The 461,373-nt window shown below is 56.6% G+C and carries 409 protein-coding genes, 3 tRNA genes, 3 pseudogenes and 2 riboswitches (2 of these 417 only partly in view); of the genes and pseudogenes, 209 read left to right on the top strand and 206 right to left on the bottom strand.

The window, feature by feature from the left end; genetic code table 11:
• Both GN112_RS17640 and GN112_RS17635 read right to left on the bottom strand, forming a co-directional pair.
• Positions 1 to 350: the 5' portion of a GNAT family N-acetyltransferase gene (locus GN112_RS17640; RefSeq protein WP_155311421.1), read on the bottom strand. Its footprint begins 103 nt before the window's first position; only the first 350 of its 453 coding nucleotides appear in the window; its start codon is at positions 348 to 350; the stop codon falls past the left edge of the window.
• A 274-nt stretch (positions 351 to 624) separates the two neighbouring features.
• Entirely contained in the window at positions 625 to 1,467 is an 843-nt protein-coding gene (locus tag GN112_RS17635; protein WP_155311420.1) for a class I SAM-dependent methyltransferase, read from the bottom strand.
• 699 nt (positions 1,468 to 2,166) lie between these two features.
• On the opposite strand from GN112_RS17635, the gene GN112_RS17630 reads away from it, so the two are divergent.
• The 3 genes from GN112_RS17630 to GN112_RS17620 are packed head-to-tail and all read left to right on the top strand — an operon-like array spanning position 2,167 to position 4,404.
• A complete protein-coding gene (locus GN112_RS17630; protein ID WP_155311419.1) occupies positions 2,167 to 2,400 on the top strand; it encodes a hypothetical protein in 234 nt (77 codons plus the stop codon).
• Positions 2,401 to 2,413: 13 nt separating this feature from the next.
• Positions 2,414 to 3,850, top strand: a complete 1,437-nt coding sequence (locus GN112_RS17625) for an IS4 family transposase (protein ID WP_197743311.1) — start codon at positions 2,414 to 2,416, stop codon at positions 3,848 to 3,850.
• A gap of 20 nt (positions 3,851 to 3,870) precedes the next feature.
• A complete protein-coding gene (locus tag GN112_RS17620) occupies positions 3,871 to 4,404 on the top strand; it encodes a type 2 periplasmic-binding domain-containing protein (RefSeq protein ID WP_155311418.1) in 534 nt (177 codons plus the stop codon).
• Here the strand turns inward: GN112_RS17620 and GN112_RS17615 are convergent.
• Positions 4,398 to 5,663: an IS4 family transposase gene (locus GN112_RS17615; protein ID WP_155309288.1), complete on the bottom strand. Its 1,266-nt coding sequence runs from the start codon at positions 5,661 to 5,663 to the stop codon at positions 4,398 to 4,400. The two genes, GN112_RS17620 and GN112_RS17615, sit on opposite strands and share 7 nt — an antisense overlap.
• A 103-nt stretch (positions 5,664 to 5,766) precedes the next feature.
• On the opposite strand from GN112_RS17615, the gene GN112_RS17610 reads away from it, so the two are divergent.
• The 9 genes from GN112_RS17610 to GN112_RS17570 all read left to right on the top strand — a co-directional run bounded on the left by GN112_RS17610 (position 5,767) and on the right by GN112_RS17570 (position 14,886).
• Complete coding sequence (locus GN112_RS17610; RefSeq protein ID WP_155311417.1) at positions 5,767 to 6,165, top strand: type 2 periplasmic-binding domain-containing protein; 399 nt, start codon at positions 5,767 to 5,769, stop codon at positions 6,163 to 6,165.
• Between the two features lie 76 nt (positions 6,166 to 6,241).
• The gene (locus tag GN112_RS17605) at positions 6,242 to 6,727 is read left to right on the top strand and encodes a TRAP transporter small permease (protein WP_155311416.1); all 486 of its coding nucleotides are present in this window, start codon (positions 6,242 to 6,244) and stop codon (positions 6,725 to 6,727) included.
• Positions 6,727 to 8,031 carry a TRAP transporter large permease gene (locus GN112_RS17600; protein ID WP_155311415.1) on the top strand — a complete coding sequence of 435 codons (1,305 nt, stop codon included), beginning with the start codon at positions 6,727 to 6,729 and terminating at the stop codon, positions 8,029 to 8,031. The genes GN112_RS17605 and GN112_RS17600 overlap by 1 nt, the downstream gene beginning before the upstream one ends.
• A gap of 134 nt (positions 8,032 to 8,165) precedes the next feature.
• Positions 8,166 to 9,752, top strand: a complete 1,587-nt coding sequence (locus GN112_RS17595; RefSeq protein ID WP_155311414.1) for a benzoate-CoA ligase family protein — start codon at positions 8,166 to 8,168, stop codon at positions 9,750 to 9,752.
• Between the two features lie 285 nt (positions 9,753 to 10,037).
• Complete coding sequence (locus GN112_RS17590; protein ID WP_155311413.1) at positions 10,038 to 10,352, top strand: ATP-binding cassette domain-containing protein; 315 nt, start codon at positions 10,038 to 10,040, stop codon at positions 10,350 to 10,352.
• Positions 10,353 to 10,386: 34 nt separating this feature from the next.
• On the top strand, positions 10,387 to 10,992 hold the full coding sequence (locus tag GN112_RS17585) for a FecCD family ABC transporter permease (RefSeq protein ID WP_197743342.1): 606 nt from the start codon (positions 10,387 to 10,389) through the stop codon (positions 10,990 to 10,992).
• The gene (locus tag GN112_RS17580) at positions 10,968 to 12,998 is read left to right on the top strand and encodes a TonB-dependent receptor plug domain-containing protein (RefSeq protein ID WP_162458983.1); all 2,031 of its coding nucleotides are present in this window, start codon (positions 10,968 to 10,970) and stop codon (positions 12,996 to 12,998) included. The genes GN112_RS17585 and GN112_RS17580 overlap by 25 nt, the downstream gene beginning before the upstream one ends.
• A 128-nt stretch (positions 12,999 to 13,126) precedes the next feature.
• Positions 13,127 to 13,789, top strand: a complete 663-nt coding sequence (locus GN112_RS17575; RefSeq protein WP_155311411.1) for a class I SAM-dependent methyltransferase — start codon at positions 13,127 to 13,129, stop codon at positions 13,787 to 13,789.
• Between the two features lie 224 nt (positions 13,790 to 14,013).
• The gene (locus GN112_RS17570; RefSeq protein WP_155311410.1) at positions 14,014 to 14,886 is read left to right on the top strand and encodes a sigma-70 family RNA polymerase sigma factor; all 873 of its coding nucleotides are present in this window, start codon (positions 14,014 to 14,016) and stop codon (positions 14,884 to 14,886) included.
• 31 nt (positions 14,887 to 14,917) lie between these two features.
• Here the strand turns inward: GN112_RS17570 and GN112_RS17565 are convergent, their stop codons facing one another.
• From GN112_RS17565 to GN112_RS17545, 5 genes are all read right to left on the bottom strand, one after another.
• Positions 14,918 to 15,976: a DUF6765 family protein gene (locus GN112_RS17565; protein ID WP_155311409.1), complete on the bottom strand. Its 1,059-nt coding sequence runs from the start codon at positions 15,974 to 15,976 to the stop codon at positions 14,918 to 14,920.
• Positions 15,966 to 16,889, bottom strand: a complete 924-nt coding sequence (locus tag GN112_RS17560; protein ID WP_155311408.1) for a glycyl-radical enzyme activating protein — start codon at positions 16,887 to 16,889, stop codon at positions 15,966 to 15,968. Before GN112_RS17560 ends, GN112_RS17565 begins: the two co-directional genes overlap by 11 nt.
• A gap of 36 nt (positions 16,890 to 16,925) precedes the next feature.
• On the bottom strand, positions 16,926 to 17,360 hold the full coding sequence (locus tag GN112_RS17555; RefSeq protein WP_155311407.1) for a hypothetical protein: 435 nt from the start codon (positions 17,358 to 17,360) through the stop codon (positions 16,926 to 16,928).
• Between the two features lie 25 nt (positions 17,361 to 17,385).
• Positions 17,386 to 19,839 (bottom strand): pyruvate formate lyase family protein, encoded by a 2,454-nt coding sequence (locus GN112_RS17550; RefSeq protein ID WP_155311406.1) that lies wholly within the window; start codon positions 19,837 to 19,839, stop codon positions 17,386 to 17,388.
• A gap of 498 nt (positions 19,840 to 20,337) precedes the next feature.
• Entirely contained in the window at positions 20,338 to 20,505 is a 168-nt protein-coding gene (locus GN112_RS17545; RefSeq protein ID WP_155311405.1) for a hypothetical protein, read from the bottom strand.
• A gap of 349 nt (positions 20,506 to 20,854) precedes the next feature.
• Between GN112_RS17545 and icmF the strand changes: the two genes are divergently transcribed.
• From icmF to GN112_RS17510, 7 genes are all read left to right on the top strand, one after another.
• Complete coding sequence (icmF, locus tag GN112_RS17540; protein WP_155311404.1) at positions 20,855 to 24,142, top strand: fused isobutyryl-CoA mutase/GTPase IcmF; 3,288 nt, start codon at positions 20,855 to 20,857, stop codon at positions 24,140 to 24,142.
• Between the two features lie 114 nt (positions 24,143 to 24,256).
• On the top strand, positions 24,257 to 25,432 hold the full coding sequence (locus tag GN112_RS17535; RefSeq protein WP_155311403.1) for an acetyl-CoA C-acetyltransferase: 1,176 nt from the start codon (positions 24,257 to 24,259) through the stop codon (positions 25,430 to 25,432).
• Between the two features lie 101 nt (positions 25,433 to 25,533).
• Positions 25,534 to 26,382 (top strand): 3-hydroxybutyryl-CoA dehydrogenase, encoded by an 849-nt coding sequence (locus GN112_RS17530; RefSeq protein ID WP_155311402.1) that lies wholly within the window; start codon positions 25,534 to 25,536, stop codon positions 26,380 to 26,382.
• Positions 26,383 to 26,471: 89 nt separating this feature from the next.
• Positions 26,472 to 27,023, top strand: a complete 552-nt coding sequence (locus tag GN112_RS17525; protein ID WP_155311401.1) for a helix-turn-helix domain-containing protein — start codon at positions 26,472 to 26,474, stop codon at positions 27,021 to 27,023.
• 143 nt (positions 27,024 to 27,166) lie between these two features.
• Positions 27,167 to 28,321, top strand: a complete 1,155-nt coding sequence (locus GN112_RS17520; RefSeq protein ID WP_155311400.1) for an acyl-CoA dehydrogenase — start codon at positions 27,167 to 27,169, stop codon at positions 28,319 to 28,321.
• 35 nt (positions 28,322 to 28,356) lie between these two features.
• The gene (locus tag GN112_RS17515; RefSeq protein WP_155311399.1) at positions 28,357 to 28,857 is read left to right on the top strand and encodes an amino acid-binding protein; all 501 of its coding nucleotides are present in this window, start codon (positions 28,357 to 28,359) and stop codon (positions 28,855 to 28,857) included.
• A 236-nt stretch (positions 28,858 to 29,093) separates the two neighbouring features.
• Positions 29,094 to 29,306, top strand: a complete 213-nt coding sequence (locus GN112_RS17510; protein WP_155311398.1) for a hypothetical protein — start codon at positions 29,094 to 29,096, stop codon at positions 29,304 to 29,306.
• Positions 29,307 to 29,441: 135 nt separating this feature from the next.
• Here the strand turns inward: GN112_RS17510 and darH are convergent, their stop codons facing one another.
• Genes darH through GN112_RS17490 form a run of 4 tightly spaced genes read right to left on the bottom strand, consistent with a single transcriptional unit; the run spans position 29,442 to position 32,509 of the window.
• Complete coding sequence (darH, locus tag GN112_RS17505) at positions 29,442 to 30,470, bottom strand: BtrH-related acyltransferase DarH (RefSeq protein WP_231717051.1); 1,029 nt, start codon at positions 30,468 to 30,470, stop codon at positions 29,442 to 29,444.
• 22 nt (positions 30,471 to 30,492) lie between these two features.
• Positions 30,493 to 30,918, bottom strand: coding sequence for a DarG family dialkylresorcinol biosynthesis protein (locus GN112_RS17500; RefSeq protein WP_155311397.1), 426 nt, complete (start codon positions 30,916 to 30,918; stop codon positions 30,493 to 30,495).
• A gap of 23 nt (positions 30,919 to 30,941) precedes the next feature.
• Positions 30,942 to 31,187, bottom strand: coding sequence for a 3-oxoacyl-[acyl-carrier-protein] synthase III C-terminal domain-containing protein (locus GN112_RS17495; protein ID WP_174247663.1), 246 nt, complete (start codon positions 31,185 to 31,187; stop codon positions 30,942 to 30,944).
• A complete protein-coding gene (locus GN112_RS17490) occupies positions 31,184 to 32,509 on the bottom strand; it encodes a B12-binding domain-containing radical SAM protein (RefSeq protein WP_155311395.1) in 1,326 nt (441 codons plus the stop codon). Before GN112_RS17490 ends, GN112_RS17495 begins: the two co-directional genes overlap by 4 nt.
• Before the next feature lie 84 nt (positions 32,510 to 32,593).
• Between GN112_RS17490 and GN112_RS17485 the strand changes: the two genes are divergently transcribed.
• From GN112_RS17485 to GN112_RS17415, 15 genes are all read left to right on the top strand, one after another.
• The gene (locus GN112_RS17485) at positions 32,594 to 32,884 is read left to right on the top strand and encodes a hypothetical protein (RefSeq protein WP_155311394.1); all 291 of its coding nucleotides are present in this window, start codon (positions 32,594 to 32,596) and stop codon (positions 32,882 to 32,884) included.
• Positions 32,885 to 32,926: 42 nt separating this feature from the next.
• Positions 32,927 to 36,694, top strand: coding sequence for a hydantoinase B/oxoprolinase family protein (locus GN112_RS17480; RefSeq protein ID WP_155311393.1), 3,768 nt, complete (start codon positions 32,927 to 32,929; stop codon positions 36,692 to 36,694).
• Positions 36,695 to 36,863: 169 nt separating this feature from the next.
• Complete coding sequence (locus tag GN112_RS17475) at positions 36,864 to 37,844, top strand: AAA family ATPase (RefSeq protein WP_231713885.1); 981 nt, start codon at positions 36,864 to 36,866, stop codon at positions 37,842 to 37,844.
• Between the two features lie 64 nt (positions 37,845 to 37,908).
• Positions 37,909 to 38,193, top strand: coding sequence for a GIY-YIG nuclease family protein (locus GN112_RS17470; protein WP_155311392.1), 285 nt, complete (start codon positions 37,909 to 37,911; stop codon positions 38,191 to 38,193).
• Positions 38,194 to 38,324: 131 nt separating this feature from the next.
• A complete protein-coding gene (locus GN112_RS17465; RefSeq protein ID WP_155311391.1) occupies positions 38,325 to 39,215 on the top strand; it encodes a DUF58 domain-containing protein in 891 nt (296 codons plus the stop codon).
• On the top strand, positions 39,212 to 39,919 hold the full coding sequence (locus GN112_RS17460) for a DUF4381 family protein (protein WP_155311390.1): 708 nt from the start codon (positions 39,212 to 39,214) through the stop codon (positions 39,917 to 39,919). The genes GN112_RS17465 and GN112_RS17460 overlap by 4 nt, the downstream gene beginning before the upstream one ends.
• Before the next feature lie 3 nt (positions 39,920 to 39,922).
• Positions 39,923 to 40,921, top strand: coding sequence for a VWA domain-containing protein (locus GN112_RS17455; RefSeq protein WP_155311389.1), 999 nt, complete (start codon positions 39,923 to 39,925; stop codon positions 40,919 to 40,921).
• Positions 40,918 to 42,744: a VWA domain-containing protein gene (locus GN112_RS17450; protein WP_155311388.1), complete on the top strand. Its 1,827-nt coding sequence runs from the start codon at positions 40,918 to 40,920 to the stop codon at positions 42,742 to 42,744. The genes GN112_RS17455 and GN112_RS17450 overlap by 4 nt, the downstream gene beginning before the upstream one ends.
• Before the next feature lie 18 nt (positions 42,745 to 42,762).
• Positions 42,763 to 44,499 (top strand): BatD family protein, encoded by a 1,737-nt coding sequence (locus GN112_RS17445; protein WP_155311387.1) that lies wholly within the window; start codon positions 42,763 to 42,765, stop codon positions 44,497 to 44,499.
• Positions 44,496 to 45,248, top strand: a complete 753-nt coding sequence (locus GN112_RS17440; protein ID WP_155311386.1) for a tetratricopeptide repeat protein — start codon at positions 44,496 to 44,498, stop codon at positions 45,246 to 45,248. Before GN112_RS17445 ends, GN112_RS17440 begins: the two co-directional genes overlap by 4 nt.
• A 64-nt stretch (positions 45,249 to 45,312) precedes the next feature.
• Complete coding sequence (locus GN112_RS17435; protein WP_155311385.1) at positions 45,313 to 45,852, top strand: transposase; 540 nt, start codon at positions 45,313 to 45,315, stop codon at positions 45,850 to 45,852.
• A 249-nt stretch (positions 45,853 to 46,101) separates the two neighbouring features.
• Positions 46,102 to 46,959: a metal ABC transporter solute-binding protein, Zn/Mn family gene (locus tag GN112_RS17430; RefSeq protein WP_231717050.1), complete on the top strand. Its 858-nt coding sequence runs from the start codon at positions 46,102 to 46,104 to the stop codon at positions 46,957 to 46,959.
• Positions 46,946 to 47,746 carry a metal ABC transporter ATP-binding protein gene (locus tag GN112_RS17425; RefSeq protein WP_231717049.1) on the top strand — a complete coding sequence of 267 codons (801 nt, stop codon included), beginning with the start codon at positions 46,946 to 46,948 and terminating at the stop codon, positions 47,744 to 47,746. The genes GN112_RS17430 and GN112_RS17425 overlap by 14 nt, the downstream gene beginning before the upstream one ends.
• Positions 47,747 to 47,749: 3 nt before the next feature.
• Complete coding sequence (locus tag GN112_RS17420) at positions 47,750 to 48,634, top strand: metal ABC transporter permease (RefSeq protein WP_155311382.1); 885 nt, start codon at positions 47,750 to 47,752, stop codon at positions 48,632 to 48,634.
• Positions 48,627 to 49,055 carry a Fur family transcriptional regulator gene (locus GN112_RS17415; protein WP_155311381.1) on the top strand — a complete coding sequence of 143 codons (429 nt, stop codon included), beginning with the start codon at positions 48,627 to 48,629 and terminating at the stop codon, positions 49,053 to 49,055. Before GN112_RS17420 ends, GN112_RS17415 begins: the two co-directional genes overlap by 8 nt.
• Positions 49,056 to 49,078: 23 nt before the next feature.
• Here GN112_RS17415 and GN112_RS17410 read toward each other — a convergent pair whose 3' ends face one another.
• The 8 genes from GN112_RS17410 to thiW form a co-directional block, all read right to left on the bottom strand.
• Entirely contained in the window at positions 49,079 to 50,296 is a 1,218-nt protein-coding gene (locus GN112_RS17410) for an MFS transporter (RefSeq protein WP_155311380.1), read from the bottom strand.
• A gap of 116 nt (positions 50,297 to 50,412) precedes the next feature.
• Positions 50,413 to 50,652, bottom strand: coding sequence for a ubiquitin family protein (locus GN112_RS17405; protein WP_155311379.1), 240 nt, complete (start codon positions 50,650 to 50,652; stop codon positions 50,413 to 50,415).
• A gap of 31 nt (positions 50,653 to 50,683) precedes the next feature.
• Positions 50,684 to 52,402 carry an aldehyde ferredoxin oxidoreductase family protein gene (locus GN112_RS17400; protein ID WP_155311378.1) on the bottom strand — a complete coding sequence of 573 codons (1,719 nt, stop codon included), beginning with the start codon at positions 52,400 to 52,402 and terminating at the stop codon, positions 50,684 to 50,686.
• 43 nt (positions 52,403 to 52,445) lie between these two features.
• Positions 52,446 to 53,702, bottom strand: a complete 1,257-nt coding sequence (locus tag GN112_RS34435; protein WP_231716904.1) for a hypothetical protein — start codon at positions 53,700 to 53,702, stop codon at positions 52,446 to 52,448.
• Positions 53,703 to 54,077: 375 nt separating this feature from the next.
• Positions 54,078 to 55,223 (bottom strand): cysteine desulfurase family protein, encoded by a 1,146-nt coding sequence (locus tag GN112_RS17390; RefSeq protein WP_155311377.1) that lies wholly within the window; start codon positions 55,221 to 55,223, stop codon positions 54,078 to 54,080.
• Between the two features lie 139 nt (positions 55,224 to 55,362).
• Positions 55,363 to 56,022 (bottom strand): energy-coupling factor transporter transmembrane component T family protein, encoded by a 660-nt coding sequence (locus GN112_RS17385; protein WP_155311376.1) that lies wholly within the window; start codon positions 56,020 to 56,022, stop codon positions 55,363 to 55,365.
• Positions 56,015 to 57,646, bottom strand: a complete 1,632-nt coding sequence (locus GN112_RS17380; protein WP_155311375.1) for an ABC transporter ATP-binding protein — start codon at positions 57,644 to 57,646, stop codon at positions 56,015 to 56,017. Before GN112_RS17380 ends, GN112_RS17385 begins: the two co-directional genes overlap by 8 nt.
• 4 nt (positions 57,647 to 57,650) lie before the next feature.
• Complete coding sequence (gene thiW / locus GN112_RS17375) at positions 57,651 to 58,172, bottom strand: energy coupling factor transporter S component ThiW (protein WP_155311374.1); 522 nt, start codon at positions 58,170 to 58,172, stop codon at positions 57,651 to 57,653.
• A 168-nt stretch (positions 58,173 to 58,340) separates the two neighbouring features.
• Positions 58,341 to 58,444, bottom strand: a riboswitch (TPP riboswitch).
• Positions 58,445 to 58,695: 251 nt separating this feature from the next.
• Between thiW and GN112_RS17370 the strand changes: the two genes are divergently transcribed.
• Positions 58,696 to 60,774, top strand: a complete 2,079-nt coding sequence (locus tag GN112_RS17370; protein WP_155311373.1) for an EAL domain-containing protein — start codon at positions 58,696 to 58,698, stop codon at positions 60,772 to 60,774.
• An 18-nt stretch (positions 60,775 to 60,792) separates the two neighbouring features.
• On the opposite strand, the gene GN112_RS33860 is transcribed toward GN112_RS17370, so the two are convergent.
• The 5 genes and pseudogenes from GN112_RS33860 to GN112_RS17350 form a co-directional block, all read right to left on the bottom strand.
• Entirely contained in the window at positions 60,793 to 61,473 is a 681-nt protein-coding gene (locus GN112_RS33860; protein WP_176603543.1) for an SHOCT domain-containing protein, read from the bottom strand.
• An 83-nt stretch (positions 61,474 to 61,556) separates the two neighbouring features.
• Positions 61,557 to 61,916: a periplasmic heavy metal sensor gene (locus GN112_RS34430; RefSeq protein ID WP_331457566.1), complete on the bottom strand. Its 360-nt coding sequence runs from the start codon at positions 61,914 to 61,916 to the stop codon at positions 61,557 to 61,559.
• Between the two features lie 75 nt (positions 61,917 to 61,991).
• A pseudogene (locus GN112_RS34425) lies at positions 61,992 to 62,357 on the bottom strand (sigma-54 factor interaction domain-containing protein); the annotation flags it as partial.
• A 74-nt stretch (positions 62,358 to 62,431) separates the two neighbouring features.
• A complete protein-coding gene (locus GN112_RS17355; RefSeq protein WP_155311372.1) occupies positions 62,432 to 62,899 on the bottom strand; it encodes a PAS domain S-box protein in 468 nt (155 codons plus the stop codon).
• Positions 62,878 to 63,390: a hypothetical protein gene (locus GN112_RS17350; protein ID WP_155311371.1), complete on the bottom strand. Its 513-nt coding sequence runs from the start codon at positions 63,388 to 63,390 to the stop codon at positions 62,878 to 62,880. Before GN112_RS17350 ends, GN112_RS17355 begins: the two co-directional genes overlap by 22 nt.
• Before the next feature lie 216 nt (positions 63,391 to 63,606).
• Between GN112_RS17350 and GN112_RS17345 the strand changes: the two genes are divergently transcribed.
• The 3 genes from GN112_RS17345 (at position 63,607) to GN112_RS17335 (ending at position 64,608) form a co-directional block, all read left to right on the top strand.
• Positions 63,607 to 63,891, top strand: coding sequence for a hypothetical protein (locus GN112_RS17345; RefSeq protein ID WP_155311370.1), 285 nt, complete (start codon positions 63,607 to 63,609; stop codon positions 63,889 to 63,891).
• Between the two features lie 172 nt (positions 63,892 to 64,063).
• The gene (locus GN112_RS17340) at positions 64,064 to 64,333 is read left to right on the top strand and encodes a CopG family ribbon-helix-helix protein (protein ID WP_155311369.1); all 270 of its coding nucleotides are present in this window, start codon (positions 64,064 to 64,066) and stop codon (positions 64,331 to 64,333) included.
• The gene (locus GN112_RS17335) at positions 64,333 to 64,608 is read left to right on the top strand and encodes a type II toxin-antitoxin system RelE/ParE family toxin (protein ID WP_155311368.1); all 276 of its coding nucleotides are present in this window, start codon (positions 64,333 to 64,335) and stop codon (positions 64,606 to 64,608) included. Before GN112_RS17340 ends, GN112_RS17335 begins: the two co-directional genes overlap by 1 nt.
• A 307-nt stretch (positions 64,609 to 64,915) precedes the next feature.
• On the opposite strand, the gene GN112_RS17330 is transcribed toward GN112_RS17335, so the two are convergent.
• The 4 genes from GN112_RS17330 to GN112_RS17315 all read right to left on the bottom strand — a co-directional run bounded on the left by GN112_RS17330 (position 64,916) and on the right by GN112_RS17315 (position 66,501).
• A tRNA-Glu gene (locus tag GN112_RS17330) sits at positions 64,916 to 64,991 on the bottom strand.
• 65 nt (positions 64,992 to 65,056) lie between these two features.
• Positions 65,057 to 65,275: a PLD nuclease N-terminal domain-containing protein gene (locus GN112_RS17325; protein ID WP_155311367.1), complete on the bottom strand. Its 219-nt coding sequence runs from the start codon at positions 65,273 to 65,275 to the stop codon at positions 65,057 to 65,059.
• A gap of 6 nt (positions 65,276 to 65,281) precedes the next feature.
• Positions 65,282 to 66,175, bottom strand: coding sequence for a lytic murein transglycosylase (locus GN112_RS17320; RefSeq protein ID WP_155311366.1), 894 nt, complete (start codon positions 66,173 to 66,175; stop codon positions 65,282 to 65,284).
• Positions 66,176 to 66,180: 5 nt separating this feature from the next.
• Positions 66,181 to 66,501 (bottom strand): hypothetical protein, encoded by a 321-nt coding sequence (locus tag GN112_RS17315; RefSeq protein WP_155311365.1) that lies wholly within the window; start codon positions 66,499 to 66,501, stop codon positions 66,181 to 66,183.
• A gap of 338 nt (positions 66,502 to 66,839) precedes the next feature.
• On the opposite strand from GN112_RS17315, the gene radA reads away from it, so the two are divergent.
• From radA to GN112_RS17300, 3 genes are all read left to right on the top strand, one after another.
• Entirely contained in the window at positions 66,840 to 68,204 is a 1,365-nt protein-coding gene (gene radA, locus GN112_RS17310; protein WP_155311364.1) for a DNA repair protein RadA, read from the top strand.
• Positions 68,205 to 68,306: 102 nt separating this feature from the next.
• Positions 68,307 to 68,912 carry an RlmE family RNA methyltransferase gene (locus GN112_RS17305; protein ID WP_155311363.1) on the top strand — a complete coding sequence of 202 codons (606 nt, stop codon included), beginning with the start codon at positions 68,307 to 68,309 and terminating at the stop codon, positions 68,910 to 68,912.
• A gap of 47 nt (positions 68,913 to 68,959) precedes the next feature.
• Positions 68,960 to 69,703, top strand: a complete 744-nt coding sequence (locus GN112_RS17300) for a YebC/PmpR family DNA-binding transcriptional regulator (RefSeq protein ID WP_155311362.1) — start codon at positions 68,960 to 68,962, stop codon at positions 69,701 to 69,703.
• 78 nt (positions 69,704 to 69,781) lie between these two features.
• Here GN112_RS17300 and nadA read toward each other — a convergent pair whose 3' ends face one another.
• The 7 genes from nadA to GN112_RS17265 all read right to left on the bottom strand — a co-directional run bounded on the left by nadA (position 69,782) and on the right by GN112_RS17265 (position 78,400).
• The gene (nadA, locus tag GN112_RS17295) at positions 69,782 to 70,678 is read right to left on the bottom strand and encodes a quinolinate synthase NadA (protein ID WP_155311361.1); all 897 of its coding nucleotides are present in this window, start codon (positions 70,676 to 70,678) and stop codon (positions 69,782 to 69,784) included.
• A 54-nt stretch (positions 70,679 to 70,732) separates the two neighbouring features.
• Positions 70,733 to 71,407: a LolA family protein gene (locus tag GN112_RS17290; protein WP_155311360.1), complete on the bottom strand. Its 675-nt coding sequence runs from the start codon at positions 71,405 to 71,407 to the stop codon at positions 70,733 to 70,735.
• Positions 71,408 to 71,518: 111 nt separating this feature from the next.
• Positions 71,519 to 72,481 (bottom strand): hypothetical protein, encoded by a 963-nt coding sequence (locus tag GN112_RS17285; RefSeq protein ID WP_155311359.1) that lies wholly within the window; start codon positions 72,479 to 72,481, stop codon positions 71,519 to 71,521.
• Between the two features lie 203 nt (positions 72,482 to 72,684).
• Positions 72,685 to 73,008: an Hpt domain-containing protein gene (locus GN112_RS17280; RefSeq protein WP_155311358.1), complete on the bottom strand. Its 324-nt coding sequence runs from the start codon at positions 73,006 to 73,008 to the stop codon at positions 72,685 to 72,687.
• On the bottom strand, positions 73,005 to 75,080 hold the full coding sequence (locus GN112_RS17275; RefSeq protein ID WP_162458980.1) for a PAS domain-containing hybrid sensor histidine kinase/response regulator: 2,076 nt from the start codon (positions 75,078 to 75,080) through the stop codon (positions 73,005 to 73,007). Before GN112_RS17275 ends, GN112_RS17280 begins: the two co-directional genes overlap by 4 nt.
• A gap of 213 nt (positions 75,081 to 75,293) precedes the next feature.
• A complete protein-coding gene (locus tag GN112_RS17270) occupies positions 75,294 to 76,661 on the bottom strand; it encodes a sigma-54-dependent transcriptional regulator (RefSeq protein ID WP_155311356.1) in 1,368 nt (455 codons plus the stop codon).
• Positions 76,661 to 78,400: an ATP-binding protein gene (locus GN112_RS17265; RefSeq protein WP_162458979.1), complete on the bottom strand. Its 1,740-nt coding sequence runs from the start codon at positions 78,398 to 78,400 to the stop codon at positions 76,661 to 76,663. The genes GN112_RS17270 and GN112_RS17265 overlap by 1 nt, the downstream gene beginning before the upstream one ends.
• A gap of 358 nt (positions 78,401 to 78,758) precedes the next feature.
• Here GN112_RS17265 and GN112_RS17260 point away from each other — a divergent pair, with 358 nt between their 5' ends.
• The 6 genes from GN112_RS17260 to GN112_RS17235 all read left to right on the top strand — a co-directional run bounded on the left by GN112_RS17260 (position 78,759) and on the right by GN112_RS17235 (position 84,105).
• Entirely contained in the window at positions 78,759 to 79,292 is a 534-nt protein-coding gene (locus GN112_RS17260; protein ID WP_155311354.1) for a Spy/CpxP family protein refolding chaperone, read from the top strand.
• A gap of 335 nt (positions 79,293 to 79,627) precedes the next feature.
• A complete protein-coding gene (locus GN112_RS17255; protein WP_162458872.1) occupies positions 79,628 to 80,497 on the top strand; it encodes a Druantia anti-phage system protein DruA in 870 nt (289 codons plus the stop codon).
• Between the two features lie 3 nt (positions 80,498 to 80,500).
• Positions 80,501 to 82,027: a transposase family protein gene (locus GN112_RS17250; RefSeq protein WP_155310218.1), complete on the top strand. Its 1,527-nt coding sequence runs from the start codon at positions 80,501 to 80,503 to the stop codon at positions 82,025 to 82,027.
• Positions 82,028 to 82,337: 310 nt separating this feature from the next.
• Positions 82,338 to 82,772, top strand: coding sequence for a YkgJ family cysteine cluster protein (locus GN112_RS17245; RefSeq protein ID WP_155311353.1), 435 nt, complete (start codon positions 82,338 to 82,340; stop codon positions 82,770 to 82,772).
• Positions 82,773 to 82,791: 19 nt separating this feature from the next.
• Positions 82,792 to 83,535, top strand: coding sequence for a DNA/RNA nuclease SfsA (gene sfsA, locus GN112_RS17240; protein ID WP_231717048.1), 744 nt, complete (start codon positions 82,792 to 82,794; stop codon positions 83,533 to 83,535).
• 165 nt (positions 83,536 to 83,700) lie between these two features.
• Entirely contained in the window at positions 83,701 to 84,105 is a 405-nt protein-coding gene (locus tag GN112_RS17235; protein ID WP_155311351.1) for a response regulator, read from the top strand.
• A 212-nt stretch (positions 84,106 to 84,317) separates the two neighbouring features.
• On the opposite strand, the gene ahbA is transcribed toward GN112_RS17235, so the two are convergent.
• Genes ahbA through resB form a run of 3 tightly spaced genes read right to left on the bottom strand, consistent with a single transcriptional unit; the run spans position 84,318 to position 87,088 of the window.
• Positions 84,318 to 84,776 carry a siroheme decarboxylase subunit alpha gene (gene ahbA / locus GN112_RS17230; protein WP_173179559.1) on the bottom strand — a complete coding sequence of 153 codons (459 nt, stop codon included), beginning with the start codon at positions 84,774 to 84,776 and terminating at the stop codon, positions 84,318 to 84,320.
• Positions 84,777 to 84,787: 11 nt separating this feature from the next.
• Complete coding sequence (gene ccsB / locus GN112_RS17225) at positions 84,788 to 85,627, bottom strand: c-type cytochrome biogenesis protein CcsB (protein ID WP_155311350.1); 840 nt, start codon at positions 85,625 to 85,627, stop codon at positions 84,788 to 84,790.
• A gap of 39 nt (positions 85,628 to 85,666) precedes the next feature.
• The gene (resB, locus tag GN112_RS17220) at positions 85,667 to 87,088 is read right to left on the bottom strand and encodes a cytochrome c biogenesis protein ResB (protein ID WP_162458978.1); all 1,422 of its coding nucleotides are present in this window, start codon (positions 87,086 to 87,088) and stop codon (positions 85,667 to 85,669) included.
• Positions 87,089 to 87,315: 227 nt separating this feature from the next.
• Between resB and GN112_RS17215 the strand changes: the two genes are divergently transcribed.
• The 3 genes from GN112_RS17215 to GN112_RS17205 all read left to right on the top strand — a co-directional run bounded on the left by GN112_RS17215 (position 87,316) and on the right by GN112_RS17205 (position 89,869).
• Positions 87,316 to 87,927, top strand: a complete 612-nt coding sequence (locus GN112_RS17215) for an FmdE family protein (protein ID WP_155311348.1) — start codon at positions 87,316 to 87,318, stop codon at positions 87,925 to 87,927.
• 31 nt (positions 87,928 to 87,958) lie between these two features.
• Positions 87,959 to 89,026, top strand: a complete 1,068-nt coding sequence (locus GN112_RS17210; RefSeq protein WP_231713840.1) for a molybdopterin-binding protein — start codon at positions 87,959 to 87,961, stop codon at positions 89,024 to 89,026.
• 96 nt (positions 89,027 to 89,122) lie between these two features.
• Positions 89,123 to 89,869, top strand: coding sequence for a DUF364 domain-containing protein (locus tag GN112_RS17205; protein WP_155311347.1), 747 nt, complete (start codon positions 89,123 to 89,125; stop codon positions 89,867 to 89,869).
• 196 nt (positions 89,870 to 90,065) lie between these two features.
• Here the strand turns inward: GN112_RS17205 and GN112_RS17200 are convergent, their stop codons facing one another.
• From GN112_RS17200 to GN112_RS17180, 5 genes are all read right to left on the bottom strand, one after another.
• Positions 90,066 to 90,911 (bottom strand): FAD/NAD(P)-binding protein, encoded by an 846-nt coding sequence (locus tag GN112_RS17200; protein ID WP_155311346.1) that lies wholly within the window; start codon positions 90,909 to 90,911, stop codon positions 90,066 to 90,068.
• A gap of 144 nt (positions 90,912 to 91,055) precedes the next feature.
• Positions 91,056 to 92,120 carry a 4Fe-4S dicluster domain-containing protein gene (locus tag GN112_RS17195; protein ID WP_155311345.1) on the bottom strand — a complete coding sequence of 355 codons (1,065 nt, stop codon included), beginning with the start codon at positions 92,118 to 92,120 and terminating at the stop codon, positions 91,056 to 91,058.
• Between the two features lie 226 nt (positions 92,121 to 92,346).
• Complete coding sequence (locus tag GN112_RS17190) at positions 92,347 to 93,294, bottom strand: 4Fe-4S dicluster domain-containing protein (protein ID WP_155311344.1); 948 nt, start codon at positions 93,292 to 93,294, stop codon at positions 92,347 to 92,349.
• A gap of 1 nt (position 93,295) precedes the next feature.
• On the bottom strand, positions 93,296 to 93,733 hold the full coding sequence (locus GN112_RS17185) for a hydrogenase iron-sulfur subunit (protein WP_155311343.1): 438 nt from the start codon (positions 93,731 to 93,733) through the stop codon (positions 93,296 to 93,298).
• Between the two features lie 28 nt (positions 93,734 to 93,761).
• The gene (locus tag GN112_RS17180; protein WP_155311342.1) at positions 93,762 to 98,216 is read right to left on the bottom strand and encodes an FAD-dependent oxidoreductase; all 4,455 of its coding nucleotides are present in this window, start codon (positions 98,214 to 98,216) and stop codon (positions 93,762 to 93,764) included.
• A gap of 228 nt (positions 98,217 to 98,444) precedes the next feature.
• Between GN112_RS17180 and GN112_RS17175 the strand changes: the two genes are divergently transcribed.
• Together GN112_RS17175 and GN112_RS17170 are read left to right on the top strand one after the other, a co-directional pair.
• On the top strand, positions 98,445 to 98,789 hold the full coding sequence (locus tag GN112_RS17175; RefSeq protein WP_155311341.1) for a hypothetical protein: 345 nt from the start codon (positions 98,445 to 98,447) through the stop codon (positions 98,787 to 98,789).
• A 113-nt stretch (positions 98,790 to 98,902) separates the two neighbouring features.
• Positions 98,903 to 100,252: a sigma-54 interaction domain-containing protein gene (locus tag GN112_RS17170; RefSeq protein ID WP_155311340.1), complete on the top strand. Its 1,350-nt coding sequence runs from the start codon at positions 98,903 to 98,905 to the stop codon at positions 100,250 to 100,252.
• Positions 100,253 to 100,334: 82 nt separating this feature from the next.
• Here GN112_RS17170 and cooS read toward each other — a convergent pair whose 3' ends face one another.
• Positions 100,335 to 102,308 carry an anaerobic carbon-monoxide dehydrogenase catalytic subunit gene (gene cooS / locus GN112_RS17165; RefSeq protein ID WP_155311339.1) on the bottom strand — a complete coding sequence of 658 codons (1,974 nt, stop codon included), beginning with the start codon at positions 102,306 to 102,308 and terminating at the stop codon, positions 100,335 to 100,337.
• Positions 102,309 to 102,682: 374 nt separating this feature from the next.
• Here cooS and GN112_RS17160 point away from each other — a divergent pair, with 374 nt between their 5' ends.
• Positions 102,683 to 102,937, top strand: coding sequence for a glutaredoxin family protein (locus GN112_RS17160; RefSeq protein WP_155311338.1), 255 nt, complete (start codon positions 102,683 to 102,685; stop codon positions 102,935 to 102,937).
• The gene (locus GN112_RS17155; RefSeq protein WP_155311337.1) at positions 102,937 to 103,269 is read left to right on the top strand and encodes a ferredoxin-thioredoxin reductase catalytic domain-containing protein; all 333 of its coding nucleotides are present in this window, start codon (positions 102,937 to 102,939) and stop codon (positions 103,267 to 103,269) included. Before GN112_RS17160 ends, GN112_RS17155 begins: the two co-directional genes overlap by 1 nt.
• A gap of 161 nt (positions 103,270 to 103,430) precedes the next feature.
• On the opposite strand, the gene nqrF is transcribed toward GN112_RS17155, so the two are convergent.
• From nqrF to GN112_RS17125, 6 genes are read right to left on the bottom strand one after another with little or no spacing between them, the layout of a single operon-like run.
• Positions 103,431 to 104,657, bottom strand: coding sequence for an NADH:ubiquinone reductase (Na(+)-transporting) subunit F (gene nqrF, locus GN112_RS17150; RefSeq protein WP_155311336.1), 1,227 nt, complete (start codon positions 104,655 to 104,657; stop codon positions 103,431 to 103,433).
• A 13-nt stretch (positions 104,658 to 104,670) separates the two neighbouring features.
• Positions 104,671 to 105,279: an NADH:ubiquinone reductase (Na(+)-transporting) subunit E gene (nqrE, locus tag GN112_RS17145; RefSeq protein ID WP_155311335.1), complete on the bottom strand. Its 609-nt coding sequence runs from the start codon at positions 105,277 to 105,279 to the stop codon at positions 104,671 to 104,673.
• Positions 105,280 to 105,325: 46 nt separating this feature from the next.
• The gene (locus tag GN112_RS17140; RefSeq protein ID WP_155311334.1) at positions 105,326 to 105,943 is read right to left on the bottom strand and encodes an NADH:ubiquinone reductase (Na(+)-transporting) subunit D; all 618 of its coding nucleotides are present in this window, start codon (positions 105,941 to 105,943) and stop codon (positions 105,326 to 105,328) included.
• A gap of 52 nt (positions 105,944 to 105,995) precedes the next feature.
• Positions 105,996 to 106,706, bottom strand: a complete 711-nt coding sequence (locus tag GN112_RS17135) for an FMN-binding protein (protein ID WP_155311333.1) — start codon at positions 106,704 to 106,706, stop codon at positions 105,996 to 105,998.
• Positions 106,699 to 107,892, bottom strand: a complete 1,194-nt coding sequence (locus GN112_RS17130) for an NADH:ubiquinone reductase (Na(+)-transporting) subunit B (protein WP_155311332.1) — start codon at positions 107,890 to 107,892, stop codon at positions 106,699 to 106,701. Before GN112_RS17130 ends, GN112_RS17135 begins: the two co-directional genes overlap by 8 nt.
• Before the next feature lie 15 nt (positions 107,893 to 107,907).
• Positions 107,908 to 109,251, bottom strand: a complete 1,344-nt coding sequence (locus tag GN112_RS17125; protein WP_155311331.1) for a 4Fe-4S dicluster domain-containing protein — start codon at positions 109,249 to 109,251, stop codon at positions 107,908 to 107,910.
• Positions 109,252 to 110,144: 893 nt separating this feature from the next.
• Here GN112_RS17125 and GN112_RS17120 point away from each other — a divergent pair.
• The 4 genes from GN112_RS17120 (at position 110,145) to GN112_RS17105 (ending at position 114,487) form a co-directional block, all read left to right on the top strand.
• Entirely contained in the window at positions 110,145 to 110,564 is a 420-nt protein-coding gene (locus GN112_RS17120; RefSeq protein WP_231714208.1) for a Fur family transcriptional regulator, read from the top strand.
• 380 nt (positions 110,565 to 110,944) lie between these two features.
• Entirely contained in the window at positions 110,945 to 112,132 is a 1,188-nt protein-coding gene (locus GN112_RS17115) for a citrate/2-methylcitrate synthase (protein ID WP_155311330.1), read from the top strand.
• A gap of 36 nt (positions 112,133 to 112,168) precedes the next feature.
• Positions 112,169 to 112,864, top strand: coding sequence for a rubredoxin-like domain-containing protein (locus GN112_RS17110; RefSeq protein WP_155311329.1), 696 nt, complete (start codon positions 112,169 to 112,171; stop codon positions 112,862 to 112,864).
• A gap of 12 nt (positions 112,865 to 112,876) precedes the next feature.
• Positions 112,877 to 114,487 carry an FAD-dependent oxidoreductase gene (locus GN112_RS17105; protein WP_155311328.1) on the top strand — a complete coding sequence of 537 codons (1,611 nt, stop codon included), beginning with the start codon at positions 112,877 to 112,879 and terminating at the stop codon, positions 114,485 to 114,487.
• A 166-nt stretch (positions 114,488 to 114,653) separates the two neighbouring features.
• Here GN112_RS17105 and GN112_RS17100 read toward each other — a convergent pair whose 3' ends face one another.
• Complete coding sequence (locus GN112_RS17100; protein ID WP_155311327.1) at positions 114,654 to 115,184, bottom strand: acyl-CoA thioesterase; 531 nt, start codon at positions 115,182 to 115,184, stop codon at positions 114,654 to 114,656.
• Between the two features lie 61 nt (positions 115,185 to 115,245).
• Here GN112_RS17100 and GN112_RS17095 point away from each other — a divergent pair, with 61 nt between their 5' ends.
• On the top strand, positions 115,246 to 116,184 hold the full coding sequence (locus tag GN112_RS17095) for an EamA family transporter (RefSeq protein ID WP_155311326.1): 939 nt from the start codon (positions 115,246 to 115,248) through the stop codon (positions 116,182 to 116,184).
• A gap of 48 nt (positions 116,185 to 116,232) precedes the next feature.
• Here the strand turns inward: GN112_RS17095 and GN112_RS17090 are convergent, their stop codons facing one another.
• The 3 genes from GN112_RS17090 to GN112_RS17080 are packed head-to-tail and all read right to left on the bottom strand — an operon-like array spanning position 116,233 to position 118,061.
• A complete protein-coding gene (locus GN112_RS17090) occupies positions 116,233 to 116,727 on the bottom strand; it encodes a universal stress protein (protein WP_162458977.1) in 495 nt (164 codons plus the stop codon).
• A gap of 25 nt (positions 116,728 to 116,752) precedes the next feature.
• Positions 116,753 to 117,565 (bottom strand): ZIP family metal transporter, encoded by an 813-nt coding sequence (locus GN112_RS17085; protein WP_155311324.1) that lies wholly within the window; start codon positions 117,563 to 117,565, stop codon positions 116,753 to 116,755.
• Positions 117,566 to 117,599: 34 nt separating this feature from the next.
• Entirely contained in the window at positions 117,600 to 118,061 is a 462-nt protein-coding gene (locus GN112_RS17080) for a ferritin-like domain-containing protein (RefSeq protein WP_155311323.1), read from the bottom strand.
• Between the two features lie 287 nt (positions 118,062 to 118,348).
• Here GN112_RS17080 and GN112_RS17075 point away from each other — a divergent pair, with 287 nt between their 5' ends.
• The gene (locus GN112_RS17075; protein WP_155311322.1) at positions 118,349 to 118,552 is read left to right on the top strand and encodes a YgaP family membrane protein; all 204 of its coding nucleotides are present in this window, start codon (positions 118,349 to 118,351) and stop codon (positions 118,550 to 118,552) included.
• Positions 118,553 to 118,701: 149 nt separating this feature from the next.
• Here GN112_RS17075 and GN112_RS17070 read toward each other — a convergent pair whose 3' ends face one another.
• Positions 118,702 to 119,061 (bottom strand): DVU0772 family protein, encoded by a 360-nt coding sequence (locus tag GN112_RS17070; protein WP_155311321.1) that lies wholly within the window; start codon positions 119,059 to 119,061, stop codon positions 118,702 to 118,704.
• Positions 119,062 to 119,333: 272 nt separating this feature from the next.
• Entirely contained in the window at positions 119,334 to 119,534 is a 201-nt protein-coding gene (locus tag GN112_RS17065) for a hypothetical protein (protein WP_155311320.1), read from the bottom strand.
• Between GN112_RS17065 and GN112_RS17060 the strand changes: the two genes are divergently transcribed.
• From GN112_RS17060 to GN112_RS17050, 3 genes are all read left to right on the top strand, one after another.
• Positions 119,533 to 120,354, top strand: a complete 822-nt coding sequence (locus GN112_RS17060) for an amino acid ABC transporter permease (protein WP_155311319.1) — start codon at positions 119,533 to 119,535, stop codon at positions 120,352 to 120,354. The two genes, GN112_RS17065 and GN112_RS17060, sit on opposite strands and share 2 nt — an antisense overlap.
• Before the next feature lie 72 nt (positions 120,355 to 120,426).
• Positions 120,427 to 121,251, top strand: a complete 825-nt coding sequence (locus tag GN112_RS17055; RefSeq protein WP_155311318.1) for a transporter substrate-binding domain-containing protein — start codon at positions 120,427 to 120,429, stop codon at positions 121,249 to 121,251.
• Positions 121,248 to 122,141 (top strand): amino acid ABC transporter permease, encoded by an 894-nt coding sequence (locus GN112_RS17050; protein ID WP_155311317.1) that lies wholly within the window; start codon positions 121,248 to 121,250, stop codon positions 122,139 to 122,141. The genes GN112_RS17055 and GN112_RS17050 overlap by 4 nt, the downstream gene beginning before the upstream one ends.
• Positions 122,142 to 122,217: 76 nt before the next feature.
• Here GN112_RS17050 and GN112_RS17045 read toward each other — a convergent pair whose 3' ends face one another.
• The 6 genes from GN112_RS17045 to GN112_RS17020 all read right to left on the bottom strand — a co-directional run bounded on the left by GN112_RS17045 (position 122,218) and on the right by GN112_RS17020 (position 128,554).
• Positions 122,218 to 122,424 (bottom strand): hypothetical protein, encoded by a 207-nt coding sequence (locus tag GN112_RS17045; RefSeq protein ID WP_155311316.1) that lies wholly within the window; start codon positions 122,422 to 122,424, stop codon positions 122,218 to 122,220.
• Positions 122,425 to 122,615: 191 nt separating this feature from the next.
• Positions 122,616 to 123,788, bottom strand: a complete 1,173-nt coding sequence (locus GN112_RS17040) for an ABC transporter substrate-binding protein (protein WP_155311315.1) — start codon at positions 123,786 to 123,788, stop codon at positions 122,616 to 122,618.
• A gap of 46 nt (positions 123,789 to 123,834) precedes the next feature.
• Positions 123,835 to 125,940 (bottom strand): ATP-binding cassette domain-containing protein, encoded by a 2,106-nt coding sequence (locus tag GN112_RS35310; protein ID WP_155311314.1) that lies wholly within the window; start codon positions 125,938 to 125,940, stop codon positions 123,835 to 123,837.
• Position 125,941: 1 nt separating this feature from the next.
• Entirely contained in the window at positions 125,942 to 126,706 is a 765-nt protein-coding gene (locus GN112_RS17030; RefSeq protein ID WP_155311313.1) for an ABC transporter ATP-binding protein, read from the bottom strand.
• Positions 126,699 to 127,691 carry a branched-chain amino acid ABC transporter permease gene (locus GN112_RS17025; protein WP_197743341.1) on the bottom strand — a complete coding sequence of 331 codons (993 nt, stop codon included), beginning with the start codon at positions 127,689 to 127,691 and terminating at the stop codon, positions 126,699 to 126,701. The genes GN112_RS17030 and GN112_RS17025 overlap by 8 nt, the downstream gene beginning before the upstream one ends.
• Positions 127,688 to 128,554 (bottom strand): branched-chain amino acid ABC transporter permease, encoded by an 867-nt coding sequence (locus tag GN112_RS17020; protein ID WP_197743340.1) that lies wholly within the window; start codon positions 128,552 to 128,554, stop codon positions 127,688 to 127,690. Before GN112_RS17020 ends, GN112_RS17025 begins: the two co-directional genes overlap by 4 nt.
• A gap of 286 nt (positions 128,555 to 128,840) precedes the next feature.
• Here GN112_RS17020 and GN112_RS17015 point away from each other — a divergent pair, with 286 nt between their 5' ends.
• Complete coding sequence (locus GN112_RS17015) at positions 128,841 to 131,072, top strand: cache domain-containing protein (protein ID WP_155311311.1); 2,232 nt, start codon at positions 128,841 to 128,843, stop codon at positions 131,070 to 131,072.
• 3 nt (positions 131,073 to 131,075) lie between these two features.
• Here GN112_RS17015 and GN112_RS17010 read toward each other — a convergent pair whose 3' ends face one another.
• Together GN112_RS17010 and GN112_RS17005 are read right to left on the bottom strand one after the other, a co-directional pair.
• Positions 131,076 to 133,079 carry a methyl-accepting chemotaxis protein gene (locus GN112_RS17010; RefSeq protein ID WP_155311310.1) on the bottom strand — a complete coding sequence of 668 codons (2,004 nt, stop codon included), beginning with the start codon at positions 133,077 to 133,079 and terminating at the stop codon, positions 131,076 to 131,078.
• Between the two features lie 197 nt (positions 133,080 to 133,276).
• Positions 133,277 to 134,212, bottom strand: a complete 936-nt coding sequence (locus tag GN112_RS17005) for a LuxR C-terminal-related transcriptional regulator (protein ID WP_155311309.1) — start codon at positions 134,210 to 134,212, stop codon at positions 133,277 to 133,279.
• Between the two features lie 364 nt (positions 134,213 to 134,576).
• Here GN112_RS17005 and GN112_RS17000 point away from each other — a divergent pair, with 364 nt between their 5' ends.
• The 5 genes from GN112_RS17000 to GN112_RS16980 are packed head-to-tail and all read left to right on the top strand — an operon-like array spanning position 134,577 to position 139,900.
• Positions 134,577 to 135,695 (top strand): glycoside hydrolase family 5 protein, encoded by a 1,119-nt coding sequence (locus tag GN112_RS17000; RefSeq protein ID WP_155311308.1) that lies wholly within the window; start codon positions 134,577 to 134,579, stop codon positions 135,693 to 135,695.
• 11 nt (positions 135,696 to 135,706) lie between these two features.
• The gene (locus GN112_RS16995) at positions 135,707 to 137,086 is read left to right on the top strand and encodes an ABC transporter substrate-binding protein (RefSeq protein ID WP_162458976.1); all 1,380 of its coding nucleotides are present in this window, start codon (positions 135,707 to 135,709) and stop codon (positions 137,084 to 137,086) included.
• A gap of 2 nt (positions 137,087 to 137,088) precedes the next feature.
• Complete coding sequence (locus tag GN112_RS16990) at positions 137,089 to 137,976, top strand: carbohydrate ABC transporter permease (protein ID WP_155311306.1); 888 nt, start codon at positions 137,089 to 137,091, stop codon at positions 137,974 to 137,976.
• Position 137,977: 1 nt separating this feature from the next.
• Positions 137,978 to 138,787 carry a carbohydrate ABC transporter permease gene (locus tag GN112_RS16985; RefSeq protein WP_155311305.1) on the top strand — a complete coding sequence of 270 codons (810 nt, stop codon included), beginning with the start codon at positions 137,978 to 137,980 and terminating at the stop codon, positions 138,785 to 138,787.
• Positions 138,788 to 138,790: 3 nt separating this feature from the next.
• Positions 138,791 to 139,900, top strand: a complete 1,110-nt coding sequence (locus GN112_RS16980) for an ABC transporter ATP-binding protein (RefSeq protein WP_155311304.1) — start codon at positions 138,791 to 138,793, stop codon at positions 139,898 to 139,900.
• A 22-nt stretch (positions 139,901 to 139,922) separates the two neighbouring features.
• Here the strand turns inward: GN112_RS16980 and GN112_RS16975 are convergent, their stop codons facing one another.
• On the bottom strand, positions 139,923 to 140,639 hold the full coding sequence (locus tag GN112_RS16975; protein ID WP_162458975.1) for a toxin-antitoxin system YwqK family antitoxin: 717 nt from the start codon (positions 140,637 to 140,639) through the stop codon (positions 139,923 to 139,925).
• 204 nt (positions 140,640 to 140,843) lie between these two features.
• Here GN112_RS16975 and GN112_RS16970 point away from each other — a divergent pair, with 204 nt between their 5' ends.
• Positions 140,844 to 141,053, top strand: coding sequence for an EamA family transporter (locus GN112_RS16970; protein WP_197743339.1), 210 nt, complete (start codon positions 140,844 to 140,846; stop codon positions 141,051 to 141,053).
• Here the strand turns inward: GN112_RS16970 and GN112_RS16965 are convergent.
• Positions 141,043 to 141,714: a methyltransferase gene (locus GN112_RS16965; protein ID WP_155311301.1), complete on the bottom strand. Its 672-nt coding sequence runs from the start codon at positions 141,712 to 141,714 to the stop codon at positions 141,043 to 141,045. The genes GN112_RS16970 and GN112_RS16965 overlap by 11 nt on opposite strands.
• Before the next feature lie 387 nt (positions 141,715 to 142,101).
• Here GN112_RS16965 and GN112_RS16960 point away from each other — a divergent pair, with 387 nt between their 5' ends.
• The 4 genes from GN112_RS16960 (at position 142,102) to GN112_RS16945 (ending at position 148,031) form a co-directional block, all read left to right on the top strand.
• Positions 142,102 to 142,986 carry a hypothetical protein gene (locus GN112_RS16960; protein WP_155311300.1) on the top strand — a complete coding sequence of 295 codons (885 nt, stop codon included), beginning with the start codon at positions 142,102 to 142,104 and terminating at the stop codon, positions 142,984 to 142,986.
• A gap of 468 nt (positions 142,987 to 143,454) precedes the next feature.
• Positions 143,455 to 144,339 carry a transporter substrate-binding domain-containing protein gene (locus tag GN112_RS16955; RefSeq protein WP_155311299.1) on the top strand — a complete coding sequence of 295 codons (885 nt, stop codon included), beginning with the start codon at positions 143,455 to 143,457 and terminating at the stop codon, positions 144,337 to 144,339.
• A 15-nt stretch (positions 144,340 to 144,354) separates the two neighbouring features.
• Positions 144,355 to 146,637, top strand: coding sequence for a hybrid sensor histidine kinase/response regulator (locus GN112_RS16950; RefSeq protein ID WP_155311298.1), 2,283 nt, complete (start codon positions 144,355 to 144,357; stop codon positions 146,635 to 146,637).
• Positions 146,638 to 146,654: 17 nt separating this feature from the next.
• A complete protein-coding gene (locus tag GN112_RS16945; protein WP_155311297.1) occupies positions 146,655 to 148,031 on the top strand; it encodes an aminotransferase class V-fold PLP-dependent enzyme in 1,377 nt (458 codons plus the stop codon).
• 12 nt (positions 148,032 to 148,043) lie between these two features.
• On the opposite strand, the gene GN112_RS16940 is transcribed toward GN112_RS16945, so the two are convergent.
• Positions 148,044 to 148,775, bottom strand: coding sequence for a transporter substrate-binding domain-containing protein (locus GN112_RS16940; protein WP_155311296.1), 732 nt, complete (start codon positions 148,773 to 148,775; stop codon positions 148,044 to 148,046).
• Between the two features lie 430 nt (positions 148,776 to 149,205).
• Between GN112_RS16940 and GN112_RS16935 the strand changes: the two genes are divergently transcribed.
• Positions 149,206 to 150,486: a 4Fe-4S dicluster domain-containing protein gene (locus GN112_RS16935; RefSeq protein ID WP_155311295.1), complete on the top strand. Its 1,281-nt coding sequence runs from the start codon at positions 149,206 to 149,208 to the stop codon at positions 150,484 to 150,486.
• 129 nt (positions 150,487 to 150,615) lie between these two features.
• On the opposite strand, the gene GN112_RS16930 is transcribed toward GN112_RS16935, so the two are convergent.
• Genes GN112_RS16930 through macA form a run of 3 tightly spaced genes read right to left on the bottom strand, consistent with a single transcriptional unit; the run spans position 150,616 to position 155,202 of the window.
• Positions 150,616 to 152,034 carry an efflux transporter outer membrane subunit gene (locus tag GN112_RS16930; protein WP_197743337.1) on the bottom strand — a complete coding sequence of 473 codons (1,419 nt, stop codon included), beginning with the start codon at positions 152,032 to 152,034 and terminating at the stop codon, positions 150,616 to 150,618.
• A 4-nt stretch (positions 152,035 to 152,038) separates the two neighbouring features.
• Entirely contained in the window at positions 152,039 to 153,988 is a 1,950-nt protein-coding gene (locus GN112_RS16925) for a MacB family efflux pump subunit (RefSeq protein WP_231717047.1), read from the bottom strand.
• Positions 153,989 to 154,002: 14 nt separating this feature from the next.
• The gene (macA, locus tag GN112_RS16920; protein ID WP_155311293.1) at positions 154,003 to 155,202 is read right to left on the bottom strand and encodes a macrolide transporter subunit MacA; all 1,200 of its coding nucleotides are present in this window, start codon (positions 155,200 to 155,202) and stop codon (positions 154,003 to 154,005) included.
• Between the two features lie 305 nt (positions 155,203 to 155,507).
• On the opposite strand from macA, the gene GN112_RS16915 reads away from it, so the two are divergent.
• Entirely contained in the window at positions 155,508 to 155,933 is a 426-nt protein-coding gene (locus tag GN112_RS16915) for a GNAT family acetyltransferase (protein WP_155311292.1), read from the top strand.
• Between the two features lie 234 nt (positions 155,934 to 156,167).
• Entirely contained in the window at positions 156,168 to 157,121 is a 954-nt protein-coding gene (locus tag GN112_RS16910) for a formylglycine-generating enzyme family protein (RefSeq protein ID WP_155311291.1), read from the top strand.
• A 59-nt stretch (positions 157,122 to 157,180) separates the two neighbouring features.
• On the opposite strand, the gene GN112_RS16905 is transcribed toward GN112_RS16910, so the two are convergent.
• Entirely contained in the window at positions 157,181 to 157,462 is a 282-nt protein-coding gene (locus GN112_RS16905; RefSeq protein WP_155311290.1) for a hypothetical protein, read from the bottom strand.
• Between the two features lie 125 nt (positions 157,463 to 157,587).
• On the opposite strand from GN112_RS16905, the gene GN112_RS16900 reads away from it, so the two are divergent.
• Positions 157,588 to 159,714 (top strand): acetate--CoA ligase family protein, encoded by a 2,127-nt coding sequence (locus GN112_RS16900; RefSeq protein ID WP_155311289.1) that lies wholly within the window; start codon positions 157,588 to 157,590, stop codon positions 159,712 to 159,714.
• 84 nt (positions 159,715 to 159,798) lie between these two features.
• Here the strand turns inward: GN112_RS16900 and GN112_RS16895 are convergent, their stop codons facing one another.
• Positions 159,799 to 160,707: a DMT family transporter gene (locus GN112_RS16895; protein WP_231717046.1), complete on the bottom strand. Its 909-nt coding sequence runs from the start codon at positions 160,705 to 160,707 to the stop codon at positions 159,799 to 159,801.
• A gap of 319 nt (positions 160,708 to 161,026) precedes the next feature.
• On the opposite strand from GN112_RS16895, the gene GN112_RS16890 reads away from it, so the two are divergent.
• From GN112_RS16890 to GN112_RS16880, 3 genes are all read left to right on the top strand, one after another.
• Positions 161,027 to 163,528 carry a sensor histidine kinase gene (locus tag GN112_RS16890; protein ID WP_155311288.1) on the top strand — a complete coding sequence of 834 codons (2,502 nt, stop codon included), beginning with the start codon at positions 161,027 to 161,029 and terminating at the stop codon, positions 163,526 to 163,528.
• A 148-nt stretch (positions 163,529 to 163,676) separates the two neighbouring features.
• Entirely contained in the window at positions 163,677 to 164,654 is a 978-nt protein-coding gene (locus GN112_RS16885; protein WP_155311287.1) for a TAXI family TRAP transporter solute-binding subunit, read from the top strand.
• 74 nt (positions 164,655 to 164,728) lie between these two features.
• Positions 164,729 to 166,663, top strand: coding sequence for a TRAP transporter permease (locus GN112_RS16880; RefSeq protein ID WP_155311286.1), 1,935 nt, complete (start codon positions 164,729 to 164,731; stop codon positions 166,661 to 166,663).
• 29 nt (positions 166,664 to 166,692) lie between these two features.
• Here the strand turns inward: GN112_RS16880 and GN112_RS16875 are convergent, their stop codons facing one another.
• Genes GN112_RS16875 through dksA form a run of 4 tightly spaced genes read right to left on the bottom strand, consistent with a single transcriptional unit; the run spans position 166,693 to position 169,709 of the window.
• Complete coding sequence (locus tag GN112_RS16875) at positions 166,693 to 167,760, bottom strand: elongator complex protein 3 (protein ID WP_155311285.1); 1,068 nt, start codon at positions 167,758 to 167,760, stop codon at positions 166,693 to 166,695.
• Positions 167,757 to 168,476: a ribonuclease III gene (rnc, locus tag GN112_RS16870; RefSeq protein ID WP_155311284.1), complete on the bottom strand. Its 720-nt coding sequence runs from the start codon at positions 168,474 to 168,476 to the stop codon at positions 167,757 to 167,759. The genes GN112_RS16875 and rnc overlap by 4 nt, the downstream gene beginning before the upstream one ends.
• Complete coding sequence (locus GN112_RS16865) at positions 168,473 to 169,369, bottom strand: PHP domain-containing protein (RefSeq protein WP_231717045.1); 897 nt, start codon at positions 169,367 to 169,369, stop codon at positions 168,473 to 168,475. Before GN112_RS16865 ends, rnc begins: the two co-directional genes overlap by 4 nt.
• Positions 169,347 to 169,709 carry an RNA polymerase-binding protein DksA gene (gene dksA, locus GN112_RS16860; protein WP_155311283.1) on the bottom strand — a complete coding sequence of 121 codons (363 nt, stop codon included), beginning with the start codon at positions 169,707 to 169,709 and terminating at the stop codon, positions 169,347 to 169,349. Before dksA ends, GN112_RS16865 begins: the two co-directional genes overlap by 23 nt.
• Positions 169,710 to 170,015: 306 nt before the next feature.
• On the opposite strand from dksA, the gene GN112_RS16855 reads away from it, so the two are divergent.
• Complete coding sequence (locus GN112_RS16855; protein ID WP_155311282.1) at positions 170,016 to 170,252, top strand: DUF6812 domain-containing protein; 237 nt, start codon at positions 170,016 to 170,018, stop codon at positions 170,250 to 170,252.
• 72 nt (positions 170,253 to 170,324) lie between these two features.
• On the opposite strand, the gene fabD is transcribed toward GN112_RS16855, so the two are convergent.
• The 5 genes from fabD to GN112_RS16830 all read right to left on the bottom strand — a co-directional run bounded on the left by fabD (position 170,325) and on the right by GN112_RS16830 (position 175,054).
• Positions 170,325 to 171,263, bottom strand: a complete 939-nt coding sequence (fabD, locus tag GN112_RS16850; protein WP_155311281.1) for an ACP S-malonyltransferase — start codon at positions 171,261 to 171,263, stop codon at positions 170,325 to 170,327.
• 95 nt (positions 171,264 to 171,358) lie between these two features.
• Positions 171,359 to 172,624, bottom strand: coding sequence for a glutamyl-tRNA reductase (gene hemA, locus GN112_RS16845; RefSeq protein WP_155311280.1), 1,266 nt, complete (start codon positions 172,622 to 172,624; stop codon positions 171,359 to 171,361).
• Between the two features lie 53 nt (positions 172,625 to 172,677).
• On the bottom strand, positions 172,678 to 173,499 hold the full coding sequence (gene ccsB, locus GN112_RS16840) for a c-type cytochrome biogenesis protein CcsB (protein WP_155311279.1): 822 nt from the start codon (positions 173,497 to 173,499) through the stop codon (positions 172,678 to 172,680).
• Between the two features lies 1 nt (position 173,500).
• Positions 173,501 to 174,178, bottom strand: coding sequence for a precorrin-2 dehydrogenase/sirohydrochlorin ferrochelatase family protein (locus GN112_RS16835; RefSeq protein WP_155311278.1), 678 nt, complete (start codon positions 174,176 to 174,178; stop codon positions 173,501 to 173,503).
• 105 nt (positions 174,179 to 174,283) lie between these two features.
• Positions 174,284 to 175,054, bottom strand: a complete 771-nt coding sequence (locus GN112_RS16830; RefSeq protein ID WP_155311277.1) for an MBL fold metallo-hydrolase — start codon at positions 175,052 to 175,054, stop codon at positions 174,284 to 174,286.
• On the opposite strand from GN112_RS16830, the gene GN112_RS16825 reads away from it, so the two are divergent.
• The 18 genes from GN112_RS16825 (at position 175,043) to GN112_RS16740 (ending at position 195,970) form a co-directional block, all read left to right on the top strand.
• Positions 175,043 to 175,306, top strand: coding sequence for a hypothetical protein (locus GN112_RS16825; protein WP_155311276.1), 264 nt, complete (start codon positions 175,043 to 175,045; stop codon positions 175,304 to 175,306). The genes GN112_RS16830 and GN112_RS16825 overlap by 12 nt on opposite strands.
• A 182-nt stretch (positions 175,307 to 175,488) precedes the next feature.
• Entirely contained in the window at positions 175,489 to 175,794 is a 306-nt protein-coding gene (locus GN112_RS16820; protein WP_155311275.1) for an AtpZ/AtpI family protein, read from the top strand.
• A complete protein-coding gene (locus GN112_RS16815) occupies positions 175,769 to 176,188 on the top strand; it encodes an ATP synthase subunit I (RefSeq protein WP_155311274.1) in 420 nt (139 codons plus the stop codon). The genes GN112_RS16820 and GN112_RS16815 overlap by 26 nt, the downstream gene beginning before the upstream one ends.
• A complete protein-coding gene (gene atpB / locus GN112_RS16810; protein ID WP_155311273.1) occupies positions 176,172 to 176,846 on the top strand; it encodes a F0F1 ATP synthase subunit A in 675 nt (224 codons plus the stop codon). Before GN112_RS16815 ends, atpB begins: the two co-directional genes overlap by 17 nt.
• A gap of 3 nt (positions 176,847 to 176,849) precedes the next feature.
• Positions 176,850 to 177,827 (top strand): ATP synthase F0 subunit C, encoded by a 978-nt coding sequence (atpE, locus tag GN112_RS35560; protein ID WP_155311272.1) that lies wholly within the window; start codon positions 176,850 to 176,852, stop codon positions 177,825 to 177,827.
• Positions 177,828 to 177,880: 53 nt separating this feature from the next.
• On the top strand, positions 177,881 to 178,129 hold the full coding sequence (gene atpE, locus GN112_RS16800) for an ATP synthase F0 subunit C (RefSeq protein ID WP_155311271.1): 249 nt from the start codon (positions 177,881 to 177,883) through the stop codon (positions 178,127 to 178,129).
• Positions 178,130 to 178,217: 88 nt separating this feature from the next.
• Positions 178,218 to 178,670, top strand: coding sequence for a F0F1 ATP synthase subunit B family protein (locus GN112_RS16795; protein WP_155311270.1), 453 nt, complete (start codon positions 178,218 to 178,220; stop codon positions 178,668 to 178,670).
• A 128-nt stretch (positions 178,671 to 178,798) separates the two neighbouring features.
• Entirely contained in the window at positions 178,799 to 179,254 is a 456-nt protein-coding gene (locus tag GN112_RS16790) for a F0F1 ATP synthase subunit B (RefSeq protein ID WP_162458974.1), read from the top strand.
• A gap of 506 nt (positions 179,255 to 179,760) precedes the next feature.
• Entirely contained in the window at positions 179,761 to 181,170 is a 1,410-nt protein-coding gene (locus tag GN112_RS16785; protein ID WP_155311268.1) for a hypothetical protein, read from the top strand.
• On the top strand, positions 181,167 to 182,876 hold the full coding sequence (locus GN112_RS16780; protein ID WP_155311267.1) for a hypothetical protein: 1,710 nt from the start codon (positions 181,167 to 181,169) through the stop codon (positions 182,874 to 182,876). Before GN112_RS16785 ends, GN112_RS16780 begins: the two co-directional genes overlap by 4 nt.
• Entirely contained in the window at positions 182,873 to 184,540 is a 1,668-nt protein-coding gene (locus GN112_RS16775) for a DNA repair helicase XPB (RefSeq protein ID WP_155311266.1), read from the top strand. Before GN112_RS16780 ends, GN112_RS16775 begins: the two co-directional genes overlap by 4 nt.
• A 142-nt stretch (positions 184,541 to 184,682) precedes the next feature.
• Positions 184,683 to 184,901 carry a NifU family protein gene (locus GN112_RS16770; protein ID WP_155311265.1) on the top strand — a complete coding sequence of 73 codons (219 nt, stop codon included), beginning with the start codon at positions 184,683 to 184,685 and terminating at the stop codon, positions 184,899 to 184,901.
• Positions 184,902 to 184,999: 98 nt separating this feature from the next.
• On the top strand, positions 185,000 to 187,441 hold the full coding sequence (locus GN112_RS16765; RefSeq protein ID WP_155311264.1) for a cache domain-containing protein: 2,442 nt from the start codon (positions 185,000 to 185,002) through the stop codon (positions 187,439 to 187,441).
• A complete protein-coding gene (locus GN112_RS16760) occupies positions 187,431 to 189,338 on the top strand; it encodes a sigma 54-interacting transcriptional regulator (protein WP_155311263.1) in 1,908 nt (635 codons plus the stop codon). Before GN112_RS16765 ends, GN112_RS16760 begins: the two co-directional genes overlap by 11 nt.
• Positions 189,339 to 189,589: 251 nt before the next feature.
• Complete coding sequence (locus GN112_RS16755) at positions 189,590 to 190,195, top strand: acetate uptake transporter (protein ID WP_155311262.1); 606 nt, start codon at positions 189,590 to 189,592, stop codon at positions 190,193 to 190,195.
• Between the two features lie 46 nt (positions 190,196 to 190,241).
• The gene (locus tag GN112_RS16750) at positions 190,242 to 192,149 is read left to right on the top strand and encodes a propionyl-CoA synthetase (RefSeq protein WP_155311261.1); all 1,908 of its coding nucleotides are present in this window, start codon (positions 190,242 to 190,244) and stop codon (positions 192,147 to 192,149) included.
• Positions 192,150 to 192,538: 389 nt separating this feature from the next.
• Complete coding sequence (locus GN112_RS16745; RefSeq protein WP_155311260.1) at positions 192,539 to 193,648, top strand: hypothetical protein; 1,110 nt, start codon at positions 192,539 to 192,541, stop codon at positions 193,646 to 193,648.
• A gap of 168 nt (positions 193,649 to 193,816) precedes the next feature.
• The gene (locus GN112_RS16740) at positions 193,817 to 195,970 is read left to right on the top strand and encodes an HDOD domain-containing protein (protein WP_155311259.1); all 2,154 of its coding nucleotides are present in this window, start codon (positions 193,817 to 193,819) and stop codon (positions 195,968 to 195,970) included.
• Between the two features lie 226 nt (positions 195,971 to 196,196).
• On the opposite strand, the gene GN112_RS16735 is transcribed toward GN112_RS16740, so the two are convergent.
• The 3 genes from GN112_RS16735 to GN112_RS16725 form a co-directional block, all read right to left on the bottom strand.
• A complete protein-coding gene (locus GN112_RS16735) occupies positions 196,197 to 197,195 on the bottom strand; it encodes a response regulator (protein ID WP_155311258.1) in 999 nt (332 codons plus the stop codon).
• Between the two features lie 209 nt (positions 197,196 to 197,404).
• On the bottom strand, positions 197,405 to 197,611 hold the full coding sequence (locus GN112_RS33995) for a hypothetical protein (RefSeq protein WP_197743336.1): 207 nt from the start codon (positions 197,609 to 197,611) through the stop codon (positions 197,405 to 197,407).
• Positions 197,586 to 200,321: a UPF0182 family protein gene (locus tag GN112_RS16725; RefSeq protein WP_155311257.1), complete on the bottom strand. Its 2,736-nt coding sequence runs from the start codon at positions 200,319 to 200,321 to the stop codon at positions 197,586 to 197,588. The genes GN112_RS33995 and GN112_RS16725 overlap by 26 nt, the downstream gene beginning before the upstream one ends.
• A 164-nt stretch (positions 200,322 to 200,485) precedes the next feature.
• Here GN112_RS16725 and GN112_RS16720 point away from each other — a divergent pair, with 164 nt between their 5' ends.
• On the top strand, positions 200,486 to 201,418 hold the full coding sequence (locus GN112_RS16720; protein WP_155311256.1) for a universal stress protein: 933 nt from the start codon (positions 200,486 to 200,488) through the stop codon (positions 201,416 to 201,418).
• 1 nt (position 201,419) lies between these two features.
• Here the strand turns inward: GN112_RS16720 and GN112_RS16715 are convergent, their stop codons facing one another.
• From GN112_RS16715 to GN112_RS16685, 7 genes are all read right to left on the bottom strand, one after another.
• Positions 201,420 to 202,118, bottom strand: coding sequence for a putative Na+/H+ antiporter (locus tag GN112_RS16715; protein ID WP_231717044.1), 699 nt, complete (start codon positions 202,116 to 202,118; stop codon positions 201,420 to 201,422).
• A 64-nt stretch (positions 202,119 to 202,182) separates the two neighbouring features.
• The gene (locus tag GN112_RS16710; RefSeq protein WP_155309288.1) at positions 202,183 to 203,448 is read right to left on the bottom strand and encodes an IS4 family transposase; all 1,266 of its coding nucleotides are present in this window, start codon (positions 203,446 to 203,448) and stop codon (positions 202,183 to 202,185) included.
• A gap of 74 nt (positions 203,449 to 203,522) precedes the next feature.
• Positions 203,523 to 204,644 carry a putative Na+/H+ antiporter gene (locus tag GN112_RS16705; protein ID WP_231717043.1) on the bottom strand — a complete coding sequence of 374 codons (1,122 nt, stop codon included), beginning with the start codon at positions 204,642 to 204,644 and terminating at the stop codon, positions 203,523 to 203,525.
• A 9-nt stretch (positions 204,645 to 204,653) separates the two neighbouring features.
• On the bottom strand, positions 204,654 to 207,191 hold the full coding sequence (locus GN112_RS16700) for a nucleotidyl cyclase domain-containing protein (RefSeq protein WP_155311254.1): 2,538 nt from the start codon (positions 207,189 to 207,191) through the stop codon (positions 204,654 to 204,656).
• A gap of 7 nt (positions 207,192 to 207,198) precedes the next feature.
• Positions 207,199 to 208,122, bottom strand: coding sequence for a serine/threonine-protein kinase (locus GN112_RS16695; protein WP_162458973.1), 924 nt, complete (start codon positions 208,120 to 208,122; stop codon positions 207,199 to 207,201).
• Positions 208,119 to 209,141 carry an AmmeMemoRadiSam system radical SAM enzyme gene (gene amrS, locus GN112_RS16690; protein ID WP_155311252.1) on the bottom strand — a complete coding sequence of 341 codons (1,023 nt, stop codon included), beginning with the start codon at positions 209,139 to 209,141 and terminating at the stop codon, positions 208,119 to 208,121. The genes GN112_RS16695 and amrS overlap by 4 nt, the downstream gene beginning before the upstream one ends.
• Positions 209,142 to 209,388: 247 nt before the next feature.
• Positions 209,389 to 210,207: a class I SAM-dependent methyltransferase gene (locus tag GN112_RS16685; RefSeq protein WP_155311251.1), complete on the bottom strand. Its 819-nt coding sequence runs from the start codon at positions 210,205 to 210,207 to the stop codon at positions 209,389 to 209,391.
• A 151-nt stretch (positions 210,208 to 210,358) separates the two neighbouring features.
• On the opposite strand from GN112_RS16685, the gene GN112_RS34880 reads away from it, so the two are divergent.
• The 4 genes from GN112_RS34880 (at position 210,359) to GN112_RS16670 (ending at position 215,689) form a co-directional block, all read left to right on the top strand.
• On the top strand, positions 210,359 to 210,487 hold the full coding sequence (locus GN112_RS34880) for an SAM-dependent methyltransferase (protein WP_269434921.1): 129 nt from the start codon (positions 210,359 to 210,361) through the stop codon (positions 210,485 to 210,487).
• Positions 210,488 to 210,521: 34 nt separating this feature from the next.
• The gene (gene recD2, locus GN112_RS16680; RefSeq protein WP_231717042.1) at positions 210,522 to 213,011 is read left to right on the top strand and encodes an SF1B family DNA helicase RecD2; all 2,490 of its coding nucleotides are present in this window, start codon (positions 210,522 to 210,524) and stop codon (positions 213,009 to 213,011) included.
• A 277-nt stretch (positions 213,012 to 213,288) separates the two neighbouring features.
• Positions 213,289 to 214,641, top strand: a complete 1,353-nt coding sequence (gene purB, locus GN112_RS16675; RefSeq protein ID WP_155311249.1) for an adenylosuccinate lyase — start codon at positions 213,289 to 213,291, stop codon at positions 214,639 to 214,641.
• Between the two features lie 46 nt (positions 214,642 to 214,687).
• Positions 214,688 to 215,689, top strand: a complete 1,002-nt coding sequence (locus GN112_RS16670) for a GNAT family N-acetyltransferase (protein WP_155311248.1) — start codon at positions 214,688 to 214,690, stop codon at positions 215,687 to 215,689.
• Between the two features lie 10 nt (positions 215,690 to 215,699).
• On the opposite strand, the gene GN112_RS16665 is transcribed toward GN112_RS16670, so the two are convergent.
• The 4 genes from GN112_RS16665 to GN112_RS16650 form a co-directional block, all read right to left on the bottom strand.
• Positions 215,700 to 216,752 (bottom strand): type IV pilus twitching motility protein PilT, encoded by a 1,053-nt coding sequence (locus GN112_RS16665; RefSeq protein WP_155311247.1) that lies wholly within the window; start codon positions 216,750 to 216,752, stop codon positions 215,700 to 215,702.
• A 23-nt stretch (positions 216,753 to 216,775) separates the two neighbouring features.
• On the bottom strand, positions 216,776 to 217,852 hold the full coding sequence (locus GN112_RS16660) for a type IV pilus twitching motility protein PilT (RefSeq protein ID WP_155311246.1): 1,077 nt from the start codon (positions 217,850 to 217,852) through the stop codon (positions 216,776 to 216,778).
• A gap of 49 nt (positions 217,853 to 217,901) precedes the next feature.
• Positions 217,902 to 218,153, bottom strand: a complete 252-nt coding sequence (locus GN112_RS16655) for a DUF6812 domain-containing protein (RefSeq protein WP_155311245.1) — start codon at positions 218,151 to 218,153, stop codon at positions 217,902 to 217,904.
• Positions 218,154 to 218,274: 121 nt separating this feature from the next.
• Entirely contained in the window at positions 218,275 to 218,643 is a 369-nt protein-coding gene (locus GN112_RS16650; RefSeq protein ID WP_155311244.1) for a hypothetical protein, read from the bottom strand.
• 275 nt (positions 218,644 to 218,918) lie between these two features.
• Here GN112_RS16650 and efpL point away from each other — a divergent pair, with 275 nt between their 5' ends.
• Positions 218,919 to 219,491, top strand: coding sequence for an elongation factor P-like protein EfpL (efpL, locus tag GN112_RS16645; RefSeq protein ID WP_155311243.1), 573 nt, complete (start codon positions 218,919 to 218,921; stop codon positions 219,489 to 219,491).
• Positions 219,492 to 219,494: 3 nt separating this feature from the next.
• On the opposite strand, the gene GN112_RS16640 is transcribed toward efpL, so the two are convergent.
• The 9 genes from GN112_RS16640 to GN112_RS16600 form a co-directional block, all read right to left on the bottom strand.
• Complete coding sequence (locus tag GN112_RS16640) at positions 219,495 to 220,382, bottom strand: hypothetical protein (RefSeq protein WP_155311242.1); 888 nt, start codon at positions 220,380 to 220,382, stop codon at positions 219,495 to 219,497.
• Between the two features lie 5 nt (positions 220,383 to 220,387).
• Positions 220,388 to 221,134 (bottom strand): cytochrome C assembly family protein, encoded by a 747-nt coding sequence (locus GN112_RS16635; RefSeq protein ID WP_155311241.1) that lies wholly within the window; start codon positions 221,132 to 221,134, stop codon positions 220,388 to 220,390.
• A 2-nt stretch (positions 221,135 to 221,136) separates the two neighbouring features.
• The gene (locus GN112_RS16630; RefSeq protein WP_155311240.1) at positions 221,137 to 222,213 is read right to left on the bottom strand and encodes a hypothetical protein; all 1,077 of its coding nucleotides are present in this window, start codon (positions 222,211 to 222,213) and stop codon (positions 221,137 to 221,139) included.
• Positions 222,210 to 223,187, bottom strand: a complete 978-nt coding sequence (locus tag GN112_RS16625) for a hypothetical protein (RefSeq protein ID WP_155311239.1) — start codon at positions 223,185 to 223,187, stop codon at positions 222,210 to 222,212. The genes GN112_RS16630 and GN112_RS16625 overlap by 4 nt, the downstream gene beginning before the upstream one ends.
• A gap of 43 nt (positions 223,188 to 223,230) precedes the next feature.
• On the bottom strand, positions 223,231 to 224,535 hold the full coding sequence (locus GN112_RS16620) for a purple acid phosphatase family protein (protein ID WP_155311238.1): 1,305 nt from the start codon (positions 224,533 to 224,535) through the stop codon (positions 223,231 to 223,233).
• Between the two features lie 122 nt (positions 224,536 to 224,657).
• Complete coding sequence (locus GN112_RS16615) at positions 224,658 to 226,640, bottom strand: TonB-dependent receptor plug domain-containing protein (RefSeq protein ID WP_162458972.1); 1,983 nt, start codon at positions 226,638 to 226,640, stop codon at positions 224,658 to 224,660.
• Between the two features lie 357 nt (positions 226,641 to 226,997).
• Positions 226,998 to 227,717, bottom strand: coding sequence for an energy transducer TonB (locus GN112_RS16610; protein ID WP_155311236.1), 720 nt, complete (start codon positions 227,715 to 227,717; stop codon positions 226,998 to 227,000).
• Positions 227,718 to 227,720: 3 nt separating this feature from the next.
• On the bottom strand, positions 227,721 to 227,897 hold the full coding sequence (locus GN112_RS16605) for an ExbD/TolR family protein (protein ID WP_155311235.1): 177 nt from the start codon (positions 227,895 to 227,897) through the stop codon (positions 227,721 to 227,723).
• Entirely contained in the window at positions 227,888 to 228,286 is a 399-nt protein-coding gene (locus tag GN112_RS16600; RefSeq protein WP_155311234.1) for a hypothetical protein, read from the bottom strand. The genes GN112_RS16605 and GN112_RS16600 overlap by 10 nt, the downstream gene beginning before the upstream one ends.
• A 234-nt stretch (positions 228,287 to 228,520) precedes the next feature.
• On the opposite strand from GN112_RS16600, the gene GN112_RS16595 reads away from it, so the two are divergent.
• Positions 228,521 to 228,784: a hypothetical protein gene (locus GN112_RS16595; protein ID WP_155311233.1), complete on the top strand. Its 264-nt coding sequence runs from the start codon at positions 228,521 to 228,523 to the stop codon at positions 228,782 to 228,784.
• A 31-nt stretch (positions 228,785 to 228,815) separates the two neighbouring features.
• Here the strand turns inward: GN112_RS16595 and mutM are convergent, their stop codons facing one another.
• The 5 genes from mutM to GN112_RS16570 form a co-directional block, all read right to left on the bottom strand.
• A complete protein-coding gene (mutM, locus tag GN112_RS16590) occupies positions 228,816 to 229,685 on the bottom strand; it encodes a DNA-formamidopyrimidine glycosylase (RefSeq protein WP_155311232.1) in 870 nt (289 codons plus the stop codon).
• Positions 229,686 to 229,705: 20 nt separating this feature from the next.
• Positions 229,706 to 230,488, bottom strand: coding sequence for a lytic transglycosylase domain-containing protein (locus GN112_RS34415; protein ID WP_231717041.1), 783 nt, complete (start codon positions 230,486 to 230,488; stop codon positions 229,706 to 229,708).
• Positions 230,489 to 230,675: 187 nt separating this feature from the next.
• The gene (locus GN112_RS16580; RefSeq protein ID WP_155311231.1) at positions 230,676 to 233,957 is read right to left on the bottom strand and encodes a Cache 3/Cache 2 fusion domain-containing protein; all 3,282 of its coding nucleotides are present in this window, start codon (positions 233,955 to 233,957) and stop codon (positions 230,676 to 230,678) included.
• Positions 233,958 to 234,343: 386 nt separating this feature from the next.
• Positions 234,344 to 234,721 (bottom strand): 4Fe-4S dicluster domain-containing protein, encoded by a 378-nt coding sequence (locus GN112_RS16575; protein WP_155311230.1) that lies wholly within the window; start codon positions 234,719 to 234,721, stop codon positions 234,344 to 234,346.
• Complete coding sequence (locus GN112_RS16570) at positions 234,712 to 236,598, bottom strand: aldehyde ferredoxin oxidoreductase family protein (RefSeq protein WP_162458971.1); 1,887 nt, start codon at positions 236,596 to 236,598, stop codon at positions 234,712 to 234,714. The genes GN112_RS16575 and GN112_RS16570 overlap by 10 nt, the downstream gene beginning before the upstream one ends.
• 323 nt (positions 236,599 to 236,921) lie before the next feature.
• On the opposite strand from GN112_RS16570, the gene GN112_RS16565 reads away from it, so the two are divergent.
• Entirely contained in the window at positions 236,922 to 238,484 is a 1,563-nt protein-coding gene (locus GN112_RS16565; protein WP_155311228.1) for a sigma-54-dependent Fis family transcriptional regulator, read from the top strand.
• A gap of 74 nt (positions 238,485 to 238,558) precedes the next feature.
• Here GN112_RS16565 and GN112_RS16560 read toward each other — a convergent pair whose 3' ends face one another.
• Complete coding sequence (locus GN112_RS16560; RefSeq protein ID WP_155311227.1) at positions 238,559 to 240,394, bottom strand: peptidase U32 family protein; 1,836 nt, start codon at positions 240,392 to 240,394, stop codon at positions 238,559 to 238,561.
• Between the two features lie 347 nt (positions 240,395 to 240,741).
• Here GN112_RS16560 and GN112_RS16555 point away from each other — a divergent pair, with 347 nt between their 5' ends.
• Both GN112_RS16555 and GN112_RS33990 read left to right on the top strand, forming a co-directional pair.
• A complete protein-coding gene (locus tag GN112_RS16555) occupies positions 240,742 to 241,599 on the top strand; it encodes a ribonuclease H-like domain-containing protein (RefSeq protein ID WP_155311226.1) in 858 nt (285 codons plus the stop codon).
• Positions 241,600 to 241,819: 220 nt separating this feature from the next.
• Positions 241,820 to 244,126, top strand: coding sequence for a mechanosensitive ion channel family protein (locus GN112_RS33990; protein ID WP_197743335.1), 2,307 nt, complete (start codon positions 241,820 to 241,822; stop codon positions 244,124 to 244,126).
• A gap of 16 nt (positions 244,127 to 244,142) precedes the next feature.
• On the opposite strand, the gene GN112_RS16545 is transcribed toward GN112_RS33990, so the two are convergent.
• From GN112_RS16545 to GN112_RS16520, 6 genes are all read right to left on the bottom strand, one after another.
• Complete coding sequence (locus GN112_RS16545) at positions 244,143 to 245,201, bottom strand: alcohol dehydrogenase catalytic domain-containing protein (RefSeq protein ID WP_162458970.1); 1,059 nt, start codon at positions 245,199 to 245,201, stop codon at positions 244,143 to 244,145.
• Positions 245,202 to 245,226: 25 nt separating this feature from the next.
• Positions 245,227 to 245,427 (bottom strand): hypothetical protein, encoded by a 201-nt coding sequence (locus GN112_RS16540; protein ID WP_155311224.1) that lies wholly within the window; start codon positions 245,425 to 245,427, stop codon positions 245,227 to 245,229.
• 10 nt (positions 245,428 to 245,437) lie between these two features.
• Positions 245,438 to 246,550, bottom strand: coding sequence for an anthranilate phosphoribosyltransferase (gene trpD / locus GN112_RS16535; RefSeq protein WP_155311223.1), 1,113 nt, complete (start codon positions 246,548 to 246,550; stop codon positions 245,438 to 245,440).
• A 186-nt stretch (positions 246,551 to 246,736) separates the two neighbouring features.
• A riboswitch (cobalamin riboswitch) is annotated at positions 246,737 to 246,950 on the bottom strand.
• A gap of 41 nt (positions 246,951 to 246,991) precedes the next feature.
• A complete protein-coding gene (locus GN112_RS16530) occupies positions 246,992 to 247,912 on the bottom strand; it encodes a class I SAM-dependent methyltransferase (protein WP_231717040.1) in 921 nt (306 codons plus the stop codon).
• A 143-nt stretch (positions 247,913 to 248,055) separates the two neighbouring features.
• Positions 248,056 to 248,205, bottom strand: coding sequence for a hypothetical protein (locus GN112_RS16525; protein ID WP_155311221.1), 150 nt, complete (start codon positions 248,203 to 248,205; stop codon positions 248,056 to 248,058).
• A 118-nt stretch (positions 248,206 to 248,323) separates the two neighbouring features.
• Positions 248,324 to 248,773 (bottom strand): Hsp20/alpha crystallin family protein, encoded by a 450-nt coding sequence (locus GN112_RS16520; protein WP_162458969.1) that lies wholly within the window; start codon positions 248,771 to 248,773, stop codon positions 248,324 to 248,326.
• A gap of 258 nt (positions 248,774 to 249,031) precedes the next feature.
• Here GN112_RS16520 and GN112_RS16515 point away from each other — a divergent pair, with 258 nt between their 5' ends.
• The 5 genes from GN112_RS16515 to GN112_RS16495 all read left to right on the top strand — a co-directional run bounded on the left by GN112_RS16515 (position 249,032) and on the right by GN112_RS16495 (position 253,931).
• Positions 249,032 to 250,501: a 30S ribosomal protein S1 gene (locus GN112_RS16515; RefSeq protein WP_155311219.1), complete on the top strand. Its 1,470-nt coding sequence runs from the start codon at positions 249,032 to 249,034 to the stop codon at positions 250,499 to 250,501.
• 2 nt (positions 250,502 to 250,503) lie between these two features.
• A complete protein-coding gene (trxB, locus tag GN112_RS16510; protein WP_155311218.1) occupies positions 250,504 to 251,484 on the top strand; it encodes a thioredoxin-disulfide reductase in 981 nt (326 codons plus the stop codon).
• Positions 251,481 to 252,071 (top strand): acyloxyacyl hydrolase, encoded by a 591-nt coding sequence (locus tag GN112_RS16505; RefSeq protein ID WP_155311217.1) that lies wholly within the window; start codon positions 251,481 to 251,483, stop codon positions 252,069 to 252,071. Before trxB ends, GN112_RS16505 begins: the two co-directional genes overlap by 4 nt.
• A 50-nt stretch (positions 252,072 to 252,121) precedes the next feature.
• Positions 252,122 to 253,192 (top strand): AI-2E family transporter, encoded by a 1,071-nt coding sequence (locus GN112_RS16500; protein ID WP_155311216.1) that lies wholly within the window; start codon positions 252,122 to 252,124, stop codon positions 253,190 to 253,192.
• A gap of 250 nt (positions 253,193 to 253,442) precedes the next feature.
• The gene (locus GN112_RS16495) at positions 253,443 to 253,931 is read left to right on the top strand and encodes a Crp/Fnr family transcriptional regulator (protein WP_155311215.1); all 489 of its coding nucleotides are present in this window, start codon (positions 253,443 to 253,445) and stop codon (positions 253,929 to 253,931) included.
• A 54-nt stretch (positions 253,932 to 253,985) separates the two neighbouring features.
• On the opposite strand, the gene GN112_RS33610 is transcribed toward GN112_RS16495, so the two are convergent.
• On the bottom strand, positions 253,986 to 254,186 hold the full coding sequence (locus GN112_RS33610) for a DUF6122 family protein (RefSeq protein WP_162458968.1): 201 nt from the start codon (positions 254,184 to 254,186) through the stop codon (positions 253,986 to 253,988).
• Positions 254,187 to 254,215: 29 nt separating this feature from the next.
• On the opposite strand from GN112_RS33610, the gene GN112_RS16490 reads away from it, so the two are divergent.
• From GN112_RS16490 to GN112_RS16465, 6 genes are all read left to right on the top strand, one after another.
• Positions 254,216 to 254,902 carry a YkgJ family cysteine cluster protein gene (locus tag GN112_RS16490; protein WP_162458967.1) on the top strand — a complete coding sequence of 229 codons (687 nt, stop codon included), beginning with the start codon at positions 254,216 to 254,218 and terminating at the stop codon, positions 254,900 to 254,902.
• A gap of 61 nt (positions 254,903 to 254,963) precedes the next feature.
• On the top strand, positions 254,964 to 256,046 hold the full coding sequence (locus tag GN112_RS16485; RefSeq protein ID WP_155311213.1) for a pyridoxal-phosphate-dependent aminotransferase family protein: 1,083 nt from the start codon (positions 254,964 to 254,966) through the stop codon (positions 256,044 to 256,046).
• Positions 256,047 to 256,110: 64 nt separating this feature from the next.
• Positions 256,111 to 259,731, top strand: a complete 3,621-nt coding sequence (locus GN112_RS16480; protein WP_155311212.1) for a DUF748 domain-containing protein — start codon at positions 256,111 to 256,113, stop codon at positions 259,729 to 259,731.
• A 352-nt stretch (positions 259,732 to 260,083) separates the two neighbouring features.
• The gene (locus tag GN112_RS16475; protein WP_155311211.1) at positions 260,084 to 260,491 is read left to right on the top strand and encodes an anti-sigma factor; all 408 of its coding nucleotides are present in this window, start codon (positions 260,084 to 260,086) and stop codon (positions 260,489 to 260,491) included.
• Positions 260,488 to 260,952, top strand: a complete 465-nt coding sequence (locus GN112_RS16470; RefSeq protein WP_155311210.1) for a hypothetical protein — start codon at positions 260,488 to 260,490, stop codon at positions 260,950 to 260,952. Before GN112_RS16475 ends, GN112_RS16470 begins: the two co-directional genes overlap by 4 nt.
• The gene (locus GN112_RS16465) at positions 260,949 to 261,500 is read left to right on the top strand and encodes an RNA polymerase sigma factor (RefSeq protein ID WP_155311209.1); all 552 of its coding nucleotides are present in this window, start codon (positions 260,949 to 260,951) and stop codon (positions 261,498 to 261,500) included. The genes GN112_RS16470 and GN112_RS16465 overlap by 4 nt, the downstream gene beginning before the upstream one ends.
• Positions 261,501 to 261,540: 40 nt before the next feature.
• On the opposite strand, the gene GN112_RS16460 is transcribed toward GN112_RS16465, so the two are convergent.
• The 9 genes from GN112_RS16460 to GN112_RS16420 form a co-directional block, all read right to left on the bottom strand.
• Positions 261,541 to 262,884, bottom strand: a complete 1,344-nt coding sequence (locus GN112_RS16460) for an MmgE/PrpD family protein (RefSeq protein ID WP_155311208.1) — start codon at positions 262,882 to 262,884, stop codon at positions 261,541 to 261,543.
• 31 nt (positions 262,885 to 262,915) lie between these two features.
• Positions 262,916 to 263,539 carry an MFS transporter gene (locus GN112_RS16455; protein WP_155311207.1) on the bottom strand — a complete coding sequence of 208 codons (624 nt, stop codon included), beginning with the start codon at positions 263,537 to 263,539 and terminating at the stop codon, positions 262,916 to 262,918.
• Positions 263,540 to 263,844: 305 nt separating this feature from the next.
• Positions 263,845 to 264,717 (bottom strand): lipoyl synthase, encoded by an 873-nt coding sequence (gene lipA, locus GN112_RS16450; RefSeq protein ID WP_155311206.1) that lies wholly within the window; start codon positions 264,715 to 264,717, stop codon positions 263,845 to 263,847.
• Positions 264,714 to 265,463: a lipoyl(octanoyl) transferase LipB gene (gene lipB, locus GN112_RS16445; RefSeq protein WP_155311205.1), complete on the bottom strand. Its 750-nt coding sequence runs from the start codon at positions 265,461 to 265,463 to the stop codon at positions 264,714 to 264,716. Before lipB ends, lipA begins: the two co-directional genes overlap by 4 nt.
• A gap of 9 nt (positions 265,464 to 265,472) precedes the next feature.
• On the bottom strand, positions 265,473 to 266,927 hold the full coding sequence (gcvPB, locus tag GN112_RS16440) for an aminomethyl-transferring glycine dehydrogenase subunit GcvPB (RefSeq protein ID WP_155311204.1): 1,455 nt from the start codon (positions 266,925 to 266,927) through the stop codon (positions 265,473 to 265,475).
• The gene (gene gcvPA, locus GN112_RS16435; protein ID WP_155311203.1) at positions 266,924 to 268,258 is read right to left on the bottom strand and encodes an aminomethyl-transferring glycine dehydrogenase subunit GcvPA; all 1,335 of its coding nucleotides are present in this window, start codon (positions 268,256 to 268,258) and stop codon (positions 266,924 to 266,926) included. Before gcvPA ends, gcvPB begins: the two co-directional genes overlap by 4 nt.
• Positions 268,259 to 268,262: 4 nt before the next feature.
• Positions 268,263 to 268,661 (bottom strand): glycine cleavage system protein GcvH, encoded by a 399-nt coding sequence (gene gcvH, locus GN112_RS16430; protein ID WP_155311202.1) that lies wholly within the window; start codon positions 268,659 to 268,661, stop codon positions 268,263 to 268,265.
• Between the two features lie 54 nt (positions 268,662 to 268,715).
• Entirely contained in the window at positions 268,716 to 269,987 is a 1,272-nt protein-coding gene (locus tag GN112_RS16425) for an aminomethyl transferase family protein (protein WP_155311201.1), read from the bottom strand.
• A 72-nt stretch (positions 269,988 to 270,059) separates the two neighbouring features.
• A complete protein-coding gene (locus tag GN112_RS16420; RefSeq protein ID WP_155311200.1) occupies positions 270,060 to 270,503 on the bottom strand; it encodes an Lrp/AsnC family transcriptional regulator in 444 nt (147 codons plus the stop codon).
• 431 nt (positions 270,504 to 270,934) lie between these two features.
• Here GN112_RS16420 and GN112_RS16415 point away from each other — a divergent pair, with 431 nt between their 5' ends.
• Together GN112_RS16415 and GN112_RS16410 are read left to right on the top strand one after the other, a co-directional pair.
• Positions 270,935 to 271,762: a motility protein A gene (locus tag GN112_RS16415; RefSeq protein WP_155311199.1), complete on the top strand. Its 828-nt coding sequence runs from the start codon at positions 270,935 to 270,937 to the stop codon at positions 271,760 to 271,762.
• A gap of 3 nt (positions 271,763 to 271,765) precedes the next feature.
• On the top strand, positions 271,766 to 272,608 hold the full coding sequence (locus GN112_RS16410; protein WP_155311198.1) for an OmpA/MotB family protein: 843 nt from the start codon (positions 271,766 to 271,768) through the stop codon (positions 272,606 to 272,608).
• A gap of 8 nt (positions 272,609 to 272,616) precedes the next feature.
• Here GN112_RS16410 and GN112_RS16405 read toward each other — a convergent pair whose 3' ends face one another.
• Positions 272,617 to 273,105, bottom strand: coding sequence for a DUF4124 domain-containing protein (locus tag GN112_RS16405; protein WP_162458966.1), 489 nt, complete (start codon positions 273,103 to 273,105; stop codon positions 272,617 to 272,619).
• A gap of 224 nt (positions 273,106 to 273,329) precedes the next feature.
• Between GN112_RS16405 and ftsH the strand changes: the two genes are divergently transcribed.
• The 7 genes from ftsH to GN112_RS33855 all read left to right on the top strand — a co-directional run bounded on the left by ftsH (position 273,330) and on the right by GN112_RS33855 (position 281,051).
• Positions 273,330 to 274,853 carry an ATP-dependent zinc metalloprotease FtsH gene (gene ftsH / locus GN112_RS16400; RefSeq protein WP_155311196.1) on the top strand — a complete coding sequence of 508 codons (1,524 nt, stop codon included), beginning with the start codon at positions 273,330 to 273,332 and terminating at the stop codon, positions 274,851 to 274,853.
• Positions 274,854 to 274,905: 52 nt separating this feature from the next.
• Positions 274,906 to 276,342: a cardiolipin synthase gene (cls, locus tag GN112_RS16395; RefSeq protein WP_155311195.1), complete on the top strand. Its 1,437-nt coding sequence runs from the start codon at positions 274,906 to 274,908 to the stop codon at positions 276,340 to 276,342.
• Positions 276,343 to 276,530: 188 nt separating this feature from the next.
• Positions 276,531 to 277,352 carry a protein phosphatase 2C domain-containing protein gene (locus GN112_RS16390; protein WP_162458965.1) on the top strand — a complete coding sequence of 274 codons (822 nt, stop codon included), beginning with the start codon at positions 276,531 to 276,533 and terminating at the stop codon, positions 277,350 to 277,352.
• Between the two features lie 133 nt (positions 277,353 to 277,485).
• A complete protein-coding gene (locus GN112_RS16385; protein WP_155311193.1) occupies positions 277,486 to 278,571 on the top strand; it encodes a FemAB family XrtA/PEP-CTERM system-associated protein in 1,086 nt (361 codons plus the stop codon).
• 29 nt (positions 278,572 to 278,600) lie between these two features.
• Positions 278,601 to 279,764, top strand: coding sequence for a polysaccharide deacetylase family protein (locus tag GN112_RS16380; RefSeq protein WP_155311192.1), 1,164 nt, complete (start codon positions 278,601 to 278,603; stop codon positions 279,762 to 279,764).
• Positions 279,765 to 279,798: 34 nt separating this feature from the next.
• Complete coding sequence (locus tag GN112_RS16375; RefSeq protein ID WP_269434978.1) at positions 279,799 to 280,536, top strand: PAS domain-containing protein; 738 nt, start codon at positions 279,799 to 279,801, stop codon at positions 280,534 to 280,536.
• A gap of 68 nt (positions 280,537 to 280,604) precedes the next feature.
• Complete coding sequence (locus tag GN112_RS33855) at positions 280,605 to 281,051, top strand: hypothetical protein (protein ID WP_155311190.1); 447 nt, start codon at positions 280,605 to 280,607, stop codon at positions 281,049 to 281,051.
• A 115-nt stretch (positions 281,052 to 281,166) separates the two neighbouring features.
• Here GN112_RS33855 and GN112_RS16365 read toward each other — a convergent pair whose 3' ends face one another.
• Genes GN112_RS16365 through GN112_RS34410 form a run of 3 tightly spaced genes read right to left on the bottom strand, consistent with a single transcriptional unit; the run spans position 281,167 to position 286,669 of the window.
• Positions 281,167 to 283,638, bottom strand: a complete 2,472-nt coding sequence (locus GN112_RS16365; protein ID WP_155311189.1) for a response regulator — start codon at positions 283,636 to 283,638, stop codon at positions 281,167 to 281,169.
• Positions 283,639 to 283,681: 43 nt separating this feature from the next.
• The gene (locus tag GN112_RS16360; RefSeq protein WP_155311188.1) at positions 283,682 to 285,400 is read right to left on the bottom strand and encodes a PAS domain-containing sensor histidine kinase; all 1,719 of its coding nucleotides are present in this window, start codon (positions 285,398 to 285,400) and stop codon (positions 283,682 to 283,684) included.
• 42 nt (positions 285,401 to 285,442) lie between these two features.
• On the bottom strand, positions 285,443 to 286,669 hold the full coding sequence (locus GN112_RS34410; RefSeq protein WP_231716912.1) for a hypothetical protein: 1,227 nt from the start codon (positions 286,667 to 286,669) through the stop codon (positions 285,443 to 285,445).
• A gap of 250 nt (positions 286,670 to 286,919) precedes the next feature.
• On the opposite strand from GN112_RS34410, the gene GN112_RS16350 reads away from it, so the two are divergent.
• Positions 286,920 to 287,612, top strand: a complete 693-nt coding sequence (locus GN112_RS16350) for a hypothetical protein (RefSeq protein ID WP_155311187.1) — start codon at positions 286,920 to 286,922, stop codon at positions 287,610 to 287,612.
• Between the two features lie 35 nt (positions 287,613 to 287,647).
• Positions 287,648 to 289,516, top strand: a complete 1,869-nt coding sequence (locus tag GN112_RS16345) for a hypothetical protein (protein ID WP_155310760.1) — start codon at positions 287,648 to 287,650, stop codon at positions 289,514 to 289,516.
• A 62-nt stretch (positions 289,517 to 289,578) separates the two neighbouring features.
• Here the strand turns inward: GN112_RS16345 and GN112_RS16340 are convergent, their stop codons facing one another.
• The 4 genes from GN112_RS16340 to GN112_RS16325 all read right to left on the bottom strand — a co-directional run bounded on the left by GN112_RS16340 (position 289,579) and on the right by GN112_RS16325 (position 293,209).
• On the bottom strand, positions 289,579 to 289,803 hold the full coding sequence (locus GN112_RS16340) for a hypothetical protein (protein ID WP_155308746.1): 225 nt from the start codon (positions 289,801 to 289,803) through the stop codon (positions 289,579 to 289,581).
• Between the two features lie 34 nt (positions 289,804 to 289,837).
• Positions 289,838 to 291,460: a PAS domain S-box protein gene (locus GN112_RS16335; protein ID WP_155311186.1), complete on the bottom strand. Its 1,623-nt coding sequence runs from the start codon at positions 291,458 to 291,460 to the stop codon at positions 289,838 to 289,840.
• Between the two features lie 545 nt (positions 291,461 to 292,005).
• Positions 292,006 to 292,839, bottom strand: coding sequence for a mechanosensitive ion channel family protein (locus GN112_RS16330; protein WP_155311185.1), 834 nt, complete (start codon positions 292,837 to 292,839; stop codon positions 292,006 to 292,008).
• Positions 292,840 to 292,990: 151 nt separating this feature from the next.
• Positions 292,991 to 293,209 carry a hypothetical protein gene (locus tag GN112_RS16325; protein ID WP_155311184.1) on the bottom strand — a complete coding sequence of 73 codons (219 nt, stop codon included), beginning with the start codon at positions 293,207 to 293,209 and terminating at the stop codon, positions 292,991 to 292,993.
• A gap of 216 nt (positions 293,210 to 293,425) precedes the next feature.
• On the opposite strand from GN112_RS16325, the gene GN112_RS16320 reads away from it, so the two are divergent.
• The 3 genes from GN112_RS16320 (at position 293,426) to GN112_RS16310 (ending at position 298,402) form a co-directional block, all read left to right on the top strand.
• A complete protein-coding gene (locus tag GN112_RS16320) occupies positions 293,426 to 295,996 on the top strand; it encodes an amino acid permease (RefSeq protein WP_155311183.1) in 2,571 nt (856 codons plus the stop codon).
• Positions 295,997 to 296,113: 117 nt separating this feature from the next.
• The gene (locus GN112_RS16315; RefSeq protein ID WP_162458964.1) at positions 296,114 to 296,617 is read left to right on the top strand and encodes an FHA domain-containing protein; all 504 of its coding nucleotides are present in this window, start codon (positions 296,114 to 296,116) and stop codon (positions 296,615 to 296,617) included.
• Positions 296,618 to 296,677: 60 nt separating this feature from the next.
• The gene (locus tag GN112_RS16310; protein ID WP_155311181.1) at positions 296,678 to 298,402 is read left to right on the top strand and encodes a cation:proton antiporter; all 1,725 of its coding nucleotides are present in this window, start codon (positions 296,678 to 296,680) and stop codon (positions 298,400 to 298,402) included.
• A 278-nt stretch (positions 298,403 to 298,680) separates the two neighbouring features.
• Here GN112_RS16310 and pyk read toward each other — a convergent pair whose 3' ends face one another.
• The gene (pyk, locus tag GN112_RS16305) at positions 298,681 to 300,114 is read right to left on the bottom strand and encodes a pyruvate kinase (protein WP_155311180.1); all 1,434 of its coding nucleotides are present in this window, start codon (positions 300,112 to 300,114) and stop codon (positions 298,681 to 298,683) included.
• A gap of 46 nt (positions 300,115 to 300,160) precedes the next feature.
• Positions 300,161 to 301,546 carry a glycerate kinase type-2 family protein gene (locus GN112_RS16300; RefSeq protein ID WP_231717039.1) on the bottom strand — a complete coding sequence of 462 codons (1,386 nt, stop codon included), beginning with the start codon at positions 301,544 to 301,546 and terminating at the stop codon, positions 300,161 to 300,163.
• 659 nt (positions 301,547 to 302,205) lie between these two features.
• Between GN112_RS16300 and tmcD the strand changes: the two genes are divergently transcribed.
• The 5 genes from tmcD (at position 302,206) to divK (ending at position 306,372) form a co-directional block, all read left to right on the top strand.
• On the top strand, positions 302,206 to 303,471 hold the full coding sequence (gene tmcD, locus GN112_RS16295) for an electron transfer complex subunit TmcD (RefSeq protein ID WP_155311179.1): 1,266 nt from the start codon (positions 302,206 to 302,208) through the stop codon (positions 303,469 to 303,471).
• 13 nt (positions 303,472 to 303,484) lie between these two features.
• Positions 303,485 to 304,144, top strand: a complete 660-nt coding sequence (gene tmcC / locus GN112_RS16290; RefSeq protein ID WP_155311178.1) for a TmcC family electron transfer complex membrane anchor subunit — start codon at positions 303,485 to 303,487, stop codon at positions 304,142 to 304,144.
• Between the two features lie 70 nt (positions 304,145 to 304,214).
• Positions 304,215 to 305,549, top strand: coding sequence for an electron transfer complex ferredoxin TmcB (gene tmcB / locus GN112_RS16285; RefSeq protein WP_155311177.1), 1,335 nt, complete (start codon positions 304,215 to 304,217; stop codon positions 305,547 to 305,549).
• 14 nt (positions 305,550 to 305,563) lie between these two features.
• Entirely contained in the window at positions 305,564 to 305,944 is a 381-nt protein-coding gene (gene tmcA, locus GN112_RS16280; RefSeq protein WP_155311176.1) for an acidic tetraheme cytochrome c3 TmcA, read from the top strand.
• Between the two features lie 77 nt (positions 305,945 to 306,021).
• Positions 306,022 to 306,372, top strand: coding sequence for a DVU0259 family response regulator domain-containing protein (gene divK / locus GN112_RS16275; protein WP_155311175.1), 351 nt, complete (start codon positions 306,022 to 306,024; stop codon positions 306,370 to 306,372).
• Positions 306,373 to 306,383: 11 nt separating this feature from the next.
• On the opposite strand, the gene GN112_RS16270 is transcribed toward divK, so the two are convergent.
• Positions 306,384 to 307,040 (bottom strand): GntR family transcriptional regulator, encoded by a 657-nt coding sequence (locus GN112_RS16270; protein WP_155311174.1) that lies wholly within the window; start codon positions 307,038 to 307,040, stop codon positions 306,384 to 306,386.
• 431 nt (positions 307,041 to 307,471) lie between these two features.
• On the opposite strand from GN112_RS16270, the gene GN112_RS16265 reads away from it, so the two are divergent.
• Both GN112_RS16265 and GN112_RS16260 read left to right on the top strand, forming a co-directional pair.
• Positions 307,472 to 307,993, top strand: a complete 522-nt coding sequence (locus tag GN112_RS16265) for a cysteine hydrolase family protein (protein ID WP_155311173.1) — start codon at positions 307,472 to 307,474, stop codon at positions 307,991 to 307,993.
• Entirely contained in the window at positions 307,990 to 309,324 is a 1,335-nt protein-coding gene (locus GN112_RS16260; RefSeq protein ID WP_155311172.1) for a nicotinate phosphoribosyltransferase, read from the top strand. Before GN112_RS16265 ends, GN112_RS16260 begins: the two co-directional genes overlap by 4 nt.
• A gap of 43 nt (positions 309,325 to 309,367) precedes the next feature.
• Here GN112_RS16260 and amrB read toward each other — a convergent pair whose 3' ends face one another.
• On the bottom strand, positions 309,368 to 310,225 hold the full coding sequence (gene amrB, locus GN112_RS16255; protein ID WP_155311171.1) for an AmmeMemoRadiSam system protein B: 858 nt from the start codon (positions 310,223 to 310,225) through the stop codon (positions 309,368 to 309,370).
• Positions 310,226 to 310,436: 211 nt separating this feature from the next.
• Between amrB and nifU the strand changes: the two genes are divergently transcribed.
• Positions 310,437 to 311,261 (top strand): Fe-S cluster assembly protein NifU, encoded by an 825-nt coding sequence (gene nifU, locus GN112_RS16250; RefSeq protein ID WP_155311170.1) that lies wholly within the window; start codon positions 310,437 to 310,439, stop codon positions 311,259 to 311,261.
• Between the two features lie 5 nt (positions 311,262 to 311,266).
• The gene (gene nifS / locus GN112_RS16245) at positions 311,267 to 312,424 is read left to right on the top strand and encodes a cysteine desulfurase NifS (protein WP_155311169.1); all 1,158 of its coding nucleotides are present in this window, start codon (positions 311,267 to 311,269) and stop codon (positions 312,422 to 312,424) included.
• 57 nt (positions 312,425 to 312,481) lie between these two features.
• Here nifS and GN112_RS16240 read toward each other — a convergent pair whose 3' ends face one another.
• A complete protein-coding gene (locus GN112_RS16240; RefSeq protein WP_155311168.1) occupies positions 312,482 to 314,350 on the bottom strand; it encodes a hypothetical protein in 1,869 nt (622 codons plus the stop codon).
• Positions 314,351 to 314,907: 557 nt separating this feature from the next.
• Between GN112_RS16240 and GN112_RS16235 the strand changes: the two genes are divergently transcribed.
• On the top strand, positions 314,908 to 315,036 hold the full coding sequence (locus tag GN112_RS16235; protein WP_331457531.1) for a hypothetical protein: 129 nt from the start codon (positions 314,908 to 314,910) through the stop codon (positions 315,034 to 315,036).
• A gap of 88 nt (positions 315,037 to 315,124) precedes the next feature.
• Here the strand turns inward: GN112_RS16235 and GN112_RS16230 are convergent, their stop codons facing one another.
• A complete protein-coding gene (locus GN112_RS16230) occupies positions 315,125 to 315,835 on the bottom strand; it encodes a hypothetical protein (RefSeq protein WP_155311167.1) in 711 nt (236 codons plus the stop codon).
• A 309-nt stretch (positions 315,836 to 316,144) separates the two neighbouring features.
• Between GN112_RS16230 and GN112_RS16225 the strand changes: the two genes are divergently transcribed.
• The 4 genes from GN112_RS16225 to GN112_RS16210 are packed head-to-tail and all read left to right on the top strand — an operon-like array spanning position 316,145 to position 321,200.
• The gene (locus tag GN112_RS16225) at positions 316,145 to 317,491 is read left to right on the top strand and encodes a sigma-54-dependent transcriptional regulator (RefSeq protein WP_155311166.1); all 1,347 of its coding nucleotides are present in this window, start codon (positions 316,145 to 316,147) and stop codon (positions 317,489 to 317,491) included.
• Positions 317,492 to 317,499: 8 nt separating this feature from the next.
• Positions 317,500 to 319,344: a TonB-dependent receptor plug domain-containing protein gene (locus tag GN112_RS16220; RefSeq protein ID WP_155311165.1), complete on the top strand. Its 1,845-nt coding sequence runs from the start codon at positions 317,500 to 317,502 to the stop codon at positions 319,342 to 319,344.
• Positions 319,345 to 319,381: 37 nt separating this feature from the next.
• Positions 319,382 to 320,809, top strand: coding sequence for an NB-ARC domain-containing protein (locus GN112_RS16215; protein WP_155311164.1), 1,428 nt, complete (start codon positions 319,382 to 319,384; stop codon positions 320,807 to 320,809).
• A gap of 58 nt (positions 320,810 to 320,867) precedes the next feature.
• Entirely contained in the window at positions 320,868 to 321,200 is a 333-nt protein-coding gene (locus tag GN112_RS16210) for a tetratricopeptide repeat protein (RefSeq protein WP_155311163.1), read from the top strand.
• A gap of 440 nt (positions 321,201 to 321,640) precedes the next feature.
• Here the strand turns inward: GN112_RS16210 and GN112_RS16205 are convergent, their stop codons facing one another.
• The 4 genes from GN112_RS16205 to GN112_RS16195 form a co-directional block, all read right to left on the bottom strand.
• On the bottom strand, positions 321,641 to 322,966 hold the full coding sequence (locus tag GN112_RS16205; RefSeq protein WP_155311162.1) for a radical SAM/SPASM domain-containing protein: 1,326 nt from the start codon (positions 322,964 to 322,966) through the stop codon (positions 321,641 to 321,643).
• A 134-nt stretch (positions 322,967 to 323,100) separates the two neighbouring features.
• Positions 323,101 to 323,223, bottom strand: a complete 123-nt coding sequence (locus GN112_RS34875) for a hypothetical protein (protein WP_269434920.1) — start codon at positions 323,221 to 323,223, stop codon at positions 323,101 to 323,103.
• A 277-nt stretch (positions 323,224 to 323,500) separates the two neighbouring features.
• The gene (locus GN112_RS16200; RefSeq protein WP_155311161.1) at positions 323,501 to 324,838 is read right to left on the bottom strand and encodes an ABC transporter substrate-binding protein; all 1,338 of its coding nucleotides are present in this window, start codon (positions 324,836 to 324,838) and stop codon (positions 323,501 to 323,503) included.
• Between the two features lie 515 nt (positions 324,839 to 325,353).
• Entirely contained in the window at positions 325,354 to 326,361 is a 1,008-nt protein-coding gene (locus GN112_RS16195) for a sigma 54-interacting transcriptional regulator (protein ID WP_162458963.1), read from the bottom strand.
• Between the two features lie 383 nt (positions 326,362 to 326,744).
• Here GN112_RS16195 and GN112_RS16190 point away from each other — a divergent pair, with 383 nt between their 5' ends.
• The 7 genes and pseudogenes from GN112_RS16190 to GN112_RS35290 all read left to right on the top strand — a co-directional run.
• Positions 326,745 to 327,353, top strand: a complete 609-nt coding sequence (locus GN112_RS16190; protein WP_155311159.1) for an MFS transporter — start codon at positions 326,745 to 326,747, stop codon at positions 327,351 to 327,353.
• Positions 327,350 to 327,976, top strand: a complete 627-nt coding sequence (locus GN112_RS16185) for an MFS transporter (protein ID WP_155311158.1) — start codon at positions 327,350 to 327,352, stop codon at positions 327,974 to 327,976. Before GN112_RS16190 ends, GN112_RS16185 begins: the two co-directional genes overlap by 4 nt.
• 194 nt (positions 327,977 to 328,170) lie before the next feature.
• Complete coding sequence (locus GN112_RS16180) at positions 328,171 to 328,965, top strand: MFS transporter (protein WP_155311157.1); 795 nt, start codon at positions 328,171 to 328,173, stop codon at positions 328,963 to 328,965.
• A gap of 106 nt (positions 328,966 to 329,071) precedes the next feature.
• Entirely contained in the window at positions 329,072 to 330,772 is a 1,701-nt protein-coding gene (locus tag GN112_RS16175) for a sensor histidine kinase (RefSeq protein WP_162458962.1), read from the top strand.
• Positions 330,773 to 330,972: 200 nt separating this feature from the next.
• Entirely contained in the window at positions 330,973 to 331,260 is a 288-nt protein-coding gene (locus GN112_RS16170) for a hypothetical protein (protein WP_155311155.1), read from the top strand.
• Positions 331,261 to 331,296: 36 nt separating this feature from the next.
• Positions 331,297 to 331,650, top strand: coding sequence for a hypothetical protein (locus GN112_RS16165; protein ID WP_155311154.1), 354 nt, complete (start codon positions 331,297 to 331,299; stop codon positions 331,648 to 331,650).
• 15 nt (positions 331,651 to 331,665) lie between these two features.
• A pseudogene (locus GN112_RS35290) lies at positions 331,666 to 331,716 on the top strand (hypothetical protein); the annotation flags it as partial.
• A 22-nt stretch (positions 331,717 to 331,738) separates the two neighbouring features.
• Here the strand turns inward: GN112_RS35290 and hypB are convergent.
• From hypB to GN112_RS16110, 10 genes are all read right to left on the bottom strand, one after another.
• On the bottom strand, positions 331,739 to 332,518 hold the full coding sequence (hypB, locus tag GN112_RS16155; protein ID WP_155311152.1) for a hydrogenase nickel incorporation protein HypB: 780 nt from the start codon (positions 332,516 to 332,518) through the stop codon (positions 331,739 to 331,741).
• A gap of 24 nt (positions 332,519 to 332,542) precedes the next feature.
• Positions 332,543 to 332,896, bottom strand: coding sequence for a hydrogenase maturation nickel metallochaperone HypA (hypA, locus tag GN112_RS16150; protein WP_155311151.1), 354 nt, complete (start codon positions 332,894 to 332,896; stop codon positions 332,543 to 332,545).
• A 164-nt stretch (positions 332,897 to 333,060) separates the two neighbouring features.
• Positions 333,061 to 333,930 carry a succinate--CoA ligase subunit alpha gene (sucD, locus tag GN112_RS16145; RefSeq protein WP_155311150.1) on the bottom strand — a complete coding sequence of 290 codons (870 nt, stop codon included), beginning with the start codon at positions 333,928 to 333,930 and terminating at the stop codon, positions 333,061 to 333,063.
• Between the two features lie 28 nt (positions 333,931 to 333,958).
• Positions 333,959 to 335,125 (bottom strand): ADP-forming succinate--CoA ligase subunit beta, encoded by a 1,167-nt coding sequence (gene sucC / locus GN112_RS16140; protein ID WP_155311149.1) that lies wholly within the window; start codon positions 335,123 to 335,125, stop codon positions 333,959 to 333,961.
• A gap of 183 nt (positions 335,126 to 335,308) precedes the next feature.
• Positions 335,309 to 337,369, bottom strand: coding sequence for a pyruvate carboxylase subunit B (locus tag GN112_RS16135; protein ID WP_155311148.1), 2,061 nt, complete (start codon positions 337,367 to 337,369; stop codon positions 335,309 to 335,311).
• Positions 337,370 to 337,438: 69 nt separating this feature from the next.
• Complete coding sequence (locus tag GN112_RS16130) at positions 337,439 to 337,648, bottom strand: hypothetical protein (RefSeq protein ID WP_155311147.1); 210 nt, start codon at positions 337,646 to 337,648, stop codon at positions 337,439 to 337,441.
• Between the two features lie 45 nt (positions 337,649 to 337,693).
• Entirely contained in the window at positions 337,694 to 339,247 is a 1,554-nt protein-coding gene (locus GN112_RS16125; protein WP_155311146.1) for an acyl-CoA carboxylase subunit beta, read from the bottom strand.
• Positions 339,248 to 339,415: 168 nt separating this feature from the next.
• Positions 339,416 to 340,402, bottom strand: coding sequence for a methylmalonyl Co-A mutase-associated GTPase MeaB (gene meaB / locus GN112_RS16120; RefSeq protein ID WP_155311145.1), 987 nt, complete (start codon positions 340,400 to 340,402; stop codon positions 339,416 to 339,418).
• Between the two features lie 149 nt (positions 340,403 to 340,551).
• Positions 340,552 to 342,687 (bottom strand): methylmalonyl-CoA mutase, encoded by a 2,136-nt coding sequence (gene scpA / locus GN112_RS16115; protein WP_155311144.1) that lies wholly within the window; start codon positions 342,685 to 342,687, stop codon positions 340,552 to 340,554.
• Between the two features lie 12 nt (positions 342,688 to 342,699).
• On the bottom strand, positions 342,700 to 343,293 hold the full coding sequence (locus tag GN112_RS16110) for a TetR/AcrR family transcriptional regulator (protein ID WP_155311143.1): 594 nt from the start codon (positions 343,291 to 343,293) through the stop codon (positions 342,700 to 342,702).
• A 786-nt stretch (positions 343,294 to 344,079) separates the two neighbouring features.
• Here GN112_RS16110 and queA point away from each other — a divergent pair.
• Both queA and tgt read left to right on the top strand, forming a co-directional pair.
• Positions 344,080 to 345,141, top strand: coding sequence for a tRNA preQ1(34) S-adenosylmethionine ribosyltransferase-isomerase QueA (gene queA / locus GN112_RS16105; RefSeq protein ID WP_155311142.1), 1,062 nt, complete (start codon positions 344,080 to 344,082; stop codon positions 345,139 to 345,141).
• An 89-nt stretch (positions 345,142 to 345,230) separates the two neighbouring features.
• Complete coding sequence (tgt, locus tag GN112_RS16100) at positions 345,231 to 346,358, top strand: tRNA guanosine(34) transglycosylase Tgt (protein WP_155311141.1); 1,128 nt, start codon at positions 345,231 to 345,233, stop codon at positions 346,356 to 346,358.
• On the opposite strand, the gene GN112_RS16095 is transcribed toward tgt, so the two are convergent.
• The 3 genes from GN112_RS16095 to GN112_RS16085 all read right to left on the bottom strand — a co-directional run bounded on the left by GN112_RS16095 (position 346,355) and on the right by GN112_RS16085 (position 350,486).
• The gene (locus GN112_RS16095; RefSeq protein WP_155311140.1) at positions 346,355 to 348,733 is read right to left on the bottom strand and encodes a serine/threonine-protein kinase; all 2,379 of its coding nucleotides are present in this window, start codon (positions 348,731 to 348,733) and stop codon (positions 346,355 to 346,357) included. The two genes, tgt and GN112_RS16095, sit on opposite strands and share 4 nt — an antisense overlap.
• 41 nt (positions 348,734 to 348,774) lie before the next feature.
• A complete protein-coding gene (locus tag GN112_RS16090) occupies positions 348,775 to 349,515 on the bottom strand; it encodes an FHA domain-containing protein (protein WP_155311139.1) in 741 nt (246 codons plus the stop codon).
• A 131-nt stretch (positions 349,516 to 349,646) separates the two neighbouring features.
• Positions 349,647 to 350,486: a PP2C family protein-serine/threonine phosphatase gene (locus GN112_RS16085; RefSeq protein ID WP_155311138.1), complete on the bottom strand. Its 840-nt coding sequence runs from the start codon at positions 350,484 to 350,486 to the stop codon at positions 349,647 to 349,649.
• Between the two features lie 295 nt (positions 350,487 to 350,781).
• Here GN112_RS16085 and GN112_RS16080 point away from each other — a divergent pair, with 295 nt between their 5' ends.
• The 5 genes from GN112_RS16080 to GN112_RS16060 all read left to right on the top strand — a co-directional run bounded on the left by GN112_RS16080 (position 350,782) and on the right by GN112_RS16060 (position 355,567).
• Positions 350,782 to 350,994 carry a hypothetical protein gene (locus GN112_RS16080; RefSeq protein WP_155311137.1) on the top strand — a complete coding sequence of 71 codons (213 nt, stop codon included), beginning with the start codon at positions 350,782 to 350,784 and terminating at the stop codon, positions 350,992 to 350,994.
• A 363-nt stretch (positions 350,995 to 351,357) separates the two neighbouring features.
• Positions 351,358 to 351,582, top strand: a complete 225-nt coding sequence (locus tag GN112_RS16075; RefSeq protein ID WP_155310763.1) for a hypothetical protein — start codon at positions 351,358 to 351,360, stop codon at positions 351,580 to 351,582.
• Positions 351,583 to 351,684: 102 nt separating this feature from the next.
• A complete protein-coding gene (locus GN112_RS16070; RefSeq protein ID WP_155309156.1) occupies positions 351,685 to 352,803 on the top strand; it encodes an IS110 family RNA-guided transposase in 1,119 nt (372 codons plus the stop codon).
• Between the two features lie 459 nt (positions 352,804 to 353,262).
• Complete coding sequence (locus GN112_RS16065) at positions 353,263 to 354,480, top strand: ISNCY family transposase (RefSeq protein ID WP_155311136.1); 1,218 nt, start codon at positions 353,263 to 353,265, stop codon at positions 354,478 to 354,480.
• Positions 354,481 to 354,910: 430 nt separating this feature from the next.
• Complete coding sequence (locus tag GN112_RS16060; protein WP_155311135.1) at positions 354,911 to 355,567, top strand: ferredoxin-like domain-containing protein; 657 nt, start codon at positions 354,911 to 354,913, stop codon at positions 355,565 to 355,567.
• Positions 355,568 to 355,732: 165 nt separating this feature from the next.
• Here GN112_RS16060 and GN112_RS16055 read toward each other — a convergent pair whose 3' ends face one another.
• Positions 355,733 to 355,924, bottom strand: a complete 192-nt coding sequence (locus GN112_RS16055; RefSeq protein WP_155311134.1) for a hypothetical protein — start codon at positions 355,922 to 355,924, stop codon at positions 355,733 to 355,735.
• 270 nt (positions 355,925 to 356,194) lie between these two features.
• Entirely contained in the window at positions 356,195 to 357,241 is a 1,047-nt protein-coding gene (rlmN, locus tag GN112_RS16050; protein WP_155311133.1) for a 23S rRNA (adenine(2503)-C(2))-methyltransferase RlmN, read from the bottom strand.
• Positions 357,242 to 357,494: 253 nt separating this feature from the next.
• Between rlmN and GN112_RS16045 the strand changes: the two genes are divergently transcribed.
• Positions 357,495 to 359,186 carry a glutamine--tRNA ligase/YqeY domain fusion protein gene (locus GN112_RS16045; RefSeq protein ID WP_155311132.1) on the top strand — a complete coding sequence of 564 codons (1,692 nt, stop codon included), beginning with the start codon at positions 357,495 to 357,497 and terminating at the stop codon, positions 359,184 to 359,186.
• A 59-nt stretch (positions 359,187 to 359,245) separates the two neighbouring features.
• On the opposite strand, the gene GN112_RS16040 is transcribed toward GN112_RS16045, so the two are convergent.
• Positions 359,246 to 360,445, bottom strand: a complete 1,200-nt coding sequence (locus GN112_RS16040) for a THUMP domain-containing class I SAM-dependent RNA methyltransferase (protein ID WP_155311131.1) — start codon at positions 360,443 to 360,445, stop codon at positions 359,246 to 359,248.
• Between the two features lie 377 nt (positions 360,446 to 360,822).
• Here GN112_RS16040 and GN112_RS16035 point away from each other — a divergent pair, with 377 nt between their 5' ends.
• Positions 360,823 to 361,896 carry a DUF362 domain-containing protein gene (locus tag GN112_RS16035; RefSeq protein ID WP_162458961.1) on the top strand — a complete coding sequence of 358 codons (1,074 nt, stop codon included), beginning with the start codon at positions 360,823 to 360,825 and terminating at the stop codon, positions 361,894 to 361,896.
• Between the two features lie 248 nt (positions 361,897 to 362,144).
• Here GN112_RS16035 and GN112_RS16030 read toward each other — a convergent pair whose 3' ends face one another.
• Positions 362,145 to 362,603: a hypothetical protein gene (locus GN112_RS16030; protein ID WP_155311129.1), complete on the bottom strand. Its 459-nt coding sequence runs from the start codon at positions 362,601 to 362,603 to the stop codon at positions 362,145 to 362,147.
• A 230-nt stretch (positions 362,604 to 362,833) separates the two neighbouring features.
• Between GN112_RS16030 and ssb the strand changes: the two genes are divergently transcribed.
• Positions 362,834 to 363,364, top strand: coding sequence for a single-stranded DNA-binding protein (gene ssb, locus GN112_RS16025; RefSeq protein ID WP_155311128.1), 531 nt, complete (start codon positions 362,834 to 362,836; stop codon positions 363,362 to 363,364).
• Between the two features lie 101 nt (positions 363,365 to 363,465).
• Here the strand turns inward: ssb and GN112_RS16020 are convergent, their stop codons facing one another.
• The 14 genes from GN112_RS16020 to GN112_RS15955 all read right to left on the bottom strand — a co-directional run bounded on the left by GN112_RS16020 (position 363,466) and on the right by GN112_RS15955 (position 375,842).
• Positions 363,466 to 363,750 carry an acyl-CoA thioesterase gene (locus GN112_RS16020; protein ID WP_155311127.1) on the bottom strand — a complete coding sequence of 95 codons (285 nt, stop codon included), beginning with the start codon at positions 363,748 to 363,750 and terminating at the stop codon, positions 363,466 to 363,468.
• A gap of 166 nt (positions 363,751 to 363,916) precedes the next feature.
• Positions 363,917 to 364,915, bottom strand: coding sequence for a transposase (locus GN112_RS16015; RefSeq protein WP_155309800.1), 999 nt, complete (start codon positions 364,913 to 364,915; stop codon positions 363,917 to 363,919).
• A gap of 87 nt (positions 364,916 to 365,002) precedes the next feature.
• Positions 365,003 to 365,401 carry a thioesterase family protein gene (locus tag GN112_RS34870; protein ID WP_269434919.1) on the bottom strand — a complete coding sequence of 133 codons (399 nt, stop codon included), beginning with the start codon at positions 365,399 to 365,401 and terminating at the stop codon, positions 365,003 to 365,005.
• A gap of 83 nt (positions 365,402 to 365,484) precedes the next feature.
• Positions 365,485 to 365,922 (bottom strand): hotdog fold thioesterase, encoded by a 438-nt coding sequence (locus tag GN112_RS16005; RefSeq protein ID WP_231717038.1) that lies wholly within the window; start codon positions 365,920 to 365,922, stop codon positions 365,485 to 365,487.
• 48 nt (positions 365,923 to 365,970) lie between these two features.
• Positions 365,971 to 367,047: a DUF1786 family protein gene (locus tag GN112_RS16000; RefSeq protein ID WP_155311126.1), complete on the bottom strand. Its 1,077-nt coding sequence runs from the start codon at positions 367,045 to 367,047 to the stop codon at positions 365,971 to 365,973.
• 4 nt (positions 367,048 to 367,051) lie between these two features.
• Positions 367,052 to 367,795: a glycerophosphodiester phosphodiesterase gene (locus tag GN112_RS15995; RefSeq protein WP_155311125.1), complete on the bottom strand. Its 744-nt coding sequence runs from the start codon at positions 367,793 to 367,795 to the stop codon at positions 367,052 to 367,054.
• A gap of 50 nt (positions 367,796 to 367,845) precedes the next feature.
• A complete protein-coding gene (locus GN112_RS15990) occupies positions 367,846 to 368,064 on the bottom strand; it encodes a GlsB/YeaQ/YmgE family stress response membrane protein (RefSeq protein WP_155311124.1) in 219 nt (72 codons plus the stop codon).
• A 302-nt stretch (positions 368,065 to 368,366) separates the two neighbouring features.
• Positions 368,367 to 369,275 carry a patatin-like phospholipase family protein gene (locus tag GN112_RS15985; RefSeq protein ID WP_155311123.1) on the bottom strand — a complete coding sequence of 303 codons (909 nt, stop codon included), beginning with the start codon at positions 369,273 to 369,275 and terminating at the stop codon, positions 368,367 to 368,369.
• 173 nt (positions 369,276 to 369,448) lie between these two features.
• Positions 369,449 to 370,018, bottom strand: a complete 570-nt coding sequence (locus GN112_RS15980) for a hypothetical protein (protein ID WP_155311122.1) — start codon at positions 370,016 to 370,018, stop codon at positions 369,449 to 369,451.
• Between the two features lie 70 nt (positions 370,019 to 370,088).
• Positions 370,089 to 371,102, bottom strand: a complete 1,014-nt coding sequence (locus GN112_RS15975; RefSeq protein WP_155311121.1) for a transposase — start codon at positions 371,100 to 371,102, stop codon at positions 370,089 to 370,091.
• 504 nt (positions 371,103 to 371,606) lie between these two features.
• Complete coding sequence (locus GN112_RS15970; RefSeq protein ID WP_155311120.1) at positions 371,607 to 372,698, bottom strand: IS91 family transposase; 1,092 nt, start codon at positions 372,696 to 372,698, stop codon at positions 371,607 to 371,609.
• A 31-nt stretch (positions 372,699 to 372,729) separates the two neighbouring features.
• Positions 372,730 to 374,634, bottom strand: a complete 1,905-nt coding sequence (locus GN112_RS34400) for an IS1634 family transposase (RefSeq protein ID WP_155309797.1) — start codon at positions 374,632 to 374,634, stop codon at positions 372,730 to 372,732.
• Positions 374,635 to 374,707: 73 nt separating this feature from the next.
• Entirely contained in the window at positions 374,708 to 374,977 is a 270-nt protein-coding gene (locus tag GN112_RS15960) for a transposase zinc-binding domain-containing protein (RefSeq protein WP_155311119.1), read from the bottom strand.
• Complete coding sequence (locus GN112_RS15955; protein ID WP_155308513.1) at positions 374,961 to 375,842, bottom strand: tyrosine-type recombinase/integrase; 882 nt, start codon at positions 375,840 to 375,842, stop codon at positions 374,961 to 374,963. Before GN112_RS15955 ends, GN112_RS15960 begins: the two co-directional genes overlap by 17 nt.
• Positions 375,843 to 376,789: 947 nt before the next feature.
• On the opposite strand from GN112_RS15955, the gene ltrA (GN112_RS15950) reads away from it, so the two are divergent.
• Positions 376,790 to 378,100, top strand: a complete 1,311-nt coding sequence (ltrA, locus tag GN112_RS15950; protein ID WP_231716902.1) for a group II intron reverse transcriptase/maturase — start codon at positions 376,790 to 376,792, stop codon at positions 378,098 to 378,100.
• 767 nt (positions 378,101 to 378,867) lie between these two features.
• The gene (gene ltrA / locus GN112_RS15945; RefSeq protein WP_231716902.1) at positions 378,868 to 380,178 is read left to right on the top strand and encodes a group II intron reverse transcriptase/maturase; all 1,311 of its coding nucleotides are present in this window, start codon (positions 378,868 to 378,870) and stop codon (positions 380,176 to 380,178) included.
• 73 nt (positions 380,179 to 380,251) lie between these two features.
• On the opposite strand, the gene GN112_RS15940 is transcribed toward ltrA (GN112_RS15945), so the two are convergent.
• Positions 380,252 to 380,869: a CDK-activating kinase assembly factor MAT1 gene (locus GN112_RS15940; RefSeq protein ID WP_155311118.1), complete on the bottom strand. Its 618-nt coding sequence runs from the start codon at positions 380,867 to 380,869 to the stop codon at positions 380,252 to 380,254.
• Between the two features lie 538 nt (positions 380,870 to 381,407).
• Between GN112_RS15940 and GN112_RS15935 the strand changes: the two genes are divergently transcribed.
• Positions 381,408 to 381,650 (top strand): phage integrase N-terminal SAM-like domain-containing protein, encoded by a 243-nt coding sequence (locus GN112_RS15935; protein WP_155311117.1) that lies wholly within the window; start codon positions 381,408 to 381,410, stop codon positions 381,648 to 381,650.
• Between the two features lie 192 nt (positions 381,651 to 381,842).
• On the opposite strand, the gene GN112_RS15930 is transcribed toward GN112_RS15935, so the two are convergent.
• The 4 genes from GN112_RS15930 to GN112_RS15915 form a co-directional block, all read right to left on the bottom strand.
• Positions 381,843 to 382,391, bottom strand: coding sequence for a hypothetical protein (locus GN112_RS15930; RefSeq protein ID WP_155311116.1), 549 nt, complete (start codon positions 382,389 to 382,391; stop codon positions 381,843 to 381,845).
• Positions 382,392 to 382,406: 15 nt separating this feature from the next.
• Complete coding sequence (locus GN112_RS15925; protein ID WP_155311115.1) at positions 382,407 to 382,871, bottom strand: hypothetical protein; 465 nt, start codon at positions 382,869 to 382,871, stop codon at positions 382,407 to 382,409.
• 104 nt (positions 382,872 to 382,975) lie between these two features.
• Complete coding sequence (locus GN112_RS15920) at positions 382,976 to 383,485, bottom strand: hypothetical protein (RefSeq protein ID WP_155311114.1); 510 nt, start codon at positions 383,483 to 383,485, stop codon at positions 382,976 to 382,978.
• A 4-nt stretch (positions 383,486 to 383,489) separates the two neighbouring features.
• Complete coding sequence (locus GN112_RS15915; RefSeq protein ID WP_155311113.1) at positions 383,490 to 384,605, bottom strand: hypothetical protein; 1,116 nt, start codon at positions 384,603 to 384,605, stop codon at positions 383,490 to 383,492.
• Positions 384,606 to 384,922: 317 nt separating this feature from the next.
• On the opposite strand from GN112_RS15915, the gene GN112_RS15910 reads away from it, so the two are divergent.
• A complete protein-coding gene (locus GN112_RS15910) occupies positions 384,923 to 385,963 on the top strand; it encodes an integron integrase (RefSeq protein WP_462477454.1) in 1,041 nt (346 codons plus the stop codon).
• Positions 385,964 to 386,271: 308 nt separating this feature from the next.
• Positions 386,272 to 386,892: a transcriptional repressor LexA gene (gene lexA, locus GN112_RS15905; protein ID WP_162458960.1), complete on the top strand. Its 621-nt coding sequence runs from the start codon at positions 386,272 to 386,274 to the stop codon at positions 386,890 to 386,892.
• 459 nt (positions 386,893 to 387,351) lie between these two features.
• Here lexA and nfsA read toward each other — a convergent pair whose 3' ends face one another.
• From nfsA to ptsP, 3 genes are all read right to left on the bottom strand, one after another.
• Positions 387,352 to 388,089: an oxygen-insensitive NADPH nitroreductase gene (gene nfsA / locus GN112_RS15900; RefSeq protein ID WP_155311111.1), complete on the bottom strand. Its 738-nt coding sequence runs from the start codon at positions 388,087 to 388,089 to the stop codon at positions 387,352 to 387,354.
• A 3-nt stretch (positions 388,090 to 388,092) separates the two neighbouring features.
• Positions 388,093 to 390,558, bottom strand: a complete 2,466-nt coding sequence (locus GN112_RS33980; RefSeq protein ID WP_197743334.1) for a mechanosensitive ion channel family protein — start codon at positions 390,556 to 390,558, stop codon at positions 388,093 to 388,095.
• A gap of 236 nt (positions 390,559 to 390,794) precedes the next feature.
• Positions 390,795 to 393,071, bottom strand: a complete 2,277-nt coding sequence (ptsP, locus tag GN112_RS15890) for a phosphoenolpyruvate--protein phosphotransferase (RefSeq protein ID WP_155311110.1) — start codon at positions 393,069 to 393,071, stop codon at positions 390,795 to 390,797.
• A gap of 337 nt (positions 393,072 to 393,408) precedes the next feature.
• Between ptsP and gltB the strand changes: the two genes are divergently transcribed.
• Both gltB and GN112_RS15880 read left to right on the top strand, forming a co-directional pair.
• Positions 393,409 to 397,932 carry a glutamate synthase large subunit gene (gene gltB / locus GN112_RS15885; RefSeq protein ID WP_155311109.1) on the top strand — a complete coding sequence of 1,508 codons (4,524 nt, stop codon included), beginning with the start codon at positions 393,409 to 393,411 and terminating at the stop codon, positions 397,930 to 397,932.
• 112 nt (positions 397,933 to 398,044) lie between these two features.
• The gene (locus GN112_RS15880; RefSeq protein WP_155311108.1) at positions 398,045 to 399,505 is read left to right on the top strand and encodes a glutamate synthase subunit beta; all 1,461 of its coding nucleotides are present in this window, start codon (positions 398,045 to 398,047) and stop codon (positions 399,503 to 399,505) included.
• A gap of 45 nt (positions 399,506 to 399,550) precedes the next feature.
• Here the strand turns inward: GN112_RS15880 and GN112_RS15875 are convergent, their stop codons facing one another.
• From GN112_RS15875 to GN112_RS15860, 4 genes are read right to left on the bottom strand one after another with little or no spacing between them, the layout of a single operon-like run.
• On the bottom strand, positions 399,551 to 400,984 hold the full coding sequence (locus tag GN112_RS15875; RefSeq protein ID WP_162458959.1) for a helix-turn-helix domain-containing protein: 1,434 nt from the start codon (positions 400,982 to 400,984) through the stop codon (positions 399,551 to 399,553).
• 46 nt (positions 400,985 to 401,030) lie between these two features.
• A complete protein-coding gene (locus GN112_RS15870) occupies positions 401,031 to 403,730 on the bottom strand; it encodes a DEAD/DEAH box helicase (protein WP_155311107.1) in 2,700 nt (899 codons plus the stop codon).
• The gene (locus tag GN112_RS15865; RefSeq protein WP_155311106.1) at positions 403,730 to 404,449 is read right to left on the bottom strand and encodes an acyltransferase; all 720 of its coding nucleotides are present in this window, start codon (positions 404,447 to 404,449) and stop codon (positions 403,730 to 403,732) included. Before GN112_RS15865 ends, GN112_RS15870 begins: the two co-directional genes overlap by 1 nt.
• Positions 404,446 to 405,474, bottom strand: a complete 1,029-nt coding sequence (locus GN112_RS15860; RefSeq protein ID WP_155311105.1) for a phenyltransferase domain-containing protein — start codon at positions 405,472 to 405,474, stop codon at positions 404,446 to 404,448. Before GN112_RS15860 ends, GN112_RS15865 begins: the two co-directional genes overlap by 4 nt.
• A 439-nt stretch (positions 405,475 to 405,913) precedes the next feature.
• Here GN112_RS15860 and argS point away from each other — a divergent pair, with 439 nt between their 5' ends.
• From argS to GN112_RS15825, 7 genes are all read left to right on the top strand, one after another.
• Complete coding sequence (gene argS, locus GN112_RS15855) at positions 405,914 to 407,581, top strand: arginine--tRNA ligase (RefSeq protein ID WP_155311104.1); 1,668 nt, start codon at positions 405,914 to 405,916, stop codon at positions 407,579 to 407,581.
• 144 nt (positions 407,582 to 407,725) lie between these two features.
• Complete coding sequence (locus GN112_RS15850) at positions 407,726 to 408,418, top strand: SPOR domain-containing protein (RefSeq protein WP_155311103.1); 693 nt, start codon at positions 407,726 to 407,728, stop codon at positions 408,416 to 408,418.
• Between the two features lie 115 nt (positions 408,419 to 408,533).
• A complete protein-coding gene (gene gatC, locus GN112_RS15845) occupies positions 408,534 to 408,818 on the top strand; it encodes an Asp-tRNA(Asn)/Glu-tRNA(Gln) amidotransferase subunit GatC (RefSeq protein WP_155311102.1) in 285 nt (94 codons plus the stop codon).
• 57 nt (positions 408,819 to 408,875) lie between these two features.
• The gene (gene gatA, locus GN112_RS15840) at positions 408,876 to 410,336 is read left to right on the top strand and encodes an Asp-tRNA(Asn)/Glu-tRNA(Gln) amidotransferase subunit GatA (RefSeq protein ID WP_155311101.1); all 1,461 of its coding nucleotides are present in this window, start codon (positions 408,876 to 408,878) and stop codon (positions 410,334 to 410,336) included.
• 26 nt (positions 410,337 to 410,362) lie between these two features.
• A complete protein-coding gene (locus tag GN112_RS15835; protein WP_155311100.1) occupies positions 410,363 to 410,548 on the top strand; it encodes a hypothetical protein in 186 nt (61 codons plus the stop codon).
• Positions 410,549 to 410,562: 14 nt separating this feature from the next.
• Positions 410,563 to 412,440, top strand: a complete 1,878-nt coding sequence (mutL, locus tag GN112_RS15830; RefSeq protein ID WP_155311099.1) for a DNA mismatch repair endonuclease MutL — start codon at positions 410,563 to 410,565, stop codon at positions 412,438 to 412,440.
• A 232-nt stretch (positions 412,441 to 412,672) separates the two neighbouring features.
• A complete protein-coding gene (locus GN112_RS15825) occupies positions 412,673 to 413,224 on the top strand; it encodes a peptidoglycan L,D-endopeptidase MepK (protein ID WP_155311098.1) in 552 nt (183 codons plus the stop codon).
• Between the two features lie 14 nt (positions 413,225 to 413,238).
• Here the strand turns inward: GN112_RS15825 and GN112_RS15820 are convergent, their stop codons facing one another.
• The 3 genes from GN112_RS15820 to GN112_RS15810 form a co-directional block, all read right to left on the bottom strand.
• Positions 413,239 to 415,029, bottom strand: a complete 1,791-nt coding sequence (locus tag GN112_RS15820) for a L,D-transpeptidase family protein (RefSeq protein WP_155311097.1) — start codon at positions 415,027 to 415,029, stop codon at positions 413,239 to 413,241.
• A gap of 92 nt (positions 415,030 to 415,121) precedes the next feature.
• Positions 415,122 to 415,214 (bottom strand) — tRNA-Ser (locus tag GN112_RS15815).
• Positions 415,215 to 415,250: 36 nt separating this feature from the next.
• Positions 415,251 to 415,336, bottom strand: a tRNA-Ser gene (locus tag GN112_RS15810).
• Positions 415,337 to 415,566: 230 nt separating this feature from the next.
• Here GN112_RS15810 and GN112_RS15805 point away from each other — a divergent pair.
• From GN112_RS15805 to GN112_RS15745, 13 genes and pseudogenes are all read left to right on the top strand, one after another.
• Entirely contained in the window at positions 415,567 to 416,055 is a 489-nt protein-coding gene (locus tag GN112_RS15805; protein WP_155311096.1) for a hypothetical protein, read from the top strand.
• Positions 416,056 to 416,117: 62 nt separating this feature from the next.
• A pseudogene (locus GN112_RS34395) lies at positions 416,118 to 416,216 on the top strand (nickel-dependent hydrogenase large subunit); the annotation flags it as partial.
• Positions 416,217 to 416,409: 193 nt separating this feature from the next.
• On the top strand, positions 416,410 to 416,619 hold the full coding sequence (locus tag GN112_RS15795) for a hypothetical protein (protein ID WP_155311095.1): 210 nt from the start codon (positions 416,410 to 416,412) through the stop codon (positions 416,617 to 416,619).
• Entirely contained in the window at positions 416,613 to 417,653 is a 1,041-nt protein-coding gene (locus GN112_RS15790) for an FAD:protein FMN transferase (protein WP_155311094.1), read from the top strand. Before GN112_RS15795 ends, GN112_RS15790 begins: the two co-directional genes overlap by 7 nt.
• Before the next feature lie 175 nt (positions 417,654 to 417,828).
• A complete protein-coding gene (locus GN112_RS15785; protein WP_155311093.1) occupies positions 417,829 to 418,599 on the top strand; it encodes an electron transfer flavoprotein subunit beta/FixA family protein in 771 nt (256 codons plus the stop codon).
• A gap of 88 nt (positions 418,600 to 418,687) precedes the next feature.
• Positions 418,688 to 419,653, top strand: a complete 966-nt coding sequence (locus GN112_RS15780) for an electron transfer flavoprotein subunit alpha/FixB family protein (RefSeq protein WP_155311092.1) — start codon at positions 418,688 to 418,690, stop codon at positions 419,651 to 419,653.
• A gap of 231 nt (positions 419,654 to 419,884) precedes the next feature.
• Positions 419,885 to 421,207: a 30S ribosomal protein S12 methylthiotransferase RimO gene (rimO, locus tag GN112_RS15775; RefSeq protein ID WP_155311091.1), complete on the top strand. Its 1,323-nt coding sequence runs from the start codon at positions 419,885 to 419,887 to the stop codon at positions 421,205 to 421,207.
• Positions 421,204 to 422,184 carry a polyprenyl synthetase family protein gene (locus tag GN112_RS15770; protein ID WP_155311090.1) on the top strand — a complete coding sequence of 327 codons (981 nt, stop codon included), beginning with the start codon at positions 421,204 to 421,206 and terminating at the stop codon, positions 422,182 to 422,184. The genes rimO and GN112_RS15770 overlap by 4 nt, the downstream gene beginning before the upstream one ends.
• A gap of 89 nt (positions 422,185 to 422,273) precedes the next feature.
• Positions 422,274 to 423,452 carry a hypothetical protein gene (locus GN112_RS15765; RefSeq protein WP_155311089.1) on the top strand — a complete coding sequence of 393 codons (1,179 nt, stop codon included), beginning with the start codon at positions 422,274 to 422,276 and terminating at the stop codon, positions 423,450 to 423,452.
• Positions 423,453 to 423,637: 185 nt separating this feature from the next.
• The gene (gene tatB, locus GN112_RS34865; RefSeq protein WP_155311088.1) at positions 423,638 to 424,033 is read left to right on the top strand and encodes a Sec-independent protein translocase protein TatB; all 396 of its coding nucleotides are present in this window, start codon (positions 423,638 to 423,640) and stop codon (positions 424,031 to 424,033) included.
• A gap of 11 nt (positions 424,034 to 424,044) precedes the next feature.
• Positions 424,045 to 424,809, top strand: a complete 765-nt coding sequence (gene tatC, locus GN112_RS15755) for a twin-arginine translocase subunit TatC (RefSeq protein ID WP_155314260.1) — start codon at positions 424,045 to 424,047, stop codon at positions 424,807 to 424,809.
• 16 nt (positions 424,810 to 424,825) lie between these two features.
• Positions 424,826 to 426,529, top strand: coding sequence for a YcaO-like family protein (locus tag GN112_RS15750; protein WP_162458958.1), 1,704 nt, complete (start codon positions 424,826 to 424,828; stop codon positions 426,527 to 426,529).
• 105 nt (positions 426,530 to 426,634) lie between these two features.
• Positions 426,635 to 427,120 carry a cytochrome c3 family protein gene (locus tag GN112_RS15745; RefSeq protein WP_155311086.1) on the top strand — a complete coding sequence of 162 codons (486 nt, stop codon included), beginning with the start codon at positions 426,635 to 426,637 and terminating at the stop codon, positions 427,118 to 427,120.
• A 70-nt stretch (positions 427,121 to 427,190) separates the two neighbouring features.
• Here GN112_RS15745 and GN112_RS15740 read toward each other — a convergent pair whose 3' ends face one another.
• The 6 genes from GN112_RS15740 to GN112_RS15715 form a co-directional block, all read right to left on the bottom strand.
• On the bottom strand, positions 427,191 to 428,591 hold the full coding sequence (locus GN112_RS15740) for a cobyrinic acid a,c-diamide synthase CobB (protein ID WP_231717037.1): 1,401 nt from the start codon (positions 428,589 to 428,591) through the stop codon (positions 427,191 to 427,193).
• 105 nt (positions 428,592 to 428,696) lie between these two features.
• Entirely contained in the window at positions 428,697 to 428,936 is a 240-nt protein-coding gene (locus GN112_RS15735) for a dissimilatory sulfite reductase D family protein (protein ID WP_155311084.1), read from the bottom strand.
• Positions 428,937 to 429,010: 74 nt separating this feature from the next.
• Positions 429,011 to 430,156 (bottom strand): dissimilatory-type sulfite reductase subunit beta, encoded by a 1,146-nt coding sequence (dsrB, locus tag GN112_RS15730; protein WP_155311083.1) that lies wholly within the window; start codon positions 430,154 to 430,156, stop codon positions 429,011 to 429,013.
• A 15-nt stretch (positions 430,157 to 430,171) separates the two neighbouring features.
• Positions 430,172 to 431,485 carry a dissimilatory-type sulfite reductase subunit alpha gene (dsrA, locus tag GN112_RS15725; protein WP_155311082.1) on the bottom strand — a complete coding sequence of 438 codons (1,314 nt, stop codon included), beginning with the start codon at positions 431,483 to 431,485 and terminating at the stop codon, positions 430,172 to 430,174.
• A 335-nt stretch (positions 431,486 to 431,820) separates the two neighbouring features.
• Positions 431,821 to 432,993, bottom strand: a complete 1,173-nt coding sequence (locus GN112_RS15720; protein WP_155311081.1) for a hypothetical protein — start codon at positions 432,991 to 432,993, stop codon at positions 431,821 to 431,823.
• A gap of 355 nt (positions 432,994 to 433,348) precedes the next feature.
• A complete protein-coding gene (locus GN112_RS15715) occupies positions 433,349 to 433,963 on the bottom strand; it encodes a tetratricopeptide repeat protein (RefSeq protein ID WP_155311080.1) in 615 nt (204 codons plus the stop codon).
• A 172-nt stretch (positions 433,964 to 434,135) separates the two neighbouring features.
• On the opposite strand from GN112_RS15715, the gene dapA reads away from it, so the two are divergent.
• Positions 434,136 to 435,170: a 4-hydroxy-tetrahydrodipicolinate synthase gene (dapA, locus tag GN112_RS15710; protein WP_155311079.1), complete on the top strand. Its 1,035-nt coding sequence runs from the start codon at positions 434,136 to 434,138 to the stop codon at positions 435,168 to 435,170.
• A gap of 133 nt (positions 435,171 to 435,303) precedes the next feature.
• On the opposite strand, the gene GN112_RS15705 is transcribed toward dapA, so the two are convergent.
• Complete coding sequence (locus tag GN112_RS15705) at positions 435,304 to 436,116, bottom strand: YkgJ family cysteine cluster protein (RefSeq protein WP_155311078.1); 813 nt, start codon at positions 436,114 to 436,116, stop codon at positions 435,304 to 435,306.
• 232 nt (positions 436,117 to 436,348) lie between these two features.
• Here GN112_RS15705 and glpK point away from each other — a divergent pair, with 232 nt between their 5' ends.
• Positions 436,349 to 437,863 (top strand): glycerol kinase GlpK, encoded by a 1,515-nt coding sequence (glpK, locus tag GN112_RS15700; RefSeq protein WP_155311077.1) that lies wholly within the window; start codon positions 436,349 to 436,351, stop codon positions 437,861 to 437,863.
• 23 nt (positions 437,864 to 437,886) lie between these two features.
• Here the strand turns inward: glpK and ubiE are convergent, their stop codons facing one another.
• Positions 437,887 to 438,591 carry a bifunctional demethylmenaquinone methyltransferase/2-methoxy-6-polyprenyl-1,4-benzoquinol methylase UbiE gene (ubiE, locus tag GN112_RS15695; RefSeq protein WP_231717036.1) on the bottom strand — a complete coding sequence of 235 codons (705 nt, stop codon included), beginning with the start codon at positions 438,589 to 438,591 and terminating at the stop codon, positions 437,887 to 437,889.
• Positions 438,592 to 438,699: 108 nt separating this feature from the next.
• On the opposite strand from ubiE, the gene dnaJ reads away from it, so the two are divergent.
• Positions 438,700 to 439,815 (top strand): molecular chaperone DnaJ, encoded by a 1,116-nt coding sequence (gene dnaJ, locus GN112_RS15690; RefSeq protein WP_155311075.1) that lies wholly within the window; start codon positions 438,700 to 438,702, stop codon positions 439,813 to 439,815.
• A gap of 32 nt (positions 439,816 to 439,847) precedes the next feature.
• Complete coding sequence (gene queD, locus GN112_RS15685) at positions 439,848 to 440,222, top strand: 6-carboxytetrahydropterin synthase QueD (protein ID WP_155311074.1); 375 nt, start codon at positions 439,848 to 439,850, stop codon at positions 440,220 to 440,222.
• 92 nt (positions 440,223 to 440,314) lie between these two features.
• Here the strand turns inward: queD and pyrE are convergent, their stop codons facing one another.
• Complete coding sequence (pyrE, locus tag GN112_RS15680; protein ID WP_155311073.1) at positions 440,315 to 440,884, bottom strand: orotate phosphoribosyltransferase; 570 nt, start codon at positions 440,882 to 440,884, stop codon at positions 440,315 to 440,317.
• Positions 440,885 to 441,289: 405 nt separating this feature from the next.
• Here pyrE and ftsE point away from each other — a divergent pair, with 405 nt between their 5' ends.
• From ftsE to GN112_RS15650, 6 genes are read left to right on the top strand one after another with little or no spacing between them, the layout of a single operon-like run.
• The gene (gene ftsE / locus GN112_RS15675; protein ID WP_155311072.1) at positions 441,290 to 441,979 is read left to right on the top strand and encodes a cell division ATP-binding protein FtsE; all 690 of its coding nucleotides are present in this window, start codon (positions 441,290 to 441,292) and stop codon (positions 441,977 to 441,979) included.
• Positions 441,980 to 441,992: 13 nt separating this feature from the next.
• Positions 441,993 to 442,871: a permease-like cell division protein FtsX gene (gene ftsX, locus GN112_RS15670; RefSeq protein WP_155311071.1), complete on the top strand. Its 879-nt coding sequence runs from the start codon at positions 441,993 to 441,995 to the stop codon at positions 442,869 to 442,871.
• A complete protein-coding gene (locus GN112_RS15665; RefSeq protein WP_155311070.1) occupies positions 442,871 to 444,289 on the top strand; it encodes a peptidoglycan DD-metalloendopeptidase family protein in 1,419 nt (472 codons plus the stop codon). The genes ftsX and GN112_RS15665 overlap by 1 nt, the downstream gene beginning before the upstream one ends.
• Positions 444,290 to 444,299: 10 nt before the next feature.
• Entirely contained in the window at positions 444,300 to 445,679 is a 1,380-nt protein-coding gene (locus tag GN112_RS15660) for a S41 family peptidase (RefSeq protein ID WP_155311069.1), read from the top strand.
• Positions 445,672 to 446,709, top strand: coding sequence for a divergent polysaccharide deacetylase family protein (locus GN112_RS15655; protein WP_155311068.1), 1,038 nt, complete (start codon positions 445,672 to 445,674; stop codon positions 446,707 to 446,709). Before GN112_RS15660 ends, GN112_RS15655 begins: the two co-directional genes overlap by 8 nt.
• A gap of 28 nt (positions 446,710 to 446,737) precedes the next feature.
• Positions 446,738 to 447,484 (top strand): EI24 domain-containing protein, encoded by a 747-nt coding sequence (locus GN112_RS15650; RefSeq protein ID WP_155311067.1) that lies wholly within the window; start codon positions 446,738 to 446,740, stop codon positions 447,482 to 447,484.
• A gap of 119 nt (positions 447,485 to 447,603) precedes the next feature.
• Here the strand turns inward: GN112_RS15650 and prmA are convergent, their stop codons facing one another.
• From prmA to GN112_RS15635, 3 genes are read right to left on the bottom strand one after another with little or no spacing between them, the layout of a single operon-like run.
• Complete coding sequence (prmA, locus tag GN112_RS15645) at positions 447,604 to 448,527, bottom strand: 50S ribosomal protein L11 methyltransferase (RefSeq protein WP_155311066.1); 924 nt, start codon at positions 448,525 to 448,527, stop codon at positions 447,604 to 447,606.
• Positions 448,524 to 449,897: a radical SAM protein gene (locus GN112_RS15640; RefSeq protein WP_155311065.1), complete on the bottom strand. Its 1,374-nt coding sequence runs from the start codon at positions 449,895 to 449,897 to the stop codon at positions 448,524 to 448,526. Before GN112_RS15640 ends, prmA begins: the two co-directional genes overlap by 4 nt.
• A 2-nt stretch (positions 449,898 to 449,899) precedes the next feature.
• Positions 449,900 to 451,204 (bottom strand): TIGR04283 family arsenosugar biosynthesis glycosyltransferase, encoded by a 1,305-nt coding sequence (locus tag GN112_RS15635; RefSeq protein ID WP_155311064.1) that lies wholly within the window; start codon positions 451,202 to 451,204, stop codon positions 449,900 to 449,902.
• Positions 451,205 to 451,555: 351 nt separating this feature from the next.
• Here GN112_RS15635 and GN112_RS15630 point away from each other — a divergent pair, with 351 nt between their 5' ends.
• The 5 genes from GN112_RS15630 (at position 451,556) to GN112_RS15610 (ending at position 454,452) form a co-directional block, all read left to right on the top strand.
• Positions 451,556 to 452,314 (top strand): DUF4198 domain-containing protein, encoded by a 759-nt coding sequence (locus GN112_RS15630; protein WP_155314259.1) that lies wholly within the window; start codon positions 451,556 to 451,558, stop codon positions 452,312 to 452,314.
• Between the two features lie 132 nt (positions 452,315 to 452,446).
• The gene (locus tag GN112_RS15625; RefSeq protein WP_155311063.1) at positions 452,447 to 453,043 is read left to right on the top strand and encodes a NikL family nickel/cobalt ECF transporter subunit; all 597 of its coding nucleotides are present in this window, start codon (positions 452,447 to 452,449) and stop codon (positions 453,041 to 453,043) included.
• Positions 453,040 to 453,210, top strand: a complete 171-nt coding sequence (locus GN112_RS15620; RefSeq protein WP_155311062.1) for a hypothetical protein — start codon at positions 453,040 to 453,042, stop codon at positions 453,208 to 453,210. Before GN112_RS15625 ends, GN112_RS15620 begins: the two co-directional genes overlap by 4 nt.
• A gap of 95 nt (positions 453,211 to 453,305) precedes the next feature.
• Positions 453,306 to 453,620, top strand: coding sequence for an energy-coupling factor transporter transmembrane component T family protein (locus GN112_RS15615; RefSeq protein ID WP_155314258.1), 315 nt, complete (start codon positions 453,306 to 453,308; stop codon positions 453,618 to 453,620).
• Positions 453,621 to 453,729: 109 nt separating this feature from the next.
• Positions 453,730 to 454,452, top strand: a complete 723-nt coding sequence (locus tag GN112_RS15610) for an energy-coupling factor ABC transporter ATP-binding protein (protein ID WP_155311061.1) — start codon at positions 453,730 to 453,732, stop codon at positions 454,450 to 454,452.
• A gap of 24 nt (positions 454,453 to 454,476) precedes the next feature.
• Here the strand turns inward: GN112_RS15610 and GN112_RS15605 are convergent, their stop codons facing one another.
• Together GN112_RS15605 and GN112_RS15600 are read right to left on the bottom strand one after the other, a co-directional pair.
• Entirely contained in the window at positions 454,477 to 455,325 is an 849-nt protein-coding gene (locus GN112_RS15605) for an HDOD domain-containing protein (RefSeq protein WP_155311060.1), read from the bottom strand.
• Between the two features lie 156 nt (positions 455,326 to 455,481).
• Complete coding sequence (locus tag GN112_RS15600) at positions 455,482 to 456,093, bottom strand: stage II sporulation protein M (protein WP_155311059.1); 612 nt, start codon at positions 456,091 to 456,093, stop codon at positions 455,482 to 455,484.
• Positions 456,094 to 456,188: 95 nt separating this feature from the next.
• On the opposite strand from GN112_RS15600, the gene uvsE reads away from it, so the two are divergent.
• Positions 456,189 to 457,106 (top strand): UV DNA damage repair endonuclease UvsE, encoded by a 918-nt coding sequence (gene uvsE, locus GN112_RS15595; RefSeq protein WP_155311058.1) that lies wholly within the window; start codon positions 456,189 to 456,191, stop codon positions 457,104 to 457,106.
• Positions 457,107 to 457,151: 45 nt separating this feature from the next.
• On the opposite strand, the gene GN112_RS15590 is transcribed toward uvsE, so the two are convergent.
• On the bottom strand, positions 457,152 to 461,373 hold the 3' portion of the coding sequence (locus GN112_RS15590; protein ID WP_155311057.1) for an acyl-CoA dehydratase activase. The gene runs 227 nt beyond the window's last position; only the last 4,222 of its 4,449 coding nucleotides appear in the window; its start codon lies beyond the right edge, outside the window; the stop codon is at positions 457,152 to 457,154.

Below are 461,373 nucleotides of genomic sequence, written 5' to 3'. Positions count from 1 at the left end.
TTGTTCACCCCCAGCCGCTTCAGGTGATCGATGAATTCTCTGACCAATTGATCGCCGATCCCCTGGCGCTGGTAATCGGGATCGACGCCGAGGGTATCCAGGGTGGCCTCGGACTGGAAAATGCCATATTCACCCATAAACAGTTCACCCATCACAAAGCCCACCACTTTTCCACCCTCATCTTCGGCAACGAGCGAGGTGGGAATGTAGTCCCTGGATTCGAACAGTTTTTCAAATTTTGTGCGATAGTACTCGGGCCGTGAGACATTGAGCACTTTCGTGTCAATGGCAACTATCGCGTCAAAATCATTGGCCGTCATCATCCGATATTGGATGGCATTGTTCGTCATGGAGCCTCCTCTCTTTGGGTTTATATTTTTCAACCGAAAACGATACGTTGGCCGTACAGAGCATTGTTTATCGGAAGAGCACTTCAAGAGAACAGGAGACACAAATTAAAAGAGAAGGGGGGACGCTTGCCAGCTGCCACTGCAGACGCTGCGGGTCGCGTTGATGATTAATTGTCCATGGGTTTCATTTTTCTGTCAACATTTAAAAGCTGCCCGGGCAATGGCACCACTGCAAATCGGACGGATCATGATGGCATTCGTATGAACGCCGCCTTCATCGGGAAACATTCCAGCGGATCAGCCCCGACCGGTTGCCTGCGGGCCAGACGTATCTGCCGTTCTCCCTGGCCAGGGATTTCTCCAGCAGGGACCGCAAAAACCGGTCATGGGACGGATCGTCCAGAAGGGTTAAGCGCCGTTTGACCTCGCCGAGGGCCTCGTCAATGGAATCGTGCGACCAGGGATCCCAGCCGCCCTCGGCTTCCATGATCACATCGGGGTATATCCCCATCTGCATCAAGGCGTTATAGGCCACTTGAAACGTCGGGCTGTCGTAAGGCTGGCCCCATATCTTTGTTGCGGCCCGGGCCATGATCGTATCGGTGTACAGGACACGCATCAACAGAAAGCAGGTCTGCCGGGTGACCCGGATCATCTTCTCCACAAAGGCGCGGAAGTCGGCAACCCCGTACATGGAATGCGAGGCAAACGAGAAGTCATGGGCATCGACGTCGACGTCCGGCCAGCTGCCCTGAACGATGGTGACATTGGTGACGTTCCCGGCAGCCAGTTTTTCTTCCATCACCGCACACATGGCTTCGGATGGGTCCATGGCCGTGACCCGGGCGGCATGGCGGGCCATGAGCAGGGCCCAGGAACCGGTGCCGGCCCCGATATCCAACACCGTCGAATCGGGATGGCGCGTTAATGTCGCCAGCAGGCAATCCCTGGAGGCGTTTGGCCTGGACCAGCGTTTTTTCGCCATGCCATCGAAGCTGCGGGCGCGGTCCTTCCATGGGTCCTGCTTCTCATTTTTCGGTTTCCCTTCACGCCAGCAACGCTTCTTGACCGCTGAAAGCTGTTCCCACAACAAGAGCCAATCGGTCACCTTCTCCATACCACCTTCCTTTTTCCAATCGAATTATTTTTTCTTTTTGCTCCAAGCGCGTGAAGCTATCGTTTTTCCATCGTCGGCCGATCGCCAACGCCAGGCTTCGCCACCAGCGCCACCACCGGGCAAGTCGCCACACAGGCCGGGCAGGCACGGCAGCCGATCGGCCGCACCGTATCCGTCGCACGCTGGAATGTCAATGTGCCGGGCCGTCAATCCATTGTATGAAATCCGCTGACGGAGAAAAGAATGATCCCGAATTATTGCCTTGACAGGGTGGAGTTTTCGACGATATGAACAAAGCAGGGGTCCGAAAGGCAACACCATGTTTCACAATGTGGAACATCTGAGGTCGTCCATCGCACCAATAGTTTAATCCGTATTAACATAGAGCAACATCAATCTGATCGTTGAGTTTTGTTTCATCGACAGAAATTTTTTTCCATTTAAAATGAATGATATTTAGAATATATTTTAACTGACAACAAATTCAAATTAATCAAATTATGTTTGCATGGACAAACTTTATCCATCATCAGAACAGGAGAGAAGCATCGGTCGTGTCGGTAGGCCCTTTTTTCCATCCGGGAAACCGCTTGATCCAAAAAAGTCGCTCAGGCATCGTCACACACCGATATCATTTCAATCGACTGTGGCGTCAGGATCACCATTGGCAATTCAAGTTGATTTACAAAGGAGGAGTGAATGAGAACAAAATCCGTCATTTTTCTGTCCATCATCCTGATTATCGGCTTTTCTGCAGGCGCCGTATCCGCAAAAATCAAGCTCACTTACAACAATTACTTTCCGCCAACCCATATGACCTCCAAAATGTCAGCAGAGTGGTGCAAGGAAATTGAGAAACGCACCAACGGCGAGGTTAAGATTCAACACCAGCCCTTTCAAGGTAGCACTAAAAGACCATTCATAACTGGATGAACTTATTAAATAAATGCTGGACAAACCCACCCCCAAAATATACAGTAAAAAAGAAAAACTGTATTATTTGGGAGGTGACATCATGTTGAGTCCTGTTTTTACGCCGTTCATCAAGAATTCTCCGATTTCTGTCATGGCTCGTGGTTTGATGGAGAAGGTACTGAATCCTGAGCAATTGGACGAATGGTTCGAGAACACCGCTAAAGAACAATACACAAGGGACCTTTTGTTTTCGACGCTTTTTTACCTGATGAGCCAGGTCGTTCAGGGAAGCCAGCGATCAATTCACGCAGCCTTCCAGGCTTCAAAAGAGGATATTGCCGTTTCAGTTACCTCAATCTACAATAAGTTGAACGGCATGGAACCAAGTACATCGGCAGCTTTGGTCCGATATGCCGCCGAGCAGGTGGAACCTATTATTCAAAGATTGTTGGGTAAACAAAACTCCCCTTTGCCTGGCAAACGAATCAAACTGCTTGATGGCAACTGTATCGAAAAGAGCCATCACCGAATCAAAGAGTTGCGGTCCATAGCCTCAGGTCCTCTTCCGGGGAAATCATTGGTTGTGTACGATTCGATGTTGCACCTGCCCATCGATGTGTTTCCTTGCGAAGACGGCCATGCGCAAGAACGCTCATTATTGAAAACGGTGCTTGAAACTATTGTTGCCGATGATGTTTGGGTTGCCGATCGCAATTTCTGCGTGGTTGAATTCACCTGCGGCATCGATAAGCGGGATGCGTGGTTCATTATCCGTGAGCATGGGAATTATCCTCTCGAGCTAATTGGAAAGGAAAAATATATCGGCAAAATCGAAACAGGAACCGTATACGAGCAACCCATCCGGGTTCGTGATGAAGCTGGCGAAGAGCACGCCTTCAGGCGGATTCGCGTGAAGCTGAAGGGTGAAACCCGTGATGGTGATACCGAGATTTTCATCATCACGAATCTATCAAAGAGCGCAGCAAACGCTAAAACAGTTGCCCGGTTGTATCGGGATCGATGGACCATCGAAACGGCCTTTCAGCGTCTCGCTGAATATTTAAACTCTGAAATTAATGCATTGGGCTATCCTCGTGCCGCTCTTTTCGGTTTTTGCGTTGCTCTGGTCGCCTATATCAGCATGTCCGTTGTAAAAGCAGCACTGGGCAGTGTTCACGGTGTCGATTTCATAGAACGGAACGTATCTGGTTATTACATCGCCAATGAAATCGAAGGCGTCTACCAAGGGATGATGATCGTTATCGAAAGCGACCATTGGGTCGTTTTTAGAGACATGCCAGAAAGTGATCTGGTTCGGTTGCTTGAAGAATTAGCTGGCAACGTAAAATTATCAAAGTACCAGAAGCATCCTCGAGGTCCCAAAAAGCCCAAACCGAAGCGGGTTGCGATGAAAAACAAGCCACATGTTTCAACCGCGAAAATACTCGCTGAGAGAAAGAAGTCATAGTACTACCTTGAAAGGGCTGGATTCAACACTTAGCCGGTGGCCAGTTGTTGAAGGCCAACAAGGTTTTTGAAGGGGTGGTCAAGGGAATCGCCGACATCGGTTTCAGCAATCTGGCCTATACCCGCGGCCGGTTCCAGGAGATGGAAATTTGCGACCTGCCTCTGGGGATGCCTTCGGGATGGGTTTCGACACATGTGGCTGAGGACTTTTACCGCAAATATCAACCCAAGGAGTTCAACAAGGCCAAGATCCTCTATTTTTCAGCCTGCGGCCCGAACCTGATCTCCACCACCGAGAAACCGGTTTACACCCTGGAGGATCTCAAGGGCCAGACGCTGAGAGCCACCGGCCGGATTGCCGATACGGCAGCGGCCCTGGGGGCCACCTCACGCCCCATGGGAATTGGCGAGACCTATGAGTCGGTCAAGCGCAACGTCATTTCCGGCGTGATGCTGCCCCTGGAAACGATGAAAGGGTTCCGCCTGGGTGAATTGCTCAAGTACTGTACGGCCAACTGGCAGGTCGGCAACAATACTGTTCGGCACAGTCATTGATAAGAGTATTGAGCAATAACTTTGGCGATATTCACATCAAATATTTCTAACAAATTATTTTTTACTGCTAATAACCAGTGAAGACCAATTTTATAAAACTGTTTTAATTTTTCTCCAAGAAGAGTTACTAACCCGCAAACATATGGTCTTTTTGCATTTGAATTGGAGCATGAAGATGAAGTTAGCAAGGTTTCGTTCTTATTATTTTCTTCAGATTCATGCTCATCTTTTTCATTTTCTCTGCTTATTATTTCCGTATCTTGTTTGAATGATAATAACAATAGATAAGCAATCATATACAAGTAGAATTGTATCTGTACGCCATGAGGAGATTGGCTCATTAAGTGAATTCCCTTGAAGGTTCTTTTTATGAAGCGAAAAAAAAGTTCCACTTGCCACCTGTAAGCGTAAAGCATTATAATTTCGTAAGTTGTCAAATCATTTCTGTTTGTGATCAAAATGTAGTTTTCGCCCATAGCCGTAAAGCTAACAATACGATAACTTGCTTTGTTTTCATCGCTATTGAATATTATATTTGAATCTGTGATGTCACTGAAAAATTTCAAGAATGTATCCGGTACGGTGGCAGTGAGACACTCTTTTACAGTGTACGTCATATTCGACTTTCCGCGAATAATAAAAAATGCATTGCTGTCGGATATCTGCTTGAACAGATTGAAAGCGATATAGCCTCGATCACAGACATATGTAATGCCTTCGCGAAGAATTTGCTTAACAAATTCTTTTTCGGAAAAGTTACCTTCCGTACTGATAAATTCGGTTGGAATCATTCGGTTGAGTTCAAAAGATAAATGCATTTTGATCGCATTAGCGGTTTTCTTGTAACAAGCCCATGCCATATTGGAAATGGCCGGAAAAAGCGAACCATCTACAATTAGCATTTTTCCAAGATGACTGATTTCCGGAATTTTATGCAAATCCAATTCTTTTACCAACTGATGGAATATATCTTTAAATATTTCTGGGGGATAACGATTAAACGCTTCATTATACATAGACTTCGATGCGACGACCAATCCTAATGCCTTAGCAGTTGGTGATGTTTTGATCTCAGTGACGATTTGTCCAACGCTTTTAATTCTGGTTATTATTCCAAAAAGCAAATTTGTGGTGAACGATGATAATGAAAGCTTGTAAGTGTCCAAATCATTATGGAGACTATTTTGAGTAACCTCAATCAATGGTAGCACCGGTGATAGAATTGTTTGAAAAACATTTTTGTCGATGTGTTCGCTCATGGAGACCTCCTGGTTAATTAATTGTACCCACCATGATTAAAACACAAAGCGATCTTTTTGTCCAGCGCTATTTTTTATTTTAATAACAAGATGTTACGGCAATATGTATGCCGAACGGTATTGGGTCGGCAATGTCTATACCTTTTATGCGGTCATGAACAAAGACAAGTGGGACAAGCTGCCGGAGAATATTAAGAACGTGTTCGAAGAGGTCAACAGCGAATTTATCGAGAAGATGGCCCAGGGATGGAATCAGATCGACCTCGCCGGTACCGAATTTTTTAAAAGCAAGGGCGGCAAGGTCATCCAGCTTTCCGATGCCGAAGCGGAAAAGTGGAACAACGCTGTGGAACCGGTCATCGACGCCTATTGCCAGGAAATGGAAAAGGTCGGCCTGAGCACCGCTGAAATCAAAGACCGTATCGCCTTCATCAAGAAAACCAGGGACGAGTATGCCAAAATCCAGGCGGACAAGGGTATTCCCATGCCGTATGCGGAATAAAAATGGGCGTTATCAAGCCTTTTGATCCGCGTCCGGGGAAAACACCCCGGACGCACCCTCTCTCAAGGGAGCATGTATGCAAATGATTCGTGAATGGGCGAACCGATTAAGTACGTGGGGAGAATGGGTTGGCGTTGTCGGTATCATCGTTATGGTTGCCGTAACGTGTACGGATGTTATTGGTGCCAAACTGTTTCTCATGCCGGTTCCCGGATATATCGAGGTCGTCAGTCTGGTGCAGGTGGCCACGATCGTTTTTGCCATAGCGGCCACCCAGCGTCACGGCGGGCATATCAGCGTGGAGATGTTTGTCGACATTCTTCCCCGACGGATGCGCTCAATCGTAAAGGCCCTGACCTCCTTATTGTGCTTGGTGCTGTTTGTACTGCTGATTTATGAAGGCATCGGCCTGGGTAACGAATATCTTGAAGCCGGCGAAGTCACGGCCACCGTTCAGCTGCCGTTTTATCCCTTTGCCTATGCATTTTCAGTGGCGCTGATCCCGGTTGCGCTGATGGTGCTGGTGGATTTCTGTGTTGCGATAAAGGAGGCCCTGTCCTAATGGATCCGGTACTGACTGGTTTGGTTGGAATTGTTCTTCTGTTATTGCTCTTCACCCTTAATATGCCGGTCTCCTTTGCCATGGCTTTTGTCGGCTTTACCGGTTTTGGCTATCTGGTGAGTTGGGAAGCGGCAGTATCACTGTTAATTCGGGATATTTTTGCTCAGTTGTCAAGCTACCCGCTCAATGTGATCGTACTGTTTGTATTAATGGGGTCCTTTGCGTTTGCCTCGGGCATGAGCAGTCGGTTATATGAATCGGCCTATAAAATTGCCGGTAAAATGCCGGCCGGTCTGGCCGTGGCCACCATCCTGGCCTGCAGCGGATTTGCCGCCATTTGCGGGTCGACCGCCGCCACGGTGGCAACCATCGGACGCGTGGCACTTCCCGAAATGCGCCGCTTCGGCTACAATCATCGGCTGGCCACCGGTTGTATCGCCTCGGCCGGTGTCATCGGGATCCTGATCCCCCCTTCGACCATTTTCATCGTATACGGGATTCTTACGGAACAATCCATCGGCTCCCTGTTCGCCGCCGGCATTGTCCCCGGGGTAGTCCTGACACTCTTTTTCGTCCTCACCGTCTTCTTCATTGCATTTAAAAACAAAGAGATCGCACCCAGCGGCAAAGCAACCACCATCGGTGAGAAATTGAAGGCCCTTTGGCGCATCGCCGATATTTTCTTGCTGTTCGGCCTGTCCATCGGCGGGTTGTTTCTGGGGTGGTACAGTCCCAACCAGGCCGCCGGTGTGGGGGCAGCCGGGGCCTTGCTGATCGGTCTGGCCCACCGCCAACTGACCTGGCAAAAATTCATCAACGCATCCAAAGAGGGACTGCGGACAGCCTGTATGATCATGATGCTGATCGCCGGCGCATCGGTTTTCGGCAAATTCATGGCGGTCACGACCATTCCGGCGCAACTCTCCACGTGGGTGAGCGGTTTGCCGCTGCCCTCCATGGGAATTATGGCCCTGATCTGTGTGATGTTTTTTGTGGGTGGCTGTTTTCTGGATGCCATGGCGTTGATCATGCTCACGATTCCGATCATCTATCCGGTGGTTCTTGATCTGAACTACGATCCGGTATGGTTCGGTGTCGTTATCGTTCTGACCAGTCAAATCGCCGTTGTCACCCCACCTGTGGGCGTCAATGTTTACGTGACCAAAGGAATCGTGCCCAATGTCCCCATCGCAGCGATTTTCAGAGGAACGTTTCCTTTTCTCGTGGCGATGTTCATCCTGCTCGTATTTGTACTGATATTTCCGGGTTTGATTCTTTGGTTGCCCAATCTGTTGGCCGCTTAAACCGGCTCCAGGAGTCCATGCATCTTTTTGGATTGCGCGGAATCTGCAGTAGAAAGCGATGCCCGTGAAGCTGAGAAAATCTAAAATTAAGGGTATCATTTTAATTTCATCTGAAGATCGAAAGGGAGGCAGGAATGGTCGCAAATGAATTGGCGTTACATCCCTGGGAAACGGATTTCACTTTACCGGAAACGTTTAACATGGTCAGTTTGCTGCTGGAACGGCACCTGACCGGCAGCCAGGCCGACCGAACCGCCATTATCTACCGGGACAACGAGGTGACCTACCGGCAACTGGGTCGCATGACCAATCAATTCGGCAACGTCCTGGCCAACCAGGGGATCAAACCGGGGGATCGGGTGGTCATTCTGCTGAACGATTCTCCCGAATATTTCGCCGTTTATCTGGGCGCGATGAAAATGGGCGCCGTACCGGTTCCCATCAACATGCTGGCCACCGTCAAGGACCTCGAATTTTTCATCCGCGACAGCGAGGCGGCGGCCGTGGTCATGGAGCCGGACATCTATGCGCATCTGAAGGATTGCCTGCCAGAGATCCCGGGAATCAAAACCCTTTTGATCAAAGGTGAGGCGGCAACCGGGACCGTCGAACTGGGCCAGCTGATCAACGACGCCTCCGACCAGCTTGACGTCTACCCGACATCCAAAATGGACCACTCCTACTGGCTGTACACATCCGGAACCACCGGACTGCCCAAAGGCGTCATTCACCTGCACAAGGACCTGGTTTATGCGGTGGAGACCTGGGGGCGACATGTGGTCGATTTTACACCGGACGATCGCGTTTTCTGCTCGTCCAAGCTGTACTTCTCCTACGGTTTGAATTTTGCTATGTATCTTCCTTTGTACTATGGCGCTTCGGTCGTTATCAACCCGGATCGTCCGCTGCCGGAAACCATTTTGGGCATGATCGAAAAATATCGTCCCAGCGGTCTCTTCTCTGTCCCCACCGCCTACGGGCAGCAGCTCAACTATCTTGAAGCCGCCGAAAAGAAGCCTGATTTGAGCAGCCTGAGGTTCTGTATTTCAGCCGGCGAGGCCCTTCCCGGCTCGCTCCTGAAACGGTGGCGCGAAAGGTTCGGCATTGACATCCTGGATGGACTGGGATCTTCGGAAGTCAGCTTGATTTTTATCTGCAACCGCCCCGGCAAAGTGCGCGAAAACGCCAGCGGGCTGCCGCTTCCGGGTTATGCCGTCGAGGTACGGGATGAACTGGGGAAAGTACTGCCCGCCAACGAACTGGGAGAATTGTGGGTTAAGAGCAACACCTTGTTTGATGCCTATTGGAAAAACCCGGAAAAGACCGCCGAGACCCTGGTCGATGGCTGGATGAAAACCGGGGACATGGGGCATCTGGACGAGGACGGCTATTTCTTCTATTCCGCGCGGGCCAACGACACAATGAAAGTCAGCGGGATCTGGGTCTCCCCGCTTGAGGTGGAGGATGCCCTGCTCAGCCACCCGGCCGTGGCCGAATGTGCCGTGGTGGGAGTAGAAGATGACATGGGATTGATCAAACCCAAAGCGTTCATCAATTTGAAAGACGGTTATCAACCCGGAGATGAGATCGCCGGTGAGCTGAAAGTCTACGTCAAACAGAAACTGGCCCCCCATAAATACCCGCGCATTATCGAGTTTGTGGATGAACTGCCCAAAACGGCGACGGGGAAAATCCAGCGCTACAAACTCCGGCAATCATAACCCGATCAACAAAAATCATTTCGGGGCGACCGCCGGGCTCGGCGGTCGCCCTTTTTGTTTCGAAACCGTTGCCTCCCTCATAAAAACCCGGGCACCACCACCACCACCACCACCATCAACAATTAAACTTGACGTTTTTAAATTTATTATTGTAAGAGTTCTAATGTCGTTTGCCAACGTCATAGCCATACTGCCCGTAATTAATTTTATAAATTATAAATTAACGTGTATCATATACATACCGACCAAACCCGGCCGATCATCGGCCAGCAGAGGATCTCCACCATGGCGCTATTGGCCATTCACCATCTGGATTTCAAGAATCAACACCTTTTGCTGGATAAGGTCCGGGCCTTGACCGTATCCAAGCGTCTCCTCACCCTCCTCACCCTCCATGATCCCTTTCTTGCCGCCCGATACCGCGATCATCTGGTCATGATGAAAAACGGCCGGGTGCACCGCCATGGAGCCACCCAATCGGTTGTTGACACAAATACCCTTGAATCCATGTATGGCATGAAAATGTCCGTTGAAACCAGCACCGATGGCAACGCTTTCGTTGTCCCGACCACAGACGCCGGTCAATCGGCAATACATTGATCTGTATGTTTAAAATGTCTATGGCGCGCCAACCGTGAAAAACATCCAGCTTATTTTTTCCATGACGGTCATCGCCTTGGAAATCGCCCTGATCGCCGCGATGTCCATGGGACGCTATCCCATCCACCTGTCGACGATAGCGAAGCTGCCCTTTTCCATCTTTGGCGGAGCCGAAAGCAACGCCTTGACCGGGCAGACGATATTGGTGCTCTGGTCGGTTCGATTGCCCCGGATGCTCATGGCCGTGATGACCGGTGCCGCGCTTGCGGTGGCCGGTGTCGTTTTTCAGGGACTTTTTAAAAATCCGCTGGTATCGCCGGCCATCCTGGGGGTCACCGCCGGTGCCAATTTCGGTGCGGCCCTGGCCATGTTGATGGGCGGATCCGCGATGATGCTGCAGACATCGGCCTTCATCTGGGGACTGGTGGCGGTGGGGACGGCCTACCTGATCGGTAGGCAGGGTGACCATTCGGTCACCACCCTGGTCCTGGCCGGAGTGATTGTCTCCGCCCTCTTCATGGCCGGTCTTTCCTATATCAAATGCAACGATCCTGCAATGATACGCATGTTCGTGAATGCAGCGAAGCAACAACCAGAAACAGGGGGAAGAGAACGATGCAGTGGAACAAGAAGAATGTAGCCGTGGGAATGGGTATGTTGGTGGCCGGCATGATATTTGTTTTCGGCGCCGGTGCGCAAGCGTCTGATGACGGGCAGGTTTTCACCCTTGGCGAAGTGGTCGTTACCGGCGAACGGGCGGCGGCCACCACAGCGACGGCGGTCACGGAAGTCTCCGCCGCACAAATTGCCGCCAAAGGCGCCAGTACCGCCGCCGAGGCGCTGAAATTTCTCCCCGGTGTTGTTGTGCAAAACGCCGGCAAGGGTGAATCCCATGTGAGCGTCCGGGGGTTCGAGCAAAACCAGGTCAAGCTGCTGATCGACGGTGTGCCCGCCCGTGAAAGCTATTTCGGTACGGTAGATCTTTCCATGCTGCCGGCCGACGCCATTTCCAAAATCACCATCACCAAAGGGGTCAGTTCGGTGCTATACGGCGCTAACACCATGGGCGGGGTGATCAACATTATCACCAAGAAAGGCGGCAGATCTCCCCAAACCACCTTCACCGCCGGGTTCGGTGACTACCGCACCGCCCACTATGCATTAAGCCACGGGGGCAGTGCCGGTGTGGTGAACTATTGGATTTCCGGTGGGTACCGGACGTCCGACGGGTACCGCCTCTCTGACCATTTCGATGCCGATGATCCCGATGTGGGACTGGGCACCAGCTATAACGAAGATGGCGGCAAGCGTGATCTGAGCGACTACACCAAAAAAAACCTCGATGTGAAGGTCGGCTACGACCCGGGCGGCAATTCGAGCCTCTACCTATCTTTCGACTATGTCGACAATGAACGTGGCATGCCGGTCTTCTACAACCGCTACTGGTCCTATGATCACTGGCGTCAGTGGCAGGTCAACCTGGTGGGCGAGCACTCGTTTGCCGAGGCCCTGAAGATCAAGACGCGCCTTTTCTATGTCAACCATGACGACGGCATCAAGGATGTCAGCTGGGATGAGGACCATTCTACTAGTGGAAAGAAGTGGTTCGAGGAGAGTTATTACGACGACGACTCCATCGGCGGAGAGATCCAGACCACCAGCCGGCTGGCGTCGTGGAACACCCTGCGCCTCGGCTTGCACTACCTGGAGGACACCCACAAGGAAGCCAACTGGCTTACTGACGACTGTTGGGACGTCCTCAAGGGATGGGCATCGGAAGGATGGACCGACGAAGAGGAATACGCCGCCCGTACGGTTGCCCTGGCCGCCGAGGATGAGATTTCCCTTTCCGACCGCCTTTCCGTTGTTCTGGGATTGAGCTACGACACCTTCGAGCCCACTAAAACCGCGGACCAGCCGGAGCCCGGAAAGATGGATACGTTCAACCCCCAGATCGGCGTGGTATTCAATGTCACCGACGCCACCGGTCTCCACGCGTCGGTGGGCAAAAAAACCCGCTTTCCCAGCTTGAAGGAGCTGTACAGCGAGTATGGCGGCGGCAACCCCGACCTGGATCCGGAAGAGACCATTGCCTATGAAATGGGCGCCAGCCAGCGCTTTTCCGAAAAAATAACCGGCGAGTTGGCCGTTTTCTACAATAACATCGAAGATCTCATCGACACGGAAACCATCGACGGCAACAAGGTCTATGTCAATATCAACGAAGCGGTCATCTATGGCGCCGAGGCGGTCGTGCGACTGCAACTGAGCGATCATTTCGATGCCGAACTGAACTACACCTACCTGGAGACCAAAGACCGCGCCAACAATGATCGCGAACTTGAAGGGCGGCCGCGCCATCGGGTCAACCTGTCGATGAGCTACCGTTTTGATTTCGGTCTCACCGCCAACCTGCAGGCCACCTATTGCCAACGCCAGTTCTACGAAGATGACGACTACGAATGGACGGAACTGCCCGACTATCTTCTGGTGAATGCCAAGCTCACCCAGCAGTTGAAAAAAATCGGCGGCGTCGGCCCGGAAATATTCTTCCAGGGGGCCAACGTGCTGGATAAGGATTACTACGAAACCAGCGGACCGGAGCCGGGCTTCAATTTTCTGGCCGGTATTACCCTGCGCATGTAAATCTGCACGCAAACCTTTCAATCCATCCGGTTGCCGGGCTATAATGAAATTATCGCCCCCGCCGGATTCCGGCAGACCGGAACCCGGCCATGTCAACGGCAATCACCGATAGAAGGAGACGCATAACCATGCAAAAAAACTGGACCCAGACCCGAACATCCACTTTCGATGAAGCGGGCGCCCGTAAAATGAATGAAATCGCCAAAACGGTCTTTGCGCCCATCTACCCGGTCATTGCGCGCAATGCCATGGCCGTTACCGGAATCAGCAAAGGCACCTGCCTCGACTTGGGCAGCGGTCCGGGCATGCTGGCCATGGCCATGGCCCGGGAGGCGCCCCAAATGGAGATCATCGCCTTCGATTTTTCGGAAGCCTCGGGCCGGATCGGACTTGAAAACTTCACCGAGGCCGGGCTCGGTGACCGAATCCGCACGGAAGCGGGGGATGTGCACGCGATGCCTTTTAAAGACGCCAGCGTCGACCTGATCGTCAGCCGGGGGTCCATGTTTTTCTGGACGGACCTCAAATCCGCCTTCAGTGAAATCTACCGCATCCTGGCCGTGGGCGGAGCCACCTATATCGGCGGCGGATTCGGCAATTTGGAACTCCGTGACCAGGTCATTGCCGAAATGCTCGAACGTGATCCCACATGGGACTGCTACGCCAAGAAAAAAGCCGGTGCGGACAGCCACCGGCGTTTCACCGAGATGTTCCGTGAAATCGGCTGCACGGAGTTTAAAATCATCGATGACGAAACCGGATTCTGGGTCGTTGTGTCCAAAACTGCCTGATTTTGGGCAAGGATTGCCATCAAACGGCATATACCGGATAGCCCCCCATTCCCTTTTGTCCTTCCCATGCTTATTGTTAGGTTTGTGCATAAACGCCGGACCGGCAGTTTCGTCCCCTTGGCCCATCTTACAGAGCCGGCAAGAAGCGCCCGGCTGCCGGTGATCCGGCCGTCAATGCCGAACGCGCATCGACAAAACCACAATTCCCAGTGGAGGATATCAATATGAACGTTACGACGAATGCATCACCCAATTCGGCCATTCAGCTCTATTTACGGGATATGGGAAAATACCAGCTGCTCGATCGGGAAGAGGAACGGACCCTGGCCCGCAGGGTACAGATGAAAAACGACCAAAGCGCCTTGGACCGGCTGGTGAGGGGCAATCTGCGATTGGTGGTCAAAATCGCCAAGGATTTCTGGACAGGCGGCCAGGTCTCGCTCATGGACCTGATCCAGGAAGGCAATTTGGGGCTGGTTCGGGCGGCCCGCAAATTCGATCCGCGCAAGCAGGTTAAGTTTTCTTACTATGCCAGCTTCTGGATCAAGGCGTATATTCACAAATACCTCATGGACAATCACCGCAGTGTCCGTATCGGTACGACCCAGTCCCAGCGCAAACTCTTTTTCAACCTGAAAAAAACCACCGCCCAATTGAGCCGGGAGGGTATTGAACCGACACCGGCAGCCATCGCCAAACGGCTGGAGGTTCCGAAAAAAGACGTTGTCGAGATGCAACAACGTCTCGATCAGGCCGACCTGTCGCTCAACGCCCCCTTGCGCAGCCGTGAAAACGAGGAGGGCATGGACCGACTGGTCGACATGTCAACATCGGCGGAAGAGGAAGTCGAGGCCGTCCAGATGCAGGCCCTGCTGCAGGAAAACACACAGCAATTCAAAAGGGGGCTCGACGCGAGGGACCGGGCCATTCTCGACCGCCGCATCCTCGCCGACCAGCCCGACACCCTGCAGACCCTCGGTGACCATTTTGGCATTTCCCGGGAGAGAATCCGCCAACTGGAAAAACGGATCATCAACCAGCTGAAAGCGTATCTGTCGGCACGGCTCCCGGATATGGAAAACTACATGCTGAATTAGTATCCATGACGCGGGAAACGGACCCCCGGTGTCATGCCGCGCAAATGCCGTATTTGGGCAACAGATCATGGACCACATGGAGACGATGGGCCTGCACGGCATCGTGAAATCGTTTCCAGTTGCTCTGCATAAATTTTTCTTTAAAGGTGTGGACCGGCAGGTCAAAATTGGTCCCCAGGGCCTGCTCCTTCCACGACCCCTTTCCCTTCCCGGCATAGGCGATGGTTTCCCCGCCAAAACTGAAGGCACCGCTTTTAATGGCTTTAATCCATACGGCGTGCCTTTTTTCACCGTCGTCTTTGGTGGTCGACAAAAAAAGATCTTCTATTTTCTGTCGATCGCCGGCGTCCATCCCCGGCACATCGGCATCGGCATCGCCGGCGATGTAGCGCTGCATGGCCATGCACAGGTGGTTGGCGGCCTCACAAAAAAGGGCAGTGTTGTCGCGGACGATCTCCACCCCCTGATAATTTTTATAGCGCCATTTTAAAAACGGCATGTCGGGAAAGGTCAGGGCCCGGCCATGGCCCAGGGGCGGAATCGCGTCATCCAGAAAATCGTTCAGGATGGTGGAAAGCTTCTTTGAAAACCCGCCGGATTTTCCCGTCTCCTTGGCGTTTTCGACTTCATTGACCGGATGCAGAACCCCGGCAAACCCCTGGTGGGCCCATGTATCGGCATAGACGTGCATGGCAACCCCCAGCCGCTGCAACCCGTAAGGCTTCTCTTTTTCAACAATCGCCTGGCGGACCATCTCCCGGGCAATGGGGCTGTCGGGGGTGCAGATGATCTTCTCAATAAACGCGCCATCCGGGTTCTGATCCGCCGCCATCCCGGCGTTGCCCGGCAGAAAATGGAACGGGATCCAGACCAGATGGTTGGCCAGGGCCTCGGCATTGCGTTTGTCGAGCATCTTGTGGGCGGAACTGATGCGTTGGTACATGGCCTTGTTGTCGAAGTGAATCGCCCCGGCGCTGGTCGCGTCATCAACATACTGGGCGGCGTAGGCGATGATATCCGCATCCGCAGGGTCAAATCCCGCCAGCCGGGCGGCCACATAGGTCGTGGCGTGGTGAAAATCAATCTGCATCGTTCTCCTCCTTTGCGATCTTTTGCGTGGAATCGTTTGGTTCAACACATGCCGACCACCTGGCCAGTTCTTCGGCGCTCATGGGCACCCGGGGCAGGGCGGCATCCGCCTGGCGGCCGACATGGACGGCTTTGGAACGTCCAAAGGGGTGATAGGGGAGCAGCACGGGCCGCGCAAGGCCCATTTCACGGATCCGGCCGGACAGGGCAATAAGGTTCTCCCGGGTGGCCGTATACCCGGGGATCAGCGGAATCCGCGGCACAAGCCGGTCGGGTGCCCACCGGGCCAGATGGGCAAGGGTGGACCAGATCAGGCGGTTGTCCACGCCGGTAATCCGCTGGTGACGACCCGGATCGCTGATTTTCAGATCAAAATAGATCAGATCGATAAAATCCAGACACTCGGCCTGAAATGGCGCGAAGGGGAAGAACCCACCGGTTTCCAACACCGTGTGGAGCCCCTCCGCTTTCAGCCGTCGCAACAGCCGGGCCATGAATGCCATCTGCAGGGTCGGCTCCCCCCCGGAGAGGGTGACACCGCCACCCGACGCATCATAAAACAAACGATCCCGCAGCAGCACCGCCACCAGGTCATCCACCCCGTAACGCGTTCCGGCAACGGCCAGCGCACGGGTGGGACAGGTCGGGGTACATTCGCCACATGCCGTGCAGCGGCGCCGGTCGATCCGCTGCGGAGCGTTCAGGTCAATCGCCGATTCGGGACACCGGTCGACACACTCGCCACATCCGATGCAGCGATCCGCATAAAAAAGGATTTCCGGCTGCGGACGGATGAACTCAGGGTTGTGGCACCACGGGCAGTGCATCGGGCAGCCTTTGAAAAAAACCGTGGTGCGGATGCCCGGACCGTCGTGAATGGCATAGCGGCCGATATCCCCGATGATCGCTTCCATGCTGCCCTTTCCGATTCCGGCCGGCCAATCCAACCGTCATCCCGGCGTCATCATCAACTGCAACTGTTTTGCCAGAAAACCGAAGCGATACAGGTAGTTGAGGTTTCCATCGGTCTGGACGTCCTGGCGCAGCATGGACCCCAGGATGTCCTGCTTGGGAGCCAGCAGGAAGTTGAACAGGGTCCGCCCGTCGCGAAACGACACCGTAATATGGGGATTGTCGATGACCCGCTCTTCGACCTCCAGACGGCCGTCACTAAATATGGCGCCGACGGTCATCTTGCCGTCCTTGCTGTTGAACTGGTAGCGTCCGTCGAATTTGCGGATGTTCTCCCGGTAGTCATGATCGATGGCAAACATCAGCCGCATGATGTTGAGCAGCAGCGACAGGAACTGTTCGGCGGCCTCGGTTTCAAGGGTCTGCTGAAACCGCTGCCACAGGTGCCTCAGGTGGATTGAAGGGATCTCCATGGACATATTCGGCTCCTTTGGGGAATCAGTCATCGTTAAACGGCACGGCCCGTCCGTCGGTCAGGCCGTACTGGGTGCGGGTGATCAGCTCATCCTTCATCAGGTCGTTGAGATCCTTGAAGTAGGCCGAGTAGCCGGACACCCGGACCATCAGTTCGGGATAATTTTCAGGATGTTTTTTGGCGTCCTTGAGCATGGCGTAATCCATGATGTTGAACTGGACCTGCTGACCGCCGGCCCTGAAGTACGCCTCGATGGTCTGGGCAAAGCGCTGGCTCATGGCCGCCACATCGTCTTCCGGGGTATATTTGATGTTCAGGGCCCAACAGCCCGGCACCTGTTCACCGCCCAGTTCGGCAACGGCATTCAGACAGGCGGTCAACTCCGGCGCGGCACCGGAAACCGGCGTGATGCCGCTTGCAAAAAGGCCGCCGGATTTGCGGCCATTGGGCATGGCGCCACTGATGCCGCCCAGGCCGGCGTGGTTGGTCATGGTCCAGTAGGCGGGCCGGTACTTGCCGCCCCGGTAGTTGGTCCGGGACTGGTAGGTGCGGAACAGGTGCCCCACCAGGTTCCGGGCATTTTTACGGGCAATGGGATCTTCGGTGCCGTATTTGGGAGTCTGGTTCTTCAGGTAAAGCCTCAGCTTCTCCCCATCGGCGCCGCTGAAGTCGTTTTCCATGGCCTGGACCAGTTCCGTGAAGCTGACCTTCTGTCTTGCAAACACGGCCGATTCAATGGCGCTGAGGGAATCGACCGTGTCGGCGAAACCGATGTGCGTGGCGCCGGATGAGTTATACAGCGCCCCACCCTGGATCAGGTCCCGTCCGTTTTGCATGGGTCCTTCGAAAAATGCCGAAAGCAGGGGCGAGGGCATCATCTCCTGATGCACGGCGCCCAGGATCTCATTGGTCTGCACGGCCTGATCGATGAGCCAGTCGAGTTGCTGTTTGAAGGCCTCCCAGAACTGCTCGAAACTGGTAATCTGCGCGGCCGGCGCGGTGGCCGGCCCAATTTGTGTCTCCCCGGTGATGGGCCGCCTGCCGCCGTAAAGGGCCATCTCCATGGCGGCCGACAGGTTCAGCATGATCGAGCTCGAGGCCGGATAGTCCCGGCCGCTGCTGGCCAGTTCCACGCAGCCGATCACCGCATAGTCCCGGGCATGGGCAAGGGTTTCCCCCTGGCCGCAAAGTGCCTTGATGTTGGCCACATCGTTGAAAAAGGCCGGAACGGCACGGGTGTTGATAATCACCTCGGCGACCCGCCTTCGGTAATCGTCCGAATTCTTCTCGTAGTGATAGCGGGCGTTGACATTGGGATCGCGGATTTTGAGCAGTTCGGTGACCCTGAGCATGAGATAGGTCAGGTCGTTGACCGCATCCTCGCCCTGGCTGTCCACCCCGCCCAGGGTGATGGCCGGAACGGTGCCGGCGCCGCCGAACATCTCCTCGGAGGCTTCCGGGACCATGATCACGTTGTCGGAAATCTTGAGCCACAGGCAGCCGATCAACTCCATGGCACCGGCGATATCCAGCCGACCGGTGTCCATGTCCCGCCGGAAATAGGGATAGAGCACCTGATCCAGTCGCCCCGGACTCATGGCCATGTTGATGTTTTCGGCATGCATGCCGATCTGGCAGATCCAGATGGCGTTGACCGCTTCGCGGAACGACCGGGCCGGATGGGCCGGCACCTGCCGGCAGACCTCGGCCATGTCGGCAAACTCCTTTTTCAGCTCCGGATCGTCAATGATCCGCGCCTGGTAGGCGGCCTCGTCGGCCAGATGGCCGGCATATTCGATGATTCCCTGCAGGGCAATTTTGATGGCGCGGTAAAACTGAACCTGGCGGGAGTTGACCCCGCCACCGGCCTGTGAGGCCTCGGCCTCGCGCGCGGTGGCTTCGTCGATCAAGCCCACCAAACCTTTCTCCAGCATGGGCGTATAGGTGGGCACACAGTGGGAAATGCAACCGGCCTTGCCGGCGATAAAGAAGACCAGGCTTTCGAACAGCTTGAGGCATTTGGGATTGTCAAACCGGGTGCGGGCCACTTCCAGGACGCTCCGGTCCATCCAGAAGGGAAAAATCAGCTGGTTCAGTTCGCGGGCGTCTTCCGCGGACAGGGCCTGGGGATTCTTTTCGCGGGTGCTGACCGTCTCCAGCTCCGGCCACAGGGAAAGCGCAAAAAATTCCGGAAACAACGGCGCCCCCAGGGCCTTGCTGGTGGTGGTTCCGGCCAGCAGATTGCAGTCATGGAACCGGGCGGCCTTGCGCCGCAGAAAATGGTGGACCTTTTTGGCCTGCCGCAGTTCGGGCGAGTCGGTGGGGTCGTCCCTGTACTTCAGGTATTTGGTAATGCAGCGCGCCCGTTCGATACAGATTTCGGGCTTGCGGACAAAGGAAAGCCGGCGCAGTTCTTCCAACCGGGGAAGATGTTCCAGCGTGTATTCACTCAGCCTGATATCTTCCAGTGTAATCATGGTTGTCGCTCCTTTTTTGCGTGATAAACCGGATCATTACGTACTCTCCTATCGGATGGTGGGGGTGTCATCAACGTCCCAAACCGTCAGGATTGAACGCCCGCTCCAAGAACCGGGCCGGTTTCAGCTTTCAGAACAAAATGGACCTTGCGAAGAAGAGACAGCAATGCGGATGAGAATCGATCTTGACGGATTCGTAAAAAGTCAAAAATCCATGTTTTGCGTCATTCCAGCGTAGGCCGGAATCCAGTAAATTCAGTTCATTCTGGATGCCGGATCAAGTCCGGCATGACGATCCGGTGACTTTTTAAGAGGCCATTGATCTTAGGTTGCCGGAAATAAATAGTGTTCGTTCAGAAATAGGAAAATTTGGTTGAGATCAAGGCGCGAACAAAAATTTTACCACAGGCATATTGTTGATATTCCGAGGATAAAATTTTTTGCGCAACGCCGATATCGGGCAAATTGGCCATTTCTGGATGGACACTAAATAATTCCTCATCCTGCCACGGTGATCTGCACGTCCACGACGGGATCCTGGGTTGGGCACCGGTTCCGTTTTGCGCGGACCCAATCAGAAGCGTTCGATAAAAGCTGCATTTCCGGTGGGTTCACTACTTTATTGCTACCATTGCGGTCCGGATCGGTCAACAATAGAATGGTCATGGAGATTCCTTTTTTATGTTGACAAGCTGAAAGGAAAAGATTCTTTTATTATTCAAGAAGATACCCCGGTATTGGCCCGGTTTCCGCGGGACTGTTGAAAACAGGGCTTGAATGCACGACCGATCCGATAAATAATACACGCCCGGATGGCGGCATCTTCCCGTCGTTATCCGCTTTTTTCCGGGCATACTGATAACCGTGTTTCGTTGGTGCTGCGACCTGAATCTGCCGTTCGCCATCACAGCAGCCTGTCACCATGTATCCAAGAGGCCCCACCGGCCCGCATCGGATAGGGACCGGCCACCCGCTCGGCGGCGCATCATCACCAGGACCAGCCACAGGAGGATGCATGAACAACACCCCCCAGGTTTACCGACCGAAAAACAACGTGCGCGTCGTCACGGCCACATCGCTTTTTGACGGCCACGACGCATCAATCAACATTTTCAGACGCATCTTGCAGAGCACCGGCGTGGAGGTCATCCACCTGGGCCACAACCGCGCCGTCAAAGAAATCGTGGATGCCGCCATCGAAGAGGATGCCCAGGGAATTGCCGTTTCGAGCTATCAGGGCGGCCACCTGGAATTTTTCAAATACATGGTGGACCTTCTGAAGGATGGCGGTGCCCCGCATATTAAGGTGTTCGGCGGCGGCGGCGGCGTCATCGTACCCGAGGAGATCAAAGAACTGGAAACTTACGGGGTGGCCAAAATCTATTCTCCGGAGGATGGCACCCGCATGGGGCTGCAGGGAATCATCAACCACATGGTCCAGTTGATGGATTTTCCCCGGGCGGATGAAACTGCGCTGAACCTCACCGATCTTGCGCCGGACAACAAACTGCAGGTGGCCAACCTGATCACCACTTTGGAGCAGGCCAAAGCCAAACAGAACGGCCACCTGGCCCCATTTCGCGAAGCGGTGACGGCCAGAATCGGTGATCGCAAAGTGCCGGTCATCGGCATCACCGGCACCGGTGGCGCCGGCAAGTCTTCCCTGACCGACGAACTGATCCTGCGCCTGCTTCACGATTTCAAGGAGATCCGCATCGCCATCATCAGCGCCGACCCCTCCCGCCGCAAGACCGGCGGGGCGCTGCTTGGTGACCGTATCCGCATGAACGCCATCAATAACCCGCGGGTCTACATGCGCTCCATCGCCACCAGGCGCTCCCACACCGAGATCCCCGATGCCCTGGCCGAGGTGCTCGACCTGGTCAAGGCCGCCGGCTTTGATCTGGCGATCGCCGAAACCGCCGGCATCGGCCAGGGGGATTCCCACATCATCGACATGGTGGACCTCTCCATGTACGTCATGACCAGCGATTTCGGGGCCGCCTCCCAGCTGGAAAAGATCGACATGCTCGATTTTGCCGATCTGGTGGTGGTCAATAAGTTCGAAAAACGCGGCGGAGAGGATGCCGTGCGCGACGTGTGCAAACAGGTACAGCGCAACCGCATGGCCTTCGGCCAGTCGCCGGGCGAGATGCCCGTGTTCGGCACCATCGCCTCGAAGTTCAACGACGACGGGGTGACCGCCCTGTATCACGCCCTCCTGGACACCCTCCACGCCAAAACCGGTGTTGAATTCACGTCCCGCCTGCCGCGGCCGGATGGCAAGGTATCCAGTTCCAAAACCATCATAATCCCGCCGGAACGCACCCGTTACCTGGCGGAGATCGCCGAAACCGTCAGGGGCTATCACCGTGAAACCGAAAGCCAGGCCGATGCCATCAGGCGGGTCTGGCACCTCGAAGAGACGGCGAAGACCATCGGCGGCGACAGCCTCGACGGGGATACAAAGGATCTGATCGAGCGGCTCAAGCTCGCCATCGACAAGGCCCGTGCCGATATGGACGACGCTACCGAAACCCTGGTCAAGGAGTGGGAAACGACCCGTGCCGCTTACTCCGGCGACGAGTTGGTCTACACGGTGCGCGGCCGCGAAATCCGCGTGCCCCTGTACACCGAGTCCCTCTCCCATCAGAAAATTCCCAAAATTTCGCTGCCGCGCTTCGACGACCCCGGAGAAATCTACCGCTGGCTGCGACGGGAAAACCTGCCCGGCTACTTCCCCTATACCGCCGGTGTGTTCCCCATGAAGCGCGTGGGCGAGGATCCCACGCGGATGTTTGCCGGCGAGGGCGACCCGGCGCGCACCAACCGCCGCTTCAAGCTGCTTTCGGCCGGTAGCGAGGCCAAGCGCCTCTCCACGGCCTTCGACTCGGTGACCCTGTACGGCTACGACCCGGACCGCCGACCCGACATTTACGGCAAAGTGGGCAACTCCGGGGTGAGTGTCTGCACCCTGGATGACGTTAAGGTCCTCTACGGCGGCTTCGAATTGTGCGCTCCCAGCACCTCGGTCTCCATGACGATCAACGGCCCGGCGCCGATCATGCTGGCCATGTTTCTCAACACGGCCATTGACCAGGAGGTGGAGAAATATGTAAAGGAACAGGGCCAGGCGCTGTCAGCAGACGAATACGCCCGGATCAAGGGCGTGGTCCTGGAAAACGTGCGCGGCACGGTCCAGGCCGATATTCTCAAGGAAGACCAGGGCCAGAACACCTGCATCTTCTCCATCGATTTCGCCCTCAAAATGATGGGCGACATCCAGGAATATTTCATCGAAAACAACATCCGCAACTTTTATTCGGTTTCGATCTCCGGCTACCACATTGCCGAAGCCGGGGCCAACCCGATCAGCCAACTGGCCTTTACCCTGGCCAACGGCTTTACCTATCTCGAGTACTATCTGTCCCGGGGCATGCCCCTGGACAGTTTCGCGCCCAATCTCTCCTTTTTCTTTTCAAACGGCATGGACCCCGAATACACGGTGATCGGAAGGGTCGCCCGGCGGATCTGGGCCGTGGCCTTAAGGGAGAAATACGGCGCTTCGCTTCGCAGCCAGATGCTCAAGTACCACATTCAGACCTCGGGACGCAGCCTGCACAGTCAGGACATTCAGTTCAACGACATCCGCACCACCCTCCAGGCCCTGTGCGCCATCTACGACAACTGCCAGAGCCTGCACACCAACGCCTTTGACGAGGCCATCACCACTCCCACGGAAGAGTCGGTTCGCCGTGCGCTGGCCATCCAGCTGATCATCAACCGCGAGTGGGGACTGGCCAAAAATGAGAACCCTTACCAGGGCAGTTTTGTCGTCGACGACCTCACCGACCTGGTGGAAGAGGCAGTGCTGATGGAGTACGACAAGATCACCGCCCGCGGCGGTGTGTTGGGCGCCATGGAGACCGGCTACCAGCGCAGCAAGATCCAGGAGGAGTCCATGTACTACGAGATGCTCAAGCACACCGGCGGGTATCCCATCGTGGGCGTCAACACCTTCCGCGATCCCCACGCCGACGGTGCCGATCTGGTGGAAGGCGCCGGTTGTATCGACCTGGCCCGGGCGACCACCGAGGAAAAGGAATCTCAGCTTGAGCGGCTGGCCGCGTTCCAGGCCCGCCACGCGGACCAGGCCCCCGACGCCCTGGCACGGCTCCAGAACGTGGCCCTTTCCGGCGGCAACATTTTTGCCGAACTGATGGAAACGGTCAAAACCTGCAGTCTGGGGCAGATTACCGGCGCGCTGTACGATGTGGGGGGGCAGTACCGGAGGAATATGTAAAAGAAGGGTCCAAGGGGTCGAGGATTCAAGCGCCAAACGCTATCATCCCAATGCCTTCTCTCTGCCCCTTGACCCCTCGAATCCTTGAACCCTTTTTCCTTTTGGAGAATAAATATGCAAGAAGCAGTAATCGTCAGTGCCGTACGAACGCCACTGGGCAGCTTCAACGGATCACTCACCGGTATCGGCGCCACCGATCTGGGAGCGATCGTGATCGAAGAGGCGATCAGGCGGGCGGGCATTGAAAAAAACGATGTCAACGAAGTTCTCATGGGCCAGGTCCTGCCCTGCGGCTACGGCCAGAACCCGGCCAAACAGGCCGCGGTCAAGGCCGGTATGCCCTGGGAGGCGGAGGCCATCACGGTCAACAAGGTCTGCGGATCGGCCCTCAAAACGGTAATGCTCGGTGCCCAGGCCATCCAGCTCGGCGATGCCGATATCGTCGTCGCCGGTGGTATGGAGAACATGAGCAGGGCACCCTATTACTTAGAAAAGGCCCGGTTCGGCTATCGCATGGGTCCCGGCCAATTGCAGGACTCTATGGTCCACGACGGCCTGTGGGACGTGGTCAACGATTTCCACATGGGCATGTCCAACGAACTGTGCTCCGAGCGCTACCAGGTGAGCCGCGAAGACCAGGACCGCTTTGCCGCCGAATCCTATCGCCGGGCCATGGAATCCATCACCAGCGGCCGTTTCGATGCGGAAATCGTGCCCGTGCCCATTCCCCAGCGCAAGGGCGAGCCAAAACTATTCGCCCGGGACGAATGCCCCCGGGAAACCACGTACGAGGCCCTGACCAAAATGCAGCCGGCCTTTAAAAAGGACGGCTTCGGCACCGCCGGCAATGCCTCGATCATCAGCGACGGCGCCGCGGCGGTGGTGCTCATGTCCCGGGAAAAAGCCGAATCCCTGGGTTGCACGGTGATGGCCACCGTCGGTGCCCAGGCGTCTTACGGCATTGACATGAAATACGTGCTCGTGGCGCCCATCTGGGCCATCCCCAAAGCGCTCAAAAAACAGGGCATTGACATTGACGACGTGGACCTTTACGAAGTCAACGAGGCTTTTTCGGGCTCCACCGTGGCCGTGATGAGGGAGCTGGGGCTTTCCGCCGACAAAACCAATGTCAACGGCGGCAGCGTGGCCCTGGGCCACCCCATCGGTGCCAGCGGCTGCCGGGTACTGGTGACCCTGCTGTACGAAATGATCCGCCGGGATCAAAAAACCGGCCTGGCGTCCCTCTGCCTGGGCGGCGGAGAGGCCGTGGCCATGGTGGTTAACCGGTAGGAACCGTTTTGGGGCGCAAACAAGCGCCCGCGGAGAAGATAAGATCCATCAATTTTTTACCTCAGTTATTCTATTTAAACCCATTCAACAGGAGGAGAACAATGGAAATCAACACCTTTGGCGTCATCGGTTCGGGACAGATGGGCAACGGCATCGCTCAGGTGGCGGCCACCGCCGGCCTCAATGTGATCATGAGTGATATCAAGATCGAATTTGCCGAAAATGGCCTGGCCAATATCGCCAAAATCTTGGGAAAAAACGTTGAGAAGGGGAAAATCCAGGCTGAAGAGAAAGACGCCATCCTGGGACGCATCAAGATCACTGCCGATCTCAAAGATCAGGCCGAGGCGGATTTCGTGGTCGAGGCGGCCACGGAAAACGAGACTCTCAAATTCAATATTTTCAAAGACCTGGACGAAATCTGCAAACCCGGCATCATCCTGGCCAGCAACACCTCTTCCATCCCCATCGGCCGGATCGCCAACCAGACCAGCCGCCCGGAAAAAGTCATCGGCATGCATTTCATGAACCCGGTGCCGGTGATGAAACTGGTGGAGGTGATCCGCGGAATCGCCACCTCCGATGAGACCTTCCAGACCACCTGGGATTTGTCCGTCAAATTCGGCAAAACACCGGCCCTGGCCAACGACTATCCCGGCTTCATCGCCAATCGCATCCTCATCCCCATGATCAACGAAGCGGTATTCGCCCTTTACCATGGCGTCGGCTCCCGGGAAGACATCGACACGGTCATGAAATTGGGCATGAACCACCCCATGGGCCCCCTGACCCTGGCCGACCTGATCGGCCTGGACACCTGCCTGGCCATCATGGAAACCCTTTACGAGGGATTCAAGGATTCCAAATACCGGCCCTGCCCGCTGCTGAGAAAATATGTCGAAGCCGGTTGGTTGGGTAGAAAAACCGGCAGAGGATTCTACGAATATTAATCTAATCGGATTCGAAAAATCCAGGGTTCAAGGGGTCTGTCGTGACCCCTTGAACCCTCGACCCCCTTCTCTCCAAAAGGAGGTATCCCATGCCCGCCAAAAAAACCGGTCGACTCACACCAGTGGGCAAGCGGATCAAAAAGGCCCGAACCGACAAGAAGATGACTTACGCCACCCTGGCCAACGAGACCGGCTTTTCCATCGATTTCATCAAACAGGTGGAAAGCGGCAAGGTCACACCACCGGTGGGCTCGCTGCTGCAGCTCTCCCGGGCGCTGGAGATCGATTCCGGCGACCTGCTCAAGGATGAGGAAGGCCGCATGCAGGACCGCATCAAGGCGTACACCAAACGCACCTCGAACTATGCGTACACCACCCTCACGCCGGGTGCGGAAAACAAACACCTCAAGGCCTTTCGGGTCAAGATCGACGCCAAGCAGGATCACCCGGGGGTCAGCTACAATCACACGGGTGAGGAGTTCGTTTACGTTCTCGAAGGAACCATCGAAGTTATGGTCGGCGAGCACATCAATGCCCTCGGCCCCGGGGATTCCCTGCATTTTAATTCCGGCATCCAGCACCTTCTGCGCAATACCGGCGAGACGGACGCCGAACTGATTGTGGTCATTTACAATCCGTAACCGTCGCAGCCGTCATCGCAGCGCCATCTGTCCTGTCGGCACGTCTGACGTCCCCACCCGTTTCAGGTCGACATACATGGCAACACCGGAATCATGCCGGCAACCACGCTGCGTAACCGTTCTATCGTGATAAGGATTACGCCATGTCATTCAAGCTGACCGACGAACAACTGATGATTCAATCCATGGTTCGCGAGTTCTCCCGCAAGGTTGTGGCCGAGACTGCGGCAGAGCGGGACAAAACCAAGGAATTTCCCGCCAGGAACCTGAAAAAAATGGCCGAACTGGGGCTTTTGGGGATGATGGTGCCCTTCAAGTACGAAGGCTCCGATTCGGACAGTGTGGGCTATGTGCTGGCCCTCTCCGAAATCGCCTACTCGTGTGCCTCCACGGCGGTGGTCATGTCGGTGCATAACTCCATCGTTTGCGAAAGCATCCTCAATTTTGGCAGTGAGGATCAGAAACAGCACTACCTCAAAGATCTGGCCATGGGTAAGTATATTGGTGCGTTTGCCCTGACCGAGCCGGAGGCAGGATCCGATCCGGTCAGCCAGCAAACCACTGCGATCAAGGATGGCAACCACTATGTGATCAACGGCACCAAGCGCTTCATTACCAGCGGCAAGAACTGCGGGCTGGTGATCGTCACGGCCAAAACCGATCCCGATGCCCGCCACAAGGGCATCAGCGCCTTTATCGTCACCAAGGACAATCCGGGCCTGGTGGTGGGCAACATGGAAGACAAGATGGGCCTGCGTGCCTCGGACACCACCGACCTGCATTTTGAAGATTGCCGCGTACCGGCCGCCGACAGACTCGGCCAGGAGGGCGAAGGATTTAAAATCGCCATGAAGGGACTGGACGGTGGCCGAATCGGCATTGCCGCCCAGAGCCTCGGTGTGGCCCAGGCGGCGTTCGACGCTGCCGTGCGATACGCCAAAGCGCGGGACCAGTTCGGGCAGAAAATCTCAAAATTCCAGGGGCTGCGCTGGATGATTGCCGACATGGCCACGGAAATCGAGGCCGCCCGGCAACTGACCCTTTCCGCAGCGGCCATGAAAGACCGCAAGGAGCGCTACACGGCCCAGGCCTCCATGGCCAAACTCTTCGCATCCGAAATGGTCAACCGGGTCACGGCCAAGGCCCTGCAGATGCACGGCGGCTATGGATTCACCGCCGATTATCCGGTGGAACGCTACTACCGGGACGCCCGGGTTTTTACCATCTACGAGGGAACCTCGGAGATCCAACGGGTGGTGATTTCCAACAACATATTGAAAGATAAACGGAATCCATGATCCCATCAATTGAATATTGAATAAGGAGGCGCGTGATGGTCAGAACGGAAATATCCCTCTTTCTGAAAAACGAGCCCGGCGAACTGGGCCGGTTGGCAAACCTCATGGCCGAAGCCGGCATCAATATCGATGCCCTGACCATCCAGGATGCGTCGGCCTACGTTCTTGAGCTGTTCAAGGCCCGGGGCAAATCACTCAAACGCATCGCCTCGGCGGCCAGCTACAACTCCATGCGCAAGGACTCGGCGCAGTTTGCCCTGATTCGCCTTTTGGCCGAAGACGGCAAAACCAACGCCGCCATCGATCTGTTGTCCCAGAACGATTTTACCTTCGATATCATGCCGGTCATCGCCGTTCAATTGGACAACAAGCCCGGTGAACTGGCACGTCTGGCCACCAAATTCGGAGAAGAGGGGATCAACATCAACTATGTTTACGGATCCGTGGCCGGGCCGGATGCCAAGTGCCTGTTCGTCTTCTGTCCCGAGGACATTGAGCTGGCATCCACGATTTTTTCCAAGGCGAAACCCATGTAAAAGGCATTAACAGACAGCGAAACAACCACGCCTGTCTTCAGTACCCTTTCTGCCCCCTATTTTTCGTCTCGCCTAACTTTTTTAGGTTGATATCTTTCCATTCATGACCATTTTATCACCAAGATGGAAAACAATCCCGCCGTCCCAACCGGCTTGTTTGGCTTCACCCCTTAATGAATCATGTTCGCGGCGGGCTTGCCCCAAAGTGATATTAACCGGTGCATTGGAGGATTCATATGAACAGACAAGATTGCGTCAACCAGAAATGGTCCAGTCGTACCATCGGCATTATTATCCTGCCCCTGGCAATTGCCTTGGGGGCCTTGGGTTTTCTGATTCTTCCAGTGGTTGGCCTGTTCTTTGCCATCCCACTGTTTATTCTCTCGTTCGCATTCATTACGGCACCCGAGAGCAACATTTGCCGGCTGATTTTAAACAAGCAGCGGTAAGCAGCGGACATCTGGAAAGCTTCGGCCATCGGCACCGAATCCAACTCCGAAAGAGGTTACGGGTTGTTCGGCATCTGCCGACTGAGGCTTTCCGGTTGCCTTAAACGTTCCTGGCCCGGTTTTTTCACGAGTCCGTCATTCTTTGATCAGTTGCAGCAGTTCCCGGTAAACCGCGGCTTCGTCTGCGGCAATGGTCTGCAGCAGCGCTGCCATGGCCGCATGATGGTCATCCGCTGAGGCCCGGCCCTTGCAGATGCGGCCGCCGATGACGGCGAATTTGCGCCACTGGTCGCCTGCCAGGGTCATGGACCGGGAAAGCTCCAGAAAACGGGGAAGATCCAACAGATCCGCCGCCTCCTGGAGAAAGGCGGCAAACATGAAACGGAAACCGGCGCCGCCGGTACCCAGCTCCTCCTGCATGCGAATCAGCTGGCCGATGTAGAGAACCGTCCGTTCTTCGCCGAGTTTGCGCGGCCATTTTTCCACCTGCCGGGCGAGGTAGCGGATGCCGCGGATGCCGATCAGCGGCACCGGCGTGTTCAGCATGCGCCGGCACACCTCGCGGATGCCCTGGCGGGCGGCAGCGGCCAGATCGATGGTATCGGGTACGGCTTCCAGAAAATACATGGAACCCTTTGGCGCCAGGGCGCCCTTGGCAAAACGGGCCCGGCTGAGATCCCGGCGGCTGCAGCGCTCCTTGTCGGGGAAAACCGGGTCGCTGATGATGTACTGGTATTCCGCTTTGCCGCAGACCACCAGATTGTGCATATTGAAGTGAAAACGAAAGGCCGGTGGAAAGTAGGGCAGCCAGTAGCCGCCGGTGCGGCAGGCCACCGGTATGCCCTGGGCCAGGCGTTCGTCCAGGGCATGCATGGCCTTGTCCGGATCCCTGAATTTCTGCCAGTGGACCCGGCAACCCAGCCGCCGGGTGACGCGTTTGATGATCCCGCCCACCTCGCAGCGATAGGTGGTCAGGGGCAGCCCGTTGATGCGGATGAATGGCAGATAGGCGAAGAACAGGCCCGAGCCGATACCGAAAGCCATGGCTTCGCTGATCTCGATACCATGGTGGCGCAGCAGGTTGGCACAGACGCCGCTTTCGCAGTGCGCCGATTGGCGATGGTCAAAATCGATCTCTATGGGTTCTGGTGCACTGGCGGTCAAATGAGCCGACCTTCCTTCTGGGTTAACGGTCTCGGGATCCGTCCCCCCGGTCCTCCGGGACCGATTTCAGGGTGTCTGCGGAAATGTCGAAAACATCGGCGTAGCGTTTGAGCACCGCCGGCGACAGGCGCCCGAAAGGCCCCGGTTTCAGGTGCAGCCAGACCTTCAGCCGGCCGATTCCCGCATATTTGGCCAAAAGCCCCACGTCCATCTGATTCAGGGCCATGTAGTAGGCCAGCGGGCTGGCCTTGCCGGCACGGATCCGGTCCAGGGTGGCGGCAACGGTTTGATCGATCCGGTCCCAGGCCTGGCGGTTGGCAATATTCTTGGGCTCCCAGCCGGCGCTGCCGGCCAGCACGTAGCGCCCCTGATCGTCGACCGCGTAACACACCTCCCGCCGCCCATCGGTGATCATGCCTTGATCCTGGGGGACCTCTTCAATTTTCATGGAACGACTCCGCTTCCCATCTGTCAGACGACGGTCAGGTGCATGAAACAATGCGAAAACCGGCCGCTCTCCGGAATGAAGCAGAGCAGTCGCTGACCGGCTTCCAGCCGGCCCGAGGAAAACAGCGCCTCCAGGATGATGTAGATGGATGCGCAACCGGTATTGCCGGTCTCGGCCAGATTGGTGAACCAGCGATCCGCTTCGATGTCGCCGTTGGAGACCGGCTCGCCGGGGAGGTATGCCGACAGCCGGTTAATGTAAACACTCACGTTGCCGTCTCCTTTTTGCCATGGGCGCCTGCCGGATGCACATGCGCCAGGCAGCCTTCCAGAAGGGCTGCATAGCGCCGGTAGAACCGCTCCTCCGACATCCGTGTGGCTGTCACCGCATTGGTAAATGTATAGTAGTCCAGGTTGTCGATTCGGATTTGTGCGGCCATGCGCCGATGAAGCGGCGTGCCGGGAATGGGGGTCAGAATGGCCGGAATGGGCAGGTCGATACCGCTATGGTCGATAAAGTCGCTCAAACGGTCGAAATCGGCCTCGGTGTAGTCCGGAGATACGATAAAGTCTCCCACGATACGGATCCCCAGATCCTTCAAAATCCGTGTGGCGGCGATGTTGGTGGCCACCGTGTTGCGCTTGTCCAGCATTTCCAGCCGCCGGTCGCTGATCTCCTCGAATCCGATCACCGCCACCCGCAGCCCGGCCTTGTGCCAGAGGGCGAACAGGTCCGGATGACGCACCACGGTGTCCGAGCGGACGTCGGCCGCCAAAGGCGTCCGAATCCCGGCGGCCATGAACCGCCGGGTCAGGTCGGTGGCTGTCTTCACATTGCCGAAGGTATTGGCATCCACCAGCCGGATGGTGGCAACATCGCTAATGGCCTGCACATCCCTGACCACCGCCGCATTGCTGTGCAACAGGTAATGGCCGTCGGTCATCTTGGGGATGCAGCAGAAGGCGCAGCCATGGGTGCAGCCAAAGGCCGACGCCACAAATCCGGTTTTCCCGCCCACCCCGCTCATCACATAGGTTTCACGATGCTGTTGCACCAGGTCGTAGCGTGGCGGCTGCTCATCCACCAGGTCGGCCGTGGAGTAACTCCGCGCGGTAAAGGGGCCGGGCGTACCCGCTTGAACGTTGAAAATACCGGCAACCTCAGGCGGCCGCCCCGTTTCGATGGCATCGACCAGCTGCCGGAAGCTGAGTTTTCCCAGCCCGACAACCACATGATCGATAAAGGGCCGGCTGAAAAAATCGGGATCGCAGGAGGCATGGTGACCGCCGACCACCACCGGGCAACCGAAGCGGGACTTGAGCGACTCGGCCAGAGAAAGGATCGTATTGGCTTCGCAGGTAACCCCGGTCAGTCCGATCAAATCGGGCGCGAAGGGCAGCTTTTCCGGAGAAAGCGCCAGCGGATCGGCCTTGAGGTCGGCAATCACGACCGCATGGCCCGCAAGGTTGCCCGCCAGTGTCTCCAAGCTGAGGGGCTCGCCGCGAAAGATCATTTTAATGCTGGAAATCCCGTAATTCTCCTCAGGGATGCTGCGTCCGCAATTGGGCGGATTGACCAGTAAAATGTTCATTTCGATTACGATCCTTGCATTTTGCAAATAGAACCGTAACTAATATCGAAACTTGGATTGAAAAATCAACTGTAAAAAATTCCCATGTTTCTCTACCTGGTGGTGCTCGCCATCGGCTCAACCGTCGGGCTTCAGGCGTGGACGACCCTGTTCAACAACGTTACCGTGGTTTTTCTGCCGGCTATCGGCGGTTATCTCTGGATTATCGATTACCGCATTCCTATTTTCGTCGGCGTGGTCATAGCGTTGATTTCCCTTCAATCTGTTCGCTCCTGTTGGCATCAAAATCGAGATCCTTGCATCGGTCGCCGTTTAAGGCGGAGCAGTATCGAATCCGAGATCAAGGCTTGCCAAGCCTCTCAGGATTCGGTTTAGTTAGTGACCATTCAGAACAGAACCCATGCAAAGTGATCCAACATGGCTGACCCAACAAAAATCCGTTTTTCCATTGACCGCGGCGGCACGTTCACCGACATCTACGCCGAAGTGCCCGGTGAGCCCGGCTTCCGGGTGGTCAAGCTCCTCTCCGAAGATCCGCGGAATTACGACGATGCCCCCCGGGAAGGCATCCGGCGGGTGCTGGCCGACGTCACCGGCCTGGACATTCCCAAAAATCGCGTGCCGGAAGAGATGATCGAGTGGATCCGTATGGGTACCACCGTGGCCACCAACGCCCTCCTGGAGCGCAAAGGCGCCCGCTGCGCCCTATTGGTCACCCGGGGCTTCCGGGACATCCTGCAGATCGGCAATCAGGACCGGCCCGATATCTTCGACCTAAAAATCCGCAAGCCGGAACTGCTTTACGAGAGTGTGGTGGAAGCGGACGAGCGCCTGCGCCTGCTACGCGACGATGAAGACGAGCCCGAAGCACCGGTGGTCCGGGGCGTCACCGGCGAGCGCCTGGTGGTGATCGAGGCGCTGGATCCGGAGTCATTGCGCCCGCCGCTGCAGCAGATCCTTGACCAGGGGATCCGCAGCCTGGCGGTGGTTTTTATGCACGCCTATGCCTGGCCGGATCACGAACAGGCCGTTGGGCGTCTGGCCCGGGAGATGGGCTTTGCACAGATCTCCCTTTCTTCTCAGGTGATGCCCATGGTCAAGTTGGTGGCCCGGGGCGACACGACCATGACCGACGCCTACCTCAATCCCCATATCCGCAGCTACCTGGACAGTTTCAGGGAGGGGTTTGAAGGCGGCTTGTCCGATGCGGACCTGCTGTTCATGCAGTCGGACGGCGGCCTGGCCCGGGCCGACGACTTCACCGGCAGCCGGGCGATCCTCTCCGGGCCGGCCGGCGGGGTGGTGGGTTACGCCATGACTACCTTCAGCGACTCAGCCGGCCAGCCGGTGATCGGCTTTGACATGGGCGGCACCTCCACCGACGTTTCCCGTTTCGGCGGGGGGTACGAACTGGCTTTCGAGACCGAAACCGCCGGGGTGCGCATCCAGGCGCCCCAGCTGCAGATCAAGACCGTGGCCGCCGGCGGCGGCAGCCGCCTTTTTTTCGACAACGGCATGTTCCTGGTGGGGCCCGAATCGTCCGGCGCCCACCCCGGACCGGTGTGCTACCGCAAAGGCGGCTTCCTTTCCGTCACCGACGCCAACCTGGTTCTGGGACGCCTGCAGCCCGACTACTTCCCCCACATCTTCGGCCTCACCGAGGACCAACCCCTGGACCTGAAGGCGGCGCGCGACGCCATGGAGACGTTGACCCAGGAAATCAACGCCTACACCAACCGCAGCGGCAACAATGCCATGACCGTAGAGGAGGTGGCCATGGGCTTCCTCCGGGTGGCCAACGAAACCATGGTGCGCCCCATCCGCGAAATCTCGGTCATGCGCGGATTCGACATCAAGGAACACATTCTGGCCACCTTCGGTGGCGCCGGCGCCCAGCACGCCTGTGCCATCGCCCGCAGCCTGGGCATTTCGAAAATTTTCATCCACCGCTTTTCCGGAATTCTCTCGGCCTACGGCATCGGCCTGGCCAACGTGGTCGCCGAACGCCAGCAACCCGCGGCCATGGTTTATGGTAAAAGCGCCTACCGGAAACTGCAGGAGCAGCTGGCCGCCATACAGGCCGATGCCGAACGCGAACTCGCCGCTCAGGGATTTAGCGCAGACCGGATCACGGCCGTCCGCTACCTCAACATGCGCTACCACGGAACGGACACGGCCCTGATGATCCCCGAACCGGACGACGGCGATTTCGAAGCCGCCTTCAAGGCCACCTACCGCCGGGAGTTCGGCTTCGACCTGACCGATCGCGACATCCACGTCGACGATCTCCGGGTCCGCGCCCAGGGACAGGCCGCCGGCCTGCGCAAGGTGCCCATCTTCGCCGCCGAGGGAGCGGCCGTGCCGGTGGACCGCCAACCCTGCTACTTCGAAGACGCCTGGTGCGAGACGGCCATATTCCGCATGGCCGATCTCAAGGCCGGCCACGCCATCGACGGCCCGGCAATCATCATCCAGGACGCGGCCACCATCGTGGTCGAGCCGGACTGCCGGGCGACGGTGAGCCGCTACGGCGACATCCAGATCCAGGTGGGCGAGGGCAGCGCCGAGCGCCTCGATACCCGGGTGGACCCGGTCCGGCTCTCCATCTTCAGCAACCTGTTCATGTCCATTGCCGAGCAGATGGGTCGCATGCTGCAGAAGACCGCCATCTCCACCAACATCAAAGAACGCCTGGATTTCTCCTGCGCCCTCTTCGGCCCCACGGGCAACCTGGTGGCCAATGCGCCCCACCTGCCCGTGCACCTGGGCTCCATGAGCGCCGCGGTCAAGGAACAGATCCGCCGCCAGGCGGGCAACCTGGTTCCGGGAGATGTGCTGGTCTCCAACCATCCGGCGGCCGGCGGCAGCCACCTGCCCGACATCACCGTGATCACCCCGGTGTTCCGGGACGACCGGATCATCTTCTGGGTGGCCAGCCGCGGCCACCACGCCGACATCGGCGGCATCTCGCCCGGTTCCATGCCGCCGGGTTCCCGGCGCATCGAAGAAGAGGGCGCCTGCATCAGCTCGTTCAAACTGGTGGAAAACGGCATCTTCCAGGAAGCAGGGATCAGCGATCTGCTCCTGGCACCGGGCCGGCTCACGCCCCTGCCGGGCCGACCGGCCATCTCGGGCACGCGCCTTCTGGCCGACAACATCTCCGATCTCAAGGCCCAGGTGGCCGCCAACCAGAAGGGCATCGAGCTGGTCCTGGAAATGGTCGATCACTACGGCCTGGATGGGGTGCAAGCGTACATGGGCCATGTGCAGGACGCCGCCGAGACGGCGGTGCGCAGCCGCTTGCAGGACCTATCCCGGGCCAAGGGCATGGGGGAGAAAGATACGGTCACGGCCGTGGACTATCTGGACGACGGCAGCCCCATCGTGCTCTCGCTGACCATCGACCGCAGGGACGGCAGCGCCGTGTTCGATTTTGCCGGCACCGGCCTCGAAATTTGGGGCAACTGCAACGCCCCGGCGGCAGTGACCCGTTCGGCGATCCTCTACAGCCTGCGCTGTTTGATCGAAAAGGACCTGCCGCTCAACGACGGCTGCCTGATCCCGATCACCATCCACATCCCCAAGGGCAGCCTTTTGGATCCCTCCATCGAGGCAGCCGTGGTGGGCGGCAACGTGCTCACCTCCCAGCGGGTGGTGGACGTGGTGCTAAAGGCCTTTGGCGTGGTGGCAGCCTCCCAGGGATGCATGAACAACTTCACCTTCGGCAACGACCGCTTCGGTTATTACGAAACCATCGCCGGCGGCGCCGGTGCGGGTCCCACCTGGGACGGCCAGACCGGCGTGCACACCCACATGACCAACACGCGCATCACCGATCCGGAAATCCTCGAACGGCGCTATCCGATTCTGCTCAGGGAATTCTCCATCCGCCAGGGCTCCGGCGGCGACGGGCAGCACCGCGGCGGCGACGGGCTGGTTCGCGAGGTGGAATTCCTCGAACCGCTCAACATGGCGATCCTCTCCGAGCGCCGGGTCTTCGCGCCCTATGGCCTGGAAGGCGGCAAGCCGGGACGGCGCGGGGAAAACATTTTCATCCACCAGGACGGCCGCCGGTTGAACCTGGGGGCCAAGAACGAAATTATCGCCAGCCCCGGTGACCGCTTCCGCATTCTCACTCCGGGCGGGGGTGGGTTTGGAAAAAAAGCGTGTATTACCAAAAAATAATTTTTTCCATAAGGTAACCGCCTATCTTTAAATATAAATGCGATTAACCGCCAACGTGTTTTGACCACCTTGACAACCCCGGACACCTCGCCTATTTTGGCCTTGGTTTGAACGCCGGCCCCCACCGGCGCACTTTTTTCCCAAAAGCGAAAACTAAAAGGAGAATCCCGTGCCGCTGGAAGAACTCAACGCGCAGATTGAAGCCAAACATCTCGTGGTCAACCGCATCCGCGAGGAGATCGGAAAGGTGCTGGTGGGTCAGCGGGAGCTGATCGACGGGCTGCTCATGGGAATTTTCACCCGCGGCCATATTCTCATCGAGGGCGTTCCCGGCCTGGCCAAAACCAGCGCGGTCAAGGCCCTGGCCGATACGGTGCACGCCGATTTCAAACGCATCCAGTTCACCCCCGACCTCTTGCCCGCCGACCTTGTCGGCACCGAGGTGTACCGGCCCAAGACCGGTGATTTCAGCATTAAAAAGGGTCCTTTGTTCAACAACATCATCCTGGCCGATGAAATCAACCGCGCCCCGTCAAAGGTGCAGTCCGCCCTTCTGGAAGCCATGCAGGAGCGCCAGGTGACCATCGGCGACACCACCTTTCCGCTGCCCGATCCCTTCCTGGTGCTGGCCACGCAGAATCCCATCGAACAGGAGGGCACCTACCCGCTGCCCGAGGCCCAGGTGGACCGCTTCATGCTCAAAATTCTCATCGACTACCCGGACAAGGCCGAGGAGAAGGAGATCATGAAACGGGTGGGGTTCGACGCCCCGGAGGCGGTGCAGCCGGTGCTGGACCCGGCCCAGATCAGCGCCGTGGGGGAATTGATCAACCGCGTCTACATGGACGAAAAACTCAAGGAGTATATCGTCGATCTGGTTTTCGCCACGCGCAACCCGGCCGACTACAACATTGACGTGGCCCACTACATCCAGTTCGGCGCCTCGCCCCGGGCCACGATCTTCCTCAGTCTGGCCGCCCGGGCCTACGCCTTTTTACAGGGCCGCGCCTACGTGACCCCCCAGGATGTCAAGACCATCGCCCCGGCCGTGCTGCGCCACCGCATCCTGTTGACCTACGAAGCCGAGGCCGAGGATATCGACACAGACCAGATCGTCGGGCGGATTTTCGATTCGGTGGAGGTACCGTAAGGTTAGGGGATGTTCCGGTTCGTCATTCCGGCGAATGCCGGAATCCAGGAGGTCACCGGCAACCATGCAACCGGCTGTTACCATTCTAGCGAGCAAACGTAACGGAACACTCTATATTGGAGTAACGTCGAACCTCGTTAAACGGGTATGGGAACACAAAAACAATATCATTGCAGATTTTACCAAGCGCTACAACGTTCACCAACTGGTTTGGTACGAAATACACGCAACAATGGAAGCCGCCATTCAAAGAGAAAAGCAGCTTAAAAACTGGAAACGAAAATGGAAGCTGGATTTGATTGAAAAAGTTAATCCAGCTTGGCAAGATTTGTATGGTCAGATTGTTTGACAATCTTATCGAAAGTTAAAAATTTGCGTCACTCCGGCGAACGCCGGAATCCAGCCATTGCAATATATTCTGGATGCCGGATCAAGTCCGGCATGACGAGGCAGGCGAATCTTACGAAATTATCATATTCTATGCTCTCTCCCGAAATTATCAAAAAAATAAAGAAAGTTCACATCAAAACCGGCCGCATGGTCAACACCATCATGGCCGGCCAGTACCGCTCGATCTTCCGCGGGGCGGGCATCGAATTCGAAGAGGTGCGCGAGTACACCCCCGGCGACGACGTCAAGAGCATCGACTGGAAGGTATCGGCCCGCATGGGCAAACCCTTCATCAAACGCTACCGCGAGGAACGCGAACAGGTGGTCATGCTCCTGGTTGACATGAGTGCCTCGGGCCGTTTCGGCACCACGGACAGCGTCAAACGCGAGACCGCCGCCGAGATCGCTGCCATCCTGGCCTTCAATGCCATCCGCAACAACGACAAGGCCGGCGCAATCCTCTTCACCGACCAGGTGGAGCGCTACATTCCGCCCAAAAAGGGATCGGCCCATGTGTGGCGGCTGATCCGCGAGATCTTTACCTTCCAGCCCCGGCACACCGGCACCGATATCGTCGCCGCCGTGGATTTCCTAGCGCGGGTGTGCCGCAAGCGTACGGTGGCCTTTCTGGTTTCGGATTTTCTCACCGAACGCTTCGACCGGTCGACCACCCTGCGCATCCGCTCGGCGGCCCGCAAGCACGAACTGGTCAGCGTACTGGTGACCGATCCCGGCGAATTCCACCTGCCCGACGGCGGCATCGTGGCCCTCAAGGATCTGGAGACCGGTGCCGTTCGCTATCTGGACGCCGCTGACCGCGCCACCCGGCAGCGCTTTCAGGCCAGCCGCCAGGCGGTTCATGATCGAATTCTCGACACCCACAAGGCCATGGATACGGACTGTATCGAGATGCCCACGGACGGCGATGCGGCCGATGCCCTGGTGCGCTATTTCCATTACCGGGAGCGGCGTCGACGATGAGACACGCGGCAACCATCGTTATTGGCCTGATCCTGTGGCTGGCCATCTGGCCAGTTTCTCCGGCCCTGGCCGCGGAGGATCCGGCACCAGTCGCCCCGCCCACGGCCTCAACCCCGGCAGCGCCGGACACACCGGCGCCCATGACCGATATCCACGATATCCGCCCGCCCGTACCCGTCGGGGTCGACCTGCCGCCCTGGCTGATCCCCGTGCTGCTGGCATTGGCGGCGGTCGCGTTTCTCGCGGCCCTTTGGTGGTGGTGGCGCAGGCACCGGAAAGAACGGGCCATCGAAACCATCGTTCCCGAACTGCCCCCGGAAATGGTCGCCATGCAGGCCCTGGACACGATCAGCGATGTACGTGGGCAAAACGGCAAGGCCTTCTATTTTCAATTGTCGGCGATCCTGCGGCAGTATGTGTTCGGCCGCTATGCCGTAGGCGCCCCCGAGATGACCACTGAAGAGTTCGTGCCCTGCGTCGACCGGCTGCCCATCGACGGCGAACTGGCCCGCCAGCTCAAAAATCTCTGTCGCGCCATGGATCCGGTCAAGTTCGGGGGATTGGGCGCAGAGGAGAAACAGATGGAAACCGACCTCTTTTTCGTCCGCGGCTTCGTCCGCCAGACTACGCCGGAAAGTGGCGCCGAAGCGAACCAGGCCGATCCGGTTGATGCGCCCAAAGCGCTGCCACCGGGGGAGGCCTGATCCATGCTGCGATTCGCCTCTCCCTGGTGCTTCCTGCTGCTGTTGCTCCTGCCGCTGCTAGCCGGGTATCGCCACCGCCGCCACCGCCCCCCGACCATGGCCAGCAGCGCCCTCTTTCCCCTGGCCGGGATTCCCATGTCAACGGCCCTGCGCCTTCGGCCGCTGGTCCCGGCCATCAAGTACGCGGCGCTGGTTCTCATGATCGTGGCCCTGGCCCGTCCCCAGTGGGGCACCGAGCGCACCGAAGTGCTCACCGAGGGGGTCAACATCGTGCTGGCTCTGGATCTTTCCGAAAGCATGGCGGCCCTCGATTTCAAGAAGCAGGGCCGCGTGGTCAACCGGCTGGAGGCGGTCAAGGGGGTGGTGCAGGAATTCGTTGCCGGCCGCAGCGGCGACCGCATCGGCATGGTGGTCTTCGGCACCCACGCCTACACCCAGCTGCCCCTGACCCGGGATTACAATACCCTGGTCAGCATCCTCGACCGACTGAAGATCGGGGCGGCCGGTGAGCGCACGGCCATCGGCGATGCCATCGGCATCAGCTTGAAGCGGCTGAGCGACATCAAGAGCAAGTCCAACATCATCATCCTGCTCACCGACGGCCAGAGCAACGCCGGCGAACTCTCGCCGGAAACCGCCGGTGATATTGCCAGGGAGAAGGGTGTCAAGATCTACACCATCGGCGTGGGCACCCGGGGCAAGGCCCCCTTTCTGGTCAAGGATCCGCTGTTTGGCGAACGCTATGTCTACCAGCGGGTCAGCATCGACGAGGATACGCTCAAGGCCATTGCCGAAAAAACCGGTGGGCTTTACTTTCGCGCCGAAGACCTGGCGGGGCTGCAGGACGGTTATGCCACCATCGACAAACTGGAGAAGACCGAGGTCAAGGTGGACATCTTCGCCGACTACAGCGAGATCTACCCCTGGCTGCTCGTCCCGGCGATTCTTCTTCTGCCCCTTTATATAGTCCTGCGCAATACGCGCTACCTGGTTGTGCCATGAGTTTTTTCAGAACCCAAATGCTGTTCTTCATCTGGGCCGTCCCCCTGCTGCTGCTGACCGTTGTCTACGGCATGCGGCGGCGGCGCCACATCCTGCGCCGTTTCGCCTCGGATCACGGTCTGGCGGCCATCGCGCCATACGATGCGGCCGTCCGGCGCTGGATCAAGGGAGCCCTGCTGGCCGGGGCGGTGCTCTTTACCGCCGTGGCCCTGGCCGGACCCAAATATGGCTACCGCTGGCAGGAGATCCACCAGCGCGGTGTGGACATCGTCATCGCCCTGGACTGCTCCCGGTCCATGACCGCCGCCGACATCCAGCCCTCCCGCCTGGAACGCGCCAAACGGGAGGTATTCGACCTTCTGGGCATGCTCCAGGGGGACCGCGTGGGTTTGGTGGCCTTTGCCGGCACCGCCTTTCTGCAATGTCCGCTGACCCTGGACTACGACGCCTTCAATCTCTTTTTGAATGCTCTCTCCCCCGATTATCTGCCGGTGGGCGGCACCGACATCACCGGCGCCCTGGAAACGGCCATGAACAGCTTCGATCCCAAAAGTGTTGCGGACAAGGCCGTCATCCTGATCACCGATGGAGAGAACACCGGCAGCGGCGACCCGATTGCGGCGGCCGAGACTTTCAAGGAGAAATCGATCAAACTGTTCTGCATCGGCGTGGGCAGCAGCGACGGGGTACCGATTCCCGAGACCGACGGCGGGTTCAAAAAGGATCGCAGCGGGCAGATTGTCCTCTCCCGGCTGGACGAAACCACCCTCAAGAAAATGGCCGTGGTCACCGGCGGCACCTATGTGCGCTCCATGGCCGGCGACATGGACCTGGACGCCATCTACACCGACGAGATCCGCCGCACCATGGACGCCGAAACGGTAACCTCGGGCCGCAAGCAGGTGTGGGAAGACCGCTTCCAGTGGCCCCTGGCCCTGGCCCTGGCCTGCCTGGTGGCCGAACTGATGCTGCCGGTCACCCGCAAAACGGTGGCCACGACATTGCTGGCGGCCCTGATGCTCCTGCCGGCGGCCCCATCCCAGGCCAACGACACCCGCCAGGCAATCGAAGCCTACCAGCAGGGGGAGTACGATAAAGCCCTGAAACACTTCACCGACGCCCAGCTGAATGCGCCGGACAAACCCGAGTCGCTTTACAACGTGGCCAATGCCTACTATAAAACCGGCAATTTCGATGCGGCTGCCGAACACTATCAGAAGGTTATCGAAACCGATGACAAGGCGCTGAAGCAGAAAGCCCTGTACAACCTGGGCAATACCGAATTCCGGCGCGGGAACGCCAAAAAGGCCATCGAAGACTACGAAGCGGCCCTGGCCCTGGCCCCGGAGGACAAGCTGACCAAAGAGAATATCGAATTCGTCAAAAAGGCGCTGGAACAGCAGCAGAAGCAGCAACAGTCAGGTGACCGCCAGCAGAACCAGAAAGACCAGGAACAAAATCAGGAGCAACAGGATCAGCAGCCATCCGCTCCATCCGAAGGAAAACAGGATCAGCAACAACAACAGCAGCAGCAGCAGGAAAACCAAGCCCAGAATCCCCCCTCGGATGGAGAGCAGGAGAAAAAACAACCTGAATCAGGCAATGCGAAGGACCAGGAACAACCGGCGGATCAGTCCGGTGCCCCTCAGTCCAAAGAGCCCGAAGACGATCAGCAGGCGTCCGCTTCATCCCAACCGGCCCAGCCAGGAGAGCCGTCCGGCGATCCCGGCCAGGCCGAACGGATGCTCAACCGCCTGCAGGACCAACCGGGACGGGCCCTGATGCCGGCCACCGGTAGCCAACGGGTGGAGAAGGACTGGTAATTGGGACGGCGCTCTAATATGACGTCAATAATAAATAAGACTACAATCGCTGTATTCATCTTGCTGGCGACGGCCATGGCCGCCCAGGCCGCCAGTGTGCGCGCCGTGGTGGACCGCAACCAGGCCACCGTGGGCGAATCGATCCGCCTGCAGGTATCCATCGAGGGGGGCGACGGTGAGGTCGACCTCTCGGGGCTCAGTGACTTCAAGACCATTTCCCGCGGGTCCACCAGCAGTTTCCAGATGATCAACGGCCGCACCTCACGGCAGCTGATCCATAGCTATGCGCTGGTTCCGCTGGCGGCCGGCAGCCTGACCATCCCGGCCATTCCCGTTACCATTGACGGAAAAGTCCACTATACCGCCCCCATCCGCATCACGGTGTCAAAAGAACCACCGGCGGAGAGCGGCCGGCGCGATGTGTATGTGACCGCCGAAGTCTCCCAGGCCGCGCCCTGGGTCGGCCAGCAGATCGTCTACACCTTCCGGCTTTTCAATGCGGTCCAGATTGCCGACGCCAAGTTCCAGGCGCCGTCATTCGACGGCTTTCACGCCGAGGAGATCGAGGATCGACAATCCCATCGAACGGTAATCAACGGCCGCGAGTTCATCGTCACCGAGGTCACCTTTATCCTGGTACCGGTGAAAACCGGCACCCTGACCATCGCGCCGGCCGTACTGCAGGTGGGCCTGATGCAGCGCAGTCGCCGCCCCAGGCCGTTTGCCGGTATGGACGCCTTTTTCGGGCGCGGTGAGATGACCACCCGCGTGCTGCAGAGCGATCCCGTCACCGTTCAGGTCCGCGATCTTCCCGTCAGACCGCCGGGAATGGATTTTTCCGGCCTGGTGGGACACTTTGACATCAAGGCCAGCCTGGACCAAAGCGAAGTAAAGGTGGGCGATTCCACAACGCTGAGTGTCACCGTCAGCGGCAGCGGCAACATCATGGACTGCGCGCCACCGGCCGTCCCCGCACCGTCGGAATTCAAGACCTATGCGGACAACCCCGAAGAGACGGTGCAGAAAGACGCCAGCGGCTACAGCGGCAGCAAAACCTTCCGTACGGCCCTGGTGCCGGTAAAGGCCGGCCAGTACCGCATCGCGCCCATCCGCCTGACCTATTTCGATGTGGCCGAGGGCGCCTACCGCACCCTCTCCACACCGCCAAGCGACATTCAGGTCCGCCCCTCGGCAACGGCATCCACCGACATCGACGTCTTCCGGGCGGCACCGGATCAGCCCCAGTCGCTCAAGAAGCAGGTCGAATTCACCGGCCGGGACATCCTGCCGCTGAAGACCGGGCTGGAGGCCTTGCAAACCCGGCGATCCATGTCACCGCTGATCTTCGGTATGCTGCTGGGCCTGCCGATGATCGGCTTCTTTGTCACCCGCACCGCACTGCGCATGATGCAAAAAGATGAATCCCCGGGACGGATCATGGCCGACCGGGCCCGGCAGGCCCTGAAAGCCGCTGCGGCCGGCGACATCACCGACACCGATTTTCTCTCGGCCCTTTACCGCGCCCTGGTATCGGCCATCCTCGGCCGGCAGGGGGCCATGGGTACCTCCCTGACCTGGTCGGAGGCGCGCACACGGCTGACCGAAATCGGCTGGGACTCGGCCGACGCCGAATCGGCCGCACGGCTTCTGGAAACCGTGGAATCGTTCAACTACTCCGGCGGCAAGCTGGATCGCGAAACACGCAGCGATCTGCTGGACCGGACCCGCCAGGTGGTACGGAGGCTGGCACGATGAGACGATGGATCTCCTTCACCTTGTGGATTCTGCTTCTCCTGAATCTTCCCGTCGGCGCCTGGGCGATTGAAGACGCCCATACGTTCATGGACGGCACCGCCGCGTATCAGAAAGGCAACTGGCCGGCGGCCATCGACGCATTCCAACGACTGGCCGATGGCGGCATCGACAATGGCCTGTTGTTTTACAACCTGGGCAATGCCTACCTGAAGAACGATGACGTCGGCCACGCCATTTTGTGGTACGAACGGGCCTTGAAGCGGATCCCCGGCAACCCGGATCTGCACTTCAATTACAACTACGCCCTGACCCTGACCCGGGACGAGCCGGGTGAAAAGGAATCGCCGCTCCTGCGCATTCTCTTTTTCTGGAAATATCAGCTCAGCGCGGCCAGCGTCCGCTGGGCGGCCCTGCTGCTCAACGCGGCCCTGTGGACGGCCCTGGCCGTTCTGGCCGTGCGTAAAAAACGCCTCCTGCGGCCCGGCACCCTCCTGACCGCTGCCGCCGCCCTGATCTTCACCGCCACTGCGGTCTTCAACTATATCGAAGCCGCCCACATGCATGATGCGATCATCCTGCCCGAGGAGGTCGCCGTACGTTCCGGTTTCACCGACACCGCCACCCAGCTGTTCGTCCTGCACGCCGGCACCCGGGTGCGCGTGGAGCGGGAGTCCGGTGACTACCGGCTCATCTGCTACACCGCGGACAAGATCGGGTGGGTGAAAAAAGCGGATGCCGGAATTATTTAAAACGATGGATCTTCCGTAGGGGCACGGCGCGCCGTGCCCTTTTATCATATCCCATGGGATTTAAATGAATTACGATCCCACCATCCACAAACGCCGATCCATCCGGCTCAAGGGATACGATTATTCCTCGCCCGGGGCGTATTTCATTACCCTTTGCACCCACGGGCAGGTGTGTTTGTTCGGTGATATCACCGACGGCCACATGAAACTGAATGATGCCGGCCGCATCGTCACCGACGAATGGATCCAAACGGCCGTCATTCGCAATGAAATCGAATTGGATGAATGGGTGGTGATGCCCAATCATTTTCACGGAATCGTGTTCCTTCGGCCTCGTAGGGGCACGGCGCGCCGTGCCCCTACAACAACCCGCGAGCAATTTGGAAAACCGGTTGCGGGTTCACTGCCGACGATCGTCCGGGCATTCAAATCCGCCGTCACCCGGCGTATCAACGAAATGCGCCGCACACCCGGTGCAAAGGTTTGGCAACGCAACTACTGGGAACACATCATTCGCAGCGAACCGGAATTAAGCGGCCTGCGCGAATATATCCGCAACAATCCGGTGCAATGGACGCTTGACCAACTGTATCGGGCACCGTAGGGGCGAAAAATATTTCGCCCCTACCATCCTCTGCAAGCGGATTTAGCCCCCCTATGATTAATTAATTTGCCCCGCCCCTTGCCAATCCCTACCCAATGCAATAGACTTGCATAGACTGATTTTGTTCCCATCAACCAACCCAACAACACAAGGGGATCAATGGTGAAGTATTTTAAAGCCTCGCTATTTGTTGTTTTGACAGCTTGTTGTTGTTTTATCAGCAGGTCCTGGGCCGGAGACCCCATCCCGGTGTTCGTCAGCGTCGCCCCCCAAGCCTACTTTGTGCAACAGATTGGCAAGGACCGGGTGGACGTGCAGGTACTGGTGGAGCCGGGTGCCGATCCGCACACCTACGAGCCCAAACCCCAGCAGATGGTGGCTCTGTCAAAGGCAAGGCTCTACTTCGCCATCGGCATCGAATTCGAAAAGGCCAAGCTGGGCAAAATTACGGCCATGAATCCGAATCTGACGGTCGTGCATACCGACCATGGCATCCTCAAGCTGCCCATGGCCGCCCACCACCATCATCCCGACGCGGCGGATGACGATCATGCAATGCCCCACACCGATAAAAGCGGAAAAGCGGTTTCATCCGAGATGCACGCCGAGCACGACCACGGCAGCCGCGATCCGCACATCTGGCTGTCGCCTCCCCTGGTGATGCTCCAGGCTCGCTCGATACTGACCGCCCTGGAGACGGTTGACCCTGACCACCGTTCGGGTTATGAAGCCAACTACCGGGCGTTCATGCTGGAACTGGTCGATCTTGACGCCCGTTTGCGAGCCGATTTTGACGGACTCCAGGGGTCGTCATTTATGGTGTTCCATCCCTCCTGGGGGACCTTCGCCCACGCCTACGGGCTGCGGCAGGTATCCATCGAAATCGAGGGCAAAAGCCCCAAGCCGGCACAACTCATGGCGCTGATCGAGCACGCCAGGGAAAGCGGCATCAAGGTGGTATTCGTGCAACCCCAGTTTTCTTTAAAAAGCGCCCGTGAAATCTCCAAGGCCATCGATGGCCGTGTGGTGGTGGTCGACCCGCTGGCCGGCGACTGGGCAACCCAATTGCGTAAAACGGCAGAGGAGATCAAACGTGCATTTGAATGATCAGGGGGAGGCGTCCCCCATCATCCAGATCGAAAACCTGGACTTCGCCTATAACGGCCAATCCGTTCTGGAGAATGTCAATATCGACGTCTTCGAGGGTGACTTTGTCGCCATGATCGGCCCCAACGGGGGCGGCAAAACGACACTGCTCAAGCTGATGCTGGGGCTGCTCAAACCGGCCCGCGGCAGCATCCGCATTCTGGGTGAAGCCCCCACCCAGGTTTCGCACCAGATCGGATATGTGCCCCAGGACGTGAACATCAACCGCCGTTTTCCGATCACCGCGCTGGATGTGGTGCTCATGGGCAAACTGGCCCCCGGCCGACGCTGGTCCAAAAACAAGACCCGGGATCGCCGCGATGCCCTGGAAGCGCTGGAGCGTATCGACATGGCCGCACACGCCGAGCGTCGCATCGGCGAACTCTCCGGCGGCCAGCGCCAGCGGGTTTTCATCGCCCGGGCCCTAGTCACCCATCCCCGGCTGTTGCTGCTGGACGAACCCACGGCCAGTATCGATTCCAAGGGGCAAAACGATTTTTACCAGCTGCTGAAAAGGCTCAACCAGGAGGTCTCCATCATTGTGGTCAGCCATGATTTTCTGGTGATCTCCACCTATGTCAAATCCGTGGCCTGCGTCAACCGTCGCCTGCACTACCACCACCAAGCCGAAATCACCGGCGACATGATGGAAGCCATGTACCCGTGCACCGTCGAAGAGGTCTGCCCCGTGGAACTGGTCACCCATGGCCGCCTGCCCCACCGCGTGCTTCGGCAACACGAGGAGTGATCCATGATCGATGCCCTGCAGTTTGAATTCATGCGCAACGCCCTGACCGCCGGCCTGCTGGCCAGCATCATCTGCGGCATCATGGGATCCCTGGTGGTGGTCAACCGCATCGTCTTTCTCTCGGGAGGCATCGCCCATGCCGCATATGGCGGGATCGGGCTGGCATTCTACATGGGCTGGCCCTATCTGGTGGGAACCCTTGGTTTCTCGCTTACCGCGGCCATGATCATGGCCACCGTCACCCTGAAGGCCAAACACCGCAGCGACACCATTATCGGGGTACTCTGGGCCGTGGGCATGGCCATCGGTATCATCCTGATCGACCTAAAGCCCGGCTACAACGTGGATCTGATGAGCTACCTGTTCGGCAGTATTCTCACCGTCCCCGACAACGACCTGTGGATCATGGTGGCCATGGGTATCGGCATCGTGGTCCTGGTGGCCATTTACTACCACGATCTTCTGGCCCTCTCCTATGACGAGGAGTTTGCCCGGATCCGTGGCGTACCGGTCACCCTGCTTTACTTCATGCTTATCGCCATGCTGACCGTCACCGTAGTAATGGTGATTCAGGTGGTGGGCTTGATTCTGGTCATCGCTCTTTTGACCATTCCGCCGTTCATCATGGAGAAATATGCCCGTTCCCTGCTGACAATGATGGTCGGATCGAGCTTGCTGGGGGTGGCCTTCACCATCAGCGGGTTGTGGATTTCCTACGCCTTCGACCTGACTTCCGGGGCATCGATCATTCTGGTGGCCGGTCTTTTCTTTTTTCTCAACATGCTGGTTCAGCGAATCTTTTCCATCCGGAAAAAAAAGGCGGCCAATCCGGACCTGGCTTGCGGGTGCGATTCAATTTTCGACCCCCAGAGGCGACAAAATGTGTAACCAATGCGACTACAAGGCGCTCCTGGATGGCGCGGGGCTGGAAGCCACGGACAACCGACTGGGCGTCCTGGAAGTGATCGGCAACAACAGCTATCCGCTTTCCGCCGGCAATATCTACACTACCCTGGAACGCCGTGGCAGCATCAACCGGGTAACTGTTTACCGCATCCTCGATCTGCTCGTGGCCCATGGCATCATAGACCGGATCAGCACCGGCGGCCGGGCGTTTTACTACGGCATGGCCCCCAGCCCGAACCATCCGCCACATCCTCATTTTTACTGCACGCGTTGCGGACAGATGGACTGTCTGACCCCGGAAAGCCTCAAGGTAGACACCGATACATTCCAGAAGACCTTTCCCGGCCGCATCGACAAAATTGAGGTCCGCATCGACGGCATCTGCAAAAACTGCATGAAGTAGATGAAACCTGTTATCCCTAAATGTCATGGGGATATTTTCTGATTGTCTCGCGATCTCTCCAACATGCTCCACGCAAAAAAGCAGACAAGAAAGAGATTGAATGCACCGGCAAGCAGAAACCCAGCGCCAAAGCCCATGGCCTCGATCAGAGGCCCCAATCCGATGGAACCGGCCATTTGACCGAAATAGATAAAGCTGTTGTAGCCGCCCATGGCCAGGCCCAGAAGACGAGATTCCGTGGTTTCAGCGATAAGCGCACCAAGGGAGGTGAAAGCGATGGCCAGGCTTACCCCCAAGCTGGAAGCGGCCAAGAGAAAATGGACGAAGGTTACCGCCGGTGCGAATATGGCAATGGATAAGGATGCCAGCACCACACCGGCGAGCGCCTGGTAGTTGCGTCGTCCGATGCGGTCGCTGATGGTGCCGAAGGGAATCCTTGACAACGCATTGGTTAACGACTGGACGAGGTAGACGATACCGATCTGGCCCACGTCGAGTCCCCTGTCGTGTGCCAGAAGTGGCAAGAAGCTGAAAAAGGAGCCGGCGATGATGTTGGCCCCGAAGGCCGCCAGCCAACAGCCAATGAGCCGACGGTTGGTGAGTATCGGCCTCCAATTAAGCGGTTGCCTCGGATTTCCGATGGTGTGATCGGAAACTGTTTTCCGCGCGGGCAAAAACCAAAGGACCGCCCAGATCGTTACGGCTACGAATGTTGCAGCGATCAGAAACACTGGTTTGAACCCTAGCCACTCCCCCAAAGCACCGCCGACCGCGGGTCCCATGCCCATTCCGCAAAATAAAGCGGTGGTATACCAGCCGTAAGCCCGGCCGATATGGGTCAACGGCGATATCTTCGACACCCAGGACATCATGGTGGGGCTGAACGCCGCCATGCCGACGCCCAGAAGCAGATAGATACCGGCAAGAGAAAAAAACGATCGACTGAAACAGAGTAGCAGCATACCGATGAAGAGAACCACAGTGCCGCAAACAGCCATGCGCTTGCGGCCCAAACGATCGGAGAGGATTCCAGAGGGCAGTGACAACAGGCCGGCCATGAGGAAAAAGGCGGCATTGATCATCCCGATTTGAGAGGTGCTGACACCGAAGCCACGGGCATACAGCGGAACCACCGGCAGCCGCATGGAAACGGCAAAGTAGCAGCCAAAGGTAATCAGACAGCAGAGGGTCAATAGGGCGGTAAAAGAGTGACGCTTGGCCGGGATGGGATCTTTTGGCATAACGCCTTTCTTTGTCTATAGACAGTGTTTAAAATAATGTTTTTGGCAAGGCCTTAAGGAAGAAAGTCGTATTGTAATACTGCGACGACCGATAACGCATCCCAAAAACACTATATTCATCCGCCAGCGATGGGATGGTACATACAGACGTAATTGCCCTCAAAAAGCGTATCGAAGGCTTTGGCCAAGTTCCCGTCGACCGTGATAATTCCAATTTTTCCCGGTGGGATGGACAGGTGGGCGATAAGATCGCTCACCTTCGATCCATCTGGAAGTGCCACCCGTTTACCGGTTCGCCGGTCATGATCGGGGATATCGTTTCCTAGCGTACCGTACAATCTGACTCGTATTTTCATCGGTGTTTATTGAAATCAAATATTCGACCCTTTAAAAATCAAAGGTCTGGTCCATCTCCTCGTCGCTGATGATCACAACCTTGTTGTGAGGTGGCAGCGGCTCCGCATAGAACATTTTGGGTAGTCTGTCGTCCTTGTTGGTGAAGCCGGCATTACGATTGAATTCTCTCTCCGCTTTCAGGATTCGTAAACCCAAAGCGGTCCAGTCTTCTTCCCTGAAGGGTTTGCCTGATTTGGCAGCTACCATGTTACAAACATTGTCGATTCCTGCTGAAAATCCGGATTGTGCAAAATCGCAGATACCCACCGTATCAACCGCTGCCATGTTGATTTGACTTTTTCTGGAATTTTCGACCTGCCCTTCGGCTGAAAACGGGTCCAGCGTTCCCCCCCAAGCTTCAATGTTATCGGCAACAACCCATCCAGCCGTGTGATCGCCCCCCATGGGCGTCGTTGAATAGGTAACTGCCATACCTTGAAGGGCCCGGGGATCATAGGCGGCAATACTCTGGTTTTTTACCACAGGCACCCGGTCGTTCTTGAAATACCCGCCAACCGCCCCCGGACCGCTGCCGATAAGTTTTCCGATTGCCGATCCCTTGGCGACTTCCTCGATCATCTCAATGGCGGCTTGTGCGTCACCAAAGGATTTGTACCCGGAATCCATTGCAACCGCTATGGCCACACCCGTACTGATGGTGTCCAGACCAATATCGTCACATAGAAAATCCATCTTGGCGATTGCATCGAGATCGCTATTGCCAATCATGGCACCCATGGACCAGATGGTCTCATATTCCAGTGATGAGGTGATATACGTTCCAGCTTCATCCACATACTCATTAGAGCATCGAATGATGCACTGGGCACATCCCTTATGGGCATTTTTTCCACCTCTGCGCTTGATCACCTCTGCCATGGTTTCACCGGTAATTTTTTCAACTTCATCAAATTGGCCTTTTCTGGCATTGCAAGTCGGAAGAGCACCCACCGCATTAATCGGCGCCACTAGCATCGCTGATCCAATCTCCGCCAACACTTCCGTACCGTCATCATCTCTGATGGCCTTGGCATAGTTTTGTGCTGCCGTTTTAAACCCATTTGGATCCGTAAGCGGATCTGCCAACTTGCCTCCTTTGGCAACAACAACGGCCTTTACCCCCTTTGAACCCATGACAGCACCCAAACCGCCTCGTCCTGCCGCTCTACAGGGACGACCGTCTGCGTCTGTGGTCTGAATCGAAGCTGCCGTCAGCATTTGATCTCCAGCCGGCCCGATACAAGTAATACTGCTTGTTTGGGGGAATTTTCCTTTTAACGTTTCTACAAGTTCATAGGTCCTTTTCCCCTTGAATTTTTTGCCATCCATAAGCTCAGCATTTCCAGCGCCATCAATTTTAAGGAGATAGTAATCGGTATTTGCCGGCTTTCCCTCGATCACGATCGCTGTTATTCCCAAATGGGCCAAATCGGATGCCACGGTGCCGCCCACATTGCTCTCTTTTATCCCGCCGGTCAGGGGACTTTTTGCTCCTATCGACAATCGGCTTGAATTGACCAGAACGGTTCCGCTGAGATAACCGGGTGCAATGATCAATTTGTTCTCAGGCCCTAAAGGATCACAAGTAGGAACAATTTCTTTACTGATAATCGTTGACGTAAGGCCACGCCCCCCAAGCATTTGGTACTCGGATGGAACATCTTCATAATGAATGGATTGATCCGTCATGTTGATCCGTATTATTTTCATTGGTCCCCTTTCTTTAAGGTTGCCGGAAATAAATAATTCCTGATTATATCGGATTTTGGGGAGGTCTCCGGTACCCACCCAAAGAAGCCGAAACGTACAAGTTTTGCAACCAGTTGTTGTGATATCTGAATTGGTTTAGCTGTTCCGCCGGACTTTTAAATCCATTGTGCAACTTAACCGTTCGAGGATTGTATGGTGAAAAATTATTGATGAGCGTCCATCCTCGAATACTCAACTGCGCTGCATCCATCGATCCATGAAAATATTGGGTACTGTACAGGTGGCGATCCATTCTTTGCATCAACCGGTCAACCATGTTACTGGTTCGGTGTGCTTTAGGATGATCGTAGGCAACACGATAGGCGGCAATGTTTTTCCGTAACTTCGTTATGGGATCTATGATAACGGATGGCACAGCATTCTTTTCGCACCATTCGTACAACCTTCTTATTCTTTGGGAAAACGATGCCTTACTTTCAGCGCGATAACACTCCCATAGCTTTGATGCGGCGTTTTCAAAAATATCTCGGTATTTCTTTTTGGCACGGTCACGAATTTTGATAAACACATGAAGAAAACAGCAAATGATAACTACTGCCGGGAAGAGGAATTGCCACGCATTTCGGGTGGCTTTCCAGCCGTCCATATTCACGGTTTCCGGTGAATATTCCGGCTTTATACACTGGGCCTCTTGTTTGTACACTTGATACGCATCTGTTAACGCTTGTTCTCCGGCGTCTTTGGCAACGGCTGCACCGAGAATACAGCCATCACCAACTGTCGTGGCCACATACGTTTTTTCACCTAAAATTCGAGTATGCTTTTCATCAGCGGCAAGATGTTCGGGAACATCTTGAGGATTTCGGACAGTTGTTCCGACAATGCTGTTTCGCCCGATAGATTGTTCGATTCGATACCAATACATGGGATCTTTTCCGAAAACACGACTTATGGCCCAAAATGGTATGTCGAACTTTCTAAAAAACATTGCATCTTCGATTTCGTCAACAAATCCAACGAGGTATGGCAGTACAAATGAAGGACGAATGGTGTAAGCAACACCGGATATTTTAATTCGACGGATCCATATGGATTGTTTTTTTGAGTAATAAAGATCCTTCATCCGATATCCATTTTCGATTTCAGCCGGGAATAATTCCGGAAACAGTTCGATCCTTTTGTTTACGGAAGTTCTGAAATCAACCGGGTTGAGTATGTTGCATTCATAATTGCCTTGAGAAAAGGGCAAACATATGATTCTGTTGTTTCGGTTAGCGGATCTTGTATCTGCTATTCCCATATAGTTAGAGACCTCCTTTGGCGGGATGTGTCTCTAACTATATAAAATTATTAGTAAAAAGTCTAGACTCAAATCTTCAATAATATCAACATGTTGTGTTTTTGTCGGGGGATAGGCCACTGTATGTTCGGCTTATTGGAATCAAACTCCCCAAAATCCGTTATAATCAGAATAATTCCCCAAGATCGCGCCGGATTTGGGGTCGTCTACAAGGCGCCGCCACCCGTGCATATCAGGGAATATGTGCGGGTGGCGGCAACACGGTAGACGGGCACAAAGACAAGCAGATGGAGGAATTATTTATTTCCGGCAATCCAACATCGTCCCATATGGAAATTGATTGGGAAATGTTTTCAGTTGTTATTTTATTCTGTTTCAATTGTCCTGTCGTAATCGCGCCACCGCCCGGACGACCTCATCGATCGTCTGGTCGATCTCGGCCTCGGTGGTCATTCTGCCGGTGGAAAACCGCAAGGTGCCCTTGGCCCATTCCACGGGCACCCGCATGGCCTCCAGGACGTGGGAAAGCTGAACCGTGTCCGAATGGCAGGCCGCGCCGGCGGAGGCGGCCACCGCCAGGCCGATCTCTTCGAGAATGCGGTTGGCCTCCAGGCCCTTGAAGGAAACGCTCAGGGTGTTGGGCAGTCGCTGTTCCGGATGACCGTTGACGCGGATGTCGGCCAGTTTCTCGCGCAGGCCCCGGTAGAGGCGATCGCGCATGGCCGCCAGGTGGGCGCTGGCATGCACCAGGTTGCGATCGGCCATTTCACAGGCTTTGCCCAGGCCAACGATTTCGAGCACGTTTTCGGTTCCCGCCCGCCAGCCCATCTCCTGGCCGGCACCGTGGCAGAACGTTTCGGGCTTCACGCCGTCGCGCACGTACAGCGCCCCGATCCCTTTGGGCGCGTAGATTTTATGGCCGGCCACCGAGAGCAGATCGACGTTCAGTGATTGAACATCCGTTTCGATCTTGCCCACGCTCTGGGCCGCGTCCGTATGCATGACGATGCCGTTCTCCCGTGCCAGACGCGCGATCGCGGCAATGGGCTGAATCGTCCCGACTTCGTTGTTGGCGTGCATTATCGAGATGAGGATCGTATCCGGCCGGAGCGCCGCTTTGATGGCGTCCACACTCACCATGCCGGTCTCGTCCACATCCACGTAAGTGGTCGTAAAGCCTTCCGCTTCCAGGTAACGGCAGACCTCCAGGACCGCCGGATGCTCCACGGTGGTGGTGATCAGGTGCCGGCCCCTTTTTTTTAAAACGCGGGCCATCCCCTTGATGGCATGGTTGTTGGACTCGGTGCCGCCGGAAGTGAAGAAGATTTCCTTTGGCGAGCATCCCAACAGGCCGGCCACCTGCCGGCGGGCATTCTCCACCGCGCGCTTGGGCCGAATGCCGTACCAGTGAGAACTGGACGGGTTACCGAATTCGGTTTCCAGAAACGGCCGCATGGCGGCAATGACTTCCGGGTCATGGGGTGTGGTGCCATTATAGTCCAGATAGATCGGGGTAACCATGCGCGGCCTCCAAGGCATTGGATCGTAACAGGTAATAGGGGATATGACATTTTATTTAAAACACGAATTGCAGTAGCACGGGAAAGGCCGTAGGACAAGCCCCGGAGTCAGATTGCCCTGTCAGATTGACGCCCCGGGTTCAATGGGCCAGAAATGTGAAGGCCAGGATCACAGCGCCCCAGCCTCCCAATATGGCCAGCCAGTCGCGCAGGCGCAGGCGGTAGGATTTTCGAAAGGTCCGGCCGGAGCGGCCGAATCCGCGGGCCTCCATGGCCTCGGCCAAATTGTCGGCCATTTGAAAACACTGGACCAGCAACGGAATCAGTAGCGCCGGGTAATTGCGCAATGCCCGCCAGCCCGGTTTCAGGACGATCCCCCGGGCCTGCTGGGTTTCGATTACGGCTCGGGCTTTGCGGGCCACCACCGGCACGAACTGCATGGCGGCGGTCATGACGAAGGCGGCGGCAAACGGCAGGCCTGAATGAACCAGGCTGTTGCCCAGATCTTCCGGATCCGTGGTCGCGAAAAAGACGAAAAAAACCGTGGTCATGGCCAAAAGGCCCATGGCGGCGGCCAACCCCGTGAACCGGTCTGCCGACCATGCGGTCACCGCACCAAAAAAAAGGGCCATGGGAACCAGCATGAGCAGCCAGCGCAGATAGGTTCTCAGTTGCCCCAGGACAACGATGGCGACGACCAGCCCGCCCCAGGCGAGGCCCAGGTGTGCCGGTTGACGCATCCCGGCGACCAGGGTGCCGTATGCCAGGGCCAGCAGCAGTTTGGTCCGCGGATCAAGCATCCGGCCCCATCCGCATCAGTTGAAAACGCTCGCTGGGTACCAGACCGGCCCGGTCCATGAGGTCGGCATCCGCCATGATCCGGTCCGGGGTGTCGTCGGCCAGCAGGCATCCGCCTGCCATCAGCAGCCAGCGCCCGGCCGTGCGCTCGGCAAAGGTCAGGTCGTGGGTGACAATGATGACGGCCTGTCCCTCGGTCTCCATCCGGGCCAGGAGATCCCGCAGATCCCGGCGGAAGATGAAATCCTGTCCGGCGGTGGGTTCGTCCAGGGCCAGAATGGCCGGCTTCGATGCCAGGGCCGCGGCAAAGGCAACGCGTTTCTTCTCCCCGCCGCTGAGGCGAAACGGCGTCTGGGCTTGCAGGGGCTGCAAGTGAAAGGTCGCCGCCAGTGCCTCGATCCAGCGGTTGTCCAGGACGCCAAGGGCTTGAGGTCCGATACGGATCTCCTCCGCGACCGTCGGCTTGAAAAACTGGTTGTCCGGATTCTGAAACGCCAGCCCGATCTCCCGGGCCAACTCGGCCACCGGTGTGCGTCGCGTATCGCGGCCATGGATCCGGACCATCCCCCCGGTCGGTCGCTGCAACCCCAACAGATGCCTCAGCAGCGTGGTCTTGCCGGCTCCGTTGGCGCCGACGATGGCGATGCATTCGCCGGGATGAAGGGCAAACGCGATATCCCGCAATAGGGTGCGGCCACCTGAGTGGTGGGAGAGGCCGTCAACTTCGATCACGGGTGGAGCATCCCGGTCAATGGCCACCCGCGGCGGTCGGGGTTCCAGACGGCCAATCCGTTGGGAATCGGACGGCAGCCCGCCCGGCGCCGCGATGGTTCTACGGGCGGGGGAACCGTTCATGGCGGCAACCCGCATGGCCAGGGGCGGCTCCAGCCCCCAAGCCTCCGGTGGATTGGACAAGACCGCCGACGGGATGCCGTCGGCGACCAGCCGTCCACGGTGGAGCACCACCACCCGGGTAGCGTCGGGGACGGTCCGGGAGAGGCGATGCTCGCACAGCACGATGCCCACACCGCCGGCATGCAGCCCTTTGAGAACGTTTCTCACCCGCCCGACATTGGCCGGGTCCAGGTTGGCGAACGGTTCGTCAAGCACGAGAACCTTCGGCCGCAACGCCACCAGGGCCGTGATCAGCACCAGCGCCTTTTCACCGCCGGAAAGTTTTTGTGGATCACAATGGCGCAGTTTGCCGATCCCGGTCTGGCCCAGGACGGTGTCGATCCTGGCTGCGATGGTCTCACGGGGCAGGCCCAAGCTCTCCAGGCCGAAAGCGATTTCCTGTTCCACCGATCGGCAGAAAAGCTGCCCGTCCGGATTCTGGAAGGCCATGGCCACCTGATCAAAAAGATCGGCGATGGCGGTCTGGCCGACCGGCTTTCCGGTCACTCGGACGTCACCGTCCAGCACCCCGCCGTGAAAATGAGGGATGAGCCCGTTGAAGGTCCGGCAGAGGGTCGACTTCCCGGACCCGCTGCGTCCCGTTATGAGCAGATAGTCGTTCCGAAAAATGTCCAGGTTGACACCGTTCAATACCGGCTGGGAATCTTCCCGGCGGTAACGGTAAACCAGATTCCGGATAGCGATAACGGGCGCTTCAGAGGCGGAACTCATCGGGTTAGAAATCGATGCTGCCGGTCCGCTTGAGCAGGCGCAGGGCCAGCACGCCCAGAAGCGCGCCGATAACGGTGCTGCAGACGAAGGATGGCACCAGGGCCAAGAGCGGGATCGCTTTTCCCATGAGCACCGGAGCGACGAAAAGCGCGCTGACCACCGGCGCGATCAGACCGGTACCGATGACTTCACCGGCGGCCGCCGCCCAGGTCCGGCGCATGAGCCGGTAAGCGATGCCGGCCAGACAGGCGCCGATCATCCCTCCGGGAAAGGCCAGCAGGGTACCGAGCCCCATGGCGTTGCGCAGGATCCCGATCACCATGGCCGTCAGGACGGCCCACCACGGCCCCAACAGCACGGCGGCCATCACATTAATCAGGTGTTGCGTGGGATTGACTTTGGCGATGCCGATGGGAAAAGCGGTGTAGGGGGCCAGGGCCACGCCAATGGCCACCAGTACGACGGCATAAGCGGTTTTGCGGCTTCTTTGGGACGCATTCACGGGAGACAGGCTGTTGGTTGTCATGGGTCCTCCACAATGTTTTCGGGTTTTGCTGGCGAGGGGTCCGACACCGATCGCAGCGCTTGAAACCAATCATCCGATGGGGAGGAGGAGCACCGCTTTGTGTGGATTATCTTTGCGAGCGGTTTGATGAACCGGCGTGGAAAAAAGAACCACCGTGGCAATAAATCCTGAGAGGCGCTTCCGAATTCCCTACGTCAGTGTGAACTGCTTCAGGTTCAATGGGTCTGCTCTCAGTTCTGCCGGCTGTCGGCAGAACACCCCAATCGGAATGGCGCCTACTATTAGCAAGGGCATCCCGGAATGGCAAGCCTTTTGTCCGGTCATCAACAGGGCATTGTTTCCTGAATACGTTGTGATTGAATATGTCATGCTTTAGGATTGCCTATTGGGTACCGATTGTAGACAGTTGTTGGATTTTTAATTTCAGAGGGGCTCATGAAGGTCGATGAAAAGGATCGCCTTTGCGTTATTTTCATGCAGCCGCTGCATGGCAAGACCGGTCTTTTGCATAGGAGACTTTTAAATGGATAGCAACATTCATTATCAGCCGATCTGGGTCCGAGGCGCTTATGGTCCTGATGCCTCCTCAGTTTTATCCCATCTCGGGCCAGTGGAGAATCTCATCCACCAGTCTGTCGAAAAATTCTACGACTTCCTTATGGAGATACCTGACGCAAAAGCGGTATTAGATAACCTGACGCCCAAAGAGTTTGAGCATTTGCGTCTCGCTCAAAGCGAATACATGGGTTCTGTTTTACACCCGGAACTCAGCCCGGAAAGCCATAAAGTTATGGCCGGCAGGGCCGGGAGGCGCCATTTCTGCTCCGGCGTATCTACGGATGTGCTTACGGAAGCCTCTGTTATGTATCTGGATATCGCAGTGGTCATAGCCGACGGCGATCCGAATGCAGAAAAACTCAAGGATATAATAACACGCCGCTTTCAATACGATCTCATCAATCAAATCGAGATGTATACCCAGGTTCAGCAAAATCGCTTGTCTGTTCATCAAAAAATCGTACAACAACGACAGACGGCAAATACGCTGGATTTCATTCAGGACACCCTTGAAATCCTGATAAAATCATTAAATGAGGATATAATGGGCGTTGCTGTGGGCAGTGTAAAAAATGGCAACTACCGCCACTTGTTGGCCAAGGGCCAGGTACCCTATGACGCAACGGATTTAACCCTGCCGGATTATCCAACCGTCACTGTGCCTGACATTCAACAGGCATGGTTCCGCGAACAGCCAATTATCGTCAACAAATTAGATCAATACCCGCATTGGCGAACCGAATGCAAAAGCATGGGGATTCGTTCGCTTGGACAGTTTTTGATGCATGACCTTCAAGGTGCCCCGATAGCACTTCTCATGGTTTGTGAGAGCTTCCCCGGCTATTTTCTGAATGAGAGCACCCGCCATTATTGGCAGCAAATTGCCGATCTGATCGGAGTGAACCTCGATTTCATAGAAAAATCTCGTATCAAACGCCGGCATCGCTTGGCGGACGGATTACGCTTTCGGCGGCTGTTGGCCCAAGAAAAAGTGGAGATGCACTATCAGCCCATAGTTGATCCAAGCAGCGGCCGCACCATAAAAGCCGAAGCGTTAGGCCGATTAAGGGATGGCGATGAGATCATTTCACCAGGCAAGTTCCTTTCCGCTTTCGGTTCGAATCAGTTGCGGGATCTGTTTGATATCGGGCTTACACGGGTGATGGACGATATTTCCTCATTTTCCGACCCATCTCTGGTTTGCAGCATCAACCTTCCTCCCGAGGCTATGAACGATACCGAGTGGCTGAAGGCGCTACCGGAACAATTTGAGAGATTGGGGGCACGTCCGGACCGAATTGGCCTGGAAATTGTCGAATCGGCGCTTTCGGACGAGAAAAAGGTGCAACATGCCCTTTTCACACTAAAAGAAGCCGGCTTTTCGATTTTGTTAGACGATGTCGGGACGGGTGAATCTTCATTGTTGCGGCTTGCAACATTGCCGGTGACCGGGATTAAAATCGATCAACGCTTCGTTCGTTCGATTCGGGAAAATTTTGAATATTTGGATTTGATCCTGTCTTTATGGTCGCTTGCAACTCAACGGGGCCTCGAATGTGTTGCCGAAGGCGTTGAAAACGAGGACATCGTCGATTGCCTCGGAAGCATCGGCGGTTTTTTGCTCCAAGGCTATGCATACGCCAAACCCATGCCGGCCAAGGCCATGGCGGATTGGATCTTAACTCACGCTGATAATCAACCGCTCCATGATTTCCCACGTTCCCTATATGGGTGGTACAGTCTCCACGTTGCGAGGTGCATCAGTATAAGGAACGCCGTGCCTACCGCCTCTGATTTACTCGACATTGAACAACTCAAGGATTCCAAACGCTGTTTTATGCATACCCTTCCTCCGGGAGTCAAATCTGACGGAAATATTGAGAAGGCGCATGAGAAATGGCACAAAGACTACTTCCGTTTTGCCACGATGATACAAGCGGGAAGAAATGCTGCTGACCTTTGGGCGGAAATGGAAACATCCAAGCAAGAACTGCGTTCATTGGTTGAGCGTAAGGTCAGAACGCCTTACCTCCGTGAAAAATAAAACGACACCAGCACAGTTTCAAACATCACTGTTTACTAGTTCATAGGTGAGTTGCATATTACTTCCGGGAAAATTGATCTCAGCCTTGTTGAGTTCTTCTAAAAGTGAGGCGATTGATCGATTGTCCGCCGGCGTCGAAGCATTGTGAATCCGAACGAGCAAACGGTTGTTTTCCATATCGGGCAATAGGTCGGCATCGGTGACGAACAGCCCTTGCAACAGCCGCCTGGCATCGGCCATATCCACCGTTGGGCCGAGCAACATTGTCGCCATGGCCGTCTCCGACCGATAGGCGATCATGCGCACGGTGTCCATTAATCGCTTGCGACCTGGAAGAAGCCGATTGAACTTATCCTTGTCCTCCAGTTCCCCCCAGGTGATTTCTCCACTGGCATACCGGCGTTTCAACACCTCCAGGGCATTGGGAAGCACCGGCGGGCGTTCACTGGGAGAAGACGATCGGCCGGAGATGGCACCAGAAACGACCAGTGCAATGGCTGCGATAACGACCACCCAGAATAGAATCATGAAAATTCCCATATAGCCACCTCCATGGCCGCCACCCATCATCGTTTGGTGCGGCATATACCATCCACCATAGCCGAACGAGCGGTGCTGATCGTAGAGAAACCAGATGGCCCCGGCAATGAGAGCAACGGAGATGCCCAGGCTCATCAGTGTGCTGGTTTTTCTGTTCATCGGAAAACCTCCTCGATAGGCTGGCGTCACATTGCCCGGGGCGGTATGGGACCTGATCTCCGCCCCGGGCAACTTTTTAATCACTACCAGCAGTACCCGTTGCCATATCCCCGGGCGGCGGCGTAGGCGTCCGGCACGATCTTGCGGACCTCGATCTGATGCTCCAGGGCTTTCTGGTCAAAGTCGTTCTGCAGTTTGGAAATCTCGCTTTGCAGCGCCATCGCCTTGTCATTGTCGGGGCTCTCCTTGTTCAATTCACTGTTCAAGGCGAACTGCTTGTCGTCGATTGCCCGGCGCAGGCCACGCGTTTCGTTATAAAACCGTTCCTGGGCGGCTTCGAGTTTGTTGGCCTGTTCCTTGGGCAGATTGCCCCAATCATCGTCGTCATGCATGTACGGTCCATGCCTGTAGCCCATCATGTGGCCGCCATAGCCGGGCCCCATCATATGGCCCCTGTACCCGGAGTCCATCATGTGACCGCCCCAGTCGCCATGGTACATCCCGTACCCGTGAAGGATCGCCTCGCCGCCCACCCGCTGGATCTCTTTCTGCTGAAGCACACGCAGCAGTTTGGCCTGCATGGTGGGTGAGGTTTCGCCAATTTCATCCAGGAAGATCGTACCACGATGCGCCTGCATGAACCGGCCTTCACGCCGCTTGTCAGCTCCGGTGAAGGCGCCTTTTTCGTGGCCGAACAGCTCGCTCTCCAAAAGCGTCTCGGTCAGGGCCGCACAATTAACGATCACCAGCGGGTGATCCTTGCGGGGGCTGTTGCAGTGCAGGGACCGGGCGATCAGTTCCTTTCCCGTGCCACTCTCTCCGCTGATCAACACGGTGGCCTCGGAGGGCGCGACCATGGCGATCATCTCCATCAGCGATCGCATCATCTGCCGTTTCAACGCGGTAGCCCCAGCTGCCGATAATCGTCTTCAGCGTGACCAAGTGACCGGAATCGTCGTCAACGATCAGGATGCGGATGGGTCTGTCCTTGTTCATGGTTTTTCTCAGTCTTCATTATGTTGTTGATGCGGGTGGCGCTGATACTCAGCGGCACACTCCGGCCATTGGGGAAGGTGCATTCGTTTTCCTGTTCGGTAATGGCTTTGCTGCGGTCGAGCGCCTGTTCGAGCGCGTGCCATTGATCGGGCAGAATCGCATCGACGGTGCTGCCTGTGGCGTCGACGGCCGATAGGCCGGTGATGGTTTCGGCGGCTGAATTGAAGAAGGTGACTCGCTCTTCCTGGTCGGTGGCGATGAGACCGACCGGCAGATGCGCGACCAGTTTTTCGGCAAACGCGCTGGTGTCCAGCAGCGACCGCCGGGTCGACCGGTAACTGTACATCCAGAACAGGGAAACGAACCCACCGAACCCCGCCAGCAGCAGGATTGCCGACAGAACCATGGTCATGCGCGCGTCTTCCCGCATGGCGGCTTCAAACGGCGCAATGTCCAGTCCGGCGACGTCGGTGCCATCATCCCATGGAAATGCATCATCCCCTGCATATGGCTTGACTGGCCGCTGTTATCCGGCCACAGCGGGCGAAAATGGCGATGGACTTCAAACACCCGCCGGTTTGCATCCAGATGGACGACTTCCCAGTTCTCCTTCAGGTCCGGTCCCAGGTGGACCAGTTTTCCGCTTTTACGAAATGGCGTACCGATCTTTGCCGGATCGCTGTGGGCGACGACGATTCTCTTCGCATTCACCACTGCCATGTAGAGCACATCGGGCAGCCTGCCGGTCTCTTCGAGCAGCCGTTGGATCTCCCTCCCACCCCACATCATGGCCGTCATGCCGGTACGGGCACCGGCTTCCACGGCGCGGATCAGTGCCGCGCCCTTGGCGCTCATCAGCTCCTTCATGTAACGCCGCTCACGACTTGCATTCTGGACCGCGAAGACGATGACGACAATCATAAGAATGATGGTCGATCCGAGGATGATCCACGGCGATATTCGCCAGCAATTGTAATTTTGAAATGGCTCTTTTTGCTACCCACGCGGACGTTTTTTCCAATCAGAGTTCGATGTATTTATTTTCTTTATTATTTCAAAATGTTCTGGACATAGAAGCTTGTAATGGATATAAGAGGGTGAATACTCATTCACTTTTACCAAAAGCGAGCCAGGGCCATGCGATTGCCAGAACAAGAAGAAAACCACATCCTACTTGAAAGGAAACATGCAGAATTCACATTTGACAAAGTGATCCAATTTTTTCGCCAAACTATTTCTGCATTTCCTGACCGGCGCATCGGCACAAATACCAGCTACAGCATAGAAGATGCAGCCCTGGGAGCTTTTTCTGTTTTTTTACCCAAAGCCCATCCTTTTCAGTTTTGCGCGACATCCGTCAAGAAATGCAGAACTCGGTTCTATTCTGACGTCTCCAAATGGCTTATTTTGACATCCGGTTAGGATATGCTTCAATCTGACATTCAGCTTGACCGATTCATTGTTAATCACTATGATGAAATTTAAATCATCCTGTATCAGAAAGGATTGCGCCTAATGGAGATCTCCCGGCCACCCATAACGAGAGATCGAGAAGTTTCGGCCTGGGAAAGCATATGGAACAAGGAGGTACAACATGACACAAGCAGCAACTAAAGTGCTGACCGCACATGTGCCGCTTCAGCTGGTCGACAAGGTCGATCAGATGGCTGCACGGCTTGAACGCTCAAGAGCCTGGATCATAAAACAGGCGCTTTCCGCCTGGATAGCCCAGGAGGAGGAGCGCGACCGCCTGACCCAAGAGGCGCTGGCAGACGTGGACGCCGGCAGCGTCATCGACCACCAGGCCGTGCAGGCGTGGGCTGACAGTCTTGACTCCGACCAGCCGCTGCCGGTACCACGTTGATGGAGTTGAGGTGGACCAGCAAGGCGCTTTCCGACTTGGTGCGGTTGTATGAATTCCTGGCTCCGGTGAATAAGCCGGCCGCCGCGAGGGCGATTCAGGCACTGACCAAAGCCCCAACCATCTTGCTGACCAATCCGCGCATTGGTGAGCGACTTTTCCAGTTCGAGCCGCGCGAGGTACGGAGGATTCTGGTCAAGAACTACGAAGTCCGCTATGAGATTCAGGATTCGATTATCTACGTGCTGAGACTTTGGCATACCCGAGAGGACCGCTGAAATAGCATTACCGCCCACGACTACGATTTTATGAGCAAACTGAAAATCGCTCCAAATGACGTTTAACCCGTCAGGAGACGATGAATTTCCACCAAACTAATGCTTTGTGTTATGTCCGAAATTTACGTCCAGAGGGTTGATGGACGGATTCAATCAAATCAAACACTTGGAATGGGAGGGCTAAGAATGATGGCGTCTGGACATAAAAACACCCTCAAAACGTGAATTTTGAGGGTGTTTTTATGTCCAACATTTATGTCCAAGGAGCGGTTTCAAATATCAGAATCGCCAACCTATTGGATTTCTTTGGTGATCCCAGCGGGATTCGAACCCGCGTTACCGGCGTGAGAGGCCGGCGTCCTAAACCACTAGACGATGGGACCTTCTAAAAAAACAGAGGCATCAATATAGAAAAGATACCTTTTTGTCAAACACTATTTCCGGCAAATCAATCCGCCGGCCCTTCGGCAACGGGCCGTTTGCCTTTTTTGTAACCGATCAGAAAATAGATGATTACACCGATAAAAGGGACCATGGCCACGAGGAACCCCCACAGGGCCTTCATCTGGATCGAGCCGAAATCCTTACGGGCGATGTCCAGGATGGCGACACAGGTCAGCAGGAAAAAGACCACGCCGGTTAACACCACAACCATGCCGGTACTCATGAGGGTTCAGCCTTTCAGTTTGTCCGCGATTTCCAGGATGGTGTTCACGTAATATTTGCTGTGGTTGTAATGATAGACCACCTTGAAGGCCTCTTTTTGCGATATGCCCGGTTTCCAGCCGTAGTTTTTCAGGTAGGCAGCGATGCTGGAGATGGCGTCGGCGTGAACGAACAGATCCACCCGGCCATCGGCATCACCGTCCTGTCCGTACGGGCCGATGTTGCTGGGCATGAACTGGGAGATTCCCATGGCGCCGGCGTAGGAGCCTTTGATGACGGTCGGATCCATTTTTTCTTTTTCCGTGTAGGCGAGAAAGGCTTTCAGTTCCCGGTAGGCCCAGCCGGCCTTCTGATCGGCCTTCTTCTCGAACTCTTCGCGGGACATCCTCCGTTCGTCATCGGGCAAGTTCTCCCAGATGATCTGGCGCGGGCTCGCCTCGGCCATGGCCGACAGGGTCGACAAGGTATTGATGACGGATTTGTTGCCGGTGTAAGTGCCCAGTTTGGTCTCCACCAGAATGATGGCCGTGATCACTTCCTGGTCCACACCGTATTTTCTCTGGGCCGCGGCCAGGGCATAGTGGTGGGCATTCATGTACTTTTTGGCCGAGGCAATGGACCATGGCCGCGTGAACTGCTTGTAGTTCAGCTTGGATTCGTTGTGCATGAAATAGGCGCTGACGCCTCCTTTTTCGAAGGCGACATCAGGGCTGGCAAAAATGGAATCGATGCGGCCGCTTTCGAAGCCATCGGCAACCAGCCGCTTTTTGAGGGTTTGAAAAATCTCGGTTTCATCAGCGGCCAAGACCCCGGCAAACAGTCCGGCAATCAGAACCACCAGGATCGCGAGCCCGCGGGAAGAGAATCGTCGGTTGGCATGTAGCAGCTGATCGTCACACATCCTGATTAACCTCCTGAGCGCTTAAACGGGTTTAAGGCGATTTCTGTCAAAGAATATCCCATCTGGCTTGTCTTTTTTCCCGTCTTCTGCGTTGGTGCCAAGGCCGAATACGTAAAGTACGCAACCTTGGCGCCGCCTTGAAGACGAAAAAAATCCGGCACAATATGGGACATTCTTTTCCGCCAATCGCCTAAAGCGGCGCCCGCTCCCGTTAGAAAAACATGGAAACCGTCGTTCACATCCGGCGATGGACGGTTGTTGGACTTTTTGGGCGGATCCAAATGACATACCATATCAAAGTAGTCATAATCCAGCATTGATTCCATCACGCCAAGACACCGGGAATAAAATGGGATCCAGGCCGTTGGCAATCGCCGCCGACATATAGGCCTCCATGCCACCCCAGGGCAATCGCATGTAGCTTGATTTCTTTTTTCGCGGTCATGGACCACTCCTACAGCTTCCTGCAAATGCGTCAATTCACAGCTTTTGCTGCAGGAAATGACATAGTCTGCGACAATGGTTCCCGATATTTTGTTTACATGCGATTGCCCTGCATGGCACCCGTGGCGTGGTTGCAAAGGAGGGTTCGGACGTGATAGTCGATCATGGGCGTCGTTGTATTTAATACGGTCGATAATTGATAAAGGTGCACGTTTTCCAAATGGCACGAAAAACCGCCAAATCCCTTTTTGTCTGTCAGTTCTGCGGATATGAATCCGCCAAATGGCTGGGCCGCTGCACCGAATGCGGCGGATGGGACACCTTTGCCGAAGAGGTCCGGCGACCGCCGGCACCCGGCAACAAACGCATGACCGACAGGGGCAATCGCCCGGTTCCCATCGATGCTGTCGAAATCGTCGATGAGGAACGGCTTTTAACCGGCATCGAGGAGTTTGACCGGGTATTGGGCGGCGGCCTGGTGGCCGGCACCCTGGTTCTGATCGGCGGCGACCCGGGCATCGGCAAATCGACGCTGATGCTCCAGGCCCTGCACGGCATGGCCGCCACCGGTCGCAAGGTACTTTACGTCTCCGGTGAAGAGTCGGTTCGCCAGCTGCGCCTGCGCAGCCGCCGATTGGAGGCCCAGTCTCCTACCCTACTGGTGGTTTCGGAGATCGATATCGACGCGGTCATGGCCATGGTGGAAAGCGAACAGCCCGACGTGCTGGTGGTGGATTCGATCCAGACCATGTTCAGCCCGGAAATCACATCCGCACCGGGCAGTGTGAGCCAGGTCCGCGAATCGACCATGCGGCTGATGCTCATGGCCAAGCGCACCGGCATCCCCACGTTTCTGGTAGGCCACGTGACCAAGGAGGGAGCCATTGCCGGTCCGCGCCTCCTGGAACATATGGTGGACACGGTGCTCTACTTCGAAGGCGACCGCAACCACATTTTCCGTATCCTGCGAGCGGTGAAAAACCGATTCGGCTCGACCAACGAGATCGGCGTTTTCGAAATGAAAGAGCGCGGCCTGTGCCAGGTGGCCAACCCGTCGGCGGTGTTTCTCTCCGAACGGCCGGAAAACGCCGCCGGCTCGGTGGTCACGGCCAGTATGGAAGGTACCCGGCCGATCCTGGTGGAACTTCAGGCCTTGGCATCCAGCACCAGCTTCGGAACACCCCGGCGAACCATTCTCGGTCTGGATGCCAACCGGGTGGCCCTGTTGGTGGCGGTCATGGAGAAACAGCTGGGCATGCACCTGATGGGGCACGACATCTTCATGAATGTGGCCGGTGGGGTCAAAATCGTCGAGCCGGCCGTGGACATGGGGATTGTCTCGGCGGTGGCCTCCAGTTTCCTGGACCGCCCCATCCGCAAGGACACGCTGGTGATCGGCGAAGTCGGACTGGCCGGCGAGGTGCGTGCCGTGGGCAACCTGGAAATCCGTGTCCTGGAGGCCAAGAAAATGGGCTTTACCCGTTGCGTGGTGCCGCTGGGCAGCCTGAAACGGTTACGCCAGCCCGAAGGCCTCGATCTCGAGGGCGTGTCGACGGTGGCAGCGGCCGTGGAGCTCTTGTTCTGATGGTGTATCATCGCCTTTCGGATTGACAACACACTTATTATATTGACGATTGAGATTGCCCTGAACGGGTGGTTGGACTTGACTTGAACCGGTCGAAAAGATATGAAGCGATCATCTCAAAAGAAGCAGAACCCGTGGGCGGATCATTACACCCGCCAAGCCAAGCGGGACCACTTCGCGGCCCGTTCGGTGTACAAGCTTCAGGAGATCCAGAAAAAACACCGCATTCTCAATCGCGGGGCGAGGGTTCTGGATCTGGGTTGCGCACCGGGCTCGTGGCTGCAGTTTACCGCCAGGGTGATCGGCCCCGAAGGCCGGCTGGTGGGCATCGACCTGAGCCCCGTCACCATCGCGCTGCCCGATCATGTGACCGTGATCACCGGTGACGTGGCCGACCTGGAAGGCCACCTGGCCGGACTGGCGCTGACCCGGGTCGATGTGGTACTCAGCGACATGGCACCGGCCACCACGGGCAACCGCCATGTGGACGAGGCCCGATCGGTAGGGCTGTGCGAGGCGGCCCTGGCCATTGCCGACAACACCCTGGTCACGGGTGGGCACTTCGTCTGCAAAATCTTTCAGGGCAACGATTTCAAAACGTTTACCGATGCCGTGAAACAGCGCTTCCAGCGGCAGGCGGCATTCCGGCCGAAAAGTACGCGAAAAGCCAGCCGGGAGGTATTTGTCATCGGCCTGGGGAAAAAATAACGACGATGTGAACCGTAGCATTCGGATTCGCCAATCAGGAGGAAACTATGTCCGGACACAATAAGTGGTCTTCCATCAAACACCGTAAAGGTGCTCAGGATGCCAAACGGGGAAAGATTTTTACCAAACTGATCAAAGAGATTACCGTTGCCGCCCGTACCGGCGGCGGCGACATCGAGGCCAATCCACGGCTGCGCACCGCCGTGGCCGCGGCCAAAGCGGAAAACATGCCCAAGGACAACATTGAGCGGGCCATCAAGAAAGGTACCGGCGAACTGGAAGGCGTCAGCTACGAGGAGAGCTCCTACGAGGGGTACGGTCCCGGCGGCACCGCCATTCTCGTGGAATCCCTGACCGACAACAAAAACCGCGCCGTGGCCGAAATCCGCCACATCTTCAACAAGTATGGCGGCAACATGGGGGAAAACGGCTGCGTGGCCTGGATGTTCGACAAAAAGGGCTATTTCAACGTGGACAAGGCAGACGCAGACGAAGAAAAGCTGATGGAAGTCGCCCTTGACGCCGGTGCCGAAGACGTCCGCGAAGACGATGACTGCTTCGAAGTCATCACCGCCCCCGAAGATTTCGAGGCCGTCCAGGCGGCCCTCGACAGTGCCGGGATCACCTACAGTGACGAAGAAGTAACCATGCTTCCCCAGAACATGAGCCCGCTGTCGGGTAACGAAGCCGAACGCATGCTCAAACTGATGGATGCCATGGAAGACTGCGACGACGTCCAGAAGGTCTATACCAACGCGGATATTCCTGACGACATGGTTGACAATATGTAATCGTGCCGCAAAACAGAGGGTTTGAAAAACGCCGGCGTTGCCCCTTTTTGGGGGATGCCGGCGTTTTTGTCGTCAGCTTCAGCGCGACAGGGCAATCATCCGCTCCACCGCGGCCAGTGCCGGTATGCGAATCTCCTCAGGCACGCGGACCTGGCCGGACATGTTCTCCAGACAGGTGAGAATATCCCGGGGCGTGATCTTTTTCATGTCCGGGCAAATCATCGTTTCCGATGCCGGATAAAAGGTCTTGCCCGGGTTTTTCTGTGCCAGCGGATGCAGCAGGCCCACCTCCGTGCCGACGATAAACTCGCTGGCCTCGGATTCGGCGGCAAAACGCATCATGCCCGAGGTGCTCAAGGCGGCGTCGGCCAAGGCGACCACCTCGGGCCGGCACTCGGGGTGGGCAATAAACAATGCTTCAGGATGGGCCTTGCGGGCCGCCTCGACATCGGCCACGCTGAGCCGGTCATGGATGGGGCAGCAGCCATCCCACAAGTGAATGGTCTTGTCCGTGTGCCTGGCGGTGTTCTGCGCCAGGTTGCGGTCGGGCGTCATGAGCAGTTCATCTTCAGTCAGGCTCTGGACCACTTCAATGGCGTTGGCCGAAGTACAGCAGATGGTGGAGAGGGCCTTGACCGCCGCCGACGAGTTCACATAGGTCACCACCGGCATGGCGGGTATGGCGGCCAGTCGCGCCTTCAGGGCCATGGGGGTGATCATGTCGGCCATGGGGCAGCCGGCATCGGCACGGGGCAGCAGCACGGTCTTCTGCGGAGAGAGGATCGAGGCGGTTTCGGCCATGAAATGAACCCCGCAGAAAACGATCACATCCGCATCGGTATCGGCGGCACGGATGCTCAGTTCCAGCGAATCGCCGCACATATCGGCCAGGGCCTGGATTTCCGGCGGCTCGTAGTTGTGGGCCAGAAGGACGGCGTTGTTTTCCTTGAGCAGCTTTCTGATTTTGGTTTGCATGGATAGATCCTTTAGGGGCGTATCGCTTGGCGGCTGCGGCTGCGGCCGCGGGTGTTACGGATTCATCTGCAGGACGTCGGCGCCCGCCGGCGCCTCGAAGCGGAATAACGATTCGGATGGCGTCGCGGTGAAGTCGACATTTTTCAGTTCGATCCGGGTTTCATCCCCGTAGACATTGACGGTGATGATCCGAACCACGTCAAAACTTTCCCGGGCCACATCCAGTTTGACCTCAATGAGATCTGCCGATGCCTTGTCGGGAACCATGCGCAGGCGGTAAAATTCCGGATCGTCTGCGGTTTCCAGGGAAATCCGGAAACTGTTGCGAACGGTCTTGATGTTGGAGAGAAACCCGGCCCCCTTGCCCTCGCCAAAAAAAGCCGGCGCCTTGCCCACCATCACTTGGTTCTCCTCCGGCCTGAACACCCACAGGTCACGGCCGTCGGTGATAATGGTCTGGGGTTCCGGCACGAGGTACTCCCAGCGCATTTTGCCCGGTTGCCGTACCATCAATCGGCCGGAGGCCGTATCGGTCACCGCCATGGCCTTGAGAATCGACTCCTGGTCGAATTCCGCAGTAAATCCGGTGACATTGTAACGCGATTCAACACCGGCAATAATCGTGTCGATGGTCTTTTCAGCCTCCGTCACCGCAGATGCCGGCGCCAGCCCGCCCATCATCACCCCGGCAAACAGGGACAGCATAATAACAATGGCAATGCGTTTCATAACGCCCTTTCCTTTCCGGTCCGTCTACCGGCGCCGACAGCGCCGCATCGGTCGTCTGCGTGGAAATGACTATCCCATTTCATCGGGTTTGTAAATACGCCCGGCACCGGGTCAGCGCCATAAAGAGCGGATGACGGCTCCGGTATCGTCCAGGTCGGCAATCTCACGCTGCGGTTCTTCCATGGGCAGTTGCAGGGTCTCGGTGTGGCCGAAAACCCCCAGACAGATCCGATCGATCAGACGCATCTGTTCCAGCAGTTGGCCACTGTCGGCATGGGGCGCCCGGACGCCCTGAAGCATCAGCATCTCCATGTTGGACTGGCGCATTAGGGTCTCGAAACGCCGGGCCTGCTGCAGAGTGCGAAAAAGCTCCCGTTTATGGTTCACCAACGGGTCGTAAAAGTCGGCATCCCCCCTGGCCCGTTCCAGCAACGGCAGCACCAGGTCAAGGCAGGCCAGGTAGTCGGGTTCGTCGTCAGGCATGCACTCAAAAAAACGGCATAAAAACTGCCGTCCCCTTTTTTGGACACGCAGGCCGTTGTTGCGCAGTCGCACCCGCACCATGGGCACCCGCGCGGGCGAGACGCCGGACGCGATGGCTGCAGCCACGGGGCCATCCAACTGCCAGGAGAGCTTCAACCGTTCGATGTACTGGGATTTGATAAAAACGGGCAGGACGAGATGGGTCAATGGGCGTTTGTCGGGCAGGCGGATCGTGAGCTGGATCTTTCGTTCCAGCAGACGGCGCTTCAGGGCCGCTTCATCCTCAGGGGTAACGGGAGATGCTGCCAACAGCGGTTCCAGATGGATCTGAAAGGCCTCGTCCGGATAGAAAATCAGATCCAGAAGGCTGTCCCGCTCGCTGTCGTCGTCATCGGCCAAAAAGGCCGCCAGCCGGCGGGGGGAAGGGTCGAACAGGGTCGCGCCGATATAGTCAAGAATGGCACGGGTCAGTCGCCCGCCGTGTTCCAGGGCACTGACCAGGCGGGGAAAAAGGTCGTTCAGCGGGTCATGGGGATACTGAATCATCCGGCGACTATAGCATCGGCCCGGCAGGTTTGTCGAGAAAGGCATGAAGCGGCCACAGGGAAACCGCATTTGAGTTGGAGTTCGGTTAATGGCGTTATCGGCGAACCTCGTTTTTGGATAAATGAATGCCAAATGCCAGAACCCGAATGTCAATTGAAGGATAAGATCGATTCAAATTGGACAGGATTCCACCATTTGACATTTGGTAGTTGGCATTCAAAGGCGCTGCGTTGAGGTAGGGGGAAAGGTCACACCGCAACGATCCGGGCAATATCGTCAAAGAATCCTCGAAGGGTCGCCACGTCAGCGGGAAGATCCGCCATCTGGTTTTCGTTGGCGGCCTGTTCAACCCGTTTGGCCACTTCGTGGACCTGCATGAGCCCCAGGTTACCGGAGGCACCGCTGATCGTATGCGCACTGCGGGCCACCTGCCCGGCGTCCCCCTCGTCCAGTGCCGCCTTGAGCTGGTTGTAATCCGCCATACCGGTCTGCATGAACAGTTCCACCAACTCGCGGTAATCCGCCTCGTCCAGACCGATATCGTCTGCCAGCGCCTTTATATCTAAATTCATATTCTCTCCTTATTTAGTACGTTCTTTTCGATAATCGCAAACACGGCTTCCCGTTTGATGGGTTTGGTGATGTAATCGTTCATCCCTGCGTCCAGACACATCTCGCGGTCTCCCTTCATGGCATGGGCGGTCATGGCAATGATCGGAACCTGATCGAACCCTTTCTGGCGGATCACCTGGGTAGCCGCCTTGCCGTCCATTTCCGGCATCTGGACATCCATGAAGATGAGATCGAAGGCGTCCGGCGTAGCCGTATATTTTTCTACGGCTTCGATCCCGTTGCTGGCCACTTCGACCTTGTAGCCGGCCTTGCCCAGCATCAGCATGGCCAGCTTCTGGTTAACGGGATTGTCTTCGGCCATCAGAATCCGAATGGAATGTTTGAGGTCCTCGCGGACCGAATACTGGGTATGGATCTTCTCATGTGGCTCAGGCTGGCAATCGTTATCCGGACTGTAGTCGCAGAGCACACGGCCGATCATCTGAAGCAGTTTTTCACGGCGGGCCGGTTTGCTCAGAAACCCGTTGAAACCGGCCTTCTCGCACCGCTGGGCATCACGCTCCAGCGCACCGGAAAGGGCGATCAGGGCAATTTTGGAAAAAGATGCCGACGATGACCGGATCTGTCTGGCCACGGCAAACCCGTCCATATCCGGCATACGGATATCTGAAATGCACAGCGCAAAGGGCACGCCTCGGGCAAAGCCGTCCTCCAGGGTCGCCAGCACATCCTCGCCCCGGTAAACCAGCGTGGTCTGCATACCGGAGGCATCGAGCACCTGTTTGAGGATCTTCGCATTGGCGACATTGTCATCCGCCACCAGAACACGAACGTCCTTGAGAGATACCGGAACCATCGTCGGCGAAGCCTGTTTTTCCGCGCACTTTCCCAGCCAGGCGGTAAAATGAAAGATGCTGCCCTCGCTGATCCGGCTTTCCACCCAGACGTCGCCCCCCATCAGGTTGGAAATCTGCTTGCAGATGGACAGCCCCAAACCGGTTCCGCCGTACTTGCGGGTGGTGGAACCGTCGGCTTGCTGAAAGGGTTCGAAGATCGCCGTCAGTTTGTCTTCGGGGATGCCGATCCCCGTATCCCGGATAATGGCGTGCAGCTTGACCTGGTCGTCAGTCTCTTCATCCACCAGGAGGGCCAGTTCGATTTCACCGGACTCGGTAAACTTGGGCGCATTGCCCAACAGGTTGGTGACCACCTGGCGAAACCTTAAGGGGTCCCCCTGAACCATGGCCGGCATGTTGTCGTCAATCCGGCAGAGCAATTCCACGGGAAGGGTACCGATCTTGGGACGGACCAGGTCGCAAACGTCGTAAGCCAGCAGTTCGGGATCGAATTCGATCGATTCAAAATCCAGTTCCCCGGACTCGATTTTGGAAAAATCGAGGATGTCGTTGATCAGCGACAAGAGGGCGATACCACTGCGTTTGATGGTTTGGGTATAGTCCAGTTGCACATCGCTGAGTCCGGTGTCGAGGAGCAGGTCGGTAAAACCGATGACCCCGTTCATGGGGGTACGAATCTCGTGGCTCATGTTGGCCAGGAACTGACTCTTGGCCATGTTGGCACTTTCGGCGGTCTCTTTGGCCTTCTTCAGTTCCTCCTCTGCCTGTTTGCGGTCGGTGATATCCTCCACCGTACCGGTATAACGACCGCCCTCATCGGAGAAAACCGGCTCCGAATGCACATGTACCCATCGGTGGGTACCGTCGGGACGGATGATGCGGCAATCCATAGAAAAGGTGGCCATCTTTTCAAGTGCTGCCGCCCAGTTTGCAAAAACCGCCCCACGGTCACCGTCGTGCAGCAGTTCCCGCCAGTCCCGGGTCAGGCTCTCCGCCAGGCTGAGCCCGAAAATTTTCTGGTAACTGGTATTGGCATAAAGGCAACTGCCTTCTTGGTCGAGTTCGAACACGCCAAAGTGGATGGTTTCGGAAATCAGCCGAAACCGCTCTTCACTCCCGCGATTGGATCCCCTGGCTGCTCGGAAACGTTTGTTTTCCTCTTCCAGACGTTTGTTTTTCTTGACCAGTTCAAGAATGGTTGCTGCACTAGGCATCCGAAGCGTTCCGTTTCTTGATGACATCAGCAAAGCCATGCTGCGCAGATCATGGCAGGTCGTTTCCAGTCACCGGCGGCCGGTCCACCAGTGAATCAATCCATCTGACAATCGGAACATGTCACACCGACTGATGGGATCTATATCGGCAAGCGAGGAAGTGACTTTAATTTTTCCAGAAGCAATCAAGCATCATCTAAAGGCAAGTAGAATTCATTGTAGTATCTTGTATTTTTTAATTTTTTCTCTCAATGTCTTCCGGGTGATGCCCAGCCTTCGGGCAGCCTCGCTTTTGTTTCCGCCAGCAGAAGAGAGGGTGTTGGCAATGGCCTCTCGCTCAATCTGTTCCAACGGTAGATCAGTAGGGAATACGGCGCCTGACGACGCGGCATCGGTATCCGGCGCGTCCTTTGCCAGTACATGGAAATCGGCCTCATCCAGGCAGTCGGATCGCGAGAGGACAACTGCCCGTTCGATGGTGTTCATCAGTTCACGCACATTGCCCGGCCAGTCGTGGCGGATCAGCAGATCCATGGCCCGGGGCGAAAACCGGTCCACGGTTTTATGGTTTTTTTCAGCAAAACGGTTCAGGAAATGGGTGGCCAGCAGGGGAATATCTTCCCGGCGCTGCCTGAGCGGCGGGGTTTGCAGTTCCACCACATTGAGCCGGTAATAAAGATCCTCCCGGAACGTGCCATCGCCGACCATCCGGGCCAAGTCCCGATTGGTGGCCACGATCAGGCGCACATCCACGGCGATCACCTGGTCACCGCCAACCCGGGTCAACTCCCGTTCCTGGAGCACCCGCAGCAGCTTGACCTGCATGGCAATGGGCATCTCGCCCACTTCGTCGAGAAACAGGCTGCCGCCGTGGGCCTGAACAAAGCGCCCCTCCTTGCGGCGGTCCGCGCCGGTAAAGGACCCTTTTTCATGGCCGAACAGTTCGGACTCCAGCAAAGTCTCGGTGATCGCGGCGCAGTTGACCTTGACCAGCGGGCCCGCCTTGCGCGGGCTGTTGGTGTGGATCGCTGCGGCCACCAGCTCTTTGCCGGTTCCCGATTCGCCGGTAATCATCACCGTCGCTTCGGAAACCGCCACCTGGGCCACGGTCTCCATCAGCCGAACCATGGCCGGGCTGCTGCCGATCATTTCCGCCGTCAGGGTACCGGTGGCCAGCTGGTCCTTGAGCTGCTGATTTTCACGCTTCAGATGAATATGTTCCAGGGACCGCGTCAGGGTCAACCGGAGCTTATCGAAATCAAGCGGTTTGATCAGATAATCGTACGCCCCCTTTTTCAGCGCTTCAACAGCCATATCCACCGATGCGTAGGCAGTCATGAGCACGATCGGGATGGCCGGGTTGATGCTTTTGATACGCTCCAGGGCTTCGATACCGGAAACGCGGACCATGCGGATATCCATGAGAACGAGATCGACCGGCGCGGCCTGAACGGCTTCGATGGCCGAGTCACCATCATCGGCCTCGGCAATGGTGTAGCCCCACCCGCCCACCAGGGTACGCAGCATGGTCCGGTGGGCCGTGTCATCGTCAACAACCAGCAGGCGATAGGATTCGGGCATCAGGCCTCCTTTGCCGCCGGCAGGGTGATCTCGACCGTCGTTCCGCCGGCTGGCGGGCAGTCCACCAGGATATCTCCCCGGTGGGCCTTGATGATGTTGTGGACAATGGCCAGTCCCAGCCCGGTACCGCTCTTTTTCGTTGAAAAGTAGGGCTCGAAAATGTGGGGCTGATCCTTGGGATCGATACCGCCGCCGCTATCGTGAACCTGAATGCACGTGCCGCCGTCGGCATGGCCGGAAACCGTCACGCTCAGATGCCCGCCGGCGACCATGGCGTCCAGGGCATTGAGGTAAAGGTTGAGCAGGACCTGGCCCATCTTGTCGGCATCCATGACAGCGGTAAGATTGTCATCGGAGAGTGCCAGGGTCATTTCCACACCGGCAGCCTGGTATTGCCGTTCGACCAATCTGAAGCTGTCCCTGAAAAAATCGTCCAGGCGAACGTGCTGGAAGTGCAGCTTGATGGGCCGGGAAAATTCCAGCAGTTGGCCCACCACCCGGTTAAGGCGGTCGACCTCCTGGATCATGATTCCGGCAATCTCCTGATCCCGGTCACTGTCCCGGTACTTTTCCTTGAAATAGGTGGCAAACCCCTTGATTGAACTCAAGGGGTTGCGAATTTCGTGGGCCACGCCCGCAGCCAGGCGTCCCACCATGATCAACCGGCGGTTCTTTTCCAGTTCCTGCTGCAGGGCCCGAATCTCCGTCAGATCCTTGAAGAGGATCACCTGGCCAAAGCGATCGCCGTTTTCATCGTTCAGGGCGGCCGCACTCACATCCATGGGAATGCGCCGGTCACCGTCGACCGGGCAGAGCAGTTCCTCTTCCACCATGTCGGCGGGACTGTCCAAAATCGCGGTCAGTGCCTGGGGCACGGCAGCATTGGCTTGGCGACCGATGGCCTCGTCCGCCTTCATCCCCAGGATCGATTCGGCCACCGGATTGAGGGTGGTGATCCGACCCTCCCGGTCCACGGCCATCAGACCAATGGGAATCCGGGAAACCAGACTGTCGGAAAATACCTGAACCTGAGCCAGGGAGGTACGGGTGGCGCGATAGTTCTGGGCCAGAAAAAGCAGCAGCACGCCGGCACACCCCACCAGCAGCAGCACAACGGCCATCACAATGGTGTGCCGAATATCAGCCGCGCGAGCCGCATCCAAATCATCGGCATGAAAACCCACGAAAATCACCATGGGGGGGGCCTGCATCCCGTCACCGGACCGTCTCGCCATATTCATCATATATTTGTGCATGGGTCGCATCGGCCTTCTGGCCAGGGGGGCAAATTTTTCGTAGATTTCAAAAACGGTTTCGCCCGATTCGTTAACCTGCCGGCGCCAACCCAGCTCAGCGGACGCAAAAATGGAATCCAGGTCCAACTCGGTTCCGTAGCGCGATCCCACCTGATCGCCCTGGCTGTGGGCCACCACCGTTCCGTCAAGCCGGACCACCACAAGATGGTCGATATCCTCCTGGGCCGCCGTTTCCACCAGCAGGCGCTGGAGCTGAAAACCACTGCCGTGCCCGCCGCGCATGCCCATCCGGGTTCCGGCCTCGAAAGAGCGGATCAGCGCCGCCCCCTTTCCGGTCATCAGACGGATACTCTGCTGCTTCTGGCGGTTGATGTTCTCCATGGTCATCATGGCCACGATGGGCAGCAGAACCGCCACGGCCCCCAGAATGATCCACGGTGAAAAACCGGACAAAAGAACCCTATTTTTGTTGTTTTTGCTCATCCTCAATGTGGAATACAAGAAGGTTGCCAGCTTACCGAATTTCATAAAACAGCCAATCAGCATGCCGCATTGCCGGTATCGGAAAATCCAGGCAAAACCATCTGGTACGTTTTTACCCGGTCGGCCCTTTTAACCTGGTCCGTTTCTAACCAAGCGGTTCCAGGCGATCCAATGCCCGATCGGGGTATAGAAAAACCTCGAATACTTTTTTAGTATATAGATTTAGCAGGTTACGCTGTTTTTCAAACAAAGGCAACCGCATTTGGCATCTGCTTTGCTCAAAGGGATTGGCAAAGCGAAACAACATGTGGGCCAATCAATCCAGAACGATGTCATTACACAAAGAAAGGACTGTATCATGAAAACCAGAAAGATTCGTACAATTGCTGTCAGCGTCATGACCGTGGCTTTTATTGCAATGGGAAGCACCGCCTTTGCCGGCAAAGGCATGGGATCCCGTAGCGGCGACTACCGGGGCAGCGGATGGGGATATAACTGCCCCAACGCCAACCTGACCGATGAACAGCGTGAGCAACTGGATAACGAGCGACAGGCTTATTTCAATGCAACCAAAAATCTGCGCCAGGATCTTTATGCCAAACGGCTGGAACTGCGCGCTGAAGTCGCCAAGAAAACCCCGGACCAGAAACGAGCCGCTGCATTGCAGGAGGAAGTATCCAAACTGAACGCCGGCCTGGCCCAGAAACGTCTGGCTCACTTCATGACCATCCGCAAGATCAATCCTGATGCCGGCCGGGGATTTTTCGGAAATGGCCGCGGCAATGGCCACCATGGTCGGTTCGGGGGGTACCACCAACGTGGCATGGGCTACGGCGCGAACATGGGGCCCGGTAGCGGCATGGGCTATGGCCCTGGTTACTGCCAACAATAAAACCCAGAACAGATTGGATCCAAATGCGCCGGGCGAGCATTGCCTGGCGCATTTTTTTATGCTTCGGTTTGGCACCGGGCCGATGAAGCCAATCTGCATTCAATCGCATTCTCCTTTCGTGCGCAACTTCAGTGGACACCGGAAATTTGTCGGATGGCGGCCAGCACTGACGCATAACTATTTAAACCCACTGATACCAGCGAGATAGACAGACATCAAAAAAAGTTTGTCTCAAAATAGCTATAGACAAGCGATCGGGCTTTTGGTAGAGGTAGCATAGGATGTTTGTAAGCACGCATCCTAGTCGTGACGCTACACTTGAAAAGGAGGTCGCTTTGATAGTCCAGTGTGGACGGCAGATTGAGAGTGAGGAGCTTGCGCAAATTCGCGAAACCGTTGAGACATTTTGGCGGTTGAGTCAGTGGGAGTTGGCCCAAACGGTATGTGAGCATTTGGGCTGGCACACCGCTTCCGGCGGCAATAAAGTGGACGCCTGCCTGAAGTTGCTCAAGCGTTTGGAAGCGCAAGGGCGCATACGATTGCCCGCTAAACGCGATAGCGGCCGCAAAAGCGGCAAGCAGCCGATAGCATCCCATCGGATCCAGCCTCAAGAGCCAGTCGTGGGCAAGCTTTCGGATATCGGGCCGATCCGGCTCAGGGTCGTACAAGGCAAAGCAGATAAGGCGCTTTTTAATGAATACCTGAGCCGTTACCACTACTTGGGGGACAAGAAGCCATTTGGATGTTATTTGCGCTATTTTGTCGAAGGCGCAGGCACGCTATTGGGGTGTATGCTGTTTTCAGGAGCGGCCAAAGCGCTAATCAAGAGAGATCAATGGATCGGCTGGAGCACCAACGAGCGACTGCGGAACCTGGGATTTGTTGTCAACAATGGGCGGTATTTGATTTTTCCGTGGGTAAAGGTCAGGTACTTGGCAAGCTGCGCATTGGGCAAGGCGATCAGGGAGTTGGGGCGGCACTGGCAGGAGCGCTGGGGCTATCGGCCGGTTTTGCTGGAAACCTTTGTCGATCCGCACTATTTCGATGGGACGTGCTACCGGGCGGCCAATTTTAGGTATCTTGGCATGACCCGCGGAATGGGGCTTATTCGACAGGGTCAAAGCTACGCCACCAGTCCGAAAAAGATCTTTGTTTATCCGCTGGCGGATAATTTTCGGCAAGTGTTATGTTCAGGGGAGGGCTGACGGATGAAAAAAACCAGCCGCAGACCCAGTCGTGAGCAGATCAAAGCCCAAATCAAACAGCGCAAACATGCACAGAAAAAATTGCGTCAGGATGAAAAGGCCAAGGGCTTTAAGGCGCCATCACATGCCACGATTTCAAACGGCAAGTGTAAATACGAAAGCATTGAGCAGGAGTACACTGCCCGCAATGAGGCGGTTGCCGAGAAAATAGGGATCTTTCGGGCCAAGATGCCTGTGCTGCTTAAGCAACTGTCCAAAATCGAGGACCCGAGAAATCCTAAAAAGATCAAGCACAATCTGTCGACCCTGATGATCTATGGGATACTGATGTTTGTTTTTCAGATGAGCTCTAGTCGCGAGGCCAACCGGGAGATGTCCCGGCCGCTGTTTTGGCAGAATCTGCAGTTTTTCTTCCCAGAGCTTGAAAGTTTGCCCCATCATGACACGCTCAAACGGTTACTGGCGGTGATCGACGTCAATCAAATCGAACAGTTGCATCTTGAGTTGATCCGGCAATTGATCCGGAAAAAGAAATTTCGGCGCTATTTGATTGACGAGTGCTATCCGATCGCGATCGATGGCACCGGCAAATTTAAGCGTGACTGGATTTGGGCCGAGGAGTGTTTGCAGCGCACCGTTACGCAAGCGGATGGGGAGCACCTTCAATACCATGTCTATATTTTAGAGGCCAATCTGGCGTTTCGCGATGGCATGACTATTCCGTTGATGAGTGAAATGTTAAGCTACACCGAAGGCGACACCGCCAATGATAAACAGGACTGCGAGCTTAAAGCCTTTTACCGATTGGCCCAACGCCTGAAGTCGGCCTTTCCGGCGCTGAAAATCATGGTGTTAATCGATGGGCTTTACGCCAAGGGTCCCGTGGTAGAGGTTTGCCGCAAAAATAAATGGCAGTTCATGATCGTCCTGAAAGACAAATCCCTTCCCAGCGTGATGAGTGAATTTGAAGCGCTTGCGGCACTTGAGATAAAAAATCGTTTCCGCCAGGGATGGGGCAACAGAAAACAGGTGTTCAAATGGGTAAACAGTATCGACTATCGGTTTGGTCCGAACGATAAAAAAAGCCAAATCCTGCACGTCGTCGAATGCCAAGAGCGCTGGCAACAGGTTAACCCGCAAACCGGGCAATTGGAGGACAAAAGCAGCCGACACGTGTGGCTGTCCAGCAAACCGTTGAACCGGTTTAATCTTCACGAACGGTGCAATCTGGGCGCACGCGCGCGCTGGGGCATCGAAACCGGTATCCTGGTTGAAAAACATCATGGATATCGCTATGAGCACTGCTTTTCGTATAACTGGAATGTCATGAAGGGATATCACTATTTAATGCGTCTGGGCCATATGTTCAACGTTTTGGCTCGCTATTCGGAACGGCTGGCCAAGGTCGTCAAAGATACCGGCGTGCGAGGCCTTATTCGCTTTATTCGCGAGACCATAGCCAACCCCTGGTTGGATTATGAATGGCTGGAAATTCGTCTGGCCGCCCCTTTTCAGCTTCGGTTGGTGTAGCAGTAGCCGTACCAAAACAAAGCGAAACAGCCTCTCAAGCCTGGAAGAGATGGGAGTCCACGGTCAGACATAATTGAGATTATGTCATGACAATTGTCTGAGGAGCAAATCTTGGTCATAAAAGTGTGAAGACGTTAGCCGGGTGATGAAAAGTGGGGCCCTAATCGTGACCAACCCCTGATTCTTTTTATTCATGCGTCAGAGCTGGATGGCGGCAACCCGGTTTGACTTTGCCGCGCGGCTTCTGGTAAAAGTCGCGGCAGGCAAGCCCCTTCATTTATCGGGCGGATCTTAAAGGAACAGGGAGTGAATGTTGAATCGGCTGGCGCAACGGCCCTATTTTTTCGATACCGGCATTCGCTTCACCTGCCGGCGGTGCGGCACGTGTTGCACCGGGGCACCGGGGATCGTACACGTCAATGCGAGGGAAACCGCAGCGATTGCCGCGTATCTGGGCCTGCCGGTATCTCGGGTGATCGAAACCTATTTGACGCCCTGGGAAGATGGCTACCGGATCAATGAGACAGAGGACGGCCGCTGTCTTTTTTTCGAGGACGGCTGTCGCGTCTACCCCGTGCGCCCGACCCAGTGCCGCACCTTTCCCTTCTGGTTTCGCAACCTGCGATCCGAGACCCATTGGAAGGCCACCCAAAAAGCGTGTCCGGGGATCGGCAGCGGAGATTACTTTTCCAAAGACGATATCCTGAACATTCTTTTCAATGGCATGCCGCAAGAAATCTTCTGAAGCAACGGAAAGGAGTGCTGTGGCAGGCACCGAAGCATCCATTGAGCGCGGCGCCATTGCCTGGCCGCCGTTGATCGAAGGAACACTGATCAAACGCTACAAACGATTTTTGGCCGATGTTCGCCTGAAAGATGGGCGGATCGTTACCGCCCACTGCCCCAACTCGGGAAGCATGAAGGCCTGCTGCGACCCCGGACGCCGGGTCTACCTCTCTTTTCACGACAACCCACGGCGCAAACTCAAGTACACCTGGGAGCTGATCGACATGCCAACCTCCCTGGTCGGCGTCAACACCCAGATTCCCAACCGCCTGACCGCCCATGCCATTGCCGCCGGCCAGATCACCGAACTTGACGGGTATGCATCGGTCCGGCGCGAGGTGAAAGCAGGCAAAAACTCCCGTATCGATATTTTCCTCGAGTCGCCGGATCGCCGGCCCTGTTATGTGGAGGTAAAGAACTGTACGCTGGTGAACGACGGCCTGGCCACGTTTCCCGATGCGGTGACCGTCCGGGGGCAGAAACATCTGATGGAACTGCAGCGGCTGGTTGCCGATGGATATCGTTGCGCCATGTTTTTTCTGGTCCAACGCATGGATGCCGACCGTTTCGCCCCTGAGGACCGAATCGATCCCGACTACGGCCGGAAACTGCGCGAGGCGGCCGAAAACGGCGTCGAGATCCTGGTCTATGATGTCCACATCGATCTGGATGGAATCCGGATAGGCAAGCCGGTGTTCTACGATCTTAATTTTTTCACATAGCCGGCACCTTATGGTTTATAATAGTGAGATCATTATTTTAAATTTGAAATCCTTTAATTTTTAAACTATTATGATATTTGACGATGGTGTCGCTGAAAAGCGCTGGGCCTTTCCAATCCGTTGCGGAGAATCCATCGGTCACCAAATCAATACAAGGACAGTGTGATGAATAACGATGCCCACGGCGATGTTTCCAAGCGCCGTACGGTTTTACTGGTCGATGATGAGAAGATGGTGCTGGAAGTGGGCAAAGCCATTCTCCAGCGATTGGGCCATCATGTAATTACCGCACTCAGCGGCGAAAAGGCCGTGGAAGAATTCGCCAGGCACGGTGAAGCCATTGGCTGTGTCGTGCTGGACCTGACCATGCCCGTAATGGACGGTAAGGCCACGTTCAACCGCCTGAGGGAACTTAGGCCCGAAATACCGGTCATTATTGCCAGCGGGCTGGCAGTGGATCAGGTGATCAGCCAGTTCGGCGACACGCCGCCGTCATCGGTCATCCAGAAACCCTACCAGATCGCCGACCTCTCCGAAAAAATAGAAAGTATTCTCAGCGACCGGCCATAAGGGCTTCACCGCTACGCCTGGCCTTGTCGGCCGATCCCCCCGGAGCAACCGGGCGGCACCGTTATCTAGTGTTCATCCAGAAATGACCAATTTGCCCGATATCGGCGTTGCGCGAAAAATTTTATCCTCGGAATATCAACCATATGCCTGTGGTAAAATTTTTCGGGCGCCTTGATCTCAACCAAATTTGCCTATTTCTGGATGGACACTATCTACAAATCGAATTTGGCCTTGATCTTAAAAACATGCGTGGCCGGCAGGTTGAGAATTCGTGTCACCCCGGTCCGCTTGGCAATTCGCGCCAGGTGGTCAGTGATGATCGTCTTGGAGGGGGCGATAAAAGTAAACCATACATTGAAAGCATTATCCCGCAGATAATTATGGGTCACGCCGGGAAATGTGTTTACCGCACGGGCAAACAACTCCAGTTTCGCTTCGGGTACTTGCGCCGCGCACAGGGTACTCACAAACCCGACCTTGCCGGGGACGAAATTTCCGCCGATGCGCCGGATAATGCCATCCGCCTTAAGCCGGGCGACCCGTTCAAGCACTTCCTTTTCAGTGGTTGCCAGTTCTTCGGCAATGACCGCAAACGGTCTCGGAGAAAGCGGAAAACGGGTCTGAATGCGGTTGAGAATGGCTTTGTCCAGGGGATCCAGCATGATTTTCATTTTTCCGCCTTTCATACTTTTCCGTAGCTGTGCAGTCCGGGTAGCAGGTTAACGCCAAAGTAGGTGAACAGCACGGCGGCAAATCCCAGGATGGAAAGATAGGCGATCTGTTTCCCCTGCCAGCCACGCATCAGTCGGGCGTGCAGCAAGGTGGCGTAAACAAACCAGGTAATCAGCGACCACGTCTCTTTGGGGTCCCAGGACCAGTAGGTGCCCCAGGCTGAATTGGCCCATACCGCGCCGGTGATGATGCCGACGGTCAGAAAAAGGAAGCCGAACAGCACCATCCGGTGGGTGAGTTCATCCAACACATCGATCCGGGGAATGTGCCCGATGACCCCATTTTGCTTTTCCGGACTTCCGGATTTGATCAAATACATGATACTCATGCCGAACGCCACGGCAAAGGCGGCATAGCCCAAAAAACAGGTGGCCACATGGGCGATCAGCCAGTTGCTCTTCAGGGCCGGCACCAGGGGCTGGATGCGATCATTGATATTGGGAGACATGGAGGCGTAGGCCATGGCCAGAAACGTGATGGGCATGACAAAAGCCCCAATCAGCGCGTTTTTGTATTTAAATTCCATGAACAGGTAAAGCGACCCGGCGGTCCATGAAAAAAAGACCAGTGATTCATATAGGTTGGACAACGGTGCGTGTCCGATGCCCATCCGGTAGGACTCCACCCAGCGCAGCAGGATCCCTGCTGTGGTCATCAGGACCGCGGCCACCACGACCCAACGTGCCGGCTGCGTCAACCGCGGTTTTTTGAAAATCAGCGCCGCAATATAGCAAAACGCGGCCAGGGCAAAAACAAATGTCGCGATGGAAAGTAACTGTGAACTGCTCATTGGCGGTGTTGAACTCCTTTGGGTCAAATGGCCGGCGAATCAGGCATTGGTCATGGCCGTAAACATTTTATCAATACCATTTTGCATGGCCAGTTTGTTGCGGTTGGTGGTGCCGGCCAGGATTACCCGGCTGCTCTTATTTTGTTTTTCAATAACGATGCACACCTGCTGGTGAGACAGATAAAAGGTCACGAAACAACCGGCGATCATCAGGATGAAGCCGGAATAGACCAGCCAGACACCCGGATCGCGGGTCACCTGCAGGCCGGTATAGTAGCGCGCTTCGGCAGGCGGCGGGGCAGAGTTGCTACCCCCGGGCTGTCCGGTCACGGCGATCACCACATCGCCGCCGCGCATCTTGTCGAAATTGGCAAACTTCAACGGAAGCAGCACATCCACCGGCTGGCCCTCGGCCGGAGTGATGATGCCCTTCAGTGCGGCCCCCACGTCCATACCGCGAAAATCCGCCTGGGCTTCATAGGAAATCAGCAGAAACCGGCCCAACCCCTCGGGAAGATCCACCGGCGTGCCCACCTGGACGGTCTTGTGGTAACTCATCCCCGATGTTTTCGAAGTGAAGCTGAGGGTATAGTGATCCGACGGTCCCGGCGTCGGCATTACGGACCGATTCATTCGGTCCGGAGGCAGTTTGCCGTAACTGGACTGGAAAATGTTGATGCCCCGGTAGCGTAAGGGGGCGTTGACAATGACATCCTTCTTTTTTACCGGCTTTCCGTTTTCCAGAAGGGTCAGGGCGGACCGATATTCTTTGGGAGCTCCATTTTCATAAAGCGTCAAACTGAAGTCGTCGCAACGGATCTGAAAATCAAGTTTGTGAAGCTGACCGGTATTGCGAAGGCGGACAGTATCGATGGATTCTCCCTCGGGAATATTGACGAACGCTTCGAAACCAAAAAAAGACCCCACCAGGCCACCGAAGAGCAGAAAAATAACGCTCAGATGAACGATGTAAACCCCCAGGCGGGAAAGGCGTCCTTTTTCCCCATAAATGGCGGTCGAGTCGCCGGTCCGGACGACCTGACAGTGAGCGAAACGCTTGGCCACCAGCGGTTCATAGGCTTTCACCAGTGTCTCCACGTCCCGCTTGTCGTTCACGGTGCGGGCATCCGAGCGCCGGGCAAACCGTTCGGGGTTTACCGTTGGGCGACGCTTGAAAATCAGTTTCCAGCCGGCCCGCAGGCGATCGATGGAGCAGACCACAATGTTTACGGTCAGCAGCACCAGCAAGCCCTGGAACCACCATGAATGGTACATGTCCAGAACCCCAAGCACATCCAGCAATTGATAGCGGAAAGCGCCGTACGCATGCAAATAGGCATCGGGATTTTCGTTCTGGGGGATCACCGTACCGATAATCGAAGTGAGCGCCAGGGAAAGCAGCAGGACAATGGTCAATTGGACCGAACAAAAAAATTTCCACAACGGGTTCGCAGTCTTCAAAAACGCCTCCAAAACCAATCAGCGATAACGAAATAAAAAATAGCCGTGCCATTCGATTGTCGTTTATACTGACAGAAATGAAGCGCTTATAAAAGTACAAATTTTTCGGGTGATCATATGTTCTATAGCGTTGACGGCAGTAAAAAAAGGTTTTATTTTCCCGTAAGGTTATGCTAAACAGAACACAATAACCATAGGGAAAACACAACCACAACATGGAGAACAACATGGAAAGTTTTGAAACCTTGCTCGCAGGGTCAGCACGCGCCCACGGGCATCTGTGCCCCGGCCAGGTAGTGGGCGTTCGCATGGCCATGTTAGGATGCGAGCTTATCGGTCTGGATAATCCCAGCCAGATGCCTCAGATCAAAAAGCTCGTTGTCTATGTTGAGATCGACCGCTGTGCCACCGATGCCATCGCCTATGTGACCGGGGTCAAGCTGGGCCGTCGCTCCCTGAAATTTCTGGACAACGGCATCATGGCGGCCACTTTCGTCAACCTGGAAACCGGTGTGGCCTATCGCATCGTTTCCACCGAGTCATCCAGGGATCTTGCCTGTGAGTATGCACCGGGGATTGACGATATCCGCCAGCAGCAGCTCGAGGGCTATAAAAACATGCCCGATCATGTGCTGTTCAACATCATGCCGGTACATGTGGACGTTCCCGTTAACGACATGCCGGGTCCCTCACGCTTTAAAATCCGTTGCGAGTCCTGCGGAATCATGGTTAGGGACAAGAAAGAGGTTTTGCTCAACGGCAGGGTGCTTTGCCGTTCCTGTGCATACGGCGCCCATTACGAGCCACTGCAGCCGAACCTGCAACTGAAAACCGCCTAACCCACCCAGTGTTTAAGATAAGGATATAGACATGTGCCAGAACCATCAGAACCGCCAAGTAAACGGCGGCATGACCAAAATCAAGGTTGAAGAGGCCATCGGCACCCGCTTGGCCCATGACATCACCGAAGTCCGTCCCGGCGAATTCAAGGGGCCCTCTTTCAAGCGGGGGCATAAAGTCGAAGAATCCGATGTTTGCCGGCTCATGCGATTGGGCAAGCGGCACCTTTATATTCTTGATCTCAATGCGGACCAGGTCCATGAAGACGATGCCGTGGCCGAATTGGCCGCCGTCTTGGCCGGACCCGGCGTCACATTCAGCGGTTCCCCCAACGAGGGCAAACTGCAGCTCCGGGCCGCCTATACCGGGCTTCTGAAAATCAATGTCGAGGCTCTGGAAGCCTTTAACCTGATTCCCGACGTCATGTGCGCTTCCATGCACAACAACGTACCCGTCACCAAAGGCCAGATCGTGGCCGGCACCCGGGCCATTCCCCTGGTGATTGATCGGCCGGTGCTTGACCGGGCCGTGGCCCTGGCCCGTGAACACAGTCCCATTTTCAGCGTCAAGGCCTACCATCGAAAAAAAATCCGTCTGATCATCACCGGCAACGAAGTTTACGAGGGACTCATCGAAGACCGCTTCGAGGCCATCGTCAAGGACAAGCTCTCCGCCTTCGGGGCCACCCTCGAGGAGACGGTGATCCTTCCCGACGATGTGGATCAGATTGCCGACACGGTCTGTCGTTTCGCCGCCGGAGATACGGAGATGATCATCACCACCGGCGGCATGTCCGTCGACCCGGATGATGTCACCCGCCACGGTATCCGCAAGGCTGGTGCCGACAGCCTTTATTATGGTGCCGCCGTCCTGCCCGGCGCCATGTTCCAGATCGCTTACAAGCAAGATATGCCCATCGTGGGTATTCCGGCCTGCGGCCTGCACCACAAGACCACGGTGTTCGACCTGGTCCTGCCCCGTCTGTTGGCCGGTGAACGGCTGGATGACCGGGACCTGGCTCGCTTTTCTGTTGGGGGGATGTGTCTGGAGTGTCCGGTGTGCCGCTATCCGGCCTGTCCCATGGGCAAAGCCAGCTGACAGGTCCATCGGCAAATCCGCTGATCATTGTCCGGCGCACGAGTCAACCAGGGAACCGGTGTGCGCGCAATTTGTCCCATCTCAGACGGGTCCGTTATGGAGCTGAATCGGAAGCTGTTTGACTGCGTCGCAAAATCGGCCGCAACCGTTCATGTCACCCAGGTCTGTATCGGCCTGGGTTTTACCGCAGTGACCACTTCCGGTGGCGGCATCGGCATCGCCGCCACCGGTGTTGCCCTCAGCGGTCGCAACTCCGGCAATTTCGATCTGAAAGATTTTGAGGACCGGCCGGCAGCCGATCTGTTGCCGGCTATCCTTTCGTCCGCCCCCATGGAGCGGACCATGGCCATGGCCCTGATCAATGCCTTGAACCAACCCGCGGCCCTCAACCTACCGGAAGACCCCGGCAATACCATTCTCTTTGATCATTTCGGCATCTTCAGCGGTGCCCGGGTTGCCATGGTCGGTTATTTCCCGCCGCTGGTCCGTTTTCTGGAATCCCGGCAGGTTCCGCTGTCGGTGGTCGACGACAACCGCGGCATCGGTGACAAAAAGGTCTTCTACCGTCAGTTGGCCGGTTGGGCCGACGTCCTGATCTTGACCGGCACCAGCATCATCAACAACAGCGTCGAACGGATTCTCTCCCATGCCGGACCCGATCTGAAAACCATCATCATGGGGCCCAGCACACCGATGCTGCCAGGCGCCTTCAGTCACCTGCCGGTCCACATGCTGGCCGGCACGGCCATTACCGACCTGCCCCAAACCCTCAAAAAGGTACGCCACGGCGGTGGTGCGCACTCGCTGAAAGGCATCAGTCGGAAAGTCTACCAACTGATCTGATAAGGATCGGGAATTTTATTAATTAAACGAAATTGCTTGTTCTTGCGCCCGTCTTCCGCGTTGCATCAACGGCCACATACTCCCGGTATGCAACCCTTGATGCGCCTTGAAGACGAACACAAGCCCGGCGCAATTACGTTCAATTAATTTCATCCCCGATCCTAAGGGGAGCAGACCCGTCAGGATTGCAGGGGAATCAGTACTCTCTCGGGGTCCGATTAATCTGGTTCAAGGTGAAAACGGGGCCGTCCTTGCAGACCAGTTCCTTTCCGATACCGCAGCGGCCGCACATGCCGAAGCCGCACTTCATACGGTTTTCCAGGCTCATGATGATATGGTCATGGTCGTAGCCCAACTTTTCCAGCACCGGCTGGGTGAACTTGATCATGATCGGCGGGCCGCACACAATGGCATAGGTGTCCGCGCCGCCGGAAGGGGCTTTTTGCTCGGTGATGGGCGGCACGAACCCGATGTTGTATTTCCAGTCCGGATCGTCGGTGCCATCCACGGTGATGTGCATGTTGATGTCGTCACGTTTTTCCCATTCCACCAGTTCGTCCTTGTAGAGCAGCATGCCAGGGCTGCGGGCCCCGTAAACCACGTCGATATTGCCGAATCGGGAACGGTTGGCCGGATCGAGCATATAGACAATCGACGACCGCAGGGTGGTGAAGGCGAACCCACCGCCCACGATGAGGATGTTTTTGCCCTCCAAAAGATCCCAGGGATAACAATTGCCCAGGGGTCCCCTGAGGCCCATGCGATCGCCCGCGCGCATGTTGTGCAGGTGGGTGGTAACCACGCCGGCGCGGTTGACGGTGAATTTGACGAATCCCTTTTCCACGGGAGAGGAGGCGATGCCGATGGGGATTTCCCCCTTGCCGGGGATGGAGAGTTCGGCGAACTGGCCGGCCCGGTAAGCGAATTGATCCTCGTCGCCCTCGTTCAAAAAGACGAATTTGAACGTCTTCAGGCTTTTGTCCTCGGCCTCGACGGTGATGTCGTCAATGCGGACCGGATAGGGTAAATATGGATTTTGCACGGTTTCTTCCCTCCATGGGATTTAAGATCGTATCTAAAACGATCGGCTTCAAGAAAAGCTTCCCGGCAAGGCTAGATGGAGGACGCTGTATCGGTCATACCGCAACGACCGATAACGCCGCCGGTACCCTTCTCTTGAATCCGATTATCCCTGCGCAACGCAGGCGTCGGCTGGCTTGAAACTGTTCATCAACTCGCACACCCGGCGGATATCGATATTGACCGGGCACTGACGCACGCACCGTCCACAGCCCACGCACATGATGCCGGTCTGGTACTTGTCCACAAAGTACTTGAGTTTGTGCATGAAGCGCTGACGCACCCGCTGGGTCTTGGTGTCCCGGGGATTGTGGCCGGTGGTGTGCACGGTGAAAATGGGAAACATGCAGCTGTCCCAGTTTTTCATGCGCACGCCGGATTTGCCCTGGACCTCGTCCTGGATGTCGAAGCACCAGCAGGTGGGACAGGTGAAGGTGCAGGTGCCGCAGTTGAGGCAGGCAAAGGCGATGTCATCCCAGAACGGAGCCCCGTGCAGGTCAAGCAGGTCGGTGTCGGCCAGGTTGTCCGTACTGATCGTGGAGACCATCTTCGCCTCGGCCGCTTCCTTGGCGGCCACGAACGCCTCGGCCGCCTCGGGGGTGGCTTGGTTCCATCCGGCCGTATCGGCAAAGGCCTTGCCCTTTTCGGTGAAAATCTTGGCCAGGTAGGTCCCGCCCCGGTCCATCATGAGGATGTCCAGGCCCTCCGCGTTGTACGGACCGCATCCGGCAGAGGTGCAGAAACAGGTGGACAGCGGCGTATCGCAGGCCATGCCGATGAAGGTGGTGGCCTCATAGGCTTTCAGCCAGTAGGGATCCTTGACATCCGGCGTGTCGAAGTTGAGCTTGACCAACTGAATTGCCCTGGCATCGCAGGGACGCATGCCGACCACGGCCCGGGGAGCGTGATCCGTATGGGCCTCCTTCATGATATGGTGGTCCTCACGGGATTCGTCCAGCGAGTACGTGAGCATGATTTCGGACTGGGGAAAAACCAGGTCCTTGGGCGACAGGCGGGTGTTCACCAGGTCCAGGTCGGGGAGCTGGCCCTTTTCCAGCGCCTTGAACCGGTGCTGGTCCTTCTCCTTGACCGGCCCGAACAGCCGGTAATGATCCGCCGCAGCCGCCAATCCTTGCGTCCAGTTTTGTTTGTCGATAGTAAGCAGCGTCATAGCATTTACCCTTTGCAAAAAAGTTGTGGGCATGAGAACGCCCGCCCGGCATTATCCTTCATTTGATTACCGGATGAGCGATAGTGCCTGCCCTGAAATGGTAGATTGCGCCCGCGTTCAAGGCGGGCGGCGTATTCGAACCGGAGGAATATATGTAATATTTCGAGGATTCGGATGCGCCCCCCAACGCCGAAGGCGGGTGCAAGATGCCGTTTCAGGACGGGCACTATTTTATAAAAGCCTCCGGATCATTGGTTTGGTACACATCCAGGGCCGGACGCTGATCCAGGGAGAGCCCGGCCTCCCAGCCGAACTGCTCCTGGCAGTCCTTTTCCAGTTTGCGGGTCAACAGCCGCATGTCGATGCCCACCGGGCAGGCCCGCTGGCAGGCCCCGCAATCGGTGCAGCGCCCGGCGCAGTGGTAGGCCCGCAAAAAATGGAAGGTCCGCACATCGATGGGATCCTGGCCCTTGCCCACCCACTGGGGTTTGGATTCGTCCACGAAACAGGTCGGACAGTAGCACAGCGGGCAGGCGTTGCGACAGGCGTAGCAGCGGATGCACGGCGAGAGCAGGTCATCGAAAAACTGCCACTTCTCCTTGGAATCCATCTCCTCGATTTTGCGGACGTCCGCGTAGCGGTCGATGTCGGTCTGCTCGGCCACCGGATCGGCGACCATCTCATCAAAGATCACCGGGTTGCGGTGAATGCACAGGGCGCAGTTCTGCTGCAGCACCTCGCGTTTGTCGAAAAGCGTCTCCGCTTCCGCCGTGCGCACCTTGATGGTGTCTTCGGTCTCGGTGGTCTCCAGGATCTCACCGTTCACCATGCCGGTGATCTTGCGCTTGTCGATCATCCCCGTGCAGGGCACGCCGACGATGTGCAGCTGATCGCGTTTGATCTTGTTCTCGACAATGTGGTTGACGATGTTGCGCGAATCGCACCCCTTGGCGAAAACGGCGATTTTCTCTTTTCGATTGGTCAGGTAGTTGGCCAGGTTGATCCCGCAGTTGCTGTCCCAGACCAGCGACGGGACCTGTTCGGGGTTGGTGACGAAGCACGGCTCGTTCATCATGGGCAGGGTCCCCTTGCGGAATCCGATGACCATCTGGACACTGCAGTCGCCCAGCAGCCGGCCGGCGATCTCCCTCATCTTCTCTGTGTATCCGGACATATCACGCTACCTTCGCCTGGTGTTTGACAAAACGGGTGTTTGGACCCAGGGCCTTTACCGCGTCGATCACCTCGGTGATCACCTGAACATACTTTGACGCCTCGGCCGACGAAATCCAGGAAAAATGCAGCCGCCCGGGTTCCACCCCCATGTATTCCAGCTGATTTTTCAGAAGGGTAAACCGCCGCCTGGCGTACAGGTTCCCCTCAATGTAATGGCAGTCCCCCGGATGACAACCGGACACCCACACCCCGTCGGCCCCGTTCATGAACGCGGCCAGGATAAATTTGGGGCTGACCCGTCCGGAGCAGGGAACACGGATGACGCGCGTGTTGGGGGGATGCTCGAAGCGGCTCACGCCGGCCAGGTCCGCGGCACCATAGGTGCACCAGTTACAAAAAAAACTCACGATTTTGGGTTCCCAAGAATTATTGTTCATCGTCTTTCTCCCAATTGAAATACGAGTTTTAGACTGCTTCGTTGAGTTCAAATATCTGCGCAAAAATCTGTTCGTTGTCGAAACCTTTCAGGTGGATGGCCCCGGACCGGCATGCGGCCACGCAAAGACCGCATCCCTTGCACAAGACGGGGTTGATCTGGGCCTTGCCCGCATGCATGCGCGCCTCGGCGTCGATAAACGAGGGTGCCGAATAGGGGCAGATGGAAACGCAGACCCCGCAAGCGCTGCAAAGCATCGGATCGGTTTTGGCGATCTGACCGTTGGTGTTGATTTTCTGCTGGGCCAACAGGGTGGTGGCCCGTGACGCCGCGGCCTTGCCCTGGGCAATGGCCTCGTCAATGGGTTTCGGATAGTGGGCCAGACCGCACAGAAACACGCCATCGGTGGCGAATTCCGACGGGCCGAGCTTGGCGTGTTTTTCCACGAAGAAGCCGTCGTCGTTGACCGGAATCTTGAAGAACCGGGCCAGGGCGTCGTTGCTGGGCGGCACGATGGCCGTGGCCAGGGTCAGCAGGTCAGTTTCGATTTCAATGGGACGGCCCAGCACATGATCCTTGATCGTCACGCTGACCGTATCCCCATCCACCATGACCACCGGTTTGTCATCGACCTGATAGCGAATGAAGATGATCCCCTTTTCGCGAGCCTCCTTGTATAAATACTCCCGTTCCCCATAGGTCCGGATGTCACGGTAGAGGATAAATACGTCCATATCGGGATTGCGTGCCTTGAGCAAAAGGGCGCTGTCGATGGAATGGGTGCAGCAGACCCGGCTGCAGTAAGGGCGCTCGGTCTCCCGCGAGCCCACGCACTGGATGAAGACCGCCGTATTCATGGCATCCAGGGCCGGGTCCTTTTCGATGAAGCGGCGATCCAGCTCCAGACTGGTGAGGATTTTCGGACTGCTGCCGTAACTGTATTCATTGGGAACCAGAGGCAGGGCACCGGTGGCGATGACCGTGACCCCATGATCGATCGCGGTTTCTGTGTCGCCGGTGGTCAGGGTAGAAACAAAGCTGCCGACAAAGCCGTCAACCGTGCTCAAGGTCGAATGATAATGCACGCGAATGTTATCGTTCTGCTCCACATCGGCCACCATCTGGCGCAGCCGGGCGCCGATGTCTTCCCCATCGGCGGTGCGGAAAAGATTCAGGGCCTGTCCGCCGAGCCCACCAGTCTGTTCCACGATGTGGGTCTCATACCCCTGGTTGGCCAGGCTCAAGGCCGCGGCCATACCGGAGATACCGCCACCGACGACCATGGCCGACTGGCCGATGGTGAGCTCGGCCTCCTCCAACGGTTCCATCAGGACAACCTTGGCGATGGCCATGCCCACCAGGTCCTTGGCCTTGGCCGTGGCCAGATCCGGATTGTTGCGATGGACCCAGGAATCGTGGTTGCGGATATTGACGAATTCGAAGAGGTATTTGTTGAGCCCCGCGTTGATCAGGGTCTCCTGAAACAGGGGCTCGTGGGTCTTGGGCGTACAGGCCGCCACGACGACCCGGTTGAGATTCTTCTCACTAATAATCTGGGTCATGATATCCTGGGTGTCCTGGGAGCAGGTGTACAGGTTATCGGCCACGTAATCCACATAGGGCAGCGTGGCCGCATAATCCCTGACCCCCGGAACATCCACGATGCCACCGATGTTGATCCCGCAATGGCAGACAAACACCCCCACCCGCGGACGTTCCCCGGCCACGTTGATCTGGGGCACCACCTCGCGCGTCTTGGTAAGGGTAAACTTGGCATCGCTGAGCAGTTCGCCGGCCGCCACCGCCGCCGCACTGGCATCGACCACGCTCTGGGGGATGTCGCGCGGCCCCTGAAAGGCGCCGCAAACGAAAACGCCGGGCCTTGAGGTCTCCACCGGCGAAAAGCTGGAGGTGGCACAGAAATTCCCCGGCGTCAGCGAGATGTCGAGCCGTTTGGCCAGATCGACCAGGTCTTTGGAGATTTCCAGGCCCACCGAAAGGATCAGCATGTCGAATTGCTCTTCCATCGTCTGACCGTCGTCCAGCACGTAGCGCACGAAAACGTCGTCCGTACCCGGCACGGTTTCTACGGTGTGAATCCGGCTGCGGATGAAACGGATGCCGTGTTTGCCCTTGGCATCGTTGTAGGCCCGTTCGAAATCCTTTCCATGGGTACGCATGTCCATGTAGAAGATGGCGCAGTCCAGGGGCTGGGCCGAATGCTCCTTGGCGATCACCGCCTCCTTGATGGCATACATGCAGCAGACCGACGAGCAGTAGGGATTGTCACAACGGTTCTGGTCCCGTGACCCCACGCATTGCAGCCAGGCGATCTTCTTGGGTTCCCGGTGGTCGGACATCCGCACCAGGTGCCCGGTGGTGGGGCCGGACGCGGCCAGGATGCGCTCGAACTCAATGGAACTCATTACATTGGGATTTTTGCCATAACCGAGGAAATCCAGCCCGGACGGGTCATAGGGGGTAAAACCGGGAGAAAGGATCACCGACCCGACGCTAAGCTCGATCTGCCGGTCCTGCATTTGGTGGGTGGCAAGGGTCACGGCGCCGGCGCCGCAGGCCTCGACACACTGGTAGCACTCGCAGCAATAGCCGCAGTTCAGGCAGCGCGCGGCCTCGGCCTGGCCGGCTTCGGGGGTGATGCCCAGTTCCACTTCGTTGAAGTTGCCCTTGCGCGCCGCGGGTTCCAGCTCGCGCGGCTTGACCCTTGCTGCAATTGGCTCGCCCTCGGGCACCGGACGGTAGACCGGCTCGGACCGCTCGATGGGCTCGCGGCCGGCGGCCATGTCCGCACCGTCCAGGTAGCGCTCGATGGATTCGGCCGCCTCCTTGCCCGCGGCAATGGCGCCGATGGCCACCCAGGGACCGCTCTGCAGGTCGCCGCCGGCAAACACGCCCGGCCGGCCGGTGGCATAGGTCACCGGGTCCACTTCCGTGGTGCTCCAGCGGGTGAATCCCACGCCGTCCACATCCTCGATGGAGGAGAGGTCCGGCCGCTGGCCGATGGCCGGAATCAGCTGGTCGATCTCAAGGTCGTATTCGCTGCCCGGTACCGGTACCGGACGGCGGCGGTTTGATGCGTCCGGCTCGCCCAGTTCCATGCGGATGCAGCGCAGGCCGGTCACCTTGCCGTTTTCGGAAAGAATCTCCTGGGGAGCGGCAAGATAGGTGATCTCGGTCCCTTCGGTCTCGGCGGCCTGGATCTCTTCTTCCCAGGCCGGCATCTCGGCACGGGTCCGGCGGTAGATGATCTGTACTGTCTCGGCGCCCAGGCGCACGGCCGAGCGGGCCACGTCAATGGCCACGTTGCCGCCGCCGACGATGGCCACATGCTTGCCCACCGGTGCCTTGCCGGTGAGGTTGACCTCGCGCAGGAAATCCACCCCCTGGCGTACGCCCGCGGTCTTTTCGCCGGGAACCCCCAGGGTGATGCCCTTGTGGGCGCCCAGGGCCAGGTAGACCGCCTTGAACCCCTGATCGAAAAGACTGTCCACGGTCAGGTCGCCGTCCAGGGGCGTATTGGTCTTAAGCTCCACACCCATGTTGGTGATGATTTCGATCTCCTGGTCCAGGATCGCCGGCGGCAGGCGGTGATCCGGAATGCCCACCCGCAGCATGCCGCCGGCCTTGGGCAGGGCCTCGTAGATCGTGCTCAAAATGCCCCGGCGGGCCAGGTGATAGGCCGCACTCAGGCCGGCCGGGCCGCTGCCGATGATGGCCACACGTTCCTCGCGCTTTTCTGCCATGGGGATCTCGATGGTGCGCGGATCGACCTGGTCGGCGGCCAGGCGTTTGAGCTCGCGGATGGCCACCGGCTGATCCACCTCGCAACGCCGGCAGGCGTCCTCGCAGCCGTGGGGGCAGATGCGTCCCAGCACACCGGGCAGGGGCAGGTCATCCATGATGATCTTCAGGGCCTCGGCATACTTGCCCTGGCCGACCATCTGCACGTACCCCTGCACGTTGATCCCCGCCGGACAGGCCAGGCGGCAGGGCGCCTTGTCGGTTTTCTGGATGGTGTAGTTGATGGGGATGGCCTGGGCATACTGCTTGTAGGTGGCTTTGCGGCTGACCAGTCCCAGATTGTATGCATCCGGCAACTCCACCGGACAGGCCTGGGAACAGTCGCCGCAACCGGTGCACTGATCGGTATCGATGTATCCAGCGTGCTTATCGATGACCACCCGGAAATTCCCCGGACCGCCGTCAATACGTTCCAGATCCGCATAGGTAATCAATTCGATGTTCACATGCCGGCCGACTTCCACCAGAATGGGGCTCATGATACACATGGCGCAGTCGTTGGTGGGGAAGGTTTTGTCCAACTGGGCCATCACCCCCCCGATGGCAGGCGATTTTTCGAGCAGGTAAACATAGTAACCCGAGTTCGCCAGATCCAGGGCACTTTGCATCCCGGCGATGCCCCCACCAACGACCAACACGGAACCAATGGCGTTTTTTGTCATTGTCTCTCTCCTGACCGTGCGTAAGATGCACGAATAACGATAGATAGGCATCCCTTTCTTATGGGGCGTGAGGCCAAGCCGATCCCGCGTCCATCAAACGCGAATCCGCCATGCCCCCCACAGGCGATGCAACAATCGAGACATGGATCACGCCGGTTGACTGAAAAAAGATTGGAAAACGGCAGGAATGGATGGAGGAAACCTTGACGGACAAGGATTCCCGAGCAATTGCTTTACCGTGAGCCTGCCATCCCGGGCAGCCAGCGATCAGTCTCTCAGGTAAAGCCTATTTGGCGAGTCAATGTGAACATGCACATTTATTGGGTAATGAATCGTGGAAAATACGGATTAAGAAGTTTAGATGTAGCGATCGTATGCAATAATGTCAACACCAAACCATCAATCATATTAATCAATGCAATAGATACTTACGATTTGGTTTTTGTGTCTCGCATGGACGCCGTCCAGCGTTTCCATGTATCGCTTTCCAAAGTTCCGCATGGTTTGCCGATGTCCTCCAATTATATAAAACCCGCAGCCCAGCCGCACCGCCACCTGACGCCCTTCCATTAAGGTTGAACATTTCAAATAATGATGTTATCTTACGTTCGCTCATTAGAGGTTACCCGATCGCAGATCGGGCTCCGTCTCGACACCCCCATTCTTCAAGTGAATTTAGAGCGAAAATGAAGGCTCCGAGTATCGACAACATTTTCTCCAACCGGAAAAACCTCGAACGGATTCTGGACAATTTGAAGGATGGCATCATCGCCCACGATATCGACCGGAAAATCTTCTATTTCAACAAAAGGGCAGAAGAAATCACGGGGTATCACCGTGAGGAAGTCATCGGCAAGGACTGCCACGACGCTTTCGGCGGCCCCTTCTGTGGCAGCCGGTGTTCTTTTTGCGGCGACCAACCCCTTTTTCTGGACACCGCCGAGTATCCGATCAACATCGTCACCCGCAAGGGCGAAACCCGTCGCCTGGAAATGACGGCGACCATGATGCGCGATGAAAACGACCGGAAGTTTGGCGTTCTGGCCGCTTTCAGGGACGTGACCGACCTCTTCGAACTGAGAATCAAAGCTAGAGAAATGACGGGATTTTCAAACATTATCGGCTGCGACAGCAAAATGGTGGAAGTGTTTCGCCAGATTACGGATGTCGCCGGATACGACTACCCCGTGCATATATTTGGCGAAACCGGTACCGGCAAGGAGCTGGTGGCCAACGCCATCCACAACGAGAGCCTGCGCGCCGGCAATCCATTCGTGCCCATCAACTGCGGGGCGCTTCCCGAAGGACTCATCGAGAGCGAATTGTTCGGCCACGTCAAAGGCGCCTTCTCCGGTGCCATCCGTGATAAAAAAGGTCGCTTCGAACTGGCCCACAAGGGCACCATTTTTTTAGATGAGATTGCCGAGTTGCCCAAGCTGCTTCAAGTCAAACTCCTACGCTTCCTTCAGGAGGGCAACTTCATGAAGGTCGGTGGAGAAAAAACCGTATCGGTGGATGTACGGGTGGTCAGCGCGACGAACAGGGATTTGAAGAAAGAGGTCAAAAAGGGCCGGTTTCGCGAAGATCTCTTTTATCGGCTGAATGTTATTCCAATTCAGATCCCGCCCATTCGGGAACGCCGCTCCGACATCCCCCTGCTGGTGGAGCACTTTCTTTCGCAGGCACCGGTGATCGGTGGCCAGCGCCCCGTACGGATCGGCAAAGAGGCCCTGAACATTCTCATGGACTACAACTGGCCCGGAAATGTCCGGGAGCTTCAGAACGCCGTTCAGTTTGCCATCGTGCGCTGTCAGGGAAAGGTGATCCACCCCGAAGACCTGCCCCTTGAATTGAAAGGGTTTATCTCAGAAAAACCCAAACGCGGCCCCGTGCGCAAACTGGACGCCGAATCCGTATCCGCCGCACTGACCAAAACCGGCGGCAACAAAGCCCGCGCCGCCAAGGTGCTGGGAGTCGGCCGGGCGACCTTGTATCGCTTTCTGGCCGACCATGCCGACGAAATGCAGGAAGATTGAGCGTATCGGGATTTGTTCGAAAAACAAAAAGGGGCTCGCAAGCGAGCCCCTTTTCCTTTTTAATTCCGGTGTAATGATACAATCAGGCGGCGTCGATATCCCGCCGGTCGGACATATCCATGAGCACACGGTCCCTGGCCTTGTCAATGCCCAGTTCCTTGCGCTTCTTATCGATATGGGCGATCATCATGCGGGCCATCTCATACGGATCGGCGCTGAACCCCCACTTGCCCAGGCCTTGCTTCTCCAGCCCGTCGAACAGTAGCTTGTGGAACTTGGTCTCCTTGACAATGGGGAAAGTGACCCCGAACACGGTATAAAGACCCGAGGCGACAAAGTAATGTCCAATGGATATGGCTTTTTCGCTCATCCATTCCGGAGCGGCACCGACTACTGGTAAATCGGCGATGCTCGTGCCCAGTCCGCCCACCCGGACCATTTCTGAAGCAGCGATAAGGATCCGGCTGTTGTCCACGCAGGAGCCCATTCCCAGTACCGGCGGCATACCAACCGTCTCGCAGACCTCCTTCAACCCCGGGCCGGCCAGATACGCCGCTTCCGGTGTCAAAAACCCCTCTTTTGCCAGGGAAATCTGGGAACATCCGGTCTGAAGCACAAGGACATCATTTTTGATGAGTTCCTTAACCAGTTCCACATGGGCCCAATCCTGTTTGATCCGCGGGTTGGTGCAACCCACGACCCCGGCCACGCCACGAATGCGACCATTGATGATATTATCGTTCAATGGCGTATAGGACCCCCTGAACGATCCCCCCAGCATATAATTGATATACTCATGGGAGAACCCGTGAATTCCCGTATTTTTGATATCGGGAATCTCAATTGCTGCCGTTCGGTTTTTAAAACGGGTGATCGCTTTGATGACCACCTCATCCGTGCATTTTTGGGGATCATGGTCGTCAAATTCAATATGTGTGGCACCCTCAATGTGGGCCCGTGTGTTGGTGGTAATCAGCGGCGTCTGATAACAGTCGGCCACACTCACCAGCCCTTGCTTGATGCACTGGATATCCACACACATGACATCCACCGCTCCGGTTACCAAAATCGCCTCCGTTGACATGAAATTTCCCGCATGGGGGATTCCGTGGCGGGACATCATTTCAGCACCGGAGCAACACATCCCCACGAGGTTGATGCCCTGGGCACCAGCGTCCTTGGCCGCCTGGACAAGGGTGGGTTCATTCACCGAGACCAGCATGGATTCGAACATATTGGGCTCGTGACCATGAATAATCACATTGACATGATCCTCTTTAAGGACACCCATGTTAACATCCACCGCAATTGGGGTGGGAGTACCGAAAAGGATGTCGGAAATCTCCGTGGCCACCATGGACCCGCCCCAGCCATCCGCCAGGGCCGTTCGGCTGCTCTGTTTGGTGATGTTTTCATAATGTTGATCAACACCAATGTGCGTCCGGTGCATCAGCTCCATAATTTCCCGCATGGACCCCCTGGGAACAATGCCCAGCTTTCGCCAGGTCTCCAGGGTCTTCTCCGGCACACGCTTGGCAAAGGGAATTTCTCCTTCCACCTGGGTGTAGGTCCGTTCCAACTCTTTGTAGAGATCGGTGGCAATTTCCTCGACACTGCGGTCCTCGGTTTCAATACCGATCGATTGGGCGACACTGATCAGTTTCCCGACATCCTTAATCCGGTATTCCTTGATGTGTCCGGTAACCACCTCACGGAAGAGATCGACCATGGCCATACCATGGTCGGTATGGGCAGCGGCACCGGATGCCACCATCCGGGCAAAATTACGGGCCTGGATCGTATCAATGGTGGCCCCGCAGACGCCGACCTTTCCATATGGATCTTTTGCATTCAGCCGGCAAGGCCCCATGGAACAGTGTTTGCAGCACGCTGAATCGGCGCCGATGGGGCATGCTTTCATGTTGGCGGCACGGTCAAACGCTGTTTCGACACCATCACGACGGGCTTTTTCAAGCATTTGCTGCGTCGTTTTGCATATCGTCAAATCCTTTATTTCGATCTCTTTTTTTGCTGTTCCGACTTTCTTCTCGACCATGTTCCCTCCTTCTTGGAAAGATTATACGGGGTGGTTGGTGGTGGTTATTGCGGTATGTTTGATGAGCGACACAAATTGATCTCCATTTGCATGGATACTGCATGGAAAAAATCGAAACCCGGGCGACTAATGGCGATATCTGGATTCTGATTAATTCCTAATAGGAATGATTACTGTTTTTAATAAAAAATTTATTAAAGCCTGTCAAGCACTCTTTTTGCTTAGTGTTAAAAATTTAAATGACCCGTTATGGCCCAAAATGATTTTCCTTGACCGACTATCGGCAGCCCTTTAAGGTATAGGCTTCACGCCCATATCCATGACGGACACAACCGGGGCAATACCCCGACCATTAATGTTGAAAGGAATTCATCATGACAGATAAACCGGTAAAGGTATTCTCACTGAGCACCTGTAGCCATTGTAAATCCACCAAACGACTTTTGGATGAATGTACGGTAAAATACGAATTTGTGGATGTGGATCTTCTGGATGGTGACGAACGCAAGGCCATTCTTGAGGACGTAAAGAAATTTAACCCGCGATGCTCTTTTCCTACTGTGGTTATCGGGGATGACGTCATCGTCGGCTACAAGGAAGACAAAATCAAGGAGGCGCTGGGACTGTGATGGATGCCACCGAACTTTATGGAAAACTAAAAAAGATACACGAGGCCAAGGGATATTATTTCAGTGACGACCACCAGCGGGTCATGGAACTTCTGGAGGCCCTGCTGATCAACAAAGACCGTTACGGTTACATGGCCTGTCCCTGCCGGCTGGCCTCCGGCGACCGGGAAAGCGATCGGGACATCATCTGCCCCTGTGAATACCGCGAGCCTGATGTGGCCGAATTCGGCTCCTGCTATTGCAATCTCTATGTTTCCAAGGCGTGGAACGACGGCACCATTGACCGGGAGTACGTCCCCGAACGGCGCCCGCCGGAAAAGATGGGTCTGTAGAAGGCCATCCCGCGGATTCCCACACAAACCAACGCGGCCGGTATCTGCCATGGGGCTTCCCCTGACAGATACCGGCCGCATTGTTGATACCTCGTCTTGGACAAACGTTTCAAACCGTCGCTTACCGCGATTCTCCGCCTGTCTTCCGCTGAGCGGAAATTTCAAAACTTGTCGTAGGCAATCACTTCCGGCTCCACGCCCAGGTCATCCAGCATGGCTTCCACGGCGGAAACCATCATCGGCGGTCCGCACAGGTAGTACTCGATCTCGGTGGGGTCCTTGTGGTCGGCCAGATAGGTATCGTGAAGCTGCTGATGAATATAGCCGGTCAGCCCCTCCCAGTGGTCCTCGGGCAGGGGATTCGACAGGGCCACATGGTAGGAAAAATTGGGGTATTTCTCCGCCAGCCCCTTGAATTCCTCATCGAAAAAAAGTTCCAATCGGGATCGGGCACCGTACCAGAAGGAGAGGGTCCGTTGGGTTTTGAGCCGTTCGAGTTGATCGAGAATCTGGCTGCGCAGGGGGGCCATGCCGGCACCACCGCCCACAAAGCACATCTCGCGGTTCGAGGCCTCTTTTACGGCAAACTCGCCGAAGGGGCCGCTCAAGGTCACCTTGTCTCCGGGTTTAAGATCAAAAATGTAGGTGGAACCGGTCCCTGGCGGCAGGTCTTTGGTCCCCGGCGGCGGCGTGGCGATGCGGATGGTAAAACGCAGCCGGGACGGTTCAGCCGGTGGATTGGCCAATGAGTATGCCCGGAACACGGGCTCCAGGTTCTTGCCCCGCAGGCCCCACAGGTTGAACCGGTCCCAGTCGGGGCGATAGCGCTCGGCCACCCGGATGCGGAAATGCTCAAAGGGGATTTCATATTCCGGGATATCGATCTGGATATACGCCCCGGCAGTAAAATTCAGGTGTTCGCCACCATCCAGCTCAAGAATCAGATCCTTGATAAAGGTGGCCACGTTTTCATTGGACACCACCGTGGCCGTGTATTTCTTGACCGCAAAAATCTCATCGGGGATCCGGATCCGCAGATCTTCTTTGACTTTCATCTGGCAGGCCAGACGAATGTCGTCCTGGCGCTCTTTTCGGGAAAGGTGGGCCAGTTCGGTGGGTAGCGGTCCTCGGGAACCCGCCACCACTTTGCACTTGCACATTCCGCAGGCACCACCGCCGCCGCAGCCCGAAGGGATGAAAATCCCGTTGGCCGACAGGGCCGAAAGCAGTGTTTTACCGGCCGGCGCATCGATGCTTTTATTTTCGTCATCGTTGATGATGATCCGGTTGTTTCCTTTCTGGACCACCTTGCCCTCCACAAAGAGCAGCAGTCCCACCAGGATCAGGATCACCGCAAGAAATACAGTGGTTCCGGCGATGTATATCAAAACAGACTCCTTATTACAGCGTGATGCCCGAAAAGAGCATAAAGCCCATGGCCATCAGCCCGGTGACGATCATGGTGATGCCAAAGCCTTCCAGCCCCCTGGGCACATTGGCGTAGCGCATTTTGATGCGGATGGCTGCCATGGAAACAATCGCCATGAGCCAGCCGACCCCGGAACCGACCCCGAAGACCATGGTTTCGATGAAGGTGTAGTTGCGCTCCACCATGAAAAGGGATGCCCCCAGGATGGCGCAGTTGACCGCGATCAGGGGCAAAAATACGCCCAGGGCATTGTACAGCACCGGTGAATAGCGGTCGATGACCATTTCTACCATCTGGACAATGGCGGCGATCACGGCAATAAAGGTAATAAATTTGAGAAAGCTCAGGTCAACGCCTTCCAGCCCGGCCCAGCGCAACGCCCCGGGAGAGAGCAGGTACTGGAAAACCAGCCAATTCACCGGTGCGGTGATGGAGAGCACGAAAACCACGGCAAAGCCCAGGCCGATGGCCGTATCCATGTTTTTGGAAACCGCCACAAAAGAGCACATCCCCAGAAAGTAGGAGAGCAGGATGTTGCCCACAAACACGGAATTCAGAAATAATCCGATCAGGTTTTCCATATTCGCCACTTCCCGGCCGTTATTGGCCGTTTGTTCGTATATACCCCTAACCCTTCATCAGCGTCTTCTGCAGCCACACCAGCAGCCCGATGATGATGAAGGCAGCGGGCGCCAGCTGCATGAATCCCATGTTCATATAGCCGAAATCGTAAAAGGCCTGCGGCACAACGGCAAAACCGAAAAGCTTGCCGGCACCCAGCAGTTCACGGATAAAGGCCACGGTAACCAGCACCGACCCGTAGCCGGCACCATTGCCCAGGCCGTCCATAAAGGATCGCAGCGGCGGGTTGCCCAGGGCATACGTCTCTGCGCGGCCCATGACGATGCAGTTGGTAATGATCAGACCGACGAAAACCGAAAGCTGCTTGCTGATATCGTAAAAAAAGGCCCGCAACACCTCGTCGGCCAGAATCACCAGTGAGGCGATCACGGAAAGCTCCACGATCATGCGCACATTGCGCGGAATCACTTTGCGCATGGCGGAAATGGTCAGGCTGGAAAAAGCGGTGACCAGGGTCATGGCCAGCGCCATGACCAGGGCAGTCTTGAGCTGCACGGTAACGGCCAGGGCCGAGCAAATTCCCAGACTTTGAATAAAGACCGGGTTGTTTTTCACGATCGGCTCTGAAAAAGCTTTAAATGTGGGGGATTGGGTCAGTTTCATGGCAAACTGTTCACCTTTAATTGGCTATTGATGCGATTCTCTCCCGTTGCGCTCAACTTCCCGCGGGCAGCGATACCGCGCCCGCCCTGAACTCTTTGGAGAGCGGTTCATACTCCTGCAGTACCTCTTTCAGACCGCCGGTGAGAAATTTACCGGTCAGCGAGGCCCCGGAAATCCCGTCCACATAGTTGTTCTGGCGGTCCTTGGCGATCACCTCGGCCACCTTGCCCTTGGCAATGCCTACGGAAACGAAATTCCCGCGCTCATCGACGATTTTCTTGCCCACAAAGTTTTTCTGGAACCACGGCTTTTCGATTTCTCCCCCTAGTCCCGGCGTTTCGTTGTGGCTGTATACGGAGAAACCGGCCACGGTTTTGCCATCGTTTTCAAGGGCCATGTAGCCGTGGATCTTGCCCCACAGCCCGCGCGAATCAACCGGCAAAATGTAGGCTTCCGGTTTGTCCTGCTTGACGTAGAAGCACACCGGAAGGCCCGCTGTGTCCGCATGCGCCGCCAGGATCTGTCCGGTCCCGGCCATGGCGTAACAGCGAATATTCGCATGGTAAAGGGCTTCGATCGTAGCCGCGGACGGTTTTTGGTCGGCCTTGACCAGCCCCACGCTCTTCAATATGTTTTTCTGCCGGTCCACGGCCACGTTGCGCAGTTTGCGCGCCTTGAGGCCGCTGGCCGCACCGGTCAGCAGCAGGCTGCACACCAGGGCAATGACGGCGGTAAAAACGATGGATTTCAATTGATCAGACATTGGGCACCCTTTTGCTCAGCCGCGCCTTGATAACGAAGTGGTCGATCAGCGGGGCAAAGATATTCATGAACAAGATGGCCAGCATGGTCCCTTCCGGATAGGCCGGGTTGAACACCCGGATCATTACGGTCAGTGCGCCGATGATAAAACCGTAGATCCATCGCGACAGGTTCATGCCCGGTGCCGACACCGGATCCGTGGCCATATAAACGATACCGAAGGCGAAGCTTCCCATGACCAGGTGCCAGGCCGGATGCACGGAGAACAGGCGCGCCGTCTCGCCACCGGAGGAGAGGTTGAGCAGATAGCCGGGGTAGGCCACGGCCAGCACGCCCAGCACGCCGCCAAGCATGATCCGGTAGTTGGCCACACCGGTGACCAGCAGAAAAATGGCTCCGGCCAGAATCATCAGGGTCGAGGTCTCGCCGACGCTGCCCGGCAGATTGCCCACAAAAAGCCGCTGGAAGGTGTAGCCGGCATCGGCCAGAATGCGCGTCACCGTCTCTCCGGAAGCGGCCAGGGGAGACAGGGCCAACGGCGTGGCGGCGGTTACCGCATCCACGGCCTGCTGACCGGTCTGTTGGACCGCGGTCCAGACCCGGTCACCGGACATGTTGACCGGATAGGCAAAAAAGAGAAAGGCGCGGCCGGTCAGGGCCGGGTTAAGGATATTGCGGCCGGTCCCGCCGAAGATCTCCTTGCCGATCACCACGCCGAAGCTGATGCCGACGGCCACCTGCCACAGCGGAATGGTCGGCGGCAGGGTCATGGGAAACAGCAGGCCCGTGACCAGAAACCCTTCGCTGATCTTGTGTCCGCGTACCGACGCGAAGAGGATTTCCCAGAACAGCCCCACGCCGTAAGAGACCATCAGCATGGGCAGCACCACCCAGGCACCGGCCAGGCTGGCCGCGATAATTCCCGGCGTCTGTCCCGACGCCACACCGGCCTGGTAGCCGGTGTTGTAAATGCCGTAGAAAAAAGGGGGCAGCAGGGCAATGATCACGAAGGTCATAAAACGCTTGAGATCCAGGCTGTCGCGCACATGGGTGTCGGCCCGGGTGGGCAGCGCCGGCGCAAAGGCCACGGTCTCGATGGCATCGAAGAGGGGATGCAATTTTGCGAGTTTGCCACCGGTTTCAAAGTGGGACCGGGTGGCATTGAACAGCTGTTTGAGGATTTTCATGGTGTTGTCATTTACCTAAGCAATCTCTTTGTAATATTGCGCTTTGGCCGAACGAAGCACCTCACACAACTCAATCTTGGACGGGCAGGCGTAGGTGCACAGCCCGCATTCGGCACAGTCCAGCAGTCCATGGGCCAGGGCCTCCTCCACCTCGTCAGCCACCAGGCATTTCATGGTGAACTGGGGCAGGATGTCCACCGGGCAAATCCGGGCACAGGTACCGCAGTTGACGCAGGCCCGCTGTTCGCCGTGTTGGCTGCAGTCCATGGGAAACGGCTTTTTGCGCAGGGCGGAAAGAAAGGCGGTGGAGTAGCTGGGCTTGTCGGCACCCGGACGGATGAAGGCAAAGGGCTCTTCCCGGTCGCCGTCATCAATCAGGTTCAGGGCGTTTTGATAAAAACTCAGGTAGCTGTCCTCGCTGCCGCTAAAGCCGGTAAAAAACCCGCCCACGATGTAACGCGCCGCCGTTTTTTTCAGGGGGCCGCCGCCGGCGAGCATCCGCAGGGGAACGCCGGCCCGGGCAAGGAGATGGCCCGCTTCGGGGGCCAAACTCCCGCCCACGGTGACGATACGCTCCAACGGATAGCGCCCGGTGCGCAGGAATTGGCCCAACAGGATCACCGCCTGGCCGTCGATAAACCAGGCCCGGTTCTCATCGGCGCCTTTTTTGGTACGGTAAAGCTGGACAGCCGGATTGCCCGACGGATAGGGTCCCGAAAAACACCGCATCTCCATCTGACCGGAAAGCTGGGACTTCAGCGAATCGTCGCCGGTGAGGTTGAGAATCACCCGCTCACATAATCGGCCGAGCAGATCCATACCGCTTGAAAAGTCATCCTCCCGGCCCTCCAGGTAAACCACTGGGTCCGGGGCGAACGGCTCGTCGTCGCCCAGGCGGACGATGATGGCCGGTGGGATGAAATCGGGATCGGCCAGATCCATGAACGGCAGCGACCGCAGAAACGGCCACATCCCCCCAGCCAGCAACAACTCCACCCATTCTGCCCGGGATGCCGTAGCCAGTTGATCCGTTGCCGGCTTGTCAAAAGACTCGGAGAATTCCTCATCGTCCAAGGTGATCACAACCGCCTCGATCACCCGCCGGGGGCCGAAAGCGATCCGTGTCACCGTTCCGCCACCGGGAGAGAGGAAACGAATGCGGGGGTTGCGTTTGTCTTCAAAAAGGGGCGTTCCAATACGGACCGCATCGCCTTCCTTCACCAGCAACCGGGGTTTGATAAAAGGAATTTGTTTGGGAACCATGCCGACATGGCGGGGTTTTTCCAGTTTTTGCAGCCGGCGACCGGGAGTGCCGGCAATCCTGGGTGAAAACCCTTTCTTCAGGTGAATGGCGTTCATTCGTCAGCCTTACTTGTGACGCACCGGGCGCCGTTAACAAAGGTGCGGATCGTTGACCGTTCGCGGTAGTATAGCATTCAAGATAATGTTTTTGGGCGGCGTTATCGGTCGTCGCGGTATGATTGATACAGCTTCCTCCCTCTGGCCTTGCCAAAAACATTATCTTAAGCACTATAGCACTGGCCGGCCGTGACCCGAACAACATCAAGTTTGTCGTGTGGTGATGGGCACCAGAATTTAAGCAAAACGCATACCGGGCCGGCAGCGCAACGGATTTTATATGGATCGGGTTTCAAATGCTTGGGCGTGGTGCTCGGAATATCAAATAACAATTAAAAGGCATGTTGCCATGTTTTTTTAGGTTCTGCAAGCCGTGAATCATTCGGCCTACGCCATCCGGGTAGGCAGGCAGCGGCAATCGGTAACCCAGGGTAACCGCATATAACTCTTTGTTGCTCTTTTTACCCGGTAGCGACGGGTTAAGAATGTCAAATATCCAATGAAAAATGCCAAATGGTGGTATGCTATCCATTCATAATCGATCCGATCCTTCAATTGACATTTGGATTTTACCATTTGGCATTGATTGAATCAGGGCGACGGGTTTGCGATCACGCCACCAACAAGAATACATCCAAATGCGGTTATCCGTGGTGCCCCAGGGTAACCGCATTTAGAGCCCGGATTAGAAAAATCCGGTCGCAGGCATGGCCAGCTCCTACAAAAAACGGTGTCGAACCAAACGATTGGCACGCGTAGGAGCGGGCCATGCCCGCGAAAAAACAAAAATCAATCCAAATGCGGTCACCCTGCGTGGTGCCCCGCTCCCTCTTGACATGGGCTCGATTTCAGCTTAGGAAAAGGGCAGACCCAACCGATTGGAGAACGTTGGCGTGAAAATCGACAAAAAAACACGCATGACCCGACAGCGACGGGTGATTCTGGAAGAGATTCGCCGTTACAACAATCATCCTGCCGCCGATGAAATTTATGAACGCGTGCGCAAGCGCCTGCCGCGCATCAGCCTGGGTACGGTTTATCGAAACCTCGACGTTCTCTGCGAACTGGGCGAAATTCAGCGTCTGGAACTTTCCGGAGCCATGAAACGCTACGATGGAAATGCCAAAAAACACTACCATATTCGCTGCATTGGCTGCGGCCGGGTCGATGATGCCCCCATTGCTCCGATGAACGAACTCGAAGACGATCTTTACGGCACAACGGTGTTTGAAATCATCGGCCACAACCTGGAATTCACCGGGCTGTGCCCGGAATGCTCACGGAAACACGAGCAACAGCAGGCTGCAAGCTGACCGGAACCCTAATTTCATTCCTGCCTGCCGTTTGTTTTGCGATACATTTATGTCTCACGAAACAGATGAGACGAAAAAGAATACCATTATTCAAAATGGATATCCCCTCCCCGTAGCCTGACTCGGAGGAGCCGCTATCGACAAAACCATTCGTGATGGCATGGTCCGTTTATGCGTTCTTACCACAACGGTTTTTTGTTGATCGATCGGATTCGGCTGACCGCCCGGTTTTTTGAATAAGCGGTTCAACCATGCCCTGAAATAAGCGGCACCCTTGGCCGGCATAATTCGTGGCATGTAATTTGTATTCCAAATACAAAAACATCTGTGCCAACCATCCAAAACGATTTTTTCAATCCAGAACTTAAACGAGGTAGTCTATGGAAGCATGCAAACCCGTTCTCAACACCGGCTTAAGGGGGGTCACCATTGCCAGCACCAAGGTCAGTGATGTCGATGGTGCCAAGGGGAAACTGATCTACCGGGGCTACCTGGTCAAGGATCTGGCCGGAAAAGCGACCTTCGAAGAGGTGGTCCATCTGCTGCTGTTCGAACGTTTGCCCGATCAGGGCGAACTGGCCGCCATCCGCCGGCAGATCGCCGATCAACGGGCCATACCGGCTGCAATTCTCACGGCCATGCAGGGGATGCCCAAAGATGCACTTCCCATGGACGTCCTTCAGGCAACTGTCCCCATGCTGGCCAATTACGACCCTGATATCCGCAACTTCGACATCGACAGTGCCGGCCGGATGGCCATCCGCCTGATTGCCAAATTCCCCACCATCGTCGCGGCCTGGGATCGCATCCGCAACGGCAAGGCGCCCATTGATCCCGATCCCGCGCTCAGCCAGGCGGCCAACCTTCTCCACATGCTCAGCGGTGAAGCCCCCGACGACGAACTGACCGGCTTCATGGATGCCGCCTTGGTATTGCATGCCGAGCACTCCTTCAACGCGTCCACCTTTGCCGCCCGCGAGGTGGCCTCCACCAAAGCCCACATGTATGCAGCGGTGGCCGCCGGCGTCGGATCCCTCTCCGGCCCCCTGCACGGCGGGGCCAACACACGGGTGATGCAGATGCTGCTCGCTATCGGCGATGTGGACAAGGTGGATGATTATATCGCCAACATTCTCGATACCGGCGGCGTGATCATGGGCCTGGGCCATGCCGTCTATCAGGTGGACGATCCCCGGGCCCACATCCTGGCCCCCATGTCCCTGGCCCTGGGCCAGCGTTCCGGCGATACCCGCTGGTACGATCTGTCCAAAGCGCTGGAGGTCAAAGGCAAAGCGGCCTTCAAACAAAGAAAGGGCAAGGATATTTTCGTCAATGTCGATTTTTACAGTGCCTCGCTCTACTACTACATGGGAATCGCCGTGGATCTGTTCACGCCGATCTTCGCCATCTCACGCATTGCCGGTTGGTGCGCCCATGTGATCGAGGAGCAGTTCGGCGGTGCCGAGGCCAAACCCACCCTGTACCGCCCCGAATCCGACTATATCGGCGATTATTGTGGACCCGATGAATGCGCCTTCGTCCCCTTAAACGAACGAAAACCCGAATAACCGTTCTCAACCCGAAAGCGAGGAGCCGTACCGAAAATGAAGAAATGGAAATGCACGGTCTGCGGTTACATCCACACCGGTGATGAACCCCCTGATAAATGCCCGGTCTGCGGGGCGCCCAAAAGCCGTTTCATCGATATCAGCGAGCCAGAGGAAGCATCGGCACCCGAACCGGCGGCCGCAGCGGAAACCGTCCCGGAAGAAGCGCCTGAAATGGAAAGCGAGGCGCCGGCAGTGGAAAGCGAAGCGCCTGCCGAAACGGTGCCGGAACCGGAATCCCCGTTCAAGGATTCCCGTTACCGCCAGTTGTTCGAAATGATGACGCGGTACCACGGTCACCCCATCAGCGTGCATATTCCCAACGGGTTACTGCCGGTTGTGGTTCTGTTCATTTTCCTGGCGGCCATCTTCAACCTCAAGGGCATGGCCACTGCAGCGATCTTCAACCTCGGGGTGGTGGCCCTGGCCATGCCGCTGGTTCTCTTCTCCGGTTGGGTCGATTGGCAGAACCGCTTTGGCGGCGCCATGACCAATGTCTTCTCGGTAAAAATCGCCTGCGGCCTCACCGTCACCGTGACCGCCTGGCTCCTTTTCATCTGGCTCCTGGTCAACCCGGCGGTCATCACCACCCCGCAGTCGGCCCGGGTTGCCTTTTTCGTGATCAATCTTATCATGCTGGGAGCAGCGGCAACCGCCGGATGGTACGGTGGCAAGTTGGTTTTCAGAGAATAAGGAGATTCAGCCATGAATCAGCAAAACGAGATGAACGAGGCCCAGATGCAGCAGGTCCAGATGGAACTTGGCCGCATATTAAGTGGGCTCAAACATGAAATCCCCATCTTCCTGTTCACCCAGGACGGCAAGAATGACGTGTTCAACGATGCCGCTCGTCAGGCGCTGCGCTTTTTTCGGCAATTGACCGATAAAATTGTCCTGCGCGAATTCGATCTTGGCCATGACAAGGCAAAGGAGATGGGGGTCGAGAATTCTCCGACCCTGGTTTTCGATCCCGATCGATACAATATCCGCTGGCTGGGTGCGCCGCTGGGAGAAGAGGGCCGCATCTTTCTTGAAGTTCTCCTGCGCATCGGCACGGGAAAAAGTGACCTCAACGAGGCCGCCATGGAAGTGCTGAAAAAGATCGATCAGCCCCGTCACGTCAAGGTGTTCGTCAGCGCCTCGTGCCCTTACTGCCCTCAGCAGGCCTTAAACGCCCTAAAAACGGCCGTGGCCAAGCCCGATACCGTCTCCCTGGAAATCATCGACACCCAGGCTAACACGGATCTGGCCGATCAGTACGGCGCCCACTCCGTGCCCCAGGCCTTTGCCAACGACATGCTCATCGCCCTGGGGGCCCAGACAGAGGAGTTGTTCGTCTCCTCCCTGGACAAGATGACCCAGCAGACGGTCTTTATCCCCGAAAGCGATGCGGATGAAGTGGAGTGCCAGTTGGTAATCATCGGCGGCGGTCCGGCCGGGCTGACCGCAGGCATCTACGCGGCCCGCAGCGGCCTCAAATCCGTAGTCGTGGAAAAGGGCGTGCTGGGCGGCCAGGTGGCTCTCACCCCGGTGGTGGAAAACTATCCCGGCATGAAACAGGTGGGCGGCAAGACCCTGGTGGACATCATGGTCACCCACGCCCTGGAGTATGTGGATATTTTTCCCGGCGAAGCGGTGGTCGACATCATTCCGGGACAACCGCATATCGTGCAGACCTCCCGCCGCAAGTTCAAGACCCAGGCCGTGCTCCTGGCCACCGGTGCGTCCCACCGCAATCTGGGCGTTCCCGGCGAAGCCAAGTTCTCCGGCCGGGGGGTGAGCTACTGCGCCACCTGCGACGGGCCGCTCTTCCGGGGCAAGCGGGTCTTCATGGTCGGCGGAGGCAACAGCGCCGTGACCGAGGCCCTGCACCTGCACAACATGGGCGTGGACGTCACCCTGGTCCATCGTCGTGACCGTCTCAAGGCCCAGGAGGTGCTCACCCATCAGTTGAACGACAACGGGATCCCCGTCCGCTACAACACCGAAGTCAAGGAAGTACTCGGTGACAACCGTGTCACCGGCGTGAAACTGCTGGACAACACCACCGGCGAAACCGCCACCGAAGCGGCCGACGGCGTTTTTCTGGCCATCGGCTACGACCCGACCGTTGATCTGGCCCGCAAAGTAGGGCTGGAGATGACCGAGGACGGCTATATCAAGCACAACGAGTTCCGCACCAACATTCCCGGAATCTATGTGGCCGGCGATGTGACCGGCGGATCCAAGCAGATCGTTACTGCAGCCGGTTACGGGTCCGAAGCGGCCCTGGCGGTATTCGAGGACATCATCAACCCGTACTGGAAAAAAGCATGAACGCACAAACCTCCACGGAAACGCAGCTGACGCCCAGGAGCGTTCGTTACCGCCAGGTAGCCATGAGTAAGGGATACCAGCCCTGAAAATTGAAAGGCCGTCCAATTTGGACGGCCTTTTGTTGTTAGATTTTACGATTTCCTCTGGATATAGATGGCGGAAGGAATCAACAAGCGTCCGGATCACTAGCGCAAGACTTTTCCTTGGTTTTCTCCGCCAAACGAACGCGGCGGCGGTCTTGAGCCTGGCGGTTGCGCCGCTTGTCCTCTTCTGTTTCCAATAGTAGCGGTGGCACTTGTCTGGGACGGAAGTTTTCGTCAAGCGCTACAAACGTTAAATACGCCGATGCGGTATGACGAACTTCGCCGGTTCTCAGGTCCTCTGTTTCTACTCTAACCCCAACTTCCATGGAGGTGCTGCCCACCATGTTCAAACTGGCCTTGAGGGTCAGCAGGTTGCCGATAAAGGCCGGGTTGTGAAAATCGAGCCGGTCAATAGAGGCGGTAACGCAATTCCCTCGAGTATGGCGGATGGCCACCACACCACCGGCATTATCAATGTGTTTCATGACCACACCGCCATGCGCGATGCCTGCAGAGTTGGCGTCTTGGGGCAATAGCATATGTGCCATGATCACGCGACTATATTCGACACTTTTTGATCCCAAATCCGGGTTGTTGGACGATGTTTCGTGCATTCTTTTTTCCTTCAATGGTTGATGAGTGGAAATTTTGAGCCTCTATGATATAAGGATAAGTATGGGACACGATTCACGCGACCAGTGGCAACGGTCGCTGTTTGGACTATTGGCGTTGATTTTGTGGAGCACCACCGTGGCGGTAACGCGCACACTCTCCGAACAGGTGGGCACGTTTACCTCGGCCAGCTATTCGTATGCCCTTGGCGGCATCATCGGGATCGCCTACATTTCCCTCAGCCGGAACAGAATCGACGCCCTGCGGAGGTTGCCGCGTGGGTATGTCCTCGGTTGCGGCGGGCTTTTTGTTTTCTATAACATCGCCCTGTACTTGGCCATCGGCCTGGCTGCCAACCGTCTGCAGGTTCTCGGCGTGGGCCTGATCAACTATATGTGGTCAGCCATGATTCTGGTGTTCAGCGTCATCATCCTTAAAAGGCGGGCCCGGATTCTCCCCCTGTCACTGGGACTGATCATCTCCATCGCCGGTGCCTATCTGGCCGTCATCCAGAATGCCTCGCTCTCCTGGTCGGCTTTCCTGGCGGAAATGAGCGCCAGCCCTGTCCCCTATCTGCTGTCCCTGGGTGCGGCAATCTCCTGGGGGCTTTACTCGGTCCTGAACAAGCAGTGGACCGAGCGGTCGGATCTGTCAGACGGCCATCTGATCGTCCCACCGGTCTTCCTTATATCGGGGGGCATCCTGCTGGCCGCAAAACCCTTTTTCCACGAGGTGTCGACCTGGTCTTCCCAGGCATTCATGGAACTACTCTACCTGTCGCTGTTCCCGTGGCTGATGGCGTATGCCCTGTGGACCCTGGCGGCCCAAGGCGGAAAGATCGTTTTTCTCGGTGTGTTATCGATGTTTCTGCCGTTGATTTCCACAGTGGTGAGCTGTTTCTACCTGAAAGTCATCCCGGGATCGGTGCTATGGGTATCCTGCGCCCTGACCATTATCGGAGCCGCCATCTGCATGCGGTCGATTCGGGACCAGTCCGTTTAAAACGGCCAACCCCTTTGCGAAAACAAGCAAGTGGCCGGTATAACGCGTCTACTCTCCTTCTGGGAGCCGGATGACCATTACCGGGGTGGTGCTTCGGCGAACCACCCGCCGGGCCGTCCCGCCCATGAGCGCGTCCTTGAACATGCCGTATCCGCGAGTTCCCATGACGATTACGTCGGCATCGTTGAGTTCGGCCTGCTGAAGGATTTCGTCTGCGGCAATGCCCTCTTTGACGAGAATTTTTTCCACCTGAAAGGTGCAGGCATCCATCTCGCTGCTGATCTCGTCACAGAAATTGCTCAACCGCCCCCTGATTTTCTTCACGAAGTCGGCCTGTTTCTCCTCCTCTAGCTCTTTCCAGCGGTCCTCTCCCAGATAACCTTGAATCTGCAGGAAGGTTTCGGTGGAGATTTTTTCGATCACATGCAAAATGGTGATCTGCGCACCGTACTGCTGGGCCAGGCTGGCAGCGTACTTGTATGCATAGCGCGCATTTTCCGACAGATCGGTGGCGTAAAGGATATTTTTGATTTGAGGCAGCATGGTATTTCTCCTGATTGATGTAAGATCACCCCAGGGCCACATCCAGAATCATCATCGCGGTGAACCCCAGGACCGTGCCGATACTGGAGATATCACCATTGTTGCCCCGCTGGGATTCGGGGATCACCTCCTCGATGACCACGAAAATCATGGCGCCGGCGGCAAACGCCAGGGCAAAAGGAAGGATGGGGTAAAAATAAATGACGGCAGCCGCCCCCACCACACCGGCCACCGGTTCCACCATCCCCGACAACTGGCCATACCACAGGGCTTTGCTGCGGGAAATCCCTTCCCGCCGCAACGGCAATGATACCGCCATGCCCTCGGGAAAATTCTGCAGGCCGATACCGATGCCAAGGGCGATCGCCGCACCGATGGTCGCCGTGCCGATACCCGAGGCAACGGCACCGAAAGCCACTCCCACGGCCAGCCCTTCGGGGATATTGTGCAGAGTAATCGCCAAGACCAATAGGGTTGAACGCCGCCAGGATGTTTTCGGTCCCTCAGCCTCACTGGTCGGCAGGCGCAGGTGCAGATGGGGCAGCAGCGCATCGATCAGCCGCATGAATAGGGCCCCGCCCACGAATCCGATGGCGGCCGGCACCCAGGGGATCATGCCTGCCTCTTCGGCCATGGTGATGGCCGGTGCCAGCAGGGACCAGAAGCTGGCGGCAATCATGACCCCACCGGCAAATCCCAGCGAGACATCCATCAATCGGGGATCGACCTGTTTGGTAAAAATCACCACACCGGCACCCAGAGCGGTCAGTCCCCAGGTAAACAATGTCGCCAACAGCGCCTGAACCACGGGGTTGAACTGGCCAATGAAGTCAATCATGAGCATCCCTTCCGCTCAATGGGTCCAGAGAGGATCAGTCCCCCAGCTTGGCCATGTGATCATCATAAAGGGTTTCGAACGTCTGCTTATGTTTGGCCTCTTCCTGGGCCAGCAGCTTGAACAGCTTGATACAGTCGGCGTTGTCCGTCTTGGTGGCCAGGGCGTTGTATAGCCGTAGTGCCTTTTCCTCGCGTTTCATGGCCAGCCTGAGAATTTCGGCAAAGTCCATGCCCGATTCGTATTGCATATCGACGATGTAGTCGCTGCGCTTGATGTCCGGAATCCACTCATATTTATATTCCACCACGGTACGGTTGCCACTCTTGAACTCCTCAAGGAGGCGCTGATGTTTTTTCTCCTCTTCAACAAATTCGGAAAGCGTCTGTTTGGATGCAGGAAACGTTTCACCGTCCACCAGCTTCTGATAAAAGTTGGCCGCCTGTTTTTCCCTTTCGATGGCAAAATCAAGAATCTCCTCAAAAGAATTGAAATTCATTTTCCCCCCTTGATGTAAAAAATGGTAATCGATAAAATAAGAACAAATCAGCGGGCGGAGTACGGCGGACATAACGTTTCCGTACCCCTTGTTCCCTTCATGTGCGGAAAGCAAACCTCAGGCCATCGCCTGTGGGTATTAACATACTAAAAAAGAAACCCATATGCCATTGGTTTTTTCAGGCGTGGCTTTTCTTGAAATAGTGACCGGCGCCCCAAAAAGATGTAACACCTCGACGGCAATCATCTCTATAGAAAAAAGAAATAATCAACCAGAGGAGGTTTGCTATGAATATTGACCGCGTTGTTCTTGCTTTTGCAGGGTGCATGATTCTGATCTCCCTGCTGCTGTCTCAAATTCACAGTATCTATTGGTTATGGTTTACCGCCTTTGTGGGCGCCAACATTCTTCAGGCCAGCTTTACCGGATTCTGTCCGCTGGCAAAAATTCTGAAAAGCGTGGGCGTGAAACCGGGTAAGGCCTTTGACTAACCGCGGCTTCAGAAAAAAGACGTCTCAAATAAAAACCGGGCCATTCCGACAATTGGTCGAAATGGCCCGGCTGTATGGGAGGAGAGAAGCGTACTCCGCAGTGACGAAGGATACGCGCAGGCGCCGATATCGGGCTTTTTACGAATCCGTCAATTTGCATTAAGTTTCTTTTTCAGCCACTGCTTGACCTCACGATCAAGGGCCCACACCCCCTTATGCCGCCCCTGACGGTGAAGATATTGTTTTTTCAGATCGGACGGCAGATCGATTTTGGCGAGTTCCACGGCCTCGTCACTGTTGCGGCGGATAAAATAGATGACCGGTTCGTCTTTCCACGTATTGATCACGAAATAGTGAGACACATCATCCTTTGATCGGATCACGTAATTTCCCCGGGCCCAGTTGTTCCCCCACTCGAGATAGAGTCGAACCGCCTCTTCCGGGGTCATGTCCCAGTCAATGGAATTGACCAGGTCCCTGTTGCCTTTGATTTCATCGATATTCATCATTGTACGGCTCCAGATGGTTTTGGTTCTCCGGCATCGGGCCGGGTAAACGGATGGTTATCCGAAATGTCCGGCTGCCCTTACTCATAGCCAGATGCATGCCATTTTTCGGTCTGCCGGTCACCATCCGTTTGAACTGGAAAAAATCAACTATTTTTCAATTGGTTGCAATTAATCCAGCATGGCGTTCCCATTCCCCATCAACGTCTGCCGGTCAACGTGCGCAACCCACGCCGGGTGTCCGGATTCATTATTTCGATACGTTCATGTATCATTTACATAATAATACATGAAACACCATCATCAAGGCACCCTGTTCGGCCAGGGATAAGCGATGCCCTCCCCGGCAAAAACTTGCAATTTTTTAAAAATGGCCCATCTTTACTGGAAATCAGATCGGGGTTTTCATTTCCACCTTGCGGCAGCGCCAGGGCGGATTCGGCCGTTCCACAGCATTGAGGCGAACCTTTTTTCATGAACACGTGTGATCCCCTGATATCCGGCGGTAGTGCGCCTGCCGACACAAAAAGGCATATTATTGATTGGCTGAAGGTCGTGGTGACCGCCGGTCTGCTGGCCGGGCTGGTTTTTGCCGGGGGGGCGGAGTTGGGCTACAACTGGCAGTGGTACCGGGTGCCGCGGTATCTGTACAGCGTGTCGGAAGGCCATCTTGTGGCCGGCCCCCTGCTCCGGGGGCTGATGGTTACCCTTCAGGTGTCCGGTGTATCGCTGCTCCTCTCCAGCCTGATCGGTCTGGTGACGGCGATCTGCCGCCTCTCCGGATCGTTTACCGCCCGGGTCGTGGCAAGGGCCTACCTGGAACTGATCCGCAACACCCCGCTTCTGGTACAACTGTTCTTCATCTATTTTGTTTTTTCACCCCTGGTCGGGTTGAGCCGGTTTGCCTCGGCCGTATTGGCTCTGAGCCTCTTCGAGGGCGCCTATGCCTCGGAAATCATTCGCGCCGGCATTCTGGCCGTGCCCCGGGGGCAGTGGGAGGCTGCCGAAAGCATCGGACTCGGCCGGTACCGCATCTACCGCCATGTGGTCCTGCCCCAGGCCCTGCGTCACATGACGCCACCACTGGTCAGCCAGGCGGTCTCCCTGATCAAGGATTCGGCCCTGGTAAGTACCATCGCCATCTACGACCTGACCATGAAAGGGCAGGAAATTATCGCCGAAACCTATCTGGTGTTCGAGCTGTGGTTTACCATCGCCGCCATCTACCTGATGCTGACCCTATCCCTCTCCCTGATCACCCGGATGATGGAGAAGCGGCTGGCCATGGCCACCTGAGCCATGAAGAAAGATTGGGATGGCAGGCAATCGACTGTTTCAACCATTATATTTCAGGAAAGGAGCCTGTACATGAAAATCGCAACCCGTTTGTTCCGCATCATATTTTTATCGGCCCTGGTCTTCTCCATTGCCGGTGCGCCCGGGGCCCTGGCCGCCGACACCCAGGATAGCGTCGTCGAGCAGGTGATTCAAAGTGGGGTGCTGCGGGTGGGCATGTCCACCTTCGTCCCCTGGGCCATGAAGGACAAAACCGGCAAGCTGATCGGTTTCGAGATCGACGTGGCCACCCGGCTGGCCAAGGACATGGGCGTCAAGGTGGAGTTCGTCCCCACCAAGTGGTCGGGCATCATCCCGGCGCTGCTTACCGGCAAATTCGATGTGATTATCGGCGGCATGGGCATCCTGCCCAGCCGCAACCTCAAGGTCAATTTTACCGACCCGTACGACTTCACGGGCATGTCCATGGTGGCCAGCAAAAAAATGGCCGACGGCATGATGGGACTCGAGGCATTCAACCAACCCGGCATCATCATCGCCGCGAGGCTGGGCTCCACGGCGGTCACAGCCACCAAGAAGTACCTGCCCAAGGCGGAAATCCGCATGTTTGACGATGAAGCCCAGGCCTACCAGGAGGTGCTTAACGGCCGCGTCCATGCCGTGGTCGGTTCGGCCCCGACACCGGCCTTCCAGGCGATCAAGAACCCGGACAAACTGTTTCTGCCCCTCCAGGGGACTTTCACCCGGGAACCCATCGGTTTCGCCGTACGCAAGGGCGATGTGGACACGCTCAACTATTTCAACAACTGGATCGGCTACGTGACGGCCGAAGGCTGGTTGAAGGAACGCAAGGCCTACTGGTTTGAAACCAGGGATTGGGAATCCCAGCTCCAGTGATCGACAAGCCCATAAAGGCCACCCCCACGGACCTGATCCTGCTGTTGGGAATCGGAGCCGTGGGGGCCTGGCTGCTCTACCAGGCGCTGGTTACCGCCGACTACCACTGGAACTGGCAGGCCATTCCCCAATATCTGCTGCGATTCGATAAAACCAGCGACCAATGGGTGCCCGGGTTGATCTTCCAGGGGCTGCTGGTCACCCTGCGGCTGAGCTTTTGGGCGACCGCACTGGCCCTGATCATGGGGGTGGTCATGGGTCTTTTCCGCACCAGCTGCAGCCTCTACCGGCGCATGATCGGCAGCGGATACGTGGCCCTGATCCGCAACATTCCGGTGCTGGTGTGGATCTTCATCTTCTACTACTTTATCGGCGACCGAATCCTGCCGGCCGTGGGCATCGGTCCGGCGACCATGGGCGAAAACACCGCCGCAAGCGGCCTCCTGCGCTTTGTCGCCGGCGAGCCATCGCGGGCACCGGCCTTTGTTTCCGGGGTACTGGCCCTGGCCATCTACGAGGGCGCGTACATCACCGAAATCATCCGCGCCGGCATCCAGTCCATCGACAGGGGCCAGTGGGAGGCTTCCGCCGGCCTGGGATTCAGCCGCGGCCAGCAGCTCCGTTACATCATCCTTCCCCAGGCCTTTCGACGGATACTGCCTCCCCTGGCCGGGCAGTTCATCTCCACGATCAAGGATTCGGCCATCGTCTCGGTGATCTCCATCCAGGAACTCACCTTTCAGGGGACCGAGCTGATGGCGGCCACATTTCTCACATTCGAGGTCTGGCTTACCATCCTGGTCATCTACTTCATCGTCTGCCTGACCTGCGGGCTTCTCGTGGAGCGCTTCGAGAAGAGACTTCAGCAAAACCCCCAACGGGTGTCATAATCGGAAACAGGTGAATTGATGGGCGGTATTTCGTCAGCAAATATCTTGCAAAGATGTTGGTTGCGCAAGGAGCTATCTAGTAGACGATGGTCAACCCCGTGATCTCGCAGCACAGGGGATATTTGCGCCATGACGGGTTGGTTTCGGCAGCGTGGATCATATTCTGCCAGCCAAAGCAGCCGCGACACTGGGGGCCTTTCTTCAGGCAGGGCGGCGCATCCCCTTTCCTGATCAGGCGGGGGGTAAGTGTTTTGCTGGTTAGGGGCGAATTTCGTTTGTCCATGGCGTTGACCTGTAAATGGGTTGTCGGTTGTCTGTTATAGTGCCGTCTTCTTATTGAAAAGTCAAATGGAACCCAAGTTCGTCGGTGCCGGATGAAAACGACAACCGACGCCGGGTTTCCGTCCGGCGGATGGACAAGGTCCAGGCACTGGAACCGGCGTCGGATGTATTGCTCCGCCTTTGGAAAAGCGGCTATGGGGCCATGACAAACTTTCCGTCCTTGACCGCAACGATCACCATGGAATCCACATCCAGGCCGTTGTGATCTTCCGGCGTAAGGGTGTAGACGCCGGAGACGCCCACATAACCGTTTGTCTGCTCGATGGCACGGCGCAGGGCTTCGGCATCGCTGCCGGCCTTTTTCATGGCCTCGGCCACGATCATGATGGCATCCCAGGCATAGCCGGAATGGGTGTTGATGGGGAACTGTTTGTCGTAATGGTACTGCTCGGTGTAGAGTCGCACGAACTCCTGGATGACCGGTTTCTGCACATCGCTGTCAGGCAGTTCATCGGCCACCATCAGCTTGGTGGCCGGCATGCGGTCGCCTTCCGAGGCACTGCCGGCCAGTTTGATATAGGTCGGATCCGGCTGGCCGTGACACTGGAAGAGCGGGATGTCGATACCTAGCTGGGCGCGGTTTTTGGAAACGATGGCACCGGCCGGACCGATGGTCCAGACCACAATTGCCTGGGGGGCGGCGTTCTTGGCGTTGGTCAGTTGGGTGGTCATGTCGGTGTCCTTGGGATTGAAGCCTTCCTTGGCAGCAATCTCGATACCGAACTCGGGCGCCAGTTTGTCCAGCCACCGGGAACCGTCCTTGCCGAATCCGTCGGATGCGGTCAAAAGGGCGATTTTGGTCAGGCCCTTCTCCTTCAGGTACATAAACAGCCGCTTGGCTGCCACCGAGGACCGCTGGGGAGATTTGAAGACCCAGTCAAATGGGCCCAGTTTTTCGCCGCCCATGATCACCGGGTCGCCGCCCACGGTCATAAACGCCGGTACCTTGCCGGCATGAATGATCTTCTTGACGGCCATGCCGGTGCCGGTGCGGGTGGGTCCGATAATGGCGGCGACCTTGTCCTTGTAGATAAACTTCTTGGCGATGTTGACCGCCTTGGCCGGATCGCCCTCGGTGTCGCCGACGATCAGTTCGATGGGTTTGCCGTTTACCCCCCCGGCAGCGTTGATTTTATCGACCACCATGTCGGCCACCAGCTTGGTGGGCGTGCCGATCACCGCCGCCGGTCCGGACACGTCGAAAAACGCACCGATCTTGATCGTCTCTTTTGCATCAGCACTGCCCCCGGCCATCAGCATCAATGCGACGGCTACCGCCGCCGTCAGTTTCCCGATTCCTCTCATCGTTTCTCCTCCTTCTCCTGTTTCATGCCGTTGTTGACCAAAAAACCTATACGATTTCATCCGTAATCCGCGTATCGAATACCCGTTGGCTCTTGCGCTCGGTGCGTGGCAGCGTGCCGTAATCGGTTAGTTCCGCATCGACACTGACCAGCAGCTGTTTCTTGACCTGGTAGCCGATTTCATGGATCAGTTCGGCACTGCGGCCGGCATCCACCCCCTGCCCCCGCTCGATCACCAGACGCATGAAATCCTTTCCCGAATCACCGTCGCGGGTCAAATGCATCTGGTATTCCGAGCCCAGTCCCGGGATGGCCGAAAGAATCGTATCGATGGTCGAGGGGTAGATGTTCACCCCTCTGAATTTGATCGTATCGTCACTGCGGCCCTTAATGCGCGAGTGGCGGGGCAGGATCGAGCCGCAGGTGCACGGGCCGGGAATGATGCGGGTGATGTCCCGGGTGCGGTAGCGGATCAGCGGAGCCGCCTCCTTACTGAGGGTGGTCACCACCATCTCACCCCACTCGCCGTCGGGGACCGGCTGCATGGTCTCCGGATCGATGATCTCCAGAATATAGTAGTCGCCCCAGTAGTGGATGCAGTCGTGGTCCGGGCATTCGATGCCGGCACCGGGGCCGTAGAGTTCGGTCAGCCCGGTGATGTCGAAAAGTTCGGCCCCGCCGAAAAGTTCGGAAATTTTACGGCGCATGGAGCGGGAACTGCGCTCGGAGCCGTAAATGATCTTGCGGATATGGATCCGGTCGGCGATGCCGCGACGGTGGATCTCCTCGGCCATGAGCAGGGCCATGGAGGCGGTGCAGCAGAAAACCGTCGAGCGCACGTCCTCCATGAACTGCAGGTGCATGTCCACATTACCAGGCCCCACCGGTACGGCCATAGCGCCCAATTTCTCGCAGCCCAGCTGGAAGCCCATGCCGGCCGTCCAGATACCGTAGCCCACGGCGACCTGCACCCGGTCCAGGGGCGTGACGCCGGCCATTTCGTAACAGCGGGCAAAAAAATGAATCCAGTCGTCCAAATCCTTTTGCGTGTAGCCAAGGATCTTGCGTTTGCCGGTGGTGCCGGAACTGGCGTGAATGCGCACGATCTGCTCAAAGGGAACGGCCCGCAAGGGGAACGGATACCCGTCGCGCAGGTCCTGGGCCGTGGTAAAGGGTAGCCGCCGCAGGTCGTCCAGCGAGCGGATGGCATCCGGCGTGACGCCGGCCGCGTCCATGCGCTGACGGTAAAAACTCGAACCTTCATAGGCGTGGCGCACGGTCCACTGCAATCCTTTGAGCTGGTGAGCCGCCAAGGCGGCTTGATCGGCGAAATCGGGCATGAATGTCTGGTTGTGCATATCGGGTTTCTCCAAGCGGATGTTGGTCAGGCCGGCGGCGCCCAGCCGGCTGGCCGCGGGGTTCTCTTCGCTGGCGGCGCCCAGGAAGGCGGCGCGCAGGGCAGGGTCGACCAGAAGCGACTTGCTGCGCCCCTTCTGGACAATCCGCCCGCCGGCCATCAAAAAGGCCCGGTGAGAGGCGGAAAGTGCCCTGGCGGCATTCTGCTCCACCAGCAAAATGGTCACGCCGGAGCGCGACAGGTGATGGATAATGTCAAAAATTTCGTCGGTGATCAGCGGGGCCAGCCCGAGGCTGGGTTCATCGAGCAGCAGAAGCCTGGGTTTGGCCATCAGGGCACGGCCCATGGCCAGCATCTGCTGTTCGCCTCCGGAAAGCGTGCCGGCGACCTGGTCCCTGCGCTCGGCCAGACGGACGAACCGGTCATAGATCGACTGCATGCGCCGGGTTGTTTCGCGGCGGCCGATTCTCAGTGCCGCCGTGCCCAGTTCCAGGTTTTCGGCCACGGAGAGGTGAGGAAAGACCTCCCGGCCCTCGGGGGTCAAGGCCAGCCCCTGGCGTACCATGCGTGCCGGCGACGCCTTGGGGATAACCTGGCCGTCAAGCCGCATCTGGCCCCCGGAGGCGGGCATGAGCCCCATGATGCACTTCAACAGGGTGGTCTTGCCCGCCCCGTTGGCCCCCACCAGGGCGACGGTCTCCCCGGCGACGACATTCAGATCAACACCAAAAAGCGCCTGGGCTGCGCCGTAATGGGCAGTCAACTGTTCGATGGCGAGAAGGGGGGAGGGCGTCATTTCAGGCCGTCGCCTCCATGCGGCCCAGATAGGCCTCCAGAACCAGGGGGTTGCTGCGGATGGCGGCCGGCGGGCCACTGGCGATGCAACGCCCGCTGTCCAGCACGACCACATGGTCGGCCACATCCATGACCAGTTCCATATCGTGTTCCACCAGCAGCATGGTGTGCCCGGCACTGCGCTGCCGCCGGATGTGGCGGGCAATGCGGGCGGTCTCGATGGTGTTCAGCCCGGCCACCGGTTCATCCAGCAGCACCAGCCGGGGATCACTCACAAAGGCCCGTGCCATCTCCACGCGTTTTTTCTCCCCGTAAGCAAGGGCCCCTGCCGGCCAGGCGGATTTTTCGGTCAGACCGAAATCGTCCAGGGCCTGCAGCCCGCGCAGGCGTAACCGGCGCTCTTGGTGGCGCAGGGTCGGCAGGCGCAGCATGGAGCGGATAAAGGAGCGTTCGGCGGTCACAGTCAAGCCGGCCAGCACGTTGTCCAGCACGCTCAGCCGGTCGAACAGCTTCAGGTTCTGGAAGGTGCGGGCAATGCCCAGGGCGGCAATCTGATGGGCCGGCAGGGTCGCGATGGATCGCCCGTCCAGCCGGATGGCGCCCTCCCCGGCCCGGTCCACCCCACTGACGCAGTTGATCAAAGTGGACTTGCCGGCACCGTTGGGACCGATCAGGGCGGTCACGCGGCCCGGGTCGAGGCGGAAAGAAACCGCCTGCAGGGCCGGCAGTCCTCCGAACCATTTGCTCACGCGGGTCAGCTCAAGCATGGTGGCGCCCCACCGCGATGCGCGTGCGTATCGCGTCCACAATTCCCGTTACCAGCCCCTGGGGCAAAAACAGCAGGATCAGCACCAGAATCAGGCCGTGAAGGATATCCTTGAACGACTCCAGGCTCTCGATCCACTCGGGCAACAGGGTGATCAGGGCCGTGCCGAAAAGGGTTCCCCAGATGGATCCCATCCCCCCCACCACGACCATGATGACGAAATCTACGGAAACGAAAATACCGAAGGAATCCGGGCTGACGAAGGCATAGCAATGGGCGAAGAGGCTGCCGGCCAGGGCGGCCAGGACGGCCGAGAGCACAAACACCTTTATCTTGGCGCGCCGGATGTCCACCCCCAGGGCGGCTGCCGCGGTCTCGTCTTCGGCCAGGGCCGCCAGGCCACGGCCCACACCGCTGCGCACCAGGTTGAGGCAAAGCAGCAGGGCCAGCATGGCAAAGGTCCACACCAGGTAGTGAAAACGGACTTCATTGTCAAACACCAGCGGGCCGATGGCAAGATAGGGGATGCCGGCAAAACCGCTGGGGCCGCCGGTAACCACGTCCCACTGCACCAGGATGGTGTAGACGACGATGTTGAATCCCAGGGTGGCCATGGCCAGGTAGTGCCCGCTGAGTTTCAGGGCCGGGAGGCCCACCGCCAGGGCCACCAGGGCGGTCGCCAGGGCCACGGCGACCATCACCGGCCAGACCGGCAGCCCGAAGGTGGTCGTTCCAATGGCCGAGCCGTAGGCGCCGATGGCGAAAAAGGCGGCATGCCCCAGGCTGATCTGTCCGGTATAACCGATAAACAGGTTAAGCCCCAGCACCACCAGGGCATAGATGGCGATCAAGTTGGAAAGACCAAGGTTATAGGGGTTACGTTCCACCAGCGGCCAGACCAGAAGCAATAGGGAAATGCCGAACACGGTCAGCCCCGTCCGGTGCAGGTAAAGAAAATAAAACAGTTTGTCTCGGGTCGTCATCATTTTCCCATCAGCCCCTTTGGCCGGATGAACAGCACCAGGAGAAGAACCACAAACGCCGCCACGTCCTTATAATCGCTGCTCCAGTAGCCGGCCGACAGGGACTCGAGCAATCCCAGCCCCACCCCGCCAAGGATGGCGCCCGGAAAAGAACCGAACCCGCCCAAAATGGCAGCGGCAAACCCCTTCAGCCCAAGGAGTACGCCGACATCGTAACTCAATGTGGTAATGGGGGTGATCAGCACGCCGGCCAGTCCGCCCAAACCGCCGGCCAGGGCGAAACTGGCCGCCTTGACGCGACCCACGGGAATCCCCACGACCATGGCCGCCGTCTGGTTGGAGGCCACGGCGCGCATGGCCAGGCCCAGGCGTGTACGGTGGAAGAAAAAGACGAGAAGTACGATTACCAGGGCGGTAATCATCAGAATCGCAACGGCCTGGGGCAAAATGGCGGCACCGGCAATGCGAAAGGGAATGTCGTCGACCAGGGGCGGTACGGCCATGCGGTTCTTGCCCCACACCAGTTTCATGATCCCGCGCAGTACAATGGAGATGCCGATGGTCAGAAAAATCAGCACCAGATGGTTCTGGGAGCGTGAGGGCCGGATACCCAGCCGCTCCACGGCGATACCGACGGCGACCACGGCCCCCACGGCCAGGGGCAGGGCAACGACCATGGGCAGTCCGCTCCAGAAAAGCCCGCTGAACAGAAACATGCCGCCCAGGGAAACAAAGTCCACCTGGGCGAAATTGACAATCCCGATCGTATTGTGAACCACGCAGAACCCCAGGGCAATCAGGGCATAGATGGCACCGTTGGTGATTCCCGCAAAAATGAATTGTAACAAGTCCTGAAAGCCGCCCACCGTTCCTCCACACAGAAACATCCCAGATCAAACAGTTTAAATTAGGATAGTCGAAGGCGCAGGTCAAGTTGGGTTTTGACAATTTGCCTCAAAGATCTTTTATCACAGCGGCATTGGATATAAAAATTCTGTGGCATTTTACGATTGGCTTGAACTTAATTCAGGAAATCAGTATGAATATCACGGGCCATCGGAATGTTTTCCGTGATGTGCCATTCACCAGCCTGTCTGCGTTGCATCTGCCACTGATGTATTTTGCATAACACGACCGAATAGGGATAATACCTTGCGAAAATTCATAGAGTTCGCCTTTCCCGCCTTTCTCAGCGTCGCTTTGTTTGGCATTACCGTTTTTTTCTTCATTCTTCCGCGGATGGAATCCACCATCATGGTAAACAAACGCGAAACCGTGCGGGAATTGGTTCGCTCCATCGAATATCTTCTGGCAACCTATCAATCGGATGTGGACAGTGGCGTGATCGATTTGGCGGAAGCTCAAAGCAGGGCTTTACGAAGAATCCGGTCATTCCGTTACGGCGTCGAGATGAACAATTATTTTTGGGTCAACGATCTTTCGGGACGCGTGCACATGCATCCAACCCGTCCGGATCTGGTTGGCCGCGATTTCGACACGCTAACCGATCAGCAAGTCAAACGCCTGATTGCTGGAATTGTACGCCAGGTCAATCTCCAAAAAAACGGATTCATCGAATACCAGTGGAAAGAACGGCAGGACGCGGTAAAAAGCCGTCCAAAAATGGCCTATCTTTCCCTTTTCGAACCCTGGGGATGGGTCATCGGCTCCGGTCTTTACTACGATGATGCTAGACAGGATATCGATGCGCTGACCCGCGATCTTACCTTTGTCGGTCTGGGAGTTCTGGCGATCGTGGCACTTCTCAGCGGGTATCTTGCCTGGCGCGGTTTGCTGGTCATGAAAGGACGACAAGATGCCGAAACCGCCTTGCAGCAAAGTGAAATGCGATTCCGCAAACTGTTCATGATGGCGCCGATGCCGATGATGATTGTTAACCAATATGAGAGAATCGTGGAGATAAACGATCAGTTCAAGAATATTATCGGTTACACCCTCGAAGAGCTGTCAATGGAAGGAACATGGTGGGAACTGGCCTATCCGGATCCCGATTATCGGCAATCGGTAATGGCGGCTTGGCAAACAGCGGATGACAATGAACTGAAGAACAACACCCTCGTGGAACCCGTTGAATACAATTTGATGTGCAAAGATGGCAGGGAGCGAACCATGTTGGCCGGCGCCAGCGCCATTGAAAACAGCATCCTGGTCAGTTTCCTGGACATTACCGACCACAAACAGGCCGAGGTCGAGCACCAGAAAATTCAGGAGCAACTGCTCCAGTCCCAGAAACTGGAGGCCGTTGGGGTTCTCGCGGGAGGCGTGGCGCATGATTTCAACAATATGTTGGGCGCCATCATCGGATATGCCGAACTGGCCCTGAGCAAAATTGACGCTGACGATCCGATACGAAAAAATTTCTCCGGAATTCTCGATGCGGCCCAGCGCTCCGCCGTCCTTACCCGCCAGTTGCTGGCCTTTGCCCGCAAACAGGCGGTGGCACCGGTGTCATTCAATCTCAATGCCTCGGTCGACAGTTTGCTAAAAATGCTCCGCCGTCTGATCGGGGAAAACATCAAACTGGTCTGGCTGCCGGCAAACGCCCCCTGCCCGATAAAAATGGACCCTGGCCAGCTTGATCAAATTCTGGCCAACCTCTGTATCAACGCCAAAGATGCGATCGCCGATGTCGGCACGATTACCATCAAAACCGGTTCTGTCACTTTTGATGCAAAAACCAGCGCATCGTATATCGACTGCGCTCCCGGCAACTATGTCCAGCTGACGGTCAGCGACAACGGCTGCGGCATCGATCAGGAGGTAGCAGCGCATATTTTTGAACCGTTCTTTACCACCAAGGGGTTGGGCCGGGGGACCGGCCTGGGCCTTTCCACCATTTACGGCATCGTCAAACAAAACGATGGATTCATTAAACTGTACAGCGAGCCGGGTATCGGAACGACGTTCAATATCTATATCCCATATCATTCCTGCGGCACCATGAAAAAAATCACCCGGCCTGAGGGTGACGACCTTCCCCAAAGCCAAGGGGAAACCATCCTCATCGTGGAAGACGATCCAACGGTCCATGAAATGGTCGTGATGATTCTCCGGCAACTGGGTTACACCATTTTATCCGCAGCCACTCCCAGTGAAGCCATTAAACTGGCCGAGGAAAACTGCACGGCCATTCGCCTGATTATTACCGATGTCGTTATGCCGGAGATGAACGGCAAGGAATTGGCTGAACATCTTCAAAAAACCTGTCCACACGTGAAACATCTTTTCATGTCCGGGTACACGGCCAATATTATCGTCCACCGCGGCATTCTGGCCGAAGGGGTCAACTTTATCCAAAAACCGTTTTCCCTGAAAGACCTGGCCATCAAAATTCGGACCATTCTTGATCCGCCAATCGCCTAAACATCACACCTTGAACTGATCGACCATCCCCTTGAGGCTTTCGCTTAGCTTGGAAAGTTCCTGGGCGCTCAAATGAACCTGGCTGCTGCTGGTGGACATCTCGTTCATGGATACGCTGACCCCGGCAATGTCCTGGGAAATCTCGCCGGCTACGGAAGAACTTTGATTGACGTTTTCGTTAACCTCCTGGATGCCCTGGGATGCCTGGCCAACATTGGTGGCGATATCATTGGTCGCCGCCGATTGTTCCTCGACGGCCGTGGCGATGGTGGCCACGACATCGTTGACGTCCTGAATCACCTTGGTGATTGCGGAAATCTGGTCCACCGTGGTGGTGGTGGTGCCCTGGATGGCCTCGATCTTCTCCTTGATATCCTGGGTGGCGGCGGCGGTCTGCTTGGCCAGTTCCTTGATCTCGTTGGCCACCACGGCAAACCCCTTACCGGCTTCACCGGCCCGGGCCGCCTCGATGGTGGCATTCAGGGCCAGGAGGTTGACCTGCTCGGAAATGTCGGTGATGGTCTCGATCACCTTGCCGATGGAGTTGGCTGCCCCACCCAACTGATCCATGTTGGTGGACGCGCTGGTGGCCTTGTGGGCGGCATCGTCGGAGATGCTGCGGGCCTTTTCGGCGTTTTGGGCGATTTCGCCGATGGTGGCGGACATCTGCTCGGCGGCGGTGGCCACCATGTTGGTGTTGGTGGCCGACTGTTCCATGGCCGCGGCCACGTTGTTCATATTGGCGCTCATCTCTTCGGCGGCGGCGGAGACGGTGTTGGATTTGTCCGTCACGGTGTCGATGCCCTGGGTCATCTGCTCGGAGATGGCGGATAGTTCCGTGGAGGAGGAGGAGAGTGTCTCGACTCCACCGGCAATATCCTTGATGATGCCCTGCAGTTTTTCGATGAATACGTTGAACCATTTGGCCAGTTCGCCCACCTCGTCGCGGCTGCTCACCTGGAGGCGCATGGTCAGGTCGCCTTCGCCCTGGGCGATATCCTTGAGGCCGGCCACGGCGGCATTGATGGGCCTGACGATGGCCCGGGCGGAAAAAAAGACCACCACGGCGACGATGAGGCCAGCCACAAGCATGATGATGATATTGGTGTTGCGGATGCTATGGGCGGAAGCCAGAAACTCATCTTGGTCTTGGGTGGCGCTGATGGACCAGCCATTGATGCTCACGGGGGCAAACCCGGCAATCTTGTGAATCCCATTGAAAACGTATTCCTCCACGCCGGTTTCACCAGCAATCATTTTTTTATTGATAACATTCATTTCTTTAATTGTGGAAAAATCAGTTTTAAGAATGTTCTCGGCCTTGGGATGAGCGATACACAGGCTTTTTGAGTTACTCATAAAACCATAACCGGTTTCTCCGACCTTCCGGTTGGCGACCAGATCGGTGAAATATTCGGCCTTGATGACGGTTGCCAAAACACCCAAAAACGTTCCCTGTTCGGATTTGATGGCCGCACAAGCCGTGATGATCGGTTTGCCGGTGGCTTTGGAAATTGTCATTTCGCTGACAACCACATTGCCGTTTTGCTTCGCTCTCTGGAAATATTCGCTGTTGGAAATATCGATCCCTTTGTAGGTATTCCCATTATCCAGCACACCATCATAGATTTTGCCGTTGGCATCAGCGATAAAAACCCCCTGATAATGACTGCCCATCCTCGAGAACTGATTTTTGATGGCCTCGAACGTGTCTTTCACCTGGTCCGCGGAGGCATCAACTCCATACGCTTTTACCGAGGTGGCCAGATTGATCACCCGCCGCTGGGAAGCCATGGATGCCGCCTTGGTCATTTCCGTTTCAAGAATGTTGCGGGTCATGCGGGCCAGGTCCGATGCGATGCCTTCGGCTTGCACTTTTGATATATCCATCAACGCGGTCTGGGCTTTCGAATACGACAGATACCCCACGATAATCAGCGGAATCAGCACGGCAGCAAGGCCGCCGATAATTAGTTTGGAAGCGATTGAATGCAAGTTGAATTTCATTTTTACTCCTCGGTTAGTGGATGGATGGGGCTTAGAGCAATAACATGGCACCGCTGCCGAAAAGGCCTCGATGTCGCCATGGTTAAGCTATGTAACCTTGATTATCGACGGCGTGATCAAGATGCTTGATGATGAATTAGGGATTGGGAAGGGGGGGGGCGAAACACCCCCTTATTAAAACCACCCCATGGATGTGGTCACTCGCCCAAGGAGTTCAGGTAGGTGTAAAGATTCAACGCCTTGTTGGTCAGCTCCAGTTTTTTACGAATGTTTTTGCGATGCCATTTCACCGAGCTGGGAGAAACTCCGAGCAATTCGGCGATCTCTTTTGTGTTTTTCCCCTCGCGGATAAAATCGGCGACGCGAATTTCAGCAGGGGTGAAATTAATGTATTTGGAAATAACGGTTGTGGAAATCCGGGAAACGATATCGCTGAGATTGGTGTTGATGATATTCACGTAGGCGCGGGCATCCATACCGACTTTACATTTGCCCAACGCATCGAGATAAGGAAACACGAGCCGTTTCAAATTGGCCAATAGATGCACCTCCACCGCCCGTTTTTCAATTTCGCGATTATCGAGAGCCGCTTTCAGCGCCAGATTGACCTTTTCCAGGTAGTTGCTTTTTTCGTTCAGTTCATTCTTATGCTCTTCCAGCGCGCGGATCATCTCTTTTTGTCTGGTGGTGTCCTGAATGGTTTCGATGGCGCCCACAATCTTACCATACCGGTCCTTCACCGGCGCGGCCGTGTAAAAAAGCCATTTCCCGTTGTCCCCTATTTTTGGGAAAAAGGCTTCGCCCTCGTACCCACCCTGAATCAATGCAGACCGCCTGTATTTGCCATCATGGCGAATTGACAGCTCAGCCTCGCTGGCCCCCCTGGCAATGAAATCGGCCAGCACCTCGCGATATTCGTTATAAAAAAGGACCCGATGTTTATCCGTGCCGATAATCTCCGCCTGAAGAACATTGGTGAGCAGTTCACAGGCATGGTTCCAATGCGTGATGCGCCCGGCTGTGTTAACCACAAACGTCGGAATGGGGTTCCCTTCCAAGATAGCATTCAGCTGGGGTTCATTATTTTTCTGGTGAGCTTCTTTATCAAAAGGAATCAAGGTGTTCTCTTCCATCGCAGGTGTATTCTGAACGAATGAACGCGAAAAAAGATCCCAAACCCCGCCGGGCCATTCATATGTTATATTTGCGAGGCCCGGCTATGAACCATTGTATTCGACCACAAACAAAAATCAAGAGCCTCGCATTTTATTGATACGACCCGGCGACCTGTGTTATTCAAACAAAAAGTGACGGATTCGTAAAAAACCCGATATCGGCGTTACGCTTCATCCTTCGTCACTGCGGAGTACGCTCAGTACGCTGCCTACGGCACCCACGATAGCGGTATTCTCAGGATTCGCAAGCCTTGATCTCGGGCTTTTTACGAATCCGTCTGAACGGCGACTTTTTACGAGACCAAATTGTACGGAAGCGATTATGCCAAATCAGGGAACGGTACCCCCAAGGGCCTGCCTGCGCGGAGTCAACCTCGGCGGCTGGCTGCTTCTCGAAAAATGGATGACGCCGAGCTTGTTCCAGGGGCTGGCGGCAGCCGACGAGACCACATGGTGCGCGGAGTTGGGCGGCGATGCGCCAGCGCGGCTGCGTGCCCACTGGACCCATTTCATCACGCGCGAGGATTTTGCGTGGCTCAAAGAGGTCGGCATCAACGCGGTACGCATCCCGCTGGGGCATTGGATCTTCGGCCCGCCATATCCCTACCACGCAGCGTACGGCACCGCTCCCCATCCCTTTGTCGAAGGCGGCATCGACATCCTGGACCGTGCGTTGGACTGGGCTGAGGCCCACGGCCTGCGGGTTATCCTCGACCTTCACGCGGCACCCGGCTGCCAGAACGGCTTCGACAACGGCGGTATCAGGGATGTCTGCGAATGGCACACGCGCGAGGAATACCTAGACCATTCGGTGGCCGTGCTGGGGCGAATCGCCGAACGCTATCGCAGCGCATCCGCGCTTTACGGCATCGAGTTGCTCAATGAACCCCAAACGCTGATTCCCACGGACCTGCTCAAACGGTACTATCTGCGCGCCTACGACGCCATCAGGAAACATTGTCCGCCCCAAAAGGTGGCCATCGTCTTCCACGACGGTTTCCGCTCGCACCGCGAGTATTTGGGATTTATGCAGCCGCCGGATTACGAGAACGTCCTCTTCGACGTGCACCGCTACCAGTGCTTCGAAGAAAGCGAGATCGAGATGGACATCCATGGCCACCTGAACCTGGCCGGGAACCTGCGGCGCAAGGATGCCGGAACGATCCAGCAGGAGCTGGGGCTGCCCACGATCGTGGGGGAATGGAGCCTGGGATTCGACCCGGAGTTTGTCTCCCTCTGGCCCGGGCCGTTCGATCACGCGCTTCGGAACATGGATACCTTTCAGACGGAGATCGCTTATCGTGCCTACGCTTCCGCGCAGCTGCTCGCCTTTGAGCACTACCACGGCTGGTTCTTCTGGAGCTACCGCACCGAACGCACGCCGGAGTGGTGCTTCCGCGAATGCGTTGCCCGGGGGTGGCTGCCGTCACGGTTTCAATAAGGATGCCGGCATTGTTTCGTCGCTGGCTCGATGACCTGCCCCTGGGACTCGCGCCCCTGCTGATTGCGGCCATGGGGCTGGTGGCGGGTCTCTATCTGCTGCTCCACCCGGTACAACGCGGGGAGGCCGACCTGTCCATGTGGGTCTTCGGCCCCCTGCATGCCGACGCCTACAAGATGGCGGCCGAGGATTTCTCGGTCAGGACCGATCATACGATCGACGTGCAACTGATCAACTACAATGCGGTCAATCAGAAGCTGCGCTCGGCGCTCTGGGCGGCGGTGAACATCCCCGATCTGGTGGAGATCGAAAAGAGCGCGGCCGGGGGGTTTTTCCGCGGACCGCTCGCCAAGGTCGGTTTTCTCGACCTGAAACCCTACCTGGTGCGCGATCACATCCTCGACCGGGTTCCGGCCAATAGCCTGGCCACCTATACCGAGCGCGGGGCCATTTTCGGACTACCCCACGATATTCACCCGGTCATGCTGGCCTACCGTGCCGACATTGTCGACCCCTACCTGGCCCGGCGCGGATTGCGCATGGAAGATTTGGCCACCTGGGGCGATTACTTTCGCGAACTGCGCGGATTGTGCACTGCCGGCCAGCGTTACCTGCTGCAGATCGAGCATGGCGATGCCTGGGCGTTCCAGATTTTCCTGATGCAACGCGGCGGCGGGATTTTCGGCCCCGGTGGCCGGCTGCGCATGGATGACGACACCGCGGTGCAGACCATGACCTGGATGATTCCCCTGGTCGCCGAATCCGGTGACAACCAGGTGGCCGAATCCCTGGGCAACTGGGATCCGTCGTTTTATCGCGGCCTCATCGAAGGCTTTTACATTGCCGTGCTCTGCCCTGACTGGCGCACCTCGCAGCTGGAGGCCTTTGCCGGGGACCTGCATGGCAAAATGCGCCTGGTGCCCCTGCCGGCAGCAACGCCCGGCGGCCTGCGCACCAGCCAGATGGGCGGCACCATGCTGGGCATTGCCCGCTCGGCCAGAAATCCCGAACTGGCCTGGCAGTTTGCCCGGCAGATCTATTACGGCTCGCCGCAGCAGCATGGGCAGCTTTTCCGGACCACCAACATCATCACCCCGGACCGCCAGGCCTGGAATGATCCGGCCTATCACGAACCGCGGCCCTACTGGTGCAATCAGGTGCTGGGAGAACAGTTCATCGCCCTGGCCGACGCGGTGCCGCCGTTCTACTCCAGCGGGTTCCTGCCGACCGCCCAGGCAAAGCTCAACGAGGCGATCGTGGCCTGTTACGGTCGTTATCGCTCCCATGGGGTGGAAGGTTTCGAAGCTTACGTCCGCCAGCGGCTGACATCGGCCGCCGATTATGTGCGTCGCCAGATGGCCCGCGAACCCGACTGGGACGCCGAGGAGTAAAAATGCAGAGGAGCGCTTCCCGAACCGCCCCATACCTCTTTTTGTCGCCGTTCGTCCTGAGTTTCCTGATTTTCGGGGCCTATCCGATCATCCGCAGCATGATCCTGTCGCTCTACATCACCTCGGGACCGGAGGCCCAGCATTTCGTGGGCCTTGGCAACTACCGCTATCTTCTGCAGGACCCCGATTTCTGGACCGCCTTCCGCAACACGGCCACCTTCGCCGTCGGCAGTGTCGTGCTTCAGTTGCCGCTCAGCCTGGGTCTGGCGATTCTGCTCAACCGCCACGATATTCGCGGCCGAAATGTCTTCCGCTTTATCTTCTTCTCACCCAACCTGATGGGACTGGTCTTCTCGGCCCTGCTGTTCATGCTCATCCTGGCGCCCAAGTTCGGCCTGCTCAACGCTGGCCTGCACGCCCTGTTCGGCCTGCCGCTGACCACCCGCTGGTTGTCGACCCCCGCGCTGGTCATGCCGGCCCTCATCCTGGTGGCGCTGTGGCTCTACACCGGTTTCAACATGGTCTACTTCCTGGCGGCCCTGCAGGGGGTCGACACGGAGCTTTACGAAGCCGCCACCATCGACGGGGCCGGCCGCTGGGCGCAGTTCTGGCATGTCACCCTGCCCGGCATCAAACCGGTACTGATCTTTGTGGTGGTGCTCTCGACCATCGGTTCGTTTCAGCTCTTCGAACTCGCCTTTTTGCTGCTCGGCAACAGTTCCGGCCCGGACCAGGCGGGGTTGACCATTGTCATGTACCTGTATCAGAACGGCTTTCTGGGGGGCGACCTCGGCTACGCGGCGGCCATCGGCTGGACCCTGGCCGGCATGGTACTGATCCTGGCCATCGTCCAGTTGCGCCTCACCGGTGCAGGCAGGGAGGAACGCTGACATGCGCCGGACCATCGTTTACGGCGTTCTTGTGCTCTTCTCGATTCTCTGCCTGGTCCCCATGGTCTGGCTGGCGGTCTCGGCGTTCAAGGCCAATGCCGATTTCCATGCTTACGCCTTCATGCCACCGCCCGATCGTCTGACGGTGGCGAACTTCTCCAGCCTCTTCAAACAGATGCCGTTTTTGCGCTTTATGATGAACAGCTTCTTTGTTGCCGGGGTCACGGTGATGGTCCAGCTCTTCTTCTCTTCCCTGGGCGGCTTTGCCCTGGCCAAGTATGCGTTCGCCGGCAAAAAGGTGATCATGGGAGTCATGCTGGCCACGATGATGATTCCGGGCCCGGTGCTGCTGGCGCCGATGTACGAGCTGATCTACCACCTGCGCCTGATCGACAGTCATCTGGGCCTCATCGTTCCGGGGATGGTCAACGTGTTCGGTATGTTCCTGTTCCGCCAGTCCATGCAGTCGGTGCCCGACGAAATGCTGCAGGCCGCCCGCATCGACGGTTGCAACGAATTTCAGATTTTCTGGCATGTGGTGATTCCGGTCAGCCGCCCGATCATCGGCGCGTTCTGTCTGATCGCCTTCATGGGAACCTGGAACAGCTTCCTCTGGCCGCAGATCATCCTGCAGAGTAGTGACCGGTTCACCCTGCCCATCGGTCTGAACCAAATGGTCGGTGTGTATGAGGCCGATTATGGCGCAATGATGGCCGGCACCCTGCTGGCGGTACTGCCGGTCGTCGTGCTCTTCTTCCTCCTGCAGAAGGAATTCATCGCCGGGCTGACCAAGGGCGCGGTAAAGGGATAGACAATGGCAGACATCTCATTTCGTGGCGTGAACAAAATCTACCCCAACGGCTTCCAGGCCGTGCACGATCTCGATCTTGCCATCGACGACGGTGAATTTCTGGTCATGGTCGGCCCTTCCGGCTGCGGCAAGTCGACCACCCTGCGCATGCTTGCCGGACTGGAAGCCATCAGCCGCGGCGATCTTCTCATCGCCGGAGAAAGGGTCAACGACCTGCATCCGCGTACGCGCAACATCGCCATGGTCTTTCAGAGCTACGCCCTCTATCCGCACAAGACCGTGCAGGGCAATATCGAATTCCCCCTGCGCATGGCCAAAATCCCGACCGCCGAGGTCAAGCGGCGGGCGCTCAAGGTGGCCCGCATGCTCGAACTGGAACCGCTGCTGGAACGCAAACCGGCGCTTTTGTCCGGGGGACAGCGGCAACGGGTGGCCATGGCGCGGGCCCTGGTGCGTGACCCGGTCGCTTTTCTCATGGATGAACCGCTCTCCAACCTGGACGCCAAACTGCGGGTGCAGATGCGTGCTGAAATCGCCGCCCTGCAGCGGCGCACCGGCACCACCACGGTGTATGTCACCCACGACCAGGTCGAGGCCATGACCATGGGCGACCGCGTGGCGGTATTCAACAACGGCCGCCTGCAGCAGGTCGCCACCCCGCAGGAGCTGTTCGAACGGCCGCTCAACACCTTTGTGGCCGGGTTTATCGGCTCGCCGAGCATGAACCTGATCGATGCACACATCGATTCTTCGAGTGACGGTCTGGTCCTGACTCTGGCCGGCCAGCGCATCGAACTGGGCAGCGGTCTCGATTCACGCTTTGCCCCCTCCGGCCGGTTGGCCGGCGCCGTGGCGCAGGCAGGACTGCGCCCCGAGGACGTGGTCGACCCGCATCAGGCCGGAGAGGGGCAACGTATTGGCGGACGGGTCGCGATGACCGAACTGCTCGGCCGCGAACAAATGGTCTATCTTGATCTCGCCGATGGCACCCGGGTGGTCGCCCGCCTGCCCGCCGAGCAGCGCCTGCATCGTGGTGAAAAAATCGCCATCGGCATTGATCCGAGCCGCCTGTATCTGTTTGGAGAAGATGGGAGAGCGCTGGATGGTCGATGAGTCAGGTGGGTAAGGAGCAGACTCAATCCACGCGTTTGCCGTCTTTGTAATTCAAGGTCTGCCGCACGGACCCGTCTTTTTCCCAGTGGGTCCATTTTCCGTGACGGCCTTTTTTCCACTCGCCTTCGGATTTTTTCTCACCGTTGTCATACCACTCGATCGCTTGTCCCTCTTTTCTTCCCATGGAATAATGATTCAGGGATTTTTCCTTGCCGTTGGGATACCATTCCCTGCAGGTTCCGTTTTTCTGCCCGCCCCTGTATTCGACAACGCTTTGTTTCTGGCCGTTTTTGTGCCAGCGTTTCTCGACACCGGCCAGTTTGCCGTCGATGTATTCGGCCACGGACTGCTCCTGGCCGTTGTCATACCAGGTCGTTCGGATGGCATGCACATCGCCACCCTGGCGGGAGTAGACATTTTTGGCCATGGGTTTTCCGTCCATGAACCACTCCAGACGCTCGTTCACCGGGTTGCCATTTTCGTATTTGCCATCAAAGGCAATTTGGCCATTGGCATACCATTTTTTCAGCACGCCGTGACGTTTGCCGCTGAGGTACCCTTCTTCAAGTACTTTCCGGCCATTCTTGCTGTAAGCTGACCAGATGCCGGTTTTCTGTCCATCGGCGTATTCCCCCTCGGTCTTCCGCTCTCCGCCAGGATAGAACGCCTTGTAAATCCCATGCCGCACTTCTTTGCCATCTTTCATGATCAGGCAGTATTGCTCCGTCTGCGTTGACACTTCGCGGCCACCTGCGCATAACTCGCCGGACAAACATGGATCCGCCATTGCCAAAATGGCCAACACGCAATAAATCGTCACCATCCGGTTGATCATTTTTCGTTCCCCCTTTTTCTGTGTTAAAATGAATTCTATGCGATGAAACCCAATTGGCACAAGGCTTTTTATCCAGGCCGGAACCATCTGAAAAAACAGGAAGAACACATGTCCCCGACGGTTGACCGAAACAGCGGGCGCCTGCCACTGAGATCCGGGATCCACCGCTATACGGTGAGCCGGCTGGCCGCGTTCACTTTCATGGCTCCGCTGTTCGGCGTGATTCTGGGCGGCCTGGTGCTGAACGAACCATTGACCGTCTCGGTATGGACGGGCCTGGCATGCGTGGCCGGTGGACTGTATATGATCAACCGCTGATGGATCGGTCTGGATGCCCCATGAGCAGCCGATTTTTAGGGGTAATGGTATCGGGGATCACCCGGGTCAACACCTGGTATCCGCAGGCACGCAGCCGCGCCGCACGGGTGGCGTCAACGGCCAGGGGCCCGTCCAGCCACCCCTCCAGGCCACCGGTGTCACAACGCGCCAGGTCATGGCAGCAGGGCAGCACGGCCACCCGGGTACCGGCGGCGACGGCCCGGTCCAGCACGGTATCCGTCAGGCTGCCGCAGGCATGTACCGATACCACCAGATCGGAGGGGAACAGCGGGACGGACTGGATTTCTGACGCCTGGTAGCGGATCCGCCCGTTCAAACGGGGCCAGGCCTTGATCAGCTCCGCTGAAAGGCGCCGGGCATTTTTGGGCGGATGAACGTCTATGGCGATGGCCGCGGGAGACGTGTTGTCGAGCAGAAGCAGAATATGCGCCAGCAGGCCGTGGCCGCAGGCAAGATCCACCACTCGCCCGCCGCGGTATTTTCTTCTCACCCGCCGGGCCACCTCCCAGGCCTCGTACAACTCCTTGGCCGGAAGGGTGCCCGCGCGGCAGACCGCGCGGGCGATGCCGTCAAACAAACTGGTGCCGGTGAAGTGGGATAGTTGTTTTTCGGTAAGACGGCTTTTTGATGATGGATTCATGGCAGGGAGGGTCTCCACGGTGGAATTTGACTCGCTGTCGTTTTTAAGATTCGGACCGGACCTTGGTGAATGATTCTGGCAACCAACCGGTACGAATCCGTCATTTGCGGGTAAGTCAGGCGATATCCTGTTTTGTTTCAGGCTATCTGAGGTTGGGTGGAGATAATGAGTTCATGATCGTGGCATTGTTTATGGGTAATCGGGACAAAATTCTTTGGATCAAAGAATAAAAACCAGAAATCCAGGCAGTTGTCAATTACCAATTGATCAAACGGATGGGGCCGGGAATGGCAGGGGCGGCCGGCTTGGTTGAGTAGCCACCAAAATCGCCATATGGTAAAATAGTAACGATTTTTGCCTTCGGCCTTTTTATTGTTAGGACGGAATATGACCACCGACATCAGAAACCGACCAACACTGGACCATACCGACGTGACCGCGCTGAACTTCATCCGGCCCGATCCGCCCTATCTTTTCCGGCGGCACTACCGGCATGGGCTGCGTTCCCACATCATGGAGATTCTTGACCCCGCCGATGTTGCCGTGGAGCAGGCCGGCACGATCGTCGATGGCATCCGGCAGTTTCCCAGGGCCACGCCGTGCCGGATGTTCCGGATCTTCCGTACCCGTTTGAAAACCCTGGATGAGGCATTGAGCGAAACCGGCCGGGTAAAAACCGTTGAGCGCTTCCTGGCCCCGGACTTCATGGCCACCTCCACGGAAGTCATCGTGGATTACCGGGGACCGGATGGATATGAGTTACTGCTTTGCGGTTTCCAGACTTACGTTGACGGCGAAATTCTGGACCCGTGGACCTTGCTGGATACGGAAGAACTGCTATCCACCCTGTTTGACGCCATCGGCAAGGCAGGCGACACGCCGCCGCTCACCAAAGCCGCCTGGATGGCGGTGGTCCGGCAACAGGGGACGCGATTCGTGCGTCAGATCAAACGCATGGTCAATGAGACCCGGCACATCCCGGACCTGGCCGGGGCCGGCAACCTGATCATCAACGGGGAGGGAAACATCCAACTGGTGGATATCAACAACATCTCACCGGTCACATTCGATGCAACGATTCATCTGGATGAAAAGGGCTATCCGGTATGCGACAAATCGGTTGAAGCCCTGGCACTGATCGAAAAAAAAATCCTTGGCCGGTCCGTAGATAGGAATATCCCGATCTATCGGCACTTTTTCGATCCCCAACGGAAAACGGCGGTCAACGCCAAAGAAGCCTCGTTCTGGCAGGCCCACGCACGGAAATCATAATCCAACCATAAAATTTCACAAATACTCATTTCCCGGATAGAGCGGCGTTCCCTTTTGCCCGTTCCGGGCGCCGGAAAGCGGCGGGGTCGTCGGCTGGTTTTGTGACAGACTCCCAAAATCCGGATGACGCCGCTCTATTGTATAAGCCATTGTTACCATAAACCCATTGACGAGAACTTAAGAATTCTTTTCGCTTGACGATATTCAAATTGAATAAGAGTTCGATTTCACCCGTGACCTCACCCCCGTTAGGTTGCCGGAAATAAATAATTCCCCCAGATCGCTCCGGATCTGGGGTCGTCTACAAGGCGCCGCCACCCGTGCATATCAGGGAATATGTGCGAGTGGTGGCAACACGGTAGACGGGCGCAAAGACAAGCAGGATGGGGGAATTATTTATTTCCGGCAACCTTATTCATCAGTGAAAGGAGTCGGACCGTGTTGTTTAATGCTGTCGGCAGACCAAAAATGGTTGTCCGATTGACGCTGATTGTGGCCATTTTCGTTGGTTTCCAGGCGACGGCCGCGCTGGCGGACATGAAGGCGATCAAGGATAAGGGTGTCATTCGTCACCTGGGCGTGCGTTATGCCCGTTTTGTCAGCGGCAGCGGTGACGGGTTGAGTACCGATTTGATCAAGGGTTTCGCCGATGATCTGGGGGTCCGTTACGAATATGTGGAAACCACCTGGCAGTCCGTCATCGAAGATCTGACAGGAAAAATGTATCGTATCACCAACGGCAACGTCGAAATAACAGGAGGATGCCCGATAAAAGGCGATGTCATCGCCAATGGGTTGACAATTCTCCCATGGCGAAAAGAGCTGCTGGACTTCTCGACTCCGACATTTCCAAGCGGTGTATGGCTCATCGCACGGGCGGACTCCCCCTTGCAACCGATCCGGCCAAGTCGCTCAATGCCCGATGATATCGAGATGGTCAAGTCGCTGCTTGGCGGTGTCAGTGTCTTGTGCATGCCCGGCACCTGCCTCGATCCGGCCCTTTATCAGCTTGAGAAAACCGGAGCCGAGTGGATTCCGCTCAATCTGAAGATGAACGAGTTCGCACCGGCGGTAATCAATCGGGAAGCCGAATCATGTCTCCTTGACGTCGCCGATGCCATGATTGCCCTGGAGAAATGGCCGGGCCAGCTGAAAATTATCGGCCCCGTTACCGCTGCCCAGAAGATGGGTTGCGGATTCCGCAAATCGGATGCGGACCTGCGTGAACGCTTTAATATGTACCTGCAAACCATACGTTCGGACGGCCGTTACATGCAGCTCGTTCAGCACTACTATCCGGGCGTCGACGGTTATTTCCCCGAGTTCTTCGATCGTTATGGTCGGCAGGATTGACAAGGATGATCTCTCATGCGCCAGCCCACCGGTTTCCTGCGCGAAAAGGAGCTGATTGCCATCCTTGGCATCGCTTTGATTCTGACTGGATTCGTCGGGTTTTTACTCATATCCAATTACCATTCGCTTCAGAAACTGCGCGACAGCGCGTTGAAGCAATATGCCTACGAATTCGAAACGCGCAGCTGGAGCCTGTCCAACTTTCTTGAAAATCAAAGGCAGAAAATTGCCACCATCGCCAATGCCGGCAAACTCGAACTCTATTTTGAAAACAAAGCGCTGGGCATGTCCATGAAATATGGACTGCGTGCGACCATACTTGCGCTTGAACAGGATTTGACCCGGTTTGTGGACCAACAGCGGTTACAGGACCGATGCATTTATCAGCGGCTGGCAATTTACAATCCCCAAGGGGACCTAATTGTCGACAGCGGACCGCCGCTGTCCATCGCACTGAATGATCGGCGACGGCGCATGTCGCTGCTTCGTCTTCCGGAGGGATTTTACGCCCTTCAGCCGGCTGGGATAAAGGAGCAGTATTTTGTTTACACACGGCCATACTATTTTAAAACCCAATACAAGGGACAGATCATTGCCTGTTTTTACACTGATGTGCTTCAATCGCAGTTTATCAAATCCGGACGAGCGGCGCTGTTCACGGGCCTGTTTGCCCCCGCCAGCCAGCTGATCGATATCCAATCGGGCCCGTCCTTGCCCTTTCCGCCACCGTCGAATAACATTCTTCTTCCGGATAAACACTATCAACAATGGGTAGCCGGTTTTGAAAAAGCCGAACCCGTTCTCACCTTCGAGTCAAATTTGGGAAATACCAACCTGCAACTGAGGGAAATCGCCTCCGCGAAAATGATCATCGGCACAACCTCCCCACGAACGCTGCTACTCGCGATGGTCCTGTTGTTTATCGGGCTGCTCGGTGCTGCGATTCTCATTATGCGCATGATCGCGCACAATCTCGTTCTGCAGACCCGTGTGGAAGAATCCAGAAAAAAAGAGAAGGACATCGCCCTTAAAAACAAACAGCTTCAAGCCGAAATCGAGGAACGGAAGCGATCGGAACTGGAGCGCGTAAAACTGGAAGTGCAACTCCAGCGGGTTCAGAAAATGGAAGCCATCGGAATGCTCGCCGGCGGTGTTGCCCACGACCTGAACAACATCCTGACCGGCATTGTCAGCTATCCGGACCTGTTGCTGATGCAACTGCCAGAAGACAGCTCACTGAAAGATCCGCTACAGACCATCAAGCAGTCGGGCCAAAAGGCCACTGCCATTGTTCAGGATTTGCTCACCCTGGCGAGAAGGGGCGTTGTCGTCAACGAAATCATCAATCTGAATACCATCGTTAACGATTACCTGCAGAGCCCGGAGAACAAAAAAATCCTGTCCTTCCATGAAAACGTTCGCATCGTCACCGATCTGGAAGAAAACCCATACAATATATCAGGATCGTCCGTCCACCTTTCCAAAACCATTATGAACCTCGTTTCCAATGCCGCCGAAGCCATGCCCGAGGGCGGGACGATTACCATCGCCACCAAAACAGTATACATCGACCGTCCCATCGGCACTTACGAAGAAGTCAAAGAGGGGGAATACGTTCGAATTTCTGTGGCGGACACGGGCAGCGGGATGTCGGCGGAAGACAGCGAGAAAATATTCGAACCCTTTTTCACCAAGAAAAAGATGGGTAGGAGCGGCACCGGTTTGGGGATGTCGGTCGTCTGGGGAGCCGTAAAGGACCATCAAGGATATATTGATGTTCAAACGGAACTGGGCAAGGGAACGACATTTTACCTCTACTTTCCCGTCACCCGGGAAAAAATGAAATCGGCGCAGCCCGATTCACCGATCGAGGATTACAAAGGCCATGGAGAAACCATTCTGGTTGTCGATGATGTCAAAGAACAACGCGACATCGCGCAGATGATCTTCTCCAAGCTTGGCTATGCGGTAGTTACCGTCGAAAGTGGTGAAAAAGCGGTGGCCTATGTAAAGGAGAACGCCGTGGATCTGATCCTGCTGGATATGATCATGGGTTCCGGGATCGACGGGCTCGAAACCTATACGCGTATTCTGGAACTGTGCCCAGGACAGCGGGCAATCATTACCAGCGGATTCTCCGAAACGGACCGGATCCGGAAGGCCAAGCGGCTGGGCGCCAGACAATATATCAAGAAGCCCTATACCCTCGAAAAGATCGCCCTGGCAGTAAAAACGGAGCTTTGCGGAAGTGAATCGCACAAGTTGAATAACACGGATAGCACAACAACATCACAGTGAGAAAGAAAGGAAAAACGATGGCTGAAGGAAACGACACGGGCAAGGGCTTGGATCGGACATTGAGCCGAAGAAACTTTTTCAAAGTCAGCGGGATGGCCGCGGCGGGAGCGGCATTCGGATTGGGATTGTCGTCCGTCTCCCATGCCGCAAAACCGCCGACGGTTTCCACCGTCAGCAATGACACCGATTATTGGCAATGGGTTCAGGATCAATTCGTCCTGGACCCCGACATCGTTTACATGAACCTCGGCACCACCGGGTCGATGCCATTGCGGGTATTGGAGAAGTACAACGACTACAATATCCTCAACGCCCGTCATCCCAGGACATTCGAATCGGAACTGGGCGCCACCTTCGGACTGGAAGATCAGCGGGCAACCCTGGCCGCCCAATTCGGCTGCAATACGGATGAGATCTGCCTGACCCGCAACACCACCGATGGTCTGGATGCCGTCGTGAACGGTCTGGAGTTCAATGAAGGCGATGAAATCCTGATTACCCACCACGAGCACATCGGGGCGCTTTCGCCGCTCAATGTACTTCAGGACCGCTATGGCGTCATTCTCACCGAAGTCGAAATCCCGGTATTGAACGTAACGGACAAGGATCAATTTGTAAACGCCTTCGAAGATAAAATCAGTGACAACACCAAGGCCATTCTCTTTTCCCATATCACTTACAAAACCGGCACCCGCCTGCCGGCAAAAGCGTTGTGCAAATTGGCCAGGAAAAAGGGACTGATTTCCATTGTCGACGGCGCCCACGCACCGGGCATGATCGAACTGGACTTCCACGACATTGGCTGCGATTTCTACGCTGCCGCAGGCCACAAATGGCAGTGCGGCCCGGGCGCCACCGGAATCCTCTATCTGCGCAACGGTGGTCGCGACCTGCCGACTTTCTGGACCCAGAACTCCTCTCTTTACACCTATACGGCACAGTCTTATGCAAGGGGAGAGTATGACATCGCCTACTCCCTGCAGTATCGCGGCCAATTGAACATACCGGCGCATCTGGCCATGCTGGAGTCCTGCGCCCTGTGGGAAGAGATCGGCCGGGGTCGGATTGAGGAATATGTCTGCGGCTTGGGTTCCTACCTCAAGCAGCGACTGAGGGACAAGTTCGGTTCGACCGGGACACTGTTCTCTCCGGATCTTCCGGGATTTACCACCGGCTTGACCGCCTTCAATCCCTTCGCTGACATTACCGACGCCGATTTAATCACCACAATGGTGGATAGCCTGCATGAAAAGGGATATCAGGTCCGATATACCAATTTCCGCGTCGAACTCGAAGATGCGGAGGATGCCTATGCACTGAGAATTTCCACCCACCTGTTTCACAACAGACAGCAGATTGACGGGCTGGTGGATGCCATATATGACGTTCTTTAATAGCCTGACAGATCAGAACCATTTTTTATAAAGTCTGTCGATCTCGCCTTTTTCGATCAGTTCTTGCAGCATCGTATCGATTTTGGTCAGCAATTCCCGATTCCCTTTTTTAACAGCAATTGCAACTGGCGAACCCGAATCCGGGTTCGCCAGGATCCTGACCTCGAAGCCCATCTGTCTTGCCAGGTACAGTCCCACCGATTTGGGCATGATCGCTGCCTTGGTTTTGCTTTCATATAGCAGCCGCATTGACTGTTCCTTACTCTTGATCTGTTTGATCCGAATCTTATTTCTAATGCCTTTTTTCTGCCAGTATGTTTCGACAAAAGAGTGTCTGTCTCCAGTTATGATTTTATTGTAAAGGTCTTCGATGGTTTGGGTTGCATCATCGTCTTTTCTTACAAAAACAACGTCATAGCGATGATAATAGGCAGTCGTGAAATCAAAAAAGTTCTTTCGGATCTCATTGATTTCCATGCCGGTTACCAAATCGATTTTTCCGAATCGCAGTTTATTGACAACCTCATCCCACTCGTCCTGTTCAAAAACAAATGGTTCATTCAGTCTGTCGAAAATCAGTCTGACAACCTCCGCATCAAACCCGGTAACCGTTCCGCTGGAGTGAAACTGATAAGGTGGAAATCCTGTGGCGATCCCGCATACCGGATCTTTTGAATAAGCGGTATTCGCAAATAAAAAAATCAACAGGGACAGTATATTAGTCAATTTCGAGGTTGGCATCATTACCTTGGCATTGCGACCCGGTTTCCCGAATTATCCCGATTTTCTTTTGGTTCGGCATGTTAGGGACTTAATGGTACAAAAGCAATCCAGATGGTGCAATGATTTTTTTCCGGGGGCCTGACGTGCGCCATCGCGGCCGGACGCTGTTGCTCGACCAAGTATGAACGACTTGTATGCCATAGCATTCAAGATAATGTTTTTGGGCGGCGTTATCGGTCGAAAGCGGTATGGGTTATACAGCTTCCTCCCTCTGGCCTTGCCAAAAACATTATCTTAAACACTATATATCTCGGAAGAGCATCAGCGCTCTGTAAAAATTGAAACCCGTAAAGTCTTTTGATATGGTGGACCATGGTTCAGGCAAGCTTGCCGGAGAAGATGCACCGTTCAGCAACACGACAACCAACCCGGTCTTCGCCAGGAAAAGGCCATGGCCCACATCGTTACCCAATCCGCCTACGACCGCCTCACCGACCGCCTCAATCGGTTTCCCCAGGGCGCGCCGCCATCGGAATTGCTCACCCGTATTTTAGCGGTGCTTTTCAACCAGCGGGACGCCGAACTGGTCTCCCTGCTGCCGGTCAAACCCTTCACCGTGGCGACCGCCGCCCGGGTCTGGCATCTGCCGGAAAACGAAACACGGCGTATCCTCGATCGATTGGCTGACAAAGCCCTTCTGGTGGATATGGAAGTCAACGGCGCAATGAATTATGTCCTGCCGCCCCCCATGGCCGGTTTTTTCGAGTTTGCCATGATGCGCGTCAGGGAAGATATCGACCAGCCGTTGCTGGCGGAACTGTTCTACGAGTATCTCAATGTGGAAGAGGATTTCGTGCGCACCCTCTTCACCGAGGGAGAGACCCAACTGGGACGGGCCTTCGTGGACGAAACCGTGCTCTCCGAAGCCAATGCCCTGTTCGTGCTGGATTGGGAGCGAGCCAGCGAAGTGATCCGAACGGCCTCCCACCGGGGTGTCAGCACCTGCTACTGTCGCCACAAAATGCTGCACCTGGAGCGCGGTTGCGACGCCCCCTTGGACATCTGCATGACCTTCAACACCGCTGCAGCCTCGCTGATCCGCCACGGCCACGCCCGGGCGGTGACGGTTTCGGAATGTATGGAACGGCTGGCCATGGCCCGTGAGCATCATTTGGTGCAATTCGGGGAAAACGTGCGCCAGGGCGTCAACTTCATCTGTAACTGTTGCGGGTGTTGTTGTGAGGCAATGCTGGCCGCGCGCCGTTTCGCGATCATGCATCCGGTACACACCACCGGTTTCCTGCCCCGGGTCAACACGGACAGCTGCAACGGCTGCGGCAAGTGCGTGGAACGTTGTCCGGTGGCAGCCATGTCCCTGGTGTCGGCCAACGATCCGCACCATCCCAAGCGCAAGGTCGCCCAAGTAGATGCCGGGCACTGCCTGGGTTGCGGGGTCTGCCTGAGCGCCTGCACGAAAACTGCCAGCCTTACCCTGCAGCGCCGTCCCCGGCGTGTCCTGACCCCCCTGAACACCATCCACCGCTCCGTCATCATGGCCGTCGAGCGGGGCAAACTGCAGCATCTGCTCTTCGACAATCGCGTGCTGTGGCACCACCGCGCCCTGGCCGTCGTGGTCGGCGCCATCCTGCGCCTGCCGCCGGTCAAGCGGGCCCTGGCCACCGATCAGGTCAAGTCCCGCTACCTGGAAGCCCTGGCCCTGCACTATTCTTGACGGTCTCGTAAAAAGTCGCAGGATCGTCATGCCGGGCTTGACCCGGCATCCATAAGAAATTGAAAAAAATGGATTCCGGCCTGCACCGGAATGACGCCGTTTTGGGATTTTCGACTTTTTACGAGTTCATCACTCTTGATCAGAGTCGGTGGACGCATCGCCGCCGAGCGCCTGATAGAGGGTCATCATGTTCTGCAGCTGGTTGTAACGGTTCTTGGCCAGGGCCAGGTCGGCCGTGCGGCGGGTTTGCTGCTGATCCAGCCAGTCCTGGACGCCGGTCTCACCGGCCCGGTAGCGGGTCTCGGCCATCTGTTCGGCGGTTTTGGCAAGCGTGCAGGACCGGCGCAGCGCCGTTTCCTGCTGCAGGTAATGCGTCCGTGCCGAAAGGGCATTCTCCACATCCTGCAACGCCTCGTACAGCGTCTGGCGGAATTCCACCACCGCCTGTTCGTATTCTGCCTCGGCGATTTGGGTGTTCAGCCGTGCCTGATTCCACTCTACAAAAGGCAGGGCCAGATCGGCGCCCAGGGTGGCCACCGGGTTTTCGAGGAGCCTTACCAGATGGGTGCTGCTGGTGCCCAGGGACGAGGTCAGGCTCAGGCTGGGATAGTAACTCGCCCGGGTCGAATTCTCATCTTCCAGGGTGCTGCGCAGGCGCATCTCGGCCGCCTTGAGATCCGGCCGCTGGGCCAGTACGGCGGCAGGAATCCCAGCGGCCAGGGCCGGCATGGGCATCTCGGTGAGTCGCTGGGGATCCGCCATGACCTTTCCGGGAGCCTGGTCGAACAGCACCGCCAGTGAACTCCGGGCTTCGGCCATCTGCTGCAACAGGTCCGTCAGATCGGCCTTCTGGCTCTCCACGTCCTGCTCGGCCTGGACGAGCTCCAGCCGGGATACCGATCCGGCCTGGTATTTGATCCGCACCAGGTCCAGGGAGCGCTGCGTGTAGGCGATCCCTTCCCGGCTGGTCTGGATCGCCTGGTTGAGGTAGGCGATCTGCCAATACAGATCCGCCGTCGTCCCCACCAGGGTGAGCGCCGTGTTGGCGCGGTCCTGCTCGGTGGCCCGGGCCTCCCATTCGGTGGCATCGCGGCTGCTGGCCAGCTTGCCCCACAGGTCCAGTTCCCAGCTGAGGCTGGTCGTGGTCGACCCGCTGCGGCTGTGGTCGCCACTGTCCAGATCCCGCTGGGTGCTGCCGCTGGCACCCACGGAAAAATCCGGCGTCCGATTCGTCGCTTCGAGACCGGCCGTCAGGCGCGCCTTGCGCACCTTGATGGTCGCCGCCGCCAGATCGTTGTTGCGCAAAAGAACGTCGGCAATCAACTGGTCCAACTGGGGATCATCGAATACCCGCCACCACTGGTCGGTGGAAAGGACCGTTTCGCCGGTGACCGGCAGTGCCTGCCAGGCGTCCGGCAGGTCAAGGTTGGGCCGCGCATAATCCTTGCGGATCAGGCCGCCGCAGCCGACGGTGGCAACGGCCAGCACGAAAGCCAGCACGAGCCGCACCTTTTTCCAGTATCTTTTTCCGAAGGTATTCATCTTCATATCCCTATTCCCGGGCGAGCGCATCGATGGGGTCCAGCCGCGCGGCACTGCGGGCGGGCAGGAAGCCGAACAACACGCCGATGAATGTCGAACAGGCGAACGCCAGAACGATCGACAAGGAGGAAAAGCGCATCGAAATCGCGCTGACGAAATGGGAAAACACCACCCCGACACCAAAGGAGAGCAGGATGCCGAAAATGCCGCCGATCATGCAGACCAGCACCGCCTCGATCAGGAACTGCTGCATGATATCGGTCTGACGGGCGCCCACGGCCATGCGAATGCCGATCTCACGCGTCCGCTCGGTCACGGAAACCAGCATGATGTTCATCACCCCGATGCCGCCCACGATCAGTGAGATGACCGCAATGGAGGAAATCAACAGGGTCAGGGTCGACGTGGTCTTTTCCACGGTTTTGAGGATGCTGTCGGAGCTGCGCGTAAAGACATCCTTGGTGCCGTGACGGGTCGTCAGGAGGCGCTCGATGCCCGCCTGGGCGATCTCGTTGGACATGCCGTCGGTCACGCGCACGGTAATCGAGCTGAAATACTGCTGGCCGGAGATCCGGTTCATCACCGCGGTGTAGGGCATCCAGACGTTGAGGTTCTCGTTTTTGAAGGCCGAGTCTTTTTCGGCGGCCACGCCGACAATGACGATGGGCACATTGCCGGCCAGCACGGTCTCGCCGATGGGGTTTCCACCGTTGGGGAACAGCTTCTTCCTGGTGTTCTGGTCGATCACCGCCACCTGGGAAAGGCCCGTGATGTCCCGTTCCATCAGGGTCCGCCCCTGTTCCATGGTAATATCCTTGACCCGGAAATAGGCGTCACCAACCCCATTGATGGATGCGCTGACAACAATGTTGCGGTAGCGCAATTCCTGGCTGTCGCTGATGTTGGGGGTCAGGCTGTCCACATAAACCTGGGCCTTGAGGGCCGCCAGATCCGCCGGCACCAGGGTTTCGACGCGGCTTGAGCGCACATCCCCCCACCCGGTGCCGGGGTAGATGTCGATGGTGTTGGTGCCGATGGAATTGATGTCGCTGATCACCTTCTGCTTGGCGCCCTGGCCCACGGCGACCACGCTGACCACCGCCGTGATGCCGATGATGATGCCCAGCATGGTCAGTAGGGTGCGCAGCCGGTGAGTGGTCATGGCCAGCCAGGCCATGCGGAAGGCCTCCAGGAAGAGCCCGAAGCGGGTTGCCCAGCGGCTGTGCGGTTGGGGTTGGGAGGCACGCCGCGTCCCGGCAGCCACCGGCGGCGAAGCCTCGGGATTGGGGGCATCGGAGACGATCTCGCCGTCCTTGATGCGGATGATGCGCTGGGCCTGGCTGGCGATCCCGGAATCGTGGGTCACCAGGATGATGGTGTGGCCCTGGGCGTGCAGTTCCCGCAGGATCGCCATCACCTCCAGCCCGCTTTTGCTGTCCAGGGCACCGGTGGGTTCGTCGGCCAGGATCACCTCGCCGCCGTTCATCAGAGAGCGGGCGATGCTGACCCGCTGCTGCTGTCCGCCGGAGAGCTGGCCGGGGCGGTGATGGCCGCGTTCGTCCAGGCCCAGGCGCTGCAACAGCTGCTGGGCGCGCGTCAGGCGCTCCTTTTTGCCAATCCCGGCATAGATGGCCGGCATCTCGGTATTTCCGGTGGCATCCAGGTGCGAGAGCAGATGATAGCTCTGGAAAATGAAGCCGAAATAGTCCCGCCGCAGGGCGGCGCGTTCATCGCTGTCAAGGCTGCCGGTTTCCTTGCCGTCGACCTTGTAGCTGCCGGCGGTGGGCCGGTCGAGGCAGCCCAGGATATTCATCAGGGTCGACTTGCCCGATCCGGACGCCCCCATGATGGCCACCATCTCACCGGCGTCGATCTTCAGGTTCAGGCCTTTGAGAATTTTTACCGGTGTCTCCCCGGCCTGGAAGGAACGCTCAAGATCGGTGATTTCAAGTAATGCCATGGTCATGCACCTCATTAGGCCCCGGGAGGCGGTCCGCCGAGCCGCTGATTGTTCTCAGCGTTGCTCTCCTGCGCCGTCAGCGAATCGCCGACGACCACCGGTTCCCCTTCGTTGAGCCCTTCCAGTACCTGAATGTAGATATTGTCCTTGAGGCCGGTTTTGATCTCCCGTGTCTCGACATGGCCTGCTTTGAGCACCCGCACCGCGTACCGGCCGTTGCCCTGGCTGTCGCCCAGCACGGAGAGCGGGATGCACAGGGCTTGTTTGGCCTCGCCCAGCACAATGGAGACCTGGGCGGTCATGAAGATACGCAGCCGGTGGTCGGGGTTGGTCACGTCGAACTGGCCATTGTAGTAGGTGGCCGAGGAGCTGATCGTCTTGGCCGAGGTGTCGTCATCGGTGATCGTCTCCGGAGCCGGATCCACCGATCGCAGCGTGCCGTCGTAGCGCGTGTCCGGATCTCCCAGGACGTGGAAATAGACCGGCATGCCCGCCTTGACCCGGATCACATCGGCCTCGGAGATCAGGGTCTTGACGGTCATCGTATCCAGGTTGGCCAGGATCAGGATGGTCGGTGCCGACTGGGTGGAGACCAGGGTCTGGCCTTCATCGGTTTCCACCGCGACCACCACGCCGTCCATGGGCGCGACGATCTGGGTGTAGCCCAGGTTGGTGCGCGCGGTGTCAACGGAAATCTTCGCCTGGGTAATCTGGGCGTCCAGGGCCGCGATCTCGGCGCGCGTGCTGGCAAGGCTGGCAGCGGCGCTTTCCAGGTCCGCCTCAGCCCCCGCATCGCCCCGGCTCAAGGTTTGCTGACGCCGGTAGGCCAACTCATACTGCTCCAGCAGAGCCGCCTTGGCCCGCCTTTGGGCCTCGATATTCTTCAACTCGGCCTCGGCGTCCTTGAGGTCGTTCTGCTTGACCGACGGGTCAATCACCGCCAGGAGCTGTCCCTTTTTTACATGCTCGCCAAGGGCGACCTTCAGGGATTGCAACTGCCCTGATACCTGGGCACCCACGTCCACTTGCTGAAAGGCGTTGAGCACACCGGTGGCGGAAACGGTTTCCTGGATGTCCCTTTTCTCAGCCGGCACGGTCACATAGACCGGCTGCTCCGCCGGCGCCAGCCAGTCCCGAACAAACCAGCCGCCTGCCGCCAGCACGGCCAGCAACAGGAGGATGGTAATCAATGAACGTTTTCGCTTTGTCTGCATGTCGATAGTTTCCCTTTTTTGCTTGGGGTACGCCATCTTTAACGGGTGGTCGGCCGGAATCCTGCGCAAAAAAATTAAAAAAATGGGGGGCGGAGAAAAGGTAGGGTGGGGGGCGGATGGTTTTTTTATAAAGCGCCGGATCGTCATGCCGGACTTGATCCGGCATCCAGAAAGAATTAATAAATGCTGAGTTCTGGGTATTATTATATAAAAAAAGCACGATGCAAAAAAAAATCGCTAACCTCTAAATCAACGGGACGCGGTAAAACGTTGTGCTCGTTATTAAAGCGTTCTGCTTCTGAAACATGATGATAGAAATCAGACCGTATGAATCTAACGATGAGATGCAGGTTGTCCAATTATGGACTGCCTGCGGCTTGGTCGTTGCTTGGAACAATCCCCATCGCGACATTCAGCGAAAACTTGCCGTGCAACCTGAATTGTTTCTTGTTGGCTGTTTGGCGTATAAGATTATAGCTACTGTCATGGCCGGTTATGACGGTCACCGTGGCTGGATCAATTATCTTGCTGTTCATCCGAATTATCAGCACACTGGATTAGGCAAACGCATGATGGCTGAAGCTGAAATACGACTTCGGGCGACCGGTTGTTCGAAGATCAATTTGCAGGTGCGCCGAACCAATGCCAAAGTGATTGAGTTTTATAAAAAGATCGGTTACAAATTGGATGATGTCGTAAGTTTCGGTAAACGCTTGGAACCAGATGAATGAGCAGAACCAGGTGCTTAGGATCGGGAATTTTATTAATTTTATTAATTGAACAAAATTGCTTGTTCTTGCGCCCCTCTTCCACGTTGCATCAACGGCCACATACTCCCAGTATGCAACCGTTGATGCGCCTTGAAAACGAACACAATCCCGGCGCAATTACGTTCAATTAATTTCATTCCCGATCCTTAGCGTTCGGTGAAGAAGGACGCAACTTAACATCATAAGGAGAATTAAATGAGGCAATTACTTTTTTGTATGACGATTATGTTTTTTATCACCTTGTCAAGTTATACAGCGGTTGCGAGGAGTTCTACCCAAGAAAAAGATGATAGTGAGCAACCCCAAGCAGGAGAAGTATGGATTGAACCATGGACAGGGATGGCGTTTGTATGGGTTCCTGGTGGCTGTTTTCAGATGGGAACCCCCAAAGGTGGCTCGTTTAATACCGTAAGGGTTCAAGAAGCCGAGGCCCTCGACGGAAATTTCTTTGTATCCATTTTTAAAATAGCCTCTATTTTTTTCCCGGTAGGATGCTCTTCGATGAGAACGAGTATACCTGCGGATTTCGACAAGTACACCATGGATGAAAGGCCGGTTCATAAAGTATGTTTGAATGGCTTTTGGATAGGAAAACATGAAGTGACCCAGGAGCAATGGATCAAAGTACTGGGCAACAATCCGTCATATTTTAAGCTAGGAAATGACTATCCTGTTGAACAGGTTTCTTGGGATGATGCTTTTCAATTTATTAACAGTCTCAATAACAAAACAGATGTCGCTTTTTCATTACCCACCGAAGCACAGTGGGAGTATGCGGCGAGAAGCGGTGGTAAAAAAGAGATATATTCTGGAAGTGATAACGCGAGTGAGGTCGCCTGGTATTTTGAAAACAGTGAAAACAAAACCCATAAGGTCGGTACAAAGCTTGCCAATGGACTCGGGATTCATGACATGAGTGGTAACCTCCGGGAATGGTGCAAGGATATGTATGCAAAAGATGCTTACAACAATCATAGTCTTAATAACCCTATGTACGTAACTGAGGATAAAAAAAGAAAATTTAGTCGCACCATTCGTGGTGGCAGTTATTATCTTAATTCTTGCGATGTTCGCTGTACTAGTCGAACTTGGAGCTGGAGAGACCACAACGAGGTAGACGTTGGTTTTAGACTTATCAGGAAAAATTAGAGGTATTATCAGTTGTCGATAATCCGTGAGAAGATGTCGGGGAGATGATATCTAATTCATCAAAACTGAGGATGTGTTTCCGTCTGTCTGGCAGGGGGCAGAAAGAGCTTCAGATTCTCAATATCAAACTGAACCGCCACTTCAAAACCGAGAAAAAAGTCAACCAAGTCGATGGTTACACGGTTGAGCGTCAGTGCACCCCCCCCACCCCCCATGGCATCGGTAGCACCAACCTGCTTTACACGCTGAAAAAAAAGGTGACAGTCCAAAGGCCATGCGGCGACCACGCGAAGGGGGGCAATTCGTTGGGAAACCTTCTTTTTCACATCCAATCTAGACATCTTCTCATTTTCCTGACCGCATGGCACCCGCATTGCTCTTTTTCATGTCATTGACGTTGCTGTTAAACGGTCTTTCAGGCGGAGGGTTGTTGATCCAAATCTTCTAAGGGGGGGGGGGGATAGTTATGAAAGGCACCATTGATACCATCTTCAATCCGGCGTCGATCGCCATCGTGGGCGCCACCACACGGGCAAACAGTGTGGGTCAGGCGGTCATTCGCAACCTGATCCATGGCGAATACCAGGGCGTGCTCTACCCGGTGCATCCGAGACTGAAATCGCTATACGGTGTCAAGGCCTATCCGGCCCTCAGCGCCATACCGGATGCGATCGACCTGGTGGTGATCATCGTCAAGCCGGAGATGGTGCCGGATCTATTGGAAGAAGCCGCCCAAAAAGGGGTTTCCGCTGCCGTGGTCATCTCCGCGGGGTTCAAGGAGATCGGCGGTAAAGGCGCCGCACTGGAAAAACGGATCCAGGCGATCGCCGCCAACCACCACATCCGGCTGGTGGGGCCCAACTGTTTGGGGGTCATCAACACCGACGCCGGCGTGCGCATGAATGCCAGCTTTGCCCGCATCATGCCCCGGCCGGGCAACATCGGTTTCATCTCCCAGTCAGGCGCCCTGTGCACATCGGTCCTGGATTACGCCGAGGGGCGCAAGATCGGGTTTTCCAAATTCATCAGTTTCGGCAACAAGGCCGATGTCAACGAGATCGATCTCCTGCACTACCTGGGCGACGATCCCCGGACCAAGGTCATCTGCATGTACCTGGAAGATCTCTCCGCCGGTCAGGAGTTCATCCGCGTGGCCAGCAAGATTTCCTGGGACAAGGGCAAACCAATTCTGGCCGTCAAATCAGGGACCTCGTCTGAGGGCGCCCGGGCCGCGGCCTCCCATACCGGGTCGCTGGTGGGTACTGATTCGGCCTATGACGCCATCTTCCTGCAAAGCGGCATCCAGCGGGTGGAAGGGGTCAACGAACTGTTCCATTACGCCATGGCCTTCTCCCGCCAACCCCTGCCCAAGGGCCGGCGGATCGCCATCGTCACCAATGCCGGCGGGCCGGGCATCATGGCCACCGACGCCGCCATTCGTTCCGGTCTCAAGCTGGCTCCCTTTTCCAGCGACACCGAGGAGCAGCTCAAGACCCACCTGCCCCCCACAGCCAACATCCACAATCCCGTGGACGTCATCGGCGATGCCACCCACGAGCGCTACGAAATCGCCTTGAAAACCGTCATGCAGGATGAGAATGTGGATGGTGCCATCGTTCTGCTCACCCCCCAGGCCATGACCGACATCCTGGAGACCGCCCAGATCGTTCCCAATGTGGCCAAGACGGTGGACAAACCGATCCTCTGCTCGTTCATGGGCATTGTCGATGTTTCCGAAGGCGTGGCCCATCTGGAGGAAAGCGGCATCCCCAACTATGTTTTTCCCGAAGCCGCCTCGCGTACCATGGCGGCCATGGCGCGGTTTGGCGAACGCCTGAGCATGGGTAACCGCATTCTGCCAAAACTGACATTCGATCGTGACCGCGCCAACACCCTGATCCAGACCAAGCTCAACGGCAATTTGAAATGCTACCTACCCGAAAGGGAGGCGGCCGAGTTGTTGGGCTGTTACGACCTGCCTCTGCTTTCCAGCCGCCTGGTAACCGGCCCGGCAGACATCGAGGCAGCCATTGACGGGATTCGCTTTCCCGTTGCCATGAAGATTGTCTCCCGCGACATCGTTCACAAGGTGGATGCCGGTGGGGTGCGCCTGAATATCACCGATGTGGACCAGGCCCGGCATGCGTTTGCCGAAATCGTCGCAAACGGTCGGCGCTTCAATCCGGAAGCCAGGATCGACGGCGTGCTCATGCAGGAGATGGCCGGCAAAGGCGTGGAGGTGATCATCGGCTGTGCCCGGGACCCCAAATTCGGCCCCATCGTCATGTTCGGGCTGGGCGGCACATTGGTGGAAGCCCTGAAAGACGTCACCTTTCGTCTGGCACCCATGTGTATCGCCAGCGCCCACAACATGATCCGTTCAATCAAGACGTTTACCGTACTCCAGGGGGTGCGCGGCAATCCGCCGTCGGACCTTGCAGCGATCAAGGATTGCATCCTGCGCGTCTCGACCCTGGTGGCCAACCACCCGGAGATCAGCGAACTGGACATCAATCCCCTGATCGTCTACCCCGACGGCCAAGGCGCCGTGGTGGCTGATTGCCGCATTCTGCTGAAAAGCGACAATGCCTGACGCGTACACGCCGCCGGTGAGCCACACTCCTGGAACGGCACATGGACCGACCGGATGGGCCTCGACGGTATCATCAGTGATCATTTATCTTTTTGCTGACCGGCGGCGTCCGCTGGTGGCCCCGATATAGATCGCCGAAAGGGCCAGGGACACACCGGCCCAGGCCAAGGTGGAGGTTTCGCGGCCAAAAAAAAGCACGTCCCACAAAAAGGAGAGCGATGGTTGTAATAAAAGCAGCAACCCGGCGATGGCGGCCGGTATAAGCGGCAGGGAGTGGGTAATCAGCAGCCATCCCACGGTCTGGCTGAAAAGTCCTAGGGCAATCAGGGCCACGCCGCTTTGAAGGTCCGGTACGGCAAAGGAATCCCCGGTGCGCAACATCTCCACCGCCAAAAAGAAGGCGGTAAAAAAGGAGACCACCATGAGGCTGAAAAGGGCCGACGGCCTGGACCCATGGGTTTGCAGTCTGCGGAGCACCACCAGAAAGCCGGTGTAAAAGAGGGCCGTGCTCAATCCATAGGCGATTCCGATCCGATAGTTGGGACTCAACTGTTCCCAGCGGATGCCCACGATCATGAACAGGCCGGTCACCGCCAGGGGAACAGAGAGAACGAATCGCCAGCTCAGGCGCTCTCCATAGAGGAGCACACCGGCGACGGGAACCAGAAACACCTCGAAATTTCCCAGGATCGTGGCCAGCCCCGGCCCCACATAGCCGATGCAGCGGTGCCAGGAGTAAAGATCGAGAGCGAAAAAAAGGCCGGCAACCAGTGACCAGGAAAAAGTGCGCCAGCCCCGCCACAACGGTTCCCCGCGAATGACGAGAATTAGCAGCAGAAAGATTCCCCCCAGGAAAACACGGTAATACGCGGAAGCCGTTGGGCTGACGTGGACCAGTTTGACCCACACCGCGGAAAAGCTGATCATCATGGCGCCCAGAGTGGTTTTCCAGGCGGCGGAAATGGTCGGTTGCATGGCATCTTGGGCCATCATCAACCCTTTTCTGTGATTGGAGTGGTACAAAGTAAATTACCCATGCGGTTGTAGCGGCGGCAGCCATTCCCCGTTTTAATGAAACAAGCCGCAGCACCGCCCGACGAAACAGGGAATCGAAGCCACATACAATAAACACGGAATTCCGTATGCAAAGCCCTGTTCCCCCTTTTCTCCCCCGGCATGCCGTGGACATTGACTTACAATGATCCTTTTGACATATTTTTCCTGGAAAAGGCGGGTTGCCATTTGTGCCTGCCATCATGCGGGGAAACGGTTTGCCCGATCAGGCTGCCGGAAATAAACGGAGAGCCCCTTTATGGGCTTACGTCACATTCTGCTGGTTCTTTCTTTGCTGGCTTTTTTGTCCGCCTCCGCCGGCGGGGCACTTTACTACTCCGCATTGCGCCAAGCCGCATTTCAGGAAGCCGAGCGTCAGGCAACCACCAATCTTCAACTGGTTCACAAAAGCCTTAATTTCTTTTTGTCCGAACATCGCAAGTCTGCCGCCACCCTGGCCGCCATGCCGGATATTCAACGCGCCTTGCGCACCCGGTCACCCGATGACATCTATGCCGCCGAGGTGGTATTGAACCGCTTTGTGAGCACCCTGGACGCCGATGTCTGTTACCTGATGGACATGCGGGGGATCACGATTGCTTCCAGCAACCGCGATGCCCCGGACAGTTTTGTGGGTCAGGATTTCTCTTTCCGACCGTATTTCCGGGACGCGGCCATGGGCAGACGAGGGGCCTACCTGGCCCTGGGCACAACCTCGGGCAAACGCGGTGTGTATCACAGCCACGCGGTGTACGACGACCCCGATGCCGCCCCCATCGGGGTTACGGTGATCAAGGCGTCCATCGAGAAAACCGAAAAAGCGCTGGGACTGCCTTCCGAAGATATTGTTCTGGTCACCGATCCCCAGGGCGTCATTTTCATTTCCAACCGGGACCAATGGCTTTTCAAACTGGCCTGGCAGCTTCCCGACGCACGTCGCAAGCAGATCGCCGCCAAACGTCAGTTCGGCGAAGGGCCCTGGACGTGGACCGGCCTTCACCGGTTGGATGAAAAACACGTGGAAGATCGGCAGGGCAAGCGCTATCTGATGCACCAGGTGCCCGTTGATCTCTTTCAGGGGTGGACCATCCTCCATTTGCGCGATACCCGCCTGATCGCTAAATCCATCGCCGCTCCCTTTTTGCGTATCGTCGGTCCGCTGGTGCTCTTGATTTCCGTGTTGGTCGGCCTTTCCGTGCTGGTGCTGTACCGCAAAGCCAGCCGTGAAATCCGGCGCCGGCGAAATGCCGAGAACGCTCTGCGGGAAAGCGAAACCCGCTACCGGTCACTCTACCACCATACCCCGGCCATGCTGCACTCCATCGATCCCCAGGGAAGGCTGCTAAGCGTCAGTGACTACTGGGCCGCAACCATGGGCTACTCCCGCAATGACGTCATCGGCCGGCACCTGACCGACTTTTTTACTCCCCAGGCGCGCAAATATGCCTTGGAAACCGTATTCCCCCAATTCTTCAAAAACGGATTCTGCTCGGACATTTCCTATCAATATGTCAAAAAGAGCGGAGAGAGCATCGATGTTTCCATGTCGGCCATTGCCGAGCGCGACGACGAGGGCCGCATCCAGCGATCCCTGGCGGTCTCCATTGATGTTACCCAACGCAACCGTGCCGAGGAGGATTTGCGTCTGGCCAAAGAGGCGCTTAGCCAATATTCGCGGGAACTCGAACGGCAGGTGAGCATTCGCAGTGGAGAAATCAGCGCCATCCTTAAATACTCCCCCAACGTGGTGTATATCAAAGACACCCAGGGGCGCTATCTCCTGGTCAACAGTCGCTATGAAGAGCTTTTCGAGGTCTGCAAAGAAGACGTGCGCGGAAAGACCGACTGGGACATTCTTCCACCGGCGGTGGCCCGCCAGTTCCGGGACAACGACAAGCAGGTACTGGCGGCCGACCGTTCCCTGAACATGGAAGAACAGATCGACCAGAAAGATGGCCGCCACACCTATCTGTCAGTAAAATTCCCCATCTATGAGGAGTCGGGCCATATTCGCGGGGTATGCGGCATTGCCACCGATATCACCGCTCTGAAAAAGGCTCAGGAGCGATTGCGCCGGCTTTCGGGATCCATTATGGCCAACCAGGAAAAAGAGCGCACCGCCATTGCCCGGGAGTTGCACGATGAATTGGGCCAATTGCTGACCGCCCTGCGCATGGATGCGGTCTGGCTCCAGGAGCGCATCAAGGCCAGTGACGCCAGGATGGCCCAGCGTGCTGAAGCCATGTGTGCGCTGATCGATACCACCATCGAAGAGGTCCGCGGCATGGCCATACGGTTGCGACCGGGCGTTTTGGACGACCTGGGCTTGGTGGATGCCCTGGAGTGGTACACCACGGAGTTCGAACGCCGCGGTCAGATCGCCTGTATTTTCAACCATACGAACATTCCCAAGGTGGATAACGCCGTTGCCACGGCCGCCTATCGAATTGCCCAGGAAGCGCTTACCAATGTGGCCCGGTACGCCCAGGCCACCCGTGCTGAGGTAACCCTGGCCATGGCGCGGGAGAATCTGGTGCTGACCGTTTCCGATGACGGGGTCGGATTCAATGTGGACGCCTTCAACGATGGGGACGCGTTGGGCCTGGCGGGCATGCGCGAACGGGCGGTTTTGGTGGGCGGCACATTTACCGTATCGTCCCAACCCGGAAGTGGCACGCGGGTGCGCCTTATTGTTCCCCTGAATCCGGCGCCCCTGTCCGCGGCAATCCATTCAGAACCGGAAAGACGGACCGAACCCTGAGCGGGAATTCCCCATCCGATCCCTTCCCGATTCCATCGTAAGAAAAATTACTACACGAGAATCAGAAATCGTCTAATTGAAATGCATACCGGGTCTGGCTACAAACACAATAGACCAATTGTTTAATACAGCCAAAAGGAGATCCGTTATGAAAAAACGATGTTTGCCCATTGTGTTATCTGTAAGCCTGGCCCTGATGCTGGCTTTGACGATCGTTCCGCAGGCGTCCGCCAAAAAGCTGATTATCTTCGCCGGCGGGCCGGCGGGCGGCACCTTCCAGATTGTTGGTCAGGCCATTGCCACCTACAAGCCCATCAAAGCCCTGAACTACAATATCAAAGTGCAATCTTCAGGGGGTTCCACCGAGAACCTGAGGAAGGTCGACTCCGGCAAGGCCCAATTCGGAACGGTTTACTCCGGGCACGTCTTTGCCGGCCGCGAAGGCCTCATGGTCAACGACCCCAAAAAATACACGAATGTCATGGCGGTGTCTTACCTCTACGAGGCGCCGGCCCAACTGGTCGTCTTGAAAGGCTCCGGCATCAAGAGCGTCAAGGACCTGGTTGGCAAGCGCGTGGCCGTGGGACCGGCCGGATCGGGCGCCTTTTCCTATTGTGAAATGTTCTTCACCCACCTGGGGGTCTGGGACAAGATCGATCGTAATGCCGTCAGCTACAATGCCGGCGCAGACGCGCTGAGCAACAACCAGGTGGAAGCCCTCTGGCTGTTTACGGCCTATCCGAGTCCGGCGGTCATCCAGGCCGCGACCATGAACCATATCGCCATGGTGGACCTGGACGCTGATGCCAAAAAGTACGGTTTCTACGATAAGTACAAAAATTTCCAGCCGTTCACCATCCCCACATCGGACGGCCGCTACCGCGGGATCACCGAAGATGTGCCCTCCTGGCGCGACACCACCTTGCTGGTGGCCAATACCAAAACACCCGACGATCTGGTTTATGACATGCTCGAAGCGATTTATACCCCGGAGGGACTTGCCTGGATGGTTGCCCAGAAAAAAACCTTCAGGGCCATGGCCCTGGAAAAAGGGCTTAAGGGTGTTGCCACGCCCCTGCATCCGGGTGCCGAGAAGTTCTGGAAAGATAAGGGCATTCTTAACTAAAAAGCGACCCACCGGCAGGGCGACGATGTGTCGCCCTGCGTATCGTCGCGTTCCCAACCCCCGGCAGGTGATCCATGTACAACGATTTGAAATATTTTGAAAAGATCATTTTTGACACCCTGTCCGTCATATTGGTCCTGTTTTACTCCTGGTCGGCAGTCGTCGAGCCTGCCAACCTCCAGTACCACCGCGGAATTTATGTCATCATTACCTACGTGCTCTGCTTTCTGCTCTACCGGTCCAAAAGCAAAATCATGCGGGTGGTGGATTATGTTCTGATTGTCCTTTCCATTGTTTCGGTGGGCTACTGGATTTTCAATTTTGAAGCCATCAACTACCGGACCGGCGCGGAAAATCTGGTGGACCAGTGGATCGCCGTGGTGGGCGTCCTGATTGGCGTCGAACTGGCCCGCCGCGTGGTGGGCAACGTTTTTGTCATCCTGGGGGTGATTTTTCTTCTTTACGGAATGTACGGGGCTCACATGCCGGATCTCATCGCCCACGCCGGCGACACGCTTCCCGGCCTGTGTACCAGTATATTTTACAAAGGCGACGGGGTCTTCGGCATCATGGCCAACGTTCTGGCCACCTACGTGGTGCTGTTCGTTTTGTTCGGTGCCTTTCTGGAAAAATGCGGCGCCCAAAAATTCTTCATCGACTGGCCCCTGGCCGCCGTGGGCCACAAGGTGGGGGGGCCGGCCAAGGTGTCGGTGATCGCCAGTGGCCTGTTCGGCTCCATTTCCGGCAGCGCCATCGCCAACACGGTTTCCACCGGTACGTTTACCATCCCCATGATGAAAAAAGCCGGATTCCGGCCCCACATTGCCGGCGGTATCGAGCCCGCCGCTTCCATCGGCGGCATGTTCATGCCCCCCATCATGGGTGCCGGCGGATTCATCATGGCCGAAATGACCGGTGTGCCCTATTCCAAAATCATGTTGGTGGCCATCTTTCCGGCGCTCATGTATTTTTTCAGCGTATACATGATGGTTCATTGGGAAGCCAAAAAATACAACGTGATCGGTGAACGATCGGCCAAACCGGCCATGGCCATCCTGAAAGAGGAATGGATTTACATTCTGCCCCTGGTCGTCATCACCATCTTTATGCTCACCGGATTTTCGCCGGCCTACTCGGCCATTCTGGGGCTGGCCACCTGTGTGGCGATCAGTTTCAAGGGGGGCGACGACACCAAGATAGACCTTACCGTGGTGTGGGTCATGGCCTTTGTTCTGCTGGGCAGTTGGTTGTTTCGCGGATTGTCCGCAACCCTGGGACCCGAGAGTGTTGCGCCGGTGAAACGGGTTTTCGCCGAACGGTTCCTGGTGGTTTACGGTCTGATTTTCGCGGTCATTCTGGCGGTACGGAGAAGGGCCAAGGGTGCTGATCTGAAAACCGAATTGACCCAATTTGTGGATGCCTGCCGTAGCGGTACCACCAGCAGTCTTAAAATCGGGGCCACCGTAGGCGTTATCGGCGTGATCATCGGCGTACTCACATACAGTGGACTGGTGCTCACTTTTGCAGATATTGTCATTGAACTGGCCGGCGGTTCCCTGGTCCTGACGATTCTGTTGATCGCGTTGGCGTCTCTGGTTCTGGGCATGGGTGTTCCGGTGACGGCCGCCTACCTGATCACCGCCGTTGTGGCGGTTCCGGCGCTGACCCACCTGGGGGTCAACGAAATCGCCGCGCATATGATCGTTTACTGGCTTTCCCAGGACTCCAACATCACACCGCCGGTCTGTATCGCGGCCTTTGCCGGGGCGACCATCGCCGAGGCCAACATGTGGCGGACCGCCTTCGCTTCGTTCAAGTTCGCCAAGTTTCTTTACCTGGGCCCCTTTCTTTTCGGCTATGTGCCGGGGTTCACGCTGAACGGAAGCTCCTGGGACATCGTCAAAGCGTTTGTCCTCATCCTCATCGGCACCTATGCCTATGCCTACATGTTAAGTGGCATCTGGATTAAAACCATTGGCAGCTGGTTCAAAAAAGCACCGGCCACCTGATTGATCCTGGAAAACGATCGAACGGGGCATCAGGTATCGAGGTAAAGGGTTTGCCTGCCGACCCGGATCTGGTTGGGCGCGAAGTTCTCATCCTGGATGATGACGACGTCAGACAACGGGTATCTCTCCTGAAGCTGCCGCAGATTGCGTTTGTTCAACCCCTGAACGCGGGACACCATTTTGGGATGCGTCACAATGGAAAGATGACCGTTTGCCGGACAATCATCGGCCAAAATCGATTGAATGGCATCCAGCACGATCTCCCCGTGTACCAGGTGGCCGAAGGCCGGGTGGTAGGGGCCGGCCAGCAGATTGCGCCCGTCGGCCAGGCCGTCGGATGCCTGCAGTCCCATGCGAACCACAGGGATCTGGTGCCGGTTGAAAAGCAGAAACAGTTTTTTAACCAGCGTGACGCACGCGTCGAGCGCCATGGGCTGGTACCGGCCATGACGCCACAGGTCCGCCAAGGGGCTGCCGGCCAATACGAGCGTCGGATAGATGCGGATAAAATCGGGCTTGAGGGCAACCAGCCGGCGGGCCGTCGCCAAGGCGCCGTCATTGTCGTCCCCGGGCAGGCCGACCATCATCTGCAGTCCGAGCTGGTACCCCCGTTCTTTGACCAGACGGGCCGCCGTCACCGTGTCAGCGGCCTGGTGCCCCCGGGCCACAGCGCGGAGGACGTTATCGTTCATGGATTGAACGCCCAGTTCCACCGTTGAAACCGGGTAGTCGCCGATGCGGTCCAGGGTCTGGTGCGAAACCGTGTCCGGCCGGGTCGAAAAACGCAGGCTGTTCACATCACCGCGCTGCACAAAGGGGACTGCCGCATCCAGCAGCTGCTTCATGATATGCGGCGCCAGCCCCAGGAAGTTGCCCCCGAAAAAAGAGATTTGGACGGACGCATATCGTTTTTTGGCATGACGCAAAAAACGCTTCACTTCAGTGCGGATTTGTTCCGTGGACGGCGTGTGGGCGGTTGCCCCGGTAATCGTGCGTTGATTGCAGAAAACACATTGGTGGGGGCATCCCAGGTGGGGGATAAACAGGGGGATAATCAGGTGCCGGTCGACCGGCGCGGTGTTATCCGGTCGTTTCATGCGCCGGAAGAACGGTCGAGCTCTTCAAGACCGGCCCGGGCAGCTTCCTGCTCGGCCATTTTTTTGTTTTTGCCGTTTCCCTCGGCGGAGATGCCGGCCACTGTCATCCGTACCCGGAAGGTTTTGTCATGATCCGGGCCATGGGTACCCACCACCTGATAGCGCGGCACTTCATGGTAGGTTGACTGCACGCGTTCCTGCAACCGGCTTTTGTAGTCGGTCTCATAGCGGCTGCGATTGGCGCTGCGAAGCCTTTTGCTAAATCGTGATTCAATAAATCGGAAGGCGGCATCGAACCCGCCATCCAGGTAAATCGCGGCAATAACGGCTTCCATGGCATCGGCCAAAATGGAATTTTTCTCACGCCCGTCGGTCAGCGCTTCACCTTTGCCCAGCAGCAAATGGGGACCGATCCTGATTTCCCGGGCAATCGCTGCCAGTCGGGTTTCATTGACCAGAAACGCCCGGTTTCTGGACAATTCCCCTTCAGTCATCTCCGGATAACGGGTCATCAGCAAATGGCTGATCGCCAGGTTCAACACGGCATCGCCCAAAAATTCAAGCCGCTCATTACTGGCGATGTCCGACTGGATTTGTTCGTTGACGTATGAACTGTGGCACAAGGCGTGCGTCAGCCGTTCGGGCGTTTGGAACTGATAGTCCAGGGCCGTTTCCAACGCTTCCCTGAAGACCGTTTCCGTGTGGGCATCGTTCATCCGCATGCTTTCAGGTGGGCGACCAGGGATTCATACCGTTCATAAGGAACGTGAAAGTGACCATCGCCCACCCCCATTTGAATTCCCGGTGTGGCCGTACCATGAAAGTCCGTACCACCGGTAATCAAAAGGTCATGTTTACGGGCCAGCCGGCAGTACTCAGCGGTAACGGCTCGGGAGTGGTCGGGGTAAATGGCTTCGATTCCCCGAAGCCCCATCTCTTTGAGCGTCAACAAGAATTGCTCGAAAGCAACCGGTTCGTTGATTCCGTTCAGATGGGGGTGGGCCAGCACCGCGACTCCCCCGGCCCGCCGGATGGCACCGATGGCCGCCTCCATGGGTGCCCGGTACTTATGGACATAAGCCGGTTTGTTTTTTCCCAGGAAACGATCGAAGGCATCATCGATAGAGGTGGCAAGGTGCTTTTTTATCATCAATTGGGCAATGTGGGGACGACCGGCTATGGCATCGCCGACGATCGCATCCAGCTCCTGCATGCTTAAATCCATGCCCAGATCGTTGAGACGGGTGATGATTTGGGGATTGCGATCTTCTCTGGCCCGCTTCAGCCGATCAAGCAGGTCGATCAGCTCGGGGAAACCGGGGTCAATGCCGTAGCCGAGGATGTGAACACTGCCGTTCACCCGGTAGCCGGACGGGGCTGCCGCACTGATTTCAATACCGGTCAGAAATTGAAGTGCGGAGGGAATACCGCTGGCCATGGCGGCGACCGAACCGGCAAGGGTGTCATGGTCGGTAATCGCAATCGCTTTCAGGCCGAGCGTAACCGCCATTGCCAAAATTTCGGATGGGGTCAGGGAACCATCGGAAGCCGTAGAGTGAACATGCAGATCAATACCGGGTCGTGCGTCAGATACCAAGGGCTTTTTCAAAAGCCTCCTCTTTGGTTTTGCACTCAATGCACTGGGTGGTAACCGGTCTTGCCTTGAGTCGCTCGACGGAGATATCGTCGCCACACTTTTCGCAGATGCCAAATGTGCCGTTTTCGATACGATCAAGGGCCTTTTTAACTTTTTTGATCAGCTTGTGTTCGCGGTCACGAATCCGCAACATGAAATTGCGATCCGATTCCAACGTGGCCCGATCGGTGGGATCCGGGAAAGTTTCTTTCTGTTCCGTCATTCCCGAAACGGTTTCACCCGCATGGCTCAATAGTTCCTGCAACCGCTGATGAAGGAGCTCTTCAAAAAATTTCAAGTCGTCTTTGTTCATCGCTCAATCCCGAAACCATGAAATTGACATTTACCAACAAAAAAACAAAAACTACCATAAGCATATGGGCATGTAAAGGGGATTTGTCAATAGAAATTTCAACCCACAAAAATTCATTTTTTTAATTATTCAGATGGTTATACATGTAAAAAGGAGTACCTGAACATCCTGCTGATCGCCGCGGGGCCCAACCGGATCTTAATTTTTCATCTTTTTCTTGAGTCCGGCCGGGGATTCCCTTAAGTAGAAACGACAACCCTTTAATTTGATACCATTTGCCGTTATTCCAACCAAGGAGAAAGTTATATGGTGGATTCAAAAAGTGGCTATGAAACCGATTATCGAAACATCACCCTAAAAACCATCGAGGGATCGACAATCAACGGGAAGGTAAACATCTCGCCCAACCAGCGGATTTCAGACCTACTGACCCTGAACGAGAGCCCGTTTCTGGTGGTGGTGGATGCCAATTATGGCGATTTCAAAGAAAAAGTTCTGTTTATCAACAAGGCGTACATCGTCTGGATCGAACCGGAAGATTGACCGGATGGTTGCCGAAGACGACCGCCGCATGCCAGAAAACCGGTGGTCGTCTTCTTTGCGTAGGAGAGACGATCAGGAGAGCGCTGAAATCAACGTCTCCACCGTTTTCATGTTGTTTACATTAAAGATGCGATGCTCATAATCCGTCGGAACGATCTTTTTGAGCAGCCCTGCCAGCACTTTTCCTGGCCCGACTTCCACAAAAACAGTCACCTTTTCATCGCACAACCGGCACACCGTATCGTACCAGCGCACCGGGCTGCACAGCTGACGGGCCATGATCTGCCGGATCGTTTCAGCGTCGCCGCAGCTGTCCGCCGTGACGTTGTGGATAACCGGACGGACCGGCGATGCAAATGGAATCGAATCCAGAAATGCGGAAAATTCATCCTCGGCCCCCTTGATCAGATCACTGTGCCAAGCCCCGCTCACCTTCAGGGGAATCGCCCGGGCGCCCCGGGCTTTGGCCTCTGCCGAGACAGCCGCCACGGCCTCGGGCGCGCCGGTAATGACGATCTGTTCCGCGGAATTGTGATTGGCCACGGAAACCACACCGGCATCCCGGCCCGCTTCAACCAGCGCGTTTACCGCATCGATATTCAATCCGATGACTGCGCTCATGGCCCCCTTGTTCTTCAATGCTTCCCGATGCATCAATTCACCCCGCCGGAAAACCAGGCGAAGGCTATCCGCCATGGAAACGACTTGTGCCGCGGTCAGTGCGCTGTACTCACCCAGGCTGTGTCCGGCGGAAAAGTCGCAGGCGATACCGGCCCGCTGGATTGCCGTCAGGCAGGCCAAGTTAACCGCCGTAACCGCCGGCTGCAGGTTGACCGTTTCGGTCAGGGTTTCCATGGGGCCCTTGAAGCAATACCTTGAAATGTGAGCGCTGGCGATATCGTCGGCGGCGTCGAAAATTTCTCTCACAAAGTCATATTCCTGGAACAGATCCTGGCCCATACCGACCCTCTGGGCGCCCTGTCCAGGAAATAAGAATGCGATTTTTTCCAATTTTGTCTCCTCCATACCAAATCTGTCGGCCGCCCCGTGTTTCAAAAGGCCGCCCTGAGATCTGGCGTTTGATCCATTCATGACAACCGTTGGGGTTATTCCAGATTGAACAGTTTGCGGGTCAACTCCAGGGTGGCGGTCTTATCCCCATAGCAACCGTTCTTTTTTAAAAAATGGGTCGGCTCGTGCAGGATCTTATTGACCAGCGCATCGGTCATTCGTTTGATCGCCTGTTTGTCGCCGTCGGGAAGATGGCCCAGCGTGCCCAACGTTTTTTCAAGCTCCTGACGGGCCACGGCTTCCACTTTGCCGCGCAGAGCCACAATCGTCGGCACCACCGCCAGGGTGTCGTACCATTTGCGAAAACCGATCACCGCCTCGTCAATGATCCGCTGGGCCTTGGTGGCCTCCCGCTGCCGGTCTTCCACATTCTCGTCGACAATCCCCTTCAAATCGTCGATGTCGTAAACATAGGCATTGTTGATGCGGTTGATCTCCGGATCGATATCCCTGGGAACGGCAATGTCGATAAAAAAAAGGCTGCGGTTGCGCCGGCTGCGCATGGCCTTCTTGATCTGTGCTTTGCCCAGCACATAGTCCGTGGCACCGGTAGAACTGATGACAATATCCACATCCTTGATCGTATCGACAATTTCTTCAAATTTGATCGCCTGACCGAAAAACCGTTCGGCCAGTTCGACGCCACGCGCAAAGGTCCGGTTGGCCACGGTAATGGTCCCGGCACGGTTGCGGATCAGATGGTCCACAGCCAGTTCGGCCATCTCTCCGGCCCCAATCAGCATCACCTGCTTTCCCGCCAGATCGCCGAAAATCTTTTTGCCCAATTCAATGGCCGCGTAACTGATACTTACCGCATGATCGCCAATACCGGTTTCCGTGCGCACCTTTTTGGCCACAAAAAAGGTCCGGTGGAGCAGTTTGTTGAGAATCACGCCGGATGTGCTCTCCAGGGTCGCCTTGCGATAGGCCGCTTTCATCTGGCCAAGGATCTGCGGTTCCCCCACAACCATGGAATCAAGGCTGGCGGCCACCTGAAACGTGTGCCGGACCGCATCGTCTCCCTGATACTGGTAAAGCGATGATTCAAACTGGGCAATCGGCACATTTTTGAATGCCGCAAGAAACTGCTTGGCCGTGTTGATCGCCTTCTGGCCCTCATCAGCGACCATCAACAGTTCAATCCGGTTGCAGGTGGAAAACAGAACGGATTCGCCGATCGCCGGATCTTCCCGCAGCATTTTCAGTGCCCGGTCCGTCTCATCCGCGGTGAAGGCAATGCATTCCCGGACGTCAACGGAGGCTGTTTTATGATTCAGTCCAATCAGTACAATATCACGCATGGTCACTATTATTAACCGTCTTCAGCATCAGGGCTGAAGAACGGACGTTCGGGTTACATGGCCGTAAAGGTTCCATGATGGCCCTTGAGCAGAAAATTCACCCCGAAAAAGGTAAACAGCAAAACACCGAAACCAACCATGGCCATGATGGCCGCCCGTCGACCACGCCATCCCACCGTCAGGCGTTCGTGAAGCAGGGCGGCGTAAAACACCCATGTAATGGCGGCCCAGACCTCCTTGGGGTCCCAGCTCCAAAACCGCCCCCAGACGGCCTTGGCATAAATAACACCGGTAATCAGGCCAATTGTAATCATCGAAAATCCGGCCACAATGCAGGCGTATCCGGTGGTGTCCAGAAGTTCCAAGGAGGGCAGCCGACTGAAAAAGAAGCCCCGGATTTTTTTCTTAATGGCATTTTCCTGCAGCAGATAGAGCAGGCCCAGTCCACCGCCCAGGGCAAATGCCGCATTGCCAAGAAAGGTGGTGATAATATGGGCCGCCAGCCACCAGCTTTTGAAAAGCCGGGGATCCTGAGCGACGGTGTCGGGCATATGATGGGCGGCGACCATGGTCATGCTGATCAGTGGGGCGGCGTAGATGCCCAGGATTTTCAATTTATATCCCCAGGAGAAGGCCAGAAACACCGCTGCAATGGCCCATGCGGTCACCGACAGGGTTTCATGGAGGTTGTTTACCGGGAAGTTCCCGGCCCGGAGACCGCAGACCACCAGGTAGATCGAATGCAGGACAAAGCCGGTCAGCATCAATCCCATCGCCATTCGTTGAAGGGGCTCCCGCTGAAAAAAAAGATAGCCAAGGTAGCCGGTACAGCTGAGCAGATATAAAATAGTGGCGATGATAAAAACGGACTCCATGTCACTCCCCGGACAGTCGGTTGGCAGACATTAACTCATCGAAAACAAAACCAGGTCCCAATACCCGTTCCAGCAGGCGGTCGATCCGATGGCTGTCGCCATCCCTGACCAAGCCCAGCAAATCCTCATGGATCAGTTGTTCGAAAAGGGGCTTGTGGACCTCTGGGGCATGCTCCTCGGCCAGCAGCCGGGTTCGGATGGCACCCATCAGATCCAGGAGCGTGCCATATTCCGGGCCAAACTGGGTTTCCAGCTGCTGTCGGATATATTTGGCAAAAGCGGGGCTTTTTCCGGCAGTGGAGATGGCCATCACAAAATCACCCTGCCGCACGATCGCCGGCAGGGTAAAGTTACAGATCGCCGGTCGGTCGGCAATATTGCAAAGCAACTGAAACCGCTCCGCATCCGCGTGAATCCGTTGGTTCAGCACTTCGTCATCGGTCGCCCCGATCACGAGAAACCGGCCCTTGACATCCGACGATCGATAGGGGCGTCGTTCGAGGGTAATCTTCTCCGCGGCCGCCAGCCCGGTGATATCGGACGTCATCTCCGGGCTGACCACGGTAACCACGGCGCCGCACTGCAAAAGGGTCTTCACCTTGCGGGCGCCCACACGACCGCCCCCCACCACCAGGCACGAACGCCCCTGAATATCAAGATTTACCGGATAATAGCGCATATTGGTTGCTTTACAAATTTTCGTATACCGTTGTCTTTGCTTTTCTCCAAAACCGGGACACCGGCGGCGCCCACGGCCAATGGCGCCACCGTCACGCCCTGGCATTTAAAGGGTCAGGGTCATCAGGTCCCGTGCAAGCACAATCGGCCCACTATAGGCGCTTCGACAATGATTTTCAATATCAACGGTTTCGCAGGCTGGATAAAAATGGGTCAGCACCAAACGTTTGACGCCTGCCGCGTGGGCAATTTTACCGGCCAGGGAGGGCGTCAGATGACCGGCGACCTTATGGCCGTCGGGAAAGGCCGATTCACAGATCATCAGATCGGCATCGGCGGCAATGGAGACCAGGTTGTGGCAATCGTCCGTGTCCCCTGAGTAGACCAGTGCCTTGCCGCGCGCATCAACGATTCGATAGGCCAGGCTTTCCGGTCGATGGGCAACCGGCATCGACGTCACCTTGAAGGCGGTCGAGGGGTAATGGTCCTCCGCTTGCGTATCGAGTTCAACCACGTCGAGCAGATCGGGGGGCAGGGTAATCCAGTGGCCGTAGACATTTTTCAGACGCTCAAAAAACGCGCGAAAACCCAACCCGGCAACAATGGTCAGCCGCTGCCGTTGAGCAGCAGGAGCCGGGTACTTCAAGGCAAACAAAAAAGCGGCCAGTTCCCCGATGTGATCCGGGTGAAAATGGCTGAGAAAAATGTAATGGATGTCAAAAATGGATGCCCCGGCTTCAAGCAGCCGTTTCATCACCCCGGCACCGCAATCGAAAAGCAAGTTTTTGCCACCGGTTTTCAACAGAAAAGAACACGAATTCCTTGTCAGCGACGGCACGCCCGTTCCCGATCCGAGGATGGTGATTTGACTTTGCATGGTGATTTTAAAGCCCTTGCGTTGCTTGCCCATTGGTACGGGCAATTTAAAATTATTGTCATTTTTATGCTTCGGATCAACAATAAGACGATAACCAATCGAAAACAATCCTGCGGGCAAAACAACCAGGGCAATCGCATTTGGATGTATTCTGGTGCCTGCGATGCCTGGCAGATAATGTTCGTTTTCGAACACTTAAATTTTAATCCTCAGCGGCAAAATAAGATGCCATCAACCGATTATGACGCTTGACAATACAGAAGTCGATTTGTTATTTCTGCCCCTGTCCGAGGAGAGGGTGCTTTTTCTAAAAGTGAGCGGCGCGATATTTGTCTTCTTTTGCGCCAATACGCTCGCTTTCTATTTGTCTCAATTTAACATTCTAATAATTGTTTTTGCGCGGCGGTGTTCGCCTTAGCAATACGTGGCGGATAATGAAAAAAAAAGCCGATGACACGAGACGCAAATATGAACTGTTCAACTACAAGAAAGACAAGGACTGGGCTGAAAACCTGACCATCGTCATGCAGCTGGGGCTGACCATGGCCGGCTGTATCGTTTTCTGTTTTTTTGTTGGGCATTTTATAGATAAATGGCTTGAACTTCGGGGGGTCTTTACCACCATATTCATTCTTCTTGGCGTCGCTGGTGGGGCCAACGTCTGTTATCGACAAATCCTTGATGTGACGGATCCCAAAAAAGAGGAAGATCCCGATGATCCCCGCAGCAACCGTTCGTAATCTGCAAAAAAACTACGGAGCCAAAGCACTGGCCTTGGCCATATTTGTCAGCCTGCTGTTTCTTGCTTTAGGTTACAAATCCATTTGCCGGGGGCTGGTGCTGGGCGCATTTTTCAGCACGATCAATTTCGTGTTGATGGCGCAAACCCTCCATAAAACGATCAAGTCCGATAACGTGAAAGCCTCCATTTCCGCTTTCGGTAACATCTGTTTTCGATACATATTTATCGCCATTCCATTGGTTATCGCCATCAAATTTGCCAGATTCAATCTGGCGGCAACCATTGTTGGCCTGTTCATGGTACAGTCGGTTATTCTGGGCGATCATCTCTATCGCAATTTTTTCTTTGCCGGGGAAGGTGAAAAAGGCACACTCAATGGAAGAATTAGGTAAGATTCACCAACTCATCATTCCACTCTTCGGCCACAATATGATTTTCAATCTTGACGCCATTGCCTATACGTGGATCGTCATGGGAATTCTCATTTTGTTTGGCGTTTTGAGCACCCGTAAGCGGGGTTTGGTGCCGACGTCCATGCAGGTGCTGGGTGAGTTATTCGTAGCCAAGCTCTACGACCTCACCGAAGACGCCCTGGGCCGGGATCTGGCGAAAACCTACGCACCGCTCACCATCGCGCTGTTCATGTTTCTGTTGCTCTGCAACTGGATCGGCATCATTCCCCATTTGGAAGAACCCACCAAGGATCTAAACACCCCACTGAGCCTCGGAGTTATGGGGTTCGTTATCTCCCATTATGTGGGCATCAAGTCAAAAGGCATCAAGGCTTATGCAATGGAATATTTCGAACCGTTTTTTATCATGATGCCACTCAACCTGATCGGAGAATTGGCAAAAATCGTCTCCATCTCTTTCCGTCTCTTTGGTAATATCATGGGGGGGGCCATCATCATCCTCGTCGTCTCTCACTTGTGCTTCAGCATCCTGCTGCCACCATTTCTGAATGCATTTTTCGGTTTCTTTGTCGGCGCAATTCAAGCTTTTGTTTTTACAATGCTAACAATTGTTTACATATCGGTACAGGTAAAATAAATCATGAGTCTACTAGATGTCGAAACATCTGTAAAAATGGCGACTTATGTGGGAGCCGGCCTTTCCATGGGGTTGGGTGCCATTGGTGCGGCCATTGGCGAAGGGTATACGGCGGCGGCAGCCAATTCCGCCTTATCACGTAATCCTGCCAATGCCGGCGATATATTAAAAAATATGTTGGTAGGCCAGGCGGTTGCAGAATCCGCAGCTATTTTTTCATTGGTTGTCGCAATGCTGCTCCTTTTTTCCGTAGGGCCGGTAACCCAGCCCATCACCATCTGGGCTTATTTGGGAGCCGGCCTTTGCATGGGTTTCGGGGCCATCGGTTCAGGGATCGGTTCCGGGTTTCCTGCGGCCTCCGCTTGTGAAGGCATGGCCAGACAGCCTGCCGCAGGTAGAAAATTGACCACCAGCATGCTCGTGGGGTCTGCCGTGTGTCAGACGACTTCGATTTATGCATTGGTCATTGCATTGATCCTGATTTTTTTTGACTTCACCAAGCAACCTTTTGGGCCGACTTGGGCGGCGCTAATGGGTGCGGGCCTGGCCACAGGCATTGCGGCCATTGGTCCGGCCATCGGCGAAGGAAAGGTGGCCGGCGCCTGTTGTGAAGGCGTTGCCAGAAATCCCTCCGCTGCCGGTCCTATTACGAATTTGATGTTGCTCGGCCAGGCGGTCTCTGAAACCACCGGCATCTATGGGCTGTTGATCAGTTTTGTCCTGTTGTTCAAAGGGTTTGCCGCGACAACCGATCTGGCTCCGGCGCTTGCACTGGTTTCTGCCGGGTTATGCATGGGCCTGGGTGCCATCGGGCCCGGCATTGGAGAAGGGCTTGCGGCGAGCAGTGCGGTTTCGTGGCTCGGACGCAATCAAGAAGCTCAGCCCATATTGATTCGCAGCATGTTGGTGGGCCAGGCGGTTTCCGAATCTACGGGTATTTATTCGTTTGTCGTTGCATTGGTTTTAATCTTTGTTATCTAAATTCGTCGGTGCATGGCAGCGACGGTAACTTATTTATTCAACTGGAGGAAAATATGGCTATTGAGGGTGTAGACATCATAAAAGCAGCTGCATTTTTGGGTGCCGGAATTTCAATGGGCTTAGGCGCCATCGGCCCTGGAGTGGGTGAAGGCATGGCCGCCGCCAAGGCGTGTGAAGCCATCGGAAGAAACCCCAGGGAAGCAGGGCTGCTGACCCGGACCATGCTCGTTGGCCAGGCCGTTTCCGAATCGACAGGGATCTATTCTCTCGTGGTTGCCCTGCTCCTGCTGTTTGTTGTCTAAATCAGGGCTTAGTGATCGTCTTCTATTTCGGATCGTGGACGTATTCCGGATAATGCCGTCCTAACCTGCACAGATGGAGTAATGGACCATGGAGATCATCAGCGCTACGGCACTGATCAGCATCAATGAAACTTTTTTTATCCAGCTCATATCTTTCCTGGTTTTTTTGTATATCATGAACCGGGTAATGATTCGTCCGCTGGTCAATACCATGGCGGAGCGAAATGAGTACTTCGACGGCATCAATTCCGATGTGGTGTCGGCCCAATCCGACCTTGAAAATCTTCATAAGGATTTGGATTTTCAGCGTTCGCAAGTACTCAAAGAGGCTCACGGCGAGGTTGGCAAACTGGACGAAGAGGCCGAGCATTATGCTGCCGAGATTATCGCATCTGCCCGTTCGGAAATCACGAAGTTGAGCATTGAGACAGAGGCGAGGGTAGATAAGCAGCTCAAAGACATTCGCTCCCAGCTGGAAGGGGAGGTCGAGGCCCTCACCACCCTGATCATGGAAAAAGTTTTGCATCGGAGGCTGCAATAATTATGAATAGGCAGAAAAAAAGATGCTATCGGCGGTGCTGGCCCGTATTCATATTTATGTCGCTGGTCATGTTGCCGGGTGTGGCGATGGCTGCAAGCCCTGAATGGCGGCCCACGTATGATCTGATTATGAAGTGGGTTAATTTTCTCATCCTTGCCGGCGTTATCTATAAATACGGCCACAAACCCTTCAGCAAATTTATCAAGGGACAAAAAGAAGATTTAAGCATAAAAATTGACGAGCTGGAAAGTGAGAAAGCACGGGTTATCGGCGAAATCAACGCGGCGCAGACTCATACCGAAGAAAACAAACAAAAACTGATCGAAATGAAGGCACGCCTGATTGCCCAGGGAGAAACCCGCAAACAGGAAATTATCGATCAGGCCCGTAACCAGAGCGGCATCATGATCGAAGCGGCACGCAAAAAAATGGAAAATCGTATCATCCAGGCCAAAGAAAAACTGAAAATGGAACTGGCTGACTTGGCTTTTGAGCAGGCCACGCAGAAATTGCCGCAGATGATCACCGATGCCGACAACCAGTTGTTCATCGACAACTACATGCGGGGAATGAACGTGCGGTAGGATCGTGCCTATGCCCCTCCACAAAAACCAAATCCAATTGCCATAAAAAACGCGCCATCAGTGGTACCGCAGTACCGCTGATGGCGTTTTTCATTTGCAATGAATGACCAACCAACCCCGGCGCAATTCGACACAATTATTTTTTATCGCGACCTAACGATTGCCTCGTAAAAAACAGCTCAGGGCAATCGCATGTAGATTTCCGGGTTGCTTTTCTTCCTAAAATTAGAGCGTCCATGAATGTCAAAGACCAAATGAAAAATGCCAAATGATGGTGGTATTCTATCTATTTTAAAATCGATTTCATCCTTCATTTGACATTTGGGCTTTGGCATTTGGCATTTTCCCACTTTCGGGAATGGTGCGTGTTCAGGAACGGCCGGTTTTTGATTTTACTTGCGATCGCCCTGGTGATGCTGGCGGGACCGGTTGACTTATTGAAAAACACCTTTTATGCAATGGATTGGACTCCGCATGCCACGAACTTCTCCAAAAGGATGGTATCTTTGAAAGAATCCGAAATCGTAGAGAAAATGTGCAAGGTAGAGCTTGCCGCCGCCGATATCAAAGCGATCAGCAAAGCCCGTGGTTTCTCCCTTCCGGACACGCGCTCACCGGCGCATTTGGAAAGCCTGCTGCTTTCCGACGTGGGGCTCAAAGCGGTTTTCGGAACCTTGGAACGTAAGGAAATCATCATGCTGCACTTCCTAAAGGGCTGGAAAAAACCGGTGGATGCGGCTGCATTCGAACGGATGACGGGAAAGCGCAACAAATGGCATGGCACCTTCAATCAACAATACGGGGAGGTGTTCAAACAGGTCAAGACGCGGTTGATTCGCAAGGGGATTCTGGTTTTTGCAACCGGTCCAGCCAGGACCGACAGAAAAACGCAGCTGGAACGGCAGAGGTTTGCATTCCCCTCCCCATTTCATGCGGACCTGCCGCCGCTTTTCCCATCTGCGAAGGCCTTTCCCGGGCCCGGGGAATACAAAAATGCGTTCATCCGCAACAAACTCGATCAATTGATCCATCCCCGATCCGCAGGGGCGACCGATCCCTCCCCGTGGGAGATTAAAGATGGCGAACTTTACATGGGCGATGCGCCATTCGATGTCGACACCTTTTTTCAATGGCAACGGCGGCGATGGCTCGTGACCGGTGAATTGGGCCCTTTGCATTCAGGGCAGCAAAATGCGCGAATGTCTCCCATGGATGCGCTGGATTACGCCTTTGCCACCCTTGCTCCGGACGAATGGATCGAACCTGCCGATCTAATACCGGTGCTGAAGATGTTCTGCCCGGAGAAACAGAACCCGAATCCCGTAAAGGCGCTGCGCCACGGTTGGGAAACCGCCTGTCTTGTCAGGCAACAACAGGGCGAAAAAACGTGGTATCGGCCGGCACCGCCATTTGAGGATGTTTCGCAAATATCGGCGTTTGACGAGTATTTTTCCGCGGACAAAGCCGGTGCGGGGCTTCAGGTAGACCTGGCCACCATCCCCTTGGGCTGCCTAGAAGCGGTTGCCAGGATTTCAAAAATGCGGATCACCGGTGGTGTCTTGACCGCTGATCCGGATATGGTCCGGATCGGCCGCGTGATCCATGATATTTGCGACACCCGCTTTGCCCGATGGCTGACCGACACCTCCCACGGCTTTTCACAGGCATTTGCAACCGCTTCACGGCGATGGGGCCGGCAGGTGGTCCACGGGAACCTGCTGGTTGCCCGGGTCAGGGATCTCGGTCTGAAAATCAGTCTGGAAAAAGCGTTCAAGGATGGCAAAATCATCTTTTTGCCCGGTGATTTCATCGCCTTTCCGGAAGGCTTGCGAAGTCGGGTCGAAGCCCATGTTACCGGCAACGGCTTTGCGGTGAAAACCATCGATCACACGGCCAAAAGGAAACCGCGACAATGAGAAAAAACCAGCCTGCCATGGCGTTGAAAACCGTCGACGTTGCCACGATGGATGTCTGCAGCTGTGAATTTGACATTCGCAAGGATCTTCACGTTTATGTCAATTATGTTCGGGAGCGAAGCGTAAAACGCTCCGTGCGTGAGAACAAGATTCCCAAAGCGGATGCCAAGCGCATCGCCAAACAACTCTCCGATCCCGAAGCCCTGACCGATATCGACGAATTTGGCGAATCGCCATGGCTGGATGTGGTCGACAACCTTGCCCGGGGCGTCGGGTTTGTCGACTATGATACCCAGGGTGAGTATTTGGGATACACCAGCAGTTCACCCTCTTTTGTGGACAACTATATCGACTATAATGAACCGGCTTATCAGCGGTTTTTGGCGTCATCAATGCAGCAGCAGGAACAATTGCTTTTCGATCATCTGGTCGGCCGGTATTCGAACAGCGACAACGAATGGTTTGCGCCATCGGCTTATGGCCGGCTGGACACCTTTAGTATCTGGGGATGCGCAACGGGAGTGGTACCCGGCATCAAATTCGACAAGGTTAGATCCTTCCTTTTCAAATGTCTGGCCGACTGTCAGCCGGGCATCTGGTACGAAACCGCGTCCTTGATTGATTATCTTAAGCAAAACCATCCATACTTCCTGATTCCGCAGTTTCTCAAATTTAAATACCGAACCAACGAGAAAGACGGCCGGTACGGCAATTTTAGCGAAGTCGACAAGGCGTCCCAAACGAGTGATAAGATATCGGAAAAGGATCGGGATGCCTTTGAACGGGTGGAAGGCCGCTTCGTGGAGCGGTTTTTGGAAAATATTCCTCTGACCATGGGGTATGTGGACCTGGCTTACGCAACTTCCGATAACTCGGGAACGAAACCGTCGCTGGGAAGAATCAAAGCGTTCAAAATCAATGGCGGTTTCCTGCCGTTTATGCAGGGATCGCTTCCCGAACCAGCGGTGACGGTGCTGCCCAATCACGAAATCCACGTGGAATCCCCATGGTACCCGGCCGGAATGCTTGCCAAGCTCGAACCCTTGGCGGATCTCGTCTCCACGGACAGGATTTGCATACTGAAATTGAGTCGTACGAAGGCTGTCGCATACCTGGCCGAGGAGGAGGCCGCGGATCCCAAAAAGGATCTCGAATCGTTGACCGGGCAGCCGCTGCCGGCCAACGTCGCCGCAGAGTTGGCCGAATGGGCCGGCCAAAGCGAGTCGTTTGTGCTGTATCAGGGGTGCGGACTGGTCGAAGGCAAAAACCTTCCGGCGCTCATCGATCCCTATGAAGTGGAAACCCTATCCGCCGATTTGCGACTGGTCCAATCGCCCGATACCCTGTTCTGCGAACTTGAGCAGGCGGAACAGGTCCCCGTACGGGTGACGCATTATGCCAATGGCTTCAAGCGGCCTCCGGAAGGGGTACAATCGGTATTTATCAAAAATCTTAAACAACAAAAAAAAACCAAGCAAAAAGAACTGATCACCATCCGGCAGCAAACGTCCATCACGCTCTTTTTCCAGGATGGGGTCTCCCTGGGGGTTTTTACCAAGGCACTAACTGAAAATCAGTGTTTTGTGGAGATCGACAAGGAGCGCCGAACCGTCATTTACCCCACCGATCAGAAGGCCCAGGTAGATAGCGTAATAAAACAGTTGAAAAAAAACTACCGGATTAAACTCGTCAAGGAGAAGGGATGACCCAAGCTATTGTCGACACGGGCCCGCTGATTATCCAGAGCGATCACACCTTCATGCTCGAAACGGCGCATCCCCGGTATGCCGATTGCCGTGATTTTCTGGCCTCCTTTGCCGAACTGGTCAAATCGCCGGAATTCATCCACACCTACCGGGTGACGCCCCTGTCCATGTGGAATGCCGCCGCCCTCGAGATGTCGTTCGACGACATCGGCAAGGGGCTCGAGCGTTTTTCGCGCTATACGCTGCCGGCCAATGTGATCACTGATATGCGCGAGTGGCACGACCTGTACGGAAGACTGGTGCTTGAAAAGGTGAGCCCGACCCACCTGCGGCTGCGAGTTCTCGACGAGGTTTTGCTGCCGCGCATCGGACAGATCGCCGAGGTGAACCGATTCTTCGGGGACTCCACGGCCGACGGATGGCTGATCGCGTCCGGTCAGCGGGGCGATCTCAAGCAGGCCCTGATCAAGGCCGGCTATCCGATCAAGGACATCTGCGGGTACGACGCCGGTGCCCCCCTTGAGATCGATCTAAGGGATATCGATCTGGATGGCCAGGCCTTTACGCTGCGCGACTACCAGCAGGATGCCGTCGATGCCTTTTATCAGGGAGGACGTTCCACGGGCGGCAGCGGCATCATTGTGCTACCCTGCGGGTCCGGCAAGACGATCATCGGGATCGGCACGGCCGCCAGGATTTCCGGCCATACCCTGATCATCACCACCAACAATGTCTCGGTGCATCAATGGCGCGATGAATTACTCGCCAAAACGGACTTGGTTGCGGATACGATCGGTGAATACACAGGTCTGGAGAAGACCGTCAAACCGGTTACCATCACCACCTATCAAATGCTCACCCACCGTCGGAGCAAGACGGCGCCCATGCGGAACCTGGCGATTTTCAACCACAACAGTTGGGGATTGATTATTTACGACGAGGTGCATCTCTTGCCGGCCCCCGTGTTTCGCGCCACGACCGCGATACAGGCCAAGCGGCGGTTGGGGCTGACCGCGACCCTGGTGCGCGAGGATGGCAAGGAGGATGACGTCTTCGCCCTAATCGGCCCCAAACGCTACGATGTACCCTGGAAAACCCTTGAGAACCGGGGCTTCATCGCCGAAGCCGTTTGCACCGAGTATCGCATCCCCCTGCCCCGGGAAGAGGAAATCCGTTACGCCCGGGAAACCAAACGGCGGCGCTACCGCGTCGCGGCGGAGAACCCGCTCAAAATTGAGCTTGCCAGGGAGTTGATCGATCTGCACACCGAGGACCATATTTTGGTGATCGGACAGTACATTTCTCAATTGGAAGCGATTGCAGAGGTGTTGGGCCATCCCCTGATCACGGGCAAAACCAAACACGCCGAGAGAGAAAAACTGTACGCGCGTTTCAAGTCCGGCGACCTGCGCATCCTGATCGTCTCCAAGGTGGCCAATTTCGCCGTGGACCTGCCCGATGCCAACGTGATGATCCAGATCTCCGGCACCTACGGATCCCGTCAGGAGGAGGCCCAGCGCTTAGGACGAATTCTGCGTCCCCACGACCGGCGATCCTGTTTTTATACGCTGGTGTCGAAGGGCACCGATGAGCAGAACTTCGCCTTGAACCGTCAGCTTTTCTTGGTGGAGCAAGGTTATAAATATCACATTCGGTATTATTGATCTGCCGTTGATAGACGCAGACGCCAAGCAGGATGGTTTTATTTTTTGAGGTTTCCATCTATTTGACCGTTCGATAGAAGCGCTTTATAGTATGAATTGGTAATAATTGTAACTCCAATCATAAAGAAGGGAATCCCTCCAAATGAAAGAAAAAGTCGAAGCGGCGATCGATAAAATCCGGCCCATGCTGCAGGCGGACGGCGGTGATGTGGAACTGATCAGTGTGGAAAACGGCATCGTCACGGTCCGTCTCCAGGGGGCCTGTGCCGGCTGCCCCATGTCCCAGATGACCCTCAAAAACGGCATCGAGCGGGTGCTCAAACAGCAGATCCCCGAGATCAAGGCGGTCGAATCGGCCTGATCGTATCCGTTGCGATCATCTCCGTGTTTTCGTGTGGCCGAGTACACTCGCCGGGCTCGGCCAGCCCACCTTTTTGGTAACCGCATTCGGATTCCAATATGCCGGCCAACGCTGATCCCAGGGAGGGACGGATGTTGAACCTGTCGCGGCGATTCGCGGACCTGCGTATCCGTTACAAGTTGCTGATCAGCTACTCGGCGGTATTTCTGCTTTCGCTGACCCTCGGCAGCGTGATTATGTTTTTTTTCGTCAAGGCGTCCATCCAGGCCAACATCGAGAGTGAGCTGAAAAACATCACCCAGACGATTCTGAACATGGTACGCACCTCGGCCAGTGTGTCCATCAAGAACCACCTGCGTGCCGTTGCCGAAAAAAACAGCGAGATCGCCCGGCATTTTTACAACCGGGCCCTGTCCGGTGAGATCAGCATGGCCGAGGCCCAGCGCCAGACGCGTGAGGTGATGCTCAGCCAGACCATCGGCAAGACCGGTTATATTTATTGTATCGACAGCCAGGGGGTCATCCGCATCCACCCGGAAAATGCCCTGCTGAACGTGGATCTGTCCGATTATTCCTTTATCACCGAGCAGATGGCCCGCAAGGTTGGTTATCTGGAGTACAACTGGAAGAATCCGGGCGAAACCTCCCCCCGGCCCAAAGCCCTTTACATGACCTATTTCGAGCCTTGGGACTGGATCATTTCGGTGACCTCCTACCGCAACGAATTCAGGGAGCTGGTCAATGTGGACGATTTCCGCGACAGTATTCTTTCCATCGTTTTCGGCCAGACCGGCTACTCGTATGTGTTGGACCCGAACGGCAACCTGATTGTTCACCCCTTTCTGGAGGGCAACTATTTCGATGCCACGGATGTCACCGGGCTGCGCTTCATCCAGGAAATCTGTAAACGCAAAAGCGGAAAAATCATTTACTCCTGGGCGGCTCCCGGGGAGTCGGAGGCCCGTGAAAAACTCGTCATTTTCAACTACATTCCCGAATACGAATGGATCGTCGCCTCGTCCAGTTTTCTGGAGGAGTTTTACGCCCCCTTGAGGACCATCAGCCATCTGCTTCTGGCCATGGTGGTGATCTCCTTCATCCTGGTGCTGCCGATCACCTCGCGAATCAGCTCGTCGATCACCAATCCGCTGCAGGAGCTGATGAACCGTTTCGCCTCGGGTGCCAAGGGCGATATTTCGGTGCGCCTGAAACCCCGCAGTCGGGACGAGGTGGGCACCCTGGCCACTTACTTCAATACCTTCATGGAGCAGTTGGAGGCGTACAGCGAAAGTCTCAAGACCGCTCTCGCCGAATCCCGCGAGGCCGAGCAGGAGATGGCCCGCATGCGTCACTACCTGAAGCATTTTGTGGACGCCATGCCCTCGGTGCTGGTGGGGGTGGATCGCAACGGTCGGGTGACCCAGTGGAACCGCAGTGCCGCGCGCATGACCGGCATCAATGACACCCAGGCCCTTGGTCGACCGGTAACCGGTTTGTTGCCCCTTCTGGCGCCTTATGCGGAAATGATGGATGCGGCCATCAACGAAGGACGCGCCCGCCAGGTGGAAAAGGCCTTGTGCAACTTTCGGGAGCAACCGTTTTTTGCCGATATCATGGTCTATCCCATCAAGGCCGGAACGGAGAAAGGCGCGGTCATCCGGGTCGATGACGTGACCCAGCGGGTGCATATGGAAACCATGATGGTGCAGACCGAAAAGATGATGAGTGTCGGTGGGCTGGCCGCCGGAATGGCCCACGAGATCAACAACCCCCTGGGGGGCATGCTGCAGAGCTTGCAGAACGTCATCCGGCGCTTGTCGCCGGGGCTGGCGGCCAACGAAGCCGATGCCACCGCCTGCGGGACCCGCCTGGAAACCATCCGCTGTTATCTGGAAAAACGGGAGATTTTCCGTTTTCTGGAGAATGTCCGCATCTCCGGGGAACGGGCTTCGCGCATCGTCGAAAACATGCTCAGCTTCAGCCGGCGCAGTGAATCCCATAAAACGCCGGTGGCGCTTGCCGATTTGCTGGACAAGGCGGTTGAATTGGCAGCCCACGATTATGACTTGAAAAAGAAATTTGATTTTCGTCATATTCGCATTGAGCGCCGGTACGAACCGGACCTTCCGCCGGTTCCCTGCGTCGCCACGGAAATCGAGCAGGTGATTTTCAATCTGCTGCGCAACGCGGCCCAGGCCATGGGCGAGGATGGCGGGCACCGAGAGGCGCCGTGCATCACGTTGCAGTTGCAAAGGGAGGAGGCCTTTGCGAAGATCGAGATTGCCGACAACGGCCCCGGTATGGACGAGGCCCGGCGCAAGCGTATTTTCGAACCTTTTTTCACCACCAAGGAGGTCGGCGTGGGAACCGGATTGGGCCTTTCGGTGGCCTATTTCATCGTTACCAACAATCACAACGGCTCCATGACCGCGGAGTCGGCGCCGGGAAAGGGGGCCAGTTTTATCGTCCGCCTGCCGCTGGCCGACCCGATAGAAGAGACAGCCGGAGCCACTGTCGAGGAGCGCCGCCGTGACCGTTGAGCAATCTGGAAAACGTCGTGTCCTGATCATCGACGATGAGGATATTATCCGCGACAGCGTCTCGACCTATCTCGAGGACAGCGGTTTCACTGTCGATCAGGCCGGGGATGGCGAGGAGGGCCTGGCCCGCTTTGACGCCCACCCCCCCGATGTGGTGCTGCTGGACCTGCGCATGCCGCGGATGGACGGCCTGGAGGTGCTGGAGGCGATTGCCGGACAGCTCGACCGGGTCCCCGTGATCGTGGTCACCGGTGCCGGAGTGCTTCAGGATGCCGTGGCTGCGTTGCGCCTGGGGGCGTTCGACTATGTGACCAAACCCATCGTCGATATGGCCGTGCTGGAGCACGCGGTCAACCGCGCCCTTGAGCATACCCGGCTGCTGGAGGAGAACCGACGCCACCAGGCGCATCTGGAAGACGAGATCCGTTCCCGGACCCAGGATCTGCATGCCCGTACCGAAGAACTGCTGGCGGCCAATGCGGAGTTGAAAAAGGAGATGGCTATCCGCGAAAAGACGGCCGCCGCCCTGAAACAGAGCGAAGCCCGCCTGACGGAGATCGTCTCGATTTTTGAAGGCTTCATTTACACGTGTGATGCTGGTTTCCGGCTCGATTTTGTCAATCGCAAGCTGGCTGACCATGTGGGTGCCGATGTGGCCGGCCGGATCTGCCACCTGGCGTTGTATGGCCTGGCGGAACCGTGCCCCTGGTGCCGCCATTCCGATGTGTTTGTCGGTCAGACCGCCCACACGGAGTTTTACAACGAAAAAGACGGCCGCTGGTACGACGCTGTCCAGGCGCCGGTATTCGGGGGGGAAGGGCAGGTGCGCAACCTGCAGGCAGTAGTGCTGGATATCACCGATCGCAAGGCCACCGAAGACTGGCTGCGCCAGCGGGAAGCCCAGTTGGCTGAAAAGGCCCGCCGGTTGAAGTCCAATATGCGCACCGCCAGCCGATTCGGCAATATCATCGGTAAAAGCCGCCCCATGCAAACCGTCTACGAGAACATTCTCAAGGCGGCGGAGTCCAACGCCCATGTGATCATCTATGGCGAGTCCGGCACCGGAAAGGAGATGGTGGCCAAGACGATCCATGATTTGAGCGATCGGGGCAGCCGGGATTTTGTGACCGTGCATTGCGGCGCCATTCCGGACAACCTGATCGAGAGTGAATTTTTCGGTTACCGCAAAGGGGCGTTCACCGGCGCGGACCAGGACAAGTCCGGTTACCTGGAGGCCGCCGACGGCGGTACCTTGTTCATGGACGAAGTCGGGGAGTTGAACCTATCCATGCAGGTTAAGCTGCTGCGCGCCATCGAAGGGGGGGGATATACACCCATCGGCAGCAGCAGCGTCAGGCAGGCCGATATCCGCATTGTGGCCGCCACCCACCGCAACCTGCGCAGCAGCGTGGCGTCGGGGCGGTTCCGGCGTGACTTTTATTACCGCATCCACGTCCTGCCCATCCACCTGCCCCCCTTGAGATCGCGGAAAGCGGACATTCCGTTGTTGGTCAATCACTTTGTCAGCGATTTTCCCCACGGCGACCGGCTGCCGGTGATTCCCCAGCGGATCATTGCCGCCATGCAACGGTACGACTGGCCGGGAAACGTGCGTGAGCTGCAAAATACCGTTCATCGCTACATCACCCTGGGTGAGATCGATTTTCTGGATCTGCCCCAGACGTCCGACGACAATATTGACGAGGCCGCCACCGAATCCGCCCGCCTGCCATCCATTCCCTGCAATCAGCCGCTGAGCGACGCCATCAGCGCGTTTGAAAAGGATTACATTGCCCGCCTGTTAAAGGAAAACCAGTGGCATCGCTCCCGGGTCGCCGAGTTGCTGGGCATTGACCGGCGGACCCTGTTCCGCAAGATCAAAACCCATGGGCTCTGATTGTCCCCAATTGGGACATCTTTTTCCCGATCCATTTATTCAGTGTTAATTCATATAATTGAGTCTTCTTAATGGTCGTTTGGGTCATTTTTGTCCCAAGATTTTGGCGAATTATATTCATTAACAAAACTGCTATCATTTGTTGTAAGCGGTTGCTTTGTAAGTCGATATTTTATTTTTTGATGGGTGGCACATTGCTTGCTGTATAGTTTGCCAATTCTACCCACCCCCCACTCATCAAGGAGGTCTCAATGGCAGCAGAAGGTCAAGGAAATCCAGCAGTTGTCGGTCTGGCAGGGTTCGGTTTAACCACGCTGATTCTTCAATTCCACAACCTGGGATGGTGTGGTATCGGTCCGGTTCTGGCCCTTGCGATCGCCTTTGGCGGTGGAGCACAGCTGATTGCCGGGTTCCAGGAGTTCAAATGCGGAAATAACTTTGGTTACAGCGCCTTTGTTTCCTACGGATCGTTCTGGATTGCGCTGGGCATTATCTGGATGTTGAATCACTATAAAATCTATACTCTCAGTCATACGGATGTGGGCTTCTTCCTGATCGTCTGGACCCTCTACACCGCCATCATGTGGGTCGGTGCCATGCGCATCCATGGCGCCATGGCGTCCACTTTCACCTTGCTGCTGATCGGGTTTATCGGCCTCGACCTGGCTCACTTCGGCTTTCCGGGACTGACCAAACCGACGGCCGTGGTGTTGATTCTGTGTGCTCTGAACGCCTGGTACATGATGGCCGCGGCCATTTACGCCCAGGTTTTCGGCAAGCCGATGCTGCCGCTGGGCAAGCCGTGGATCGACACCGCTCCCGAACCGGTCGGCAGCCTGGCCGAAGAGTCGGCCTGATCATCCATCGATCCATCCGTGTTTAAGATAGTGAAAGGAAACATTTATGACCACACCATATGAAACCGCCTATGCGGAATCGATCAACGATCCGGAATCCTTCTGGGCCAAGGCTGCCGAAGATTGCCATTGGTACAAGAAGTGGGACAAAGTGCTGGACGACAGCAACAAACCGTTTTACCGCTGGTTTGCCGGTGGTGAACTGAATACCTGCTACAACGCCCTGGACCTGCATGTGGAAAACGGCCGTGGTGACCAGCCGGCCATGATTTACGACAGCCCGGTCACCGATACCGTCAAAACCTATACCTACCGGGAACTGCGCGACGAAGTTGCCAAATTTGCCGATGTGCTGGCCAGCCAGGGTGTCGGCAAGGGGGACCGGGTCATCGTCTACATGCCCATGATTCCCGAGGCCGCCATGGCCATGCTGGCCTGCGCCCGCATTGGCGCGATCCATTCGGTGGTCTTCGGGGGGTTTGCCGCCAAGGAGCTGGCCACCCGGATCAACGATGCCAAACCCAAGGTCATTGTCTCGGCCTCCTGCGGTATTGAAGGCAAAAAAGTGATTGCCTACAAACCGCTGCTGGACAAAGCGATCGAAATTGCCGATTTCAAGCCCGAATCGTGTATTGTCTATCAGCGCCCCATGACCACGGCCGAGTTGATTGCCGGGCGGGATGTGGACTGGGCCGACGCCATGGCCTCGGCGACACCGGCGGAATGTGTGCCGGTGGCAGCCACCGATCCGCTGTATATCCTCTACACCTCGGGCACCACCGGCCAGCCCAAGGGCGTGGTTCGCGACAACGGCGGCCACCTGGTGGCCCTGAAATGGACCATGAAGGCCATTTACGACATCGATGCCGGCGATGTCTTCTGGGCCGCCTCCGATGTGGGTTGGGTGGTCGGCCACTCCTACATCGTCTACGCGCCGCTGTTCAAAGGGGCCACGACCATTCTTTTCGAGGGCAAGCCGGTGGGCACCCCCGATGCCGGCGTCTTCTGGCGCATTATCTCCCAGCACAAGGTCAAATCCCAGTTCACGGCACCCACGGCGTTCCGGGCCATCAAGCGCGAGGATCCCAACGCCGAACTGATGAAAAACTATGACCTGTCCAACTTCAAGATCCTTTTCCTGGCCGGGGAGCGCTCCGATCCGGATACGATCCAGTGGTCGGAAAGGAACCTCAAGGTTCCGGTCATCGATCACTGGTGGCAGACGGAAACCGGCTGGGCCATCGCGGCCAACTGCATGGGGTTGCACCACTATCCGGTAAAATACGGCTCTCCGACCAAGGCCGTTCCCGGCTGGGATCTGCAGGTGGTCGATGCCAATTGCAAGCCAGTGGCTCCCGGTGAGATCGGTGCCCTGGTAGTGAAGCTGCCCCTGCCGCCGGGGACCCTGCCTACCCTGTGGCAGAACGACGACCGTTTTATCGAATCGTACCTCGACGAGTTTCCAGGATACTACAAGACCGCCGATGCCGGCTATATCGACGAAGAAGGCTATGCCTACATCATGGCACGGACCGACGACATCATCAACGTGGCCGGGCATCGCCTCTCCACCGGCGCCATGGAAGAGGTCCTGGCGGACCATCCGGATGTGGCCGAATGCGCGGTGCTGGGGGTAGAAGATAAACTCAAGGGCCAGATTCCCATCGGCTTTCTGGTACTCAATGCCGGTGTCCAACGCTCCAATGACGGGATCATCAAGGAGGTGGTTCAGATGGTGCGTGACCGCATCGGGCCGGTGGCCGCCTTCAAGACTGCCACAGTGGTCAAGCGGCTGCCCAAGACCCGTTCCGGCAAGATCCTGCGGGGTACGATCCAGAAGATTGCCGATAACAAGGAATATGGGGTGCCCGCCACCATCGACGATCCGACCACGCTGGGTGAAATGGAAGAGGCCCTCAAAGGGATCGGTTACGCCAGTTCAAGAATCGCATAGCGGTCATTCGTATAAACCATTTAACGCCGGGGCGTGGTTGAACGCCGCCCCGGCGTTGTTGTATGGAAAAAGTTCGACACCGGTTTGAAACGCAAAGTCGACGCGCAGGGGAATAAATCGTGTCTGTCCGGAAATCGGCCAATTGGGTGTTTATGGATGCCCACGAAATAGGGCTTGCGCCAACACCGGTTCTTATTTTATTGGATGATTTCATTACCAGTGAATATGATGCTTTGCTTTGGTCAACTACCCGATGTTTTTTTTTGCAAGACCTTGGCTCCTGACACCGCCCCCATACGGGTCCTGGTTTAAAAGGCTGCATCTGTCGTTTGGCCCTGCGGACCGATGGGGGAATAGCTGTTCTGCCCAGTATCGACGGAGGTTGCCCCATGGACTTGTTTGCCTGTCGCCGTTTTTTCCTGTTGGTTGCCACGTCCCTGTTTGTTTTCCTGTCACCAATATCTTTTGCCACGGCTACGGATCTGTTGCTGTTTGTCACCAAACAGGGCGATACGATCACGGTCAGGGCGGTTTCCCCATTTGACACCCTCGAATATACGATTGATTCCGAGGCGGGGCTTATTGACAAGCTGGAGCAGATCTACGACCGGATTGAACGGCGGCCGGAGAAAACCGGGACCCTGGACAAGGTGGGCGCTTTTTTTGATCAGCAGTACCGCAGTGTTCGGGAGGCCATTCCATTCTGGAAAGAGAATTCCGAAGAAGACCGAGCCATGGATGAATCGACAGACCAAGACGCCCTGACGCCGCTGCTGGCCGCAGCCGGCAACCTTCTTCTGACCCCGGTTGCCCCGCTGTTGGCCATCAGCAGCCGGGTCGGATTCGTGGTCGACGAAGAATGCCTCTACTATCCATTTGACGCCCTGCATGTGGACGGGGTACCGCTTTTTCTCAAGAAGCCGGTTTTTTATGCGTTGACCGAACCGTCACCGACCTCCGTCAAGGCATCCATTGGCTGGCGGGGGCTGGTCGTGGCCAATGCGGAAACGGATCCCCAAAAGGGGATCGACACAGTCTATGGCTGCTTTCCCGAATCGTTGCGCCTGGACGCCGACACGGTTCGTCCGGAAACGATGGTGGCGCTTCAACCCGTAGATTTCATCCTGGTCAGTGCTGATGGGGGCATCGATGGTCTTCAGTTGAAACACCTGGTGCTGAAACCGAATACGCTGTCGGCGCTTGCGCCGAAGCTGGTTTACTTGGACTGCAATTTGTACGGCATTAATCTCAATTTCATTCGGCAGTTCCACAAAAGTGGGGTAGGTGTTTACGTGGCGCCCATCTTCAGCCGTTTGAACGGTTCGGTGTCCGCCCAGACCATGATCCGTTTTTTCCGTGCCCTGAAAAACGGCGACCGGCCCGCTCAGGCATTGCTCCTGGCCCGCAAAACCCTTTACGACAGCCAACGCCTCGATAATGAAAATGAGGTAACGGCGCTGCGTAGCGCATTTCCCTTCCGGGTTTATCAGCTCAACTGAAGCGTGCGCCTCCCTCCTTCCGGCCTTCGGGCATCCCACCATAAAGTTTTGAGATTTCATGTCGATGTATAACCGTGATAACCAGCGATCGGCTTCTGATGAAAACATCGATACACCCCCGTGTGACCAACGCAGCCGCTTTTGGGTTGAACTGGAAGGTAAAGAGGAATGACGGCGCAACAGACATTGTTCAAGAAAATTTCAACCTTTAAACACCTACCGACACTTCCCCATGTCCTGTTGAAACTGATCGAAGCGTGTAATCAGGAAAATCCGGATATGAACAAGATCGGGCAGATCGTCAGCAAGGATCCGGCCCTGAGCGGCAAGATCATGCAGTTGGTCAATTCGGCTGCTTTCGGTCTTTCGCAAAAGGTTGAGACCATCAACCAGGCCGTGGTCATTCTCGGGACCAGCGGCGTGAAAAATATCGTTTTCTGTGCCTGTGTCTATGATGCCTTTCCCAAACCCAAGTTGAGCAGTGTCTTCAGCCTGAAAAAATTCTGGTGGCATTCGCTGCGCTGTGCCTTTTTATCCCGGCATATGGCCGAGGCCTGGGGCCTTTGCAACCCGGATGAGGCGTTTCTCGCCGGCCTCCTGCATGATATCGGCAGGGCGGTGCTGTGGGTGAATTTCAAGTCGCCTTATGAGGTGATGCTGGAGGCTTGCGGTGATGATACCCAGCAATTGCTGGCACAGGAAGACCTGATGGGCGCGACTCACGCCGAGGTGGGCGCATTTTTGCTGAAACGCTGGCGGTTGGCCCCGTTTATCATCGACTGTGTGCGTTATCATCACCAGCCACCGGAGCAGATTGCCCAGGCCCTGACCATGGTTCAGGTCGTTTATGTGGCCAATCTGCTTTGCCAGGATACGGCTGTCGACACGAATGCCGGTGCAGCCATCGTTAATCATTTTTTCAGCCGGGAGGCTCACGAGTGCCAGACCCTGATAGCCGGCGCCGAGCAGGAAGCCCGGGAAACTGCCGTCTCGCTGGATATTGAGGTCGACGCCATGGATGTGGATGACGTAACTATGAACGATCAGATGGCTCAGGATCGCCTGGCCGGCGAAGTCCGGCAGTTTTCCCTGACCATCGGCACCCTTGAGGGATTTCTCACCGCTAAGGACCAGAGCAGTATCATGCGCTGTGTTGCCGATGGCCTTAAGATTCTGTTTGATGTCAAACGGGTCCTTTTTTTTCTCATGGATGAGAAGAAAAACGCACTGATCGGCTATCTGGCTGAAAAATCGGGTCGCTATGTCAAACAGCCCATGCTGGCCATTTCCCTAAAAATGACCGGTAGCCTGCTGGTCAACGCGTTCGTCAAGCGATGCCCGATGAACACGTTCAACCCGGAACCCGGCAAGACACCGGCCATTGTCGACCAGCAACTTATCCAACTGCTCGGCGGAGAAGGCATATATGGTTTCCCCCTGGTCGCTCAGGAGGATGCGGTTGGGATCCTGGCGCTGGGCCTTGACGGGGACGGGATGCGGCATCTTACGGAGAACCACAAGTTGCTGCACCTGCTGGCCCATAAGGGGGCTTTGGCCTTGCGGCTGGATCAGCTCCGAAAACAGACATTGCCGAGGATTCATGCTTCGCGAATGGACGCCACAACCGATCTGGCCAGACGGGTGGTCCACGAAATCAACAACCCGCTGGGTGTTATTAAAAATTATCTGAAAGTGATGGACATGAAAATGGCCGATACCGGTATCGACCACGAGGAGATCCGGATTATCGGCGAGGAAATCTCCCGGGTTGGACGTCTGCTTAACAAATTGACCGCTTTTTCCAAAACCGACGCGCCGGTAACGGCGCGGGTCGATGTCGAGCGTCTGCTGGCGGACATGCTCAAACTGATCGGGGAGACCTTAGGGGACTCGGATATCCGTTTTGCCACCGATATCGAACCGAATCTGCCGGTCATTGAAGCTGACTCGGACGGACTCAAGCAGGTTTTCCTGAATCTCATCAAAAATGCCGCCGAAGCCATGCCGGCAAGCGGCGGCCGGATAGCGATCCGCGCCCGCCATCTGGCGCTTCCACTGGGTGGGAAATCATCACGGTTCGGCGATGTTGCCGGCGGCCATGTGGAAATTGTTGTCAGCGATAACGGCCCGGGGATCCCGGAGGCGATCCGGGAAAAGCCGTTCGACCCCTATGTAACCACCAAAAGCGGTGATCATGCCGGGCTGGGGCTTTCGGTCGCTCATCGTATTATCCAGTCACTGAATGGTACCATCACCTGTGAAAGCGTACCGGGTCAAGGCACAACTTTTACCATCGATTTGCCGGTCCACCCGGGTGGGTAGCCGGTGGTTTGCGGCGCGCGGGTCGCAACGCGACCCAGGGTAACCGCATTTAGAGCCCGGATTAGAAAAATTTGGTCGCAGGCATGGCCAGCTCTTACAGAAAACGGTGTAGAACCAAACGATTGGTACGCGTAGGAGCGGGCCATGCCCGCGAAAAAACAAAAATCAATCCAAATGCGGTCACCCTGCAACCCGACCGACCGATCTTTGCCAGAAATCGCCAGCCTTATTCCGGATAGAGTTCCGGATAGAGTTTCCGTGCGCAATCGGGGCAGATGCCGTGGCTGAACTCGGCATCGGAATGGGTCTCGATGTAGGCTTCAATCTCGGTCCAGTACCCATTGTCGTCACGGATTCTTTTGCACGCGGCGCAGATGGGCAGCATACCGCTGAGATGCTTGACCCTGGCAAGGGCATTTTTCAGTTTTTCCACTTCCCAGATCCAGTCGCTGGTCCGTTCGACCAGGTTGCGAAATTTTTCCTGGTTGGCTTCCAACTCCAGCTGGGGAGTCATATCGTGCAGCAGGGCGACCCCATAGTTCAGGCCGCCAATGGTATACGGCACCGTCTCCACCCGTTTCCAGGCCGTGAAGGGGTGACCGGTGGCATCGGTCATTTCAACTTTGCCCTGCCATGGCAGGCCGGTGTCGAGGACCGTTTTGATTTCCCTATCGAAGAAAGGGGCGGCGTCACCGGATTCCGCTGAGGCCGGCACCGGCTGCCGGGGATTCATCAGCCGGTGGTAGGCCACATTGGTATAAATTACCCGGCCCTGGTGGTCGCCGATCACTATCGCTTCGGGGGAAGCGGCCACGACTCGTTTGAACAGGGACAACTCACGCTGGTGTTTCTGGCGATCAAGGACCCGATTGACTGAATTCAGCAGGTCATCGGCTTCAAACGGTTTTTTCAAATAATCGGTGGCCCCTTTTTTCAGGGCCGTAATGGCATCATCCGCTGCATGGCAACCGGTAACGACGATTACCTGGGTGTCCAGCGCCCTTTCCTGAAGATGGTCCATCACGGCGAAACCGCTTTGATCGCCAAGCTTGAGGTCCAGGAGAACCAGATCGTAGTCGATGGCCAGAAGGGTGTTCAGCGCGTCGACCAGATTTTGACTCGTATTGACTTCGAAACCATAATATCCCAATAAATATCTTATACTTTCACACATCTCGGGGTCATCTTCGACCACCAGTATTTTTGAATCGGTAAGTGTCGGCATATGATGTTGAGTCCTGTTTGCTGGCTAGGAGGAGCAGGCGTGATCGCTGTAAAAAGAAAATCCTTATCCATTGTCGACCATGGGAAAATGAAATTGTAATTTGGTTGATGGGGCTGTGGGAATGGCTACACAACAAAAAATTATAAATTAAAATAGATAGATACTACAAGAACGGATTCGATTCAATGCCAAATATAAAAATCCAAGTGTCAATTGAAGGATCCAATCATCAGATAGATGCCCATCTCGGCTACGGAGTCGGCGTTTCCTGATGTTGCTGTGGGAACATTGGCCACCGGAATTCCCTGCCGTGCCGCCGCGGCGATGTCGACCCCTTCCCCGGGATCATCGTCGGGCAGCGGCGGGGGCGGATGGTAGCTGGCCGGCGTTTCAATCTTTTTTCGGCGGAACTCCATTTTGGGGCGCGGCCGAGGAATCCGTTTGCGGACGTTCGGTTGCCGGCGATTGGGGCGGTTTTGCCGGCGTTTCCGCTGAATCGGCGCCGGTCGCCGGTGTTTTCGTGGCGGGCGTCTCTTCGGGGGCCTGCGGAACCGGTTGCCGTTGATCGATTTGCGGCCGGCGCGATGATTTCCGGATCAATTCCGTTTCCAGTTTTACCGCCGCCTCTTCCAGGCTGGGAGCCATGACCACGGCGTCGTCCAGGGCCATGATGAGCCGTTTCAATTGCGGGATCTTGAGCGGTCCGTCCTCTTGCAGGTAGACCGGCTGGATATAAAGCAGCGATCCTCCCATGGGCTCGATGATCATTTTTCCCAGAATGACCTGGGACCCCTCCTGGTTCCACAACGTGAACTGCGCAGAGATGACGATATCCTGGTTGATGACCGAATTGATTTGTGCCGGGCCGTACACATGCTTGTCCTGGGGGAACCGGTAGACGAATATTTTGCCGTAGTTGTCACCATCGCTGCCGGCGATCATCAGGGCCCGCAGGTTGTCGCGGCCGAAGGGGGAGAGCGGCATGAAGAGCAGAAAATCCTCCTCTCCCGATTTGATCAGATCCAGGGTCAGGTAATAGGGATTGGCCGGCACCAGGCGGCGGCCCTGGGGCATTTTGGAGAATTCCCAGATGTCTTCCTGACGGTAAAAGCGTTCCGGATCCTCTTGATGATATTTGGCGTATACCGCCACCTGGGTGTGAAAGATGTCGTTGGGATAGCGGATGTGCTTGCACAACTCTGCCGGCATCTGATCCAGTGGTTTGAAAACCCCCGGATACATCCGCTGGTAGGCTTTGATGATGGGGTCACGGGTATCGGCAACATAGTAGGTGGCAGTTCCGTTATAGGCGTCGGTGACGATTTTAACGGAATTGCGGATGTAGTTGAATCCGTCTTCCAGCGGCGCGACCATGGGATAGTTGTCTGCCGTGGTGTAGGCGTCCTGGATCCAGAACAGCCCTTCATCGGTCGTGACGATATACGGGTCGGCATCCAGCTTGAGGAACGGGGTCAGATGCCGGATTTGCTCGACGATGTTGCGGCGGAAAAGGATCCGGCTCTGCCGGTTGGTTTTGGTCGTGAAAAAAATGTTGCGGTCCTTGAAATAGTCGGCCAGCACCAGTTTCCGCAGGAGTGAGTGGATGGGCACGCCACCGGTGCCCGTGTAATTGACCATGGCTTCTCCATCGTCCAGCGGGTAGCCGATCTCTCCGGCGTCGTTGGGTGCCAGCACATAGGGTTTGTCCCCCAGACCGTAATAGATGGAGGACCGTTTGATAGTCAATCCATAATCCGACTTGGGCGGAACATCCTTGATAAACCAGGTCATGAATTCGTCCCCGGCCTGGGCGGCCGGAATCATGGCCACGCCCCGGCCGTGGGTGTATTGCAGGTGGGTATTGATCCAGTTCTGCGCCGAGGCGGGCAGTTTGCCCAGCTCGATTTCCCTGGGTCCCAAATAGACCTGGCGGTAACTGCCTTCCACGGTGTAGCGGTCCACGTCGATGGTGGAGAATCCATAATAGGTGCGGATTCCCTGAATTTCCTCAAAGACGTTGCCCAGCATTTCCCGGTCCCACACGGGAATGTTCTGAAGCCGGCGGATCAGGTCGGGATCATCGGCCTTGAATGCGTTTTTGTCCCGGGGTTTGAAATCGAGCGTCGTGACATCGTCAAGGCCGAAGGCCGCCAGGGTCGAGCGGACATTGGCCGCAATATAATCGCGTTCGCGAATGATCTGATTGGGGGCCACGATGTAGGTGCGAATCTGGTCGGCGAAGAAATCGGCGTTTTTCGCGGTCACGCTGAGCAGGAAGAGCAGGCCGAAGATGGCCACGACTTTCCACCCCCGTCGCCGATTGGCGCTGTAGATCAGCGCAATGCCCGTCGTCGCCAGAAAAAGGACTGACAACCAGATAAACGGCAGAATGACACGCATCTCCACATATCCGGGGCCGTAGAACACGGGCTGGTTGGCCGTTTCATAAAGCAGGTCGTAGCGTTCCAGCAGGAATCCCCAGCACAGGATACCCACGATCACGGCGCCGAGAATACTGATATGGATCCGGGCGCCCCGGGGCAGGGCCTGATCCTTGGCGGTGAGCAGACGATGCTCGTACCAGTACAGGAAAACAATTCCCAGGAAGAGTACGACCGATACCAGCAGAATTTCCTTCTGGATCAGATGATAGACCGGCAGGGAAAAGAAATAGAAGCTGATGTCCTTGCCGAACAGCGGATCGGTCATGCCACTGGGGGCGCCGAAAAGAAACAGCAATGCCTTTTCCCAGTTGAGAAACATGGGCACGGCAACCGGCAGCGCCATGATCACCGAGACCGGCAGGTACATCCGCTGCATGCTCTCGTGCAGGCGTTTGACCAGATCGCGTTTGTCCCGGTTGGACTCCCTATCGGCGAAACCGATAAAACGGGATGCGATCCAGAAATTGAAGAAAAAAATGGCGAAGAAAACGATGGTGAAAAAGACAAATACAAGATATCGGTGAACGATCCGCAGGAAGAAGTAGAGGGTCATATGCTGGGATTGGAACCACCACCAGTCCACGAGAAAATTGACGAAGGAAAATTTCAGGAGAACCATCGTCAGGATGATGGCCACGAGAACCGTTAGAGCAATCAGGACCCATTTTTTCCAAGTTTTCATCAACGATCCGCCTTTCTTGTAACCTGTTAAAAGGAACTGTTAAAATGGGACGATGCAAAATCGATATCGTTAAATATGTTCATTTTGTGTACAATGGCAACAGGCACCTTTGACAATGCGGTGTGGTCCGTTGATATTCACCCCCAATCCCGGGAGGCAAGACCATGGAGAAGAAAGTCCTCATTGCCGTCGATGATTCGCGGCACTCGGAAAATGCCCTGCGCTATGCCGCTGAACTCCGTGGCACCGTGCAGGAAATGAAATTTGTCCTGTTCCATGTCGAACCCACCATCTCTCAATATCTGCTGGATGAAGCCAGAACAAAACCCGGTGCCAATGCCGAGCTGCAGTCGCTGATGCGCAAAAGCCACGAGAAGGCCCGCGCCATGCTCGGCCGCTACCAGGAGCTGATGGTCTCCCTGGGCGTGCCGGAAGAGAGTATTGCGCAGATTTCGCTGCCCAGGAAATTTGGCGTCGGCAAAGATGTTTTGGAGTACGGCACGGCCCTGGTATACGATGCCATCATCGTCGGCCGGCGTGGCATCTCGGGCCTGACCGAGGTGTTCATGGGCAGTGTCAGTACCAACATCGTGGATAATTCACAACTGATTCCGGTCTGGCTGGTTGACGGGAAGGCCCCTTCCGGTTCGGTGATGATGGCCGTGGACGGATCGGAAAGCTCCCTGCGCGCGGTCGACCACCTGGCCTTCATCCTGGGGGGTAACCCCGAAATCTCGATCTCTTTTTTTCATGTGGCTCCGCGACTGGCCGATTTTTGCCCCATCGACTTCTCCGAGAAGAATACCTCGAATCTCGAAGCGGTAATTCAGAAGGGTGACAAGGCGTGCATCGATCGATTTTTTGCCCGTGCATTGAAAATGCTCGGCGATGCCGGTATCTCCGAAAGTCAGGTGCGGGTCGACGTCCGCAAGGGGGGCTTCCGAATCGGCAAGGCGATTGTCGAGGCATTCGTCAAAGGGCGTTTCGGTACCCTGGTGGTCGGCCGGCGGGGCATGGGAAAACAGTACTTTACCGGTAGTGTGAGTCGCTTTCTGGTCAATCAGTTTTCCGATGGGGCATTGTGGGTGGTTCCCTAGACTATAAAAAGAGGAATATCAGCCACATGATGATTGTCGGGAGAGCGGCGGCCAGAAGGATGCCCCCCGGCGAGACCTCTTCGTCAAAATGAGACTTGAGAATGCTCAGGCCGGCAGGATTGGGCGCGTTGGCGATGACGGTCAGGCCACCGCCGACGACGGCACCGGCCACCACCGAATATTTCATCCCATCCGAGAAGTCCGGTACCAGGGTGCTTAAAAAGGTGATCGCCGCATTGTCATTAAATGCCGTTAAAACGGTGGCACCGAGCATCAGCGGGATTTTGCTCAGGTTGCTGAGTACCGGTTCGATCCACCAGCCCTGCAGGCCACCGTGAATGACCAGGCCGCCGAGAAAAAAGCCGACCAGCAGGGGCGGTTTCAGGTCGATGCGGTTCTGGTAGGGGGCGCTCACCTGGGCGAACCCCAGGAAGAAGAGAATTCCGGGAATAAAAAAGGCCGGGTAATGGGCGTTGATGATGGTCCAACCCATGAACGCGATGTGTACCAGGGTTACCCATGCAGGAACCGGGTCGTCCCGCCGGTCCCAGTCCGGATCGATGAACGGGGGGCGTTCTTCCCGCGGCAACAGGCCGGGAAGGCTGCGGCGCATGCGGCGCAGTTGTATTTCGCGGTTGCGTTCCTCGAAGGCCCGACGGACCTGTGCTGGGTCGATCTCCTTACCCTTGAGATCCGCCATGACCCTGGCTTCCATGCGTTTGGAGATGCTTTGAGCGGTTTCTTTCCAATACTGTTCGGCACAGTCATTGATAAGAGTATTGAGCAATAACTTTGGCGATATTCACATCAAATATTTCTAACAAATTATTTTTTACTGCTAATAACCAGTGAAGACCAATTTTATAAAACTGTTTTAATTTTTCTCCAAGAAGAGTTACTAACCCGCAAACATATGGTCTTTTTGCATTTGAATTGGAGCATGAAGATGAAGTTAGCAAGGTTTCGTTCTTATTATTTTCTTCAGATTCATGCTCATCTTTTTCATTTTCTCTGCTTATTATTTCCGTATCTTGTTTGAATGATAATAACAATAGATAAGCAATCATATACAAGTAGAATTGTATCTGTACGCCATGAGGAGATTGGCTCATTAAGTGAATTCCCTTGAAGGTTCTTTTTATGAAGCGAAAAAAAAGTTCCACTTGCCACCTGTAAGCGTAAAGCATTATAATTTCGTAAGTTGTCAAATCATTTCTGTTTGTGATCAAAATGTAGTTTTCGCCCATAGCCGTAAAGCTAACAATACGATAACTTGCTTTGTTTTCATCGCTATTGAATATTATATTTGAATCTGTGATGTCACTGAAAAATTTCAAGAATGTATCCGGTACGGTGGCAGTGAGACACTCTTTTACAGTGTACGTCATATTCGACTTTCCGCGAATAATAAAAAATGCATTGCTGTCGGATATCTGCTTGAACAGATTGAAAGCGATATAGCCTCGATCACAGACATATGTAATGCCTTCGCGAAGAATTTGCTTAACAAATTCTTTTTCGGAAAAGTTACCTTCCGTACTGATAAATTCGGTTGGAATCATTCGGTTGAGTTCAAAAGATAAATGCATTTTGATCGCATTAGCGGTTTTCTTGTAACAAGCCCATGCCATATTGGAAATGGCCGGAAAAAGCGAACCATCTACAATTAGCATTTTTCCAAGATGACTGATTTCCGGAATTTTATGCAAATCCAATTCTTTTACCAACTGATGGAATATATCTTTAAATATTTCTGGGGGATAACGATTAAACGCTTCATTATACATAGACTTCGATGCGACGACCAATCCTAATGCCTTAGCAGTTGGTGATGTTTTGATCTCAGTGACGATTTGTCCAACGCTTTTAATTCTGGTTATTATTCCAAAAAGCAAATTTGTGGTGAACGATGATAATGAAAGCTTGTAAGTGTCCAAATCATTATGGAGACTATTTTGAGTAACCTCAATCAATGGTAGCACCGGTGATAGAATTGTTTGAAAAACATTTTTGTCGATGTGTTCGCTCATGGAGACCTCCTGGTTAATTAATTGTACCCACCATGATTAAAACACAAAGCGATCTTTTTGTCCAGCGCTATTTTTTATTTTAATAACAAGATGTTACGGCAATATGTATGCCGAACGGTATTGGTTTCTTTCAGTTGATCGGTAAAGGCATTCACGAAATGGAACTGGTCTTCGAGGCGGGTCATGCAGTCATCCATCATCGTTTCCATGTCCGCCCGTTTAAGATAGCGCTGCTGGATTTCATCCTTGAGGTTTTCCATGGCGAAAGCCTGTTGCAGTTCCTCCAATTCATGGCGAAAAATGAAAAAGTAGGCCAGATTGGCAACCAGTATGCCCGTCGCGGCCTTCCAGCCGAAATGGGTCAGCATGAACATCGTGTCCCACTGCCAGGGACCGGCCACCATCAATACCGGCGGTGCCGCGTAGCTGGTCAGGGTACCACCGACGGAGACGTTGACGAAAAGCAGGCCCAGCGTGGCATATTTGAATTTTTTGGAAGGGGCGTGGGCATAAAATTTTTCCACCAGCAGCATGGCGGCGATGGTCATGGCCGCCGGTTCGGTAATCAGCGATCCCAGCAGCGGGCCAATGGTCAGAATCGCCCACCACCAGGCGGTGAGCGTTCCGCCCAAAAGGCCGGCAATTTTCCACATCAACTGTTCGGAGAGCTTAAGGATCGGGCGGGTCGCCGCCAGGGTCATGATCACCACGACGAACATGGCTTCGGTGAAATTGACCCCGTGGACAATATACGCCTTGGCCGTGGACCAGTCGAAAAACAGAACAATGGCGCCCACCAGGGTGGCGGCCCAGATGCCGAACACGGCTTCCACCTCCCCGAGAAAGTGAAACAGCTCGGCCCCGTGGTGGACCGACTCACGGGGCGCCCGTCCCTGTTTGATCTTTTCCTCGTGGGCGTGGGCCCATCGATGGGCGATGACCATGAACCGGCCGGTTAAAAATGTGTGCACGATGGCGCAAACGAAAATCAGGGTCGCCACCAGGTTGAACGGCTCCTGGCGAATCCGGTTGGCCAGGATGTCGGGAATGCTTTTCATATGGCTGTCGGCATAGCTGTCCAGGCCGGGAGGGAACGCCGGTTTGACCGCTGGCGCACCGCCGGCGGCCATGGCGATGCCGGCGGCAACGATGGCCAACAGCAAAAACAGAATCCATCGGGGAGATATTCTTTGCACGTTCGGTCCTTATAAAAACGATTGAATGTTCTTCAACCGGCTGGCCATGTCCTGCAGCCGGCTGACCATGACCCGGATGAAGCTTTTGGCGTCGGGTGTGTCCTGTCCGTCAAAGGTGATGGCAATACCGGCAAATTTGAAGTCAATGGCGATGCCGTTGATATCCACGGGGGCATCATGGAGAATTTTCATGACCCGATTCAGTGCTTTCTTGGAATCTTCGCGACTGATCAGCGGCAACACCGCCACGATGGTGTTCTTACCCAACTGGCCGACGATATCGACTTCGCGGAACGTTGTGGACAGAAGCGCCAGCACGCTTTCCATGAGCATTTCATTGTTGATCGCACCGGCGGGCACCTTGGCGCGGGGCTTGATGCGGACCATGGAAAATGCCAGGGCTGAGAACGCGTAATCGTAGCGATTGGCGCGCGCGATCTCCTTTTCCAAAATAAACGCCATGGCCCCGGCCTTGATCACACCGGTGGGCATGGCCCGGTTGGCCTCCTTTTCCTTGATCAGCTGCTTCTGGAGTGAGATTTCGTCCTGTATCTTCTTGTAGTCGTTTTCATCGATTTCACCGGCGTCCACCTTGGCGCGGACCGTCTTGAGAATGGCTCCGAGTTCATCATGTTCGCTGACGCTCTGCTCCAGGGTCTGCAGCACGGTGAGCGTTTTGTGCGGTCTTTTGGCCGCATTCCCGCCCCCCTGTCCCCGGGTTTTGAGCCATTCGGCGCGCATCTGATCCATAACCGAATCCATGCGGGCGTTGAGCCGATCTTCCAGTTTGGTGATCACATCGTCAGCCATGTCCATTTTGCTCAACTGGCTGACGATGTTCGACTCGATATTGGAAACCACACTTTTCAGGTGGTCGGGATCGTCCTTCTCCCCGGCTTGGTCCATGGCCATCGGGCCGCCGATCTGCTCCACATAGCCGGCCAGAATCTCTGCCAACAGATCATCGTCACCAGTGCCTTTGCGAATCTCGGAGGCCAGATAGATGAGCTGCGCGGCCTGCTCCGGGTTGTTTTTAAACTCCTCGATCAACTGGTTGCCGTCCACACCGATATCTTCCCCACTCTCCTGGAGGATGTTGGCCAATCCCTCGCTCTGCAGCTCCTTGCTGAGTTCCTGAACCAACTCCAGATAGCCGGTGTGGGACATGCCCTCATCGATCAGGGCCTGTTTGATTTTTGGCAGCAGGCGTTTGAGCTCGGCCGCTTCGGGAACCAGGCGCCTGAGGATCTGGGCCATGCGGGCGGGCGTGATCCTGCCCTCCTGGTATTCGTCCCTGACCAGCTGGATCAATACCTGATCGGTGAGGGCGTCGGCGTTTTCCAGAATGGCCGCTTCGTTTTCATAGGCCACACCCAGGGCCTTCTGGGCTTCGATGCCTTCCAAAAGCTGCTTTTTCATGTCGAAGACCGCATCGGCCAGATCAGTGAGAGCAACGTCCCCTTTGCCGGCCAGGTGCTTTTCCACTTCGACGCGCATCACTTCCAACTGCTGGAACAGCAGACCGCCATGGCCACCACCGGTGCCGCCGCTGCCGCCGTGTCCGGAACCGGTACCGGCGCCACCGGTTCCGGATCCACCACTTCCCTGGCCAGCCTCGCCAATCCCCGAACCGTTTCCGGTTCCCGAACCGGTGCCGCCCACGGGACCCCGGCCACTGCCATCACCGCTGCCGGCCCCTTCACCCCCCGGACCACCGCCCCCCGGACCACCGCCCCCCGGACCACCGCCCCCCGGACCACCGCCCCCCGGACCACCGCCCCCCGGACCGCCACCCCCCGGACCGCCACCTCCCGGACCGCCACCTCCAGGGCCACCGCCCCCCGGGCCATTACCACCGCCCGGTTCGGTTCCGGTTCCTTTTTCGGCTCCGTCGCCGTGCTTGAGGTCCGCCTGGATCATGTTCTGGGAAACGGCACCGGGGTTGGCCATGAGACTTTCGATGTTCAAAGTTTTGGCGAACTCCTCGGTGAGCACGCTCTCGAGCAGCGTGTCCATGAACATTTTGCGTGCCTTGGCTTCGTCTTCGGCGGCCATGATTTGTGGCGTCAGTTCTTTGAGCGCATCCCGGGAAACGATCTCATCGTCCGCGGTCACCTTTTTATAGCGCACATGATTGATTCTGATGCTGGAGACCCCCCGGGCGAAGATGGCTTTTTTAAATCCCTCGGCACCATCATATTTGCTGATATTGCCGAATACTTCCAGAAAGACGCGCACTTCCCGTTTTTCGATACCCGGTTCGAGGGCGATGGATTGGATGCCGTTGTTTTTAAACAGCATCACCAGGCGGGACACATTCAGGCGCGGATCCAGGGGTTCTTCATCCACGAAAAATTCCTCGCGGTTGAGAATGAAGACCAGCGGGTTGATCCGGTTTAAAAGGTCCATAGCGCCCTCGTAGAACAGGTCGATGGATTGCTCCACGAAGGGGTGGTTGGGCTGGTACATCATTGATCGGTTGAATAGCAGGGCAATTGTCCGACCGAATTGGGAGAGCTGGCTTTTTATGGCGCTGTCTAACGGCATGATGTCCTCATCTGGCTGGCGATGATCTGGCGAAGCTGGCCTGAAATCGTTCCAGATTGCGGGCGAAATCGCGGCAGGACGCGTATCGTCGGTCAGGATCGAAGGCCAGTGCTTTGAACAGGATTTTATCCAGGGCCCGGTTGGCCACCGGGTGAACCTGGGAGGGACGCTGTTGAAAGAGCCGGTCTTTCAACGACAGTTTCATTTTGAGCAGGTCCATGGCTGTCCGATAGGGGGGATAGGGCAGCCGCGACATGAGCATCTCGAGCATCATCACGCCGGCGCTGTACTGGTCTGCCCGGCCGTCAACGGTGCCTGACAGTATCTGCTCGGGTGCCATGTACATGGGGGTGCCAAGCAACAGTCGCTCGCTTTTTCCCTTGGTCCGGGAGACCCGCGCCACACCGAAATCGGTGATCAGGGGGCGTTTGGAATGATCTTCGATCATGATGTTGTCCGGCTTGATATCCCGGTGCACGATGTCGTTGTCGTGGGCATAGGCCAGGGCGTCAAGCAGGTTCAGCATCAGCGTGATCACCGTTTTCAGCGGCATGAACCGCTTGGACGGAACGATGTTTTTGCGGGTGCGTTGGATATAGTAGGAGAGCGCATGGCCGTGGACCAGCTGCATGGTAAAAAAGAGAAAGTCGTCGGTCTTTCCCACTTCATAGATGGGGATGATGTGCGGGTGCGCCAGGATCGCCGCCGCTTCGGCTTCCTGCTGGAAAAACTGGGCGCTTTTTTCGGTCAGCATCGACTTGGGCAGAACTTTAACGGCAATCTGCCGCTTGAGGCTTTTCTGGTAAGCCACGAAAACGGCGGACATGGCTCCGTGCCCCAGTTTTTTAAGCAGAACGGCGGTGCCAACCGGCTGTCCGACCAGATGATCCAGATTGAGCGTGGCGATGGTTGGCATCTTCTTGTCTTTCACGCCGGCTGCATGCCGATACCGTCGATGGGTGTTCCACACCCAAGGCAGCGGCCGGCTTCCAGGTGGTTGTCCAGAATCCGGAATCCCTGACGGGCGATGACGGTCTGTTGGCATCCGGGGCAGAGGGTATCTTCGCCCCCCCGGCCGGGAATATTTCCCGTATAGACGTATTTCAGGCCGGCGGCAATACCGATGTCCCGCGTCCTGAGCAGCGTTGCCACCGGGGTTGCCTCCCGATCGGTCAACCGGTAGGTCGGATGGAATCGGCTGACATGCCAGGGGGTTTCCGTTCCCAGATCCCCGGCGATGAAAGCGGCCAAGCGCGAGAGTTCGTCGGGATCGTCGTTGAGTCCGGGAATGATCAGGGTCGTGACCTCGACCCAGACCCCCCGTTCTTTCATCCGTCGTAGGGTCGCCTTGACCGGCTCCAGGCGGGCGCTGCACTGTTTTTTGTAAAAATCGTCGCTGAAGGCCTTGAGGTCCACGTTGGCCGCATCCAGCCAGGGACTGATCCGCGCTAAGGCGTCGGCACTCATGTAGCCGTTGGTCACGAAGATGTTTTTCATCCCCTGGGCGTGGGCCAGTTCGGCCGTGTCGCAGGCAAATTCAAAAAACACCGTCGGTTCGGTATAGGTGTAGCTGATGCTTTTGCAACCGCGTTCCCGGGCCGCCGTTACCACGGCCCGGGGTGTGGCCGGATCGCCGGCGATCTGGCCTCCCCGGTCCGATGGCATCTGGGCAATGTTGGCATTCTGGCAGAAACGGCATTTGAAATTGCATCCCACGGTGGCGATGGAAAAGGAGCGGCTGCCGGGCAGAAGATGAAAAATCGGTTTTTTTTCGATGGGATCGTCGCCGGCCGCGATCAGGCGGCCATACACCAATGTCTGCAGAACGCCCCCGCGGTTCTCGCGAACCCCGCAGATGCCGCGTTTGTCCTTGCCGATCAGGCATTGGTGGCTGCAGAGCCGGCAACGGACCTGTTGATCGTCAAGGGTGTCGTAGAGCCAGGCTTCCATGGAATCAGGCTCCTTTCTTGATCAGTTTTACGGATTCGTCTGACATACGGGTTTGTCGATATATCCGTCGAATATCAAATGTCCAATGAAAAATGTCAATTGGTGGTATTCTGCCCTTTTATAATCGACCCGATCCTTCAATTGACATTTGGATTTTTTCATTTGGCATTGATCGAATCGGGACGGTGGGTTTCTGATCACGCCACCAGAAAAAATACATCCAAATGCGGTTACCCTGAATATCCCGTCAGCGTTTTTCGTCCGACTGTCGGTGGGATGTCTCAAACCCGTTGGATGGTGCCATGCCGGAGCACCCAGCCGTGCCGGCGGCCATGTGGCCGACTTTTTTGGGCTGGTAGCGGATGGCCAGGGGGCGGGTCCGGAAACGGGGCAGAAGGGTGACGACCATGCCGGCAAAGGTTCCGAAGGGAAATCGCTGCACCAGTCCGGAGCCCTCGATCTGTTTCATCCAGGTGCTCCAGGGACCGGGAAGCTGGCAGACCGTACGCCAGCACACCGGTACGGGACCCATCAGTTTCCGGACCATGCCTTTGATTTCCCAGACACTGAAAAAGGTGGCCCGGTTGTAGATGGTCGGCGTGAAGATGCCCCGCACCCGCCGGCCAATGCCAGTGATGGCATAGCGATTCAGAAAGCCGATGAAAACACGGTCTTTTGCCACCCGAAAGGCCTCTTCGAGTGCTTTTTGGGGATTATCCACAAATTCCAGGCTGGTAAACAGGCAGGCATGATTGAACGAATTGTCGTCAAAAGGCAGATCCTCGGCCACCCCCCGGTACAGGGAGACCCGGTTGCCCAGGGTTTCGGACAGGATGTCCAGCATGTAGGGTGACGGATCGATTCCCGTCACATCGAGACCTTTCTCCAGCAGCGGCAGGCACGAGGCGCCGGTCCCGCAGCCGATGTCGAGGATCGATTCTCCGGCAGCCGGGTCCAGCATGCCCAGCATCAGGCGGCTTTCCAGGTCGGCGGCAAAGCGGTTCTTGCGTTTCAGCATCCAGCCATCGTAGTTTCTGGCATCGTGAAAATCGAATACGTAGCCCATACTTAAGCACCCGCTTGCCAGGTGAAGGGCCGGTTGGCCCAGTTTATCATCGACAATAATAACACAATATATTGCTTGAAGATCCGGTTGCAAGTTGATTGTATGGATGTCCACTGCTTCGTTTTCACGAGGGGAGGCCAAGGAGACGACGATGAAAACACCGATAGCGGTTCATTCCATTGGATATGTTCGTAAAAAGAACGATGCGACCCGAATTGATATCGACCCGCAATATCAGGCCGCGCTGCTGGTCATGGACGGGTTTTCGCATATCATTTAATTGGAAAGGCAATTTTGCACGGATGCAATCCCCCATGGCCAAACCGACCGGCGTGATCACCGAACGGCTGCGCGGCATTGTGGACCGGGTCACTTTCCATAATGCCGACAACGGCTGGTCGGTGCTGCGCGTCTCCCCCTTTGACAATCCCCACCAGCAGGAGACGGTGATTGTTCATCAGACCAAGGTGTTTGCCGGGGCAACCATGGAGTTTTTCGGCGCATGGACCATCAACCCCAAATACGGCCGCCAGTTCAACGCCACCCGGGCCGTCGAGCACCGGCCGGCCACCAGCGCGGCCCTGGAAAAGTATCTCGGATCGGGACTGATCAAGGGGGTCGGCCCCAAAACGGCCAGGAAAATCGTCCGGCATTTCGGCAGCCAGACCCTGGACGTTTTCGAAGGCGAGATCGAGCGGTTGACCGAGGTGCCGGGGATTGCCCAGAAAAAACTGACCATGATCAGTGCTGCCTGGACCGAACACCGGGCCATCCGGGATGTGATGATGTTCCTTCAGTCCCACGGCATCAGCACCCTGTTTGCCGTGCGCATCTACAAGGAATACGGTGACGCGGCCATTCCCATGGTTACCGAAGATCCCTACCGGCTGGCGCGGGATTTTTACGGCATCGGTTTTTTTTCGGCCGACAAGGTGGCGCTCTCCATCGGTCTGGCCCTGGACAGCCGGCAGCGCATCATGGCCGGGATCAGCCACGTGCTCGCCGCCAGCCGGGATTTCGGCCACTGCTACCTGACCGAAGGCCAGATTCTCATCCAGGTGAACGACCTGTTGGCCCTGGATGTGAGCGCGCGACTGCCCGATCTGCTGCAGGTCATGGAAAACGACGGTCAGGTGATGGTGCGGTTGCAGCCCGCCGATGAAGGGGTCGACCAGCGCTGCTTCTACTCCCGGACCCTCTACTACGACGAGTTGGCCGTGGCCCGCCGGCTCAACGGCCTGGAGGGAACGGTACCGGTGGCCATGCAGCGCGTCAAACGCTGGATCGACAGCTACTGCCAGTCCAACCGGATCACCCTCAGCGATGAACAGGCGGATGCCGTCCAGCACATCGTGGCGCAGCGCTTTGCCGTCCTGACCGGTGGCCCCGGCGTGGGCAAGACCACCACCACCCTGGTGCTGGTCAAACTGCTCGAAGCCATGGGCCGTCAGGTGCTGCTGGCCGCCCCCACCGGCCGGGCGGCCCAGCGCATGACCGATGTGATCGGCCGGGAATCCAGGACCATCCATCGTCTGCTGGAGTGGCAGCTGGGCGGTTTCAAGAGAAATGAGGAGAATCCCCTTGACGCCGATGTGCTTATCGTTGACGAGTGCTCCATGCTGGACATCAGCCTGACGGCGGCCCTGCTCAAGGCGCTGCCCCCGGATTGCCAGGTGCTTTTTATCGGGGATGCCGACCAGCTGCCCTCGGTGGGGGCCGGCAACGTACTGCGGGATATCATCGCCTCGGGCAGCGTGGCCTGTTTTCGCCTGACGCGCATTTTCCGCCAGGCGGCCCGGTCGCTGATCATCCGCTACGCCCATCAGATCAACCAGGGGGAGTTGCCCCGCATCGATTCCCCCTTCAAAAAACCCGAGGTCTGGACCAACGGGGCCGACTGCTTTTTCATGGATTCGGACGAGGCCACCCAGGCACAGCTCAATTTTGTCTCGCGGGTCAAACGGGTTTACGATCCACGCTTACAAGCTTTGGCGGCGGACACGGATTCCGGCGAGAACCCATACGAATTTCGCGTTCGCGAGGCGGTGGTGCCCTACGAGACCGAGCTGACCATCCCTAAAAAATTCGAGCACGTCGATCTGGCCCAGGTGCTGCAGGCCGAGAGCCGGGTGCAGGAGCTGGTGGCCGTGGTGAAAAAAGTCCATCCCTGGTCATCTCTGCATTACGGGCTTTCGGCCAGCGACATCGTCAACAAACTGGTTTTGGAGTGGATTCCCAAGTACTGCGGCGAGCAATGCGAAATCCAGGTGCTTTCGCCCATGACCCGGGGCAGCCTGGGGACGGTGAGCCTCAATGCCATGCTCCAGGAGACGGCCAATCCGGCCGTCCCGGGAAAGGCGCAGCTCCAGGTGGGCGAGCGCATTTTCCGAACCGGCGACCGGGTCATCCACCGCCGCAACAACTACGACCTGGGCGTGTTCAACGGCGACATCGGCGAGATCGTGGCCATCGACAACGCGGCCCTGACCTGCACGGTGACATTCTTCCCCGACAACCGCCAGGTGGAATACCAGCGCGACGACATCGTCGAACTGGACCTGGCTTACGCCATCACGATCCATAAATCCCAGGGCAGTGAGTTTGAAGCCGTGATCATTCCAGTGCTGACCCAGCATTTCAAGATGCTCTTCCGGAATCTTCTCTACACCGGTCTGACACGGGCCCGCAAACTGGCCGTGCTGGTCGGCACCCGCAAGGCCATGGCCATGGCCGTGCACAACCAGGATACCAGCCAGCGCCAGACCATGCTGCGGGAGTTATTGCAAGGCTGGCCGGCGGCTTAGGATCGGGGATGAAATTAATTGAACGTAATTGCGCCGGGCTTGTGTTCGTCTTCAAGGCGCATCAACGGTTGCATACCGGGAGTATGTGGCCGTTGATGCAACGCGGAAGACGGGCGCAAGAACAAGCAATTTCGTTTAATTAATAAAATTCCCGATCCTTAGCCCTTACCCCCCATTTGACATTGGACCCCCTTTTATCTATAAGCGGCCTAAAAATGAATCGAAGAACCAGTAACGGCTGGCGACAACTGGCCGACAATAAAATAAAGGAGCTTCCATGACCCTTTCTCCCCTGACCGCCGTTTCGCCGGTTGACGGCCGCTACCACCGCGCCACCGCGGCCCTTTCCGACTATTTCAGTGAAGGCGCCCTGATCCGCTACCGGGTGCGGGTGGAGATCGAGTACTTCATCGCCCTGTGCGAGCTGCCGCTGCCCCAGTTGGCCGATGTCGACCCGGCGGTCTTCAATTCTCTGCGGGAGGCTTCCCGAAATTTTTCCATGGATGATGCCGCCGGCGTCAAGGCGATTGAAAAGACCACCAACCACGATGTCAAGGCGGTGGAGTACTTTGTCAAGGAGCAGTTTGACCGTCTGGGGCTTGGCGCTTACAAGGAATTCATTCATTTTGGTCTCACCTCTCAGGACATCAACAACACGGCCATGCCCCTGAGCCTGAAAGAGGGCTGGCAGACCGTCATGTTGCCGGTGCTGGACGCGGTGGTGGCCGACCTGGCCGACAAGGCCGGGCAGTGGAAAGGGGTCTCCATGCTGGCCCGCACCCATGGCCAGCCGGCATCGCCCACGCGGCTGGGCAAGGAGATCTACGTTTTCGTGGACCGGCTGAAGTCCCAGATGAAGCTGCTGGCCGCCGTTCCCTTTGCCGCCAAGTTCGGCAGCGCCACGGGCAATTTCAACGCCCACCATGTGGCCTACCCGGATATCGACTGGTTCGCCTTTGCCGATCATTTTGTCAATGATACCCTGGGGCTGCAGCGCTCCCGGGTGACCACCCAGATCGAGCATTACGACCACCTGGCGGCCTTTTTCGACGGGGTGAAACGGATCAATACGATCCTATTGGACCTGTGCCGGGATTTGTGGACCTACATTTCCATGGACTATTTCAAGCAGCAGATTAAGAAAGGAGAGATCGGATCGTCGACCATGCCCCACAAGGTCAACCCCATCGATTTCGAAAATGCCGAAGGCAACCTGGGCGTCGCCAACGCCATTCTGGCGCATCTCTCCGCCAAACTGCCCATCTCGCGGCTGCAGCGGGATCTGACCGACTCCACGGTAACGCGCAACATCGGCGTGCCCCTGGGCCACACCCTGATCGCCTTGAAATCGATACAGCGGGGCATGGCCAAACTGATCCTCAACGAAACCGCCCTGCAGCGGGACCTGGAGAACAACTGGGCCGTGGTGGCCGAGGGGATTCAGACGATTCTGCGCCGGGAGGGCTATCCCAAACCCTATGAGGCCCTTCTGGCCCTGACCCGCACCCACGCGGCCATCGACCAGGCGGCCATTGCTGCCTTCATCAACGGCCTGGATGTGAGTGAGGGGGTTAAAAAGGAGCTGTTGGCGATCACGCCGCAGACCTATACCGGCATTCAGGATTTCTGAACCGGCGTTCATCCGGCCGGATGCAAGGGAACCCAGGCGGCAAACCATGCCCAAACTCTACCTGAAAGAATATGCGCATGCCCTTGCCGGCCGTGAGCTCTTCATCGCCTGCCGGGAGGGGATCCTGCGCGGCCACTTTCAGGAGATCATCAGCGATATCAAATTCCTGACCCGATTCGGCGCCCGGACCACCCTTTTGCACAACATGCCCAACCGCTTTGCCAACCAGAAGCGGATCCGCCAGCTGGAAACCCGCCTGCCCGAGACCCGACTCGTGCGCATCAATCCCGAGATCGATTTCTACGATGCGGTGCTGGGCCACAGCGAGTCCATGTACAAGGTGATCTTTCTCGAGCGCCGCTACCTGATCGATCGGCAGGGCTATAAAATCAATGCCGTCACCACCGGCCGGGTGCGCGAAGCCCTGGAGGATTTCGGCGATCTGATCGCCAACGTCAACTTCAAGGGGGCCATGGCCTGCATCTGTCAGAAGATCGAGGCCGGCCACTGCGAGCGGGTGCACATCCTGCCGGCCGGTAAGCACACCATCAAGCACGAGCTGTTCACTGTCGAGGGGACGGGCACGCTGATCGCCAACAACTTCGAGGAATCCTTCCACCCGGTGGAGAGCGACGACCAGGTGGACATCGTTTTCCGGATTCTCTCCATGTACCGGCGGGCCGGCTATCTCAAGTCGCGCAGCAAAGCTTACATCATGGAGCATCGGAAGCGCTTTTTCGTCACCGCCATCGACGGCATCGTGGTGGGCTGTGTGGAGCGGAAGATCGTTGACGACCGTACCGTGGAACTGGGCGCGCTGGCCATCTCCACCCGTTTCCGCAACCAGCGGGTGGGGGTCTATACGGTCAAGTCCTTCATGGCCCTGATGGTCGCCCAGGGATTTACCCGTTTCATCTCCCTGACCAACAACCCCCGGCTGGAGGACCTTTACACCCAGATGGGGTTCGTGCAGCAGAGCCTTCCGGAGTACGCCCGGCGCCAGGCCGAAAGCCCGGATGTGCGCATGTTTTTCAAAATCCTGGAATAGGGGCGGGCGTTTACTCCAGGGGCTCGAACAGCTTTTTATTGATCGCCTTTTCGTAGGCCGCCTCGCGGGTGATCTTCTCTTCTTCCACCAGTTGCATCAGATGCTGATCCATGGTCTGCATGCCCGACTTGGTTCCCGTCTGAATCAGTGACTCGATCTGGGTGATCTTGCCTTCCCGGATCATGCTGGCCAGGGCCGACGAACCGATGAGGATTTCATTGGCCGCGCAGCGCCCCTTGCCGTCCGCGGTGCGGAGCAGTTGCTGGGCGATGACGGCCCTCAGGGACTCGGAGAGCATGGTGCGCGCCTGGGCCTGCTGGTTCGAGGGAAAAGCGTTGATGATGCGGTCGATGGTTTTGGCCGCGCTGTTGGTGTGCAGGGTGCCGAAAACCAGAATCCCCAGCTCGGCACAGGTCAGGGCCAGGGAGATGGTTTCCAGGTCGCGCATTTCGCCCACCAGGATCACGTCCGGATCCTCCCGGCCGGCGACCTTGAGCGCGTCGGCGAAGCTCTTGGCGTGGGTGCCGATTTCACGCTGGGTGAAGATGCATTTCTTATTGGGGTGTACAAACTCCAGGGGGTCTTCGATGGTGATGATATGGGCGTCCCGGGTTTCGTTGATATAATTGATCATGGCCGCCAGGGTGGTCGATTTGCCGCTGCCCGTGGGGCCGGTGACCAGTACCAACCCCTTTTTGAAGTCGGCGACGGACCGGACCGCCTCGGGAAGGTTCAGCTGTTCCAGGGTCAGGATCGTGGTCGGAATGATCCGGAACACCGCGCCGAAGCCCCGCTGCTGGTGAAAAATGTTGCAGCGGAAACGCCCCACCCCCGCCAGCTCATAGGCCATGTCGAAGTCCAGATTCTCCTCCACGCTTTCCTGCTGCTCGTCGGTGAGGATTTCGAAAAGAATCTTACGGTTGGCTTCGGCCGTAATGACCGGGTGTTCCAGCGGCCGCAGTTCGCCGCTCTGGCGGATCATGGGAGGAAAGCCGATGGCCAGATGCAGGTCACTGGCGCCTTCTTGCTTCATCTCTTTGAAATAGGTGTCGATCGTTGCCATTGTCTGCCTTTCCGGCGGTACGCTTATTTTGCCGTTCGCTCGGCCCGGTCCACAAACGCCTGAAACCGTTTTGGATCATTGGCCTGGGACTGGGCCTCATGGGCATCGATTTTTTCATCCTGGAGCAGGGCCAGGATCGATTCATCCATGATCTGCATGCCTACGTTTTTAGCGGTCTGCATCATGGAGGGAATCTGAAACGTCTTGCCGTCGCGGATCAGGTTGGCCATGGGCAGGGTGCCGATGAGCACCTCGGTGGCCACTTCCATTTTTTTCTTGTCCCTATCAGGAATCAGACGTTGAGTGATCACCGCCCGCAGCGACTCGCTGAGCATGGTGCGGATCTGGTTCTGTTCCGTGGCCGGGTAGGCATCGATGATGCGGTCCACGGTTTTCGGGGCGCTGGCGGTAGCCAGGGTGCCGAGCACCAGATGGCCGGTTTCGGCGGCCGATATGGCCAGGGAAATGGTTTCCAGGTCTCTCAGTTCGCCAATCATGATTACATCCGGATCTTCCCGCAGGGCGGCTTTCAGGGCATTGCCGTAAGAGTGGGTATCCATGCCCAGCTGCCGCTGATTGACCACCCCCTTTTTGATGGGATGGACAAATTCGATGGGATCTTCAACGGTCAGGATATGATGGGCCCGGTGAGAATTGATGTGATCGATCATCGACGCCAGGGTGGTGGACTTGCCCTGGCCGGTGGCGCCGGTCACCAGGATCAGGCCCTGGTGATTGTCCATTACTTTTTCCACGATCGCCGGCAGGCCGAGGGTCGCCAGTGTCGGGATGGTTTTGGGGATGCTGCGAAACACCGCACTGAGACCGTTATTGTGCAGCATGGCACTTCCCCGGAAGCGGCCGAGCGCGTCGCGATCCACGGCAAAATCCAGCTGTTGCTCGTCCATCAGCCGTTTGCGCTGCTCCTGGGTGAGAATCTCGAAAACGACCTGCCGCGTCTGCGCTTCGGCCAACGGCGCACTTTTCATTTTGACCAGCCGCCCCAATCGGCGAATGATGAACGGTTCGCCGGGAGTGACATGGATGTCGGAGGCATTGAAGTTGACTGCTGCCTGAAAAACCTTATCCAGAATCGCCATGGGTCACCAGATTGTGTTGGTTTGTGGATCGTTCATTTCCAGATTGCCGTCAGACCGGCTTCATCATTGTTTCGGGAACAATGATAACGACTTTGTCTTTCTGAAGATTGAGAAAGTCTGCGTTGAACAGCACCTTGTTTTCAAGGTTGCATACCTGGGCATGCGTAATGGCGATAAAGTCGTGGGCACTGATGATATAGTCGGTCAGCCGGGTGTCGGAAAACATGGCGATTTCGCCGACAATGATGAATTGGTCCGTATAGATGCGGACTTTGGTTCTGTCCTGGGGTTCCTCTTGCATGACAATCTCCGGTTATGGGTAATTTATGCCAACGCCTGTCAAATCGTGTACGGGTGATTTACGCAACTTGATTGATCTATTTCGGCAATTGTCGGGAAAAGTTTACCCCAATGTTACAACCTTATGCGGGGGGAGACGGGTGGAGAACCGCATTCAGGGCGGATTTAAGGGCGGCAAGGATTTCCGCCTGCAGTTCGGGCAGGTCCTTCAGTTGGCCGATGATACTTTCGAGGTGATCCCAGTGATAGTCCGAAGCGGGCGGCATGCCTTCTGCCGGTCTGACGTTGTCGAGCAATTCACCCTCCAGATAGAGCAGGCGGTAATAGCCTTTTTCCGCCTTCAGCCCCGCTTTCCCGGGAGGGCGGTTTTTGGGTGCGCGGTTCTCGATGGCACGCGCGAAGATTGTTGCCATGTTTTCAAAAAGCCGTTCCTGCTGCGCCGGGTTCAGATCCGCCTGGTAGAGTTTTTTCAGTTCGCCGGGGAGATTCACGATTTTCCTCGAATTTCAAATTTGCGCTCCAGATTCATTATGTTGCCGGATGCGTTCAACGTCAATCATATTGCCCTGAATCGGGATAAAGGCTATAGCATTCAAGATAATGTTTTTGGACGGCGTTATCGGTCGTCGCGGTATGCTTATACAGCTTCCTCCCTCTGGCCTTGCCAAAAACATTATCTTGAATGCTATATAAACCGGATCATTCATGAATGCTTTTTTATGTCCCATTGCAAACGAATCCGTTATACGGTTGAAGGAGAACCCGCGTGCCCAAAGCCAGCAATCTTCAGAAAGGCCATATCATCAATATCGACAACCAGCCCTACCAGGTGAAGCAGATCGACGTGCACACACCGTCGGCCCGGGGGGCCAACACCTTGTACAAGGTTCGCTATGCCTCGTTGATCTCGGGCCAGAAGCTGGACCAGACCTACAAAGGTAACGACATGCTGGACGAGATGGTGGTGGACAAGCGGCGGGTCAGTTTCCTGTATCAGGCTCAGGAGCTGTACACCTTCATGGACAGCGAAAATTATGAGCAGTACACCCTCTCCGCCGAGACCCTGGAAGACCAGATCCAGTGGCTGGTCGACGGCCTGGAAGGCATCACGGCCCTGCTTCGGGACGGCCACCCGTTGTGCATCGAACTGCCCCAGACCATCGACCTGGAGATCGCCGAAACCACGCCGGTGATCAAAGGCGCCACGGCCACCAACCGCAACAAACCGGCCACGCTGGTCAACGGGGTAACCGTTCTGGTGCCCGAATACATGACCGCCGGCGAAGTGATCCGGGTCAACACGGAGACCGGTCAGTATATGTCGCGGGTGAAGGGCTGATCCTTATCCCTGCTGGGCAATCGCGGCCGGTCGCTTCCCGACTTTGCGTCCATGCCGATTGTTGGCGGTCTGAACCAGAAAATAGCCGGTCATCAGGCAAAGGATCAGCGCCAGCCCGCAGAGGATCACGGCCAGTCCCGGATCGGATACGACCAGCAACAGCTGGTCGCTTCTTTTGGGTGTTTTCCCGGGGTTGTTGAATACCTCCGCCTGGTTGCAGGTGGGGTCGTCTGCCGGAGGCGCAATCCGGGTTTTGGTGCGCCTCTTTTGCTTTATTTTGTCCAGAAAGAAGAACCGGCCGTCGACCCGCACCGGTCGTCCATACCGAAGGGTGATGACGTCCTGGTCGGCATCCGACAGGGTGACGACGGTCTGGGATATCTGATCCCCCATTGCCGAGGGGGCAGGGAAATAGCGGTCCTCGATGGCCTGCACCCGGTAAGGGGTGGGGCTTCCGTCGACGGTGAAGCGCTGATTCGTTTCCAGGGAAAGGGTCTGCCATGATCCGGTGACGAAGGTCGTTAGATGGCCAAGCATGATAATGATGAACGTAAAATGGACCATCGACGGAATCAGAAGATAGACGAATCTTCCCCTTGTCAGGGATTGGCGTTTGGCCACGATCTGAACGAACCGGTTGGTGGCGCAGATAAATGTGTTGAGGCCCAGGGCGCCCATGATGACAAACAGCACCGGCACCCACCAGACCGTTTCCGGCCGGGCACTCAGATTCATCGCCAGCCAGGCCTGAACCGTCTGGCGGTTCATTTCGGAGAAGAGCACGAAGTTCCGGCCGGCGTAAAAGGTTCCCGTAAACAGCGTTGCCGAGGCCATCATCAAGAGCACGACGGCAACCCGGATATCACCCAGCACTGTCCAGATCCGTTTCATGATTGTCATCCCCCCACCCGTGGAAAGCGCATTTCACGCAGATAGTTTCCGTAGCTGATAAAAAAGACCAGCATGGCGCCGACGATGGTGACCAGTGCGTTCCTCCGGTTCCAGGCAGGAATGAACTTCATGTGCAGGCAGGCGGCAAAAAAGGTCCAGATGGCAGCCGAACCCAGGTGCCTGGCCCCCCAGCTGAAGGTATTCCCCCAGCCCAGGAAACACCAAACGGCCCCGGTTACCTGGGCGATGGTGTAAGCGATGAATCCCCAAACAATCCAGGTCAGATGCCCATCCGCCGGCGTTTTCCCGAAAAGCGACATCGTGGCGACGCCCGCCCCGATGTAAAACAGGGCATGGGCCATGGATTCGGATGTGAAGAAGAACAGGGCCCAGATGTTCAGTTTTTTGGGGGAGGGGGGGATCATTCCCTGGGGATAAAAAATAGAGAACAGGGTGAGCCCTATCACCAGCATCAGTGTCACCGCTATGGGCGCGTCCGGATCGACAAGGCTTCGGATCAGGATGATCAGGGCGATGCTCCAGGGAAGCAGGAACGGCCCTTCGAAGATGGGGTTGGGAACAAATACCCCGCCCAGCCATCCGCGGCCCAAAAGGTAGAGTCCCTGCAAAACAAAGGCGATTGCCAGGGCGGCCCGGCCGGCATACGGCCAGCGCCGCAGGTAAAAAATCAAGGCCATGCCATAGCCGCCGGCGGCGGCGACCAGGCAGGCCAGGGAACCTGTTGTAAACATGATTATTCCTCGATTTGTGTGTGGTGAATCCAGACCACCTGGGAAAAGCCCCACATGCCCCGGTCGGAAAAAAAATCCCGAGTCGGGGCCAGCAGATACCCCTCGGCCGGGCGCTTTCCGTTCAGGCGGTCGGCGATGATCATGGCCGCACCGTCGTCTGTGGAGAAAATCTCGCGACCCGAAAACAGGGCCCGGTAGCCGTCACAGGCGACAAAGAGAAAGAAATCCTCGGCGGTCAGGCCGGGAAAGTTGGTACGCAGAAAATCGCGCAGCCGATACCCCTCGACCGTGGCGATTTCGTCATATCCGTGACCGTGACCGATCCGGATCCAGTGATCGTTGGACGTCCGGGCAACCGGGGTAAGAATGCCCGGTGTGGCCGTATTCCCATCGATGCAGGTAATGCTGTCGCTCTGGCAGGAGAATTTTTTCCTGCGCGGCGGCAGCGCCTTCTCGTCCACCGGAATGGTCGTGTAGCTGATGCGGACCACGTTTTCCAGGTAGCGGGCGGTGTCCGGCTCCCTGGGGCAGATCAGGCGCAGACCCTCCAGGTCGGCGGCATAGACGTTGCCCGTATATTGCTCCCGGACCGCGTCCGTGGTGGGTTCGACCGGCTGGCGGCTGAAGGCCAGGGTCACGGGCTTGCCGTCCCCGGTCATGATCAGTTCGTTGAAACTGAAACAGGCGCGTTTTCCCGATGCGGAATGGAATGTCACCAGGATGTCCAGCGGCTGGTCGAAACCGGCGTGGTCCGGTTTTTTCGGGGCAATTCCCTCAAGGATGTTGAATGCCGGGATGCCCACATGGATGTAAGCCCCCAGGAAATTTCCCGAGGGTGAGATTTCGCGGGTGCGGATGCGGGTGGTGGCCAGGGCATTGAGCGCATCGCCGGAAAAGCGGTAGGTTTTTTTCACCAGGCCGTCAATCTCGAGACGGACGCCGGCGGGCACCCGGCGGGCTACGGCGAGGGGGGTTGCCCCGGACATGGTCAGGTAGTCGTAGTAATCCCGATGGGTCTGGCGGTAGTAAAAAAATACTGCCGCAGCGGCGATAACGGCAAGCACGATCTTTTTTGTCATTGGTTGCCACTTTCCATGGAGACGGCTTCAATGCACTTGACGGATTTGACCTGCCGGTCAGCCATCAGATCGTCGGCCGGAATCAGGATGAATTTGCCGTTTCGGGTGATCGGCTTGCCGTCCTCTTTGCGCGCCAGAATAATCCGATCACCGTGAGGATTGAGAAAAAGTTCTCCCCATGAGACCAGGACCCGGTGCGCGTCGGGTGCGGAGACGATAAACACCGTATTGACATCCGCTTTTACGCGGGCCTGCTCAATGACGGTTTTAAGTGGTATGCCGCTGTAAGTGTGGGTACCGTGGTAGCCTTTTCCGTCGCCGACCACGTGTACGGTGGCCGTGATGAACTCCCCTTCGGAAAAATCCTCAAATGTCACCGGTTGCCGGCCCTCCCCGCCGACGGTGACCTGCGGGCTGTACGGCTCCGGCGACGGATCGGCCCCGACATCGGAGCAGCGGTCAACTACCTCGATGGCCGTGATGGCTTCGATGGATCGATCGGCGTACCTGTCCGAGGGGACCACCAGTTTCGGAAACCGGATTTCCCGTTTAAGGATATCCATCATGTGGTGATAGGCGTCCTTGTCCTTGAATTTATCGATGCTTTTATTGGGGAAGATGGGGTGGGCAGAGATGGCCACGATCACTTCAGCGGTGCTTTTGTAATACAGCTCTCCCCAGGAGAGCACAACGCTTTGGCCGTTGCTGCTGGTGACCCTTACGGCCAGATCCACCGGTGAGTCGAAATCGGTATGCTTTTTTTCTATTCCGGATAGTGACAAGATATCCCTGAGGGGCACTCCGAGAAGCTTAAAGACGCCGCGGAACTCGCCGTCGGTACAGATTTCATTGAGGTGGACTTCCGCGGCGGCCAGCTTTTCGAGCATTGCCTGGGTGACCTCCAACGGATGCCTGACCGAACCGGAAATGCTTATCCGCCTCTCCGCTGCCCTGCACAATCCAAAACCGAGCATGCCGACCTCCTTTGAGATGTGGTTTGCCGTTTCACAACCACAACTATTTTTTGAGCACAAATGCGTCATAGCGTGTTCCCGCAGCATCGAGCGCCTCATATTCCAGATGCCGTTGGGAGACGCGGATGACCTGAAACAGTTGCCGTCCGGTCCCTGACTTCTCCATCAGGGCCGCATGCTGCGGGCCGACCGGATAGGATTTGGGCCCACTGACCGAGATCACATAAACCGTCCCCGGCTCATCCGGGCCGACCCGGGTGCCGTTTTTCAGTTTATATGTGCGGCTGTAAGTGTGGTCGTGGCCCTGGAGCACCAGATCGACCGCATATTTGTCGAATATCGGCACGAAAAGATCCTGAAGCGTGGACCGGTTGCGCCATTTGCCCGTGTTGTACACCGGCTGGTGAATGGCGGCGATGGTCCAGGGCTGCGGGTTGCGGGACAGAATGCGGTCCAGCCACAGGGCCTGTTCGGCCAGTTTCTCGTTGCCGTTGAGCATTACCATCCGGACGCCCTGATAGTCGAGAAAGTAGACGGTCTCCTCCAGGCCGGCCGGTCCGTTTTCGGGCAGGGTAAAGTGGGGTCGCCACAGGTCGAAAATCCGAAACGCGTCGGGTTTGACCCGTCGGCGGTTGGGATAGGCATGGTTGCCCGGCAGGAAGATCATCGGCGTCATGCGGGGAATCCACCCGAAGGCGTCAAACAATTCGGCCCACTCCGCATCCCTGTCCCCGTTGTCCACGAGATCGCCGACAAAATGCCAGAAATCGGCATCGGGTGCGTGTTGATACGCCGCCCGGAAAACCCTTGAGCACTTGGACCGGACCTCCTCCTGGGGATCCCCGAAGGTGACAAATTTAAACGGTGCCGGGTGATCGTCGGCGGTTTTGAACTGGTTCCACTCGCTCCATGCCCCTGTGGCCCCCACCCGGTAGGCATACACCGTATCCGGCGCAAGGGCGTCGAACACCACCGCGTGATGGGCCAGCATACGCCCATCGTCCAGGGTGACCGTTTCGGTGTCGGCGGCCACTGACCGGGCATTTTTGTCAAAGTCGGACAGGCCGCTGGCCGGTGCGATCTGGGCCTGGGGATGAGCCACCGGAACCACCGTGCGCCAGGTGACCGCCTGGCTGGTGGCGGGTGTGGTGGTCAGGTTTAAGATGATTCGTTGGGGAGTGGCCGTTTGTCCCCAAAACGTTAGAGAATGAGGGCTTTCCGGAACCGGCCCGGATGTGCTTTTCGATCGTGTAAATGTTTTCTCGCCGCCGCCGCAGGCAATCGTCAACGTTAGGCAGAGGCAGAGCAGACCGATTTTGGGCCAACATCTGAATGGGTAGAAACGCATGTTTTATTCCTTCGCGAAGAGATGGCCTCAAGGCTACGATACTTGTATGTAGAAGAACAATGAAAAGGCGGTCCCCTTTTGTGGTGGGGGACCGCCGCTGCATGTCAATTCAAAACGCTTTATTACAGATCAAATTTCACGCCTATCCACGTGCGCATGCCCGGTGCGGGGAAACCTTCCTCAGCTTCGTAATCCTCGTCGAAGAGGTTTTCCACCGCCAAAAATACCTTCAGGCGATCTGACATGAATGGTTGGGTGATTTTGGCGTTGCACAATTGGTAAGTCTCGTTTTTTATAACCTCGGTGTCAGGTTCTTCAAGGCTCGGCAACTCCCTGTATGACTCGCCCATGTAGAGCATGGTCAAGTTCAGCTGGGTGCCGATAGTCGGCAGGGTGTACTGCACACTGATCGTTGCTGTGTATTCGGGAACACCGACCACCTCGTCGCTGGCCCGCTCGTGGCTTTTGTTGCTGGCGTCGTTGGTCATGTAGCCGAGTTTAAAAAGGAGATCTTTGTAAGGTGTGATTTCCATATTGACCTCCCACCCCCGCATCTGGACTTCAGCGTAATTTTTCGACTGGCTTTCTGGATTGTCAGGTGCATCGTCGGTGATATAATCCGAAATGTCGTGAAAAAACGGGGCTACCTGCAGCTTCAGCTTATCTTCGAACGTCCAAAAGAGACCGGCCGTATAGTTGATGGCGGTTTCCGCCTCCAGACCCAAGTTGGGTGTGTCGCCATCATAGATTTGGTCAAGAGTAGGAAAACGGGTTTTCTTGGCAACGGAAGCAAACAACTGGATGCTGTCGACAATCTGATAGGTGGCGCCGATCATGGGATTAAATTCATCCATGGTGTCCGGGGTATCCGCTTTGATGATGTTGTTGTCGTCGTTCGGGTTATCCTCGGCTTTGGTAACCTCATACCAGTCATAGCTGATGCCGGCTATAATCGACAATTTGTCGTCGAAGAGTGTCATCTCGTTTTCGAAACCGACGGAGCCTGTTGCGGCCTCGCTTTCGGCATAGGGTATCTCCTCAAGGTCGCGTTGTTCGTGGAAGTCTTCTTTGTAATGCAAAGAAAATCGCAGGGTGTCCCAATCCGTAATTTGGTAGTCTCCTAGCAGTATGCCCCCTAGGATGGAGTCGTTGTATGTGCTCAAAGCCCAGGCTTGGGTATAAGTTTCATCCGTGTAAGATTCGTATTCATCGCTGTGGTCATGGTAGTAAAGCTTTGCCTGCAAACTGAACGCGTCCGTAAAGGCATGCTCGGCACTCAGGTCGACGCCCCAGTCGTCGTAGGCGCTGATTCGGTCAAAGTGCGCATAGTTATAATCGTACCGTACCTGCACAAAGTCTATGTCGGGCGGATCGCCTTTTTCGGTTTTGATGTAATGGAAGTTGACGTATATTTCCGTGTCTTCCGAGGGCTCGACACCAATTTTGGCCCAAAAGTTGTCGGTTTCATAATCCGAATTGACCCGTTCGCCCTCGTCCTGGATAACGGCAGGCGTCCTTGTGCGGGATCCGTCTGCCTGCCGTACCATAATCGTCCCTTCACGAGAGTCGAAATCGTCGGATAGATCCCAGGAGTCCCATTCCTTGCGTGAATAACTCAGCCAGTAGTTGATGTTGCCTTTTTTCATGCCATGGGACAGCCCCACTCTGTAAGCATCGTCGATGCCGTCCACACCGTACTCGGCCGTGGCCGACAAGACCGGTTTCTCACTGGACGCATTTTTAGTGATGATATTGACCACTCCGCCCAGAGCGTTGGGGCCGTAAAGGACGGAAGGGGCCCCTTTAACCACGTCGATGCGGGCGACCCCCTCCAGGCCGACCTGGTTGAGGTCCAGGCTTCCGTACTTGGTTTCGTAGTAGGGAACCCCGTCGATCAGGGTTAATATGCGCTGTTTGTCGAACCCGTGAATGTTGATCTCGGGAAGCATTTTACGGCCATAAGTGACCCGCACACCCGGTACATAGGTGAGGGCGTCGGCCACGCTGTCCGCATTGACAGCCTCGAAATCCTCGACGGTTATCTCGTCGCTAATGGCGATATCGCGGACCGATGACCCTTTCCCACTGACAACGATTTCTCCCAACGAATACTCCTGGTATCCTTTGCTCTCATCCGCCATGGCAGATAAACTAAATAGAGGACAAAGCACCACCAATAATAAACTTAAAAAAATTAACCCCGCTCTGAACTGTTTCTTTCGGTTCATCATCCTCTCCTTCTCCTCCTTGAGTTTTTTAACTTTTTTATCCGTTCCATATGAGCCCTTGATCGATTTTCCATTCTGAGCAGTTCGGTTCCGCAAGTACTTAAAAAGGGATCGCCGCAATAAACGGAGTTATGTTTGAATAGTTCGAAAGTCTCTTGGGGAAAAAGAGTTCTATATAAAAAAGAGTTACAATGTCAAGAAAGACATAATGACATTAAGACAAAATTGACGTATTCAGGTCAGCTCGAAAACGATGGTCAGTTCCAGGGACAGATCGTTCTTGAACAGGTTGGCGGGTGGCCGGGGAAATGGTGCGGCCCGCTGAACGGCGTTAACGGCAGCCATGTTCAAGGCACTGCTTCTGGCCCCTTTGGTGACGGTGATGTCGCGTACACTTCCGTCGGTGGCCAGAATAAAATGAATCGCCACGCGGCCCTCGATGCTTCTCGTTTTGGCGGCTTCGGGGTAGCGCTTGCGGCTTTCGATTTTGAGCCTCACCATGTCCAGGTAGCTGTCGGCGGTCATGTAGTCGCCGGCGGCCAAATCGGTCTGGGGGCCGGGGACCCAGGCGGCGCTCTCCACACCCGGTGTTTGCGGAACATCCGGGGCGCTGATGCCCTCCATCAGGCTGTCGGGCAGGTTGCTCTCCACCGGCGCCATGGCCAGGGGCCTGAAACGGGGTACGGGACGGGCAACGGCTTTGAGCGTCTTCACTTGATCCTGGGGTTCGGGTACCTTGGGCCGGGGACGCGGCCGGGGGATATCCCTTGCGGCCGGCCGGGCGATATTCTGCAGGGACATTTCGATGTAAGTCAGTGCCCGAGTGTGGTAGATGCCCGACAGGTGCATGAACAGCACCCCGTGGATCGCCACCGAGAGGATGATCAGCGTCCTGAGCAGCCAGTTGGGGGAAGATGGGCGATCCATGGCCGATGGGTGCAGACGGGCTTCCATGGCCTACAACTCCTTTTCCGTGGCCAGGCAGAGCCTGCCGGCACCGGCGGCCTTGGCGATGTCCATGACTTTGACCGCCTGGTTTTTGATTTTAATGCCTTCATCGACCATGAAATTAGTGGTCAGCAGAAAATAAATCAGCAGCATGAAGACGATATCGATCAGCGACGTCATGGGCATTTGAGCTGATCTTCGCCATCTTCGAAGGTGTCGCGGGTGTCCATCGACCCGTTGTGGTCCCGGTCGCTTTCGATGGCGGTCAGTTTGCCGTCGCGGTAGTGCTGGATTTTATCGAAACGCCCGTCCGCGTTGCTGTCGATCTCCAGGCGCACGGGATTGCCGCGCGGGTCCAGCAGAGCGACCTGGTCGATTTTACCGTCATTATCGGTGTCCCGCTCGACGCGTTTGTCTTGGGCGGCATCGGCGGACAGGCCATGCACGCAGAGAATGGCGGAAAGGCTGCCGGCCAAAATGATTTTTCCCAGGCAGGACCTTTTTGTGCGAAAGCAGCGATAGCAAGCCGCAAAACGGTTGAGCCGGCGGACGTCCATGGTATTAGCAGATTCCAATACGATTTCGTTAAGTTATGAGCGGCATATTGGAAGGTTCTATTGATTGATGGGCCGGTTTGTCAATGTCGTTATGGGTTGTGATATACAATAACGATGGTTGACGAGAAATAACGAATGGGTGGCTCAGTCGATCAAACCCGGTTGACAAACTCAAGTGGCGTGATTGTATATTGGTTATAACAAACGGTTTGCAATGTGGTGCTTTTCAGCATTTCCATGGGGGGCAGGTTTATGGAACGAAGAATTGGCATTGATCGACGGCAGGTTCACATGTTTTTTGCCAACGAGCGCAGAACCGGTCCGCATGATCGCAGAGGCGCAGACGCAAGGCGGCAGGAAAGGGCTCGACAGATCAAGAAAATTGATACGATCAGATCGTATAAAGAGAAAACGCGCAACGCTTCAGGCGTGTCGCCGGTTTCTTCCTCACGGAGGATGGTCTATGTGGGGGTGGCCCTTTTGATCATTCTTGTTATTGTGCTTTTCGCCACCTGAAAAGGGTGCCGGCCCGTTTTCTGGTCGTTTTTCATGCCGTTGTCCGTTTTTTGGGCGTCTTTCCGTCGCACGGCGGCTGCTGGCATTTCGTGCAGATGTGACTGCTGCGCTGGGCCACCATCCGGCGGACAATCGTGGTTCCGCAGCGTAGGCAGGGCCTGCCGGTGCGACGAAACACTTTCAACTGATCTGCATTTTTTCCCGGGCGATTGTTTGCCGAGTAAAAATTGCCCTGACCATTTCCCAGTGACGTGCCCATATTCATGATGCCCTTTCTTAACACCTGTCGAATGGACCGGTGCAGGGCAAACGCCTCTGCTGCGGTAAGGGTGTTGCTGGTTCGCAAGGGGTGGATGCGGGCGGCCCAGAGCGCCTCGTCCACATAGATGTTGCCCAGACCGGCCAGAAAATGCTGGTCCAGCAAAAGCGGCTTGATTTGCCGGCGGGTGCGTTGCAGCATGGACAGAAAGCGCCTGCCGGTGAACGTTTTGTCCAGCGGTTCGGGCCCCAGGCGGCCAAGAATGGTCTGGGGCGCCTGGGTCAGGAACAGGCGGCCGAACTTGCGCGTGTCCTGAAAGCGCAATTCGTGTGTCTGATCGATTTCCAGAATCACATGTTCATGTTTGTTGCGTGCGTTTCCCTTTGCCGTCCAGTTCAACCGCCCGCTCATGCGCAGGTGAATCAGCAGGGTCTGCCCTTTGGATAGTTGGCAGACAATGAATTTGCCCCGTCGGGTAAGCTTCCGGGCGGTAAGTCCGGTGATGGTTTCGCAGAACTGCTCCGGGTCCGGCGAGGCAATGGTTTTGGGCCAGTAAACGCGGGCGGCGGTGATGGTGCGGCCAACGATGGCCTGCTGGTTGAGTTGGTCGACAATGGTTTGGACTTCGGGCAATTCGGGCATCGCTAAGGTTCCATAACGCCCTAAACGGTGGCTTTGGATGTTGACGACATTCCGGCCAGTACCCGTTTCACGTAATTTCGGGTCTCCCGGTAGGGCACATCGCCATTGTAGCGGTCAACCGTTCCGGGGCCTGCGTTGTAGGCCGCCAGGGCCAGCTTGACATCACCGTCGAAACGATCCAGCATCTGGCGGATGTAGCGGGCGCCGCCGTCGATATTCTGTTGCACGTCAAAGGGATCGGTGACGCCCAGCTCCCGGGCGGTGGCCGGCATCAGCTGCATCAACCCCTGGGCCCCTGCCGGAGAGACCGCGTCCGGCTGGAAGTCGGACTCGGCGCGGATGACGCTTTCGATCAGATCCTCGGGTAGATTATACTTTTTTGCCGCTTTGCGGATGCTACGGCCGATCTGCCCATTGTTTTCCGGCGTGGATGCCGGGGCGGCGGTCATTTGGGCTACCGCCGTTTCGGAAATGCCGGTCCGGGAGGCGGATTGCAGCATGGCCGTGTTTAGCCGGTTGCGGTAACCGCCGCTCAGCAAACCGCTTCCCAGGGTGGACTGGCTGAAAAATCCGGATCTGGCCGATGAAGACCGCTGGCTGAGATATTCGGCGATGGTTGTCCCTTTCGAGTGGCCGCTGACGGTCAAACCATCAGTCGATGTCAGGTCACCCAGCACCTCACCGAAGCCGGTACCATTGACCGGCTTCAGCGGAATGAAATTTTTCGAAGATGTTGCCGTTTGGGGTTTCAACCCCGCCTGCCTGAGATAGGCATCGATGGTCATCTGGGTTCTGTCAATCATGGCCGCCTCGGTGTTATCGGTTTGTTCGATGAAATTATCTAACAAGAATTATGCCGTAATCGGCCGGTTCGGAATACGGTGATATTTTAAATGGTTAACATCTGGAATGGGATTGGCCGCGGACATAGCGTCAATTTTGCCGACAAATCGTTAATCCGTTGACACCGCCAGGCACAGGCGCCAGTGATTATGCGGCCATGGTATCTGAGGACTGATCCAACACCGTTCTCACTTTGCGAGACATTTCCGCGATGGTGACCGGTTTCATCAAAAATGCCTTGATTCCAATGGCTTTTGCCTTTCCCCGGCTGATCTGTTCGCTGAACCCGGTGCAGATAATGATCGGGGTCAGGGGATTGATGCGCATCATCTGCTCGGCCATTTGCTCGCCGGTCATAATCGGCATGGTCATGTCGGTAATGACCAGATCGAAGGCATCCGGATGGTTTCTGAAGTGTTCCAGTGCCTCGACGCTGCTTGACTGTGAGGTTACCTGATAGCCGAGTTCCGTCAGGATGGCCGTCGCCGATTCCACAATCAGGGATTCATCATCCACCAATAAAATCCGTTCATTGCCGGTAGGGTGATTTTGCGTTTTTGGCGACAAGGCCTTTCCAGCTGCATCGGCCGATGCGGGCAGGTAGATATTGATCGTCGTTCCTTGGCCGACTTCGCTGTACACCTTTATCTCCCCATCCAGGTTCTTGACGATGCCGTACACCACCGAAAGGCCGAGGCCGGTTCCCTTGCCTTGGGGTTTGGTGGTGAAATAGGGCTCGAAGATTTTGTCCATCATGGTCGCATCCATACCGTAGCCCGTATCGGCAATCGACAGGACGGCGTACCTCCCCGGTTGAAGCGACGTGGCCAGGCCATCGTTTTTTTCCAGCACGATCTCTTTGAGGCAAACCGTGATCTTTCCACCAGAGTCTTCCACGGCATGGTAGGCGTTGACGATCAGATTCATCGCAATCTGGTGCAGTTGGGTGGGATCGATCACCACCGGAGGGCAGTCTTTCCGGATCTTTTGGTTGATTTCAATATAGGACGGGATCGTGGAACGGCTTAATTTGATGACCTCTTTGAGAATGGTCTGAATTCGAACCGCGACGGTCTTGTTTTCCGATTGGCGGCTGAAGGTCAAAATCTGGTTGACCAGCTCCTTCGCCCGCATGCAGGATTGGTAAAGCCCATCGACGTAACGTTGTTGCGGTCCATCACCGTTCAGAGAATGCTTCAGCAGTTCACTGTACCCCATCATCGGTTGCAGGATATTGTTAAAGTCATGGGCGATGCCGCCGGCCAGGGTGCCGATGGCTTCCATTTTCTGAGCCTGGGTAAGCCGGGCTTCCAGGCGCGTCTTTTCCGCCTCGGCCAGTTTCTGGTCGGTGATGTCCCGGATGATGGCGACAATGTACGCTGTGCCCTGCTTGTCCGTGTAAAGGTTTTTTTTTGTCAGAAGAGTATGGACGATGCCCTCAGCATCAGTAAGCGTCTCTTCGTTGATGTTGGTTTCCCCGCTGGTCAACACCAACTCGTCCTTTGACCAAAATACATCGGCCTCTTCTTTTGACAGAAAATCATAGTCGGATTTTCCGATCAGTTTTTCCCGGGGCTGCCCCATGAAGGCGCACATGGCATTGTTGACCAGGATCCAACGATGGTACCGGTCTTTGACGAACAGCGGGTCAGCAATGGCATTGATTATCTCATCAAGATAGTTTCTCGACTCGGCGAGGTCCTCCTCGGCCATTTTGCGGTCACTGATGTCCGTTACGAACCCCTCGACGAAGGCCCTTTTGCCCGTTTTGTCACGGATCATGCGGGCACTGATGGATGCCCATATCTGGACACCGTCCTTTCGGTAAAGGCGGGTTTCCCATCCGATCGCATCCCGAAACTCGGAGATGATCGTGTCCAGTGCCTGACGGTCCTTCGGGTTGACATAGAGCTGCCGCCTGACGTCCGTGATACTCGAAATGAGTGCTTCCGGTGAATCGTAACCGAGGATTCTGGCCATGGCTGGATTGGCGTTGATCAGCTGACCGTCAGGCGTTTCCCGGAAAAGGCCCTCAATGGCGTTTTCAAAAATGCCGCGATATTTTTCCTCGCTCTTTTTCAGTCCCTCGATGGATTGGTTGAGCCGGTCGGCCATCACGTTGAACGTATGGCCCAGAACACCGATTTCGTCACTGGATTCGACGTTGACCTTCTGGTGCAGGTTGCCACCGGCAATTTTTTCGGCCACCACGGTCATCTGGCGGACCGGGCGCGTGATGGTCCAGGCGATCAACATTCCGATCAGCCCGACCAGAACCGTGATGATGACGCCGGCGATGCCCATGCCGCGGGTCATCCGCAATCGCCCTTCAGCGAGCAGGGTGCGGTAGGTCTGAAGCTCGTCCAGGTAGACGCTGGTGCCGATGATCCAGTCCCAGGGTCCATAATAGGCCAGGCGGGCAATCTTCCAGCGTGGTGCCGGTTCTCCCGGGTTCTGCCAGCGATAGCGTTCGGTGGCCATTTCACCGGGTTTTAACCCTGCTGCCGTGTGGATGATGGTCTGGACCACATACCGGCCGTCGCCATCCCGGCTATTCCAGATATTTTCGCCATCGCGTTCGCCTTTGTGGGAAATGATGTAGCGACCGCGCGCTTCTCCATTTCCGCCGAGGACATAGACATATCCGGTTTTGCCCACGCGGGTCTGGAGAATGGCCTTTCTGACGCGTGACTCGACATCCTTTTGTTTGACGCCCACGTAGAGCATGCCCACCAGGTTGCCGGACCCGTCTCTCAATGGTTCATAGGCGGTCAGGTACCAGGCGTTCACCACATAGGCACGGCCATGGTAGGTCTCCCCCCTGAGAATGGCGGCCACCACCGGATTTTTCGAACCATCGGGATTGACCGCCGGAATGTAGGTTCCGATGGCGCGCTGGTTCTCTTTGGTCCGTACCGTGGTGGCGACACGCAGCATGTCGCCGTCAGCGTTCATGCGTTGGAAGATCGTGGCGGTTTCGCCGACCAGGCGGGTGACCGGGTCGACAATCGGGGCTTCGACGGCAAGGTCGGCGTGCTGGCCCACCCAGGTGTTGCCGATGAGCAGTTTGGGCAGGTTCAGCTGGTCGGATTGCCGGGTAAACTGATTGGTCACCGTCCAGGATACCGTGTCCGTTGCCAGGCTGACCTTACCGGCAGCCTCAAGCAGGTGCCGGGCAACGTTGAGATTGTAGTCCACCTGCGACTGAACCGCCTCGTTGGCCGTCTTGATGATCTGGTAAACCCCCTGGGTGATGTGGTCCAGATCGGCGTTGATCAGTTGTTCCACTTCAGATTGGGCCAGTTGGTTGTACTGGCCGCTATGCCAGACGGCAAGGGCGACCAGGGCGATGGCCGTGATCAGTACGCCGCTGGCTCCCAACAGAGCCACTTTGACGTCCAGACGCGTGTTTTTCAGTGCCTTCAGCATGGGCTCGGGAACAACCCGGTTCTGTTTGTCAGCAAAGGATATACCAATGTTATACCTTGACCATGTTTTTGTTGCGGATGGCAAAGGCGACCAGGGTCACCAACAATACCAGAATCGAGACGTTGATGATGAACATGCGGCCTTTGACCGTCAGTCGGTTAAGCATGCTGGCCCCCCTGAAAATGCGTAAAAAAGTGATGCATTGTGGCGCCTGGTATGGTCGTTATTGGTGTTTTTCGGGAAATCTTGAAGGAAAAATCGGGTTTGGTGGGGAGAGAGATCCGGCGGGTGGGTTCAATGATCAACCAGCAGAACCCTGCGCTTCGGACCGCAGGGCTATCTGCCGGCCTTCTTTTTTTGGATGAAAAGTGGACTGTCCGTCTTTTTCAGGCGCTCAAACCCAACGCACCGGTCGGGCAGCTTTTGATGCATTCGGGATCTCCGCCGCACAGGTTGCAATGAATCAGGTTGTCGCCGGAGGCAAACAGTGCATCGAAGGCACAATCCGCTTTTCTGTGGTTGTCGTTTTTCCAGAAAAATGTCTGCCTTAACGCGTCATCCGATTTTTTGTCCTCGGATTTCAGGCACAGCATCCGCTTGCACTGTCTGCAGACCACCGGTTGATGAGGCGCATGGTCCAGATGACCGAATTTTACCTGGATGGCGGATGCTTGCCGCTGTACCTGGCCGGTATGCACCAGAGAGCAGGTGATTTCACAGATCAGACAGCCCGTGCATTTGGATTGATCGACTTTTATGCGCATTTGGCCACCTCCTGATTGATTAACGCGTCCAGGTTCAAACGATTGACGGTGTCCTCGGTGGGGATGCCGATATCGTTCCAGCCGTGGAGCCGGTAGTAGTCGTCCAGCAGGGTCTCGAACTTGGCTTTGTCGATGGTCTCCCCTTGGGTGGGGCCATCGGGAATCGGCTGCTCGTAATACAGATCCGGCAGGTGGTCATCCTTTCTCGATATGCCTTCGCGGTTGATGAACATCCGTTCCGTGGTGTAAATCCTTTCGCCCAGGGTGTAGAGATCGTCATCGCTCATATCAAGGCCGACGGCTTTTTGCAGCAATTGGCAGATGTCCAGATACCCGATGGCGTTGATGCTGCTGAAGACGCCGGCCAGACGGCAAATCCCCACCGAATCGGTCACCGCATTGAACAGTTCGTGCCACCAGACCATGCGGGCCTTGCCCGTGTAATCCTTGAAATCCTTACCCACGTCACCGCCGTAGAATTGGCTGAGAATTTCCCTGGGGTAATTGACCACATCGGCGGACGGCCGGCTGCGCATGTGGCAGGTTCCCCGGGTGGCCACGGCCAGCCCGAACGCCAGTGCTTTGGCCGCCCGTTCATCGGTCATTTCGATGGATACATTTTTTATGGTCAGCAGGTGCTTTCCGGCTTCGGCGGGGAGCCGATTTACGGCAAAACTGCCTTCGGCCATGATATCGCCAAAGCCTTTCCGGTACACGGTGTCGGTCAGCAGCCGTTCGATGGCATCGTGATCGCCCCAGTTGAGTGCATAGCCCACATCGGCTTTGGTGATGATGCCCTTCTCAAACAAGGTGAATGCGAAGCCCAGGTAGTTGCCGCCTGAAATGGTGTCGACCCCGTATTGATTGCAAAGTTCGGATAAATAGACCACCGAGGACAAATCCAGGTTGCCCAGGGTCGGCCCCATCGACGCAAAGCTGGCATATTCGGGGCCTTCGCCTTTGGTTCCCTTGAAGCGGCCGGCCTTGATCTCGAAGCGGTGCCGGCAGTGGACGGGACACCCGAAACAGGAGTTCGCGCCGTTGCCCATTTTGGCTTTGAAATTTTCGGCAAACAGTTCCTGGCCCCGGTCGCCGACGGTGGTTTTCTGGTGATACCGGTAGCTGGTCCATCCCCGGGTATTGGCGTTCTTAAAAAGAATCGGGGTTCCGTATTCGCCGAGGGCCTTGCCCCAGGCGCTGCTGGTGGCTTTCCGGCTGGTCGCTCTGAGAAGATCGAGATAGCCCTTGGGATCATGGATGGAAAACGGCGTGTTGCCCCTGACCGCGATCGCTTTGAGGTTTTTGGAACCCATCAGCGCTCCCAGGCCGGTTCTGCCGGCGGCGTTTTTGGGGCCGGTGATGATGCAGGCAAACCGGACCCGGTTTTCACCGGCAGGGCCGATGCACATGGTCTGGATTTTGTCATCTTTCAGTTCATCGCGGATCAGGGTTTGGGTTTCCCCGGTTTTTTTGCCCCACAGATGGGTGGCGTTCACAAAGGCGATGTTTCCATTATTGATATACAGATAGACCGGGGTGGGGCTTTTGCCGGTGATCACCAGATGGCTGAATCCGGTGCCGGCCAGCTCGGCGCCAAAATATCCGCCCACATTGGAATCGGCGAGATAACCGCTCTCGGGCGATTTACCGGAAACGTTCATTCGTCCCCCCAGTACACCGGTCATCAGGCCGGCACCGAAGATCAACGGACTTTCAGCATCAAAGGGATCGAGCCCCTTGGGCGCCAGATGGGTCAGATAGTACATATTCAGTCCCCTGCCGCCGAAAAAATTTTTTCTCAGGCTCAGCGGGATATCCTGAACATCGACTTCACGGGTACTCAAATTGATAAACGCGGTTTTTCTTTGCAGCGGCATAAACGTCTCCATGACTTGCTTGTGAACCAAGGGGGCATGGTCTGTGGGTGTTGCCAGATCCTTTTTTTGTGCATCCCCTTCGCTCGGTGGATATGGGCTTGTTGGTTCTGGTAACGGTAAAGCCAAAGTTGTGCCAATCTTAAAAAATAAGTAAAATCAAGTTGTTAAAATATATGCCGACAATTATCACGATATATAATGACTAAAAGCATGAAATATAGTGATAATTGTTAAATGTCATGATACTATGGCCGGCATCTTGGGACGCAGGCGGAACCGCCTGAACCCGACTGTGCTTGGATCAAAACCGGGAGGACTCTACTATGCAGGTGGATGAAAACGAATTTTTCCGTCAGGCAACCATTCATATCTGCAGCAGCCTCAATATTGAAAAAGCCATGCAGCGCTGCCTTCGCTTTATCGAGACCCATATGCCGGTTTCATGGATGTCCCTGTATCTATACGAGCAGGAGACCGGCATGATTTCGAATCTGGCCACTGTCTCCCGCCGGGGAAGCGTTCCCCGGCTGCCGTCGATCGCCCTGCCCAAGGACGCGATTACCCAGATTGAGGAAGAGTTCGCCCAATGGCAGGAGGTCAAAATTGTCAGCAGCCCGGAACACGATGCGGTTTCCAAAACCGTTTATCAGCAGACGGGAAAAGCGAATATTTCCCTTCTGGTGATGCGGCTGGTGATCGAAAATAAGCGATTGGGCGCATTGACGGTGATCGCCGAGCAGAAAAACGTCTATCATGAAACCCATGCCGAACTCATCGGCCTGCTCAGAAAGCCCTTTGACATCGCGGTTTCCAATGCCATCCGGTACATGGAAATGGTTAGATTCAAGGATATGCTGGATGCCGAAAACCGTGAATTGAACCGGGAGCTGTTCCATCGGTCGACGGATGATATCATGGGCGCCGATTCCGGATTGAAAGGGGTCATGGAAATGGTTCGGCAGGTGGCACCGTTAGGCAGTCCGGCGATGCTCCTGGGGGAGACCGGTGTCGGCAAGGAGGTGATCGCCAATGTGATTCACTACTCCTCGCCGCGCCAGGACGGTCCCTTCATCAAGGTCAATTGTGGTGCGATCCCGGAAACCCTTTTTGACAGCGAGCTGTTCGGCCATGAAAAAGGCGCTTTCACCGGTGCCGTCACCCTGAAACGCGGCTATTTTGAACGGGCCCATACGGGCAGCATTTTTCTGGATGAAATCGGGGAGCTTCCCCTGCAGGCACAGGTCCGGCTGCTTCGCGTCCTTCAGAACAAGGAGATCAACCGGGTGGGGGGAACCCGGCCGATACCGGTGGATGTGAGAATTATCACGGCGACCCATCAGAATCTCGAAGAGATGATCAAGACCCGGCAGTTCCGCGAGGATTTGTGGTTTCGGTTGAATATCTTTCCGATCACGATTCCTCCCCTGAGACACAGAAAAGAAGATATCCCGACCCTGTTCCATCATTTCCTGCAGAAAAAAGCCAAGGAGCTGAGAATCCACACTCTGCCGCCGGTCACCGCCAGAGCCATCGAGCGGCTTCAGGCGTATCACTGGCCGGGCAATGTCCGGGAGCTGGAGAATCTGGTTGAGCGCACCCTCATCCGCAGTCGCGGACAGAATGAAAATGCCGGTCTGGAGATCGAGTTTTTGGGCGGGGTGGAGACCCCGCAGGATATTCAGCCGGTGGGCGAAACAAATCCAGCCATCCTGGCCCTGGACCAGGCCATGGCCGAGCACATTAAGCGCGTGCTGCGCATGACCAAAGGGAAAATTTACGGTCCCGACGGTGCGGCCGAACTGCTGGTGATCAACCCCAACACCCTGCGCAGCCGAATGAAAAAACTGAACATTCCCTTTGGCCGGGAATATCCCCTGACCTCATAGGTCCCCATTGGCAGGCAACGCGTGTCATCAATGAAACGGGGAGGGGCATCCTGGCCGAAAGGCCATCACAGGACCTACTTCCGGATGGGGCCTTCCAGCACCACGTGCATTCGGCAGTTTTTGCAGTCGAATTCCAGCCGGTACCGATGGCGGCCGTCGTCAATGTACAGTGGCGCCTCGAGCATTCTCCGGTTTTTGGGCATCTTGAAGCAGGCGTCCAACTGGTGCCGGATGCAGTAGCGGGTGGTCATCACGGTTTTACCGGCCGGATCGGCCAGGGTTTCAAAAGCCCGTTCCAGGCGGCGGACCCCGTGGCGCCGGTAGAATTGTTCGGCATGGTCGTTCAGGATGTTGGCCGTATGGGTCAACTCGCTTTGCGGGTAGGGCACGGAATTGGGAACCGGGTGATAGGAGGTACGCGGACAGGCCTCAAGCCGGATCCGTGTATGGTGGTCAAGGGCGTTGCGCCGGATTTCATTTAAGGTGCTCAGGGGGATGAAGCCGGGCGTGCCGGGCCGGATGCTTACCCGGGCCACCGTGTAGGGCGTGTCCCCGGTGCGGGACAGGTGCGTGTGGATCTGTTCTTTCATCCGCTCCGGGTGATTGGCCGGCTCCCATGCAAGGCGCTGGTCAACATGGCTCTGGTGGCCGTCTTCGTCTGTGACCGCCACGCGAATGCCGTCCGGATTCTGCTCGAAGCGGATTTCAAGGGCGATCTGCCGTTTGGCCGAGCGCTTTTTCAGGGCCCGGCAAAAGGCGTGATCGTGGTTGCGGAACAGCCGGGTACCCACCCGAAGTCCCTGCATGGAATTGGGATAGATCCGTTTCTCCCGAACCTGATCGACGCGGAACCCCACCAGATTTTTTTCCCGGTTGAAAAAACAGAGCCCGTCCCCGTTTTCGAGTTCACTGCCGCTGATTTCAAAAAAATCCTTGCCCGTGGCGGTCACCGTTCCCACGGACTGGCCGATGGCTTTCTGGGTGTCGAAAGAGGCGATTTTCTCTTTCCGGCCATCGATGAAATAGGGGGTATAGCCGCGATTGAAGGTCCTGTCCAGGTCCGGCGAAAAGGTATGGGTCGAACTGCCGGAAGATGCCCGACCGTAGCCCGGATGGGTCTGGATATAGTCATCGATGGCCATCCGGTAGGCGGCAACGACGTTTTTGACATAGTCGATCTCTTTCAGGCGGCCTTCGATTTTAAAGGCGGTGACGCCGGCATCCACTAGGTCGGAAATGTGATTGGAGAGGTTCAAATCTTTCAATGAGAGAAGAAACTTGCGCTCCACCAGGGTGTTGCCGGTACGGTCGCTCAGGGTATAACGGCTGCGGCAGGGCTGGGCGCAGACGCCCCGATTGCCGCTTCTTTGTGCCACGGCCTGGCTCATGTAGCACTGCCCGCTGTAGGAAACGCACAGGGCGCCGTGGACAAAGGATTCTAGTTCGATGGCGGTCTCACGGCGAATGCGGCCGATCTCCTCACAGGAGAGTTCCCTGGCCAGAATAACCCGGGAAAAGCCCACCCCTTCCAGAAACTTCACTTTCTCGGGCGTGTCGTTGTGCATTTGGGTGCTGGCGATGAGCGGGATGGGCGGAAGATCCAGCTCCAGCAGGCCCACATCCTGAATGATCAGTCCATCCGCACCCATCTCATAAACCGTGTGGATGATATCGCGGGCCTGCGGGATTTCGGCATCGGTCAGGATCGTGTTCAGGGCCACATAGACCCTGGCGTAATAAAGATGGGCGTGACGGATCAGCCGCGAGATGTCCGCCACGTCGCTGCCGGCTTCCGCCCTGGCGCTGAACTGGGGCGCGCCGATGTACACGGCATCCGCGCCATGGTCGATGGCGGCCATGCCGAGGGCGGCATTTTTGGCCGGGGCAAGCAGTTCAAGGGGGGTGGTCATCAATGAGACTCTCTATGCACCGGGTGATCAACCAGGAAATTGATTCCAGGGTTACCGTATTTGGATGTCTTTTTACCGATGCCACCCTACCGCAAAGCCCGTTTGAAAGCCAAGGCATTTAATCCCGTCCCGTCACGCTTATTTCACGATTGAACCGAACGTTGGAAGGACCAGCCGGCCGAATACGTGGTTGTTGACGATGGCGGAGACCAGCCCGTTTCGACTGGTAATCGGATCTGAGCCGAAAATACCCTAAGAAAATTCCTGATGGCCGGTAGGTTGTTGACCTATGACGGCAAAAAGAGCAGAATACGGACCATCTTTTAATTTGCGATGAGCACCCATCTATGCTGCGCCATACCTTTCTTCATATCCCGGGTGTCGGACCGAAAACGGAGCAGAGCCTCTGGGCGGCCGGCCTGACCGACTGGGCGTCGTTCGACGACGGCCTGCCGCTGAAGCTGACACCGGCCAAAAAAAATCGGATTGCCACCGAACTGCACGAATCACAGCGTCAGCTGACGGCGATGAATGCCAATTATTTCGCCAGTCGCCTGCCGGCCGGCCAGCACTGGCGACTGTTCAACGAATTTCGCGATCAGGCGGCCTACCTGGACATTGAGACCACGGGACTGGAGGCGGATTGCACGATTTCCACGATTGCCGTGTACGACGGGTCGGCGATGACCACTTACGTGAACGGGCAGAACCTGGACGATTTTGCCGATGACATTCAGCGTTACAAGCTGCTGGTGACTTACAACGGTAAGTGCTTCGACGTGCCGGTGATCGAGCGGGTGCTGGGCTGCCGGCTGGACCATGCCCACATCGATTTGCGCTATGTGCTGGCCGGACTCGGATTCAAGGGCGGGCTGAAACGTTGCGAAACCCAGATGGGCCTGTCGCGCGGGGATTTGGCAGACGTTGACGGGCTTTTTGCGGTGGTGCTTTGGAACGTCTACCTGCGCAACAATGACGAGCGTGCCCTGGAGACGCTGCTGGCGTATAACCTGCAGGATGTTATCAACCTGGAGATGATAATGGTCAGCGCTTACAACCTGGCCCTCGGACGATCCCCCATGGCCGGCGCAACAAAGCTGCCCATACCCCGGATTCCGCGGAATCCCCACCGGGTTGACCGGCCCACCGTCTCCCGCTACCAGGGGGAGGTCACTTTTCTGCGTTCCCTGCAGCCGAAGTGGTGATGATGACCAGCAACGATCCCCACACCATTTGTCTTCAGACGAGCCAAAAATGAAAAAATGTTTTTGCGTAAATTGCCATCCCGCTCGCTCCGTTTTGCGTTACCCCTGCCGGGTTGGATGGATACTGATTGTTTTAACCCTGCTATGGATGTGCATTTCTCCATGCACGGTTAATGCAGAGCCCCTTTCCGAACCGGATAAAAGCGCCGAGGATCGTGCATTGGCTTCCCCTTCAGGGTTTGCGGAACTGATTCCCAAGGCCGCGGATCTGAGCCAGCGCCTGGCGCAGATGAAGCGCCAGATTGCCGATATCACTGTGCCCGGGGCGGATGCGCCCGAATTTGTTCGTCTGGAAAACCGGCTTGACGCCCTGTCCCGGGAACTGGTCGCGCTGAAACAGGCCGTCGGCCTGAATTACGAGCGCCTGGTGCGTTTTCGCCAGTCGGTGGAAGTCGTGAACGAGGCCTTGTCGGCCCATCGGCAGCCGCTTCTGGCAGGACTGCGCAAACTCGATCTCTGGCATGGCCAATGGCAGGAAGATCAGGCATACTGGACGATGTGGAAAACCGCTGCCGGTACCGCCATGACCCTGCCGTTGGTTGCCCAGACATTTAAACGGGCCATGCAAACCATCGACAATGCACTTTCCATTGTCATGGTACAGATGAAGCACTTGATGACGGTTCAAAAACGGGTCTTTGATATCCAAACGGGCATCAACACCATACTGGTCGATGTGGAACCGATGATCCGGGGGGCCCGCGGTGAATTCCTGCAGGATTTTTCCCCACCGATGTATGCTTCCGCCTTCTATCAACGGGTAAACGCCTGGCTGTTTTTTGACATCATTGCCGGCGTCAAACGCCTTCTCGTTTTTCAGAAGGATTATTTCTCCAGAATCGCGTGGGCGATAGGCCTGCAGGTGGTGCTTCTCGTGGTTGTTGCCGTTGGCATCCGCCGATCGGGCGTGATTCTTGAAGGCATCGATGCGCTGCGCTTCATGCGCCGCAACCCCTATGCGGTGGGGAGCCTGATTTCCGCCATCGCTCTCTGGAACGCATACCAGCCCATGCCCGTTGCGTGGGAACTGGTGTTGACGGCGATGATCCTGTTCACCACCGCGCGCCTGGTGGGAAGTATTACCGCCGTCCGCCGCCGGGTGATGATGATGTATCTTTTGGCCGCCGTTTTGCTGGTCACCCGCATCTTCATCGGCATCGGACTGCCCATGCCGCTTTTCCGGCTCTACCTGCTGGCCACCACCATTGGCGTCGGCAGCCTTTGCATCCGGTTTATCCTGCGCCCCGTCACGGCCAGACGGACACGCGGATACACGGCATTGTTAACCCTGGCCTCCCTGGCCTGCCTGGCGATCGCCATATTTGAGATCACCGGTTACAGTGCGCTCTCCCGGCATATTTTTCAGTCATCAATGGCGACCATTTTCATTGTTGTGCTGGCCCGGCTGATCATGCTGCTGATTCGCGGACTCCTGGAATCGGCATTCCGCAGCCCGGCCGTCCAGCAAATTCCCTTTCTTCCGGCGCATACGACAAAGATCATCGATCGTATCACCAAAGGGTTCAGCCTGATTGTTTTGCTTTTCTGTGTGGGGGTGGTGCTTCAGACCTGGCGGGTCTTCACCAGCCCGGTGGAGCCGATTTCCCGGCTTCTGGCGTTTGGCGTGACCGTTGGCCAAAACCGGATTACCATTGGGCTGGTACTGGCCGCAGGCGCCTGCCTGTACGGCGCCCTGCTGTCGTCCCGCCTGATTCAGATGTTTTTGATGCGTGATGTGTTTGCGCGCAAAAAACTGGATCCGGGCATCGGTCTTTCCATCTCCCGCCTGCTTCACTACACCATTGTGCTGGTGGGGGTCATGCTTGCCCTGGCCACTCTCGGGTTCGAACTGACCAATCTGACCATCATCGCCTCGGCGCTCAGTGTCGGCATCGGCTTCGGCCTCCAGACCATCGTGAACAATTTTGTCTGCGGACTGATCCTGCTTTTCGAGCGTCCGGTCAAGGTCGGTGACATCATTCAGCTGGGCAACCAGTGGGCCACGATCCGTGACATCGGTTTGCGGGCAACCATTATCCAGACCTTCGACCGTTCCGACATCGTCGTGCCCAACAGTGATCTGATTACCAACCAGCTGACCAACTGGACCCTGGATGATCGCAACATGCGCATCATTCTTACCGTTGGCGTGGCTTACGGATCGGACGTGCCCCTGGTGCTGAAAACCCTGAAGCACTGCACCGCGGAAAACCCACGGATTCTCAATGATCCGTCGCCGCTGATCTATTTTATGGATTTCGGGGACAGTTCATTGAATTTTCAGATCCGCGTCTGGATCGATGACATCGATTACATGAACGATGTGCGCAGCGAGTTGAATCAGGCCATCGACCGCCGTTTCCGCGAACTGGGCGTCGAGGTCCCCTTTCCCCAGCGGGATCTGCACCTGCGCAGTGTGGCCCCAGCAGCGGCGCCGGTTCTGGACTCCGTCCGGGGGGACCCCTGAATCCGATCACTGCGGATCATTTTCGCTGGAACAGGCGGTTCGCATCGGTCTTGCCGGCAACGGCGGCCTCGGTTTTCGGTGGGGGCGGGGCGGCGCTGCGTCGGCCGGTCTTGCCGGTAAAATCCAAAATGACCTTGAACCCATCGCCGGCCAGCACGCGGGGCAGCTGCCGGCTGAGCTGTTCCGGCGGGACGATGGCCTCGACCAGATGCTCCAAGGCCGGCTGGTGACGGGCGATCAGCCCCAATGCGGCCACCATATTCTGCCGGGTCAGGCCGTAGGCGCCGAATAGGGCTGCTTCGCGGTAGTGCAGCAGGTTGATCAGGTTGCTTTCAATGGTCTGGTTTTTTTTCAGACCGCTGAAAAAGGAGAGGCGGCCGCCCTTGGCCAGCTTGGTGACCGCCTGGCTGAAGGCGATGGGGTCGGGGCAGGCGTTGATCGCCGCATCGAATTCGCTCTCGTGGGTTTCCCGCAGGGCGGTGATCTGCGTGGCACCCAGAAATGCACCGGCCCTGGCGATTTTCCGGGCGTTTTTTTCAATTACCAGGGGGATTGCGCCTTGTGTCTTTGCTACCAGGGCGGCAATCAGGCCGACGGTGCCGCCACCGAAGACCACCACCCGTTCTCCCGGCTGTAGGTTGAGCGCCGTCAGGGCGTTGTGGACACAGCCCACCGGTTCGGCGAAACAGGCCTGGTGCGGGGTGATCGTGTCCGGTACCGGAATCAGGCTCTCGGTGGGGGCCAGCAGGGTCCGGCTGAAGCCGCCATCAAAATGAAAACCCATGATCTGCATGGATTCGCAGAGATTCTCGCGGCCGCTGGTGCAGTACCGGCAGCGGCCGCAGATCCGGCCAGGCCAGACGGTAAACCGTTGGCCATGCTCGTCCTCGGCCAGCACTTCGTGGCCGGGAACCCGGGGAAAGATCAGATCGCGGTGGCCCTCATGCCACATTTTGGCATCGGTCCGGCAGATGCCGCAGTAGCGCACGGCGAGCCGGGTCATGCCGCTCTCGACGGCCGGTTGGTCCGCCGGCTGAGTCTCGATTTGCTCCAGGCCGGTCAGCACGATTTTCATGGTTGAATTTCCCTTTCCCATGGTTTCAAAGCGGTGTTTCCGTCAGGGTCAGTCGAAAGATGACGGCTTCGGGAAATCCGTGCGCCCGGGCCGCTGCCAGATGGACCTTGACGGTTTCCAGCATTGCCATGGGAAAAACGCTGGCTTTGTCCAGCCCCACGGCCGTGCAATCGTCGTCCTTGACGCGCAGATATCGGCTGCCGGTTTTGATGACGAGCAGTTCCATGGCGGTTCTCCTAATTGATGGCGTTTTGCAGCCGACGCAGCCTGGCCAGTCCCTCCTCCGGTTGCCGGTTCTGGGTGGTGACCCAGTTTTCCAGGGTGGCGTATGCGTTGCCGCTGTCGATGGTGGCGCCGGCCAGGGCCATGCCGGTGGGGATGGTGTCCACCTTGCCGGCGACCTTCAGAATCAGGGCCGTGTTGAGTTCCAGGGCCTGTCGGCGGGTGCTGGTGCCGTTTTCCTGCCCCCGGATCAGGGCCACGAAGCGCCTGGATTCCCGCGCCAGATCCTTCTCCGGTGCCAGGTCGGCCGGGTTGTGATCGGCCAGGCCCAGTTCGGACGGCTGCAGGCGAAACGTGTCGACGGTGCCATCCTCGCCCAGCTGCGCACACCAGGTGGTGCCGCAGACCGACGCCTCGTCCATGCCCTTGTTGGTGCCGTCTACCGCCCCGTGGAACACCAGGGCCTGCTGGTAGCCGATGGCTTTCATGACCCGGACCACCGGGTCGATCATTTCCCGGGCGTAGACACCGCGAATACCAAACCGGGGCATGGCCGGGTTGGCCAGGGAGGCGGCGATGTTCAGGGTCGAGCCGAAATGGATCTGGGAGAGAATGCGGCCCAGGGCCATGGGGTGAATGGTCGGGCTCATGCCATTGAACAGGCCGATGCCGGCATCCTTGATGCTGCGGGCCACCAGGTCGGCATCGCAGGCCACATCCACGCCCAGCGCTTCGGCCATATCCACCGTGCCGCAGACGGAGGTGATTGCCCGGGCGCCGTGGCGGGCCATGGGCACGCCGGCTGCCGCGGCCACGATGGCGGCGGCGGTGCTGATATTGAAGGTCTTGTAGCTGTCCATACCGGTGCCGCTGTTCTCGACGACGGGCATGCCCGTATCGGGGGTCACCTTGACCGTGTCCAGGTCGAAAATGGCCTCCCAGGCGCCGGCGACTTCCGCTTCGGTCTCGCCCTTGGCGCGCAGGGCCGCCAGAAATGCCCCCTGCTGCATGGCCGTAGTGTTGTCATTCAGGATAACGGTGAAGGCTTCGCGGGCCTCGTCGCGGGTGAGGTCCGTCTTGTCGATGAGGCGGGTGATCAATGCGCCGAAGGTTTTGTCCGTACTCATGGTCGGTTAACTCCGTGATATGGAAATATCGGATGGGCCGGACAGGAGGCAGGATATTGCGATATACGGCGCTGCACAATAAAAAAACCGCGGCAGCCGATGCCAGTATCCTTTCGCCTGAACGACCAGACGAAAACGATACGGACAGCTTCCAGCGGTATCCGTTTCCGGCAGGCATCGATGATGCCGCCGGGCAGTGCACAGGCAGGCTTTCTGGCTTACGGGCGTCGAGCGTTTCCCTACTGGCCGCGCCTTCCCGTCGACACCCGGTCGGCAGTGGCGTTTTTGCGGCGGTCGTTCCCGATTACAGCAACGGCTGGTATGCGATGGGCTCTCACCATCTTTCCTTTTAACGGGCGTTCGAAGCGCCGGCGCCCGCACCTGTCAGTTACGATTTTCTTACCCCGAAAGCAGGGCGCTTGTCAATTTTTCCGTGTCCGCTTACACCGTGATGCGCCAGCAGCGATGGATGGTCTTGCGCTTGTTCCGGTAGTCTTCCGGGATGGTCTGGGCCGTGATTTCTTCTACTGCAGCGGCCTTGATCCGGTCCATGCAAAGGGTGAAATCCTGGTGGTTGGTGGAGAAGAAGAGCGTGGCCTTGGGCCGCATCAGGTCGATCACCGCCGAAAGGAGGCGGGGATGGTCGCGTGCGATGTCGAAGGATTCGTTGCGCACTTTGGTGGTGGAATAGGAGGGGGGATCCACCACGGCAAGATCGAACTGTTTTCCCTCCCGGTGTGCTTTTTTCAGATAGTCGAAGGTGTGGGCATGGACCAGCCGATTGTTTTTCGGATCGATTTCGTTCAGCTTCAGATTCTCCCCGGCCCACTGGATGACACTCTCCGAGCGGTCCACGGAGACGGTGCTGCGGGCGCCGCCTTTGGCCGCGTAGCAGGAAAACGACGCCGTATAACAGTACAGATTGAGAAAATCCTTGCCTGCGGCCATCTGGCGAACCATCTGCCGGGTGTCGCGATGGTCGGAAAAAAGGCCCGTATCCACATAGTCGTACGGATTGACCAGAAATTTGAAATCCCGTTCGTGCAGAACGATCTTTTTATCCGTATAGTCGATGCGTTCGTAGCGTTTGCCCTCCTGGCGGCCGGCCCAGCGCTGTTTCAGGTGCAGCCGTTCGGCGGGCACGTTCAGGGTGTCGGCCACTGCCCGGCCCATCAGGAGCAGCCATTCGGGTACCGACTGGCGCCGCATGTACTCGCCGATCACCAGGTGGCCGCCGTACCAGTCCACCACGGCACGAATTTCAGGAATGTCCCAGTCGTAGAGGCGGAACACATCGATCTGCTGCCGTGAGAACCGTTTGGAAAGGTGCTTGAAACGCTTCTTGACGCGGTTGGCCAGCATTGCTGCCTGCCGATGGAAATGTTCGGAAATTCTGGGAGTATCATTCATGGTTGGGGTAAAATCGAAAACTCCAATAAAACGCCCCGTGGACGAGTTTTTCCGTCGCCGGGGCGTGGGTTGTTTTTTCAGTGCACCGTTTCAGGTCAGGCAGACCCGCATATGTTGCAGTTGGTCAGGCAGCGTTCATATTTTGCGTCACGATCACGGGTGGGTTCGCTGGAACTGGACCAGTACTGCATGATGCACTGGCTGATGCATTCTTTTTCGTTGGGTACGATATTTCTATTTTTCATGGTGCCGCTCCATTTGTAGGATTTCCAGATGGGGCTTTATGCAAAGCCGGGCCGTCCGAATAACCAAACAATAAGCACGAACCATGAAATTTGAATACCGATCGCCGAATAAATCCATTTACTCGATATCCACAGAAATCTGTCTGGGCGGATCGGCCGCAGGTCGGGGCATTTCGATGATCAGGACGCCGTTTTTGAACGTTGCCTTGATATCTGCGGGCGCGATCATGGCATGCAGGCTGAAGGTCCGGTAAAATTTACCGCAGATGCGTTCACGGCGATAATAGTTGGTCGTCTGGCATTCCGGATCCTCGGACCGCTTACCGCTGATGGTCATGACGTTGTTCTTGACCTCCACGGTGACATCTTCCTTTTTCACACCGGGCAGGTCGACGGCAACGAAAAAGCCGCTGTCGTTTTCATAGATATCGGTATGGGGCGTCCAGGCACAGGAGGGTAGCGTTTCGCCGTCAGCCAGCTGTTGGGGGAACGAATCTTCAAAAAGTTTGTTAATACGATCCTGAAGGGTGGCGATATCGCCAAACGGGTCCCACTTGATGATGGCCATGACGTTCCTCGCGATTTGGGTGGATGGGCGCCAGCCGGATCGTTTGCGACCGGCGCCGGCCGGTTTGGGGCCTCGCGGTCGATGGGCAATGGCTGGTGTTGAGAAAAGCATAGCCATCCGGAGATGCTTGTCAAGCCCCGATGCGCCGGGGGCGGTATGGCCGGCGGCGCAAGAATTCGCCATAAGCGACAATTGGCTTGCAAAAGCGGTTAAATTTTGGTGAAGTTGCCCCACATTTTATGAACTGGGAGAACAATCATGAACGACGATTTTGAAAACGCATCACCGGAACCGGAAGTGGACGCGGAAGAGAGTTTTGCCGAACTGTTTGAATCCTACAGCACCGGCATGAATGAAAACATTCAGGTGGGCGACCGGATCCGGGGGCGCATTATCTCCATTGGTGGCAGCAACGTGTTTGTCGACACGGGCACCAAGGTTGACGGGGTGGTGGAAAAAAACGAGCTGCTTGACGACGACGGGCAGCTGTCCGTTGCCGAGGGCGACGAGTTGGATCTGTATGTGGTCGCCGCCGACGAAAGTGAAATCCGCCTCTCCAAAGCCATTTCCGGGATCGGCGGGCTCAATATGCTCAAGGACGCCTGGACCGAGCGCATTCCGGTGGAGGGCAAGGTGGTCGCCGCGATCAAGGGTGGGTTTCATGTGGAGATGATCAAGCGGCGGGCCTTTTGCCCCATCAGCCAGATGGACGTTGCCTATGTGGAAGACCCCAGTGTTTATGTGGGGCAGACATTGACCTTCCTGATCAAGCGGTTTGAGGAGTCGGGGCGCAATATCGTCGTTTCGCGGCGGGAGATCCTGCAAAAGGAGCTGGACGAAAGTCGCAAGGCGTTCATGGCCGAACTGCAGCCCGATGCTCTGCTGGAAGGCAGCGTGGTGCGGATCGTCCCCTTTGGCGCCTTCGTGAGCCTGGCCCCCGGCGTGGAAGGACTGGTGCACATCAGTGAGCTGAGTTGGTCCCGGCTGGATACCCCCGATCAGGCGGTCACGGTGGGCGATCGACTGCAGGTCAAGGTGCTGGGCATCAAAGCCGGGGAGAAGCCGGGAACCCAGAAGATCGCGCTTTCGGTGAAGCAGGCCATGGGCGATCCCTGGGCCGACGCCCAGCAGCGTGTTCCGGTGGGGGCCAAGATGCTGGGCAAAGTGACCCGATGCGCCAATTTCGGTGCTTTTGTGGAACTTTTCCCCGGCATTGAAGGGTTGGTTCACATCAGCGAGATGAGTTACACCCGCCGGGTGATGCGTCCCGAAGAGATTGTCTCCCCCGGGGACGAAATCATGGTGATGGTCAAGGCGTTCGACCTTGACCGCAAGCGGATTTCACTTAGTATAAAGGATGCGGAAGGCGATCCCTGGGCCGATGTCCAGGAAACGTTCAAACCGGGTAAGACCGTGCAGGGGCGGGTCGAGAAGAAAGAAGGATTCGGTATCTTCGTGAACCTGGCACCGGGTATTACCGGTCTTTTGCCCAAATCGAAAATCGCCGCATCGGACAATGCGGCGCAAATTGAGGCCCTTAAACCGGGTGCGGCGATCACCGTAACCGTTGACAGCATTAACGTGGCGGAACGCAAAATTTCTCTCGGTGCCGGTGGCGGCACCGACGACCAGGGATGGCAGGAATTTTCCGGTGGATCGTCGGATACCTTGGGGTCGCTGGGGGATCAGTTGAAGGAAGCCCTTTCCCGGAAGAAAAACGGAGGTTGATCATGGCAGGTAGTGATGAACTTTACGATCTGGTCATTATCGGCGGGGGGCCCGGCGGCCTCTCCGCAGCCATTTACGCCATGCGGGCGGCGTTGAAAACCGCACTGGTGGAAAAGGGGGTCACCGGCGGGCAGGTGACCATGAGCGACGAGGTGGAGAACTACCCCGGTTTTGTCCATATCAGTGGCGCCGAACTCTCCATGAAGTTCACCCAGCACGCCCAATCCTACGATTTGGATATGATTTCCCAGGAAGTCACGGCATTGGACCCGGGTCTGGACCATCACACGGTTCGGCTGGCCAATGGTGACACCCTCAAGACTCACGCCGTCATCCTGGCCACGGGCGGCAGCCCACGGAAACTCGATGTGATTGGCGAACGGGAACTATACGGCAAGGGGGTTTCTTACTGTGCCACTTGCGACGGGTTCTTTTTCAGGGGCAAAACCGTAGTCGTCATCGGCGGCGGTGACAGTGCCGCCGAAGAGGCCCTGTATCTGGCCAAACTGTGTAAAAAAGTCTACATCGCCCATCGGCGGGATGAACTGCGGGCGAGCAAGATTCTGCAGCAGCGGATTTTCAACGATTGCAACATCGAAATGCTCTGGAATACCGTGGTGACGGAAATCAAGGCCGGTGCCGACGGTGTGGAACAGGTTGGCCTCAAGGATACCGTTACCGCCGACACCCGCGAGTTGGATGTGGATGGCGTGTTTATTTTCATCGGTTTCAATCCCAACAACGAACTGGTCCCGGCCGGCACCCGCATGAACGCCGACGGCATGGTGGTGACCGATGAGAAATGCGAAACCCGGACACCGGGGATTTACGTGATCGGGGATTTGCGTGAAAAATTCGCCCGTCAGATCGTGCTTTCGGCTGCCGACGGCTGTACGGCCGCACTGGCTGCGGCCCACTATGTGGAAGCCAAAACATCCATGCTGGCCGATACCTGCGAACTACCCCCGGACGCCGCTTCGTGAATCGGCGCGGGCGGGGAAAACGGGTTGCAGGCGCCCTTGCCGGATTCCTCTGGGGGGTTTTTCTGATATTCATGCCGATTGACGAGGCCATGGGCATGGACGGGCCAGGGCTGCCAGCGCTCATCAGATCGGTCCGTTTCGGTGTTGCCGCCCACGATATCGACGGCCTGTGGAGCGGGCGGTCCAAAGAAAGTGGCCCGGACATCTGTGTGGAGGCGACCTTCAATTACCGACTGTTCTCACTTTTGGCTGCCGATGCGTTTCCCAATCTGGGGCTGAGCCTGAACACCCGGGGAGATACCAGCAAGGTTTACGCCGGGTTCCTGATGCAGTGGAAACTGAGGTCCCAATGGTTTGTGGCTACCGGATTCGGTTTGGCCCTGCATGATGGCAAACGGCATGCCGGGACACAAGATCGAAAATCCCTCGGAGCCAAGGTGCTTTTCAGAACGCCGATTGAAATCGGATGGATAATCGATTCGCATCATCGGTTGGTTGTTGCCTTCGACCACATATCCAATGCCCACCTGGCGAACCCCAACGAGGGGTTGGACACCTTGGGTCTGTTTTACAGCTACCGGTTTTAACGGGCTTGTGCGAATGATGGTTCAGCGTGATGGATACCGGACCGAATCCGATGCTTGAATTGTTCAGATCCTGGAGAGAGCGCCATTTTTCCGATCCCCAGCGGGTGATTCTGGGGTTTATGCTTCTGGTCGGAGCGGGGCTGGTCTATTTTTTAGGCAGCCTGCTGACGCCGGTATTTATCAGCATCATCATCGCCTACTTGCTTGACGGCATGGTTGCCCTGCTACAGCGCTCTCATCTGCCGCGCCTGGCCTCGGTCCTGATCGTCTTTATTGTCTTCATGGCCGGCATGATCGTGATTATGCTGTGGCTGCTTCCACTGGCGGTCAGGCAGGTCAGCCAACTGGTGCAGCAGCTTCCGGGAATGCTGGCCACGATCCAGTCCCGTCTGCTGCAGTTGCCCTCCAACTACCCGGAACTGATTTCGGAAAGCCAGGTCAGCCAGGTGATCGATTTTCTCAACGCCAGTATCTCCACGCTGGGAAAACGGGTACTGACGCTATCCCTGGCCTCGGTTGTCGGCCTTATGCATTTGGTGGTCTATCTGGTGCTGGTACCCTTTATGGTCTTTTTCATGCTCAAGGACAAAGCCGCCATCCTGGCCTGGGGGAGACGTTTTCTGCCGGATAATATGGACCTGACCGAGTCGGTCTGGCAGGAGGCCAATGTTCAGATCACCAACTACATCCGGGGCAAAGGATGGGAACTGCTGATTATTTGGGTGGTCAGCTACGCGGTGTTCCGGGGGCTGGGTCTGCAGTTTTCACTTCTGGTTTCTCTGTTCGTGGGCCTTTCGGTGATTATTCCCTACATCGGTGTTACGGTGATGGGGTTTGTCATGGCCCTGATCGCCTTTATCCAATGGGGGTGGGGCGGTGAGTTCATTTCCGCCATGATCGCCTATGCGGTGATTCAGGTATTGGATGGCAACCTTTTGGCTCCCCTGCTGCTTTCCGGGGTGGTCAATCTCCATCCCGTCGCCATCGTGGTGGCGGTGCTCCTGTTCGGTGGCCTGTGGGGGCTGTGGGGACTCTTTTTCGCCATTCCCTTGGCCACCCTGGCCAATGCGGTCCTCAAGGCCTGGTTTGCCAGGATCGAGCATCGCACGGAATCAGAATAGGCTGTTTCCGATTGTCTTCCACTCGTTTTTCATCCCACTTCTTATTGTCCGAATCCGTTGAAAAATAGTGTGCGACCTGATTTCCGGGCATGCATCATGCAGTGATTCGTCCTGCGAAGGTGAAAACCATTTTATTGCCCGTCAGGGACAATCATCCGGATGATCCACCATACACCCTCGTATACGTTTTTGCCCTGGATCTGAGAACTTATTACTTCTGTCTTGAATTGACCGAATCAGCGAGGCTACCATGCAGGAAACCGATTTTTTAAGGGAAAACCAGAGAGTCCTTAACGACATCAAAAAACTGACCATCTTTGACCCGTTTCAGGAGGAGGAACTGCGCAACCTATTGACCATGAGCAAGATCCGGCGTTACAACCCTGGAGAGACCATTTTTGAACAGGGCAGCGCCGATACATGGCTCTATTTTCTGATTTACGGCAAGGTCCGGCTGATGAAAGACGGCAAACCGGTAACCCTGCTTCAGGAAAGAGGAGAGGTGTTCGGTGAAATGGGAGCCATTGCCTGTGCTCCGCGATCGGCCTCGGCCGTGGCCGTGGGTGATACCGTCTGCCTGTCCACGGACATCTATTATATTGAACAGCTTAGCGGAAACGACAAAATGGCTTTCGGCTATGTCATTTACCGTGTCTTTACCAATGTTCTGGCCGACCGGCTCAGGCAAACCACCGAAGAGTTGCTGTCCCTGAAGGGGCGCAGTATCAAGATCTGGTAGCCGGCTTCCATCATCCATCGGTCATCTGCCCGTGCGGGTTTCATACGAATCCGTTCAGATCCCGCCGGGCCATCCCATCCACAGGCAATCCGTTGCGTCCAGGAGCATATGTATGACAAGCCCCAGACCCACCAGGCGGGTTTGGGGCAGCACCGTCATCAGCGCATAGAGGCCCATGAATGGCCAGGTGTGCAGGTGTGCAGTGGTGCTGGAAAAAGCAAACCGATTGGGGTATAAGGGGGCCTGAAACCACACTGCTCTCACCCTATAGGAAAACCGATACTATGGAACTGAATACCAAGCTGGCCATTTTGGAACGGATGATCGGCATTTACGACGAATTCCTCAGCCAGTTCGATCTGGCCTGTGAGAAATACTGTGCGCACTGCTGCAGCGCCAATGTTACCCTGACGACCCTGGAAGGCTATCGTATCATTGACCACCTGGAAACGAACAACCTGATCGGTCAACTGGAAACCATTGCCCGGCTGGCCCATCCCGACCGCTTCATCCCCAAGGTTTCCATCAACCGGATGGCCGATATCTGTGCCCGGGACGGCGATCTTCCCGAAGAACCGATGGACCCCGAGGCCGGCCCGTGCCCGGTATTGACCGATGATGCCTGCCCGCTATACGCCGTGCGTCCCTTCGGGTGCCGCTGCATGGTCTCCGCCCGAAACTGCGCGACCACCGGGTTTGCCGATATGGACCCGTTTATTCTGACGGTCAACGACGTTTTTTTACAGCATCTGGAGCATATCGACGCCCAGGGGTACACAGGGAATTTTGCCGATGTGATGGGGTTTCTGGCCGACCCTGAAAACCGGCAGAACTATTCGTCCGGCCGTCTTGGGGGGGCACCGACGGGGTTGGTGGCCAACCAGCCGGTGTTCGTGCTCATGATTCCGCCGGAGCACCGGAAGCGGATTCAACCCCTGCTGGATCAGATTCGTTCGATCCAGCCGGGCTGACCGCGTCAGCAGGTGCGCTCCTTCAGTTTCCCAACGGACAATCCCATTGGAAGGATCTTTAATGAAAACCTATCCCATTCCCATGGTTCCCGGACCGGTGGTGGTGCCTGACGCTATCCGTAAGGTTTACCTGGACGCATACGGATCCGGTGACCTGGAACCTGAATTCGTCGAGTTGTACACCCGCACCCAGCGGCGGTTGAAAACGATTTTCAACACCCGTGACGATATCGTGATCATGACCGGCGAAGGCATGCTGGCGCTGTGGAGCGCGTTGAAGAGCTGCCTGGTGCCTGGGGACCGGGTGCTGACCGTGGCCACGGGAGTGTTCGGTTACGGCATTGGTGAAATGGCCCAGTCGTTGGGCGCCGACGTGAAGACCGTGGGCTTCAGCTACGATGAGACCATCAACGACATGGCGCGTATCGAAGCGGCCATCGCCGAGTTCAAACCGCGCATGATCACGGCGGTTCACTGTGAGACGCCATCCGGAACCCTCAATCCCCTGGAGGAGTTGGGGCGACTGAAAAATGCCTACCAGATTCCCCTGTTCTACGTGGACACGGTGGCCGGGGCCGGCGGGGTACCGGTGCTGGCCGATGACTGGCATATCGACCTGTGCCTGGGTGGGGCGCAGAAGTGCCTCTCCGCCCCACCGGAGATGAGCTTCCTGTCGGTGAGTCCCAAGGCATGGGAGATCATCGATGCCGTGGGCTATGTGGGCTACGATGCCCTCAACCCATTTCGTCAGGCCGTTGAAAACCGCTATTTCCCCTACACGCCTAACTGGCAGGGGGTGGCGGCCCTGTACGTGGCTGCCGGGCTCCTCCTGGACGAAGGGCTGGAAAACAGCTTCAACCGCCACGACCGCGTGGCCAGCCGTTGCCGCCAGCGACTGGTGGAGATGGGAATCGACCTCTTTCCGGCCGCCGGTGCCGTTCCATCACCAACGGTGACGGCAGCAAAAATTCCCCAGGGCTTGACCTGGGAAACCTGGGACCGGCGGCTGCGTGACGCCGGGCTCGTAGTGGCCGGCAGTTACGGGCCATTGGCCGGGAAGGTCTTCCGTCTCGGCCACATGGGAACCCAGGCCGATCCAGACCTGGTCGATCAGGCCCTGGATGTGATTGCCGGCGCGCTGTAATTCGTCGTGCCACCGGACCGTTCCAAACAGTGACGCAAACGTGAAAAGCGAGGGAACCGCCACCATGATCAAAACCGCCGATTTGACGCCCCGGCAGAAGAAACTGGCCATTGGACTGGGGGCTGCATTGCTGATCTACCTGTTGTTCGGGTTTATTGCGGCGCCGTTTATTCTGCGCAGTGTTCTGGAAAAGAAGGTTGCCGGCATCATCCATCGGCAGGTGGCGGTGGAGGCGGTGCGGGTCAATCCCATCACCTTGTCGGTGACCCTCAGGGGGCTGGATGTGCGTGAGACCGATGGCGCGCCGTTTGTCAAACTGGGCGAGGCCTACGTCAACCTGCAGACCTCGTCCCTTTTCAAATGGGCCCTGGTCCTGAAAACGGTCCGGCTGGTGGATCCGGAGATCAACCTGATCCGTTCCGGTGAGGCCACCTTCAATTTTTCGGATATCGGTGCGGGGGGGGGCGATCCGCCCGATACCGAAACCGCTGCCGCCGAAAGCGGTGGATTCAACCTTGCGATTTACGATGCCCGGATCAGCGGAGGCCGCATCACCGTCGATGATCGCGTGGTCGCGGTCAGCCATCGGATTGAAGGGCTCAACCTGCGCGTCACCGATTTTTCCAGCCGTCCGGCCGATGTGGATGTATACACCCTGTTGAACCTTTCCGCCCGCGTCAACGATGCAGATTTTTTTCTGGACGGCAAAAGCCGGCCGTTCAGCCCCGCGCGGGATGCGAGCGCAACGATCGGTCTCGAATCGGTCGATCTGCCCCACTACCTGCCCTATATGCCTATCCCCGAGGGGTTGGCCCTGCATGCCCTGATCGTGGACCTGGAAAACGACGTCGACTTTCAGATGGATGCAGTCGGCCATCCGGATCTGACCGTTGCCGGGGTGATTTCGCTGAGCAATCTTCAACTGGCCCATGGCGACGGCACCCCCCTTTTCAACCAGGGCGAACTGAAACTTGACCTGCTGCCTTCGGCACTGCTCACCGGCCAGGTGCGGCTGGCCCAGGTGGATCTGACCGCCCCCGAGCTTTTCCTGGAACGTCTGCCCTCGGGGGCATTAAAACTGCCGCTGCCCGCCACCCGGGCGGATGACCCGGCGGCGGACGGGGCTGCTGCCGGCGATCCGGCAGCCACTGCGCCACGCATCACCATCGACCGGCTGAATCTGGAAAAGGGTGTTGTTCATTTCACCGACCGCGCCAACCGCACCGTTTTCACCACCACAGTCAACGACCTGGGGGTGACGGTAGATAACTTCGGCCTGAACAGTGACCGCACGGCCGCTTATCAGCTGGCCCTGAAAACCGAGGTCGGGGAAGCCATTACCCTGAAGGGCACTGCCGCTCTGGCGCCGCTCCAGGCCACGGGCGAAATCGCCCTGGCCGATTTGGACCTGTCCCGCTATGGGCCCTATTACCAGGACCGGTTTGATTTCAAGACCGTGGATGGGCGCCTTTCCCTGGGCACCGGCTATCGCTTCCGACAGACAGAGGACGGACCACTGGTTTCGCTGGCCGGGGGGTATGTCAATATCGATGCCCTCAAAATGGTGGCGGAAGACGATGATGCGTCCCTGGTCAGCCTGGCCAAGCTGCGCGTGAGCGATACCACCGCCGATCTGAACCAACGCGAAATCACCATCGGCAGTCTCGATATTGCCGGTGGGCAGCTTGCCTGCCGGCGGGAGAAAGATGGCGTCCTGAATCTGGCCAGTGCCTTTGTTCCCGCGGAGTCAGCCGAACCCGCCGTGAACGCGTCACCGCAACCGGAAGAATCATCGGCATCAACGGGTGACGTTTCACAGCTGGTGCTGACCCTGAATACCCTCAGCCTTTCCGATTTTAGCGTTGACGTGGAAGATCGGGTTCCGGCCAAGCCGGCGAAATTCAGGCTGGACAATATCAACTTCACTGCGGAAGCGCTTTCCACGGCAGCCGGGAAAACCGGCAAGGCCGACCTTGCCTTGCGGTGGCAACAGGGGGGGCAGATAACCGTCGGCGGCACTGTTGCGCTGACGCCGCCTGGTCTCGACCTTGCGGTAACGATGAAGCAGATGGATATTCGTCCGTTCCAGCCCTACCTTTCCGAGCAGGCCGGGCTGATCGTCACCCAGGGTTTTTTCAACACCCAGGGGCGCCTGAAGTTCAGCCAGAAGCAGGGCGCCGAACCGGCGATCGCCTATCGGGGAAAGGCCGGACTGACCCGGTTTGCCTCCATCGACCGCAAAAACGCCGACGATTTTCTCAAGTGGGATGCCCTGCAACTGGCGAAGATGGAAGTGGCGACAAACCCGACCCGCCTTTCCATCGACCAGATTTCCCTGTCTGATTTTTTTGCTCGTGTGATTGTCGACCCCGAGGGCAGTGTCAACCTGGTTTCCATGTTTGCCTCGACCAAAGGGGAAGATGGCCCCGCCAATGCGGCCACTGAAACGGCACCGGCGCCCCATGCCCCTGCAGCCCATTCAACGGCACCGATGATTAAAATTGCCCAAGTGAGTCTGCGCGGTGGGGAGGTGGATTTTTCCGACAACTTCATCAAACCCCATTACAGTGCCCGTTTCAACGATCTCGGGGGACGGATTTCGGGCCTCGAATCCATCGCCGAGAAACGGGCCGATGTGCTTCTGGAGGGCATGTGGGGCAAACAGGCGCCGGTGAAGATCAGCGGACAGATCAATCCGCTGATCGACAATCCCTATGTGGACCTGAAACTCAATATCTCCGATATCGAACTGAGCCCTTTCTCGCCCTATTCGGGAAAGTACATCGGATATATCCTCGATAAAGGCAAGCTGACCTTCAATGTGGACTACCTGATGGAAGACCGGCGCCTGGAGGGCAAGAACAGCATCTATATCGATCAACTCACCCTGGGGAATACGGTAGAGAGTCCCGAGGCGGTAAACCTGCCCATCAAGCTGGCCATCGCCCTGCTCAAGGACCGCGCGGGCAACATTGCCCTGGACCTGCCGGTGAGCGGCGACCTGGATGACCCCCAGTTCAAGATCGGCAAGGTGATCCTGACCGTTCTGAAAAATTTGATTGTCAAAATCGTCACCTCGCCGTTTGCCGCCCTGGGTTCGCTGGTGGGTGGCGGAGAGGAGTTGAGCTACCTGGATTTTACCGCCGGGATCAGCGATATTTCAGCGGAGAATGCCGAAAAGATCGATAAACTGACCAAAATCCTTTACGAACGGCCTGGACTGAAGCTGGACATTCAGGGAACCGCCGGCACGAAATGGGACAGTGATGCACTGCGGAAGATCCTTCTGGACAACCGGCTCAAGGCAATAAAGCTCCAGCAGATGATGAAGTCGGGTGAGAGTGCCGTTCCCCTGGAAGAGATCGTCCTGGGCGATGCGGAGCGTGCCGTGCTCATCGAGACCGCCTTTGCCGAATCCGGTATTGCCGCTCCCCTGGACAGCAGTGGCAAGCCAATCGAGGTCACCCTCGAAGAGATGGAGAAGCTGCTGCGCACCCACACCGTGGTGACGCCCGATGATTATCGTGAACTGGCCAATGCGCGCGCATTCAATACCAAAGACTATCTTCTAGAGAAAGGGCAAGTGGAACGGGAACGGGTGTTTATCGTCGAACCCCAAGTGGTTGCCGATGGCGACCCGGCGAATCTGTCCGGCAGCGGCCAGGTGGTTTTCAGCCTTAAGTAGTGCCCATCCAAAAATGGCCAATTTGCCCGATATCTTTGTTGCGCGAAAAATTTTATCCTCGGAATATCAACTATATGCCTGTGGTAAAATTTTTCGGGCGCCTCGATCTCAACCAAATTATCCTATTTCTGGATGGGCACTAAGTAGCCTTTTTTTGCAAACCACCGCCCCGATTCAATCAATGCCAAATGGTAAAATCCAAATGCCAACTGAAGAATCCGATTGAAGATTCCTTCATCGCAAGGAGCCCTTTACGGAAATTGAAAAAAGCTGCGCAGGAAAACGGCTTGGTGTGCGTTTATGAAAGTGATCGGCAAACAATGAGGATAATTTCCGTTAAGGGGAGGGGGCCATGGTGTGTGGTGAAATCAGAAAACAATTGGCGGCCTGGGCGGATGGTGAGTTGCCGGCCCGGGAGATGGATCGGGTGGAACGGCATTTGGAAGAATGCCCGGCCTGCCGGATGGAAGCCCGGGCGGAACGGCAGGTGGTGGCGGCGCTTGATGCACTGCCGGCCGTGATCGCACCGGCCGGTTTTTTGCGCCGGGCGCGGCGGGCGTTTCGGGCTGGCCTGGTGAGGCCCGGCCTGGTGCAGTGGTGGCAGCAGCTGAACCTGACCATGCGCGGTGCGGTATGCGGCGCCGCCCTGGCCGGCCTTTTGTGCGGCGCGGTGCTGGGCACCAGCCTCACCACCCTTACTGGCGACAGCCCGGCGACCCCCTACCAGACCTTCTATGCCAGCCAGGGGATCTTCCCGTGAAACTGACTTACAAACGCATCCTGATCTTTTTTTCGGTGGCGCTCAATATCGGGTTCGTGGTTGTGGCCCTGACCCTGGTTTGGCAGCACGCCAAACCGGCCCACCAACGCTCCTGGCGCGAAATTGTGGACGTGGTTGACCAACTGGCCCTACCCGCATCCGAATCCGAGGTTGCGCTCGACAACATCCGGGTCTTCCGATCCGAGTTTGACCAACTGGATCAGGATCTGAAAACCGCCCGTGGCGACATCCTCCGGCTGTTGGCCCGGAAGGGACCGCTGGATCGGGAGCAACTGCACGGCCTGATGGCGGTGGCCGACGCGTGCGTGAAACGCAAAAGTGAACGTTTCGAAGTTCATGTGATGGCCTTGCGTCAGCTTCTGGGCGATGAAAAGGGGGCCCAGTTTTTTTCCCTGCTGGAGAAAAAAGTGAAACCAAAGGGCGGACCCTCCCATCAATGATTTTTCGATCCCGCCACATCCGGCGCAGTGATGCCGATTTGGTTGCCCGGGTTGCCGACGGTGATGAAGGGGCTTTCGGGGAGCTTTTGAAGCGTCACCAGGATGCGGTATACGGCTTTGCATGGCGGATGCTGAGAGACCCCCAGGAGGCCGAGGATATCACCCAGGAAGCGTTCCTGCGCCTCTACCAGGCAGCGGGGCGCTACCGTCCGAAGGCGTCCCTGCGGACTTTACTGTTGCGGATCGCCAAAAACCTGTGCATCGATTACTACCGCAAAAAACGGCCCGAACGGATTGATCCGTTTCCGGACATTCCCGGTAGTGAGACCCCCCTCGGTCTGCTCGAAAATGCCATCGACGCCGATCGCCTGGAAAAGGCCATTGACGGTCTCCCCGTCAACCAGCGCACCGCGATTGTGTTGCGCCACACCCAGCAGCTTCCCTACCAACGTATCGCCGACGTCATGGATCTTAGCGTGGGGGCTGTGGAATCCCTGCTGGTGCGTGCCCGCCGACGGTTGCGTGAAGTACTCAGGGAAGATGGCTGACCTCTGCCATCGCTTCGGACACACATCAATTTAATCGCGTCTACTTTGATGCCGGATGGCACAATGCAATCAGTTCATTCATGTCCGGGATGTCTTGAAGGCTCCCTATGGTTTCGACTATTTTTTCGGCATTTTCTGTTGGAATGACCGAGTCAGCCAAGTCCATGAATTTTGCCTTCATATCCGTAAAGGAGAGCGGAAACCCCGGTGACCCTTTTGATTCCTTGATATATTGCCTGAACGTGGCACCCTGCTTGGTTTTCAGCGTCACGATGGTTTCGAACAGGGGAAGCGCTTCATTCAGCACGACATCCACCCGCTCCCGAAAAGCCACGATTTGTGGATCGTTCAGCTCCTTTTCCGTAAACATCTCCTTGCCGACGCGGCCTTTGACGAGGGCGATGGCGGCGCAATGCTGAACACTGAATTTCCCTTCCAATATTTTTTGAGGGTTTTTGCGGTTGACCACGCTGAAGGGCAAGGGACCGAATTCGATCTGAAGCGCTTCCACATCCGCTGCGTCGAAGTTCTCTTCCTCTCGCATGGCCTCAATGGCCTGGATGGTCGAATGGGTGGCCAGCGCGGACGCATAGGGCTTAAAGGCAACATTCTGGATGTGGTAGGTTGTCCCGAGACCGGCCAGGATATTCCTGTTCTCCGACCTGGGGGACAACACATTTTTGAGCCCAAAACGCCCCTCAAAAATTTCATGACTGCTGTCAAAATTCCTTCTTGCCAGGACAACCGACAAAACCCCATCCATGGCCGCCTTCCCGGCGTGAAACGGCTTGCTCATGGTGCCGAACACCTCGCGCAGGCCGCCAACCTGGGTTCCTGTCAGTCCAAACGCGTTCACGATCTGCTCCGAAGAAAGCCCCATCAGTTTGGCCACACTGGCGGTCGCGCTGAACCGTCCAATGGTGGCGGTGGCGTGCCATCCATGATCATAATGGGTCTGGCCGGCCGCAATGCCGATCCGCGCCGCGATTTCAAAACCGATGATGAAGGCCGTGATAAAATCCTTGCCGGACGCCTTCACATACTCCGCGGCGGCCACGGCCGCTGGCGCCAGACATACACTGGGATGGATGCCGGCATCTTTGTGCGTATCGTCGAAATCCAGCGCATGGGACATGGTGCCATTGGCAAGCGCGGCCAAGAGCAGATTGGTCTTCACCCCTTTGCCGATGATGGTCGCATGGGGATTTCCGCCGGCGATATCGATCATATCCAATACAATATCGCCCACCGGCTCATTGGCTCCGCCCAAGGTTACCCCAATCCAGTCCAACAGGCAGAGCTTTGCAAACCGGTGGATATCCCTGGGAATGTCCACATAGGTGGTATCATGAACATAATTGGCAAATCGTTTGGCAATGGTCATATCCGTATCCTGTAATTACCTTTTCTGTTATCTATGAAGCTCTATGGGAGATCGTAACTCGTGCATCAGGGCGGCAAAGGAGCAATCCTATTGCCGCGAGAGTCGCAAACGATGCTCCGGCAATAAATGTTGCCGAGGCGCCGAATACGTTCCATAATGACCCTGCAATGACGCTTGCCAGCAAGAGTGCTCCGCCACTTACCAGATTAAAAATCCCGAAGGCCGTACCGCGAAGCTCAACGAGTGCGGTATCGGCAACCAGTTTCGAGAGCAATCCTTTGCGATCGACAAAGCGTGCTCCGAATACCCACCCCATGGTTGTCGCGAGAGGAAATATGGGCTTGCTGATGGCCCCCATTGCGTACCCGAGCACAGCGAGGAACTTACGTTTCCCGAAGTAGTCGCTGATGGCGCCCGAAAATATCTTTGTGATCGCAGCGGTGCCCTCGGCAACACCTTCGACAATTCCAATCGTGACCATGGATGCACCGAGTATCGTGGCCATGGATATCGGCAAGAGGCTGTGAACAAGCTCGGATGAGATGTCCATGAACATGGAGACAAATCCAAGCACCCAAATGCCTCCCGGCAATTTTCGATCGATGCCCTTGGCTATAGCTGTCGATTTGGGGGGATTGAATTGTAATGAGGCCATGGGTACTTTTTTAACCTTCCAACTATCAACTATCGTTTTTTTCCAATGTAGAAGACATACCCATAGTATTCTTTATATTTTTGTGCATCCATTCCAGAATTTCATTATTTTTTTCATAAAGTACGCTATGGCGTGACGCTACGTCAAGGTGGTTTTATCAGCAACAGCAATTGTGATTTACCGGTGAAAACATCCCTTTCAGGGGACCGTTGACAGCGCTTCGGCCAGTTCGGCGCCCATTTTCCGGGCACCCATTTCAAAACCATTCCCTCCCCATATTTTTCGGTTGGGGCCATGGCCCACCGTCATTCTCCACGAAACATGCTGCCCGCGTGGTAGGAACTTCTTACGAAGGGCCCGGCGGCGACCTTCGCGAACCCTTCGGCCAGAGCGAACTGACGCCAGCGATCGAAATCCTCCGGCGGGATGAATGCAACTACCGGCAGATGCTCGGCCGTGGGCTGAAGATACTGGCCGATGGTAAGCATGCGGCAGCCGGTGCGGCGAACATCCCGGATCACCTGCCGCACCTCGGCTTCGGTTTCACCCAGCCCCAGCATGATTCCGGATTTGGCCGGGATGTGCGGGGCGATGCGCGGCACGCGGGCGAGCAGTTCCAGAGAGCGGTCGTAGTCGGCCTGGGGGCGAACCGTGTCGTAAAGGCGCCGGACGGTTTCCATGTTGTGGTTGAGCACCTCCGGTCGGGCGGCGAGCACCGTCTCCAGGGCATTGCGGCTGCCCTGAAAATCGGGGATCAGGACTTCGATTTGGACACCCTCGATCTGCTCCTGCAGGGCGGCGATGGTGGCGGCAAAATGGGATGCGCCCCCATCGTCCAGGTCGTCCCGGGTGACCGAGGTGACCACCACATAACGCAGCTCCATGCGCGCCGCTGCCCCGGCCACACGCCGGGGCTCGTCGGGATCCAGCGGCCCCGGGCGGCCTCCGTCGATATTGCAGAAACGGCAATTGCGCGTGCAGGTGGCCCCCATGATCAGAAAGGTGGCCGTATGGGCCGAGAAGCACTCGAACTGGTTGGGACAGTTGGCCTCCTGACAGACCGTATGGAGCTGGCCCTTGTCGATCATGCTGCGGATTTTCTCGTAGTCAGGACCGCTGGGCAGCTTGCGCCTCAGCCAGGGGGGCTTTCCGGTGCGGATGGGATGGGAAGTTTTCATAGGATATTTGGCATTGCTCCGATTCGGTGCCCGATTTTCTCACAAAGCGCCACTGCATCCATTGTCGTCAGCGTTAGCCCCAGGCAGTCCGCCAGATGCCCTGCCATGACCCGCCGGGCCTCCTCCATGGGCACGGGCGTTTCCAGATGCTGGGCGATGGAGGTCATGCGTACTTTTTGGAGGCCGCAGGGATTGATCCAGCCGAACGGCGCCATCTCCGTGTTGACGTTCAGGGCCAGGCCGTGAAAACTCACTCCGCGCCGCACGGTGATGCCGATGCTGCCCAGTTTGTCGCCGTTCAGCCAGACGCCGCGGTTGAGCGGGTCGGTACCGGCGGCGATATTCCAGTGGCCGGCGGTACGGATCATGGCCTGTTCCAAGGCGGAGACGAATTCGACCACTTTCAGACGCCGCCGGCTCAAATGAATGATCGGGTAGACCACCAGCTGGCCCGGTCCGTGGTAGGTAATGTTGCCGCCCCGGTCCGTGGGCATCACCCGGATCCCTTTGCGGGCCAGGAAATCGTCGCTGACGCACAGATTCTCCCGTCCGCCGCGCCGCCCCAGGGTGAAGACACGGGGATGCTCGAGGCACAGAATCACGTCGGCATCCAGGCGGCCGCCGGTCTTGGCCGCCACCACGGCCAGCTGCAGGTCCATCGCCTGCTGATAGTCGGTCGGCGGCAGATCGATCCACCAGCCGTCCGGCGAATTCGGAACCTCGATAGGATCGGCCTCAGTTGCCATGAAGACGATTTACCCTTTCAGGCATGGGCTCCTCGCCGCCAGGGTTTCATCCAGCCGCCGCACTTTGGGGAATTGGGGCGACTCGTGCAGGCAGTCGGGGCACGCTTTGGCCTCCCGGGCGATCTGCTGCATGGCATCGATGAACTGGTCCAGGGTCTCCTTGGATTCCGACTCCGTGGGCTCGATCATGATGGCGCCGCTGACCACCAGCGGAAAGTAGATCGTCGGCGGATGAAAGCCGTGGTCCATGAGCCGCTTGGCAATATCCAGGGTGGCCACATGGTGTTCCTGCTGGAACTTGTCGGTGAAAACGCACTCGTGCATGCAGGGCCGGTCAAAGGGCAGATGATAATCGCCTTTTAAGCGCTGCTTGATGTAGTTGGCGTTGAGCACGGCGTACTGGCTGACTTGCTTGAGACATTTTCCCAGGCTGAGGATGTAGCTGTAAGCACGGATCAGGATGCCCACGTTGCCGTAAAAGGCGTGCAATTTGCCCACGGACAGCGGGTAGTTCTCATCCAGCCGAAAGACCTCACCGTCCTTGACCACCCTGGGTACCGGCAGAAAAGGCGCCAGCGCGGGGGTCACACACACCGGGCCGGCACCCGGCCCGCCGCCACCGTGGGGCGTCGAGAAGGTCTTGTGCAGATTGAGATGCAACACGTCCACGCCGAGATCGCCGACGTTGACCACCCCCATGATGGCGTTCATGTTGGCGCCGTCACCGTAAACCAGCCCGCCCTTGCCGTGGACGATGTCGGCCACCTGGCGGATATTGCTCTCGAAGAGTCCCAGCGTATTGGGGTTGGTAATCATGATTCCGGCCGTATCGTCATCCATCAGCGCGGCCACCGCTTCCGGGACCAGGATGCCGTCGGGTCCGGATTTGACCGCCACCGGTTTGAAGCCGCACAGCGCCGCGCTGGCCGGGTTGGTGCCGTGGGCCGTGTCGGGAATCAGCACCTTGCTGCGCGGTTTGCCGGTGTGCTTGTGATAGGCGGAAAAGATCAGCATGCCGGTCAGTTCTCCCTGGGACCCGGCGGAGGGCTGCAGGGTCACCGCCGGCAATCCGGTGATCTCACCGAGGTAGGCCGCAAGGTCGTGCATCAGGGCCAGCAGTCCCTGGGAAAGGCGTTCCGGCAACAGGGGGTGCGCGCCGGCAAAACCGGGAAGGGACGCCTGGCGTTCGTTGGTCTTGGGATTGTACTTCATGGTGCAGGAGCCCAGCGGATACATGCCGCTGTCCACTCCGAAATTCCACTGGGAGAGTTTGGTGAAGTGGCGCACCACGTCCAGTTCGGAGAGATCCGGAAAGTCCGGACCGTCACCGGTCAGCGCCTTGTCCAGGGGCGCTTCATCCACGTCGCGGCGGGGCAGCGAGATTCCGGTGCGTCCCGGGGAGCCTTTCTCCCACAACAGGGGTTCGTTGAAAATCAGGCCGGTGGTTCCCATTTTCTCTTTCATCGGGTCACCTCCTTGACCAGGGTATCCATGTCGTCCCGGTCGATGGTCTCGGTCACGCACATCAGCCAGCAGTCGGAAAGTTCCGGGTAGTACGGTTCCAGGTGCAGGCCGGCAACCATCTTTTTCTCCAGCAGCGCTTTCCAGGTCTCCTCGAATTTATCGGGAAAGCGGACCACGAACTCGTTGAAGGTGGGGGCGCTGAAGGGTGAGGAAAATCCGGCCTTGGCCAGGGAGGCCTTGAGATATTCGGCCCGGTCGCGGTTGAGGCGGGCGAGCTGGCGGATGCCCGTGCCGCCCAATGCGGCCATGTACATGGTCGACGCGGTGGCGCACAGCCCCTGGTTGGAGCAGATGTTGGAAGTGGCTTTCTCCCGGCGGATATGCTGCTCGCGGGTGGCCAGAGTCAGCACGAAGCCGGTCTTGCCGTCACGATCCACGGTTTTACCGATCAGGCGGCCGGGCATGCTGCGAACGTACGACTGCCGGGAGGCGAACATGCCCAGCCCGGGCCCGCCGAAGCTTTGCGGAATGCCGAGGCTCTGGCCCTCGCCGCAGGCGATGTCCGCCCCGCACTCGCCGGGCGATTTAAGCATTCCGAAGGCCAGGGGCTCGCTGAAGGCGGCGACGAAAAGCGTCTTGGGGTCGGCATGGATCATTTTTCCGGCGGCGGCCATGTCCTCGATACAACCGAAGAAGTTGGGGCTTTGCAGGGCCACGCCGGCCAGCTCGCCCAGGTCCTTGAGGCCGGAAAGATCGGTGCGACCGTCCTGGCCCACGGGCAGTTCCACCACCTCGAAACCGGTGGGCGCGAAATAGGTCTCCACTACCCGTCGGTAAAGGGGGTGAACGGCGCGGGAAACGGCCACGGTTTTGCGTCGCGATACCCGGATGGTCATCAGCAGCGCCTCGGCCAGGCCCGAGGCACCGTCGTACATGGAGGCATTGGCCACATCCATGCCCAGCAGGCGGCACACCAGGCTCTGGTACTCGTAAATGGTCTGCAGGGTGCCCTGGCTGATCTCCGGCTGGTAGGGCGTATAAGCAGTAAAATACTCCCCCCGCAGGAGCAGCTGGCGGGTGACCTCGGGGATATGGTGGTGGTAGCTGCCGGCACCCATGAACACCTTGGTTCCGGGGGAAGCCCCCATCCCGGCGGCCAGGTTGTCCATGTGCCCGTTGAGTTCCCACTCGGTGAGCGGTTCGGGCAGGTTCAGCGCTTCTTTTCGGCGGCAATCGTCGGGGATGCTGGCGAAAAGCGCATCCAGATCCGCCGCGCCCACCACCTGAAGCATCGCGCGGATGTCTTCCGGGGTATGGGGCAGGTATCGCATGGGTTTATCCTTTCAGCATTTCAAGATACTCGGCCTTGGATTTCAGGGCATCCAGTTCGGATGGATCGCTGGCCTTGACTTCTATCATCCAGCCGCTCTCGTACGGGTCGGTGTTGACCCGTTCGGGCTGATCGGCCAGGGATTCGTTGACTGCGGTCACTTCACCGCCGATGGGCATGTACAGCTCGGATACGGCCTTGACCGATTCAACCGTGCCGAACTCCTCACCCTTGGCGAAGCTGCTGCCCACGTCGGGCAGTTCGACGAAGACCACGTCACCCAACTGGTCCTGGGCGTAGTCGGATATACCAATGCGCACCCCATCGCCTGTTTTTTTGGCCCACTCGTGGTCGTCGGTATAGCCCCGATCGTCCGGGAATTTGAGTTCGCTGATCTCTTTCATTGTTTTTTTCCTCCTCAATGGAATTTGGGTTCCTGGGCAGCACCCCAAGGTGCTTTAAATCATCTCCGCCATGGGTTTGCGGGCCGACCGGTGGGGCCGCACATCCTCCACGATGGTGACGGTCAGTTTGCGCCGGCTGTCGGCGATTTCCACCGCCTGGCCGGGTTTCCGTTTGCGGTCCACACGAACGAAACCGCAGCAAAGCCCCTTGGCTTTGAACCCGGCCGGTCGGTTCGGGCTGGCCACGCTGAAAATTTCACCGTCGTGCATCCCGATACCCATGTCGGTGACACAGGTCAGCACCCGGCCGATGTGGCGGCCGTCGGCATCGATCACCCGGGAATCCTCACCGGCGGCGACCTTACGAAGGTCGCGACCGACAAAGGCGTGGGTAAAAGAGAAGTCGGAGAGATTTTCCAGCGCCGACCGGCCAATGAAATCCTTGGTGAAGCCGGTCTGCTCGGCATTGAAGGGCAGCGCAAAGGGCCAGGGGTGATTGATGAAGGGCCAGTGCCCGATATCCTGGTGCGACAGGGGCAGGACCGCACCGGCACGCAGGCTGTCGCGTGCGGCCAGTCCGCAGGCACGGATGCCGTATCCCTCGCCCGCCGTCAGCAGACGCTGCCAGAGGGACTGGATTTTTTCCGGGGCCATGAAAATCTCGAATCCGAATTCTCCGGTATAGCCGGTTCGCGACAGCAGGATGGGCGTGCCATCGTCAAGGCGCACGGCATCGGCGAGCGGCGAGTCCCCATCATAATGGCCCTTGAACGAGAAGTAAGGCATCTGACCGAAAACCGTTTCGGGATCGGCCAGCAGCGGCATCAGCACTTTGGCCGCTGCCGGTCCCTGCACGTCCATTTTTCCCAACCGATCGGTGAGATCGGTAATCGCGGCGTCGCGGCCATCGAGATGGCCGGTGAGATGGCCGGCCACACCGGCGCCCATGCCGGCATTGACCACCACCAGGTAGTTGCCCGAGGCCAGCATAAAGACGATGGCGTCGTCGATGGTGTGGCCCTTTTCGTCCAGAAACGCGCCGTAGACGCATCGACCGGGTGAAAGCGGCCTGCGGGAAGGCCCCACGCAGGCATCCAGGTTGTTGGTAAAGCAGTGTTGCAGCAGGTCCGCGGCACCCGTTCCGCAAACGGTAATGGCCGCCATGTGGCTGGTATCAAAGATACCGGCCCCGCTCAGCACGGCCAGGTGTTCATCCTTGACTGACGCATACCACAACGGCATGTCGTAGCCGCCGAAGTCGGCCATGTTGGCACCGTTTTCCCGATGCCAGTGATGTAACGGTGTGGTTTTGATGGTTGGCATCATTGGACTCTCCTTGAAGGACCGCCACCCGGTGACGGGTAACGCGTGAATCTGACAGGCCCCGTCCTTTTCTATCTAATAGATGTACGGAATTTTCAGGTTGTAACTCTTGTAGACCACAAACGTCTCCACAGACTGGACGCCATCGAGGCGGGAGACTTCTTCGGTGTAGAATTCGAGCAGGCCAAACCCTTCTTTGAGCATCACCAGGAGAATCAGATCAAAACGGCCGGTCACCACGCTGACGGACACCACACCGCGGATCCGGCTGAACGCCTCGCCTTTTTTCACCAGGTCCATGGAACTCAGTTTGACGCCCACCATCACCATGCGGTGCCGGGGGATGGCTTCCGGATCCACAAGCCCAACAATCTCCAGCACGCCCTCTTCTTCAAGCTTGCTGACCCGCGAGCGGACCGTGTTCTCGGAAACGCCAAGATCTTCAGCAATCACTTTATAGGACTTTCGGCCTTCCTGCAAATGGCGGATGATGGAAATATTCAGGTCGTCTATTTTCATCGGAGCCCTTTCCGGTTTCATTGGAACTATCCAACTATTTATTTTGTAATGATGGTTATGTCAAATCATTTTTAATTTTTTGATGTTTTCATCATTATTTTTGCAAAATAGCGCTGAATTTTTCATTCTCTTGACGATCCGAATAGGAGACGCCCATGGGCGTCTCCTAGGAAATGGCAATGGCCAACCCACAGGCAATGGACACGGTTTCGTATTCGGACATCATGTCACGGCTGCTTTTATCGACCCGGCGTTTGACAATTCTGGATCACCGGTGGCATTTATTACCCGCCCGGCAATTTTTTCTCATCCCATCCAATCCGCAATAAATATATATCATGTAATCATAAGCGCTTAAGCATGTTTTTGTTCTGGCATAGAATCTGCAAAATTGTGATGCGTTCATCTATTCGCAAACAAGGAGAAGTGAAATGCTGAAAACCTATCTATTGGGTGGCGGAATGGTGGTCTTTGGCCTTTTGTCCAGTGAAGTCATTGCCGAGATTCCGCTGATGGTCAATTTTAAAAGCATCGCGCTGGTGGTTGTCGGCACCCTGATGGGCGGTCTGCTCTGCCTGCCGATGCGTGCCTTCGGCAGTTTGTGGCGTAGTGTTTCCGCCAGCCTGAACGGCCAGGGCCATGACCTGAGCGACCTGATTCAACAGATCACCATTCTGGCGCGTCTTCAACGCGTCTGTGAATTGCGTGAATTCAGCATCCGGATTGCCACCCTTGAGAATCCGTTTCTACGCCGGGGTTTGCAGCAGGCGCTGGACCAACGTGACCGTCAAACGGTCGAGGAGGCCATGGAAAACGAAATGGCTATGTATCTGTCGGGTCTCCAATCCCATCTGGGCGCCATCCATACCTTTTCCCGGCTGGCACCGGTTTTCGGGTTTGTGGGCACCATTATCGGCTTGATCAATGTACTCAACCATCTGGGAAATGCCGCCCAGATCGGCCACGGCATGGCCATCGCCCTGTTGACGACCTTCTACGGGCTGTTGTTCGCTAATTTGGTTTTTGCTCCCCTAGCCGGCAAACTGGCCGCCCATATCCATCGTGAAACCTTGATGCTGAACATCGTCATCGAAGGCGTGTTGGCCATTTGCGATGATCGCACCCCTTTGGAGATATCCCACCGCCTGCAGTCCTTTTTGGAAAATGACACGCCCCAACCGGAACCGGAGTTACCCGCCGACTCCCACCCCTGGAAAAAACTCGGCGCCGTACTGCGGCAGCGGGGCATGGTGAGATAACCGATGGCAACGATTGATGACCAAAAGAAAACCTGGCGCTTGCATCGATCGTCGGGGAGGTCGACGGTCGCCCGTTTCACGGTCACCCACCCGCAGGACGTGGCGGAAAATGACACGTTTTTATGGACCCTGACGGATCTGATGACATTGCTGCTCATCTTTTTCGTGTTGCTTTACTCCAATGCCGTCCAGCAGTCGCCCATCCCTCCGGCGTCCGTGGAGACGGCCGAAGCCGAAACGCAGATCGAAGCCATCGACAAGGATGTCTCAGGAGCCCCCGGCCTGATGCCGGAGCAAACCAAGGTAGTGGCCGTTGTTCAGGAGGAAATCGTCCCGGCAGCAACGGGAAACCCGCCTGATTCCGATGCCCCCCAGTCGCAGACGTCCGGGGGAGATACGGTCTCTGCGACCGCCAATGGAAAATTGCTGGCAGATCTGGAAAACAGTTTCAGTGAGGATTTTTATGTCCGCTGGGAAGATCGGCAACCGGTAATTGTTCTGGGAGAACGGATCACCTTCAACCAAGGGGAGGCAACGCTCTTGGCGGATGCCCAGGATGCCTTGAAGCGGGTGGCCGGCTCGATTGCCCGCATTGACGGCTGCCAGGTGATGGTTACCGGGCACACCGATGACCGGCCCATCCGGACCCATGCGTTTCCTTCCAACTGGGAACTCTCCGCGGCCCGCGCCGCCAGCGTGGCAAAAGCCCTCATGGCCAGCGGCGTTGCCCCCGAAAGGATGATGATTCAGGGAAAGGCGGCATTCAAACCACTGGTTGCCAACACATCTGAGCAGAATCGCCGTACCAACCGCCGGGTGGAAATTGCTTTGCTCACCAAATCATAAAAACGGGATCAGCGGTTAAAGTAGTTATCCGGGTCGCGTTCCAGGTGGTTGATCTTTTCCTGCACCCGCTCAATCAGCGCCGCTTTCTGGCCCGGGCTGAAATTGGGCCCCAGGGCCCTGCCGTTAATGGCAGCGATCTCTTTTTCCAAGCGCTCACGTTCAGCGGCAATGCGGCTGGCCTGGGTTTCCATTTTGCGATCCCGTTCGGCCTGCGCTGCCTTGGCTTTCTCTTCGGCCTGCTGCTCAAAATGCCGATCCGCCGCTTGGCCGGCTTCCTGCACCATGCGGTCGTATTCCTCACGTTTCCGGCCTTCCGCCTCCTGATCGCCCTGAAGCTCGTTGATCGTTTCATATTGTTCGACATCTTCAGGCGGAGGTGAATTGGAGTATCGTTTGACGCCATCGGCATCCGTCCACGTATAGATGGTTCCGGCGAAAGTAATGCTTCCGGCAAGAACGATCATGGCCGTTACGATAAATGCACTGATCCGATGCATATGCACCTCCGAATGGGAATCAATTATCCTAAAGGATATAGATCGTCCCCGACTCAAGTCAATATACAAGTTCTCCCCGCCTGGCGGCATTTCACCAAGTTTCGTTGCAAATACCGAGAATCCTATGTTAAACAAAAAAGTTAAAGTTATCAGTAGGCAGCCGTGTCCGGGCCGGCGGCCTCTTTTTTGAATTCCGTTTCGCCGATCGGCAAATTGAGGTGCATATGGAAAAAAAACACCAGTTTAATCTTTCTTACATCCTGATGGCGATTCTGGGCGTCCTGATCCTGCAGAACCTGCTCATGTCCCAGTTCAGGCCCCGGGTGATCCCTTACAGTGAATTCATCCAGGCGGTTGTGGACGATCGGGTCAAAGAGATCTCTATTGGCGACATCGCCATCCACGGAAAAATGAAAGATGCCAACGGCAATGAATTCCTTTTCAAGACGGTGCGGGTGGACAACGATCTGGCCACCAAGCTTTCCGAGCACCGGGTTAAATATTCCGGAGAGATCGATAACACTTTTTTCAAGACCCTTTTCTCCTGGCTGATACCGATTTCGATTTTCTACGTGATCTGGTTTTTTCTCATGCGCCGCATGCAGACCGGTGCTGCCGGCATGATGACCCTGGGTAAAAACAAGGCCAAGCTGGTGGGTGAAAATGATATCGAAACGCGATTTGCGGATGTGGCCGGTGCCGATGAAGCAAAGGAGGAGCTCGATGAAATCGTCAGTTTCCTCACCGAACCGCAGCGCTACCAGGATCTGGGCGGACACATGCCCAAAGGCATCCTGCTGGTGGGACCTCCGGGAACCGGCAAAACCCTGCTGGCCAGGGCGGTGGCCGGTGAGGCCCGGGTTCCTTTTTTCGCCATCAGCGGCTCCGATTTCGTCGAAATGTTTGTGGGCATGGGCGCGGCGCGGGTGCGGGATCTGTTTACCCAGGCGCGTGACAAAGCCCCCTGCATCATCTTTATCGACGAACTGGATGCCCTGGGCAAGGCCCGGGGGGCCGGTATGGTCGGCGGCCACGACGAGCGCGAGCAGACCCTCAATCAACTGCTGGTGGAGATGGACGGTTTCGATTCCCGCAAAGGGGTGGTGATCATGGGTGCCACCAACCGCCCGGAAGTGCTCGATCCGGCCCTTTTGCGTTCCGGCCGCTTCGACCGGCAGGTACTGGTGGACCGTCCCGATGTCAACGGCCGCAAGGCCATCCTGGATATTCATGCCAAGAGCATCAAACTGGCCGACGATGCGGATTTGAACGTCATTGCCCAGAAGACCCCGGGCTTTTCCGGTGCCGATCTGGCCAACGTGGTCAACGAAGCGGCGCTGCTGGCTGCCCGCAAACACAAATCGGCGGTTGGGCTTGCCGAGCTGGATGAAGCCGTGGACCGGCTCATCGGCGGCTTGGAAAAGAAAAATCGTGTCATCAATCCCAAAGAGAAGAAAATTGTGGCCCATCACGAAGTGGGGCACGCCCTGGTGGCCGCGCTGACCCCGGGATGCGATGCCGTGCATAAAATTTCGATCATCCCACGCGGTCTGGCGGCCCTGGGCTACACCCAACAGCGCCCCACCGAGGACCGCTACCTGATGAGCCAGCAGGAATTGTTCTCCAAAATCGATGTGCTCCTGGGCGGTCGCGTGGCCGAAGCCCTTCTGGAAAAAGAGGTGCTCATGGAGGATGAGTTCAACGCAATGATCGAAACCGGCAATGCGGCAGACAGCAACCATGCATAACCCCAATGTATGCACCATTGGGGATAACCCGCAAAGGAAGGAAGACCGATAAATGCCGGCAGTCCAATTGGTTATCGAATATTGGATGTTGCTGATTCCCCTTTGCCTGCATATCTTTGGCATCCTCTTCATCTTTGACGCCGTCATGAACGGGCGCACGAGCCAGGGCACGATTGCCTGGGTGATGGCCCTGTTCTTCTTTCCCTATCTGGCGGTCTTCCTTTACCTGATCTTCGGCGCCCGCCGCATTCAGGACTATTCCACCGCCCACCAGTCCGGCACGACGGACATTCATCACCTGGGCAAGATGCTGCTTCGGGACCGACGGCTCCGGGAGCTGATGGAGCGGGGGACGCCACAAATCGACGTCCTCAGCGATATTTACCAGTTTCCCGTGATGAAAGGCAATCGCGCCACGTTGCTGATCGATGGAGAGGAAACCTTCAACTCGATCCTGAACGGTATCGCCCTGGCCCAACACTATGTTCTCGTCCAGTTTTTTATCGTCCATGCCGACGATCTGGGCAATCGCTTCAAGGCGGCCCTGATCGAACGGGCGCGGGCAGGGGTCAAGGTTTACTTCCTATACGACCGCATGGGATCGTTCGGACTCAGGCGATCCTACATCAGGGATTTGAGAGCCGCCGGTGTGCATGTGGCCATCTTCCGCGTCGGCAGCGGGTGGCTCAACCGTTTTCATATCAACTTCCGCAACCATCGTAAAATCGTGGTTGTGGACGGCGAAAAAAGCTGGGTCGGCGGCCACAATGTGGGCGATGCCTACCTGGGAAAAGGCCGCCGCTTTGCGCACTGGCGGGACACCCATGTAAAGGTGGAAGGGCCGGTGACCCTGGCCGTGCAACTCTCCTTTGTCGAGGACTGGCATTGGGCCCGCGGTCAGCTGCCGGATATCTCCTGGGCCCCGCCGCCGGAATTCGGCCATGAGCCGGTGCTGTGCATCCCCACCGGCCCCGGCGACCTGGTGGAAAGCTGCTCGCTGATGATGGTTCAGGCCATCAATGCGGCGAACCGGCGCTGCTGGATCCTCAGTCCCTACTTCGTTCCCGACGTGGCGGTGATCAAGGCCCTGCAACTGGCCGCCATGCGCGGCGTGGATGTCCGCATTCTCATCCCCGCCATCCCGGACAAACGGGTGGTCTGGTGGGCCGCCCACAGCTACCTGGCCGAAGTTGCCGTGGCCGGGGTACGCATGTATACCTACCAAGACGGATTCATGCACCAGAAGGTTTTCCTGATTGACGACAGCATGGCCGGCGTCGGCACGGCCAACCTCGATAACCGCTCCCTGAGGATCAATTTCGAAATCACCATGGTCTTTACCGATACCGATTTCATCCACCGGGTGGAACGGATGTGCCGGACCGACTTTTCCGCTTCCACTCCCCTGACCACCGATGATGTCTACCGGCGCTCCCTGGCTTTCCGCCTGGCCATCCGCGCGGCCCGGCTCTTTTCGCCGATCCTGTAATCGCCGAAAAAACTCGCTCCGACCAACCGCCCCATACCATCGGAATCACCGATGGTGATGCGGCGAAGAGATTGAAACTAACAATTGGACCTCTTTGCGAAGAATGGCTAAATTGGCGTGCCAAAGATCGACAGCTCTTTTTTCAGTATCCTCAAATGAAGGTTTCTTTTTGTCCGGTAGACAAGCGCATGGCAGAGTGTAAATTTCATTGGCTTCATAAACAGGGTAGCGGCAGGCTGAACGAGGATGCCTATTTTTTGGGCCCCCGGATTTGTGGCGTATTTGACGGTGCCACGGCCCTCAACGGAGACCGGTACGAAAATGGCAAAACCGGTGGCTACCTGGCCGCCCAGCTGGCCTGTGATGTTTTTCGCACCAACAATGCCCCCCTGCTCAAACTTACCGATCAAGCCAATCGTGAAATTCTCCAGGCGATGCAGGACAAAGGGGTCGATCTGGCACGCAAAGAAGATTTATGGAGCACCAGTTTTGCCGTTGTCCGCGTTGGCACCGATTCGTTCGAGTGGGTGCAGAGCGGCGACAGCCTCATCCTGGCCATTGACCATGATCACAGCTACCGCGTGCTGGTTCCCGATCACGCTCACGACACCGAAACCCTGTGCATGTGGCGGGACATGGCGGCACGCGGCACGCCCAGAATTTTCGAGACGCTCAAAGAGCAGATCATCGCCGTCAGGCGACAGATGAACGTCACCTACGGGGTCCTCAACGGTGAGCCGCAGGCCCTCGATTTCATCAGCCGGGGACGCGCCAACCTTCGCGGCATCAAACATATCCTTCTGTTTACCGACGGCCTGTTCATTCCCAAAGAGGATCCAACGGCCGACCATCGTTTCGATATCCTGGTGCAGCGCTATCTCGACGGTGGTCTCGATGCGGTTTACCGGCATGTCCACAAGCTCCAGGCCGCCGACCCCCTCTGCCACAAATACCCCCGTTTCAAACCCCATGACGATATCGCTGCCGTGGCCATCTCCATGACCGCCTGATTTTCTTTTCCGACAACCACAAACCTGAATCCGATTGTCCGCCGGCCAAAAAACGGTAGCGGAGCGAGTCTGAATGGGTGTATCCTTAAAGAATTGAACAGCAACCCAACCGAATTTTCCAGGGGATGATGGGATGAGGATTGTCGACTGCCAGCAGCCGGATTTGTGGAACCGCTATGTGGCCGCGCATCCCTGTGGCGGACCATTCCATCTTTTCGGCTGGAAAGAGGTTTTCCAGCAGGTATACGGCCTGTCGGCATTTTATTTTATGGCTGTGGATGATCCGCCCGGGCCGGTACACTTATCGGATCAGCCGCATTCGGTCGTGCGGGGCATTTGTGCGCTCTTTTTGCTGTGTTCGCCCGGCAACCGCCGCCGACTGATCGCCTTGCCCTATCTGGATGTGGGGGGAATTCTGGTGGATAATGCCGAAAGTGAAACCCGTCTTCTGCAACACGCCGTGGAAATCGCCCGGGCAAACCGTGCCCGTTGGATCGAACTGCGCCAAGCCGCTCCGCTGAAGGGGCTGCCGGCATCGATCCCAGCGGACACGGACGGGATTTGGCATCTCCAGGTTTCCAGCCATAAGGCCAGCCTGCGGCGCGACCTGCCGGCCGATTCTGGCCAACTGATGCGATCCTTTAAATCCAAGCTGCGCAGTCAAATCCGCAAAGCGATGAAAAACGGACTCAGCCATACCGTGGGCGGCGCTGAACTGCTGCCCGCCTTTTACGCGGTTTTCTCCCGCAACATGCGTGATCTGGGCTCGCCGGTCCATGCCCGCCGGCTGTTCGAAACGGTGCTGCACACCTTTTCCCGGCAGGCGCGCATTGTGCTGGTCCGCCAGGATCGGAAAGCGGTGGCGGCGGCGCTGGTATTGCGATTTCAGGACCGGCTGCACAACCCGTGGGCTTCCTCATTACGCAGTCACCGAAGGCTGGGCGCCAATATGCTGTTGTATTGGGCCATGCTGGCCCACGCCTGCGATACCGGGCTGACCACCTTTGATTTCGGGCGCTCCTCTCCCGGCGCCGGAACGTTTCGTTTCAAACGCCAATGGGGTGCCGAGCCGTCTCCCCTGTACTGGTACTACCTGACCCTTGAGGGCAAACCGGTAGATCCGCTGGCCGAGCGGCTATCCTTTTCCGCCTGGAAACGGCTGCCGGTGGGGATTTCGCGCCTGTTGGGGCCACCAGTTCGCCGGCATATCGGGTTGTAATGCCATACGGGCTGTCAATGGAGAATTGAATGATGTCGCTTCAACTGACCATCCCCATGGCGCTTCAGCTGGTCATCGAAGACGTGGGCTGGTGGGAAAAATCACACCCCGTCGGCCCTGACGACCCATTCCGGTTCGGACTGCACCGCCGGCACCACCCCCTTGATTATGCGGCCCTGGTCCATCTGGCCAAGGGGCTGGGTATGCGCCCGCTGATCGCCTTTGTGGCCTGTGAATGGGACCGGGCCAATATCCTGAAAAAGATCCCTTCGGCCACCTGGATGGGTGCCGATTGGGACAACCGTCACAATGTCGGTCCATGGCTGGATCAGGCGGCCGGCATCCTGAATGCCCATCGCGATCACTTGGAGATCGGCCTGCACGGGGTCGGCCATGAATACTGGGGCACGGGGCATCGTTCGCGCACCGAGTTTCACACCCCGGACGGTGAAATGCGCCCCCGCGAGCACATCCAGCATCATCTGGAAGCCTTCGGGACGATCCTGGAGCAAAACGGCCTGGGGCCCTTTCCGACGGCCTTTGTCCCGCCGGGCCTGAACCACAGTTTCGGCAATGGTGAACGGGGCATCCACCCGATCCTGAACCGGTTCGGTATCCGCTATGTGACCACGGACCTGAACAAGGCCCGCATGCACCGCCCCCGGCAGCATCCCCGGATGGCCTGGGAAGCGGGGGTACTGCTGATCGACCGCGGTCTCGCGCCGGTCCCTTGGCATACTATCGCCGCCCGGCCACAATTTGCCTTTGACCGTCCGATTTTAAGTCTTCATTGGGCCAATTTGCTCGACGAGGATTTTTATCGCAATCTGGAGGTTGTGCGTGACTGGGTCGCGTTTATCAAATCCGGGATCGACCCGGTGGAACAGATGCTCGCCCCGGACACCGCCACCTGCTGGTCGCAGTTTTCCTACCGGACCCTGGCCCGCGTCAGGCAGGTGGACGATCGGTTCGAAATCGATATCAGCGCCTTACGGCAGCTGCCGCCGCAAACCATCCAGCCGGTTTTTTACATTCGGATCCAGCACCCGCAATCGCTCGCCTGGCGGATTGCGGGCGGACAACTTCAGCCGGTGGAAAACCAGGATGGAAAGCGCAATTTGCTCGCCGTGCGGCCGGACGACCACACGGACATCGTTCGGCTAACACCGGCGCCTGGCGAAACGCATGGATAACGCCTTGGGATAGCGTTGTGTTAGAGCCTTTTCCATCCAGGACGGCATCAGCGTGCTCACCCCGGATTTGAAGATTGTCCATACCAACAAGGCAATGGTGGAATGGTATGCTGAACATCTGCCTCTGCAAGGCAAGACCTGTTTCCAGATTTATCGCGGACTGAAACAGCCTTGCGAGAACTGTCCTGCCGTTCGGGCCATTGCCAACCAGGGGCTTGAAATGCAGACACTCCCCTTGTTACAGGAAGGCCGGCAAACCGGTGACCTGGAGGTTTATGCATTTCCGATGTTTGATGATGAAGGGAATGTGACCGGCGTCGTGGAGTACATTCGGGATGTTACCAAACGGAAAATAGCCGAGCGGGCGCTGGCCGATTCAGAAAGACGACTTGCTGACATTATCGAGTTTCTACCCGACCCCACTTGGGTCATCGAAACAAACGGTCGCGTGATTGCCTGGAATTTGGCGATGGAACGGGTATCAGACATTGAGAAGAAGAATATGATCGGGAAAGATGATTACGCATATGCGGCTCCCTTCTATGGTCAACCCCGACCAATGCTGATCGATTTGGTATTGAAGCGCGACAAAAAATGGGAGTCAATGTTTTTGACTTTGAAAGATCATAACGGTGTCGTAACCGAAAGCGAGTCTTACCATCCGTTGATAATGAACATCGAAATAAAAACAGAATGCACAGACATCGATTGGGACAAGGTCTCCGATTTCCTGAACAAAGATGCCATGGCGAAACGGGGCGTTACGGAATGATGGGCGGCGAACCCGGATTGTTGCCGCCTCGAAGGGTTGACTATCCGTGACACAGGAGCGAATGAAGGTTGAGACCTGCGCCAACAGAATTCCTCAACAGGATCTTGAGGGAAAAAGTCTTCCAAAGCAGCTCCAACCCAGGCGATGCGCTGGCCGAACTGTCGCGTATGTTTGTCCAAAAGCACTGCTCCCGGAAAGAGACATTGGTCCACGCCGGTGAAAAATGGTCCCGGATGTTTCTGAACGACTTGATTGCTTCACACGGCAATGTGATTAATATCTCCTCCTATTTTGCCAGAAGGATGCTGCCCGACAGGCCTTTGACGGCCTATTCCCTTACCAACGTGTTTCTGAATGTCCCGACCATGCAGCAGCCCGAAGCGTATCTCGGCAATGCCGCGAGTCTCTTCGATGAGAGCGGAGATCTGGCCAACGATTCCATCAAAGATTTCGTTACCAGCTACATAAACGCATTCGCCGCATGGGTGGAAACCAACACCGCCAACAGACAGTAATCGACTCCTTGCAGTACAGGACCGCCAAAACGGTGGCCGCCGTGCCGCCACCGGTGGCGGCCAGCAAGTGGGGGGACAGGTAAAGGATGATCATCGTTCCGGCCGGACAGACCCGTCACGGCGACGCCAGTGCCTCGCGCACGGTGTTGGCCAGGGCTTCCATGGTCAATGGTTTCATCAGCGTCTGACGGATGCCGAGGGCCTGGGCGCGCTGGGAATCGAAAAATTCGGAAAAGCCGGTACAGACGATGATGGGCAATTCCTTGCGAATGGCCAGCATTTGCCGGGCCATCTGATCCCCGCTCATTCCGGGCATGTTATAGTCGGTAATCACCAGATCGAAACGGAAGGGATCCGTTTTGAACAATTCCAGGGCGGGCAGGCTCCCGACGACGCCGGTCACCCGGTAGCCCAGGCGGCTAAGCATCTCATTACCGATATCCACAATCTCTTTTTCGTCATCCACCAAAAGAACGTGCTCGCTTCCGCGGGGCAGGGATACGGGCTGTTTACCGTTCTCGGTGGATGTGTCGGCGCAGATCGGCAGCAGTACGGTGAAGCAGGAACCCGCGTTGACCTTGCTCTCCACGGTAATCGATCCCCCATGCCGCTTGACGATGCCATGAACCACGGCCAGACCCAGGCCAGTACCTTTGCTTTTGTCCTTGGTGGAGAAATAGGGGTCGAAAATCCGGTCGATGATGGCGGGGTTGATGCCGGTGCCAGTGTCGGCCACGGTCAGGCACAGGTATGGTCCGGGTGGCAGATCCACGGCCGACGGTGTCTCGGCGGCATCGATGGCCACCTCTTCCAGGGAAACCCGCAACTCGCCGCCTTGCATTTGCATGGCATGGTAGGCGTTGGTGCAAAGATTCATGATGATCTGGTGGATCTGGGTCGGATCCCCCAACACCGTCCGGTCGGCCTTAATGGCGGTGGTGATCCGGATACTGGCCGGCAGGGAGGATTGCAGCAGTTTCAGCACCTCTTTCAAGATCGGTGATATTTTGAGCGGCGCCTGAAGCTGCTCCTGCATGCGGCTGAAGGAAAGAATCTGTTTGACAAGTGCCCGGGCCCGCGAACCGGCATGATTGATGGCCTGCAGTTTGGTGTAGAAGGGATGCTGGGGGCCCAGGTCCTGCAGCCCCAACTCCGAATAGCCCAGCACCGCGGTGAGAATGTTGTTGAAGTCATGGGCGATGCCGCCGGCCAGGGTGCCCAGGGCCTCCATTTTCTGGGCCTGACGCAGTTGGGTTTCCAGTTTCTCCTTATCCGCCTCGACGCGAATTTGCTCCGTCAGATCGATGAAACTTTCCATGAAGCATTCGCGGCCTTCCAGTGTGGTCCGCGATACGGTTTTCAGCACCGGCACTTCGCGCCCGTCCATCGTCAACAGGGTGCGTTCGGCCTGAACGGTTTCTTTTCCCATAGCCATGGGACATCTGCCGGCCTGCATGGTGGCGAAGACCTCGTTGCAGGCCTTGCCGGTGATGGATAGCGGGTCAACGCCGATCAAACCGGCAGCCGAGGGGTTGGCGTAGACGATCTCGTGGGTGGCCGCATCGACAATCAAAATCCCGGTGGGAATCGTGTCCAGGATTTTGCGGAAGCGTGCCGCGCTTTCGCGCAGTTCCTCGCTGGCGCGCACGGCCCGTAGAGCCTCGCAGCTATAGGAAGCCAGGATCGTGCCGATCTCCCGGTCCTGATCCACAAAAGGCGGCGGTGTTTTGCTATGCAGGCCCATGATGCCGGCAATGCCGCCACTGTCATCCGGCAAGGGAAACAGCAGAGCGGATCCATCCGTATAACCCGCCCACCCACTGGGGAGCACGGCTTTATTCTCACCGATGTTGTGTACCAAAATGGGTTGCTTTTCCAAAAGCGCCCTTTGAAACAGGGATTTTTCCGGTAGCGGAAACGGGATAAATTCGGCGGCATGGCCCTGGTCGAGGGCGTGAGCCAGACGCAGGCCGGTCTCCTCCTTCAGGTAAATGCTGCCGCCGGCGGCCATCATGTGCTGACCGAACTCTTCCAGCAACAGCGATCCGAAGGCTTGTACCTCACGACAAAAAGAGAGTGAGCGGGTCGTTTCCACGATTTGCCGCAGACGAGTGTTGATTTGGGAAAGGTTGGTGTTGGCTTTCTCGAGGGCTTCGGTCCGCTCTTCGACCAGCTGTTCCAGATGCTCCCGGTAAGCCCGGTTCTCCTTTCTGAGTTGGGCCTTCTCCAGAGCCGCCGTCACCGCATGGGTGAGAATGGATAAATCGGCAATGGGCTTTAAGAGGTAGTCCCAGGCCCCGCGGCGCAGGGCTTGGACGGCATCCTTGATGAGTCCGGTGCCCGAGGCCACGAGCAGGGGCGTCAGGGGCGACTGCCGGCTGATGATTTCCAGCACCTGCATGCCGTCCATTTCGGGCATGCGAAGATCCACCAGAACCAGGTCCGGCGACTTGCTATCAAACAGGTCAAGTCCCAAACGTCCATTCTCGGCGGTGAAAATCTGGTAGCCACAATCTTCCAAATGGGCGCCGAAACTGTCGCGAACAGCTTTATCATCGTCAATAATCAGGATTCGTGAAGGTGTCATGGGCTAGCGCTCCTTGCTGAAAAGTGCTGCCAACGGTTGATCTTTACGAAAGTTTGCCTGCTTTGGGCAGTTGTATGATGAAACAGGATCCTTTATTCGGGGATGTGCGTACATCCATGGTGCCACCGTGATTTTCGGTAATGATGAAGTAAGAGACCGAAAGCCCCAATCCCGTGCCTTCGCCTACCGGTTTGGTGGTGAAGAAGGGTTCGAAAATCCTGCGGCGGATCGTTTCGTCCATGCCCGGGCCGCTGTTTTCGATTTCTATCCGCACCCACGGGCCGTCATCGATCACCCGCAGAGCAAAGGATGGCGGATGTGCTTCATCGTCAACTTCCGCCATGGCTTCGGCGCCATTTTTTAAAATGTTCAGAAAAACCTGTTGCAGTTTGCTGGCTTCGCATGGAACGGGGCCGACCGCCGGGTCGTACTCCTTTTGAATGCGGATCTGTTTGAAGTCGTAGTGTCTTTTCATGTCGTAATCGGTGCGTGCCAGGTCAAGGGCCTGATCCAAAAGGTCGCCCAGATGGTGACTGGAGATCACGTGTTCGGTCTTGCGCGCGAAGCTCAGCATGTTCTTGACGATCTCGGCAGCCCGGTTGCCAGAGCCGTGGATGTTTGCCAGCATTTCAGGCAACCCGCGGAGTTCCAAGTAGGTTCGGATGGCTGCCATGGTTACGCCGGCCGCCTTGGCTGCCTCCAGGTTGGCCGGCAGGTCGCCAAGCAGGCGATTTTCCAGAACGGCCGAATTTTGCAGGATGCCGGCCAGGGGGTTGTTGATCTCATGGGCCATGCCCGCTGCCAGGCCGCCGACGGAAAGCATTTTTTCGCTCTGGATCATCATCTCCTCCATGCGTACGCGTTCGGTAACGTCATCTACGCGGATGACAGCACCCTCCACCCCATTGGCCACCAGGGGAAAGACGGTCACGTCCTCATAGCGGATCTCGCCATTTTGCTTGCGGGGAATCTTTGAACTGCGAAGGGTTTGCCGATTCCGGATGGCCCGCCGGATGCGCCCCAGTTCATTGGCCAGCTGGGGAAAGGCTGATTCCAGCGGCTGGGTGCGAGCCGCTTCAAAGGACAGTCCCGTGACCCGTTCGGCCTGGGCATTCCATTGGGTTACCCGCCCCTCTCGATCGACCCCCACGAGGACCGACGGCATGGAATTGATGATGTTGGAAAGGTAGTTGCGCAAGCGTTGCAACTCCTCCACCGCGATTTTGCGATCGCTGATGTCCTGGTAGGTCCCCAGAAGACCAATGACATTGTCACGACAGTCGCGCATGGGCACCTTGCTGGTCTGCAGCCAGATGGTATTGCCTTCGGGCGTTGTCTGGGGCTCTTCGTAGTCGAGTCGTGCCACGCCCGCTACCATGACCGCCTGATCGTCGCTGCGATAAGCGGCCGCCTGTGCCGTCCAGGCCATGGCATCATCATCGCGTCCGATCAGCTCGCTGGGGTCGGAGAAACCGGCATCCTCGGCAAAGGGCCGGTTGCAGCCCAGGTAGCGGCATTCCCGGTCTTTCCAGAAAACCCGCACCGGAATCGTATCCAGGACCAGGCGCAACATGCGTTCATTACGCCGCAGTTCGTTCTCCGCTTTCTTAAGGGCCGTGATGTCGGTGTACATCGCCACCACGCCGGTCAGGGCACTGTCAACGATAATGGGCGAACCGGCGGCAATGACATCCACGGCCCGCCCATTCTTGTGATAACGTACTGTTTCGATGGGCTCCACCCGTGTACCGGAGATGGCCATTTGAAAGTTTTCGAGCTGTGCGGACGAAGATATCTTAAATGGTCAAGCAGCTAAGCTAAATTTTACTTCCTTATTGCTGAACCAATTGTGATATTCATCGTTGATTTTCAAAGTTGTGATAATAGCCAGATTGAGGGAACCTTTCTTCGCCCAACTCATTCCGTTCTTCTTTTGGCGATTTGAAACGACGAGGTCGTTCATCTTTTCACCCACATTACTTGAGTTCCGAAGATTTAACCGTTTGCGCATATCATAGTTGGGAATCGAGGATTTATTCCGACCCAAATAGTCAATGAGCTTTTGAATATGATTCTCATCCTTGATTTCGGATGCCGGGATGTTTTCAAGATATGATATGGCCTTGTTTGTAAGGCCGTGCCACAACAACGGCATAACCGCGCGAAGCGTTTCATTTCTCAACTTTCTGCCTTTCATCCCCATGCTCAATTCTTCTTTGAACTTCTTGCATAGATGAAACCAATCAAGAACAATCTGCATATTATTGTACCAACCAAATTGCTTGACGATGGCAGCATTTAGCGCCTTATGGCCGTCGGTAAAAATCTGAAGACGTTTGCCGAATAGAAAATTTGACAAAAGAAACGCGATTAGCAACCACAAGCATGATTTGGTGCCATCAGCTGCCAATACGTATTTTGGGCCTCCATGTTCAATGTGGCATACGGTATCATGTACATATTTTCGCGTATGCTCAGTGATTTTTGGGCTTTCTCGTGTACCCTTCTGCCTTTTGGGGGTTACGTCGTCTATGCTTATGTTGACCGTTTGACTGGGTTCTTCGTAAATGACGGGATTATTCAACAGTTCAATCGGATTATAGTCGAAAGATCCTTTAGAAAGGGCCTTGTGAACTTCATCCATGGGAATTGATATCGGTTCTCCGCCCCTGGGAATATCTGGGTTGATACAACATCCGTCAGCGCTGAAGTTGCCATGATTCAAATCATCGGCCTTTTGCTTTAAATGGTCGATCAATTCCCGACCTTCTTTCTGGGTCTGATCATGCAATGTGCGATGTGGCGTACCGCCTTCTATTTGGTGCCGTATGAAGTTGAGCCATTTTGATGTTTTCCGGAAGGATCCTTCCGTATTACCCATAATCATGGCCCGTTCCTTAAAGCCCGTGGTCAAATAAAACTGATTCGTTCCTAATGGGGCAAATATCGATTGACTACTGTCAAACCGAACGCCATTTTCATCAAATGCGAAGTGGGTTTCAAACGCAAAACGCCCCACGGCGCCATCCACCAGATATGGGCTTTCATTTACCTCAATTTGCTACAGGGTCAGAATGCAGTTGGGTTTTTTAACCCACTGAAATGTAAGCAAATATATCGTTATATTCATTCATAATTGTATCGCTGTTCGATGATTATGACGGCACTAAAAAATGTAACCATTTGATATTATTAAACCCGAGGATTGACATGGGAGGGCTAAATTGATACGATTGTTTGAATAATTTACATTCAAACAAATAATTGTATCATGAGGCCATATGCTCTCACCTGAAGAATCCAAGACAGTACTTTGGAACTTTTTCAATAAGAAGTATATCGCAGATATTGGCCAGTTATATCATTTACTTCAAACGACGTCGCGAATGAGTGTTTTTCGAAGACTCAAACGCATGGGATATTTAACGAGTTTTACGGATGCCGGTCGTTATTATACGCTTCAGGATGTACCGATTTTTGATGAGTGGGGATTGTGGTTTCATAAGGGGATTGGTTTTTCACAATATGGCACGCTGAAAAACACCATCATCAAAATCGTCCATTCTTCAGATGCCGGCATGATGCCCAAAGAAATGCTGAATTTGTTGAAAATAAGAATTCCCAACACGTTGCATAATGCACTGCATGGGCTGGTTAAAAACAATCAGATCGGTCGCCGTCGGCTGGAACGTTTCTTTCTATATACAGATGCAAATCCTGAAAAAGCACAACTGCAGTTAAATACGCGCCGTTTTCTTTTGCAAAAGACAGCACCGGTTGTTGAACCACCATCAGCAGAATTAACCATCGCCGTGCTGATTGAAGCGTTTAAAACCGTAAAGATCAGGGTGTCTCCGACGTTGGTTGCTGAGCGCCTGGCCATACGAGGGATGTCGGTTACAGTCGAGCAAGTCAAACAGATTTTTACTCGACACGGGATCCCGACAGAAAAAAAAACGGCAAGCCTCCTTTAAACGTCCTGAGCGATTTGAGAGATGAGGCGCGTGGTTTGAATGACCGTTGTTGTAAACAGGCTTTCGGACTGACCGATGTTGTTGTTTCGGCCAAAGAGGAGCGTGGACGCTGTGAAATCTGTCATGGCCCAATGAAAGTTCAGAAAACATACCGCCATGAAGGCAGGACCCTTCGACATGGAGTATTCGAAGTATGTGAAACAGTGTATGTTTGTGCCGGCCGATGCCATCATCCCGTCGGCACCTTGGTGACCCAAAGATCTTTATCCGTGTCGCAAACTATTATGCCAAACTGCAATGCCGGCTATGATTTGATGGTTTTTGTCGGACGCCAGCGATTGCTTGAACATCGGCAGCGAGAAGAGATCATGGCAGCGCTCAATGACGACTATGGCATTCGTATCTCAGCTGGTGAAGTCAGTGACTTGGCCATGCGGTTTTCACAATATTTTCTACGGCTTCATTATGCAAAAGCCGACCGCATAAGAAAAATATTGGAAAATGACGGTGGATGGCCGATGCACATCGATGCAAGCGGAGAAAACGGCCGAGGCACGCTTTTTGTTGTGATGGCCGGTTGGCGAAAATGGGTGCTTGGCGCATGGAAGATAGCCACTGAGAAAGCTGAACTTATTTTGCCATGTCTGCGCGACACCGTTGAAAGATTCGGCCCGCCTTGTGCGGGGATGCGAGATTTAGGGCGAGCGGTCACACCGGCGCTGAACGATTTGGTTTCCGAATTGGGATTGGAGATCCCTGTTTTGGCCTGCCATCAGCATTTTCTGGCGGATATCGGCAAAGATCTTTTAAATTCTGACCATTGTGCCCTTCGCGACCTTTTTCGCAGAACCAAGGTTCAGGCCGACATTAAGCGCCTGATTCGCGAGTTCGGCGGAAAGATTGGTTTACAGATCGATGATGCTCGGCAAACGGTTATTGCATGGCAAGAGATGGAAGACCATACATATCAATTGCCGCCGGGAAAAAATGGGATAGCGGTTGTCCGTGCGCTAAGCCAATGGGTGATCGACTATCATGCCGACGCCTCCGGGCTGGATTTTCCATTTGACCGACCCTATTTCGATTTTTTTAACCGCTGCATGATCGGATCAAAAGCGATTGATGCGTTTCTTCGTATCCCATCCGATGATCGAAAAGTAACGGGTGCACTCAAACGGCTTGGCCGGATTTTGACCAAAGTTGCATGTGAAGTTCCTTTTCGTCACATCATCAAGCGTCTTCAACGCCGTGCTGAGCTATTCGATGAATTGCGGGATCAACTGCGGACCGCGAAAAAACTGCCCGAAAATGAAACAGTGGCAGACATTGATTTGATGCGGAAACGATTTTACGATTGGACGGCATCGCTCAAAGAACGTCGTCCCAAAAGAGGCCCGGCCCAAGATATGCGTGATGCCATTGATATCATCTTGAAACATATCGATGTTCATGGCGAACACCTTTGGGGCCACGTTATTACGTTACCGGAGAACGCCCCTTCTCGAATGCGACTTGTGAGTCGTACAAACGAAATTATAGAAAATTTTTTCGGCACCATAAAACATGGCGAACGACGCAGGAGTGGGCGGAAAAACCTCACACATGATTTTGAACGATTACCGGCTGAGGCAGCGCTGGTGTATAATCTGAACCAACCCGATTATGTCAGTGCCGTTTGCGGATCCATTGATCGTCTTCCTCTTGCTTTTGCACAACTCGATAAAGAAGAAGCGCGGAGAAAAGAAAAAGGGTTACCGTCCCAAAAGATGTCAAATCTGGATAAAATACTTCAACTTTCCACTTCATCTTTATCTTCCGCTGATCGCCATGTTGTAAGAACGGAAAATATGAATCAACGCATCATCAAGGCAGCCAGAAGCCGCGCTCCGCACGTCGCGTGTTGAAAATAATGGAAAATCCAACCGCAAAATGACGCTTAAGTCAATTTGATTAGCCCCACTGAAAGTCAGGACTTTTTTTTAGACACCTTTTCCATGTGTCGTGCTATGGCGGCTCTTATTGCAGGGTATGCCGTATTTAAAATTGCTATTTCGCAGTCGTCTATATTTTCACCGGCATCAGCGTTTACAGTGTATTGATAACATCCATCTTCCAGTTCAATGGGCTTATCGTCCGTTTCCTCATCACATTCAACCAGGTTCACCATGACTTCGATTTTGTATTTGCTCATTGGTAGCCTCCGTCTCGGGGTTTGAGATAGTGATCTACCAAAACATCGCATTTATCTTTAATGATGTCCAGTCAATTCCGAACCTATTTTCATATCTTAATTTTTGGTGAGCCCTTTGTGCAATATCCATCCTGGGCATGGTCCGCACAGCTCGAAAGTTTTGCGTTATGACGGACTGGAGTTCGTCGTCTCCGTGGGTCACAAGCTCGGCGAGCGACTGGCCGATGGCCTCCGCCGGGGTATAGCCGAAAAGGGTCTGTGCGCCGGGATTCCAGTCCACCACCCGGTTGCGGTCATCCAGGGTGATGATGGCATCGGGGGCATGGTGGAGCACCGATTCCAGAAACATTTGTCGCCGGGCGATCTCCTGCTGGGCCTGCTTGCGCTCGGTAATATCGATAACAACCCCAATAAAATGGGTGATGCGGCCATCCTGGTCCCGCTCGATCATTGTGCGATCGTCCACCCAGCGGGTCTCGCCGGACTGGGTCAAGATGCGATATTCCTGATGAAAATGATGGGTGCCGCCGGTGGCGTATTGGCGCACCTCACGGGTCACACGGGATCGGTCATCCGGATGCACCAGCGTGGCGTAGGTGATTTCGCCGGAGATCAGGGCCTCGGCGGAATAGCCGAACTGGTTGACGTTCTCGGAAACGTAGTCCATTGGCCAGTTTTCGGCCGGCAGCCAACGGAAGAGCACCACCGGGCTGTTTTGCAACACATGCTCCATGAGCCGCAAGTCCGTTTCGGCCTTTTTGAGAGTCGTGATCACCTCCTTGAGAAAAATGATCCCGCCGACCTCGCCGTCACTGGTACGCCAAGGGTGCATGATCCGCTTCAGCCATTCCACACGGCCGTCCGCCCGGGTAAAGGGCTCCGCCTGGCTTTCGATCGCCTCTCCGTTCAGACAGCGGGCATGCTGGGTCTTCCAATGGTCGGGTAGGGTGCTGCCCATTGCGTCGTAATGGGAACGCCCGATGTGATTGGTGTCGGGAAGTCCGAGATCGCTTATCCAGCGTTGGTTGTAATAGAGGTACTTCATCTGGCGGTCGCACATGGCCACGGCCAAGGGCATATGGGCTACCAAAATGCGTAGCAGTTCCTCGCGGCCCTCAAGCACTTTCAGGCTGATGCGGCGATAGGTGATATCCTGGAGACTCTCGATGGCACCGATGATCCTTCCGGATTCATCGCGAAGTGGCCCGGCGACGATTCTGAGGTACCGTTCGTCCAGGTGCGGGGTGTGGGTGATGGTTTCGGCGACCAGCAGATCACCCTGCCGCAGCAGGTCGCTGTATCGGCCGGCAATGGCATCGTCCCAGTGATTGACCAGATCGATCATGATTGGACGCCGCTCACCATGAAACGGAACCGCATATTCGTAGTCGCCCTTGCCCAGTACGGCTGTGGCCGGAACCCCCGTGAGCCGCTCCATGGCGGTGTTCCAAAGGATGACCCGACTTTGGTTGTCGATGGCAAAAGTGGGCTCGGGTAATGACGCAACCATTCGGCTCAACCGCTGATCCTGGTGGCGAAGGTCTGCCAGGCGCTTTTCAAGTCGGCACTGATTGACATGGCTTTTCCAAAGCCAAGCGGCCAGGATCAATGTAAACGCCATAATCCCGATCAATGAAAGCTCATATGTGTCATTCATTTTATTGATACTATCCTTAATGTCGACTCAGGTCAAAAAATTTAAATCTTCCGGTGAGCTTTATGAAGACCATTCATTCTTACGGACAAGCTCGATCTGGGGCAGGCCTAACTCGTTCGCCCATCAGTGGCAAAACAGTTCCCGGGCATCCGCATCTTTTTCACTTCCGGCCATCCGCTTAGGCTGAGTGACCCATTCGGGACGACGTCCCATGGCAAGGCTGGCTTGATTCTAATTTGGCCTATTTATAGGGAGGAACGATAAAAAAAGCTTAACGTGAGATAGTGCGGAACATTTTAAGCTCAATCAGATACGAGAAAATAGGAAAGCGCCAACTTACTTATTTTCAAGAATAAATACCAGATCAAGCCTTGAATACACCATACAACCCTTTATCCGATGCAGCAAGCGGAAAACAGATGTGGAACCGCGTCGATGCGGCGAAACTGATTTCCGATTTTGAACCCAGGGAACCAATGTCAAAGGTGAAGAAGGCGTGCACAACGATTACGTCAAAAGGTGAGGGCACCACGGCTGCCATATTTTTAGGATGCGTTTTCGTTAACAACAATGACCTTGCGGTGAGGGAAGGGGATTTCAATATTGTTTGCATCCAGCGCTTTTTTAACTTGTTCCGGTACGGAATAAAGCACATCGAAGTAGTGAGCGCCTTCGCAGAACGGGCGCACGATAAAATCCACCGAGCTGTCGTTCAAGGTTTCCACCTCAACGAAGGGCGCCGGGTCTTTCAGGATATGCGGGTGATTGGCCAGCACTTCCTCGATCACCTTACGCGCGTCGTCGATACTTTCACCGTATGCGATGCCGAAGTGCATGTCCACACCACGCACTTCGTGGTACGAGTGATTGATGATCTGCTCGCCCCAGATTTGGCTGTTGGGAATAATAATATTCTGGTTATCGAAGGTTTGCAGGATCGTGGTGAACATATCGATTTCCGTTACCTTGCCAAAACGGCCGGCCGCATCGATAAAATCACCCACCTTGTAGGGGCGAAAGATCAAGAGCATCAAGCCCGCAGCCAGATTCGACATCGCCCCCTGCAGAGCAAGACCCACCGCAAGACCTGCCGCACCGAGCAAGGCCACGATTGAGGCCGTCTGCACACCGAAACGATTGAGTATGGCAATAAATACAAAGGCGAGCACGATGTAACGCGCAACACTGCCTAAAAAACGGAACAGCGTATCGTCGAGTTTATCGTATTTTTTGCTGATATTAACGACCAGATTGTAAATTCGGTTGGCTATCCAAATGCCAATTAAGAGAATGAAGATAGCGAGGAGAATATTTGTCGCCCAATCGATGATGATGGGAATGTATTTAGAGATATCGATCTGCTGTATGGATTCTTTCATCGTCAAGTCCTTTTTCATTTGACTTTGGGTTTCGATTCAACAGTGCCAGAATCAGTATGCTGCCGGTGTCATTATTTTTAGACTGGTGGATTAGTCAATATTTTTTCTGTAACACTTCGTTGGTCAAAACGAGCCGATGAATACGGTTCTTTCAGATTTGATTATGGTTCAGATGAATTCGTTTTTTCTTAATTTCCGCGGACTCGTAATAGCGGCTCTTTTTATCGATCCACCAGCTATTGGCCCGGTTTTCACCATCGGTGTACCCCAGTTGGTACCCACGCCGGGCACCGAATAAAAAAGCGGCGGCGATTAAAATCAAGGCCACCGCCACCGCGATGAATCGACCTTTTGAAACAAATGATCGCATAATGGAACCAATCCCTTTTACCGTTGCGCGTCAGGATCTATGTCGACCGTTTTGTTGGAAACTTGATCGGTTTTGCATGCTTGCCCAAAGGGGTGGCGTAGTGTTCACGTATTGATTTATCGTCCGGCATCGCGATAATAGGGAGCATGGATTTGGAATAATCAATTTATCCTTGGCCGGGTAATACCGGCGCCCGAAAGAAAGTGACCCCCACCCATGGCCAACCCCACGGCAACCGACAACGTCCCGGCCACCGGCACATTGGGCACCTTTGCCGGTGTGTTCACCCCCAGCGTACTGACCATTCTGGGAATCATCCTTTTTTTGCGGCTTGGTTATGTGATGGGCAGCGCCGGGCTGGCCCGGGGGTTGGTCATTATCGCCCTGGCCAACGCCATCAGCGTGATCACCAGCATCTCTCTGTCGGCCGTGGCCACCAATCTCAAGGTTTGCGGCGGCGGCGACTACTACCTGATTTCACGAACCCTGGGCCTTGAATTCGGCGGCTCCATCGGTCTGGTGCTGTTTTTGGCCCAGAGCGTTTCCATCGCCTTCTACTGTATCGGTTTTGCCGAAGCCATCGCCGCCTTTCTGCCCCACGCCCACCCCGCCACCGTTCAACTGATCGCCGCCGGCGCCGTGGCGTTTCTCTTCATTTTTGCCTGGCAGGGGGCGGACTGGGCCACCCGTTTTCAGTTTGTGGTCATGGCCCTTCTGGTGGCGGCCCTGCTCTCGTTCGGCATCGGCGGAATTCGCCACTGGGATTCGGCCGTCCTGGCCGCCAACTGGGCCACACCCGGCGATGGCGCGCCATTCTGGGTTCTGTTTGCCATTTTTTTTCCGGCCGTCACCGGCTTCACCCAGGGAGTCAGCATGTCCGGCGACCTAGCCGATCCGGGAAAAAGCATCCCCCTGGGAACGTTTCTGGCCGTGGGACTCTCCATCGCGGTCTATTTCGGCGTTGCCATCCTATTTTCCGCCAGCATGCCCAACGCCATCCTGGCCATGGATTATGGTGCCATGAAACGGGTTTCGGCCGTTGGTTTTTTCATCGATGCCGGCGTGATTGCCGCGACCCTCTCATCGGCCATGGCCTCCTTCATGGGGGCCCCGCGGATTCTGCAAAGCTTGGCGGCGGATCGGATTTTCGTTTTCCTGACACCCTTTGCCACGGTCAGCCAGCCGTCGGGCAACCCCCGGCGGGGCGTGCTGCTCTCCGCCGGCATCGCCTTTGTCACCATTGCCCTGGGCCAGTTGAACCTGGTGGCCGGCATCGTTTCCATGTTTTTTCTTATCTCATACGGATTGCTCAACTACGCCACCTACTTCGAGGCGCGCACCCAGAGCCCATCGTTCCGGCCGCGCTTCAAATGGTTCTCACCGCCCCTGAGCCTTCTGGGATGCGTCATCTGCCTGGGGGCCATGCTGGCCATCGATCCCAAAAGCGGGGCGGCCGCCATTGCGCTGTTGTTTGCCGTATACCAGTATCTCCAACGCACCGCCGGTCCCGCCCGCTGGGCCGACAGCGCCCGGTCCCACCATCTGCAGCAGGTTCGCGAGCATCTTCTCGCCGCTGCCGAGGATCCCGCGCATGCCCGCGACTGGCGCCCCCAGTTGCTGGTATTCACCCACGATTCCCCCAAACAGGCAGCCATCCTCAGCTTTGCCGCCTGGATCGAGGGCGGCAGCGGATTCACCGAGGCCGTCCAGATCGTCGAAGGCGAGGGGCCCGCGGTCAGGAAAGCGCGTGAAGCGGCCCACCGCAACCTGACCGAAGCCATTGTCCGTGGCCGCCACCCCATGTTTCCGCTGACCGTGTCGGCCGCCGATCCGACCCAGGCCATGGGAGTCCTCATCCAGAGTTCGGGCATCGGTCCGCTGCGTCCCAATACGGTGGTGGTCAACTGGATGGACGACTCGGCAAAAGCCATTTCCGGTATCAACGCCTACAACTATGTCCGCAACCTGCGTCTGATTTTCCGGCAGGGCAAAAATTTGGTACTGCTGCACACGGACCAGGAATCCTGGCAACGTCTGGAAACCCGGTCCCGGGAAGATCGCCGCATTGACATCTGGTGGCAGGGCGATGCCACCAGCCGCCTGATGCTGCTGCTGGCGTACCTGATGACCCGCAACGAACCGTGGAACAAAACCGCCTTGCGCGTGCTCACCCAAGGAGACGGAGCCCGTGTCGAAGCCGAAAAGGAAACCTTGAAAAAAACCCTCGAGGAGATCCGCATCGATGCTGCCGTGGAGATCGTAGACGATGTCGAAGCCGCCACCATTGTCAACCGGTCTGCCGATGCCGCCTTTGTTTTTCTGCCCATGAAATTCGTTCACAACCAGATTCTCGACCCGACCGGCAAATCTTTTGAACGCTGCCTGCCCCGACTGCCGGCATCTGCCCTGGCCCTGGCCGCCGAGGATATCGATCTGGATGCAGCCCCCGAAGAAGGCCTGGCAGCGCAGGTGGCCCAGGCCGCCGACGAACTGGAAGCGGCCAATAAAAAAGCGCAGATTGCCGAAAAAACAGCCGCCGATAAAAAAGCGGCTCTCGAATCCCTGAAAAACCAGGTAGAGACACTGGAAACTGAGGGGATTTCTGGCGCCGTTCCACTGGAGGAACACGATGCGCTCAAAGAGAAGCTCAAGGATGCCGCATCAGGTGCCGAAAAGGCATATCGGCGGGCCATGAAAGCCAAGGTCAAGGCCGAGGATGCCGCCAAGGCGGTTGACACGCTCAACCCCGGGGGACTGCCTGCTAAGCCACCGGACCACAAGGAATAACGCGCCCCAAGGCGAATCCATTGCGCAGCCGGTTGCCAACAAGGCAAAAAAGCTTTAGTAATGGATTATTTGAATAGGAGTCATTGGACCTGCACATGCAACAATGGGCTGTCGGTTATGATCGTATATTGTGAGGAGTGCGGTTTTAAAAACATAGTTGATGAAAAACGCATTCAGGGAAAGAAACCTCAGATTCCTTGTGAAAAATGTGGTGATTTCCTGCGGTTTTACGGCCTCAAGGCCAAGGCGTTGAAGAAAGCGGCCGCATCCAAACCGGCAAAGCGGCCCGACACCGGCCTGATTCTGAAATACGGAAAGGTCGTGGTGATGGTGAATGCGTCCCACCCCCGTGTGGAAATCGGTCGTCAGAAAAGCAATGACATCCAGGTGATCAACAACCGGGTCTCGCGGATTCATGCGACCGTTGAATTGAAGGACGGAAAATATTTCCTTACCGATCAAAGTTCCAACGGTACCTATCTTCTCATGGAGGGCAGCCAGGGTGCCACCGTTAAGAATGAAGCGGTCGTGCTGACCGCCAAGGGCGTCATCGGACCGGGGTACAAGGTCGATCTCAAATCTCCCGACGCCATTCACATCCTTTTCGAAAATCAGTTCTGACGGAGTTCATCACCGTCACCTGTTACCCGCTCGTCACCTTCCGATAAAGGAGTACAGGTTATGTGGCAGCTGCTGACCAAGCTGTTTCTGCTCATTCTCGCCGCCTACATGGCCGGCATTCTTGCTCAGCTTTTCCGGCAAAGTGCCATTGTCGGCTATCTGCTGGCCGGCAGTTTTGTTGGCGGCCTGCTTTTCGACTATGCTACGGTCGCGTCCGTCGCCGAATTGGGGGTGGCGTTGCTGCTCTTTTCCATCGGACTGGAATTCTCCTTTCAGCAGCTCAGGGCCTTGGGCCGGTCACTGCTCACCGGTGGGGCGCTGCAGGTGATGCTGACCCTGGTGGCCTTTGCCGCCCTGCTTCACCTGTTCATGCCGCTCGTCCAGGCGGTGGTCATCGGCGCGGCCTTTGCCGTCAGCTCCACGGCAATCGTGCTGCGGGTGTTGCTGGACAGCACCCAGATGGATTCCAACCGGGGGCGTATGGCCCTGGGCATCCTGCTGGTCCAGGACCTTGCCGTGGTGCCCCTGGTCCTGCTGGTCAGCCTGATGGGCGAAGCCGGTTCAATGATGACGGCACTGGCCCGTGTCGCCAGAACCATGGCTGCCGCCGGTGGTCTGGTGCTGGTTTTCTACCTGATGTTCTACCGTGTCATTCCCTGGGTGCTGCGCCGTGAAGGGCTTTTTGCCAACCGTGAACTGACCATTTTGCTGGCGATCCTGTCGGCCATGGGCGCTGTCGGCGGAGCCCACGCCGTTGGCCTTTCCCCGGCGCTGGGAGCCTTTCTGGCCGGCATGCTGCTGGCCGAGTCGCCCTTTGCGACCCAGATCCGTTCCGATATCGACGCCATCCGGACCCTTTTCGTGGTCCTGTTTTTCACCTCCATCGGCATGCTGCTTGACCTGGGCTGGCTGGTACGCCACCTGCATCTGGTCCTGCCGGCGGTTCTGCTGGTGTTTCTGATCAAGGCCGCGCTGATTGTCGGGATTCTTAAACTGTTGCGCATCGATATCCAGGTGGCCCTGGGTACCGGGATCACACTGGGACAGGTTGGCGAGTTCGCCTTCGTGCTGGTCGCCGCCGGCCGGGATGGCGGACTGGTGGGAGCCGATCTGTTCGCCGGGGTGGTGGCGGTCACCATGCTTTCCATGTTTCTGGCCCCGTACATGGTCACCACCGCCGATCCGCTGGCCCGCAAACTGGCCAGCGGGCTGTTCCGGCGACCGGTGGCCCGGCCGGCCACCGGGGATCCCGAGGTGTGCCAGAAGGCGCTGATCGTCGGTTTCGGGCCGGCGGGCAGAACGGTGGCCGATAAACTGAAAACCATGGGTCTGCATCCGGAAGTCATCGAACTCAATCCGGCGGCACTGGACCATGCCACCGAAAAGGGGGTTCGCCTGCACCTCGGCGATGGCACCAAATCCGACGTGCTCGACCACGCCGGCATCCATGCGGCGGCGGTGGTCGTAGTCACGGTGCCCGACAGCCGCACGGCGGCCGACATGATCCGGACCATCCGTTCGACCCTGCCCGAGGTCAACATCATCGCCCGTGGCCGCTACCACCGTCACATCCCGCTGCTGGAAGCGGCCGGTGCCTCCCTGGTGGTGGATGAGGAAGAAATCGTCGGCGAAAAGCTTGCCGATACCACGGCCATGTATCTTTCCGAAACCAACCTTTACGACATGGCCTGCCGAATGATCGGCAAGGCGCCCCCGGTCCCCCCGCCTCCCATGGAAACGGATGAAAGTGAGGCTGAACACGCAGAAAAGATCTCCCCGGCCTGAACAGCGGACCGATCAACAAACCCGGGTTCAAAATAGAGGATTTGTCGGTTTTCCTGTCAATTAATTTCATCCCCGATCCTTACCGCCGGCACTGCCCGGCGATGATTCCGGCCAGGGCGTTAGGGTAACGCCCCGCTGCTGCCGGCCAAGGCCCTGCTGTGGATGGCCGTCAGCGTGGGGGCGGCGATCCTGCTGGGCCAGTTGTAAGGGAGACGGGATAACGACTTCTCCTACAATCGATTCCTATCCTCCCGTTGCCATTTGCACTTGGACATTGGTCAGTCACTTTTTTGTTTGAGATCGATAATCTCCATCCGGTTGTTGCGATGGGGATATTTGGCCGAAGGGCCTTCGGTGAGTATCACGAGATCGCCGGGCTCCTCCTGGGCAGCCAGCCACGTTCGAATCCACGGGCGCCATTCACCGGGGTGCTCGGGCTCGAAGACCGGTATGACCCCATAAGAAAAAAGCAGTTCCTGGCAGGTTTTCTTTTTTGAACTGACCGCGGCGATCCAGACCGGCAAACGGAAGCGCGAGATGCGCCGGGCCGTGGTGCCGCTGCGCGTGGGGGTGATGATGGCCGCCGGCTGGATGCATTTGAGCGTTTCGGCCACACTGGAGGCGATGACCTCGGAAAAAGCCACCGGGCAGGTATCAGCAGCAAGGCCTTTGCTTTCGCTGCGGGCATAAAGCCTGCGGTTGGGTTCGATATCAGTGGCGATCTCGCGCAGCATGGCGACGGCGTCCAGCGGATAGTCGCCCACCGCCGACTCGCCGGAGAGCATCACGCAGTCGGTGCCGTCCAGAATGGCATTGGCCACGTCGGTGGCCTCGGCACGCGTGGGCAGCCGGTTGGCAGTCATGGATTCGAGCATCTGGGTGGCGGTGATGATCGGTTTGTTCAGGCGATTGGCCAGCTCCATGATTTTTTTCTGTACTGAGGGAATTTTGGCGATGGGGATCTCGACGCCCAGATCGCCACGAGCGACCATGATGCCGTCGGCGACGTCGAGGATGCCGGCCAGGTTTTCAACGGCCCGGGAACGCTCGATTTTGGCGATGATGAACGGCTCAACGCCCAGTTGCCGGGCCGCCTCGCGAACGGCACGGATATCCGCGGCGCTTTCCACAAAGGACTGGCTGATGGCATCGACCCCATTTTCAAGAGCAAAGGTCATGCAGCGGCGGTCGTGATCGGTAAAGGCCGAAATCCCCAGATCCACATCGGGAATATTGAGTCCTTTGCGCGACCGGATCATGCCGCCGACCGCCACTTCGCAGCGTATCTCCGGCGACTGGACCGACAGGACCTTGAGCTGAATAAATCCATCGTTGATGTAAATCCGGTCGCCTTTCTTGACCACCGCGGGCAGGCGCTCGAAATTGACGCTGATGCGTTCGGCCGTGCCCGCCACGGTTTCGGTGGTAAGGGTCATCGGCTGTCCCCCCTTCAGGAAAATGGGTTCCTCGGACAACTCCCCGATGCGGATTTTGGGGCCGGGCAGGTCGGCCATGATCGCCACCGGCCGGCCTGCCGTTTCCGCGGCCTGACGGATGGTTTGGATATCGCGGGCATGACCGCTGAACTCGCCGTGGGAAAAATTGAGGCGGGCAATGTTCATTCCCGCCCGGATCAATTGGACCAATACTTCAGGGGACCGTGACGCCGGTCCGATGGTACAGACAATTTTGGTTTTGTTGGACGGGAACATGGTCAATCCTTTCCGGTAAACGGTTGGCGCTGAAAGGACCCACCGATCAGGCGGCAATCAGCACAATCTGCAGGTCCATCACGTTGGTCCGCGTGGGGCCGGTGATGAGAAGATCCCCCAGCGATGCAAAGCAGTGGTACGAATCGTTATCGGCCAGACAGGCGGCCGGCTTGAGCCCCAGGGCCTTGGCGCGGCGGAGGGTGCTGCCGTCGGCAAAGGCGCCGGCTGCATCGGTCGGGCCGTCGGTTCCGTCGGTGCCGGCGGAGAGCAGAAGCGTGCTGCGGGCACCATCCAGTTCCATGGCCGCTGCCAGGGCCAGTTCCGTGTTGCGGCCGCCCAGGCCGGTGCCCTTCAGGGTGACTGTGGTCTCACCGCCGGCCAGCAGGCAGGCGGGGGGTGCCACCGGATGGCCGGAGAGGGTCACTTCCCGGGCGATGGCGCACAATACCCGGGCCACTTCACTAGCCTCGCCCTGAATCGTTGAGGCCAGCACCAGCGGGGTAAATCCCCGACTGCGGGCCACTTTTTCGGCAGCCCCAAGGGCCGCCGAAATGTTGCCGACGATCTGGTTGTGGACCCGGGCGAAGATGGGATCGCCCGGTTTGGGCGTCTCCGGAATTTTTCCATTGCAGCCGGCTTCCAGGCGGGTTTTCACCGGCCCGGGGATCCGATCCCACAGGCCATAGCGATCCAGTATCGCCCGGCAGTCGCCAAATGTGCCCGGGTCCGGGGCTGTGGATCCCGAGGCGATGATGTCCAGGTTATCTCCGATCACGTCCGACAGAATCAGGGCCGCCACTGCGGCACCGTTGGCACGGCGGCACAGCTGGCCGCCCTTGATGCGCGACAGGTGCTTGCGAACGGTGTTGATTTCGTGGATCGTGGCGCCGCAGGCCAAAAGCAGCCGCGTGGTGGCCTGCTTGTCCGCCAGGCGGATCCCTGCCGCCGGTGCCGGCGAGAGGGCCGATCCGCCGCCGGAAATCAGGCACAGCACCAGATCATCGGGACCGGTGCCGGCAACCCGATCCAGCAGCGCACGGGTGGCCGTCACCCCGTTTTCGTCGGGCACCGGGTGAGCGGCTTCCAACACCTGGCAATGTGCCAGAGGCACCCCATGGCCATACTTGGTGATCACCAGCCCTTTGGCAATGCGTTCGCCCAGCACCGCTTCCGCAGCCCTGGCCATGGTTGTGGAAGCTTTGCCAACGCCCACCACAACGATTTTTCCGATCCGATCCAACGCATAGGCGGTTTCTCCCACCACCAGACGGTTACCGTCCAGCCGCAGGTGCCGTCTGACACACACCTCCGGGTCAACCGCTTGAAGACCGGCCCTGAAAATCGCTTCGGCATCCGCTTTCAGATTCCGATTGTTGAGCGCTGCCATCCCATCTCCATGCGGATCGTTCTTTACATCGGGGCTCAATTCCATCAGCCTTGAACCTTGTTGGTTAGAATTTGGGTGGGAAGATAAACCGGCAGTCCTCATCACATGGGTTTTGTAGCTTATGGGGGACAGAGCTGTCAAAGGTATAGCATTCAAGATAATGTTTTTGGGCGGCGTTATCGGTCGTCGCGGTATGATTGATACAGCTTTCTCCCTCTGGCCTTGCCAAAAACATTATCTTAAACACTGATATAAACATCCATTTTAATCCATACATCTCGCCAATTTTGTCTGCGAAGGACAAAAATCCGTTCGCCGGGAATTGCTGGATTTAAATTATCCGGGTTGACTTCTGGGGTGACATTGATATTGTATCTCTCCGCGGCACCCTTTCCAGCCAATTTGCGGCATCACCGATAACCGCACTTCCATTTGGGCATTGGATTTCGGGCACGGCGGAGATCTTAGGCTTTGGCATGTTGACAGCCCATTGCCCGTCAACCGGCCCGGCATCGCAATGCTCACCCTTCTGCCCGTCGACATTACAACGGCAGGAATGCTCCTTTGCTGTTTACCATCGCCGCGCCCGGTTTTTGTGCATGAGAGCAAAAAACAAACTTGCGGTTTCGAATCTGAATCAGTATATAAAACACAATTATTTCAAACTGAAAATCCACGCATCACCGTTTTGAAGAGGAGGCCACATGGTTGATCCCGGGAGCTGGGATTGGGAGACCAGAGAAAAGAAAATTCCCCTGGATGCCTGGAAGGCGGACTATCGCTGGGTTGAAGAACCCTATGCCAGCCCTGATGGCGAGAAGATTGCCGCCGTCGTCAACATCGACGAGGGCGAATTTACGGTCTGTGTCAATGGTGAGACATGGGGCGAGACGGTTTTCGACAAGATCTGGCACCTGCGCTTCTCACCTGATGGACGCCTTACCGCTCTGGTATCGGAAATGGGTGAGTGGACCATGGCCGTAGACGGCGTCCCCTGGGAGAACAAATTCGGCTATATCTGGGAGCCGCGCTTCAGTGCCGACGGGACCGGTATTGCTGCGGCGGTCCAGCAGGATATGCAGTATGCCATGGTGCTTAACGGTGAGCCTTGGGCGCAACTGTTTGCCAACATGACCAATGTGGCCCTCAGCCCCGATGGCCGGCACACCGCAGGAGCCGTTCAGGTCGTTGAAGTGGACTCGGGTGAGATCCATAAATTTCAGGAAGGCACCTTTACCGCCGCACTGGATGGCAATCCGTGGGACGCCCGGTTCGTCAATGTCTGGAACCTGGCCATCAGTCCTGACGGTGCGCACCTGGCCGCCGAAGTGCGGCTCAACCTATACGACTATACCATCGCCGTGGACGGCGTGCCGTGGGACGCGCGATACGCCACCGTCTGGGAGCCACGGTTCAATCCGATTACCGGAACGGTGGTGGCGCCGGTACGGGAAAAAGGGTCCTGGACCCTGGCCGAAAACGGGAAGCCGATCTGGAAAGGCAGCTTCGTGCAACTCTGGCACCAGACGTTCAGCCCCGACGGCAACCGGCTGGCCGCCATCGTTGCCCCCAGCTACGGGCGCTGGACCGTGGCCGTGGATGGAACACCCTGGTCGGCGACTTTTACCAAGCTGGTCACCGATGCCGTTTTCAGTCCCGACGGCCGGCAGGTCGCCGCCCTGGCCAAGGATGGGGAGACCTTCCGGGTGGTGCTCGACGGCACGCCCTGGTCGGACACCTGGGATATGGCCTGGACACCGGTATTCAGTCCCGATGGAAAGGACGTGGCTGCCAAGGTGGAGAAAAACCACCGCTACACCTATGCGGTGAACAACCGGATTTGGTCCGCATCCGTTGACGCCGCCTGGGATCCGATTTTCAGTCCCGACGGCTCGCAGCTGCTGTTGCGCACGGTCGAGTCGGGAAATTATGTCCGCCGGGTGGTGCCGGTTTCCGAGATCGCTGGTTAACAAGGAGAATTGCATGCATAGCTTTTACAACTTCGTTAGTGGACCGCTGGCATGGATCGCCTTTCTTCTCTTTTTCGGCGGCAGCATCTTCCGGATCGTGCGCATGCTGATGCTGGTGGCCCAAAAAGAGAGTTTCATTTTTACCTACATGAGCTGGCGTTACAGTCTGAGATCCATTTTCCACTGGATCGTTCCCTTTGCCACGGTCAACTGGCGGCGCCAGCCCGTTTTGACTGTGGTCACGTTTGCCTTTCACATCTGCCTGCTGGCCGCGCCGCTTTTCCTGCTTTCCCACGTGATTCTCTGGGACGAGGCCTTTGGCATCAGCTGGTGGACCCTGCCCGACACCCTGGCCGATGTCATGACCATCATTGTCATCCTGGGGGCCGTGTTCTTCTTGGTGAGAAGAGTCACCCGGCCGGAAGTCCGCTTCGTCACCTCGGCTTCGGATTTCGTGATTCTGGCCATCGTGAGTGCACCGTTTGTCACCGGCTTTCTGGCCTATCACCAGTGGTTCGCCTATCCGCTGATGATGGGCCTGCATGTGCTGGCCGGCGATATCATGCTGGCGGCAATTCCCTTCACCCGCCTCAGTCACATGCTTTTCTCACCCTTCACCCGGGCATACATGGGATCCGAGTTCGGCAAGGTGCGTCACGCCCGGGACTGGTAGGCACCCATTCCTCTGACCCACCGGCGGCCGGGAACCGTATGCCGGCGCGAGTTGAAAAGGAGTTCGAAATATGGCGGAACCGTCAAAAAAAGAAAATGCCGATGTCGTCGATGACGGCATCGATGTGGGTATTTCCCGTTTGACCGAGGAAAAGATCCAGTCGGTCATCAACAGCGTTATCGACAACGAGACCGGCGCCCGGCTCAAGACCTATGTGGAGACCTGCATCCATTGCGGGTTGTGCTCCGAGGCCTGTCACTACTACCTATCCCACGACAAGGACCCCCACTACTCACCCGTGGGCAAGGTCAAGCAGACCATCTGGGAGATGATCCGCAAGAAGGGTCGGGTCAGCCCCGAGTTTATCCGCCAGGCGGCCATCATTTCTCACACCCAGTGCAATCTCTGCAAGCGCTGCGCCCAGTATTGCCCCTTCGGCATCGACATCGCCTACCTCATGCTCGTGGTGCGCAGAATCATTCACCTGCTGGGCGTCACGCCGCTCTACATCCAGGATACGGCCCACAGCCATTCCGTTACCATGAACCAGATGTGGGTCAAGGGGGATGAATGGCCCGACACCCTCCAATGGCAGGAAGAGGAGGCCCAGGCCGAAATCCCCGATCTGCGCATTCCCCTGGAGAAAGAGGGCGCCGACATCATGTACAGCGTCATTGCTCCGGAACCCAAGTTTCAGGCTCAGCTGATCTACCAGGCGGCGGTGATCATGCACGTGGCCGGGGTCGACTGGACCATGCCGGCTTCCATGGGCTGGGACAACAGTGATATGGCCATGTATACCGCCGACAACGAAATCATGGGCCGCCTCAAGCGGGCCCACTTTGAAACCGCCGAACGGCTCAAAGTAAAGAAGATCGTCATGGGCGAGTGCGGCCACGCCTTCCGCAGTGTCTATGACATGGGCAACCGTTGGCTGGGCTGGTCCATGCCGCCCTTTACCATCGTGCATGCCATCGAATTCTACTACGACCTGCTCCGGGAGGGCCGCATCAAGATCGCCAAAAAGTACAAGCCCCCCATCACCCTGCACGATCCGTGCAATGTGGTCCGCGGCGGCGGGCTGCACGAAAAGGCCCGTTACGTGGCCCATGCCATCTGCGAAACTGTCATCGAGATGCTCCCCAACCGCGAGCACAACTACTGCTGCTGTGCCGGCGGGGGGGTGATCAATACCGGCCCTCCTTTCAAGATGGCCCGTATGGATGGCAACCGGGTCAAGGCCGAGCAGCTTTTCGAGGCCAAAACCAAAGGAGCCGAAGTGCTGGTGGCGCCCTGCCACAACTGCCACAGCGGCCTGGAAGACATCGTGCACCATTACGAAATCGGCTTGGAGATCAAATTCTTCAGTGATATTATTTACGAAGTCATGGAAAAGCCCGCGTGAGGCCAGGAGGAGACATGAAAACGATCGCGCTGATCGCACTATCGCTAATCATCGGGACGCTGTCCGCCTTCACCCTGGCCTGGGCCCAGGATGACATGACCGCCGTGGACAACTCGGATTTTATCAATCCCCAGCGTTCCCCTTCGATATTCGAGCACGACCTGCACAACGAAAATGCCGGCATCGATGACTGTGCCGTCTGTCATCACATATACGAAGACGGCCAACTGGTGGAAGGTGAATCCTCGGAGGACCAGCGCTGTTCCGAGTGCCATGACCTGGAGGGATCGGACGATCAGCCGGCACTGATGCAGGCTTTCCATGCCAACTGCAAGGGGTGCCACCAGGAGCAGGAGGCCGGGCCGATTCTGTGCGGTGAGTGCCATGTGAAATAGCCGTCTGCCGGTCTGTGGCGATCCGGTCAATTTACAACACGCAGGCGCCTGCATTGCAAGCAAAGGAGGGTTCTCCCATGCCGAAAAAAATTCTCATCATCGATGACGACCCGATCGTGGTCAAATATCTGGAAGCCGTTTTCAGTGACAACGGGTACGAAACCTGTAGTGCCTCCAGCACCTCCGAAGGCCTGGATGTGGTCAGACAGGAAAAACCGGACCTGATCACCCTGGACCTGCAGATGCCCGGCGAGTGGGGCCCGCGCTTTTACCGCAAGCTGCGCCAGGACAAGGCCCTCAAAGAGACGCCGGTGATCGTGGTCAGCGGCATCGACGGTGACCATGCCATCAAGGATGCCATTGCATTTGTAAAAAAGCCCTTTGATCCGGAGAAGCTGGTCGGTATTGTGAAAAATACGATTGGCTGATTATTTCTCCTTCACAGCCGCACCTTGCTGGGAACGCCCAAGTATTTGGCCCGAATTCGATCAAAGTGTTTGACAAGGGCCTCCCGCCGCACGCGGGCCGTTTTCGCCGCATCCCGGGCGACGATAGCGGCCATCGTATGCTCCATTTCATCAATTATCTCTTGCACTTCTTCCTTCCATTCGCCTTTGTCCAGGGTGACGTACCACAAACGGAAGGTCAACGTGTACAACTGGTTGGAAACCGACTGGAGCACGGGGTTGCCGGCGGCTTCATGCAGGACCCGGCGAAAGTGGGAATCGATATCCACCAGTGCGCCGGTGTCTTTTTTTTCGTTCAGCGCGGCACACCGCTGTTTGAGGTCGCGGATTTTTTCCAGATGCGTTTCGGTGGCCAGTTCGGCACAAAGCCGGCCCACCTCCCCCTCGATCCCCAGCCGGGTCTGATAGGTGTGCATCATCTTCTGGAATTCGATCTCCGCCACCATGGTGCCGGTTCGGGGAATGATGCGGGCCAACTCCTCCCAGGAGAGCCGGTAGAGCACCTCGCGCATGGGAGTGCGGCTGACACCGAACTCCTTGGCCAGCACATTTTCATTAAGAATCTGTCCCGGTGCATACTCCAGAAAAAGGATCCGCCGTTTGATTTCGCCGTAGATTTCAGGATTCATGTGAACTCGGCCTTCCCATTAAGGCGATTTCTGTCAAAGCATATACCCGCCTGCTTGTCTTTTCATCCGTCTTCTGCGTTGGGCGTTTCCACACATAGCCCCACTATGCGTAAAAAAGCCCGCCTTGAATACGAATGAAAATCCTGCGCATCCTGGTATATTCTTATCCGCCAATCGCCTAAAAAACCTTCGATCCGGCGCACATCGGATCGAGCATGCGCCGCACCATCGGTCGACTTTTAAACGACCCATCTGACACTTGATATACCAATGGTATGGTAAAATTGAACCGGTGTAGTACCAACGAAAACAAAGATAAGCAACCGTCTTGTTTGTTGACAAATCAATCCCGATGTTTACAAATCATTGCCAACTGTTTATATTAATTGATCAAAAAAGGTTCACCAACTTATCCGTAAAGGCAACCTCCCATGTCCCAAACCGCTCTGATCATCGTTGATATGCTCAACGATTTTATTGATGAAGACGGTGCCCTGTTCTGCGGTCCGGGTGCCCGTGACATCATCCCGTTTATTTGCGCCCGGCTTGCGGCACATCGTCAGGCCGGCAGCCTGATTGTCTACCTGCAGGACGCCCATGCACCGGATGATCTGGAGTTCACCAAGTTCCCCAGGCATTGCGTGGCCGGTACCTGGGGCAGCCGGATCATCGACGAGCTGGCCCCGGCCGCCGGTGAACGGGTCATCCCCAAAACGCGCTACAGCGGATTTTATGCCACCGACCTGGATGCGGTGCTGGCCGCATACGGCCCTGACGAAGTGGAGGTGGTCGGGGTGTGCACCTCCATTTGTGTGATGGATACCGTTGGCGGATTGGCCAACCGCGATTACCCCACCCGGGTGCCCCGTGAGGGGGTGGCCGATTTTGACGCCCAGGCCCATCAATTTTCCCTGCAGCGCATGGAACGACTCTATGGAGCGATCGTCCAATGACCCCCGACGCCTTTCCCGGACCCCTGTTCACCGATCTGTATGAACTCACCATGGCCGCCGGTTATTTCCAGCGGCAGCTGCAGGCGTCCGCCACCTTCTCGCTTTTTATCCGACCGCATCCCAAACGAGGCTATTTCGTTTCCGCGGGACTCGAGGCGGTGCTGGATGCCCTGGACCGATTTCGCTTCAGTACGGAGGAGATTGACTGGCTGGCCCGCACCGGCCGTTTCAAAACCGACTTTCTGGACTATCTGGCGGCGCTCACCTTCACCGGAAACGTCATGGCCATGCCCGAAGGGGAGATTTTTTTTCCCAATGAGCCCCTATTGGAGATCTCCGCTCCGCTGATCGAGGCCCAACTGCTGGAGACCTACCTGATCAACACCATGGGGGTGGCCTCGATGCTGGCCACCAAAGCCGCCCGTTGCGTGTATGCGACGGCCGGCCGGCCCATTGTCGACTTCTCCCTGCGTCGCACCCAGGGCAGCCACGCCGGCATGGTCGTGGCCCGGTCCAGCTACATTGCCGGTTTTAACGGCACCAGTAATGTGCTGGCCGGCAAACAGTGGGACATTCCCATTTCCGGCACCATGGCGCACTCCTTTGTCACCGCCTTTGAGTCTGAAATCGACGCCTTTGAGGCCTATGCGGATTTGTTTCCCGAAAGCTCCATTTTTCTCATCGACACCTACGACACCCTGCAGGGCGCCCGAAATGCGGCCCGGGTAGGCCGCCGCATGCAAGCAAAGGGGCTTGCCCTGCAAGGGGTCCGCTTGGACAGTGGCGACATGGTGGACTTGAGCCGCAGGGTGCGCCGGATTTTGGATGAGGCCGGATTGCCGGAGGTGAAAATTTTTGCCAGCAGTGGATTTGACGAATATGTCCTGTCACACCTGATCGAGAACGGTGCGCGGATTGACGCTTTTGGTGTCGGCACCCGCATGGGCGTGTCGGCCGATGCCCCTTACCTGGACATGGTTTACAAAATGGTGCGGCTGGGCAACCGCGATGTGCGCAAACAGAGTGAAGGCAAGGTCACCCTGGCCGGTGAAAAGCAGGTTTTTCGCAGACGATCCCCTGACGGCCGTTTTCGTGGCGATATAATTGGGTTGCGCGATGACGTGCCGCCGGATGGCGCCACGGCGGCATTGCTGGCGCCGGTAATGGAGAAGGGACGCCGGCTTGGGGCGCTGCCGCCCCTGTCTGAAATCCGGGATCGTTTTGCAGACCGGTTTGCCAGGCTGGATGACCAATTCAAGCGGCTCGAGAATCCAGGTGAATACCCCGTCGCAGTGAGCCGGCGGTTGGCGGAAATACAAAAGAAGTGTTAAGGATCCAGATTGCCCTGGGACGCATAGCTATCTGCCGTTCCAATCAGAAGACAACCCCCACATACCCCACGAAGCTGCTTCCCGGACTTTTGTCGTAGCTGGTGGCGTAGACCAATTGCTCACCCCGGCGGGCCCCCATGGTTTTCCCCGCAGTGATCGCCGCCGCCGCGGCACCGCTGCAACAGGCGTTTTCATTTTCAATCCCTTCCCGGAGCACCGCCTCCGGATCCATGCGGATCATGGCATCGATCACGCGGCGATCATTCTCCCGGCGTACCCAGTCAACGGCCGCCTGGCCCGTGCCTTTTGATGTGAACCCATAGTTGGGGCCGTAATGGGTCAGGTCCGTGGAGCCGATGGTCACAATGGAAAGGCCCAGGTCCCTGGCCGTTTCCACCACGGATTTGGCCAAAGCGAGGGTTTCGGCGGCGGGCGGGACCCCCATGGCCACCACACGCGAATCGGGAAAGAAGTAACGGATAAACGGCATCTGCAGCTCGATGGTGTTGTCCTGCTGAAAGCGGCTTGGGGTTTCCAGCTGAAAGGTGTACTGGCGGGTCAGTTCGCCGGCCAGGGCCGCATCCACGGAAACCGGACCCAAAGGGGTCTCCCAGGCGCCCTCGGGCATGATATAACGGGCGGATCCGGGGTGCAGGTGCATGCCGAAAACGACCACCACATCCACTTCGGCTGCCCGGCCTTGGGCCAGCCGGTGGATCACGTTGCAGGCGACGCTCCCGGAAAAAAACCAGCCGGCATGGGGAACGACGCCGCCGACAGGGGCATCAATGGACAGGGGGTAGCTTTTGCCCTCGTCGAGGAATTGCCGGATTTGTGCTTCACACTCCCCTTGGCCCGCCGGATACCAGCTTCCGGAAAAGACCGATTTTCTTAGGTTCATGACCCAACCTCCTTATCATCAGTCTGGAATGCACGCATGGTTCATCTGCGGCAAGATATTAATTTTGTCATAGAAAAACAGTCCGGTCACGGCTTTTCTTTTAAAAGATCATGATTATTGTAGGGAAAGCCATGAAGCCGGCAGGACTGAGGACAACGGGCATCCTGCTGTCATTTTGCCCTGTAAGCACCCTGTTACCCCGGAGGAAACCATGTGGGATTATACGAATAAAGTGAAAGATCATTTTCTTAACCCGCGTAATGTGGGGTTCATCGATGATTTTGACGGCCTCGGAGAAGTGGGCTCCCTGGCATGTGGCGATGCGCTCAAGCTGACCTTCAAGCTGGACGAAGGCGAACGCATTGCCGATGCCAAATTCCAGACCTTCGGCTGTGCCAGTGCGATTGCCTCCTCGTCGGCCCTGACCGAGATGGTCAAGGGCATGACCCTGGATGAGGCCGCAAAGGTAACCAATGAGGATATTGCCGATTTTCTGGGTGGCCTGCCCAAAGAGAAAATGCACTGTTCGGTGATGGGCCGCGACGCCATGGAAAAGGCAATCGCCTACTACCGTGGCGAGGCCGAGAAACAAGTCGAGGGCGAGATCGTCTGTGAATGCTTCGGTGTGACCGACCGGCAGATCGAGCGGGCAGTCAAGGAGAACGGGCTCACATCCATCGAGGAGGTGACCGATTATGTGAAGGCCGGCGGTGGCTGCGAAAACTGCCACGACAAGATCCAGTTTATCATTGATGACATCCTGGGCAACGCTCCCCGGGCGGCCAAAAAGCCCGAAGCCCTGACCAATATCCAGAAAATCAAGATGATTGACGCTACGTTGGAGCGGGAGATCAAACCGGCCCTGAACCAGGACGGCGGCGACATCGAACTGGTGGATGTGGACGGTAACCGGGTGATGGTCAAATTGCGCGGTACCTGTGCCTCGTGCAGCAAGTCCCAGATCACCCTGAAGCACTATGTGGAGACCAAACTCAAGGATCTGGTGTCTCAGGATCTGGTCGTCGAGGAGGTGTAGCCAAGATGAATCCCATCTATGTGGACAACAATGCCACGACCCGTGTGGCACCGGAAGTGCTGGAAGCGATGCTGCCCTATTTCTCCGACCTGTACGGCAACCCCTCCAGCATGCATACCTTTGGCGGCAGTGTGGGCAGCAAGGTCAGGGCGGCGCGTGAGCAGGTGGCGCAGCTTTTGGGGGCCCTGCCCGAAGAGATTCTCTTTACCAGTTGTGGCACGGAGAGCGACAGCACGGCCATTTATGCGGCCATCCGCTCCAACCCGGAGAAAAAGCACATCATCACCACCCGGGTTGAGCACCCGGCGGTGAAAAATCTGTTCGAGCACCTGGGGAAAAAGGGATATCGGGTAACCGTCGTGCCTGTGGACCGGCAGGGACGCCTGGACCTTGACACCCTTTATAAAAATCTTTCCGACGACACCGCTGTGGTCAGTGTGATGTGGGCCAACAACGAAACCGGAACGATTTTTCCGGTGGAGGAGATTGCCCGCAAGGTGCGTGAACGGGGGATTGTGTTCCACACCGATGCGGTCCAGGCGGTGGGCAAAATGCCTATCACCATGGCCGACTCGGCAATTGATATGCTTTCCCTCTCCGGGCACAAACTGCATGCCCCCAAGGGAATCGGTGTGCTCTACGTCCGTAAGGGCACCCAGTTTGCCCCCTTTCTCATGGGCGGGCACCAGGAAGGCGGCCGCCGGGCCGGCACCGAGAACACGGCCTCGATCATCGGCATGGGCCGGGCCGCCCAGTTGGCCATGGAGAGCATGCAGGATGAGAACACCCGGGTAAAGGCCCTGCGGGACAAACTCGAAACCGAATTGCTCAACCGGGTGCCCCACAGCATGATCAATGGAGATCCGGAGAACCGGCTGCCCAATACGACCAGTATTGCCTTCGAATATGTTGAGGGAGAGGCGATCCTGCTGCTCATGGACCAGCACGGCATCTGTGCCTCATCGGGATCGGCCTGCACGTCCGGCTCCCTGGAGCCGTCCCATGTGCTACGTGCCATGGGCGTTCCCTTCACCGCCGCCCACGGATCGATCCGTTACAGCCTGAGCATTTACAATACGGAGGAAGAGATCGATTTCATCATCGATAAGATGCCGACCATCATCGAGCGTTTGCGCCAGATGTCACCGTTCTGGCAGAGGTAAGAATAAGGGGGCTGAAGGTCAAACCTCCAGCCCCCTCTATTGGTTCTCTCGTACTAATTAATACAGGTAATAAATCGTTTCGAATTCAAAGTCATCCGTTTCGCTTTGTGTTTGTATTCCAATGCAGGCGCCCGTCGGCTGGGTAATGGTGGTGGCGCTGGTATCAAAAGCAGTAGATGTCCAATCCGCAAGATCAAGAGAACTATCCAACCATGCAGGATTGTCGCTGTCCATTCGCGTATCACCATTGTAATTCCACCAGCTCAGATCGACCCAATCCACAAAATCAGTGTATTCATTTGACGGATTCTGCCATGAAACCGTCACCGTACCCGGAATGTCCAGCTCCGCGAGAGTTGTCGGAGAAATGAGAACCGGAAACATGTCGCTTTCAAGATCGGTTTCATGCAGGGGCTTTCTAGAGAGAACATCGATCCAGACAAGTTTCGGAGTGCCTGCTTCATCTATACCCACGAATAGAAACTCCATGTCTGTCATGCCGGCAATGTCCAGCCCATCGGTTTCGGAATAAAAATTTGAATGGTAAGCCGTTTCCACGTTCGTGATTTTGTATTCTGGGCTTACATCATCCATGCGTGCTAACACCAATCCACGAATTGAATCATCCGTGTCCGTTGCAATAAGGGGGAAGGAATTGTTAATAATAACGACAGCGACAATTCCCGACGTGTAGGCAACGTTCCCTGTATCTTCTATCCAAACATCCAAACCACTATAGTAGGTGGTGTAATCGCCTTGAATAATTTGAACGGCTTCGGCGTCAACATCGCCGCCGTCTAAAAAAGGATTACGATCGCCATACCACTTCCACTCGGCACCCTCGGTCGATTGAACGAAACTGGTAGGAAAAGTTTCAATATTGTCGCCCCATCTCACTGTTATATAACACCATAATCCATTAGCATAATCTCCCTTTTCATCAATCGTCTGTCCAAGCAAAGTATGGCTCTTCATTTCCCGATAAGGAGCAACGGATACCAGTGACATGCCGACAATCGGACCCTCGTCGTCATCCATCAACCATCGCTCAAGCATATCGTCGGCATTGCTGCCATCATCTAGGAAATCGTCGGTCATCAATGGACGCGCAACGGTCATCAACGTATCAAGGGAGGGTTCACTCGTCTCATACAAAGCCAAAATTGTGTTAAAAGATTCAGTGATTTGGTCAATCCTGTCAATGGTCGGGCCAACAATATCATCTATCTCATCGGGAGAAAGTTCTTCGTCAATTCCATCGGTAGTCGAATCGTCAGAAAAGAGAACCTCGCCGGACGCGTTATCGGTTAATGACACCGTTGTATCGTCTGATGTCATGCTAACCGCATCCAATACCTGATCGAATCCTTCTTCACCAACAGTAAAAGATCCGTTCATCAAATCGAAATCTTGGGGCATATCCAGGCTTGCAAAAACACTCGACAGTAAGTCCGTGATCAAATTTTGGGCGTCTTCCATTGCATCGCTGGATGGTGGGCCGGCATCTGGATTGTCGTCATAATAATCCTCCGGATCTTGTCCCAATGCAGTAGCGACAATGACATCGGTTGCGGGGGTAACGTTAACCGTCCCGGGTTCGTCAATCGTCGAGTAAAGCGTCACACTGCGACCATTGGCACTCCCATCGGCCCAAATAACGAATGGTGGTGTCATCGCGCTCACATCCACGGTATAGCTGCCATCCGCCTCAATGGCGCTGTAGGATGTGACACCGTCGGCGCCGCGAATGTTAACGGTCCCGACAATGGGAGCCCCGGCAGCGGCGATACCGCTGACGGTCGATTCAGTTGTTTCGCTACTGCCGCCGCCGCCGCCACCGCCACATCCCACGCCGATGAACATGAGAGATACCGCTATTAACAAAATGATCAACCTCGAATTTAATGCTCTGCCACCCTGCATCATTAACCATCCTTTCTTCATAATAGTTGTGATAATTGTGGTGATGTTAGGAACGTATTCAAAATGTAACAATCGTCAGCTTATGCTCAAAAGTTTAATTAAATCTCATTTTTTTGATACCATAGTTTCGTTTTTTTACTCAATGAATAATATATTAGGTTGGTTTTAGATATTGTGGAGACAGCTTTGCTGCGCATTACGTACATAGGCTGCGGTGGTGCTATCAAATATTTAGGGAATTAGATGAAATGAGAGGATGGTTGGCAAGAAATATTCGATGGTTTTGGCTAAGAAAATAGCCGGTGATCTTGGCTAAGAATTAAATCGCTATTACCAGTGACCGAACTCCGCTTCGGAATCCTACGAACTAATTGATAACAATCAGTGTCCATCAAAAATCCAGGGATACAGTTTGGCCGCGCATTTCTCGCAGATGCCATGGCTGACATAGGTTCCGAGATGCTTATGGAAATAGCCTGCCGGCGACTCCCATTGGCCGGATTCGTCACGCAGTTTGTTGCAATGGGAGCAGACCACAACCGTCCCATGTGCTACGTGCCATGGGCGTTCCCTTCACCGCCGCCCACGGATCGATCCGTTACAGCCTGAGCATTTACAATACGGAGGAAGAGATCGATTTCATCATCGAGAAGATGCCGCCCATCATCGAGCGCTTGCGGCAAATGTAACCGTTCTGGCAGCAGGCCCGGCAAGCCTGAAAAACGTCGGGGGAACGTGTTCGGCTTTCCCCCGATGCGTTTTGTCTATCCGGTTCCGTCAATCATCCTCTTTCCCATCAAAAATCCAGGGATACAGTTTGGCCGCGCATTTCTCGCAGATGCCATGGCTGACATGGGTCCCGAGATGCTTGTGGAAATAGCCTGCTGGCGACTCCCATTGGCCGGATTCGTCACGCAGTTTGTTGCAATGGGAGCAGACCACAACCATCGCCTCCAATCGGTCGGGGTCGTCATTTTCGGGGCCGCGCCGGGGCCGGCGGGATGGCTGTTGTGTCATCTGATCGGTGATGTCGATGGCAATGCCCATTTTGACCATGCGGCCGTCCTCCGTCATCGTCGCTACGTCGATGATGTCGTACCAGCACTGGGTCAACTCATTTTTCACCTGCCGCCGGCAGCTTCCGGTGGGCAAACCTTCCTCGTCCATCAGCTGATGATTGCTGCAGAACTGGCACGGGCCACTTTGATCCTTCTGAAACACCTGCCAGCACATTTTTTCAGCGATGTCACCGAATATTTTCTTCATGTGCCGACTGGCGTAGAGCACTTCATGGGTTTGCATGTCGATTACCGAGATAATTACCGGTAGATGATCAAGGATGTCATTTGGATAGTTCATGGGGTCGTTTCGCGATGAGGGTGTGTATCCGTTGTTAATCTCATAGAGGACCAGTCCGGTCATGTCAGTGAGTTTCAGTTTTTGCCTGATGGAATCGCGGTGCCGTTTTACGATCGAGGCGGGAATCATGAGTCATTTGTTCATTTGGAAATTAATGGATTTTACCTTGCATTTACGATGCGGTTATAGTTTTTATTTCTTTAAACAGTAGTTTTTATACAAAAGCAGTGCCAATCGATGAATGAATGGCTATCGATTAAACCTATTGATATAAAAAGGTTTTTTTTGCCTGTGGTGGGATAGCAATGCGATTCTGTAACGATCGGTTACGGTTGTTTGCCCATTTTGTCCTGGTTTTCTGTCACCTTCTTACACAGGCTTGGGTGCCGGAGAAACGGTTCTGAAAAAATACTATTCAGCCTGACGTCGTGATTGACCATGAGCAGACCTACAATTTTCCTTGTCGATGACAACGAGGCGTTTCTAGATCTTTTTGCTTCCCTTACCGAGGATCAGGATTTTGACCTCAACACCTTTGATTGCCCGCAAAAGGCGCTTGATGCGTTGGACCGCGATCCCCCTGATCTGATCATTTCCGATGTCCAGATGCCGGCGATGAGCGGTCTCGACCTGTTTCATCGGGTAAGTGATCGGGCACCGGCGACCCCGGTGATTCTGATTACGGCCTTCGGTTCCACCGAGCAGGCGGTCCAGGCGGTCCAGCAGGGGGCTTTTCACTATTTCGAAAAGCCCATTACCGACAAGTTGCCGCTTTTCTGGGCCACGGTACGCGAAGCCCTGGCAAAAGGTCAGATGCAGCGCCACCTGGCCATATTCAAGAAAAAACGGGAACTGGGGATGAAGCCGCCGGCAACACTCATCGGCCGCTCCCCTGCCATCCAAAAGGTGGTCGAATCGATCCAGTTGGTGGCCGGGCTGCCGGCCACGGTGCTGATTTCCGGCGAGACCGGTTCGGGCAAAGAGCTGGTGGCCCAGCTGATCCACGAGCAAAGCGGCCGGCTTTCCGAGACCTTTTTTGCGGTTAACTGCGGCGAGTTTTCTTCCGGCGTGCTGGAGAGCGAATTGTTCGGGCATGAACGGGGCGCCTTTACGGGAGCGGTCGATCGGCACCTGGGGTTTTTTGAAATGGCCGACCAGGGCACCCTGTTTCTGGACGAGATCGGGGACGCGCCCGCCACATTCCAGACCAAACTGTTGCGTGTCCTGGAATCCAAACGGTTTACCCGGGTGGGGGGCACGGCGGCCGTTAAATCGGACTTTCGCCTGATTGCGGCAACCAACCAGGACCTGAAGAAAAAAATGGGGATGGGGACTTTTCGCAGCGACCTATTTTATCGTATCAACGTCTATGGGATCGAAATGCCGCCCCTCAGGCAGCGCAGGGAAGATATTCCCCTGTTGGCCAGCTACTATCTGACCCAATTCGGTCAACGATACGGACGTAGCATCCAAGGCCTGTCCGAGGCAGCCCTGCACGCCCTGCGACGGTACGACTGGCCCGGTAACGTGCGCGAACTGATCAATGTCATTGAACGGGCGGTGATCATCTGCCGGGACGACACGATCACCACCGCTGACCTTCCCTTTGACGCGGCGACCAACGAGGCGGAACTTTCCGATCTCAACCTGGTGGAGATGGAGAAGTTTACCATGGACCTGGCCCTTCGGCGAACCGACGGCAACAAGAGCCAGGCCGCCCAGCTCTTGGGCATCAGCCGAAAAACATTGATCGAGAAGGTCAAAAAGTACCGACTGGAGTATTGAGTTCAACAGTGATATCTTCTGCTTTCTGGACAACTGCCTGCATTGGCGCACTGGTTCTGCTGCTTTTTTGCATTTCGATTGCACCCGCCGCGGAGCTATCCCCGGAAAACGCGTATGTTATAGAACCGGTTGTGGTGACCGCCACCCGGTCTCCGGTTCGTGAGGATCAGACCACCGCCAACGTGACCGTGATCACGGCCGAGGAGATTGAACGTCTGCCGGCCACCAATGTCGCCGAGGTGCTGCAGTACCTCCCCGGGGTATTTGTGGAGATCGACAGCGGGCCCGGAAGTCCGGCTAATGGAATCAGTATTCAAGGGTGCGAGACAAGGCACGTGGCCGTGTACCAGGACAATGTTCCCCTGGAAATGATGGCCAACCCGCAAACCGATCTGGCTTATCTGCCCGTTGATAATATAGAAAAAATAGAGGTGGTCAAGGGGGTGGCATCGGCCGCCTGGGGCTCTTCGCTGGGAGGCGTGATCAACATTATCACCAAGGACCCTGACCGGAAAAAGCCCCTTTCCATCGATGCCACCGGTTCCTGCGGCGAAAACCATACCCGTCGGATCCGGGCCGGCGTCAGCGGTTTCAAGGGACAATTGGGCTGGCTGGTGTCCGGTGTGCATGAAAAGAGCGACGGATTCTTTGACCATTCCGAATATCGTCAGAACGGGGGATACGCCAAACTCGATTATGGTGTGGGCCAAACCGGCCAGGTCCGTTTCGTCGCCTTTTCCAATACCGGGCGAGATGCCGAGTGGCTGCCGGACGAGCCGGATTTCTGGGATGACCGGGAACAGCGGCGGGCCTACCAAACCCTGTCTTTCGAAACCGCTCCGACCGATGCGACGATCCTGACCGTGGAACTGCGGCACCATCGATACGAGACACGAGTCGATGATGTGTATGTCGATCATCGGGAACTCTACAGTGACTATGAAGATGAACTGTGGGGGGGGAGCGCCCGCATGCAATGGGACGCCCCTAGGCAGCATGCGGTGACCGCCGGATGCGATATCGATTGGGGGAAGTATGATTGGACCTATTACCAGGAAGCCTATGACACCCGAAATTGGGCGGTCTGGGTCAACGACACCATCGCCATGGGGCCGGTCCATGTCAACGCCGGCCTGCGTTATGACGACAATTTCAATTTCGGAAACGAACTCAGCCCCTCCCTTGGCGCGGTTTACCCGTTTTCGCGATACGATGCATTGATCCGAGCCCAGGTGTCCCGGGGATTTTCGGCGCCGCCGGCGTCCTTGGTCAACGATCCCACCTATGGGAATCCGGACCTTAAGGCGGAAACGGCCGTCAATTATCAGATCGGCGGGCAGATTCAGCCGAACCGGTATTTCAAGGTCGAGCTTACTTTTTTCCGGGCCGATGTGGACGACCTGATCACTTACAATTACGAAACCGAGCGGCATCAAAACATCGAAACGGTGACCCGCCAGGGAATCGAAGGCGGTGTCAGCGTATTTTCGGATTTCGGTTTGGCGTTCCATTTCGGCGGCACTTACGTGGATGTTTTCAACGAGAAGACCGACGAGAGAATCGAGGATATTCCGAAACTGATCTATACGGCGCGAGTCCTGTACACAGGGGGACGCTTCACCCACACGCTGGTGGGTCGGATGGTCGACCACAATTCCAGTTTTCCGGAAACCCGGGACAAGCGGTTCGTCTGGGATTACAAGCTCACGTTTCGCCTGCCCACGCCAACATCATACGGTCGATACAAGCTGTTCGCCAATATCCATAACCTGACCGATTCCGACTATATCGTCCGCCCCAACTGGCCCAAACCGGGGCGCTGGGTGGAGGGGGGGCTGCAGTTTGTTTTTTGAAGATGATACCGGAACACTTATCGATACGGAGTGCTAAATGACAGCGGGAAGAAAAACGGACAAACGCTCGCAACTGGCCGGCAGGCGATTCGGGCTGGCCGTTACCTTATTTACTTCCAGCTACGAAGAAATCGTTGAAGAAAACAAGCATGGCAGTAACCGTAAGCAGATCTGGGCACCACGGTGGGCGAGATTTGTTGATTACTACGATTTGAAGCAGATCCGTAGATGGCCCAAGGAGGGGCTGCCCCTTAAACGCGTGGATCAGGTGGCGGCTTTCTTCGGCCTGGAAGCCCAGGCCTTTGTCGATGAGCGCATCGCCGAAAGAGACCTCACCAATGCCCTTTATCGTGCAAAACCAAGGGTGATGAAAGCCGGCACGAATCCCATCGAACCGGAATATATCGAGCCGACAGATGGTAAAACAATCATCTCCATTCCTTCGACGCCGCCAATTTTTGTGGGAAGAGGCTCGGACCTGGAGACAATCAGGGATCTTCTCACCGCCGAAACCAATGGTCAGATGATCGCCATCCATGGATGGCCCGGCGTGGGCAAGACCACCTTTGCCGCCGCCCTGGCCAACGATGCCGCCGTGCAGGATGGTTTTCCGGACGGGATCATCTGGATGCCGATGGGGGTGGGATTCAATCCGATTACGGGATTCAGCACCCTGGGGCAGCGTCATTTGCTGGACAGCCGGGAGCTGCGGCAAACCACCAGTCTGGATAAAGCCATTTCCATTTTGCGGGACCGGGTCGCCGGCAAACGGTTGCTGCTCTTGTTGGATGACGCCTGGGAAGTGGATCACGTGGCCGGTTTCAGGCAATCCGTGGGGGACACCAACGCGCTGATTATCACCTCACGATCCCCGGAAATCGCTCAGCACCTGGTCTACGCTCCGGAGTCGGTCTATCGATTGGATGTTTTCAGAGAGGCAGATTCCATGACATTGCTGAAGATCTTGATACCGGCGGTGGTCGAAGAAAATAACGAGCGGTGTATTGAACTGGTAAACGCCCTGGAAAACCTGCCGCTGGCAATTCATGTTGTCGGCCGCATGCTGAGAATGGAATCCGAAATCTGGCCCGGCAACGTAAAGAAGCTGTTGGATGAACTGATAGAAAGCATCAGCTCGGTTTTCCAAGAGCGTGCCCCCCACGATCTTTTCGACCCGGTGGACGGCAGGATTCCCACCGTGGAAATGCTGTTTCGAAAGAGCACGGACCGTTTGGATGAAAAAACGAGAATCTGTTTCGCCGCCCTGGGCGCATTGGCCCCCAAACCGGCCACATTCGATTTGAGAAGAATAACGGCCGCATGGGCCGGCATCGGCGTCCGGGATCCTAAGCCGGCGGTCACGGAATTGGCCAACCGAGGCCTGCTCGATCCCTTGAAAAACGACCGTTTTCAGATGCACGCCCTGCTCGTGGCCCATGCCGGGAACCTGCTTCAGGGTTTATAATCAATGAAACAAGCGACTCGATAATTTCGATGCGGCTCTGAAAACGGGTCAACGTCTCATGGAAACTGCCGAAAAGGCCGGAGACAAGTACTATGTGTTTGTAGCCCGGGGCAGCATGGGGAGTGTCCATGTCCGGCGCGAAACCTACCGGGAAGCGGTGGATGTTCTGGAAAAGGCCGTCCAGGCAGTCCCCGAATTGGACGATCCTTCCAAGCGGAATGAAATCAACATCGCCCATGCTCATGGTGAGAAGGGAGACATCGATATGGCCATCGCCATCGGCGAAAAGGCCCTTGAAAGAATGCAGCAGCTCAATGACCCGCATGTTGAAAAGGTGGCGAAACAGCTTGACCGGTGGCGGGAAAATCGCGCGCATCGTCGATTGGGTTGAGGAACGAAACCCAATCGTTTTCACTATTCATCGATACCGATTACGCCAACCGCTTCGCTGACAACGCCAATGAATGGTGATCGCGGTTTCCACATTTGGATCTGTTTTTTATTCTACACGGGCGTGGTCCGCTCTTAATCCGGTCATGGCTCGGCCAGTAGGAGCTGGCAACGCCTGCGACACAGCCGTTGGATCGCCATTGGTTATCGCGGCCATGGGCCGCTCCTACACGGCATCGCCATGTTTCGCCGAAGGCGGCTCACCGACGATGGGGGGATAAATATTCGGGGCCGGAAGGTTATCGTATCAATTCAAGCCTCCAAACGGCCATGCATCCCACGGCCAGTAAGAGCGAGCCATGCCCGCGATGTGAAAACAAAAGACCAGGTTCCGAAAACAACATATGGAGCCCGGTCACGTCGTAAAGATCGATTTTTGTTTTACCCGATCGCGAACAATTCTCCGCAGGCATCCCGCCTTTCCAACTCGTCCTTCGCCTTTTGGCGCATATACCGTTTCAGCTCCGTTTCCAGGTGGTCGCGGTTGCAGATCACGCCGTTGAAGTCGCCGTTCTCCATGTCGGCCCGCAGGCGGCAGCCGCCCATGCAGGTGGGCAGTAGGGCGCAGGTGCGGCATTCCTCCGGGAACCGACGTTCCAGGAGCTGGGTCTCGGCCACGTAGTCGATGCCCGTGGTCACATGGCCGTAGGCCCGCTCGCCCAGTTGCAGGGAGGGACAGGGGATGATGCTGCCGTCCACGTCATACACATGGTAGGCTTTCTGGTCGGCGATGCAGGCGAACAGGGGCGCGGATCGGTCGGCGGGAAAGCCCGCGTCTTCGATCACGGCGTTAATCCAGTGCAGGATCGTCAAGTCGCCGAATCCGGCGGTGAAGCGGTTGTCCTGGCGCCGGGGCAGGATGGGGGTCACCTCGATGCCGGCGATCTCGATATCCCGTTTCCCAAAATCGGCGATCATCTCGCCGATGCGGCGGTAGTCCTCGGCCGCGGCATCGTACTGGTACTCGATGATCACGGGCACCCGGCCGCTGATCGCCGCCAGGTTGCCCAGCACCTTGTGGTAGTTGGGGCCGCCGCCCAGGGAGGGCCGCAGGCGGTCATGCACCTCGGCCGGGCCGGCCAGGCTGACGTGCAGGGTTTCCAGCCCGCATGCCAGCAAGGCATCGATCCGCGCCACGTTCAGGTGTTTGCCGTTGGTGGTAACCGAAAACCGGTACGGGATGCCCTGCGCCTGGCAGCAGGCAAGCCGCCGGCGGGCTGAATCGCGCATGACCGCGTAGTTGAGGAAGGGCTCGCCGCCCAAAAAGGCGTCCCGGGCGGCCAGGGGGCGCTTTTCTTCGATAAAGGCCGCATGGAAGCGATCCATCAGCCGGGCCGTTTCGGCGCTCATGTGGAAACCACGGCGCAGGTGCGGCATGAGGGAACAATAGGCGCAGTCGTTGTCGCACACGCGGGTGTACAGGACGCGGCTCTTCACTTCGCCATAATTGCGCGCATGGTCGTTGCGCCACTCCAGGAAAAGCTGGAACTCGTCCGTCCCGGCCGGAACCAGAAAGCCCTGTGCCTTGAGGGTAGGCCATAGAACGGTTTGCTTGAGGTCCGGATCGTTGTCGGCCACGCGTTTCCATGCCGACCGGGGCAGGATGCAGTCGGCCTTGGTCAGGGTGTGGTGCAGGGTGGCGTATTCCACCCCGCGGTAGGTGAATGAACCATCTAATATATGACAAGAAATTTTATGGGTTGGCATGCTTACCTCCTGGTCTTGGTATGGCGCCGGGGAGTTTTGGCTCCCCGGCGAGGTTGACAACCGGAAGTAAGGGCCCTTGGCTTCGGTTGGGTTGGGGCTGCCGGGGCCTGGACGGCCCCGGCGGGGGTTAGGGGTTAGGTCCGGATCGAGGGGCCACCACTTTCGCAGCAGATGGAAAGCTGGTTTGGCGCTTGGTAGGTTCCCGGTGTGGCGACGATGACGATCTCTTTTGCCTTGCTGTGTTTGTTCGAGTTCATTTCAATTCTCCTTGTGTTGTATTGTTGTCAGTTTCCCTCCGGAGTTGTTAATGGGTAACGCACCCATCATGCCAATGATATAATTATCAATTATATTATATATTTAAGAAGAATTTTTGGGCTGGAACGACCATATCCCCATAAGAAAAATAATATCATGAATTGGGCGAGTGATCGAAATAGGTAGAAATGACAGCAATAACAGGCAATTACTGTTTTATTGGAAAACTAATGGCGGCAATAAGGTTTTGAATTGGGGAGAAAGGCGTTGTTTAAGTTATCGATGGGATAGGATGTGCGCCTGATACAGGCACCGGATACTGCCGGTGTCGGCGGCAAAGACATGGGGCAGGTGGATGCGTTTGGAAACGACGTCTATTTCGGTGGGCTGGTAGAGGAAGGCCGCCGGTTGGAGGGCCAGCAGTTGATCTTCGACGGCTTGGCAGATCGCCTGCTGCGCTTGCATGGAGTCGGCGTTTTCGAGGGCCATCAATAACTCGGTGATCCGTGGTGAGGTGAAGTCTCCCATGTTGGAACATCCCTTTTCGTTTGGCATCCAGGTTAACAATAGGGGCGTATGGGAATCGTACAATCCCATGGTTTCCGTAAGCACGGCCTGAAAATCGGTATTCCCACGGTATGATTGCTGGAGGGTTGCGTAGTCGACCGGCACCGGGCGAACCCTGACCCCCAGATCGCCCAAACAGAGCTGAATGAAGCGTACGACCTTTTCATCGATGGGATTTTCACGCATATAAAGCAAATCAAATTCCAATCTGAGACCACCTTTTTGAAAAAGTTCCGTGACGGTGTCCATTTCCCAACCGGCATCGTTCAGCAGCTCTCGGGCTGCGACGGGATCGTAAGGTCTCGGAGGGCGGTCCGACCGCCCATAGGGCGACCCCACACCCAAAGGCCCCGTGGCCACGCGTCCGTAACCTATGAATATCTTCTCCACGATGTGGTCGCGATCGATGCCCAGGCTCAGGGCCCGGCGTACCCGGACATCGGCGAGGCGCGGATCGGCGGGGTTGAACAAAAGGGTCTTGCAAAACCAGGATGGTGATTGATTGATATGATAACGTTGCTGGATGAATTTCATTCGGCGAAAATTGTCCGGGGCCAGGCGCGCGGCGATGTCTGTCTTTCCGGCCAGCAGCCGTGTCCAGGTTTTCTCCATGTCGGTCACATGCGTGAAAAGCACGTGCTCGATGGCGGGGCTACCACCATAGTAATCATGGAAGGCGGAGAGCCGTATATGGCGATCATCGAGTTTTTTCTCGAAGCGGTAAGGGCCAGAGCCGATGGGATGATCCCGATGGGATGCCAGTGATAGATGACGGGGTAGGATCATCGTCTTATAAACAAATTTAAAGAACTCGGGTTGATCGTGAGGCAGTATGATTTTGAAATCGTGTTTTGAAATCGGATCGATCTTAAGGATAGCTCGTTTGGAGTCTTGAAAAAGACCATCAATTTGTTGCTGGATGGAAAAGATGACATCCTCGGATGTAACCGGAGTACCATCATGGAACTTGGCGTCTCGTCGCAATTCAATGGATAAGCTCCGGTCCTGGCGGTTGTAATGCCAGTTTCTGGCAAGGTCCGGTTCCATGCGACCGTCTGGATAACTCCTCGCGAGGGTATTGAAAATCAGCGGGAATATCCAACTCGCCCCCGTGCATTCGGATTCTTTTGGATTCAATGAATGGAAAGGGCTAAAAAGATCGAAACGCAGAGTATCGGCTGGCGGTGGCTCCGCCACTGGTAGTACCGGGGAACGCTCGCAGGCAAGCGGTAATAAGGCCAGGGAAAAGATTAACAGCGTACGGACAAGCAGAGCCAAAATACGTACCACGGGGTCACCTTACCGAAAAGAGCATCGCCGATCACCTCGCCGGCGGACTCAAAGTTTGTTTTCATTCCGGCGGAAGCCGAAATCGCGTCATTACGATTGGTTATGGATGCCGGATCAAGTCCGTCATGACGATTCGGACAATTTGTACGAGTTCATCAGGATTGAAAACATCATAATGTATAGATGAATGCGTATTGGGGTGGCAAGTTGAAACTTGTGCGGGAAAAGAACCTATTGTCTGGTCTCCGGGCCGGGTGGTGAACGCTCCGGTGTTAACGGTGGGGACTGTTTGCTCTTATCTTTTTCAGCCGCTGGCTGACCGCCGATTGACTGATGCCCAATATTTCGGCGGCCCGTGCCTGGTTGCCGCCGGTGCGGCGCAGTGTTTCGTGAAAAAGCATTTGGTTGAGTTCATCGAAGGTCGGGAGGGTCGAACACTTTTTCAACGCCTGGGCTATCGAACTGGCTTCATTCTCGGAATCGTCCATCAGCATGCGGTTGCGTGCCATCTTGTCGCAGATTGTATCCGCATGGATCCTGCCGTTGCCGTCGACCATGGCGACTTCGACCATGGTCTGCAACTCCCGGACATTGCCGGGGTAATCATAACCGGTCAAGAGGTCCCAGACCTCCTGGCCGATTTCGGGGCGGGACAGCTTGAATTTCTTTGCTGTTTTTTGGGCAAAGTGCTTCACTAAAGGGATGATGTCATCCCGGCGTTGGCGCAGGGGCGGAAGATCGATATGGTGACTGTCCAATCGGAAATAAAGATCCTTCCTGAACGTTCCCTCGATAACCCTTTCCCGCAGGCACCGGTGCGTGGCCACGACAATCTGCACATCGGCCGTTTTGGGTTTGTCCGATCCCAGGGGCATGAACTCGCCTTCCTGAATCAGGCGCAGTAGCTTGGTCTGGGAGGTCGGGCTCAAATCGCCGATTTCGTCCAGAAACAGGGTTCCGCCATGGGCCTTTTCAACCAGTCCCTGGCGTGCTTTTATTGCACCGGTAAACGCCCCTTTTTCATAACCGAACAAGGTGCTGGCGAAAAATTGATCGTCGACCCCTGCCGCGTTAAAGGCCACGAAGGCTCCCTTTCGGCCGCTGCAGGCATGGAGCAGCCAGGCAATCCGCTCCTTGCCCGTGCCGCTTTCACCGGCGATGCGCACCAGCCTGGCCTTTGGGGCGATGCGGCGGATGCGCGCGATCAAGGCCTGCATCATCGCGTTGACGGTGATGAACGCCTTGTCCTTGATGCTGGTGCCGGTTGTAGATGCGTCCATCTGTGTCATGGCCGATTCGGGGTGCCTGGGTTGACGACATGCCGGCCGGATGTTTTCCGGCCGGCGTCTATCCGTGTTGCCACCCACTATGACACAGGCTGCTTTTGCGAACGAGGGCGCGAAACGGGCAAAAAAGAGGCATTTTTCGGGGGTGAATGGCCCCAAGAGGATCGCCCTCCCTGTGGCACCCCCTACCGCTACCGTAATCGCTCCCGCAAACGCCCCCCAATCTTGGTTAAAAAACGCCGGCACGACCTTTCACCAACCATTTTTACCCGATAAATGCCCGTTTCCCTCCCTGTTACCTGAATCTCCGCTCCAATAAAATGGTCCCCGACAGCACCGTCCATCTCTTTTAACCCGTTTACGCGATGAGGGAGACCATGAAGCGACCCATACCAATGCCCCGGCGTATGATTCTGACCGAACTTTTCTCCGACCTCGGCGATCAATTCGTCCACCTGACCCTGCTGGCCGAACTGTTTTTCGGCCTTGCCGCATCCCACGCCAACCTGCTCTTGCTGTGCCTGATTCAGCAGGCGCCGGCCATCTTTCTGGGGCCCCTGGCCGGCCGGTGGGTGGACCGCATCGGTCCCAGCAACGGAATCGTGGGCGGCATCCTGGCCCGGCTGCTGCTGGTGGTCGGATTGCTGAATGCCCGGGACGGGTGGACCGTGTGGCCCATCTACCTGCTGTTCGCCAGCGCTTCGCTACTGTTCGTGATCTCGCGACTGTGCATCACGCCCCGCATCGTCGCCCCCGGGGCGCTGATCCGGTACAATGCGGTCAATGAGCGCGTGGCCCTGGCGGCCGGCATCGGCGGCCCCTTTCTAATCGGCCTGCTGATTCGCCAGGCCGGCGCCGGCATCTCCCTGGTCATGGGCATCGCTATGTATGGTTGTAGCGCATGGCTGGCCAAAGGGTTGCCGCGATTGGATGCGGCGGCCGGCAAGGTGGGCGAACAACGGCCAAGGGGGGGGGGCGACGGTTGACGAGTGTCTACCTTGATCCCCTGGCCGATCCTCGCATCGGCATCTGGTCGATTTTGATCCTTGCCTCCGGTATTGTCGGCAGCGTTTTGAATTTTGGCGCGCCGGTGTACAACCGCACGTTCTTCCAGGGCGATATCGTTGCCTGGGGGGCTGTCATGTCCGGTTACCAGGCCGGCGCCTGTCTGGCAACCCTGATCCTGCCAGCCCTGGACACGCGCCTGACTGACCGAAGCCTGCTGATTTGCTGCTTCACCCTGGTGGGATTGGGTTTCATTCTGCTGGCGATCTTTACTTGTCTGCCCCTGTTCGCCATCGTCATGGCCTGCCTGGGTTGCCTTTTCACGTTGCTGGCCATTTTTCTGATGAGCCGTATCCAGCGCGATTGCGCCGAAACCCGCCGGGGCGGCGTCCTGTCCGGCCTGTCCGCCCTGGGCGGGGCGTGCCTGCTGGCCGGAATATCGGTCGGCGCGTTGGTGGTGCAGGCCGGCGGAGTGCGGCTGTTGTTTGGCTTTGGCGCCGTGTTGTCGGTTGCCGCAATGCTGACCGCCTGCCGTTTGTCCTACATGCCGCACGCGCGGGAAGGGGATGGCCTAAAAAATAGATCCGTTCATTTGAATCAATAGTAAAACAGCATCATCGGTTGGGTTGATCCCCTTTTAGCGAAAAAGCGGGCAAGCGAAAAACAGCCATGCGTTGCCCGGTGAACGCTTGCCTCTTTTCTCCTTGTTTTCCACTTATCTGAGTGTTACCCTATTTTTATCAATTCCGATCTTCTCACATTTCCCGTGCCTCACGTTTCAATGCGCTGAACGAGCGCATGGCCTTGTCTGCTGGTATTGCCGGCCCCCTGCTCATCGGCCTGTCGATTCGCCAAGCGGGAACCGGCATTTCCCTGGGAACGGGCGTAGTCATGTATGGGGTAAGCGCCATCTTGATCCGGGGGCTGCCCAAGACCAGCGATTCCATGAGCATATCAACTCCCGGTCATATCACCGCCTGGCCCCAATGCCTGGTCCGGGCCTACGTCGCTTCGCTCATGGATCGGCGGGTGGGCGCCTGGGTGACGGTATCGGCGGCGGCCATCGGCATCGGCGGATTGTTGAACGTCGCTGCACCCGTCTACAACCATTTCTTTTTCCAGGGGGATATCGTTGCCTGGGGGGTGGTCATGGCCGGCTATCAGGCGGGGGCCTGCCTGGCGGCCCTGCTGTTGTCCGCCATGGTAAATCGGTGGCGGGATTTCACCCTTTTCCGTATTTGTTTCTTCCTTATAGGCATGGGATTCGCCGTTTTGGCGATTTTGCCCAATCTGCGCCTTTTCGTATTGGCCATGGCTGATTGCGGATGGGGATTTACCATGCTCCAGATGCTGACGGAAAGCCGGATCCAACGGGATTGCCGACCTTCCCGCCGGGGCGCCACCATGGCCGCCCTGGCATCCTTGCGCGGGGCGGGCCTGCTCGGTGGATGCCTGCTGGGAGGCGTGTTTGCCGAATTGGCGGATGTCCGCGAAACGATGATCGTGGGTTGCCTGGCATCGGTCGCGGGCCTGGTCCTGGTAATTCGTTCTCCGGCCGTGTTCGGGAAGGAAAGTTCGATCGGCAGGCATTGAGGGCTTTGTTGATGTACGATTGCAATCTGTGGGAATTTCGCGCTACTTACCATGCATGGATCGGCAACCCCGCAAAACTGGGATATTCAGGCAGCTTCTGCGATTCGTGCTGCCTTTCGTGATCCTGGGCATCGCTGCCACCAGCGCCGTGCTGATGTGGACCAATTACCGCTATTTTCAAAAAACCGTCGATCAGGACTATCGCAACATCATCCGGGCGTCCGCCTCGGAAATCGACTTGTTTATGGACAACGCTACCGAGGATATGGAAACCCTGGCCTGGTTACTCCGTGCAGTCCGGTTTGACAACTGGCGGGCGGAAATGGTTTTGTCTGCCTTTCAGTACAGCAAACCGAAATTCGGCTGTATCTTGCTGGTTTTTACCGATGGCCGGTGCATTCCGGCTTCGGGGGATGATTCCCCGGAAAACCAGGCGTCGGCTGCCGGCGTCATAGAAAAGGCTTTTTCCGGGTTGTCGGCCATTTCGGAGGTTGATGTGGGGGACGACAATCTTCCCCTGGTTCACATGGCCGTGCCTGTGCGACGCATGGGCAGAATCGAGGCGGCACTATACGGCAGGTTGAATCTGAAGCATATCTGGGATGTTCTGGAGGGCATCCGCATCGGCGATACCGGACAGATTTTCATCCTCGATCCGTCGGGCCGGCATCTGGCCCATCGGGAGATCGATCGCGTGGTGAGTGGCCTTCCCGGATACGGATCCCGCACGCTGCATGCCATCAAGGATTCACCGTTTCCTGTCAAATGGATCGAGCACGTAAAAGGGAAAGGGTATTTTTGCCTGGGTGTTCATCTGACGGGGCAGGACTGGGTGGTCGTATTGCGCCAGGCCATGCCGGAAATATACGCCTACCTGCATGCCAACTTTATTTGGGCCGTCACCATTACCGCGGCCGCCTGCCTGTTGGCCGTCATGCTGGGCTGGTTCCAGGTGAAGCAGTTCATCCGTCCCATCGAGACCATGCACAAGCAGGTCCTGCAGATCGGTGATGGCCGCCTGGACCTTCAGGTGGCGGTGAAGACCAACGACGAGATCGGTGATCTGGGCCGTGCCTTCAATACCATGACCGCCTCCCTAAATGAGACCATTGACCGCGAGATCCGTACGGCCAGGAAATTGGCCCATGCCCGCAACCTGGCGCTGCTTGGCATATCGGCCAGCAAGGTGACCCACGAGGTGGGCAACCTGCTCAACAATGTGGGCATGTCGGCCAGTGCCCTCAAGGGCGAGCCCTTGAGCCGGAAGGGGACACTGGCCCTGGAGAAAATGGAGACAGAGGCGGCGCGCATCAAAACCTTTTTGCTGGATTTTCTCAAGTTTGCCAAACCGCCCGAGCTTCATCCGTCACCGGTGGCCCTCGACCTAGTTCTCCGTGAAGTCCTGGCCATGCACAAACCGGTCATTCGGCAGCGCGGGATCGAGGTCTCCATGGACTGGCCGCCGGATGCACCCAGGGTTCAGGCCGACGCGAGCCTGCTCTATCAGGCGTTCAACAATCTGGTGAAAAACAGCATCGAGGCCCTGGATGGTGACGGGCGGGTCGCGGTGCGCGGAACGATCGATGGGACCTGGCTTGAAGTCAGCGTTGAGGACAACGGCTGCGGTATCGCCCCCGAGCATCGGGAGCGGATGTTCGAGCCGTTTTTTACCACCAAGGGCAAGGTCGGCAACGGGCTGGGCATGGCCATCGTGCAATCCATCGTCACCGCCCACCGCGGCACCATCACCTGCCAAAGCCAGCCGGGCCAGGGGACACATATCTCGATTCGGATTCCGATCAAATGACTGATAAAGGGGCAATTAAGCGGTTAGGAAAGGGCCGATGGACCCGTTATGAATTGCCTTGATGTCTATTTGGAATTCTATTTGGAATTATTCCAAATAGAATTATTTAAATATTTCAGACATATGAACGCCATATAAGATTCTATTTGGAATTCTATTCGCAATTTTCCAAATAGAATTACGAATAGATTTTTATCATCATGGGCAACCCAACTCAGAAAATCAAAACAAGCGAATCAACCTGCCCAGCGGCCTTGCTAAAGGGTGAAATCCCCTCCCGTTTTCAAAGCTTTTGGGCCATCGGCAACCTTGATATCCTCAATACCAATTTGTTGGGCGTTTTTTGCTCGATCCGATGCCCCGGCAGCATTATTCTAAACACCTACGATTGCATGCGAATTCTGCACGACTCCGGCGTTGCGGTTGTCAGCGGTTTCCACGCACCGATCGAAAAGGACGGCCTTGATATCCTGCTGAAAGGTACCTAGCCGATTGTGGTCTGCCCGGCACGCGGAATTGTTCAAATGCGAATCCCCCGATTATGGAAAAAATCAATTGATCAGGGCCGGTTGTTGATATTGTCACCATTCGACGAAAAACAGAAACGACCCACCGTGTCGTCCGCCCAAAAGCGCAACCATTTGGTTGCCAAACTGGGCCGAAGTTTTTTGATTCCATATGCCGGTGCCGGCAGTAAAACGGAACAACTGGGCAGGGATATCCTTGAGGGCGGCGGAGCAATTTATTCGTTTAATTTACCCGTCAATGATGGTCTGATTCACTCGGGTGCCAAGCCAATTGGGATGGAACTTAAAGGGATGAAGGCATTTGCGAAGAATTTAAAATCAAATTTTAAGACCCGTTTCGAAAAGGAATAATTCATGGAAAATTGAATGTATCACCTAACCATCCGTCTGGATGAGATCAAACCGGAGATCTGGCGGCGCTTTGTCGTTCCCGGAGACATCACCCTTTCAACTTTTCCTTCACCTGCGCTTCCAGCCACGCGATCCAGTCGTCGAAACCGGCCTCGGTTTTGGCCGAAATCTCGAAAACCGGCATGCCGGGATGGATGTTGGCGATGCTCGTGCGGGCCAGGTCCATGTCAAAATCGAGGTAGGGCAGAAGGTCGATCTTGTTGAGCAGGGTGGCGTCGCATTCGCGGAACATCAGCGGGTATTTGGCCGGTTTGTCCTCGCCCTCGGTGACCGACAGGACTACCACGCGTTTGTCTTCGCCAATGTCGAACTCCGCCGGGCAGACCAGGTTGCCGATGTTCTCGACGATCAAGAGGTCGATGTTGTCAAGGTCCAGGTCGGCAACGGCTTTTTCCACCACATGGGCCGCCAGGTGGCAGTCGCCGCCGAACTCGTCGGTGTTGATCTGGACGACCGGCGCACCGGACAGGGCCAGGCGGTCGGCATCGACGGTCGTGCAAATGTCGCCCACGATCACGGCGCAACGCAGACCAGGCATGATGCGGGCCAGGGTTTTCTGCAGGGTGGTGGTCTTGCCCGAACCCGGAGAGCTCATCATGTTGAGCACGAAGACGCCCTTTTCGGCGAATACCGCCCGCATGCGCCCGGCCATGATGTCGTTGGCGTCCAGCACCCGCCGAACCACTTTGATCTCGCGGGTGCCTGATTTTTTTGTCTCCACGTCATGGCCGCCGCCATGGTGATGGTCGTGGGGCCCGTGATGGCCGCGATGATACCGTTTGATGATGCGATTGGCGAAAAACCACATGATCTATCCTTTTTTACGGAATCGTCAATCCTCGTCTTCGATTTCAATGGAGGTAATGTCCAACTCCAGCCCGGAGAGGATGTCGATATCGCCGCTTTTGCAGACCGGGCAGACGAAAACCGGTTCGGTGACGGTCCACTGGTTTTCGCACGCCTTGCAGCGCACCACCACGGGCAGTTCTTCGATGACCAGCTCGGCCCCCTCCAGGGGCGTCTCCTTGACCACCAGATCGAAGCAGAAACGCAGGCTGTCCGCCACGATGGCCGACAATTTGCCCACCTTAAGGTTGACGCGCTGGACCCTGGCGCACTGCATGTCCGCCGGGATGGAGGCCGTGGCGATTTCTACGATCTGCATGGCGATGCCCATTTCGTGCATGGAATTCCTTTGAGTTACATTTTCGAGCCGAACCGGTTGCTGCTTGTTGAACGATTCAAATACCATCCGATCCACATTTGATCAATCATGCAAAAGAACGGGCGGTTCGCAGGAACCGCCCGTTCTTTTGAGTAGCTGAAATAAGGATTGAGACAGCCAATCGTTTATTTGAACGTTTCGGCACACACATCGCCCAGATAGGCCAGATTTTCACACACGTTGATACCATTGGCTTTCATGGCCGCCACCTTGCTCTGGCCGGTGCCGCTGCTGCCGCTGATGATGGCGCCGGCATGGCCCATGCGTCGTCCCGGAGGGGCGGTGAGGCCGGCGATGAAGCCGACCACCGGTTTGGTGACCTTCTCTTGGATGAATTCGGCCGCTTTCTCTTCCGCGTCGCCGCCGATCTCGCCGATCATGACGATGCCTTGGGTGGCGTCGTCGGCCTGGAAGCGTTCCAGGCAGTCGATGAAGTTGGTGCCGTTGACCGGATCGCCGCCGATGCCGATGCAGGTGGTCTGGCCCAGGCCGGTAAGGGTCAGGGCATGCACGGCTTCATAGGTCAGGGTGCCGGAGCGGGAAACCACGCCGATTTTGCCGGGTTGATGAATCGGCGCCGGCATGATGCCGATCTTGCACTCACCGGGAGTGATGATGCCGGGGCAGTTAGGGCCGATAAGGCGCACCGGTTTGTCCTTGATGTAGTTTTTTACCCGCATCATGTCCATCACCGGAATGCCTTCGGTGATGCAGACGATCAGGGGAACCTCGGCGTCGGTGGCCTCCATGATGGCGTCGGCGGCAAAGGGCGGGGGCACGAAAATCATGCTGGCGTTGGCGCCGGCGGTCTTTACGGCATCGGCGACCGTATCGAAAACGGGAACCTCGTCCATTTTCTGGCCGCCCTTGCCGGGGGTCACGCCGGCCACGACCTGGGTTCCGTACTCAACGCATGCACGGGCATGGAACTGGCCTTCTTTTCCAGTAATTCCCTGCACCAACAGTTTGGTTTCTTTATTGACTAATATGCTCACGGTTTAATCCTCGCTGATTTGTAATAAATTACTGGATCGCAGCCTTCAGTTTCTCGGCGGCATCCTTGAGATCCTTGGCATTGATCAGCTCCAGACCCGACTCCGCCAGGATCTTTCTCCCCTCGGCCAGGTTGGTGCCTTCCATGCGGATGATCACCGGCACGCGCATGCCGACCTTTTTGGCGGCCTGGACGACGCCGTTGGCCAGGCGGTCGCAGCGCAGGATCCCTCCAAAAATATTGATCAGGATCGCCTTTACGTTGTCATCGCTCTGCAGGATGCGAAAACCGTTTTCAATCTGTTCGGCGCTGGCGCCGCCGCCCACGTCGAGGAAGTTGACCGGCTTGCCGCCGGCGTACTTGATACAATCCATGGTTGCCATGGCCAGGCCGGCGCCGTTGACCATATTGCCCACGTTGCCGCCTTCGCCCAGGTGGATGTAGTTCAGGCCAAAGCTGCCGGCCTCCACCTCGGTGGGATCCTCTTCATCCAGGTCGCGGTATTCCTTGACATCGGGATGGCGGTACAGGGCGTTGTCATCGAAATCCATCTTGCCGTCGAGCGCGATCACATCGTCTTCGGCGGTGATGATCAGCGGGTTGATTTCTACCAGTGAGCAGTCGTAGCTGACAGCCAATTGGTACAGGTTTTTGAGCAGTACGGTGAAGGGTTTCATGGACGCCTTGGACATGTTGAGTCCAAAGGCAGCGGCCCGCAGGTGGTAGGCTTGAATCCCGACATTGGGGTCAACAAAGACCTTGATGATCTTCTCGGGTGTCTTCTCGGCAACGTCTTCGATGTCCATGCCGCCGGCTTCGGACGCCATGATGATCATCTTGGCCGTTGCCCGGTCCGGCAGGATGCTGAGGTAGAGTTCCTTGGCGATGTTGAGGCCCTGCTCGATGAGCAGTTTCTTGACCAGTTTGCCGCCTGGCCCGGTCTGCTTGGTGACCAGATTCATGCCCAGGATACTGCTGGCGTAGGTGTCGAATTCTTCCGCTGTCTTGGCCACCTTCACGCCGCCGCCCAGTCCACGGCCGCCGGCGTGAATCTGGGCCTTGACCACCACCGGGTAGGCACCCAGCCTCTCGGCGACGGCCTTGGCTTCTTCGACGGTGAAGGCTACACCGCCGTCGGGAACGGCGACGCCGTTTTTACGGAACAGCTCTTTTGCCTGGTATTCATGGATTTTCATGATACCGATCTCCTTTGTGTTTGCGGGTCCAGACGCGGGAAAGAAAACGGCCTGGGGCCCTATGGTCAACATCGACGTGTAATGCTGAGTGGCGTGGGGGGAGCACAGCCCCTCTGGTTGTCGGGCTGTGCTCCCCATGGGTTGAATACTTGTGAGTCAATCAAGCGATGGGAAAACGGACCGTTATCCGATAACGCAGAGCACATCCCCCTTGGCCACGGAATCACCGGAGCCGTAGCCGATGGATTTGATGGTGCCGCTGGCCGGTGCGGGCAGGGCGTTTTCCATTTTCATGGCTTCCAAAACCACCACGGTTTCACCGGCATTAACGGTGTCGCCGACTTTCTTTTCGTACTTGACGATCATGCCGGGCATGGGGGCGGGCAGCGGGGTGCCACCGGCATCACCTGCCGGCTCGGGCGCCGGTGCAGCTTCTTTTGCAGGTGCCGGTGCTGCGGCCGGTGCGGCAGCCGGTGCGGCGGGAGCGGGTGCCGCCGCTGGAGCAGCAGGCGCCGGTGCCGCGGCAACCGGAGCAGCCGGAGCAACCGGTGCGACCGGGATGCCGCCGGAGAGCTGGATCTGCTCGGCGTAGCGGATGATGGGGCTACCGCCGACTTCGTCGACACCCACTTCGAAGTACTCGTTGTCGATGAAAACGTTGAAGGTGCGCAGGTTGTCGCCCTTGGCCGGCCCTGCCTTCTTCTTGTCCATCAGTTCGCCGGCCAGGGCTTTCTTGACCAGCTCATCCCGTTTTTTCACGTCTTCCAGGGTGGTCGCCTTGACCGATGCCGGCGCATCTTCCTTGCCGTACTTCCACTGCAGGAATTTCTTGCCGGTGACGGGGAACAGGGCATAGGTGACCAGGTCGTCCATATCCACGGCCAGGTCTCCGATTTCGGCCTTGGCCTTCTCCAGTTCGGGCTCGAGCACTTCGGCCGGCCGGCAGGTGATCGGCTCTTCCCCGCGATCATACCCCATGAGGGCCTTTTTCTGCACGTCTGCATCGATGGGTACGGCGGTCTTGCCGTAAAGGCCGTAGCACAGATCCTTGACCTGAGCGGTAATCATCTTATAACGATCGTCCGGTGAGTCGAAGAGCACATTGTTGACCGTCTGGATGCCCACGATCTGGCTGGTGGGTGTGACCAGCGGAATCTGGCCGAGTTCCTTGCGGACCCGCGGCAGTTCCTTGTAGACTTCGCCGATTTTGTCCAGGGCGTCCATTTCGCGCAGCTGGTTGACCAGGTTGGAGAGCATGCCGCCCGGGGTCTGGTGCAAAAGGACGTTGATGTCGATGACCGACATCTTGGAGTCGTCGAGGAGATGCTTGTACTTGGGCATGACCTCTTTTTCGAAAATCTCGTTGATCTGGGCCAGCAGCTTGATGTCGAAACCGGTGTCGCGGTTGGTGCCCAAAAGAGCCATGACCAGCGGCTCCACGGCGGCGTGGGACGTCCGGTAGGCGTAAGGGCTCATGCAGGTGTCGATGATGTCGACGCCGGCCTCGATGGCCTTGAGATGGCTCATGGGCGACATGCCGGAAGTAAAGTGGCTGTGCAGGTGGATGGGGGCCTTGACGGCGGCCTTGAGGGCTTTGACCAGATCATAGGCATCGTAGGGGGCGATCAGGCCGGCCATGTCCTTGACGCAGATGCTGTCTGCGCCCATGGCCTCCAGTTCTTTGGCCTTGCCAACATAGTAGTCCAGATTGTACACCTCGCCGCCCAGGCGCGGTTCGGTCATGGTGTAGCAGATGCAGCCCTGGAAGTGCTTGCCGTACTCCTTGATCTTGGGCACGACGGTCTGGAAATTGCGGTAGTCGTTGAGAGCGTCGAAGGTGCGGAAGACGTCCATGCCGTTTTCGCAGGCGCGATCCATGAAGGCATTGGCCAGGTCATCGGCATAGTTGCGGTAGCCCACCAGGTTCTGGGCACGCAACAGCATGGAAAAAGGAGTCTTTTTGAAGTAGCGTTTCAGGGTGCGAATGCGTTCCCAGGGGTCTTCGTTGAGGAAGCGGTGCATGGTGTCGAAGGTGGCGCCGCCCCAGGTTTCCACAGCCCAGTAGCCCACCTGGTCCATCAGCTCGGCCACCGGGATCATGTCTTCGGTGCGTCCGCGGGTGGCGAAAAGGCTCTGGTGGCCGTCGCGGAGGCTCAAATCCATGATCTTCACCGGATTTTCCGCCGTCGGCCGGTTCACATCGTAATTCATTGGGGTCATTTTGACTTGATCGTGGTCACTCATCGTATGGGTCTCCTCTAAAATTGGATGTTGAATGGCTGATTATTTTTCGACCATCCGTCCCGGCATTGATTAGCGCAGGCGGTTGAAGGTTTTCATCTGCATGAGGTTTCTCATCTGCATCATTCCCTGGCGACCGGCAAGGGCCCACAAGTTGCCCTGAGCAAAACGACGCGGTTCCGGCCGCTTTGGCGGAGGCTTGAGAATCGCTTCCTCTTCAGTCTCGATATAGGTCATCACCGCGGTGAGGGCGGCGGCCAGTTTTTTCTCATTTGCTTCCATAAAATTGCACCTTTTCAGATTCGGTTAACGAGCAGCGGACCATGGTTACATGGGGATGTTGCCATGTTTCTTGGCTGGCCGCAGTTCCCGTTTGCTGCACATGATCTCCAGGGCGTCGATGAGCCGCACCCGGGTTTCGGCGGGTTCGATCACCGCATCGATGTACCCCCGCTGAGCCGCGCAGTAGGGGTTGGAGAAGAGCTCTTCGTACTCGGCGATCTTCTCTTCGCGTTTGGCCTTGGGGTTGTCGGCGTCCTTGATCTCTTTGCGGTGGATGATGTTGGAAGCACCGGAGGCGCCCATGACGGCGATTTCGGCAGTCGGCCAGGCAAAGGCCATGTCGGCGCCCAGGTCTTTGGAGCACATGGCCAGGTAGGATCCACCGTAATCCTTGCGCGTGACCAGCAGCAGCTTGGGCACGGTGGCTTCACTGTAACACCACAAAAGCTTGGCGCCATGGCGGATGATGCCGCCCCACTCCTGCTGGCTGCCGGGCAGGTAGCCGGGAACGTCGGCAATGGTCAGCAGGGGAATGTTGAAGGCGTCACAGAAGCGGATGAAACGCGTGGCCTTGTCCGATGCATTGATGTCCAGGCAGCCGGCCATGACCGTGGGCTGGTTGGCGATGATGCCCACACTGCGTCCGTTGAGGCGGGCAAACGCGGTCAGGATGTTGGTGGCAAAGTACTTGTGGGGTTCGAAGTACTCACCGTTGTCCACGATGGCGGTGATTACATCGCGCACGTCGTAGGACTGGTTGGGGCTGTCCGGAATGATATCGTTGAGGGCATCCTCGATGCGCATGGGATCGTCATCGGTCTCCACCACCGGCGGTTCTTCCATGTTGTTGGCCGGCAGGTAGGAGAGCAGGCATTTGATCTGATCGATGGCATCCGCGTCGTTTTCGCAGGCGAACTGGGCCACGCCGCTCTTCTCGTTGTGGGTCATGGCACCGCCCAGGCTTTCGAAATCGATTTCCTCACCGGTGACCGATTTGATCACCTCCGGACCGGTGATGAACATATAACTGGTATTTTTGACCATGAAGATAAAGTCGGTCATGGCCGGGGAATAGACCGCGCCGCCGGCGGTGGTGCCCATGATGGCCGAAATCTGGGGAATCACCCCTGAGGCGACCGAGTTGCGATAAAAGATCTGGCCGTAGCCGGAGAGCGCGTCCACGCCTTCCTGGATGCGGGCACCGCCCGAATCGTTGATACCGATGAAGGGCACGCCGGCTTTGAGGGCCATGTCCATGACCTTGCAGATTTTTTTGGCCTGCATTTCGCCAAGGCTGCCTGCCCGCGAGGTAAAATCCTGGGCGTAGGCAAAGAGCGGACGGCCGTCCACCAGACCATGCCCGGTGACCACCCCGTCGGAGGGAATATCCACGTCCGCCATTCCGAAATTCACGCAGCGGTGCTGGACAAGCATGTCGATTTCTCTAAAGGTGCCTTCATCAAACAGCTTGTCGAGGCGTTCACGGGCGGTCAGCTTGCCCCCCTCTTTCTGCTTGGCGACCAGCTTGTCTCCGCCCATCTCAAGAATGCGTGCTTCGCGAGCCTTGAGATCCTTGATTTTTTCCTTCACAATACCCATGTCACATTCCTTTCACCTGAAGTGCAGAACCTTTTGACTAGCCCACGGGGAATGGTGCAAGCCATCCACCAGTGGCCCCGGAAATTAATTTCATACAATAAATACAAGATATTAAGCGTTCTTAACGAGTGGATCGAGGCCTAAAGCCGAATTCCTACCCTTATAGACTCAACGGTTGTTGTCAAGCAAAAAAAGAAGCTGCTCCGCGCCTGCTGTGGGGGATTGTTCTCCCCGTTCAACAGCGGCCCGAACTTCCTTCAGTCGCGCATGAACATCAGGATGGTTGAAAAAGCGTTCTTTGAGGCCGTCTTCGATACGTGCCCACATCCAGGCAACTGCCTGCTGGCGGCGTTTCTGCGCCAGTTCGCCGGTTGCTGAAAGGCGCCGGCGGTGATCCTGAACCGTCTCCCAGATCTGGTCGATACCGCTTTGGGTCAATGCGCTGCAGGTCAGTACCGGCGGTGACCAGGTGGGGCTGGCCGGATTGAGCAGGTGCAGGGCCATCGCGTAGGAACGGCGCGCTTTTTCGGCCTTTTCCACGTTGTCGCCGTCGGCCTTGTTGATCGTCACGGCGTCGGCCAGTTCCAGCACGCCTTTCTTGATGCCCTGCAACTCGTCGCCGGCACCGGCCAGCATCAGGACCAGAAAAAAATCGACCATGGAGGCCACGGTGGTCTCCGATTGCCCCACCCCCACGGTTTCGACGACCACCACATCAAAGCCGGCGGCTTCGCAGACCAGCAGGGTCTCGCGGGTCATGCGGGCCACGCCGCCCAGCGTGCCACCGGACGGCGAGGGCCGGATAAAGGCCTTTGGCGCCACCGAAAGCCGTTCCATACGGGTTTTGTCGGCCATGACACTGCCGCCGCTACGGGTGCTGGAGGGGTCCACGGCCAGTACGGCCACCTGCAGGCCCCTTTCCACCAGCATCATGCCGAAGCTCTCGATAAAGGTACTCTTGCCGACACCGGGGACACCGGTGATGCCCAGGCGGACGGCCTTGCCGGTCTCCGGAAGCAGCGCATCCACGATGGTGCGTCCCAGTTGGCGGTGCGCCGGGTGGGCGCTTTCGATCAGGGTAATGGTTTTGGCCAGGATTCGGCGGTTACCGGCGAGAACACCATCAATGTAAAATTGGGGATCTTTTTCAGCCATACAATACGCCGCTTTCGTGATCGCTTTTCAGGTCGTGACAAATCCGCCCGTCGATTGGTTTTCAGGCCTTTGGTTGTCAAGCTCTTTCAATATGGATGATCCTGCCCGCACTGGGCGGGCAGGACTTTGACATGGTGCGTTTGATCCGGTTACGCGGCCTTGCGGTTTTCCAAGGCGTTGAGCACCTTATTGGCCGAATCGGTGATGGCGGTTCCGGGGCCGAACACACCGACTGCACCGGCTTTATAAAGGAAGTCGTAGTCATCCGGCGGAATCACACCGCCGACAATAACCATGATATCGTCGCCGCCCGCCTCCTTGAGCGATTTGACCAGCTGGGGCACCAGGGTCTTGTGACCGGCCGCCAGGCTGGAGGCCCCCACCAGATGGACGTCGTTTTCGACGGCCATTTTGGCCGCTTCCTCAGGCGTCTGGAACATGGGGCTGATATCCACGTCAAAGCCAAGATCGGCAAAGGCGGTAGCCACCACCTTGATGCCGCGGTCGTGGCCGTCCTGGCCCATTTTGGTCAACAGGATCCGCGGCCGGCGGCCTTCCTTTTCCATGAAATCGTCGGTGCGTTTGCGGATCGCGTCGATCACGGCGCTGTCCGCATACTCGGACGCGTAGACCCCGGAGATGCACTGGGTGGTGGCCACAAAGCGGCCGAATACCTTTTCCATGGCGTCGGAAACCTCCCCTACGGTGGCGCGGGCGCGGATCGCCTCGATGCTGGCCGCCAACAGGTTGCCGCCTTTTTCGGCGGCTTCGATCACGCCGCCCAGGGCGTTTCGGACGGCGGTATCGTCACGCTCGGCCTTCAATTTGTTGATCATGGCGACCTGTTCGTCGCGCACCGTCTCGGAGACCTCCAGGACATCCATGGGGGTGTCTCCGTCGATTTTGTATTTGTTGACACCGACGATGACATCCAGACCCTGATCGATGCGGGCCTGCTTGCGGGCCGCCGACTCTTCGATGCGCATTTTAGGCATGCCGGTTTCGATGGCTTTGGCCATGCCGCCCAGTTCCTCGACCTCGTCGATAATCTTGCGGGCCTCCTTGATGATGCCGTCGGTGAGGGCCTCAATATAATAGGAGCCGCCCAAGGGGTCAATGGCATGGGTCACTTGGGACTCTTCCTGGATGAGAATCTGGGTGTTGCGGGCGATGCGGGCCGAGAAGTCGGTGGGCAGTCCCACGGCTTCGTCAAAGGAGTTGGTGTGCAGGCTCTGGGTGCCACCCAGCACCGCCGCCAGGGCCTCCAGGGTGGTGCGGATGACGTTGTTGTACGGATCCTGCTCGGTGAGGCTCCAGCCCGAGGTCTGCACATGGGTGCGCAGCATGGAGGATTTGGGATTTTTGGGGTTGAAGGGCTTCAGCAGGTCGTACCACAGGAAGCGGGCCGCCCGCAGCATGGCGATCTCCATGAAAAAGTTCATGCCCACGCCGAAAAAGAAGCTCAGCCGCGGCGCGAAGGCGTCAATATCCAGGCCGGCCTTGATGGCCGCGCGCACGTACTCCAATCCGTCGGCCAGGGTGAAGGCGGTCTGCAGGACGCTGTTGGCGCCGGCTTCCATCATGTGGTAGCCGCTGATGCTGACGGTGTTGAATTTGGGCATGTTGGCGGAGCAGAAGGCGATGATGTCCGAGACGATGCGCATGGACGGCTCGGGCGGATAAATATAGGTGTTACGGGTCAGGTACTCCTTCAGGATATCGTTCTGGATAGTACCGGTGAGCTGATCCTGCTTGACCCCCTGTTCTTCGGCGGCCACGATGTAGCCCGCCAGAATGGGCAGTACCGCCCCATTCATGGTCATGGAAACGCTCATCTTGTCCAGCGGGATCTGGTCGAAAAGAATTTTCATATCTTCAATGGAGTCGATGGCTACGCCAGCCTTGCCCACGTCGCCCATGACCCGGGGGTGATCCGAATCGTAGCCGCGGTGGGTGGCCAGGTCGAAGGCCACGGAGAGTCCCTTCTGGCCGGCAGCCAGGTTGCGGCGGTAGAAGGCGTTGGACTCCTTGGCGGTGGAGAAGCCGGCATACTGCCGAATCGTCCAGGGGCGGCCGGCATACATGGTCGCCATGGGCCCACGGACATACGGGGCGTAGCCGGGCAGGGTGTTGACATGGGGCAGCCCCGCGATGTCTTCCGCCGTGTAGAGCGGCTTGACCGTGATGCCCTCGGGGGTATCCCAGTCCAGGTCTTCAAGGGCTTTGCCCCTGAGCTGCTTTGCGGCCAAATCTTTCCATTTTTGCAAATCGGGATGTTTTGACATGGTATGCTCCTTTCATTTTGTATCGGGATTGGCGATGGCTCGCCAAATCATTTGAAAAAGCGTGTTCGCTTGATCGGTCAGGCGGCCCTGCTGCCCCCTGGAAATCCACATGGTAAAGGCGCGCTGGACGATTCCGAGCATGAAATCCAATAGCACCCCGGCCCGTACATTGGGATTGAGGACGCCTTCCTTCTGACCGTTGCGCAGCACCTCCAGGTACATGTTGATCATCTTCTTCTGCTTGAAGGTTTCGTCGGCCATCCAGGTTTTCATGGGCAGGGTCATGAAAATGATTCTGGCCAGCCCGGGGTTGCGCTCGTAGTAGTCCAGTTGCAGCCAGAGAACCTTGCGCATCTTCTCCTTGAGGTCCTCGATCCCCTGAAGGTGATCGTAGATCCGGTCGGTCAATTTACCCAGCCAGACATCCACGAAGGCGAAGACCAGATGCTCCTTGGATCCATAGTGTTTGTAGATGGTGGAAAAACTCACCCCTGCCCGGGTAGCCACGTCGCGGATATTGGCCTTGTGGAAGTCGGAGTGGGAGAAGATGTCCAGAACAGCCTGTTCCAGCCGTTTGTAAACTTCAGGTTTAAGGGGTGCGAACATTGTTATTGCAAGTCCTGTGTATTTCTATCATTCCTGCGTTATATTTTGCTAACATGATGAAATAAAAGAAAAATAAAAAACGGATGCTTTGTCGGATTTTATTTTGAGCGATTAAGAATAATGATGTTTTTTTTTAAAAAAAAGTTATTATTCTGTTTTTAAAGGAAAAAATAAATTTGCAAAGAGCTTTTGAAGCCAAAAGAGTAACAATGTTATTGGCTTTTAACTAAAATGTTTAATAATCCTTTGTCAAGCAAAATAAAAAAAATTATCACTATAAAATGATTGGTCATCATTATTCTTTACGGTGCCTCGACCGGTATCTGGTTTCAACCGGTGCGGCAGGGCAATCGCAACTAACTCAGGTTTATCGGAATCGAAATCGGGATCAAAATCGACGATGTATATTGGAATCACGGGTTGACAAAAGGGCGCTATACGGTTCCCGGTTTTCCAGTTCCAATGGCGCCGATGACTGTGACCATTGACCGCAAGTCGATAGACATCCCGTCTGCAACTCTACGTCCCATTTCTTTTCGATTTCGATAGCGATCCCGATTTCGATTTGGATCATAGTAACGATCCATACGCGATCGCCCTGTAAGGCACATCACATACCAAGGTTATATGCGATTGCACTGACCGGTGCGGCGGTGGGACTTGAACCCGGGAAGGAAGGTGGGTATAGTGCCGCAACAAAATCGACTGGTTCGCAAGATCGAAATGATCGCTTTTCATTGAACGCAGATCCAAGAAAGGAGCTGGCCGCCTGCCCGGGCCTTATCCATGTACGCACTTTACGATTATGATTACCACCTGCCGGAGAGATTGATCGCCCAGAACCCGGCAGCGCAGCGCGACGGTTCACGACTGCTGCACCTTTGCCGCAACAACGGAACCCTGGCCCACCGGCAGTTTCACGATCTGGTCGAGCTGCTGGCACCTTCGGATATTCTGGTGGTCAACGACACGCGTGTGGTGCCGGGGCGCCTGCACGGGCGCAAGGAGACCGGCGGCAAGGCCGAACTGCTGATTCTCGATTACGGAGAGCCGGCGTTTGCTGAAGGCGACGACGAACGGCGGGTGTATCACTGCCTGATCAAGGCGTCCAAACAGGCCGCTGCCGGGACCCGCATTTATTTTGCCGAAGGTCTGGTCGCCGAGGTTCAGGATTTTGCCGACGGCATTTATAAGGTGGCTTTTTCCGCGCCCGGATCCTTTGACGACCTGCTTGGCCGGATCGGTCGCATGCCCTTGCCACCTTACATCAAACGGGATGCCGCCGATCCGGATGATGCTGACCGCCGGCGCTACCAGACCGTCTACGCAAAGTCGCAGGGGGCCATTGCCGCACCGACCGCCGGCCTGCATTTTACCGATACGATTTTAAACCGCATCCGCGAAAAGGGGGTGACCATCACGCCGGTAACCCTGCATGTGGGGTACGGCACCTTTGTCCCGGTGCGAGTGGGCGATATCCGCGATCATCGTATGCACGAGGAGTGGTTCTCCATCTCCACCGAAACGGCACGGCAGGTCAACCAGGCCAAGGACGAGGGGCGCCGCGTGGTGGCCGTGGGGACCACCAGCGTGCGCACCCTGGAGTATGCCGCACGGGAGAATGGCCGCTTGTTGCCCGGCTCCGGCCGTTGCGACCTGTTCATCTATCCCGGTTACACCTTTCGGATCATTGACGCCATGATCACCAATTTCCATCTGCCCAAATCGACCCTGCTCATGTTGGTCTCGGCCTTTGCCGGACGGAAAACCATGCTGCAGGCATACGCCGAGGCGGTACGGGAGAAATATCGTTTTTTCAGTTATGGGGATGCGATGATGATTGAATAGGGGATCAGGCTGTAGGCTGTAGCTTTTTAGGGGAGGAAGCCGGGTGAACAGAAGGAAACCCGATAACCGACAAACTCAATGAACTCATCATGCTTGATTTCAATCTAATCGCTCAATCCGGTGCTGCCCGCGCAGGCGAGTTCAGCACCGCACACGGAAACATCAAGACTCCCGTCTTCATGCCCGTCGGCACCCAGGCCACGGTCAAGGCGCTGACACCGGAAGAGCTCGAGGCCGCAGGGGCCCAGATCATTCTGAGCAACACCTACCATCTCTATCTGCGGCCCGGCACGGACATCATCGGCCGCTTCGACGGGCTGCACCGCTTCATGCACTGGGACCGGCCGATTTTGACCGACAGCGGCGGGTTCCAGGTTTTCTCCCTGGCCAAACTGCGCAAGCTCACCGAAAAGGGGTACCGGTTCCAGTCCCACATCGACGGATCCAAGCACATGCTCTCGCCGGAAACCTCCATCAAGGTACAGATCGCGCTCAACTCGGACATCATCATGTGCCTCGACCAGTGTCTCGAACATCCGGCCACCCGCGAACAGGCCGTGGCGGCCCTGGAACTAACCTCCCGCTGGGCCCGGCGCTGCAAGACTTTCTGGGAGGATCGCACCGGGCGGCGCAACCATCTTTTCGGCATCGTCCAGGGGGGCATGTTCGCCGACCTGCGGCAGCGCTCGGCCGAGGAGATCACCGCCATCGACTTTCCCGGTTACGCCATCGGCGGATTGAGCGTGGGCGAACCCAAGGAACTGATGATGGAAATGGCTGCCCACACCTTGCCCCTTCTGCCGGCCGACCGGCCGCGCTACATCATGGGGGTGGGCACGCCCGAGGACCTGGTGGAACTGGTCGGGCTGGGCGCCGACATGTTCGACTGCGTCATGCCCACAAGAAACGCCCGCAACGGCCAGCTGTTCACCGAACAGGGCACGATCAACATCTGCAACGCCCGTTTCCGGGATGACACGGGACCGGTGGATCCGGCGTGCGATTGCTACACCTGCCGCCATTACAGCCTGGCCTACCTGAGGCATTTGTACATGGCCCGCGAGATCCTGGCCTACCGGCTCAACACGATCCACAATGTTCACTACTATGTGAACCTGGTCAAAGCGATGCGCGAGGCAATCATGGCGGGAACGTTCAAAGCATTTAAAGACGCATTTTATGCGAAGCGTGGGAAGATCGAACCCGCTTGGTTTTAGTTCAGGACTTTATGGACAATTTGGAACATGGATTCTAACAAGACATGAGCCGACAGCGGATATGGTGGGGCGGAGAGATCGGCAAGGATATCCTGTTTTTCCGCTGCCCGCTGTTTCAGCCGATTCAGATTGTTTAGAAAAGCGACCATCTGGGGTGCCAGCCCACGATGGGATTCAGGCAAATCGGCATGATTCTGCCAGCGCTCGATCTGCCGTGCGATATCCGGGCTTGCGGCCGTAAGCAAAAAAGTTCTGTTTTTCTCACTTTTAAGAAGCGTTGTTTCAGCAATCTGCTTGCCAATGAAACGAGTGAGGGCGGCCTTTTCCCGTTCCAGCTGCTCACGGATCACGGGAACCATGGCTTCAGGGAGGTCCAAGCTTACCTGAGTTAGCACAGCGGAATGGATGGCCAGCTGAGCTTTGAGATCAGCCGTTGCCGCAGACCAGAATTTATGGCTCATGGCTTTTACGGTGGTTTCATCAGGATCGGATTTTGAACGCCCCGATTTGAGAATTTTCAGCATTTCCGGAAAGGACCGGGCTGCCCGGGGAAAAAGGTTGTTTCCGGTAACTGCCTTGAAAATAATCGCCATGGCTGCATACCAGTCCTGGTAATGAAGCGCTTTGGCCAAGCTGCCAAAATTTGCGGTAATGGTATCGTTTTTCAGGATGTGCAACGGTGTGGCATAAAGAGGGGTCCCGCCGAGAAGTGGCTGCGCGATGGTCCCGTCCTTCGTCGGATCCAGGGAAACCGCGGTTTCCACATCGATCACGCCGATTGAAAAATCTTCAGCATTATTTAAAAATATCGGATAGCTGTCCGGATCCGCCGCAAAAAAAAGATTGTCCGGCTTGAGGTCGCGCAAGGCAACTTTTTTTTCCTCCAGCAGGCAAAGCAACTGCAGCATGTTGGAGGCGATATTTTCAATCTGATGGCGACTTTTTAAAAATGTTTTAATTTCCAGCTGGGCCTTCAACAGCTGTGTCAGTGCATCCATTTGTGGTTGATGCGCTTTGAAAATCCCGGCAAACCCTTCATTCACCTGGTCGATGAGGGACGAATCCTTCTCTTTTTGATTACCGACGGGGGCTTTGCCGGCAATGGCCGCAAGAAACCAGTCTTTAATCTGATAAGAATGAACCTGGTCTGCCTTGCCCGCAGCCTGAATGATCCGCCTGGCCTCATTTTCACAACGATGATACAGCGTCTGAAGGCCTTCGAAAACAGACAGTGAATCCAGGCCATAGCGTGTGGTAAAGGCCTCCTGATCCCAGGCCGCGTCCGGTACATCCATCAATTCATCGCCGATGTTGGCCTTGGCAGCATGCAATTCATCGATGACCCGCCCGACAAAAAAGCTGTTGCTCAATTCCATGAAAAAAGCAAATCGGCCGCCGATTTTAAGATAGTCCTGATACTCGGTATTCCCTTCGACCAGGCGGATATACTGTTTTTCGGACTGCTCGGCCGTCAGGCTCGACGCATAGGGCAGTGCTTTGATCTTATTAAGCACGACCGACACCATCGGGACGATACACGCCACCGGTGCAAGCTGAATAGATATCTGTACTTCCCGGCGGATATCTTTGACATATTTGACGATGTCGGTCACCGGAACCGGTGGTATCTTGATCACCATGTGGGTGTCATAAATGGCATAAAAGCATTTGCTTTTACTTCCGGAGTCTTCGCCCAGGGGGCCGATGGACATACGGCGGGTCAGCCAGTCGCGGCTGCCCTTGACGCCCAGCTCAAACACTTTCATTTTTTGTTTGGCGGAATCCGGGGTCATGGAAAACCGGGCGGGTGCATCCTTGGGGAAGCCATTCTGAATACGGTAAAGCTCAAGAAAAAAAAGGGCGATATCGCGAAAATCGGAGCCTTCCTGACTCTCCTGGGGGAACCACCGCAACGCTTCATTGGGCGCGTCCACGGCAGTGCTACCGGATCGCCGAAAGTCTCTGTTTCGGAGACGGGATAAAAGCACTCCGCCCACTTTCATGGCTGTGAACGAGAGAATCAGCAAGATCAAAAAAATCAGCAGGCGGGTGTCAAGGAGGCGGGTCATTTTCGAATCAATTCCGATTCGGGAAAAAATTTGCTGCTTGTGCCGATCAATAATCGACAGGATCGGGCGTTTTTTTTCCACACGAATCGATCCCACGGAGACAACATCGTTCTTCATGAACATGCCGGACTTTCCATCCGCTTTGTAATAAACGAACTGGTCCGACTGGCTGGTCTCGTCAACCAGAAGCGGCTCTGCCCCCCTGATATAAATCACCTGGCGATCGACAAACGCCTTCAATTCCCAAGCGGAAATCACTGTGGCGCAAAGAACTGAAAATACAATCGGGATCATCCATTTCTTCATGGCGCCAATATCCTGTTTACCTATTTCCTGAGGCCATCATTTCAGACGATCACCCTGGACGCGTATTGAAGGACCACTGAACCGATCTTGATGATATCCATGTCTTTCAGGCGGACCGGTCCCCGAACGGTCTGCCCGTTGACCTTTGGTTTAATCCAGCCGCCAACACTGCTGATGTAGTAATGTTGGGTGGTTTTGCTGATGGCCGCCGCCGGGTCGCCGGCCAGGAAGGAAAAAAAACCGGCCATTACAATATCACATCGATAGGTTCTGCCGATGGTGACCAGGCTTTTGGACAGGTCAAAACGGCCGTTGCCACCGGCCAGAAAAGCGACATAGGCCGGCGCCGCGGGAATCTCGGGAAGGTCACCGCTTTCGACGAGCATCCGGCGATAGCGTTCGGTATCCATGAACATCGTATGGTCCGGGCCGGGATCCCCGGGCAAGGCAGCTGTTTTTAGCCCCCCTTGCAGGGATTGCGGTCTCGGCCGGCCGCGGTCGAGAAAAACCAGCGAATGTTTGCCAATGGTAATTACATCGCCATTTTTCAAGGTTGCCTGCTTGACCGTCAGCCCATTGAGGAAGGTGCCATTTTTACTGTTCGTGTCTTTTAATACATAGCGGTTGTCTGCTTTACGGATGACCGCGTGATTTCCGGAAACGGCATAGTTGTCGATGACCAGATGATGGGTGGGGTTCCGACCAATGGAAAGCGTATCGATTTGATCAAGGGCAAATTCTTTAATCGTCCGATCCTTGAATCTCACAAGCAGTCTGATCATTTGGTCGCCTTTTTATTTCACAATGCCTTTAATCCTGATCACATCGGCAATGGCAAACGTGGGCCCTCGAAGGTGGACTGCAAGGATCACCACCGTCAGGCGCAACGAAAAGTGACAGGCATTCCCCCGCGCTAACCGAGATGACGGTTACGGAACAATGATGCAATCCATGCCGGAATGCCGGCAATCCGCTTCAGCAAACCTTGGTCCGGACTGCTATTGACGGTGGAGACCCGTACAACGATAACGGTAATATTATCCTCCCCACCGCGCCGGAGAGCCAACTCCGTCAACATTTTACAAGCCGCGTCAACGTCATTCTGATAGACCAGATCCCGGACCTCTTCCCGGGATAGTTTTCCGCTGAGACCATCGCTGCAAATAACGATAATATCATCGGCAAAGCATACGGTCTGAGCGACATCCACCTTGACCTCCGCACGAATCCCAACGGCCCGGGTCAGGATATGGGCCAATTTGGCGCCGGAGAACCGCTTTTCCAGGGATTTGGGAATCTTTTTATACTCATGCAGCAGGGTGTGGGGAATATACAGATCCTCGATTTCCCCATTTCTTAAAAGGTAAATGGGGCTGTCTCCCACATTGGCGGTGATCATACAATCGTCAACGAAGTAAAGCGCCGAGACTGTGGTGCCCATCCCCCGGCAGGCCTCATCCGTGGTGGATTGTTCATGGATTTTCCAATTGGCCAGTTGAATACTTTGCAGAAGCCGATCGCTGGGCGTCACCGCAAGGCCATTATTATCGTCAGCGGATTCGTCCAACGACGACGCCATGGATGTGCCAATGGTCTCCACGGCAATCCGGCTGGCCACCCCGCCACCGCGATGGCCTCCCATACCGTCCGCCACAAGATAAAGACCGATGGACTCATCGAGAAGATAGGAATCTTCATTGGCTTTGCGAACTTTTCCAATATCCGTGAAACCTGCGGCTTGAACCGTAACCATTGTGTCCCCTTTTTTCTTCTTAAAGACAATAAATTTGAATGGTTGTCAAGCAAAACGTTGAGATCATGGGGAATCCGCACACTCCGTCGCCAGCCTGTTTAACCGCTATCCAAACCTGACGGGAAAAACCAGACGGGCAGTTGCCGGGCCCGGAAAAATTAAAAATTATTTTTTAAATTTAATTCAAATTATTCTGTTTTCATATTTCATGGAATTAACTATAGTCAAATTATGGGTGCATCACCCGCACCCGGCGGGCATTTGAGGGCCAACCGATTTAACAGGAGGTGAAAAGATGAAAGCCCCTTACGATTCGGTCCCTGCAGGTCTGGAGGCGTCGGTTTTACACTTTTTTTCACCCAGCGGATTGCTCACCGTCATCACCCTGGTCATCTTGAGCGTCATGATTTTTAGCACCAGCACGATCGAACACCGTGCCTATGAGCATAAAGCCGCGGGATACCAAACCCAGCAACAGTGCTCCCCGCTCCTCACGGATCCCCGCTAACCGGTGGTCAGCGTGATGATCGGTTCGTGGCGCCGCTGTTGCCAGACTGGATGACCGGAACGACGGCATCAGGCAGGCCTATCTCCTTTTGCAGCTGAAGATCAGGTTGACCAGGGCCAATTCGCCTATTTTCTGGACGGACACTGACGAATCATCCAGGTGCCACTGGCACATCCATGCACTGCCGCACCAGCAATTGTAATTTTGAAATGGCTCTCTTTGCTACCCAAACAGAAGTTTTTTTCAATCAAAGTTCGATGCATTTATTTTCTTTATTATTTCAAAATGTTCTGGACACAGAAGCTTGTAATGGATATAAGAGGGTGAATACTCATCCACTTTTACCAAAAGCGAGCCAGGGCCATGCGATTGCCAGAACAAGAAGAAAACCGCATCCTACTTGAAAGGAAACATGCAGAATTCACATTTGACAAAGTGATCCAATTTTTTCGCCAAACTATTTCTGCATTTCCTGACCGGCGCATCGGCACTAATACCAGCTACAGCATAGAAGACGCAGCCCTGGGAGCTTTTTCTGTTTTCTTTACCCAAAGCCCATCCTTTTTAGACAATATGGTTGAACGTTAACCAAGACGGCAATAAAAAGGCCTGCCAAACCTTGAAAACGTGGGTTATAGTGAGCGGTCCGTAAAAAACCTAACTACAGAGCCAAAATCAAGGAGGCAGGCCATGAACAAGATAGTAAAGTATGTTGGTTTAGATGTCCACAAAGATTCGATTACCATTGCTATCGCCGATGAAGGACGTGACGGAAACGTTCGAGTGTATGGAAAAATCAGCAACGACCTGGGGCAGATTGATAACGTCATGCGAAAACTGATTTCACAAAACGCCGAATTGCATTGTGTTTACGAAGCAGGTCCGTGCGGATATCCGATCTATAGGCATTTAACAAGCAAGGGGATCGATTGCGTTGTCGTTGCTCCAGCGTTGATCCCCAAAAAAACAGGTGATCGGGTTAAGAATGATCGCCGTGATGCAACCCACCTGGCGACGCTCCACCGTTCCGGAGAACTGACGCCGGTGTATGTCCCCGATCAGGCCGATGAAGCGCTTCGTGACCTGGTACGTGCACGAAAAGACATCCAAATATCGCTCCGCAAAGTCAAACAACAGATCAATGCCTTTTTATTGCGACAAGGAATCAGTTATCCAGGTAAAAGCAAATGGGGTAAAGCTCATTTAAATTGGCTGGCGGAGCTGAAAATGCAGCATCCTGCCCAGCATATTGCCCTTACCGAATACCTGGACGCCATGGAAGACCATGAGGCCCGCGTTAAGCGCATCGAAAAAGCGATTGAGCAATGTTGCCAAACCAGTCGACTGCTTCCGGTTATCGAGGCTCTGCAAGCGCTCAGGGGGATTTCTTTGCTCAGCGCGGTGACCGTCGTCGCTGAACTGGGGGATCTGAGCCGTTTCGATACGCCGGCACAGCTGATGGCCTATTTGGGTCTGATCCCATCGGAGCATTCAAGCGGTGGCACCATCAAAAAAGGCCCCATTACCAAAACCGGCAATACCCATGCCCGCAGGACGTTGATCGAATCGGCTCAGGCCTATCGTATGCCGGCCCGGAAAAGTAAGGCGATCCGTAAACGCCAGGAAGGCTTGCCGGACGATGTTTTGGATATTGCCTGGAATGCACAGCTACGACTATGCCACCGCTACCGCAGGTTGATTGCAAAGGGCAAAAACCATAACGTGGTCATCACCGCGATTGCACGCGAGTTGGCCGGTTTCATCTGGGCCATTGCCCGGGCTGTTCCAATCGTGGCCGCTGAAAGATGATTTGTTATAGCGTGGAAACCCAGGCCTATCAAGGCCAAGCCCTAAAGGGTGCTCCCTAAGGTCGCAGCCTTGACAGCCCTGACTTTCCACGCTGGGTGGGAATTAGCGACGGCGAGAGAAGCGCGACTGTTGCTCCGGCTCAAGAAGCTGGATAAGTACTTCTCTATAATCGATGATGCAAATAGAAAAAGAACTTATTGATTTTAAAAATGCTCAAGAAAGGATCGGCTTTATCAAAGAACAAATATAGCCATCGAGCTTTTGGATAGGGGCGCGGTCGCGGTTTGGAGAACCCTCGAAAAAGCTATCGGAATAGGCCTTCAGGCCGAAACTCCCGTCTTTAGACCGAGGCAGCTCCACGACGAAGCCTAGTCATGCGGTATCCAATCCGCGAATATCAGAGTGCTCTACCGTCGTTATTGCAGACCCCGCCTCTATCCAAACGCTCGATGAAAATTATTGGCCCAAGTTTTTTGGGTATGGATAGGTTTTTCTCTTGACAAGTGTTCAACCATATCAGCTTTTCAATCCGCTATGCAGCAAACAAAAGGCAAAAACAATGCGCAATCACTTTTCGGCCTCACTCAAATTCCCTGTACCAACCACATCAAAAGTTTAATGGACGAGGTCCATCCCTCTTATGTCACGCCCGTGTTCAAATATCTTTTCGACGGATTGGAAAAATCCGGTCATCTGGACGGGTTTCGCTCATACGACAACAATTTATTGGTTGCCTTTGACGGAACGCAGTATTTTGCTTCAAATACAATTCATTGTGATAATTGTAGTCGCAAGCACCATAAAAATGGAACCGTAACCTATTCGCATTCAGTCGTGACCCCGGTGATTGTGGCACCGGAAAACAATAAGGTGATTGCTTTGCAACCGGAATTTATTACCCCCCAGGATGGCCATGATAAACAAGATTGCGAAAACGCGGCAGCAAAACGCTGGATCGATCAATATGCGGCGGAGTATCAACCTTTTGGCATCACTGTATTGGGCGATGATCTATACTGTAAACAACCGATTTGCAAAAAACTATTAGATCAAGAACTTGATTTCATTTTGGTCTGTAAACCCGATTCTCATAAAACCCTTTACCAGTGGCTGGATGAATTGGACGCCATGCAGACCATCGAAACCGTGGTGGAGAAGCGCTGGACCGGCAAAACCCATGAAATCGATACGTATCGCTTTGCCAACAAACTGCCGCTACGTGATAGTGAAAACGCCATTGATGTTAATTGGTGCGAACTGACAACAACCCTGCCCGATGGAAAAATCGTGTACAAAAACGCATTTGCAACCAATTTTGAAGTTTCAAAGAGCAACGTCAAGCAAATTGTCAAAGATGGCCGAGCACGCTGGAAAGTCGAGAACGAAAATAATAATGTTTTGAAAAACAGAGGCTATAATATTGAACACAACTTCGGTCACGGGAACAAGCACCTTTCATCATTATTGCTGACCTTCAACTTGTTAGCCTTTCTGTTCCATACCGTTCTTGAACTGATGGATGAGAAGTACAGCTTGGTTCGTGCTGAGTTACCAACGCGCAAAACCTTTTTTGACGATGTGCGCGCTTTGACGCGATATATGTATTTTCCCAGTTGGGAGGCGATGTTAACTTTTATGATGCGAGGCCTGGAGATCGAATACGCAGACACCAGTTAAAATCCTTGGCAGATTTTCACATCAAACCGTACGAGTTCCTTTATTAACCAATGGATAGGTTTGATCAAAATTTCTGATACAGAGAGCCAAAAATGAAGAAATTCATCGGCTGGCTAATTGCGTACAGTTTTGTTTCACTTTTTGATCATAACCTGAACTAAATTTTTCGAAGAACTGATCGAATTGCCATGCTGGTACAAACCTGAACCGCATAATTACAATTGCTGCTGCCGCACAAAACCGGTTTGCATTCAATGGTACTTTATGGTACTTTGCCGTATGGATATCTTTTCATAAAAAGGACGGCATGGTCTGCTGCATGTCGTCGACGATTCCCGCATTTGCGCATCCATCTGGTCGAAGCCTTTGGACCACGAACAGGCCCAGCAGATTGCCGAGGAAACATTTTTATTCACAAAGGAGGTTCAATATGCTCAAATTGGGTGAAAAAGGAGCGATTCTACAACGTGACAAGGAAACATACGCGATTGCCCCTCATATTCCCTGCGGGGTGGTCACCCCCCAGTTGCTGCGGACCATTGCCGACGTGGCAGAAAAATACAACGCGCAGGCCATCAAACTGACCGGTGCGACCCGGGTGGCCATTGTGGGTCTCAAAGAGGAAGACATCGATGCCGCCTGGAACGAACTGCAGCTTGACAAAGGTGCCGCCGTGGGTCTTTGTGTGCGTAGCGTGCGCGCCTGTCCGGGAGCCACCTTCTGCCGCCTGGGAAAACAGGATGCCTTGGGCATGGGAATGGCCCTGGATAAGAAATACCACAGCATGCAACTGCCCGGAAAATTCAAGATGGCCGTCAGCGGCTGTAAGCTGGCCTGCTCGGAGTCGTGGGTTCGGGACATCGGCCTGATCGGACAAAAAGAGGGGTGGCAGCTGGTTATCGGCGGAAATGTGGGTGCCGAGCCGCGCATTGCCCAGGTGTTGGCCAGCGGTTTGGATGACGCACAGGTGATGACGGCCATCGAAAAAACCGTCCAATGCTATGCAGACATTGCCAAAAAAGGCGAGCGCCTCGGCAAGGTGATTGATCGCCTGGGTCTGGAGCCGTTTCAGGATGCGTTGAACTGACGGTAAACATTGTTTCGGGGTGTTAAAAATAAAGGGGGCAGCCGTTGTGATTAACGGCCGCCCCCCTTGTATTGGAGGATTTTATGGTCACCGGGTCGATGGTATTCCCGATGACTCTCCGATAAAATAAGTTCGGAATGATCAGGGTCAAGAAGAGGTGCCAACTTATTTGATTTTTCGCAGGCTGGAACCAAAGGTCACCAGACCGGCACCGAAAAGGAGCATGATCAAGGGTTCAGACAATACGTGGATCGGCAATGAACCTTTACCGACAAAATCGGCAAAGGCCCCCGAACCAATCAGCGGAAAAATCACCAACAAAAGGATCAAGGTAATGAATGCGGCTGTTTTCTTCACGGCTAACGCTCCCTACTATATAAAATTATAAATTTGAGTTCGGTGTAGAGAATCTTTCAAAGGCATTTGGTATTTCTATAAAGCAATGGGAATGCCAATGTCGGCAGAACGTCCGAAAGCATTTTCAAATAAAAAATATTTCTATTTTTTTAAATAGTTATCCAATGCTTCACATGAATGGAAAACGTTTTCGGAAAAGTAGAAAGAAGGAATTTGGTGAGATAATGATGAAGTAAAATTCCTAAAAGCATAAGAAGTATGAAAAATATTTCACAGACACGTTCCGGAAGCGCAACATTCCCTGCCACCCAGTTGGCCGCATGCCGCCATGATGCGTCCCCCTTTTTCACCACGCCGCCGGACAAAGACCCGTTCGGCCACCAGCCAGCCGAGGAACCGCTCGTAGGTTGACGGCGACGGGGCTTTCAGATCGGACCCGGGTGCCGGGTTGTAAGGAATCAGGTTCAGTTTGGCATTCAACGGTGCCAGGTATCGGGCCAGTGCCTGGGCATGGGCCTGTTGATCGTTGATTCCTTCGATAAGAACGTACTCCACGAAAATTGCGCCTTTTCGGGAAAGCGGATAGCGCCGCAGGGCCGCCTGCAGGTCGGCCATGGGCATGGCCCGGTTGACGGGCATGAGGCGCGAACGGATCGCATCATTCGGGGCGTTGAGTGAAATTGCCAGGTTGACCGGTGCACCGTCGATGCGGGCCAGGCGGTCGATACCGTCGATCAGGCCGGCGGTGGATACGGTCATGTGGCGCCGGGCGATGTCCAGGCCGCGCTGGTCGCCCAATACCCGGATAGCCGGCAAAACACTTTCCAGGTTGTCCAGCGGCTCCCCCATCCCCATGAACACCACATTCCGGACGTCGACACCCAACCGGTGGCGGGCGGCAAAGACCTGGCCGACGATCTCGGCCGTGGTCAGATGACGCATCAACCCCATCTTGCCGGTCCGGCAGAACCGGCAGCCCATGCGGCAGCCCACCTGACTGGACACGCACAGGGTAAAGCGCCTGAACATGGGAATCACCACCGACTCGATCTCCAGGCCATCGGCCAGGCGGGTGACGAATTTGATCACCCCGTGATCTTCGACCTGATTCACCACCGGTCCCGCATCCAGAACCAGATCGCGCTGCAGGCGCCCGGCCAGTTCAGGCATTTGGGAAAAAATTGGCAGGCGATCCAACCCCGTGCCGCCGGTCTGCATCACATGGCGGTAGACCGGCGTGCTGTAGTGAGTGCCCTTGCCGTAGCGCCGCAGAAACGCGTCGGCAAACTGGTCGTGGGTCTGCTCTAAAATTTTCATTGGCAATGGTCCTGTTTGTGCTTGACAGCGTAGCCCAACAACGCAAAAAATCAACGATAAGTTGGTGGCCGATGCATGCATGTCAACAGCGCCGGCCGCTGTTTGACATTTCCTTTGATTATATCGGTTTGACACCCCATTGGGTTTTTGCCATATTCAGGGCCGCTTGGCGACGATGATCGCCAACGCACGCCCTGACGCGATAACCATTTCAGCATTTCAGGTAAGCTAAGGCTTGCCAGAGGACAATACGATGACCGAAAATGACGCTGCACCGGGAACCCATTTCATCAAGGCCATCATCGAGGCGGATCTTGCGGCCAATAAGAACGATGGCAAGGTGGCCACCCGGTTTCCGCCGGAACCCAACGGCTACCTGCACATCGGCCACGCCAAGTCGATCTGCCTCAATTTCGGGATGGCCGAAACCTTCAGGGGCACCTGCAACCTGCGTTTTGACGACACCAACCCCACCAAAGAGGACGTGGAGTATGTGGACGCTATCATGGATGATGTGCGCTGGCTGGGGTTTGACTGGGACGACCGCCTTCACTACGCATCGGACTATTTCGAACAACTTTACGGCTTTGCCGTCCAGCTGATCGAAGCCGGCAAGGCATATGTGGACGATCAGAGTGCCGGTGAGATCCGGTCCAACCGCGGCACCCTGACCCAGCCGGGCACGGATAGCCCCTGGCGGGGTCGCAGCATCGACGAAAACCGGGATCTTTTCCAGCGCATGCGCGCCGGTGAATTCGAAGACGGTTCCCGTGTGCTGCGGGCCAAGATCGACATGGCCCATCCCAACCTGATCATGCGCGATCCGACCCTGTACCGGATCCGCAAAACCGATCACCACCGCACCGGGGACGCGTGGTGCATCTACCCCATGTACGATTTTACTCACTGCCTGTCGGACAGCCTGGAAGGGATCACCCACAGTCTTTGCACCCTGGAGTTCGAAAACAACCGCCCGCTGTATGACTGGGTGCTGGACAACGTGGATGCCCCCTGCCATCCCCAGCAGATCGAGTTTGCCCGCTTGAACCTGAACTATTCGGTGCTGAGCAAGCGCAAACTGATCCAGCTGGTCGAAGAAGGGCACGTTGACGGCTGGGACGATCCGCGCATGCCGACCATCTGCGGCCTGCGGCGCCGGGGGTTTACGCCTGAGTCGATCCGCGGCTTCTGTGACCGCATCGGCCTGGCCAAACGGGACAGCGTGGTGGACGTGGCCCTTTTGGAGTTCAGCATCCGCGAGGACCTCAACCGGCGGGCCCCCCGGGTGATGGGCGTGCTGAACCCGCTGAAAGTGGTCATCGAAAACTACCCTGCCGACCAGACCGACGAGCTGGACGCGGTCAACAACCCCGAAGATCCCGATGCCGGGGTCCGCAAGGTGCCCTTCTCCCGGGAGATCTACATCGAACACGACGATTTCATGGAAAACCCGCCCAAGAAATTCTTCCGTCTGGCACCGGGCCGGGAGGTGCGCCTGCGCTACGCTTTCTTCATCACCTGCACCGATGTGATCAAGGATGCGACCACCGGTGAAGTGATCGAGCTGCGCTGCACTTACGATCCGGCCACCCGTGGTGGCGACGCCCCGGACGGCCGCAAAGTCAAGGCCACCCTGCACTGGGTGTCGGCCGCCCATGCGGTGGATGCGGAGGTCCGCCTGTACGACCGTCTCTTCGACAAGGCCAACCCGGATGAAAAGGTGGACGGCAAAACCTACAAGGATTTCATCAATCCCAAGGCCCTCGAGGTGCTCAAGGGTTGCAAACTGGAGCCCTGCCTGGCCGATGTGGGACCGGGTTACTTCTGCCAGTTCGAACGCATGGGCTATTTCTGCGTGGATGCCAAGGATTCGGCCCCTGGCGCCCTGGTCTTCAACCGTACGGTGACCCTGAGAGACGAATGGGCCAAGCTGAAGAAAAAATAGACCCAAAAGGGGTGGCTGCGCATCCCCGCAGGGAAATCGCCTTTGGTTTTCGCTATCCCTCAGGCGTTGATGGTTCCCACCACCAGCGTCAGTTTCAACCCGCCGTGCAGCAGCGGCAGGCGTTTGGCCGCAAACGGCAGTTGATGGGCCAATTTGCGCTCGGGTGCGATCAGGGCCACCTGCCAGCCTTTGAAATGCCGCCCCAGGTGCCGGCCGATCGCCATGAACAGCTCGCCGGCCTGCGTGGCCGATCCGATACGGATGCCATAGGGTGGGTTGATCGTCACCAGGCCAGGCCCTTCACCATACTGATCCCCTCGGCAATCAAAGATATTTTTGGGGGTGACCCGGACCGCATCGTCCATGGCGTTGCCGGCAATGGTCTTGGATAGCCGTGCGCAGGCTCCGGCATCGATATCCGATGCAAAAATTCGCGGCCGGTCCAGGTGCACTACCTGTTCTTCTGCCTCCCGTTTCAAAAATGCCCACTGGTTTTCGCTATACGCCGGCCAGCCCTGGAAGGCAAACGGCCGGTTCACCCCCGGGGCCATGTGCTTGGCCTGCATGGCCGCCTCCAAGGAGAAGGACCCGGACCCGCACATGGGATCCACCAGTGGGTTCGATGGATCATAGCCGGCCGCCATGAGAATCGCCGCGGCCAGGGTTTCCCGCAGGGGAGCCCGGGCCGCCCCCATCTTGAAACCGCGTTTGTAAAGGGGCTCGCCGCTGCTGTCCAGGGAGAGGGTGAGACGATCTTCCACAAGGCGCGCGAAAAGGGTCTGCGGGATGCCGGTCCCCGGAGACGACGGTGGTGCTGCATTCAGCCGGCGGGCAATGCCCGACCGAATGGTCTGGGCGATGGCCGCGGTGTGGTAGAGCCGGGAACGGTGGCTGCTCACCTTGATTGCCGGCAGGGGCCCCGGTTCCAGAAAAAGCTCCCAGGCGATCTCGGCGCTTTTCTTTTCCAAACGGCGCCGGTTGGTGGCACGGAAGTCACCAATGCGCATGAGCACGCGCGTGGCCGTGCGCAGGTACAGGTTGGCGCGTAGGCAGTCCATCAGACGGCCGGTGAAGCCGATCCCGCCCGCTTCGACCGTAACGCCAGCCGGGTCGAGCCCCAGATCGATCAGCTCCTGGCGGCAGCCCGCCTCAAAGCCGGGTGGCACAGCGGCAAAGTATTCCCGGGTTCTGCCGGCCACATGACGGCGAATCCGTTTCTCAAGGGCACGGCTGCGGATGGTCTCTTTTTCCTCATTCATCGTAAAAGCCCGGGACAGGGAAAGGACTTGATTAAGCACGGCATCAATACTATAGCGCTTTTAAAGCGCCCCCCGATCTATTCGTCTTGCGCTTTGTTGATTTACCCTGAATGGAACCACTGGCGCAATGGCCGTTTCCTCCCAAACGGTTTTACGGGTAAGGATCGGGAATTTTATTAATTGAACAAAATTGCTTGTTCTTGCGCCCGTCTTCCGCGTTGCATCAACGCCCACATACTCCCAGTATGCAACCGTTGATGCGCCTTGAAGACGAACACAAGCCCGGCGCAATTGCGCCCAATTAATTTCATCCCCGATCCTAACCGGAGAGCACCCCTGGCATGTCCACTGTCTTTATTCGGCAAGCAACTTACGAAATGGCAACCATTCGTGGGACGGTTGCCGAAATGCTCTCCTCGGCTGAAGCGCCGGCCATCAGGCCGGGCAGCCGGGTGCTGATCAAGCCCAATTTTCTTCAGCCGGCGCCGCCGGAAAAGGCGGTGACCACCCATCCATCAATCCTGCGCGCCGCTGTCGAGTTTGCCCTGGATCAAGGCGCCCGCGTGCAAATCGCGGACAGCCCGGCCACCGGCAGTTTCACGAAACTGCTCAAAAAAGGCGGTTACACCGAGAGCCTCAAGGGCCTCGAAGTGACCATCGGCCCCTTCGAGCGGACCACTTTGGTGGATGTGGGCGAACCTTTCGGAACGATCGATGTGGCCAGCGACGCCCTGGAAGCCGATGTGGTGATCAACCTGGCCAAGCTTAAAACCCATGCTCAGATGATGCTCACCCTGGGGGTAAAAAACCTGTTCGGCTGTATTGTCGGCCTGGAAAAACCCAAATGGCATATGCGCACCGGTGTGGACCGGCACATGTTCGGCCGCCTGATCGTCAGCGTCTACGAGGCGGTCAAACCGGCCTACACCATCGTGGACGGCATTCTGGCCATGGAGGGACAGGGCCCGGGCAAGAGCGGCACCCCCCGGGAATTGGGTTTGCTGTTCGGCGGCAGGGATGCCCATGCCGTGGATCATGTCATCTGCCTGCAGGTGGGCATGGATCCCGAAACCCTGGAAACCCAGCGCAATGCCAGGGAAATGGGACTTTACGACGGCAGCGTGCACGTCAACGGCGACCTGGCGATTCTGGACGACTTCCAGTTTCCGGAACTGGGCACCCTGACCATGGGGCCCGATTTCTTGGGCCGCTTCGTGCGCCGGTTCGTCATCCAGCAGCCGACGGTGAACAACCAGATCTGCAAACTGTGCGGCGAGTGCTGGAAATACTGCCCGGCCGAGGCGATTTCCTATACCGACCGGGGCATTTCGTTCAACACGGACACCTGCATCCGCTGCTACTGCTGCCTGGAAGTGTGTCCCCATGCCGCCATCCGGGCCAGACAGCCGCTGGCCGGCAGCATCATCGAATGGTTGCGCAGCAAGTTTTGACGCCAAACATCCGAGAACCGGAAATTTGGCCTTTGCCATCAGGCGACAGCCAAAATGGACCGGCGGTCTCCACCCGCCGGCAATGAACTATCCATCTCTCGCCAGTTCATTTTTGATTGCAATCGCTATGGTTTCCAACGTGTAGGGCTTTTTGACAGACTGCCCGACACCCAATTGCTGAGCCTGCTTTACGCGCTCCGTTTCCACATACCCGCTGGCCACGACGGCTTTTTGATGAGGATGGATCTTCAAAATCCGTATTCATTCGGAGCCGCATTGACTCCGCTAAAAACGAAAGGGAGTGAATGATTGACGTAATGTCTGGTCACATAAGCCTGCGCGATGTCGTCATTGGTGTATACCAGGTCCGGTTTCCAGGTATCGATCAATTGCATGGCCTTTTTTTCCCATGCTTTGCATCCATGCTTCACTGTTGTTTCGCTTGGAATCCATTTGAAATATGTTGACTGCGCTGCAGGCAGATTCAGCCCATGTTTGAAGCCGTTCAGCTGGTCTTCGTTCCATTCCCAAACCTGGTGGTAGCTCATGATATGCAGGATTCGCGGTGACGCGGATTCTGAGCCGGCTGCAACTTCCGGTGTGCCGATAACGGCAGAAGCGGCTGTCAGCATTACGGCAATCGATGCGAGGGTACCTGATAGGGTGCATAAGCTTGATCTGTTCATACGGATGCGGATTAGGTACATGCCCGTTCCCCTTCAATTCATGGGTTTCTTCCCGTCAGGCTGTTAAAATTGCCGGAGAAATGATATGGATGCAAAGATTTACCCAGCGACGACGACTTGAGTCGCCGAAAAAAACGTTGTGTGAGAACGCAGTTCTGATAATTCAGAAAACATGCTTTAAATGTAAGTTTAAACGACATTGTTTTGAATGTACATCCCACTTTTGGATCTCAGCAAAAGGAAGGTAAAATATGGCAGGAGGCATCAATAAAGTTATTCTGGTCGGCAACCTCGGTCGGGATCCTGAAATCAGGTACACCCCCGATGGCAGGGCGGTGGCCAATTTTTCGATCGCCACCTCGGAAACGTGGACGGATAAAAACAGTGGCGAACGGCGCGAGAAAACCGAATGGCATCGCATTGTGGTGTTCGGCAAGCTGGCCGAAATCTGCGGCGAGTACCTCTCCAAGGGCCGCCAGGTCTACATCGAAGGCAAACTCCAGACCCGCAAGTGGCAGGGCCAGGACGGCCAGGATCGCTACACCACCGAAGTCGTGGTGGATATGCGAGGCACCATGCAGATGCTCGGTACCCGCGATGGCGGTGGTGGTGGTGCAAGGGGCGGATACAGTGGCGGGTACAGCGGCGGGGCCGGTGCCGGTCCCGGAGGTGGTGCTGGAGCCGGTCGCGGCGCAAACGCCGGCAACAACGGCGGTTACCCGGACCAGGGATATCCCCAACCGCCCTATCCCAACGACCAGGAAGACGATATCCCGTTCTGAAGGACTCCTGACATTCTCTTTGTTACCAACGGTGCATATGTTTGTATATGCACCGTTGTTACCCTTTCCCAGCCAGTCAAGTTCTGGCTGGGAATTGCAAATCACCCCGTCTCCAAAGAAGATTCAGGGCCAATCGTCTGGAGGAGGGTCTCCTTCAATCTGCCTTCCAACAGGGCCGCTTTTTGCGATTTCGCGTCCAGCATGACAAACGTAACATCCGCATCGGCAATCGGTACGGCGCTTTTTTTATTTATGACGGTTTGGCGGATCACCGCTGACCGGCTGCCCACTTTCGAAAGACGGGATTCGATGCAAAGGGTGTCATGCAGAAAAGCGGGGTGTCGATAGTTGATGTTAATGTTGACCACGGTTTCACTACCGTACACATTTTACAACACCTTGATCTAATGAGAAAAATTTTGCAGGTCTCGTTTATCCCTCTGGTGAAATGTCTGCAAGTCATCAGGTATTGGTCCGTTATGAAGTGAGAACGGCAAACCTCGCACCGCGAGATAGGTTATCATCCTGAGGCCAAGCTGAAACAGGCTGAGGTCACATCGATCCGAACGATGGATCTGTTTGTACAAGCCAGTCGAAAAAGCGAGAATCCCAAAAAAAAATGACCCATAAGTATGCTAGGCAACTGGCCATCATCAGTCGGGTTAACCGCTTGGGACAAGAAAGATGGCTCTTGGCGATATTGAACCCTCGGCTTTTTTGATCACTGAAAAACGTTTCAATCGTAAAGCGCTTCGCATAGTAGTCGCATGCTTTTTCAGCCGATTTAAAATTGGTTACCAGGAATATGGGCTCATTGTGATCGCTCCCCCACCAGGCCACCGCAGTTACCGGGCCATATTTTTTGTTGGTGAACTGGCAGTTTTTCATCCCTTTGCAATGGCCCTTGGGCAGTATAGTGGCAAGGATGTCGATCTGAAAAGATTCATTATCGGCGTAGATGGTAATATTATATGCCGTGCGGCAAACATATTTCCACCCAAACTTGGCCAGTGTTTGCTGAAGCGTTGTGCCGTCAAACTCACCATCTCCCAGAAAGATTACCTGACGAGTGGATTCGGGGATCAATGGATGCAGTTTCTTTACCACCTCAACATGCATGTCTTCAGGCAGATGGCCTTTTTTACCCTCAACGATTTTGAAGGCTAGTGGCAACGCGCGGCCATTGTAAATCAAACTGATCATCAAACAAATACACCCGCGTCCAACCAGACTGCCGTCAATGGCCAGGACGATTTCTTCAAGACCAAGGTGGGCCAATACGTTTTGTATGAAGGGTAGAAAGTAGGTTTGCTCGGTAACCTTTTCGTTGATGAGCAGGCGCTTGATGCGTTTTTCGGTGCTGGGCACTTTAATATTTTCGGGTACATTGAGTGCGATCTTTGGTAACTGGGTTTCTTTGCCGATAATGATGCCCGTGATCATTGTTGCCAGCGTGTTCATGTTTCTCAGGAGATTTCCTTTGAGTTCCACCGGGTAGAAAAGTTTGACAAAATCGTTGACTTTTCTATAAATCGATTTGCAGTCATTCATAAGGCCTCCATATTATAAGAGATAATCGTGGAAGCCTAATATATAAAATGACTGGTGGAATGTCCAGAATTATTATATTCTACTATATCATATAGTTATAAGTTTTTTAAAAGTGTACGGTAGTGAAACCACGGTAAACGCAAACCCACCCCTGGCCAGATCTTCAAGGTTCAGTTTGTCGTCAAAAATCGCCCAACGGGCTTCTTCCAGAAACTCCAGATAACGGGCGTTGTTGACATGTCCGAACAAATCCAGATGATACCCTCTTATCCTGATCTCAGTGTTGTGCATTATTTCTCCGCTTTTGAAGTCATCGCGCTTTTCATGTCGTGGCCGGTCAGCGAGTAAGCCCATGCTGCGGATATTCTCCGGCATGTTGGGGCAGGTGGCACACTTCCACGTATTTCCTGCATGAAGGGATGTCAATCCATTAACCCCCCTTTCTTGAATTTTTCCGTCGTATTCAAGGCGGGTTTTTTTACGCATAGTGGGGCTATGTGTGGAAAAGCCCAACGCAGAAGACGGATGAAAAGACAAGCAGGCGGGTATATTCTTTGACAGAAATCGCCTTACTCCGGCTCCGGGGCAACAAACCACTCCTTCTTGCGGTAAACCAGATCCTGGCTGCGGGCGATGAGTGTATCGCTTGTCGCGTCCATCACCGTAATTTCGTAAAGCCCGGTTCGACCGCCCCTGTGGCATTCCCTGGCCTCGGCCACCAAACGGTCACCCACCTTGGACGGGTTGAGAAAGGTAATGCTCACATTGAGGGCCACGGCGGTCTGCCCCCGGGAGTTGCTGGCCGCGGCAAAGGCCAAATCCCCCAACGCAAAAACGACACCGCCATGGGTGATGCCGTGAAAGTTGGTCATCTGTTCGGTGACCGTCAGCGAAACCCGACTGTGCCCCGGTGAAACAATTGCCACTTCAGCGCCAAGAAAACGCATGAACGCATCGTTTTGGATGTGGGCATCGATGGCCGCTGCCCGCGTTGGATCCATCATCATTTCTTCTCCTGGAAAGCGTTGCCTTTCAATTGCCACGCTTTTGGCTGGTCATAGGTAGTCGATCGGCGGAAGTCCTTCCCGCAAGCGTACCGCTTCCAACAGGCCCACCGTACCGGTCATCATGTTGTCACCCCACGGGGCCCCCCATGTCACCGGCACGCGGGCGTCAGCGATCAGCCGCCGCCGGGGCCCGGTGGCCAGAATCATTTCGACCGCATCGTAACCGAAGGCATGGCGGGTGTATGCACCGTGACCGCCTTCATCGAGAATCTGTCGATGGGAAAGCCGGCCCTCGGGAAGCGCCCGGAGAAGCCGGTCCAGCAGCGCGGCAGAGACATCCTTGGTGTGGTATTCAAAAAATCCGCACAGCACACCCGCCTCCATGGCCGCTCCCACCGTATGCGAAGTGGCGATATCGAGCACCAGAATACGCGTTTTGCCATCGGCCTGCCGGTCCTTGGAAGCTCCCAGAATGGCCGCCATGCCCGAATCCATCACATAGACCCGTTCGGCGGGCAGGCCCTCGGCGTCACGGGCAATGGTGGACAGCCGGTTCATGGTTTCCGGCACGTCGCCGGATCGGTAAAGTAAGGCCTGGGGAACCGGATCCGTTTCCAGGGCTGCAGTAAACAGGTTGTGGCGAAAGTCGAGGTGCGACACACCGGCAGGCGCGGCACCGTGATCCTGGGCGCAGATGGCCACGGCATCAAAGGCAAAAGGCACCCCGAAGCCCTCCACGATCTGCTGCAACCGCCCCGGCTGGATATCGGCCGTGCGCACCTGGGCGAAGCGGGTGTCAGTTTTCAACCGGTCGGCCTCGCTGGCCGCAACCACCCGGATACCGTGGGCGCTGACCCGGTCGCGGTCATGATGGATGGTTGCCGCGGCGGGTTCCGACATCACCACCGCTGCGGTTGCCGCACGGTCGATCAGGGCCTGGGAAACCGGCCCGCCCCCCATCTCACCACCGGTCACCAGTAGATCGCCGGTGGTCCTTCGGACGGCATCGGCCAGCACCCGCACCGGTGAGCGAACCACGGCTTTGTAATGCAGATCCTGATCCGTATCGTAGTATAAAATGTCAAGGGTGCCGGCACCGATGTCCAGCATGAGATAGCGTCCCATAAAGTTACTCCTTCATCTGTTTGGGATCGTCAACAATCAGCCCGTCCACCCCCATCGCCAGCATGCCGAGGGTATCGATCGCTCCGTCCACGGCATAGGGAAACACCCGCGCGCCCAGCCGGTGGAATTCTTCCACCTGTGGCCGGGTCAGCACCCGGTAGTCCGGATGCCACGAAAAGGCCTGGAGGCGCCCGTACCAGTCGCGCAAGCGGTCGTCGGCAGACCGTTCCGAAAGCAGTCCCAGGGCGATCCGGTCGTCTCGCTTACGGATATTTTCCAGCATCCGCCACTCGAAACTGGAAATCAGAACCGCATCGCACATCTGCTCGCGATGCGCCAGATCGAGCACCTGGCGCTCCACCGCATTGTCGGGGCCATCCGGTTCAAAGGCCTCCGGTTTGATCTCGATATTCACCAGCAGCCGGCCACGAACCGCCTCCAGTACCTGGGCCAGGGTGGGCAACCGTGCATAACGGAAACGCGGGTCGAACCAGCTGCCCGCATCCAGCTGCGAAAGCTCGGCCAGGGTCAACGTGCTGACCGCCCCGCGGCCATTGGTGGTACGGTCCACTGTATCGTCATGGATCACCACCAACCGGCGGTCCCGGGAGAGGGTGACATCCAACTCGATCATCTGGGCGCCGGCATCACCGGCCCCCATAAAAGCGGGCAGGGTGTTCTCGGGAAAACGGGCGCGAAGCCCCCGGTGGGCGATATACAAAGGCGTTGGCAAGTGATCGATATTCATCTGTTTGGAAAGCCCAGAAGGAGGAAGTCCTTTTCCCGTTAAAAAGGGAGCTATTTCTTCTTTATCACACGGTACAGAACCAAAAGGAGGAGAGCGCCACCGATAGCCAGCAAGAAACTTCCTATATTAAATCCGGTAACTGTTCCAAGCCCAAGAAGTGATCCGATAAAACCACCCACAAAAGCACCTGCTATGCCGATCAAGATAGCATTTGGCATCCAATGTATCAAGATTGAGATTAATTGCAATTGCTTTAAGCTTTTATCCATTGCTCTTCACGGATTACGAAATTACTTGTCATTCACCCATTGAGTTATGAAGGATGATCTTCCCCTTGTATAGCATTCAAGATAATGTTTTTGGGCTACGTTATCGGTCGTCGCGGTATGGTTTATACAGTTTCCTCCCTCTGGCCTTGCCAAAAACATTATCTTAAACACTGATACCAATCGTTACAATCAGGATTTTCATGCGGATGCTTCTCTGGCGAACAGCAAACTCACAGGTGCCGGATGTTCGGCGTACTTTGCAGTGTCAGGTTCGGCAACCTTAGTTTCCAATTCTGTAGCACTCAGTGTTCCACCTTGGTGACTGACACAGCTTGAGGTATGCACTCTTCCGCCTTTCTGTATCCCAGTTCAATCATCTCGGAGGCCCTATCAAATTCTAATGTACGGCATGCATTCCTGGCGATTTCTATGACAATGTCTGGTGGATAAGCAGCAAGCTTCTGGCGTGCTATGGTGTTCTGCATAGCCTCAAACGCCTGAATGGCGATATCGTATACCCCCCAGTCTCGAGAACTCCTGTTTGTCACGGATCCTTCGAGGTGGCTAATGAAATGATTGATCTTTTCACGAAACGAGGAGGACGGGAGTGTTGGAGCACAAGTTATGGCACTCAGCTTTTCTATACTCTCTGCGGGGCCGCCCAGATGGACAGCAATGGTCATGTCCGTCCTATCACCAAACGTCGGCGCAATAGGAACGGGATTTAATATTCCTCCATCAACAAGATCGATTCCTTTGTACTTAAATGGAGTGAAGAGAAGAGGTATTGCGAAAGACGCCCTCATAGCATCAAAAAGACTACCCGACTTTATCCAAATTTCCTTTTGGCCCTTTAAATCAGTAGAAATTGCAGTATATGAAATGGGAAGATCTTCGATTAATTGCCTACCCACAAGATTGATTAGTGTGTTGATGAGTTTGTCACCTTTGACCAGTCCGCTTTTTTCCCACGAGAGATCCAGCAATTTGACGATGTCGACTTTCGTTATCGAACACACCCACTGCTCATATTCACCAAGTTTTCCGGCTGCATATATACCCCCTATTACTGCACCAATTGAGGCTCCGGCGATTGATTGTATTTGGAATTGATTTTCTTCAAGCCAGTGAATTACGCCAATATGGGCCAGACCTCGCGCACCCCCGCTCCCAAGAACCAAAGATACGGTTTTCTCATTTGTTGTTGCCATAATGTCTCGGAGTGCCCTGTATTTAAATACTATAACGTGAAAGGGGACGGAAGATTGATACTTACAAAACTCCATCAGCGGGGTGAGATCATCCCCGATATGCACCGGTGCCGGCGTCTTGTAGACGACCCCAAATCCGGCGCGATCTGGGGGAATTATTTATTTCCGGCAACCTAATCCGAACACTGTATATACTTTTCGACAACGGGGTCTTTGATAAATTCGACTATCGCGAGGTTGGTAGCATAGCCTATGGCATTCATAATTATTCCGCTCCCCTCATAGCCGCTGTAAACGTGTGTGTAGTCGATCTCCGGGATAGCGATTTTCAACTTGACATTGCATCCGAAAGACCAAGTGCCATCTGCATGGACTTCTTCCATCCATACGTAGATTTCCTTGCCGTTTTTTTTATCCACCGGAACGTTGCTCTCGTGAAGCTTGTCTTCTATGTACCGCGCTACGAGGTTAACGTACTCGGTTGGAACGATCGTGTAGCTTGTTCCAGCAACGCTGTAGACCGTGTAAATGTCGGTTCTTGATTCCTTGTTTACTACACGCAGGGTCCGTACGCCCGGGCAACGGCCTGTTGTCTGCAGGTCGATGGGTTTGACGCTTGTTTGGCTGTTCAGATACTCTGTTTCAAAAACGCTATGCAGCCGAGGGGTGATATTGTGGGCGCAGCCGATAAGCAGGAAGGCAAACAACCCCATTAAAATTACGATAAATCTTACTGTTTTCATGCACGTCTCCTTTACACACAATCGTGGAACATTGTGGAACATTGGGGACGCTCCTCGGTTTTACGGATTATCAGATAACCTCATCTGAAAGTTTAAACCCTTGCTCTTCGACAATCCGCAGGCCCCTCGCCGCGGACTCGCTGGCCGTCGAGGCAGCGATGTTCAGTCGTTTTGATATCGCCACCGCGCTCATCCCAAGTTCCCGCGTCGCCCAATAGCACAACACGCTGCGCGCCATTACCGTTTTGCGTTGTTTTCCACCAGTCAACAGCTCCTTTGACGTGAGGCCGAACAAGCCGGTCACCCGCTCTACCAACCATTGAAAATCGTATCCTCGCGACCGGAGCATATATTTACGGTCCAAATTCTCCTGGGCGGCTTGCAATACGCTATCGACGAAATCTCCCTGACCTAGGATGCGCTCATCCCCCTTCATCCGGCTTTCGCCTTTACGTATTGTTCTTAATGCGGCCCATCCTCCGGCGCTTCGCACCAATCCGCCTCCTGTTAAATCGGGTCGGCGGCCTTGCGAGATCCCCTTTTTTACGAATTCAAGATAGTGTCTTCTGGCCTGCGCAATCTTTTCGCCAAAAAGATTCAATACGTAATCGATATTATGAAATCCATGGATGACGTTGCCCATTATTATGCTATGACCACAGTAAGGGTAGATATTCAACGCCTTTATTTCATCGACAATGCCGGCCCGCAAAGGATTGAGGTGAATATAGCGCACCAGTTCCAATAGGTAGGGATCTTCCTCGCACAAAATCGACTTGTAGCGATTCTGAAACAAGTGTCCAGATCGCCGATGTCGCCGGTTAAAACTCACCGCGTAACCGGTCAACAGCCTGCGCATCACCGTGGCGATGGGAACGGTTCCAGTCCTCAATAACAGGTGGGTGTGATTTGTCATCAATGCCCACGCATAACATGGTGTTTTGCTATCGGCCAGGATACCTCCAAGCCGATCCAAAAAATGATCCCGGTCAAAATCGTCGAAAAAGATCTTTCTGCGATTGATTCCCCTTAAAATGATGTGCTGCAGCGCTCCGGGGGCGTCTATGCGGGCTTTCCGTGGCATAGTAACCGTTTAGCAGACAGATCTAAAATTGTAAACCGGAAATCCGACGAACGTCCCTAATGCCCCTAATGCCCGCCCGACGAACGTCCCTAATGCCCGCCCTAATGCCCGCCAACCATTGAAACGACGTACCCCCAACAGATAACGGTGCTGAATCAATGTCGAAGGTCTTTTAGCGCGATGCGGGATGATGGATAAAACTGGTTGGACTAAGGCAATTTGGAACACATTCTTGAAGTGACTACCATTTAATATGGGGATTGTAAACAGAGGACTGGCTCGCTGGTTCTGGTGCAAGGGCAGAATCAGAATCCTGGGGGTGATCGTGATTGTTGAATGGGTGAAAACACCGGGTAACCAAGCCTTTTCGGCATCACTCACAATTTATGGGAATGCCGATTTCGATCGTTTCATGACCTGAGGGCAAACCGATCCCATCACTTTCAGCGCCTTGGAAATGCACGCTCAAGCTATCCCTGGAAAACAAGCTCGTGGATCGATTTGCTAAGGATCCTTATCGCTTACCGACACCGGCCTCAAAATATGGAATGAACTGTTTCCGGACCCTTCCGGGATTTCGTATATCTTTCTCATCGTTCCTTGTTTGCAGCTTGGGCACCTCAATATGTCGATACCGGCCTGTGCCATCATGATTGCCTGGACGGACTGATCCCGCACCTCGGGAATATCGGGGGACAAGTTCATCAACAAACGGCACAGGCCAATGTTCTTTTTCTTGCCACGGTTCGCCAAAAAGCCATAATGCCGGATGCGCACGAACCGCTTGGGCAGTACATGCAACAAGAATCGCCGAATGAATTCGACCGCATCGAGGGTGACCGTTTCAGTCGTCTTGCGTTTTCTGTTTTTGATCGTGAACGTCACACGGCCGTCAGAAAAATCAGTGATGCGATGATTCGATATGGCAATGCGATGCGTATAGCGCCCAAGGTAATCGAGCACCCATTCCGGGCGCTCAATGGGCGGCTTGGTATAGACCACCCAGTTTTTCGACCACAGCTGTTTGATCAAGCGCCGGAACCCTTGGCGGGTCCCTAACGCACGGGTATTGCCGGGAAAGCACAACTGGTTCTTGCTATATGCATCTTCCAGATACGATATGAATTTTCCCCGGAAAACTTTCGAAAGCGCTTTTACCGGAAAGAGGAACTCCCCTTTGCTGCCGATCCATTCCTTTCCATTGTCGGCGATCACGCCGCCAGGCACCAGGCAGTGAAGGTGAAAGTGATCCATCAATGTTTGTGTCCAGGTGTGCAAAATAGCGATGATCCCCAACTGGCCACCGAGTTCGTTCTTCGGATTTTTGCCGAAATCGAGTAACGTCTGGCTCGCGGCCTGAAACAGGAATCCCAGCATGAGTGGTTTGTTGCACAAAATCAAAGGATTCAATTCATGGGGAAGGGTAAAGACATTGTGAAAATAGCTAACCGGCAAAAGTTCAGCCTGCCGGGCGGACAACCAGCGTTGCTTGGTGATGGTCTGGCATTTCGGGCAATGCCGGTTGCGGCACGAGTTGTAAACCCATCTTTTCCGCTTGAATTTAATATTTACTGTAATTTCTAATAGTTGAGTCATACGCTAAGGCGTTTATGGCACTACTTATTTTTTATACCTCATATTTTACCACTTTTCCTGGACTATGAGGCACACCCAGTGCATCATAAATTTTTAGTTGACGAGACTCTGCTTTTGTGCTTTTTCTAACATGTATTGTCTCGCCATTTTTACTTCTCATTACTGCTGTTGTTCGATTTTGGCCGTCTAATTCTTTTCTCAAATCGGACCAACTTGTATGAATCCCATTTTCTTTAAGTCTAAACCTGATTGTATGAACGTGGTGATAAGCTAATAATGTGATAAAGAGATGTCCTTTTACTCTCCTCGTTATTTGATGAAACACCGGCCGTAAACCCAACTCCGATTTTAAACTTCGAAATACAGCTTCAAGATCAGTCAACATCGTATATGTACGCCAAAGAATAGTTTCATCCAGATCGTTCAAGTTTGTTCTCAAACAATAAACGCCTGGATTTGAATCTGAAGAGTCAGAATTTTTTTTTATCTTCCAGGTAATCTTTGTCGCCTTCTTTGATCCTTTATCTTTATGGATGGTAATCTCATAATTTTTAGCAGCTTTGGTATATTTTTGTTTCAGCCGTCCTACTTTTTCAACAACCTTCTCATAAATCTTTAGCCGACCTTTTTGATTTAAACCATCGTTCAATGATTTTAAGTCTGCTTCAAATCTTTCTGAAAATCGATTTTGAATGCTCTGATCCTTTTTTTCTCGCTCACTTGAATGACAATAAATTTCAGTCTCTTCTGTTTCCTTGACATATTTTTTGTACGCTTTAACAATGTAATCCTTATCTCTTTTTACTTCAACAGCTTTATCATGATCAAATTCTCTATATCTTTTCCTGCTGACAACAAGGTATCGGTAATGATTCGCCTGCAACCATTGTACATTATCGTTTGTTGCTATCCCGGCATCCATTACGACAACTGGTTTCTTTTTATCAAAAACACTCATCTGCTTATCGTCTTCTAATGAACTTTCTGATGGTTTATTCAAGCTTGAAATCATTTCTTCCAGTGTTGATGGCTCACTAACGTTTCCGGAAAATATTTTACTTCTTCTTGGAAAGCCGCTACTGTCCAAAACTAAAGCCAAAGTTACCAAGGGACAGTCTGAGCGTTTTTCTTTTGATTTTCCATGCTTGCCAAGTTCATTATACTTACAGCTTCCCTCAAAAAATGTGTTTGTCAAATCATAAAGTGTAATTATTTCTTCAAAACCAAACAAAAAACGTTCTCGGTTGTATAAATGCCTTTCAATCGCTTCTTTGTCTTTGTAAATACGGTCAGATATTTCATAGATTCGTTTTAGCGACATACTTTCATAGTCATAGCCGATTAATTCGCCTAAACCGCTTCGATTTTGCAGCCAGTAATGCGTTGATAACTCACTGCCGGGAACCGCCATTCGACCAACTATACTTCCGATTGCAGCTGCTATTTGATGATTATTATATCCAAGACCTTCAAATATTTTATCCAATTGTAATTTGAGAAATGTTTCATGTGATACATGTTCAATACTAACGCTACGCGGTCTTATAAGTTCAAGACTATCGATATCAATCAAACGGTAATCGGGGGCATCTATACTATCGTTTTTGTCTGTATTGTTGTTTTGACTCGACCGGGTTTGTATGATTTGTGCAGCATAATGCTGTGCGGCTTGCTCAATTTTTTCCGGCAATTTAAACAAACTTGATTGACCATTAATAATTCCCTCAACACGACAAGCAATATCTGGCCATTGTTCTCGTGGAAAAGGAAAATTTTTACCGAGATTTATAATAGTGCGCTGCTTCACCTTATTTCCAACTCTAACTGATTCAACAAGGCGATGAGTGAAATATGTTTCGCCATCTTTTTTGCTCTTAATTGTTGTTCGTCGGATATACATGCCATCTTGAATTACAGAAAAAACACCGATTGTCAATACTTCGGTGAATTTTATGGCACTACTTTGGCCGGCAAAATTTCAACATATTGAAATTATTAATAAAATAATTTCATATGTAGTAAAAAACGCGGTTCTTCAGCAATTTTCCGGAAAAAAGTGACAAAGATGGGTAAAGGATGCGTTCGGCTCCGCATTGATCGCACATTTCAACGTGCCCGCCAAGGTAAGCGGTCCGGCAATTTAAAATGTCGTATACGACCCTGTAATGCTCCGGCGGCATATTGTATCTTTTGAGATAGTCACCGATGTGGCAGCGCAAAATATCCGCCACTTCCACCTGTCGGTTTGCTGGTTGAGGATAATTATTGATTGGATTCATCGTCATCCTCCCACGGCGGCGCCTGTTGTTCCGGCTCTTCGATGAAATCCAGCGGGCTCTGGACCTTGGCCAACCCGTTTCTGGAAACGTGAAGATAGACCATGGTGGTGGACAACGAGCGATGCCCCATGAGAAGCTGTATTTTGCGCACATCATAGCCGGCTTCCAGCAGATGAGTGGCAAAGCAATGGCGAAGGCAATGAATGCCCTTGCCCTTGGTGATGCCGGCGTCGCTCTTGGCACGGCGGTACATTCTCTGAATCGATGTGATGCTCATGGGAGTGTCGCGACGTTTACCGTAAAACAGCCAATCTGTCGGGCGATAGACCTTCCAATAGCCCCGTAGTTCCTCCAGCAGTTTTTTAGAAAGCAGCGTATCGCGGTCTTTCATGCCTTTGCCCTGATAGACCCGGATCACCATCCGTGCACTGTCGATGCTTTTGACTTTCAGTGCTGCCACTTCACTGACTCGAAGCCCTCCAGAATAAGCCGTCATCAATATCAGCCGATGCTTAAGATCCGCCGGAGTATCGATGATCATGCGAACCTGCTCTCTACTGAGAACTTCAGGTAGGATTTTTGGTTTACGACGACTTGGCATATTCAATGCGATTTCGCTGTTTATCAGTGTATGCTGGTAGAAAAACTTCATCCCGGAAATGATAACATTGCGTGTGCTTGCGCTCTTCCCTTCATCTTTAAGGTGAAGCACGTAGTCTTCGATTTCTGTTTGCGTTAGACGATCCGGTGACTTCCGATGAAATTTTGATAGGCCTTCAACAGCAGACAAATAGGATTGCTGAGTCCTCGGTGAGAAATCCTTAAGTTCCATTGCCCGGATCATCTTTTGACGTAGTTCAGACATGAGTTCCCTCCTTTGATTAATGAGATAAATATGAGATTTTCGGAGTTATACCGATGGAGGGAATTATAATAAAATCGGAGAAAAACCGGAAATGAGGAAAGAATTACAGAAATTCTGGTGGGTTAGCTGCCGCGTAGCGGCTTAGTCCAACGCTGAACTAACCGGCCGCCAACAATGCGGGAAAAAGCCTTCCGCAAACGACAACATTTATGCGGAAGAGAGCGTTTCAAAAAAAGCGCCGCTGTTGGCGGTCGGGTTAAGTGGTTGGTTGTGTGCCGGGCACGGCACACATCTTAAAAGTGAGCCAAGCATATCAGTCTGTTGGATCGCTTGGCAAGTCTTAGACCCAGCCCGATGGAGGCGAAGGGTGTAGCGACATGGCAACTGGGTATCCGGCAACGGTGCCTGGGGAGGAAGCCGCCCTGCTGCGGCAGGGCCGTCGCGAAGGTACGGGGTGACGAACAGAAATCGAGTCAGGCGCGCATCTGTGGGACCAGCCTGCAACACAAGGTTAAGTCCTCTATCCATCTCAGGCAGTGCTCGTATACTCGGCGCTTACGTACCGAAAGATGTGTGTTTACCCCGGGAGGCCCGCTGCATCTCGGGACTTGTCGTGTGAAATTGCCGGTAGGGGGGATTCCGGCCACCAAAACCCCCGGCATCGTCGGAAGACCGGCTCCTGACCGGCGATGAGCCAAACTCCGCTATGGAGAGGGACACGAAACCAAAGGATCCGGCGGCGGCAGATGATCCGAGTGAGCAAACCGCAAGGTGCGCCCACCGTGCAGCGGGAGTCAGCAGAGGGCATAATGTAACCGGAGGAAACGAGATGCGCGAGCTACCCGCGGGTCAAGCGTAACAGGAGGCTCACCCCGGTGAAAGGCCCGAACGGTGCCCGGCCCGAATGGTACGGGTAAATGAAAATGACCATTAGGAGACGTGTACTTATGAACATAAAGCCACAGCAGATGGAAATGTTTGTAGCGTCGCGGCTTGCCGAAAGTCTGGGAGGCAGAGAGCAGTTGTTGGAGTTGATTCTCGAACGACGTAATGTGCTCAGAGCAATGAACCAGGTCGTTGCCAATAAAGGCGCCCCGGGTGTGGACGGCATGAAAACCAACCACTTGAAAGGGTACCTGAAAAGGCACTGGCCGAAGATCAAGCAGGACCTGCTAAATGGGGATTATCGTCCCTTACCGGTCAGAAGGAAGGAGATCGACAAACCGGATGGCGGTGTCCGCCTGCTTGGTATCCCCACGGTATTGGACCGCCTTATCCAACAGACGATAGCTCAGGTATTGGAGCAGATCTGGGACCCGACCTTTTCTGAGTACAGCTACGGATTCAGACCAGGACGATCAGCCCATGACGCTGTCCTACAAGCCAAAGGCTATCTGCTGGACGGGTACACCCACGTGGTTGACATGGATTTGTCCAAGTTTTTTGACCGAGTTAACCACGACCGGCTTTTAAGCCGGCTGGCCACCAGGGTCCGGGACAAACGGGTCTTGAAATTGATCCGCCGGTACCTTACGGCCGGAACGATGATCGGGGGGCTTGTCAGTCCCAGCATAGAAGGAACGCCCCAGGGTGGTCCTCTGTCGCCGTTGCTCTCCAACATCGTACTCGATGAACTGGATAAGGAATTGGAGAAGCGGGGTCACCAATTCGTCAGGTATGCTGACGACTTCAGGATCTACTGCAAAAGCCGGAAAGCCGCCGAGCGTGTGAACAAGAGCATCACGAAGTTCATCACCGCGAAGCTCAAGCTCAAGGTGAACGAGGAGAAAAGCGCAGTGAGCCGACCATGGCTCCGCAAATTCCTGGGATTTACCTTTATCAGTATGTGTGGACAGACCAAGATCCGGATCCACCGGAAAACAATTTCACGTTTCAAGGAGCGAGTCCGGGAACTGACGAACCGTAATCAAGGGAGAAGTCTGAGCCAGATTATCAAAGATCTGAATCAGTACCTGATTGGCTGGTGGAACTATTATCGCCTGACAGAAGCCAGGCACCTGTTCAAGTCACTCAATGGCTGGATCATCCGCCGGCTGCGGTGCGTTGTCTGGAAACAATGGAAAAACCCCAGGACCAAGGTCCGAAACCTCAAAAAGCTTGGCATTGCGCATAAGGACGCCATGCTTTGCGGTAACGCCCGCAAAAAGTACTGGCGCATGAGCAAGGTCAAGTGGGTGATATTTGCTCTACCAAACCGTTACTTCTTCGAACGAGGACTATTCCTGCCTGCTCAATAACCTTCCTGATCAGCCGAACCGCCTTGGTACGCGATCCGTATGCCGGGTGGTGTGGGAGGGGGTGGCCGCGAGGCTACTCCCTATCCCGATGTGTGCCGGGCACGGCACACATCTTAAAAGTGAGCCAAGCATATCAGTCTGTTGGATCGCTTGGCAAGTCTTAGACCCAGCCCGATGGAGGCGAAGGGTGTAGCGACATGGCAACTGGGTATCCGGCAACGGTGCCTGGGGAGGAAGCCGCCCTGCTGCGGCAGGGCCGTCGCGAAGGTACGGGGTGACGAACAGAAATCGAGTCAGGCGCGCATCTGTGGGACCAGCCTGCAACACAAGGTTAAGTCCTCTATCCATCTCAGGCAGTGCTCGTATACTCGGCGCTTACGTACCGAAAGATGTGTGTTTACCCCGGGAGGCCCGCTGCATCTCGGGACTTGTCGTGTGAAATTGCCGGTAGGGGGGATTCCGGCCACCAAAACCCCCGGCATCGTCGGAAGACCGGCTCCTGACCGGCGATGAGCCAAACTCCGCTATGGAGAGGGACACGAAACCAAAGGATCCGGCGGCGGCAGATGATCCGAGTGAGCAAACCGCAAGGTGCGCCCACCGTGCAGCGGGAGTCAGCAGAGGGCATAATGTAACCGGAGGAAACGAGATGCGCGAGCTACCCGCGGGTCAAGCGTAACAGGAGGCTCACCCCGGTGAAAGGCCCGAACGGTGCCCGGCCCGAATGGTACGGGTAAATGAAAATGACCATTAGGAGACGTGTACTTATGAACATAAAGCCACAGCAGATGGAAATGTTTGTAGCGTCGCGGCTTGCCGAAAGTCTGGGAGGCAGAGAGCAGTTGTTGGAGTTGATTCTCGAACGACGTAATGTGCTCAGAGCAATGAACCAGGTCGTTGCCAATAAAGGCGCCCCGGGTGTGGACGGCATGAAAACCAACCACTTGAAAGGGTACCTGAAAAGGCACTGGCCGAAGATCAAGCAGGACCTGCTAAATGGGGATTATCGTCCCTTACCGGTCAGAAGGAAGGAGATCGACAAACCGGATGGCGGTGTCCGCCTGCTTGGTATCCCCACGGTATTGGACCGCCTTATCCAACAGACGATAGCTCAGGTATTGGAGCAGATCTGGGACCCGACCTTTTCTGAGTACAGCTACGGATTCAGACCAGGACGATCAGCCCATGACGCTGTCCTACAAGCCAAAGGCTATCTGCTGGACGGGTACACCCACGTGGTTGACATGGATTTGTCCAAGTTTTTTGACCGAGTTAACCACGACCGGCTTTTAAGCCGGCTGGCCACCAGGGTCCGGGACAAACGGGTCTTGAAATTGATCCGCCGGTACCTTACGGCCGGAACGATGATCGGGGGGCTTGTCAGTCCCAGCATAGAAGGAACGCCCCAGGGTGGTCCTCTGTCGCCGTTGCTCTCCAACATCGTACTCGATGAACTGGATAAGGAATTGGAGAAGCGGGGTCACCAATTCGTCAGGTATGCTGACGACTTCAGGATCTACTGCAAAAGCCGGAAAGCCGCCGAGCGTGTGAACAAGAGCATCACGAAGTTCATCACCGCGAAGCTCAAGCTCAAGGTGAACGAGGAGAAAAGCGCAGTGAGCCGACCATGGCTCCGCAAATTCCTGGGATTTACCTTTATCAGTATGTGTGGACAGACCAAGATCCGGATCCACCGGAAAACAATTTCACGTTTCAAGGAGCGAGTCCGGGAACTGACGAACCGTAATCAAGGGAGAAGTCTGAGCCAGATTATCAAAGATCTGAATCAGTACCTGATTGGCTGGTGGAACTATTATCGCCTGACAGAAGCCAGGCACCTGTTCAAGTCACTCAATGGCTGGATCATCCGCCGGCTGCGGTGCGTTGTCTGGAAACAATGGAAAAACCCCAGGACCAAGGTCCGAAACCTCAAAAAGCTTGGCATTGCGCATAAGGACGCCATGCTTTGCGGTAACGCCCGCAAAAAGTACTGGCGCATGAGCAAGGTCAAGTGGGTGATATTTGCTCTACCAAACCGTTACTTCTTCGAACGAGGACTATTCCTGCCTGCTCAATAACCTTCCTGATCAGCCGAACCGCCTTGGTACGCGATCCGTATGCCGGGTGGTGTGGGAGGGGGTGGCCGCGAGGCTACTCCCTATCCCGATATGTTTTGCTCCTATTTTTAAATTCTTTTTTCAAAAGGGATAGAGTTTCACCAGTATTATCTGAATTGTCAACGACTGCACGAGTAAGTTGACCAATCATAGAGAGAAAAATTCCACATATTATTCCACCAAAAGCTGGCAATAAACCAATCCACTGAAAACCATATCTTGATTGTGATGCCGAAACAATCGTAACCAATAAAGCAATACAGCTAATGACAGTTATAACAGAGCCAATATTAGCTACAACTTGCGCTATCAAACGAGTTGTTTTATAGGGAGATTTATAATCTGAAAGTTCAGAATTTCTCACCGGTAGTCTTTCTTTTATTTCCCTTTTCTGTATTTGCTCTTGAGCTTTCATTTTAGAATGCTCCATTTGTTCCTTTTGTTTTAGTTCTTTTTCGGCTGCTTCATTATCTTTTTCCTTCTTCAATCTATTTTTAAGATTTTCAATACCTCCTCGTTCATTTGCGACCTTTAAAGCTATTTCCATGGCGTCTTCTTGATATTGGTCGGATTTTTGGTCTATCATTTCAACCAACTCCTCGTCTGAGAAATTACGAACTCTTTTTTCCAGTTCAACTCTATTGAATTGCATATTGGACCTCCCCGTTTAATAAAACATAACGACGAGCTAACATGCGGCGGCCAAACGACCGGAAACTATCAATGGAAAAAGGAATTTATTGATATCACAACCGGACAAAATGCCACCGTAACCGCCGTCAAAGTTAAGCGCCTGGTTGGAGCACCGAGCTTTCATGGAAAAAGAAAGCGAGGTGTCCTGTTAATAACAAAAAGCCCGGCCCGAAGAAGGCGAAAGGCGCAAACCGGTAATGACGGAACGGGCCTGTAAAAGAGCCAGCAAGCAAAAATAACCTGCGAAATACAAGCAATGATCAACTTACAGATCCTGTGCAGTACTTTCAAGCGAGAACAAACCAAAAACTCGCAAGAGAAAAACGAAAAACAAACCAACGGGTGCGCCAACGCTCGGCATCAGCGGCGGCGATTAGCCGTCCGCTGCATGCCGTTGTTGGACGAAGCCGCTACGCGGCAGGAAAAAACATTTAAAATCAGTGTATAACTCCCTTTGCGTTCAATTCCGTGCGCCATAAACTACGGGAGGAAATACCATGAATCCAACGGAAACGAAACGATTTAATAAACTTTATCAACATCATCTGCGCATGCTCAAGCTCCAGGGCAAGGCTCAAAAGACCATTGATGCCTACGCGCGTGCTGTGCGCCGGATCAGTGCATACTTTGATTGTTGCCCCGATCAATTGACCCTGGAACAACGGGAACACTATTTCTCCGCTCTTGTCGCGTCCCATTCCTGGAGTACCGTCAAAGTTGACCGCAATGGTCTGATATAAATTCCACTCCCGTTCCGGCCTCTTAAACAAGCCAGGTGATCTCGCTCGCCCCGGGGAAACCGCCCGTTCAATCCGGGTTGCAACTGCCCCACATTCAAAAAAGATATTTGCATGTACAAAGACCCTGCCAACTTCCAACGGGCTCGAACGGGCTCGTCCAACCACAGGATAAGATCGTGGTTCGCTTCGCTCTCACGATCTATCCTTATTCGATAGGCTTTTATTTCTGTCTTCTGCTTTAGACACCTTCTCCTTTTGCAGAAATATTCCTTTGTCTACTTTTTGGAAAAAATCTTGGTAGTATTTTTCATCGTCAATTTGTTCGATTTTCAAGATACCGCCTTTGTTGTCGAGCATTTTTAACTGGAAATTAACCCTCACTTTTATGATATTGCCAAATTCAGAGACATTACCAGTGCATTCAATTATTGAAGCCTTTTTCCATCTTGCATTTGCGCCTGCAAAAAAAGCTGCCAGGAAAGCCTCCCCGCTATTCTCTATGTCAACTGTCTTTTCAGCCGACAGAAGCCCCAAATCCAAAACAGCATTTTTTACTATAAATCCATCATCTTGCAAAACGTTGAGCATTGCCTTCATAACCATTTTTGAATCATTAGTCTCATAACTTTTGGTTTGAAACTCTCTTATTTGAAGTTGTGTTTTCTGGGGCTGAACTCCAGTGGTTGCGCAACCGGCAATGGCAAAGGCTATGAACATAACAGGAAAAAATCTTTTCATCATAAATACCCTTCCTCATTAGAATTTGCTTGAGTGATAAGAAAATGAGTCAACCTGATTTTTGTCATCGAATTTTATTATTACAGTAAGAGTCTTTTGCGTTGAACTTGCTGCTCCAGATGCTTGTGAGTATCCTCCGCCAATGATGCCAAGAAGTAGCGTGGTTCCCGCGATACCACCAGCACCGCCGCCACCGCTGATTTGTGAACTGCTTTTGGAGTATGATGCTTCAGTCGCTATTTTGTCATATATCCAAGTTTCCTTGCCTTCGCTATCTTTTGTTACTATGTTGGGGGATCCGAGAGCAGCGGCTACATCTGCCTGTGACATGCCATACCGTATTTCTTTCTGAACAATCCCTACTGTCATTTCACGTTCTTGAGCAGAATGTAGGCTTTGTTGATGTTGTGCCGCCGTCATGCAGCCAGTAAGCATCATCGGTAAAGCTAAGGCCATAACAATAATCGTTTTGATTCGAACCATTTTACATACCTCCTTATTTTAATTTTGCCTACGATTGGGTTCACTTGCATGGAAAACGCGAAGCGTTTTTCAAGTCAAGTGGAGCCTTTGGTTGGCTTTTGTCTTCAGATTTCTGGCACAAGTAGCACGACCTTTACACCTTTCGACGCACAAAGTCTCTCGATCTGCTTTAGCAATTCTTCATCGGGAGGTTCTCGTGCTATGAGTGCAAGCACCGGAATCAAACCTGTTACGTCTCCATAATGCAGTGCTTGACCGAGACCTTCCTTCCACTTCGGCAAGAAATCAACCTCAACTGCATAGTTCTCGGTAAGCACATCAGCTCGTCCAAACTGGACCGAGACCTCTGGCTTGCCTCGAATAGTCTCGGATAGAGCAGTGGTCCATTGATGCTCGTTGCCATCAGTTGGGACTCTTAAAGGAATACTTGGTATGAGGAGTGATGAGCTTGCCGTCAGAATATGGCCGAGCGATTGCCCCGAACCCGGAGATTCCCGGTCTGCGTCCCTCGTGAATCGCACGATCAGCCCAACCACGGCAAAAACTAAGAGGGTTACCGCAGCCACCTTGATGGTGTAGGTTAGGTGGGGCTTCTTTTTGATGACTATGTTCATGCCGTCACTTGCTCAGAAGGAGAAAGAGGATAATTCCAACAACAATAGCTATCACAATAATTACCGTGTTGTTGTTTTTCTTAACAGTGATGTCGGTGTTTCCACTAGCCGTCTCGAACGTCGATCGTACCTCGTAGTCACTCTTGCTTGACTGTTCCAGACTGCGAACAGCCTGGATTGTACTCGCCATGTCTCGCGTACTATTGTGGAAACGTTGGTCAGCCTTAGCTTGCGACACATCCAGACCAATTTGTTCCTCAAGAATCTTCTCACGCAATTCAATCTTCTGATTCTCACTAAGGTCATCCAACGTGAGTTTCAATAGATTTCCTCTGGATTGCTGTAGGACAAGAGCCTTCTGTAATTCTTCCCTTGAAACCAGTTCATGGCTATTCCCGCTCATGGTCGTCCCCCTTGATCCAAATATTGATTGTAGCAGTGTCGTTTTTTCTTTCTGAATTGTTACATGAATATCTCCTTGCGGAATTGAAATAGTGTGGGATGCCGAATCGGTAGTCTTGATATTAGCCACAAATACTTCGATTCGCTTGAACTCGGCATCCAAATATGCGGTTCTCTGACGGGCCTCCTCTTCCTCAATCGAATGCAGGATACGATGTACCGCTTGCGTGTCTCCATCTGTTAACCATGTGGCCTTTTCGTATAACTCTTGAGGCAGTTTAAAATCCCTGCTGGCTCTGATTACTTTTTCCACGGCCGGAATCACACGTTGACGCCAAGTCTCCGGGGGCGTTGCTACGTACTCATTGGTTCGTTTAAGGTAGTGCTTCCGCAGCTTGCGTATAAGCTCATATCTCTGTTCTTTGGAGAGGCGCGGCGGCAGGAGTTCGAGAAGTCGTTCCGCCGTTTGTCCACTCAGCTTTACAGCACCGCTCTTCCACTGAGGGTATGTGCGTCGGGCATAGGCTTCTGCACTCTTGCCGTACTGACGGCCATAGACCATGAAGAGCGCCTCGAGCTCGGACGAAGAAAGGGCAAAGAAAGCGCGCTCGATGTCCTGATCAATGCCGCCGAACAGGTTTGTCAGATGACGGCGCTTGCTGACATGGTACGCCCCCCAATAACGACCTCGCCTGTATCCTCGGTAGTAATAGGACATGCCTTATCTTCTCTCAAGCCAACATAGATTAGACGACCGAACAGTCGCCTTATAATACGACATTATTGTTTACGAAACTTTGCTATACGACTAATTTGCAGCCTATCAACCATATTCAACCTTGCTATACGACTAAATTGTCAAATAAAAAATTGACATTTCATGAATGCATAGTGTAACATGAACAAATGTTAATGCCTGGATCTTTTGGAAAGCAACGTTTTTGAGTATACGAGAAATAAATATTCGTAATCAACCGAAGTGTCAATGTAAATATTTGGTATCATGGATTTAATGAGTTTGATCGGAGGCGCGCCATGGCTGAACGATTTCCCACAACCCCAAACAATTCTTACGATCCGTCTTCAATGGTTAAAGACCTGGATGGCACAAAACCACGTTTGCTGGATCAGGTTCGACATTGCATCCGCCGCATGCATTACAGTATCCGTACCGAGGAATCATACCTCGGATGGATCAAACGGTACATTTTTTTTCATGACAAACGCCACCCCAACGATCTCAATGAAAACCATATAACCGATTTTTTGAACTATCTGGCCGTCCAGAGAAAAGTTGCCAGTTCCACTCAGAACCAGGCATTGTGCGCCCTTGTGTTTCTTTATCGCCATGTCCTGAAAAAGGAACTTTCTCAATTCGAAAATCTGACGTACGCAAAAAGGCCATTAAAATTACCGGTAGTCTTCACCCGGGAGGAAGTCCGAAACATCCTTTTACAGCTTGACGGCGTCACCTGGATCATGGGCCAACTGCTTTATGGGGCGGGCCTGCGTTTGATGGAATGCGTCCGGCTGCGGGTTAAAGATATCGATTTTGGTTACCAGCAAATTGTTGTTCGTAACGGCAAGGGACAGAAAGACCGGGTTACCATGCTACCGGAAATCGTCGTTGAGGCGCTATCGAGGCATCTGGAAAAGATCAAACTTGCACATGCAATCGATCTGAAGGCAGGATTCGGGACGGTGTATCTCCCATATGCCCTGGAAAGAAAATACCCTCATGCGAATCGTAGCTGGTCATGGCAGTATGTATTCCCAGCAACCAAACGGTCCATCGACCCCAGGACCGGCATCGAACAACGCCATCACCTATCTGAGGCGGTACTGCAACGTGCCATTAAAAAGGCCATCAAATCCTGCAAGATAACAAAACCCGGAAGCTGCCACTCCATGCGGCACAGCTTTGCGACACACCTGTTGGAATCGGGGTATGATATTCGAACCGTGCAGGAACTGCTGGGCCACAAGGATGTGTCTACGACCATGATCTATACCCATGTGCTTAACAAGGGCGGCAAGGGTGTGCAAAGCCCAAGTGACATGCTTTTCAAGAATTGACCGTAATGAATTCTAACCGAAAGGTTTGGGTTCCCACGCTGGAGCATGGGAACCAGGAAAAAAACCGCTGGAGCATGGAAACCAGGCAAAAACCGCCGGAGCGTTGGAAATAGGTAAAAGTCGCAGGCATGGCCAGCTCTTACAAAACCATGCTTGACGAAGCCATTGATGCGTGTAAGAGCGGGCCATGCCCGCGAAGAACTGCAAATCGATCCAAATGCGGTTATCCTGCATACAAGGGGCCGGGGTTGGCGAGGCTGTTGATGTGTGTCAGCGGCTGTTTATCAACATTATTATGGAGCGATTCCATGACATCCGATCTCACGCCACGACAAAAAAGCGTACTGGAGTACATCATCGCGTTTCAGCAGGAGCAGCGTATGGCTCCCACGGTGCGCGAAATTTGTGCCCATTTTGGGCTGAGCGGTCCGGCCGGCATCCACCGCATCCTGAACCTTCTCAAGGACAAGGGCTACCTTGTGGCCGAACCGGGAAAAAAACGCGCCTGGCGGTTCAACAGGGATGTGATCGGCCCCGGCATTCCGTTGATCGGAACGATCGCCGCCGGCCAACCCATGGAAGCCATCGAAAACATTGAAGCGGAGCTGTCCATATCACCGGCCCTGTTCGGTTGCAAACGCTGCTTTGGATTGCGCGTCAAGGGAGACTCCATGATCGATGCCCATATCATGGACGGCGACCTGGCGATCATCCGTCCGCAGAAGCGGGTCGAAAACGGACAGATTGCCGCCGTGATGGTGCAGAACCTGCTGGCTGAAGCCACGCTGAAAATCGTGCGTTTCGACCGCAGCAGTCTGACCCTGGAACCGGCCAATGCCGCCTATTCGCCATTGGTGTTCAAAGGCCCTCAGCGCAGTCAGGTAACCGTTTTGGGGAAGTATGTGGGGATTGTTCGGAAGGTGAAATGAAATAGGTGGATAGGCTGACGGGTGAAGGTGTCGGAATGCGACGTTCACCATCTGTCAGAAGGGTTAGGCGATTTCTGTCAAAGAATATACCCGCCTGCTTGTCTTTTCATCCGTCTTCTGCGTTGGGCTTTTCCACACATAGCCCCACTATGCGTAAAAAAAACCGCCTTGAATACGAATGAAAATCCTGCGCATCCTGGTATTTTCTTTTCCGCCAATCGCCTTATCTCTTCAGTAAGGTGAAACGCACAACTTGGAACTCATGCGAGTTGGACAATTCATGCTGATCCGGTAAAACATAGCTGGCGCTCCCACGCGGAGCATGGGAGCGAGACGCAAATCAATGAAACGGAGTCGGCCAAGGGTAATGGGCCGGGCCACACTTGCAGATAAAATCGGTTGAAATCAGGCCGGTGTTGACGCCGACCATGCCGTACTCCAGGGACTCGGCCACCCGTCCTATTTCAAAAACAAGCCTCTCTTCTCCAAAAAGGCCTTCATGTGTGGCCGGATGATCCGGCCCATGAAATCGGCCATCTGGCGAGTCCAGGTTTCATCCCGGAGGTTGCTGTTGCGGTGTAGGTAGTAGTGGTTGATGATCCGGTCGTAGTCGGAGAGCATTTGCCGGTCATGGGTTTCTGGATAACGGTCGGTGAAGAGCACGGCCTCGACCGGCAGGCGCGGTTTGGGCGGCGGGTCGTGGGCCGGCCAGCCCAGGCACATGCCAAACACCGGATAGGCCTGATCGGGGATCGCCAGCAGGTCGCAGACCGTCTGGGGATCGTTGCGGATGCCGCCGATGAAAACACCGCCCATCCCCAGGGATTCGGCCGCCAGGAGAACGTTCTGGGCAAGCAGGGCCACATCCACGGTGGCGGTGACAAACTGCTCGGCCCAGCCCTTTTCCATGGCACCCGCTTGCATGTCGCAGGCGGTTTCCAGGCGGCTCAGGTCGGCACAGAAAACCAGGAAGACCGGCGCCTGTTCCACCCATGCCTGGGGGCCTGACAGTTGGGCGATGGCCGTGCGTTTCTCCTGGTCCTTGACCTGGATCACCGTGTAGGCCTGTACAAAATGGGAGGTCGCCGCACCCTGGGCCGCCGAGACGATCGCCTGCACGGTGTCGTCATCCACGGTCCGGTCTGTGAACTTGCGGATGGAGCGGTGGGCGCGCATCTGGTCCATGGTCGGAGTCATCAGCTATTCGCTTTCCGGCACCGCCGCCGGGGGAGGCGGTGCTTCTTTTGAGTTTAAACGATCCGCAGCCGTATCGTCCACGCTGCGCAGGTGCAGGTCACGCTGGGGAAAGGGAATCTCCACGTTTCCGATACGGAAGCGGCGATCGATTTCACGGATCAGGGCACTCTGGATGATGCGGCGCTCGTTGAAATCGGCAATCCACACCCGGAGCTGAAAATCCAGCGAGCTGTCTCCGAAATTAAGAAACAGCACCATGGGCTGGGGATCCTTGAGCACCTTGTCGCTCTCCGTGGCCACGGCCATGAGCACCCGCATAACCGTTTCCACGTCCGATCCGTAGGCCACACCAACGGGGATGGTCAGCCGCATGCTGCGGTCGCCCAGGGTCCAGTTGGTCACCTGGCTGGAGATGAGATCGCCGTTGGGCACGACGATTTCGGCCCGGTCGAAGGTCTGTACCGTGGTCGCCCGCAATCCCAGGTTGGTGACCCGCCCCTGCTGGCCGTCGCCGAGCTGCACCACGTCGCCCACCTTGATGGGCCGTTCGAAGAGCAGGATCAGGCCGGAGACGAAGTTGTTGACGATGTTCTGCATGCCGAAACCGATCCCGACGCCGAGGGCACCGCCGATGATGGTGATGTTCTGCAACTCGAATCCCATGGCCGACAGGGCGATCAGGAAGCCGATCAGAATCAGAGCATAGTGCACCAGGCGCACAATGGAAAGCCGGGCGCCGGTGTCCATATGCCCGCGGCTGAGCACATTCTCCATGAGCACCCCCTGCAAGCTCCAGGAGAGCACGAAGGCACCGTACAGGATGATGCCGGCCACCAGCACCAGCCCCAGGGTGATGTGGTGCCCCCCCATGGACAATCCGAAGGAGAGCACCGCCTGAACCGCATCCGCGGGAATGGCGTAGAGTTTCCAGGCCACCAGCAGGTTGGCGACCACGAAGAAAACGATTACCGCGTTGCTGATAAAAATCAGCCGGGCGAGAATTTCGTTGGCGTTGTTGCGCAAAAACCGGAAGCTCCCCATGGGCAGCGACTCCATACCGATCTCCAGCCCCGTCCGGGTCAGACGGATCATGGCCCATCCCATGAGCAGCAGCATGGCCGTACGCATGGCACCGTCCATCAGCTGGGTGGCAAAACCGCTAAAACCGATGATGTCGGTGACCAGAATGATGGCAAACATCAGCGTCACCAGCCGTAGCGCCCATACCTCCCGCCAGCCCGGTTTCTCTCCGGCGATCTCCTTTCTGACCCGCCAGCCGAAAAAGACCACGCCAGCCCCGGTCCACACCAGGATGAAAAGCCGCACCAGTGCCAGGGGGATCCCCAGGATCAGCAGTCCCTGGAACAGGATCATCACCGTCACCAGGATATAGATGGATAACCGGATCCATCGTTCGGCGACAAAGTGGGTCATCAGCCGGGCCGTGGCCACACCGGCCAGGGAGAGAATCAGCATGCGCCAGAGCGGTGGCGGGGTGCCGTAGAGGAAGGTGAGCGCAAAAATGGGCACCAGAAGGGCCACCGAAACCGGACGCTTGCCCAGAAACCGCCGGTTGGCCTGATTGATCAGCTCGGGCCCATGGCGGCGCAGCCGGCCGAGCAGCAGCGCAAAGACCACCACCTGCAGCACGATGAGCCAGGCCTTGTCAGCAAAAAAGCCTTTTTCCGTGAAGGCCATGGGCTTTGCGATTTTACCCGGCTCATGGGAGAGGTCGATAAGTTGTCGCAGGTAGTCCCGCGAAAAAATGGTCGGGGTGCCGCCACGCAGGGCATCCCCGCGCTGCTGGGCCATCATGGCATCGATGCGCTCCCGCTGGCTGTCGATCCGGGCGTTGATGTCGCCGATTTTCTGCTGGATGGCCAGCATCGGCTCCAGCTTGCGGGTCACCAGGTTCAGGGCTTCATCGATCTCCGCCGTGGCCCGGGCAAAGGCGCTGGCCACGCTTTCCAGCGCCAGGTCGTCGCCCAGTTGGGCGTGCCATTGGGCCCACTTCTTTTTCCGGTCGAGCCACTGCCGCCGCCAAGTTTCCACCGGGTTGATATTTTCGGCCAGGGTGGCGGCCAGCCGGGCAACGGTCTCACGGGTTCCACGAATATCGCTTTTAACCGACGCCAGCTGCTGGTAGCTCTGCAGGTCATCGGCATTCATGGCGGTCAGCCGGCTGTCGAACTGCTCGACGCGCAGTTTGGCCTGGTCGAGCTGCTGATCCAGCTTCTGCAGGCTGTTGATGTCGGCCGTTCGGGTTTTCAGGGTGGCCAGTTGCTGGCTCAGGGTGCCCGACTGGTAGACCATCTCGGCCAGGGTGGGCAGCGGCTCGGCCGGTGACGCACTTTCGGCCACCGTGGCGTCGCCTTCGGCGCAGACGGCCGGCCGGGGGATCACAAAAAAGCTGCCGGCGATCAACCAGCAGCAGAGGATACGGATGGACCAGGTGCGTGAAATAGGCATCGAAAAGAATTCCCAATCAATTTGTTGACGGATCCGTAAATAGTCGCAGGATCGTCATGCCGGGCTTGCCCCGGCATCCATAAAGAATTGAAAAGACTGGATTCCGGCCTACGCCGGAATGACGAAAATATGAGATTTTCGACTGTTACGGGGTCATCGATTTTGTTTTCAGGCGGGGCGATCCCGCCACTGGATCTGGAATTTAACGCAAGCGCCTCAATGAATCAATCCCGGGGTCAGGCGGCCAGGTTGGGTTGGCGCGACAGTATCTCCCGGACGGCGCTGACACTGCCGGCAGCCAGCAGTTCCCCGGCGTAGGCCTGGCAGGCGTCGATGGTCAGGCCGGTGATGCAGGTGCGTACGGCGGGCATGAACTGGGGGTCGATGCTCAGCCGGCGCATGCCGATGCCCAGCAGGAAGGGAATCATGGTCTCGTCGTGGGCCATCTCGCCGCAGATGCTGATGGGTTTTTTGTGTTCGATGGCCACCCGCACCACCCGGTTCAGGGCCCGCAGCACCGAGGGGTGCTCGGGCCGGTAGTAATCGGCCACGCGTTTGTTGCTGCGGTCGACACCCAGCATGTACTGAACAAAATCATTGGTGCCGATGGCGAAAAAATCAGCCTCGGCGGCAAATTCGGCCATGCTCTCCACGACCGCGGGAAGCTCGACCATCATACCGATGGCCGGATGATCGTGATGTTCCAGCCCCTCGGCGCGCAGCTGATCGAGACAGTCGGTGACCACCTGCCGCGCCTTTCTGAAATCGTCCACGGAAGAGATCAGGGGGAACATGATTGCCGGTGTGCGGCTGCCGGCGGCGGCCCGCAGGATGGCCCGCACCTGCTGCTCGAAAATATCCCGGTAGGCCAGGGTAAATCGGATCGAGCGCAGCCCCAGTTCCGGATTGGGTTCGGTCTCCGCGTCAGCATAGGACAGGGTCTTTTCGCCGCCGATATCCAGGGTGCGGAAGACCACGGGCTTGCCGGTCATGGATTCCACCACCTTGCGGTAGACCAGGTACTGCTCGGTTTCCGAGGGAAACGATGGCCGGATGAGAAACGGGAACTCGGTCCGGTAGAGGCCGATGCCCGCCGCGCCCATCTGCCCGGCCAGGGGCAGCTCGGCCAGCAGGTTGATGTTGGCCAGAAGATGGATCCGGGTGCCGTCAAGGGTGCGGGTGGGACCGGCCGGTTGGGGCTCGGCCGCTACGGGCACCTGCCGGCGCGCCTGGTTGCGGGCATCGTAACGATCGATCACCGTTTTGTCGGGATCCACAAAGACGTTGCCCACGTCGCCGTCAATCAGCACCGGCGTGCCTTCATCCAGGTGCATCAGCTCCGGGCACTGGACCACCACCATGGGGATTTTCAGGGAGCGCGAAATGATGGCCACGTGGGAAGTGACGCCGCCGTTGGCCAGCACGATGCCGGCCACCGATTCGGCGGCCAGTTTGAGCAGCTCCGAAGGGTACAGCTCCCGGGCGATGACCACCTTGCCGCCGCTGTTGCCATTCTGGTCGTCCGCCAGCGGGACCAGGTTGCTCATCAGCCGGCCGGCCAGGTCTTCGATGTCGCTGACCTTTTCACGGATGTAGGGATGCGGACTGTCCGTGAACAGCTGAATGTACTGGCCGGCCACGTCGCGCACGGCCCGGGTGGCCGGGCTGCCGCTTTCGATCTTTTCCACCATGCGATCGATGAATTTGGGGTCCTTGAGCATCATGAAATGAGCGGCGAAGATCAATGAAGCGCTTTCGGGCAGCCGTTCGGCACAACGTCTCTGGAGGGCGTCCAGCTGAGCGGCGGTCTGACCGATCGCGCGCCGGAAATCGGCCATGTCGCCACTCTCGGATGTGTCAGGACCGGCGATCAGCCGGACGTGGCTTTTGCCCCATACCCTGGCCCGGCCGAAGGCGAATCCGCCGGCTGCCCGCTGCCCCTTGATAAAGCTCTGGTTGCAGGCCAGCTTTTCCGGGATGCTGCACATGCGCTGCAGGTCCATTAGCAGCCGGGCGTTTTCCAGAACCGCGGCCAGTTGGGCCGCGGTGGCCTTGAGGGCCGTGATGTCGGTGGTATCGAAATAATCGGGCTCGGTATGCTGCACCACCAGTACGCCGATCTTGACCACGCCCTTGCGGATGGGAACGGCCAGAAAGGATTCGTAGAGCAGTTCATCGGTTTCCGGAAAATAGCGAAAACGCGGGCTCTGACTGGCGTGCCCCTCGCAGACCGGCTGGCTGCTGGCCATCACTGTGCCCACCAGCCCCTGGCCGGAACCCATGCGTACCCGGTCTACCGCTTCGGGGTTGAGTCCCACGGTAGCCTTGAGCACCAGTTCATCGGCCGTTTCGTCGTACAGGTAGATGGAGCACACCGGTGTTTCCAGGTGCCCGGATACCAGCAACACGGTGCGCTGGAGGAAATTTTCGATGTTTTCGCTGCCCGTCACCAGGGCGGAAAGATCGCTCAGGTCACAAAGCATGTTCAACAGGTCTTGTCGTTTGGCCGTCATGCGTGCGATTTGCCTTTCAGGTCCGAAATACGGCGTGGTGTGTGACCATCAATTGTAAAATTATTGATGGGTGGCTGACATTTCTGCATCTATCGTGCCGCCATGTGGTCAATTTCGCATCACGCCTTTATTCTGTAAGCTGTCAATGGCATTCATGACCGTCCTGGTCAATAACAAAAATGCGTGGTACTGGACAAATTTGATACGTTTTTGTAAAGATGGTGGATCCGTCAACGCAGTTGTCCAACCATCTCCCCCGCCGAACGGACAATATCCGCGGTCGTCCTGCCGCCAACCGGGTCGACCCGCATGCTGAAAGGAAAGAGCGGTGCTGACCATGACTCCAATTGCTCAAGATGCATGTACCAAAGGACTCTACTCCCCGACCTTTGAACACGATGCCTGCGGTGTGGGCATGATCTGCGACATCCACAACCGCAAGCGTCACGGCCTGATCCGGGACGCGCTGCAGATCCTGGTCAACCTGACCCACCGGGGCGCCTGCGGCTGCGATGCGACCACCGGCGACGGTGCCGGCATTCTCATGCAGAAACCGCATGCGTTTCTGCACAAGGCAGCCCGCGAGGCCGGAATCCAGCTGCCCGGCGAGAGCGATTATGCGGCCGGCCTGGTCTTTTTGCCCGTGGATGAAAACCGGCGCCGGATGGCCCAGGGCGTCATCGAGGACGCGGCCGGACGGATGGGCCTGGCCTTTCTCGGCTGGCGTGAGGTGCCGGTCCGTCCGGAGGCGGCCGGCGACCTGGCCCGGCAGGCCATGCCCGTCATTCGCATGGCCTTCGTGGGCAAGGGCCCGTCCGGCAGCGATGATCCGGCCTTCGAACGACAGCTTTTTCTCATGCGCAAGGCCTCGGAAAACCGCTTCCGCGAAGCGGGCGACGCCGGAGAAGACCGTTTCCACATGGTCAGCCTCTCCGCCCGCACCCTGATTTACAAAGGCATGCTGCTGGCCGATCAGATGAGCGCCTTTTTTCCCGACTTGCTGGATCCGTCCATGGCCAGCGCCCTGGCCCTGGTTCACCAGCGTTACAGCACCAACACCTTTCCGTCCTGGCGCCTGGCCCAGCCGTTCCGCTACCTGTGCCACAACGGCGAGATCAATACGGTGCGGGGCAACATCAACTGGATGCGCGCCCGCGAATCCCTGTTCCGCGACGGGGAGACCGGAAGGCCGATCGCCGGTCTGAGTCCGGTATGCGACCCCGACGGCAGCGATTCGGCGGTCCTGGACAACGCCCTGGAACTGCTCCTGCACACCGGCCGCCCCCTGGCCCAGTGCGTGATGATGCTGATCCCCGAGGCCTGGCAGCACCATGCGACCATGGGGTCGGCCAAGCGCGACTTTTATCGCTATCACAGCTGTTTCATGGAGCCCTGGGACGGACCCGCGGCGGTCCCCTTCACCGACGGCATCCAGGTGGGGGCCGTGCTGGACCGCAACGGCCTGCGGCCCAGCCGCTACACGGTCACCCGCGACGGCCGCGTGATCATGGCGTCGGAAACCGGTGTTTTGCCCGTGGATCCGGCCAATGTGCTCCATAAAGGCCGCCTGGAACCGGGGCGCATGTTCCTTGTGGATCTGGAACAGCACCGCATCATCCATGACGACGAGATCAAACAGACCATGGCCGCCCGGCGGCCCTACGGTCGCTGGCTGGAGGAAAACCTGCTGCAGATGGCGGACCTGACCGCCGTCGATCCGCCACCCCCACCGACGGGCGACGCCCTGCTGGCCGCTCAGCGACGTTTCGGTTACACCGCCGAGGATCTCAAGCTAATCCTTGCGCCCATGGCGGTCAAGGGCATGGAACCCACCGGGTCCATGGGCGACGACATTCCCCTGGCGATCCTTTCCAGACGGCCGCGCCTGCTCTACGACTACTTCCGCCAGCTTTTCGCCCAGGTGACCAATCCCCCCCTGGACGCCATCCGCGAACAGCTGGTCACTTCCCTGGCCACTCCCATCGGACGGGAGCACAACCTGTTTGCCGAAACGCCCCTGCAGTGCCGCCAGCTCTACCTGGCGCAGCCGATCCTCACCCCGGCCGAGCTGGACACCATCCGCGGCGCCGGGCATGCAGACCTGCAATCGGCGGAGCTTTCCATCTGCTGGCCCCTGGCCGATGGCGGGGCCGGCCTGGCGCGTGCCATCGAGGCCCTGTGCCGCTTTGCCGTGCGCCAGGTGGAGACGGGCGCCCGGCTGCTGATCCTCTCGGACCGGGACATTCCCGATGATCATGTCCCTATTCCGGCGCTGCTGGCCACCGCCGCCGTTCACCATCACCTGATCCGTGCCGGCCTGCGCGCCGGTTGCGGGCTGATCGTGGAGACCGGCGAGGCCCGGGAAATTCACCATTTCTGTTGCCTGCTGGGTTATGGTGCCGGTGCCGTGGTGCCGTGGCTGGCCTTGGCCAGTATCGACGCGTTGCAGGAAGCGGGACAGCTGGATGACATTGATGGTGAGACCGCCCGAAACCGTTACCTTCAGGCGATCAACAAGGGTATCCTCAAGGTGCTTTCCAAAATGGGTATCTCCACGTTGCAGAGCTACCGGGGTGCGCAGATTTTCGAGTGCGTGGGCCTGAACCGGTCAGTGGTGGAGCGCTGGTTCAGCGGCACGGTGTCCCGCATCGGCGGTGCCGATGTGGATACCATCGCCCGTGAGATTGTATTGCGATGCGGCGCTGGGGAGATGGCCGCCACGACGCCGGCCGACGATCTGCTGGCCCCGGGCGGCCGCTACAAGTGGCGCCGGGACGGCGAAGTGCACCAGTACAACCCTGAAACCATCCCGGCGTTGCAGCAGGCCGTGCGCCAGTCGGATGCCTCCGCATGGCGGCGCTTTTCCGATGCCGTGATCCGGATCAACCGGCAGGAGGGGCTGATCCGCGGCCTGTTTGAATTCAAACCGGCCGAGCGCCCCCTTCCCATCGAGGCAGTGGAACCCTGGACCGAAATCGTCAAACGGTTCAAGACCGGGGCCATGTCCTACGGGTCCATCAGCAAGGAGGCCCACGAGACCCAGGCCATCGCCATGAACCGCATCGGCGGCAAAAGCAACAGCGGCGAGGGCGGCGAGGATGCCGACCGGTTTGTGCGCGATGCCAACGGCGATTTTCGCAACAGCGCCATCAAGCAGATCGCCTCGGGCCGTTTCGGGGTCACCATCACCTACCTGGCCAGCGCCGTGGAACTGCAGATCAAGATGGCCCAGGGCGCCAAGCCCGGGGAGGGTGGACAGCTGCCCGGAGAAAAAGTCTACCCCTGGATCGCCAGAACCCGCCACAGCACGCCCTACGTGGGGCTCATCTCGCCGCCGCCGCACCACGACATTTACTCCATCGAGGATCTGGCCCAGCTGATTTTCGATCTGAAGTGCGCCAATCCCAAGGCGCGCATCAACGTCAAGCTGGTTTCGGAGGTGGGCGTGGGCACCGTGGCCGCCGGCGTGGCCAAGGCCGGTGCCGACGTGATCCTGATCAGCGGCGAGGTGGGGGGGACCGGTGCCTCGCCGCTCACCTCGATCCGTTACGGCGGTCTGCCCTGGGAACTGGGGCTTTCCGAGGCCCAGCAGACCCTGATCGTCAACGGCCTGCGCGACCGGGTGGTACTGGAGTGCGACGGTCAGCTCAAGACCGCCCATGACGTGGCCGTGGCCTGCCTGCTGGGTGCCCAGGAGTTCGGTTTCGGGACCCTTTCCCTGGTGGCCCTGGGCTGTGTGATGATGCGGGTGTGCCACCTCAACACCTGCCCGGTGGGTATCGCCACCCAGGATCCGGAGCTGCGCAAGAAGTTTGCCGGCAAGCCCGAGCACCTGGTGCAACTGATGCGTTTCATTGCCGAAGACCTGCGCGTCATCATGGCCCGGCTGGGATTCCGGACCATCGACGACATGGCCGGCCGCGTGGACCGCCTGGCCGCCGGTCCGGCCCTGGACCACTGGAAAGCGCGCAGCCTCGATCTCTCTCCGATCCTCCACCGGCCCGAGGCGCCGGCATACGTCCAGCGGCTGTGCGTCCCCGATCTCGCCCCCGGCGAGGCGTCGGAGGAGCCGGACCGCGATCTGCTGCGTCGGGCCGAAGCGGCCCTGGAACGGGGCGAGCCCGTAAAGATCGACCTGACGATCACCAACGTGCAACGCACCCTGGGCACCCGCCTGAGTTACGCGGTAGCCCGGCGCTACGGCGAAACCGGCCTTCCCGACGGCACCATCGTGATCGATGCCGTCGGCAGTGCCGGGCAGAGCTTTTTCGCTTTCGGGGCGCCGGGGATTGCCGTGCATGTCCAGGGCGACGCCAACGACTATTTCGGTAAGGGCCTGTGTGGCGCCACCCTGGCCATCCAGCCGCCCGACGATGCCGCCTATGTGGCCGAGGAAAACATCATCATCGGCAATGTGGCCCTGTACGGGGCCACTGGGGGGCGGGCGTTCATCCGTGGCATGGCCGGCGAACGCTTCGCCGTGCGCAACAGCGGCGCATGGGCCGTGGTGGAAGGGGTTGGCGACCACGGCTGCGAGTACATGACCGGCGGCCGGGTGGTGGTGCTGGGCCCCACCGGCCGCAACTTTGCCGCCGGCATGAGCGGTGGGGTGGCCTATGTGCTGGAAGACGAGACCGGCCAGTTTAAAGGGGTTCAGTGCAACCGCGAATCCGTGGACCTGGACCCGGTCGACGCAGCCGATGAAAGCGAACTGATCGGTTTGATCGAGGCCCATGCAGAGGCAACCGGCAGCCGCGTCGCCCGTCGTCTTCTGGACGACCGCTGGGCCGTCCGGAGCCGTTTCGTCAAGGTCATGCCCAGGGAGTACAAACGGGCCCTGGCCCGGATAGACAGAGAGTGATGAAAAAGAATTCAGGCGTCGATCTCATGCGTAAGGGCGAAAAATTTTTCGCCCTTACGCAGATGACCGCGCAACGTTTGCAATTCCTGTTGCTAAGGAGAAAATAGCCACCATGGGCAAACCCACAGGATTCATGGAGCACGACCGGCAGTTGCCCGAGCGGCGGCCGGTGGAACAGCGGGTCGGTGATTTCCGGGAGATCTACCGGCCCTTTGCCGAAACGGATCTGCGCGACCAGGCCGCCCGTTGCATGGACTGCGGCGTGCCCACCTGCCATGCCGGATGCCCCCTGGGCAACCGCATTCCCGACTGGAACGACGACGTCTACCACGGCCGCTGGGAAGCGGCATTAAAACAGCTGCTGGCCACCAACAACTTTCCCGAGTTCACCGGCCGGCTTTGCCCCGCGCCCTGCGAAGAGGCTTGCGTGCTCAGCATCAACGCCCCGGCGGTGACCATCGAACAGATCGAGAAGACGATTATCGAAAAGGCCTTTGCCGCCGGCTGGGTAAGGCCGCTGCCGCCGTCCCGGCGGACGGGAAAAAAGGTGGCCGTGGTCGGATCCGGCCCCTCGGGGCTGGCCTGCGCCCAGCAGCTCAACCGCGCCGGCCATCAGGTGACCGTCTTCGAACGCGATGCCCGGCCTGGCGGGCTGCTGCGCTACGGGATTCCCGACTTCAAGCTGGAAAAGGGGGTTCTCGACCGGCGCCTGGAGCTGATGCAGCAGGAGGGCGTCGATTTCCGCTGCGGTGTCCAGGCCGGGGCCGACCGGGACGGTCCCTCCCTGTGTGCCGACTTCGACGCCGTGGTGCTGTGCACGGGCAGTACCCGCCCCCGGGATCTGCCGATCCCCGGCCGCGAGTTGGCCGGTATCCACTTCGCCATGGAATTTCTCAGTGGACAGAACCGGGTGCTCGCCGGCGAGGAAAAGCATCTTGCCGTCCAGGCCCACGGCCGCCAGGTGGTGGTGATCGGTGGTGGGGATACGGGCAGTGACTGCATCGGCACCAGCCATCGCCAGGGGGCTGCCGGAGTGGTCAACTTCGAACTGCTGCCGCAGCCCCCCGTTGATCGCCCGCAGAATCAGCCCTGGCCCTTTTGGCCCATGCGCCTGCGCACCAGCAGCAGCCACGAGGAAGGCGGCAGCCGTCACTGGAATATTCTCACCAAACGGTTTGTCGGTGAAAACGGCCGGGTGACGGGCATCGAGACCGTTGAGGTGGACTGGATCGAGGAAAACGGCCGGCCGGTGAGATTTGAGGAAATTCCCGGCAGCGAAAAAACCTGGCTGGCGGATCTGGTGCTGCTGGCCCTGGGGTTTACCGGTCCCGAGGCGGACACGGTGGTGGCCCAACTGGACCTGGACCTTGATGAACGCGGCAACCTGCATACGGGAGACGATTACATGACCTCGCGGCCCGGCGTCTTTGCCGCCGGCGACGCCCGCCGCGGCCAGTCCCTGATCGTCTGGGCCATCTCCGAGGGCCGGGAGGCGGCCCGGGCCGTGGATCTTTTTCTCATGGGCCGCAGCGACCTGCCCCAAAAAGAGGGCGCTGACCTGCCGCGGGTGTGAAGTGGATATTATAATAAAATTCCCGATTCTTATCTGCCAATCGCCTTACGCCTTTTTTTGCTTTTTCCCCGCTGCAGCCACATAAGTTCCCCGTGCGATGCGGCGGATGCGCCCCTTTTGATGGAGGCGAAAAAGGACATTGCGCAGCCGCTTCTCCTCACAGCCGGATTGCTTGATGAGGGCGGCAGCGCCGATGCCTTTGGGGTGGTTTTTGATCAGCTTGAAAATGGCGGCTGTCGTTGAAGGCACCGTCTTTTGGTGCGTGCGGTCCAGCGGCCCGTAAACGCCGCGGGACAGTCGTTGGATCGCGCCGTCGTTCAGCAGGCGGATCATGATCGGCCGGACGGTGGCCAGGGGAAGCCCGGCCGATTCGGCCACTTGAGGAGCCCGAAGGCCCTTATCGGCGGTTTCAATACATTTCAGGACCGCTGTCCGGCGCTGGGCCGGCGTCGCCGGGGCTTTCGCCCGGGAATGCTTGGCCCGGTAAACGCCCCGGGAGACTTTCTCGACCTCACCGTTGTGGTAGGCCTGGTAGAGAACGTTGCGGATTTTGACGATGCCGATACCGCTCTGGTGGTGCAACTCGGCGGCAGTAATGCCATCGGTTGCCGTGTTGACCAGCTCGATGATCTGCTGGCGTTCACTCACCATGCCTGGTGCGGCTTGTCTGGTGGCCCGGGCCTTTTGACTGGGCTTGCCGGAAAGTTTCGGCTTTGCGCTGACGTCGGTTTCGAGATTTCCCAAATCGGGCACCGCATCCATATCGATACCGAAAAGATTACCCAGATCCGCCTCGGCAATGGTCGGCGTCTCGTTCGCTTCGGCATTCTGAATCCACTGGGCCGTGGTGTCTTCGATGGCCTTGCTGATCAGGTCGTTCATGTTGACCTGACGCAACAGGAAAAAGAGCGCCGGATCCTCGTCCAGGCGCGCGCCGATGCCATACAGCACGGCGGCGACGTGTTTGCACATATAGGCCCAGTCCGGGCAGCTGCAGGCGAACTCGATATCCTTTGGCGAAGGGAAGAGGCCGCTGTCTTTCTGCATGAACAGATGCGCCAGGCTTTCGGGAAATCGGCCGGCCAACAGATCCTGCAAGGAGTCGAGTTGCTGCGCGCAGGCGGCGGTGATGGCGCCCCAATTGGATTTTGGCAGGGCCTTGATCTTGATCTCCACCGTGTAGGGCGCGCGTTGCGATCCCTGCACCAGGGCGGCCACCGCCCCCTTGTCGATTTTAAGGTCGAGCACGGCCAGGTGGCGCACATAGCTGCGGCCACGCTCGATGCGGTTGCTGTAATCGGCGTAGCGCTCGAGGTTGCGGTTCCACGATTTGCCCCACCAGGTCCGGGCCAGGGTGCGCCCCTCGATAATCACCGGCGCGAGATCGGGGTTTTTCTTCTTCAACTGACGAATTTTTTTCTCGGCCCGGGCCCGTTTTTCGGCCACGGAGACATATTTGGGGAACCGGAAGTAGCTCATCGGTTTTCCTTTATCCGTGCCCATCCATCTTCTGGATAGACACGGTCTATGGTTCCAGCGACAGCCGGAACAGATCCATCACCCGGGCGTTGTCCATCTCCGTGATCCAGTTTTCGTTTCCGCTGGCGATGACATCGTCCGAGAGCTGCTTTTTTTCCTCGATCATGCGGTCGATCTTCTCTTCCACCGTTCCGCGGGTGACAAACTTGTGTACGACCACATTTTTCTTCTGTCCGATGCGAAACGCCCGGTCCGTGGCCTGGTTTTCCACCGCCGGGTTCCACCAGCGGTCGAAATGGATCACGTGGTTGGCCCGGGTCAGGTTCAATCCAATACCGCCGGCCTTGAGGGACAGGACCATGAAGGGCACATACGTTTCCCCCTGGAACTGATCGATAATGCGCTTGCGGGTGCCCACCGGCACGCTGCCGTGGATGAACAGCCCCGGGCGATTGAAAACATCTGCCAGAAAGGCGCACAGCGGGTCAATAATTTCCTTGAACTGGGTGAAGATCAGCACGCGCTCGCGCTTCTCGTAAATCGTTTCACAGATGTCGCGCAGACGGGCGAATTTGCCGGATTCGCTTTCCGCATACCCCCCATCGCCCAGGTATTGATCCGGATGGTTGCACAGCTGTTTCAGTTTCATCAGGGAAGCCAGAATCAGACCCCGGCGCTGCATGCCATCCTTTTCTGCCAGGCTTTTTTCCAGCGTGGCGACCATCTGCTGGTAGAGGATGACCTGTCTGCGGGTCAGCTCCGTGTAGGTTTTCATTTCGATCTTGTCTGGCAGGTCGCGGATTACGGTCTTGTCGGTTTTCAGCCGCCGCAGCACGTAAGGCCGGATCAGCTGCCGCAGGTGGCCGTAACGGGCATGGTCCCGGCTCAGCGCCTTGGCGAACCGTTTGAATTCCGTGGCCGTGCCGAGCAGGCCGGGATTGAGGAAATCGAACAGCGACCACAGGTCGGAAAGGCGGTTTTCAATGGGCGTGCCGGTGAGAATCAGGCGGCGGTCGGCCGTGTAGGTTTTGATCGCGCGGGTCTGCTTGGTCCCCGGGTTCTTGATCGCCTGGGCCTCGTCCAGGATCAGGCAGTGCCAGTGCTGTTCCTTCAGGAAGCGGTAGCGTCCGGCCAGGGCATAGGTGGTGATCACCAGGTGGCAGCCGGCGATCAGATCGCTGTTTCCCTTGGCCAGGTCTGTTTGGGGCTGCATGCCCGGGTGGGCGACAAAGACCCTCAGGTCCGGGTAGAAGCGCTGGATTTCTGCGGTCCAGTTGGCCAACAGGGACGCAGGCAGAACGAGCAGACTGGGCGGCAGGGGCGTTTTGCCGGTTTTTCGGACCCCATACAGGACATTCAGGAAGGCCAGCACCTGAACGGTTTTACCCAGTCCCATGTCATCGGCCAGGCAGGCCCCCAGTCCCAGGGTGTGCAGAAAAAAGAGCCAGTTCAGCCCGATGCGCTGATAGCTGCGCAAGCGGGCCTTGAAACTTTTTGCCGGACGAATGGTTTCGAGCCGGCCGGGGTCGCGCAGTTTTCCGATGACATCGGCCAGCCACTGTCCGTGGGAGACGCTGACCAGCCCGGCGTCTTCCTCCCCATCGCCGAGCAGCGCTTCCGGATTCATCTGCAGGCGCATGGCTTCCAGCCAGGAGAGCCCGCCGCCGGCGGTCAGGGCCTCGGCTTTTTCATAGGCCGCCAGCGCCTTCTGCAGTTTGTCCGGATCCACCGCCACCCATCGGTTCTTAATGAAGGCCAGCCCTTCGGACTGGGCCAGCAGGTCACGGACCTCGTCGCGGGAAAGGGGCTGGCCGTCCAGCAGCAGGCCGGCGTCAAAGGCCAGGATCGCTTCCATGCCCACCATGGATGGCTGCCGGCTGCCGAACTGAAGATCGAGGGTGATGCGCGGGGCACCGCTTTTCCACCAGTTGGGAATCCGGCAAAGGATCCCGGCACGTTCGAACACCGGAATGTCCTTTAAAAACCGATAGGCCTGAGGGGCCGGCCAAGCCAGGGGCTGGAAGATCCGGCCGCTGGCCAGCAGATCGCCGAGCAAAGGTGACGATCGGGCAGCCTCGTGGACCGTGGCCATCAGTTCGAGCAGCTTCTCACGGTTGCCGGCAAACTCCTGTAGGGCGAATTTCAGGGGCACATGCCGGGATTCGCCGGCCTGGTTGAGCCGTGTGGAGTAGGTGGCCAGAAAGGCAAACGGCAGGTCGGCGGCCTTGTTTTCCACCAGGTGAAAGAAGATGCGTCCCACCAGATGGGCCTTGGGACTCATGGTGCGGATGAAGTCGGCCACCGTGCCGCGGTGGGCCTCCATGGCCGTCTGCCAGGCGAGGTGCAGGCCTTCCCAGGCCTGTTTCAGGCGATCGGCGTTCAGGTAGTCGACCCCGGTCATCATCGGGGCGCGATCCAGCCAGCCGTCGATCCTTTCCTCTGGCAGATCGAGCCGGATCGATCCGCGCAGGGCTTCCAGATCCGGGGTGCGGATCAGTTGCCGGGTAAAATCGCCGGCCACCTCGCGCCAGAAGGCGAGGGACGGGGAAAGGGGGATGTCGGGATCGGAAAACCCGAGGCTGAGCAGCCACCCGTCACCGGCAGCGGCAAACCGGTCGGCCAGTTCCTGCTGAAGCAGCTGGCGGCTTTTGTTGATGCGCGTTTCCACCGCTGCCCATTCCAGCTGGGGGGTGCCGTCGGGCATGAGTACGGCGATCAGGTCTCTGGCGGGTGGGGTTGCGGCCATCAATCCCCCCGGACGGGAAAGAGCAGGTGGCGCAGCCAGCCGAAAAGGGTGTTGCCGTGCAGCATGGCCTGTTCCCAGGCCATGAAATCCCGGGCCAGGCGGGCCGAATCCGAGAAGAACTGGGCGCGGGTGGTAAAGGGTTCCGCCGGGTCCAGCCGTTTGACCACCCGGGCCGGGTTGCCGGCGGCCACGCAGTTGGCCGGCACCGAATCCACCACGATGGCGCCGGCGCCGATGATGCTGTTTTCACCGATGGTGACCCCCTTGCAGACAATGGCGCTGTCCCCGATCCAGACATTTTTTTCAACCGTCACCGCCCGGGCCCGGCCGAAGGAGAGGCGATTGTAGATGCCGTGCCAGTCCGAATCGGTAATGTAGGCCCCGTTGGCGATCATGCAGTTGTCGGCCATGGTGACCCCCTCGGCGCTGCTGATGCGCACGCCCGGGCAGATCAGGCAGTAGTCGCCGATGGTGATGTGGCCCCTGCCCGCTTCGGCCGGCCAGACCGACAGGCGGATTTTCTTGTCCGGCGTGGCAATGACCGTGGCGTAACTACCGATGCGGATGGGGCCGCCGAACAGCTCCACATGCCAGGGGCGCATGAAACTGAACCCCTTTCCCAGATGGGCCATCTGGGGCCGCAGGAAATGGTTGGCATAGAACTTCTGAAGCTTCAGGTAGGCTTTCTTGACCCCGTATGGACGATGATCCTTGATCATTTTTGATCCCATCCGGCATGGCTGAACAGGTGCGCGGCCGGGGTCAGACCGAACAGGGCGTCGGCAGCCAAAAGCACCACGGCGTTGGTCCAGGCGATTTTCTCCTCCGGCCACAGGGTCATGTCCGGGAAGGTGAAGCCACACCAGAAGGAGCTGTCCTCGAAAACATGCTCGGAGAGCCAGCTGAAGACGATGTTTGCTTTTTCCATGTCGCCCATGGCGGAAAGGGCCAGCACCAGTTCGGCGCTTTCGGCAATGGTCACCCAGGGCTGGTCGGAGACGCAGCGCACCCCCAGGCCCTCGACCACATATTTTTTCCACTGCCGGTCGATGCGCCGGTGGGCGGCCTGTCCGGTGACGGCGCCACACAGCACCGGGTAGAACCAATCCATGGAAAAACGCGATTTGGTCATGTTGAACAGGGTCGGGCGGTGCCGGATGGCCTCGCCCAGGCGGTGGTACGCCGTGGCCCATGCCGGCACGTCGATGGCCAGTTGGGCGGCCGTGGCCAGGGCGCATTTCAGGCTCATATAAATGGAACTGCAGCCGGTGAGCAGCGCCATGGGGTCCAGCCGGCCCTGGGGGCTGATGGCCCAGGCGATTTCGCCGCCGGGCCGCTGGTGACGCAGGGCGAAATCGATGGCCCGCCGGACGGTCTCCCACATGGATTCGAGAAACCGGCCATCACCGGTGACCAGCCAGTAGTGCCATACGCCAACGGCGATGTAGGCGCTCATGTTGGTATCGCGGGTGCGGTCGGCGGGCACGCCCTGACGGTAGGCGGAAAACCATGACCCGTCGGACAGCTGCATGGTGCGCAACCAGGAAAACGCGTGGCGGGCCTGCTCGAAATAGCCGCCCACCACCAGCCCCATGGCGGCTTCCACGTGATCCCAGGGATCGGTCTTGTCTCCCGGCGACCAGGGAATTTCACCGGAGGCAAGCTGGGTGGCGGCGATCACCCGACTGACCGCATCAACATCGACGGCGAGTTGGCGCCGCTGCTTACAGAACCTCATGTTCATCAATGGATTTTACCTTTGTGTCGATCCAGAATCCGGGCGATAGCGTCCGTATATGCAGGAAAATAGTAAAATACGTTGGAATCAAACGGGTTGCAAGGGAAAAGCAGGGTAGCCGCATTTGGCAACCTCTATGGAAAACCGTTGTCGCAGGCATGGCCAGCTCTTACAACGCAACCCATTAAACAGCCATATCGTAAGAACGTGTAGGAGCGGTCCTTGGCCGCGAAAAACAGGAAACAGTCCAAATGCGGTTACCCTGAAGGGAAAAGGAATCCACCTTGACTTGGATGGGAAAACTCTTTATGAACTGGGCGTTATGTGCCCGGCGGGGTGCGCGGGCAGGGACCACCGCACTTTCGCACCCATCAATTCAACCCAACCACCGGATCATCGGATCGGGGCCAACCGTTCCGTTTGGAGCGGTGTCAGGACAGTGTTCATGAAGCAGTCACTCAAGGAAATGATTCTGGCGGCCGCAGCGGCCGCCCATGCCGGCGGCATTCTGCCCTCAGCGGAATTTTGCGAGGTGGTGCTGGAAGAACCCAAGGCCGACAGCCATGGCGATCTCTCCACCAACATGGCCATGCAGATGGCCAAAACCCAGCGTATGGCACCGCGCAAAATTGCCCAGGCGCTGATCGACCACCTGGACGACACCCGCGGCATCATTGCCCGCACGGAGATCGCCGGTCCGGGATTCATCAATTTTTTCATCCGTCCGTCCGCCTGGCATCCGGTGCTGTCCGCCATCCACGACCAGGACGACCAGTACGGCCGCGTGGACCTGGGCAAGGGCATGCCCATTCAGATCGAATTCGTCAGTTCCAACCCCACCGGCCCGTTGCATGTCGGCCACGGACGCGGGGCCGCCGTGGGAGACAGTACGGCCAACATCCTGCGCTTCTGCGGATTCGACGTGCAGAAGGAGTATTACATCAACGATTCCGGCCGGCAGATTCAGACCCTGGGAATGTCGGTCTATCTAAGGGGCCGCGAACTGCTGGGCCACACCGTTGAATTCCCCGATACCTGCTACCAGGGGGCCTACATCCGTGACCTGGCCGCCGAACTGATGGAGCGGGACGGTGCGGCGCTGTTTGAAAAGGATGCGGACGAGGCGATCATGCCCTGCGCGCGCTACGCCGCAGGGAAAATTACCGATGGCATGCGGGCCGATCTGGTGGACTTCGGGGTGACCTTTGACTGCTGGTTTTCCGAGCAGAGCCTCTACGATGCCGGCAAGGTGGCGGCGGATATCCGCCATTTCAAGGACAAGGGACTGATTTACGAGAAGGATGGGGCCCAGTGGTTCAAAACCAGTGAATTCGGTGACGAAAAGGACCGCGTGGTGGTGCGCCAGAACGGGCAGACCACCTATTTCGCCTCGGATATCACCTATCACAAGGACAAGTTCGAACGCGGATTCAAAAAGGTCATCGATGTGTGGGGCGCCGATCACCACGGCTATATCCCGCGCATGAAAGCGGCCGTGGAAGCGACCGGCTACCGGCGGGATCAGTTCGATGTGCTGTTGGTTCAGCTGGTCAACCTGCTGCGTGCCGGGCAGCCGGTGGCCATGTCCACCCGGGCCGGCGAATTCGTCACCCTGGCCGATGTGGTCAAGGAGGTCGGCCGGGATGCGGCGCGGTTCATTTTCCTGACCCGCCATTATGACAGTTCGCTGGATTTTGACCTGGAACTGGCCAAGCAGAAAACCAACGACAACCCGGTCTACTACGTTCAGTATGTACATGCGCGCATCAGCAGCATCCACCGCAAGGCAGAGGCCGACGGCATGGATGTGAGCGGGTTCACCGCCGCTGATCTTGCCGCCCTGGAAACGGCCGAAGACGTGGCCCTGATCAAGGCGCTGGCCCGCTACCCGGAAGCCGTGGCCATGGCCGGTTCACTCATGGAGCCGCACCGCATCACCTACTACCTGATGACCCTGGCGGCCGCGTTTCACACCTATTACAACCGGCATCGGGTGCTGTGCGAAGATGACCTGAAGTTGACCCGGGCCAGGCTTTACCTGATCACGGCGGTGCAGAAGGTGATCCGCAACGGGTTGGCGCTCTTGGGGGTGTCGGCACCGGATTCAATGTAGCACGGCCGCCATCGTGGCTTCATATCGCATTCAAGATGATGGTTTTGGCAAGGCCAGAGGGAGGAAGCTGTATAATCCATACCGCGACGACCGATAACGCCGCCCAAAACCATTATCTTGAGTGCGATAACAGGGAAGATAGTTGTGACCGAGGGCAAAACCACCCATTCAAAACCACCGATCGCATGGGGGCGCCATCTTCTGGTCTTTTTTGTGGCCGCGTGGATGTTCGTCCTTGGCGTGCTGGTGGGCCGGGGAACCGCGCCGGTCTCCTTCGACACCCGGGCCTTGGAGAAAGAGCTGGTGGCCCTGCGCGACGCCATGATGCAGAAAAAGCGTGCGGACCTGGAACGCGCCATTCGCGGCGAGGATGAGAATGCGCCGCTGGAGTTTTACGAAGCCTTGAAATCCGACCGGCCGGAAGCAACGGACCATATCTCCGCACCGGCCGCACCCGCTGACCGACCGACGGCTGAACCCACGGGCGCGCCGCCCCACAAGACGCGTGCCCCGATCATGGCCAAAAAAAAAGCCGCGACGCGGAAAGCGGTTGCCGCGGCACCCGTATCCGCATCCCGCAAAACGCCCACAGCGGCTTCTCCGGCAGGCGGGCTGACCATTCAGGTGGCGGCACTCAAGGATGGCGAAGCTGCTGAACGAATCGTTGCAAATCTGAAAAAGGACGGGTATTCTGCATATTTGTCAAGAAGGGTGATCACCGGCAAGGGGCTCTGGTTCAGGGTCAGGGTAGGCAGTTACCAAAACCGCGAGCAGGCGGCAGCGGACATGACCCGGCTGAAGCGGGCCCGGAAAAATCCGATTCTGGTCGAAAAATAGGTCCCCCATGCGCAAACGCCGGCAGCGGGTCGATGCCCTCCGCTGATGGTCTGGATGTTTCACCGTCTGCGTGTACGGATCCCATGGTTTTGAATTTATCGTTGAGGGAGCTGCAATGAAAATTTCCAAAGAAGAAGTCCTGCATGTCGCCAACCTGGCACGGCTGGAGATCGATGATGCGGATGTTGAACGGTTTGCCGGCCAGATCGGCACAATCCTCGACTATGTGGATACATTGAAACAGGTGGATACCGCGGGTGTGGCCGCCACCTCCCACGCCATCACCCTGACCAACGCGTTTCGTGAAGATGAAGAGACCGGCCACCTGGATCCGCAAACGGCGCTGGCCAATGCCCCGGAAAAAGATGAGGGTGCCTTTGTGGTGCCCAAGGTGATATGAAGTGGCCGTTATCCGCTGCGCCAAGCCCTCCGTTGTTGTTGTTAAGGAAACCAAGCAATGAAACTGCACGAACTGACCATCCAGCAGGCGTCCGGCCTGCTGCAAAATAAAGAGATCTCTTCCAGGGAGCTGACCCGCGCCGTTCTGGACCGCATCGAAGCGGTGGATGCCAGGATCGGTGCCTATCTCACCGTTGATGCCGAAGGGGCCATGGCCCAGGCCGAGGCCGCCGATCAGCGGCTGGCTGCCGGTAACGCGGTGCCCCTGACCGGCATTCCCCTGGGCATCAAAGACCTGTTGTGTACCCGTGGGCTGCGGACCACCTGTGCCTCCAGGATTCTGGAGAATTTCATTCCCCCTTATGATGCCACGGTGATCACACGCCTGAAGGCCGCCGATGCCGTGCTGGTGGGCAAATTGAACATGGACGAATTCGCCATGGGGTCCACCACGGAGCATTCCGGTTTTCAGGTGACCCGCAATCCCTGGAACCTGGACTGTATTCCCGGCGGCTCCAGTGGCGGTTCTGCCGCCGCCGTGGCCGCAGACATGTGCCTGGGAGCCCTGGGCTCGGACACCGGCGGTTCCATCCGCCAGCCCGCCAGCCATTGCGGTGTGGTGGGGATCAAACCCACCTACGGCCGCGTGTCGCGTTACGGACTGGTGGCCTTTGCCTCGTCGCTGGATCAGGTCGGACCGCTGGGGAAGAGTGTCACCGATTGTGCCATCCTGCTGGATGCCATTGCCGGGCATGATCCCAAAGACTCCACCTCCGTGCCGGAACCGGTACCGGACTTTAGCGATATCGCCACCGACGGCCTGGCCGGGGTCGTGGTGGGGATTCCCAGGGAGTACAGTACGGCCCAGGGACTGGATCCCCAGGTGGGCCGTGCCATCGAGGCGGCGGTCAAGACCATTGAATCACTGGGTGCCCGCTGCGTCGAGGTTTCCCTGCCGCACACCGATCGCGCCGTGGCCGCCTACTACGTCATCGCCCCCAGCGAAGCCAGTTCCAACCTGGCCCGCTATGATGGCGTCAAATACGGCTTCCGCGACAAAACCCAATCCGACCTGATGCAGATGTATCGCAGCACCCGCTCCCAGGGGTTTGGCCCGGAAGTGCAGCGCCGCATCATCATAGGGACGTATGCCCTTTCCGCCGGATACTACGATGCCTATTACGGCAAGGCCTCCCAGATTCGGACCCTGATCCGCAACGATTTTACCACGGCCTTTGAATCCTGCGATGCGATTCTCTCTCCGGTCGCCCCCACGCCGGCCTATCCCATTGGCGAGACCCTGGACGACCCCTTGACTATGTACCTGTCGGATATCTTCACCCTGTCGGCCAACCTGGCCGGGATTCCGGGAATATCGGTGCCCTGCGGGTTTTCCGACGCGGGCCTGCCCATCGGCCTGCAGATCATGGGGCGACATTTCAATGAAGCCATGCTTTTCCGGATTGCCCGGCAGTTTGAAGGAGAGGCCGGCATTAACGAAAGAAAGCCGCCGCTCTGATTCCAAAGGCGTGCAGAAAGGTTGTCATGACCACCATCCAGCCCGAAGGCGAAAACCTGCGCAAAGCCGTCAAATGGATCGCCGAAGAGGAGAAGGCCGGTTCGTCCCAAAGCCGCCAGCAGCTCATGGAGGCGGCCTGCCTGAAATTCAACCTGACGCCCATGGAGGCGGAGTACCTGGCACGCAGCTATAAGGACATCGTCCAAGCCTAAAGACAAACGGTTACATGTTAAAAATCCGAATTCTACCGGAAATCCTATCCAATAAGATCGCCGCCGGTGAAGTGGTGGAGCGGCCGGCCTCCGTGGTTAAGGAACTGGTGGAAAATGCTATCGACGCCGGTAGCTCCCGGATCATGGTCGAGGTTGAAAATGGGGGCCGCAAACTGATTCGGGTGTCGGATAACGGCCACGGGATGGGACGCGACGATGCCCTGCTGTGCCTCGAACGGTACGCCACCAGCAAGATTGCCAAAGACCCGGATCTTTTTGCCATCAGCACCTTGGGGTTTCGTGGTGAGGCGCTGCCCAGCATCGCTGCCGTATCCCGCTTTACACTGATTACCCGGACGTCGGATAGCGACGTGGGAACCCGGATCGAGGTGGCCGGTGGCCGGATCAATACCGTCACTGACGAAGGCGCCCCGGCGGGCACCATGATCGGTGTGGCCAACCTGTTTTACAACACCCCGGCCCGGCGCAAGTTTCTGAAAAGCATTGAAACCGAAATGGGCCACATCGCCGACACGATTGCCAGCATGGCCCTTTGCCGGTCATCGGTTCAGTTTCGCCTGTCCCATAACGGTCGTGTGGTTAAAAGCTGGGCCCCGGCAGCCGACCCCACGGACCGGGTTGCCGATGTGCTCGGCGGTGCCGTCAAAAAAGCGCTTCATCCGGTGGCGGGGGGCGATGCGGCTGCCGAAGTCAGCGGATGGGTGGCTGAGCCACGCATGAGCCGATCCACGGCCCGGGGCATCTATCTTTTTGTCAACGGCCGCTGGGTCAAGGACCGGGTCCTGCAGCACGCCCTGTTTGCCGGTTATGCCGGACGGCTGATGAAGGGGCAATATCCGGTGGCGGTGCTTTTTCTGAGGGTGCCTTTCGACCAGGTGGATGTCAATGTGCATCCCACCAAACACGAAATCCGGTTTGCGCGTCAGAAAAGGGTCCACGATGCGGTTCGCGAGGCGGTGGCCGAGGCACTCCGGCAGACCGATCCCACCCGCTGGCACCCCCCCCAAACCGCAGCCGTCAGCAATCCCCGGACCGTGGCGACCGTTGCCGATCGGCCGATCTCCTACGAAAAGCGGCCAATCCCGAGGATGCCGGAGGCATCGACGGAAGATCGGCCCTTCCCTGCACCGGCGGCGCCCGGGCCGGCAACACCGGCGCTGGATTCGACCCGGCCCCATCAACCCGTCCAGACCGCCGATGGGGACAACGCGGAGCAATCGGCAGCGTCCCGGCCGTCTCCTGCCGATCCGCCGGCCCGCCAGGCCCCATTGTGGAAAAGGCGGTTTTTCAGCGACCTGCACCTTATCGGTCAGTACAAGGGCACCTATATCATTTGTGAATCCGGCGATGACGGTCTGATTCTCATCGATCAGCATGCCGCCCACGAGCGGATCGTTTTTGAACAGCTCAAACGGCAGGCCGCCGAACAGCGGCCCACGGCCCAGCGCCTGTTGCTTCCGGAAACCATTGACCTGGGGTTTCGGGAAGCCCAGATCCTGGCAACCCTGGTACCGCAGCTGGACCGCTATGGCCTGGAGATTGAACCGTTTGGAGGCAATACCTTTGTGGTCAAGGCGATGCCGACCCAGCTGGACAGTGGCAAAATTTCGACGTTGGTGACGCAACTCGTAGAGAAAACGGCCGAAATCGGAGTCCGGGCCGATACCGATGCCATCATGGACGGCTGTCTGATGGTCATGGCCTGCCACAATGCGATCCGGGCCCACCAGCGGCTCAGTGAGGTTCAGATCAAAGCCATGCTGGAACAATTGGACGATTGCGACAATCCGTCCCACTGTCCCCATGGCAGACCGATCTGGATCCGCTGGGAGCTAAAGGATCTGGAAAAACAGTTTCAGCGGATCGTTTGATGCCCGTCAAACTGTTGACAAAATATGCACAGCATTCGTCCGGAGAGATACACTGCGTTTTTATCATGAAGGGGTAGCAAAAAACAAAACTTAAGAAAAAACAGAAGGATATACGTAGGTAGAAAGTTCTGGAAGGCTGCTTGGGAAAGAGTTGTGGATGTTGGTCCGGTATTTGCTTGTTTCAAACGTCGAATATGAAAAATGTTCAGCTTAAAGACACCTGGAGAGATACATGGATCGTTGCAGTCGACGTAATTTTTTAAAAATCGGGGGTGGTTTTCTGGCTTCCTGCCTGGTTCCCTCCTTGGGGCTGGCATCGCTGCATCCCGACAGAACCCGCCGCAGCTTGTCTTTTTTCAATACTCATACCGATGAACAACTCAGTGTCTGCTACTTTAATAGTGGCGCTTATTGCCCCGAGGCCCTGAATCGGATCAATCATCTCTTGCGTGATCACCGTACCGGTGAGATCCATCCCATCGATCCCCGGCTCATGGATCTGCTTTTTGGTGTCAACCAGCGTTTGGGCTGCAGTTCATCCTTTCACATCATTTCCGGTTATCGCTCTCCCAAAACCAATACCATGCTGCGGAAAAAGAGTTTCGGGGTCGCCAAGCGAAGCTATCATATGCAGGGCCGGGCAATTGATATCCGCCTGCCCGATTGCGACACCCACCGGTTGCGCCAGGCGTGTATCGATCTTAAGGCCGGCGGCGTCGGTTACTATCCCCGGTCCGATTTTGTTCATGTGGATACCGGTGCTTTTCGCACGTGGAATGGATAACTTACTGATCCGTTTCAATTCCCGTCAAACTTGTTTTTCCAATCACGCGTCCGTCCATCCGGCGTGTCCGGCATGAATGCCAACCCCGGCGACCGCTTGGGATGGTGCCGGTCAAAGGCCTTCTGCAGATCCCGATCCCGTTGGTAAATGTCACTGCGAAACTGAAGGCTGCCGGTTTCATCTGTCCAGGCAGTCATGTAGACCAGGTGTACCGGTACCGGATGGCGAAGCCGAATGGTTCGTGTTTCCCCGCTATCGATGAGTTCCGTCAGCTTGTCATCTGTCCAGGTCGGATTTTCCGCCAAAACAAAATGGGCCAGGGCCATGGGTGCTTCCACCCGGATGCAACCGGAACTGAAATCCCGTTGGGCCCGCCTGAACAGGGATCGGTGGGGAGTGTCGTGCAGGTATATCGCAAAGGGATTGGGAAACATGAATTTAATTCGACCAAGGGCGTTATGCGTCCCGGGATCCTGGCGGAGCCGGAAGGGAAACCGGTTGGCATGATAGGCCCGCCAATCTACCGTGGCCGGATCGACTTCACGCGCACCGGACTGCCAGTTCTCGAAGACGCGGATGTTGTGCCGGGAAAGATAGCTGATATCTTTGCGAAGCTCGGGCAGGATATCTTCCACGGCGATGGTGGTGGGGACATTCCAATAAGGGTTGACCACCAGGTACGAAATTCTGGCACTGAATACCGGTGAGCGTCGGGCCGGCCGCCCGACGACAACCCGCATGGTTACGACCACCTGGCCGTCCTCAACGGCGTCAAGCCGGAAGTCGGCCGTATTGATCATCACATAACGATTTCCCAGGTCTCGGGGACGCCAGCGCCAGCGCTCCAGATTGAGTGCCACCTGCCGGATGCGTTGCTCAACGGAAACGTTAAGCATGCCAACTGTTTTTCGTCCAACGATGCCATCGGGTTCCAGGCCGTGGCGCCGCTGAAAGCGTTTGACAGCGGCGGCCAGTTGGCTGTCGAAAAAAGCGGTGTCGGTAACCGGCCGGGCTGGATTCAGCTCGCCACTCTCGGTCAGCCGATGCCTCAGGGCGGTGACGGCGGCAGCGCGATCGCCCGGTCGCAGGGTTTTGTCTCCGGCGACCGTTGACCATCCGTTGGCAGGGGCCAGGACGCGAAGCCGGGCCAGAGCCCTGCGCAGGGAATGGTATCCGTCATATGGTGGCCGCAACGCATCCATGGCTGTTTCGATGTTGCCGTCCGGCGCGGTGGCGCTGTCGAGAACGGCCATCAGATCGACGGACCCCGGATGGATCTTCCAGTCCGTGCCCAGGGTTTCCGGATTGACCCGGCCGGTGGACAAATGTGAGCCGTACAGAAGAAATGCATCGGTCAGGATCAGATCCAGATCCGCCCACCAGGCCGGAGGCACCGCTATCCCGGTTGTGCGCCGCTCGCAGATCGCCGCCAGCAGGTGTTGGATGGCATGATGGTGGTAATCCGCCGGGTTGAGTCCATCCTCTGTGGCTTTTCCGATGAGATCAAAAAGGTGTGTCGCCCGTTCCACGGAGCACCCGTCGTCAACCCAAAGGGGCAAGTCGTCCCTTTTATCATAGGCCGTCGGCAGCAGTTGCGTGCCACAGAGTATTTCTCCCTGGCAGCCAACCGTATCACCGTCCCCGTGGTTTTCCAGGCGCGATAGAATGGCCGCCTGGATCTCTGGTATCGGCGTTGGTGCATCGTTGGTCTCGGCCGCGCAACGGCCGCTACCAAACATGAGTGGGGCCAGCAGAAGCAGGCTCACGAGACAGCAGGACCAGCGGTTGAGACGTGCATTTCCCATAGCGGATTCAGGATTGGCGCGAGGAACGAAAAATGAATGGTCATTAAAAAATAAGATAGCCCGACTTGAAAAGCCGAGCTATCATAATGAACTGGCGGAGAGAGAGGGATTCGAACCCTCGGTGCAGCTTTCACCACACACTCGCTTAGCAGGCGAGCGCCTTCAGCCGACTCGGCCATCTCTCCCAAAAGTTGTATCAAACAAAAAGGCAGATCGATTTTTGGCGGAGGGAGTAGGATTCGAACCCACGGAGCTTTCGCTCAACGGTTTTCAAGACCGCCGCCTTAAACCACTCGGCCATCCCTCCACGGAAGTAATTGGCCTCATTATCATCTCGAATCTTCAGCGTCAATCCTTTTATCCCAGGCGGGATTGATCAGGTATGCGGTCCAGCGGATTGCGGGCCATTTAGCGGCCCTTGGTTCAATTCCCTGGCGGTTTTTGCGGAACCTTAAATGATGGTTGACATCAAAGGGCTTTTATGATGATCCTCCGTGCACCCAAAATAACGAATCGAGGCCTCTGGAGGATCCCTATATGAAACAGAAATATGTGGTTTTATTGGACAATGAAAACGGTAAACTCTCTATCCAGGAGTATGCGGAACTGGACAAAGAGATGCTTTCCCTGCTTTGTGAAGAAGCTTATGACGCCAAAATGATCAAAGTGGCCATGCAAAAGGACCGCAATTCCCTGATTCAGGCCCTTCGCACCCATAACATGTACCCTCCGGGGGCGTACACGGAGCGGATTGCCGATGCCATCATTGAAATGTTTCAGCCCGGGGCCAATACCTCTGCCGAACTCTTTTTCGAAGAGCGGGATTTGTTTGAAAGTCCTGACGAAGAAATGGATCTTGAAGATAAAGAGGAGGATGACGATGATGGTGAGGGTGACAGCACCATGGATGTGGATGACCTGCTGGACGACGATACCGAGGATGATTATGAAGAAAAAGGGATCATCAAGGACCTGCAGAAAACCATAAAAGTTTCCGATGCGGATACCGGCAGCGACGAAGCTTGATCCGCCGGTAACCGCAATCAACTGAATACAATGAAACCCTCATGGCGGCTGCGGGAAACCAGGTGGTGCCGTCCACCTGGAATTTCGGTCCCCGGGATAAAGAAGGCCAGCTCGGTCCGGTGGAAGAGTCGCTCATCGGCACACCCGTTGCCGACCCCAAGACGATCTCCCCCGCCGCAAGCCGCCCCTGGCCCATATCGTTGAGGTCCGGCGCCTGCCGGCGGGAGTAGTCGGCTTCAGCGCCTTTTCCATCGTCAAGAGCCGGGACAGTGCTACCCGGGCGACCCTTATCTCACCGGATGTTACGACGATCCCGAGAACCGGTGCTTTCACGCCCAGCCCAACGCCTGCCCGGTGTGGGATGCCGGGAGGCGGGGAATTGGCACCATCCCGGCCAGCGGGCTGGGCCTGCGGGACACCTATGTCGCCTTCGATGACGGGGCCACCCTGGATCTGGCGGGTGGCTGGATCGCCTTTTCCACGGATACTTATATGAAAACCCGCATCGGCGGTGAGCGTATTGTCGATATGCTCACCGGGGAGCAGTTGCCGCGAATATGCTGAATTTCTACCCAAGCAAAGCAAAACGGACCGTGGCCCTCATGGCGGTCCTATTGATCCTGTTGGTGTGTGCATCCTGTCAGCCCCGGCGGGAGGTGCGCCTGACCGGCAAAACCATGGGCACCACCTACCACATCACCGTGGTGGCCGGTCTGCTGACGTCGACGGGCACGCTGCAGAAAAAAATCGATGCGCGCCTGGCGGCCATCAACCGGAGCATGTCCACCTATGATCCCAACAGCGAGATCAGCCGCTTCAATGCCATCGCATCCGTTGAGGAAACCTTTTCCCCGTCCGCTGATTTTCTCGATGTTCTCGAGGTGGCCAGCGAACTCTACCGCTTGACCGACGGTGCCTGGGACGGCACCCTGGATCCGCTGATCAACCTGTGGGGCTTCGGACGAAAAGGCGCCGTTCACCAGGTCCCGGCGGATGACCGGATCGTCCAGGCGCTTTGCCATGTGGGCTTCGATCGGATCGAGCGGGATCCCTCCGGCCGGATGCGCAAGACAGATCCGGCCGTCACCCTGGACCTGGCCTCCATCGCCAAGGGATACGGGGTGGATGCCGTTGCCCGGCTTTTGGGTGACGAAGGGCTGACCGATTTCGTTGTCGAGATCGGCGGCGAGGTGTACGCCCGCGGCCATCGCAAGGATGGCAAGCCCTGGCGCATCGGCATCAATCGCCCGGACAGGGATGCCGCTTTCAACGAGGTTTACAAGGCCGTGCCTCTCACGGACCAGGCCATGGCCACCAGTGGCGACTACCGGATCTTCTTCCAGATCGGCGAGCATGCCTATGCGCACATCCTCGATCCGCGCACGGGCCGACCGGTGACCAACGGCGTGGTGAGCGCCTCGGTGGTGGCCGCCAATTGTACGGTGGCTGACGGGCTGGCCACCGCGCTGATGGTGATGGGGCCGGAAAAGGGCGTGGCCCTGGTCGACCGCCTGCCCGGGGTGGCCTGCCTCATCGTTACCCGTCAGCCAGACGGGTCTCTGAAGGATCACCCGTCCAGCGGTTTTGTGCTCCATTGAGCGCCGCTATTTCCCGTTGACAATCCTGCTCTAGTCATATATTTGGCTTGTGCAGTCATAACAATATCCATAATATTGATAGGTTATATTTTTTTTATCAGCGAAGGTAAAGACAAACTGACCGGGAGCGTTTCGTGGATGGGGATGCACCCCCGGTATGCAAGGAAGGTGAAGCGTGGAAATTGCCGTACTGCTCAAACAGGTTCCGGCGACCGAGTCGTCAATCGAGATTGCCGATGGTGACGCTGCAATCAAAACCGATGGCATCAACTGGGTGATGAACCCCTACGACGAGATGGCCGTGGAAGAGGCCCTGCAGATCCGCACCGCCCTGGGGGGCAGCGTGACGGTCATGACCCTGGGGCCGGAAAAATCGGTCGAAGCCCTGCGAACGGCCCTGGCCATGGGGGCCGATACGGCGGTGCGCATCGATCCCGAAGGAAAAACCCTGGATGGACTGGCAACCGCCAACGTGCTGGCCGGAGAATTGAAAAAAGGCGCCTTTGACCTGGTGATCGCTGGTCACCGTGCCGTGGACGACGACAACTTCCAGGTGGGGCCGGCGGTTGCCGAGTTCATGGGCATTCCGCACGTCTCCATGGTAATCGCCGAGCAAATTGACGACGGCAAGATCCGCTGCACGCGGACCATCGAGGGCGGCACCCTGGTTCTCGAAACCGCCCTGCCGGCCTTGATCACCACTCAGCGCGGCCTCAACGAACCCCGCTATGCCAGCCTGCCCGGAATCATGAAGGCCAAGAAGAAGCCCATCGACACCCGGCCGCTTTCAGAAACCGGAACCGAGGTGGGCGACCCCATGGTCAAGACCATCGCCCTGCGCCTGCCCCCCGAGCGCAAGCGTGGCCGCGTGATCGACGGTGACAGTGCCGCCGCCAAGGCGGCCGCCCTGGTCAAGACCCTGCGGGAAGAAGCCAAAGTCATCTGACCCTGGACGCGATACCGCGATAACCAATTCCATACGGCCTGCCGGAGCGACCGATGCTCGGACAGGTGTTAGATAAGGGAGAAAAAACATGTCACAGGCAGTAATGGCCTTTACCGAACCGGTTGACGGGGCCTTTAAGAATATTTCCTTTGAAGCGATTTCGACCGCAAAAATGATTGCCGGGAAAACCGGTGGTCCGCTGGTGGCCGCCGTCATGGGCGCCGGGGTGGCATCCATTGCCCCCCAGGCTGCTGAATACGGGGCCGACCGGATCCTGGTCGCCGACCAGGAAGGGCTGAAAGACGGCCTGGCCGACGCCTGCATCGAGGCGGCGACGCAGCTGGTGGAAAAAGCCGATCCAGCCGTGGTGGTGATCGGCGCCACGGCCCTGGGCAAGGATATTGCCGCCCGGCTTTCCGCGCGTCTCAATGCGCCCCTGGCCATGGACTGTGTGGCCGTCCGCGTGGAGGGCGATCAGGTCGTGGCCACCCGTCCCATGTACGGCGGTAAGGTTCTGGCCGATGTGAGCCTGAACGGCTCACCGGCCATCGTCGCCATCCGCCCCCGGGCCATGGAAGCCGTGGCGGCCCAGGGTGCCGGCGAGGTGGAAACGGTGGCGGTCGATCTGACCGGCACCCGGGTGACCCTGATCGAAAAACAGATGGAAACGGGCAAGATCGAACTGACCGAAGCCGATGTGGTCGTTACCGGCGGCCGCGGAATGGGCGGAGACGACTACAGCGTCGTGGAAGGCCTGGCCAAAGTGCTGGACGGGGCCGTGGGTGCCTCCCGAAGCGCCGTGGACGAGGGCTGGCGGCCGGTATCCGATCAGGTGGGGCAGACCGGCAAGGTGGTGGCGCCCAACCTGTATGTGGCCTGCGGCGTCTCCGGTGCCATCCAGCACCTGGCCGGGATGGCGTCTTCACGGGTGGTCGTGGCCATCAACAAGGATCCCGACGCACCGATTTTTGCCAAGTGCGATTTCGGTATCGTGGGCGATCTGTTCGAGATCGTTCCGGCGATCACCGCCGAGGTGGAAAAACTGAAAGGCTGAATCGGTTCATGGTTCAGGGGTCGCAAAGGGGCATGGGTTGATCACCGGTGTCCTGCCCGCTGCTTGCTGAATCGATAAAACGTGGTGAAAAGGCTGCCCGACCTGTGGCGGCCTTTTGACTTTTATAAGGGTTGCTGGTAGATGAATTCGTTACCCCGCATGCCCGATAATTCGAGGACGGCGGCGGTTTTTCGACCCCGCTGACCGGGGCGCGTGCCGGAGTGAACGCACATGATGGTATATATTGAAAGTCTGGGCTGCGCCCGCAATCAGGTAGACAGCGAAACCATGGCCGGGCAACTGCGCCTGGACGGCTGGACGTTGACCCGGGATCCGGCCGAAGCCGAGGTGATTGTGGTCAACACCTGCAGTTTTGTGGAGGCGGCGATCAACGAATCCATCGATACTGTTCTGGAGCTGGCGCGGTTTAAAACCGACGGCCGCTGCCAGCGACTGATCGTGGCTGGATGCCTGCCGGAACGGTTTCGCGAGGCCATTGCCGATGCCTTGCCCGAGGTGGATCAGTTTCTGGGAACCGGTGCCTATACCCAAATCGGCGATGCCGTGACCGGACGGCTGGACGGCAATGTCTGCCTGCCGGACCCGGACCGCATTCCCATGGGCGCGTCCGCCCTGCGGGAGCGGGAGCAGACGACCAGCGCGTACCTGAAAATCGCCGAAGGGTGCAGCCGCCACTGCACCTACTGCATCATTCCGCGGCTGCGCGGTCGCCAGAAGAGCCGGCCCATGGCGCAGATCCTGGAAGAGGCCCGGCAACTGATCGATGCCGGTGCCCGGGAGATCAATCTGGTGGCCCAGGACACCACCCATTACGGCCACGACCGATCCGAACCGGCACGGTTTGCCGATCTGCTGGCAAAGTTGGCGGCGTTGGCCGGCGATACCTGGATTCGCTTCCTGTACGGCCACCCGGAGAGCATTGACGATGCGGTGCTGCAGGTGGTCGCCGCCCACGACAATCTGTGTCCCTATTTTGATCTGCCGGTTCAGCATGCCTCGAAAACGGTGCTCAAGAAAATGGGGCGCGGGTATGATAAAGATCGCCTTCTGGAACTGTTCCGGCGCATTCGCACCACGGTTCCCGGGGCCGTCCTGCGCACCACCCTGATCGTTGGCTTTCCCGGCGAGAGCGATGCCGATTTCAAAACCCTGATGGATTTTGTGGCGGCGGTCCGCTTCGACCATCTGGGGGTGTTTACCTATTCCGATGCCGAGGACCTGCCGTCCCACCGGCTTTCCGGCCACGTTTCCAAAAAAGTGGCCCAGGCGCGCCATGACGCGATCATGGCGCGGCAGATGGCGATCTCGGCCGACAACCTGACCGCCATGATCGGAAGAACCCTGCCGGTGCTGGTCGAAGCAGTGGCCGAACCCGGCCTTTACGAAGGGCGGTCCATCCTGCAGGCCCCCGAGGTGGACGGACTGACCTATGTCCGAACGCCGCCCGACGGACCGGCATTGCCCATTGGCGAGATCGTGCGGGTTCAAATTAGCGAAACCCTGGAATACGACCTGATCGGAAGGGTACGATGAGCGATCTGAAAACGAAAATTATAGCTGCGGTCAAAGGCGATCTGGCGGCCATTGAAGCGGCCCTGGAAGACAATCTCAATCCGTATTTCGATCTGGTCTCGCAGGTGGCCGGCCACATCCTCTTTGCTGGCGGCAAACGGCTGCGCCCCCTGTTGATGATCCAGTGTGCCCGGCTTTGCGGCCATGCCGGCAACCATGCTGCCCGCTTTGCCACCATCTTCGAGTACCTGCACGCGGCCACCCTGCTGCACGACGATCTGGTGGACGGCGCCGACATGCGCCGGGGCCGCCCGGTGGCCAACCAGGTGTGGGACAACCCCACCGCCGTGCTGACCGGTGATTTTCTGTTGGCCCGGGGGCTTTCCATCGCCGCCGATACCGGCCTGAGTGAGGTGATTCGGGTGATTGCCGGGATTACCGAAAACATGTCCCAGGGTGAAATCCGGCAAATGGAGCGCAAAGGGGACAGCTCGCTCACCGAAGCGGAGTATCTGGAAGTAATTCGCTGCAAGACCGCTGTGCTGTTTGAAGGCGCCTGCCGGACCGGGGCCCTGATTGCCGACGCCGGCGCCGAGCGGGTTGACGCCCTGACCGCCTACGGGTACCATCTGGGGATCGCCTTTCAGATGGCCGACGATCTACTTGACTACACCCAGGACCTGGCGGCTCTGGGCAAACGCGCCGGGGCAGACCTCCGGGAGGGGAAACTGACCCTGCCGCTGATCCATGCGCTTTCCCGTGCATCGGAAACGGATCGTGCACGGATGGTCGCCCTTCTGGAAAAACCGGATTTTTGTGAGCGCGAGTTTGCCGCCCTGGTGGCGATGCTCGATCAGTATGGCGGAATCGCCTATACCCGGGCCCAGGCGGCGGAGCATGTGGCCGCCGCCAAGACGGCCCTTGGTCAATTCGCCCACAGCCGGACACGCGAAACCCTGATGGACATTGCCGATTATGCGCTGGTTCGCAAGGCATAACGATGGCCCATCCAGAAATAACCCCGTTGCCGGAAGGCTTTTCCCGGCGATCGATCCGGCGTCGAAGACGCCGCAATCCGGAGACGTTCATGACCGCTTATCGATCCATCCACCGCTGGATGCTACCCATCGCCCTTTTGCTGATTGTTACCATCGGATTTGCCGGCAGCGGTATCGCCGCCGAGGCCACGACGTCGTTGAATGCATTCGGAGCGGCCGTCATTCACAACAAAAATATGGCTGCCGGTAAGCAAAGTGCAATCGACGATGCCCTGGTTGCCGCTGTTGGCGGGACCGTCATGGAGATGCTTACCAGGGAAACCGTCGTTCGCCGGTTTCAGGTGATCAACGAAAAAATACTGAACGCCCCCGATACTTATGTGCGCAACTATCGCGTGGTCAGTGAAGCCGTGTCGGGGTCAACGGTGCGGGTGCTGGTTCAGGTGGATGTCGCCACGGGGCGGCTCGGCAGCGACCTCTCCCGGCTCGGCTTGGCCATGGCCGATACGGTGTTGCCACGGGTTCTCTTCATGGTGGCCGAAAAAAACGTTGACGACGCGGATCTGATCGACTGGTGGGGTGCCGAGCGGCGAAGCAGCCGAACGGTAAGCGAAGGGGCCCTGGCCGACGCGTTCAAGGCGGACGGTTTCGGGGTTGTCGACGTTCCGGACCCGGCAATGCCCCTGGGGATCGGCGAGCCAGCTGCGGATGCGGATTTGCTGGTCCTGGCCGGGCGACTGGGTGCCGATGTGCTGGTTGTCGGTACGGGGACGGCAACCCAAACTCCGGGCGGCGATCACCCGAATGCCGAAGCGGAGGTGCGGGTGCGCGCGTTGAATGTGCGCAGTGGTGCACCCATGGGAAAGTCCCAGGGGCGTTCGCCGGCCGCTGACCCGGCTGCCCAACGGGCAGGGCGGCAGGCCCTGTCCAATGCCGCTTCAGCGGCGGCCGACGATTTGATCGGACAAGTGCTGGCCGCCTGGCAGCAGGATCAGGATCGCCATGCGCGTATTGAACTGGTCGTCGATGGCACCAGTGGCCAGATTGCTAGTTTTGTGCGCCTGCGTACGGCAATTTCTTCCCTTCCCGGGGTCAAGGACCTGAAAATGGTTAAAATGTCGGGTGACCAGGCCGTGATGGCGGTAAGGTATGCGGGGACACCACGCTCCTTGGCGGATGCGCTGCTGCTGGAAACCTTCAATGGTTTCGGTATCGAGATTGATGAGGTAACGGACGGCGCTGTCCATGTTCGTCTGGTTCAGCCGTGACCCGCCGCCATGCACAGCGGACGAACCCATGGCACCGTTAATGTTCCCAACATTCTGATCGTCATCGGCATTGCCATCTTCAAGATCCTATCAGGGCAACCCCTGGCTTGACACCCCCTAGCAAAACCAGTAGGGTTTCGATGGCTAAGCCGTCGTACCCTTTCAGCAGATTAAAGGAGACATTCATGTTCGGTATTGGAATGCCGGAAATGATACTGATTCTGGCAGTGGCCCTGATCGTCATCGGACCCAAAAAACTGCCGGACCTGGCCCGGTCCCTGGGAAAGGCCATGGGCGAGTTTAAAAAGGCGACCAGCGAACTGAAAGATAGTATTCAGATCGACACGGAGTTCAAAGAGGTCAAAAGCGCTTTCAACGATCACAACCGGGCGGCCGAAAAGAACGCGCCTTCGGCTGACGATGGTGGTGACGCCCATCAACCCGAACCGTCCCGGAAAAGCGAAACCGTTCCAGATGAAACCGATGCCACCATGGATCGAGCGGAACCGTCCACGGTTGCGGAAAACACCTCTCCGGCTGCGCCCGCCAATTCCGATTCAGAAGCGCACAAGGATTCCTGACCGTGGCAGAGATGGATAAGGATACGGACGACAAGCTCCCCTTTACCGCCCACCTGGAAGAGCTGCGCAAACGGCTGATTACCAGCTTTATTGCCGTGGCAGTCGGTTTTGCGATCTGCTATGGCTTCAAGGAAAAGCTGTTCCAGATTCTGACACAACCACTGATCTCGGTGATGAACCAGGGCGAAACCCTGATCTATACAGGGCTGCCCGAAGCCTTTTTCACGTTTCTGAAAGTCTCTTTTCTGGCCGGGTTGATGCTGGCTTCACCGGTGATCATCTACCAGTTCTGGATGTTTGTTGCCCCCGGTCTTTACGACCGTGAAAAGCGCCTGCTGCTGCCCATCGTCTTTCTGTCCACGATTTTTTTTGTCGGTGGCGCCCTGTTCGGCTATTTTATCGTCTTCCCCTTCGGTTTCGATTTTTTCCTGGGGTTTGCCACGGAAACCATCCGGCCCATGCCCTCCATGAAGGAGTACCTCAGCTTTTCGTCCAAACTGCTGCTGGCCTTCGGACTGGTGTTCGAACTGCCCCTGGTGATCACCTTTCTGGCGCGATTGGGAATTGTTTCGGTTCCCTTTTTAAAAAAGAATCGAAAATACGCCATTCTGCTCTTTTTTGTGGGCGCGGCAATCCTCACTCCACCCGATGTGGTCACCCAAATGATGATGGCGCTGCCGTTGATGCTGCTGTATGAAATCAGCATCGTCGGTGCCCGTATTTTTGGCAAGCCAAAAGCGGCGCCCCAGGAAGATGCCGAGCCGGCCAGCGAGTGATGGGGACGTACGCGGCATGATTCACTACCGCCTTGATCTCGCCACGACGGCCGCCAGCACCGGTTATTTTTCAGCGGTTCCCCAGCCGGAGCCGTCTATCGAGGAGGGCATTGCCTGCCTGCACCATCACCCCAATGACAGCTTCATACACGCCTGGCTGCTGGAACGGATCGGCCAGATGGACCCTGATGCGGCAACGGCACTGCTGGACGTCGATTCAAAAGCCGATCCGCTGGTCGACGCCCTGGTGCTCGAAGCGGCCACCCTCCACCCCCACCTGAGCCGGCTGGCGCGGCGGTTCAACCGGCGGCAGATGGCGGCCTTGGCCGAACAGAGCCCGCTGGTTTTCCTGCGTTCGCAGATGCTTGCCGATCAAGATCGCCACCGCCGCTGGGCCGAGTGGTTTCACGCCAACATCATCCGGCATCGCCCGCTTCCCCCTCCGCAAAAGGTGGGCCTTGCACCGCCCGTTAAAGGAATTGACGGCAGTGAGGCGCCGCTTCCGGAGGCGGCCCACCTGAAGTCGATCGTCCAGCGATGCCTGCCCGACGGCGCAAGCACTGCCGGTACCCCCCGGCCGCCCCTGGAAACGACCATCGACCGGGCCACCCGCCGCCTGGAGCGGTTGAAGATTTTCGATGGGCCGGAGATGCGCCACCAGTCGTCCCTGAGCCTGTATGCCCTGCTGCGTCGCTGGACCTTCGATCATCGGGTGACCTGCGGGGCCTTGCACCACACCCTGGCCAGCACCCAGACCGCCTACGGTCGTGGCCTTTCCCTGGAGGCGGCGCGGGCATCCTGTCTGATGGAGGTGGTCGAGCGCTGCTCCGCTTTTGCCAGCGTCGACCGGCATGGGATCATCGGAACCCGCCGGACCCATCCCCTTATCCACGGCCCCCGATCGGGACTTTCGGCCGACGGCCTTGACGTGCTGGATCCGAATCAGCTCAGGCTGGAGGTGCCTTACCGGGACGAACCGCTCTACTGGATCGAGGGCGAACAATGCGCCAAAGGGGGCCTGCGGTCGATCTGGGTCCCGGCGCAATGCGTTTTTCTGTTCTGCAATCTGGATGAACGATCACTTTTTTCAGGGCTGGGGTCCACCGGACTGGCATCGGGAAACACGGTAGCCGAGGCCCGCTTGAGCGCCCTTTACGAGCTGTTGGAACGGGACAGCGAAGCGGTCAATCCCTATCACCCGTCACGCTGCTTCCGGGTCTCGTCCGAAGACGCGCCGTTGCGGGCCCTGTTGGATGATTACCGCGCCCGTGGTATCCACCTGCAGTTTCAGGACATCAGTCCGGCGTTTGGCATCCCCTGCTGCACCTGTTTCGTCACCCACCGGGACGGAACGGTATCCAAGGGAGGCGGGGCCCATCTCGACGGGCGACGGGCGGTGTTGTCAGCCCTGACCGAAACACCGTATCCCTACCCTGCCGGGCCGCCCTCGGCGCCGGCGCTCCCGGACCTGCCCTGGCTTCCGTTCGAAACATTGCCCGATTTCTCCACCGGCAAACCGGATCTGGATCTGATACTGGTGGAAGAGACGCTAAGGGCCAATGGTTTTTCTCCCATTTACGTGGACATTACCCGTGCGGATCTCGATCTTCCGGTCGTCAAGGCCTTGATACCGGGGTTTGAGATGATGGCCGACTTTGACCAATACTCCCGGATCAGTCCTCGACTTTTTAATAACTATCTAAATATTCACAATAAATAGCTTTCCGGGATTCCCATTGACAGCTGGCATCAGGATTGATAGAGCTGGGTCGCGGAGGGATTTTGAGTGTTCAACCAATTATCATCGAAGAGGAGAGAGGTGGATATGACAAAACCAAACATGTTCGTTCTGGTCACAGGGGTGTGTGTGGCACTGCTGTTCGTTGCCGGCAGCGTCGGTGCGGCAACAAAAGTTCAGGATGTCATCCGCATGGAGCATAAGGCTTACAGCGAGCACACCAAGGGCATCGTCGATTTCTCGCACAAGAAGCACAACGAGGAGTACAAAATCGGCTGCGGCGAGTGCCACCACGATGCCGATGGCAAACCCCTGAACGACCTGAAAATGGGCGATGATGTGAAGGGATGTATCGAATGCCACAAGATTCCCAGCCGGATGCCCGGTGCACTGAAAAAAGAGATGCGCGAGAAAAAAGTCCCCAAGAAAGAGATCGCCGCCAAGGAGATGGAGTACCACGCCGAGGCGATCCACGAAAACTGCATCGCCTGTCACAAGGATTACAAAAAAAAGGATAAGGAAACACTTGCGCCGACGTCTTGTTCCAAATGCCACCCGAAAACCAAAAAATAGGCGTCTGAATACAATTCTATCTGTAGAAAGAGGATCGTGCCGCTTGCGGTACGGTCCTTTTTTTTGAGGATTACCGCGGCCGGGAGGTGGTCTCTCGGGATGTTCTGTAGGCCTGCGCCCGGCTGACCAGGGAAGGGGCCCATCCCGGGGTTCCCAAGGCGTGGATGTGGGTGTAGGTGGCCAGTACGTTTTTATGGCACACACCGTCCCTGCCGTCTAAAAAACCGGCACCGCGCTCCATGCGAAAGGCCAGGTTGTCGCCAGAGCCGTTCCATGATTGTACGCTGGAGTAGTGAAATTCATGCCCCAGCAAAGTGCTTCCCGGCGGGTAGAACGGGTTACCCCCCTCCACCCGGACAATGGTGTAGCCATGGCCCTGGGGACGTTTAGAGAATCCGAACACGGCGGGCAGGACGCCGGTCATCTCGAATTCGCCATCGGCCAGCACAAGGCGTTCGCCCAGGTACATCAGGCCGCCACACTCGGCGTAAATCGGCATGCCGTTTTCGGCCGCATTTTTCAGCTCGTTTCGAAACGTGCGGTTGCCCTCCAGTTCCCGGGCATGGGTTTCCGGGAAGCCCCCGCCAATATAGAGCGCGTCGACCGGCGGCAGGCGCCGGTCTGTCAACGGGCTGGCAAAGACCAGGTCAGCGCCGGCCGCTTCCAGGGCTTCCAGGTTTTCCGGATAGTAAAACTGAAATGCGGCATCGCGCAGGATGCCAATAACGGGCCGTTTGCCGATGGATGCGGTTGTCCTCACGGTTTCAGGAGGTTCAGGAGGGGCCGGCCGCGCAATGGGTGTTGCCGTTTCGGCCAGTCGCTGGATGCGGTCAAGATCCAGGTGCGCTTGGGCAACCTCCCGGATGGCGTCGATGGCCGGTTGGGCCCAGCTGTGTTCCGGTGTCGGCACCAGTCCCATGTGTCGTTCGGGAAAGCTTTGTTTGCGCAATTTCGGCACCGAACCCAACACGGGAATGCCGGTGTACGCCTCGATGCTGCGCGTCAGGATGCCTTGGTGGCGCTTGCCGGCTACGCGGTTCAGCACCACCCCCCCGATGCGCACATCTGGATCGAATGCGGCGATCCCGCCCACCACGGCCGCCATGGTGCGCGTGGTTTTGGTGGCATCGATGCAGAGGATCACGGGCAGCCCCAGCATTTTTGCCAGTTCGGCGGTGCTGGTTTTGCCCTCGGTGTTGATACAGTCGTAGAGGCCCCGGTTACCTTCGATAAGCGTGAAATCTGAAGCGTGGGTATGGGTGTGGTAGGAATCCAGTATTGCATCCGGATCCATGAGAAAGGTATCCAGATTGTAGCAGGGCCGGCCGGCTGCCAGTGCGAGCCAGCCGGCATCAATATAATCCGGACCTTTTTTAAAGGGTGCAACAGACCTGCCCAGGCTCATCAGCGCGGCAATGATGCCAACAGAGAAAATGGTCTTTCCCGATCCGCCGCGTAATGCAGCAACCACCACCCCCGGTGTCGGCCGTGAGTGTGAATTGTTTAGAGCCTGTTTCAATAAACATACACATGGTGGCGGACAACCGGTTCATTGGCGGTCCGTCGAATTTTGGCTTTAATCTTCGTGCTCAGCGCCAGACTGTTTGCCGGTGCCAGGCAGGCCGTACATGGAGGTGCTGCCGGAAGACCAGTACTCCAGAACATTTTCTGTAACCAGCTTGTTGACGATCTTCTTGGCCTCACGGGGTTTCATGTCCAGGATTTTGGACAGGTCGTTGAAGTAAAATTTGGATTTGGTTTTCAGCTTCTTGGTCAACTGTTCTACGATCAGCTTTTTTGCCTCTTCGTATTCCATGATTACCTCTTTTCTAAAGAGTGCAGGGGGGGCGCGTGGCCTCCCCCTGCACGGATTAATCTATACGGCGCAAATTAGAACTTGAACTGCGTGCTCTGACGCCAGGTGTAGTAGGCGGGATCACGGAAATCATCGATGAGATGATGGGTGAATTCAAGTTCACATTTGTCGAAGAAACGCTCCCAGCCGATTCTCTCGGCCCAATCGCCCAGACGTTCGTACTTGTTGGCGCCGGCAGCGTAAGCTTCGACGATTCTCTTGATGGTGGCGGTGGTTGTTCCCCAGCGCGGCGGCTCATTGGGGATAAAGGCCACGACGACCTTGGAGAACTTGGGCATGCTGATGCGGTTGGAGACCTTACCACCCACCATCAGGACGATACCATCGCCTTCCTGGTCGGCCAGCGGCATGGAGGGACACATGGTGTAGCAGTTACCGCAGAACATACAGCGATCTTCGTTTACGGCCACGGATTTCACTTCTTTGTCGCCGACGGTAACCTTGGATGGTTTGACGGCTGCGGTGGGGCAGGCGGCAATGGCCAGCGGGATTTCGCACATCTTGTCCAAATATTCATGATCCAGAAGCGGCGGTTTGCGGTGGTAACCGAGGATGGCGATATCGGAGCAGTGTACGGCGCCGCACATGTTCAGGCAGCAGGCCAGGGAGACGCGCAGCTGGGCCGGCAGGCGATGGTTCTGGAAATCGCTAAACAGCTCGTCCAGGGTCGCCTTGACCGGACCGGAAGCGTCGGTGGCCGGGGTGTGGCAGTGAATCCAGCCCTGGGTGTGAATGATGTTGGTCACGCCGGCACCGGTGCCGCCGATAGGAAGCTTGAAGCTGCCGCCGTCGAACTTGCGGCCTTCCAGGTCTGTGATCAGAGCGTCGCACTTGGCTTTGTCGTCGACCATGAATTCGACGTTGTTACGGGTGGTCCAGCGAACATATCCGCCACAGTATTTGTCGGCAATTTCACAGATCTCACGGATATGGGTGACGGTCATCAGGCGGGCGCCGCCGCAGCGTACGGTGTAGACTTCGTCGCCGCTTTCGGCCACGTGGACCAGCACGCCGGGTTTGATGATTTCGTGATACAGCCATTTGCCCTTGTTTTTAGCGATGACGGGCGGATAAAACTTGTCGTATTTCTGCGGACCGATGTCGGTGATCCGGTTTTCCATCGGTTTGTCGGGATTGTATCCTGAAGAAATAAATGCCATTGTTTTTCCTCCCCTCTATCTCTGGTGTCTTTCTCTGAATTTATTGATGTCACGCGTCCATCCGCCGGGTACCTCATCTTCTTTCCAGAAGATGTAGGGGTTGTGGCGCGGTTCCTGAACATGCTGCGGCACCGGTTTGATATTGGTCATTTCGAGCAGTTTCTGGAAACCCTGACGTTTGATCAGCTCACCGAGACGTTCGCGGTTCTTACCCTCTTCCATCCACCAATCCCAGATGGCTTCGATGACTTCTTTGATTTCGTCGTAAGGTTCTTCGACCTTGATAAAGGGAACGAGCAGGGAGCCCATCTGGGCGCCGTCGAGGATCGGGGCCTTGGCGCCGACCAGCATGGAGCAGCCACGGTCATCGCCGATATGCAGAGCCCTGGGCATAACATTGATGCAGTGCATGCAGCGGGTGCACTCTTTGGTGTTGATGGCGAGTTTGCCGCCTTCGTATTTCATGCACTGGCTGGGGCAAAGGTCAATGACCTCTTTCTGGATGTCGAACGCACCCCAGTCGCGGCCGCTGTGGGCGCCGGCATTGGGAGCGAATTCGCCGCCGACGTAACCGGCTACGGCTTCCTGGTCGATCTTGATGTCGTCTCTCCAAGTACCCACGAAGGAGATGTCGGCGCGGGCGATGGAGGCCACGCAGCAGTTGGGGCAGCCGTCGAATTTGAACTTGAACTTGTACGGGAAGGCCGGGCGATGCAGCTCATCCTGGTATTCCTGGGTCAGTTCATAGCAAATGGCCTGGGTGTCGTAGCAGGCGTATTCACAGCGAGCCGCCCCGATGCAGTCAGACGGGGTCCGCAGGTTGGAACCGGAACCACCAAGGTCCTGATCGAATTTGTGGGTCAGTTCGTAGAAAATTTCTTCGAGCTGCGGCGTGGAGGTACCGATGAAGATGATGTCGCCGGTGGAGCCGTGCATATTGGTGACGCCGGAGCCGCGGAACTCCCACAGGTCGCAGAGATTTTTTAGGAATTCGGTGGTGTAGAATTTACCGCCGGGCTGGTTGATACGCATGGTGTGGAAATGGGCTACGCCGGGAAACTCTTGCGGCTGGTCGCAGTAACGGCCGATAACACCGCCGCCGTAACCGAAAACACCCACGATACCGCCGTGCTTCCAATGGGTTACGCCATGTTTGTAGGAGAGTTCCAATACACCCAGCAGGTCTTCAACGCAGTCTTGGGGCACCTGGAATTCCACATTGTTTGCATTCTTGGCCCGGCTTGCCGCTTCCTGCTTCAGATCTGACACGAAGCTCGGCCACGGCCCGGACTCAAGCTGGTCCAACAAAGGGGTTGCATGCTTTGCCATCTTTTACCTCCATTTGAATTGATAGTATACCAACCTGCCAATCGAAATAAAAACATCCCTGACGGGGGTAAGGTCACCTCCTCTCGAATTTTTTCTTTATATTTTTACGGGATTGTCGCAATTACGCGATTTTTCACAATGAATATGCAAGGAGCAGGTATAGAATTAATATCCAACGTTGTCAATAAAAAAGCATGGTTTCACGCAGTTAAGCCGCCGCCGAAGGCATGTTTGGCCTGTTCCCACAAAATATGGGGAGCCTCGTGATAATAATTTCCCTATGTGGTGTTCCGGCACTTTTCCCGGCCGGCTGGCGACGGACGTCATGGTGGAACCTATATCAAAGGAACGAACTCCGCTACCGCCCGCCTGATATCGGTCACATGGCGGTCGATGTGACCTTGGATCACGCGCCACTCTTCACTTGCCTGGCGAAACAGGGGTGCAGCCGCCCGTTTCGCCCGTACCAGCAGATCCACTTTCGCACACTGGTTGAAATAATCCTGGAAAAACGCGGGAAAGGATTCGGGAAAACCGCTGAGTCGTGCGGTCAGGTCCAGCCCCTGGAAAAAACCCTCGATCATGGGAATCAGACAGGCATCGGGCACCCAGGCGACCGCGCCCACACCGTCCAAGCGGTCCAGGCGCATACGCAGGCTCGTGTGGATGAAAAAAACAAACAGGGATTCAAGGATGGCCGCTTCATCCATCGCTTCTGGAGCAAGATCGGTGATGGGGGGCAACCCGCGTACGGTGATCAGCCTGACCGATGGGCGATTTTTGCTTGGATTGACCACAAAATCACCGGCCGCATGGTGCCAGGGGAAAATATGGCGGGTGGTGATCGGGTCGTAGCAGGCCGTAAGGATCATGGTGGCTTCGCGGTATAGATCCGCCGTTTGGTCGGCCGTGAGTTGCCGGGGGACGGTGGCCCCATCCCAGACCCCGATGGCATCGTCGTCGTGCCCCGGCGAGCGGGTCAGATGAAATTCATGATATCCATTAAACCAGCTGCCCAGGAACATGGCAATCGGTTTGCCGGCCGGCAAGGTCATCGTCGCGTGGTCATAGATTTCGGGCAGCCAGCCAAAGGGTCGCTGGGCGTTAAGTCGGGACAGGGCCTGAATTTCCAGGGGCAGAGAGGCGAGGCCGTCTGCGGATGCCGCCACATTGAGGACAAAAGCGAGCGGCCGGCCGGCGACATCAACCTGCAGCCTGGAAGGGTGGTAAAAAGCGCCATGCTTGACCAGGAAAACCGATATGTCCGATAGCTCTGCTAACGAGACCGGTCTTTCCAGGCACCGGGAAGCGGCAGCCAGAAGGCGCCGCGCGTCGTCGGCCAAACAGAAGGACGAGACCGCCGAAAAATAGTCCTGATAGGTTATTGCCGTGGATGACGGCGTCGACGCGGCCGCCTCGCGGTTTTCGGGCAGCGGACACCGCCACAGCGGATGCCCGCTGCCGATGGAGTCGGCGGTCGATGCCAGGAAGAAGTTGATCTCAGGCATACGCGGCACCGTCCTTATAGCATTCAAGATAATGTTTTTGGGCTGCGTTATCGGTCGTCGCGGTATGATTGATACAGCTTCTTCCCTCTGGCCTTGCCAAAAACATTATCTTAAACACTGATACCATCCAATCAGGAAGGGCACGGATGGCCGGCGCTCATCGCGATCCGAACGTCCAAAGCGGGTCATTGGCAATAAGGCTGGCGGAAAGAAATAATTCCTCCATCCTGCTTGTCTTTGTGCCCGTCTACCGCGTTGCCGCCACAGGCACATATTCCCGATATGCACCGATGGCGGCGCCTTGTAGACGACCCCAAATCCGGCGCGATCTGGGGAATTATTTCTTTCCGCCAGCCTAAGACTCCAATTCCTTCATGATCTCAGGTGCCACCGCGTAACCCAGCCGGCTGGCGTTTTCTGCATGTTCGAGGGCTTTTTCGGGTTGGCCGTCTTCCATATAGGCGATGGCCAGGTTGTTGTGGGCGACGGCGAAATCCGGCTCGATTTTCAACGCCTTGAGGTTGGTCTCGATGCTTTTCTTGACCTGACCGTTCATCAGATAGGCGTTGGCCAGGGTGGCAAAGGCCTGAATGAAGCGGAAATTGAAGGTCGTGGCCTTCTCCAACGCATTGATGGCGCCTTCCACATCCCCGCGCTGGAGCAGAACAAAACCGATATTGCCCCATCCCTCGGAAAAACCGGGTTTGGCCCTGACGGCCCGCCGGTTCCAATCCAGGCAGCCGTCCATATCGCCGCGTTTGAGGCAGATGCCGCCCATCTGAACATAAGCTTCGGCAAGCCCCGGACTGCATTCGATGGCCATTGCCAGGGATTTTTCGGCCGCTTCGGTTTTTCCCTGCCCCAGAAGGGCAACGGCAAGATTATAATGAGAGGTTCCGCACTCGGGGTTGGCGGCAATGGCCGCTTTCTGCTGGGCAATATACTCGTCCGCATTTTTTGCTTTTTCCATGGATCGATCCTTTTCCGGTGACGTCACCGCATTGACTTTTTAAAATCAAAATGGGTAACGTGGCTGGTTTCCCGTGTCAAGCAAAATAATCATCCGGGAGGCGCTTTTCCCTTGACATAAGATCCCAACTTCCTTAATTTTTCATACAAATTGACAATCTTCAGGAGGTAACATGAATCCAGTGTGTTATACCGCAATGGTGACGCCTTTCGTTGGCGATGCGGTCGATGAAACAGGGCTTGAACGCCTGGCCGATTTTCAGGTTCAAAGCGGCATTACCGGAATTCTGGCGGTGGGTACCACCGGCGAAAGCCCCACCCTGGGCTGGGAGGAACACCACCAGGTCGTGGAGCAGTATGCCCGGCAAGTCAAAGGAAAATGCCTGTGCATTGCCGGAGCGGGGAGCAACAACACCAACGAGGCCCTGTCGGCCACGGAGCATGCGATGAAGGCGGGCGTCGATGGTGTGCTGATGGTCGATCCCTATTACAATGGACCCAGTTCCATGGAGATCCGCAAGGAATACCTGCAAAAAGTGGCCGTCGCCTTTCCCGACCTGCCCGTCATCCCCTACGTGATTCCCGGACGCACCGGTGCCCAGCTACTTCCCGAGGATTTGGCGATGCTGTACAACGCCTGTCCCAATGTCCACACGGTCAAAGAGGCCACCGGCGATCTGGACAACATGCGGCGCACCCGCACGTGCTGCGGACCCGATTTCACCATTCTTTCCGGTGATGACGGGCTTACCGTGAAGATGATGACCGACCCGCAGATCGCCGCCGCCGGCGTGATTTCGGTGGTCTCCAATATCGCCCCCAAGGCCATGGTCGGTCTGGTTCGCCTGCTGGCCGCCAACGAACTCGACGAAGCCGGTCGGCTGGCCAGGGCTATCGAACCGCTTTTCGGCATCGTCACCGTCAAGACGGTGGAGAAAACACCATACGGCGAAGCGGTCTGCCGGGCGCGCAATCCGCTGGCGCTGAAAACGCTGATGCAGCTGCTGGGTATGCCTTCGGGACCCTGTCGGCCGCCCCTGGGAAAAATGAGCCGTGCCGGCCTGGAGATTGTGGTCAACATCGCCAAAACCGTGCAGTCCGAGAATCCGGAAATTTTCGAACCCATGGCCGCCTTTTTCAATATCGATGTCGAGGCACGGCTGAATGATACCCATCTGCTGGAAGGGCTTTGCTACGACGCTTACTGATGCGTCTGGGGACAAACCGTTTTTATGGATGGGTACCGAACAACAAACCGCCCGCTCCATGGAGTTGCTGGAGCGGGCGGTTTGTTGGTAACGGACGGTCGCAAACCCTTTTCAGGAAAGCACTACCTTCGCCTCACGATTTTGTTTCGGCGCTTTGCGGATCGGCAAACATGGCCGCCTGTTCTTCGGGGTCGACCTGTTTGAACAGGACGCTTTTCAGCCACGTCAGTCCGAATTTGAGCAGTTCAACGTCGTCTTCGCGGATCGTTTCGACTGTTTTCTCATCCACCTTGAAGCGTTCGAGAAAGGCGCTTTCAAAAACAAACGCCCTGAATTTGTCTATATCGTAGCTAACCATGAAAAAAAGCTGTTTGGCCTTGTCGGTCAGTTTGATACTGGCGGGAAAAGAGCGCTTGCGCACCACCAGATCCGTCCACTCGCGGTTGATTTCGTCCCTCAGATCGACCCCCTGATCCGCCCGCCAATCGGCCACCGTCCACTCGGCGTCCTCCTCAAATCCCCTGCAGTGGGGCTCGTTGACGAAAAAGAAGAAGCCGTCGTCATCGGCGCCCTCCTTATGCTGCAGCGTGGCGACCCCCAGGGGGTAATACCGGCATGACGACGGGCGGTCACTGTAAATCATGCAGCCTTCCTTGTCTTTGACGAAGGGACAGGATTTACGGTCGTCATCAAGCAGTTTGAGGGTGACCATGGGCAGGTCGGTTTTCTCCAGCAGGTGGGGCTCGGTATAGATGGCCAGAAAGTCGTGGGACGAAAGGTCTATCCGCTTTTTCATCTGGATGATGTCGTAGGGGGTCAGGATGATATTGATTCCCCGGCAGCACAGGGTAAAGCAGGACACGCCGGGGTGGCATTTGAACTTGAACTGGCTGCCGTAGCCCAGACGCACCGGCGAAATCGTGGCTTTTGGGTCCGCATCGGTCATGGTTTGTCCTTTTCTTGATGGTCGTTCACAGATGGGGCCGTTTTTAACGGAGGCGGCAGGTAAAGTCAAACGCTATTGCGGGCGGGACGGGAGGGACGCGCGGTAACGGTTGGTTGTCCCGCATTTCCCGAAGTGATAGAGATGATAAATCTGTTTTGCTTTTGGATCGGATGCCGCAACGGGCATGTCACCAGCACGGTAACATCAACGGTCACCACGAAAGGAGCGACCCATGGCCCCCTCCTACATCGGCGCCCTGGATCTGGGCACCACCAGCAACCGGTTTATCCTTTTCGACCACCAGGGACAGATTGCCGGCATGGACCAGATGGAGCATCAGCAGATTTTTCCCCGGCCCGGTTGGGTCGAACATGATCCGCTGGAAATCTGGCAGAACACATGCCACGTCATCCGCGGTGCCCTGGGCAAAATCGGTGTTGCGGGAAAGCAGATCGTGGCCATCGGCATCACCAACCAGCGTGAAACCACCGTGGTCTGGGACCCCAAAACCGGCAAGCCCCTTTGCAATGCCATCGTCTGGCAGTGCACGCGCACCGATGCCATTTGCCGGCAGCTGGAACGTGAGGGCGGGCAGGATCGCTTTCGACCGAAGACCGGGTTGCCCATCGCCACCTATTTTTCAGGCCCCAAGGTCAAATGGATTCTGGACAACGTTCCGGGGGCGAGGGCGGCTGCGGAAAATGGGCGGGCGCTTTTCGGTACCATCGAAACCTGGATCATCTGGCAATTGACCGGCGGCGTGTCCGGTGGTGCGCACGTGACCGATGTCTCCAATGCATCGCGAACCCTGATGATGGATCTGGAAACCCTGGACTGGGACGCTGACATTCTGAAAACAATGGAAATCCCATGGCAGATGATGCCGCGCATCGTGCCTTCCATCGACCGGCAGACCTGGGGGCATACGTTGAAAGAGGGCCCCCTGGCGGCCACAGTGCCGGTTTGTGGGGCCCTGGGGGACCAGCAGGCGGCCCTGGTGGGACAAACTTGCTTCGATGTCGGCGAGGCCAAAAACACATACGGCACCGGCTGTTTCATGCTGCTCAACACCGGCCATCAGGCGGTCCCGTCCAACCACGGTTTGTTGACCACCGTGGGGTATCAGCTGCGCGGGGAAAAGCCCGTCTACTGTCTGGAAGGATCCATTGCCATTGCCGGCGCCCTGGTACAGTGGTTGCGGGACAACCTGGGGCTGATCCGGTCGGCACCAGAGGTGGAAGCCCTGGCCCGCACCGTCGACGACAACGGCGGGGTTTACATCGTGCCGGCCTTCTCCGGCCTGTTCGCCCCCTACTGGCGCGCGGATGCCCGGGGCGTGATGGTCGGGCTGACCCGCTATGCCAACAAGGGCCATATCGCCCGGGCGGTCCTGGAAGCCAATGCCTACCAGACCCTGGACATCATGACCGCCATGAATAAAGATTCCGGCGTGGACCTGGGCAGCCTGAAGGTGGACGGCGGCATGGTGGCCAACGATCTGCTCATGCAGTTCCAGGCCGATCTGTTGGTGGTTCCCGTGATCCGACCGGCGATTACCGAGACCACGGCCCTGGGCGCGGCCTATGCCGCCGGCCTGGCGGTGGGATTCTGGAATTCCATGGCCGAGCTGAAATCGTTCTGGTCGGTGGACAAGATCTGGTCTCCGCAAATGGATGACACGGTGCGCCAGGCCGGCATTCGAGCGTGGAAAAAGGCCGTTGAGCGGACTTTCGGATGGGAGGACTAATGGCCGTTCTTACCGAGAACGGCTCACGCCCGGGTGCCGACGAACAGGTTGGCGACGCCCAGGGTCAGGCGCCGGCAGGTGACCTGGGTAAAACCGGCCTTGTTCATGAGGGCCATGAACCGATCGGCGCTGGGAAAACGGGCCACCGATTCGGGCAGGTAGGAATAGGCAAAGTGGTGTTTGGAAAACAGGTGGCCGATGGCCGGCAGCACCTTTTGAAAATAGGTCAGATAGGCCTCGCGCAGTCGGCCCGGCGTGGGGGTGGCCAACTCCAGCACCAGCAGCATGCCGCCGGGCTTGAGGCTGTCGTGAAAGGCCTTCAGCGCTTTTCCCTTATCCTGAATATTGCGGATACCGAAGGCGATGGTCACGGCGTGGAAGGATGCCGGTCCGAAGGGCAGGGCCAGGGCGTCGCCGGCCAGTAGGGTGATGGCCGGCCGGTTGCGCTGGCGGATTTTTTCTCCGGCCAGGCGAAGCATGCCCGGCGAAAAATCGATGCCAACCACCTGTACCTCGGAGCCTTTCTGCCGACAAATTTCCACGGTCACGTCCCCGGTGCCGCAGGCCACATCCAGCACCCGCCCGTTCTCGGGGATCGTTAGGGTCGCCACCATTTTTCTGCGCCAGGCGACATCCTGGCGAAGGCTGAGCAGCCGGTTGAGCAGGTCATACCGGGGGGCGATGCTGTCGAACATGTCACGGACAAACGGAAGCTCCCGGGTTTCCATTGACATCCTTTCATCTTGCATTACGTTTGATCATCATTTAAAGGTGGCAGAATTAACACATCATTCCATTGGTGACAACACGAAGGAAGTAACGTTTCAGGACGATCCATGGCAGCCAAACGAGACTACTACGAAGTGCTCGGCGTTGAACGCAACGCCGGTGAGGCGGAGCTGAAGAAGGCCTACCGTAAGCTGGCCTTGCAGTTCCATCCGGACAGAAATCCCGGAGATCAGGAGGCCGAAGAAAAATTCAAGGAGGCCGCCGAGGCCTACGATGTGCTTCGGGACACCCGCAAACGCCAGATTTATGACCAGTATGGGCATCAGGGCCTGGAAGGATCCGGCTTTTCCGGTTTTGGCGGTTTCGAGGACATCTTTTCCAGTTTCGGTGATATTTTCGAAGATTTTTTCGGCTTTGGCGGCGGTCGCCGGTCAAGGAGCCGGGTGCAACGGGGCGCGGATCTGCGCTACGACATGCAGCTCTCTTTTATGGAAGCGGCGTTTGGCACGGAAAAAGAGATCGATGTGGAAAAGGCGGTCTCCTGCTCGGACTGCGGCGGTACCGGCGCCGCACCGGGGACCGGAGTGGAAACCTGCCCCCAATGCGGTGGCAGTGGACAGGTCGGCCGCAGCCAGGGATTTTTTACCGTTCGCACCACCTGTAGCCATTGCCGGGGCCAGGGCCAGGTCATCGCCACCCCCTGTACCACCTGCCGGGGCCAGGGCAAGGTGCTGGCACATAAAAAAGTTTCCGTCAGAATTCCCGCCGGCGTGGACAACGGCTCACGATTGCGCCTGACCGGAGAAGGTGAAGCCGGCGGTCCGGGTGGTCCCAGTGGCGATCTGTATGTTTTTATCCACACCCAGCCCCACGATTTTTTCAAGCGCGAAGAGACCCATGTGATCTGCCAGATCCCGGTTTCGTTTGTCCAGGCTGCCCTCGGCGATACCATTTCGATTCCCACCCTGAAAGGGGAGACCGAAATGGAAATCCCCAAGGGAACCCAACCCGGCGATGTTTTCCGAATCCGCGGTGAAGGCATTCCTTCGCTGCGCAACGGCCATCGGGGCGATCAGATCGTTCAGGTTAATGTAAAAACGCCCACCAACCTGAACAAGAAACAGGTGGCCCTGCTTAAGGAGTTCGCCGCCATGGAAGAAAACAAGTTTACCAGCAAGCTGAAAAACATCCTCAAAAGCGGTCCGTCAAGGGCGGCCAATTAATCGACGCGACAGACCGCAGGAGCGCAAAATCCATGTTCGAGTTGAAAATCCTCAGCCACTTTTCCGCCGCGCACCAGCTGACCATGGTGGCCCAAAAATGTGAAAATCTTCACGGTCACAACTGGCATGTGGAGGTGTGTGTCAAGGGAGACCGGCTCAACGAAGCGGGTGTGCTGATCGACTTCGGAATTATCAAAAAGTACGTCAAGGAGATCATGCAGCGCCTTGACCACCAGTTTCTCAACGAATTGCCCTATTTCGAAAAGGATGCCCCTTCATCGGAAAACCTGGCTGTCTACATCGCAAGCAGCCTCAAGGAGATGATCGACGACCCCGGCATTACCGTCAGTCGGGTTACGGCCTGGGAATCCGATAACGCCAGTGCCACCTATTTCCCGCCGGCGTAATTCATCCCATCCAAAAACAACAAGCGGAGGATGTGCCTGGAACCCATTTTTGGCTCATCCTCCGCTTTTTTATTTCAGATCGGGTGGCGTTGTCAGGCCACGCCGGGCTCGTTTTTCCAGCAGTCAACCAGTTCGTCGCGGGTAATGATGGCGGTGGCGTCGGTGACGTGCTTGCGGATATTTTCCATTCCACCTTCCTGGCGATCCACCAGGATAATTGCCCGGACCACCGTCAGTCCCTCGGCGCGGGCCCGCTCGATGGCCTTGATGGTAGATCCGCCGGTGGTGGCCACATCGTCGATGACGACCACCTTTTCACCCGGGGCCACATCGCCTTCGACCCACTTGACGATCCCGTGATCCTTCTGTGTTTTGCGTATCGAAAAAGCGTTCACCGGTTGTCCCTTCAACTCCGAGGCAAAGGCCGTGGCCATGGCAATCGGATCGGCACCAAACGTCAGTCCGCCCACGGCCGTGGCGCCGCTGTCGCGCATGGCCTCGAAGATCAGGTGCCCGGTCAGAAACATGCCGCGGGCACAGAGGGTGGTGGGTTTGCAGTTGACGTAAAAACGGCTCATACGGCCCGAAACCAGTTTGAAAGAGGGGGTTTCCGTGTACTTAAAGGATTTCCGGCACAACAAGCGGATCAGTTCTTTTTTCATGGTGGCGCCTCCCGGGCAGCCGGATTTCTAAGAAATACTTGATTTTAAGAGGTTTTTCAGATAAAAAAGCCTCCACCGAACTGGAAGAAGCCCGTCATTGGGATTCAGTGGAGGCTTCGCAAGGAAAACTGGAAACAGCACTCCTTGAGCGTATCGGTCTCTTAACAGTTGACGGGTTGCCGGTCAATGCCAAACCCCGAGGAGATTTCAGCCCGCGTGCCACTTGAATCAAGTCGGAAGACCCCGCCTGGCCCGCATCTTGCCGATCGCTTGGCAGGGTGGGCCGTTTGGTTTTGTCGCCCTGCCGGACCCGGGCATCCGCCACACCGAATCGACTGGCCCCGCCCGCTTTTCCCGGAGCGTGGGAGGGCCGGTGCCATCCGCCCCCACCCCTGACGAGGTCCCATGACCAGCCTGGCCGAAAAAAACGCGGTGATTCGCATGTTTCATGTCCACAAGCGGTACGGCGCCAAGCAGGCGCTGGTGGATGCGACCCTGGATATTGCCAAAAACGAGTTCCTGTTTATTAGTGGTCCCAGCGGTGCGGGAAAATCGACCCTGCTTAAATTGCTTTACCTGGCGGAACCGGTTTCCGAAGGACAGATTCTGGTTGACGGCATGAACCTCTCCCGGATTCCCCAGCGGCGGATTCCCATGCTGCGGCGCAAATTCGGCATCATCTTTCAGGATTATAAACTGATTCCCACGCGCACGGTTTACGAAAACGTGGCCCTGGTGCTGGAGGCGCGGGGGCAAAAGCGCAGCCTTGTGGAAAAGAAGGTCAAGCATGTCCTCCGGGTCGTGGGCATGGAGGATCGCCTGACGACCTACCCGCCAAGCCTGTCCGGCGGTGAGCAGCAGCGGGTGGCGGTCGCCCGCGCCGTGATCGGTGACCCCAAAATCATCCTCGCCGACGAGCCCACCGGCAGCCTGGACGATGATTCGGCGGCCATCATTCTCCAGTTGCTGGGCCAGTTTCATCAGCGCGGCGCCACCGTGGTGGTGGCCACCCACGACCGGTCGCTGATCGAGAGCGCCACCGGTCGGGTGCTGACGCTTCACCAGGGTCGCCTTGAACCACCGGCAGACGTCTGAAGGGGGTGAAACGATGATTGTCTACATCCAGCGGGCCATCAAAGATCTTTTGGAAAACCGGTTTCTCAATGCGGTAACCATCATCACGATCGCCCTTTCCGTGCTGATTGTCAGTGCATTCGGCCTCTTTTTTTTCAATTTGCAGGATATGTTCAATGCCTGGAAAAAAGGGGTCCGCATCATGGTTTACCTGGCACCGGACACCACTGAAGCCCAGCGTCTGGATACCCGTTTCCAGTTGCAGTCCATCGACGGTATCGAGCGCATCCGTTTTGTTTCCAAGAACGAGGCCATGCGCTTGATGAAAGAACGCATGCCCCACCAGGCGTCATTGCTGGACCACCTGAAAGAGAATCCGCTGCCCGACGCTTTCGACGTTGCCCTTATCGGTGAATCCAACTCCCCGGAAAAGATCGCCTTCCTGGCCCAACGCATCGAAGGGCTACCCGCAGTGGCGGAGGTGGAGTATGGCCAGCAGTGGATCGAACGGTTTGGCGGTTTTTTCAACCTGTTCAAGCTGGCTGGATACGGCCTGGGAACGATGTTTTTCATGGCCACCGTCTTTATCGCGGCCAATACCATCCGCCTGGTGCTCTACTCGCGGCGGGAAGAGATTCAGATCATGCGCCTGGTGGGGGCCGCCGACCGGTTCATCCGCGTGCCCTACTACTTGGAGGGGATGATCCAGGGGCTTTCCGGCAGCCTGATCGGCCTCGGCCTGCTCTACGCGGCCTTCACGGCAATTGGTTCCCAGTTTCAGCAGACCCTCTCCACGGAAATGGTCTCCATCCGGTTCCTGTCCATGGAGATTTGTGCCTGGATTGTCGGTGCTGGCCTGACAACCGGGCTTTTGGGTTCATTTTTTTCGCTCAAGCAGTTCATGAAACGGTAATGCACCGGATCCGCTTTCCACAGCACATATGGCGATTGGCGGCAAGGGCGTGCCTGCCTGTTTTCGTGATCGGCTGCATCGCCTTCATCGCCAGCGCCCGATGGGCGGCCGGTGAGGATCAGCTGGCCACGGTCCTGGCATCCGAGCTTAACCTGCGCGCCGGCCCTGGCCTGCACCATCCGATCCTTGCGTCGTTGCCCGAAGGGTCCCGGGTGCGGGTGCTTTCCTATGAAGGCGAGTGGGTGCGGATCCTTTGTGGCGATAAGAGCGGCTTTGTTCTGAACCAAAGCCGCTATCTGCGGATCGACAACGGTTCCGAGGCTGCCGGTGGGGCACCGGCGGGGCACCGTAGCGCGGATCTGGAACGGCAACTGCAAACGTCCAAACAAAAAGTGGCCTCTTATTCCAAGGAGGAGACCGGGATCGTCAACATGCTCGACGATACGGAGAAAGCCCTGGACCAGGCCCGCAAAACCGTGGTCCGGATCTCCGCCGAGTTGAAGGCCGTGGAGCAGCAAATCCGAACCATCGAGGGCCAGTACCGGGAGGTTGAAGCCCGCGCCGAAAAAGCCGAAACCTATGTCGCCGGCCGGCTGGCGGCACTGTATAAACTCAGCTGGCTGGGTAAGTTTCATGTGCTTGCCGCCGCTGACTCCATGTTTGATTTTTTTACCCGCAGACGGGCCCTGCAGCAGATTCTGGAGCGTGATGCGCAAGTTATGGATCAACTGGCGGATGACAAATCCAGGATGCAGGCACTGCTCGATCAGCTCATGGCGCGAAAAAACGAAAAGCAGGAAACCACCGCCGATCTGAGTGCCAAAATCGAAACCATGCACGCCCGCCAGGCCGAGCGGGAACGGTTGTTGACCCAAATCCGCAGCGAGAAGTCGCTCCAACTGGCGGCAATTGCATCGCTGGAAGCCTCCGCACAGGAATTGGATCGCACGGTGGCCGCGTTCAAACCGCCGGCCCCGGCTTCAATGGCCCTGTCAGACACTGCCGAGAAACCGTTTGCCGCGCTTAAAGGCTTGCTTATGATGCCGGTCAACGGTAAAATAGTCTCTTTTTTCGGTCAGTATACGGATCGAAAAATTAACGTGACCAATTTCCAAAGCGGTATTAATATCAAGGCGGACAGAGGCGAACCCATCCGCGCGGTCCATGGCGGCCAGACGCTGTTTTCTTCCTGGTTCAAAGGTTTTGGCAACATGATCATCATCGATCATGGCGACCATTACTACACCGTATACGCCCACCTGGAAGAGCTGTTCAAGTCAAAGGGAGACCCGGTTGAAACCGGAGAGGTGATCGCCACCGTGGGGGACAGCGGGTCTCTGCACGGCGCCGGTCTGCACTTTGAGATCCGCCACCACGGAAAACCCATCAATCCATTGGGCTGGATAAAAAAAGGCTAAAGGAGAAACAATGACAGCCAAAACAACCCGACACCTCAAACTGTGGGTGGCCGTCGTGCTCGTATCAGGCATCCTGATCCTGGGCCATGGCTTCTACCGGGATCTGTCCGCCAATACCGAAGATACCTATAAGGGCTTGAAGCTTTTTTCCGACGTGATCGAACTGGTTCAGAAAAATTACGTGGATGAAGTCGACACCCAGAAAATGATCGAGGCGGCCATCCAGGGGATGGTGCGCAGTCTCGATCCGCACAGCTCGCTGCTGCCGCCGGACGCGCTCAAGGAGCTTCAGATCGATACCCACGGCGAATTTACCGGCATCGGGATTCATGTCACCATGCGCAACAACCTGGTGACGGTAATCTCGCCCATTGAAGGGACACCGGCCTATCGTGCCGGTATCAAGGCCGGTGACAAGATCATCAAGGTCGACGGTACGGTAACCGAGGACCTGCGGGATGCCGTCAAACGGATGCGCGGACCCAAGGGCAGCACGGTGGAGCTTACCGTACTGCGGCAAGGGGAACCGGAACCCCTGGCGTTCAGCCTGGTTCGTGATGTGATTCCCATTTACAGCGTCAAGGCGGAAATGCTGAAAACCGGATACGGGTATATCTGGATCACCAACTTCCGGGAAAACACCACCAGTGATCTGATCGAGGCACTGGATGCCATGGAAAACGGAGGCTCCCCCTTCAAGGGCCTGGTCCTGGACCTGCGGGACAACCCCGGCGGCATCCTCAACCAGGCCATCGAGGTCTCCGATCTCTTTCTGGAGTCGGGCGAAATCCTCAGCATCAAAGGCCGTGACGGTCAGAATACCAAAGTGTTCCGAGCCCATGCAAACACTGTCAAGCGCGATTATCCCATCGTTGTGCTGATCAACGGCGGTAGCGCCAGCGCGTCGGAGATTGTGGCCGGCGCGCTTCAGGATCAAAAACGGGCCCTCATTCTGGGCACCACATCCTTCGGCAAGGGATCCGTCCAGACGGTGGAGACCCTGCGTGACGGCTACGGCCTCAAATTTACCATTGCGCGTTACTACACGCCCTCCGGGCGATCCATTCAGGCCAAAGGGGTGGAGCCCGACGTGGAAGTCAAGCATCGGGTCCTTTCGGCGGGAGGTGCTTCCGGGGAACGCATGATCAAAGAAAAAGACCTGAAAAATCACCTGGATGCAGAGCCGGACGACGCCCTCGAAGAGCCGGTGCCGGAACCGGTACCGGAAGAGAAGGAAACCGTGGAACCCGAAGAGACCCCGGCCCTGAAGCGTTTCAAGGCCAAAAACAGCCCCCTGGAACGGGATACCCTGTTATCCGACAGCCAGGTCGTGCGCGCATTGGACATCCTGATCAGCTACGACATTTTCAAAGACCTCAAAAATGGCTAAGAAAGGCCCGGTAAAACCGAAGCCGAAAACAAAACCCAAGGTCCGGAAAAGCAGAAAGAAGGCCGGCACCACCCAGCGGCAGTTGATGAAAATCGCTGCCGGTCTGGGCCTGCTGGTGTGCATCGTAATTACCGCCGCTTTGCTGGCCAACCGGATTTTGAGTCGGCCCACACCATCACCGGTGACCCGGCCGAAGCCGGAGCCCGTCACCAAACCGGTTCCGGTCAAAAAACCGGTGCCAGCCGCGCCGACGACTCATCCGAAACCGGTGTCGCCGGCCGTTCCGGATTACGAGGCGTTTCACCGCGAGACGGTGCCCCCGCCCTCGCCGATTACCAGGATCAAACCGGTAACCAACGGCATTCCGGTGGCCATCATCATCGATGATATCGGTTACGATCGCAAAATGGCCGAAGGGTTTCTCGCGCTATCGGTACCGCTGACCTTTTCCGTGCTACCCGAGGGCACCTTCAACCGGCGCATCATCGCCGAGGCCCGCGATAAGGATGTGGAAATCATGCTCCATCTGCCCATGGAGCCGGCCAACTATCCGGCGGTCAATCCGGGACCGGGAGCCCTGTTCGCCAGCATGACACCCGACGAATTGATTGCTCAACTCAATGCCGACCTGGACAGCGTACCGGGCGTCAAAGGCGTCAACAACCACATGGGCTCTAAGCTGACCGCCTCTTCGGAGCAGATGCGCCAGGTTTTCACGATCCTGAAAAAACGCGGTCTCTTTTTTGTGGACAGCCGCACCTCAGCCGATACCCGCTGCCGTCCCTCGGCGGAACTGCTGAAACTGCCCTTTGCCGAACGAGACGTGTTTATCGACCATGAACAGACGCCCGAATTTGTCAGAAAACAGCTCAAGCTGCTGATCAAGCGGGCCAAAGCCCAGGGATACGCCATCGGCATCGCCCATCCCCATTCGGTTACACTCAAGGTGCTCAGGGAAATGTTGCCGGAGCTGAAAAATGCCGTTTTCCTCACCCATGCATCCCGGGTGGTGGCTTTTCAGGAGGGCTAAGGCGATTTCAAAAGGATGAAAGCGATCGATGAATCTTTTTTCCGGTATTCTATATAATCTTCGGGGACTCTGGCTGGGGCTGCGAACGCCGCGGCTGCTGATGCTGGGACTGCTGCGGTTCGCGGTGGTCGCCCTGCTGACCGTGGGCTTGTCTGGCGTGATCCTGGCCAAACATGCGGAAATTTTGGCCCTGCTGTGGCAGCGGCCCGAAAGCGCCTGGATTGTCTGGGCCTGGTACCTGGCCTCCTGGCTGCTCTCTTTGCTGCTCATGGGCATCTCGGCCGTGATCGCCTACCTTTTAAGCCAGATCCTGTTTGCCGTTCTGGTCATGGACCTCATGTCCCGCATTACCGAGCGCCTGGTTGGCGGTCCGGTTGCCGCCTCCCCCCGTGTACCGGTCATGACCCAGATGGGGTTTCTGATTCGCCAGGAGGTGCCCCGCAACATCATTCCGGTGCTTCTGACCCTGCTGCTCATGGTCCTGGGATGGTTCACGCCGTTGGGTCCGGTGGTGACCACCATCGGACCGCTGGTGGCCGCCATCTTCTTGGCCTGGGACAACACCGATCTCGTGCCGGCGCGCAACCTCCAGCCCTTTAGGTTGCGATTCAAAAGCCTGGTACGCAGCCTGCCGTTTCACCTGGGCTTCGGCCTGCCATTTCTGATTCCGGTACTGAATCTCATTTTTCTCAGTTTCGCACCGGTGGGCGCCACCCTGTACCACCTTGACCGGGAAAAGCGAGTGACGGGGTCACCGCCGGAAGCCAGCATGTGAGCATGGCGGGCATTACTCGCAACCCGACCCGCTGAGCCGGTCCTGCCTGGCAAAGGCCACCGGCCAGTCCCCTTTTTACGGATAACGTTTCCGATCGTATCCGGCCGGCCGCAGCGTAATCAGGCGGCGGCCGCTTTCCGGGAGGCGATGGCCACCCACCCATCCTTTTCGAGCACCTCGATCACGGTCAGACCGCTGGCCGACAACCCATCCATGACGATCCCTTTTTTGGCCGTGATGATTCCCGAGCAGATGAAGATGGCGCCATCCTTCAGCACCGTTTTTACCTGGGGCAACAGAACCAGGATCACCTCGGCCAGGATATTGGCCGCCACCACGTCGAAGACCTGCCGGACCTTGTCCACCAGGTTGCCGGCAAAGAGCTGAAACCGGTCGATGCGGTTGACGCGCAGATTCTTTTCGGCCACGGACACGGCCACGGCATCGTTGTCCACCCCGCAGACTTCACCGGCACCCAGTTTGGCGGCGGCGATCATCAGAATTCCCGATCCGGCGCCCACGTCCAGGAAGCGGTCGCCGGCCTTGAGATGGGTCTCGATCAGGCCGATGGAAAGCGCCGTGGTGGCGTGGGTGCCGGTGCCGAAGGCCATCCCCGGGTCGATCTCCAGGATGAGCTCCTCCGGTCGGGCGGGATAATCGCGCCAGGTGGGCTTGACCACGAGGCGGTCGGTGATCTTCTCCGGCCAGAAATACTCCTTCCAGGCCTCGGCCCAGTCCTCCTCGTCGATGCGGCTGTAGGTCACCTGGGGATGGCGGACGGTATTTTCGTCCAGGCGCTCCAGGGCCGCTTCGAGGGCCTTGCAGCGTTCGGCCGCTTTATCCGTATCGGCAAAATAGCCGGTGACCCCCGGCCGTTCGGGCGGGCGGATGGCATCGTCGCCCCAGTCCTGATCCGGGTCCATTTCCGGGTCGTCCACAACGACCCCCTTGAGGTCCAGCGAATAGAAAATATCGGCCACGAGATCCGTGGCCAGTTCACGGTCCGGGCTGTCGAAGGTCACTTTGGCGGCGATCCATTTCATGGGTCAACATCCTCTGGTGCCGCCGGCGGGGCGGCGGTAAAGTGCTCTTTGGGCGGATTGAAATAACCATACTTGAGATCGGGAAAGCGTTTGCGGATCATTTTGAGCAGTTGATCCATGCCCACCGGCGGGCCCAGCGGCGCGACGCGGCGCATCATTTTGAGGTAGCGACCGGGATCGAAGTTGAGGTTGCGCCACTGGATCAGATGCACGGGATGCTTTTCCAGGAAAACCGACAGGGCCGCCGTCTCTTCGGGGCTGTCGGTGAATCCCGGGCAATTCAGGTAGTTGATGGCCACATGCCGGCCCTTGGCAAGGGCGGTATCGATGCTCTCCAGAACATGGGCAAAGCGGTATCCTTTTGGCCTGAAATACGCATGGTAACAGGCTTCGCGCACGGAGTTCATGCTCACCCGGATGCTGTCCAGTCCCGCGTCCAGCAGGGGGGCCAGCACCTGGGGCAGGCTGGCGTTGGTGTTCATGTTGATGGTGCCCTGGTCGGTGGCCGTGCGGATGCGGGCGATGGCCGGGCCGATCACCCGGGCAGCCATGAGCGGGTCGCCTTCACAGCCCTGGCCAAAGCTGACCACGCTCTTTTTTACCCGGCGGATGTGCGCCAGGGCCACATCGGCGATCTCTTCGGCCGTCGGGGTGAAGGCGATGCGGTTCTGGCTGCTAGTCAACTGGGGGTCGTGCTGCAGGGAGATGCAGCCCAGGCAACGGGCATTGCAGGCCTTTGATGTGGGCAGCGGGGCTTCGTAGCGGCTCAGAAAGAAGTTCTTGCCCGCCGGGCAGCCGTAGGTCAGGGCACAGTGCTCCAAATGGCGGGCCAGCCGGTTGTCCGGCAGTGTGCGGCGCATCCGTTCGACTCCGGCAACGATCCGGTCCCGGGGCATGCGGCGCAGATCCTGGCGGGGTTCACGGTCGACCACTATGGCCGCCGAGCGAAACCCGCCATCCTGCCAGCCGACCGCCCCGTAGCTGAACAGCGGCAGGGTCTTTGCCCCGGGCCGTTCCTCATAGGCACAGACATGGGTCAGCACCACGCCGGGAGAGTTGAAGGCGGCCACGGGAAAGATCCGCTCCCCGGGCACATACGGGTTGTCGGCCACGGGTCGGGTCTTGCCGGTGGAAAGATCGATGAGCAGGGGGATGCGATCGGGCAGAAACATCAGTTCGCTGCCGTGGGGCAGGGCGATGGTGTTGGCGGTGGTCAGGGGATCCTGCCGCGGCCCGTCGGTGCCGACCGCCACAAAGCCCTCCAGATCGAAGATTTCGCCTCTGGCGTTGGCCACCACGGCGGTAAGGGGCCTGGAGGGCTGGGGGCCCGGTCGTTTTTTATGCGGATATCGGCGCTTTTTTCGAGTCATGGTCATTCGTGTTTCGATGGCCACCGGTAGAGGGGGGCCAGGCGTTGGGGGGCGATGCCGGCCAGGCAACCTGTGGCAATGACGGTGTTGATCAACGTGGTGCGCAGCGGACCCAGGCGCTGCCAGCGTCTGGCTGAGGTAACCGCCGCCACCGGTGCCAGGGCGATGCGGCCATATCGGGCCATGCGGCGAACCAGGTAGAGGTCTTCGGCAATGGATACCGGCGGAAAACCGCCGGCACGCTGAAAATCATGCCGGCGCAGGAACAGTCCCTGGTCGCCGTAAGGCAGTTTCAGCCGGCCGGCCCGCAGGTTGGTCCAGAAGGTGATCCAGCGCATGGCCGGAGTGCGCCGGTCCGTCGCAAACCCGAAGGCGCCAAGCACCACGCGACGATCCATCAGGGTCTCGAAAACATGCGCCACATAACCGTCGGGCAGGCGGGTGTCGGCATGCAGAAAAAGCAGCACCCCGCCGCGGGCCATGGCCGCGCCCCGGTTTTGTTGGATCGCCCGGCCCCTGGGACAGGGGACGATGCGGGCGCCCATCTGCCGGGCGATGACCAGGGTGCCGTCCGTGCTGCCCCCGTCGCAAACCATCGTTTCGGCATCAACAGAGGCCGCCGTTTCAAGGGTGCGGCCGATCTGAGCGGCCTCATTCAGGGTCGGGATGACGATCGACAGATAGGGCCCGATCGGCTTCAAGGGATCCAGATCCGCCGGCGTGTCCAGATCGCTCATGGGATCGAGCAGAAAGGGGGCGACGCCCAGCCTGCGGGCCCGTTCCAGGGTGTTGGCCAGCACATCGGACCGGCTCCAGGCCATGCCGCCGAAGAGGTCGATCGGCCGGTTCATCCCCACCAGCCAGTAGCCGCCGTCCCGGCTGGGCCCCAGCACGAGGTCGTGGCGTTTCAGCGAATCAAAGGCCTGTTCAATCCCTTCGGCGGTCAACCCGGGAATGTCCGTTCCCACCAGTACCACCCGGCCGGCCCCCTGATGGAACGCCTCCCGGATCGCCGTGACCATGCGCCGGCCGAGATCGCCGGCAGCCTGGGCCGCGTAGGTCACATCCCCGCCGCCTAACCAGCGCTGCAGACGATGCTGCTCCCCACCAGCATGGCAGAAAACGATCCGGGTGCCCGTTCGCCCGGCCATTCGGCGTGCCGCCGCCACGGTGTGTTCGCTGAGGCGGCGCTGCAGATCGGCGGCACCGGCCGGTCCCAGCGCCGGAATCAGGCGGGTCTTGGTCTTCCCCGGTATTGGATAGCGGCCGAAAACGATCAGCGTCTGGCGAGCTGCGGGTATGTGCATGGGGATCTGCGGCGTCCTGTGGATTCATCCGGTTTTGTCGATGCCCCCTGTCTACCACACTCACCGGTCAAAGTACATCGGCCCGCGGCGTCGGAGCAACGATCGGACGCCTTTTGTTGGAATGCCCGTCCGCCACGGAAAATACGGCCGTTAAAAATGGTTGACGGAGATCATACCCATGGGCTATTAGCAATTTCTATCCGCAGACCGAAGTCTGCCTCGCACCACCCACAAGTCGATGCTTGATCAGCCACGAAGGTATCTGTCTCCGAAGGAGACGTGCATTCGTGGTTTTTTATTTTGGCAAACTTAAAACCCATTGGAGGAAAAATGATGCGCAACCGATTCTGGATGGTAGGCGTGGCAGTCTTGTTTTCAATCGTTTTTTGCGGCAATGTGGCCTTGGCCCATTTCGGCATGGTGATTCCGTCAGATACCATGGTCATGCAGGATGACAACCGCACGGTACATGTTACCCTCTCCTTTTCCCATCCCATGGAACTGGTGGGTATGGAGCTGGTCAAACCCAAGGTGTTCGGGGTGCTGGCCAACGGCAAAGAGCAGGATCTGCTCGGCCAGCTGAAACCGGCCACGGTAATGGATCACAAAGCCTGGCAGGTCGACTATGCGGTGAAGCGGCCCGGCGTCTACATGTTCCACATGGAGCCCCAACCCTACTGGGAGCCGGCCGAGGACTGCTTTATCATCCACCTGACCAAAACCGTGGTCACCGCCTTTGGTGATGACGAAGGCTGGGATGCGGAACTGGGGCTGAAAACGGAAATCGTACCCATCGCCAAACCGTTCGGCCTTTATGCGGGCAACGTGTTTCAGGGCATCGTCAAAATGGACGGCAAACCGGTGCCCTATGCCGAGGTGGAGGTGGAATTTTACAACCAGGACAAAACCGCCCATGCGCCCACCGACTACATGGTGACCCAGACCATCAAGGCCGATGCCGACGGCGTATTCACCTACGCCACGCCTGCCGCAGGGTGGTGGGGCTTTGCCGCGCTGAACACGGCGGACTATACTATCAAGCATGAGGGCGAGGATAAGGATGTGGAGATGGGCGCGGTGATCTGGGTTTACTTTCACGACTGGAAATAGACGTCCATGCACATTTCAGAAGGGGTGATCACGGTGTTCTGCGTGGCTTTTATGAAAAAAGTAAAACCGGAAATGCTACCCGGGTATGCCGGGTAGCACGTTCCATAACGGCTAAACGACATACGGAATTTCATGAAACGATCGATAACGGTATTGATGTTTGTTTTTCTGGCGGGGTTGATCCTAGCCCCTTTGGCATCGGCGCACAAGGTGACCATCTTTGCCTGGGCCGAAGGGGACACGGTGTACACGGAAAGCAAATTCAGCGGCGGCAAACGGGTGATCGATGGCAAGGTGGAGGTGTTCGATCCGGCCGGCACCCTGCTTCTGGACGGCCAAACCAACGATAAGGGGGAATTCTCCTTCAAAGCGCCCAGGATCAGCGACCTCAAGATCGTTCTGACCGCCGGCATGGGTCACCAGAGTTCGTGGACACTCTCCGCCGCCGAGCTGGGTAGGGAAAGTGCGGCGCCGGTTCCCCCCGCACCGGCGGCAGAAACGCCCGATGTGTCTGCCCCGCCGGCAGTGGCCTCCGGGCTGACCGCCGAGGAGATTGAAGCCATTGTCGCCCGTCAACTGGAGCAAAAAATCCATCCGCTGACCCGCATGGTCGCCGCCGCCCAGGACAAAGGGCCGTCGGTGAGCGATGTGATCGGCGGGATCGGCTACATTATTGGACTGGTTGGGCTTGGGGCCTACATGCGTTACCGTAAAGACGGACGTGCATGAAGCCCGTCAGCTTTGCCGAAAGCCATTCGTGGATGCATTCCATCGATCCCCGGCTGCGGGTGCTCGGTGCCTTCGGTTTTGCCGTGGTGGTGGCGGTCAGCTATGATTTTGCCGCCCTGGCGATCTCCCTGCTGGTCCGCCCTGGTGGCTCGGCTCGACCTGCGTGAAGTGGGCTACCGGCTCATTGGCCCCCTGATTTTTCTGCTGCTGCTGTGGGCCGTGATGCCTTAACCAACTGCACCTGCCGGACAAGCTGGTGCACATGCTCCTGATCACCTACCGCTATCTGTTTGTCCTGGAGCAGGAGTACCAGCGGCTGGTCCGGGCCATGAAAATCCGCAACTTCCGACCGGCCACCACCCTGCACACCTACCGGACCTACGCCTATCTGGTGGGCATGTTCTTTGTGCGAGCCTCGGAGCGGGCCAAGCGAGTGCATAGCGCCATGATCTGCCGGGGCTTCAACGGCCGCTTCATCAGCTTACGGGTGTTCCCGCCCAATCCCCACAACCGGGTATTTGCCATCGCGACGCTCTTCACGCTGGTTCTGCTGGTCGGGCTGGCATGGCGGCGGTGAGCCCTTCGCTTTGATACAAAAAACGCTGTTGAAGCCATCGGCGTGAACTAACGATGACGTTACCCAAAAGCGGTTTCAGCCGGTACCCATCCAAAGAAAGCGTTGATGCATGCACCCCGTGATTCTCAATCTGACCGACATCTCCTACGGCTATCCCGGTGGACCCAGCGTTCTGGATCATCTCAATTTTCAACTGCACATCGGTGACCGTATCGGCCTGGTAGCGCCCAACGGCAGTGGCAAGACCACCCTGTTTCACATTATCATGGGATTGCTCAAACCGATGTCCGGAACGGTCGAGGTTTTTGGAACGGCCAGGAAAACAGAAGCAGATTTCGTTGACGTGCGGCGGCGGATCGGGCTGTTGTTCCAGGATGCCGATGATCAGCTTTTTTCACCCACGGTTTTGGAGGATGTGGCCTTTGGCCCCCTGAATTTGGGCAAGACCCGGGAGGAGGCTGTTGAAGTGGCGAAAAGAACCCTTGATTTTTTGGGCCTCGCCGGGTTTGAGGAACGAATCACCTACAAGCTGTCCGGCGGCGAGAAACGGTTGGTATCCCTGGCCACGGTGCTGGCCATGGAGCCGGAAGTGCTGCTTCTGGACGAACCCTCCACCGGCCTGGACAACGGTACCAAGGACGCCCTGATCCACGTTTTGAACTCGTTGGAGCTCACCTTTGTACTGATCTCCCACGAATTCGGCTTTCTTTCCCAGACAGCCCGTCACATCTACACCATGAAAAGCGGCCGCATTCGTTTCGACCAGGAACTGCCCATCCACACCCACAAACACGCCCACCTCATGGGGCGGCAGCCTCACCGGCACGTCTAAGCTCTTTTTCGTCAAGGGGTATGCCTATACCGAGTCCATGAACTCGTTGACCTCGCGCTGAAAAGTTTTGTAGCATAGCATCATTTCACGCACCGCGGTTTTGTCCGCAAAAAAGTCATTGAAGACATCCTGATACACATGGTAGGCGAGCCGGTCGACGCCAAGGCCCGTATCGACCATCATGGCCACCATATCGGCCAGATAGATGGCAGCGGTGGCCGGATCGTTGCGCGAGGCGACGTTGGCCAGGTGGTGGTTTTCGATCATATAGATCATGTGCGGGCTGAACTGCCACTGCTTGGCGATGATGCCGCCCAGGGCGGCGTGATCCATGCCGAGGACCTCGTTTTCCGCCTCGACGAAACTCATGCCCCGGTCGGACACCATCTGTTGAATGGTTTCCAACTGATCGGCTACATATTCGTGGAGAATGACCTTGCCGATGTCTTTAAGCAGCGCTGCCGTGTAAATGGCTGGCAGACTCATCAGGTCCCGCTGTTTGGCCAGGGTCCTGGCCACCATGGCAACGGCCAGACTCTGACGCCACAGGTCTCCTTTTGCCAATCCGTAGCCCTCCTGGGAGTGGTTCAGGTTGGTGGAAAGATTCTGGGACAGAACCATCTCCACCACCTGCTGCTGCCCCAGCATGGAGACCGCCTGGTGAACCGAATCGACCTTGACCGGCAACCCCATGTGGGCAGAGTTGACCGTTTTGAGCAGGTTGGCGGTGATGGCCGGATCGCGTTCGACCACCGTCATCAGGTCTCGCAAGGAGGCATCCGGATCACCCGCCAGGGCCAGAACCTTGTGAATGACGGTCGGAATAGGTTCCAGATTGTTGACTTTTTTCAGTATGCCGGGCAGATCGGTCATTTTTCAGCAAATCCTTATACCATCTGATTTTTTATCGGTCTCAGTGGGCGCAGAAAAACCGCTACGTGGGATTCAACCCTTTGATTTTTTCCCTTATCAATCCTTGTCATCGGTCTTTTGGCAGGTGGCATTAGCTAAATTTGAGGATGCGTTCAACTATCCGGCAACACCGGAAAACAGAAACGCCCGGCCCTCAATGATGGCGGCCACCAGCAGCAAGGGCAGGACGATCAGGAAAAAGACCCGGTTGGCGGTGAGCCAGCGGTCAAAATAGGTCCCCGGCAGCCCATTAAAGCGATACCCCAGTCCGCGCCAGAGGCTGACCCCCCAGGAAATCAGCATGGCCGGCCATTCGAAGAGGCCATGGGGCACCAGCATCGCTGCGGCGTCAGGAATCGATGCACCGATGGCCGTGGCCACGATCCAGCCCAGCAGCAGCCCATTGGCGGCAGCGGTAATCAAAGGCACCAGGCCCCACAGGGTAAGCAGGCACATGGTGGTATAGGTGGCGACCAGATTGTGCATAAAAAGGGAAAAAACAAAATCCATTCCTCTTTTGGCGGCAAACGTATCGACCAGGCCGCTTACGGTCTGGTGTAAAAAATTCAGGGCGCCGGCATACTTCCATCCGCCGGCGCAAGCCGCCCCATACACCACAACGACGATGGCAATGCCATGGCGTGCCTGGTAAAGGGTTGCCAGCGCCCGGGCGTATTCTCGTTTCAGCATGGTGCGGCCGGGTTCATGGGATGGGGTTGCCAGTTGCAATCGGGTTCTTATTAAATGGACATGAACAGATACTCGTTGAATCGGTCAATGTTTGTCAAATCGTTTCGGCGGTTTCAAGGAGGAGGCAAAACCAGATGATCCGGCTCGGCTTATGCTGCATCTTTCGAAAGGCACCCATCAAATTCCGGCGCACCACGGCCAAACACCTGTTGTTGTTAGATAGAGGGGATCAACGGCGCCGCCTGGCATCCATCTGCATGCACAACGCCGATGCCCTCTACCGCGCCCTTGAATTTTGCCATGCGAGGGGTATCGGGGCGTTTCGGATCAACAGCCAGATCCTGCCGCTCAAAACCCACCCCCAGGCCGGATATACGCTGCAGGAGCTACCGGGAGGCGACGACATCATCGCCCGTTTCAAGCAGTGTGGGCATTTCGTTCGTCACAACGGTCTTCGCACCAGTTTCCATCCGGATCAGTTCATCGTGCTCACTTCGCCGGACTCCGGTGTGGTCGAGCGCTCACTGGCCGATCTGGCCTACCATGCCGAAGTGGCCGAATGGGTGGCGGCAGACGTGATCAACATCCATGGTGGCGGTGGCTATGGTGAGAAACCCGCCGCCCTGGAACGGTTGACCCGTGTAATCGAGGGGCTTCCCCCGGCGATCAGGAGCCGCCTGACCCTGGAAAACGATGACCGGGTCTACACGCCGGCGGATCTGCTGCCGGTTTGCCGGGCCACCGGTATCCCGCTGGTCTACGATTTGCACCATCATCGCTGCCTGCCCGACGGGGAAGGTGTCGAAACGACCACCGCAGCAGCGCTGGCCACCTGGGACAGGGAGCCCCTGATGCATCTTTCCAGCCCGCTGAACGGCTGGCAGCAGCCCCCTTTCCGGCCCCACCACGATTACATCGATCCGGCGGATTTTCCCGATTGCTGGCGGGATCTTGACCTCACCCTGGAGGTGGAAGCCAAAGCCAAAGAGCTGGCCGTCCTGAAGCTGCGACGCTGGATGGCTGACGCCGGGATCGCCTTTGCGGGCCGTTGAGCCTGATCGTTTTGCCGGACCGCCGGTCGTTTGGCACCGAAGCGATCAATCGCCTGGTGACGCGCCCCGCATGCGCGCGTGCAGGCGTCCGGCCTGCAGGCAGAACGCTTCCAGTTTGGCGGTGATGATCTGGGGAAAAGGCGATCCGTCGCTCTCGATGGCCAGAAACGGCAGACTGCCCATGCCGGTGAGGATTTCATGCAAACGGCTGCCGTTGGCAGCGGCGAGTTTGTCCGCGGGGGTCATGATCTCGCTCAGGATCGATTCGGCCAGGCGATTGGGCATGCAGCCGAAGGGGCCGATGGCAATCACCCCGCAGGCCCGGGTGGCCACTTCCTTCAGGGCACTGCCCACGGTCAGGATCGCCTCGCCATGGTGATCGGGATCGAGATGGGGCTGTGCATGGCGGATAACATCGGGGAGATCGACGACCGGGCTGTAAACCAGGCCGCTGCGGGCCAGCCGGTGGTGAATGTCGACCTCGATGGCAGCCATGGCCCGGTTTTTGACGCGAAGGCCCCATTTTTCCAGCCATCCCGGCCGGCCGCGGGAAGATCGCCCCGTGGCCACCAGCCAGTCCGTATAGTACAGCCACTCCGCCACCGGTGCACACACGCAGGCGAATCCCATCTGCGCCAGGCGCTCGGTGATGAACTGCCGGGAGATACCATCGCGACGGACAAAGATCTCCCCCACCAGGGCGATGACCGGTACTGAGGCGACCGGCTGCCTCAGGGCGATGGCCCGCAGCTGCCCTGCGGCCTCGTCCAGCTGCCGGTGGACGGTGCTGGCGTGGCCGGATGCCAGGGCCTGCACCAGACCGGTCCATTGGGTTTCGAAACATTGCCGGGCCCGGTCGGGCTGGGCGGCGTTGGTCAGGAGCATGCTGCGGATATCCTCCATCACATCGCTGATCACCACCGACTGCCATCCCCGGCGATGGACGCGGCGGCTGACCCCGCCGTAGCCGTCCGTCGAGTCGAGGGAGAAGAGGGCCACGTTGCCGATTTGCCGCCGGCGGATCAGATCCTCCATGAAAATGCGGTATTGCCCGAACCGGCAGGGACCGCCGCCGGTGGCCATAAAATAGACCAACACATCGTCCGGCGGACGGTTTGCTTCAAGATGGGTCAGCAGGCTGCCGGTGGTCAGCTGCAGCGGCAGGCACTCCTTGCACGAGGTGTTGGCGCGGCCTTTTTTGAGTACGGCAGCATCGGCCGGTGGCGCCGCCGTGCTGCGGATGCCTTCCCCGGCAAACGCGGCGGCCAGGGCTTCGGAGGCGATCCGGCCCATGGACGGAAAGAGCAGGTGGACCCTGGGATCGGTCAGCGGAAGCCAATTGCCGTCTGATGTGGTGACGCCGGGCTGTCCGTTTTGCGATTGGCAGCGGGCCGGCCGGAACGGAAGATCGGATGGGGTTGTCGATTTCGCCGGTCGGGAACCGCGGGACTGCAGGTGACGCCAGGCAGCCACCACATCCAGAAAGGCCTCGATGCGCGTTTCCAGGCCGGCATCGGCCGTGTGACTGTCCAACTCCAGGGTTAGTGAGGGTTTGGCGCCCATGATGTCACGAAAATAGCCGACGATGAAAGAGTCCGGACCGCAGGAGAAGTTGGTGATGAAAGCGCCGAACAGCTGGGGGTGCGCGGCCACCCGCCGGGCGGCCTGAAGGATGCGCTGGCCCATGCCCCAGTACATATGACGTTTGGCCGGCCAGCCCGCAAGGGGCAGGCTGTCTAGCGGCAGGACCCGGATGCCCCGTGAGGCCAGCTTGCGCGGGATCCCCATGTTGGCGTCATCGGTCCAGGCATTGTATGGCCGCCCGAAAATGACCACGGCGATACGCCGGGGGTCGTCGGCCAGTTCATCCAGAGTCTGTTGGCCGATTCGGCGATTGCGTTCGGTGCAGCGATCCTGGATCGCGACGGCACGGTCGAACGCCTGCCGGGCCCTGCGGACCGAAAAGCCCATTTTTCGCGCGCTCGCCACCATCGGTTCCCGGGCGCCGTCCAGCCCGGCAGCCATGTCCAGCACCGGCGACAATACCCGCTGGCGGTCGATGCCGGTCTGCTTCAACTGGTTCCGGAAAGTGGTTTGCAGAAAATAGGATTCGCCCTGCACAAAGGGGCAGAGGACCGCGCGGGACGCTCCACCCTTGGCCGGCACTGCCTTGAAATGGGGCAGGAACAGGAAGTCCGGCGGCATGTCCGTATCGATCAGGCGATGGAAATAGCCATGGGCCAGCTCGGCAGGATAGCAGAAGGCGGCTCCCCGTTGGGCGATGCCTTGGTCTGAGAGCCGGTCGGGCACCCGGACATCGGCACCCAGGCCATTAAAAAAGGCGGCGTAAAGGGGAAAATAGGTGTGAAACAGAAAGCTGCGGTTGATGCCTACCGTCGGTGCGGGGTGGTCTGGCGATGATTCCGGACGAGGTGGCCGTTCGGGATGCCGGAAGATCATCTGACGTTGTTTGACCCGGTCCAGGGCGTCGACATCCACCCGGATGCGCCGGTGCAGGTTGTAATAGCGGTTGCAGGCTCCGCCAAAGGGAATCCGGCGGCCCTCGACGTGCACCACGCTGATCTCGCAACCCCGGTCACAGCCACTGCGGCCGCCCCGGCAGATGAAACGCCGGCCATGGGTTGCCTGACGATGCTCGAGAGTGTGCAAATCATAGCGGGACGGCGTCAGGCGGCCGTCGGCCAGGCGTGCGTCGACCTCCAGGGCCACGCCAAAGGCACCCATAAGACCTGGCTCAGGGGGCACCACAATGGCTCTTCCCACCAGGGCGGCCATAGCCATGGGTACGGCCCGGTTGTAGCAGACGCCCCCCTGCATGAAAATTCGCCGGCCCATGGGCCGGTTGCCTTTGACCCGGTTGGCATAGTTCATACAGATGGAGTAGACCAGTCCGGCAACGATCGACTCACGACCAATATCCTCATGGATGGCGGTTTTGATGTCCGAAGCGATAAATGCCGCACACTGATCATTGAAATTGGGCGGCGCACTGCCCTTGAGGGCCACCTCGGCGATATCCGCCATGGCGATACCCAGGGTTTCACGGGCCGACTCCTCCAGAAAGCTGCCCGTACCGGCCGAGCAGGCCTCGTTCATGGCATAATCCGAAGCCACGCCGGCGGTGATGTGGGTGTATTTGGCATCCTGGCCGCCGATTTCAAAGATCGTCTCCACGGACGGGTCGAAGTGCACCGCTGCCGTGGCATGGGCGACGATTTCGTTGATCACCGCATCGGTTCCGGCGTGCAGACCGGCAATCTGCCGGCCACTGCCGCACACCCCCAGTCCGACAATGGGCACCTCGCCCGGGTCCGCGGTCAGGCGGAGCTGCTGCAAAAGGGCCGCGTAGCAGGCTCTGGCGGCACCGACCGGGTCGCCGTTGGTGCGCAGGTAGATTGAGGCCAGCAGCGCCTTGTCGGCCTGTCGCAGCAGAACCGCCTTGGTGGTGGTGGAACCCACATCAAGCCCGACGATGCATCGGTCGCCGTCCCTGACCGTGTCGCGATCCATGGTTTTGAAGGTTACCTGCCCGCTGAAAGCGCCCAGCGGCTTCAGCCGTTCGAAACGCGCCGCGGTTTCGACGAACAGGGACGCTGCTCCGGAAAATCGCTGCGTGGGGTGCTCCAGAGCCCAGATCGCTGTGCCCAGGGCCTCGAAGTAGGGGGCCTCGTCGGGGACGATCAGCCCGTCGATGTGGCGCTGCAGGTGGGCAACCATCATCCGGTTGCGGGCCGTGCCGCCAACCAGCATGATATGGCGCCGGGGCACTTTTCTGAGCAGATCGAGAATTTTCTGGGCCATCATGCGGCACAGGCCGGCGGCGACCCGGGAACGGGGGATGCCCTTGTTGGTGGCGTGGGTGCAGTCAGATTTGCAGAAGACCGAGCAGCGGCCGGAAAGCGGGTACGGCGTTTCATCCCCGGACCATTGTCCGGCATCTGCCAGGGAGACGTCCATGCGGCGCAACTGCTGCAGAAAAAATTCTCCGGTACCCGACGCGCATTTGTTACCGGTGACGACGTTGACGATGCTGCCGCTGGCATCGAGGATGTAGGCCATGAATGTCTCGCCACCGGCCGAGACGATCGCCGGGCAGTCAATGCCGTCGGGTTTCAGATGGCGGTAAGCGTAATGAGCGGCTTCGGGTTCGGAAATGGAGGAAAGCCGGACACTCTCGCGAAGCCGGCGCCCGGTGACGGCCAGCCGGTCACAGGCTGCCGGGTCGAAATCGCCAAACACTTTTAAC

It is taken from the genome of Desulfosarcina ovata subsp. ovata (genome assembly GCF_009689005.1).
In the GTDB taxonomy this organism is placed as follows: Bacteria; Desulfobacterota; Desulfobacteria; order Desulfobacterales; family Desulfosarcinaceae; genus Desulfosarcina; species Desulfosarcina ovata.
The sequence above is the reverse complement of the archived record's forward strand: the minus strand, read 5'-3'. Positions and strand labels throughout refer to the sequence as shown.

Coding starts and splice junctions, on each gene's coding strand:
- nqrE (WP_155311335.1), bottom strand. CDS start 105,279: ATGGAAAACCTGATCGGATTATTTCTGAATTCCGTGTTTGTGGGCAAC.
- GN112_RS17025 (WP_197743341.1), bottom strand. CDS start 127,691: ATGATGACGACCCGAGACAAACTGTTTTATTTTCTTTACCTGCACCGG.
- GN112_RS16955 (WP_155311299.1), top strand. CDS start 143,455: ATGGTTGTCCGATTGACGCTGATTGTGGCCATTTTCGTTGGTTTCCAG.
- GN112_RS15805 (WP_155311096.1), top strand. CDS start 415,567: ATGAAACAGAAATATGTGGTTTTATTGGACAATGAAAACGGTAAACTC.
- GN112_RS17190 (WP_155311344.1), bottom strand. CDS start 93,294: ATGTCCGGATACACAGAGAAGATGAGGGAGATCGCCGGCCGGCTGCTG.
- GN112_RS17405 (WP_155311379.1), bottom strand. CDS start 50,652: ATGAAAATACGAGTCAGATTGTACGGTACGCTAGGAAACGATATCCCC.
- cooS (WP_155311339.1), bottom strand. CDS start 102,308: ATGGTCGAGAAGAAAGTCGGAACAGCAAAAAAAGAGATCGAAATAAAG.
- GN112_RS16665 (WP_155311247.1), bottom strand. CDS start 216,752: ATGGCAACGATCGACACCTATTTCAAAGAGATGAAGCAAGAAGGCGCC.
- nifS (WP_155311169.1), top strand. CDS start 311,267: ATGAATCCCATCTATGTGGACAACAATGCCACGACCCGTGTGGCACCG.
- GN112_RS17125 (WP_155311331.1), bottom strand. CDS start 109,251: ATGAACGCCATTCACCTGAAGAAAGGGTTTTCACCCAGGATTGCCGGC.
- GN112_RS16200 (WP_155311161.1), bottom strand. CDS start 324,838: ATGGAACCGGACCTTGCCAGAAACTGGCATTACAACCGCCAGGACCGG.
- GN112_RS16390 (WP_162458965.1), top strand. CDS start 276,531: ATGGCAGAGTGTAAATTTCATTGGCTTCATAAACAGGGTAGCGGCAGG.
- GN112_RS16625 (WP_155311239.1), bottom strand. CDS start 223,187: ATGCTCGGTTTTGGATTGTGCAGGGCAGCGGAGAGGCGGATAAGCATT.
- queA (WP_155311142.1), top strand. CDS start 344,080: ATGTACGCACTTTACGATTATGATTACCACCTGCCGGAGAGATTGATC.
- GN112_RS16930 (WP_197743337.1), bottom strand. CDS start 152,034: ATGAAGATGAATACCTTCGGAAAAAGATACTGGAAAAAGGTGCGGCTC.
- GN112_RS16700 (WP_155311254.1), bottom strand. CDS start 207,191: ATGCCGTTAGACAGCGCCATAAAAAGCCAGCTCTCCCAATTCGGTCGG.
- GN112_RS17350 (WP_155311371.1), bottom strand. CDS start 63,390: ATGATTGTCGTCATCGTCTTCGCGGTCCAGAATGCAAGTCGTGAGCGG.
- amrS (WP_155311252.1), bottom strand. CDS start 209,141: ATGGAAGCCTGGCTCTACGACACCCTTGACGATCAACAGGTCCGTTGC.
- GN112_RS16460 (WP_155311208.1), bottom strand. CDS start 262,884: ATGACCATTGCCAAACGATTTGCCAATTATGTTCATGATACCACCTAT.
- GN112_RS16725 (WP_155311257.1), bottom strand. CDS start 200,321: ATGAAAACTTGGAAAAAATGGGTCCTGATTGCTCTAACGGTTCTCGTG.
- GN112_RS17215 (WP_155311348.1), top strand. CDS start 87,316: ATGGAAAGTTTTGAAACCTTGCTCGCAGGGTCAGCACGCGCCCACGGG.
- ccsB (WP_155311279.1), bottom strand. CDS start 173,499: ATGGAGTCCGTTTTTATCATCGCCACTATTTTATATCTGCTCAGCTGT.
- GN112_RS16530 (WP_231717040.1), bottom strand. CDS start 247,912: ATGCTGGCCAACCGCGTCAAGAAGCGTTTCAAGCACCTTTCCAAACGG.
- GN112_RS16005 (WP_231717038.1), bottom strand. CDS start 365,922: ATGATGATGGATCCAACGCGGGCAGCGGCCATCGATGCCCACATCCAA.
- gltB (WP_155311109.1), top strand. CDS start 393,409: ATGACTCCAATTGCTCAAGATGCATGTACCAAAGGACTCTACTCCCCG.
- GN112_RS15910 (WP_462477454.1), top strand. CDS start 384,923: ATGGCTGAACGATTTCCCACAACCCCAAACAATTCTTACGATCCGTCT.
- dsrA (WP_155311082.1), bottom strand. CDS start 431,485: ATGGCAAAGCATGCAACCCCTTTGTTGGACCAGCTTGAGTCCGGGCCG.
- atpB (WP_155311273.1), top strand. CDS start 176,172: ATGGAAGAATTAGGTAAGATTCACCAACTCATCATTCCACTCTTCGGC.
- GN112_RS15995 (WP_155311125.1), bottom strand. CDS start 367,795: ATGAATATCGATCACTTGCCAACGCCTTTGTATATCGCCCACCGGGGG.
- GN112_RS15735 (WP_155311084.1), bottom strand. CDS start 428,936: ATGGAATACGAAGAGGCAAAAAAGCTGATCGTAGAACAGTTGACCAAG.
- GN112_RS17100 (WP_155311327.1), bottom strand. CDS start 115,184: ATGCACGAAACATCGTCCAACAACCCGGATTTGGGATCAAAAAGTGTC.
- GN112_RS17450 (WP_155311388.1), top strand. CDS start 40,918: ATGAGTTTTTTCAGAACCCAAATGCTGTTCTTCATCTGGGCCGTCCCC.
- GN112_RS15955 (WP_155308513.1), bottom strand. CDS start 375,842: ATGTCTGAACTACGTCAAAAGATGATCCGGGCAATGGAACTTAAGGAT.
- GN112_RS17300 (WP_155311362.1), top strand. CDS start 68,960: ATGTCCGGACACAATAAGTGGTCTTCCATCAAACACCGTAAAGGTGCT.
- GN112_RS16350 (WP_155311187.1), top strand. CDS start 286,920: ATGCTCTCACCTGAAGAATCCAAGACAGTACTTTGGAACTTTTTCAAT.
- dsrB (WP_155311083.1), bottom strand. CDS start 430,156: ATGGCATTTATTTCTTCAGGATACAATCCCGACAAACCGATGGAAAAC.
- GN112_RS17445 (WP_155311387.1), top strand. CDS start 42,763: ATGACGTCAATAATAAATAAGACTACAATCGCTGTATTCATCTTGCTG.
- amrB (WP_155311171.1), bottom strand. CDS start 310,225: ATGAACCTAAGAAAATCGGTCTTTTCCGGAAGCTGGTATCCGGCGGGC.
- GN112_RS17315 (WP_155311365.1), bottom strand. CDS start 66,501: ATGGAATCAATGCTGGATTATGACTACTTTGATATGGTATGTCATTTG.
- GN112_RS17385 (WP_155311376.1), bottom strand. CDS start 56,022: ATGCTTGATCCGCGGACCAAACTGCTGCTGGCCCTGGCATACGGCACC.
- GN112_RS17410 (WP_155311380.1), bottom strand. CDS start 50,296: ATGCCAAAAGATCCCATCCCGGCCAAGCGTCACTCTTTTACCGCCCTA.
- pyrE (WP_155311073.1), bottom strand. CDS start 440,884: ATGAAAAAAGAACTGATCCGCTTGTTGTGCCGGAAATCCTTTAAGTAC.
- lexA (WP_162458960.1), top strand. CDS start 386,272: ATGACATCCGATCTCACGCCACGACAAAAAAGCGTACTGGAGTACATC.
- GN112_RS16265 (WP_155311173.1), top strand. CDS start 307,472: ATGTCCCAAACCGCTCTGATCATCGTTGATATGCTCAACGATTTTATT.
- GN112_RS16880 (WP_155311286.1), top strand. CDS start 164,729: ATGTACAACGATTTGAAATATTTTGAAAAGATCATTTTTGACACCCTG.
- GN112_RS15625 (WP_155311063.1), top strand. CDS start 452,447: ATGAAACGATCGATAACGGTATTGATGTTTGTTTTTCTGGCGGGGTTG.
- GN112_RS16875 (WP_155311285.1), bottom strand. CDS start 167,760: ATGAAACGACCGGATAACACCGCGCCGGTCGACCGGCACCTGATTATC.
- ltrA (WP_231716902.1), top strand. CDS start 376,790: ATGAACATAAAGCCACAGCAGATGGAAATGTTTGTAGCGTCGCGGCTT.
- GN112_RS17570 (WP_155311410.1), top strand. CDS start 14,014: ATGAACGTTACGACGAATGCATCACCCAATTCGGCCATTCAGCTCTAT.
- GN112_RS17625 (WP_197743311.1), top strand. CDS start 2,414: ATGCTGGACAAACCCACCCCCAAAATATACAGTAAAAAAGAAAAACTG.
- GN112_RS15610 (WP_155311061.1), top strand. CDS start 453,730: ATGCACCCCGTGATTCTCAATCTGACCGACATCTCCTACGGCTATCCC.
- GN112_RS17355 (WP_155311372.1), bottom strand. CDS start 62,899: ATGCGGGAAGACGCGCGCATGACCATGGTTCTGTCGGCAATCCTGCTG.
- GN112_RS15770 (WP_155311090.1), top strand. CDS start 421,204: ATGAGCGATCTGAAAACGAAAATTATAGCTGCGGTCAAAGGCGATCTG.
- GN112_RS17565 (WP_155311409.1), bottom strand. CDS start 15,976: ATGCAGATTGATTTTCACCACGCCACGACCTATGTGGCCGCCCGGCTG.
- GN112_RS16950 (WP_155311298.1), top strand. CDS start 144,355: ATGCGCCAGCCCACCGGTTTCCTGCGCGAAAAGGAGCTGATTGCCATC.
- GN112_RS16565 (WP_155311228.1), top strand. CDS start 236,922: ATGCAGGTGGATGAAAACGAATTTTTCCGTCAGGCAACCATTCATATC.
- GN112_RS15990 (WP_155311124.1), bottom strand. CDS start 368,064: ATGGATAAAAGCTTAAAGCAATTGCAATTAATCTCAATCTTGATACAT.
- GN112_RS15745 (WP_155311086.1), top strand. CDS start 426,635: ATGACAAAACCAAACATGTTCGTTCTGGTCACAGGGGTGTGTGTGGCA.
- GN112_RS15765 (WP_155311089.1), top strand. CDS start 422,274: ATGACCGCTTATCGATCCATCCACCGCTGGATGCTACCCATCGCCCTT.
- GN112_RS16635 (WP_155311241.1), bottom strand. CDS start 221,134: ATGTTTACAACAGGTTCCCTGGCCTGCCTGGTCGCCGCCGCCGGCGGC.
- ssb (WP_155311128.1), top strand. CDS start 362,834: ATGGCAGGAGGCATCAATAAAGTTATTCTGGTCGGCAACCTCGGTCGG.
- GN112_RS16750 (WP_155311261.1), top strand. CDS start 190,242: ATGACCACACCATATGAAACCGCCTATGCGGAATCGATCAACGATCCG.
- GN112_RS16340 (WP_155308746.1), bottom strand. CDS start 289,803: ATGAGCAAATACAAAATCGAAGTCATGGTGAACCTGGTTGAATGTGAT.
- GN112_RS16815 (WP_155311274.1), top strand. CDS start 175,769: ATGATCCCCGCAGCAACCGTTCGTAATCTGCAAAAAAACTACGGAGCC.
- GN112_RS33860 (WP_176603543.1), bottom strand. CDS start 61,473: ATGAACAGAAAAACCAGCACACTGATGAGCCTGGGCATCTCCGTTGCT.
- radA (WP_155311364.1), top strand. CDS start 66,840: ATGGCACGAAAAACCGCCAAATCCCTTTTTGTCTGTCAGTTCTGCGGA.
- GN112_RS16385 (WP_155311193.1), top strand. CDS start 277,486: ATGAGGATTGTCGACTGCCAGCAGCCGGATTTGTGGAACCGCTATGTG.
- GN112_RS16225 (WP_155311166.1), top strand. CDS start 316,145: ATGAGCAGACCTACAATTTTCCTTGTCGATGACAACGAGGCGTTTCTA.
- GN112_RS17535 (WP_155311403.1), top strand. CDS start 24,257: ATGCAAGAAGCAGTAATCGTCAGTGCCGTACGAACGCCACTGGGCAGC.
- GN112_RS17130 (WP_155311332.1), bottom strand. CDS start 107,892: ATGAAAATCCTCAAACAGCTGTTCAATGCCACCCGGTCCCACTTTGAA.
- GN112_RS17500 (WP_155311397.1), bottom strand. CDS start 30,918: ATGAAAATTGAAGAGGTCCCCCAGGATCAAGGCATGATCACCGATGGG.
- divK (WP_155311175.1), top strand. CDS start 306,022: ATGCCGAAAAAAATTCTCATCATCGATGACGACCCGATCGTGGTCAAA.
- GN112_RS16455 (WP_155311207.1), bottom strand. CDS start 263,539: ATGGCCTCATTACAATTCAATCCCCCCAAATCGACAGCTATAGCCAAG.
- atpE (WP_155311271.1), top strand. CDS start 177,881: ATGGCTATTGAGGGTGTAGACATCATAAAAGCAGCTGCATTTTTGGGT.
- rimO (WP_155311091.1), top strand. CDS start 419,885: ATGATGGTATATATTGAAAGTCTGGGCTGCGCCCGCAATCAGGTAGAC.
- GN112_RS16765 (WP_155311264.1), top strand. CDS start 185,000: ATGCCGGCCAACGCTGATCCCAGGGAGGGACGGATGTTGAACCTGTCG.
- dapA (WP_155311079.1), top strand. CDS start 434,136: ATGAATCCAGTGTGTTATACCGCAATGGTGACGCCTTTCGTTGGCGAT.
- GN112_RS16790 (WP_162458974.1), top strand. CDS start 178,799: ATGAAGTGGGTTAATTTTCTCATCCTTGCCGGCGTTATCTATAAATAC.
- GN112_RS33995 (WP_197743336.1), bottom strand. CDS start 197,611: ATGGAGTTCCGCCGAAAAAAGATTGAAACGCCGGCCAGCTACCATCCG.
- GN112_RS16980 (WP_155311304.1), top strand. CDS start 138,791: ATGGCAGACATCTCATTTCGTGGCGTGAACAAAATCTACCCCAACGGC.
- gatA (WP_155311101.1), top strand. CDS start 408,876: ATGAAACTGCACGAACTGACCATCCAGCAGGCGTCCGGCCTGCTGCAA.
- GN112_RS16130 (WP_155311147.1), bottom strand. CDS start 337,648: ATGGAAGCAAATGAGAAAAAACTGGCCGCCGCCCTCACCGCGGTGATG.
- GN112_RS16405 (WP_162458966.1), bottom strand. CDS start 273,105: ATGCATCGGATCAGTGCATTTATCGTAACGGCCATGATCGTTCTTGCC.
- GN112_RS17260 (WP_155311354.1), top strand. CDS start 78,759: ATGAAAACCAGAAAGATTCGTACAATTGCTGTCAGCGTCATGACCGTG.
- ftsX (WP_155311071.1), top strand. CDS start 441,993: ATGATTGTCTACATCCAGCGGGCCATCAAAGATCTTTTGGAAAACCGG.
- GN112_RS15660 (WP_155311069.1), top strand. CDS start 444,300: ATGACAGCCAAAACAACCCGACACCTCAAACTGTGGGTGGCCGTCGTG.
- mutL (WP_155311099.1), top strand. CDS start 410,563: ATGTTAAAAATCCGAATTCTACCGGAAATCCTATCCAATAAGATCGCC.
- GN112_RS17080 (WP_155311323.1), bottom strand. CDS start 118,061: ATGAATTTCAATTCTTTTGAGGAGATTCTTGATTTTGCCATCGAAAGG.
- GN112_RS17510 (WP_155311398.1), top strand. CDS start 29,094: ATGAACAGACAAGATTGCGTCAACCAGAAATGGTCCAGTCGTACCATC.
- GN112_RS15655 (WP_155311068.1), top strand. CDS start 445,672: ATGGCTAAGAAAGGCCCGGTAAAACCGAAGCCGAAAACAAAACCCAAG.
- GN112_RS16420 (WP_155311200.1), bottom strand. CDS start 270,503: ATGAAAATAGACGACCTGAATATTTCCATCATCCGCCATTTGCAGGAA.
- GN112_RS34870 (WP_269434919.1), bottom strand. CDS start 365,401: ATGCGTAAAAAAACCCGCCTTGAATACGACGGAAAAATTCAAGAAAGG.
- trpD (WP_155311223.1), bottom strand. CDS start 246,550: ATGAGTACGGACAAAACCTTCGGCGCATTGATCACCCGCCTCATCGAC.
- GN112_RS16330 (WP_155311185.1), bottom strand. CDS start 292,839: ATGAAAGAATCCATACAGCAGATCGATATCTCTAAATACATTCCCATC.
- GN112_RS15930 (WP_155311116.1), bottom strand. CDS start 382,391: ATGATGAAAAGATTTTTTCCTGTTATGTTCATAGCCTTTGCCATTGCC.
- GN112_RS16965 (WP_155311301.1), bottom strand. CDS start 141,714: ATGAATCCATCATCAAAAAGCCGTCTTACCGAAAAACAACTATCCCAC.
- GN112_RS17435 (WP_155311385.1), top strand. CDS start 45,313: ATGAATTACGATCCCACCATCCACAAACGCCGATCCATCCGGCTCAAG.
- GN112_RS16560 (WP_155311227.1), bottom strand. CDS start 240,394: ATGACCACCCCCCTTGAACTGCTTGCCCCGGCCAAAAATGCCGCCCTC.
- GN112_RS16190 (WP_155311159.1), top strand. CDS start 326,745: ATGAAGCGACCCATACCAATGCCCCGGCGTATGATTCTGACCGAACTT.
- GN112_RS16905 (WP_155311290.1), bottom strand. CDS start 157,462: ATGTCTAGATTGGATGTGAAAAAGAAGGTTTCCCAACGAATTGCCCCC.
- GN112_RS16240 (WP_155311168.1), bottom strand. CDS start 314,350: ATGATGCAGGGTGGCAGAGCATTAAATTCGAGGTTGATCATTTTGTTA.
- GN112_RS35310 (WP_155311314.1), bottom strand. CDS start 125,940: ATGACGCCCTCCCCCCTTCTCGCCATCGAACAGTTGACTGCCCATTAC.
- GN112_RS17210 (WP_231713840.1), top strand. CDS start 87,959: ATGTGCCAGAACCATCAGAACCGCCAAGTAAACGGCGGCATGACCAAA.
- GN112_RS17460 (WP_155311390.1), top strand. CDS start 39,212: ATGAGACACGCGGCAACCATCGTTATTGGCCTGATCCTGTGGCTGGCC.
- lipA (WP_155311206.1), bottom strand. CDS start 264,717: ATGAAAACTTCCCATCCCATCCGCACCGGAAAGCCCCCCTGGCTGAGG.
- GN112_RS15650 (WP_155311067.1), top strand. CDS start 446,738: ATGAATCTTTTTTCCGGTATTCTATATAATCTTCGGGGACTCTGGCTG.
- GN112_RS15630 (WP_155314259.1), top strand. CDS start 451,556: ATGGTAGGCGTGGCAGTCTTGTTTTCAATCGTTTTTTGCGGCAATGTG.
- GN112_RS17090 (WP_162458977.1), bottom strand. CDS start 116,727: ATGCTGCCTCAAATCAAAAATATCCTTTACGCCACCGATCTGTCGGAA.
- GN112_RS34875 (WP_269434920.1), bottom strand. CDS start 323,223: ATGAACTCGAACAAACACAGCAAGGCAAAAGAGATCGTCATCGTCGCC.
- GN112_RS16000 (WP_155311126.1), bottom strand. CDS start 367,047: ATGGGACGCTATCTCATGCTGGACATCGGTGCCGGCACCCTTGACATT.
- GN112_RS16935 (WP_155311295.1), top strand. CDS start 149,206: ATGGCCCACATCGTTACCCAATCCGCCTACGACCGCCTCACCGACCGC.
- GN112_RS17605 (WP_155311416.1), top strand. CDS start 6,242: ATGCAAATGATTCGTGAATGGGCGAACCGATTAAGTACGTGGGGAGAA.
- GN112_RS16545 (WP_162458970.1), bottom strand. CDS start 245,201: ATGAAAATCGTGCTGACCGGCCTGGAGCAAATCGAGACTCAGCCGGCG.
- GN112_RS33980 (WP_197743334.1), bottom strand. CDS start 390,558: ATGCCTATTTCACGCACCTGGTCCATCCGTATCCTCTGCTGCTGGTTG.
- GN112_RS16795 (WP_155311270.1), top strand. CDS start 178,218: ATGGAGATCATCAGCGCTACGGCACTGATCAGCATCAATGAAACTTTT.
- cls (WP_155311195.1), top strand. CDS start 274,906: ATGCCGGCAGTCCAATTGGTTATCGAATATTGGATGTTGCTGATTCCC.
- GN112_RS16475 (WP_155311211.1), top strand. CDS start 260,084: ATGGTGTGTGGTGAAATCAGAAAACAATTGGCGGCCTGGGCGGATGGT.
- GN112_RS17245 (WP_155311353.1), top strand. CDS start 82,338: ATGTTGAATCGGCTGGCGCAACGGCCCTATTTTTTCGATACCGGCATT.
- GN112_RS15620 (WP_155311062.1), top strand. CDS start 453,040: ATGAAGCCCGTCAGCTTTGCCGAAAGCCATTCGTGGATGCATTCCATC.
- GN112_RS16605 (WP_155311235.1), bottom strand. CDS start 227,897: ATGCCCATGACGTCGCTGATCGATATCGTCTTCATGCTGCTGATTTAT.
- atpE (WP_155311272.1), top strand. CDS start 176,850: ATGAGTCTACTAGATGTCGAAACATCTGTAAAAATGGCGACTTATGTG.
- GN112_RS17060 (WP_155311319.1), top strand. CDS start 119,533: ATGAACACGTGTGATCCCCTGATATCCGGCGGTAGTGCGCCTGCCGAC.
- GN112_RS34880 (WP_269434921.1), top strand. CDS start 210,359: ATGAAAACACCGATAGCGGTTCATTCCATTGGATATGTTCGTAAAAAG.
- GN112_RS16940 (WP_155311296.1), bottom strand. CDS start 148,775: ATGATGCCAACCTCGAAATTGACTAATATACTGTCCCTGTTGATTTTT.
- dksA (WP_155311283.1), bottom strand. CDS start 169,709: ATGAACAAAGACGACTTGAAATTTTTTGAAGAGCTCCTTCATCAGCGG.
- GN112_RS17615 (WP_155309288.1), bottom strand. CDS start 5,663: ATGAGCGAACACATCGACAAAAATGTTTTTCAAACAATTCTATCACCG.
- GN112_RS17195 (WP_155311345.1), bottom strand. CDS start 92,120: ATGACGCTGCTTACTATCGACAAACAAAACTGGACGCAAGGATTGGCG.
- GN112_RS16610 (WP_155311236.1), bottom strand. CDS start 227,717: ATGGAAGCCCGTCTGCACCCATCGGCCATGGATCGCCCATCTTCCCCC.
- scpA (WP_155311144.1), bottom strand. CDS start 342,687: ATGTCAAAACATCCCGATTTGCAAAAATGGAAAGATTTGGCCGCAAAG.
- GN112_RS16540 (WP_155311224.1), bottom strand. CDS start 245,427: ATGGAACTGCTCGTCATCAAAACCGGCAGCCGATATCTGCGCGTCAAG.
- GN112_RS15870 (WP_155311107.1), bottom strand. CDS start 403,730: ATGGCCGCAACCCCACCCGCCAGAGACCTGATCGCCGTACTCATGCCC.
- macA (WP_155311293.1), bottom strand. CDS start 155,202: ATGCAGACAAAGCGAAAACGTTCATTGATTACCATCCTCCTGTTGCTG.
- GN112_RS15635 (WP_155311064.1), bottom strand. CDS start 451,204: ATGCACATACCCGCAGCTCGCCAGACGCTGATCGTTTTCGGCCGCTAT.
- GN112_RS17415 (WP_155311381.1), top strand. CDS start 48,627: ATGTGTAACCAATGCGACTACAAGGCGCTCCTGGATGGCGCGGGGCTG.
- GN112_RS15705 (WP_155311078.1), bottom strand. CDS start 436,116: ATGACCGATGCGGACCCAAAAGCCACGATTTCGCCGGTGCGTCTGGGC.
- GN112_RS17485 (WP_155311394.1), top strand. CDS start 32,594: ATGTTTCTCTACCTGGTGGTGCTCGCCATCGGCTCAACCGTCGGGCTT.
- GN112_RS15615 (WP_155314258.1), top strand. CDS start 453,306: ATGCTCCTGATCACCTACCGCTATCTGTTTGTCCTGGAGCAGGAGTAC.
- GN112_RS16580 (WP_155311231.1), bottom strand. CDS start 233,957: ATGCTGAAGGCACTGAAAAACACGCGTCTGGACGTCAAAGTGGCTCTG.
- GN112_RS16830 (WP_155311277.1), bottom strand. CDS start 175,054: ATGCAAAGTCAAATCACCATCCTCGGATCGGGAACGGGCGTGCCGTCG.
- GN112_RS17110 (WP_155311329.1), top strand. CDS start 112,169: ATGAAGAAATGGAAATGCACGGTCTGCGGTTACATCCACACCGGTGAT.
- GN112_RS15970 (WP_155311120.1), bottom strand. CDS start 372,698: ATGACTCAACTATTAGAAATTACAGTAAATATTAAATTCAAGCGGAAA.
- ltrA (WP_231716902.1), top strand. CDS start 378,868: ATGAACATAAAGCCACAGCAGATGGAAATGTTTGTAGCGTCGCGGCTT.
- GN112_RS16890 (WP_155311288.1), top strand. CDS start 161,027: ATGGGCTTACGTCACATTCTGCTGGTTCTTTCTTTGCTGGCTTTTTTG.
- GN112_RS17340 (WP_155311369.1), top strand. CDS start 64,064: ATGACACAAGCAGCAACTAAAGTGCTGACCGCACATGTGCCGCTTCAG.
- GN112_RS15940 (WP_155311118.1), bottom strand. CDS start 380,869: ATGCAATTCAATAGAGTTGAACTGGAAAAAAGAGTTCGTAATTTCTCA.
- gcvH (WP_155311202.1), bottom strand. CDS start 268,661: ATGAAAGAGATCAGCGAACTCAAATTCCCGGACGATCGGGGCTATACC.
- tatB (WP_155311088.1), top strand. CDS start 423,638: ATGTTCGGTATTGGAATGCCGGAAATGATACTGATTCTGGCAGTGGCC.
- GN112_RS16410 (WP_155311198.1), top strand. CDS start 271,766: ATGGCAACGATTGATGACCAAAAGAAAACCTGGCGCTTGCATCGATCG.
- GN112_RS34430 (WP_331457566.1), bottom strand. CDS start 61,916: ATGGGGCCCGGCTATGGCGGCCACATGATGGGCTACAGGCATGGACCG.
- GN112_RS16425 (WP_155311201.1), bottom strand. CDS start 269,987: ATGATGCCAACCATCAAAACCACACCGTTACATCACTGGCATCGGGAA.
- GN112_RS16110 (WP_155311143.1), bottom strand. CDS start 343,293: ATGTTCGCACCCCTTAAACCTGAAGTTTACAAACGGCTGGAACAGGCT.
- GN112_RS17335 (WP_155311368.1), top strand. CDS start 64,333: ATGGAGTTGAGGTGGACCAGCAAGGCGCTTTCCGACTTGGTGCGGTTG.
- GN112_RS16485 (WP_155311213.1), top strand. CDS start 254,964: ATGAAAACCTATCCCATTCCCATGGTTCCCGGACCGGTGGTGGTGCCT.
- GN112_RS16895 (WP_231717046.1), bottom strand. CDS start 160,707: ATGATGGCCCAAGATGCCATGCAACCGACCATTTCCGCCGCCTGGAAA.
- GN112_RS17170 (WP_155311340.1), top strand. CDS start 98,903: ATGAAGGCTCCGAGTATCGACAACATTTTCTCCAACCGGAAAAACCTC.
- GN112_RS16060 (WP_155311135.1), top strand. CDS start 354,911: ATGCTCAAATTGGGTGAAAAAGGAGCGATTCTACAACGTGACAAGGAA.
- GN112_RS17525 (WP_155311401.1), top strand. CDS start 26,472: ATGCCCGCCAAAAAAACCGGTCGACTCACACCAGTGGGCAAGCGGATC.
- GN112_RS17290 (WP_155311360.1), bottom strand. CDS start 71,407: ATGAAACGCATTGCCATTGTTATTATGCTGTCCCTGTTTGCCGGGGTG.
- glpK (WP_155311077.1), top strand. CDS start 436,349: ATGGCCCCCTCCTACATCGGCGCCCTGGATCTGGGCACCACCAGCAAC.
- GN112_RS16215 (WP_155311164.1), top strand. CDS start 319,382: ATGACAGCGGGAAGAAAAACGGACAAACGCTCGCAACTGGCCGGCAGG.
- GN112_RS16525 (WP_155311221.1), bottom strand. CDS start 248,205: ATGAAAAATAGAAATATCGTACCCAACGAAAAAGAATGCATCAGCCAG.
- GN112_RS16885 (WP_155311287.1), top strand. CDS start 163,677: ATGAAAAAACGATGTTTGCCCATTGTGTTATCTGTAAGCCTGGCCCTG.
- GN112_RS17205 (WP_155311347.1), top strand. CDS start 89,123: ATGGAGCTGAATCGGAAGCTGTTTGACTGCGTCGCAAAATCGGCCGCA.
- GN112_RS17325 (WP_155311367.1), bottom strand. CDS start 65,275: ATGAGTACCGGCATGGTTGTGGTGTTAACCGGCGTGGTCTTTTTCCTG.
- GN112_RS16180 (WP_155311157.1), top strand. CDS start 328,171: ATGGCCTTGTCTGCTGGTATTGCCGGCCCCCTGCTCATCGGCCTGTCG.
- GN112_RS16195 (WP_162458963.1), bottom strand. CDS start 326,361: ATGGACGCATCTACAACCGGCACCAGCATCAAGGACAAGGCGTTCATC.
- GN112_RS15825 (WP_155311098.1), top strand. CDS start 412,673: ATGGATCGTTGCAGTCGACGTAATTTTTTAAAAATCGGGGGTGGTTTT.
- GN112_RS17045 (WP_155311316.1), bottom strand. CDS start 122,424: ATGGACAAACGAAATTCGCCCCTAACCAGCAAAACACTTACCCCCCGC.
- GN112_RS15715 (WP_155311080.1), bottom strand. CDS start 433,963: ATGGAAAAAGCAAAAAATGCGGACGAGTATATTGCCCAGCAGAAAGCG.
- GN112_RS17545 (WP_155311405.1), bottom strand. CDS start 20,505: ATGACCATTCTATTGTTGACCGATCCGGACCGCAATGGTAGCAATAAA.
- GN112_RS16320 (WP_155311183.1), top strand. CDS start 293,426: ATGGCCAACCCCACGGCAACCGACAACGTCCCGGCCACCGGCACATTG.
- GN112_RS16630 (WP_155311240.1), bottom strand. CDS start 222,213: ATGACAAAAAAGATCGTGCTTGCCGTTATCGCCGCTGCGGCAGTATTT.
- GN112_RS16270 (WP_155311174.1), bottom strand. CDS start 307,040: ATGAATCCTGAAATCTACGGCGAAATCAAACGGCGGATCCTTTTTCTG.
- GN112_RS15980 (WP_155311122.1), bottom strand. CDS start 370,018: ATGAAAACAGTAAGATTTATCGTAATTTTAATGGGGTTGTTTGCCTTC.
- tmcC (WP_155311178.1), top strand. CDS start 303,485: ATGCATAGCTTTTACAACTTCGTTAGTGGACCGCTGGCATGGATCGCC.
- GN112_RS17280 (WP_155311358.1), bottom strand. CDS start 73,008: ATGAATTTAGATATAAAGGCGCTGGCAGACGATATCGGTCTGGACGAG.
- GN112_RS15880 (WP_155311108.1), top strand. CDS start 398,045: ATGGGCAAACCCACAGGATTCATGGAGCACGACCGGCAGTTGCCCGAG.
- GN112_RS16070 (WP_155309156.1), top strand. CDS start 351,685: ATGAACAAGATAGTAAAGTATGTTGGTTTAGATGTCCACAAAGATTCG.
- GN112_RS16915 (WP_155311292.1), top strand. CDS start 155,508: ATGATGATAGAAATCAGACCGTATGAATCTAACGATGAGATGCAGGTT.
- GN112_RS17085 (WP_155311324.1), bottom strand. CDS start 117,565: ATGATTGACTTCATTGGCCAGTTCAACCCCGTGGTTCAGGCGCTGTTG.
- GN112_RS16500 (WP_155311216.1), top strand. CDS start 252,122: ATGCTTGAATTGTTCAGATCCTGGAGAGAGCGCCATTTTTCCGATCCC.
- GN112_RS17250 (WP_155310218.1), top strand. CDS start 80,501: ATGAAAAAAACCAGCCGCAGACCCAGTCGTGAGCAGATCAAAGCCCAA.
- ftsH (WP_155311196.1), top strand. CDS start 273,330: ATGGAAAAAAAACACCAGTTTAATCTTTCTTACATCCTGATGGCGATT.
- tgt (WP_155311141.1), top strand. CDS start 345,231: ATGCTTGATTTCAATCTAATCGCTCAATCCGGTGCTGCCCGCGCAGGC.
- argS (WP_155311104.1), top strand. CDS start 405,914: ATGAAGCAGTCACTCAAGGAAATGATTCTGGCGGCCGCAGCGGCCGCC.
- GN112_RS15720 (WP_155311081.1), bottom strand. CDS start 432,993: ATGCCTGAGATCAACTTCTTCCTGGCATCGACCGCCGACTCCATCGGC.
- GN112_RS16235 (WP_331457531.1), top strand. CDS start 314,908: ATGGGCGTTCCCTTCACCGCCGCCCACGGATCGATCCGTTACAGCCTG.
- GN112_RS15750 (WP_162458958.1), top strand. CDS start 424,826: ATGATTCACTACCGCCTTGATCTCGCCACGACGGCCGCCAGCACCGGT.
- GN112_RS16515 (WP_155311219.1), top strand. CDS start 249,032: ATGAACGACGATTTTGAAAACGCATCACCGGAACCGGAAGTGGACGCG.
- GN112_RS17285 (WP_155311359.1), bottom strand. CDS start 72,481: ATGCCTTTCTCGACAAACCTGCCGGGCCGATGCTATAGTCGCCGGATG.
- GN112_RS17275 (WP_162458980.1), bottom strand. CDS start 75,080: ATGCCTAGTGCAGCAACCATTCTTGAACTGGTCAAGAAAAACAAACGT.
- GN112_RS16335 (WP_155311186.1), bottom strand. CDS start 291,460: ATGAATGACACATATGAGCTTTCATTGATCGGGATTATGGCGTTTACA.
- GN112_RS16210 (WP_155311163.1), top strand. CDS start 320,868: ATGGAAACTGCCGAAAAGGCCGGAGACAAGTACTATGTGTTTGTAGCC.
- GN112_RS15820 (WP_155311097.1), bottom strand. CDS start 415,029: ATGGGAAATGCACGTCTCAACCGCTGGTCCTGCTGTCTCGTGAGCCTG.
- mutM (WP_155311232.1), bottom strand. CDS start 229,685: ATGCCCGAATTGCCCGAAGTCCAAACCATTGTCGACCAACTCAACCAG.
- GN112_RS17490 (WP_155311395.1), bottom strand. CDS start 32,509: ATGAACATTTTACTGGTCAATCCGCCCAATTGCGGACGCAGCATCCCT.
- GN112_RS17160 (WP_155311338.1), top strand. CDS start 102,683: ATGACAGATAAACCGGTAAAGGTATTCTCACTGAGCACCTGTAGCCAT.
- GN112_RS16035 (WP_162458961.1), top strand. CDS start 360,823: ATGGCAACCATTCGTGGGACGGTTGCCGAAATGCTCTCCTCGGCTGAA.
- GN112_RS16670 (WP_155311248.1), top strand. CDS start 214,688: ATGCCCAAACTCTACCTGAAAGAATATGCGCATGCCCTTGCCGGCCGT.
- purB (WP_155311249.1), top strand. CDS start 213,289: ATGACCCTTTCTCCCCTGACCGCCGTTTCGCCGGTTGACGGCCGCTAC.
- GN112_RS17440 (WP_155311386.1), top strand. CDS start 44,496: ATGAGACGATGGATCTCCTTCACCTTGTGGATTCTGCTTCTCCTGAAT.
- GN112_RS16745 (WP_155311260.1), top strand. CDS start 192,539: ATGGACTTGTTTGCCTGTCGCCGTTTTTTCCTGTTGGTTGCCACGTCC.
- nfsA (WP_155311111.1), bottom strand. CDS start 388,089: ATGACTCCGACCATGGACCAGATGCGCGCCCACCGCTCCATCCGCAAG.
- GN112_RS17320 (WP_155311366.1), bottom strand. CDS start 66,175: ATGTGTGACGATCAGCTGCTACATGCCAACCGACGATTCTCTTCCCGC.
- GN112_RS17465 (WP_155311391.1), top strand. CDS start 38,325: ATGCTCTCTCCCGAAATTATCAAAAAAATAAAGAAAGTTCACATCAAA.
- GN112_RS16735 (WP_155311258.1), bottom strand. CDS start 197,195: ATGCCGACACTTACCGATTCAAAAATACTGGTGGTCGAAGATGACCCC.
- GN112_RS16310 (WP_155311181.1), top strand. CDS start 296,678: ATGTGGCAGCTGCTGACCAAGCTGTTTCTGCTCATTCTCGCCGCCTAC.
- GN112_RS16205 (WP_155311162.1), bottom strand. CDS start 322,966: ATGCCAACCCATAAAATTTCTTGTCATATATTAGATGGTTCATTCACC.
- trxB (WP_155311218.1), top strand. CDS start 250,504: ATGGCAGGTAGTGATGAACTTTACGATCTGGTCATTATCGGCGGGGGG.
- ftsE (WP_155311072.1), top strand. CDS start 441,290: ATGACCAGCCTGGCCGAAAAAAACGCGGTGATTCGCATGTTTCATGTC.
- GN112_RS34435 (WP_231716904.1), bottom strand. CDS start 53,702: ATGGGAATAGCAGATACAAGATCCGCTAACCGAAACAACAGAATCATA.
- GN112_RS16655 (WP_155311245.1), bottom strand. CDS start 218,153: ATGCAAGAGGAACCCCAGGACAGAACCAAAGTCCGCATCTATACGGAC.
- GN112_RS17135 (WP_155311333.1), bottom strand. CDS start 106,706: ATGTCTGATCAATTGAAATCCATCGTTTTTACCGCCGTCATTGCCCTG.
- lipB (WP_155311205.1), bottom strand. CDS start 265,463: ATGGCAACTGAGGCCGATCCTATCGAGGTTCCGAATTCGCCGGACGGC.
- GN112_RS15665 (WP_155311070.1), top strand. CDS start 442,871: ATGCACCGGATCCGCTTTCCACAGCACATATGGCGATTGGCGGCAAGG.
- queD (WP_155311074.1), top strand. CDS start 439,848: ATGTTCGAGTTGAAAATCCTCAGCCACTTTTCCGCCGCGCACCAGCTG.
- GN112_RS16300 (WP_231717039.1), bottom strand. CDS start 301,546: ATGGAATTGAGCCCCGATGTAAAGAACGATCCGCATGGAGATGGGATG.
- GN112_RS15975 (WP_155311121.1), bottom strand. CDS start 371,102: ATGCCACGGAAAGCCCGCATAGACGCCCCCGGAGCGCTGCAGCACATC.
- ubiE (WP_231717036.1), bottom strand. CDS start 438,591: ATGGAAACCCGGGAGCTTCCGTTTGTCCGTGACATGTTCGACAGCATC.
- GN112_RS17470 (WP_155311392.1), top strand. CDS start 37,909: ATGCAACCGGCTGTTACCATTCTAGCGAGCAAACGTAACGGAACACTC.
- GN112_RS17140 (WP_155311334.1), bottom strand. CDS start 105,943: ATGAAACTGACCCAATCCCCCACATTTAAAGCTTTTTCAGAGCCGATC.
- GN112_RS17400 (WP_155311378.1), bottom strand. CDS start 52,402: ATGAAAATAATACGGATCAACATGACGGATCAATCCATTCATTATGAA.
- GN112_RS15835 (WP_155311100.1), top strand. CDS start 410,363: ATGACCACCATCCAGCCCGAAGGCGAAAACCTGCGCAAAGCCGTCAAA.
- GN112_RS17455 (WP_155311389.1), top strand. CDS start 39,923: ATGCTGCGATTCGCCTCTCCCTGGTGCTTCCTGCTGCTGTTGCTCCTG.
- GN112_RS16775 (WP_155311266.1), top strand. CDS start 182,873: ATGACCCAAGCTATTGTCGACACGGGCCCGCTGATTATCCAGAGCGAT.
- GN112_RS17370 (WP_155311373.1), top strand. CDS start 58,696: ATGGATAGCAACATTCATTATCAGCCGATCTGGGTCCGAGGCGCTTAT.
- GN112_RS17040 (WP_155311315.1), bottom strand. CDS start 123,788: ATGAGAGGAATCGGGAAACTGACGGCGGCGGTAGCCGTCGCATTGATG.
- GN112_RS17520 (WP_155311400.1), top strand. CDS start 27,167: ATGTCATTCAAGCTGACCGACGAACAACTGATGATTCAATCCATGGTT.
- GN112_RS16990 (WP_155311306.1), top strand. CDS start 137,089: ATGCAGAGGAGCGCTTCCCGAACCGCCCCATACCTCTTTTTGTCGCCG.
- gatC (WP_155311102.1), top strand. CDS start 408,534: ATGAAAATTTCCAAAGAAGAAGTCCTGCATGTCGCCAACCTGGCACGG.
- GN112_RS17480 (WP_155311393.1), top strand. CDS start 32,927: ATGGCTGACCCAACAAAAATCCGTTTTTCCATTGACCGCGGCGGCACG.
- tmcA (WP_155311176.1), top strand. CDS start 305,564: ATGAAAACGATCGCGCTGATCGCACTATCGCTAATCATCGGGACGCTG.
- GN112_RS16755 (WP_155311262.1), top strand. CDS start 189,590: ATGGCAGCAGAAGGTCAAGGAAATCCAGCAGTTGTCGGTCTGGCAGGG.
- GN112_RS16970 (WP_197743339.1), top strand. CDS start 140,844: ATGTCCCCGACGGTTGACCGAAACAGCGGGCGCCTGCCACTGAGATCC.
- GN112_RS16260 (WP_155311172.1), top strand. CDS start 307,990: ATGACCCCCGACGCCTTTCCCGGACCCCTGTTCACCGATCTGTATGAA.
- GN112_RS17600 (WP_155311415.1), top strand. CDS start 6,727: ATGGATCCGGTACTGACTGGTTTGGTTGGAATTGTTCTTCTGTTATTG.
- GN112_RS16480 (WP_155311212.1), top strand. CDS start 256,111: ATGATCAAAACCGCCGATTTGACGCCCCGGCAGAAGAAACTGGCCATT.
- ahbA (WP_173179559.1), bottom strand. CDS start 84,776: ATGAAAATCATGCTGGATCCCCTGGACAAAGCCATTCTCAACCGCATT.
- icmF (WP_155311404.1), top strand. CDS start 20,855: ATGAACAACACCCCCCAGGTTTACCGACCGAAAAACAACGTGCGCGTC.
- tatC (WP_155314260.1), top strand. CDS start 424,045: ATGGATAAGGATACGGACGACAAGCTCCCCTTTACCGCCCACCTGGAA.
- GN112_RS15925 (WP_155311115.1), bottom strand. CDS start 382,871: ATGGTTCGAATCAAAACGATTATTGTTATGGCCTTAGCTTTACCGATG.
- GN112_RS16925 (WP_231717047.1), bottom strand. CDS start 153,988: ATGGCATTACTTGAAATCACCGATCTTGAGCGTTCCTTCCAGGCCGGG.
- GN112_RS16835 (WP_155311278.1), bottom strand. CDS start 174,178: ATGCGCTATTATCCGGTAAATCTTGATATTCAGGGGCGTTCGTGCCTG.
- recD2 (WP_231717042.1), top strand. CDS start 210,522: ATGGCCAAACCGACCGGCGTGATCACCGAACGGCTGCGCGGCATTGTG.
- GN112_RS15960 (WP_155311119.1), bottom strand. CDS start 374,977: ATGAATCCAATCAATAATTATCCTCAACCAGCAAACCGACAGGTGGAA.
- GN112_RS15605 (WP_155311060.1), bottom strand. CDS start 455,325: ATGACCGATCTGCCCGGCATACTGAAAAAAGTCAACAATCTGGAACCT.
- GN112_RS17420 (WP_155311382.1), top strand. CDS start 47,750: ATGATCGATGCCCTGCAGTTTGAATTCATGCGCAACGCCCTGACCGCC.
- GN112_RS17075 (WP_155311322.1), top strand. CDS start 118,349: ATGAATATTGACCGCGTTGTTCTTGCTTTTGCAGGGTGCATGATTCTG.
- GN112_RS16720 (WP_155311256.1), top strand. CDS start 200,486: ATGGAGAAGAAAGTCCTCATTGCCGTCGATGATTCGCGGCACTCGGAA.
- GN112_RS15935 (WP_155311117.1), top strand. CDS start 381,408: ATGAATCCAACGGAAACGAAACGATTTAATAAACTTTATCAACATCAT.
- GN112_RS16165 (WP_155311154.1), top strand. CDS start 331,297: ATGCGAATCCCCCGATTATGGAAAAAATCAATTGATCAGGGCCGGTTG.
- sucC (WP_155311149.1), bottom strand. CDS start 335,125: ATGAAAATCCATGAATACCAGGCAAAAGAGCTGTTCCGTAAAAACGGC.
- GN112_RS16985 (WP_155311305.1), top strand. CDS start 137,978: ATGCGCCGGACCATCGTTTACGGCGTTCTTGTGCTCTTCTCGATTCTC.
- ccsB (WP_155311350.1), bottom strand. CDS start 85,627: ATGAGCAGTTCACAGTTACTTTCCATCGCGACATTTGTTTTTGCCCTG.
- GN112_RS15920 (WP_155311114.1), bottom strand. CDS start 383,485: ATGAACATAGTCATCAAAAAGAAGCCCCACCTAACCTACACCATCAAG.
- GN112_RS16855 (WP_155311282.1), top strand. CDS start 170,016: ATGGTGGATTCAAAAAGTGGCTATGAAACCGATTATCGAAACATCACC.
- GN112_RS16770 (WP_155311265.1), top strand. CDS start 184,683: ATGAAAGAAAAAGTCGAAGCGGCGATCGATAAAATCCGGCCCATGCTG.
- GN112_RS16095 (WP_155311140.1), bottom strand. CDS start 348,733: ATGAAGAAATGGATGATCCCGATTGTATTTTCAGTTCTTTGCGCCACA.
- GN112_RS16575 (WP_155311230.1), bottom strand. CDS start 234,721: ATGCGCATAAAAGTCGATCAATCCAAATGCACGGGCTGTCTGATCTGT.
- GN112_RS17580 (WP_162458983.1), top strand. CDS start 10,968: ATGCAGTGGAACAAGAAGAATGTAGCCGTGGGAATGGGTATGTTGGTG.
- GN112_RS17070 (WP_155311321.1), bottom strand. CDS start 119,061: ATGATGAATATCGATGAAATCAAAGGCAACAGGGACCTGGTCAATTCC.
- GN112_RS17345 (WP_155311370.1), top strand. CDS start 63,607: ATGCGATTGCCAGAACAAGAAGAAAACCACATCCTACTTGAAAGGAAA.
- GN112_RS17065 (WP_155311320.1), bottom strand. CDS start 119,534: ATGAAAAAAGGTTCGCCTCAATGCTGTGGAACGGCCGAATCCGCCCTG.
- GN112_RS15985 (WP_155311123.1), bottom strand. CDS start 369,275: ATGGCAACAACAAATGAGAAAACCGTATCTTTGGTTCTTGGGAGCGGG.
- GN112_RS17630 (WP_155311419.1), top strand. CDS start 2,167: ATGAGAACAAAATCCGTCATTTTTCTGTCCATCATCCTGATTATCGGC.
- GN112_RS17305 (WP_155311363.1), top strand. CDS start 68,307: ATGAAGCGATCATCTCAAAAGAAGCAGAACCCGTGGGCGGATCATTAC.
- GN112_RS16315 (WP_162458964.1), top strand. CDS start 296,114: ATGATCGTATATTGTGAGGAGTGCGGTTTTAAAAACATAGTTGATGAA.
- GN112_RS15640 (WP_155311065.1), bottom strand. CDS start 449,897: ATGACTCGAAAAAAGCGCCGATATCCGCATAAAAAACGACCGGGCCCC.
- GN112_RS17560 (WP_155311408.1), bottom strand. CDS start 16,889: ATGGAAGCGATCATCGGGGATATCGGCCGCTATGCCATTCACGACGGT.
- GN112_RS16740 (WP_155311259.1), top strand. CDS start 193,817: ATGACGGCGCAACAGACATTGTTCAAGAAAATTTCAACCTTTAAACAC.
- hypB (WP_155311152.1), bottom strand. CDS start 332,518: ATGTGGTTTTTCGCCAATCGCATCATCAAACGGTATCATCGCGGCCAT.
- GN112_RS16230 (WP_155311167.1), bottom strand. CDS start 315,835: ATGATTCCCGCCTCGATCGTAAAACGGCACCGCGATTCCATCAGGCAA.
- GN112_RS17055 (WP_155311318.1), top strand. CDS start 120,427: ATGAAAATCGCAACCCGTTTGTTCCGCATCATATTTTTATCGGCCCTG.
- rnc (WP_155311284.1), bottom strand. CDS start 168,476: ATGAACGATGCCCACACGGAAACGGTCTTCAGGGAAGCGTTGGAAACG.
- GN112_RS16620 (WP_155311238.1), bottom strand. CDS start 224,535: ATGCGTTTCTACCCATTCAGATGTTGGCCCAAAATCGGTCTGCTCTGC.
- ptsP (WP_155311110.1), bottom strand. CDS start 393,071: ATGACGGCCAAACGACAAGACCTGTTGAACATGCTTTGTGACCTGAGC.
- pyk (WP_155311180.1), bottom strand. CDS start 300,114: ATGTTCCCGTCCAACAAAACCAAAATTGTCTGTACCATCGGACCGGCG.
- GN112_RS16015 (WP_155309800.1), bottom strand. CDS start 364,915: ATGAATGACTGCAAATCGATTTATAGAAAAGTCAACGATTTTGTCAAA.
- dnaJ (WP_155311075.1), top strand. CDS start 438,700: ATGGCAGCCAAACGAGACTACTACGAAGTGCTCGGCGTTGAACGCAAC.
- GN112_RS17005 (WP_155311309.1), bottom strand. CDS start 134,212: ATGGAAGAGAACACCTTGATTCCTTTTGATAAAGAAGCTCACCAGAAA.
- rlmN (WP_155311133.1), bottom strand. CDS start 357,241: ATGAAAATTTTAGAGCAGACCCACGACCAGTTTGCCGACGCGTTTCTG.
- GN112_RS17595 (WP_155311414.1), top strand. CDS start 8,166: ATGGTCGCAAATGAATTGGCGTTACATCCCTGGGAAACGGATTTCACT.
- GN112_RS15915 (WP_155311113.1), bottom strand. CDS start 384,605: ATGTCCTATTACTACCGAGGATACAGGCGAGGTCGTTATTGGGGGGCG.
- GN112_RS17555 (WP_155311407.1), bottom strand. CDS start 17,360: ATGGAGATCCCTTCAATCCACCTGAGGCACCTGTGGCAGCGGTTTCAG.
- GN112_RS16910 (WP_155311291.1), top strand. CDS start 156,168: ATGAGGCAATTACTTTTTTGTATGACGATTATGTTTTTTATCACCTTG.
- nifU (WP_155311170.1), top strand. CDS start 310,437: ATGTGGGATTATACGAATAAAGTGAAAGATCATTTTCTTAACCCGCGT.
- GN112_RS16595 (WP_155311233.1), top strand. CDS start 228,521: ATGGAACGAAGAATTGGCATTGATCGACGGCAGGTTCACATGTTTTTT.
- GN112_RS17550 (WP_155311406.1), bottom strand. CDS start 19,839: ATGATTACACTGGAAGATATCAGGCTGAGTGAATACACGCTGGAACAT.
- GN112_RS17265 (WP_162458979.1), bottom strand. CDS start 78,400: ATGAGCAAAAACAACAAAAATAGGGTTCTTTTGTCCGGTTTTTCACCG.
- GN112_RS16715 (WP_231717044.1), bottom strand. CDS start 202,118: ATGGCGGATCTCAAGGGTAAGGAGATCGACCCAGCACAGGTCCGTCGG.
- GN112_RS16555 (WP_155311226.1), top strand. CDS start 240,742: ATGCTGCGCCATACCTTTCTTCATATCCCGGGTGTCGGACCGAAAACG.
- nadA (WP_155311361.1), bottom strand. CDS start 70,678: ATGCAAACCAAAATCAGAAAGCTGCTCAAGGAAAACAACGCCGTCCTT.
- GN112_RS16090 (WP_155311139.1), bottom strand. CDS start 349,515: ATGATCAGACTGCTTGTGAGATTCAAGGATCGGACGATTAAAGAATTT.
- GN112_RS17575 (WP_155311411.1), top strand. CDS start 13,127: ATGCAAAAAAACTGGACCCAGACCCGAACATCCACTTTCGATGAAGCG.
- tmcB (WP_155311177.1), top strand. CDS start 304,215: ATGGCGGAACCGTCAAAAAAAGAAAATGCCGATGTCGTCGATGACGGC.
- GN112_RS16365 (WP_155311189.1), bottom strand. CDS start 283,638: ATGACACCTTCACGAATCCTGATTATTGACGATGATAAAGCTGTTCGC.
- GN112_RS16570 (WP_162458971.1), bottom strand. CDS start 236,598: ATGCCGCTGCAAAGAAAAACCGCGTTTATCAATTTGAGTACCCGTGAA.
- GN112_RS17105 (WP_155311328.1), top strand. CDS start 112,877: ATGAATCAGCAAAACGAGATGAACGAGGCCCAGATGCAGCAGGTCCAG.
- GN112_RS16520 (WP_162458969.1), bottom strand. CDS start 248,773: ATGGCCATCATCAAGTGGGACCCGTTTGGCGATATCGCCACCCTTCAG.
- GN112_RS16945 (WP_155311297.1), top strand. CDS start 146,655: ATGGCTGAAGGAAACGACACGGGCAAGGGCTTGGATCGGACATTGAGC.
- GN112_RS16660 (WP_155311246.1), bottom strand. CDS start 217,852: ATGGCGATTCTGGATAAGGTTTTTCAGGCAGCAGTCAACTTCAATGCC.
- GN112_RS17270 (WP_155311356.1), bottom strand. CDS start 76,661: ATGCCCGAATCCTATCGCCTGCTGGTTGTTGACGATGACACGGCCCAC.
- GN112_RS16380 (WP_155311192.1), top strand. CDS start 278,601: ATGATGTCGCTTCAACTGACCATCCCCATGGCGCTTCAGCTGGTCATC.
- GN112_RS16490 (WP_162458967.1), top strand. CDS start 254,216: ATGGAACTGAATACCAAGCTGGCCATTTTGGAACGGATGATCGGCATT.
- GN112_RS16085 (WP_155311138.1), bottom strand. CDS start 350,486: ATGGTTACGGTTCAAGCCGCAGGTTTCACGGATATTGGAAAAGTTCGC.
- GN112_RS17235 (WP_155311351.1), top strand. CDS start 83,701: ATGAATAACGATGCCCACGGCGATGTTTCCAAGCGCCGTACGGTTTTA.
- meaB (WP_155311145.1), bottom strand. CDS start 340,402: ATGGCTGAAAAAGATCCCCAATTTTACATTGATGGTGTTCTCGCCGGT.
- hypA (WP_155311151.1), bottom strand. CDS start 332,896: ATGCACGAAATGGGCATCGCCATGCAGATCGTAGAAATCGCCACGGCC.
- GN112_RS17030 (WP_155311313.1), bottom strand. CDS start 126,706: ATGCTTGAGCTGACCCGCGTGAGCAAATGGTTCGGAGGACTGCCGGCC.
- GN112_RS16170 (WP_155311155.1), top strand. CDS start 330,973: ATGGGCAACCCAACTCAGAAAATCAAAACAAGCGAATCAACCTGCCCA.
- tmcD (WP_155311179.1), top strand. CDS start 302,206: ATGGTTGATCCCGGGAGCTGGGATTGGGAGACCAGAGAAAAGAAAATT.
- GN112_RS16640 (WP_155311242.1), bottom strand. CDS start 220,382: ATGAAACGGATCTGGACAGTGCTGGGTGATATCCGGGTTGCCGTCGTG.
- GN112_RS17010 (WP_155311310.1), bottom strand. CDS start 133,079: ATGAAATTCAACTTGCATTCAATCGCTTCCAAACTAATTATCGGCGGC.
- GN112_RS34415 (WP_231717041.1), bottom strand. CDS start 230,488: ATGATTGACAGAACCCAGATGACCATCGATGCCTATCTCAGGCAGGCG.
- GN112_RS17635 (WP_155311420.1), bottom strand. CDS start 1,467: ATGGAGAAGGTGACCGATTGGCTCTTGTTGTGGGAACAGCTTTCAGCG.
- GN112_RS16780 (WP_155311267.1), top strand. CDS start 181,167: ATGAGAAAAAACCAGCCTGCCATGGCGTTGAAAACCGTCGACGTTGCC.
- GN112_RS16710 (WP_155309288.1), bottom strand. CDS start 203,448: ATGAGCGAACACATCGACAAAAATGTTTTTCAAACAATTCTATCACCG.
- GN112_RS17180 (WP_155311342.1), bottom strand. CDS start 98,216: ATGACAAAAAACGCCATTGGTTCCGTGTTGGTCGTTGGTGGGGGCATC.
- GN112_RS17530 (WP_155311402.1), top strand. CDS start 25,534: ATGGAAATCAACACCTTTGGCGTCATCGGTTCGGGACAGATGGGCAAC.
- GN112_RS15865 (WP_155311106.1), bottom strand. CDS start 404,449: ATGATCAAGGATCATCGTCCATACGGGGTCAAGAAAGCCTACCTGAAG.
- gcvPB (WP_155311204.1), bottom strand. CDS start 266,927: ATGAAAGAGAAAATGGGAACCACCGGCCTGATTTTCAACGAACCCCTG.
- GN112_RS16415 (WP_155311199.1), top strand. CDS start 270,935: ATGCTGAAAACCTATCTATTGGGTGGCGGAATGGTGGTCTTTGGCCTT.
- GN112_RS16685 (WP_155311251.1), bottom strand. CDS start 210,207: ATGGGCTACGTATTCGATTTTCACGATGCCAGAAACTACGATGGCTGG.
- GN112_RS16125 (WP_155311146.1), bottom strand. CDS start 339,247: ATGGGTATTGTGAAGGAAAAAATCAAGGATCTCAAGGCTCGCGAAGCA.
- GN112_RS16040 (WP_155311131.1), bottom strand. CDS start 360,445: ATGAATGAGGAAAAAGAGACCATCCGCAGCCGTGCCCTTGAGAAACGG.
- uvsE (WP_155311058.1), top strand. CDS start 456,189: ATGATCCGGCTCGGCTTATGCTGCATCTTTCGAAAGGCACCCATCAAA.
- GN112_RS17390 (WP_155311377.1), bottom strand. CDS start 55,223: ATGGTTACCCCGATCTATCTGGACTATAATGGCACCACACCCCATGAC.
- GN112_RS16465 (WP_155311209.1), top strand. CDS start 260,949: ATGATTTTTCGATCCCGCCACATCCGGCGCAGTGATGCCGATTTGGTT.
- GN112_RS15860 (WP_155311105.1), bottom strand. CDS start 405,474: ATGAACATGAGGTTCTGTAAGCAGCGGCGCCAACTCGCCGTCGATGTT.
- gcvPA (WP_155311203.1), bottom strand. CDS start 268,258: ATGCGATACCTGCCCCATACCCCGGAAGACATCCGCGCGATGCTTCAG.
- hemA (WP_155311280.1), bottom strand. CDS start 172,624: ATGCGTGATATTGTACTGATTGGACTGAATCATAAAACAGCCTCCGTT.
- GN112_RS17000 (WP_155311308.1), top strand. CDS start 134,577: ATGCCAAATCAGGGAACGGTACCCCCAAGGGCCTGCCTGCGCGGAGTC.
- GN112_RS17380 (WP_155311375.1), bottom strand. CDS start 57,646: ATGAGTTCCGCCTCTGAAGCGCCCGTTATCGCTATCCGGAATCTGGTT.
- GN112_RS17590 (WP_155311413.1), top strand. CDS start 10,038: ATGGCGCTATTGGCCATTCACCATCTGGATTTCAAGAATCAACACCTT.
- GN112_RS16360 (WP_155311188.1), bottom strand. CDS start 285,400: ATGGCCATCTCCGGTACACGGGTGGAGCCCATCGAAACAGTACGTTAT.
- GN112_RS16900 (WP_155311289.1), top strand. CDS start 157,588: ATGAAAGGCACCATTGATACCATCTTCAATCCGGCGTCGATCGCCATC.
- GN112_RS15790 (WP_155311094.1), top strand. CDS start 416,613: ATGCTGAATTTCTACCCAAGCAAAGCAAAACGGACCGTGGCCCTCATG.
- GN112_RS16960 (WP_155311300.1), top strand. CDS start 142,102: ATGACCACCGACATCAGAAACCGACCAACACTGGACCATACCGACGTG.
- GN112_RS16080 (WP_155311137.1), top strand. CDS start 350,782: ATGAAAGCCCCTTACGATTCGGTCCCTGCAGGTCTGGAGGCGTCGGTT.
- GN112_RS17185 (WP_155311343.1), bottom strand. CDS start 93,733: ATGAACAATAATTCTTGGGAACCCAAAATCGTGAGTTTTTTTTGTAAC.
- GN112_RS16135 (WP_155311148.1), bottom strand. CDS start 337,369: ATGAGTGACCACGATCAAGTCAAAATGACCCCAATGAATTACGATGTG.
- GN112_RS17115 (WP_155311330.1), top strand. CDS start 110,945: ATGGAAGCATGCAAACCCGTTCTCAACACCGGCTTAAGGGGGGTCACC.
- GN112_RS16820 (WP_155311275.1), top strand. CDS start 175,489: ATGAAAAAAAAAGCCGATGACACGAGACGCAAATATGAACTGTTCAAC.
- GN112_RS17155 (WP_155311337.1), top strand. CDS start 102,937: ATGGATGCCACCGAACTTTATGGAAAACTAAAAAAGATACACGAGGCC.
- GN112_RS15780 (WP_155311092.1), top strand. CDS start 418,688: ATGTCACAGGCAGTAATGGCCTTTACCGAACCGGTTGACGGGGCCTTT.
- GN112_RS16325 (WP_155311184.1), bottom strand. CDS start 293,209: ATGCGATCATTTGTTTCAAAAGGTCGATTCATCGCGGTGGCGGTGGCC.
- GN112_RS16045 (WP_155311132.1), top strand. CDS start 357,495: ATGACCGAAAATGACGCTGCACCGGGAACCCATTTCATCAAGGCCATC.
- GN112_RS17610 (WP_155311417.1), top strand. CDS start 5,767: ATGTATGCCGAACGGTATTGGGTCGGCAATGTCTATACCTTTTATGCG.
- prmA (WP_155311066.1), bottom strand. CDS start 448,527: ATGAAATGGATCGCCGCCAAAGTGACCTTCGACAGCCCGGACCGTGAA.
- GN112_RS17515 (WP_155311399.1), top strand. CDS start 28,357: ATGGTCAGAACGGAAATATCCCTCTTTCTGAAAAACGAGCCCGGCGAA.
- GN112_RS15875 (WP_162458959.1), bottom strand. CDS start 400,984: ATGAGCTACTTCCGGTTCCCCAAATATGTCTCCGTGGCCGAAAAACGG.
- thiW (WP_155311374.1), bottom strand. CDS start 58,172: ATGACAACCAACAGCCTGTCTCCCGTGAATGCGTCCCAAAGAAGCCGC.
- GN112_RS16075 (WP_155310763.1), top strand. CDS start 351,358: ATGCGATTGCCAGAACAAGAAGAAAACCGCATCCTACTTGAAAGGAAA.
- GN112_RS17095 (WP_155311326.1), top strand. CDS start 115,246: ATGGGACACGATTCACGCGACCAGTGGCAACGGTCGCTGTTTGGACTA.
- GN112_RS16030 (WP_155311129.1), bottom strand. CDS start 362,603: ATGTACCTAATCCGCATCCGTATGAACAGATCAAGCTTATGCACCCTA.
- GN112_RS16495 (WP_155311215.1), top strand. CDS start 253,443: ATGCAGGAAACCGATTTTTTAAGGGAAAACCAGAGAGTCCTTAACGAC.